Source organism: Streptomyces saintjeani (assembly GCF_055409605.1).
Map to the genome: position 1 here is coordinate 8,686,237 of NZ_CP189624.1, position 455,090 is coordinate 9,141,326.

The 455,090-nt window shown below is 70.6% G+C and carries 422 protein-coding genes, 1 tRNA gene and 22 pseudogenes (2 of these 445 only partly in view); 241 read left to right on the forward strand and 204 right to left on the reverse strand.

The window, feature by feature from the left end:
* From ACQCO7_RS38780 to ACQCO7_RS38840, 13 genes are all read left to right on the forward strand, one after another.
* Positions 1–100, forward strand: the 3' end of a protein-coding gene (locus tag ACQCO7_RS38780; RefSeq protein ID WP_464076208.1) for a hypothetical protein. Its footprint begins 986 nt before the window's first position; the window shows 100 of its 1,086 coding nt (coding positions 987–1,086); the start codon falls outside the window, past its left edge; its stop codon occupies positions 98–100.
* A complete protein-coding gene (locus ACQCO7_RS38785; protein WP_464076209.1) occupies positions 97–666 on the forward strand; it encodes a P-loop NTPase family protein in 570 nt (189 codons plus the stop codon). Before ACQCO7_RS38780 ends, ACQCO7_RS38785 begins: the two co-directional genes overlap by 4 nt.
* Positions 654–1,688 carry a glycosyltransferase family 4 protein gene (locus ACQCO7_RS38790; RefSeq protein WP_464076210.1) on the forward strand — a complete coding sequence of 345 codons (1,035 nt, stop codon included), beginning with the start codon at positions 654–656 and terminating at the stop codon, positions 1,686–1,688. Before ACQCO7_RS38785 ends, ACQCO7_RS38790 begins: the two co-directional genes overlap by 13 nt.
* Positions 1,685–3,259, forward strand: coding sequence for a hypothetical protein (locus ACQCO7_RS38795; protein WP_464076211.1), 1,575 nt, complete (start codon positions 1,685–1,687; stop codon positions 3,257–3,259). Before ACQCO7_RS38790 ends, ACQCO7_RS38795 begins: the two co-directional genes overlap by 4 nt.
* 36 nt (positions 3,260–3,295) lie before the next feature.
* Complete coding sequence (locus ACQCO7_RS38800) at positions 3,296–3,772, forward strand: NUDIX domain-containing protein (protein ID WP_464076212.1); 477 nt, start codon at positions 3,296–3,298, stop codon at positions 3,770–3,772.
* 11 nt (positions 3,773–3,783) lie between these two features.
* A complete protein-coding gene (locus tag ACQCO7_RS38805; protein ID WP_464076213.1) occupies positions 3,784–4,554 on the forward strand; it encodes a phosphotransferase family protein in 771 nt (256 codons plus the stop codon).
* A 312-nt stretch (positions 4,555–4,866) separates the two neighbouring features.
* Positions 4,867–6,075 (forward strand): hypothetical protein, encoded by a 1,209-nt coding sequence (locus ACQCO7_RS38810; protein WP_464076214.1) that lies wholly within the window; start codon positions 4,867–4,869, stop codon positions 6,073–6,075.
* Between the two features lie 296 nt (positions 6,076–6,371).
* Complete coding sequence (locus tag ACQCO7_RS38815; RefSeq protein WP_464076215.1) at positions 6,372–9,836, forward strand: DNA polymerase III subunit alpha; 3,465 nt, start codon at positions 6,372–6,374, stop codon at positions 9,834–9,836.
* Positions 9,833–10,885: a DNA polymerase Y family protein gene (locus ACQCO7_RS38820; RefSeq protein ID WP_464076216.1), complete on the forward strand. Its 1,053-nt coding sequence runs from the start codon at positions 9,833–9,835 to the stop codon at positions 10,883–10,885. The genes ACQCO7_RS38815 and ACQCO7_RS38820 overlap by 4 nt, the downstream gene beginning before the upstream one ends.
* Before the next feature lie 113 nt (positions 10,886–10,998).
* Positions 10,999–11,199: an RNA polymerase sigma factor gene (locus ACQCO7_RS38825; RefSeq protein WP_464076217.1), complete on the forward strand. Its 201-nt coding sequence runs from the start codon at positions 10,999–11,001 to the stop codon at positions 11,197–11,199.
* 248 nt (positions 11,200–11,447) lie between these two features.
* Complete coding sequence (locus tag ACQCO7_RS38830; protein ID WP_464076218.1) at positions 11,448–11,957, forward strand: hypothetical protein; 510 nt, start codon at positions 11,448–11,450, stop codon at positions 11,955–11,957.
* Positions 11,958–12,006: 49 nt separating this feature from the next.
* Complete coding sequence (gene fxsT, locus ACQCO7_RS38835; protein ID WP_464076219.1) at positions 12,007–15,240, forward strand: FxSxx-COOH system tetratricopeptide repeat protein; 3,234 nt, start codon at positions 12,007–12,009, stop codon at positions 15,238–15,240.
* Positions 15,241–15,279: 39 nt separating this feature from the next.
* Positions 15,280–15,708 carry a recombinase family protein gene (locus ACQCO7_RS38840; protein ID WP_464077403.1) on the forward strand — a complete coding sequence of 143 codons (429 nt, stop codon included), beginning with the start codon at positions 15,280–15,282 and terminating at the stop codon, positions 15,706–15,708.
* Between the two features lie 240 nt (positions 15,709–15,948).
* Here the strand turns inward: ACQCO7_RS38840 and ACQCO7_RS38845 are convergent, their stop codons facing one another.
* Positions 15,949–16,302 (reverse strand): hypothetical protein, encoded by a 354-nt coding sequence (locus ACQCO7_RS38845; RefSeq protein ID WP_464076220.1) that lies wholly within the window; start codon positions 16,300–16,302, stop codon positions 15,949–15,951.
* Between the two features lie 142 nt (positions 16,303–16,444).
* A complete protein-coding gene (locus ACQCO7_RS38850; protein WP_464076221.1) occupies positions 16,445–18,379 on the reverse strand; it encodes an AAA family ATPase in 1,935 nt (644 codons plus the stop codon).
* A 202-nt stretch (positions 18,380–18,581) separates the two neighbouring features.
* On the opposite strand from ACQCO7_RS38850, the gene ACQCO7_RS38855 reads away from it, so the two are divergent.
* From ACQCO7_RS38855 to ACQCO7_RS38865, 3 genes are all read left to right on the forward strand, one after another.
* Complete coding sequence (locus tag ACQCO7_RS38855) at positions 18,582–19,022, forward strand: DUF6093 family protein (protein WP_464076222.1); 441 nt, start codon at positions 18,582–18,584, stop codon at positions 19,020–19,022.
* Positions 19,019–19,171: a hypothetical protein gene (locus tag ACQCO7_RS38860; RefSeq protein ID WP_464076223.1), complete on the forward strand. Its 153-nt coding sequence runs from the start codon at positions 19,019–19,021 to the stop codon at positions 19,169–19,171. The genes ACQCO7_RS38855 and ACQCO7_RS38860 overlap by 4 nt, the downstream gene beginning before the upstream one ends.
* A 189-nt stretch (positions 19,172–19,360) precedes the next feature.
* Positions 19,361–20,377, forward strand: coding sequence for a hypothetical protein (locus ACQCO7_RS38865; protein ID WP_464076224.1), 1,017 nt, complete (start codon positions 19,361–19,363; stop codon positions 20,375–20,377).
* 16 nt (positions 20,378–20,393) lie between these two features.
* On the opposite strand, the gene ACQCO7_RS38870 is transcribed toward ACQCO7_RS38865, so the two are convergent.
* From ACQCO7_RS38870 to ACQCO7_RS38895, 6 genes and pseudogenes are all read right to left on the reverse strand, one after another.
* A complete protein-coding gene (locus tag ACQCO7_RS38870) occupies positions 20,394–22,454 on the reverse strand; it encodes a tetratricopeptide repeat protein (protein WP_464077404.1) in 2,061 nt (686 codons plus the stop codon).
* Between the two features lie 1,426 nt (positions 22,455–23,880).
* Positions 23,881–24,956: pseudogene (locus ACQCO7_RS38875) on the reverse strand (response regulator).
* On the reverse strand, positions 24,949–25,173 hold the full coding sequence (locus ACQCO7_RS38880; protein WP_464076225.1) for a hypothetical protein: 225 nt from the start codon (positions 25,171–25,173) through the stop codon (positions 24,949–24,951). The pseudogene ACQCO7_RS38875 and the gene ACQCO7_RS38880 overlap by 8 nt, the downstream one beginning before the upstream one ends.
* Before the next feature lie 10 nt (positions 25,174–25,183).
* Positions 25,184–25,989: pseudogene (locus ACQCO7_RS38885) on the reverse strand (transposase family protein).
* 357 nt (positions 25,990–26,346) lie between these two features.
* Positions 26,347–26,730, reverse strand: a pseudogene (locus tag ACQCO7_RS38890) (IS701 family transposase); the annotation flags it as partial.
* A 188-nt stretch (positions 26,731–26,918) separates the two neighbouring features.
* On the reverse strand, positions 26,919–27,542 hold the full coding sequence (locus ACQCO7_RS38895; protein ID WP_464077405.1) for a DUF2637 domain-containing protein: 624 nt from the start codon (positions 27,540–27,542) through the stop codon (positions 26,919–26,921).
* 114 nt (positions 27,543–27,656) lie between these two features.
* Here ACQCO7_RS38895 and ACQCO7_RS38900 point away from each other — a divergent pair, with 114 nt between their 5' ends.
* From ACQCO7_RS38900 to ACQCO7_RS38915, 4 genes are all read left to right on the forward strand, one after another.
* Positions 27,657–27,959, forward strand: coding sequence for a hypothetical protein (locus ACQCO7_RS38900; protein WP_464076226.1), 303 nt, complete (start codon positions 27,657–27,659; stop codon positions 27,957–27,959).
* 189 nt (positions 27,960–28,148) lie between these two features.
* A complete protein-coding gene (locus ACQCO7_RS38905; protein WP_464076227.1) occupies positions 28,149–28,997 on the forward strand; it encodes a sugar phosphate nucleotidyltransferase in 849 nt (282 codons plus the stop codon).
* Positions 28,994–29,500, forward strand: coding sequence for an NUDIX hydrolase (locus ACQCO7_RS38910; protein WP_464076228.1), 507 nt, complete (start codon positions 28,994–28,996; stop codon positions 29,498–29,500). The genes ACQCO7_RS38905 and ACQCO7_RS38910 overlap by 4 nt, the downstream gene beginning before the upstream one ends.
* A gap of 104 nt (positions 29,501–29,604) precedes the next feature.
* Positions 29,605–29,808, forward strand: coding sequence for a CocE/NonD family hydrolase C-terminal non-catalytic domain-containing protein (locus tag ACQCO7_RS38915; protein ID WP_464076229.1), 204 nt, complete (start codon positions 29,605–29,607; stop codon positions 29,806–29,808).
* 311 nt (positions 29,809–30,119) lie between these two features.
* On the opposite strand, the gene ACQCO7_RS38920 is transcribed toward ACQCO7_RS38915, so the two are convergent.
* On the reverse strand, positions 30,120–30,722 hold the full coding sequence (locus ACQCO7_RS38920; protein WP_464076230.1) for a TetR/AcrR family transcriptional regulator: 603 nt from the start codon (positions 30,720–30,722) through the stop codon (positions 30,120–30,122).
* Between the two features lie 185 nt (positions 30,723–30,907).
* Here ACQCO7_RS38920 and galE point away from each other — a divergent pair, with 185 nt between their 5' ends.
* The 3 genes from galE to ACQCO7_RS38935 all read left to right on the forward strand — a co-directional run bounded on the left by galE (position 30,908) and on the right by ACQCO7_RS38935 (position 33,592).
* Complete coding sequence (gene galE / locus ACQCO7_RS38925; RefSeq protein ID WP_464076231.1) at positions 30,908–31,909, forward strand: UDP-glucose 4-epimerase GalE; 1,002 nt, start codon at positions 30,908–30,910, stop codon at positions 31,907–31,909.
* A gap of 78 nt (positions 31,910–31,987) precedes the next feature.
* Complete coding sequence (locus ACQCO7_RS38930) at positions 31,988–33,163, forward strand: radical SAM family protein (RefSeq protein ID WP_464076232.1); 1,176 nt, start codon at positions 31,988–31,990, stop codon at positions 33,161–33,163.
* Between the two features lie 57 nt (positions 33,164–33,220).
* Complete coding sequence (locus ACQCO7_RS38935) at positions 33,221–33,592, forward strand: NUDIX hydrolase (RefSeq protein ID WP_464077406.1); 372 nt, start codon at positions 33,221–33,223, stop codon at positions 33,590–33,592.
* 130 nt (positions 33,593–33,722) lie between these two features.
* Here ACQCO7_RS38935 and ACQCO7_RS38940 read toward each other — a convergent pair whose 3' ends face one another.
* Positions 33,723–33,914 carry a GNAT family N-acetyltransferase gene (locus tag ACQCO7_RS38940; protein WP_464076233.1) on the reverse strand — a complete coding sequence of 64 codons (192 nt, stop codon included), beginning with the start codon at positions 33,912–33,914 and terminating at the stop codon, positions 33,723–33,725.
* Positions 33,915–34,076: 162 nt separating this feature from the next.
* On the opposite strand from ACQCO7_RS38940, the gene ACQCO7_RS38945 reads away from it, so the two are divergent.
* The gene (locus ACQCO7_RS38945) at positions 34,077–34,529 is read left to right on the forward strand and encodes a hypothetical protein (protein WP_464076234.1); all 453 of its coding nucleotides are present in this window, start codon (positions 34,077–34,079) and stop codon (positions 34,527–34,529) included.
* A gap of 62 nt (positions 34,530–34,591) precedes the next feature.
* Positions 34,592–35,431 (forward strand): annotated as a pseudogene (locus tag ACQCO7_RS38950) (transposase family protein).
* Between the two features lie 89 nt (positions 35,432–35,520).
* Here the strand turns inward: ACQCO7_RS38950 and ACQCO7_RS38955 are convergent.
* The 7 genes from ACQCO7_RS38955 to ACQCO7_RS38985 all read right to left on the reverse strand — a co-directional run bounded on the left by ACQCO7_RS38955 (position 35,521) and on the right by ACQCO7_RS38985 (position 41,684).
* Positions 35,521–35,922: a GNAT family N-acetyltransferase gene (locus ACQCO7_RS38955; protein WP_464076235.1), complete on the reverse strand. Its 402-nt coding sequence runs from the start codon at positions 35,920–35,922 to the stop codon at positions 35,521–35,523.
* Positions 35,923–36,172: 250 nt separating this feature from the next.
* Positions 36,173–36,643 (reverse strand): winged helix-turn-helix transcriptional regulator, encoded by a 471-nt coding sequence (locus tag ACQCO7_RS38960; protein WP_464076236.1) that lies wholly within the window; start codon positions 36,641–36,643, stop codon positions 36,173–36,175.
* A 158-nt stretch (positions 36,644–36,801) separates the two neighbouring features.
* Positions 36,802–37,458, reverse strand: a complete 657-nt coding sequence (locus tag ACQCO7_RS38965) for an SAM-dependent methyltransferase (RefSeq protein WP_464077407.1) — start codon at positions 37,456–37,458, stop codon at positions 36,802–36,804.
* A gap of 339 nt (positions 37,459–37,797) precedes the next feature.
* The gene (locus ACQCO7_RS38970) at positions 37,798–39,159 is read right to left on the reverse strand and encodes an NAD(P)/FAD-dependent oxidoreductase (RefSeq protein WP_464076237.1); all 1,362 of its coding nucleotides are present in this window, start codon (positions 39,157–39,159) and stop codon (positions 37,798–37,800) included.
* 59 nt (positions 39,160–39,218) lie between these two features.
* Positions 39,219–40,409 carry an MAB_1171c family putative transporter gene (locus ACQCO7_RS38975; RefSeq protein WP_464076238.1) on the reverse strand — a complete coding sequence of 397 codons (1,191 nt, stop codon included), beginning with the start codon at positions 40,407–40,409 and terminating at the stop codon, positions 39,219–39,221.
* Positions 40,410–40,470: 61 nt separating this feature from the next.
* Entirely contained in the window at positions 40,471–41,058 is a 588-nt protein-coding gene (locus ACQCO7_RS38980) for a toxin-antitoxin system, toxin component (RefSeq protein ID WP_464076239.1), read from the reverse strand.
* 17 nt (positions 41,059–41,075) lie between these two features.
* A complete protein-coding gene (locus tag ACQCO7_RS38985; protein ID WP_464076240.1) occupies positions 41,076–41,684 on the reverse strand; it encodes an XRE family transcriptional regulator in 609 nt (202 codons plus the stop codon).
* Between the two features lie 513 nt (positions 41,685–42,197).
* Between ACQCO7_RS38985 and ACQCO7_RS38990 the strand changes: the two genes are divergently transcribed.
* The 5 genes and pseudogenes from ACQCO7_RS38990 to ACQCO7_RS39010 all read left to right on the forward strand — a co-directional run bounded on the left by ACQCO7_RS38990 (position 42,198) and on the right by ACQCO7_RS39010 (position 45,294).
* Positions 42,198–43,229: a ParB/RepB/Spo0J family partition protein gene (locus tag ACQCO7_RS38990; protein WP_464076241.1), complete on the forward strand. Its 1,032-nt coding sequence runs from the start codon at positions 42,198–42,200 to the stop codon at positions 43,227–43,229.
* 213 nt (positions 43,230–43,442) lie between these two features.
* Positions 43,443–43,532 (forward strand): annotated as a pseudogene (locus tag ACQCO7_RS38995) (IS5/IS1182 family transposase); the annotation flags it as partial.
* 11 nt (positions 43,533–43,543) lie between these two features.
* On the forward strand, positions 43,544–43,906 hold the full coding sequence (locus tag ACQCO7_RS39000) for a transposase (protein ID WP_464076242.1): 363 nt from the start codon (positions 43,544–43,546) through the stop codon (positions 43,904–43,906).
* 241 nt (positions 43,907–44,147) lie between these two features.
* Complete coding sequence (locus ACQCO7_RS39005) at positions 44,148–44,453, forward strand: hypothetical protein (RefSeq protein WP_464076243.1); 306 nt, start codon at positions 44,148–44,150, stop codon at positions 44,451–44,453.
* Positions 44,454–44,814: 361 nt separating this feature from the next.
* Entirely contained in the window at positions 44,815–45,294 is a 480-nt protein-coding gene (locus tag ACQCO7_RS39010) for a winged helix-turn-helix transcriptional regulator (RefSeq protein WP_464076244.1), read from the forward strand.
* A gap of 148 nt (positions 45,295–45,442) precedes the next feature.
* Here ACQCO7_RS39010 and ACQCO7_RS39015 read toward each other — a convergent pair whose 3' ends face one another.
* Positions 45,443–45,793: a hypothetical protein gene (locus ACQCO7_RS39015; protein ID WP_464076245.1), complete on the reverse strand. Its 351-nt coding sequence runs from the start codon at positions 45,791–45,793 to the stop codon at positions 45,443–45,445.
* Positions 45,794–46,059: 266 nt separating this feature from the next.
* On the opposite strand from ACQCO7_RS39015, the gene ACQCO7_RS39020 reads away from it, so the two are divergent.
* The 10 genes from ACQCO7_RS39020 to ACQCO7_RS39065 all read left to right on the forward strand — a co-directional run bounded on the left by ACQCO7_RS39020 (position 46,060) and on the right by ACQCO7_RS39065 (position 53,378).
* The gene (locus ACQCO7_RS39020; protein ID WP_464076246.1) at positions 46,060–46,590 is read left to right on the forward strand and encodes a hypothetical protein; all 531 of its coding nucleotides are present in this window, start codon (positions 46,060–46,062) and stop codon (positions 46,588–46,590) included.
* A 227-nt stretch (positions 46,591–46,817) separates the two neighbouring features.
* Positions 46,818–47,588: a hypothetical protein gene (locus ACQCO7_RS39025; protein ID WP_464076247.1), complete on the forward strand. Its 771-nt coding sequence runs from the start codon at positions 46,818–46,820 to the stop codon at positions 47,586–47,588.
* A gap of 179 nt (positions 47,589–47,767) precedes the next feature.
* Positions 47,768–48,364: an SAF domain-containing protein gene (locus ACQCO7_RS39030; protein ID WP_464076248.1), complete on the forward strand. Its 597-nt coding sequence runs from the start codon at positions 47,768–47,770 to the stop codon at positions 48,362–48,364.
* An 11-nt stretch (positions 48,365–48,375) separates the two neighbouring features.
* On the forward strand, positions 48,376–49,170 hold the full coding sequence (locus ACQCO7_RS39035) for a hypothetical protein (protein ID WP_464076249.1): 795 nt from the start codon (positions 48,376–48,378) through the stop codon (positions 49,168–49,170).
* The gene (locus tag ACQCO7_RS39040; RefSeq protein ID WP_464076250.1) at positions 49,167–50,597 is read left to right on the forward strand and encodes a CpaF family protein; all 1,431 of its coding nucleotides are present in this window, start codon (positions 49,167–49,169) and stop codon (positions 50,595–50,597) included. Before ACQCO7_RS39035 ends, ACQCO7_RS39040 begins: the two co-directional genes overlap by 4 nt.
* A complete protein-coding gene (locus tag ACQCO7_RS39045) occupies positions 50,594–51,442 on the forward strand; it encodes a type II secretion system F family protein (protein ID WP_464076251.1) in 849 nt (282 codons plus the stop codon). The genes ACQCO7_RS39040 and ACQCO7_RS39045 overlap by 4 nt, the downstream gene beginning before the upstream one ends.
* Positions 51,439–52,332: a type II secretion system F family protein gene (locus ACQCO7_RS39050; protein ID WP_464076252.1), complete on the forward strand. Its 894-nt coding sequence runs from the start codon at positions 51,439–51,441 to the stop codon at positions 52,330–52,332. The genes ACQCO7_RS39045 and ACQCO7_RS39050 overlap by 4 nt, the downstream gene beginning before the upstream one ends.
* A 17-nt stretch (positions 52,333–52,349) precedes the next feature.
* Positions 52,350–52,538, forward strand: a complete 189-nt coding sequence (locus ACQCO7_RS39055; RefSeq protein WP_464076253.1) for a hypothetical protein — start codon at positions 52,350–52,352, stop codon at positions 52,536–52,538.
* A 10-nt stretch (positions 52,539–52,548) separates the two neighbouring features.
* The gene (locus ACQCO7_RS39060; RefSeq protein ID WP_464076254.1) at positions 52,549–52,959 is read left to right on the forward strand and encodes a TadE/TadG family type IV pilus assembly protein; all 411 of its coding nucleotides are present in this window, start codon (positions 52,549–52,551) and stop codon (positions 52,957–52,959) included.
* Positions 52,956–53,378 (forward strand): TadE/TadG family type IV pilus assembly protein, encoded by a 423-nt coding sequence (locus tag ACQCO7_RS39065; protein WP_464076255.1) that lies wholly within the window; start codon positions 52,956–52,958, stop codon positions 53,376–53,378. Before ACQCO7_RS39060 ends, ACQCO7_RS39065 begins: the two co-directional genes overlap by 4 nt.
* Here the strand turns inward: ACQCO7_RS39065 and ACQCO7_RS39070 are convergent.
* Both ACQCO7_RS39070 and ACQCO7_RS39075 read right to left on the reverse strand, forming a co-directional pair.
* Positions 53,351–53,722 carry a hypothetical protein gene (locus tag ACQCO7_RS39070; protein ID WP_464076256.1) on the reverse strand — a complete coding sequence of 124 codons (372 nt, stop codon included), beginning with the start codon at positions 53,720–53,722 and terminating at the stop codon, positions 53,351–53,353. The two genes, ACQCO7_RS39065 and ACQCO7_RS39070, sit on opposite strands and share 28 nt — an antisense overlap.
* Before the next feature lie 27 nt (positions 53,723–53,749).
* Positions 53,750–54,283: a DUF4262 domain-containing protein gene (locus ACQCO7_RS39075; RefSeq protein WP_464076257.1), complete on the reverse strand. Its 534-nt coding sequence runs from the start codon at positions 54,281–54,283 to the stop codon at positions 53,750–53,752.
* Positions 54,284–54,349: 66 nt separating this feature from the next.
* Between ACQCO7_RS39075 and ACQCO7_RS39080 the strand changes: the two genes are divergently transcribed.
* Positions 54,350–54,835: a pilus assembly protein TadG-related protein gene (locus ACQCO7_RS39080; RefSeq protein WP_464076258.1), complete on the forward strand. Its 486-nt coding sequence runs from the start codon at positions 54,350–54,352 to the stop codon at positions 54,833–54,835.
* Between the two features lie 81 nt (positions 54,836–54,916).
* A complete protein-coding gene (locus ACQCO7_RS39085) occupies positions 54,917–57,439 on the forward strand; it encodes a hypothetical protein (RefSeq protein WP_464076259.1) in 2,523 nt (840 codons plus the stop codon).
* 269 nt (positions 57,440–57,708) lie between these two features.
* Here ACQCO7_RS39085 and ACQCO7_RS39090 read toward each other — a convergent pair.
* Positions 57,709–58,248: pseudogene (locus ACQCO7_RS39090) on the reverse strand (transposase); the annotation flags it as partial.
* A 15-nt stretch (positions 58,249–58,263) separates the two neighbouring features.
* Here ACQCO7_RS39090 and ACQCO7_RS39095 point away from each other — a divergent pair.
* The 22 genes from ACQCO7_RS39095 to ACQCO7_RS39200 all read left to right on the forward strand — a co-directional run bounded on the left by ACQCO7_RS39095 (position 58,264) and on the right by ACQCO7_RS39200 (position 71,057).
* The gene (locus ACQCO7_RS39095; protein ID WP_464076260.1) at positions 58,264–58,506 is read left to right on the forward strand and encodes a hypothetical protein; all 243 of its coding nucleotides are present in this window, start codon (positions 58,264–58,266) and stop codon (positions 58,504–58,506) included.
* Positions 58,507–59,085: 579 nt separating this feature from the next.
* A complete protein-coding gene (locus tag ACQCO7_RS39100) occupies positions 59,086–59,208 on the forward strand; it encodes a hypothetical protein (protein WP_464076261.1) in 123 nt (40 codons plus the stop codon).
* Positions 59,205–59,936: a DUF1275 family protein gene (locus ACQCO7_RS39105; protein WP_464076262.1), complete on the forward strand. Its 732-nt coding sequence runs from the start codon at positions 59,205–59,207 to the stop codon at positions 59,934–59,936. The genes ACQCO7_RS39100 and ACQCO7_RS39105 overlap by 4 nt, the downstream gene beginning before the upstream one ends.
* A 270-nt stretch (positions 59,937–60,206) precedes the next feature.
* The gene (locus ACQCO7_RS39110) at positions 60,207–61,028 is read left to right on the forward strand and encodes a hypothetical protein (RefSeq protein ID WP_464076263.1); all 822 of its coding nucleotides are present in this window, start codon (positions 60,207–60,209) and stop codon (positions 61,026–61,028) included.
* A 250-nt stretch (positions 61,029–61,278) separates the two neighbouring features.
* The gene (locus ACQCO7_RS39115) at positions 61,279–61,683 is read left to right on the forward strand and encodes a hypothetical protein (protein ID WP_464076264.1); all 405 of its coding nucleotides are present in this window, start codon (positions 61,279–61,281) and stop codon (positions 61,681–61,683) included.
* Between the two features lie 104 nt (positions 61,684–61,787).
* Positions 61,788–62,246, forward strand: a complete 459-nt coding sequence (locus ACQCO7_RS39120) for a hypothetical protein (protein WP_464076265.1) — start codon at positions 61,788–61,790, stop codon at positions 62,244–62,246.
* A gap of 113 nt (positions 62,247–62,359) precedes the next feature.
* Positions 62,360–62,728 carry a hypothetical protein gene (locus ACQCO7_RS39125; RefSeq protein WP_464076266.1) on the forward strand — a complete coding sequence of 123 codons (369 nt, stop codon included), beginning with the start codon at positions 62,360–62,362 and terminating at the stop codon, positions 62,726–62,728.
* A gap of 180 nt (positions 62,729–62,908) precedes the next feature.
* The gene (locus tag ACQCO7_RS39130) at positions 62,909–63,451 is read left to right on the forward strand and encodes a DUF8033 domain-containing protein (RefSeq protein WP_464076267.1); all 543 of its coding nucleotides are present in this window, start codon (positions 62,909–62,911) and stop codon (positions 63,449–63,451) included.
* 2 nt (positions 63,452–63,453) lie between these two features.
* On the forward strand, positions 63,454–63,852 hold the full coding sequence (locus tag ACQCO7_RS39135; protein ID WP_464076268.1) for a hypothetical protein: 399 nt from the start codon (positions 63,454–63,456) through the stop codon (positions 63,850–63,852).
* Between the two features lie 351 nt (positions 63,853–64,203).
* Positions 64,204–64,458: a hypothetical protein gene (locus ACQCO7_RS39140; protein ID WP_464076269.1), complete on the forward strand. Its 255-nt coding sequence runs from the start codon at positions 64,204–64,206 to the stop codon at positions 64,456–64,458.
* A 2-nt stretch (positions 64,459–64,460) separates the two neighbouring features.
* Positions 64,461–64,883: a hypothetical protein gene (locus ACQCO7_RS39145; protein ID WP_464076270.1), complete on the forward strand. Its 423-nt coding sequence runs from the start codon at positions 64,461–64,463 to the stop codon at positions 64,881–64,883.
* A 115-nt stretch (positions 64,884–64,998) separates the two neighbouring features.
* Positions 64,999–65,718, forward strand: coding sequence for a DUF7178 family protein (locus tag ACQCO7_RS39150; RefSeq protein ID WP_464076271.1), 720 nt, complete (start codon positions 64,999–65,001; stop codon positions 65,716–65,718).
* A 35-nt stretch (positions 65,719–65,753) separates the two neighbouring features.
* Positions 65,754–65,827: transfer RNA gene (locus ACQCO7_RS39155), tRNA-Ile, on the forward strand.
* Positions 65,828–65,931: 104 nt separating this feature from the next.
* Positions 65,932–66,495 carry a hypothetical protein gene (locus ACQCO7_RS39160; protein ID WP_464076272.1) on the forward strand — a complete coding sequence of 188 codons (564 nt, stop codon included), beginning with the start codon at positions 65,932–65,934 and terminating at the stop codon, positions 66,493–66,495.
* The gene (locus ACQCO7_RS39165) at positions 66,485–67,162 is read left to right on the forward strand and encodes a hypothetical protein (protein ID WP_464076273.1); all 678 of its coding nucleotides are present in this window, start codon (positions 66,485–66,487) and stop codon (positions 67,160–67,162) included. Before ACQCO7_RS39160 ends, ACQCO7_RS39165 begins: the two co-directional genes overlap by 11 nt.
* Positions 67,159–67,503, forward strand: coding sequence for a hypothetical protein (locus ACQCO7_RS39170; RefSeq protein WP_464076274.1), 345 nt, complete (start codon positions 67,159–67,161; stop codon positions 67,501–67,503). The genes ACQCO7_RS39165 and ACQCO7_RS39170 overlap by 4 nt, the downstream gene beginning before the upstream one ends.
* Positions 67,500–67,721: a hypothetical protein gene (locus ACQCO7_RS39175; protein ID WP_464076275.1), complete on the forward strand. Its 222-nt coding sequence runs from the start codon at positions 67,500–67,502 to the stop codon at positions 67,719–67,721. The genes ACQCO7_RS39170 and ACQCO7_RS39175 overlap by 4 nt, the downstream gene beginning before the upstream one ends.
* On the forward strand, positions 67,711–68,904 hold the full coding sequence (locus ACQCO7_RS39180; RefSeq protein WP_464076276.1) for a DUF932 domain-containing protein: 1,194 nt from the start codon (positions 67,711–67,713) through the stop codon (positions 68,902–68,904). Before ACQCO7_RS39175 ends, ACQCO7_RS39180 begins: the two co-directional genes overlap by 11 nt.
* Positions 68,905–68,989: 85 nt before the next feature.
* Positions 68,990–69,760 (forward strand): hypothetical protein, encoded by a 771-nt coding sequence (locus ACQCO7_RS39185; protein WP_464076277.1) that lies wholly within the window; start codon positions 68,990–68,992, stop codon positions 69,758–69,760.
* Positions 69,761–69,802: 42 nt separating this feature from the next.
* Positions 69,803–70,060, forward strand: a complete 258-nt coding sequence (locus ACQCO7_RS39190) for a hypothetical protein (protein WP_464076278.1) — start codon at positions 69,803–69,805, stop codon at positions 70,058–70,060.
* A 12-nt stretch (positions 70,061–70,072) separates the two neighbouring features.
* Positions 70,073–70,363, forward strand: a complete 291-nt coding sequence (locus ACQCO7_RS39195; protein ID WP_464076279.1) for a hypothetical protein — start codon at positions 70,073–70,075, stop codon at positions 70,361–70,363.
* A 277-nt stretch (positions 70,364–70,640) separates the two neighbouring features.
* Entirely contained in the window at positions 70,641–71,057 is a 417-nt protein-coding gene (locus ACQCO7_RS39200) for a DUF4262 domain-containing protein (protein ID WP_464076280.1), read from the forward strand.
* 568 nt (positions 71,058–71,625) lie between these two features.
* On the opposite strand, the gene ACQCO7_RS39205 is transcribed toward ACQCO7_RS39200, so the two are convergent.
* Positions 71,626–71,856: an XF1762 family protein gene (locus ACQCO7_RS39205; RefSeq protein WP_464076281.1), complete on the reverse strand. Its 231-nt coding sequence runs from the start codon at positions 71,854–71,856 to the stop codon at positions 71,626–71,628.
* A gap of 230 nt (positions 71,857–72,086) precedes the next feature.
* On the opposite strand from ACQCO7_RS39205, the gene ACQCO7_RS39210 reads away from it, so the two are divergent.
* Positions 72,087–72,995, forward strand: a complete 909-nt coding sequence (locus ACQCO7_RS39210) for an aminoglycoside phosphotransferase family protein (protein WP_464076282.1) — start codon at positions 72,087–72,089, stop codon at positions 72,993–72,995.
* A 71-nt stretch (positions 72,996–73,066) separates the two neighbouring features.
* Here the strand turns inward: ACQCO7_RS39210 and ACQCO7_RS39215 are convergent, their stop codons facing one another.
* From ACQCO7_RS39215 to ACQCO7_RS39255, 9 genes are all read right to left on the reverse strand, one after another.
* A complete protein-coding gene (locus ACQCO7_RS39215) occupies positions 73,067–74,011 on the reverse strand; it encodes a C40 family peptidase (RefSeq protein ID WP_464076283.1) in 945 nt (314 codons plus the stop codon).
* 7 nt (positions 74,012–74,018) lie between these two features.
* On the reverse strand, positions 74,019–75,026 hold the full coding sequence (locus ACQCO7_RS39220) for a replication-relaxation family protein (RefSeq protein WP_464076284.1): 1,008 nt from the start codon (positions 75,024–75,026) through the stop codon (positions 74,019–74,021).
* Between the two features lie 27 nt (positions 75,027–75,053).
* Positions 75,054–76,064 carry a replication-relaxation family protein gene (locus ACQCO7_RS39225; RefSeq protein ID WP_464076285.1) on the reverse strand — a complete coding sequence of 337 codons (1,011 nt, stop codon included), beginning with the start codon at positions 76,062–76,064 and terminating at the stop codon, positions 75,054–75,056.
* Between the two features lie 15 nt (positions 76,065–76,079).
* Positions 76,080–78,515, reverse strand: coding sequence for a DUF8128 domain-containing protein (locus ACQCO7_RS39230; RefSeq protein ID WP_464076286.1), 2,436 nt, complete (start codon positions 78,513–78,515; stop codon positions 76,080–76,082).
* 94 nt (positions 78,516–78,609) lie between these two features.
* Positions 78,610–80,448: a VirB4 family type IV secretion system protein gene (locus tag ACQCO7_RS39235; RefSeq protein ID WP_464076287.1), complete on the reverse strand. Its 1,839-nt coding sequence runs from the start codon at positions 80,446–80,448 to the stop codon at positions 78,610–78,612.
* Positions 80,445–81,473, reverse strand: a complete 1,029-nt coding sequence (locus ACQCO7_RS39240) for a PrgI family protein (protein ID WP_464076288.1) — start codon at positions 81,471–81,473, stop codon at positions 80,445–80,447. Before ACQCO7_RS39240 ends, ACQCO7_RS39235 begins: the two co-directional genes overlap by 4 nt.
* On the reverse strand, positions 81,470–83,221 hold the full coding sequence (locus tag ACQCO7_RS39245) for a hypothetical protein (protein ID WP_464076289.1): 1,752 nt from the start codon (positions 83,219–83,221) through the stop codon (positions 81,470–81,472). Before ACQCO7_RS39245 ends, ACQCO7_RS39240 begins: the two co-directional genes overlap by 4 nt.
* A 59-nt stretch (positions 83,222–83,280) precedes the next feature.
* Entirely contained in the window at positions 83,281–83,706 is a 426-nt protein-coding gene (locus tag ACQCO7_RS39250) for a pilin (RefSeq protein ID WP_464076290.1), read from the reverse strand.
* Complete coding sequence (locus tag ACQCO7_RS39255; RefSeq protein WP_464076291.1) at positions 83,706–84,626, reverse strand: hypothetical protein; 921 nt, start codon at positions 84,624–84,626, stop codon at positions 83,706–83,708. The genes ACQCO7_RS39250 and ACQCO7_RS39255 overlap by 1 nt, the downstream gene beginning before the upstream one ends.
* Before the next feature lie 592 nt (positions 84,627–85,218).
* Between ACQCO7_RS39255 and ACQCO7_RS39260 the strand changes: the two genes are divergently transcribed.
* The 4 genes from ACQCO7_RS39260 to ACQCO7_RS39275 all read left to right on the forward strand — a co-directional run bounded on the left by ACQCO7_RS39260 (position 85,219) and on the right by ACQCO7_RS39275 (position 97,548).
* Positions 85,219–85,881 carry a DUF2637 domain-containing protein gene (locus tag ACQCO7_RS39260; RefSeq protein ID WP_464076292.1) on the forward strand — a complete coding sequence of 221 codons (663 nt, stop codon included), beginning with the start codon at positions 85,219–85,221 and terminating at the stop codon, positions 85,879–85,881.
* A 713-nt stretch (positions 85,882–86,594) separates the two neighbouring features.
* Positions 86,595–90,212, forward strand: coding sequence for a LamG-like jellyroll fold domain-containing protein (locus ACQCO7_RS39265; protein WP_464076293.1), 3,618 nt, complete (start codon positions 86,595–86,597; stop codon positions 90,210–90,212).
* A gap of 90 nt (positions 90,213–90,302) precedes the next feature.
* A complete protein-coding gene (locus ACQCO7_RS39270; RefSeq protein WP_464077408.1) occupies positions 90,303–97,250 on the forward strand; it encodes a polymorphic toxin-type HINT domain-containing protein in 6,948 nt (2,315 codons plus the stop codon).
* A 7-nt stretch (positions 97,251–97,257) separates the two neighbouring features.
* On the forward strand, positions 97,258–97,548 hold the full coding sequence (locus tag ACQCO7_RS39275) for a barstar family protein (RefSeq protein ID WP_464076294.1): 291 nt from the start codon (positions 97,258–97,260) through the stop codon (positions 97,546–97,548).
* A gap of 248 nt (positions 97,549–97,796) precedes the next feature.
* Here ACQCO7_RS39275 and ACQCO7_RS39280 read toward each other — a convergent pair whose 3' ends face one another.
* Both ACQCO7_RS39280 and ACQCO7_RS39285 read right to left on the reverse strand, forming a co-directional pair.
* Positions 97,797–98,024: a DUF397 domain-containing protein gene (locus tag ACQCO7_RS39280; RefSeq protein WP_464076295.1), complete on the reverse strand. Its 228-nt coding sequence runs from the start codon at positions 98,022–98,024 to the stop codon at positions 97,797–97,799.
* Positions 98,017–98,886, reverse strand: coding sequence for a helix-turn-helix domain-containing protein (locus ACQCO7_RS39285; RefSeq protein ID WP_464076296.1), 870 nt, complete (start codon positions 98,884–98,886; stop codon positions 98,017–98,019). The genes ACQCO7_RS39280 and ACQCO7_RS39285 overlap by 8 nt, the downstream gene beginning before the upstream one ends.
* A gap of 573 nt (positions 98,887–99,459) precedes the next feature.
* On the opposite strand from ACQCO7_RS39285, the gene ACQCO7_RS39290 reads away from it, so the two are divergent.
* From ACQCO7_RS39290 to ACQCO7_RS39315, 6 genes are all read left to right on the forward strand, one after another.
* On the forward strand, positions 99,460–99,837 hold the full coding sequence (locus tag ACQCO7_RS39290) for a hypothetical protein (protein ID WP_464076297.1): 378 nt from the start codon (positions 99,460–99,462) through the stop codon (positions 99,835–99,837).
* Positions 99,825–100,508 carry an ATP-binding protein gene (locus ACQCO7_RS39295; protein ID WP_464076298.1) on the forward strand — a complete coding sequence of 228 codons (684 nt, stop codon included), beginning with the start codon at positions 99,825–99,827 and terminating at the stop codon, positions 100,506–100,508. The genes ACQCO7_RS39290 and ACQCO7_RS39295 overlap by 13 nt, the downstream gene beginning before the upstream one ends.
* Entirely contained in the window at positions 100,474–100,629 is a 156-nt protein-coding gene (locus tag ACQCO7_RS39300) for a hypothetical protein (protein ID WP_464076299.1), read from the forward strand. Before ACQCO7_RS39295 ends, ACQCO7_RS39300 begins: the two co-directional genes overlap by 35 nt.
* A gap of 404 nt (positions 100,630–101,033) precedes the next feature.
* Positions 101,034–101,867 (forward strand): hypothetical protein, encoded by an 834-nt coding sequence (locus tag ACQCO7_RS39305; protein WP_464076300.1) that lies wholly within the window; start codon positions 101,034–101,036, stop codon positions 101,865–101,867.
* Between the two features lie 7 nt (positions 101,868–101,874).
* Positions 101,875–102,309, forward strand: a complete 435-nt coding sequence (locus ACQCO7_RS39310; protein ID WP_464076301.1) for a hypothetical protein — start codon at positions 101,875–101,877, stop codon at positions 102,307–102,309.
* 123 nt (positions 102,310–102,432) lie between these two features.
* Positions 102,433–103,902 (forward strand): SAM-dependent methyltransferase, encoded by a 1,470-nt coding sequence (locus tag ACQCO7_RS39315; RefSeq protein ID WP_464076302.1) that lies wholly within the window; start codon positions 102,433–102,435, stop codon positions 103,900–103,902.
* A 129-nt stretch (positions 103,903–104,031) separates the two neighbouring features.
* Here ACQCO7_RS39315 and cofE read toward each other — a convergent pair whose 3' ends face one another.
* The 7 genes from cofE to ACQCO7_RS39350 form a co-directional block, all read right to left on the reverse strand.
* The gene (gene cofE, locus ACQCO7_RS39320; protein ID WP_464076303.1) at positions 104,032–104,811 is read right to left on the reverse strand and encodes a coenzyme F420-0:L-glutamate ligase; all 780 of its coding nucleotides are present in this window, start codon (positions 104,809–104,811) and stop codon (positions 104,032–104,034) included.
* Positions 104,808–105,617: an SDR family oxidoreductase gene (locus ACQCO7_RS39325; RefSeq protein WP_464076304.1), complete on the reverse strand. Its 810-nt coding sequence runs from the start codon at positions 105,615–105,617 to the stop codon at positions 104,808–104,810. Before ACQCO7_RS39325 ends, cofE begins: the two co-directional genes overlap by 4 nt.
* Positions 105,614–106,351, reverse strand: a complete 738-nt coding sequence (locus ACQCO7_RS39330; protein ID WP_464076305.1) for a class I SAM-dependent methyltransferase — start codon at positions 106,349–106,351, stop codon at positions 105,614–105,616. Before ACQCO7_RS39330 ends, ACQCO7_RS39325 begins: the two co-directional genes overlap by 4 nt.
* Positions 106,348–107,751 carry a hypothetical protein gene (locus ACQCO7_RS39335; RefSeq protein WP_464076306.1) on the reverse strand — a complete coding sequence of 468 codons (1,404 nt, stop codon included), beginning with the start codon at positions 107,749–107,751 and terminating at the stop codon, positions 106,348–106,350. Before ACQCO7_RS39335 ends, ACQCO7_RS39330 begins: the two co-directional genes overlap by 4 nt.
* On the reverse strand, positions 107,748–108,029 hold the full coding sequence (locus tag ACQCO7_RS39340; protein ID WP_464076307.1) for a hypothetical protein: 282 nt from the start codon (positions 108,027–108,029) through the stop codon (positions 107,748–107,750). The genes ACQCO7_RS39335 and ACQCO7_RS39340 overlap by 4 nt, the downstream gene beginning before the upstream one ends.
* Before the next feature lie 98 nt (positions 108,030–108,127).
* Complete coding sequence (locus ACQCO7_RS39345; RefSeq protein WP_464076308.1) at positions 108,128–108,256, reverse strand: hypothetical protein; 129 nt, start codon at positions 108,254–108,256, stop codon at positions 108,128–108,130.
* 243 nt (positions 108,257–108,499) lie between these two features.
* Positions 108,500–109,906 carry an IS1380 family transposase gene (locus tag ACQCO7_RS39350; protein ID WP_464076309.1) on the reverse strand — a complete coding sequence of 469 codons (1,407 nt, stop codon included), beginning with the start codon at positions 109,904–109,906 and terminating at the stop codon, positions 108,500–108,502.
* Positions 109,907–110,789: 883 nt separating this feature from the next.
* Here ACQCO7_RS39350 and ltrA point away from each other — a divergent pair.
* The 5 genes and pseudogenes from ltrA to ACQCO7_RS39375 all read left to right on the forward strand — a co-directional run bounded on the left by ltrA (position 110,790) and on the right by ACQCO7_RS39375 (position 116,016).
* Entirely contained in the window at positions 110,790–112,211 is a 1,422-nt protein-coding gene (ltrA, locus tag ACQCO7_RS39355; RefSeq protein WP_464075007.1) for a group II intron reverse transcriptase/maturase, read from the forward strand.
* 126 nt (positions 112,212–112,337) lie between these two features.
* Positions 112,338–113,639: pseudogene (locus ACQCO7_RS39360) on the forward strand (IS701 family transposase); the annotation flags it as partial.
* An 87-nt stretch (positions 113,640–113,726) separates the two neighbouring features.
* Positions 113,727–114,557 carry an IS5 family transposase gene (locus ACQCO7_RS39365; RefSeq protein ID WP_464076310.1) on the forward strand — a complete coding sequence of 277 codons (831 nt, stop codon included), beginning with the start codon at positions 113,727–113,729 and terminating at the stop codon, positions 114,555–114,557.
* Entirely contained in the window at positions 114,554–114,976 is a 423-nt protein-coding gene (locus ACQCO7_RS39370) for a hypothetical protein (protein ID WP_464076311.1), read from the forward strand. The genes ACQCO7_RS39365 and ACQCO7_RS39370 overlap by 4 nt, the downstream gene beginning before the upstream one ends.
* Before the next feature lie 188 nt (positions 114,977–115,164).
* Positions 115,165–116,016, forward strand: a complete 852-nt coding sequence (locus ACQCO7_RS39375; RefSeq protein ID WP_464077322.1) for an IS5 family transposase — start codon at positions 115,165–115,167, stop codon at positions 116,014–116,016.
* 553 nt (positions 116,017–116,569) lie between these two features.
* On the opposite strand, the gene ACQCO7_RS39380 is transcribed toward ACQCO7_RS39375, so the two are convergent.
* On the reverse strand, positions 116,570–117,121 hold the full coding sequence (locus ACQCO7_RS39380; protein WP_464076312.1) for a PhzF family phenazine biosynthesis protein: 552 nt from the start codon (positions 117,119–117,121) through the stop codon (positions 116,570–116,572).
* A 291-nt stretch (positions 117,122–117,412) separates the two neighbouring features.
* Here ACQCO7_RS39380 and ACQCO7_RS39385 point away from each other — a divergent pair, with 291 nt between their 5' ends.
* From ACQCO7_RS39385 to ACQCO7_RS39405, 5 genes are all read left to right on the forward strand, one after another.
* Complete coding sequence (locus ACQCO7_RS39385) at positions 117,413–117,781, forward strand: winged helix-turn-helix transcriptional regulator (RefSeq protein WP_464076313.1); 369 nt, start codon at positions 117,413–117,415, stop codon at positions 117,779–117,781.
* A 138-nt stretch (positions 117,782–117,919) separates the two neighbouring features.
* Positions 117,920–118,477, forward strand: coding sequence for a carboxymuconolactone decarboxylase family protein (locus ACQCO7_RS39390; RefSeq protein WP_464076314.1), 558 nt, complete (start codon positions 117,920–117,922; stop codon positions 118,475–118,477).
* A gap of 9 nt (positions 118,478–118,486) precedes the next feature.
* On the forward strand, positions 118,487–118,780 hold the full coding sequence (locus ACQCO7_RS39395) for a DUF1330 domain-containing protein (RefSeq protein WP_464076315.1): 294 nt from the start codon (positions 118,487–118,489) through the stop codon (positions 118,778–118,780).
* A gap of 795 nt (positions 118,781–119,575) precedes the next feature.
* Positions 119,576–120,490, forward strand: coding sequence for a sigma-70 RNA polymerase sigma factor region 4 domain-containing protein (locus tag ACQCO7_RS39400; RefSeq protein WP_464076316.1), 915 nt, complete (start codon positions 119,576–119,578; stop codon positions 120,488–120,490).
* The gene (locus ACQCO7_RS39405; protein WP_464076317.1) at positions 120,487–121,275 is read left to right on the forward strand and encodes a hypothetical protein; all 789 of its coding nucleotides are present in this window, start codon (positions 120,487–120,489) and stop codon (positions 121,273–121,275) included. The genes ACQCO7_RS39400 and ACQCO7_RS39405 overlap by 4 nt, the downstream gene beginning before the upstream one ends.
* 196 nt (positions 121,276–121,471) lie before the next feature.
* Here ACQCO7_RS39405 and ACQCO7_RS39410 read toward each other — a convergent pair whose 3' ends face one another.
* The 4 genes from ACQCO7_RS39410 to ACQCO7_RS39425 all read right to left on the reverse strand — a co-directional run bounded on the left by ACQCO7_RS39410 (position 121,472) and on the right by ACQCO7_RS39425 (position 123,732).
* Positions 121,472–121,870 (reverse strand): PaaI family thioesterase, encoded by a 399-nt coding sequence (locus ACQCO7_RS39410; RefSeq protein ID WP_464076318.1) that lies wholly within the window; start codon positions 121,868–121,870, stop codon positions 121,472–121,474.
* Between the two features lie 94 nt (positions 121,871–121,964).
* Positions 121,965–122,975 carry a questin oxidase family protein gene (locus ACQCO7_RS39415; RefSeq protein WP_464076319.1) on the reverse strand — a complete coding sequence of 337 codons (1,011 nt, stop codon included), beginning with the start codon at positions 122,973–122,975 and terminating at the stop codon, positions 121,965–121,967.
* A 118-nt stretch (positions 122,976–123,093) separates the two neighbouring features.
* Positions 123,094–123,375: a hypothetical protein gene (locus tag ACQCO7_RS39420; RefSeq protein ID WP_464076320.1), complete on the reverse strand. Its 282-nt coding sequence runs from the start codon at positions 123,373–123,375 to the stop codon at positions 123,094–123,096.
* A 102-nt stretch (positions 123,376–123,477) separates the two neighbouring features.
* Complete coding sequence (locus ACQCO7_RS39425) at positions 123,478–123,732, reverse strand: hypothetical protein (RefSeq protein WP_464076321.1); 255 nt, start codon at positions 123,730–123,732, stop codon at positions 123,478–123,480.
* Between the two features lie 101 nt (positions 123,733–123,833).
* Between ACQCO7_RS39425 and ACQCO7_RS39430 the strand changes: the two genes are divergently transcribed.
* Entirely contained in the window at positions 123,834–124,007 is a 174-nt protein-coding gene (locus ACQCO7_RS39430) for an RraA family protein (protein WP_464077409.1), read from the forward strand.
* Positions 124,008–124,022: 15 nt separating this feature from the next.
* On the forward strand, positions 124,023–124,703 hold the full coding sequence (locus ACQCO7_RS39435; protein ID WP_464076322.1) for a Type 1 glutamine amidotransferase-like domain-containing protein: 681 nt from the start codon (positions 124,023–124,025) through the stop codon (positions 124,701–124,703).
* A 132-nt stretch (positions 124,704–124,835) separates the two neighbouring features.
* Here the strand turns inward: ACQCO7_RS39435 and ACQCO7_RS39440 are convergent.
* Positions 124,836–125,051 (reverse strand): annotated as a pseudogene (locus ACQCO7_RS39440) (hypothetical protein); the annotation flags it as partial.
* A gap of 424 nt (positions 125,052–125,475) precedes the next feature.
* Here ACQCO7_RS39440 and ACQCO7_RS39445 point away from each other — a divergent pair.
* Complete coding sequence (locus ACQCO7_RS39445; RefSeq protein ID WP_464076323.1) at positions 125,476–126,720, forward strand: RNA-guided endonuclease InsQ/TnpB family protein; 1,245 nt, start codon at positions 125,476–125,478, stop codon at positions 126,718–126,720.
* A 13-nt stretch (positions 126,721–126,733) separates the two neighbouring features.
* Here the strand turns inward: ACQCO7_RS39445 and ACQCO7_RS39450 are convergent, their stop codons facing one another.
* The 5 genes and pseudogenes from ACQCO7_RS39450 to ACQCO7_RS39470 all read right to left on the reverse strand — a co-directional run bounded on the left by ACQCO7_RS39450 (position 126,734) and on the right by ACQCO7_RS39470 (position 130,568).
* Positions 126,734–127,126, reverse strand: a complete 393-nt coding sequence (locus ACQCO7_RS39450; RefSeq protein ID WP_464076324.1) for a hypothetical protein — start codon at positions 127,124–127,126, stop codon at positions 126,734–126,736.
* Between the two features lie 117 nt (positions 127,127–127,243).
* The gene (locus ACQCO7_RS39455) at positions 127,244–127,732 is read right to left on the reverse strand and encodes a hypothetical protein (RefSeq protein WP_464076325.1); all 489 of its coding nucleotides are present in this window, start codon (positions 127,730–127,732) and stop codon (positions 127,244–127,246) included.
* Positions 127,733–127,755: 23 nt separating this feature from the next.
* Positions 127,756–128,949 (reverse strand): family 1 glycosylhydrolase, encoded by a 1,194-nt coding sequence (locus ACQCO7_RS39460; protein WP_464076326.1) that lies wholly within the window; start codon positions 128,947–128,949, stop codon positions 127,756–127,758.
* 105 nt (positions 128,950–129,054) lie between these two features.
* Positions 129,055–130,144, reverse strand: a pseudogene (locus tag ACQCO7_RS39465) (zinc-dependent alcohol dehydrogenase).
* On the reverse strand, positions 130,137–130,568 hold the full coding sequence (locus ACQCO7_RS39470) for a tautomerase family protein (protein WP_464076327.1): 432 nt from the start codon (positions 130,566–130,568) through the stop codon (positions 130,137–130,139). Before ACQCO7_RS39470 ends, ACQCO7_RS39465 begins: the two are co-directional and overlap by 8 nt.
* 108 nt (positions 130,569–130,676) lie before the next feature.
* On the opposite strand from ACQCO7_RS39470, the gene ACQCO7_RS39475 reads away from it, so the two are divergent.
* Together ACQCO7_RS39475 and ACQCO7_RS39480 are read left to right on the forward strand one after the other, a co-directional pair.
* Positions 130,677–131,267, forward strand: coding sequence for a TetR/AcrR family transcriptional regulator (locus tag ACQCO7_RS39475; RefSeq protein WP_464076328.1), 591 nt, complete (start codon positions 130,677–130,679; stop codon positions 131,265–131,267).
* Between the two features lie 31 nt (positions 131,268–131,298).
* Positions 131,299–131,724, forward strand: coding sequence for an NUDIX domain-containing protein (locus ACQCO7_RS39480; RefSeq protein ID WP_464076329.1), 426 nt, complete (start codon positions 131,299–131,301; stop codon positions 131,722–131,724).
* A gap of 29 nt (positions 131,725–131,753) precedes the next feature.
* Here ACQCO7_RS39480 and ACQCO7_RS39485 read toward each other — a convergent pair whose 3' ends face one another.
* Positions 131,754–132,230 carry a tautomerase family protein gene (locus ACQCO7_RS39485; RefSeq protein ID WP_464076330.1) on the reverse strand — a complete coding sequence of 159 codons (477 nt, stop codon included), beginning with the start codon at positions 132,228–132,230 and terminating at the stop codon, positions 131,754–131,756.
* A gap of 289 nt (positions 132,231–132,519) precedes the next feature.
* Between ACQCO7_RS39485 and ACQCO7_RS39490 the strand changes: the two genes are divergently transcribed.
* Positions 132,520–132,954: a peptidoglycan-binding domain-containing protein gene (locus ACQCO7_RS39490; RefSeq protein ID WP_464076331.1), complete on the forward strand. Its 435-nt coding sequence runs from the start codon at positions 132,520–132,522 to the stop codon at positions 132,952–132,954.
* A 263-nt stretch (positions 132,955–133,217) separates the two neighbouring features.
* Here the strand turns inward: ACQCO7_RS39490 and ACQCO7_RS39495 are convergent, their stop codons facing one another.
* Positions 133,218–134,327 carry an acyl-CoA dehydrogenase family protein gene (locus tag ACQCO7_RS39495; RefSeq protein WP_464076332.1) on the reverse strand — a complete coding sequence of 370 codons (1,110 nt, stop codon included), beginning with the start codon at positions 134,325–134,327 and terminating at the stop codon, positions 133,218–133,220.
* Positions 134,328–134,467: 140 nt separating this feature from the next.
* Complete coding sequence (locus tag ACQCO7_RS39500) at positions 134,468–134,944, reverse strand: peptidase inhibitor family I36 protein (RefSeq protein ID WP_464076333.1); 477 nt, start codon at positions 134,942–134,944, stop codon at positions 134,468–134,470.
* Between the two features lie 110 nt (positions 134,945–135,054).
* Between ACQCO7_RS39500 and ACQCO7_RS39505 the strand changes: the two genes are divergently transcribed.
* Positions 135,055–136,050 carry a helix-turn-helix domain-containing protein gene (locus ACQCO7_RS39505; protein ID WP_464076334.1) on the forward strand — a complete coding sequence of 332 codons (996 nt, stop codon included), beginning with the start codon at positions 135,055–135,057 and terminating at the stop codon, positions 136,048–136,050.
* A gap of 92 nt (positions 136,051–136,142) precedes the next feature.
* On the opposite strand, the gene ACQCO7_RS39510 is transcribed toward ACQCO7_RS39505, so the two are convergent.
* Positions 136,143–136,937: an IclR family transcriptional regulator gene (locus tag ACQCO7_RS39510; protein ID WP_464076335.1), complete on the reverse strand. Its 795-nt coding sequence runs from the start codon at positions 136,935–136,937 to the stop codon at positions 136,143–136,145.
* 236 nt (positions 136,938–137,173) lie between these two features.
* Between ACQCO7_RS39510 and ACQCO7_RS39515 the strand changes: the two genes are divergently transcribed.
* The 9 genes from ACQCO7_RS39515 to ACQCO7_RS39555 all read left to right on the forward strand — a co-directional run bounded on the left by ACQCO7_RS39515 (position 137,174) and on the right by ACQCO7_RS39555 (position 144,135).
* On the forward strand, positions 137,174–137,959 hold the full coding sequence (locus ACQCO7_RS39515; protein WP_464076336.1) for an ABC transporter substrate-binding protein: 786 nt from the start codon (positions 137,174–137,176) through the stop codon (positions 137,957–137,959).
* Positions 137,960–137,972: 13 nt separating this feature from the next.
* The gene (locus tag ACQCO7_RS39520; RefSeq protein ID WP_464076337.1) at positions 137,973–138,686 is read left to right on the forward strand and encodes an amino acid ABC transporter permease; all 714 of its coding nucleotides are present in this window, start codon (positions 137,973–137,975) and stop codon (positions 138,684–138,686) included.
* 1 nt (position 138,687) lies between these two features.
* Positions 138,688–139,338 carry an amino acid ABC transporter permease gene (locus tag ACQCO7_RS39525; protein WP_464076338.1) on the forward strand — a complete coding sequence of 217 codons (651 nt, stop codon included), beginning with the start codon at positions 138,688–138,690 and terminating at the stop codon, positions 139,336–139,338.
* Positions 139,335–140,072: an amino acid ABC transporter ATP-binding protein gene (locus ACQCO7_RS39530; RefSeq protein ID WP_464076339.1), complete on the forward strand. Its 738-nt coding sequence runs from the start codon at positions 139,335–139,337 to the stop codon at positions 140,070–140,072. Before ACQCO7_RS39525 ends, ACQCO7_RS39530 begins: the two co-directional genes overlap by 4 nt.
* A gap of 11 nt (positions 140,073–140,083) precedes the next feature.
* Positions 140,084–141,040, forward strand: coding sequence for a sugar kinase (locus tag ACQCO7_RS39535; RefSeq protein WP_464076340.1), 957 nt, complete (start codon positions 140,084–140,086; stop codon positions 141,038–141,040).
* Between the two features lie 10 nt (positions 141,041–141,050).
* The gene (locus ACQCO7_RS39540) at positions 141,051–141,455 is read left to right on the forward strand and encodes a RidA family protein (protein WP_464076341.1); all 405 of its coding nucleotides are present in this window, start codon (positions 141,051–141,053) and stop codon (positions 141,453–141,455) included.
* Positions 141,452–142,630 (forward strand): alanine racemase, encoded by a 1,179-nt coding sequence (locus ACQCO7_RS39545; RefSeq protein ID WP_464076342.1) that lies wholly within the window; start codon positions 141,452–141,454, stop codon positions 142,628–142,630. Before ACQCO7_RS39540 ends, ACQCO7_RS39545 begins: the two co-directional genes overlap by 4 nt.
* Positions 142,630–143,277: a bifunctional 4-hydroxy-2-oxoglutarate aldolase/2-dehydro-3-deoxy-phosphogluconate aldolase gene (locus tag ACQCO7_RS39550; RefSeq protein WP_464076343.1), complete on the forward strand. Its 648-nt coding sequence runs from the start codon at positions 142,630–142,632 to the stop codon at positions 143,275–143,277. Before ACQCO7_RS39545 ends, ACQCO7_RS39550 begins: the two co-directional genes overlap by 1 nt.
* A 114-nt stretch (positions 143,278–143,391) precedes the next feature.
* Complete coding sequence (locus ACQCO7_RS39555) at positions 143,392–144,135, forward strand: polysaccharide deacetylase family protein (protein WP_464076344.1); 744 nt, start codon at positions 143,392–143,394, stop codon at positions 144,133–144,135.
* Here ACQCO7_RS39555 and ACQCO7_RS39560 read toward each other — a convergent pair whose 3' ends face one another.
* Positions 144,136–145,152 (reverse strand): ArsR/SmtB family transcription factor, encoded by a 1,017-nt coding sequence (locus ACQCO7_RS39560; protein WP_464076345.1) that lies wholly within the window; start codon positions 145,150–145,152, stop codon positions 144,136–144,138.
* Positions 145,153–145,318: 166 nt separating this feature from the next.
* Between ACQCO7_RS39560 and ACQCO7_RS39565 the strand changes: the two genes are divergently transcribed.
* The 4 genes from ACQCO7_RS39565 to ACQCO7_RS39580 all read left to right on the forward strand — a co-directional run bounded on the left by ACQCO7_RS39565 (position 145,319) and on the right by ACQCO7_RS39580 (position 148,994).
* Positions 145,319–146,233 (forward strand): AraC-like ligand-binding domain-containing protein, encoded by a 915-nt coding sequence (locus ACQCO7_RS39565; RefSeq protein ID WP_464076346.1) that lies wholly within the window; start codon positions 145,319–145,321, stop codon positions 146,231–146,233.
* Between the two features lie 92 nt (positions 146,234–146,325).
* Positions 146,326–147,198, forward strand: coding sequence for a pirin family protein (locus ACQCO7_RS39570; protein WP_464076347.1), 873 nt, complete (start codon positions 146,326–146,328; stop codon positions 147,196–147,198).
* Positions 147,199–147,236: 38 nt separating this feature from the next.
* Positions 147,237–148,214 (forward strand): D-2-hydroxyacid dehydrogenase family protein, encoded by a 978-nt coding sequence (locus ACQCO7_RS39575; protein WP_464076348.1) that lies wholly within the window; start codon positions 147,237–147,239, stop codon positions 148,212–148,214.
* Positions 148,215–148,295: 81 nt separating this feature from the next.
* The gene (locus tag ACQCO7_RS39580) at positions 148,296–148,994 is read left to right on the forward strand and encodes a L,D-transpeptidase family protein (RefSeq protein WP_464076349.1); all 699 of its coding nucleotides are present in this window, start codon (positions 148,296–148,298) and stop codon (positions 148,992–148,994) included.
* Between the two features lie 3 nt (positions 148,995–148,997).
* On the opposite strand, the gene ACQCO7_RS39585 is transcribed toward ACQCO7_RS39580, so the two are convergent.
* From ACQCO7_RS39585 to ACQCO7_RS39600, 4 genes are all read right to left on the reverse strand, one after another.
* Positions 148,998–149,624, reverse strand: a complete 627-nt coding sequence (locus ACQCO7_RS39585) for a class I SAM-dependent methyltransferase (RefSeq protein WP_464076350.1) — start codon at positions 149,622–149,624, stop codon at positions 148,998–149,000.
* A gap of 130 nt (positions 149,625–149,754) precedes the next feature.
* Positions 149,755–151,599, reverse strand: a complete 1,845-nt coding sequence (locus ACQCO7_RS39590) for a phospholipase C (RefSeq protein WP_464076351.1) — start codon at positions 151,597–151,599, stop codon at positions 149,755–149,757.
* A 207-nt stretch (positions 151,600–151,806) separates the two neighbouring features.
* Positions 151,807–153,009, reverse strand: coding sequence for an iron uptake transporter deferrochelatase/peroxidase subunit (gene efeB, locus ACQCO7_RS39595; protein ID WP_464076352.1), 1,203 nt, complete (start codon positions 153,007–153,009; stop codon positions 151,807–151,809).
* Positions 153,006–154,139 carry an imelysin family protein gene (locus tag ACQCO7_RS39600; protein WP_464076353.1) on the reverse strand — a complete coding sequence of 378 codons (1,134 nt, stop codon included), beginning with the start codon at positions 154,137–154,139 and terminating at the stop codon, positions 153,006–153,008. Before ACQCO7_RS39600 ends, efeB begins: the two co-directional genes overlap by 4 nt.
* A 354-nt stretch (positions 154,140–154,493) precedes the next feature.
* On the opposite strand from ACQCO7_RS39600, the gene ACQCO7_RS39605 reads away from it, so the two are divergent.
* Positions 154,494–156,833, forward strand: a complete 2,340-nt coding sequence (locus tag ACQCO7_RS39605; RefSeq protein ID WP_464076354.1) for an ATP-binding cassette domain-containing protein — start codon at positions 154,494–154,496, stop codon at positions 156,831–156,833.
* A gap of 102 nt (positions 156,834–156,935) precedes the next feature.
* Here the strand turns inward: ACQCO7_RS39605 and ACQCO7_RS39610 are convergent, their stop codons facing one another.
* Together ACQCO7_RS39610 and ACQCO7_RS39615 are read right to left on the reverse strand one after the other, a co-directional pair.
* Positions 156,936–157,139 carry a hypothetical protein gene (locus ACQCO7_RS39610; protein WP_464076355.1) on the reverse strand — a complete coding sequence of 68 codons (204 nt, stop codon included), beginning with the start codon at positions 157,137–157,139 and terminating at the stop codon, positions 156,936–156,938.
* Positions 157,140–157,736: 597 nt separating this feature from the next.
* The gene (locus tag ACQCO7_RS39615; protein ID WP_010357105.1) at positions 157,737–158,468 is read right to left on the reverse strand and encodes a DUF7873 family protein; all 732 of its coding nucleotides are present in this window, start codon (positions 158,466–158,468) and stop codon (positions 157,737–157,739) included.
* Positions 158,469–158,570: 102 nt separating this feature from the next.
* Between ACQCO7_RS39615 and ACQCO7_RS39620 the strand changes: the two genes are divergently transcribed.
* Positions 158,571–159,122, forward strand: coding sequence for a CAP family protein (locus ACQCO7_RS39620; RefSeq protein WP_464076356.1), 552 nt, complete (start codon positions 158,571–158,573; stop codon positions 159,120–159,122).
* Between the two features lie 30 nt (positions 159,123–159,152).
* A complete protein-coding gene (locus ACQCO7_RS39625; protein WP_464076357.1) occupies positions 159,153–159,566 on the forward strand; it encodes an HIT family protein in 414 nt (137 codons plus the stop codon).
* A gap of 11 nt (positions 159,567–159,577) precedes the next feature.
* On the opposite strand, the gene ACQCO7_RS39630 is transcribed toward ACQCO7_RS39625, so the two are convergent.
* Positions 159,578–159,931, reverse strand: a complete 354-nt coding sequence (locus tag ACQCO7_RS39630; protein ID WP_464076358.1) for a cytochrome P450 — start codon at positions 159,929–159,931, stop codon at positions 159,578–159,580.
* Positions 159,932–160,233: 302 nt separating this feature from the next.
* On the opposite strand from ACQCO7_RS39630, the gene ACQCO7_RS39635 reads away from it, so the two are divergent.
* Complete coding sequence (locus tag ACQCO7_RS39635) at positions 160,234–160,977, forward strand: hypothetical protein (protein ID WP_464076359.1); 744 nt, start codon at positions 160,234–160,236, stop codon at positions 160,975–160,977.
* A gap of 132 nt (positions 160,978–161,109) precedes the next feature.
* On the opposite strand, the gene ACQCO7_RS39640 is transcribed toward ACQCO7_RS39635, so the two are convergent.
* The 4 genes and pseudogenes from ACQCO7_RS39640 to ACQCO7_RS39655 form a co-directional block, all read right to left on the reverse strand.
* Positions 161,110–161,967 (reverse strand): transposase, encoded by an 858-nt coding sequence (locus ACQCO7_RS39640; protein WP_464076360.1) that lies wholly within the window; start codon positions 161,965–161,967, stop codon positions 161,110–161,112.
* 130 nt (positions 161,968–162,097) lie between these two features.
* A complete protein-coding gene (locus ACQCO7_RS39645) occupies positions 162,098–162,472 on the reverse strand; it encodes a transposase (RefSeq protein ID WP_464076361.1) in 375 nt (124 codons plus the stop codon).
* A 271-nt stretch (positions 162,473–162,743) separates the two neighbouring features.
* A pseudogene (locus ACQCO7_RS39650) lies at positions 162,744–163,198 on the reverse strand (transposase family protein); the annotation flags it as partial.
* A gap of 304 nt (positions 163,199–163,502) precedes the next feature.
* Positions 163,503–164,069 (reverse strand): TetR/AcrR family transcriptional regulator, encoded by a 567-nt coding sequence (locus ACQCO7_RS39655; protein ID WP_464076362.1) that lies wholly within the window; start codon positions 164,067–164,069, stop codon positions 163,503–163,505.
* A 75-nt stretch (positions 164,070–164,144) separates the two neighbouring features.
* Between ACQCO7_RS39655 and ACQCO7_RS39660 the strand changes: the two genes are divergently transcribed.
* From ACQCO7_RS39660 to ACQCO7_RS39685, 6 genes are all read left to right on the forward strand, one after another.
* Positions 164,145–164,759: a TIGR03618 family F420-dependent PPOX class oxidoreductase gene (locus tag ACQCO7_RS39660; RefSeq protein WP_464076363.1), complete on the forward strand. Its 615-nt coding sequence runs from the start codon at positions 164,145–164,147 to the stop codon at positions 164,757–164,759.
* A gap of 69 nt (positions 164,760–164,828) precedes the next feature.
* Positions 164,829–166,064, forward strand: coding sequence for an IS701 family transposase (locus ACQCO7_RS39665; RefSeq protein ID WP_464077410.1), 1,236 nt, complete (start codon positions 164,829–164,831; stop codon positions 166,062–166,064).
* A gap of 52 nt (positions 166,065–166,116) precedes the next feature.
* On the forward strand, positions 166,117–166,410 hold the full coding sequence (locus tag ACQCO7_RS39670; protein ID WP_464076364.1) for a hypothetical protein: 294 nt from the start codon (positions 166,117–166,119) through the stop codon (positions 166,408–166,410).
* A gap of 190 nt (positions 166,411–166,600) precedes the next feature.
* Positions 166,601–167,323, forward strand: coding sequence for an ISL3 family transposase (locus ACQCO7_RS39675; RefSeq protein ID WP_464076365.1), 723 nt, complete (start codon positions 166,601–166,603; stop codon positions 167,321–167,323).
* Positions 167,290–167,844, forward strand: a complete 555-nt coding sequence (locus ACQCO7_RS39680) for a hypothetical protein (RefSeq protein WP_464076366.1) — start codon at positions 167,290–167,292, stop codon at positions 167,842–167,844. Before ACQCO7_RS39675 ends, ACQCO7_RS39680 begins: the two co-directional genes overlap by 34 nt.
* 75 nt (positions 167,845–167,919) lie before the next feature.
* Entirely contained in the window at positions 167,920–168,132 is a 213-nt protein-coding gene (locus ACQCO7_RS39685; RefSeq protein WP_464076367.1) for a hypothetical protein, read from the forward strand.
* A 75-nt stretch (positions 168,133–168,207) separates the two neighbouring features.
* On the opposite strand, the gene ACQCO7_RS39690 is transcribed toward ACQCO7_RS39685, so the two are convergent.
* Genes ACQCO7_RS39690 through ACQCO7_RS39705 form a run of 4 tightly spaced genes read right to left on the reverse strand, consistent with a single transcriptional unit; the run spans position 168,208 to position 171,775 of the window.
* Complete coding sequence (locus tag ACQCO7_RS39690) at positions 168,208–168,594, reverse strand: hypothetical protein (RefSeq protein ID WP_464076368.1); 387 nt, start codon at positions 168,592–168,594, stop codon at positions 168,208–168,210.
* A gap of 44 nt (positions 168,595–168,638) precedes the next feature.
* Positions 168,639–168,842, reverse strand: coding sequence for a hypothetical protein (locus ACQCO7_RS39695; RefSeq protein WP_464076369.1), 204 nt, complete (start codon positions 168,840–168,842; stop codon positions 168,639–168,641).
* Positions 168,843–168,863: 21 nt separating this feature from the next.
* Positions 168,864–170,978 (reverse strand): tyrosine-type recombinase/integrase, encoded by a 2,115-nt coding sequence (locus ACQCO7_RS39700; RefSeq protein ID WP_464076370.1) that lies wholly within the window; start codon positions 170,976–170,978, stop codon positions 168,864–168,866.
* Complete coding sequence (locus ACQCO7_RS39705) at positions 170,975–171,775, reverse strand: tyrosine-type recombinase/integrase (protein WP_464076371.1); 801 nt, start codon at positions 171,773–171,775, stop codon at positions 170,975–170,977. The genes ACQCO7_RS39700 and ACQCO7_RS39705 overlap by 4 nt, the downstream gene beginning before the upstream one ends.
* Before the next feature lie 981 nt (positions 171,776–172,756).
* Between ACQCO7_RS39705 and ACQCO7_RS39710 the strand changes: the two genes are divergently transcribed.
* The 3 genes from ACQCO7_RS39710 to ACQCO7_RS39720 all read left to right on the forward strand — a co-directional run bounded on the left by ACQCO7_RS39710 (position 172,757) and on the right by ACQCO7_RS39720 (position 184,644).
* On the forward strand, positions 172,757–176,950 hold the full coding sequence (locus ACQCO7_RS39710) for a LamG-like jellyroll fold domain-containing protein (protein WP_464076372.1): 4,194 nt from the start codon (positions 172,757–172,759) through the stop codon (positions 176,948–176,950).
* 562 nt (positions 176,951–177,512) lie between these two features.
* Positions 177,513–184,052 (forward strand): RHS repeat-associated core domain-containing protein, encoded by a 6,540-nt coding sequence (locus tag ACQCO7_RS39715; RefSeq protein ID WP_464076373.1) that lies wholly within the window; start codon positions 177,513–177,515, stop codon positions 184,050–184,052.
* Positions 184,053–184,137: 85 nt separating this feature from the next.
* The gene (locus ACQCO7_RS39720; RefSeq protein WP_464076374.1) at positions 184,138–184,644 is read left to right on the forward strand and encodes an SUKH-4 family immunity protein; all 507 of its coding nucleotides are present in this window, start codon (positions 184,138–184,140) and stop codon (positions 184,642–184,644) included.
* 444 nt (positions 184,645–185,088) lie between these two features.
* On the opposite strand, the gene ACQCO7_RS39725 is transcribed toward ACQCO7_RS39720, so the two are convergent.
* Positions 185,089–186,312 carry an ISAs1 family transposase gene (locus ACQCO7_RS39725; RefSeq protein ID WP_464076375.1) on the reverse strand — a complete coding sequence of 408 codons (1,224 nt, stop codon included), beginning with the start codon at positions 186,310–186,312 and terminating at the stop codon, positions 185,089–185,091.
* Between the two features lie 96 nt (positions 186,313–186,408).
* A complete protein-coding gene (locus ACQCO7_RS39730; RefSeq protein ID WP_464076376.1) occupies positions 186,409–187,341 on the reverse strand; it encodes an IS630 family transposase in 933 nt (310 codons plus the stop codon).
* 71 nt (positions 187,342–187,412) lie between these two features.
* Between ACQCO7_RS39730 and ACQCO7_RS39735 the strand changes: the two genes are divergently transcribed.
* Positions 187,413–188,108: a hypothetical protein gene (locus ACQCO7_RS39735; RefSeq protein ID WP_464076377.1), complete on the forward strand. Its 696-nt coding sequence runs from the start codon at positions 187,413–187,415 to the stop codon at positions 188,106–188,108.
* Between the two features lie 55 nt (positions 188,109–188,163).
* Here ACQCO7_RS39735 and ACQCO7_RS39740 read toward each other — a convergent pair whose 3' ends face one another.
* The 3 genes from ACQCO7_RS39740 to ACQCO7_RS39750 form a co-directional block, all read right to left on the reverse strand.
* Positions 188,164–188,778, reverse strand: coding sequence for a cytochrome P450 family protein (locus ACQCO7_RS39740; RefSeq protein ID WP_464076378.1), 615 nt, complete (start codon positions 188,776–188,778; stop codon positions 188,164–188,166).
* A 161-nt stretch (positions 188,779–188,939) separates the two neighbouring features.
* The gene (locus ACQCO7_RS39745; protein WP_464076379.1) at positions 188,940–189,794 is read right to left on the reverse strand and encodes a sulfotransferase family protein; all 855 of its coding nucleotides are present in this window, start codon (positions 189,792–189,794) and stop codon (positions 188,940–188,942) included.
* Positions 189,795–189,995: 201 nt separating this feature from the next.
* Positions 189,996–191,375: a pyridoxal phosphate-dependent decarboxylase family protein gene (locus ACQCO7_RS39750; RefSeq protein WP_464076380.1), complete on the reverse strand. Its 1,380-nt coding sequence runs from the start codon at positions 191,373–191,375 to the stop codon at positions 189,996–189,998.
* 383 nt (positions 191,376–191,758) lie between these two features.
* Here ACQCO7_RS39750 and ACQCO7_RS39755 point away from each other — a divergent pair, with 383 nt between their 5' ends.
* Complete coding sequence (locus tag ACQCO7_RS39755; protein WP_464076381.1) at positions 191,759–192,928, forward strand: FAD-dependent oxidoreductase; 1,170 nt, start codon at positions 191,759–191,761, stop codon at positions 192,926–192,928.
* 109 nt (positions 192,929–193,037) lie between these two features.
* On the opposite strand, the gene ACQCO7_RS39760 is transcribed toward ACQCO7_RS39755, so the two are convergent.
* Together ACQCO7_RS39760 and ACQCO7_RS39765 are read right to left on the reverse strand one after the other, a co-directional pair.
* Positions 193,038–193,376 carry a hypothetical protein gene (locus ACQCO7_RS39760; RefSeq protein WP_464076382.1) on the reverse strand — a complete coding sequence of 113 codons (339 nt, stop codon included), beginning with the start codon at positions 193,374–193,376 and terminating at the stop codon, positions 193,038–193,040.
* Entirely contained in the window at positions 193,376–194,155 is a 780-nt protein-coding gene (locus tag ACQCO7_RS39765) for an MBL fold metallo-hydrolase (RefSeq protein WP_464076383.1), read from the reverse strand. The genes ACQCO7_RS39760 and ACQCO7_RS39765 overlap by 1 nt, the downstream gene beginning before the upstream one ends.
* 103 nt (positions 194,156–194,258) lie before the next feature.
* Here ACQCO7_RS39765 and ACQCO7_RS39770 point away from each other — a divergent pair, with 103 nt between their 5' ends.
* Positions 194,259–195,164: an AraC family transcriptional regulator gene (locus ACQCO7_RS39770; RefSeq protein ID WP_464076384.1), complete on the forward strand. Its 906-nt coding sequence runs from the start codon at positions 194,259–194,261 to the stop codon at positions 195,162–195,164.
* Between the two features lie 6 nt (positions 195,165–195,170).
* Here ACQCO7_RS39770 and ACQCO7_RS39775 read toward each other — a convergent pair whose 3' ends face one another.
* The 4 genes from ACQCO7_RS39775 to ACQCO7_RS39790 all read right to left on the reverse strand — a co-directional run bounded on the left by ACQCO7_RS39775 (position 195,171) and on the right by ACQCO7_RS39790 (position 198,813).
* The gene (locus tag ACQCO7_RS39775) at positions 195,171–195,341 is read right to left on the reverse strand and encodes a hypothetical protein (RefSeq protein ID WP_464076385.1); all 171 of its coding nucleotides are present in this window, start codon (positions 195,339–195,341) and stop codon (positions 195,171–195,173) included.
* Entirely contained in the window at positions 195,338–196,021 is a 684-nt protein-coding gene (locus tag ACQCO7_RS39780; protein ID WP_464077411.1) for a GNAT family N-acetyltransferase, read from the reverse strand. Before ACQCO7_RS39780 ends, ACQCO7_RS39775 begins: the two co-directional genes overlap by 4 nt.
* A 346-nt stretch (positions 196,022–196,367) precedes the next feature.
* Positions 196,368–198,368 (reverse strand): FtsX-like permease family protein, encoded by a 2,001-nt coding sequence (locus tag ACQCO7_RS39785; RefSeq protein WP_464076386.1) that lies wholly within the window; start codon positions 198,366–198,368, stop codon positions 196,368–196,370.
* 73 nt (positions 198,369–198,441) lie between these two features.
* Positions 198,442–198,813: a DUF4333 domain-containing protein gene (locus ACQCO7_RS39790; protein WP_464076387.1), complete on the reverse strand. Its 372-nt coding sequence runs from the start codon at positions 198,811–198,813 to the stop codon at positions 198,442–198,444.
* Positions 198,814–198,964: 151 nt separating this feature from the next.
* On the opposite strand from ACQCO7_RS39790, the gene ACQCO7_RS39795 reads away from it, so the two are divergent.
* Together ACQCO7_RS39795 and ACQCO7_RS39800 are read left to right on the forward strand one after the other, a co-directional pair.
* Positions 198,965–200,140 (forward strand): sensor histidine kinase, encoded by a 1,176-nt coding sequence (locus tag ACQCO7_RS39795; RefSeq protein ID WP_464076388.1) that lies wholly within the window; start codon positions 198,965–198,967, stop codon positions 200,138–200,140.
* 43 nt (positions 200,141–200,183) lie between these two features.
* Positions 200,184–200,759, forward strand: a complete 576-nt coding sequence (locus ACQCO7_RS39800) for a PadR family transcriptional regulator (RefSeq protein ID WP_464076389.1) — start codon at positions 200,184–200,186, stop codon at positions 200,757–200,759.
* Positions 200,760–201,191: 432 nt separating this feature from the next.
* On the opposite strand, the gene ACQCO7_RS39805 is transcribed toward ACQCO7_RS39800, so the two are convergent.
* Positions 201,192–201,953: an SGNH/GDSL hydrolase family protein gene (locus ACQCO7_RS39805; RefSeq protein ID WP_464076390.1), complete on the reverse strand. Its 762-nt coding sequence runs from the start codon at positions 201,951–201,953 to the stop codon at positions 201,192–201,194.
* Positions 201,954–202,163: 210 nt separating this feature from the next.
* Here ACQCO7_RS39805 and ACQCO7_RS39810 point away from each other — a divergent pair, with 210 nt between their 5' ends.
* Entirely contained in the window at positions 202,164–202,928 is a 765-nt protein-coding gene (locus tag ACQCO7_RS39810) for a serine/threonine protein kinase (RefSeq protein ID WP_464076391.1), read from the forward strand.
* A gap of 140 nt (positions 202,929–203,068) precedes the next feature.
* Entirely contained in the window at positions 203,069–204,670 is a 1,602-nt protein-coding gene (locus ACQCO7_RS39815) for a serine/threonine-protein kinase (protein ID WP_464076392.1), read from the forward strand.
* Here ACQCO7_RS39815 and ACQCO7_RS39820 read toward each other — a convergent pair.
* Genes ACQCO7_RS39820 through ACQCO7_RS39830 form a run of 3 tightly spaced genes read right to left on the reverse strand, consistent with a single transcriptional unit; the run spans position 204,657 to position 206,679 of the window.
* The gene (locus tag ACQCO7_RS39820) at positions 204,657–205,787 is read right to left on the reverse strand and encodes a hypothetical protein (RefSeq protein ID WP_464076393.1); all 1,131 of its coding nucleotides are present in this window, start codon (positions 205,785–205,787) and stop codon (positions 204,657–204,659) included. The genes ACQCO7_RS39815 and ACQCO7_RS39820 overlap by 14 nt on opposite strands.
* On the reverse strand, positions 205,784–206,155 hold the full coding sequence (locus tag ACQCO7_RS39825) for a hypothetical protein (protein WP_464076394.1): 372 nt from the start codon (positions 206,153–206,155) through the stop codon (positions 205,784–205,786). The genes ACQCO7_RS39820 and ACQCO7_RS39825 overlap by 4 nt, the downstream gene beginning before the upstream one ends.
* Before the next feature lie 38 nt (positions 206,156–206,193).
* Positions 206,194–206,679, reverse strand: a complete 486-nt coding sequence (locus tag ACQCO7_RS39830; RefSeq protein ID WP_464076395.1) for a hypothetical protein — start codon at positions 206,677–206,679, stop codon at positions 206,194–206,196.
* A gap of 180 nt (positions 206,680–206,859) precedes the next feature.
* On the opposite strand from ACQCO7_RS39830, the gene ACQCO7_RS39835 reads away from it, so the two are divergent.
* The gene (locus tag ACQCO7_RS39835; protein ID WP_464076396.1) at positions 206,860–207,696 is read left to right on the forward strand and encodes an LLM class flavin-dependent oxidoreductase; all 837 of its coding nucleotides are present in this window, start codon (positions 206,860–206,862) and stop codon (positions 207,694–207,696) included.
* 34 nt (positions 207,697–207,730) lie between these two features.
* Here the strand turns inward: ACQCO7_RS39835 and ACQCO7_RS39840 are convergent, their stop codons facing one another.
* Entirely contained in the window at positions 207,731–208,468 is a 738-nt protein-coding gene (locus tag ACQCO7_RS39840; protein ID WP_464076397.1) for a class I SAM-dependent DNA methyltransferase, read from the reverse strand.
* 172 nt (positions 208,469–208,640) lie between these two features.
* Here ACQCO7_RS39840 and ACQCO7_RS39845 point away from each other — a divergent pair, with 172 nt between their 5' ends.
* Together ACQCO7_RS39845 and ACQCO7_RS39850 are read left to right on the forward strand one after the other, a co-directional pair.
* A complete protein-coding gene (locus ACQCO7_RS39845; RefSeq protein ID WP_464076398.1) occupies positions 208,641–209,645 on the forward strand; it encodes a LacI family DNA-binding transcriptional regulator in 1,005 nt (334 codons plus the stop codon).
* A 97-nt stretch (positions 209,646–209,742) separates the two neighbouring features.
* A complete protein-coding gene (locus tag ACQCO7_RS39850; protein WP_464076399.1) occupies positions 209,743–211,566 on the forward strand; it encodes an RICIN domain-containing protein in 1,824 nt (607 codons plus the stop codon).
* On the opposite strand, the gene ACQCO7_RS39855 is transcribed toward ACQCO7_RS39850, so the two are convergent.
* The 3 genes from ACQCO7_RS39855 to ACQCO7_RS39865 are packed head-to-tail and all read right to left on the reverse strand — an operon-like array spanning position 211,563 to position 214,170.
* Positions 211,563–212,078, reverse strand: coding sequence for a hypothetical protein (locus ACQCO7_RS39855; RefSeq protein WP_464076400.1), 516 nt, complete (start codon positions 212,076–212,078; stop codon positions 211,563–211,565). The two genes, ACQCO7_RS39850 and ACQCO7_RS39855, sit on opposite strands and share 4 nt — an antisense overlap.
* The gene (locus tag ACQCO7_RS39860; RefSeq protein ID WP_464076401.1) at positions 212,075–213,487 is read right to left on the reverse strand and encodes a sensor histidine kinase; all 1,413 of its coding nucleotides are present in this window, start codon (positions 213,485–213,487) and stop codon (positions 212,075–212,077) included. Before ACQCO7_RS39860 ends, ACQCO7_RS39855 begins: the two co-directional genes overlap by 4 nt.
* Positions 213,484–214,170 carry a response regulator gene (locus ACQCO7_RS39865; protein ID WP_464076402.1) on the reverse strand — a complete coding sequence of 229 codons (687 nt, stop codon included), beginning with the start codon at positions 214,168–214,170 and terminating at the stop codon, positions 213,484–213,486. The genes ACQCO7_RS39860 and ACQCO7_RS39865 overlap by 4 nt, the downstream gene beginning before the upstream one ends.
* Before the next feature lie 113 nt (positions 214,171–214,283).
* Between ACQCO7_RS39865 and ACQCO7_RS39870 the strand changes: the two genes are divergently transcribed.
* Positions 214,284–215,117, forward strand: a complete 834-nt coding sequence (locus ACQCO7_RS39870; RefSeq protein WP_464076403.1) for a DUF3152 domain-containing protein — start codon at positions 214,284–214,286, stop codon at positions 215,115–215,117.
* Between the two features lie 15 nt (positions 215,118–215,132).
* Here the strand turns inward: ACQCO7_RS39870 and ACQCO7_RS39875 are convergent, their stop codons facing one another.
* Positions 215,133–215,669, reverse strand: a complete 537-nt coding sequence (locus ACQCO7_RS39875; RefSeq protein WP_464076404.1) for a VOC family protein — start codon at positions 215,667–215,669, stop codon at positions 215,133–215,135.
* Between the two features lie 194 nt (positions 215,670–215,863).
* On the opposite strand from ACQCO7_RS39875, the gene ACQCO7_RS39880 reads away from it, so the two are divergent.
* The 5 genes from ACQCO7_RS39880 (at position 215,864) to ACQCO7_RS39900 (ending at position 220,686) form a co-directional block, all read left to right on the forward strand.
* Complete coding sequence (locus tag ACQCO7_RS39880) at positions 215,864–216,673, forward strand: IclR family transcriptional regulator domain-containing protein (protein ID WP_464076405.1); 810 nt, start codon at positions 215,864–215,866, stop codon at positions 216,671–216,673.
* A 148-nt stretch (positions 216,674–216,821) separates the two neighbouring features.
* Positions 216,822–218,006, forward strand: coding sequence for a CaiB/BaiF CoA transferase family protein (locus ACQCO7_RS39885; protein WP_464076406.1), 1,185 nt, complete (start codon positions 216,822–216,824; stop codon positions 218,004–218,006).
* A 64-nt stretch (positions 218,007–218,070) separates the two neighbouring features.
* The gene (locus tag ACQCO7_RS39890) at positions 218,071–218,928 is read left to right on the forward strand and encodes a citryl-CoA lyase (protein ID WP_464077412.1); all 858 of its coding nucleotides are present in this window, start codon (positions 218,071–218,073) and stop codon (positions 218,926–218,928) included.
* Complete coding sequence (locus tag ACQCO7_RS39895) at positions 218,925–219,599, forward strand: alpha/beta fold hydrolase (protein WP_464076407.1); 675 nt, start codon at positions 218,925–218,927, stop codon at positions 219,597–219,599. The genes ACQCO7_RS39890 and ACQCO7_RS39895 overlap by 4 nt, the downstream gene beginning before the upstream one ends.
* A gap of 100 nt (positions 219,600–219,699) precedes the next feature.
* On the forward strand, positions 219,700–220,686 hold the full coding sequence (locus tag ACQCO7_RS39900; protein ID WP_464076408.1) for a S41 family peptidase: 987 nt from the start codon (positions 219,700–219,702) through the stop codon (positions 220,684–220,686).
* 34 nt (positions 220,687–220,720) lie between these two features.
* On the opposite strand, the gene ACQCO7_RS39905 is transcribed toward ACQCO7_RS39900, so the two are convergent.
* From ACQCO7_RS39905 to ACQCO7_RS39915, 3 genes are all read right to left on the reverse strand, one after another.
* Positions 220,721–221,464, reverse strand: a complete 744-nt coding sequence (locus ACQCO7_RS39905; RefSeq protein ID WP_464076409.1) for an SDR family oxidoreductase — start codon at positions 221,462–221,464, stop codon at positions 220,721–220,723.
* Between the two features lie 64 nt (positions 221,465–221,528).
* A complete protein-coding gene (locus ACQCO7_RS39910; RefSeq protein ID WP_464076410.1) occupies positions 221,529–222,410 on the reverse strand; it encodes an RNA polymerase sigma-70 factor in 882 nt (293 codons plus the stop codon).
* A gap of 75 nt (positions 222,411–222,485) precedes the next feature.
* Positions 222,486–223,100, reverse strand: a complete 615-nt coding sequence (locus ACQCO7_RS39915; protein WP_409116015.1) for a helix-turn-helix domain-containing protein — start codon at positions 223,098–223,100, stop codon at positions 222,486–222,488.
* Between the two features lie 108 nt (positions 223,101–223,208).
* Between ACQCO7_RS39915 and ACQCO7_RS39920 the strand changes: the two genes are divergently transcribed.
* From ACQCO7_RS39920 to ACQCO7_RS39930, 3 genes are all read left to right on the forward strand, one after another.
* A complete protein-coding gene (locus ACQCO7_RS39920) occupies positions 223,209–223,994 on the forward strand; it encodes an IclR family transcriptional regulator (protein WP_464076411.1) in 786 nt (261 codons plus the stop codon).
* A 93-nt stretch (positions 223,995–224,087) separates the two neighbouring features.
* The gene (locus ACQCO7_RS39925; protein WP_464076412.1) at positions 224,088–226,109 is read left to right on the forward strand and encodes an FAD-dependent oxidoreductase; all 2,022 of its coding nucleotides are present in this window, start codon (positions 224,088–224,090) and stop codon (positions 226,107–226,109) included.
* Positions 226,110–226,131: 22 nt separating this feature from the next.
* A complete protein-coding gene (locus ACQCO7_RS39930) occupies positions 226,132–226,686 on the forward strand; it encodes a PadR family transcriptional regulator (protein WP_464076413.1) in 555 nt (184 codons plus the stop codon).
* A gap of 1 nt (position 226,687) precedes the next feature.
* On the opposite strand, the gene ACQCO7_RS39935 is transcribed toward ACQCO7_RS39930, so the two are convergent.
* Positions 226,688–227,209 (reverse strand): hypothetical protein, encoded by a 522-nt coding sequence (locus tag ACQCO7_RS39935; RefSeq protein ID WP_464076414.1) that lies wholly within the window; start codon positions 227,207–227,209, stop codon positions 226,688–226,690.
* Between the two features lie 216 nt (positions 227,210–227,425).
* On the opposite strand from ACQCO7_RS39935, the gene ACQCO7_RS39940 reads away from it, so the two are divergent.
* Complete coding sequence (locus tag ACQCO7_RS39940) at positions 227,426–228,106, forward strand: glycoside hydrolase family 75 protein (protein ID WP_464076415.1); 681 nt, start codon at positions 227,426–227,428, stop codon at positions 228,104–228,106.
* Here the strand turns inward: ACQCO7_RS39940 and ACQCO7_RS39945 are convergent.
* From ACQCO7_RS39945 to ACQCO7_RS39970, 6 genes are all read right to left on the reverse strand, one after another.
* Positions 228,103–229,269 carry a macrolide family glycosyltransferase gene (locus ACQCO7_RS39945; RefSeq protein ID WP_464076416.1) on the reverse strand — a complete coding sequence of 389 codons (1,167 nt, stop codon included), beginning with the start codon at positions 229,267–229,269 and terminating at the stop codon, positions 228,103–228,105. The genes ACQCO7_RS39940 and ACQCO7_RS39945 overlap by 4 nt on opposite strands.
* Before the next feature lie 164 nt (positions 229,270–229,433).
* Complete coding sequence (locus tag ACQCO7_RS39950) at positions 229,434–230,069, reverse strand: CatB-related O-acetyltransferase (RefSeq protein ID WP_464076417.1); 636 nt, start codon at positions 230,067–230,069, stop codon at positions 229,434–229,436.
* A 104-nt stretch (positions 230,070–230,173) separates the two neighbouring features.
* Positions 230,174–230,581, reverse strand: a complete 408-nt coding sequence (gene dhaM / locus ACQCO7_RS39955) for a dihydroxyacetone kinase phosphoryl donor subunit DhaM (RefSeq protein WP_464076418.1) — start codon at positions 230,579–230,581, stop codon at positions 230,174–230,176.
* The gene (gene dhaL / locus ACQCO7_RS39960) at positions 230,578–231,210 is read right to left on the reverse strand and encodes a dihydroxyacetone kinase subunit DhaL (protein ID WP_464076419.1); all 633 of its coding nucleotides are present in this window, start codon (positions 231,208–231,210) and stop codon (positions 230,578–230,580) included. Before dhaL ends, dhaM begins: the two co-directional genes overlap by 4 nt.
* A 22-nt stretch (positions 231,211–231,232) precedes the next feature.
* A complete protein-coding gene (gene dhaK, locus ACQCO7_RS39965) occupies positions 231,233–232,225 on the reverse strand; it encodes a dihydroxyacetone kinase subunit DhaK (protein WP_464076420.1) in 993 nt (330 codons plus the stop codon).
* 118 nt (positions 232,226–232,343) lie between these two features.
* The gene (locus ACQCO7_RS39970; RefSeq protein ID WP_464076421.1) at positions 232,344–232,715 is read right to left on the reverse strand and encodes a DUF4333 domain-containing protein; all 372 of its coding nucleotides are present in this window, start codon (positions 232,713–232,715) and stop codon (positions 232,344–232,346) included.
* Between the two features lie 108 nt (positions 232,716–232,823).
* On the opposite strand from ACQCO7_RS39970, the gene ACQCO7_RS39975 reads away from it, so the two are divergent.
* Complete coding sequence (locus ACQCO7_RS39975; protein WP_464076422.1) at positions 232,824–233,942, forward strand: sensor histidine kinase; 1,119 nt, start codon at positions 232,824–232,826, stop codon at positions 233,940–233,942.
* 548 nt (positions 233,943–234,490) lie between these two features.
* On the opposite strand, the gene ACQCO7_RS39980 is transcribed toward ACQCO7_RS39975, so the two are convergent.
* Entirely contained in the window at positions 234,491–234,829 is a 339-nt protein-coding gene (locus ACQCO7_RS39980) for a hypothetical protein (RefSeq protein WP_464076423.1), read from the reverse strand.
* A 168-nt stretch (positions 234,830–234,997) separates the two neighbouring features.
* Between ACQCO7_RS39980 and fahA the strand changes: the two genes are divergently transcribed.
* Positions 234,998–236,173, forward strand: a complete 1,176-nt coding sequence (gene fahA / locus ACQCO7_RS39985) for a fumarylacetoacetase (protein ID WP_464076424.1) — start codon at positions 234,998–235,000, stop codon at positions 236,171–236,173.
* 77 nt (positions 236,174–236,250) lie between these two features.
* On the opposite strand, the gene ACQCO7_RS39990 is transcribed toward fahA, so the two are convergent.
* The gene (locus ACQCO7_RS39990) at positions 236,251–236,826 is read right to left on the reverse strand and encodes a TetR/AcrR family transcriptional regulator (RefSeq protein WP_464076425.1); all 576 of its coding nucleotides are present in this window, start codon (positions 236,824–236,826) and stop codon (positions 236,251–236,253) included.
* A gap of 70 nt (positions 236,827–236,896) precedes the next feature.
* Here ACQCO7_RS39990 and ACQCO7_RS39995 point away from each other — a divergent pair, with 70 nt between their 5' ends.
* The 4 genes from ACQCO7_RS39995 (at position 236,897) to gndA (ending at position 240,345) form a co-directional block, all read left to right on the forward strand.
* Positions 236,897–237,427, forward strand: a complete 531-nt coding sequence (locus ACQCO7_RS39995; RefSeq protein ID WP_464076426.1) for a GNAT family N-acetyltransferase — start codon at positions 236,897–236,899, stop codon at positions 237,425–237,427.
* A 99-nt stretch (positions 237,428–237,526) separates the two neighbouring features.
* On the forward strand, positions 237,527–238,183 hold the full coding sequence (locus ACQCO7_RS40000; protein ID WP_464076427.1) for a maleylpyruvate isomerase N-terminal domain-containing protein: 657 nt from the start codon (positions 237,527–237,529) through the stop codon (positions 238,181–238,183).
* A gap of 50 nt (positions 238,184–238,233) precedes the next feature.
* Positions 238,234–238,740, forward strand: coding sequence for a MarR family winged helix-turn-helix transcriptional regulator (locus ACQCO7_RS40005; RefSeq protein WP_059043949.1), 507 nt, complete (start codon positions 238,234–238,236; stop codon positions 238,738–238,740).
* A gap of 165 nt (positions 238,741–238,905) precedes the next feature.
* Positions 238,906–240,345, forward strand: a complete 1,440-nt coding sequence (gene gndA / locus ACQCO7_RS40010) for an NADP-dependent phosphogluconate dehydrogenase (RefSeq protein ID WP_464076428.1) — start codon at positions 238,906–238,908, stop codon at positions 240,343–240,345.
* A 111-nt stretch (positions 240,346–240,456) separates the two neighbouring features.
* On the opposite strand, the gene ACQCO7_RS40015 is transcribed toward gndA, so the two are convergent.
* The 4 genes from ACQCO7_RS40015 to ACQCO7_RS40030 all read right to left on the reverse strand — a co-directional run bounded on the left by ACQCO7_RS40015 (position 240,457) and on the right by ACQCO7_RS40030 (position 243,255).
* A complete protein-coding gene (locus tag ACQCO7_RS40015; RefSeq protein ID WP_464076429.1) occupies positions 240,457–241,266 on the reverse strand; it encodes a GH12 family glycosyl hydrolase domain-containing protein in 810 nt (269 codons plus the stop codon).
* Positions 241,267–241,277: 11 nt separating this feature from the next.
* Positions 241,278–242,084, reverse strand: a complete 807-nt coding sequence (locus ACQCO7_RS40020) for a pectate lyase (RefSeq protein WP_464076430.1) — start codon at positions 242,082–242,084, stop codon at positions 241,278–241,280.
* A gap of 75 nt (positions 242,085–242,159) precedes the next feature.
* Positions 242,160–242,945: a thioesterase family protein gene (locus tag ACQCO7_RS40025; protein ID WP_464076431.1), complete on the reverse strand. Its 786-nt coding sequence runs from the start codon at positions 242,943–242,945 to the stop codon at positions 242,160–242,162.
* Positions 242,946–243,051: 106 nt separating this feature from the next.
* Complete coding sequence (locus tag ACQCO7_RS40030) at positions 243,052–243,255, reverse strand: hypothetical protein (protein ID WP_464076432.1); 204 nt, start codon at positions 243,253–243,255, stop codon at positions 243,052–243,054.
* Here ACQCO7_RS40030 and ACQCO7_RS40035 point away from each other — a divergent pair.
* From ACQCO7_RS40035 to ACQCO7_RS40050, 4 genes and pseudogenes are all read left to right on the forward strand, one after another.
* A complete protein-coding gene (locus tag ACQCO7_RS40035) occupies positions 243,254–243,547 on the forward strand; it encodes a hypothetical protein (RefSeq protein ID WP_464076433.1) in 294 nt (97 codons plus the stop codon). The two genes, ACQCO7_RS40030 and ACQCO7_RS40035, sit on opposite strands and share 2 nt — an antisense overlap.
* Positions 243,519–244,700 (forward strand): annotated as a pseudogene (locus ACQCO7_RS40040) (IS3 family transposase); the annotation flags it as partial. The gene ACQCO7_RS40035 and the pseudogene ACQCO7_RS40040, both read left to right, overlap by 29 nt.
* Positions 244,701–245,126: 426 nt before the next feature.
* Positions 245,127–245,675, forward strand: coding sequence for an RNA polymerase sigma factor (locus tag ACQCO7_RS40045; protein ID WP_464076434.1), 549 nt, complete (start codon positions 245,127–245,129; stop codon positions 245,673–245,675).
* Complete coding sequence (locus ACQCO7_RS40050) at positions 245,672–246,304, forward strand: hypothetical protein (protein ID WP_464076435.1); 633 nt, start codon at positions 245,672–245,674, stop codon at positions 246,302–246,304. The genes ACQCO7_RS40045 and ACQCO7_RS40050 overlap by 4 nt, the downstream gene beginning before the upstream one ends.
* Positions 246,305–246,397: 93 nt before the next feature.
* Here the strand turns inward: ACQCO7_RS40050 and ACQCO7_RS40055 are convergent, their stop codons facing one another.
* On the reverse strand, positions 246,398–246,667 hold the full coding sequence (locus tag ACQCO7_RS40055; protein WP_464076436.1) for a hypothetical protein: 270 nt from the start codon (positions 246,665–246,667) through the stop codon (positions 246,398–246,400).
* A gap of 1,157 nt (positions 246,668–247,824) precedes the next feature.
* On the reverse strand, positions 247,825–247,977 hold the full coding sequence (locus ACQCO7_RS40060) for an AzlC family ABC transporter permease (RefSeq protein WP_464076437.1): 153 nt from the start codon (positions 247,975–247,977) through the stop codon (positions 247,825–247,827).
* Between ACQCO7_RS40060 and ACQCO7_RS40065 the strand changes: the two genes are divergently transcribed.
* On the forward strand, positions 247,952–248,257 hold the full coding sequence (locus ACQCO7_RS40065; RefSeq protein ID WP_464076438.1) for an Lrp/AsnC family transcriptional regulator: 306 nt from the start codon (positions 247,952–247,954) through the stop codon (positions 248,255–248,257). The two genes, ACQCO7_RS40060 and ACQCO7_RS40065, sit on opposite strands and share 26 nt — an antisense overlap.
* A 16-nt stretch (positions 248,258–248,273) precedes the next feature.
* Entirely contained in the window at positions 248,274–248,987 is a 714-nt protein-coding gene (locus ACQCO7_RS40070; protein WP_464076439.1) for a hypothetical protein, read from the forward strand.
* A gap of 8 nt (positions 248,988–248,995) precedes the next feature.
* On the opposite strand, the gene ACQCO7_RS40075 is transcribed toward ACQCO7_RS40070, so the two are convergent.
* The 3 genes from ACQCO7_RS40075 to ACQCO7_RS40085 form a co-directional block, all read right to left on the reverse strand.
* Positions 248,996–251,005 carry a glycoside hydrolase gene (locus ACQCO7_RS40075; protein WP_464076440.1) on the reverse strand — a complete coding sequence of 670 codons (2,010 nt, stop codon included), beginning with the start codon at positions 251,003–251,005 and terminating at the stop codon, positions 248,996–248,998.
* 81 nt (positions 251,006–251,086) lie between these two features.
* Positions 251,087–252,694, reverse strand: a complete 1,608-nt coding sequence (locus ACQCO7_RS40080; RefSeq protein ID WP_464077413.1) for a glycoside hydrolase family 43 protein — start codon at positions 252,692–252,694, stop codon at positions 251,087–251,089.
* A gap of 241 nt (positions 252,695–252,935) precedes the next feature.
* Positions 252,936–253,733 carry an IclR family transcriptional regulator gene (locus ACQCO7_RS40085; protein ID WP_464076441.1) on the reverse strand — a complete coding sequence of 266 codons (798 nt, stop codon included), beginning with the start codon at positions 253,731–253,733 and terminating at the stop codon, positions 252,936–252,938.
* Between the two features lie 244 nt (positions 253,734–253,977).
* Between ACQCO7_RS40085 and shiA the strand changes: the two genes are divergently transcribed.
* Genes shiA through ACQCO7_RS40100 form a run of 3 tightly spaced genes read left to right on the forward strand, consistent with a single transcriptional unit; the run spans position 253,978 to position 258,128 of the window.
* Positions 253,978–255,339 (forward strand): shikimate transporter, encoded by a 1,362-nt coding sequence (shiA, locus tag ACQCO7_RS40090; RefSeq protein WP_464076442.1) that lies wholly within the window; start codon positions 253,978–253,980, stop codon positions 255,337–255,339.
* A 28-nt stretch (positions 255,340–255,367) separates the two neighbouring features.
* Complete coding sequence (locus ACQCO7_RS40095) at positions 255,368–256,375, forward strand: zinc-dependent alcohol dehydrogenase (protein ID WP_464076443.1); 1,008 nt, start codon at positions 255,368–255,370, stop codon at positions 256,373–256,375.
* Positions 256,368–258,128, forward strand: coding sequence for a TIM barrel protein (locus ACQCO7_RS40100; protein ID WP_464076444.1), 1,761 nt, complete (start codon positions 256,368–256,370; stop codon positions 258,126–258,128). The genes ACQCO7_RS40095 and ACQCO7_RS40100 overlap by 8 nt, the downstream gene beginning before the upstream one ends.
* Positions 258,129–258,132: 4 nt before the next feature.
* On the opposite strand, the gene ACQCO7_RS40105 is transcribed toward ACQCO7_RS40100, so the two are convergent.
* From ACQCO7_RS40105 to ACQCO7_RS40120, 4 genes are all read right to left on the reverse strand, one after another.
* Positions 258,133–259,155, reverse strand: coding sequence for an ABC transporter permease (locus ACQCO7_RS40105; protein ID WP_464076445.1), 1,023 nt, complete (start codon positions 259,153–259,155; stop codon positions 258,133–258,135).
* A 3-nt stretch (positions 259,156–259,158) separates the two neighbouring features.
* On the reverse strand, positions 259,159–260,679 hold the full coding sequence (locus ACQCO7_RS40110) for a sugar ABC transporter ATP-binding protein (RefSeq protein WP_464076446.1): 1,521 nt from the start codon (positions 260,677–260,679) through the stop codon (positions 259,159–259,161).
* A gap of 14 nt (positions 260,680–260,693) precedes the next feature.
* Positions 260,694–261,737, reverse strand: coding sequence for a sugar ABC transporter substrate-binding protein (locus ACQCO7_RS40115; RefSeq protein WP_464076447.1), 1,044 nt, complete (start codon positions 261,735–261,737; stop codon positions 260,694–260,696).
* A gap of 167 nt (positions 261,738–261,904) precedes the next feature.
* A complete protein-coding gene (locus tag ACQCO7_RS40120; protein WP_464076448.1) occupies positions 261,905–262,273 on the reverse strand; it encodes a CoA transferase in 369 nt (122 codons plus the stop codon).
* Positions 262,274–262,524: 251 nt separating this feature from the next.
* Here ACQCO7_RS40120 and ACQCO7_RS40125 point away from each other — a divergent pair.
* Positions 262,525–262,911: pseudogene (locus tag ACQCO7_RS40125) on the forward strand (enoyl-CoA hydratase/isomerase family protein); the annotation flags it as partial.
* A 70-nt stretch (positions 262,912–262,981) separates the two neighbouring features.
* Here the strand turns inward: ACQCO7_RS40125 and ACQCO7_RS40130 are convergent.
* The 6 genes from ACQCO7_RS40130 to ACQCO7_RS40155 are packed head-to-tail and all read right to left on the reverse strand — an operon-like array spanning position 262,982 to position 268,684.
* Complete coding sequence (locus ACQCO7_RS40130) at positions 262,982–263,857, reverse strand: SDR family oxidoreductase (RefSeq protein WP_464076449.1); 876 nt, start codon at positions 263,855–263,857, stop codon at positions 262,982–262,984.
* Complete coding sequence (locus ACQCO7_RS40135) at positions 263,854–264,801, reverse strand: acyl-CoA dehydrogenase family protein (RefSeq protein ID WP_464076450.1); 948 nt, start codon at positions 264,799–264,801, stop codon at positions 263,854–263,856. The genes ACQCO7_RS40130 and ACQCO7_RS40135 overlap by 4 nt, the downstream gene beginning before the upstream one ends.
* A gap of 4 nt (positions 264,802–264,805) precedes the next feature.
* A complete protein-coding gene (locus tag ACQCO7_RS40140) occupies positions 264,806–265,930 on the reverse strand; it encodes an acyl-CoA dehydrogenase family protein (protein ID WP_464076451.1) in 1,125 nt (374 codons plus the stop codon).
* Between the two features lie 3 nt (positions 265,931–265,933).
* Positions 265,934–266,773: an enoyl-CoA hydratase family protein gene (locus tag ACQCO7_RS40145; RefSeq protein WP_464076452.1), complete on the reverse strand. Its 840-nt coding sequence runs from the start codon at positions 266,771–266,773 to the stop codon at positions 265,934–265,936.
* A 10-nt stretch (positions 266,774–266,783) separates the two neighbouring features.
* Entirely contained in the window at positions 266,784–267,881 is a 1,098-nt protein-coding gene (locus ACQCO7_RS40150) for an NAD(P)H-dependent flavin oxidoreductase (protein ID WP_464077414.1), read from the reverse strand.
* A 20-nt stretch (positions 267,882–267,901) separates the two neighbouring features.
* Positions 267,902–268,684, reverse strand: coding sequence for an SDR family oxidoreductase (locus ACQCO7_RS40155; protein WP_464076453.1), 783 nt, complete (start codon positions 268,682–268,684; stop codon positions 267,902–267,904).
* Positions 268,685–268,786: 102 nt separating this feature from the next.
* Here ACQCO7_RS40155 and ACQCO7_RS40160 point away from each other — a divergent pair, with 102 nt between their 5' ends.
* Positions 268,787–269,644, forward strand: coding sequence for a CoA transferase subunit A (locus ACQCO7_RS40160; RefSeq protein WP_464076454.1), 858 nt, complete (start codon positions 268,787–268,789; stop codon positions 269,642–269,644).
* Positions 269,641–270,384: a CoA-transferase subunit beta gene (locus tag ACQCO7_RS40165; protein ID WP_464076455.1), complete on the forward strand. Its 744-nt coding sequence runs from the start codon at positions 269,641–269,643 to the stop codon at positions 270,382–270,384. The genes ACQCO7_RS40160 and ACQCO7_RS40165 overlap by 4 nt, the downstream gene beginning before the upstream one ends.
* Here ACQCO7_RS40165 and ACQCO7_RS40170 read toward each other — a convergent pair.
* On the reverse strand, positions 270,374–271,006 hold the full coding sequence (locus ACQCO7_RS40170) for a TetR/AcrR family transcriptional regulator (RefSeq protein WP_464076456.1): 633 nt from the start codon (positions 271,004–271,006) through the stop codon (positions 270,374–270,376). The two genes, ACQCO7_RS40165 and ACQCO7_RS40170, sit on opposite strands and share 11 nt — an antisense overlap.
* Positions 271,007–271,088: 82 nt before the next feature.
* On the reverse strand, positions 271,089–271,835 hold the full coding sequence (locus tag ACQCO7_RS40175; protein WP_464076457.1) for an SDR family oxidoreductase: 747 nt from the start codon (positions 271,833–271,835) through the stop codon (positions 271,089–271,091).
* 550 nt (positions 271,836–272,385) lie between these two features.
* Between ACQCO7_RS40175 and ACQCO7_RS40180 the strand changes: the two are divergent.
* Positions 272,386–272,919 (forward strand): annotated as a pseudogene (locus tag ACQCO7_RS40180) (MFS transporter); the annotation flags it as partial.
* 257 nt (positions 272,920–273,176) lie between these two features.
* On the opposite strand, the gene ACQCO7_RS40185 reads toward ACQCO7_RS40180, so the two are convergent.
* Entirely contained in the window at positions 273,177–273,947 is a 771-nt protein-coding gene (locus ACQCO7_RS40185) for a methyltransferase domain-containing protein (protein ID WP_464076458.1), read from the reverse strand.
* Positions 273,948–273,995: 48 nt separating this feature from the next.
* Between ACQCO7_RS40185 and ACQCO7_RS40190 the strand changes: the two genes are divergently transcribed.
* Positions 273,996–274,448: a MerR family transcriptional regulator gene (locus ACQCO7_RS40190; RefSeq protein ID WP_464076459.1), complete on the forward strand. Its 453-nt coding sequence runs from the start codon at positions 273,996–273,998 to the stop codon at positions 274,446–274,448.
* 94 nt (positions 274,449–274,542) lie between these two features.
* Here the strand turns inward: ACQCO7_RS40190 and ACQCO7_RS40195 are convergent, their stop codons facing one another.
* Positions 274,543–276,687, reverse strand: a complete 2,145-nt coding sequence (locus ACQCO7_RS40195) for a beta-glucosidase (protein ID WP_464076460.1) — start codon at positions 276,685–276,687, stop codon at positions 274,543–274,545.
* Between the two features lie 66 nt (positions 276,688–276,753).
* A complete protein-coding gene (locus tag ACQCO7_RS40200) occupies positions 276,754–277,377 on the reverse strand; it encodes a TetR/AcrR family transcriptional regulator (protein WP_464076461.1) in 624 nt (207 codons plus the stop codon).
* A 117-nt stretch (positions 277,378–277,494) separates the two neighbouring features.
* Here ACQCO7_RS40200 and ACQCO7_RS40205 point away from each other — a divergent pair, with 117 nt between their 5' ends.
* Entirely contained in the window at positions 277,495–277,860 is a 366-nt protein-coding gene (locus ACQCO7_RS40205; RefSeq protein WP_010352218.1) for a DUF6479 family protein, read from the forward strand.
* An 84-nt stretch (positions 277,861–277,944) separates the two neighbouring features.
* On the opposite strand, the gene ACQCO7_RS40210 is transcribed toward ACQCO7_RS40205, so the two are convergent.
* Positions 277,945–278,790 (reverse strand): fructosamine kinase family protein, encoded by an 846-nt coding sequence (locus tag ACQCO7_RS40210; RefSeq protein WP_464076462.1) that lies wholly within the window; start codon positions 278,788–278,790, stop codon positions 277,945–277,947.
* Between the two features lie 80 nt (positions 278,791–278,870).
* On the opposite strand from ACQCO7_RS40210, the gene ppk2 reads away from it, so the two are divergent.
* Together ppk2 and ACQCO7_RS40220 are read left to right on the forward strand one after the other, a co-directional pair.
* Complete coding sequence (gene ppk2 / locus ACQCO7_RS40215; RefSeq protein ID WP_464076463.1) at positions 278,871–279,668, forward strand: polyphosphate kinase 2; 798 nt, start codon at positions 278,871–278,873, stop codon at positions 279,666–279,668.
* A 145-nt stretch (positions 279,669–279,813) separates the two neighbouring features.
* Entirely contained in the window at positions 279,814–281,334 is a 1,521-nt protein-coding gene (locus ACQCO7_RS40220; RefSeq protein ID WP_464076464.1) for a long-chain-fatty-acid--CoA ligase, read from the forward strand.
* Between the two features lie 89 nt (positions 281,335–281,423).
* Here the strand turns inward: ACQCO7_RS40220 and ACQCO7_RS40225 are convergent, their stop codons facing one another.
* Positions 281,424–281,978 (reverse strand): histidine phosphatase family protein, encoded by a 555-nt coding sequence (locus tag ACQCO7_RS40225; protein WP_464076465.1) that lies wholly within the window; start codon positions 281,976–281,978, stop codon positions 281,424–281,426.
* A gap of 263 nt (positions 281,979–282,241) precedes the next feature.
* On the opposite strand from ACQCO7_RS40225, the gene ACQCO7_RS40230 reads away from it, so the two are divergent.
* The gene (locus ACQCO7_RS40230) at positions 282,242–283,420 is read left to right on the forward strand and encodes an acyl-CoA dehydrogenase family protein (RefSeq protein ID WP_464076466.1); all 1,179 of its coding nucleotides are present in this window, start codon (positions 282,242–282,244) and stop codon (positions 283,418–283,420) included.
* Between the two features lie 81 nt (positions 283,421–283,501).
* Here the strand turns inward: ACQCO7_RS40230 and ACQCO7_RS40235 are convergent, their stop codons facing one another.
* Positions 283,502–288,445 carry a LamG-like jellyroll fold domain-containing protein gene (locus tag ACQCO7_RS40235; RefSeq protein ID WP_464076467.1) on the reverse strand — a complete coding sequence of 1,648 codons (4,944 nt, stop codon included), beginning with the start codon at positions 288,443–288,445 and terminating at the stop codon, positions 283,502–283,504.
* A gap of 208 nt (positions 288,446–288,653) precedes the next feature.
* Here ACQCO7_RS40235 and ACQCO7_RS40240 point away from each other — a divergent pair, with 208 nt between their 5' ends.
* The 4 genes from ACQCO7_RS40240 (at position 288,654) to ACQCO7_RS40255 (ending at position 299,655) form a co-directional block, all read left to right on the forward strand.
* A complete protein-coding gene (locus tag ACQCO7_RS40240) occupies positions 288,654–295,160 on the forward strand; it encodes an RHS repeat domain-containing protein (protein ID WP_464076468.1) in 6,507 nt (2,168 codons plus the stop codon).
* 41 nt (positions 295,161–295,201) lie between these two features.
* Positions 295,202–295,870 (forward strand): hypothetical protein, encoded by a 669-nt coding sequence (locus tag ACQCO7_RS40245; protein WP_464076469.1) that lies wholly within the window; start codon positions 295,202–295,204, stop codon positions 295,868–295,870.
* Between the two features lie 60 nt (positions 295,871–295,930).
* On the forward strand, positions 295,931–296,605 hold the full coding sequence (locus ACQCO7_RS40250) for a hypothetical protein (protein ID WP_464076470.1): 675 nt from the start codon (positions 295,931–295,933) through the stop codon (positions 296,603–296,605).
* 110 nt (positions 296,606–296,715) lie between these two features.
* Positions 296,716–299,655, forward strand: coding sequence for a serine/threonine-protein kinase (locus ACQCO7_RS40255; RefSeq protein WP_464076471.1), 2,940 nt, complete (start codon positions 296,716–296,718; stop codon positions 299,653–299,655).
* A gap of 59 nt (positions 299,656–299,714) precedes the next feature.
* Here the strand turns inward: ACQCO7_RS40255 and ACQCO7_RS40260 are convergent, their stop codons facing one another.
* The gene (locus ACQCO7_RS40260) at positions 299,715–300,236 is read right to left on the reverse strand and encodes a hypothetical protein (protein ID WP_464076472.1); all 522 of its coding nucleotides are present in this window, start codon (positions 300,234–300,236) and stop codon (positions 299,715–299,717) included.
* Positions 300,237–300,518: 282 nt separating this feature from the next.
* Here ACQCO7_RS40260 and ACQCO7_RS40265 point away from each other — a divergent pair, with 282 nt between their 5' ends.
* Positions 300,519–303,023, forward strand: a complete 2,505-nt coding sequence (locus tag ACQCO7_RS40265; protein ID WP_464076473.1) for a BTAD domain-containing putative transcriptional regulator — start codon at positions 300,519–300,521, stop codon at positions 303,021–303,023.
* A 12-nt stretch (positions 303,024–303,035) separates the two neighbouring features.
* Here ACQCO7_RS40265 and ACQCO7_RS40270 read toward each other — a convergent pair whose 3' ends face one another.
* Positions 303,036–303,173 (reverse strand): hypothetical protein, encoded by a 138-nt coding sequence (locus tag ACQCO7_RS40270; protein ID WP_464076474.1) that lies wholly within the window; start codon positions 303,171–303,173, stop codon positions 303,036–303,038.
* Positions 303,174–303,354: 181 nt separating this feature from the next.
* Between ACQCO7_RS40270 and ACQCO7_RS40275 the strand changes: the two genes are divergently transcribed.
* From ACQCO7_RS40275 to ACQCO7_RS40305, 7 genes are all read left to right on the forward strand, one after another.
* Positions 303,355–304,917 (forward strand): AfsR/SARP family transcriptional regulator, encoded by a 1,563-nt coding sequence (locus ACQCO7_RS40275; RefSeq protein WP_464076475.1) that lies wholly within the window; start codon positions 303,355–303,357, stop codon positions 304,915–304,917.
* A gap of 5 nt (positions 304,918–304,922) precedes the next feature.
* On the forward strand, positions 304,923–305,831 hold the full coding sequence (locus ACQCO7_RS40280; RefSeq protein WP_464076476.1) for an aromatic prenyltransferase: 909 nt from the start codon (positions 304,923–304,925) through the stop codon (positions 305,829–305,831).
* Positions 305,832–305,875: 44 nt separating this feature from the next.
* Positions 305,876–307,612, forward strand: coding sequence for an FAD-dependent monooxygenase (locus ACQCO7_RS40285; RefSeq protein ID WP_464076477.1), 1,737 nt, complete (start codon positions 305,876–305,878; stop codon positions 307,610–307,612).
* 97 nt (positions 307,613–307,709) lie between these two features.
* A complete protein-coding gene (locus ACQCO7_RS40290; RefSeq protein ID WP_464076478.1) occupies positions 307,710–309,227 on the forward strand; it encodes an FAD-binding oxidoreductase in 1,518 nt (505 codons plus the stop codon).
* Between the two features lie 75 nt (positions 309,228–309,302).
* The gene (locus tag ACQCO7_RS40295; protein WP_464076479.1) at positions 309,303–310,916 is read left to right on the forward strand and encodes a prenyltransferase/squalene oxidase repeat-containing protein; all 1,614 of its coding nucleotides are present in this window, start codon (positions 309,303–309,305) and stop codon (positions 310,914–310,916) included.
* A 48-nt stretch (positions 310,917–310,964) separates the two neighbouring features.
* Positions 310,965–313,076, forward strand: a complete 2,112-nt coding sequence (locus ACQCO7_RS40300) for an MMPL family transporter (protein WP_464076480.1) — start codon at positions 310,965–310,967, stop codon at positions 313,074–313,076.
* Positions 313,077–313,160: 84 nt separating this feature from the next.
* Positions 313,161–314,453, forward strand: coding sequence for an AfsR/SARP family transcriptional regulator (locus tag ACQCO7_RS40305; protein WP_464076481.1), 1,293 nt, complete (start codon positions 313,161–313,163; stop codon positions 314,451–314,453).
* A gap of 43 nt (positions 314,454–314,496) precedes the next feature.
* Here ACQCO7_RS40305 and ACQCO7_RS40310 read toward each other — a convergent pair whose 3' ends face one another.
* Genes ACQCO7_RS40310 through ACQCO7_RS40335 form a run of 6 tightly spaced genes read right to left on the reverse strand, consistent with a single transcriptional unit; the run spans position 314,497 to position 321,818 of the window.
* Positions 314,497–315,501, reverse strand: a complete 1,005-nt coding sequence (locus ACQCO7_RS40310; RefSeq protein WP_464076482.1) for a class I SAM-dependent methyltransferase — start codon at positions 315,499–315,501, stop codon at positions 314,497–314,499.
* Complete coding sequence (locus ACQCO7_RS40315; RefSeq protein WP_464076483.1) at positions 315,498–316,580, reverse strand: type III polyketide synthase; 1,083 nt, start codon at positions 316,578–316,580, stop codon at positions 315,498–315,500. The genes ACQCO7_RS40310 and ACQCO7_RS40315 overlap by 4 nt, the downstream gene beginning before the upstream one ends.
* Before the next feature lie 57 nt (positions 316,581–316,637).
* The gene (locus tag ACQCO7_RS40320; RefSeq protein ID WP_464076484.1) at positions 316,638–317,990 is read right to left on the reverse strand and encodes a nitrosuccinate lyase; all 1,353 of its coding nucleotides are present in this window, start codon (positions 317,988–317,990) and stop codon (positions 316,638–316,640) included.
* Positions 317,987–320,125 carry an FAD/NAD(P)-binding protein gene (locus tag ACQCO7_RS40325; RefSeq protein ID WP_464076485.1) on the reverse strand — a complete coding sequence of 713 codons (2,139 nt, stop codon included), beginning with the start codon at positions 320,123–320,125 and terminating at the stop codon, positions 317,987–317,989. The genes ACQCO7_RS40320 and ACQCO7_RS40325 overlap by 4 nt, the downstream gene beginning before the upstream one ends.
* A gap of 11 nt (positions 320,126–320,136) precedes the next feature.
* A complete protein-coding gene (locus ACQCO7_RS40330; protein ID WP_464076486.1) occupies positions 320,137–321,282 on the reverse strand; it encodes a DegT/DnrJ/EryC1/StrS family aminotransferase in 1,146 nt (381 codons plus the stop codon).
* On the reverse strand, positions 321,279–321,818 hold the full coding sequence (locus tag ACQCO7_RS40335; protein ID WP_464076487.1) for a cupin domain-containing protein: 540 nt from the start codon (positions 321,816–321,818) through the stop codon (positions 321,279–321,281). The genes ACQCO7_RS40330 and ACQCO7_RS40335 overlap by 4 nt, the downstream gene beginning before the upstream one ends.
* Positions 321,819–322,098: 280 nt before the next feature.
* Between ACQCO7_RS40335 and ispH the strand changes: the two genes are divergently transcribed.
* Together ispH and ACQCO7_RS40345 are read left to right on the forward strand one after the other, a co-directional pair.
* Positions 322,099–324,132 carry a 4-hydroxy-3-methylbut-2-enyl diphosphate reductase gene (ispH, locus tag ACQCO7_RS40340; RefSeq protein WP_464076488.1) on the forward strand — a complete coding sequence of 678 codons (2,034 nt, stop codon included), beginning with the start codon at positions 322,099–322,101 and terminating at the stop codon, positions 324,130–324,132.
* A gap of 23 nt (positions 324,133–324,155) precedes the next feature.
* A complete protein-coding gene (locus tag ACQCO7_RS40345) occupies positions 324,156–325,769 on the forward strand; it encodes a class I adenylate-forming enzyme family protein (RefSeq protein WP_464076489.1) in 1,614 nt (537 codons plus the stop codon).
* On the opposite strand, the gene ACQCO7_RS40350 is transcribed toward ACQCO7_RS40345, so the two are convergent.
* A complete protein-coding gene (locus tag ACQCO7_RS40350; protein ID WP_464076490.1) occupies positions 325,746–326,102 on the reverse strand; it encodes a DoxX family protein in 357 nt (118 codons plus the stop codon). The genes ACQCO7_RS40345 and ACQCO7_RS40350 overlap by 24 nt on opposite strands.
* Positions 326,103–326,222: 120 nt before the next feature.
* Positions 326,223–326,585, reverse strand: coding sequence for a hypothetical protein (locus tag ACQCO7_RS40355; protein WP_464076491.1), 363 nt, complete (start codon positions 326,583–326,585; stop codon positions 326,223–326,225).
* Positions 326,586–326,618: 33 nt separating this feature from the next.
* On the opposite strand from ACQCO7_RS40355, the gene ACQCO7_RS40360 reads away from it, so the two are divergent.
* Genes ACQCO7_RS40360 through ACQCO7_RS40370 form a run of 3 tightly spaced genes read left to right on the forward strand, consistent with a single transcriptional unit; the run spans position 326,619 to position 330,929 of the window.
* Complete coding sequence (locus tag ACQCO7_RS40360; protein ID WP_464076492.1) at positions 326,619–328,187, forward strand: phytoene desaturase family protein; 1,569 nt, start codon at positions 326,619–326,621, stop codon at positions 328,185–328,187.
* A gap of 55 nt (positions 328,188–328,242) precedes the next feature.
* Positions 328,243–329,355 carry an NAD(P)H-dependent flavin oxidoreductase gene (locus ACQCO7_RS40365; RefSeq protein ID WP_464076493.1) on the forward strand — a complete coding sequence of 371 codons (1,113 nt, stop codon included), beginning with the start codon at positions 328,243–328,245 and terminating at the stop codon, positions 329,353–329,355.
* The gene (locus tag ACQCO7_RS40370) at positions 329,352–330,929 is read left to right on the forward strand and encodes an acyl-CoA synthetase (RefSeq protein WP_464076494.1); all 1,578 of its coding nucleotides are present in this window, start codon (positions 329,352–329,354) and stop codon (positions 330,927–330,929) included. The genes ACQCO7_RS40365 and ACQCO7_RS40370 overlap by 4 nt, the downstream gene beginning before the upstream one ends.
* Positions 330,930–330,992: 63 nt before the next feature.
* Here ACQCO7_RS40370 and ACQCO7_RS40375 read toward each other — a convergent pair whose 3' ends face one another.
* Both ACQCO7_RS40375 and ACQCO7_RS40380 read right to left on the reverse strand, forming a co-directional pair.
* A complete protein-coding gene (locus ACQCO7_RS40375) occupies positions 330,993–332,111 on the reverse strand; it encodes a fatty acid desaturase family protein (RefSeq protein ID WP_464076495.1) in 1,119 nt (372 codons plus the stop codon).
* 9 nt (positions 332,112–332,120) lie between these two features.
* Positions 332,121–333,179, reverse strand: coding sequence for a ferredoxin reductase (locus ACQCO7_RS40380; protein ID WP_464076496.1), 1,059 nt, complete (start codon positions 333,177–333,179; stop codon positions 332,121–332,123).
* 109 nt (positions 333,180–333,288) lie between these two features.
* On the opposite strand from ACQCO7_RS40380, the gene ACQCO7_RS40385 reads away from it, so the two are divergent.
* Positions 333,289–334,428 (forward strand): PucR family transcriptional regulator, encoded by a 1,140-nt coding sequence (locus ACQCO7_RS40385; RefSeq protein WP_464076497.1) that lies wholly within the window; start codon positions 333,289–333,291, stop codon positions 334,426–334,428.
* Positions 334,429–334,452: 24 nt separating this feature from the next.
* Here the strand turns inward: ACQCO7_RS40385 and ACQCO7_RS40390 are convergent, their stop codons facing one another.
* Entirely contained in the window at positions 334,453–334,896 is a 444-nt protein-coding gene (locus ACQCO7_RS40390; RefSeq protein ID WP_464076498.1) for a MarR family transcriptional regulator, read from the reverse strand.
* Positions 334,897–335,061: 165 nt separating this feature from the next.
* Between ACQCO7_RS40390 and ACQCO7_RS40395 the strand changes: the two genes are divergently transcribed.
* On the forward strand, positions 335,062–336,564 hold the full coding sequence (locus ACQCO7_RS40395) for an acyl-CoA synthetase (protein WP_464076499.1): 1,503 nt from the start codon (positions 335,062–335,064) through the stop codon (positions 336,562–336,564).
* Here ACQCO7_RS40395 and paaK read toward each other — a convergent pair.
* Positions 336,551–337,828 (reverse strand): phenylacetate--CoA ligase PaaK, encoded by a 1,278-nt coding sequence (gene paaK, locus ACQCO7_RS40400; protein WP_464076500.1) that lies wholly within the window; start codon positions 337,826–337,828, stop codon positions 336,551–336,553. The genes ACQCO7_RS40395 and paaK overlap by 14 nt on opposite strands.
* 68 nt (positions 337,829–337,896) lie before the next feature.
* On the opposite strand from paaK, the gene ACQCO7_RS40405 reads away from it, so the two are divergent.
* Both ACQCO7_RS40405 and ACQCO7_RS40410 read left to right on the forward strand, forming a co-directional pair.
* Positions 337,897–338,727, forward strand: a complete 831-nt coding sequence (locus ACQCO7_RS40405) for an alpha/beta fold hydrolase (RefSeq protein WP_464076501.1) — start codon at positions 337,897–337,899, stop codon at positions 338,725–338,727.
* Positions 338,728–338,765: 38 nt separating this feature from the next.
* On the forward strand, positions 338,766–339,446 hold the full coding sequence (locus ACQCO7_RS40410) for an alpha/beta fold hydrolase (protein ID WP_464076502.1): 681 nt from the start codon (positions 338,766–338,768) through the stop codon (positions 339,444–339,446).
* Here ACQCO7_RS40410 and ACQCO7_RS40415 read toward each other — a convergent pair.
* Positions 339,443–341,038 (reverse strand): acyl-CoA synthetase, encoded by a 1,596-nt coding sequence (locus tag ACQCO7_RS40415; protein ID WP_464076503.1) that lies wholly within the window; start codon positions 341,036–341,038, stop codon positions 339,443–339,445. The genes ACQCO7_RS40410 and ACQCO7_RS40415 overlap by 4 nt on opposite strands.
* A gap of 169 nt (positions 341,039–341,207) precedes the next feature.
* Here ACQCO7_RS40415 and ACQCO7_RS40420 point away from each other — a divergent pair, with 169 nt between their 5' ends.
* The 6 genes from ACQCO7_RS40420 to ACQCO7_RS40445 all read left to right on the forward strand — a co-directional run bounded on the left by ACQCO7_RS40420 (position 341,208) and on the right by ACQCO7_RS40445 (position 346,206).
* Positions 341,208–342,008 (forward strand): crotonase/enoyl-CoA hydratase family protein, encoded by an 801-nt coding sequence (locus tag ACQCO7_RS40420; protein WP_464076504.1) that lies wholly within the window; start codon positions 341,208–341,210, stop codon positions 342,006–342,008.
* Positions 342,009–342,024: 16 nt separating this feature from the next.
* Positions 342,025–342,957 carry a Zn-ribbon domain-containing OB-fold protein gene (locus ACQCO7_RS40425; protein WP_464076505.1) on the forward strand — a complete coding sequence of 311 codons (933 nt, stop codon included), beginning with the start codon at positions 342,025–342,027 and terminating at the stop codon, positions 342,955–342,957.
* Entirely contained in the window at positions 342,954–344,003 is a 1,050-nt protein-coding gene (locus ACQCO7_RS40430) for a thiolase domain-containing protein (RefSeq protein WP_464076506.1), read from the forward strand. Before ACQCO7_RS40425 ends, ACQCO7_RS40430 begins: the two co-directional genes overlap by 4 nt.
* The gene (locus tag ACQCO7_RS40435) at positions 344,000–345,166 is read left to right on the forward strand and encodes a thiolase domain-containing protein (RefSeq protein WP_464076507.1); all 1,167 of its coding nucleotides are present in this window, start codon (positions 344,000–344,002) and stop codon (positions 345,164–345,166) included. Before ACQCO7_RS40430 ends, ACQCO7_RS40435 begins: the two co-directional genes overlap by 4 nt.
* Positions 345,167–345,273: 107 nt before the next feature.
* Positions 345,274–345,516 carry a DUF397 domain-containing protein gene (locus ACQCO7_RS40440; RefSeq protein WP_010357697.1) on the forward strand — a complete coding sequence of 81 codons (243 nt, stop codon included), beginning with the start codon at positions 345,274–345,276 and terminating at the stop codon, positions 345,514–345,516.
* Between the two features lie 192 nt (positions 345,517–345,708).
* Complete coding sequence (locus ACQCO7_RS40445; protein WP_055720480.1) at positions 345,709–346,206, forward strand: hypothetical protein; 498 nt, start codon at positions 345,709–345,711, stop codon at positions 346,204–346,206.
* Between the two features lie 18 nt (positions 346,207–346,224).
* Here the strand turns inward: ACQCO7_RS40445 and ACQCO7_RS40450 are convergent, their stop codons facing one another.
* Together ACQCO7_RS40450 and ACQCO7_RS40455 are read right to left on the reverse strand one after the other, a co-directional pair.
* On the reverse strand, positions 346,225–348,147 hold the full coding sequence (locus ACQCO7_RS40450) for an N-acetylmuramoyl-L-alanine amidase (RefSeq protein WP_464076508.1): 1,923 nt from the start codon (positions 348,145–348,147) through the stop codon (positions 346,225–346,227).
* A gap of 458 nt (positions 348,148–348,605) precedes the next feature.
* A complete protein-coding gene (locus tag ACQCO7_RS40455) occupies positions 348,606–349,709 on the reverse strand; it encodes an aminoglycoside phosphotransferase family protein (RefSeq protein ID WP_464076509.1) in 1,104 nt (367 codons plus the stop codon).
* A gap of 234 nt (positions 349,710–349,943) precedes the next feature.
* Between ACQCO7_RS40455 and ACQCO7_RS40460 the strand changes: the two genes are divergently transcribed.
* The gene (locus tag ACQCO7_RS40460; protein WP_464076510.1) at positions 349,944–351,437 is read left to right on the forward strand and encodes a DNA-binding protein NsdB; all 1,494 of its coding nucleotides are present in this window, start codon (positions 349,944–349,946) and stop codon (positions 351,435–351,437) included.
* A 67-nt stretch (positions 351,438–351,504) separates the two neighbouring features.
* On the opposite strand, the gene ACQCO7_RS40465 is transcribed toward ACQCO7_RS40460, so the two are convergent.
* The 3 genes from ACQCO7_RS40465 to ACQCO7_RS40475 all read right to left on the reverse strand — a co-directional run bounded on the left by ACQCO7_RS40465 (position 351,505) and on the right by ACQCO7_RS40475 (position 355,792).
* Positions 351,505–352,857 carry a SpoIIE family protein phosphatase gene (locus tag ACQCO7_RS40465; RefSeq protein WP_464076511.1) on the reverse strand — a complete coding sequence of 451 codons (1,353 nt, stop codon included), beginning with the start codon at positions 352,855–352,857 and terminating at the stop codon, positions 351,505–351,507.
* 267 nt (positions 352,858–353,124) lie between these two features.
* The gene (locus ACQCO7_RS40470; RefSeq protein ID WP_464077415.1) at positions 353,125–354,150 is read right to left on the reverse strand and encodes a Gfo/Idh/MocA family protein; all 1,026 of its coding nucleotides are present in this window, start codon (positions 354,148–354,150) and stop codon (positions 353,125–353,127) included.
* A gap of 61 nt (positions 354,151–354,211) precedes the next feature.
* Positions 354,212–355,792: an alpha/beta hydrolase gene (locus tag ACQCO7_RS40475; protein WP_464076512.1), complete on the reverse strand. Its 1,581-nt coding sequence runs from the start codon at positions 355,790–355,792 to the stop codon at positions 354,212–354,214.
* Positions 355,793–356,101: 309 nt separating this feature from the next.
* On the opposite strand from ACQCO7_RS40475, the gene ACQCO7_RS40480 reads away from it, so the two are divergent.
* Positions 356,102–356,776: a chaplin gene (locus ACQCO7_RS40480; RefSeq protein WP_464076513.1), complete on the forward strand. Its 675-nt coding sequence runs from the start codon at positions 356,102–356,104 to the stop codon at positions 356,774–356,776.
* 49 nt (positions 356,777–356,825) lie between these two features.
* Here ACQCO7_RS40480 and ACQCO7_RS40485 read toward each other — a convergent pair whose 3' ends face one another.
* Complete coding sequence (locus ACQCO7_RS40485; RefSeq protein ID WP_464076514.1) at positions 356,826–357,299, reverse strand: nucleoside deaminase; 474 nt, start codon at positions 357,297–357,299, stop codon at positions 356,826–356,828.
* Between the two features lie 80 nt (positions 357,300–357,379).
* On the opposite strand from ACQCO7_RS40485, the gene ACQCO7_RS40490 reads away from it, so the two are divergent.
* Positions 357,380–358,156: a GNAT family N-acetyltransferase gene (locus tag ACQCO7_RS40490; protein ID WP_464076515.1), complete on the forward strand. Its 777-nt coding sequence runs from the start codon at positions 357,380–357,382 to the stop codon at positions 358,154–358,156.
* A gap of 269 nt (positions 358,157–358,425) precedes the next feature.
* On the opposite strand, the gene ACQCO7_RS40495 is transcribed toward ACQCO7_RS40490, so the two are convergent.
* The gene (locus ACQCO7_RS40495; RefSeq protein ID WP_464076516.1) at positions 358,426–359,802 is read right to left on the reverse strand and encodes an IS1380 family transposase; all 1,377 of its coding nucleotides are present in this window, start codon (positions 359,800–359,802) and stop codon (positions 358,426–358,428) included.
* A gap of 297 nt (positions 359,803–360,099) precedes the next feature.
* On the opposite strand from ACQCO7_RS40495, the gene ACQCO7_RS40500 reads away from it, so the two are divergent.
* The gene (locus ACQCO7_RS40500; protein WP_464076517.1) at positions 360,100–361,305 is read left to right on the forward strand and encodes an ISAs1 family transposase; all 1,206 of its coding nucleotides are present in this window, start codon (positions 360,100–360,102) and stop codon (positions 361,303–361,305) included.
* Positions 361,306–361,605: 300 nt separating this feature from the next.
* Here ACQCO7_RS40500 and ACQCO7_RS40505 read toward each other — a convergent pair.
* A pseudogene (locus ACQCO7_RS40505) lies at positions 361,606–361,677 on the reverse strand (nitroreductase family deazaflavin-dependent oxidoreductase); the annotation flags it as partial.
* Between the two features lie 988 nt (positions 361,678–362,665).
* Between ACQCO7_RS40505 and ACQCO7_RS40510 the strand changes: the two are divergent.
* Positions 362,666–365,053: an ATP-binding protein gene (locus tag ACQCO7_RS40510; protein WP_464076518.1), complete on the forward strand. Its 2,388-nt coding sequence runs from the start codon at positions 362,666–362,668 to the stop codon at positions 365,051–365,053.
* A 437-nt stretch (positions 365,054–365,490) separates the two neighbouring features.
* Here the strand turns inward: ACQCO7_RS40510 and ACQCO7_RS40515 are convergent, their stop codons facing one another.
* On the reverse strand, positions 365,491–365,688 hold the full coding sequence (locus ACQCO7_RS40515; RefSeq protein WP_464077453.1) for a hypothetical protein: 198 nt from the start codon (positions 365,686–365,688) through the stop codon (positions 365,491–365,493).
* A 417-nt stretch (positions 365,689–366,105) separates the two neighbouring features.
* On the opposite strand from ACQCO7_RS40515, the gene ACQCO7_RS40520 reads away from it, so the two are divergent.
* Complete coding sequence (locus ACQCO7_RS40520) at positions 366,106–366,639, forward strand: hypothetical protein (RefSeq protein WP_464076519.1); 534 nt, start codon at positions 366,106–366,108, stop codon at positions 366,637–366,639.
* A gap of 68 nt (positions 366,640–366,707) precedes the next feature.
* Here ACQCO7_RS40520 and ACQCO7_RS40525 read toward each other — a convergent pair whose 3' ends face one another.
* From ACQCO7_RS40525 to ACQCO7_RS40545, 5 genes are all read right to left on the reverse strand, one after another.
* Positions 366,708–368,219: a helix-turn-helix domain-containing protein gene (locus ACQCO7_RS40525; protein ID WP_464076520.1), complete on the reverse strand. Its 1,512-nt coding sequence runs from the start codon at positions 368,217–368,219 to the stop codon at positions 366,708–366,710.
* A gap of 1,297 nt (positions 368,220–369,516) precedes the next feature.
* On the reverse strand, positions 369,517–370,893 hold the full coding sequence (locus ACQCO7_RS40530; RefSeq protein ID WP_464076521.1) for an IS1380 family transposase: 1,377 nt from the start codon (positions 370,891–370,893) through the stop codon (positions 369,517–369,519).
* Between the two features lie 180 nt (positions 370,894–371,073).
* The gene (locus ACQCO7_RS40535) at positions 371,074–373,044 is read right to left on the reverse strand and encodes a zinc ribbon domain-containing protein (RefSeq protein WP_464076522.1); all 1,971 of its coding nucleotides are present in this window, start codon (positions 373,042–373,044) and stop codon (positions 371,074–371,076) included.
* On the reverse strand, positions 373,041–373,667 hold the full coding sequence (locus ACQCO7_RS40540) for an IS607 family transposase (protein ID WP_464076523.1): 627 nt from the start codon (positions 373,665–373,667) through the stop codon (positions 373,041–373,043). Before ACQCO7_RS40540 ends, ACQCO7_RS40535 begins: the two co-directional genes overlap by 4 nt.
* A gap of 645 nt (positions 373,668–374,312) precedes the next feature.
* Positions 374,313–374,576, reverse strand: a complete 264-nt coding sequence (locus ACQCO7_RS40545) for a GlsB/YeaQ/YmgE family stress response membrane protein (RefSeq protein WP_464076524.1) — start codon at positions 374,574–374,576, stop codon at positions 374,313–374,315.
* Between the two features lie 243 nt (positions 374,577–374,819).
* On the opposite strand from ACQCO7_RS40545, the pseudogene ACQCO7_RS40550 reads away from it, so the two are divergent.
* A pseudogene (locus tag ACQCO7_RS40550) lies at positions 374,820–375,761 on the forward strand (hydrolase); the annotation flags it as partial.
* 112 nt (positions 375,762–375,873) lie between these two features.
* On the opposite strand, the gene ACQCO7_RS40555 reads toward ACQCO7_RS40550, so the two are convergent.
* Both ACQCO7_RS40555 and ACQCO7_RS40560 read right to left on the reverse strand, forming a co-directional pair.
* A complete protein-coding gene (locus ACQCO7_RS40555) occupies positions 375,874–376,311 on the reverse strand; it encodes an SPW repeat protein (protein ID WP_464076525.1) in 438 nt (145 codons plus the stop codon).
* Between the two features lie 68 nt (positions 376,312–376,379).
* Positions 376,380–377,329 (reverse strand): annotated as a pseudogene (locus ACQCO7_RS40560) (LysR family transcriptional regulator).
* 144 nt (positions 377,330–377,473) lie between these two features.
* Here ACQCO7_RS40560 and ACQCO7_RS40565 point away from each other — a divergent pair.
* The 6 genes from ACQCO7_RS40565 (at position 377,474) to ACQCO7_RS40590 (ending at position 382,988) form a co-directional block, all read left to right on the forward strand.
* Positions 377,474–377,551, forward strand: coding sequence for a putative leader peptide (locus tag ACQCO7_RS40565; RefSeq protein ID WP_351405193.1), 78 nt, complete (start codon positions 377,474–377,476; stop codon positions 377,549–377,551).
* 115 nt (positions 377,552–377,666) lie between these two features.
* A complete protein-coding gene (gene sfnG / locus ACQCO7_RS40570) occupies positions 377,667–378,755 on the forward strand; it encodes a dimethylsulfone monooxygenase SfnG (protein ID WP_464076526.1) in 1,089 nt (362 codons plus the stop codon).
* A 32-nt stretch (positions 378,756–378,787) separates the two neighbouring features.
* The gene (locus ACQCO7_RS40575) at positions 378,788–379,993 is read left to right on the forward strand and encodes an acyl-CoA dehydrogenase family protein (RefSeq protein WP_464076527.1); all 1,206 of its coding nucleotides are present in this window, start codon (positions 378,788–378,790) and stop codon (positions 379,991–379,993) included.
* 92 nt (positions 379,994–380,085) lie between these two features.
* On the forward strand, positions 380,086–380,640 hold the full coding sequence (gene ssuE / locus ACQCO7_RS40580) for an NADPH-dependent FMN reductase (RefSeq protein WP_464076528.1): 555 nt from the start codon (positions 380,086–380,088) through the stop codon (positions 380,638–380,640).
* The gene (locus ACQCO7_RS40585; protein ID WP_464076529.1) at positions 380,640–381,824 is read left to right on the forward strand and encodes an SfnB family sulfur acquisition oxidoreductase; all 1,185 of its coding nucleotides are present in this window, start codon (positions 380,640–380,642) and stop codon (positions 381,822–381,824) included. The genes ssuE and ACQCO7_RS40585 overlap by 1 nt, the downstream gene beginning before the upstream one ends.
* An 18-nt stretch (positions 381,825–381,842) precedes the next feature.
* A complete protein-coding gene (locus tag ACQCO7_RS40590) occupies positions 381,843–382,988 on the forward strand; it encodes an LLM class flavin-dependent oxidoreductase (protein ID WP_464076530.1) in 1,146 nt (381 codons plus the stop codon).
* A gap of 21 nt (positions 382,989–383,009) precedes the next feature.
* Here ACQCO7_RS40590 and ACQCO7_RS40595 read toward each other — a convergent pair whose 3' ends face one another.
* The gene (locus ACQCO7_RS40595; protein ID WP_464076531.1) at positions 383,010–384,023 is read right to left on the reverse strand and encodes an acyl-CoA dehydrogenase family protein; all 1,014 of its coding nucleotides are present in this window, start codon (positions 384,021–384,023) and stop codon (positions 383,010–383,012) included.
* Between the two features lie 20 nt (positions 384,024–384,043).
* Positions 384,044–385,111: a substrate-binding domain-containing protein gene (locus ACQCO7_RS40600; RefSeq protein ID WP_010356498.1), complete on the reverse strand. Its 1,068-nt coding sequence runs from the start codon at positions 385,109–385,111 to the stop codon at positions 384,044–384,046.
* 77 nt (positions 385,112–385,188) lie between these two features.
* Between ACQCO7_RS40600 and ACQCO7_RS40605 the strand changes: the two genes are divergently transcribed.
* From ACQCO7_RS40605 to ACQCO7_RS40620, 4 genes are all read left to right on the forward strand, one after another.
* Positions 385,189–385,626, forward strand: coding sequence for a MarR family winged helix-turn-helix transcriptional regulator (locus ACQCO7_RS40605; RefSeq protein WP_464076532.1), 438 nt, complete (start codon positions 385,189–385,191; stop codon positions 385,624–385,626).
* Between the two features lie 120 nt (positions 385,627–385,746).
* Positions 385,747–387,060 carry an aldehyde dehydrogenase family protein gene (locus tag ACQCO7_RS40610; protein ID WP_464076533.1) on the forward strand — a complete coding sequence of 438 codons (1,314 nt, stop codon included), beginning with the start codon at positions 385,747–385,749 and terminating at the stop codon, positions 387,058–387,060.
* Between the two features lie 27 nt (positions 387,061–387,087).
* A complete protein-coding gene (locus ACQCO7_RS40615; protein WP_464076534.1) occupies positions 387,088–387,996 on the forward strand; it encodes an aldo/keto reductase in 909 nt (302 codons plus the stop codon).
* 11 nt (positions 387,997–388,007) lie between these two features.
* The gene (locus tag ACQCO7_RS40620; protein ID WP_464076535.1) at positions 388,008–388,514 is read left to right on the forward strand and encodes a GNAT family N-acetyltransferase; all 507 of its coding nucleotides are present in this window, start codon (positions 388,008–388,010) and stop codon (positions 388,512–388,514) included.
* Here ACQCO7_RS40620 and ACQCO7_RS40625 read toward each other — a convergent pair.
* Complete coding sequence (locus ACQCO7_RS40625; RefSeq protein ID WP_464076536.1) at positions 388,481–388,975, reverse strand: pyridoxamine 5'-phosphate oxidase family protein; 495 nt, start codon at positions 388,973–388,975, stop codon at positions 388,481–388,483. The genes ACQCO7_RS40620 and ACQCO7_RS40625 overlap by 34 nt on opposite strands.
* A gap of 203 nt (positions 388,976–389,178) precedes the next feature.
* Between ACQCO7_RS40625 and ACQCO7_RS40630 the strand changes: the two genes are divergently transcribed.
* Together ACQCO7_RS40630 and ACQCO7_RS40635 are read left to right on the forward strand one after the other, a co-directional pair.
* Positions 389,179–389,565: a VOC family protein gene (locus tag ACQCO7_RS40630; protein WP_464076537.1), complete on the forward strand. Its 387-nt coding sequence runs from the start codon at positions 389,179–389,181 to the stop codon at positions 389,563–389,565.
* A 68-nt stretch (positions 389,566–389,633) separates the two neighbouring features.
* A complete protein-coding gene (locus tag ACQCO7_RS40635) occupies positions 389,634–390,713 on the forward strand; it encodes an adenosine deaminase (RefSeq protein ID WP_464076538.1) in 1,080 nt (359 codons plus the stop codon).
* On the opposite strand, the gene ACQCO7_RS40640 is transcribed toward ACQCO7_RS40635, so the two are convergent.
* Together ACQCO7_RS40640 and ACQCO7_RS40645 are read right to left on the reverse strand one after the other, a co-directional pair.
* Complete coding sequence (locus ACQCO7_RS40640; protein ID WP_464076539.1) at positions 390,695–391,210, reverse strand: mycothiol transferase; 516 nt, start codon at positions 391,208–391,210, stop codon at positions 390,695–390,697. The two genes, ACQCO7_RS40635 and ACQCO7_RS40640, sit on opposite strands and share 19 nt — an antisense overlap.
* 25 nt (positions 391,211–391,235) lie before the next feature.
* Positions 391,236–392,120: a LysR family transcriptional regulator gene (locus tag ACQCO7_RS40645; RefSeq protein WP_464076540.1), complete on the reverse strand. Its 885-nt coding sequence runs from the start codon at positions 392,118–392,120 to the stop codon at positions 391,236–391,238.
* A gap of 133 nt (positions 392,121–392,253) precedes the next feature.
* Between ACQCO7_RS40645 and mgrA the strand changes: the two genes are divergently transcribed.
* The 5 genes from mgrA to ACQCO7_RS40670 all read left to right on the forward strand — a co-directional run bounded on the left by mgrA (position 392,254) and on the right by ACQCO7_RS40670 (position 397,986).
* Positions 392,254–393,249 (forward strand): L-glyceraldehyde 3-phosphate reductase, encoded by a 996-nt coding sequence (mgrA, locus tag ACQCO7_RS40650; protein ID WP_464076541.1) that lies wholly within the window; start codon positions 392,254–392,256, stop codon positions 393,247–393,249.
* Positions 393,250–393,804: 555 nt separating this feature from the next.
* A complete protein-coding gene (locus ACQCO7_RS40655; protein WP_409113773.1) occupies positions 393,805–394,215 on the forward strand; it encodes a hypothetical protein in 411 nt (136 codons plus the stop codon).
* Between the two features lie 53 nt (positions 394,216–394,268).
* Positions 394,269–396,545 carry an ABC transporter ATP-binding protein/permease gene (locus ACQCO7_RS40660; protein WP_464076542.1) on the forward strand — a complete coding sequence of 759 codons (2,277 nt, stop codon included), beginning with the start codon at positions 394,269–394,271 and terminating at the stop codon, positions 396,543–396,545.
* 75 nt (positions 396,546–396,620) lie between these two features.
* Positions 396,621–397,094, forward strand: coding sequence for a hypothetical protein (locus ACQCO7_RS40665; protein ID WP_464077416.1), 474 nt, complete (start codon positions 396,621–396,623; stop codon positions 397,092–397,094).
* Positions 397,084–397,986, forward strand: coding sequence for a serine/threonine-protein kinase (locus ACQCO7_RS40670; protein WP_409113775.1), 903 nt, complete (start codon positions 397,084–397,086; stop codon positions 397,984–397,986). Before ACQCO7_RS40665 ends, ACQCO7_RS40670 begins: the two co-directional genes overlap by 11 nt.
* Here ACQCO7_RS40670 and ACQCO7_RS40675 read toward each other — a convergent pair.
* Positions 397,922–399,181 carry a streptophobe family protein gene (locus ACQCO7_RS40675; protein ID WP_464076543.1) on the reverse strand — a complete coding sequence of 420 codons (1,260 nt, stop codon included), beginning with the start codon at positions 399,179–399,181 and terminating at the stop codon, positions 397,922–397,924. The genes ACQCO7_RS40670 and ACQCO7_RS40675 overlap by 65 nt on opposite strands.
* A gap of 133 nt (positions 399,182–399,314) precedes the next feature.
* Between ACQCO7_RS40675 and ACQCO7_RS40680 the strand changes: the two genes are divergently transcribed.
* On the forward strand, positions 399,315–400,511 hold the full coding sequence (locus tag ACQCO7_RS40680; RefSeq protein ID WP_464076544.1) for a DUF6777 domain-containing protein: 1,197 nt from the start codon (positions 399,315–399,317) through the stop codon (positions 400,509–400,511).
* A 141-nt stretch (positions 400,512–400,652) separates the two neighbouring features.
* A complete protein-coding gene (locus ACQCO7_RS40685) occupies positions 400,653–401,051 on the forward strand; it encodes an ATP-binding protein (RefSeq protein ID WP_464077417.1) in 399 nt (132 codons plus the stop codon).
* Between the two features lie 10 nt (positions 401,052–401,061).
* Here ACQCO7_RS40685 and ACQCO7_RS40690 read toward each other — a convergent pair whose 3' ends face one another.
* Positions 401,062–401,934: an RNA polymerase sigma factor SigF gene (locus ACQCO7_RS40690; RefSeq protein WP_464076545.1), complete on the reverse strand. Its 873-nt coding sequence runs from the start codon at positions 401,932–401,934 to the stop codon at positions 401,062–401,064.
* Between the two features lie 106 nt (positions 401,935–402,040).
* Positions 402,041–402,820 carry a class I SAM-dependent methyltransferase gene (locus ACQCO7_RS40695; RefSeq protein WP_464076546.1) on the reverse strand — a complete coding sequence of 260 codons (780 nt, stop codon included), beginning with the start codon at positions 402,818–402,820 and terminating at the stop codon, positions 402,041–402,043.
* Positions 402,821–402,965: 145 nt separating this feature from the next.
* Between ACQCO7_RS40695 and ACQCO7_RS40700 the strand changes: the two genes are divergently transcribed.
* A complete protein-coding gene (locus tag ACQCO7_RS40700; protein ID WP_010356475.1) occupies positions 402,966–403,322 on the forward strand; it encodes a helix-turn-helix domain-containing protein in 357 nt (118 codons plus the stop codon).
* Positions 403,323–403,325: 3 nt separating this feature from the next.
* Here the strand turns inward: ACQCO7_RS40700 and ACQCO7_RS40705 are convergent, their stop codons facing one another.
* The 3 genes from ACQCO7_RS40705 to ACQCO7_RS40715 all read right to left on the reverse strand — a co-directional run bounded on the left by ACQCO7_RS40705 (position 403,326) and on the right by ACQCO7_RS40715 (position 405,834).
* Positions 403,326–403,916: a ClpP family protease gene (locus ACQCO7_RS40705; protein ID WP_464076547.1), complete on the reverse strand. Its 591-nt coding sequence runs from the start codon at positions 403,914–403,916 to the stop codon at positions 403,326–403,328.
* Positions 403,917–403,918: 2 nt separating this feature from the next.
* The gene (locus tag ACQCO7_RS40710; RefSeq protein WP_464076548.1) at positions 403,919–404,545 is read right to left on the reverse strand and encodes an ATP-dependent Clp protease proteolytic subunit; all 627 of its coding nucleotides are present in this window, start codon (positions 404,543–404,545) and stop codon (positions 403,919–403,921) included.
* 107 nt (positions 404,546–404,652) lie between these two features.
* Positions 404,653–405,834 (reverse strand): epoxide hydrolase family protein, encoded by a 1,182-nt coding sequence (locus ACQCO7_RS40715; RefSeq protein WP_464076549.1) that lies wholly within the window; start codon positions 405,832–405,834, stop codon positions 404,653–404,655.
* Positions 405,835–405,959: 125 nt separating this feature from the next.
* Here ACQCO7_RS40715 and ACQCO7_RS40720 point away from each other — a divergent pair, with 125 nt between their 5' ends.
* Positions 405,960–406,442, forward strand: a complete 483-nt coding sequence (locus ACQCO7_RS40720) for a VOC family protein (protein WP_464076550.1) — start codon at positions 405,960–405,962, stop codon at positions 406,440–406,442.
* 66 nt (positions 406,443–406,508) lie between these two features.
* On the opposite strand, the gene ACQCO7_RS40725 is transcribed toward ACQCO7_RS40720, so the two are convergent.
* The 3 genes from ACQCO7_RS40725 to ACQCO7_RS40735 all read right to left on the reverse strand — a co-directional run bounded on the left by ACQCO7_RS40725 (position 406,509) and on the right by ACQCO7_RS40735 (position 409,881).
* Positions 406,509–407,387, reverse strand: coding sequence for a geranyl diphosphate 2-C-methyltransferase (locus ACQCO7_RS40725; RefSeq protein ID WP_464076551.1), 879 nt, complete (start codon positions 407,385–407,387; stop codon positions 406,509–406,511).
* A 62-nt stretch (positions 407,388–407,449) separates the two neighbouring features.
* The gene (locus ACQCO7_RS40730; RefSeq protein ID WP_464076552.1) at positions 407,450–408,484 is read right to left on the reverse strand and encodes a family 2 encapsulin nanocompartment cargo protein terpene cyclase; all 1,035 of its coding nucleotides are present in this window, start codon (positions 408,482–408,484) and stop codon (positions 407,450–407,452) included.
* On the reverse strand, positions 408,481–409,881 hold the full coding sequence (locus ACQCO7_RS40735; protein WP_464076553.1) for a family 2B encapsulin nanocompartment shell protein: 1,401 nt from the start codon (positions 409,879–409,881) through the stop codon (positions 408,481–408,483). Before ACQCO7_RS40735 ends, ACQCO7_RS40730 begins: the two co-directional genes overlap by 4 nt.
* 309 nt (positions 409,882–410,190) lie before the next feature.
* Here ACQCO7_RS40735 and ACQCO7_RS40740 point away from each other — a divergent pair, with 309 nt between their 5' ends.
* From ACQCO7_RS40740 to ACQCO7_RS40760, 5 genes are all read left to right on the forward strand, one after another.
* Entirely contained in the window at positions 410,191–410,988 is a 798-nt protein-coding gene (locus ACQCO7_RS40740; protein ID WP_464076554.1) for a VOC family protein, read from the forward strand.
* Positions 410,985–411,683, forward strand: coding sequence for a ribonuclease H family protein (locus ACQCO7_RS40745; RefSeq protein ID WP_464076555.1), 699 nt, complete (start codon positions 410,985–410,987; stop codon positions 411,681–411,683). Before ACQCO7_RS40740 ends, ACQCO7_RS40745 begins: the two co-directional genes overlap by 4 nt.
* 87 nt (positions 411,684–411,770) lie before the next feature.
* Positions 411,771–412,961 (forward strand): FAD-dependent monooxygenase, encoded by a 1,191-nt coding sequence (locus ACQCO7_RS40750; protein WP_464076556.1) that lies wholly within the window; start codon positions 411,771–411,773, stop codon positions 412,959–412,961.
* Positions 412,962–413,037: 76 nt separating this feature from the next.
* Positions 413,038–414,558 (forward strand): MFS transporter, encoded by a 1,521-nt coding sequence (locus ACQCO7_RS40755; protein WP_464076557.1) that lies wholly within the window; start codon positions 413,038–413,040, stop codon positions 414,556–414,558.
* Positions 414,555–415,160: a TetR/AcrR family transcriptional regulator gene (locus ACQCO7_RS40760; RefSeq protein ID WP_464076558.1), complete on the forward strand. Its 606-nt coding sequence runs from the start codon at positions 414,555–414,557 to the stop codon at positions 415,158–415,160. The genes ACQCO7_RS40755 and ACQCO7_RS40760 overlap by 4 nt, the downstream gene beginning before the upstream one ends.
* On the opposite strand, the gene ACQCO7_RS40765 is transcribed toward ACQCO7_RS40760, so the two are convergent.
* Positions 415,142–416,815 (reverse strand): cholesterol oxidase substrate-binding domain-containing protein, encoded by a 1,674-nt coding sequence (locus ACQCO7_RS40765; protein WP_464076559.1) that lies wholly within the window; start codon positions 416,813–416,815, stop codon positions 415,142–415,144. The genes ACQCO7_RS40760 and ACQCO7_RS40765 overlap by 19 nt on opposite strands.
* A gap of 127 nt (positions 416,816–416,942) precedes the next feature.
* Here ACQCO7_RS40765 and ACQCO7_RS40770 point away from each other — a divergent pair, with 127 nt between their 5' ends.
* Positions 416,943–417,926, forward strand: coding sequence for an aldo/keto reductase (locus tag ACQCO7_RS40770; protein ID WP_464076560.1), 984 nt, complete (start codon positions 416,943–416,945; stop codon positions 417,924–417,926).
* 3 nt (positions 417,927–417,929) lie between these two features.
* Here the strand turns inward: ACQCO7_RS40770 and ACQCO7_RS40775 are convergent, their stop codons facing one another.
* The 7 genes from ACQCO7_RS40775 to ACQCO7_RS40805 form a co-directional block, all read right to left on the reverse strand.
* A complete protein-coding gene (locus ACQCO7_RS40775; protein ID WP_464076561.1) occupies positions 417,930–418,970 on the reverse strand; it encodes a hypothetical protein in 1,041 nt (346 codons plus the stop codon).
* Between the two features lie 132 nt (positions 418,971–419,102).
* Positions 419,103–420,719, reverse strand: coding sequence for a serine/threonine protein kinase (locus tag ACQCO7_RS40780; protein WP_464076562.1), 1,617 nt, complete (start codon positions 420,717–420,719; stop codon positions 419,103–419,105).
* A gap of 154 nt (positions 420,720–420,873) precedes the next feature.
* Positions 420,874–422,250, reverse strand: a complete 1,377-nt coding sequence (locus tag ACQCO7_RS40785; protein ID WP_464076563.1) for a CAP domain-containing protein — start codon at positions 422,248–422,250, stop codon at positions 420,874–420,876.
* Positions 422,251–422,314: 64 nt separating this feature from the next.
* Positions 422,315–423,517 (reverse strand): serine hydrolase domain-containing protein, encoded by a 1,203-nt coding sequence (locus tag ACQCO7_RS40790; protein WP_464076564.1) that lies wholly within the window; start codon positions 423,515–423,517, stop codon positions 422,315–422,317.
* A gap of 142 nt (positions 423,518–423,659) precedes the next feature.
* Positions 423,660–424,013 carry a UBP-type zinc finger domain-containing protein gene (locus ACQCO7_RS40795; RefSeq protein WP_464076565.1) on the reverse strand — a complete coding sequence of 118 codons (354 nt, stop codon included), beginning with the start codon at positions 424,011–424,013 and terminating at the stop codon, positions 423,660–423,662.
* The gene (locus ACQCO7_RS40800) at positions 424,010–425,452 is read right to left on the reverse strand and encodes an ATP-binding protein (RefSeq protein WP_464076566.1); all 1,443 of its coding nucleotides are present in this window, start codon (positions 425,450–425,452) and stop codon (positions 424,010–424,012) included. The genes ACQCO7_RS40795 and ACQCO7_RS40800 overlap by 4 nt, the downstream gene beginning before the upstream one ends.
* Entirely contained in the window at positions 425,449–427,122 is a 1,674-nt protein-coding gene (locus tag ACQCO7_RS40805) for an NAD(P)/FAD-dependent oxidoreductase (protein ID WP_464076567.1), read from the reverse strand. The genes ACQCO7_RS40800 and ACQCO7_RS40805 overlap by 4 nt, the downstream gene beginning before the upstream one ends.
* Before the next feature lie 34 nt (positions 427,123–427,156).
* Between ACQCO7_RS40805 and ACQCO7_RS40810 the strand changes: the two genes are divergently transcribed.
* The 3 genes and pseudogenes from ACQCO7_RS40810 to ACQCO7_RS40820 all read left to right on the forward strand — a co-directional run bounded on the left by ACQCO7_RS40810 (position 427,157) and on the right by ACQCO7_RS40820 (position 429,042).
* Complete coding sequence (locus ACQCO7_RS40810) at positions 427,157–427,606, forward strand: transposase family protein (RefSeq protein ID WP_464076568.1); 450 nt, start codon at positions 427,157–427,159, stop codon at positions 427,604–427,606.
* Positions 427,607–427,684: 78 nt separating this feature from the next.
* Complete coding sequence (locus tag ACQCO7_RS40815; RefSeq protein WP_464076569.1) at positions 427,685–427,813, forward strand: hypothetical protein; 129 nt, start codon at positions 427,685–427,687, stop codon at positions 427,811–427,813.
* Positions 427,814–428,237: 424 nt separating this feature from the next.
* Positions 428,238–429,042 (forward strand): annotated as a pseudogene (locus ACQCO7_RS40820) (transposase family protein).
* On the opposite strand, the gene ACQCO7_RS40825 reads toward ACQCO7_RS40820, so the two are convergent.
* Genes ACQCO7_RS40825 through ACQCO7_RS40835 form a run of 3 tightly spaced genes read right to left on the reverse strand, consistent with a single transcriptional unit; the run spans position 429,034 to position 431,620 of the window.
* The gene (locus ACQCO7_RS40825; RefSeq protein WP_464076570.1) at positions 429,034–429,993 is read right to left on the reverse strand and encodes a serine/threonine-protein kinase; all 960 of its coding nucleotides are present in this window, start codon (positions 429,991–429,993) and stop codon (positions 429,034–429,036) included. The pseudogene ACQCO7_RS40820 and the gene ACQCO7_RS40825 sit on opposite strands and share 9 nt — an antisense overlap.
* A complete protein-coding gene (locus tag ACQCO7_RS40830) occupies positions 429,990–431,324 on the reverse strand; it encodes a hypothetical protein (RefSeq protein WP_464076571.1) in 1,335 nt (444 codons plus the stop codon). The genes ACQCO7_RS40825 and ACQCO7_RS40830 overlap by 4 nt, the downstream gene beginning before the upstream one ends.
* Entirely contained in the window at positions 431,324–431,620 is a 297-nt protein-coding gene (locus ACQCO7_RS40835; RefSeq protein WP_464076572.1) for a hypothetical protein, read from the reverse strand. Before ACQCO7_RS40835 ends, ACQCO7_RS40830 begins: the two co-directional genes overlap by 1 nt.
* Here ACQCO7_RS40835 and ACQCO7_RS40840 point away from each other — a divergent pair.
* From ACQCO7_RS40840 to ACQCO7_RS40850, 3 genes are all read left to right on the forward strand, one after another.
* Positions 431,576–431,689, forward strand: coding sequence for a LuxR C-terminal-related transcriptional regulator (locus ACQCO7_RS40840; RefSeq protein ID WP_464077418.1), 114 nt, complete (start codon positions 431,576–431,578; stop codon positions 431,687–431,689). The two genes, ACQCO7_RS40835 and ACQCO7_RS40840, sit on opposite strands and share 45 nt — an antisense overlap.
* 348 nt (positions 431,690–432,037) lie before the next feature.
* The gene (locus ACQCO7_RS40845; RefSeq protein WP_464076573.1) at positions 432,038–433,054 is read left to right on the forward strand and encodes a hypothetical protein; all 1,017 of its coding nucleotides are present in this window, start codon (positions 432,038–432,040) and stop codon (positions 433,052–433,054) included.
* 184 nt (positions 433,055–433,238) lie between these two features.
* On the forward strand, positions 433,239–433,424 hold the full coding sequence (locus ACQCO7_RS40850) for a hypothetical protein (RefSeq protein ID WP_464076574.1): 186 nt from the start codon (positions 433,239–433,241) through the stop codon (positions 433,422–433,424).
* Here the strand turns inward: ACQCO7_RS40850 and ACQCO7_RS40855 are convergent.
* Positions 433,402–434,078, reverse strand: a pseudogene (locus tag ACQCO7_RS40855) (transposase); the annotation flags it as partial. The gene ACQCO7_RS40850 and the pseudogene ACQCO7_RS40855 sit on opposite strands and share 23 nt — an antisense overlap.
* 74 nt (positions 434,079–434,152) lie before the next feature.
* Between ACQCO7_RS40855 and ACQCO7_RS40860 the strand changes: the two are divergent.
* Positions 434,153–434,260: pseudogene (locus ACQCO7_RS40860) on the forward strand (transposase); the annotation flags it as partial.
* Between the two features lie 113 nt (positions 434,261–434,373).
* On the opposite strand, the gene ACQCO7_RS40865 reads toward ACQCO7_RS40860, so the two are convergent.
* Complete coding sequence (locus tag ACQCO7_RS40865) at positions 434,374–434,652, reverse strand: hypothetical protein (protein ID WP_464076575.1); 279 nt, start codon at positions 434,650–434,652, stop codon at positions 434,374–434,376.
* 226 nt (positions 434,653–434,878) lie between these two features.
* Between ACQCO7_RS40865 and ACQCO7_RS40870 the strand changes: the two genes are divergently transcribed.
* Positions 434,879–435,238, forward strand: coding sequence for a TetR-like C-terminal domain-containing protein (locus ACQCO7_RS40870; protein WP_464076576.1), 360 nt, complete (start codon positions 434,879–434,881; stop codon positions 435,236–435,238).
* Between the two features lie 66 nt (positions 435,239–435,304).
* Positions 435,305–435,499: pseudogene (locus tag ACQCO7_RS40875) on the forward strand (FMN reductase); the annotation flags it as partial.
* 95 nt (positions 435,500–435,594) lie between these two features.
* On the opposite strand, the gene ACQCO7_RS40880 reads toward ACQCO7_RS40875, so the two are convergent.
* From ACQCO7_RS40880 to ACQCO7_RS40890, 3 genes are all read right to left on the reverse strand, one after another.
* Positions 435,595–435,765, reverse strand: coding sequence for a luciferase (locus ACQCO7_RS40880; protein ID WP_358944141.1), 171 nt, complete (start codon positions 435,763–435,765; stop codon positions 435,595–435,597).
* 589 nt (positions 435,766–436,354) lie between these two features.
* Positions 436,355–436,849 carry a flavin reductase family protein gene (locus tag ACQCO7_RS40885; RefSeq protein WP_464076577.1) on the reverse strand — a complete coding sequence of 165 codons (495 nt, stop codon included), beginning with the start codon at positions 436,847–436,849 and terminating at the stop codon, positions 436,355–436,357.
* A gap of 55 nt (positions 436,850–436,904) precedes the next feature.
* Positions 436,905–437,978 (reverse strand): acyl-CoA dehydrogenase family protein, encoded by a 1,074-nt coding sequence (locus ACQCO7_RS40890; protein WP_464076578.1) that lies wholly within the window; start codon positions 437,976–437,978, stop codon positions 436,905–436,907.
* Between the two features lie 277 nt (positions 437,979–438,255).
* On the opposite strand from ACQCO7_RS40890, the gene ACQCO7_RS40895 reads away from it, so the two are divergent.
* The gene (locus ACQCO7_RS40895; RefSeq protein ID WP_464076579.1) at positions 438,256–439,176 is read left to right on the forward strand and encodes a LysR family transcriptional regulator; all 921 of its coding nucleotides are present in this window, start codon (positions 438,256–438,258) and stop codon (positions 439,174–439,176) included.
* A 123-nt stretch (positions 439,177–439,299) separates the two neighbouring features.
* Positions 439,300–439,431, forward strand: a complete 132-nt coding sequence (locus ACQCO7_RS40900; protein WP_464077454.1) for a hypothetical protein — start codon at positions 439,300–439,302, stop codon at positions 439,429–439,431.
* On the opposite strand, the pseudogene ACQCO7_RS40905 reads toward ACQCO7_RS40900, so the two are convergent.
* Positions 439,419–440,223 (reverse strand): annotated as a pseudogene (locus ACQCO7_RS40905) (transposase family protein). The gene ACQCO7_RS40900 and the pseudogene ACQCO7_RS40905 overlap by 13 nt on opposite strands.
* Positions 440,224–440,297: 74 nt before the next feature.
* Between ACQCO7_RS40905 and ACQCO7_RS40910 the strand changes: the two are divergent.
* Positions 440,298–440,633 (forward strand): annotated as a pseudogene (locus tag ACQCO7_RS40910) (MFS transporter); the annotation flags it as partial.
* On the opposite strand, the gene ACQCO7_RS40915 reads toward ACQCO7_RS40910, so the two are convergent.
* Complete coding sequence (locus ACQCO7_RS40915; protein WP_464076580.1) at positions 440,528–441,493, reverse strand: zinc-dependent alcohol dehydrogenase; 966 nt, start codon at positions 441,491–441,493, stop codon at positions 440,528–440,530. The pseudogene ACQCO7_RS40910 and the gene ACQCO7_RS40915 overlap by 106 nt on opposite strands.
* Before the next feature lie 87 nt (positions 441,494–441,580).
* Positions 441,581–442,303 carry a GntR family transcriptional regulator gene (locus tag ACQCO7_RS40920; RefSeq protein ID WP_464076581.1) on the reverse strand — a complete coding sequence of 241 codons (723 nt, stop codon included), beginning with the start codon at positions 442,301–442,303 and terminating at the stop codon, positions 441,581–441,583.
* Between the two features lie 245 nt (positions 442,304–442,548).
* On the opposite strand from ACQCO7_RS40920, the gene deoC reads away from it, so the two are divergent.
* Both deoC and ACQCO7_RS40930 read left to right on the forward strand, forming a co-directional pair.
* A complete protein-coding gene (deoC, locus tag ACQCO7_RS40925) occupies positions 442,549–443,253 on the forward strand; it encodes a deoxyribose-phosphate aldolase (protein WP_464076582.1) in 705 nt (234 codons plus the stop codon).
* A 272-nt stretch (positions 443,254–443,525) separates the two neighbouring features.
* The gene (locus ACQCO7_RS40930) at positions 443,526–443,870 is read left to right on the forward strand and encodes an SDR family oxidoreductase (RefSeq protein WP_464077419.1); all 345 of its coding nucleotides are present in this window, start codon (positions 443,526–443,528) and stop codon (positions 443,868–443,870) included.
* Positions 443,871–444,162: 292 nt separating this feature from the next.
* On the opposite strand, the gene ACQCO7_RS40935 is transcribed toward ACQCO7_RS40930, so the two are convergent.
* The 3 genes from ACQCO7_RS40935 to ACQCO7_RS40945 form a co-directional block, all read right to left on the reverse strand.
* Complete coding sequence (locus ACQCO7_RS40935; RefSeq protein WP_464076583.1) at positions 444,163–445,107, reverse strand: transposase; 945 nt, start codon at positions 445,105–445,107, stop codon at positions 444,163–444,165.
* 162 nt (positions 445,108–445,269) lie between these two features.
* Positions 445,270–445,470, reverse strand: a complete 201-nt coding sequence (locus tag ACQCO7_RS40940; protein WP_464076584.1) for a hypothetical protein — start codon at positions 445,468–445,470, stop codon at positions 445,270–445,272.
* Positions 445,445–446,275, reverse strand: coding sequence for a hypothetical protein (locus ACQCO7_RS40945; protein WP_464076585.1), 831 nt, complete (start codon positions 446,273–446,275; stop codon positions 445,445–445,447). Before ACQCO7_RS40945 ends, ACQCO7_RS40940 begins: the two co-directional genes overlap by 26 nt.
* A 13-nt stretch (positions 446,276–446,288) precedes the next feature.
* Here ACQCO7_RS40945 and ACQCO7_RS40950 point away from each other — a divergent pair, with 13 nt between their 5' ends.
* Positions 446,289–446,453 carry a hypothetical protein gene (locus ACQCO7_RS40950; RefSeq protein WP_464076586.1) on the forward strand — a complete coding sequence of 55 codons (165 nt, stop codon included), beginning with the start codon at positions 446,289–446,291 and terminating at the stop codon, positions 446,451–446,453.
* Between the two features lie 224 nt (positions 446,454–446,677).
* Here ACQCO7_RS40950 and ACQCO7_RS40955 read toward each other — a convergent pair whose 3' ends face one another.
* Genes ACQCO7_RS40955 through ACQCO7_RS40970 form a run of 4 tightly spaced genes read right to left on the reverse strand, consistent with a single transcriptional unit; the run spans position 446,678 to position 448,938 of the window.
* Entirely contained in the window at positions 446,678–447,412 is a 735-nt protein-coding gene (locus ACQCO7_RS40955; protein ID WP_464076587.1) for a P-loop NTPase family protein, read from the reverse strand.
* On the reverse strand, positions 447,409–448,158 hold the full coding sequence (locus ACQCO7_RS40960; RefSeq protein WP_464076588.1) for a hypothetical protein: 750 nt from the start codon (positions 448,156–448,158) through the stop codon (positions 447,409–447,411). The genes ACQCO7_RS40955 and ACQCO7_RS40960 overlap by 4 nt, the downstream gene beginning before the upstream one ends.
* Entirely contained in the window at positions 448,109–448,486 is a 378-nt protein-coding gene (locus tag ACQCO7_RS40965) for a hypothetical protein (protein ID WP_464076589.1), read from the reverse strand. Before ACQCO7_RS40965 ends, ACQCO7_RS40960 begins: the two co-directional genes overlap by 50 nt.
* A complete protein-coding gene (locus ACQCO7_RS40970) occupies positions 448,483–448,938 on the reverse strand; it encodes a hypothetical protein (protein ID WP_464076590.1) in 456 nt (151 codons plus the stop codon). Before ACQCO7_RS40970 ends, ACQCO7_RS40965 begins: the two co-directional genes overlap by 4 nt.
* Before the next feature lie 198 nt (positions 448,939–449,136).
* Between ACQCO7_RS40970 and ACQCO7_RS40975 the strand changes: the two genes are divergently transcribed.
* Entirely contained in the window at positions 449,137–449,991 is an 855-nt protein-coding gene (locus ACQCO7_RS40975; protein ID WP_464076591.1) for a universal stress protein, read from the forward strand.
* 12 nt (positions 449,992–450,003) lie between these two features.
* Here the strand turns inward: ACQCO7_RS40975 and ACQCO7_RS40980 are convergent, their stop codons facing one another.
* From ACQCO7_RS40980 to ACQCO7_RS40990, 3 genes are read right to left on the reverse strand one after another with little or no spacing between them, the layout of a single operon-like run.
* Complete coding sequence (locus ACQCO7_RS40980; RefSeq protein WP_464076592.1) at positions 450,004–451,239, reverse strand: DUF4032 domain-containing protein; 1,236 nt, start codon at positions 451,237–451,239, stop codon at positions 450,004–450,006.
* A gap of 9 nt (positions 451,240–451,248) precedes the next feature.
* On the reverse strand, positions 451,249–451,995 hold the full coding sequence (locus tag ACQCO7_RS40985) for an MBL fold metallo-hydrolase (protein WP_464076593.1): 747 nt from the start codon (positions 451,993–451,995) through the stop codon (positions 451,249–451,251).
* Positions 451,996–452,048: 53 nt separating this feature from the next.
* Positions 452,049–453,272, reverse strand: coding sequence for an acyltransferase family protein (locus ACQCO7_RS40990; protein ID WP_464076594.1), 1,224 nt, complete (start codon positions 453,270–453,272; stop codon positions 452,049–452,051).
* 155 nt (positions 453,273–453,427) lie between these two features.
* Here ACQCO7_RS40990 and ACQCO7_RS40995 point away from each other — a divergent pair, with 155 nt between their 5' ends.
* Entirely contained in the window at positions 453,428–454,042 is a 615-nt protein-coding gene (locus ACQCO7_RS40995) for a TetR/AcrR family transcriptional regulator (protein ID WP_464076595.1), read from the forward strand.
* Positions 454,043–454,055: 13 nt separating this feature from the next.
* Positions 454,056–455,090, forward strand: partial view of an FAD-binding dehydrogenase gene (locus tag ACQCO7_RS41000; RefSeq protein WP_464076596.1) — the 5' portion only. Its footprint extends 639 nt past the window's final position; the window shows 1,035 of its 1,674 coding nt (coding positions 1–1,035); its start codon is at positions 454,056–454,058; the stop codon falls past the right edge of the window.

Genomic DNA, 455,090 nt, shown 5'->3' on the forward strand with positions numbered 1-455,090 from the left:
CGCCCTGGACCGGGCCGAGGTCGTGCGGGTCAGTGCGGGCGTGCGCGGCCGTCACCTGCTGAAGGGGATCGCCGAGGCGGTCGCGGGAGGGCTGGGGTGACGGCCCGGCGTATCGCGCTGGTGGGACCGGTCGCCTCCGGGAAGTCCACGCTCGCCGCCTCCGTCGCCGCTCACACCGGTGTGCCTCACCTCGACCTCGACCAGTTGTTCTGGGGGCCCGGCTGGACCCCCGTTCCGGCCGCCGACTTCCACACCGCCGTCCATGACGCACTCGCCGAGGCGGCGTGGATCGCCGACGGCAACTACGGGGGACCCGTCGCGGAGATGCTCCTGGCGAGGGCCGACCTCGTGATCTGGCTCGACCTTCCGCTTCACACCTGCTTCCCGCGGCTATTGCGCCGCTCGGTCCGCCGGGCTGTCACCGGGGAGGAGCTGTTCGCGGGCAACCGGGAGACCTTCCGCCATCTCCTCTCCCGCGACTCGATCCTGCGCTGGGGCCCGGCCCACCACCACCTCCACCGGCGCCGCTGGTCCCGCCTCCTCACCCCGGATGCGGGCCGACCAGTCGTGCCTCCCGTACTGCACCTCGACCGTCCCGGCACGGTCCGTCCCCGGCTGGCGGACGCCGGCCTAATCACTCCCGAGGATTCCCCATGCCCGACATGATCGCCTCGGTGGTCCGGGTCCCCTGGCACACCGCGCACGGCGGATACGACCGGCTCCTGGACCATCTCCCCGAAGTACGCCGCATCGCCCCGCCCGCCCGGCCCGGCCTGCGGCACGCCGTGGCCGGCGTCCACCGGCTGCTGGCCCGGCGCTGTCCCCTGCCGTTCTACCCCGCCGAGCACATGGCGGCCGACCTGCGCGTCCTCGCCTCATCGTTGCCCGCGCACGTTCTGTACGGCGACGAGCAGTACTGGTTCTCCCGCCACCGCTGCGTCCCCACCGCCGTCACCTACCACCAGCCTCCCGCCCGCCTCAAACACCTGCTGCCCGCCGCGCAGTGGCGCCGCCTCGCCCCCACCGTGCAGGAGATCGTTGTCCTCGACCCCCGGCAGAAGGAGTTCTTCGCCGACCTCATCCCGGCCGACCGGGTCCATGTCGTCCCCCACGGCATCGACACCAGCCACTTCACCCCCGATCCCGCTCTCTCCGGAATGCCGGAGCGGCCCCTGGTGCTCACGGTCGGCTGGTGGCTGCGGGACTGGACCGTCCTCGACGCCGTCCACACCCGCCTGCACCACACGTACGGCTCCGAAGTCGATCTCGTCGTCGTCACCCGCGACGCCGCTCGCCGTACCTGGCACCCGGCCGCCCGCGTGTTGGAAGGCATCAGCGAAGCGGCCCTGGTCGGCCTCTACCGCCGGGCCACCGTCATGTTCCTGCCGCTCACCGACGCCAGCGCCAACAACGCGCTCCTGGAAGCTCTGGCCTGCGGCGTCCCGGTAGTCGTCACCGACGTCGGCGGCATCCCCTTCTACACCGGCGGCACACCTGCGGCTTGCCTCGTCCCACCCGGCGACGAGACCGCCGCGACCACCGCGATCCGTCATCTGCTCGACGAACCCGAAGCCGACCACGTTCTACGCCGCCGCGCCGCGCGCGAACACGCCGAACACTTCGCCTGGCCCCGCATCGCCGGCCAGATCCGTCAGGTCCACCGCCTCCTCGAAGGAGACCGCCGATGAACGGGATCTGGCTGAACGCCCTCGTCCCGGCCTTGCTCACCGGGCTCGTCCTGCGCGCACTGTGGGTCGTCGTGGCCGTGGAGACGAGCGCCCGCTTCCTGCTCAACCCACCCACGCCCGAAGACGATCCCGCCGACGTCCCGTGGCTGGTGATCCTGCTGCCGATGCTGCGCGAGCAGAGCGTCGCTGACGAGACCATCACCGCCTTCACCCGCCTCGACCACCCGTCAGACCGGGCTCTCGTGGTCGTGATCACGACCGAACGCGAGGAGACAACCCGCTCTCACCGGCGCAGCCGCCTTCCCGAGCTGGCCACCCGGCAGTTGGACGCCGCAGACCTCCACGGCCTGTTCCCCACTACCCGCTGCCAGGTGATCGCCGACACCGTCAACAACACGCCGCCACACGCCCGCCTCGAACAACTCACCATCCTCTACGACGCCGAACCCACCACCGCGCAGATCGTCGACAACCTCATCACCCGCAATAAACCAGGTCAGTTGAGGGTCGCGCACCTGCATCAGCCCGACACCGGAGGCCGGAAAGCGGGGCAGCTCAACCACGCCCTCGAACACCTCGGCACGCTCCTCACCCCACTCGGCTGGAACGACCGCGAACACGCCGACACCACGTACACCCTCGTCTACGACGCCGACGCCCTCCCCGACACCCACACCCTGACCTCCTTCGCCGCCACCATCCACGACCACCACCGCCGCACCGGCACCCGGCCCGCGCTCGTCCAGCAGCAACGCCTCCCGCTCCTGGCCCGCCGCCCCTTCCCGCCCGGCGCAGCCGGACTCCTCCTGACCGGCGAATGGGTCTACCAGCTGCGCCGCTCCCTCGGCATCGAACTCGCTCGCATCCGCCTCCACCACCGCCTCGCCACCACCCGCCTCCCCCACACGGTCCGCACCGCGCTGCGTCCCATGGTCTACGCCGTCGGCTGCGGCATGGCCGTCCACCTCCCCGCCGTCCACGCCCTGGGAGGATTCCCCGAACCGATGGAAGACCTCGGCACCGGCCACCGCCTCTCCCTGCTCGGCGCACCGCTGACAGCCTCGCCGACCGCCGTCCTCGACGAGCCGTACACCGACACCGCCGGACTGCTGAACCTGCACGCGCTCGCCTTCACCGCTTCCGCCCGACCCGACCTCCACGCACGCGCCGTCGCCCATCTCCCCTCGGCCCTCTCCAGAACCGCGAGAACGACTCTCGTACTGCGGGAGTGGACCGACGAGGCGGCCTGGCTCCTCGGCGCACCACTGACCACAGCGGCCGTGGCCAGCTCCTGGTGGGCCGGACCGATCTGGACGATTGTCGCCATGCTCGGCGTTCTGCTTCACGGTCCCCTCCTCACCGCCCGGCTCCTCCGCCTCACCCCCGCCCTCCACGCCGGCGTCGCACCTCCCGCTGGCCTTCCCACGCCTCCCCTCACCGCCGCCTGCCATCCCTTGCTCGTGATCGCAGCCAGCCCCTTCCAGCCGTTCGTCCGGCTCGCCGGGCCCTGGCGCCTGATCTGGCGAAAGACCATCAGACGTCCCGGCGTCTTCGGCAAGACTGAACGCTGACCATCCCCGCCCCTACCGCGCCACCGGAGCCACCCCGTGTCCGAACCTGTCGCCCCCGCGATCCGTACCTCCGCCAAAGCCGTCGTCACCCACAACGGCCACGTCCTGCTCCAACGCGCCACCTGGGAAGGCCAGGACTGCTACTTCCTGCCCGGCGGCGGCCAGGAACCCGGCGAAGCCCTCGACCACACCGTCACCCGCGAAGTCCATGAAGAGACCGGCCTCACCGTCACCGTCCAACGCCTGCTGTGGGTACGCGAATACATCGGCGCCCACCACGACCACGCTGCCACCGAAACGGCGACCCACCGCGTCGAGATCGTCTTCCACTGCACCCCGGACGGCGAACCCGGCCTCCTCGGCGGCCACCTCCAGGACGACCTCCAGACCGGACTCGAATGGATCCCCCTGGACAAAGTCCCCACTCTCAACCTCCTCCCCGCAGCACTCCGCGAACCCATCGCCACCCTCACCACCACATCCCCTGCCTCCTACCTCGGCGACGTCGCCTGACACCGGCCGCGATGACGGACATCACCGGCCACGTCCCACCCGGAGCCCGTGAGATCACCACCGGCCAGACCAACCGCGTCTGGCACATCGATGGCCCGACCCCCTACGTCCTCAAGCACTACCCGGACCCGCGTCGCGCCGCCAACGAAGCCGCCGCCCTCACCCTCCTCGCCCGTCACCACGCACCCGCACCCCGACTCCTCGCCACCGGCCCCGCGTGGACAGCACAAACAGCCGTCCACGCCCACCCGGTACCCGCCCAGGAGTTCCTGGACGTCCTCGCCGAACTCCTCCCCACCGTCCACCACATCCCCGGCCCCCACGCGGGACGCCTCACCGGCATGTCCCCCTTCTCCTCGTGGCCGGCCTACCTCCACGACCGGCTCGACCACTACACCCGCGCCGCCCCCGGCCTCACCCACCTCGCCCGCCCCCTCCACCACGAACTCGACACCCTCCCCCTCGACCAGCACCCCCGACTCCTCCACCACGACCTCCAGCCCGGACACCTCGTCCACCACCACACCGGCCCCCTCCTCCTCGACTGGGAACTCGCCGCCTACGGCGACCCCCTCTCCGACCTCGCCCGCCTCGCCGTACGCCTCCAACTCCCCCACCCCACCGACGTCACCCCCCTCGTCCGCCACCACGACAGACACACCGGCCACAGACTCGTCCTGTACTGGCGCATCCACCAACTCGCAGACGCAGCACTGACCACCGACCCGGACATCCGCCACCGCGCCTACCAGAACCTGGGCTTGCCCCCACCACAGCCCTGACCCCCGGTCGGCGCCTCGGCCCACGCCAAGCTGAATCACCGTCACAACCACCCGCCCCACACCCCGGCAACGGAAAACAGGGGCAGTCCGGTCCGACGACTACCGAGACACCGAACCGGACCACGTATCGCCTAAGGAACGCCCGGAGGCGGCGGCGTCGGGATCGGACCGGGCGGGGGCGGCGGAGGGGGCTCAGGCGGCGGCTGCCCCGGAGCGAACACGACAGCGGTGTACACGGTTACCTCCCAGGTGAGAAGGCATCCACCATCACCGTGACCACCCCGCCCCCGACATCCCATGAGGTACCCCAGAGTGCGGACAGATACTGGCCACTGGACAACGCCTGGCCACACGGGCGACGCCTCCGCACTCCCCCCTGACGCCGTCCGCGCCGAACTCCTGCGGCTGCGCCAAGGACCCGCGCTCGGCCATCCCGGCGCCGTCACCGCCCTCAGCGGCTCCCTGCGTGCGCTGCTGCTGAGCCGGCAGCCCCCGCTGTCACCGGCGGCCAGCGAAACGACTCGGCTGGTCGCGGCCCTGCGCCGGGCGATCGACGGCCTCTCCCCACACGAACGCCGTTATGCCGCAGCGGACTTCAACCTGGTAGACGAGCACTCCTGGCCGACCCTCACCGAACGGCAGGAGTCCCTGGCCCGGGTCCTGCGATGCTCGGTCAAGACCGTGCGCCGCCACGCTGGACAAGCACTGGACAGCCTCGCCCTGCTCATCTCCGACGGCAGCTACCTCACCGGAGAACCCCCAGGGGTCGAGGAAGACGAAGCGGACAGCATCGACGCGACGGCCCGGTTCTTCGGCATCGGCCACAACTCCACCGTGCACGTGGTCTGTTCAACCATGACCGGCGCCAGCTGCACCCGCCACCGGCGAAGCGACTCCACACACACCCGCTACGGCGCCTTCGCCGACCTCGACGCCCTCGTCTACACCCGCGTCCACCTCGCCCAGACCTTCCCCACCGCGACCATCCGCGACTTCTACCCCGGCGAGTACTACGCCGCCGACCCCGACTGCCTCATCATCCTCGGCTCACCCCACCGCAACACCGTCTACCGCGAGTTCGGCCCCCACCTCCCCTACCGCTTCGCCGAACCCCCGGACGCCGGCCTCACCTTCCCCGGCCACGGAAACACCCGGCTGACCCCCCAGTGGACCCCCGAAGGTGAGCTCCTCGCCGACCTCACCGTCATCACCCGCCTCACCCTCGACCAGGGCACCACCGTCATCCTCCTCGGCGGCTGCCACACCCTCGGCGTCCTCGGCGCCGCCAAAGCCCTCCTCAACAACCCTCGCAACACCACCCACCTGGACGCCGTATCCGACCACGGCGACTTCGTCGCCGTCACCACCACCCGCAAGATCGGAGGCATCACCGACACCCCCGACCTCACCACCAACGAACCCCTGCTCCTCCTCACCCGCGACAGCGCCGGCGGCTTCGCCACGCGACTGGACAACAGCCACCTGTACCCAGGAGTAAGAAACCAACGGCTGTCCCGATAGACAGCCGTCCGACCCCATGTGATGCCGAGGCGGATTCGCCCAAGCACCGCGCCCCGCCGTTGACGACATGAGGTGAACGAGTCGGCGGATTCCTTTCTCCTCCGCGACTGCAACCTCTAAGTTCTTCCGCAACGCGGAAACCGGCCTCTCCCCATCTTCCTGACAGGGCTGTGCACCCCTCTCTCCTCATATCGCACACATATTCGAACATGGCTTATGGTGAGGTCAGCGAGCCGGAGTGGCCGGTGCGGCGTACGGGGCCGGTGAGAGGAGCTGAGGGTGATGGGGTGTGCGGCATGCGCGCGTTTACCCATCTGCGCACGGTCTCCGGGTACTCGCTGCGCTACGGCGTCTCGCACCCCGACGTTCTCGCGCAGCGGGCCGTCGAGAGGGGCATGGACGCGGTCGCGCTGACCGACCGTGACAGTCTCGGTGGCGCGGTGCGGTTCGCGAAGGCGAGTGCGCGGGCGGGCGTGAGGCCGGTCTTCGGCGTGGATCTCGCTGTCGGGATGCCTGCCGAGCCGGACGGGCCGGACCTGCGCCGCCGGGTCCGGGCACCGGCGCGTGGTGGTGTCTTCGTCGACGAGTCCGCGCCCCGGGTCTTGTTCCTCGCCCGGGACGGCGGGCGGGGCTGGGCGGATGTGTGCCGTCTGGTGAGCGCCGCGCACCGGGGGCGGGCCGGTGGCGGGGAGAGTGCGGTGCTGTCCTGGGAGGAGGCCGCCGGTGAGCACGTCATGGTGCTGCTCGGTCCCGATTCCGATGTGGGGCGCGCTCTCGCGGCGGGCAGGGCGGACCGGGCGGGCGTGCTGCTGGAGCGGTGGCGTGAGCGGTTCGGGCGCAAGGCGCTGCGGATCGAGGTCGTCTGCCACGGAAGTGGAGGGACGGGGTTCGGTTCGGTGCGCCATGCCGCGAGGTCCCTGGCGTTCGCGGCCGACCAGGGCGTCCTGCCGGTGCTGACCAACGCGGTGAGATACGCCGACCCGGGATCGGGCCCGGTCGCGGACGTGCTGGACTCCGCGCGCCGGCTCGTCCCCATCGACCGGCACGGGGTGCGCGACGGCGGGGAGCGGTGGCTCAAGCCGCCGCAGGAGATGTTCCGGATCGCGCGGCGGGTGGCCGAGGCCGCCGGGTACGGGCCGCGGACGGCGCACCGGCTGCTGGAGGTCACCGAGGAGACCGCCGCCGCCTGCCGGGTCGACCCCGAAGTGCTCGGCCTCGGCCGGGTGTTCGTCCCCGAGCCGGACCGGATCGGCGCCGCCGGCCGCGCGCCGCAGCAAGTACTGCGCGAGGTGTGCGAAGCCGGTCTCGTCCGTCGTGGGTACGACCGCGACGAGCGGTACCGGATGCGGATGGAGGACGAGCTGGCGCTGATCGGGCGGCTCGACTACGCCGGTTTTTTCCTCACCGTGCACCAGGTCGTGCGCGACACCCGGGACCTCGGGATCCGGGCCGCCGCGCGCGGCTCGGCGGCCGGGTCGCTGGTCGTGCACCTGCTGGGGATCGCCGCCGGGGACCCGGTGGCACACGGGCTGATCATGGAAAGGTTCCTGTCCGAGGACCGTGCGGAACTGCCCGACATCGACGTGGACGTGGAGTCCGCGCGCCGCCCGGAGGTCTACCGGGCGATCCTCGGCCGGTTCGGCCCGCAGCGGGTGGCGGCGGTGGCGATGCCGGAGACCTACCGGGTCCGGCACGCGGTGCGCTCCGTCGGCCTCGCCCTCGGCCTGGACCCGGCCGATATCGACCGGCTGGCGAAGTCGTTCCCGCACATCCGGGCGCGCGACGCCCGAACAGCCCTGCGGGAGCTGCCCGAGCTGCGGACGATCGACCCGGACGCGTACGGGCCGCGGATGTGGGACCTGGTCGAGGCCCTCGACGGTCTCCCGCGGGGGATGGCCATGCACCCCTGCGGCGTGATCATCTCCGACGCCTCCCTGCTGCGCCGCACCCCCGTCGTGCCGACTCCCGGGGCGGCGTTCCCCATGTCCCAGTTCGACAAGCGCGATGTGGAGGACGCCGGACTGCTCAAGGTCGACATCCTCGGGGTGCGGATGCAGTCGGCGATGGCGTACGCCGTCGCCGAGACCGAACGCGTCACCGGCCGCCGCATCGACCTCGACGATCCCGCCCAGGTCCCGGCCGACGACGCCGAGACGTTCCAGCTGATCCAGTCGTCGCAGACCCTGGGCTGCTTCCAGACCGAATCGCCTGGCCAGAGGGATCTGGTGGCCCGGCTACGGCCGGAGAACTTGCACGATCTCGTGATCGACATCAGCCTGTTCCGGCCCGGCCCGGTCGCCGCCGACATGATCACCCCGCTGCTGACGGCCCGAGCCGGCACGCAGCCCCGCTACCCCCACCCCGACCTGGAACCCGTGCTGCGCGAGACGCACGGGGTGCTGGTGTTCCACGAACAGATCATCCGGACGCTGACTGTCATGACCGGCTGCACCCTCGCCTTCGGCGACTACACCCGCCGCGCACTGAGCGATCCCGGCCTGGCCGGCCGGATCCGGGACTGGTTCGAGCGCGAGGCGCGCGGGCGCGGCTACCCTCCGCAGACCGTCGAGGAGGTGTGGGGCCTGGTCTCCTCCTACGCCGGTTTCGGGTTCTGCAAAGCCCACGGACTGGCCTTCGCGGTCCCGTCGTACCAGTCGGCCTGGTTGAAGGCGCACCACAGTGCCGCGTTCTACGCCGGCGTGCTGACCCACGACCCGGGGATGTACCCGAAGCGGCTGATCCTCGCGGACGCCCGGCGCCGCGGGGTCCCGATCCTGCCCCTGGACGTCAACATCTCCGACACCGTCTATCGAATCGAACTGGTGTCCGACACTGAGGGCGGGGAACCGGTGTACGGGGTGCGGCTGGCGCTGTGCGACGTGCGCGGCATGAGCGACGCGGAGGCGCGGCGGATCACTGAGGGACAGCCTTACGCTGCCCTCGACGATTTCGTGGCACGGGCGCGTCCGTCGCGTCCGGTCGCCGAGCGACTCGTCCAGGTCGGCGCGCTCGATTCGTTCGGCCGCAACCGCCGCGACCTGCTCCTGCACCTCACCGAACTCCACCGCCGCGAACGCGGCGCTCCTCCTGGGCAGTTGGTCCTCACCGGCCCGCAGGACACGGGTACGGTACAGGCGCTGCATCTGCCGGACATGGACGACGCCGAGCGGCTCGCCGCCGAACTCGGGACGCTCGGCCTCGACGCCTCCCGTCATCTCATGGCCGACCACCAGGAACTGCTGGACGAACTCGGTGTCGTGCCCGCCGCGCGTCTGAAGGATCTTCCGCACGGTCAGGCCGTCCTCGTCGCCGGCGCGAAGAGCGCCGTCCAGACCCCGCCGGTCCGCTCCGGCCGCCGCGTCATCTTCAGCACCCTCGACGATCCCACCGGCGTCATCGACCTGGCCTTCTTCGAGGACGGCCACGATGCCGCGCACACCGTCTTCCACAGCTGGCTCCTCCTCGTCAGCGGGGTGGTCCAGCGCCGCCGAACGGGAGGAAGCGGCACGGCCGTCTCCGTCACCGGCCACGCCGCCTGGGACCTCACCCACCTCGCCGACCTGCGCCGCGCCCACGGACTGGCCGCCGTCGCCGACCACCTTTCCACCCCCGCCGCCTCCACCGCTCCGCCGCAGGGAGCGGAGCGCGTGATCACGACGCAGACCGGCTTCGCCCTGCACCCGTGGGCCGATCTCCAGCCGCCCGGCGACCCGGTGAAGCAGCGCCGACTCTGGCACCGGAGCCCCGGGAGCGCGGGATGAGCATCCTCTACCTCCACTTCCACGGCCTGACCGGCGAACACCTCCACGGCCGGCTCCTCGACCTGGTCCGCGAGTACACCCCCCTCGTGCAGGCCCTGCCGCCCGACGCCGCCCTCGCCGACGTCTCCGGTGCACTGCGCTACTTCGGCACCGACGCCACCGCGCTCGCCGAACGCATCCGCGCCCGCACCGCCGGCCTCTACGGCCTCGAAACCACGATCGGCGTGGCCGCCAACCCGCTGCTGGCCCGGATGGTCGCCGCCGACGGACCCCCCTCCGCCGTCCGCACCCTGCCCGACGACCTCGACACCGTCACCGCGTTCCTCACCGGGAAACACCCCGCCCTCCTGCACGGCGTCGGCCCCGCCACCGCACGCACCCTGGCCTCCTACGGCCTCGACAGCATCGACAAGATCGCCGCAGCCCCCCTCGGCACCCTCCAGCGCATCCTCGGCACCACCACCGGACACCGCCTCCACAACGCCGCCCGCGGCACCGACCCCACCCCCGTCACCACCACCGCCCCACCCCGCTCCCTCACCGTAGAACACCCCTTCCCCCACGACGAACTGGACCACGACCGCCAACGCGCCGTGCTCGTCGGCCTCAGCGACCGCCTCGGCCTGCACCTGCGCACCGAAGCCCAGACCACCCGCACCCTCACCCTCACCGCCCGCTACGCCGACCGGACCACCACCACCCGCACCCTCACTCTTCCCGAACCCACCGCCCACACCAGCACGTTGATCACCGCCGCCCACACCCTCCACGACCGCCTCGCCCTCCAGCGCGCCCGACTCCGTACCCTCCTCCTCCGCGCGGACGGTCTCGTCCCCGCCGAACACGCTCCCCGCCAGCTCCTCCTCGACCCCGCAGACGAACAAGCGCACCGCGTGGAAACAGCCGCCGACGCGGTACGCCGCCGCTACGGCCCCGATTCCGCACGACGCGCAGGAGGTACGACTGCCGCTCCCGTCACGCCGGCTTCTGCCTCACCGTGGACCGGGCCGTCCGCGACACCACGGATACCGGGATCCGGATCACGGTGACCCTGGGACGGTGACAGACCAGCCAGGCGATCACGGACCCGGCCAGGCTGTGTCACACATCACTGTGACGGGCGAGGGGCTGCGGACAAGGGCTGGATGTGACGAGATATTCGATGCACGCCCGGATACAAGCGGGTGACCCAGAGGCATTCCAGGCGCTGGTCCGCGATCATGCTCAGGCGGTCCACCGGCACGGCGTACGCCTGACAGGCGACCCGTCGGCGGGCGAGGACATCGCCGCGATCACGTACCTGGAGGCATGGCGGTTGAGGGGCCGGCTGCGGGACGAGCCGGCGCGCCGCCCGGCGTCATGAGCGCGCGCTGAGGCGCATGCCCGGGGCGGAGCCCCGGCCGGACATCGCGGCGGAGGTGGTCGGGCGGCCTGCGCGCCGGACGTCAGGCTCACGCGGGCCGGGGCGGGCGCAGACCCTCGCCCTCGGTGCAGAAGGGACGGGAACTATGCGCGGCCACCAGACGTGCTGATAGGTGTACGTCAGGTGATGCCCGGGGGCGGGTCCGGCGGGACGGCCGGCCTGTACAGGAGAGAAGAAGGGGTGGGTGCATGCTCGCGGAGGCTCTGGCCGCGTTGGCGGCGGCGGGTGGCGGTGCGGTGGTGCAGGCCGCGGAGACGGATGCGTGGATGGGGCTGCGGCACCGGGTGGGGGAGATCTTCGGCCGTGCCGGCACCGCACGCGCGGCAGCCGAACTCGACCGCCTCGATCACACCGCGCAGGTTGTCCTGACGCCGGATGCTGCGGAGGATACGGGCGCGCAGCGGCTGCGGCAGGAAGGCGTGTGGGCCGCACGCTTCGAAGCCCTGCTGGAGGAACTCGACGAGGCCGGACGGGAACGCGCCGCCGCCGAACTGCGCGAACTGCTGTCCTTCGTGGCCGCTTCGGCCGGTGACACGGCAGTCGCGACAGGCCGGGCGGTGGCCCGCGACGGGGGCAGCGCGACCAGCGGTATCAAGAACACCGGCGGCCGTCCCGGCCCGGCGCGGGCCGTGCGCACCGGGGACGCGGAGGCCACCGGGACCGGCTCCAGCGCGGTCAGCGGCATCGTCAACGAATAACCGGCCCTGCCACCACCAGAAGCCGGTCAGGGAAATCCAGGGGGACGGCATGGTCCGATGGCCGCGGCGCAAGGATCGCCCCGGCACGAGCACCGCCCCGGCCGCGCCGGCGGACGCGGGCGGCAGGGTGCAGCCCGCGTCTCCCGGCCCGGCGGGCACGTGGCAGGAGGTACTCCACAGCGGGAACGCCACCGCCACCGACGGAGGGTTCGCCGTCTCCGGCATCTACGCCCCCACCGTGCAGTTGCCGCCCGACGCGCTGAGGCCGCCCGCCGAGGTGGCCGCCCCGGCGGGCCTGGACGACCTGCCCTACCGGCCGGGCCTGTTCGTCGGACGCGGGCACGAACTCGACCGCCTCGATGCCGCCCTCGCCACTCCTGGCGCGGCCCTGGTCCAGGCGGTCCACGGGCTGGGCGGGATCGGCAAGAGCACCCTGGCCGCCCACTGGGCCGCCACCCGCCCCCACGGCCACGTCCCCGTGCGGTGGATCACCGCCGACAGCCCCGCAGCCGTCCAGCAGGGCCTGGCCGGTCTCACCACGACCATCCAGCCCGCACTGTCCCGGGCCCTGACCGCCGAGGCGCTCGCCGAATGGGCCACCCAGTGGCTGGCTGCCCACACCGGCTGGCTGATCGTCCTCGACAACGTCAACGACCCCGCCGACATCGCCCCCCTGATCGCCCGCGCCCGCACCGGACGGTTCCTGATCACCAGCCGCCTCGCCACCGTCTGGAACGACGCCACCACCCTGGTCCGCCTCGACGTCCTCGAACCCGCCGAGTCCCTCGCGCTGTTCACCCGCACCGCCACCGCCCAGCACCCCGTCCGCGATCTCGACGGCGCCGCCGACCTCTGCGACGAACTCGGCCACCTCCCCCTGGCCATCGAACAGGTGGCCGCCTACCTCGCCCAGAACCCGCTCACCACCCCCCGCACCTACCTCGCCCTGCTCGCCCGGTACCCGGCGGCGATGTACGCCAGCGGCGCGGCCACCACCCCGGCCGAACGCACCATCGCCCGCATCTGGAACATCACCCTCGACCGCATCACCCACCTCCAGCCCCACGCCGCCGACCTGCTGCGCACCCTCGCCTGGTACGCCCCCGACCACATCCCCACCACCCTGCTCGACGCCGACCCCGCAGACCCGCCCAAACACAGTGCCGCACTCGGCCTCCTGACCGCCTACAGCATGATCACCCCCGACCCCGCCACCGGCACCCTGGCCGTCCACCGCCTCGTCCAGGCCCTCGCGCGCACACCCGACCCCGACGACCCCCACCGCACGCCCACACTCATCGACGACGCGCGTGAACGAGCCACCACCAGCCTCCACACCGCCCTGCCCGCCACCTTTGACACCCCCGCCACCTGGCCCACCTGGCGCACCCTACTCCCCCACATCGACGCCCTCACCGACCACACCACCCCCGGCACCGACACCGACACCACCGCCCACATCCTCTACAGCACCGGAAGCTTCCTCGAAAACCAGGGCCAGCCCGCCCGCGCCATCAGACACCTCCAACGCGCTCTGAAGGACCGCACCCGGGTGCTGGGCAAGGACCACCCCTCCACCCTGGCCTCCCGCAACAACCTCGCCGCCGCCTACGAGTCGGCGGGGGACCTGGGGCGGGCGATCTCCCTGTACGAGCAGACCCTCACCGACACGGTGCGGGTGCTGGGCAAGGACCACCCCTCCACCCTGGCCTCCCGCAACAACCTCGCCCACGCCTACGCATCGGCGGGGGACCTGGGGCGAGCGATCCCCCTGTACGAGCAGACCCTCACCGACACGGTGCGGGTGCTGGGCAAGGACCACCCCAACACCCTGATCTCCCGCAACAACCTCGCCGCCGCCTACGAGTCGGCGGGGGACCTGGGGCGGGCGATCCCCTTGTACGAGCAGACCCTCACCGACACGGTGCGGGTGCTGGGCAAGGACCACCCCTCCACCCTGGCCTCCCGCAACAACCTCGCCGCCGCCTACGAGTCGGCGGGGGACCTGGGGCGGGCGATCCCCTTGTACGAGCAGACCCTCACCGACCGCACCCGAGTGCTGGGCAAGGACCACCCCTCCACCCTGATCTCCCGCAACAACCTCGCCGCCGCCTACGAGTCGGCGGGGGACCTGGGGCGGGCGATCCCCCTGTTGAAGCAGACCCTCACCGACACGGTGCGGGTGCTGGGCAAGGACCACCCCTCCACCCTGGCCTCCCGCAACAACCTCGCCGCCGCCTACGAGTCGGCGGGGGACCTGGGGCGGGCGATCCCCTTGTACGAGCAGACCCTCACCGACACGGTGCGGGTGCTGGGCAAGGACCACCCCGACACTCTGACCTCCCGCAACAACCTCGCCGCCGCCTACCGGTCGGCGGGGGACCTGGGGCGGGCGATCCCCTTGTACGAGCAGACCCTCACCGACCGCACCCGAGTGCTGGGCAAGGACCACCCCTCCACCCTGGCCTCCCACAACAACCTCGCCCACGCCTACGCATCGGCGGGGGACCTGGGGCGGGCGATCCCCCTGTACGAGCAGACCCTCACCGACCGCACCCGAGTGCTGGGCAAGGACCACCCCGACACTCTGACCTCCCGCAACAACCTCGCCGCCGCCTACCGGTCGGCGGGGGACCTGGGGCGGGCGATCCCCCTGTACGAGCAGACCCTCACCGACCGCACCCGAGTGCTGGGCAAGGACCACCCCAACACCTTGACCTCCCGCAACAACCTCGCCGCCGCCTACGAGTCGGCGGGGGACCTGGGGCGGGCGATCCCCCTGTACGAGCAGACCCTCACCGACCGCACCCGAGTGCTGGGCAAGGACCACCCCAACACCCTGATCTCCCGCAACAACCTCGCCGCCGCCTACGAGTCGGCGGGGGACCTGGGGCGGGCGATCCCCCTGTTGAAGCAGACCCTCACCGACACCGTGCGGGTGCTGGGCAAGGACCACCCCAACACCCTGATCTCCCGCAACAACCTCGCCCACGCCTACGCATCGGCGGGGGACCTGGGGCGGGCGATCCCCCTGTTGAAGCAGACCCTCACCGACCGCACCCGAGTGCTGGGCAAGGACCACCCCTCCACCCTGGCCTCCCGCAACAACCTCGCCCACGCCTACGCATCGGCGGGGGACCTGGGGCGAGCGATCCCCCTGTACGAGCAGACCCTCACCGACACGGTGCGGGTGCTGGGCGAGGAACATCCGCTCACGGTGACGGTGCGGGGCAATCTCACTGCCGCCGTTGCCGAGCGCGATGGCCGCGCCGGGCCGCCGTGACCGCGGTGTCACAAGCATGGATGTGACACAGGCGACCGGATCAACGTCCTCATCCTGGACCGGCTGGGTCGCAACATGCGCGAGACCCTCAACCTCGTCCACGACCTCACCGAACGCGGCATCTTCCTGCGCACCCTCGGCGACAAACTCGGCGTCGACACCAGCGAACCGGGATCCGGCACCGACATGGCCATCGCCCTGCTGGCGATGTTCGCGCAGATGGAACGGATCTACGTGCTGGAGCGCGCCGCCGGCGCCCGCACGGCCAAGCAGGCCCGCGGACTGCCGACCGGCTGCCCGGCGAAACTCAACGCGACCACCCGCGCCGGAGCCGCCCAGCGGATCAAGGACGGCGCGATCCCCGAACGGGTCGCCGCCGACCTCGGCATCAGCCGCTCCACCCTGTACCGGGAACTACGCAAACACCGAGAGGCGACCACCGTGGCTCACGGCGAAAACGAAGACTGACCCGCCCGCACGGCCGCAACGAGTTCGGCCAGCTCAACCCGGGTGTCAAATCATGTGACACCAAAGTGCACTCGCTGCATGGTTCCTACTCGACCCCCTACACGCTGCGGTTCCGGCTCAAACCGCCCGAGCCAGTGGTACGAGGGTGGCACGGTCGTGGGACAACTCCCTGTGTGCATCAGCCGATTGTGTCGTCGGCTCACGCCTGGATGAACGTTGGAGCGAGCTGACCCGCTGTCCTCACCGGGGTGGGGGGATCTCCCGGATGAGCGCCAGGGCGTTGCCGAGCCGTATTGCCAACGACCGGTCACCGTACCCATCTGCGAACCCCCGGCAGATTGCCGGCTCGGTGTCTGCGGGTGCCGAGCCTGGCAGTGTGGAGTGACACACCACGTGTCCCTCGTTCTCCACGGCGTCAGCGATCATGCTGCGGATTCGATGTGGCATCGCGGAGTGAAACGGGTTGCCGCGCCGGAAGATACAAGTTGGGCATCGCTCGGATAGCAGTCGTACCTCGCCGGTCGCCTCGTCGACAACCGGGGAGCATGTCGCTGGGTCGTCTTCGAACAAGTCGTCGTCGGTCTTGATCGGCATAGGGGTCATCATGGCCAAGGCCGTCGTGGACACAGTGCCGATCTCGTCAGCTCAGGGAGCCCAGATCGCCTCGCCGCCCATCTCCGGCTGGCCGACGGTCCGATGAATCCTGGTGCAGGAGGCTTGAGTGCAGCCGGAGGCGTCAGCCGAGACCGAGGTGTGTGGCCACGTCCTTGTACAGGGCGGCGACCTCCGTCGGCACGCCGTGCGGGTAGCGGGTGGCGAAGAGGGCGCCCACCCGCGGCTTGCTGGTGGTGTCCTTCTTGGCCTGGTCGAAGATCTGGAGGTCCAAGCGTTGTAAGTATGCCTCCAGTTCGCCGGACTTACTGCCGTCGTCGCCGAACTGGTCGGCGAGGGTGAACACTCCTGCGGTCTTCCAGTAGTCGGTCCAGGCGGTGAAGTCGTCCGGGTCGGCAGGCGGGTTGGACGGCCGGAGTTGCTGCTTGGCGAGCTGTCGGGCGAGTGCGCTGGTGCCGCGCAGGGCCGGCCCGTCGGCGATGACGGCCCAGGGGATGCCGAAGGCGGTGAGGTAGTTGATGTAGCCGCCGAAGTTGTTGTCGCCTCCGACGTCCAGCAGCGGGACATTGGAGGCTTCTGGCCCCGGCTGGGGGGTTGTGTTCCACCAGTGGCCCAGGGCGCCGGTCTCTGTCGCGCCTTCGCAGAGGATCACGGCGCGGGCGAAGAGCAGGGCTCTGGTGTCGGCGGCGGCGAGGTTCTGGATCCAGCCGGACAGGTCCGATTCGGTCGTGGCGTGCGCGCGACGGACAGTGGTCGCACCGTCCGGTCCGGGGGCGAGTCGGACGATGCGTCTGAGGTCGGACGGTGTGTTCACCGGAACGAGGTCCGCGCTGTGGGTGATGAGGAGAGCCTGTACGTCGCGCAGGGCGGTTGTGGCGATCCGCCGCTGCATGGTCGGATGCAGCTGGACCGCCGGTTCGTCCAGGACGATGACGCGGCCGGGCTCTCCGCTTGTGAGGACGGCCAGCAGGACGGCCTCCTGTAGCCCGGCTCCGCTGAACTCAGCACGGCGGTCACCGCGACCGGCGTCGATCATGACGTCGATGGCGATCCCATCTGCTTCGGGAGTCGCCTGGACGTCCAGGCGTGCCCCAGTGAGGGCGTGAAACATCTCCTGTGTTCTGCGGAAGCCCTCGCGCTGGTCACGCGTACCGTTCTTGAGCCTGTACAACTCGGCCGCGGTACGGCTGCCGTCGCTCAGGTCGAGGGGGCCGGCCAGTTCGTCGAGGGAGAAGTTCCGGCGCGCGGGCAGGCGCCGGTTGGCGGTCACCGAGACCCCCGCGGCCCAGATCTTCCCGAGCACGGAAACGAAGGACACGGAATGCTGCTCGGTGAGACGCAGCGCCTCGGTGAGCGCGGTCAAGGAAACGGGCCGAGCACTGGTGGACCCGACATTGAACGTGCGCACGGTGAACTGGATCGGCCGGTCAAGACGGTCCAGGATGACTGGGAATCCGGTCCAGGCGGTTGGGACACCAAGGGTCGTCTGTACGGCTGCGGTCTTCCAGCCCTCGGCTGCTCCGGGGCGGAGCTGCTCCTGATGCGGTCCGCCCAGTTGGATGTGGAAGATGTTCTCGCCGTAGTTGAACTCCCAGGCGCAGGACCAACCGCCTTGCCAGTGTGAATCGAAGTCGAGCCGGAGCGTGCCGTGGAAGAGCGAGGCCACGGAGTCAGTGGTGATGCTGGTCTCGGCGTCCTGCACCGCCACGCCGGCGACGCGTGGAACCCCGTTGTACTCATGGGCGGAGACGGCGAAGTACGCAGCTTTCACGAAGTCGGTGACCAGCTTCTCTTCCCAGGGTTGGTCGAGTTCGAAGGAGACCGTCAGAGTGAAGGCGGAAGCTCCGTTATAGCCGGCCTGGCTGTACAGGGAGAGCAGGTCGCGCTGGTCTGAATCGCGGTGGTGGCCCAGGTAGGCGGACACGGCGGCGAGCACCTGGCACAGGTTCGACTTCCCTGCGGCGTTGGGACCGGTGACCACGGTCAGCCCCGGTCCCACGTCCATGCTCATCTCGGTGAAGGACAAGAAATCCCGCGCCGTGATCCTGCTGATCCTCACATTGTGCCCCGTCTGTCCCATAGCTGTTGGCGACGGATCCTTCCAGATTCCGCGGTGTCCATCCGTCGAATTTCAGATCTCCGGCCAGAGCAGGCCGCTCCACTACCGACATGTCGCCGGTTCATCCCGGTTCGCCCCAGGGGGAGTTGGTGCCTGCTCCGGCCGGTCGGAACTGTCCGCGTCCTTGTTTAGGGTTGAGCGCATGAGCGTTCCTGTGAATGAGGGGCTGACTCTGGGGGCTGTCAGCGAGATCGTCGAGAGGAAGATCCTCACCGACACGGTGAAGGTCTACCGGCCGGGTGAGCCGGTGTTCAACCCGGAGACCGGCCAGTACGAGCCGGGCCCGCCCGTCACGGTGTACGAGGGGAAGGGCGGGGTGTTCCCTGAAGGGGGTCCCGGCATCGTGCTGCACCTGGAGGGGCAGGCGTATGTGGACGACTCCAAGTCCCGGTACAAGCTGCTCACGCCGCTGACCGCGCCGGTCGCCTCCCGCGAGGACACGGTGACGGTCACGGCCGCTTCTGATCCGGCGGCGGTGGGCCGTACCTGGCGGGTGCTCGATGTCGGTGAGACGTCCACGCTCGCCGTGGTACGGACGACCTGGCTGGACCAGATCACGCAGACGGACGGCAGCGCGTCGTGAGCACTCCGATCGACACGGAGGCCGAACGGCAGCGCCTGGAGGCCGTGGTGCTGGTCGACACGGTGCGCATCACCCGGCCGACCGGTACCGCTGTCCTGGACACGGAGACGGGGCTGCTCGGCCCGGTCCCCTCAGTGCTCGTCTATTAAAGGGCGCGGTGGGGTGCTGTCCGGGAACGGGCAGGTCACTGCACAGCATGTTCTCGGGCGCGAGTGGCTGGACGACACGGTGTCCTGGTATCGGCTCCTCACCCCGATCTCTACGCCTCTGCCGTCGCGCTACGACCGGGTGGAGGTTGCCGAGGCGGTGTCAGGGCATGCGGCGACGCTGGGACGGGGGTGGCAAGAAAAGGCCGTGCCACCACCGGCAGTTCAGGATCGGCCGGCCTCAACAACGACCCCCGCCAGCCCGGGACCGTCCATGACGCCGTCCGCTACATCACCCCCTACCTGTGGCTCAACTACCAGTCGATGGGCACCCCCAGCACGCCTTCCGTCATGCAAGTCGATGCCATCTCCATTGAGGCCCTGAAGACCGGCGTCGTGGACGCCACCAACCTGGTTAGCGGCTTGGTCACCGCCGGATCGGTCGCCGCCGAGAAGATCACCGCGGACAAGCTCGACGCCGACGCGATCAACGGCCGCGTCATCACCGGCAACACCCTCCAGACCGCGGCCGACGGCCAGCGTGTCGTGATCAGTCCCGGAGGCGGAACCCCGGACGTCGGCTCGGTCAAGTTCTACTCCGGCAGCACGAACGAAGCGGCGCCCGCCGCACTGAACACGGCCATCGCCTACAGCTCGGACGCCTCCGGCACCTACGAACTCCCCAGCCTCAACCTCACCGCCCCCCGCGTGAACGGCACCCGCCAGGAAAGCGGCCTCTTCACCCGAGGCCACATCCCCGGCTACTCGGTAGGACTGTTCACCCTCTACGCCAACCAGCTCGGCGGCAACGGCGTCGCCCACATCACCGGCTACGGCGCCGACACCGCCACGCAGGGCTCCTCCATCGAGTTGTACGTCCGCGACGCCCCGTCCGGCTCGGTAGCCGGCTCCGCCAAGCTCGCCTCCGACGGCTTCACCGTCGACGGAACGCTCAAGGCCGGGAACATCGCCACCAGCCGCGTCATCATCACTCCCCGCGCGGCGAACACCCCGACCTCAGTCACCGTCACCGGCCTCAACCTGAAGGGCACCGCCTTCCGCGCCGTGGCCACCCCCTCCACCACCGCCCCCGAAACAGCCGTCACCGGCGTCGGCGTCACCAACGTGACCGCCACCGGCCTGACCATCTGGCTGACCCGGACCAACACCACCAGCACCGCCGTCGACTGGATCGTGATCGGAAGCTGATGACCTGCTCGAACGATCACGAATTTCCCGCACCCCTATGACGTATCTCCTCAGCCAGTTCCTGCCAGTGGGCGAGGTTGTTTCGGGTGATGAGGGTGTGAGGGTGGTCGGGGCCCAGCACCCGCAGTCGGTCGTCCAGCAGTTCGGTGAGTGCGGTGGCGGCTCCTGCCGCGTCCCCCGCCTCCCCCCGCCAGTGGGCGAGGTTGTTTCGGGTGGTGAGGGTGTGAGGGTGGTCGGGGCCCAGCACCCGCAGGAAGTCTTCCAGCAGTTCGGTGAGTGCGGTGGCGGCTCCTGCCGCGTCCCCCGCCTCCCCCCGCCAGTCGGCGAGGTTGCCCCGGGTGGTGAGGGTGTGAGGGTGGTCGGGGCCCAACGCCCGCAGTCGGTCGTCCAGCAGTTCGGTGAGTGCGGTGGCGGCTCCTGTCGCGTCTCCCGCTTCTCCCCGCCAGTGGGCGAGGCTGTGCCGGGTCAGGAGGGTGGCGCGGTGGTCGGGACCCAGGACCCGTAGCTCGTCGTTCAGCAGTTCAGTGAATGCGGTGGTGGCTCCTGTCGCGTCCCCCGCCTCCCCCTGCCAGCGGGCGATGTTGTGCCGGGTGGTGAGGGTGCCGGGATGGTCGGGGCCCAGCACCCGCAGGAAGTCCTTCAGCAGTTCGGTGAGTGCGGTGGTGGCTCCTGTCACGTCTCCCGCTTCTCCCCGCCAGTAGGCGATGTTGTGCCGGGCGATGAGGGTGTCGGGGTGGTCGGGGCCGTGCCGGGAAGCCGTGGTGCGGGTGAGGTTTTGGAAGTAGTCGCGGGCGGCGGTGACCTGGCCCGCCTCCCCAAGGCTGTTGCCGGCTCGGAACAGCACGTCATGTGGCTGGGGGAACTGGAGGGCGGGTTCGGCGTGGGTGGTCAGGGCGGTGGTGTTGGCGCGCAGGGCCTGCGCGAGCGTGGTGTCGCCCTCGACGGCGGGCCAGGCGGCGAAGAGGGCGTCGGCTGCGGTACGGGCGATGTGGTCGTACTGGTCGGAGGTGAGGGTGTCGCGGACGACGCGCTGGATGAGCTGGTGGACGCGGACGGTCTGGTGAGCAGTGGAAGGGGCGTGGCCGATGAGACTGAGTCTGTACAGCGCGCGGAGCGCGAGCCGGGCATCGGCGGCGGTGACTTGGCCGGGGTCTCGGCCGGTGGCTGCGGCGAGGAGATCGAGTGCCGGTCGGCTGGTGAGAACGCTGTCGGGGATGCCGTTGGGGGCGAGGAACGCGGCGAGCTGAAGCATCGGCCGGGCAAGACCGGGGGGCCGGAGGGTGTCGGCGCGGTCGACGGAGATCTCCCAGGCGGCGGCGGTGGTGTGGGTCTGGCCGTCGGGCAGGGTATCGGGGCTGGTGTCGGCAAGTAGCGTGGCGCGGTCGGCGAGCAGGGTGCGATAGGCGGCGCAGTCGATGCCGGTGTCGATGAGGTAGGCGGCGGCCTGGGACAGGGCCAGCGGCAGGTGCCCGAGGTCACCGGCCAGGGCGGCGAGCTGTCCTGCGGGTTCGGTGAGTTCGCGAGTGGCCAGGGCGGTGGTGAGGTAGGCGACGGACTCGTCCTCGATGAACAGTCCGACCTCGATGAGGCGTCGGCCGTCGTGGGTGAGGGCGGAGTCCTTGCGGCGGGTGGTGACCAGGGTCCGCCCGTGGGGACTGGCCGGGGGCCACAGCCCGGTCAGGTCGGCGGGATCACCGACGTCGTCCAGCACCACCAGCCACCGCCACGGATGCTGCTTCTGCGGGCCGGGTTCCAGACGGGCCAGGAACGCCTGCGCCGCGTGCTCGGGCTCAGCGCCCAGGAGTTCGACGCCGGCCTGCGTGTAGCCGGACACGGTCTCCGCGGCGCCGGCGGCGGTGATCCACACCAGCACGTCCAGTTCTCCGGCCCGCCAGGCGGTGCGGGCGTAGTCGGCGGCCAGCTGGGTCTTGCCGACCCCGCCCATCCCCGCCAGCACCCCGCCCGTCAGTACCCCGTCCGCCGAGCTGACGACCGTGGTCCCGCCCCCGGCCAGCGCCGCCGACAGCCGCACAGCCTCGGCCCGGTCCTGGAAACAGCCTGCCCGTGACGGGATCACTCCCACCTGATGCGGCAACACGGCCGACCTCCGGGACGGCCCGAAGTAGTTGTTCTGGGTGCCCTTGCCCAGCACCGGACCACCGAACGCGCCGGACTGGAAGTCGATATGATCCCCTGCCACCGCGTCCGCCCCGGCGTCCGCAGCCCGCACCTGCTCGATGAGCCGATCCAGCTCCGCTGCGAACTGCCCGTCCACCTTGACGGCGTCCTCCACGGACGCCACCAGCCTCCGCCGGGTGCGCTCCGCTATCGCTCGCCGCCCGTGCTCCGCTTCTGCCCGAGCCTGCTCCAGCGCCGGGTCCTCACCGAGCCGGCGGCTGAGCAGATCGTGCAACTGGCCCACCGGCCCGCCGCTCTCTCCGTCCGCCTTCCCCGATCTGTGCACCAACCACGCGCACAGGTACTCGACCGCCGCTTCGACCCTCGTCACCAGCAGCCCCCTCCCCGCGCCCACGGCGCTGCCACCCTACTGATGCGACCGGAGCCGCACGCCTCAAACCTCAAAACGTCGAGGTTGAGCATCGATGTCCATCACCGTGGCCACGTCGGTCGAGAGCGACGGCCGTGTCTCTTTCACCGCCACGCCGGAAGCCTGGCGGGCGATCGCCGACGGCAACACCGCGCACCTCATCCGAGTCCTCCTGGCCAATGCGGGCGAGGACACGGCGGAGCCGTGGATATGCGGCGTCGAGGGTGCCACCACCCGCCGGGCGTGCCGTGTCGATGTCCGGCACGAGCCCTGTCCCCACCACGGCGAAGGCTCCGACGACAACCGATGCGCCGCGCCCACCCGCAAGGGCACGGCCTGCCGGTGGAATCTCAAGACTCACGGCCCTTGCATCAGGCACCCGGACACCTGGGAGATCTACCTGAACAGGGTCAGGGCGGCGCAGGAAGCGAGGAACGCCGAGGAGCAGCGCCGTGCGGACGAACGACGCGAACGCACCGAGGAAGCGGCCGGCGGGCCTGGAAGGAGGCTCTGCTCATGCCGTGCTCCTCCTGCGAGGCCGGTCCCGGAGAGGTATGCCGCCGGGGGACGGCACCGAAGCGGAACGGCTCCACCGTGTCCGCCACAAGCTGGCCGTACACACAGCCGTCGCGGACGCCTCCGCAGAGCCATGTCCCCGGTGCTCCGCCGGACCCGGCGCGCTGTGCCGCACTTCGTCGGGAAACACGGCCTCCGAGGCCCACGCCCACCGGATGTGACGCGCTGCTCCGCGCAGGGTTCACCACATCGTCCAGGCCGCTTCTCCCAGTCCCCTGTTCGTGGCTTGGGGGCAGGACTGCCCAGTGTGGTTGGCCGCCCCGCTCTCCTCCTGCTTTGTGGCGGAGGAGAGTTCTCGGCCCTCGTGGATCGCACCGGTCCCGGAGGCGTCGAGTGCGCGTCGGTGTCTGGACAGACCAACCCGCACCGTTACAGATCTCTAGATGCGGCGCTCCAGGTAGATGGAGGTGAATACGGCGACCTTGGCGCGCAGGGCCCAAGGGTCGAAGGGCTTGCTGATGTAGTCGACGGCGCCGGCCGCGTATCCGCGGGCGGAGTGTTCCGAGTCCGTGCCCATCGCGGTGAGGAAGATGATGGGCACGTCACGGGTTCGGGGGCGGCGCTTGATATGTGCACACGTCTCGTAGCCGTCCATCTCCGGCATTTGTACGTCCATGATGATGACCGCGAAGTCATCATGATCGAGTAGTGCCTTGAGCGCTTCCGCCCCGAGGAGACGGTGACGAGTTCCTGGTCGAGCGTCGCCAGCACCGCGGTCATCGCGAGCAGGTTGTTCGGCTGATCGTCGACGATAAGGACCTTGGGCATGTCCTGGGGAGTTGTGGAGGCGGGCAGCGAGGGCGTGGATTCCTCGATGGCGTCCAGCTGACGTTCGAGCAGATTGCAGCGGTCCTCGGCTGCGGCGCGCTGTGCTCGGGCCTCGCGGAGCTCCGCTTCCAGCCGCTCGACGTCGGACCGCAGCATGTCGCGCTCCCGAAGAAGCCCGGAGACGTCGGGGTGGGCCTCTGCCAGTTCGTCCGCTCGTTTCCGCTCGGCACTCCGGTCGGCTTCCAGCTGGTTGAGGCGCACCTCCAGGTCGGCGATGCGATGCGTACGGTCCAGCAGGGCGTCGCCGAGGACATCGCCGCGGACGCTCGATCGGCGGGATACCCGGTCGGCGTCGGCCAGCTGCTGCTCCAGGATCTCCATCGCATGTTTGGGGGAAGACGCGGCGTCGACGGCCGACCCGTACAGCCCGCGTACCAACTCGATGGCCTCGGTCGTGACCGCGGTTCCACGGTGCTCGGCGAGATCCGTGAAGAGGTCCGTGATCACCTGCCACGGGGGTAAGCGGGTGCCGTTCAGGTAGCGCGAGAACGTCCCCGGATCGCGCTGGCGCCGGGCGGCGTACCGGCGAACGGACACCTCCATTCCCTCGAACAGCTCCCGCAAGGCTTGAGCGAGAGCACGGGAAGCATCCGGGAGGTCGTTGCCCAGCGGTCGCAGTTCACCCATTTCCCTCGTCCTCCCTGACACCTGCACCCGCGTGCCGGTGCTGCCGGCTTCCGCTGCCCTCGGTGTCGATGAGGCGGTGGAAGAACGGAATCGCCAGGCCGGCGGCGGCGAGGCCCGCAAGCACGCTGCGCGGCATGCCTTCATCGGTGAGCGCGGTCAGCCCGGCCGCCGTCACGCCGACGAGTAACGCAAGCAGGAATACCAAGGTCGTTCTCACTGAACCTCTTTCATCCTGAATAGTCGCAGGTCAAGAGTGTGTGGATGGCTCGGACGATGGTGCCGATACGCCGGGTTGAACATCGGGCTCGCCGTAACAGCCGCCAGGACTTCAGCTGTGCGAAGGCGCGTTCTCCCGGAGCTCGCAGCCGGGCGTGGTCGCGGTTGAACTGCTGGTAGTGCTCGGGCTGTTCGTTGTGGTGGTAGTAAGGGGTGCGGAAGGTGGCGCCGGCACCCTGGTAGGCCCGGTCGGCCAGGACCAGGATCTGCCGGGTGAGGCAGGCTTGGACGATGCCGTGGGCGCGGGCCGCGGTGAGGTCGTGCGTGCGGCCCGGTGTCGCGCGGGAGAACCACAGTGGGGTGCCGTCCGGGGCCGCGATGACCTGGACATTCATGCCGTGCTGCTTGTGCTTCTGCGAGTAGTACGGCTGGTCTGCGGCGATACGGTCGGTGGGAATGAGCGTGCCGTCGACGATGACGAAGTCTCCTTCACCGAGCCCGACGAGGGCCTCGTGCAGTCCTGGCGCCCAGGAGGCCAGGACTTCGAGTGTCTCGTCGACGTAGCGCCATGCCGTCGCCTCCGACACCCCGAACCCGGCCCCGACCTGTGCGAACGTCTCGTTCTTCCGCAGGTGGGCCAGTGTCAGCAGTGCTTGCTTGAAGCAGCTCAACTTCCGCCATGGCGAGCGAAGTTCACGCCTTCGGGTGTGGATGAGCCAGGAGACATGCTCGACCAGCTCGTACGGGACGTCGAGCATGGAAGGATACGGAACCAACGAAGCCCCCCGGCCGTCGGCGTGATGAGTGAGATCACCACACCAACGACGAGGGGCTTCGCCACGTCACCCCACCTGACCAGCCCATTTCACTCCTCAGCCCCAGGATGAAAGAGGTTCACTGACAGCAGTGGTCCGTCCATCAAGGGCTCCATTCATTCGGCCCACCGCACAGGGGCGGACCTGCCACCCGTCCAGCGGATTGCAAGAAGGGGAATCACATGATGGCGGACCTCGAAACCGTTGCAGTCCGTGATCACGGAGTTGGTTCCTGTTGCCACTGCCCTAGCTCACCTCGCTATGGGTGTTTCGGCCGATCAAGGCGCTGGCTGACCTGCTTGTTGCCGACTGTTGCATTGCAACGTTGCTCCCCACAATGACCAGGAACGGCGCTGCGGTCTGCCGTGACCGTGTCGAGGAGGGCTTGGAGTTCGGGTGGCGGGTCCTTGTCGGTCCATGCCCGCCACCAGCTGCGCTGGATGACGGCCGGGGTGAGCCAGGCGAGGACGGCACGGAGCACCTTGGACCAGCAGGCCAGTCGTGGCTGAGGAGTGTCGGTGCCCCTTCTCTGTCCGGTCGTCGGGGCAGGCATCCGGTGCGGTGGCATCCAGCGCCCCGTGCGGTGCGGACCACTGGTTCCAGCAGAAGGTGAACACGTAGTTCACCAGGGTCTGGTGGAACCGGATCGAGGTGTCGGAGCGGACCTGGAAGTCGGCCCGGCCGAGCTCGTCCTTGATCTGTTTACAGCGCTGCTCGATCCAGGGCCGCAGCCCGTAGAGGCGGTCAGTTCCTTCAGTTGATAGATCCGGACACAGCTGTAGATCGGCACCGTCCGCGACGACGGTGAGGCGTTCATAGCGAAGTAGATTCTTTCCGAATCCCAGTAGTCCGTCTCATCCGTCTCGGAGACCACGCGGCTTGCCTGGCATGGCACGATCTACAGCAGTGGGAGCCACCTCCGACTGAAGGGTCAGTCTGGAGCTTTGCCGTTGTGGCCCGCCCGCACCATAGCCACCAGTTCCCTTGCCCTCCCCGCACCCACACGCAGTTCCTTGCGCAACGACTCCGCCGACACCGGCCGCTGATACAACTCCCAATGCCGAGCATCCACCTGCCTCGCCTCGGCAAGCAATGGATCAGCCCCCTCCACGTCTTCGACAGATGGCCCCTCCCCAACCTCGCCCTCGCTGGCCTGCCTCTCCGCGCGATGCCCCAGCAACTCCACCGCCAGCAACAACGCCACCGGAGGCCACCCCGCCACCAACACCGGCTTCCACGCCAGATCAGGCGCAGCAGCTACATTCGCCGCCAACGACACCCCGATCCCCAGCAGAAAAGCCGCCCGCACCACATACCGAGCACGCCGAGGACCGTCCGCAGGCTGCTTCAACATCCCCGCCGTCGCCGACAACAACAACCCGTCCACCGACAACGGCCACAAGTTCGCGCTCACCGAATCCGCCCCACCCTGCAACGCGAACTCCCGCTGATGAACATACGAGGCATACGCCGCGACCCCAGCCACAACTGCCGCTCCCACCCGGCGAACCCACACCTCCACCTCGCCGACCGAACGAGCAACAGGCCGCCTCACCGCCCGGCCCTCCCTCGCGCCGTCGGACAAAAGCTCCCCTCAAGAACCAGCTTCCCCGAGGAAACCCCCAGCTCAGACCGCCAACCTTCTGCCCCGCGTCCCGCCCTGCACGCCGTGCTGCCCCAAGTCACCGATCACGGCCTGTCCTTCGACACCGAACTCCTCGCCGCCCTCACCGCCGCCGGACACACCGTGACCGACGTCGGCGTCGCCGCCCTCCACCGCTGGACCGACGCACCAGCCACAACCCCACGCGACTACGACGCCATGCTGCGGACCGTCCACGAACAAGCCCTGCGCCACGGCCTCACCAACGCGCACCACAAAACCCCCGTCTGGAACAAGATCCAGGCCGCAGGCTCCCTGGCCGCCGCCCGCCACGGCGACAGCCTGCCGATCACCCCCACACGACACTGACCCCCTACCCGACGGCGGGCCGCCACGCTCCCTACCACGTGCCGGCCCGCCGCTCGACGTCCTGCGGCTACCCGTTCCAAGGTCCCCTCGCGTACCTGCCGCCGTGCGTAGACTGGCACGCCTACGTCAGCCGGGCCACCGCCGACACTTCTGCGGCCGGGCCCGCGCAAGCCCTGCCGGAGGTACTACGTGAGGGCCGTGATCGCCGTCGCGGGCCTGGGGAGCCGTTTCTACCCCGTGGCCAAGACCATCAACAAGTGCATGCTGCCGATCCTGGACCAGCCGGTCCTCGCCTACGCGATCGCCGACTGCATCGCCGCGGGCGTACGCGAGATCGCCGTCGTCACCGCAGAAGGGGAAACCGGCCGGCAGGTCCGCCACTACCTCACCGAGGACCACGACCTGCGCGAGTACTACACCGCCCGCAGCTGGCAGGAGAAGTACCGGCCCCTCGAACACCTTCACGACCAGGCCGAGTTCACCTTCATCGAACAGCCCCGCGACACCGACCGATACGGCACCGCGCTTCCCGCGATCCTCGCCGCCGACTTCGTCACCGGCCACGACTTCTTCCTCGTCGCCGGCGACGACCTCCTCCTGCGTGACGACGCGGGCTCCGATCTCGCCGACCTCGCCGCCGCCCGCACCGCCGCAGCCGCCCCCGCCGCGATCGCCGCTGCCACCGTCCCGGGACATCAGGCCCACCGCTACGGCATCCTCCACCCCCGCACCGCCCCCGACGGCCACCAACTCCTCGACCACCTCCGCGAAAAACCGGCCGACTACCGGCAGCCCACCGCCTACATCAACATCAGCCGCACCCTGCTCCCCAGCACCGCCGTCCCCTACTTCGAAAAACTCACCCCCGCAGCCAACGGCGAGTACCAGGCCACCGACGCCATCACCGCCTTCGCCCGCGACCACGACCTCCTCATCCACCCCGTCACCGGCCGCTACTTCGACTGCGGCAACCCCACCGGATGGCTCGCCGCCAACAACGCCGCCCACACCCTCACCACCCAGAACCCGACACCATGAACACCAGCACACCGTCCACCGCCATCACCGTACGAGCCTGCGCCGCCATCCTCGACGGCGACCAGATCTGCCTCATCCACCGCCAACGCCCCGACGGCGACCAGCACTCCCTCCCCGGCGGCCTCGTCCACGACGACGAACTCGTCCCCGACGCACTCGCCCGCGAACTCAAAGAAGAACTCGACCTCGACCTCACCACCCTGCCCCGGCAACCCGAACTCCGCTGGATCCAGGACCAGATCACCACCCGCCCCAACACCACCACGCCCTTCCGCCGACTCCACCTCATCCACGTACTCCACCTGCCACCCCACACCCGCCACACCCTCGCCACCACCGAACAAGACGCCGATGACCACACCCGCATCGTCTGGACCGACCTCGACCGGGCTACCCGTCTGCACCTCTACCCCGCAGCCGCACCAGCCCTCGCCTCGCTGACGTCCTCGAACACCCCAGTACTCCTACCGCCCATCACCGACCGCACATACAGCTGGAGGTAACGTCACAAGGTCAACTCGGCAGTTCCAGCTCTGCAAACACAGTGCCGGATCGACTGGGGCCCCTGTGTGACGCGACGAGAAGGGCGTCTCTCGCAACGTGACCGATGGCATCGTGCGGGTGCGCGCCGCGACGCCGGGCGTGGTGGCACGAGCGTGTCGTGGACCTCTGGTCGACCAGCATCGTCTTCCGGGCCGGGCACCGGATACGAGTCCAGGTCGCCTCCAGCAACTTCCCCGCGCTGGGACCACAACCTCAACACGGGCGAACCCGAGCAGAGCGCGACCACGGCCCGGGGGCCTGCAAGTAGGTCTTCCACGACCGCGACCGGTCTGCCCGTGGTCCCGGCCTGACAAGAGCCGGCGGAGACCTGGACGATGCGTTGCACCGGTGGGCAGGACCCCGAGTGGGCTAAGGCATGGGTCAGCGACGCCGCGAACGCGGGCTGGAGTGGCTCGACAAAGCCGAAGAAGGTGGCCGGCGCCGGCCTTGAAGGCCATGGTGCCGCCGTCCCGCGAGGAGCCCGCCGATTTCTACACCGGACGGCAGCCCACGCCTTCCGCTCACCGGCCCGGCGCACTCGGCGGTCTGTAGCTCCTGAAGGAATCCGGGCCTGTGTGATCAGGGCTGATCGCTGACGGCTCGGTAGGCCGCTGTGTAGAGGGTGTGGCACAGGTCGATCAGTTCTTCGATGGTGGCGTTCTGGTGGCCGAGCGTCCAGTCCACGAGGAGTTCGTTGACTCCGCTGACCAGACTGATCGCGGTCATGGTGAGCCTGCTGGAGCTGGCTTCCGGGCCGGGGAGCGGTCCGACGACGCTGGCGACCATCGCGGCGAATTCGTGCAGGACCTCACGGCGCCGTATTTCGAGGCGGGGGCTGGCGCCGACGACCTCGATGAGCACCAGGCGGGCAATACGGGCGTCGCCGGCCAGTGCGCGGATGAACACATCGAGGCCGGCGCGCAGCTGGGCGTCGACATCGGGGGAGGTAGCGGCTGCGGCCTGCGCGGTGTCGGCGATGATCGTGGCGACCAGCTCGTTGTAGACCCCGGCGAGCAGGTCCTCGCGGTCGCGGAACGACTCGTAGAAGTAGCGCTCGGTCAGCCCGGCGTGCGAGCACACCTGCTTGACGGAGACCGAGGCGTATCCGGCCGTGCCGAACAGGTCGAGGCCCGCCTGGGTGGCAGTCCCGGTGCGCGGAACGCATCTCCGCCCACCCCGCATACAGCAACTACAGCACCGGTTTCCGCTGCGCAGCCGACCGTCACCCTGACGAGCCGTCACCGACCGTGCGGGAGCGTCGATGACGCTACAGTGCCCGGCGACCAGCCCGGCCAGGGCGCTCCCGCCGGCCGTCCTCGCGACACCACAGGCGGAACCCACCCACCCCTATCCGAACAAGGAACCCTGTGAAGATCCTCATCGCCGGCGGTGCCGGATTCATCGGCAGCACGATCGCCTCCGCGTGCCTCGACAACGGCATCCAGCCAGTGGTCCTGGACAACCTCGCCACCGGACGCCGGGAGTTCACCGAGGGCCGTGTCTTCTACGAGGGCGACATCGCCGACGGCGACCTGATCGACCGGATCTTCTCCGAACACCCCGACCTGCACGCGGTGATCGACTGCGCTGCCCTGATCGTCGTACCCGACTCGGTCGCCGACCCGCTCGGCTACTACCGGGAGAACGTCGCCAAGGGCATCGAGTTCCTCGGACACCTCGTCCGCAACGGCTGTACGAGGCTCCTGTTCAGCTCCTCGGCGTCGATCTACCGGTCCGACCCCGCCACCTTCACCGTCGACGAACACTCTCCCGTCGAGACCCTCAGCCCCTACGCCCGCACCAAAGCCGTCTTCGAGACCATCCTCAAGGACATCGCCGACTCCGGCGTCCTCAAGGTCGTCTCCCTGCGCTACTTCAACCCCATCGGCGCCGACCCCGAGCTGCGCTCCGGCCTCCAGATCCGCAAGCCCACCCACGCGCTGGGCAAGATGATCGACGTCCACCACACCGGCGACGCGTTCACGATCACCGGCACCGACTGGCCGACCAGGGACGGCTCCGGGATCCGCGACTACATCCACATCTGGGACCTGGCCGCCGCCCACATCAGGGCCGTACGCCGCTTCGACGACGTCACCCGCCCCGACCCCTACCGGGTCATCAACCTCGGCACCGGCGACGGCACCACCGTCCGCGAACTCATCGCCGCCTTCGAGACGGTCACCGGCCGCGCCCTGCCCGTCACCGAGACCGGACCCCGCCCCGGCGACGCCGCCGGCGCCTACACCCGCAGCCACCTCGCCCGCGAACTCCTCGACTGGAAGCCGCAGTTGTCCCTGGAGGACGGCATCCGCGATTCCCTGCGCTGGTACGAGCGGCGCGACGACGTGATCGGCACCGCCGACTGAGCCGACACATCCACCAGGGGAGGGTCCGGGACAGCACGTCCCTGCCCCTCCCCTTTTCCATTTTCAGGAGGACCGACCGTGCAGCTCACCCAACCCGCCTTCGAACCCGTCGTCGACCAGCACGAGAGCTGGCTCGCCCTCAACCCCCGGCAAGGCTGCCCCAAAGCGTGCACCTACTGCTTCCTCAAGGACCGGGGCCTCACCCGCGTCCGCCCCACCGAACTGGCCGACGCCGACGACGCCGTACGCCAACTTCTCACCAGCCCCTACTACCACCCCGACGCCGCCGTCGCCCTCTACACCTGCACCGATGCCCTCGCCACACCGCCCAACCGCCGCCACCTCATCCGCCTCCTCGACGCCCTCGCGACTGCCGGCGTCCCCAACCCCCTGGTGATGATCACCAAGTGCGCTGTCACCGACGACGTCCTCAACTCCATCGTCCGCAACCGGGACACCCACGGCCAGCGCGCCATCGTCTATCTCTCGTACTCCGGACTCGGCCCCACCACCGAACAAGGCATCGACCACCAGGCCCTGCGCGCCAACTTCGCCCGCCTCCACGCCGCCCGCATCCCCATCGTCCACTACTGGCGGCCCGCCCTCCCGGAAAACTCCACCCCCCAGAACATCGAGACCGTCCTCGACCTCGTCACCCGCTACGCCGACTGCTCGGTGTCGATCGGCCTCAAAGTCCCGCCCGGCTCCCGCCAACAGATGGAGGAACTCTGGCCCGCCCTCGCCCACCCCGGCCTCGACCCCGAAAGCGCCGACTCCATCTGGCCCGACGCCGACTGGGAAGCCCTCCGCAACATCCCCACCCGCTACGCCGACCACCCCATCTACCAGACCAACTCCTGCGCCCTCGCCCACGTCCTGCACCAGCCCGACCGCTTCCGCGTCCTCGACACACCCACCTGCCGACACGTCAACCACTGCCCCACCGCACAACGAACTCTGTGCACCGCCGCCGCCTGCACCATCCCTCCCGTCACCGAGAACGCCATCACCCGGCACCTGGCGAAACTCGGCCACCAGGGCATCCCGTACCGCTGGGACCCAGAGAACAGGACTCTCACCATCGACGAACCCGTCGACCGCCGCGTCTGCCTCAACACCAGCCAGGTCCTCCAGATCACCGTCCATGCGCAACGCCGTCCCCAAGACCCTTACTGGACCAGCCGCTTCAACGGGAGCCGGACCCTTATCGTCGAGGCTCACCCACAGCAACAGCCGCCGGCCGTGAACTCGTAGCAGAGCCAAGTTCTGTGGAAGCGGACCGGACGGACAAGATCAGCAGAAGGCTGCCTCATCCACCGCCAACGCCCCGACGGCGACCAGCACTCCCTCCCCGGCGGCCTCGTCCACGACGACGAACTCGTCCCCGACGCACTCGCCCGCGAACTCAAAGAAGACTTCGACCTGGCCTCGTTCAACTCGCCGACAGACCCTGACACCCCTCACTGGTGGGGTCAGGGGCCCACCGTCCTTGCCTCACCTCAGGGGACGGCGGAGCACCAGTTTGTATCGCGACCTTCAGCCCTGGATACATACAGCGGGGCCCTTGCACCAGATGTGGTTCCGGCTCAGACCACCCGAGCCAGTGGCACGAGGGTGGCACAGTCGTGGAACAACTCCCTGTTCGCACCACCCGATTGCGTCGTCGGCTCGCGCCTGGACTGACGCCGGGGCGAACTGACCGCTGTTCTCACCGGGGCGGAGGGTGCGGACGGTCACGTGATTACCCGGGTCGTGGCTTCGCAGCCCGGGCCTGATTCGGTAGTGATCAGCGGTGGCCCGGTAGACCGGTAGCTCAGGATGTCGGCACCCAGTAGCGGCATTTCTCGCTGACGGTGTCGATGAACCGGCCCCCGTTCGTTTCGATCACGCGCCGGGAAGCGATGTTCGTCTCGTCGACAGTCAGGAGGGCCTGCGTGATGCCGAGCGAACGAGCAATGAGCAGTGTGCATCGTGAAAACTGCACGTCAGGTGGGCTGGTGTGCACGGGGTTCGAGGTACTCGGGCTGGTCGCTGGCGGGTGTCCACGGTGAAGATCGTCTGACCGGTCGGCCGGGAGGGTTCTCTGGTTCTGCTGCGCTTGCGCGAGCGGGCCGCCTACGATCCGTAACCGTGTCGATACGCCGTGGATCGTGGGGAGGGTGCGGGGATGTCCGAGCTGGAGCGGATCACGGCTCGAAGGAGCGAATTGGACGCGCTCGCCGAGGAGTTGGCCAAGCGGCTTGGGGAGATCGAGGCCGAGCGGGAAGAGCTGGGGATCGCTGAGCGGGTCCTGCGCCGCCTGGCCGAACAGGACCGGGCCGACACGGAGGCAGCCGGGGCGGCTCCGATGAAAGCGCAGGTGGCCGGGCGGGCGGTGCTGCTGATCCCGCACCGCGGTGAGACGGACGACGAGGCCGCGCTGCCCGCCGACTACCGCCGGATCCTGGCGATCGTGCGGACCGCCGGAGGCCCGGTGCAGGTCAAGGCGGTGGGTGAGGAGCTGGGGCTTGAGGTGGGGGTGCGCGGGAAGCTGGAGCCGCTGCGGGCGAAGATGACCAAGCTCGCCGACCGTGGATGGCTGCACAAACGGCCCGACGGGAAGTTCACCGCACGCCTTTAGCAGCTGCGGACCTGGCGGCAAGAGGGCGTAACCAGCGGGCCCCCGACGGCAGTTGAGTTTGTGTGAAGAAAAACAACCATCCCGTCGAGGGCCCTGACAGCCTTGTCTACACCGCCCGCCTGCCCCTGTCGAGCGCCACCCTGAACTGGCTCGCCGACCTGATACGCGGCCACTTCAAGAAGATCGGCTCCAGGTGGCGGGCCCTGCCCGCGGGGAAGATCGCCGGCATCGTCCTGGCGGTGCTGCGCTGTGACCAGCGGCCCGGCGACCTGGCAGGCGGCAACGGCATCCACCGCACCACCGTCACCCGCTGAGTGCGGGAAGTCGTCGGCCTGCTCGCCGCCCGCGCCCCACGCCTGGACCGCGCGCTGAAGAAGATCGCCCGAAAGGGTGGCGGAGTCGTACTGCTGGACGGTTCCCTGATACGCACCCGGCGCCGCACCGGGACAGCGAACCGGAAGAACTATTCCGGCAAGCACAAATGCCACGGCCTGCTCGTGATTGCGCTCACCGACGACAAAGGGCGGCTGATCTGGCTCTCCGCCGCACGTCCCGGACGCACCTCGGAGATCACCGCCTGCCGTCACGACAAGCTCACCGCCCACCTGCGGGCCGCCGGCCTCGGAGCCATCGCCGACCTGGGCTTCGTCGGCCTCGACGACAGCGGCCCGGACACCGACCCGGCGGTGATCACCGGCTACAAGGCCGCCCGGAACCGGCCCCTCACCCGCGGCCAAAAGCTGTCCAACAAGGCACTGGCCGCGGTCCGCGCCCCGGTCGAGCACAGCTTCGGCGACCTGAAGAACTGGCGTGTCCTGGGCAAGGTCCGCACGGATCCGAAGTGGGCGACCGCGCTGGTGCGGGCCCTGCTGGTGCTGTCAAACCAGGAAGTCGCCCGCTGATGACCGATGATCTTGCCGCTGGACTACCGCCCCGGACCTGGCCGAGCATCCCGACACCTACGCACACCAGCCCACCTGACGTGCAGTTTTCACGATGCACACTGCTCAATGGGCAGTGCTGCGGCGAGCATCGCGGTGGCGTGTCCCTGTCGGCGGGAGCTGGGCCGCACGTCGTAGCCGATGTGGCCGCCGGTCTTCTCCAATGGCGGCGTCAGCCGGTGGCGGATGGCCAGTCTGCCCAGCATCTGGTCCCTCTTGACCCACCACAGTGTGGTCATCGGCACGAACCAGTCGGGTCGCCCGGCTGCTTCGTCTCGTTCGCTCAGCACGCGGGTCACGTAGGAGGCAAAGGCCGTGGAGTCGGCCAGGGCGGGCGGGTCAACGTCGTTGACGAACCAGGGGGTTGGGTAGTCGTGATCGGTGCGGAACTCGGCCACCGCCGCCAGGAACGACGTCCGCAGGTCGGTTGTCGGATCGATCAGCTCAGGCATCTCGCCATGATGCCCGCCGGGCTTGCAGCGGGCCCAGCTGTTATTCGGCAGGCTGCCGAGCCTGCGGGGTTGGCGCATTGCCGGACTCAACTCGCCCCGGGGAACCTCCGCCAGAGGGTAGTGGCGTCAGAGCGCTTAAGCGTCCATCTTTGGTCTCCGGTAGGGCGGGGTGCCGGCCTCTCTGTACGTGGTCGTAGGAGGGGCCGGCTCTTTCCGCCTGCGGCGTCGCTCTCCGCAGCGTCCAATCGGGTCAGTCGGGGTTTTTCTCCTCTCGTCGTTGGCGGACCCGGTCGAGTAGATCCGAATGCGCCTCGGCCCAGAGGACCAATGAGGTTGCGGAGGCGAGGAGTTCTCGCGCGGGTGGGGAGAGTTCGTAGGTGGCGGGGCGGGGGAAAACGGATTCTCGGGTGTGCTGGACGAGTTCGGCTTGCTCAAGTCGTCTGAGCGTGCGGATCAGTGGGCCGTCTCGAAGGTGGAGATGTTTTATTCCGGGCCACTTCGTTGCGCGGTTCAGTTCGCGGATGGTGTCCCGCAGACGGGTGAAGCCGAGCGGCCCGTCGTAGAGGGCGACGAGAATGTCCCAGGTCCATTCGCCGCTGATGATATGGCGGACGTCGTGGAGCCCTTGCAAGAAGACATCATCATGGGGTGACGGCAGGCCCAACTGTGTTGGGCAGTCGTCTGATGCGCATGGTCTCCATCGCATTTCGTGGTTCGACACGCAACTTCCTTCGGGAAGAGGGAATGGAGCAGTGCCGCGACGGCCGAGGTGATGGTGACGGCCCCAGCGAAAGATCGGCAGCCGCGGCGGCGGTGCATGTGCCACTGGGGTACACCACCGTGTCGACGTCACTTCAAAGTGAGTGATCTTGTCGATCTTCAGGGCTTGCGGGCGACATCCGCGTAGACCGCGGGTTCGTAGTGGACGGTCATCGTGTCATCGGGGCGCCACTGGGTGGAGGGCACGATGCCGGGGTCGCAGACCTCAAGTCCCCGGAAGAACAGGGTGATCCCCTCGAACGATCTTGCTCTGACCGAGGTGCCGCCGCAGTAGAGAGCATCGACCCGCTTCACGATCTCGGGGGCCTCGATGATGCCGTGGGACAGCATCAGGTGGCTTCCAGGAACCAGGGGCTCCAGTAGCTTTTCGACGATCTTGTACGGCTGCTGGTCGTCGATGACGAAGTGCAAGAGCGCAATGAGGGAGAGCCCGATCGGCTGAGTGAAGTCCCAGTGCTCTCGTGCGTACGCGAGAATCTGCGCGGGCTCGCGGACGTCGGCGTGCAGGTAAGTGAGATGCCCTTCGGGCGTTCCGTGGAGGAGTCCTTGGGCGTGGCGGAGGACGATGGGGTCGTTGTCCACGTACACGATGCGGGCGGCGGGGTTGGTCTGTTGGACGATCTGGTGGAGGTTGGGCTCGGTGGGGATGCCGGTGCCGATGTCGAGGAACTGGGTGATGCCCAGACCGTTGAGGTGCCGGGCAGTCCGGTGCATGAACTCGCGGTTGGATCGCGCGATTTTCTTGGCGCGAGGGATTCAGGGGCTGTCTCATGTGGTGAGTTTCTTGTAGCAGGTGAGTGCGGCGGTCAGTCCGAGGAAGGCGAGAAATTGGGAGTCTTTTCGTTCGTATCGGACGGTGAGCCGTCGGTAGCCGAAGAGCCGGGCGATCGACCTCTCGTTCTTCCAGCGGTGCCGGCCGAGGCATTCGCCGGACTTAATTCCCGACCGGGCGATGCGCGGGACAAATCTCCGTTCACGCAGCCAGGAGAGGTGGCCGGCGGAGAAGTACGCCTTGCCGGCACGGAGTTTGACCGGGCGGCGCCGACGAGGTCCGCGCCGGGAGCGGATGGCGAGTATGCCGCGGACCAGCGGCTTCTATTTGGTGGAGGCAGCGGAGGCGGGCTTGCTGTCCCGTAGTGCACGGAGTTCTGCTGGAGTGAACTGCGGGCCGTCGAGTTGAGGGCGCCGTGGTCCCGTGAGTGCGGCCAGGAGAACGCTGGGTGTGACGAGGGAGGAGGGTGGAGTCTGGAGGGTGAGCACATCAGTCAGGGCGGTGGCCGTGTGGAAGGAGCCGATTGCGGTGCGGGACAGTCGTCTGACGTACTGGTTCAGGAGCCGATCGGCGACGTGCGGCGTCTTTCCCTTGGTGTTGGGGAAGTGGATGTCCGTTCCAATGGCGAGGGTCCATGCGACGTTGACGGGGCGGGCGATGGCTCGCTGGGCTCGGCGTGCGAGCCCAGTGGTGAGACCGACGGATGCCACAAGATTGCGCAGAGCGACGGCGCCTTGTGCGGCCACCGAGACGCCGTGCCCGTAGACCGGGTTGAACACGGCGACGGAGTCTCCCAGCGCGACGAAACCCTCGGGCCATGCCTTGAGCCGTTCGTAGTAGTAGCGCCTGTTGGCGGTGCTGTGGGTGACGGTGACGCCGGTGAGGGGCTCGGCGTGGGCGAGGAGGTCGGCGATTATCGGGTGACGCAGGGTGCGCGCGAAGGGTTCGAAGTCGTTGGCGTCCCGGGTCGGGTGCCCACCGGAGGCGCCCATGAGACTGACCTGCCAGCGATCGTGTTCGATCGGTACGATGCCGCCGGCCTTGGGGTGCGGGAGGCGTGGATCGGCCTGCACGCCAACGTAGGGCCAGCCGCGGGTGGGGACGGGGGCGCGGTAGAGGCGGCTGGCATAGGCAAGGCCGGAGTCGACGCGGTCTTCGGTAATGCCTGTGACCCCCAGTTCGGTGAGCCACCGGGGGGCGCGAGTGGCCCGGCCGGAGGCGTCGATGACGAGGTCAGCGGCAAGCTCTGTTTCCACGCCCCCGGCGTCCTGCACGCGCACACCAGTGACCTTGCGGCTGTCCCCGAGTAGCGCGATGGCCTTGGTGTGTGAGTGGACGCTCACGCGTGGGTCTTTGAGAACCTGCTGGCGGATGACGAAGTCGATGAGGTCCCGGCTGGCTGCGATCAGGTAGTGCGTAGTGCGCTGCCATCGGCGGTACCAGCCTTCGGGTGAGTAGATGACCATGTTGGTGGTCATCGGCACCCGGTTTGCGCGCGCGGCCAAGAACTGGTCCAGCGTGCCAGGGAGGAGTTCGTCGATTGCGTCGGCGCCGCCGGACACCAGGTGGTTGATGTGTGCGGCTTGGGGGACGCCGATGCGTGGTTCGGGCCCGGCGGGCAGGTCGTGGGCCTCAACGATCTCAACAGCGTCGACGTGGTCCTTCACGGCGGCGGCTGCGAACATGCCGGCAGCGCTTCCTCCGACGATAACGGCACGCGTGGGTATCCGGCGCATCTCATCCCTCATGACGAACTGCTTTCTGCGGGTGAACGGGGGTTCTGGCGGAAGCTGCTGACGACGGGAGAGGCGAGAGCCTGGGAGACAGGTATCAGGTCACGAGGGCGCCACGCGGAGGTGTGACGTGTGAGGTCTTGCGGATCGCGGACCGTACGGCGTTTCTGCCCGGCGGTGACTATCGCGGCTGCGTCGGCCGTGGCCTGGGCGGTCTGTTCGTTGTCCCCTTGACGGAGTGCAGCACGGTAGACCTGTTCGCGCGCGGTGGAGTCGACGTACGGTGTCAGAGCGAGAATCGCGTCGTAGATGGCCGTCTTCCGTGCGGTCAGGAGCACTGCCGGCTGGGTCCGCCACCAAGGGAGCGTTGTCCGGACGGCTCCGGACGGCGGGACTTCCCGGAGTTCCCGCCACAGCGGGGCGAGCTGCCGCAACTGCCGCAGATCCTTGGTGAACTCCGCCACACGGGGACCGACCAGGGGAACGGCGAAACCGATCGTGCCGAACAGCGCAGTCGGGGTGGCAAGGTGGGCGGAGACCTTGTCGACAAGGAAGTCCAGGTCATGATCCGTCCAGCGGGCCGCTACTGCGATGAGCCGGGCGACGGTATAGGACGCGGCGAAGAGGTAGGCGGGTGCCAGGATGCTCAGTCCCGCCCGCAGGGACCCACTGACCTCCTTCGACCACCGCCAGCACAGCACGCTCGTAGCCACAGCTGCGCCGCCGTAGGAGAGGAGATAGAGGAGAATCATCTCCCGGATGTATGGCGTGTTGGCGTAGTACGCGTCGAACAGGGTGCGCTGCTCCACGGGCGCGTCCCCTGCCCAGAACAGGATGAAGATGCCGGTGCAGGACAGGAGGTAGGTCGTGATGCACAGCCGGGTCGCGCGTCGGGTCTGCTCGGGAGGGGCGGGACGCCAGTTGATAATCAGTACGAGGCTTGCCCCGGCGAACAGGCTCATCATCGCGTAGACCAGAGGGGCGGCGAAGTTGGTTATGCCGGTAAGCCGGTTGATGCCGACTATCGAGCCAGGGGCGGCGCAGACCATGGTGCCCACACCGGCGAAGAGCAGCAGGCTTACCGAACGCAGGAGCGGGTCGTGCCGTCTTCGGAGCAGAGCGGAGATTTTCACCGCACCGGTCAGCAGGAGCAGGCCCGCAGGGATGTAGAAGGCTAAGTTGCCCGGCTGGTTCAGGCTCACGTCGTGTGCCCCTCCTCAGGGCGTTCTATCGCCGGACGGCCGACAGGCGCTGTTGGTCTCGTCATGTCCGGCGGAAGCGGTGTGCCATAACGGCCTGGATGCGTCCGGCGAGTGCTGTTGAGTCAGCGGAGGAACGAGCCTCTGCCAGAGCTGCTTGTACGTCGGTGGCGAATCGGATGCCGAAGTGCTCAGCCTCCAATTCGTCGTGCATAGACGCAGTGTCGGTGCGTGCAGCGATGTGGAGGACGGCGTCCGTTCGTTCCCTCTGTGGAAGGGCGACGCCATCGGCATCGGAGACAAGTGCTGCCAGGTCCTTAAGGGCGGTTGCCGCATCTTTGCTCAGGGCACGCGACGCGGCGGGGCCATGGGCGGTGTGACTGTCACAGTGTCCCTGGAACATGTGCCATGTCTCGTGACCGATGATGACGAGCTGATGCTCGGGATCGGTGTTCTCCTCGTAGGCGATCACGTCGTGGCCGTCCCGGTCTATCCACATTCCGCTGACTGTTGTGGGTGGGAACGCCCAGCTGCGTAGCCGGACCGGCCGCCCGCGGACGTCCCTGAGGGCACGGCCGATGGCGGGGATGACACCCTCGTCGTCATCGGGCGGCTCAAGACTCAGGAGCAGTTGGTTACTGAGGCGCCGCATCGCCCTCGCTCCTGTACTCACTTTTCGTCCTCGTTGTCGACCTCAAGCAGAGCCTGCAGGGTCGCGCGAAGAACCTTCCATTGTCCCTCCGGTAGGTCTCGTGCCTGCCGGAGAGCGACGCCGCGGACATCGCGGTACGCCGACACCACCTCGGCCAGAGGGTCGGTTTCATGTTCCAGACGCTCCAGCACCGGTTGCAGCGCGGCGTTGAGAGCCGGGACGGCCTCCGCCGACAGGAAACCGTTGGCCTGGCCGAAGAAGAACTTCTCGATCCCGGCCTGAGTGATCGCCAGCGGCCCGTTCTTGCCTTTGCTGTGGACAATCGCGGAGATTGCCGCCCCTGACGAGCCGAAGGACTCGCCGATCTCGCTGTACGAGAAGGCCGAACCGTCCGGTCGGCGCCGCGTCTCGCGCAGGTGCAGAATCCGACTGCGGATCCGGTTGCTGAACTCCTCTTCAGGCACCTCCTGATGGGCTAGGAGTGCCGCCACGGATGCCGGTGGAATCCCCGTCTCGCGCGCGAGTTCATCCGCGTCGAGCACGTCCTCTCGCGACTTGCCCACCTGCTGCAGGCAGGTGTCGATGCGCCGCAGGGTTTCAGCGAGGGATGCACGGGGATCTCGCACAACGGGTCTCCCACAAGTCGGGCCGAGCGCAGTGATTCCCGAGACCATAGCGGGTCTGGGAGCCTTCCAACCAGAGGTGAATCTAGAGTATTTGTGATCGACGTCAAACGCAATTGACAGGCGGCGACTTGCTTGTCAGGATCGCGATGCGACGTGACGGCCGGTTCACCACAGCCAGTGCCGCGACGCTGTCGTGTGGCTGCTATGCGCCTGCGGCCATCGGCTGCGCACAAACCAGGGGTGCACGGCCGATGGTCGGGCCAATATCCCCAGGTGTACGTCCGCCGCTTGCAGCGCTGAGCGGCTGGCGGTCGCAGTCCTGTCAGCCTGTTCCCTGACGGCCGAAGGGCCCTGCCGTGCGGCTCCCTGGTCCCTTCGGTGCGAGTGATCTTGATGCATGGATCGGGCCAGGGGCTGCCGGTAATGGCGATTGCAGTGCATGCATCGGTGCCATCTGCGTGAAAGGTAGGGGGACTTTTGTCTGGAAAAAGTTTAGATTCAAAAATCCACAAGGTGCCCGTCGGATCCTTGCTGCCAGCAGACTCGCCCCGTCTAGCAGGTCTGATTCAAGATCATGTGCAAGCTCTCGCTGAGAGCAGCGCTGATTTTGAACCGATCCTCGTGGATGAGGACACCGGACGTGTTGTGGATGGTATGCATCGATTACAGGCTGCGATCCTGCGCGGAGAGTGTGACATCGCGGTCCGCTATGTCGAGGGCTCGCCAGCCGATCTGTTCATCAGGTCAGTCGAGGCCAATATCTGCCACGGTCTACCTTTGACCGCCAAGGATCGCAGAGCGGCCGTAGCGCGTATTCTCACCTCCCATCCTCACTGGTCGGACCGGGCCATCGCCGTAGCCACAGGGGTGTCGCCGAAGACGGTAGGGGCCGCACGGAAGGGGGTTTCGAGTGAGGAAATTCCTCACTCGAAACCGTCGACCGCACGCGTCGGCAGAGACGGTAGGTTACGTTCCACCGACATGTCCGAGCAGCGTGAGAAGGTTCGGGCACTGCTGTTGGAGCAGCCCCACCTCACACTGCGCGATGTCGCAAAGGCGGCCGGCGTCTCTATCAGTACCGTGCACCGCATGAGGCAGGCGTTGTTGTCCGACCTGACTGCTCCGCTCCCGGACAAGTCGGCCCCAGCCCTGTCGGTCACTCCCTCACCGGGGGGCCAGACCTCTGCATCGGACAAGGGCACGGCGCCGCAGCAGGGGCACCTGACGTCGGTTCCTCATGCACCGAGACAGCAGCCACCCAAACCCGTTCCCAGCCAGGCGCGGTTCATGTACACCCTGTCCAAAGATCCGGCGCTTCGCTTCACGGACAGTGGTCGCACCCTGCTGCGCTGGCTCAACGGACAAGCTCGGGGGTTGGCGGCGGGCGAGCAGTTACTGGAGGCCGTCCCACCGCATTGCGTGGGGGCGGTCGCTGAGGTAGCGAGCCAATATGCCAAGGAATGGGAGAGGTTAGCCAGCGCGCTTCAGCAGCGTTACACCAGGACTTCACTGACGCATGTCCCCCGTGCGGATGCCCCTGATTGAGAGGTTGTCTCACGTGGTGATGATGCGAGCTGCGGCATGATGTCTCTTCGCGGGTGCCGATCTGTCGCAGCGGCTGGTTCCTGACGGTCTGTGGGAACTGGCTGCCCCGTTGCTGCCGTCGTTCAACTCCCGTCCGTGGGGAGCGGTGGGATCGCGCCACTGGATGAGCGTGCCGTGTTTGCGGCTGTGGTGTACGTGCTGGCCAGCGGGTGTGCTTGGCGGATCTTCCGCAGATCCCGATGCAGTCCGAACCGCATGACGTCAATCGCCAAGGCTGTCCTCACCCTGGAGCGGCAACGCTGAAGAAGCTCACTGTGTGGACCGAGGCGGGCCTGTGGCGCCGGTTGCACCGGGCGGTCCTGGACGAACTCGGTGCCCGGGGCGAGATCGACTGGGCCTCGGTGATCGTGGACGCCGCGTCGGCGCGGGCGAGAAAGGGGGGCCTGTTGACCGGGCCGAACCCGGTCGATCGAGGCAAGAGGGGCAGCAAGCTGCACATGCTGTCCGAGGCCCAGGGCCTCCCACTCGCCGTCGCCGTGTCCGGCGCGAACACGCACGACAGCCGCGCCCTCAAGCCGCTGATCCGCGGCATACCCGCCGTCCAATCCCGGCGCGGACCTCGTCGGCGCCGCCCAGTCAAACTCCGTGCCGACAAGCGGGGGAGGGAGACATGGTGACGGTGCGTCAGGAACTGCCTGTGTTCCGTGGCACGCGGCGCCCGCATGCCGGGGCCGTGAGCCGACGACAGGTGACTCCGTCATCCGGAGGCCGGGTCTCGGGCCTTTCGCCGACGTCGTGCACGCCTGTTCTTCGGTGCCCCCCCCACGAGCCCCGCTGTCTTCGACGGACCCCTGAACATCGGGCCGTTCACGCAGCGCATGGCTACGGCCGAACCTCAACGCCCCTTAGGAACCAGCCGTGGCTCTCCCCAACGCCACCATCTCGGGGACTCCCCCTCCCGAACTCACCAACACCATCGTCCACACCGGCACCCGGACCGTCACCTGCGTACTGGCAGCCTCCGGCAACCGGGTGCTGATCCAGGTGGAGGACCACGGCACGGAGCCGACCGCCCCCACCCGCCGAATCGTTGTGCCGCACGAGGAAAGAGGCCGCGGGCTGACGCTCGTCGAAGCCGTGTCCCAGTCCTCGCGCGCGACCTTGCCGGACAGCGGGATCAGCGGCTGGCGGGTCTGGGCGACGTTGAACACCGCAGCTGAGTAACGGACTTCGATGCACAAGGAAACGCGAAGACTCCGGGGCATCGGTATGGCTCTGGAACTGTTTCGGCACCGGTGGACCTACTCGGTTCTCGTCGCCCTTCTGGAGGGCCCGCTGCGCAGTGGCCAACTCCTGCGCTGCATCAACGAAGGAGTGGCGCGCGACGCGGAACTCCTGGGCGCGTACGTTCTGCGTCCGAGCGTCTTCCTGACCAGGCTCCGGCAGATGGAGGCGGAAGGACTCCTGCTCGTCCGACGTCCCGGTGCCGAAACCGGGAACGGCTCCGAGGCGGAGGAGTTGACGCTGGCGAGCAAGGAACTGCTGCGGTCCACGTACGCAATATCCGCATGGGCGACAGACCGGAGTGACCACTTGGCACGCGCGCTGCGAAGACAGCGCCGACCTCGACGAACCACCCGCCAGCCAAAAGACGTTGACCCCCGAGCAGGAGCACTGGCGCAGAACAGAGATGACGCTCGGGGTACTTCGTCCTCGCTGGGCCTTCGCCATCCTGGTCCAACTGAGCCACGGCCCCCAGCGGCCGACCTCCGTCACGGAGGCCGTCAACGCTGGCATCGACCGCAACCGCGACCTCACTGGGGACCGTTCCCTGTCGGAGAAGATGTTCTGGGACACCCTCCACCGGCTCGTCGACGCCGGTCTCGTCGTCCACTTCCCCCGCTCCGGCCAGATCGCCTCCACCGCCCGCTGCGCTCTCACCCCGGCTGGCTACGAACTCCTGGACGCCCTCGCCTCGGTGGGGGAATGGGCGATCCGGTATGAGGAGGAACTTCTCGTGATCGTGCGCCGAAGACGGGGCCTGCTTGACCCGGACGGGTTCTGAACGGTCGCACGTACGGCCCCACTGCCGTCAACTGGGCGATGTAGTGCCGGAGTTGGCTGTCTGGTGACGAGGGGGCGGATGATGCTTGTCATCGGTGTTGTACGAGAGTGCGGGCGGCTGTCCGGTGCCATCGACCGCCCGGGGAACCTCAGTTGGCGAGGCTGAAGTCCCCGCCCACCGGCGCGACGATCTTCACGACCTCGGCACTGGTCAGCCCGAGCACCGTCGTGGCCGTAGTGCGGAAGTTGATCCACGTCCTGTCGCCGAGCTGCCCCGAGCGGTTGTCGCCCCACGACTTGAGCTGCTTCTCCTGAGCGTGCACGGCGCCCGGCGCGAAAACGGTGGCGTAGGTAGTGACCGGGGGGAGTGCGGTGAGGAGGGAGCAGAGCGTGGTGGCGAGCCTGCGGCCTACGAGGCGGGCGCATGGACGGGCCCTTACGGAGATCACGAAGTTGGTGTGATCTTCGTGCGGCCCGGCGTGCGCCGTGGACGTCTTCACGGTCGGGTTCACTCGTTCGGAGAACTGGTCGCATGAGCAAACAGGACAAGTCGCATCTGAGGGTGGGTTTCGGGGCTACGGACAAGAGTTCCAAAGTCACGCGAATGAGACCAGTTTCTGACGTGCTCCCGTTCCCACCTTGCAGTGTGAACGGGAGCACGCGGTACATGTGGGGGCGCCGGTACGTCGGACGGCGATCCGCATCGTTCGCGAGGTGATGAACTGTGGCGGCCTTAGGGACGCGTACGTCTGTGAGTCAAGTCGGTATGGCAGCACTGGTGTTGCTGGCCGTCGGCTGCACATCGGCGGGGGAGACCTCCTCGGGCGGAGAGGAGACGACGCCCGCCGGGTCGGTTCCGGTTTCCTCGCCCGCGGTGTCGTTGGCGGAAGTCGCGCGGGAACGGGCGTCGGCGGCGTACGTGGGCATGTGGCGGGACATGGCCGAGGCGGCGAAGACGTCGGACTGGAAGGCGCCGCGTCTGGGTCGGTACGCCACGGGGGACGCGCTCTCGATGATCTCCCGCAGTGTCTACACGGATCACCGCAACGGCCTGGTGACGAAGGGGGCGCCGAAGAACTACCCCAAGGTGATCTCGACGTCGCCGGCGGAAAACCCGACGACGGTGATGGTCTCCGACTGCGGTGACTCGACGAACTGGTTGAAGTACCGGGCGGACACCGGGGAACTCGCGGACGACGAGCCCGGCGGCCGGCGCGCCATCACGGCCGAGGTAAAGAAGTACAGCGGAGTATGGAAAGTCTCCCGTTTCGCGGTCGAGGCGGTGGGTTCGTGCTGAATCGGTTGGCCCTGTTGGCGGGACTGTCGCTGGTCATGGTGGGGACAGCTACGATGCCTGCGATCGCCGACGACGGGTGGGGATTGACTCAGTGCCACCAGGCGCCGAGTTCCGGGTGCGAACTCGGGGCGGGACGCGGTGAGACTCGTGAGGATCCCCCGACGGAACGGCTGGGTTCTTCCCGTCCGGGCGGTACGTCCACCGACGGTGGCAACGAGGGGCCGGTGGTGCCGAAGTTCTCGGACCCGGATCTGAATCTGGCCGAGTGTGCGTACGAGCGCAGTGACTTCGAGCCGCCGCCCGATGTGGTGCGGACGTTGTACGAAGGCGGGGCGGGCGGTGGGGGAGTGGTGGCCGCTGCGTACCGTCCCGTCGTGCAGGTTGCGGATCCGAAGCCAGGGGAGCCAGGCGCCTGGTACGTGTACAAGTGCGCGGCGGGCGGCGTACGGGACGCGCTCTACCGGCCCCCGGTCTGGATCCCCGACGGCCCGCAGGAGGACGGCGGCGTGCCGTTGCCTTCACCCGCACAACTCGCTCAAGTCGCGCGTGAGCAGCTCCGGTTGCCGTCGCCGCGGATCGAGGCGAGCCCGGTGGGGGAGCAACTGGTGCATCTGCCCACGTGGTTGTGGCTGGACCGGCAGGCATGGGGCGCGGTGTCGGCGACGGCGTCGGTGCCGGGGGTGTCGGTGACCGCCGTGGCGAGGCCGACGTCGGTCGTGTGGAACCTCGGCGACGGCGGCTCGGTGACGTGCGACGGTCCCGGCACGCCGTACGACAAGAGCGTGAACTCGAAGAGCCCTTCCCCTGACTGCGGTTACACGTACCGCATCTCGTCGGCTGGTGAGCCGGGTGAGGCGTACGCGGTGTCCGCGACGGTGGACTGGACGGTGACCTGGTCCGGTGCCGGGCAAAGCGGTGTCTTCCCCGGCCTGACGACCACGTCGACCGCGGAGTTCCGGGTCGCGGAGAGCCAGGCCCTCAACAGCAGCGGCGGCTGACCGCCGCACTTCGTGGCGTCACCCATGGACGGCGCACGCCACCTTCTATTCGTGGTTCTCCCGGTTCGGGAGAGTTCTGTGCCGGGAGGCACCCGTTGGCGAACACTCGAACGTTCCCGCACTCCGTCGGCTCCGGACGCGGAAGCCCGCCCGCTGGCCGCAGTCGGTCCTCGGCGCGCATGAGCGGCGTTCCGCGCCCCCGGCGCCTGCCTTATCTCCTGGTCGGTGTGCTGCTGGTGCTGGGCTGCGCGGCGGGTGGTGTGGCCGTCGCGACGCAGGCCGGTGAGAAAGAGCCGGTGTTGGTGCTGGCCCGTCCGGTGACGGTCGGCCAGGTGCTGTCGGGGAGGGATCTGCGGGAGGAGAACGTGGCGTCCGAGGGGCTGGCGCTGGTTCCCGTGGGGTCGCGCTCGGCGGTGGTGGGCCGTCCGGTGGCCTACAGCCTGCCCGCCGGAACCCCGTTGACGAAGAGCGTGCTGGGTACGGCGAGCGTCCCGCCTGCCGGGCAGGCGGTCGCGGCGGTCGGGCTGAAGGCGGGCCAGTTCCCGCCCGGGGTCCAGCCGGGCAGCCGGGTGAGCGTCGTCATGGTCCCCGCCGAGGACACCGCGACGCCCTCGATGCCGACGGCCTGGTCCGCGACGGTGACCGATGTCCGCGGTGACGGCACCGGTCAGTCCACGGTGCTGTCCCTCCTGATGCTCCAGGCCGACGCCCGCGAGGTGGCGGCGGCGCCGTCCGGGCAGCTGAGCGTCGTCATGGAACACGGAGATGGCCCGTGACCCTGGTGGCGGTGGGCAGTCTCAAAGGCTCTCCGGGGGTGACGACGGCGGCGGTGGGGCTGGCGGCGGGATGGCCGTCGGGCGGTCACCCAGTGGTCGTCGAATGTGACCCGGCCGGAGGTGATCTCCTGGGCCGGTTCCGTCTGGAAGTGGACCCGGGGCTGGTGTCGTTGGCGGCGGCTGCCCGCCATCGCGCGGGTCCGGGGCTGGTGTGGCAGCACACGCAGCGTCTCCCCGGTGGCCTGCCGGTGGTGGCCGCTCCGGTGGGCGCGGAGCAGACCCGCACGTCCCTGGCCCAGCTCACGCGGAAGGGGTTCGAGGTGCTGCGGTGGGCGGCGGCCCGTCCTGGCACGGTCGTGGTCGCCGACTGCGGACGCCTCGACCCCGGCTCCCCGGCGTGGCAGGTGACCGAGGGCGCCGAGGCCCTGATCCTGCTCTCCCGTGCCTGCGATGACGCCCTCGCGCATGTCGCGACCGGCTGGCCCGCGGTGGCGCGGGGCACCCGGCACCCGTACTTCGTCCTGGTCGGAGACGGATATCCCACGGCCGAGGTGGCCCGGGAACTCGACATCGCGGTGACGGCCCGTCTGCCGTACGACCCGAAGGGCGCCGCAGTTCTGGGCGGACGCCCGGGCCGCCGTAGCGCGCCCTCCCGCTCACCCCTCGGCCGCACCCTGGCACAACTCGCCGACCACATCGCCTCCTTGGCCGCCGCCCCACCGCAGGAAGACACCACGGCCCTGCGCATCCAGCCGGCCGAGCACCGCACCGATCCGAGAACGTCGTGGAGCGAGGTATCCCGATGACCGAACCACGCAAGACCTACCGCGTTCTGCCCGTCGGCGGCATCATGCCCCCGACGGACGGACCCCGTCCGGCCATGTCCCCCGGTCTCGGCGAGCGCCGCATGCAGACCGTGCCTCCGGCCGAAGCCCTCCGCCTCCACCTGCGCACCCGCCTCGCCGAACAGCTGACACAGCGTCTGCGCGCCGACGAGGAGGCCGGCCGCCCGCCCGTCCCGGACACCGACCGCATGGTGCTGGCCGGGAAGATCCTCGGCGACGCCGCCGAGGAATACACCCGCACACTCCTGGCCGGCGGGCGGGAGGCGCTGGCGGCGGACATCGAGCAGGCCGTCATCACGGCTGTCCTGAACGAGGTGTTCGGCGCGGCCGGCCTGGAGCCGCTGCTGAAGGATCCGCGGATCGAGAACATCAACGTCACCGGTGACCGGGTCTTCGTCCGCTACGACGACGGCCGCCGCGACCGCCTCCCGCCGGTCGTCGCCTCCGACACCGAACTCGTCGATCTGATCCGCAGTCTGGCGGCGCGCTCCGGGATCGAGGAACGCCGCTTCGACCGCGCCAGCCCCGGCGTCAGCTTCCAACTCCCAGGTGGGGAGAGGGCGTTCGCGGTGATGGCGCTCACCCGGCGGCCGTCGCTGTCGATCCGCCGGCACCGCTTCCAGCACGCCACCCTCGCTCAGCTGCGCCACAGCGGCACCTTCGACCCCGGCCTGGAATCCTTCCTCGCCGCCCTGGTCCACGCGCGCAAGAACATCCTCGTCACCGGCGGCACGGGCATCGGGAAGACGACGATGCTGCGCGCCCTCGCCGCGGAGATCCCGGCATGGGAGCGGCTGGTGACGGTCGAGGACGTCTTCGAACTCGGCCTCGACACCGACGAACAGGCGCATCCGGACGTCGTGGCGATGCAGGCCCGCGAGGCGAACATCGAGGGCCGGGGCGAGGTGAGCGCGGCGGACCTGGTGCGCTGGGCGCTGCGGATGTCCCCGGACCGGGTGATCGTCGGCGAGGTCCGCGGCCCGGAGGTGATCCCGATGTGCAACGCCATGTCCCAGGGCAACGACGGCAGCATGGGAACGCTCCACACCTCCAGCAGCCGGGGCGCGTTCACGAAACTCGCCGCCTACGCCGTCCAGGGCCCCGAGCGCCTCTCCCTGGAGGCCACCAACCTCCTGGTCGCCTCCAGCGTCGACTTCGTCGTCCACCTCGACCGGCCGCGCGGCCTGCCCGGCAAACGCGTCGTCTCCTCCGTCCGCGAGATCGTCGACGCCGACGACCGGCAGATCGTCTCCAACGAGGTCTTCCGCCCCGGCCCCGACCTGCGCGCGATCCCCGGCGTCCCGCTGCGCACCGAGACGCTGGAGGACCTCGTCGCGGTCGGCTTCGACCCCGCCCACACCGACCCACCCGCCTGGCGGCGGGCATGACCGCGCCACTCCTGGGACTCCTGGGTTCGGGGGTCGGCTGCGGCCTTCTCATGGTCCTCCACGCGTGGCGCTCCCCGGCCGCCACCCTGTCCCGACGTCGGCGCGCGCGGCGTCCGTACGCCGGTCGGTGGGCGGTGGCGGCGGTCGGGGCGGGGGTGCTGGCGTGGGTGGTGACCGGCTGGATCGCGGGCGGTCTGCTCGCCGGGACGGCCTCCTGGAGCCTCCCGCACCTGCTCGGTTCCGGTACGGCGTCGCGCGAGCGCACGGCCCGGATCGAGGGGATCGCGGGGTGGACGGAGATGCTGCGCGACACCCTCGCCGCCGCAGCCGGTCTGGAGCAGACCATCCAGGCCACCGCCCCTGCTGCACCCGACGCGATCCGGCCCCAGGTGACGGCGATGGCGGCCCGCCTGGAGCAGGGTGAACCCCTCATCGCGGCCCTGCACCGACTTGCCGACGACCTTCAGGACCCGACCGCCGACCTGGTGATCGCCGCGCTGGTCCTGTCCGCGCAGCACCAGACCCGCCAACTGTCGCCTTTGCTGGGGGAGTTGGCGGCCACGGCCCGTGCGCAGGTGGAGATACGTCACCGTGTCGAGGCGGGCCGCGCCCGCATCCGTACGACGCAACGCGTCGTCGTGGTCACCACGTTCACGTTCGTCGCCGGGCTGATCCTCCTCAACCCCGCCTTCCTCACCCCCTACGACACCCCGGCCGGACAGGTCGTCCTGCTGGCGATCGGCGGCCTGTTCGCGGTCGCCTTCACCTGGCTGCGCCGCATCGCCCGCATCGAGGAACCGGAACGCTTCTTCGCCACCACCCGCACTGAGGAGGCGAGCGGATGATCGCGCTGGCCCTGCTGGGCGCCGGAACCGGGCTGGGCCTGTGGGCGTTGACGGCCTGGCTGGTCCCACCCCGCCCACCCCTGGCCGACCTGACCGCCCGCCTCAACGCCACCCCCACCCTCCCCACGCCCCCTCCCACCGACACCGGCGGCTGGGCGGCCCGCCTCGGCAGCCCCTTCGTCGGCCTCCTGCGCGCCGCCGGACTCCCCGGCCCTACGACGGTCCAGGACCTGGCCGTCACCGAACGCTCCCACCACACCCACCTCGCGGAGAAAGCCGCCCTCGCCCTCACCGGCCTCCTGCTCCCCGCCACCGTCGCCACCCTCGCGGCCCTGACCGGCCGCCCGCTGTCCTGGCCCGTCCCCCTGGCCGCCGCCCTCACCGCAGCAACCACCGGGTTCTGCCTCCCCGACCTCACGGTGAAGGCCGAGGCCGAACGCCGCCGCACCGCCTTCCGCCACGCCTTGGGCGCCTACGTCAGCCTCACCCACGTCCTCCTGGCCGGAGGTGCCGGTATCGAGGGCGCCCTCACCGACGCCGCCCGCGTCGGCCACGGTCGCTCCTTCCGCCACCTCCAGCGCACCCTGACCACCGCCCGCCTCACCCGCACCACCCCCTGGACCGCTCTCGCCCATCTCGGCGAACAGCTCCACATCACCGAGCTGACCGAACTCGCCGCGTCCTTGTCCCTCGCCGGCACCGAAGGCGCCAGAGTCCGGGCCTCTCTCGCGGCGAAGGCGGGCTCGATGCGCCAGCGCGGCGCCACCGACGCCGAGGGACAGGCCAACGCCGCCACCGAACGCATGGCTGTACCCGCCGTGTTGATGGCCTTCGGCTTCATCGTCTTCGTCTTCTACCCCGCCCTCATCCAGATCACCAACGCCCTGTGACAGTAAGGAAGTTGAGGATGTCCCTGCTGAACCGGTCCCTGTCCCGGGCGAGGGCGTTGCTGCACCGCCTCGCTCACGGTGACGACCGCGGCGTGACGACCGAGTACGTCATCTGGATCGCCGGACTCGCCACCCTCGCCCTCACGGTCCTGGGGATCTTCCGCCCGGAGATCGTCGCGGCGGCCAAGAACGTCGTCCTCAAGTAGGCCCGCCGCGATGCCCGTTGCTCAGTTGTCCAGACGCTTCCGCGGTGATGGGGGAGCGGTCACCACGGAACTGGTGATCGTCATGCCGTTGCTGCTGACCCTGGTCCTGCTGCTCGCGCAGGCCACCGTCTGGTGGCACGCCGTCCACATCGCCCAGACCACCGCCGCTCAGGCACTGGCGGCCACCCGCGTCCAGGACGGCACCACCGAATCCGGCCGGGCCCAAGCCCGCCACGTCCTGGGCCAGCTCGGCACCGGCTCCCTGCGCGACGTACGGATCACCGTGACCCGTACGGCCGACCACGCCGACGCACGCATCACCGCCACCGCCACCAGCGTCGTCCCCTTCCTCCACCTGCCTGTCGCCACCCACGCCTCCGGGCCGGTCGAACGCTTCCGCCCCGTCCAGGCGGCGCCATGAGACGAGGGTGCGGAACGCGCGGCTCGGCGACGGTCGAACTTGTCCTGCTGGCACCGGTGTTGCTTTTGATGCTGTGGTTCCTGGTCTACTGCGGACGCCTCACCGACACCCGCCTGCGCATCGAGAGCGCCGCCCACCAGGCCGCCCGCGCCGCCACCCTCGCACACACCCCGTCCACGGCCGCCGCCGAAGCCCGCACCACCGCCGCCACCGTGCTGCGCGACGCGGGTGTCACCTGCCGGAACCTGTCCGTCACCGTCCACGGCACCCTCACCAACGGTTCCGCCCTCACCGTCGCCGTCACCTGCACTGTCGACCTCCACGACCTGGCCCTCCTCCAGGTCCCCGGCACCACCACCCTGACCGCCGACTTCACCGCACCCGTCGACACCTACCGCTCAGAGGGGGGCACACGATGAGTGAGGTCCGGAGTTCCGTGCTCGGCTCGGACGCGAACTTGCGTGAGGCAGGCCGTCCGCGCGGTCACCCAGACGGCCTCGAACTCCCCGGCGCTGAGGGCCTGCGCCTCGTACCCGTCCCACTCGTCGACCGGCGACTTGGCCGTGACACCGAACGTCGCCTCGTACTCCGCGAGCGTTCCGGCCTCCCGGGCGGCCTCCCGCTCGGCCGAGGATGCCGCGGCGACGGGCTTCTGGAGCGGCCCCTGGAGTTCGACCTGGCGGGTGACCCAGCCGTCGGCGGCGACCTCGAAGTAGAAGCAGATGCCTTCCTCGGCCCAGCAGCTGCGGAACCAGCGCGTCATGAGGTCATTGTCCCGGACGCCGGGTGCTCACAGATCCTGCGTCCAGACCCCCGTCGGGTGTTCCTCGGGGCGCAGCGACAACTGGGGCTGGAGGTCCAGGAGTTGTTCGCCGCCGGGCTGCCAGGGGAAGACGCCGTCACGGTCGGGCCAGACCACTTGGAGGAACGGGAACCGCGTTGTGCGGTAGTAGCCGATCGCGGTGCCGAAGAACGCCTCGTACCAGCGGTGGTCGACAGTCTTGAGAACCACCGGGACGTTCGTGACGTCGTGCCGCTCCTGGCCGGCCGTCACCGTCTGCCCGTCGACGGCTCGCCGGCCGAGGTCGTCGAGGATCGTGTGCATCAGGCGGACGTCCAGGCCGAACATCGCCAGCTCGGGGATGCGATGGCCGTGCCACAGACCGATTGTGTAGGCCCAGCCCGGCCCGTGCTCGTCGGCGGGGGCCATCGTGACCTGGAAGCCGTGCCGGCGGATGGTGTCGACGGTCGACCGGGTACGGGGGTCCAGGCCGGTGACGTCGTCGCAGACGACGCAGTGGCAGGCGGGGCGATCGGTGGGCACGATGCCGAGGTTACGCGGTGCGCTCGCAGGACCTCGACAGCCCGGGGGAGCCGTTCGCCGGTACATGTGAAACCCACGGCCGTACGGCAGTTGACGCCGGCTCGCGAGACACCCCCACCCGGACCCGCCACGCGACGCCGCCGTACCGGAGACGACGGCCAGGTCACCCCGTTCGTCGTCATCCTCGCTGCCGCGGTCGTCATGTTCGCCGGCCTCCTCCTCGACGGCGGCCTCGCCCTCGCCGCGAAGACCCGCGCGCTCGGCGAGGCACAGGAAGCCGCCCGCGCCGGCGCCCAGGCCCTCGACCTCACCGCCTACCGCGCCGACGGCACCGTACGCCTCGACCCCGCCCAGGCCCGCGCCCTCGCCCGGACCTACCTCGCCACCACCGACGACACCGGCACCGTCACGGCCACCACCACGACGGTCACCGTGACCGTCACCGCCCACCAGCCCACCCAACTCCTGCGCTTCCTCGGCCTGGACACCCTCACCGTGACCGCCACCGGCACCGCCCACCCCGTCCGCGGCATCACCACCCCCGACCCCTGACAAGGCCCACCCATGACCACGCACCGAAACCCCGCACGACTCCGACCTGCACACCGGCGAGGACAACACGGTGCCGTTCTGGTGCGCGGCCTGCTCGCCACCGGGATGCTCACGGCCCTGGCAGCCGGCATCCCCTGGGGACTGATCCACTACATCGGCCGGCCGCTGCCGCGTACGGTCCCCACCCGGCCGGAGATCGAGACGGTGCTGCTCACCCCGATGAGCAGCACCTTTTTGCTGAACGCCCTGGCGTGCCTGCTCTGGGTGTCCTGGGCGGCCTTCGTCCTCGACATCGCCCGAGCCGTCCTGGACGAACTCCGCGTCCTGCCCCGGCCCGCCCTGTCCCACACCGGCCCCCTCGACACCCTCGCCGCCGCCCTGGTCAGCGCGATCCTCGTGACGGTCCTCGCACGCCCCGCCGTCGCAGAGGCTCCAGCAGCGACCGTCGTATCAACATCCCTACAGGCCAAGCATGCTGACGTCTCCTGGGGAGTTGTCGCGCAGACGGCGGGAGAGCGGCGTACGGCGGGGACGGTAGAAGTCCGGCCACCCCACGACGGCATCTACGACAGCCTCTGGCACATCGCGGAACGCACCCTCGGCGACGGCAACCGCTGGCCCCAGATCTACGCCCTCAACCACGGCCGCCCCCAACCCGACGGCCACACCCTCACCCACCCCGACCTGATCCGCCCCGGCTGGATCCTCCGCCTCCCAGAAGACCACCAGGTCCGCCCCGCACCGACTTCCCCGCCCAGGAAGCCGCCCCACTCCAACACCCCCACCACACCCGCCCCTTCACCCACCTCTCCTGTCCCGGACCCCGCGCCGCGCCGAACCCCTCATGCCGAGCCCGGCATCAGCCTGCCCACCGGCGCCTACGTCGGCATCGGCCTCGCCGCCCTGGTCACCGCCGCCCTGGTCACCGCCCGGCTCCGCCAGCGCATCCACTACCGCCCCGGCAGCGGCGACCGCTCCGACCTCACCCTCGCCCCCGTCGTCCGCGCCCTGCGCATCGCCCACGACACGACAACCCAGCCCGACCCGGCCGAGGACGCGGCTGACAGCCCCGCCCCACCACCAGCGGACGGCCGCGTCATCGGCGTCAACGAGGGACAGGCCCGCGTCCTGGACCTGGCCCGCACCCGAGGCATCGGCCTCATCGGACCCGGAGCCCCCGACGCCGCCCGCGCCCTCCTCGTCGCCGCACTCGCCGAACCCGCCACCGAATTCATCATCCCCGCCCCCGACATCGAACCCCTCCTCGGCGATCTCACCGACCACCCCGCCACCCTCCACATCACCGCCACCCTGGATGCGGCCCTCGACCTCATGGAAGCCGAACTCCTCACCCGCACCCACACCATCTCCGACCACGACCTGATCCTCATCGCCACCCCCGCCTCCCACGCCGAACACCGTCTCCAAGCCATCCTCGACAACGGGTCCACCCTCCACCTCGCCGGCATCCTCCTCGGCCCCTGGCCCCCCGGCGGCACCGCCCACCTCCACCCCGACGGAACCATCGCCGCCACCAGCACCGCCCTCGCCGCCCTCACCGGCACCCGCCTCTTCACCCTCCCCGCCACAGACACCCACGACCTCCTCCGCCTTTTCCACCAAGCACAACCCCGCACCCACAACCCGCAGGTCGTCCCGCTCCGAACACGCCGACGCGACACCGCCACCGAAGCCCCCGGCCCCCGGCGGGAACCACCACGGAGGAACACCCCCGGCCCGCCACCTCGTGCGACACCGCGGGAGAGCCCCCAACCCCCCGAAGCCGAAGACGCCCAGGACACGGCAGACCCTCCACCACCTCTGCGTCTGACCGTCCTCGGCCGCACCCGCCTTCTCCTCCACCCACCCGACAACAGCGAACCCACCGACCTCACCCCCACCCTCACCCGCCGCCAACGCGAAGTCCTCGCCTACCTCGCCCTCCACCCCGACGGCACCCACCGCGACACCCTCACCGCCACCCTCTGGCCCGACGCCCCACCCGACCGCCCCTACAACACCTTCCACGCCACCGTCAGCCAACTGCGCCGCACCCTGCGCACCGCCACCCACAACACCATCACCGACATCACCACCTGCACCGACAGCTACTACACCCTCGACCCCGACCAGACCGACGTCGACCTCTGGCACCTCCAACACGCCCTCGACACCACCCACCACCTCCCCGAACCCGAGCGCCGCCCCGCCCTGGAACACACCATCGACCTCTACACCGGCGCCTTCGCCGCCGACCTGAGCGCCGACTGGACCGAAGCACCCCGCGAAGCCCTGCACCGAGCCTTCCTCGACACCGTCAGCAGCTTGGTCCGCATCCTGCGCACTACCGACCCCGAAGAAGCTCTCACCCTCCTTGAACGCGCCCGCGTCTTCGACCGTTACAACGAGGCCGTCTACCGCGACATCGCCCGCTTCCAGGCCCACCTCGGCCAACACGACGCCATCCCCCGCACCCTTGCGCTGCTCACCACCGTCCTCGGCGAGATCGACGAGGAACCCAGCCAGGAAACCCAGGAACTCTGCGAGGCCCTCCAGCAGTCGCAGCACACCCGACAGACCACCGGCAGACGACCGACGGACTGAGGCGTCCGGAGGGTGCTGTGCGTTCTGTACATGCCTGCTGTGGTTGTCACCGGCTCCTCCGGCATGGCTGTCCTGGCCGGTACCGAGATCGTGGGCCGCTGCTGATGGCTGAGACCCTCGGCGCCACCCTGCGGCCCCCGCGCGGGGGCGGACTGCTCACCGGAACGTACCGGGGCAGCGCTGAGGGATGCCTGACCGACCTGGGTGGGGTCATCCACACCGAGAACACCGGCCCAAAGCCGGCCGTCGTCGACGCAGTCCTGCCTGTTGCCGGGGAGCCTCCGGCCGGGGGTACCCCCAGTGGCGATCACGACGGCCCGGTAGACGGTCTGGTGGTTGACCCGGGCCTTGCAGTAAGGCGAGTCCAGATGGATGCAGGGGAAGCGGGTGTGGTCCGGGGCACGGAAGACGGTCAGCTCCGTGTGGAGGGCGCCGCAGATCCGGGAGACCTCGTTCTTGGCAGTCCAGGTGTCCCCGCCCGGGGCGTCCACGCTGCGAGTGGACACGCCGTGCACGTATGCCTCCATGAGGACCGTGTAGAGCGCTTGGCCGATGCGGCGCCGGCGCTCCAGCAGCGACGCGAAGAAGCTGACGGTGCGAACTTCGGGGATCGCCAGGTGCAGGTCCCCGGCCTGCGTGGTCAGCAGCTTCTCGCGGTGCCCGTTGCGCCAGGTCGTGCGCGTCTCGGTGTGCTCGCCGCGCTCCGCGCCGATGTGCGCAGTGGCCTTGACCTCGACGAATTCCTGCGGGATCCGCTGGGCCAGAACCCTGACCAACTCGATTCCGTCCGCCGTACGCGGTGGCTCCATCAGGCGGAGTCCGTCGTGGAAGCCGACCAGACACAGAGCGAGGCCGCGCTCCGTGCCGTCATAGAACGCCTCCTTCGGGGTGGCCTCTCACCGGGCGGAAAGCGCGATCCCAAGACGCTCGTGCCCCTGGCGGGAGTCGCCCGCATCGGCTTCTACGCGAAGAAACACCCTGACGGCAGCGTCCGGCCAGGTGCCTACCAGTACCTGGCCGCAGAGTTCGAGCGCTGTCGTGCCGCAGCCCTGCACGCCCGTCCGTGAGGCACGTACCGGAATCAGAAGTGCTGCCGAGGACGGCCACGCAACCGAGGTGCGGCACATGGGCGAAGTCGCCGCGCGGCCCGCGCCGGGCGGTGCGCTGCTGCGCGGCCTTGGCGATCGCGTGGGCCTGCCCTACGCCGCCGCTCCCGGCCGGGAAACCGTCGGAACGGGCGATCGGACTCCGGGCGGGGCGGAACTTCCAGAGCGCAGCGGCGATGTCCCCGTCGGCGTAGCAGAAGCAGTCGGCGGACAGGACCGCGAGGCCGCCGCACCGACGATGGTGCTCTCGACATCCTGTTCGCCGGTGAGGTGTGCGCCCACGCTTGTTACGGACCCACCACTTGAGCATGGTCCAGGCGGTTGCCGGCCAGCAGAAGCCGGGGCCGCCGCCTCCAGTTCGTCGCGAGCGTGCGGTGACAATTCGGGAGGGGGTACGGCGAAGTCCTCGAAGCCGGCCGTCGACCGGGCGAGGTTCTTCCCGGCGTCGTTGCGCTGCAGCCACGCCTCGCCGTCACCGGGGGAGACCATGCGGGCCCAGCGGCGCGGGTCGTCCAGCTCCTGGTGGGCGGTCTGGGATGAGTGGCGGCAGCCGATGTGTACGGTCAGCTCGGCGTGCTGCGTGAGTTCGGTGACGGTGCCGTAGCTGTCTGGAAGTGCGGGGAGCCGTCGGCCGCGTTGCTGGCGCTGGTGGTGCCGCAGTGATCCGGCTCGCACCGGCGTCGGAGGGGGTCGGCCTGGTCCTCAGGGTCTACGTCGTCGGCGCCGAGAACATCGGCACGCCGTACGGCGACCCTGCGAGATACCTCCTGATCGTGCTGCTCGCTCTCGCCGCGGGCGGGCAGAGCGAGACCATCCGCGCGCTGGCTGTCCTGGACCTCACGACGACCGTGCTCACGCTGACCATCACGGGTATTGCGTCCGACACCGGGCCTGCGTTGGACGCGGAGGCACGACTGGCCCCCGTACCGTCTCGCCCCTGGAAATCTTTCGTCATTTTCGCGCCGATGAGCGTGCTCAAGAAGTTGGCCGTTCTCTCGGCCTCTGGGCGGGGCAACGAGGAGCAGGCGAAGCGGCCGGATCCTCGTCTCGGACAAGCCGATAACCCGGAACCATTCCGTGCGCGAATACATTTCTACTGCCTTGCCCTGGAGGGGGCAGGGGAACTCGCACACTCGGAAGGTCAGCCTTTTAGGAGATGTGATCGCGCTCGGGTGTTCCGATGCGGCTTCCTTTCTCGGTTCCTATCTCGATTCTTATCTCAGTACTCATTAGACAGGAAGCCCCCCGGGGTTGGCTTTACTGCAGGTCGGAAGGTGTTTAAGTCCTGCCGATACCCTGCGCAACTAAGTACCCAGAAGGGGTCCCTGAGTAGACGCATGATGGGACGGCAGGGTGCGTTGCAGGCAAGCGGCATTTTTTGCATGGAATGAATTACTTTCTGATCCCTATGTCCTCCATTCCCCCCATTCGCCCTCTCTTCTTTCTTTCTGCGTGCGGCCGACTTTCCTGTTCCGGATTGGCGATTCGGCCTTTCGGTGGGTTGCGGGAATGGTGAACGGTCGCCATTCGGGGTGTTCTGGATTTCTCTAGGCAATATGGGATGGCTGTCCAATTCAGGTTGCATTGCGCTGGAATGGCGAGACAATTGAATTACCGGAACCATTCGAAATGGCGAGTGCCCCAGATGATCGGAGAGGGTCATGGGAAATCAGGCTACAGGAACCGAGAATGCGGCGATCGGGAAGAGCGATCCGGTCACGGCGGAAGATCTCAAACACGTGACAGAGGAAGACTTCGCCGAATTACGGAGCATCGCGCGCCGCTACTGCCGCGCGGTCGACGCGACCCGTTCCCGCAAGCGCATGGACGGCAGTGCGACCGTCGCACGGAGCGCCCGTGCCCTCTATGGCACCGATGACGTGAGCGACGACGTGACGCAGGACGCGGTCTTGATCTTCGCGAAGCGGCTCAGGGAGATCGTAGAGAAGTACGAGGTGGCGGCAGTATGGGTGGCGACCCGCGAACCGTGCGCGTGGCAGTACGTCCGCCGGGACGGTGAAACGATCATCGTCACGCGGAAGAAGATCCAGTACTGGGCGGTGCGGGATGCCGCCGCCGGGAACGGCTACCGGCTGGACGGCAAGCCAGGGGAGAACGGCGGAACCTCACAGAAGCGGATCACGCGCGGCGCCCCGCAGTCCGACAGGCTTTCCGTGCTCGCGGTAACCCCGTATCTGGCGGGCAACAGTGCGGAGATCTTCCGGCTGGCGTGGGGCGACGGGAGTGAATTTCCGCTGCTCCGTTCGGCCCTACGGCACGCCGCTGACGCGGACAACCTTGGTCGTGCTGGTGTGCTGGGCAAGGTTGCCCAGGAAATCTATGGTGGCGCCCCCGAGTCATCGTCCTTGCTAAAGCGCGTACGGAAAGAGGGAGTCAGGGAATTGCGATCCCTGTCGGCAGCCCTTGACGCCGTGCGGGATGAAATGGTCTACCGCAGCACGAGGCGGCAGGAATCGGAGTGAACGCGAAAACCATCCCGGTGACCCCCGAGCCCGAGTGGCCGGGGGTCACCGACGCAAGGCGTGAAAAATCTTCAAGAAAATCCAATATCGTCGGCAATCGAGGGTTCCCGGATCCCGTATTTAGGTGAGAGTTCATCGCGCTTTAGCGGTCTTTCACTGGCTGAGTTCCACCTGAACGCGCGTCTTGTACGCGCGCTGACCGGGGTGCTCATGCCGGAGTCCCCATGTCCTGACCCATTGGAGAAGGATCATGGAAACAAAAAGTGCGATCAAGTTGATCTCTGACGTGATCTACAAACCCGGTTGGGTGTTTGTCGCCAGTGATCACACAGGCCGTTTCGAGGATGCGATCACGGTCCGGATCGAGTACCCGGCGCGCAACAGCAACCGGGACCAAGCCCTGTCGGGCTACGCGGAGGAGATCACCACGTACGCGGAATTCCCGTTGGTCGTCAAGGACTGCACCGACGAGGACCTGTACGCGGAACTCCTCCGGATGATCATCTCGATCGAGGAACACGAAGCACGGGAGTTCCTGCGCGTGGAGCCGACCCAGTGGGCACCCTTCCACCCGCACCGGGCGGACGGGATGCGCCGCTGGGCGGCGCGTACGGGCCGGGATCTGAGCGCCGATCTTCAGTTCGGACTGGCGTGATGTCCCCCCGGACGTGGCACCTGATCGGCTGGTGCGCGCTGTTCTTCCCGCTCGGACAACTCGTCGGGTTCTATGCATACCGGTGAGCGCGTCTGCCGCGTGGCATGGGTGCGGCGTCCCCCGTCAAGGGGATGCCGTCGCCCGTCCGCAACAGGCACATGATCGAGGAGAAGGTCATGCAGCTCATCCACGACGCGACTGCCTCTGTCGTCGAACCGGGCGCCACGATCCACCTGGCGTCCGGCCCGAGCGAAGGGCAGGCGTGGCGGTTCGAGAAGCTCAGCGAGCATCCGACGGACGGTCACCGCGTGCACGCGAGCCGCTCGCACCCCCGGATCGGCCGCGTCCACCGGGAGTTCCACCCCCGGCTGTTCGGCTGCTCCGTGAAGACCAACCTCCCCTGGTACGCCGACCGGGCGCGCCTCCTGCACGTCGTGCAGCACACGGGAGCGACGTGCGTGAGTGCGTTCACAGCGGCGGTCATCGCGTGGATGGTCCACGAGTACGGCAACGCCGAATGGGCGCCCGTGCTGACCATGCTGGGCGTGCACGCCGGGGAGTGACTGTCAGGCCATGAGGGGCGCGCGTCCATGCCGGGACGCGCGCCCTTCTGGCCGTGCAGTCCCGTACGGCCCCCGCCATGCCGGGCGGGAACCCCGTGAGGAGAGGAGCGGACATGTCCGTTCCCACGACGACCGCACTGGCCCAGCTGTACGACGACCTGTTTCTGAACGGCGGGTTCACGATCATGACCCGCCCGGACGGCAGTACGTACGTGCCCACCCGGGGCTACGCGGTCAGTACCACCCCGGCGCCGCACACGCTTCCCGCGACCGCGTCGTTCGACGCGTTCGCCGACCTCGTCCGGGACGTCACCGGCGCCTACGGCGACGTGAACGGCCTGGGCGGCTGGCTGCACGACGGCGTGATCTACATCGACCCGGTCGAGATCATCCCTGACCGGCGGGCCGCGACCGCAGCCGGGTTACACCGGCGCCAATTGGCGATCTTCGACCTGGCGACCGGCACAGAGATCACCCTGTAGAAGCGGAGCGGGCGCCAATTGGCGGCGCCTGCCCGCACGGGAGCCGACGACGGCCCCACCCCATGAATGAGGGCCCCGATAAGACGCCACGGGGATGCCGCCCCGCCGCGCCCGTGCCTGCCAGGCGCACGGCGCCTTGAGGGCCCTCACCGTCCCGTTTCTTCGGAGAGGAACCGGACTATGTCCAAGCTTGCCACGCAATCGTGGGCGGTGCGACGGGCGTTGGCGGCCCGTCAGCCGTTCACCACCCACGGCGCGTTGAGCGCCACGGACCAACGGTCCTACTGCGTCGGGCGGTTACCGCAGTGGTGGGCCGACCTGTACCGGTCGGACGCCGACGCCGGACGCATCGCCTACCAGGTCCTCAGCTACAGCACCCCGATCGCATGGGTGCTGGACGACGGTACGGTCGTCGTACCGCAGGTGCGTTACTCGATCACCACCAATCACCATCAAGCGCTGCTGTACGCGCTGGGCTCGGAGCCGGACAGCTTCCCGCAGGACACCCCGGACGAACCGGCGTTCGCGCCGACTCAGGCCCCGGGCAGCTGGGAATGGCCGAGGTGCGACGCTGCCCCCACGCTGCACGTTCTGCCGGGGCTGTTCGTCCGGCGGGACTTCGCGCCGGTGCGCCTGGAGTACAGCGAGAGCTACAGCGTCCGCCAGGGCTGGGCGACGTCGTACGACACCGGCCCCGCGTCCGGCGTGGACCAGGCGGCGTGACCATGACGTACACGATCGAGATCACCCGCCATGTGGTCAGCTACCGCACCCCGCCGGACGTCACCCCCGAAGGGGAAAGCTGCGGCGGGGAGTGGATGGACGGCGACTGGCGCACGATCGAGCGCCCGTCCACCAGCCGCGCCGTGTACGACGAGTACGATGCGGAGACATGGGAGGGCGACGTGATCGCCTGGGCTGTCAACGCGATCCTCCCGACCGGGGCGACCGAGCCGTCGTTCTACCCGGTGGGTACGGCCGTTCCCGAACACGTCTGGTTGTCCGGCCGGTACGACGACCCTTACGAGGGCGACAACCGGGTCACGGAAACCAGCGTGCGGCTGACCGGGGACTGGTCCCCGCAGGAGCGCGCGGACGTCTTCCACGCGCTCGACCGGAGCTGAAACAAACTCCTTTCACTCGTACGGCGGACGCGTCCGCCGTACCCGATGCCCGTGCCCCCTCAACTCCCCACCCCAGAGGGGGTACGGGTCCGCCGGGGGTGCCACCGTCACCTGAAGCGATGCTCGGGTGGTGGCACCCCCGGTCTGCCCCTGCACGGGGCTTGCCGGCGGACGACCACTGGACGCTCCTGGCACCACCGGCCGGTGCGAACTCCCGGCCGACTACCCGAACTCCCCGCGCCTTCCCGGTCTCCGTCCGCCGGGGAGATGCGGGGCCCGCCGAGGGGCGCTGCCGGGTCCGGCGGCGGTTTCCCCGGTCCTTCCCCCGACCTGAAGAAGAGGGACGATCGCATGAACACGGAGAAGATGATCGAGATCACGGCCGTCTTGAAGATGGTCGAAGAGCTTGCGTACGAATGCGAGGCCGTCGTGAGGGTGCCCGTCTCGGTGGCCGACGACCCGGACGCCCTGACGGAATACCTCGCCGACCACGAAGAACTGTGGAAGAACCAGATCCAGCGCGACGACGGCGACACCACCGATGTGAGCGAGAGCCCGCTGTCCAAGGGGAAGTGGCTCAAAGTCCGGCGCTCCGAGCAGACATGATCATGAGCGAGCGGTACGACATCAGGATCGGTCGGCGCGTCCGCCACGTCGACAGTCCCACTCCGGCTCGGGCGATCGTGAGGTCGTTCTACGCCTACCCTCTCGTGACGGTCGAGTGGGAGTCCACCGGGCGGGAGTCCACCGAGAACAGGGCCTACCTCACCCCGGTCTCCACCGGCATCACCGCGCGCGAGACCACGGACCACCGAGGACGCGCCCTGCGCATCACCGCGTACGTCGAGGACGACCGCCGGGGCGAACGCGTCGTGATCGAGAAGTGGCGTACGCCCTCCGCGCCCGGGCATCCGGCCGGGACGATCACCTACCGCCGGATCACCGGCCCGGACACGTGCGCCACGGAACTGGAGCCCGAACGCGTCGTGTTCGAGGACGAGGTGTACCCGGACGTCGCAGCCATGCTCTGACGGAACGTCACCGCCCCTGTACCGGCCTCCGGGGATTTCCGGAGGCCGGCGCATTTTCCCGCCCGGCCGGTCGTCACCGGCCGGGTTTTGTCTGCTCGCCGGAAGGAGGCACACCATGATCGACATCGATGTGTCCGACGAGACGCGCGAACGATACGTCCGCAACATCATCACCACGTGGAGTGCCGCCACCCCGGACCAACTGAGGCGCGGGCGTACGTGGTATCGCACCGCCCACAGCCTCGCGGCGTCGATCACCGACGGCCGGCCGCGCGCCGGAGCCGGCGTGATCGCGGCCCTGTCGGCGAACAAGTCCTGGCCGCAGAACCGGCGCCTCGCCCACCGGGCGTACGAAACAGGGGTGCCCACCGGTCATACCCGGAACGTGTTGGCCAAGGTGAACCGGATCATGGCGGGCGATGACCCCGAGGAGGTTCTTCCGACGTCTCGGAAGACCGGGATGTTCTTCAGGTGCATCGCCGACCCGTGCGACCCGGACGCGGTGGTGATCGACCGCCACGCCCACGACATCGCCGTCGGCGAACTCTACGGACGACGCGACCGGGGCCTGGGCGCCGCCCGCCGGTACGCGCTGCTGGCCCACTGCTACCGCGAAGCGGCCCTGCGGCTGGGCGAGTTGCCCAGCACCGTGCAGGCCGTCACGTGGGTCGTCCACACCGAACGCATCGCGGGCACCGGCACCCGGCCGCCCCGCGACGTCACCGATCCGTCGGAAAAACTTGGAGCCGATCGGCAATCGAGGACTTTTGGGTGCCGTATTGGAGTGAGACACAGAAAGCACCGTGAGGGGGGCCGGGTCCACCATTCAGCGTGATATTCCGGGCGGTCACATCAGGTCCTGCCCGTCCCGGTTGTGTAGCTCAGTCGGTAGAGCGCCGGTCTTATAAGCCGTGAGGTCGCGGGTTCGAGCCCCGCCGCAACCACCTCCTTTGCTCTACCCCGCTGGAACCCGCAATGACCCTCCACGTAGTCCAGTTCTCCGGCGGGATAGACAGCTGGGCCGCCGCTCACCGCATCGCCGCACACCATGGAACCCGCGGCCTCGTCCTGCTGTTCGCCGACACCCTCGTCGAGGACCCGCGTCGCCGACGGCCGTACCCCCTTCGAGGTGTTCCGGCAGCGACGCTTCCTCAAGCAACGCCCCTGCCGGACGTGGCTGGAAGCCCACGCCGACCTTGCGGACTCCGTGCTGCACATCGGCATCGACTGGTCCGAGGAACGCCGTGCGCCGTGGACGGTGTCCTTCCCGATGCGCGATCCACCCCACGTGACGAAGGAACCGATGCTGGACGCGGCCCGGGCGGCTGGCCTTGAGCCGCCCCGGCTGTACGCATGGGGTTTCGCCCACAACGGCTGCGGCTCGATGTGCGTACGCGGCGGACACAAACCCTGGACCCACGTCCTGGACGTCTTCCCCGAACGCTACGCGCAGGCCGAACGCGGGGAACAGGAACTGCGCGCCGACCTCGGAGACGTGGCGACCCAGCACGACCGGACCGGCGGCCACTCCCGGCCGCTCACCCTGACCGATTTCCGCGAGCGTCAGGAATCCCAGAAAGGACAAACTCGACGGAGGAACCATGACCATTGACCAGAACAAGATGATGCCGTGGACGGTCATCCACCACGCGCGAGCAAAAGTACGCTCCGGCGTATTCGAGGGTGTCTTCCTCGGTGTCGACGGCGACCGCTGGATCGCCGGCCGGATGTACACGGGCAAGAGCATGTCCGACGGATTCGGTGAGAACGGAGAATGGTGGTATTCCCACTCCTTCATCTCGCCCAACAGGTCCGGCGTCCGCAATATGCGTGATGCCGTTGCCCGTTACATCGAGATGGGGCGCGCAGCCCTGGTCGGGGACGTCATTTTCGAACGGAGCACGTGGGACACCGTCGACCGGTACCTCGTCGGCAAGGTCCCCCTGAACGGTGTGGCCGACATGGCGGCGGGCTGGGAGCGGACGGGGGCCGGCAGGTTGGTGAACGCGCTCGGCGGCAGCACGTACCTCCTGCCCGCCGCCCTGGCGAAGCGGCAACTGCTGGGCTACCTCCGCCGCACCGCGTCCGAAGACGGTCCGCCCCCGACCCGTCAGGGACTGAGCCTCGACGAGGCGTACGAGCGGGTGACCGGCGCGGACGGCCCCGTGCGGTTCGAAGTGGGCCGCAACACCTACTGGCTCACCCACGACGGCCACTACAGCGACCGGCACCGCTTCCGGCGCCACCCCTATGCGGAAAGAAGAGGAAACGATTCATGACCGACAACACCGACGACGTCGAGTGCTGGGAGAGCGACTGCACAATGACCCCCACCCACGCCCTGCGGACCGACCGTCTGTGGACGGTCCTGGAAGTCTGCGACGACCACATCGGCTGGGCGGTCACGTTCTTCATGAAGGTGCACGGCCGCAAGGTCGAGCCGTTCGTCGTCGCGCCGATCGCCTTCGGCGCGGAGGCCGGTATCTCCGTGCCCGTGATCAAGACCGACCTGCTCGACGAGGCGGCCCGCCGTATCCAGGCAGAGGCCGCCGTCGAGGAACACAGCAGAGCCCGCGTGATCGAAGTGCTGCGGGAGATGCGCAGGGAGCCGAGGCCATGACCGACGAGGATTTCTGGCTCGGCCACCTGCACGCATACGGATCCGACGACACGAACGGCGACGTCTGGCTCGACTCGATGATCGACGAGCCCGGCCCCCACGTCCGGTGGACCGTGTTCGTCCGCCTGCCGAGGGCCGCCCAAGTGGACCTCGCCGCATTCCTCCTCACACAGATCTTCAGCGAACCCGATACGAAGGAGCCGAACGATGACACATGACGTCAACACCGCCTTCGCCCAGGAGAAAGCCGGGCAGATCGAGGACGCGCGAGCACAGGCCCGCGCTTTCCAGGACCGTATCGACCGGGGCGAGGTCGAGCCGCTCGGCGCCGACCGCTACCGGGTCCTCACCGGCCGGGACGCGGGCGAGGTCTTCACCGTACGACGCGGGGCGCAGGGCGAGGCCGAGGAGATCCTCGCCCGGCACGGCCTGGACACCACCACCGGTGCCGCCGCCCTCTACACCACCACCCCGGCCTGGCACGGCCTGGGCGCCGTGATCCCGGGCGGGATCACCGACGTCGACGAGGTGCTGAAACTGGCCCGCATCGACTGGGACGTCGCCAAGAAACCCGCCCTGTTCGAATGGGACGACGGCATCCACGCCGCCACGGGCCGGCACGTCACGGTCCGCTCGGACACCGGCACTGCCCTGGGCACGGTGGGCGACCGCTACGAGGTCTTCCAGAACGCGCACATCTTCCGCTTTCTCCAGGACCTGGTGGAGGAGCACGACGCGGTCTGGGAGTCGGCCGGAGCACTGCGCGGCGGACGCAAGGTCTTCGTGACCATGCGCATGCCCCACTCGATCGTGATCGACCGAGGCGGCCTCGACGACGAGATCGTCCTCTACCTCGCCGCGATCAACTCCCACGACGGGACGTCGGCGGCCGAGTCGGTCGTCACCCCGTGGCGCATCGCGTGCGGCAACACCGAACGCTTCGCCAGCCGCGACGCCGTCCACCGCTGGGGCATCCGTCACACGAAGAGCGGCCTGACCACCCTGGACGAAGCCCGCCGCACCCTGGGCCTGACCCTCGCCTACGCGAAGACGTTCGAGGCCGAGGAGAACCGCCTCGTGCGCACGGACCTGCTGATCGACGAGTTCCACGAACTGATCGACAGCCTGTGGACCGTCGACGAGGACGCCACCGACGCCGTCAAGGCATCCGCCCGGGCCAGGCACGACCACTTGGACGGCATGTTTCGTGACCGCGCTCGCCGGCTGGGCCGCACCGCGTACACGGCCGAACGCACCGTCACCGACTATCTCGACCACGACCTGCGCGTCGTTCCCCGCAACCTCGGAGACGAACTCGCCCGCGCCCAAAGGGCACTGGAAGGAGGCGCCGACGACCTGAAGTCCCAGGCCCACCGCCAACTCCTGCTGCGTACGCGGTGACACGGGACACCGCCGTACCAAGCCGACTCAGCGGCCCGCCGATCGACGGGCCGCTCTTCCCGTTCCGGAACAGCGGAGGAACGACATGACCCTGACCGAATTCAAGCGCCGCGCCGGGCGATGCCCGGCGTTCCAGTGCATCAACTATCGATACCCGCACCTCTCGGGCCCGTGCGTCGTCTGGTCCGCCGGCTCGAACGTCATCCGGTACACCCCTGAAGGCGCACTGGGCATCGGACGCACCGAGTGGCCGTCCAAGCGCCTGTCCCGGATCGAGGGCAACAAGATCACCTGGTTGGACCCGGACGACGGCACCGACAGCTTCGCCTTCGTCTTCCCCTTCACCACCGACGCCGGGCCCCGGCATGTCGAACCCGCGGAAGCCGAGGCGCTTCTGATCGGAGCGACCGGCGTAGGGGAACACCGGTCCGACGGCGCCACGGTGATGCACCGCCACGGCTGTGCCTACCCCGTGACCTGGGGCGGCGTACCTCAGGCGACGCTCCCCGGAGAACCCGCCGAACCCCAGGCCCTGGCCACCGTACCCGTCACCTACCACGTGGACCTCTCCCTGAGCGGCACCACCTGGCACCGCACAGCCACCCCCGACACCGCCCGCGCCCTGATGACCAGCGCGAGCGACGCCCAGCGCGACGGAGCCCGCCTCACCCGGGACGGCTGGATCTTCCACCTCGCCTACCCCTCCGGGCTCTGCGCCCGCCTCACCCCCACCGGCCTGGACGGACAACTCGTCGACCAGGCCCTCCACGTGGCCACACAAGACCCGGGCTGGGACGACCCCGCTACCGCCATGGAACTGGCGCAACACGTCCTCAGGACCACCGGTCTGCGGTGACCCCCACAGACCAACATCCCTCTCCCGACAAGGAGTTCCCCCATGCCGACCTACACCTTCGTCCTCGACCAGCCCGCACACCAGGACCTCGACGGTCCCCAGTACGTGGTCGCCGAGGGCGACACCCGCGACGACGCCGAGATACGAGCCCGCGACCATCTGCACGAGGTGACCGGCACCCCGCACGGCTTCCGCCGCACCCTCGTATTCGACGGCGCACCGCTCACCCCGCCCGACACCGACGGCGGGACCTGGCACGACACCCGCCCACGGCCGGCCTCCGGACCGGCCGATCGCTGAGAAAACCCGGCCATGCGGTGCACCACACCGGGCTGCGAAGGCACCGACTTCGTCGCCTCGACAACCGCCTACCTCTCCATCGGCCCCGGCCCCACCGCGCAAGGAGAACCCACGGCCGAGATCGAGGGCCTCGCCTGCGAGGAGATCGAACTCGCCTGCCGGACCTGCGGCCAGCCGGTCAACAATGACGCCGACGCGTCGTACGACACCGCCGTCCGCAACCTGATGACGGAACTCCTCCACGACCTCGGCCTCCCCCTGGCCCGGCTCGAACCTCCCGAGACGGATACGGGAGACCGCTGATCCGGGACCGTACCGGCGGCCGGCCCCACAGGGCGAATACCTCTGTACGGTCACTCGCCGCCCGACACTGCGCCCGAGCAGGCTCCGGTGGCGCCTTGGTCTGCATTCCACGCCACCGGACTCCGCCCCCTGCACACCAGGGGGCGGAGCGGTCCTCTCCCGGAAACCATCCGGGAGGGGACCCCACCCCACCGACCCACCCGGACAACCAGGCAGCGACAAGCCCCCCACGAAAACGCGAAGAACCATGCCCCACTCCGACCCGTACCTCCGCCGTGTGGAGAAAATCATCGCCCGCGAAGGACTGGCCGTGCAGTACGTCTACGCCTCCCCGGACGCCGGCACCCGACCCTTCGCCTACACCATCGGACTGCACACCCACCCCGACCGAGACTACGAACTCGCGGTCTCGGGACTGAACGACCGCCCGTCCGGCGTGCTGCTCACCACCGTCGCCGACATCCTCACCACCGACGACACCGCCCCCGCCGAAGGACTGGAGATCGCCGGAGTACTCCCCGACGGCTACAAGCTCCGCCTGCGCCGGGCCAGTCGACCACATCGGCTCGCCATCATCCAGGCCCTGTACGGCTACATCCCCTCCATCTGGCAGGTGCTGTGGCCCGACAGAGAACACGTCTTTCCCGACGACGAGAACGACCACCCGGTGACAGAGGCTCAGCCTCTTCTATGAACCATGCGGACAGGCCAAGACGAAGACGTCTCACGCCAGTGCAACGGGACACCTGGAACTCGCCGGTGCGGAGGACTTCTCTCTCCTGGTCCGCGCAGTCCAGGAGAGCGGTGTCATCACCAGCACGACGGGCGGTACAGAACGGCTCCGGGCTTCTCAACGTCGGCGCGGGCGACGGCTTCTACCGCCGGCTCCTGGACGTTGAGTTCCCGGTCCCGCTGAAACTGGCGCCCCTGTGCGGCAGGAAATCGGTGGTCACCTGCGCCGCCACCGCCTCGTCATCACGCGCCAGTTCACGGCTCGCTTCGACCTCCTCCGCACTCCAGCAGTGTTGGCCCGTGTGCTCGCTCGGCGCAAGTCGGGCGAAGGCCGGGGGCGGGGTCCGCTGCCGACAACCGGGCGGTCGCACATACCAGTTGCTCCACTGCGGTACTCCGGTCACATGGGATTGCGAAGGTCTTCCAGTGTCGGCAGTTCCGGCGCACCGTTGGTGCACTGTTCCCACAGGACCCGGCCCACGCGTTCGGCGCCTGGCTCCTCACGGCCGGGCGCTGCACGCGTTGGGGGTTCAGTCCGTGGCTACGCGGGTCACCTCGATGGTGAGGCGGTCGTCGAGGACGCGGCTGACGGGACGGCCGACGATGGCGACCCCGCAGAGGGTGCCGTCGGGCCGTTGGACGCCGATGCTGAACCTGTGCCCCTGCGGTCTTCGGTGGTGGCGATGGAGCAGGTCGACGATGTTGCACGCTTCGCGGAACGTGAGAGGGACGATCGTCAACCGCTCCTGCTTGTCGGACATGTACCACGCTCGTTGCAGGTTCCGATTTAATTTGTCGGCTGGTGGGCAAGTGGTCTGGTGTTTTGGGGTGCTGTCCAGGCTTCTTGTCGAGGATTCGTCTGACAGATCTGTCGGTTTCCTCAGGCCGCTTCGTGCTGCTTGGACTGGGGGACAGACAGTTCCCGGATCAGGTTCGGGGCGATCGGAAATCGCTTGTGGTGATCCGATGGGGCGTCGTACGGTCGCCTCCGATGAACGAGACGCCCGAGGTTTTGCCGTTCCCGGACCGGAAACCAGTCGACGCCGCGGTGGCGGGCACGTTGATCGCCGCGCAGTTCCCGCAGTGGTCCGACCTTGAGGTCCGGCCGGTCTATGCGCAGGGTTGGGACAACTGCACTTTTCGCCTCGGTGACGAGATGCTGGTGCGGCTACCGACTGCCGAGGAGTACGCGCTGGCGGTTGAGAAGGAGCACCGGTGGCTGCCGGTGCTCGCACCCGCGTTGCCGTCGGAGATCCCGGTTCCGCTGGCCAGAGGCGTGCCCGATGCGTGCTTTCCGCACAACTGGTCGGTCTATCGGTGGATTGGTGGCGAGCCTGCGGCCCGTGCCGTCGTCGAGGACATGAAGACGTTCGCCGTCGACCTTGCGGAGTTCCTTGTGTCCCTGCAGCGCATCGACCCGACAGGCGGACCGGGCCCGGGGCTGCACAATTGGTTCCGAGGCGGACCACTGACGACCTACGACGGGTGGGCCCGGGCAGCCCTGGAGACGTTGGACGGCCTGATCCGGACCGAGGCCGCCGAGGAGATCTGGGAACGGGCGTTGCGAGCCTCGTGGGACGGTAGGCCGGCCTGGTTCCACGGAGACATGGCCTCGGGAAACCTTCTGGTGAAGGACGGTGCGCTCGCGGCCGTCATCGACTTCGGCACCTGCGGAGTCGGAGACCCGGCCTGCGATCTGTCGATCGCCTGGACGATGCTGACCGGCAAGAGCCGGGCCGCGTTCCGCGATCGGCTAGGGGTAGACGAGACGACCTGGGAGCGTGGACAAGGCTGGGCGCTCTGGAAGGCCCTGGTCGTCTGCGCCGGAGCGGTTCGCGATGGCGATGGCCTCCCGGCGGATGCGTCGTTCGTTCTGGATGAGATCCTCGCTGCTCATTAGCGGCTGGTCCGAACGACAAGTTGATGAAAAGTCACCTGGAAAGCGACATCTCTATTCGGAACCTCCACTCCTCAGGAAGCCCCTGGCCGGGTGGCTCCGGCGTAGTCGTCCCCTGGATATCGGTAGGGCTCGATGCGGATGGGAACATGGGGGCGGGGCGCGTCGATCATCTGTCCGGCGCCGATGTAGAGGCCGACATGGTGGATGCCGCTGTGGGGGTTGCCGTAGAAGACCAGGTCTCCGGGGCGGAGTTGGGCGTTCGCGGGGAGGCGGGGGCCGTGGTCGTACTGGGTCTGGGCAGTGCGGGGCAGGGGGATGCCGGCGGCGGCGTACGCGGCGGTCGTCAGCCCCGAGCAGTCGAAGCCCGCGTCGCCCGCGCCAGGGCCGTCGCCGCCCCACTCGTAGGGGAGACCGAGCTGGCCCTGGGCGTAGTTGATCGCTTCGAGGGCGGCAGCCGTGGGGGCGGTGTCCGCGCCGAACTCCGGGCCCGCGGTGTAGGACTGGGCCTGGGCGAGGACCTGGGAGACGTACGTGTCGGAGTGGTTGTAGGTCCGGACGGCGCCGGGAAGGTTCGTGCCGCCTCGGGCGCCGGAGTCGCACAGGTACGCGGCGGCGGCGTGCACGGCGTCGTGGGCGTCGTACGGCGACGGCGGGGTGGCACCGCCCGTCGGGAGCCGGTGGCGGGCGGTGACACTTCGGAAGGTGGCCGGCAGGAACTGCATGGGCCCTTGGGCGCCGGCGTGGTTGGCGCCGCTCCGGACGCCGGGGAGGGTCGAGCGGCCGTGGTCGGACTCGGTTTTGCCGATGGCGGCCAGGATCGTCCAGGGCAGGCCGGGGCAGGTGGTGGACGCCTCGATGTAGAGGGTGAGGTAGTCGGGCGGTATGTCGGTGAGGGCGGCCCGGCTGGGCTGGGTCGTGGTGCTGGTGGCGGAGGTGAGGAGGGCGCCGGCGCCGGCTGCGCCGAGGACGGCGACGGTCATCAGCAGTCCGGCCGCGATCGCGGTGAGCCGTCCCATCGCCGGGTCACTTGCGGGGGCGGCGGGGTGTGGGGGAGGGAGGTACGGGCGAAGGGGGCGGGAGTCCCGCGCCGGTGTGCGGGGCGTTCGGGCGGGCGGGGTTGACCGGGGGCAAGTGGGGCCAGGCGTGGGGGAGTTCGGTGAGGGGGAGTCGTTGGAGGTCGGGGTGACGGGTGTTGAGGGGGTGCCAGCGGTCGTTGGCCGGGTCGCCGGAGCAGCCGGCGGCGTTGATGGTCGCGACGGGTACGAGGGTGGGGTCGTCGAGGCTGGTCAGCGCGTGGGCGAGCGTACGGCGGATCTGTACTTCGCGTCCGGGGCTCGGCGTCCATATCAGGACGGGTGTGGTGATGCCGGTGGTGGTGGCGAGTCGGTGGTAGCGGGGGAGTTTCGCGGCGACGCGGTCGGGGCGTTCGGTGCCGAAGTCGAACTCCAGGAACCATTCGACGGCGGTGGTGCCGTGCTGCCAGGTGCCGTAGGCGTCGGGGCGGGCGATGTCGCCGAAGAGCTTGGTGCAGCGGGTCTCCGACCACCAGGCGGTGAGCTTGGAGGCGGGGCGGGAGTGGGCGACGAGGGTGCTGAAGAGCCCGTTGGTGCCGACGGTGTGGGCGAGGTGGAGGGAGTGGGCGATGCCGAGGGCGCGGTCGTGCTGGTAGTCCAGGTCGCGGGGTTCGAGGCCGTGTTCGCGGGCGAGGAGGGTGGCTCCGGCGATGTCGAGGACGTAGTGCATGGGGGCGCTGCCGTAGGTGATGAACGGCTGGAAGCGGTCGATGACGCGCCATCGGTACAGGCGCAGCAGGCGCAGGTTCGCGGCGCGTTCGGAGGGCCAGGCCATCGCGGTGATCTGGTGGGTGGTCAGGACGCGGTGTTCGTGGAGCATGTGGACGAGCCAGCGGTCGCGGTCGGTGAGGCGGGTGGTGAGGTGGGCGGCGTAGGCGCTGGTGGCTGCGGTGGTAGAGGCGGGGCGGTGGGGCTGGTGGCCGCGCAGGGCGCGTTGGGGCGTCGGGTTGGTGATCACGGGATTCCCTTCGGGTGCGGTGTGGGGTTACGCGTACTTCCTCGGCGGTGCGCTCCCTGCGTGGGACGCCGGGGGGAGCGGGGAGGGCGGGGGGAGCTCGGTGGGGGAGCCGGGGGTGGTGGTGATGCGGGTGGTGGGGCTCGGGGGCGCTATGTGGGGCCAGGCGCGTCCGAGTTCGTGGAGGGGGAGGCGGCGGTGGGAGAGCCGGTCGAGGGGCTGCCACCGGGCGGGAGCCGCCAGGTCGGTGCTGGAGGTGGCGACGGGCACGAGGGCGGAGTCGGGGAGGGCGGCGAGGGCGGAGACGAGGGCGTGGCGGATGCGGGTCTCACGGCGGGCGGTGGGCAGCCGGATCAGGACCGGGGTGATGGTGCCGGTCGTGGCCGCGAGGCGTGCGTAGCGGGGAAGCTTCGCGGCGACCCGGTCGGGCCGTTCGGTGGCGAGGTCGAACTCCAGGAACCACTCGAAGACCGAGCCCCCCTCCTGCCAGCGGCCGTAGCCGTCAGGGATGACGGTGTCGCCGAAGGAGCGCCGGCAGCGGGCTTCGGACCACCAGGCGGTGAGCCGTCCGGTCGCGTCCGACCGTCGGGAGCGGGCGATGAGGGCGGTGAAGAAGGCGTTGGTGCCGACGGTGTGGGCGAGGTGGAGGGAGTGGGCGATGTTCAGGGCGCGGGCGTGCTGGTAGGGGAGGTCCCGGGGGTCGAGGCCGTCCTCGTAGGCGAGGGTGGCGGCGCCGGCGACGTCGAGGACGTAGTGCATGGGGGCGGCCCCATAGGCGGCGAACGGCTGGAAGCGGTCGACCAGGCGCCACTTGTAGAGCTGGAGGAGGCGCTGGTGGGCGGCGCGGGCGGAGGTGAAGGCGGTCTCGGTGAGCTGAGGGGTGGTCAGGACCCGGTGTTCGTGGAGCATGCGGGCGATCCAGCGGTCGCGGTCGGTGAGGTGTTCGGCGAGCCGGGTGACGTACGCGGTGCTGGTGGCGGCGCGTTCACTGAGCCGGGCGGGCCGGTGACCGCGCAGGGGACGCTGGGAGGTGGAGATCATCAGGAGGGCCTCCGGTCAGGTGGTGCGGCGGGGGTCTGTCGTACGCCGCTCCCGGGCCGTGTCGGGAACGGGCGCGGGGGTGCCTCGACGGGCGGCGGCGGCGCGGATCTGCTTCGCGCGGCCGGGGACGGGCGGCGGGAGAGGCTCGGTGACGACGGTGAAGGCGGGGGCCTCGGCGCCGCCCAGGACGGGGCGTACGGCGGCGTGGTAGACGTCGAGGTGGGAGAGGTCGTGCGGGGTGAGGCGGGGGTGGGTGTGCTGGGCGAGACGCTGGGCGTCTTCGGGGGAGGCGTTGAAGTAGATCTTGGTGCGGGCGTTGGTGCTGATGCCCTCTTCGAGGTCCTTGGGGAGCTGGCGCAGGTACTGGTGGGCCAGCGTCATGGCCAGGCGGTAGCCGCGGGCCTCGGCGAGCATGTCCTCCAGGGGGTAGGGGAGGTTGAGGAAGTTGTGTGCCTCATCGATGTACAGCCCGGCGTCGTGGCGGCGGGAATGGGGGAGGCGGGCGCGGCGGGTGGCGGCCTGCCAGGTACGCGCGACCACGATCGAGCCGACGAGCCGGGAGGTCTCGGTGCCCAGGGAGTCCTTCGCGATCCGCACGAGGCAGATCCCGCCGTCCAGGACCTGTTCCATGTCGACGGTGGACGGCCCGGCGGCCAGCGCGGATCGGACGAACGGCCGCAGCAGCAGGCCGCGGAGCTTGTTCATCAGCGGGGCGATGACCTGCGCCCGCGAGGCGGGGGACAGGGAGTCGTACCAGGACCAGAACCCTTTGAGGACCTCGTCGTGGATCTGGTCGACCGCGCGCCGGCGGAACGCGGGGATCGACAGGAGGCGGGGCAGATCGGTCAGCAGCGGGGTGCCGGGGAGTTCGCGCAGGGTGAGCAGGCCCGCGCGCAGGATGTCCTCCGTACGCGGTCCCCAGGAGGAGGCGTAGATCCGGGAGAAGATCGACACGAGGTTGTCGACGGTGCGGGCGGCGTCGGCGCCTTCGAGGGGGTTGAGGACGGGCGGACGGCTCTTGCTGTCGGCGTCGAACAGCACCACCTTCTCGCCGAGTTCCTCCGGCAGCCGCATCAGGATGTCCGTGACCAGGTCACCCTTGGGGTCGACGACGACCAGGCCGCGTCCGGCTTCGGCGTCGGCGAGGATCATGCGGCCTATCAGCTCCGATTTCCCGGAGCCGGTGGCGCCCAGGATGTGGAGGTGCTGGCGGGTGTCGGGGACGCGCAGGCCGACGGGGCGGGGGCGGCCGGAGTCGGTGAGCCCGATCGGACGTACGTGGGGGCCGGTGGTGGCGATTCCGGGTGGTGGGGGTACGGCGCTGGCTCCCGCGCGGGGGAGAGCGGGGATCGCCTCGTCCCACGGCAGATGCGCGATCGCCGCCAGCTCGGGCAGCGACAGCAAGTCGCCCTTGTCCAGGCGCCGTTCGGTGACCCGGAGGGCTGGGTGGCGGATGCGGGCGCGGCGGTAGTAGTTGTGCTCGGTGAACGCGGAGAACGCCGACGCGATCGCATGGCACCGTCCCCGTAGCCGGTCCCGCGTCACCACACGCGTCTTCGCGTCGGGCAGGGGCGCGGTGACGGCGTAGCGGATACGGGTCTCGTACGACGCGCCGCGCTCCTTGGTGACGATCGCCCGGTCCTCCACGGCTGTGCTCAACGCGGTCTGACGGTCCATCACCGGCCGTGTGCTGCGGGCGCGGTGGTGCGGGCCGGGGGTGAGGAGGTCCAGGAGGCGGCCGGGCAGGCGGGTGGAGGGCTCGGTACGGAAACGGCGGGCCGCACGCCGGGCCTTCTTCACCCGGTGGCCGGTGACCGGGCGGGCGAGGATCTGGACGAGGGCCTCCTCGCCGTGGCCGAGGCCGGCGGGGGCGCCGAGGAGGGCGCGGATCGGGTCGGCGGGGAAGGCGGTGCGGATCGGCAGGGCCTCGGTGCGGGCCAACCGCAACTCCCCTCCCGCCGACTCGGTGTTCAGGTGCGGGGCGACCGGTGCGGGGGTGGTGCGGGTGTGGGCGCCGGGCCAGGCGGCCTCGACGGCGCGTTCCACCGTTCCGGGCGGGACGGTGCCGGGCACCCACAGGCGCAGACGGATCGTCTCGCGGTCGAAGACGTACTCCCACGCGACGTGGGGCTGGCCGGTGAGATGGCGTCGCCAGGCGGGGCGCAGCAGACCGAGGAGGTTCGCCCACAGGGCCTCGGCGCCTGCCGGATCGGCGGTCGGCGGCGGAAGGACGGCGATCAGACGGGCGCCGCTCGCGAGGATGCGCCGGCAGCGGCGGCGCCACCACCAGCGCGCCCACACCAGCACAACGGAGACGAGGCCGACGGCCGGGGTGCCGAGGGGCGCCCAGGCGGATGCCGTGTGTGCCAGGCCGTCGAGGAGAGCATGGACGGCGGCTGCCGGGTCGCGCAGGTAGTCGTGGACGAAGGAGGCGCGCTGTTCGACACTCATGGTGAGGGCCTTTCGATGAGGTGAACTTCCTTATGGCGCCGGGGCGTTGAACCGCGCGGGGCGGCGAGCCCGCGCCGGTGCTGCTCGCATCCGTTCACGCGCCGTCGAGGTCGATCTCGTCGCCGGGGCTGGGTGGGACGTCCTCGTGATCAAGGTCGAGGAACACGTCCTGCTCGCTCGCGGTCGGGGTGCGGGCGGCGAGTTCGGCGGGGTCGGTGGTGATGAGGTGGTGTTCGGTGGGGGAGGCGACGGCCTGGAAGGCGACGCGGTGGGTGCCTGCGGCCAGGAGGCCCTGGCCCCGGTCGGCGGTCAGGAGGAACTGCCGTTCGCCCTGGGAGAGGTCGAAGGTGCGGGTGATCTCGTCGATGGCCTGGGGTGCTTGGCGCAGGAGGATCTGGGTGGCCGCGTTGGCCACGATCGCCTTGCCGAGGTCCGAGGCGAGGAGGTCGGCGGTGTCCTGGGTGGCCACGGTGAGCCCGGCCCAGCGTTTGCGGAACGACTTGGCCATCCGGAACAGGTACTCGGCGCCCGCAGCCGACTTCATCAGCAGCCATGCCTCGTCCACCGTCGCCAGCCGGGGGCGGCGCGCGGCCGGGTCGGAGATCTGGTTCCAGACGGTGTCCAGGGCCAGCAGGGTGCCGACGGGCTTGAGCTCGTCGGCGAGGTCGCGTAGACCGAAGGCGACGAGGTGTCCTTCGGGCCGGGTGGTGGTGGGCCCGGCGAAGAGGGTGGAGAACGCGCCCTCGGTGAACGGCCGCAGCCGGGCCGCCAGGCTGTCCGCCGTACGGCTCTTGGCGCGGCGCAAGACGGCGGTGAGGTCGGTGAGCGGCGGGGCGGGTCTCGTCCAGGTGCGCGGGTCGGAGGTGATGCCGGCCTGCTGGTAGGCCGTCGCGATCGCCTGGTCCAGCACGGCCCGTTCGTCGGGCGTCAACGGCGCGTCGAGGAGGACGGAGATGACGGTGTGGAGGAAGAGGGCGCGGCGGGTGAGGGTGTCCTTCGGGGCGGTGCGCCGTCCGTCGGGGCGGGTGTGGATCGGCAGGTCGAACGGGTTGAGGCGGACACTCTCGGCGCCGAGGCGAAGAGTGGTGCCGCCGATGGCATCGGCGAGGCGGGTGTATTCGTCCTCGGGGTCGATGACGTACGCCTCGATGCCCCGGTACAGCGAGCGCAGGAGTTCGAGTTTGACGAGGTAGGACTTGCCGGCGCCGGAGCGGCCGAGGACGACGGAGTTGTGGTTGTCGAGGGCGAAACGGTCCCAGTGGACCAGGCCCTGGGAGCCGAGGTTGTAGCCGTAGAGGACGCCGGCGGGGGTGGTGTTGGTGGGGAGGTCGGGGCTGGTGAAGGGGAAGGCGGCGGCGAGGGCCGCGGTGTCGAAGGTGCGGCGCATGCGGATGCGGTCGAGGCCCAGGGGGAGGGTGGTGATCCAGCCCTGGAGGGTGCGGTAGGTGGTGGGCTTGGCGTCCATGAGCAGGCTGGCCGCCAGCGCCCGTACGGCGGTTGTCTCGTCGGCGAGTTCCTCGCGGCTCGTGGCGTGGACGGTCAGGTACAGGCCGAAGCGGAAGAGCTTCCCTTCGCCACGCGCGACGCGGGCGGACAGGTCGTGGGCGTCTTCGGTGGCGGCTTCGGCGTACGGGTCGGTGAGGCGGCCGTGCTCGGAGTCGTGGCGTCGGCCTGATTCGAGGCGGGCGAGCTGGCGTTTGAGGTGGGTGGCGCTGGTGACGGGGTCGACGGGCTCGATGTGCAGGCTGACGTCGAGGCGGCCGGGGTGGGTGAGGAGGGGCTGGAGCCAGCCGGGGTGAACCTCGCGGGGGTAGCCGGTGATCGCGAACGAGGCGGTCCAGTCGTCGCCGACCTCCAGGTGGCGGGGCGCTATAGCGATTGAGTCCGGGGCGAACTCCCCGCCGCTGCCGACGTGTTGAGGGTTGCGGATCATTCCGGCCGCCCGTCTGCGCCGGTGGTGATGATGTCGTCGGCTCGGGCGAGTGGCGCGTTCGGAGGCAGGAGGCTGCCGGGGTTGCAGGCGGAGGCCAGGACCGCCGTTGCCTGTCCGGCGTCCAGGAACGTGACCGGGACACCGAGCGGGCCCAGCAGTCCGGCGGCTTCCTGGACGCGGCGGACGAGACGGGTCTCGGCGGCACGCCGGGCAGCCGGATCCGCCACGCCCTCGCGGCGATGGGTTCTCCGCACAGGGGCGAGAGGTGAAGGAGCGCCCAGGCGGACAGGTTCGCGCAGGACGAGCAGGACCTGGCGGGTGAGCAGGTCGCTGTCGGTGGCGAGGTGGTCGAGGAAGCCGGCGTGCTCGCGTGCGGCGGCTTCCAGCGCCGGGTGCGGGAGCGACCTGGCCCGCCGGCGCAGTTCGTCGATCTGGGCGGTCAGGTCGAGGTGCTGGCAGCGGACGAGGATCTGGGCGGGGGCGGTGAGGGAGTGGAGGTAGCGGCCGAACCCGGCGACCAGAGCGTCTTGTTCGGCGGGGGTGCGCAGGGCGAAGTTGACGGTCCCGCACACCGCGATGGCGGCGATGCCGTCGGTGCCGAGGTCGATGACCCCGGCCTCTGTGACGTTCTCGGCCGGGAGCCGGAGCGCGGCCGGGGACGCGGGGGCCGCCTCTTGTCCGTCGTACGGTGTGGCGCGGTCGGCGAGCCAGGCCGGTGCGGGGTGGATGCCCTCGGGGGCGGCGACCTGGAGCCTGGGGGCGAGGCGTTGGCGTACGGCGGCCAGGAGCAGGCGGTCGAGGGGCAGGCCGTCGCGTTTGCCGAGGGCGATGAAGGTGGCGCCGGCCGCGAGGGGGACCGCGGGGATCAGGAACACCACCACGGGGACGAAGGCGCGCACGGCGGACCAGATGCCGTAGAGGACGATGCCGGTCACCGCCAGGATCAACAACTGCCGTGCGGTCAGATGCGCGAGGACGGTGTCCGGGCGGTCGACGTCGGCGGGGATGCGGACGGGCTGGGTCACGGCGTGTCACCTCCTCGGGTGCGGTAGGCGCGGGGTGGCGGCGGGGCGACGAAGGCCGTCGGGGGCGGCGGGCTGGTGCGCGCCGGGCGGGGCGGCGGAGGCGGGGGTACGGGCGGCCGGAAGACGGCCGGCGCCGGGGGCCGGGTGGCGCGCTGGGGTGGGATACGGGGCTGTGGAGCGGGAGGCTGGAAGAGAGGTCGGGCCGGCCCCGGTGCTCTGCCGGCCGCCGGGGCTGCCGGGGTGGGAGCGGTGGAGCCGGGCGCCTGGAACACCGGGAGGCCCGGAGGGAAGAGCGGCCGGGGCGACGGCACGGTCGGCGTCGAGGGCCCGGGGGCCTGGAAGGTCGGCATCGGCGGCGGTCCCGCGGCGTGGCTCGTCGGAGCGCCCGGCCCGGGATAGGGCGCGTGCGGCGGGAGGAACAGCGCCGGTCCCGGCGGCGTGAGCCTGCGTGGCGGCGGGCCACCGGGGCGGGGCCCGGACGGACGGCCGGAGCGTGGCGCCCACCCCGCTCCTCCCGGCGGCGGGCTACGCCGCGCCGTACCCGCGACGGCGGTGTGACGGCCGTGCAGAAGGCCGAACGTCTTGTACATCACGTACGACCGCGCGACATTCCCGGCGAGGGAGTGCCCGCTGCTGAGACGGACGGACCCGAGGATCCAGAACGGGATCTTGAAGACGATGTACAGCAACGCCAGCGTGACCAGGACGTTGACGAGCCCGTTGTCGTTGAGCCCGAACAGGCCGTCGCGGCCGAAGCCGCCGGGGGTGAGGAACACCCGTACTCCCGTGATCAGGGCGAGGGACTGCGCGACCTGGATGGCCAGCACCCCGCCGAAGACCCGCCACCACCAGCGCGCGACCGCGTCGGTCTGCGGCAGCACATGACAGATCAGGGCCAGCGGCGCACCCGCGACAAGGATGATCGTCAGCGCGACGCGGACCACGAAAGTCATCAGCAGGGCGACCAGCACGACGACGACCGCCAGCCACATCAGGATCAGGAAGACGCTGCCCTCGCCGGAGTTGAAGGAGGCGAGGACGAAGCTGCGCAACGCGGGTCCGGCGGTGTCGGCGTCGGCGCCTCCGTCGAGTGCGGCGCGGGAGAGGGCGTTGGCGAGGTCGACGGCTTTGCCCGCGAGGAACAGGGAGAGCGCGGCAGCCAGGAAGGCGAGGGGGATGCGTGGGGCGATCTCCTTGGCGGAGTGGCGGGTCTGCACGCTCTCGTGGCTCATGACCACGATCCCGCCGACGGCGACAAGCAGGGCGTAGCAGGCCAGCGCGGTCTGCCAGGAGTTGTTCCACAGCTCTCCGACGCGGGGGAGGGAGGCGGGGCTGGGGGTGGTGAGGAGGGTGTCGCTGAGGAGGCCGAGCAGGGGGTTGAGCGCGGACTTGACGACCGTCTTGAAGAAGCCGGTGATCGCGCTGCTGATGCCCTTGGCGATCCACCCGGAGATTCCGCCGCCCCCGCCCGCGTCGGGGACCGCGGCCGGAGGCATCGCGCTGGTGGTCGGCACCGGAGAAGGGGACGTACCGGGCTGCGGGATGCAGTCCGCCGCCGGGCACGGCGAGGCGGTAGCGGACGCAGTCGCTACCGGGCTGGGGGTGGCGGAGGCGGTGGGCTCGGGCGCCGGGGCGGGGCTCGGGCTCGGGTCGGCGACGGCGGTGAACACCGAGGCGCACACCATCAGCACCACGAACCCGAGCACCAGGACCCGGCGCCGACGCCGCCGTCCACGACGATTCGGCACCGGAGGACGGTCGCCAAGTGCCGATGAGGGACGGGGCAGTTGGGCGTAGGTGGCGTTCATCAGGCGCCCACGATCCCTTTGAGGATCTCGACGAACAGCGGCGCCAGTACGACGATGCCGTACCCCCAGCCGGCGCCCCGGAAAGCGATCTTGGCCTTCTCGACCTCGCCCGGGTCGCCGCCGGCCAGCATGTAGCGCAGGCCGCCGATCGACAGGAACACGGTCGCCAGCGTGGCCGCGATCCCCATGATCCAGTTGCGGATGTTGGTGAGGACCTCGTTCACCGAGGCCGCCGCCCCCAGGGTCCGTCCGGGTTCAACCGCCGACGCGGACGACGCCCCCAGCAGGCACACCACCAGTACGGCCCCGGTGGTGAGCACCCACCAGACGATCCAGCGCCGGTCCGGGAGGAGAACCCGGTTCAGCGCGGCGCGGCCTCGCGCGGCAGTGAGCCCGAGGCGACGAAGAAGGAGTACCCGGTTCATCAGTCCGCCTCCGGAGCCGAAGAGGAAGGGGAAGGGGGCGGGGAACCCCCACACTTCAAAAGGCCGGAATCCGGGCCGTTTTTGGCCACGGACGGCCGGGATTTCTCCGTACGGGGTTCTCCCGCTGGAGCGGGCGGCAGGGTGTTGAGCGCGGTGCGGACGACCGGATCGTCGTCGGGAAGAGCGCGGGCTTCGTCGTGGAGGAAGGCGGCGAGGCGGGTCTCCGCGCGGCGGCGGGTCTTGTAGGCGGCGTTGAGGGTGGTCCGGTTGCGGTCCGCCCAGTCGGTGACGGTTGTGTCGTCGAGCCGGGTGGTCCCGATGAGGTCGGCCTCGGTCCGGGTGAGGACCGCTTCCCGGACCGCCCGTGCGAGGACGAGGTCCGGGTGGCCCCACGGGGGTCGGGGTACGGACGGCCCGAAGCCCGGCGCGACCGGGGTGGGTGCCTCCAGCGCCTTGGTAAGGGCGGCGTGGCCCTGCCGGTAGGCGGCCCACCGCAGTCGCGGAAGGACCCGGGGCCGGACCACGTCGACGGACGCGAGTGCGCCCAGGAACCCGGAGAGGACCTCGGCCTGGAGGTCGGACGCCTCCCCCGGGAAGCGGTCCGAGAGCCGTCGTACGACTCCCGCGAGCGCGGGCAGCGCCATCCCGGCACAGGCCAGGACCCACAGGGCGCCGTCGCGGCGGGAGCGGCGTACGAGGTGCGTCCACACGGCGTCGCGGGTCAGGCGGGGGCAGGCGGGCTGGAGCAGCAGTGCGCGCAGTTCGTCCAGCGGGACGGGCCGGTGCGGCAGGCCGTGGTAGCGGCGGCCGTCCACGGTCAGCCGCTCGGGGCCGGTGACCAACAGGCCGAAGCGCTCGCGGACGGTGTCCAGCGGCAGGACAGGGGTGTTGCGGGGGAGTTCATGGCGGGAGGAAGCCATGACCGGGCGCCTCCTCGGTCAGGGGAAGAGGGACGCCCCCACCGCACCGGACGGGCGACAAGAAAACGCCAAACAGCGACAATTGGAGCCGGGTGTGTGACTTGGCCTTCGAGTAGGAGCGGACGGTCCGGGATTTAGTGGTGATTTAGGTCTTCTTCAACGCGGCACGTCACAGGCCCTGTCTGGAAGCTCTTCGGGGGGACGTGGCTAAAACGGGGTTAAATCGCGGTCTTCTTGGGTGTAGGCGACGTGTGGGCGCCTGCGCCGAGGAGAGCGCGCATGATCCGGCCGTACCAGACCCGCCACCGGAACCACCCCGGTCCGACTGCGGACCGGAAGAAGATCCTCACCGGCCTCCGGTCCGCCGCCGGACTCCGGAATTCCGGATGCCCCGCCACCGGACCACTGCACACGACTCCCGGAATCCGCCACGCTCCGGCCCACGGTCGCTGTACCGACTCCCGGACGGCCGAAACGCCGGTTCACCGACCTGCTGGCGAACACCCCGGGCCGAACCGACTCCGCCCGGACCGCACCGCAGCAGAACCGGTCGCCCTCCCGACCGTCCGCCCCGGGTGGGCTGGTGTTCGCGATGCCTGATGCCCATGCCGCCGGCGCGGAGTCCGTTCAGCGGGCGGACGTGTGGGTACGGCCGTTGTGCGCTCTGGTTGTGGCGGGCGTGGCCGCGTACGCCTCCTACGTCCACCAGCGGGAGTTCGCGTTCCAAGGCGGAGCGGACCGAGTCAGCGCCTCGCTGTGGCCGCTGTCCGTGGACGGCCTCCTGCTTCTGTCCACGGTCGGCCTGCTGAAGCCCTCCGACGGATACACCCGCAGGGCGCGGGGTGCGATGTGGTCGGCCTTCCTGCTGGGGATCATGGTGTCCCTCGCGGCGAACATCGCGGCAGCGCCGACCCTGGCGTGGAAACCGGTACTGGTCGCGGGATGGCCCCCCGTCGCGCTACTGCTGTCGGTCGAACTCCTCGCCCACCGTCCCCTGCGGACAATTGGCGAGACGGCGGGCGGTCAAGGTCCGCATGACGACAGCGATCCGCTGCTCGCGCGGGCACGGGCGCTCGACGCCCGGCATCGGCAAACGCACCAGCGTCCGGCCTCGGCCGAGACCCTCCGCAAGGAACTGCACGTCGGCGCTCGCCGGTCACGACAATTGGCCGCATTCGTGAGAACGGGTCAGGCCAACGGGTTCGGACCCGCAGTGGCTTCAGGAACAGGGAAGATCGCTGGACAAGGAGAGTGACCTGCCCATCGCCATGACGTTCGTAGCCGCAGGTTCGAGTCCCGGGCAGGAGCCGCAGGAAAGGGCTGGTTGTGGCACGCCGGGTGTGACCTGCGGGGATTCCCTTGCCGTGACTGCGGCCGGGCATCTTCCGAAGACGCGGGTTGGCTGATGTGGCGGGACGTAGCCTCTTCTCGGGTTTCCGGGGTGCACAGATTGGAGCTCTTGGGAGGGGTGCTCGTGGAGATCGCTGAGTACGCGGTTCGCTGTTTGCCCGGGAACCGTGCGTCATCTGGCGTGACCTTCACCACTGGACTGGAGCTCGGTTCATGGACCCGGGAGGAGATTTCCCTGGAGCCTCAACCGCACCTTGAGGTTGGGGTGTCACTCTCCCGGGCTTTCCCTTTTCTGAACTTCCTTGATTCGGATGCAAGTTCGACAGGTCGAAGCTTCTCGCGAGTGTCTGGCGGGTGTTCGTGGTCACTTCACCTTGTGTCGCATCCGAGCTGGTGGTGCCGTGTTGATGCCTCCCGGGTGCGGCAGCCGACCGCTCTTGCCGACGGTAAAGATCCCTTGACGCAAGGTAAGCCTGTGGTTTGAATGTGCTTACTTTTTGTGAATCTTGTTGATCCTGGGGGCGGAGTTTCATGCAGTTTGGGTGGGGAAGCAGGGGTACGGCCGGACGTCTGAGACGTGGGCGGCGAACCGGGGCGGGTACTGTGCTCGCCGTTGGCATGGCCCTGACCGTGACGGCGTTTCCTGTGCCGCAGGCATCCGCGTCCGTGACGGACGACCAGACCTCGTCGAGCGAGGGCCAGGCGGCGTTGGCGAAGGCCCAGGAGTCGGGTCAACGCGTTGAGGTGACGGGCGAGCGGACCGAGCGGACGACGGTCTTCGCCAATCCCGACGGGTACACGTTCACGCTGGAGGAGTCGGCCGTCCCGGTGCGCGTGGCGCGGCCCGACGGAACCTGGACGGCACCGGACGCGACGCTGGAGAAGCGTGCCGACGGTTCGGTCGTGCCGAAGGCGGCAGCCGTACAGATGGCCCTCTCGGCCGGAGGCGACAAGTCCCCGCTGGCCCGGATCGAGGACGCGGGCAGGTCGTTGGAGCTGAGCTGGCCGGGTGCGCTCCCGGCGCCCCGGCTGGACGGCGCGAGCGCTGTGTACGCCGATGTGCTGTCGGGCGTGGACCTGAAGGTGACGGTCACCCCGGAGAGTTTCCAGCCGGTGTTCGTGGTGAAGACGCCCGAGGCGGCTGCGAGCGACGCGGTCAGGAAGCTCACGTTCGGCATGAAGTCCGACGGCCTGAACGTCCAGGAGGGCGCGTCCGGCAATCTCACGGCGGTCGACGACAGCGGCCGTACGGTGTTCAGGGCCCCGCCCGCCCGGATGTGGGACTCCGCCGGGTCCGCGTCGGGAACGCAGACGCAGCTCATGACGGTGCGGGCCGCCGACTCCGGTACGGGCGATCCGTCCGACCCCTCGGAGACGGCGCCGTCAGGTTCGGGCCGCGAGCCCGGTCAGGGTGACACGGTGGCCCGGATGGACGTCGAGGTCGCCGAGGACTCGCTGTCGGTCGTCCCGGACGCCTCCATGCTGACCGGGACCAAGAAGTCCGCGTTCCCCGTCTTCATCGACCCGGTCGTCTCCTGGGGCGAGTCGGAGCGCACGCTCCTGCGCAGTGACGGCTACGAGTCGTACGGCTGGAACAACGGCGACGACGACCAGGGCAAGGGCGCCGGCAAGTGCGGTACCTGGAACGGCTATTACTGCGGTCCGGGGTACGTGCAGAAGCTGTACTTCGAGTTCGCGCCGGACAGCCTGAAGGGCAAGAAGGTCCTGGACACCACGTTCCGGATCACCGAGCCGTGGGCGTTCCAGTGCTCCCCGCGGGTGGTGGACCTGGTCCGCACCGACAACATCTCGTCCACCACGACCTGGGCGACGCGTCCCAAGGAGCGGGACTGGATGGTGGACGTGAACGTGTCCGCCGGGCGCGGTTCCCTGTGTGATCCGGATTCTCCCAACGCGCAGATCGAGTTCAACGACGACCCGAAGCAGACGTGGGAGAACCTCACGCCCACGGTCGCCGACTTCGCGGCGGGGAAGTTCTCCCGGCTGACGCTGGAGGTCCGGGCGCACGACGAGTCGGACCCGTCGGCGTGGAAGCGGTTCAAGAACGACGCCACGCTCGCGGTCACCTTCGTAGGTCTCCCGGACAAGCCGACGGGCGTCGGCCTGGCCACGGGTTCGGGCACGGCGTGCGAGAAGGACATCGCCAAGCCGGCGGTCGTCTCCGACCCCGAGCCGTTGCTGCGGGCCGTCGCGCAGACCAAGCCGGGCGGTGAGAAGGACGCGCAGCTGCGGATCTACTTCGACCTCGACCAGCGGGGCAGCGACGGCAGTTGGTCGGACACGACGGCGAGCAACGGTTCGCTGCGTCCCTCGACGGGGTACGCGGCCGACAATGCCACCATCGCGCTGAAGTGGTCGAAGCTGACCGACGGCATGTTGTACCGGTACCACGCCTGGACCTGGTCGTACTACAACAACGGCGCCAGCTACCTGATGAGCCCCGAGACGACCACGTACTGCTACTTCAAGGTCGACACGACGGCGCCGAAGCCTCCGCGGATCGCGATCGGCAGCCCGTACAGCGAGTGCCTGCCCAACTCCTGTGTGGCGAGCGGCCGTCCGGACCAGGCGGTGACGTTCTCGCTGGCACCGGACACGGGGGACGCGAACGTGGTCTCCTACGAGTACAAGCTCTCCACCGCGACCACGTGGTCCACGGTGAGCGGTTCCACGGCCAAGGTGAGCCTGACGCCCAAGCGTTCGGGGACGTTCACCTTCCAGGTGCGGGCCAAGGACAACGTGGGCAGCGGGCGCACCGGCGCGACCAACCAGGTCGACTTCCTGGTCAGCAACGACGACCAGAGGACGGGCCGCTGGAACTTCAGCGAGGCCAGCGGCGCAGCGGTCGACACGGTCATCGTGGACGGCGGTGCCCAGAACGCGACGCTCGCCGGTGGCGCGACACGTGACGACCGGGGGCGGCGCGGGACCCTGACGCACGACGCGTCGAATGTGAAGCTGGAACCTCAAGTCACTGACAAGGGCCTGTCCCTGGACGGTTCCGCAGGTCATGCGGCGACCACCGCTCCCGTCGTCGACACCCGGGCCTCGTACACGGTGTCCGCCTGGGTGCGGCTGAACGGTCTGCCCGCCGGCAACAAGACCGTGCTCGCGCAGGAAGGCGCCTACTACAGCGGCTTCTACCTCTCCTACCAGAGCACGGCGGGCACCTGGACGGTCCGTACCTCTCCGACCGACGACGCGAACGGCAACATCAGCCAGCAGACGGTGGTGGCCAAGCAGCCGGCGGTCGCCGGGGCGTGGACCCATGTGGCGACGGTGTACGACGCGGCGGCCAAGGAGATCAAGCTGTACGTCAACGGCACGTTGCAGGGCAGCAGTCCGGTGGCACCGTCCTGGGCCGCGACCGGGCCGCTCCAGATCGGCCGTGCGCTGTGGCGGGACACCTACACCGACTACTTCCCCGGTTCCATCGACGAGGTCGCGACCTGGCAGTCCGCGCTGACGGACGAGCAGATCGCGGACGAGGCGCTGCTGAAGACCAGTGACCTCTTCAACGGGGTCGAGATGGTCACGGACTGGTCGGCTGGGCGAGGCAGCGGTACGACCGTCACAGACACGTTGTCGGGCTACGGCAGGTCACTGAACCTGAGCGGCGGGGCAACGCTGGAGGGCGAGTCCATCGCCCTCAACGGCCCCGACGCGGCGGCGACGACGGCGGGGCCGGTGGTCGACGACTCCGGATCGTTCACCGCAACGACGCTGGTCGCGCTGGACAGCGTCCAACTCCTGAAGAAGGACGTCGGTTACAAGGCCCAGATACTCGGACAACGCACCTCGGACGGATCCTCCTGGGGTCTCTGGTACGAGCTGACCGGGAAGCCGACCGAGTTGGACCCGGAAACCGCGGAGGAGAAGACCGTTCCCAAGGGCTTCTGGCACTTCGGCCGCCTCGGCGCGGACGGCACGTTCACCTCGGTGAGATCGGCGGATATGGCAGCCGTGGACAGCGAAGTCCGGCTGACCGGTGTCTTCAACTCCTCCGACGGCACGATCAGCCTCTACCTCGGCTCCAACCGGAACAACGACGCGAAGGAGTTCACCGCACAGGTCGGCTCCGGCGACTTCGCGGTGGGCAACGGGTTCATCGGGGGGAAGTGGCAGCACTCCGTCCCCGGCCGGATCACCGAGGTCAAGCTGTGGGCCGGTGCGATGGCCGGCACCGAGCAGGTCGCGGAGATCGAGAGCAACTGACGTATGCAGGGGGGAGAGTCTGAGGCTGTCCCCCCTGGACACACGACCACGTCGATGACCTTTCAGTACAACTGGGTGGGGACAACAACCATGCGCTTCGGCACAGGTACCTCAAGAAAACGAAGAAGACTGCTCGGGCAGTCGCTGGCACTGGCGCTCGTCCTGCCCCTGGGCGTGGCGCAGGTCGCCCAGGCGGCCGGACCTCAGGGCCTGGGACGCCCCGACGTACCCGAGACCAGAGAAGGCAAGGCCAAGAAGCTCGACGGCCCGGGTGCGAAGGAGGCCCGCCGGAAGGTCGCCGAGGACAAGAAGGCCAACGCGGCTCAGGCCGAGCGAGCCCGCGCGGAGCGGAAGGTCACCTGGCCCGGAAAGGGCGAGGCGACCCTCGCCCTCACCCGGGGCAAGGAGACGGGTGCCGAACCGAGCGGCCTCCCGGTCACCCTCGCCCCTTCGGCGAACAGCAAGGCCCGCGTCACGGTCCTCGACCAGAAGGCCGCCCGCGACGCGGGGATCATGGGTGTCCTGCTGACCGCCGAGTCCGACACCGCGTCGACCACCGAAGTCGGCGTGGACTACGGCGACTTCGCCTCGGCGGTCGGCGGGAACTGGTCGCAGCGCCTGCGTCTGGTGCAGCTGCCGGCCTGTGTGCTGACGACCCCTGAGAAGCCGCAGTGCCGTACCCAGACGCCCCTTCCTTCCGACAACGACCTCACCGAGCAGACGGTCTCCGCGAAGGTGCGCCTCGCAGCCGCTCCGGGCGGTACGTCGACCCAGTTGGCGAGCGCCCCGACGGCCACGGTCCTCGCGGTCACCGCTGCCTCGGCCGGTGCCGGTCAGTCGCCCAAGGGGGGAGGCGACTACTCGGCGACTCCGCTGTCGGCGTCCTCGTCCTGGCAAGCGGGGGGCAATGCGGGATCGTTCACCTGGTCGTACGACTTCACGCTGCCGCCCGCCGCTGCGGGCCCGGTGCCGCCACTGTCGCTGTCGTACGACTCCGGCAGTGTGGACGGCCGTACCTCGACCACCAACAACCAGGGCACCTCAGTGGGCGAGGGTTTCAACCTCACCGAGTCCTACATCGAGCGCACCTACGGCTCCTGCGACGACGACGGCCAGAAGGACGTCCACGACCTGTGCTGGAAGTACGACAACGCCCGCCTGGTCCTGAACGGGAAGTCCAGCCGCCTGGTCAAGGTCTCCGAGGACGACGGCGACAAGAGCAGCGTCTGGCGGATGGAGAACGACGACGCGTCCAAGGTGACGCGCACGCTCGGCGCGGACAACGGCGACAGTGACGGCGAGCACTGGACCGTCGTCACGGGTGACGGGACCACGTACGAGTTCGGTCTCAACAAGCTCCCTGGCGCCGACACGGAGCGCACCAACTCGGTCGCCACGGTCGCGGTGTTCGGCGACGACGAGAAGGAGCCCGGCTACGACAAGGGCAGTGCCTTCGCGGACCGGTCGCTGGTGCAGGGCTGGCGCTGGAACCTCGACTACGTCGAGGACCCGCGGGGCAACGCGGCCACGTACTGGTACACGAAGGAGTCGAACTACTACAAGAAGAACAAGTCGACGACGGCCAACTCCTTCTACACGCGCGGTGGTTACCTCGACCGCATCGAGTACGGCCTGCGCGCGGGCGCGCTGTTCACCGACAAGGCCGACGCCAAGGTCACCTTCGGCTACGCCGAGCGCTGCACCGCCTCGGACTGCTCCAGCCTGACCAAGGAGACCGCCGACAACTGGCCGGACGTCCCCTTCGACGCGATCTGCGCGAAGGACGCCGACGACTGCAACTCGACCGGGCCGTCATTCTTCTCCCGCAAGCGCCTCACCGGCATCGCCACGTCCTCGTACAACGCCACCACGGCCGCCTACGACGCTGTCGACTCCTGGGCCTTCACAAGCGAGTATCTGGACGCCACGGACCTGGCCGACCCCTCCGACAAGGTCCTGGCCCTGATGTCCCTGAAGCGGACCGGCAAGGCGGGTGACACCAGCATCGCGCTCGCCCCGATCAGCTTCACGTACGCGACGCTGCCCAACCGCGTCGACGCCACCGAGAACATCCTGCCGCTGTCCCGGCCGCGCATCTCCACCATCGTCTCGGAGACGGGTGCGGTCACGCGCGTCACCCTGTCGGGCCAGGAGTGCGTCCGCAGCGAGGTCCTGACCGCCGCCCCGGACACCAACACCCGCTCCTGCTACCCCCAGTTCTGGCACATCAATGGCGCCGAGAACGCGTCGATCGACTGGTTCAACAGATACCGGGTGCTGGCCGTGACGGTCTCGGACCCGGCCGCGAACAACGAAGCGGTGGAGCACGCCTACTCCTACAGCGGCGCCGCCTGGCACTACAACGACGACCCCTTCACTCCGAAGGACGAGCGGACATGGTCGGACTGGCGCGGCTACCGCCAGGTGACCGCCTGGACCGGCGCCACCGACGTCACCCGCTCCCGCACCGTCTCCCTCTACCTCCAGGGCATGGACGGCGACAAGAACAAGGACGGCACGGCCAAGTCCGTCTCCGTCGCACCGCTGTCGTCCCCCGCACTGGGCATCGCGGCGATCACCGACAAGGACGAGTACGCCGGCCAACTGCGCCAGCAGGTCACCTACGACGGCAACACCGCCATCTCGGCGTCAGCGAACGACCCGTGGTCGAAGGAGACCGCGACCCAGAGCGCACCCGACGCGGCGGCCCACGTCGCCCGCTACGTCCGCACCGAGAAGGCGTCCTCCTACACCTACCTGACGGTTCCCCAGACCTGGCGGAAACGGCAGACGACCACGACCTACGACAGCTACGGCATGCCGGTCACCGTCGAGGATTCCGGCGACGCCGCCAAGGCCAACGACGAGACCTGCGCCCGCACCTGGTACGCGCGCGGCGGGAACTTCACGAACCTGGTCTCCCGGGTCCGCACGGTCGGCCGCACCTGCGCGACGGCGGACAGCGAGCTCAGCCTCCCCGCGTCGATGAGCCCGACCGCGCCCGCGCGCGGTGACGTCCTGTCGGACGTGGCCACCGTCTACGACACGGCGAACGCGACCACCTGGTCCGCCGGCCAGACCCCCACCAAGGGCCTGCCGACATGGACCGGCCGCGCCACCGGCTACCCCGCCACGGGCGACCGTGCCCCCTCCGGCTGGCAGAAGCTCTCCGCCACCACGTACGACACCCTGGGCCGCCCCCTCAGCGTCAGCGACGCCTCCACCAGCCCGGCCAGCACCATCGCCTACACCCCCGCCGACGCCGGCCCGCTCACCAAGACGATCACCGCTGACGCGAAGCAGTACAAGACCACCAGCTTCCTCGACCCGCGCCGCGGCCTTCCCCTGCGCGTCTACGACCTCAACGCGAAGAAGACGGAGAGCGCGTACGACGCCCTCGGCCGCCTCACCCAGGTGTGGCTCCCCAACCGGGTCAGCGGCAGCCAGGCCGCGAGCTACAAGTTCGCGTACCAGCTCAACACCGCAGGCCCGTCCTGGGTGTCCACGTCGACCCTGAAGCGGGACGGCGAGACCTACAACACCGGCTACACCCTCTACGACGCCCTCCTGCGCCCCCTCCAGACCCAGTCCCCGACCCCGCAGGGCGGCCGACTGCTGACGGACACGCGGTACGACACGCGCGGCCTCGCCTACGAGTCGTACGCCGACCTCTTCGAGTCGGGCACCGCTCCCGACGGCGTCTACAAGCGGGCCGAGTACGGCGGATCGCCCACCCAGATCCGGACCGTGCTCGACGGCGCGGGCCGCGCCACCAGCAGCACCCTGTACGTCTTCGGCGTCAAGAAGTGGGCCACGACGACGAGTTACACCGGTGACTCGGTCGCCACGACCGGACTCGACGGCGGCTCGGCCCAGCGCGTGATCACCGACGTACGCGGCCAGGCGACGGAAACCCGCACCTACGCCGGCCCGAGTCCCGCCGACACGGCCTACGGCACGGGCCCCGGAGCCTCGTACACCACGACGAAGTCGGACTACGAGCTCGACGGCAAGCAGAAGACGCTCACCGGCCCCGACAACACGACCTGGTCGTACACCTACGACCTGTTCGGCCGCCCGGCCAAGAGCTCCGACCCGGACACCGGCACGTCGACCACCGAGTACGACGTACTCGACCGTCCCACCAAGACGACGGACTCCACCAACACGTCGATCCTGACCGGGTACGACGAACTGGGCCGCGTCACCGGCACCTGGAAGGGCACCCGGACCGACGCCAACCAGCTCACCGGCTACACCTACGACACCCTCCTCAAGGGCGCGCTCACCTCCTCCACCCGTTACATCGGCGGCAAGACGGGTGCGGCGTACACGCAGACGGTCACGGTCTACGACACCCTCGACCGTGCCACCGAAACCCAGCTCCAGCTCCCGTCCACGGACCCGTTCGTGACGGCGAAGCAGCCGACCACGCTGACCTTCGGGTCGTTCTACAACGTCGACGGCACCCTCCAGCAGACGAAGGAACCTGCCCTCGGCGGACTGCCGTCCGAGATCGTCGAATACCGCTACGACGACCTCGGCAACGTCACCTCCATGCCCGGCTACCTGCGGAACGTCTCCTACTCGGCCCTCGCACAGCCGCAGCAGCTCACCCTCGGGACCGGTGCCCCCGACCTGAAGGACACCTACGTCACCAACGTCTACGAGGAGGGCACCGGCCGCCTGACCCGCAGCAACGTCACGGACCAGACCCACCCGTACATGCTGCAGGACCTCAACTACACCTACGACCAGACCGGCAACGTCACCAAGATCAGCGACCCGACCCTCCTGGGCGGCAGCAGCAGCGCCGACACCCAGTGCTTCGTCTACGACGGCTACCAGCGCCTCACCGAAGCCTGGACCCCGACCTCACAGAACTGCACGGACAACCGCAGCGCCGCCAGCCTGTCGGGCCCGGCCCCGTACTGGTCGAGCTACACCTACAACACCGCCGGCCAGCGGACGAGCGAGACCGTCCACAAGAGCACCGGCGACGCGAAGACCACGTACTGCTACACGAAGACGGCCCAGCCGCACACCCTGAGCGGCACGACCACGGGTACGGACTGCGCGACGCCGCAGAAGACGTACCAGTACGACGCGACCGGCAACACGGTCAAACGCCCCGGCGTGAAGAACCCCCAGGACCTCACCTGGACTCCCGAGGGCCAGCTCAACAAGCTCACCGAGAACGGCGTCGCGACCGACTACATCTACTTGGCCGACAACACCCTCCTCATCCGCGCCACCCAGAACGGTGAACGCGTCCTCTACGCCGGCGCCACGGAACTCCATCTCCGTGCCGACGGCACGGTGTGGGCCCAGCGCATGTACGCCGGCCACGCCCTCCGTTCGAACGAGACCGGCACCAACAAACTCACCTACCTCACCAGCGACCACCACGGCACCTCCTCCCTCTCCCTCAACCCCGACACCGCCCAGACCTTCACCAAGCGCTACACCACCCCCTTCGGCGCCGACCGCGGCACCCCCGTCTTCGGCCCCTGGCCCGACGACAAGGGCTTCCTCGGCAAAACCCGCGACGCCACCACGGGCCTCACCCACATCGGCGCCCGCCAGTACGACCCCACCACCGGCCAGTTCCTCAGCGTCGACCCCGTCCTCGACCCGGCCAACCCCCAGACCCTCAACGGCTACAGCTACGCCGCCAACAACCCCGTCACCTTCAGCGACCCCACCGGCCTCTGGCTCGACGACGGCACCGGCCACAACGAACCCCGCCCCGGCGGCGGAGGCGGCGGCCAGAGCCCGACCCCGGGCGTCCCCACCGGCGGAACCGTCGGGGGTGACGGCTGCTACTACCACTGCCCCAAATCCAACGACGGTGGAATCCTCGGGCAGAACCGCGACGACACACGCGACGCCCGGCAGCAGGTCTACGCGGCCGTCTCCTACTACTCCAGCTCAGAGGCCCAGGAGGAGGCGTGGCTGGAGGCGTACCGGAAGGAGATGGGCAGGCAGTACCGCCTCTACGGGAGCTACGTCGACGCCAACGTGACCCTCTCCGTCGCCACGAACATCTGCTTCTCCCACAAAGAGATCAAGTGCTCCGGCGCCATGAAGCAGTACTTCAGCGACGTCGACTTCGCCCGCACGGCAGCCATCGGAGGAATGCCGAACGGTCCCATCTCCGGCGGCATCCACCTGAGCCTCAAAAGCACATCGAACATGGGCAAAGCCCTGCGCGCCCGCCCCTGCAAGTGCTTCCTCGCCGGCACCGACGTCCTCATGGCCGACGGCAAAACCACCAAGAACATCGAGGACGTCGAACTCGGCGACAAGGTCCTGGCAACCGACCCGAAAACCGGCGAAACCGGCCCCCGCGAAGTCACCCGCCTCATCCGCACCGAAGGCGACAAGAACTTCAACGAACTCTCCATCGCCACCCCGGACGGCATCGAACACCTCACCGCCACCCACGAACACCCCTTCTGGTCCCCCTCCGAAAACGACTGGGTACCAGCAGGCGACCTCAAACCCGGCATGACCCTGCGCGCAGACGACGGCTCCACCGTCATCGTCACAGGGAACCGGGCCTTCACCAAGCAGACCCGGACATACAACCTCACCATCGACGACCTGCACACGTACTATGTGCTTGCCGGTCAGACTCCGGTACTCGTACATAACTCCACGTGCACTCAGTACGGGAATGACCTCGCAGCCGCTCAGGCAGCAAATCCATTGATGGAAAGTCTTCGCGCAACAGGAAAGCTGCCCAGTAACTACGTAACCAAGGCGCAAGCAGCGGCCGCCGGATGGGTCCCCGGAAAGGCTTTGGGAAATAAGATTCCCGGAGCTCAGATCGGTGGAGACGTATTCATGAACACCGGCCCACAGGCACTACCAAGCGCCAGCGGGCGCATTTGGTACGAGGCTGATATTGGTATAGACAACATGATGAAGCGGTCGAAGCAGCCAGGGACGCGGTTGCTATATTCGAACGATGGACTGGCCTACGTGACAAGCAATCACTATTCTAGCTTCTATCAAGTACCCAACTGGAAGTGAGCGTGAAATGAGGGTCGAAATCGACGGCGCGACAATTAGATCCGAAGGCGACCTTCACGTCTTCTTGTCACATGCACTAGGGTTCGGCCCCTACTACGGGGCGAACTTGGCGGCTTTGTGGGACCGCCTGTCTGCAGATGTAGAGCGGCCGGTCGAGATCGTCTGGAATGAATCAGAGGTCAGCAGATCCGCTCTCGGAAGCGAAAAATTTGAACAGATTCGCGATCTATTCCTGCGCGTCCAGGAACAGGACCAGTCGTTCGGATGGGATGATCGCTTCTCAGTAACGTTCGAATGATCTGCGAGGAGCCCTACCGAATGAAACCGGGGAGGGCTCCTCGACGGTTTACCGACAAAACTGAAGACGCTCGCACTACAGCCTCAGCCTCGATCCACCGTGTGAATTCTGAGTGGATGTTCATGCACGGCAACGAGCCCCGATCGCGGATTGGTCGGGGCTCGTGGCTGTTCAACGGTGACTTTCGAGCGGCCAGGACCGAACGGATTCGGGGTTGCTTCCGGGGGAGCTCTACAGGTTGGTCGGGATCAGTCGGTGCCGCGTACGTGGTCGATGAGCAAGCCGAACGGGACTGCACCGAGGAGAACAACGGGGCCGTGCGGGCTCTTGGAGTCCCGGATGGCCACCCGGCCGAAGTCGCCGCGTACGTCCGCGACTTCGACGCAGGTGGACTGGTCGCTGCCGCTGTAGCTGGACTTGAACCAGGCGGCCCCCGGGAGGTCGGCGGCGGTGCAGGCCACGGCCTTGTCAGGCATATGTGTTTCCCTTCAGGTACTTCTTGATCAGTTCGCGTGACTGGTCGGCCGGCAGGGCCGACTCGTAGACGCTGTCGAACACCTCGGTGAACGCGTTCACGTCTTCGGGCGCTTCCAGGAAGACCCCGCCTCGGTTGTGGTCGACCATGGCGACCGGCTGCCAGGGGTCTCCGAACTCCATGATGGTCATATTGCTGGTGAGGCCGGGATGGAGGGGTGCGTCCAGAGGCATGACGCGGAGCGTGACGTTCTCCCGCTCGGTCATGCTCAGAAGGATGAGGAGCTGGTCGCGCATGAGGTCGGCTGCCGCGCCGGCCCGGGGATGGAGCGCGGATTCGTCGATCACGGTCCGCAGCTCGGTGGGGTTGTCCGGGCGGGTGAGGATCTCCCTGCGGCCTTGCCGGACCTGGACCAGTGCGCTCGCGGTCTTCTGGGTGGAGGCACGGGGTGAGCTGGAGATGAGGGCGTGTGCGTACGCCGGGGTCTGGAGCAGGGCGCCGATCAGCTGGGGGAAGTAGCAGCGGATGACGCTGGCTTCGTTCTCCAGCGCGATGAGATCGGCGTAGGTCGAAGGCAGGACATTGGCGTACGCACCCCACCACGCCTGGTGCGAGGTATCGATCACGCGGGCGATTTCGGCGATGACCTCGGGGCTGGTGACGCCGTACGCGGGCAGGAGGGCGCCGACCTCGGTGCTCTTGATCCGGTACTGGCCGGTCTCCACACGGCTGAGCCGGGTGTTCTCCCAGCCGAGGACGGTCGCCGCGTCGGCGAGGGTGAGCTTGGCGGTCCTCCGGTAGTGACGGAGCAGTCCCCCAAGTCGCCTTCTGAGAATCGGGGGTGGCGTTTGCGAGGTGGCCATGCGCGGATTCTGGCACAACATTGCGCCCGGACGGAGACGGGTCGATGGGAACGCCAGTTCATCTTTCTGCGGATTCAACTCACAATGTTGCGTAGTGGTCGCAGAATGCAGCATCGTATGAGCAGGGTCGCTGAACGCTCGGCGTATCACGGCCTGTCGATCACGTATGGCCGTCATGCCGGAGTGGAGCCCTGCGCGAGGGCGGCTCCGCCGACGGCTGCCGTCTGCGAAGTGAGGTATTCGATGACCTCGACGATGTTTCCGGAGCTGCCCCTTCTGGCCGGCCGCTCCACCGATACCTGTGACGTGGTGCTGGAACCGGTCGCCGTGACGGAACGGCGGAGCAGGCGACTCCACAGGCTGATGTGTGCGCTGTACGAGGACCGAGGGGTTCGCCCGCATGCCATCTGCTGCCGACGGGGATCGGCTCGGGTTCCCCGTACCGATCTGTCCCCCGCGTCGGCCGGTGAGAGCCGCCTGGCGACGGAGGCGGTCCGGCGGAGGAATCCGGCACGGCCCCGGGTGCGGCGGGGTTGGGGGTGGTTCGGGCCGGCGTCGGTGCGGCTGGCGGGGGTGGACGTCGTACGCCTGCCGGAGAGTCTGTACGCCTCGGTGGCCGGGGTGTTCGACGATCATCGGGTGGCCGTCGGGCCGGTGTTGTGGGTGCTGCCGGAGGAGGTCGTGGAGGTGGTGGTGCCGTCCGGCACGATCGCTTTCTGGCCGCCGGGGCTCCGGGGTACCCGGTGCGTGGCGGGGGTGGTGCGTGGTCCGGCGCCGGAGACGACGGTGATGGATGGGGCACACGGTCCGGACGGTCGGGCGTGGCTGGTGGCGCCGGACTTGTCCGGTGGACGGCTGACGACGGACCCGGAGGTCCTGGTGGAGGCCGTGTGCACCGCCCTGTCGCGTCGGGCCGAGGCGCAGGAGGAGGGGTTGTCGTGGCCGGCGTGAACGTGTTCGGGGAGGGCCTGCTGGGCGGGGAGGCGTTGGTGTGGCGGGAGGTCCGGCCGACCGAGACGCCGGACTCTGTCAGGCGAGAGAGGCCGATGCCGTGCCCTTTGAAGGCTGGTGAGAGCCGACCTGCGCGGGGGTACATCAGCGCGGCGGCCGAACTGCCTGGCAGGGTGCGTGCCTCGATCGGAACCGCCCGCGATTTCGTTGCCGCGACCTTGAAGATCTGGGGCATCCCGCGAGCGGTGTGCGACGACCTGGTGCTGATCACCAGCGAGCTGACCACGAACTCGGTGTGGCACGCACCGGGCGAGTTGATGCGGGTGGAACTGGTGCTGTCGTACGACGGCACGGCGGAGCAGGTGTGCGTCCTGGTGGCCGATGAGGGGCCGGGTGGTTTCCCGTGGCCGTCGTACGTCGGCGACACGGACGTACCGGACCTGGACAGGGCGGCGGGCGGCCGGGGCCTGTTCCTGGTCAGCGCGTTCTCCACCCAGTGCGGGACAGGCACGCATGCGGGCGGTACGGCCGTGTGGGCACAGATCGATCTTTCCCCGCACCTGGCTGCCACGCCGATGGCGGAGACCTCCCCTTCGTCTTCTGGCCATTCCCCCCACGGCACTGTCAAGGACGGCGATGACGACGCACTTCGCGCCCACCCTCAGCAATGACCACCCGACGACGCTGCTCGCGCCGACCCGGACGGAGAACGGACTGGTGTGCACAGAGGCGGTGTCGGAGCTCACCGGTGCACAGTCCTGGACCTCTTTCATGGAGGAGACGGCGCGGTAACTCGGCCACGTGGTGACGGACGCCCTGCTGGAGTGGGGGCGCTCGCCGCAGAACGCCGCTGCGATGGGGGACCTGACGGCCGGGTACACCCAGTTCGCGGGTCGGCTGGGGGCATAGGTGAGCGTGGACCTCTCGATGTCGGCGCAGGGCGGGGCGCTGGCAGTGGTGGCCGCGCCGAGCCGGGAGGCGGCTGAGACGTACCCGCTGCGGCAGACCCGCGACCGGCCCACGACCTGGGGACTGCACCGGCGTGTCGGCGGCGTGTCCGCCTTCTACGCGGCCGTGCCCCGGTCCCAGCGACCTGAGACCGGCGCGCGCCCCCGTCCCTGCTGGTCCTTTCCTTCTCGCGCTGACGGGGTCCCAAGTCTTTCCCTTTGTCCGTCCGAATGTTGTGGAGGTGTGCAGTGGCCCGGAGCGAGCGGGAGCGTGTACTGGACGCGGACCTCGCCTGTGCGAACCATCATCTGTTGATCCTGCTGGAGCAGGAGATGAACCCGTGGCTGAGGGTGGCGCAGGCCGCCCGGCTGGCGCCCGAGTATCTGCACCGCGCAGTGTGGAGGGCCAAACGGCAGGTGCTGTCCCTGCGGGATCTGGCGGCCTTGTGCTACGCCACGGTCGAGGGGCTGCGCCTGGAGACGGGGTTCCTGCCCGAGAGCGGCCCGGGGCTGGAACGGCGGGTGCGTGCCCTCGGGGAGGAATGCTCTTTGCTGTTGCGGCGGTTTCGGAGGCTGCGGCTGCGTGACCCCGAAGCGGCTGCCGTTCGCCGGGATCAGTTGGTGCTGGCGGCGACGGCCGTGACGGAGTATCGGAATCTGCCCAGCCAGTGGTGGCGCGCGGCCGTGATCTACAGCCTGACCCCCGAGTCGAGGGCGAGGCCCTGGCCGGGCCGCCGCCCGGCGCCGGGGCAGATGAGGCTTATTCCGCTGCTGAGCCAGTCCCTGATCCGTGTCGCCGCCATGGCCGAACGCGACCCGGCGCACGGCCGTGAGCCTGCCGGGCAGGTCGGCGTGCGCGAGGCACTGGCGTGGGACCTTGCCGCCCGGGTGGAAGCTCTGCCGGACAGGCTGCTGCTGCACGCGATGCGGCGAATGGAGTGGGGTGTCCCCCCGGCGGACGCCCTGCACGGCCTGGACCCGAACGCCATGGGCCTGCACCGTCACGAGCCGCCCGACGAGAAGAGCCCCGTGCAGTCCCAGACCTCGGTTGGGGTCGCTCTTCCCCCGACGCCGTGTCAGTGAGGACCCGATGAGCGAGCATCACCACTCCCCGCCCCTGCCCGAGATACGCCGCTCCGCAGCGGAGCCCGTCGCGCCCGACGACTGGCCGCCCACGTTCACCAGCGCGTTGCTGCACGTCCTGGAAGCGGGACGCGCGGCGGTCGGCGCGATGCCGCCCGCCGCCGAAGACGACGAGGGCGGCGATGAGCACGCCGACGACGGGACGGACGAGGACGAGGCCGGCGACGTCACTGTCATCGCGGCCGTCGTGGCGGTGTGCCGGGGCGCGACACAGGACGCCGCGCTGCGGACCGCCGCCGAATACGCGAAGACAGCCAGGACCCAGGGACTGGAGATCCGTGCGACCGGCCTGGCCCCGGAGGGGACGGGCGAGTGGGACCTGATCCTCGTCCTTACCACCCCCGAGACGCAGACAGCCGACAACCGCTCTGGGCCGGAGTGACCGTGGGCCCGCACCTGGGCGGGCCCACGCACGGCCTCGTAGCCGACCGCCGTACTCCGCGCTGCGGGGGCACCACCCGCTGAGGTTCCCGTCGTACGACGGGAGAAAGAGTGTTACGCGATCATGCATCTGCTTGCCAAGCGGCTGACAGGCGCGGTCCGCGCGCTGGAGAGCCTGGACCGGCACGACGACTACCCCTGGGCCGAGGTCTCCCGCGCGGCACGGGACGCCTCCCTCTACATCGCGCACGCGGTGAGTATCCGGGGCTTGTGGGACACCCTCGACCACCTGGAACGGGCCGCCCTCATGACGGCCCGAGCCGAGGGTGATCACCTCTGCCACCAGATCCCGCCGAGCCACCTCAAGGACCGGCCCCGCGAACGGATCTCCGCGCTCGTCGCCGAACTGGCCCACTACGGGCACGCGTGCGACCGATACCAGGAACTGCCGTGGCCCCCGGCCGATCCCCTCCGAAGCGACCGGTACACCCTGTCCGCCGAACACCTGAAGACTTACCAGCAACTGCCCGACCGCTGGCGGGCTGGCGTCCTCTACCTCCTTGCCCGGCCCGAGGAGACCCCGCCGGAGATCGTCCGGCGCCTGGAAACCCCCGAGCGCGACTGCACCGCACCACCACACCTTGACGAACTCCTCGCCCTGGCCACCGACTTGAAAGACGAGGCCGGACAGGCGTCTGCACCGCCGGACGACGGACCAGCGCCCGGCCTGAGGACCCGCTACGCCGCCCGGCTGGCCGAACAACTCGACGTCCTGCCCACGGCGTGGCAGCGGTGCGCGCTGATGCGAATGGACGGCACAACCCGCTCCCACCAGGCACTGGCGCTCATCCACAGCGCCCGCAGCTACTTCGCGCACACCTACATGCCGCTCACCCGCCGTCACCCCGGCTCTGACCGCCGCCATCGCAAACTCTTCCCTCAGGAGAAGAGGAAGACCTTCGTGCCCACCGGATTCGACCTCACGGTGCCCACCGCCGCCCGCGTGCACAACAAACTCCGCCACGGCAAGGACAACTATCCCGCCGACCGCGCCGCCGTCTCGGTCCTGCTCCACCACGTGCCCCGGCTGCCCCAGGCGATCGCCCAGGCCCGCGCCTACCTCCACGCCCAGGTCCAGCAGGCGGTGTACCTCGGCATCGAGCAGTACGTCGATCTGGGATGCGGCTTGCCGTTGCACCCGCACGGCTGGCGGGACGCCGTCCACGACACCGCCGCCCGACTGCACCGGGCCCACACCGTCTACGTTGACAACGACTCCGGCGCAGTCGCCCACGCCCGTACCAAACTGATCACCAAGCACTCCTCGGTCGCCGACGAGGACCTGGGCGAGGCGGGCCTGCTTCCCCGGCTCGCTGCTGCCGGGCACCTCGACCTCGACCGCCCCGTCGCGGTCCTGCTCGTCAACACCCTCGAATACCTCAGCAAACCCACGGCCACGGCCCTGCTCAGGGACCTGTCCGAGACCCTCCCCTCCGGAAGCGTCCTGTCCGTCGCCACCACCGCCACCGGTGACTCGGACCTTGCCACCCGAGCCACCCTGGCGATGGCGGACGCTGCCCCCTCCGTCGGCTGATGGCTGCGCACCCACACCGAACTGGGCGATCTCGCGCTCGGCATCCTCGCCGAGCACCTGCACCCCCGCACCCCGCCGCCCGGCCGAACCGTCTACACCGCCACCGCCGCCATCACTGTGCCGTGAGATCTATTCGATTCTGCCGTTCTCGGGGACAGCAGGGTGTACGAGCAAGGTTCGGATGTTGGTGTTGTCGTCGGGGGTGTAGGGGGCGCCGCGCAGGAGGATGACGGGGCGGGCGGCGTTGGACTGGCCCATGAGGGCGGAGGCGGCGCCGGCGAGTTCGTCGACGCGGTTGAGGTCGCCCCACATGGGGTTGCCGTAGAGGTCGACGTCGTCAGGGGTGGGTTTCTCGATGGCGGCGATTCCGGCGAGGCCGATGGCGGCTCCGGCGGAGCCTTCGCGGTGAGGGTTGCCGTGGCTGTCGGAGATGATGACGGCGACGGTGGCGCCGGTGAGGTCGCGGATGCGGGCGCGGATGCGGCGGGCGGAGGCGTCGGGGTCGACGGGGAGCAGGCAGGCCCAGCCCTCGGCGAACACCCCGGCGTTGGAGGAGTCGACGCCGCCGGAGGTGTCGACGAGTCCGCGTTTGTCGAGGGTGATGACGTGGCGTCCGATGATCTGGAGGACGGCTTCGGATTCGTCGAGGTAGAGCTGGACGAGGCGGGGGTCGCGGCCGACCTGGTCGGCGAGCCGGCGGGCTTCGTCGGTGGGGGTGACGGTGTCGAGGCGCACGACGCGGTCCTCGGCCTTGGAGACGATTTTCTGGGCGATGACCAGGACGTCGCCGTCGGTGAGGGTGTGTCCGTCGTCGGTTGCGGCTTTGGTGATGAGGGCGGCGAGGTCGTCGCCGGCGGTGATGCGGGGGATGCCGGGGAGGGCGCGCAGGGTCATGTCCCAGCCGCTCAACGGGGGCCTCCTGACAGGGTGGTTGGGGACCGATGCGCTCCAGTATCGCGGTCGCGGGAGGGCGGGGGCGGGATGCCGGGGTCTGCGGGCGGGCGTTCGACGGCGGCGGGGCGGAGCTGGGTGCTGAGGCCGCCGTCGAGGGTGAGGGTGTGGCCGGTGGCGGTGTCGAAGCAGGGGTGTCCGAAGGTGGCCAGGGCGGCGGCGGTGTCGTCGAGGTCCGCGTACGCGCCCCGGGGGACGAGGGCGACGAGGGCGGGTGCGCGGTCGCCGTCGGCGGCGGTGGTCGCGGACTGGGCGAGGGGGCCGAGGGCGACGGCGCGGACGGCGAGGTGGGTGCCGAATTCGAGGGTGAAGGAGCGGACGAGGGATTCGGTGGCGGCTTTGGCGGCGTCGTAGGCGGGGAGGTAGCGGTGGGCGCGGGTGGCGCCGACGGAGCTGAGGAGGACCGCGCACGCGGGGACGCCCGCCTGCTGGGTGGTGAGGGCGTAGGTGCGCAGGGCGGTGTAGGTGGTGGTGAGGTTGTCGCAGAGGGTGCGGGTGAAGTCGTCGGTGGGGGTGTCGGTGATCCGGGCGAGGCCGGGGACGTGTCCGGCGGTGTGGTAGAGCTCGGCGCGGGTCGCGCCGTCCAGCCGTTCGGCGAGGAGGTCGGCGAAGGCGGAGCTGGTGATGTCGACGGGGTGCACGGGAGTGTCGGGGGAGTGGTGGGTGTCGACAGGCAGGAGGGTGCCGGGGAAGCGGGCGAGGTGGCGGGTGAGGGCGGTGCCGATGCGGCCGCTCGCGCCGGTGACGACGCGCAGGCAGGTCATCGCGGGCTCTGCTTCAGGATCGCGGCGTACCAGGCGGGGCCGAAACGGCGGGTCTCGGCGAGGTGCAGTCCGGCCCGGTCGGTGGTCTTGGCGAGGGTGTCGGGGTCGAGCCAGACCCAGTCGAACCAGGCGCCGGTGCGGTCGCCGTGGCGCAGACGCAGGCGGACGTCACCGGGGTAGCGGCCGGTGCGGGTGGCTTCCTCGGTCCAGGCGCGATGCCGGTCGGCGCCGACGGTGGCGGTCCAGTCGACGCTGGAGACGATGAGCTGCCTGCCGGGGGCGAGCCAGGAGGCGAGGCGGGTGAGGAAGGCGGGGACGGCGTCGAGGGTTCCCGCGATGCCGGGGCCGCCGCCGAGCGCGACGACGGTGTCGACCGGGCGGGGCGGGGTGTAGGTGTGGGCGTCGGCGACGTCGGCGTGGGTGCCGGCGTCGCGGGCGAGGGCGACGGCGGCCTCGCAGGTGTCGATGCCGTGGGCGCGGATGCCGCGCGCGGCGAGGTGCTGGAGGTGGCGGCCGGTGCAGCAGCCGATGTCCTCGGCGGTGCCGGGGCCGGCCCAGTCGAGGGCCGCGAGGTCGGCGGGGGGTGCGGCTTCGTATTGGTGGAGCCACCAGCCGAGGTCGGTGGTGGAGGTGTGGCCGTCGGCGCGTTCGACGAGCAGCGGGTCGGCGTGAGGGCCGGTGAGGGCTTCACCGAAGACGTCGGGGTGCACGGCGGTGTTCGGGTCGGGGGTCACAGGTGGGCTCCTGGGGTGCGGGTGATCCAGTGGGCGGGGACGCGGAGGTCGCTGGCGGCGAGGTCACCATGGCCGGTGCAGGTCAGCAGCCGGGGCGCAGGACCGCCGAGCGCGGTGAAGACGGAGAACTGGGGGAGGTTGGCGGGTTTCACGGCGATCGTGGTGTCCGCACCGCTGGTGGTGCAGCAGACGCCCATCACGGCGAGGTGGACGGTGTCGTAGCCGGTCAGGACTCCCCGGCGGCGCCCCGCGCGGGGTCCCGCCGCCGTACGGAGGGCGCCGTGGGTGAGGGTGGCCAGGGAGTGTCCGATCAGGTCGGGGAGGTCGGGCAGGTCGGTGAGGAACCGGGCCTGCCCGTCGTGGTCGATGGCCAGGCGCTGGTAGCGGGCGCGGGTGTCGTCGGCCGGGTAGGCGCGGTAGCTGAAGCGGGGGGTGAGGTCGTCCACGATCAGGGTGACGGGACCCGCGAGGGCGGCGGCCGAGACGAGGGTGCGGGTGGAGGCGGAGACGGTGGGGGCGCCGAACAGGGGGACGGCCAGCGGGGCGCCGAGGGGGTGGTCGGCGGCGCGGACGCGCGGGGGCTCGTTGCCGGGCGGGTGGTGGTGGGCGGTGAGGTGCTCGCGGCGCAGCTGGTGCCACAAGGGGCCGATACGGCGGCCGAGGGCGGCGATGTAGGCGTGGCGGTCCTGGTCGGGGTCGGCCGCGTCGGTGAGGCCGAGGGTGAAGGCGGACGCCCACAGGGCGTCCGAGCCCGCCGGGGGCTTCTTCGCCCCGGGCGGGGGCTCGGCGAAGGGGTCGGCGTGGTCGTGCAGGCGGCTGAGCGGGACGCTCAGGGGCAGGGTGCGCAGGTTGCGGCCCGGGACCAGGCCCTCGGTGAGGACGACGCCGGTGGCGCCGAGCGTGTCGGCGGCGGCCGAGACGAGGAGGTCGGGGACGTCGACGGCCCGGCGGGTGCAGCCCATGGTGCAGGCGCGCGCCACCAGCCGCCCGGCCGCAGTCTGTTCGGCGACGTCGCCGCCCGTGGTGACGGGCAGCCCGTGTCTGGTGAACACGGCGGCGATCCGTGCGGTGCGCTGTGCGGCCTGCGGGGCGGGGCCGTGCCGGGAGACCGGCACCGAGACCAGCACGACCCGGCCCCCGCCGTGCCGGGCCTCGCGCACGGCGTCGATGAGATGGTGGAAGACGGCCGGGGTGACCTGGGGGCGCTCGGCGTAGAGGAGCGGAAAGAGGAGCACCGGCGGCGCCGGTTCCTTCAGGGCGGTGCGGGTCCAGGCGGGGGGCCAGGCCGGGGTGGCGGTGTGCAGCAGCCGGTTCAGGGGGGTGCCGGGGTCGGCCTGCGGGTCGAGCCAGGTCGAGGCGACCTCGTCGAGGTCGTCGACCAGGGCGGTCAGGTCCGTCATACGTACCCCTGCCAGCGCGGGGTGATCCGCCACTCGGCGACCTCGGGCACATCCGCGCCGAGGACGGCGAAGGAGCGCTCCAGGAGTCGGCGCACGGCTTCGACGTCGTTGAGGAGGGCGATGCCGGCGTGCTGGCGGCGGGCGGCCTCACGCAGCCGCGCGGCGGGGGCGGCGGTCCACCACGCGCGGTCCGGGGAGGCGGGGTCGAGGCGGAGCGCGCTGTAGAAGTTCGGCAGTTCCAGCCACCCGGGGTGCACGACGCCCGGCGACAGCGTCACCCCTCCAGTGTCTATGGCCCGCAGAGAGTCGATCACCTGGTGTGCGACGGCGAGGTCCCCGGGGCAGGGTCCCTTGCATGATCGAGGTCTGTCCGGATTCATCCGGTGAGGCCGAGGGCGGTCAGGGGCCTTCGCCAGTCGCGTGCGGTGTGGCGTAGGGCGGCGGCGATGTTGGTGTGGCCGTCCTGGCGGTGGACGCCGATGGCGAGGTTGCGCAGGCCGGCCATGATGCGCGGGAGATGGCCGGCATGGATCTTGGAGTCGTCCTCGCGGAACGTGCGGTCGCGGACGTGGTGCAGAAGATTTTCGATCTTCCAGCCTCGCCGTTTCGGTTAGGGCGATGAGGCGTCGCTGAGGGGCAACTGTTGGGTGGCCGACGCGATTTCTGTATTTGGGCATGGTGGAGTTCCGGCGCGGTGGTCGGGTTCTCCGGGGTCCTTCGGGTCGTGGGCGGACGGGGGTTTGTCCGGTCAGCCGGCGGGTCGGGGCAGTGCGGCGAGGCGGTGGAAGGCCGTGGCCAGTTCGTGGCGCCAAGGCCAGGTTGCCGATATTCGCAGGCGGAGGCGTCGGCCGCCGCGGGTGAGACGGGCGGCGACGTGCAGCAGCCGGTAGCGGAGCTTCTTCGGCTCGGCAGTGACCAGCTCCCCGTCCAGCAGCAGCACGCGCATCCAGGCCAGCAGATCGATCGCGGCGAGGCTGAGTTCGAGCCAGGCGGCGTTGACGCCGAAGTGGCGGGAGGGGAAGCGGCCGAAGCCGGTGGTCTTGCCGCACCGGATGCGATCCTCGACGGTGGCATGCCCGCGGTGACGGACCTCCAGGAACTGGGCGGAACCGCCACCGCATGACGGGGTGTCGGTGAGGAACGCCTGATGCCGCAGGCCCTCGTCCTGATCGAACAGGGAGAGCTGGGCTCCGGGGTGCGGCCGCTCGCGGCGCACGATGATGCGGGTGCCGGCCGGGTAGCCGTCCAGATCGACCATGTCGGTCAGTTCGGCGACCTCTGCGCCGTCACGCAGCGTCCCGTCCTGGTCCAGGGCGGGATGCCAGAGGCGGTCGGGCACCGCTCGGACAGCGCGGCGGACCGGCTCGGTGATGGCGTATCCGACCGAGAAGAAGGTACGGATTCCTCGTTTCCGCATGCCGCGGACGTGGGTGAGGAAGGCTTTCGCGGATCCGGCACTGTCGGCGCGGATGAGGATGTCGGTGCCGTGCCGGTGGGCGTCGGGGATCTGCGCGAGCGCCTGGTCGAGCACCGTGATGTGATCCGCGGCGGTGTTGGCTCCGGAGTTGCCGGGCCGCAGCCGTCCCGACACGGCCTCGCCGGTGTTCGCGAGGAAACACAGCAGCGGATGGAAGCCGAAGCCGCCCTTGTAGGTCGGGGCGGTCTGCTCCTTTTCCGAGTGGCAGGCGACCAGCGTGGCGTCGAGGTCCAGAACCAGGCCGGGAAGTTCTCGTCCGCCGGCCCGGGCAGCAGGTATGCCCTCACCGGTCTCGGCGGCCTGCATCCAGGCGACTTCCCGGGCTGAAGCGCGGGCCGCTCGCAGCGAAGCGAGTGCAGCCTCGTCGGTGTCGGCGAGCAACCGCCAAGCGGTGGGTGTGGAGGCGACCGGGCCGAACACCCCTGCCTGGTCCCGCAGCACGGCCAGATCCGCGATCGCCTCACCGCCGTCGGCGAGCATCACCGCCAGGTCGGTGGCTACCCGTCCCGGGTCATGCCCGGTCCCGCGCGGCCGAAGCGGCCTGAGAGCGGCGGAGTGCGCGGCGGTCAGCCCTGTGGCGTCAGCAAGATCCGCCAGCAACCGTGCCCCGGCATGCCCGACCACCCCCGAACCATCGGCACTGACATGGACCTTGGGACGCAACCCGATAGCCTGCACGTAGAAAGTGCCCTCCGCCTGGACCGACAGAACCCCTCAGCAAGGTTCATCGTCCCAGGTCAGGAAGGCACTTTCGCGTTTCCGCCCCAGAGCCAGCCGTACCCAAGCGAAACGGCGAGGCTAGCGGTGGTTTGTTGACGGCGGGTCACGGCCGCAGTAGGCCGGTAGCAGAGGAACGTCGCCTCGCCGCCTGGGGGAGCTTCAATGACCCGCCGTGTGCCGTGTCCGCCCGCACCTGGCCCGTTGGAAGCCTACGCCGCACGCTTCGACGACCTGTTCGTGCGCCACGAGGCGCTACTTGACCGTGCGGCGGTGAAATTCCGCCGCCGTGGCCTTGTCGCAGCAAGGCCGCGAAGCTGAGGACAGCCTGACCCGGGAGTCGCCGGGAGGGGCGGAAAGCAGTCCTGACAACGCCGGGACACTCCGGAACTACCAGACGGGGCGGGTCCGGCAAGCAAGACGAGAAGGTGTACGAGAGGAACCAGCGCGTGAAGCTCCGTAAGCGTCGAGCCGGCTCCAACCTGGTGGATATGGGCCGGTCCGCAGCGCACACCTGCCGTGATCATGCGGCGGGTGACTCCGAAGCCGGGATGAATAGGCCGGTGGGGAGGCCACGAGGAAAGCCTGCGGCGTACTCGTGGCGAGGCTGCCGGGGTATAGCTGGGCACCTCCCTCGTCGAACGGTTGGTGGTGAACGTGGGAACCACCTGCGGCTGCCCTCACGATGCTCCATCCAGGACATCGAAGGGCAGGCCCGTCGTCGGCTGTCGGCCGCAGTGTGGGGCGGAGGCCCCGTAGTAGTCCGAGCGCGCGAAAGGCGCGTACATGGCGAAGGGGGCCAGCAAGTCAGCAGGGCGGATACTGGAATGCTCGGAGGACGCCGGTGAATACCGACGCACCAACGCTCACGTCGTTCGGCGCGGAGCGCAGGGTACGAGAGATTCAGACCAAGCTGCACCGTTGGGCGACCGACGATTCAGACAGGCAGTTCCGTGATTTGTTCAATCTCGTCTGTGATCCCGCATTTCTCCTGATTGCATGGGAGCGAGTGCGGGACAACAGGGGTGCACGGTCGGCAGGAGTTGACGGGAAAAGCGCCTACTATATCGAGCGGCAAGGTGTCGGCGAGTTCCTGGCCGAGCTCCGCGAAGATTTGAAAGCGCAGCAGTTTCGTCCCTTACCGGTCCGCGAGCGGATGATTCCGAAAGCGGGCGGAAAGAAACTGCGCCGTCTAGGTATTCCCACCGTGCGGGATCGCGTTGTTCAGGCTGCGCTGAAATTGGTGCTGGAGCCTATTTTCGAGGCGGACTTTGAGCCGTGCTCGTATGGCTTCCGGCCCAACCGGCGAGCTCATGACGCGATCGCCGAGATCCGCACCTTTGCCAGTCCGCCCCACCGATACGAGTGGGTCGTGGAGGGCGATATCGCGGCGTGCTTTGACGAAATCTCGCACTCGGCACTAATGGGCCGGGTGCGCCAACGGGTCTCCGACAAGCGCGTCCTGATGCTGGTCAAGGCGTTCCTGAGGGCCGGAATCCTCAACAAAGAGGGGCTCTTCAGGGAATCACGCACAGGGACGCCACAGGGCGGAATTCTGTCACCTTTGCTCGCCAACGTCGCACTATCAGTACTCGATGAGCATTTCGCTCGACGTCACCGAGAGCAGAGAAGGATGACTCGGCAGCAACGGCGGGGAGAGCCATCATTTCGGCTTATCCGCTACGCTGACGATTGGGTCGCTCTGGTTCGAGGTGACAGAGCTGATGCTGAGGCGATATGCGACGAAGCCGCCGAGGCTCTCTCCACGATGGGCTTGCGCCTTTCGGAGGAGAAAACCACGCTGGTGCACATCGATGAGGGCTTTGACTTTCTCGGTTGGCGCATCCAGCGCCACCGAAAACAAGGCACGGCGAAGTACTACGTCTACACCTACCCGAGCAAGAAGGCGGTTAAGTCCGTCACGGGAAAAGTGAGGACGGCCAGCCGATTGGACAAGAACCAGCCGCTCGAAGTCCTGCTGCACTATCTCAACTCTGTGCTGCGGGGCTGGTGTGTCTACTTCCAGCCCGGGGTTTCAAGTGCCACCTTCCACTTCCTGCGCGCGTTCACCTGGCGCAGGGTCATGGGTTGGCTGCACCGAAAACACCCGCGTGCGAATTGGAAGCAAGTGCGCCGCAGGTATTGCCAGGGCCAGTGGTGGCCGTCAGATGGCGATACCGCTCTGTTCGATCCGGGGCGGATGCGGACTACCCGCTACCGCTACCGCGGGACAGCGATTCCCACTCCGTGGGCGAGCACGATCTGAACTGTTCGGACGTCAACGGGACTTGTGGAGCGCCCGGTGCCCGGAGACGGGCACGCCGGGTGCGGGAGGCGGTCCGGGGAAACCCACTGGTGGGAACACCAGCAGGGCGTCCCGGGCCGACCTCACTCGACGTTGGCACAGCGCCGCGGGTTCCGCGAGTACCTGACCGGTCTGCTCCTGCCGCGGGACCGCAACAAGACACTGACCTGCTTGGCCGGCACGGAGCCGCTGGTCGGAGCCCAGCACCGGTCGGCACAGCGGCTGCAGTTCTTCTTGTCCGAGTCGACGTGGGACCACGAGAAGGTCAATGCCCGTCGGGTCGAGATGCTGCTGGCAGATGCGGCGACCGCCCCTCACCCGGGCGGCGTGCTGGTGATCGACGACTCCGGCGACCGCAAGGACGGGAGTGCGACCGCGCACGTGGGCAAGCAGTACCTGGGCTCGGTCGGGAAGATCGACCGTGGCGTGGTCACGGTGACCACATGCTGGGCGGACGAGCGCGTCTACTACCCGTTGCACGCCGTGCCCTACACCCCCGCCCACCACTTCCCCAAGGGGAAGAACGACCCCGACTTCCGCACAAAGCTGCAGATCGGAGCCGCTTTGGCCCGGCAGGCGAAGGAAGCGGGAGTGGTCTTGCGGGCGGTGGCCGCCGACTGCGCCTACGGTGATCAGGACGGCTTCCGCCGTGAGCTGGCCGATGCCGGACTGCCGTTCGTCATGGCGATCAAGCCCCGCCACGGCGTCTGGGCCTACGGCGACCAGGCGTACACGCCCGTCGATGCCGCCCGCGCCCTGACCTGGCACGACCCGGACGAGCCAGGCGACTGGAGCGCGGTCACCCGCACCTTCCGCGACGGGCACACCACCACCTGGTGGGCCGCCGACGCGCACCTGGGCTGGTGGGGCCCTGATGGAAATGTCCGCCTGGTCGTGGCCACGACCGACCCGGCCACCCTGCCCGCACAGTCCACCTGGTACCTGGCCACCGACCTGCCCAGGCCCGGCGGACCACGTGCGGCCGAGAGCCCGATCCAGCCAGCCGGCCTGACCGAGATCGTGCGGATCTACGGTCTCCGGCATTGGATCGAGCAGAGTTGCAAACAGGTCAAGGACGAACTCGGCTGGGCCGACTTCCAGGTCCGCTCCGACAGTGCCATCCGGCGTCACCAGACCCTCGTCACCTGCGCGTTCTCCTTCTGCTGGGAGACCTGGTTCGCCCCACCTCCACGCGCCGACGACCAAGAACCGACCGCCGGTCGGGCAGAGAGGGGGCCCTCCGCCGTCCCATCAGCCTCATCCGGCCAGCTGGCCCAAGGCTATCCGCGCCGTCCGTGGCTGGCTGACGCCCTGGGTCACGCTGCAACGCTACTGGCGAGCCTGGACAGCCAAGCCCCCGCCCACCGAACTTCAGAGGGCGGTATGTGAGTTGACAGGTGATTTGTCGTCACCTGAACGTGTGGGACTGCGGCATCCCTGCCAGTCGGCGGGCTTGGACGTGCTGGGCTGACCACCGTGAGCGAGCGCAAGCCCTACAAGACCGACCTGTCCGACGAGCATTGGGCGCTTGTCGGGCCGGTGATCGCCGCGTGGAAGGCCGCACACCGTTCGGTCAGCGGCCATCAGGGCCGGTACGAGATGCGGGAGATCGTCAACGCGCTCCTCTACCAGGGCCGTACCGGCTGCCAGTGGGACCTGCTTCCGCACGATCTGCCGCCGCGCGGCGCGGTGATGTACTACTTCACCAAGTGGCGCGACGACGGCACCGACCGGACCATCCACGACCTGCTGCGCTGGCAGGTGCGGGAGAAGGCGCGGCGGAAAGCGGACCCGGGCCTGGTGGTGCTCGACACCCAGAGCGTGCACGCGGCGGCCGCGGTGCCCGCAGAGTCGACGGGGTGTGATGCGGCAAAAAAAGTATCGGGCCGCAAGCGCGGCCTGGCCGTTGACGTGTTGGGCCTGGTGATCGCGGTGGTGGTGCTCGCCGCGTCCGTGCACGACAACACTGTCGGCATCGCGCTGCTGGACAAGGTCGCCGCCGGCACCGACACCGTGCAGAAAGCCCTGGTCGACCAGGGCTTCAAGAACGCTGTCGTCGCGCACGGGGTGCAGGCGGGCATCGAGGTGGAGATCGTCGAGCGCAACCCGGCGCAGACCGGGTTCGTGCCGATCCCCAAGCGGTGGATCGTGGAACGCGCCTACGGGATCTTGATGCTGCACCGCAGGCTGGTGCGCGACTACGAACACCTGCCGCGCAGTTCGGAGTCGAGGGTGTACTGGGCGATGACCGCAGTGATACTGCGCCGGCTGACCGGGGCCACCGCTGCGGCCTGGCACAGCACATGACCGGCGGGGAGCTGACCCTCGGGGCGGTGCTGGCCCGGCTGGAGGAGCGGGAACGCGAGATCGCCGCGCAGGCCGAGACGACGGAAGAGCAGATCGCGCAGCTGACCGCACGGCTGGACGAGCTCGGCAGGGCCGCCGAGGAGGTCCGGATCACCCGCAAGACGCTGCTGGAGCTGCCCGATCCGCAGCCGCCCGCGCCGCCGGCACCGAAGCTGCCGGACCATCCGGCCTACCAACAGATCCTGGCGGTATTCACCGCGGCCGACGCTCCGCTGCGGGCGCGGCAGGTGTGCGAGGCGATGGACCTGGAGATCGCACCCAACAACATCAACAACACCCGCCTCAAACTCAAACGGCTGACCGAGCGCGGAATCCTGGTCGAGACCGAGCAGGGCTTGTTCACCCAGCCACGGCCGTAGCCGCCCGGCAACCCCGCGGCCAGCCCCCTTACCTCTCCCGAAACGGAGAAACGGACATCAACTCACGTACCGCCCTCTCAGAACCTAATCAACGCCGTAAGGGCGTCCGCCGGTAGGTGCTGGCAGCAGGGCAGGCACGGTTCACCCGATCATGGAGTTCTCTACGCTTCATGATCACCGGGGGATCCGTGCCTGCCGTCCCATCATGCATTCTCGACCCGATCCGTGACCAGTTCCTCGCGCTCCTGCCCGTGCGCGAGGACCGGCACCCGCTGGGCTGTCACAATCCTCGGATCAGCGACGCCGTCGTCTTCGACCGGCTGGTGCAGGTCCTGGTCTTCGGCTGCGGATACGAACGAGCCGCCGACGAGCACTGCTCGGCCACCACCTTGCGCCGACGCCGCGACGAGTGGATCTCCGACGGCGTGATGGAGAGCCTGCGGCTGCTCGCGCTCGCCGCCTACGACCGCATGATCGGCCTCGAACTCGACCGCCTGAGCGCCGACGGCTGCATCACCAAGGCGCCCTCCGGCGGTGAATGCGCCGGGAAGAGCCCGGTCGACCGTGCCAAACTCGGGCTGAAACGCTCGCAGTTGACCGACGGCACCGGCATACCCCTGGTCACCGGGCCGGCACCGGCCAACACCGGCGACCACACCCTGCTGCCCGCCACCCTCGACCGCTTCACCGCCCTCGGACAGGCCCTCGGACCGCTGCCGGGGCATCCACGTCTCGCCTTGGACGCCGGCTACGACTACCGGATCGTCCACGACGACCTGGCCGACCGGAGGATCGACGCCCGCATCGCCCCACGCGGCGCGAAGACCCCGATCCAGACCGGCGGCCGGTGGGTCGTCGAGCGCACGAACTCCTGGATGAACAACTTCGGCAAGCTCCGGCGCTGCACCGAACGCCGGAGAGCGGCCGTCGAGTTCTTCCTCGCCCTGGCCGCCACCGTCATCACGGTCCGCTGCCTGGTCCGACGCGCCTGGACCCTTTACCGCTGGAGCACCCGCCCTCGAAGCCCACGGATCCGATGACCTACTGGCGGACGCCCTAAGCACCGGAAGACCCATCGACCTCTACACCCCGGTCTAACAAACCACCGATATGACCGGCCTACCGCGACAACCACCGCCTGTCAGCCCCCGCGACATCACCTCAGCAAGGTCAGTAGAGCCGACAGTCATAGCCGTCACCGTAGGCACAGCGCAAGCAGTGGAGCAAGGCGACCGTGGCGCTACGGCGTCAACGCGCCCTTCGGGTTCGACCCGGCGGAATCATGGACGGACCGCAGTTGCACATACCTCACATGTGGAGTTCCCCTGGAGTCCGCGTCAAGCGAAATGACCAAAGGCCGTGACACGGGGGCACAAGCGGCCGAAAAGCAATGGTCGCCATCGCTGCAAGTCTGCCCATCTCGGGCGACCCGACTACAAGGGCCGCGGCTCGACAGGACGTTTTCCGATGGATCGCTGAGTATTGCAACCGGGAGCGGCTTCACTCGACCATCGGTTACATCACGCCGTACGAGGCGAGGGCCCGCTTCCATCAACGGCTGGACCTCGCGGCATAAAACGGAAGTGTCGGCACCTACGGGGTCACTTCACTGTGGGGCGCCCCCGGCAGTACGGCGCGGGACCGGACGGGCAGCAGAAGCCTCGGCCGCCCGTTCGACGCCACACAGGCGTCCCCGGCGACCGCGCCCTCGGGCAGTCCGAGGCCGTGCGCGATCGCCTCCGGCTCGGGCCCTCGGACGTCGTTCAGGCTGACCGGGCCCGGATCGAACGATGCTGTCAGGCTGTCACCGTTTCGGGTGGCCCGGCCGTCGAAGCTGTGGTGGGTCGTCCGCAGGGCGGCGCGGTAGTCGTCGTCGCCTTCACGTGCGGCGAGCAGCGCGAGGGCGGCGACGGTGCCGTGGCCGCAGGCGGGCAGTTCGCCTGCGGCCGTGAAGAACAGGAGGGTGTACGACGGACGAGCGCGCTCGGTTCCGGTCGCGCGGAGGAAGACGGCGTGCGACGTTCCCGACTCCGTGGGAATACGGCATCGTTCCTCGTCGGTCAGCGGCGCGTCGTCCAGAACGGCGGTCGTGCTGCGACCCCTGCGCTGTCGCTGACACGCGTCGACGATCGCTACCTCGGGCATGGCGCCGGGCCGGTGGTCAGCGGCATCGCCAGGGCGAGCATGATCCAGCGGGCCCCGGCGTCGTGGCGTCCTTGGCCAGGGCGACGGTGATCGTGGGATTCCGCGGCGCACAGTGCGGGGCGACGCGGGTGGGTGGTTGGCACCAGGGTCCCCTTCGGTTCGGTTTCCGAAGTGATCGCCGATGGTAGCGTTTCGGAATCCGAAGCGTCGACCTTGGAGGCTGGACTCCACGCCATGCCGACCCCAAAACCCGGCGAGCCAGTTCGTGGTTCGGCCACCGGTCGCCCCCTCATGGCCGCACTCGACCTGTTCGGACGGCGGTGGAGCCTGCGCATCCTCTGGGAGCTGCGCGAGGGCCCCCTCGGGTTCCGCCCTCTTCAGAAGCAGTGCGACGACATGTCCTCCAGCGTGATGCGGCAGCGCCTGACCGAACTGCTGGACGCCCGCGTGGTTCACCAGCTGCCCGACAGTCGGTACGAGCTCACTCCGCTGGGGCGGGATGCCTGCCTCGCGCTCGGCCCTCTCGTCCAGTGGTCGAAGCACTGGGCGGCGACGCTCGACGCGCAACCGGCGAGCCGCAAGGGCGAGGGACCCTCCGACGCCACCTCGCGTCCCGGTGTCGTGGGCGACGGGACACCCGAGAGGGGTTCTGCCGGCTGACGCCCGCGCGACCGGGCGCCCTGAACCGGACCCTCGTACCGGTGGACCCGGCCGAGGCGTTCCGGCTCCCACGCCCACCCCTTGTGCTTCGGTTTTAGAAGCGTCATAGTGATTCGGAAATCGAAGCAGGAGGTGCCCATGCCGCGCATCGAACCGCTCACCCCGCCCTATCCCGCGCCCATCGACCAGGCACTGCGCCGATGGATGCCTCCCGGCGCGCCACAGGAACCGCTCGCACTGTTCCGGGTACTGCACCGCAACCCGGAACTGGCCTCACGCATGTTCGCCCTGGGGTCCGGACTGCTGGGCCACGGACTTCTTCCCGCCATCGACCGCGAGATCGTCATCGCCCGGGTGACCGCACGCACCGGCTGCGCCTACGAATGGGGGGCACACGCCGCGACCCTCGCCCAGCAGGCCGGACTGAGCCGGGAACAGCTCCGGGCCACCACCGACATCGACGCCGCAGCCGACACCGCGTGGCCGCCTCGTCATGCGGCCCTGCTCGACGCCGTCGACGAACTGCACGACACCGCACACCTCTCACAACCCGCCTGGGACTCCCTGAGCGTCCACTACGAAGACGCCCAGCTCCTGGAGTTCCTCGTGCTGGCCGGCTGGTACCGAACCATCAGCTACCTCGCCAACGGGCTCCTCCTGGAGGAAGAGCCCTGGGGCGCCCCGTTCCCGACGTAGGAGGGTTCCATGCCCAAGGGCTACTGGGTCAGTGTCTACCGCACCATTTCCGACCCCGGGAAGCTTGCCGCCTACGACAAGCTGGCCGGTCCGGCCGTCCGGGCCGGGGGCGGGCGGAGGCTCGCCGTCGGCGGTCGGGTCGTCGCCCGCGACGCCGGGATCGCCGAGCGCACCGTCCTGATCGAGTTCGACACCTTCGAACAGGCGGTCGCGGCACGCGAGAGCGCGGCATACCAGGAGGCGCTGGACGTCCTTTCCGACGGCGTCGAGCGCGACTTCCGCATCGTCGAAGGCGTGGACTGACCTCCGGCCTCCGCTCTCCCGGGTGGCGTGCGATGAACTGGACCGGCTCAGCCGAGATCTCCGCGGCAAGGTGACGGAGCGTCACATCGATGGCATGGTCCGCGGTATGTGACGACAGGACGGCGTGGCGCGGGCGAAGGGCCGCACTCGCGACAGCGCCTTGCCGGGTGCCGAACAGGTCGAGGGCCTGACCATCCGCGGGACAGAGTGGTCACGTCCCCGGTCGGGGACACTCGGCAAGGCGTCCGCGAGGGACGTGGGGTCACGCGGGGGTACCAGCGTGCCGACACGTTCGTCCGCCACGGTCCGGGACGGGCCGATCTGTCCCGCGCCAAGCCGGGAGGCGACCAAGTCGGCGTCACCATCGGCGACTTGCCGTTCAGCGGTGAGAGCCGGCGGCGCGTCTCCGTGGGGGAGAGGCCGACGGTCTGAGCGCGGTCCCCTCCGGTTGTCCCTCAGCACGAGGGGACCGCGTGACCTCCCAGACAGGAAGGTGCGACGCCAAGAGCAGGCGTGCGTCTCCATGGTGGACGGCGCGCGGGAATCAGCGGCCGGAAGACGGCCGAAGCCCCCGAAAGTGTTCATCGCGGCCGATTCCCCCACACCGGACGCGCCGATACGGTACAAGCGAGCGCGCGCTCATTTGTTCCGGGCGCCCCGGGCCACGTTGAGCGCCGGGCGGCCGACACATCATGCTGGCGGGCGACTCCTTCGCGGCGCCTCAGCACCGCCGCGCGGGGGCCTTCCAGACCTCAGGCACCAGGAAGGTCCGATGACCAGCAAGCAGGTGACGTCATGACGTTATCCCCGACGTCCCCGAACCCCGAGGAACCCGCCGCCCGGCCCGTACGGCGGCGCGGCCGGCCCCCGGAGGCGATCGAACCGCGGATCGGCCCCACCCACCGCGCGTGGCTGGAACCCGTCCGCACCCGCCTGTTCGCCAGCGGCCTCACCCTGGACGAACTCGTCGGCCGCTCCGGCTACTCGAAGACCCGCATCTCCGAACTCCTGCGCGGCAAGGGCTACTACCCCGGCTGGGCCATCACCTACAGCGTCGTCCGCGCCCTCGACATCCCCGTCCGGCCGGTGCACCGCCTGTGGACGTCCGCCGCGCACGAGGCCCGCAAGAGCCCCGGCTGGATCGAGCACCGCGTCGACGACGCCCGGCCCCCCGACAGCGAGGTCCCGCCGGTCGCGCACCGCGGCTTCACCGAGGCGATGGCCCACCCGTACACCGCGTACGCGCACGCCTTCCTCCAGTCCGGGCAGCGCGCCCGCACCACCGTCGGCGAGGTCTTCGACATCCTCTGGCTCACCTGGGACCAGGCCGTCGCCGCCCCCGACACCCGCCGGTACGCCTGGCACCTGCTGCGCGGCCGGGTCCTGCACCGCGCCCACCGCAGGCCCGACGGCCGCCCCGACCTGCGCGCCGCCGCCTTCGCCACCGAGGCCCAGGCCCGCATCCACGACCTCGGCGAACGCTTCGCCCACATCGAGCGGTTCACTCGCTTCTTCGACGCCGTCGCAGCCCTCCCCGAGGACCAGCGGGACGTCGTCGTCCTGCGCTACCTCTGCGGCGTCGACCCGCACGCCGTGCCCGGCGTCCTCGGCCTGTCCCCGGCCATCACCCACACCCTGGACCACCACGCCCGAGGCGCGCTGGAGGTCCAGGTCCCCCACCTCGACGAACCGGGAGCGACCACCCCGTGACGACCGCCATCGACGACCTGCTCGTCCAGTCCCTGCTGCTGCGCCACCCCCGCGTCCCCAGCGACGTCGTCCCCTACGAGGAGGAGTACGACGACGAGGCGCCCGCCCCCGGTGCCCCCGGCGACCCCTGCGCCGCCCGCTCCCTCGACGCCCTGTGCGAGGCCGCCCTCCTGCACTGCACCCCCGACCGGCTCGCCGACTTCGTCACTGACCAGCTCCCCGAACCGCCCGTCGCTTGGACCCTCGGCTGCGCCCTGCACCTCGCCGGGCTCCAGAGCGGCGCCCGCTTCTGGTGGCAGTACGCGGCCGGTGCCGGGGACCGTGCCGCCGCCTACAGCCTCCACCTGCACCACCTCGCGCAGGGCGACCCGCACGCCGCCGCGCTCTGGCGCGCCCAGGCATGCGCCGAGGACGACTTCATCGGCACCGACACGGACACGGCGACCGTGCTGCGGGTCCTGAGCCGGCTCACCGAACAGGCCGCGCCCCGCGCGCACACCCCGGCCGCGACCGCCGTCATGGACTTCGTCCGCACGGCCGTCGCCATCGGGTACGACCGTCACCCCGGCTTCGAAATCCCTTTGCCGGGACCGGACTTCGCGGTCCATCTGGAGATCATCGCCGCCGCGACCTCGATCCCCCGCCGCCGCCCGCTGGCCCGCCGCCACCCCCTGCCCAACCGCCCCGCCCGCACCCGCCCAGCCCCCGAACCCACCCTGGAACGCCTCACGGTCGAGGTGACCTCCGAGGACGGCACCCGCCTGCGCTACTACCTGGTCCAGTAACGGGAGTTGGGACACCCCCGCTGGCGCTGCTATAGTGGATCTTGAGCCGGTCACCCCAACTCGGGGCCCCGGACAGTGCGTTGGTGGTCCAAGGAAAGACGCCCCGCTTCCTGCGGGGAAATGCAGGTGCAAGGCCTGCCCGGCGCTCTCTGGTTGCGAGTCCGCCCCTCCTCGGAGGGGCGGACTCGCCGCATTCCTATGACCGCAGCACGATCTGCGTCTGCGTGGTCTGCCCCACCAACTTCCCCTCGTGACTGCGGAGTTCCGTCTGTACGACGATGAGGGTGCCCCCCACGTGCAGCGGCCGGGACGTCGCCGTGACCTTGCCCGAGCGCACCCCGCGCAGGAAGTTCGTCTTCGACTCGACGGTCGAAGTCCCCGCGCCCTCCGGCAGGTTGAGGAACGCGCAGACCGCGCCGACCGCGTCCGCCAGCGTCATGAGCGCGCCGCCGTGCAGGGTCCCGCCGACCGTGCACCCATCCGGCGACCACGCCAGGCTCCCCACCACCTGCCCGGGCGTCGCCTCGTGCAGCTCCACGCCGATCCGCTGGGCGAACGGCATGGCGGCGAGGAGGTCATCGAGGGCGAGGGGCATGAGGGCCGCCTTTCGGGGCTGGGCAACTGGTGGGCCAGGATGACAGGTTGGGCGGCGGCTGGGTCAAGATCCGTTCAAGACGTTCCGTGTCCCCTCAGCTCAGCGGCACGCTCAGTTCGATCGCCCGCATCGCCGCCGCCAGCGCCTCCGCGTCCCCCACGTCGAGCGCCGTGTCCGTCAGCTTGATGACGTGTTCGTCGCCGTGTGCCAGAGCCCGCTCGACGACCTCCCCGGGGGTGAGAGTGGTCGGGCGGAGCGGGGCGGCCTCGGTCGGGGAGTACATCGCCGTCACCGCGGCCGAGGCCGTCCACGCCGCGTGGAGGCTGGAGGGCCACAGCGCGCAGGGGAGGGCGGGCAGGGTGCGCAGGACGGCGTTGGGGGCTGTGGCCGCGTGGACCAGCATGGTCTCCTCGCCGTGGCCGTGCGTGGCGTAGCGGTGGGTGGCCGCGCGGACCAGTTCCGTGAGACGCAGACGCGCCTCGTCCGGGTCGGTGACCGTCGACGCCCACACCGGGAGCGCCCGCACGCGCGCGAGGAGCGTCGGGAAGCCGCCGTTCTGGTCGGCGAGGGGGCGTACGGCGTCCAGGGCCCCCGCCGCGCTGCCGGCTCCGGTCAGGGGCGTGAGGGCGGGGAGCGTGTGGTGCCGGGCCGCCCAGTAGCCCAGGCCGTGCGCCAGCTCCGTCAGCCGGGGCGCCGTCCCCTCGCCGGCCAGCAGGGTGCGTACGGCGTGCCCGACACGGATCACGGGGTGCGTGGAACCGCCGTACAGCCCCGGCAGCAACCGGGGCCACCACTGCGCGAGCACGTCCCGCCAGGGCCGTACCGCCAGCTCACGCCCGAAGTACCCGATCCAATCGGCCGCCCGGCGCGGATCCCCCAGCGCCGCACGCCAGTTGTCCGCCGTCACCGGAGCGACAGCGGACGGGAACTCCTCCAGCCGGGACGCGTACAGGTCGAGCCACCGGTGCACGGCCCGCGCGTGCCCGCGCGCGGCGAGCGCCTCCACGGCCATCGGCGCGTGATTCGTGAGCCGCCCCAGCCGCTCCGGACCCGAGCCGTGCAGCCGCTCCAGAGCCTCGTCGAGAATGCCGGTCGTGTCGTCCATGAACACGACGCTAGGCGGACAGCGACGACGACGTAACGGCCGGAGGGCGTAGGACCACCCCAACCGGGCTCGTCCGGGGGACGTAGGCCCCCGGCCCCGGCCCTCGCACGGGCTCCGTTCACATCGACACCCACGCCCCGTCGGCCACCCGCTGGGCCGACGTGCGACGCGCGGTCGCGAAGATCTCCACGTGCCGCTGCACCCCGGCCCGCCCCGTCAGCAGCGGATTCGGCGCCGGGGGATCGGCCTTCAGCGCCCTTGGCTGTGCGAAGACCGCGCCCTGATGGGCGTGCGTGCTGATGAACGCGTCCGTGCCCTCCCGGCCGGCGAGCCCCTGGACGAAGTCCGAGGAGACCGCGCACTGCGAGGCCCCGTCGAGGTCGCCGTTGCCGCTCCACACCAGGAGCCGGTGCGTCTCCCCCTCGGTGCACGACCGGCACGATCACCTGTATCTGCCCGGCCGTGTGACCAGGCCCGCGCGGGCGGGGCCATCGCGCCGAACTCACGCTTGGCGGTTGCCATTACGGCCTCCCGCCGTGGTGGGATACAGCAGACAGTCCTCCGGCCGGATCAGCAGATCGATCTCCGCGCCCTCATACCGGACCGCGCTCCCGGCATGCAACTCCAGCTTGTCGAAGGCGAGTTGATACTCGAACCGGTCCCCGATGCAGGAGCATCGCCGGATCGTCGCGAGCAGCACGTTCACCTCGCCGCCATCCGTGAGCGTGATCCGTTCCGAGCGCAGGCCGATGGTCACCTCCTGTCCCACTCCGACCCGTACGGTCCACCGCAGACCTGATCGACGAGTACGGCGCCGAACTCCGCGTCTGCGACGTCCAGTTCCGCGACGGGAGGGCCATCGGCGAACTCCTCCTGAACACCAAGGCGTTGGGCAGGACCCCACGCAAGAACAACCTCACGGGCGAGGGTGCCCTGGACGCGCCGATCGCCTTCGGCAGCATCGTCTTCCGCCCCGGAGATATCCTCCACACCGACGAGGACGGCGTCGTACTGTTGCCGAAGTCGCGCTAGCCACCAGGGGGTTCGATGGCCCGTCTTGCCCTCCTCGGAGGAGGCTTCTCCATGGACGGAGACGGCCTGCTGGACAACTGGGCGCTCACGTACGCCCGTTCACCCCACCCCAAGGTCTGCTTCCTGCCCACGGCGAGCGGCGACGCTCCCGCGTACATCGACCAGTTCACCGCCGCGTACGGCTCCCGCGACTGCGAGCCGACCGTACTGACCCTGTTCCGCCGGGAGTTGGATGACGACGCCTTGCGCGCGCATCTCCTCGCGCAGGACGTCGTGTACGTCGGCGGCGGCAACACCGCGAACCTGCTGGCGATCTGGCGCATCCACGGTGTCGACCGGCTCCTGCGCGAGGCGTACGACCACGGCACGCTCCTGTGCGGGATCAGCGCGGGCGCCAACTGCTGGGCTGAGGCATCGCACACCGACTCCTTCGGCCCCCTGCGAGTCCTCAAGGACGGCCTGGGCCTCCTCCCCGGCTCGGTCTGCCCGCACTACGACACCGAACCCGGCCGCAGTCCCTCCTACCGCGCGGCCGTCACCAACGGCGAACTCCCGCCGGGCTGGGCCGTCGAGGACGGCGTCGGCGCGCTCTTCACAGACGGCGAGCTGACCGAGGCGGTGACCCGGAAGCCAGGGGCCCGTCTTTATCGCGTTGAGCTCGACGAGGAGCGGGCCGTCCCTTGCCGGGACCTTTAAGCCGGCGCTCGCCGGACCACGTACGGCAGAATCTCCCCGTGTCGCAGATACGGGAGAACACCCGTAGCCGCAACGGCACTTCACCTCCGGGTTGTCCCTGGAGGTGAAGGAGTGTGACAACCCGGCGATCACCGCGCGAGCTCCCGTGAGGGCCTGGGCTTTTGCGGCCCAGTCGCGGCTGGAGCCGGCGCCGTAGCTGCGGCCGGCGATGACTGCGAGGTTGTGGCCCCTGTATGTCAAGGCGGCCTCGTGCACAGGGAGTTCGGTCTTGCCATCGGCTGTCAGGGCCCGGTTGGCCGGAGGGCCCAGGAGGAGGTGTGCGCCACGCTTCTCCAGCAACACCCGCACCGAGTAGGCGTCGAATGGAAGCAATCCCTTACCGGGTCCTTGCAGAAGGCCCCGGCGTTCACGCCGGGGATGAATGCATCTCGCGACTGCTTTGACGTGTGCCTTGGAGCGGATGTTTTTGCTGCTCGATGTGCTGGCGGACGCTCGCCGGCGGTGCTCCGCCGCACGATGCGCAGAAGTGCGAGGGCGGCCATAGGTGTCCGTGCATGATGGTGCCGTTGGCGGCGGCCTTGAGTGGGTGGTGCGCCAGGGGCGGATGTGATCGCGTTCGCTGTTGGACTCCTTCAGGTGCGTCTCGGAGTCCTCGCGGGCTGTGCACGGAAGTCTGGTCCCAGGTCGGCCGGATACGGAAAATAGAACAAATTATCGATCAATTTCGATCTTTGGTGCGCGGTGCGTGATCTGTGTGCGTAGCGTGGTTGGTATGCAGCTTCGCTACAACTACCGGGCCTACCCGGACGCCTCCCAGCGCCGTGCGCTGGCGAAGGCGTTCGGGTGTGTGCGTGTGGTGTGGAACGACTGCCTGCGCGACCGCAAGGAGGCGCATGCGGCGGGGTTGCCGTATGTGACGTCGGCCGAGTTGTCCCGGCTTCGCATCACGCAGGCCAAGCGTACGGAGGAGCGTGCCTGGCTCGCCGATGTGTCGGCGGTCGTGCTTCAGCAGTCCCTGCGGGATCTGGATGCCGCCTACAAGAACTTCTTCGACTCGGTGAAGGGCAGGCGGCAGGGCCGCAAGGTCGGTCCGCCCCGTTTCAAGTCGAAGAAGGACACCCGGCAGTCGGTCCGTCTCACCACCAGCGCCTTCTCCCTCCAGGCGAACGGCACGGTGTACGTGGCCAAGGTCGGCAACCTCAAGGTCAGATGGTCACGCCCGCTTCCCGCAGCCCCGACCTCCGTGACGGTCACCAAGGACAGTTGCGGCCGGTACTTCCTCAGCTTCGTCGTCGGCACCGAACCGGACATCCTCCCCGAGGCGGGGACCGACACGGGTATCGACCTGGGCCTGTCCGCCTTCGCGATCCTGTCCGACGGGACGAAGATCGCCAGCCCGCGCTTCCTGCGCCGGGCCGAGAAGAAACTCCGGCGCCTTCAGCGGGAGTTGTCCCGCAAGGCGAAGGGGTCGAAGAACCGGGCCAGGGCCCGCATTAAGGTTGCACGCCAGCACGCCAAAGTGGCGGACCGGCGCCGGGACTTCCACCACAAGGTCTCCACACAGATCGTCCGCGACAACCAAGCGGTGTATGTGGAGGACCTCGCGGTGTCCGGCCTGGCCCGGACCCGGCTGGCCAAGTCCGTGCACGACGCGGGATGGTCCGTGTTCGTGGGGATGCTGGAGTACAAGGCGGCCCGACACGGCCGCACCTTCACCAAGGTGGGCCGGGCTTTTCCGTCCTCGCAGATCTGCTCGGCCTGCGGGTTCCGGGACGGACCCAAGCCACTGCACGTCCGGGAATGGACGTGCGGCGAATGCGGCACCATGCACGACCGTGACCACAATGCGGGCCGCAATGTCCTGTTCGAAGGACGCCGTATCGTCGCCGCCGGACGGGCGGAGACGCTAAACGCCTGTGGAGCGCCGGTAAGACGGGCACACGTGCCCGCACAGCGCGGTGAAGCAGGAAGCCGCCGGAAGGGTCGGACGACCCAGGCCGGAATCCCTGGACTTTAGGTCAGGGAGCACGTCAAGGCCGCTTGTACTCCAGGCACTTCAGCGGCGCCGCGTTCCCGTTGTCGAGGCAGACCAGGACGCTGCCCGCGCCACCGCGTACGTCGGCCGGGACGGTGGTGTTGATCGCGCGTGTGCCGTTGCACAGCGTGCCCGTGCTGCGGGCGTCGAGGAGACGGCCGGAGCCGTCGAGCGTGCCGAACCAGGCCCGTCGGCAGTCGGTCGCGGACACCGAACGGTAGGTGCCGGTGAAGCTGACCGAACGGTTGCCGAAGGTGAGATCGCCCCGGACGTACGTCGCGCCGTACGTGACGTCGACGTGCGTGGGCGCGGCGGCGGCCGGGGAGGTGAGCGCGGTGGTCAGGCCGAGGGTGCCCAGGGCGAGGACGGAGTGGCGCAGCGGAACCATGGTGAGAAACCCCTTGGGTCGAAAGGTGCGGACCAACGCGGTCCACCCTGTCGGCCGGGCCGTGCCCGCCGCGACGGTTACGGCAGGTAGCGCCCCTAAATCGGTAGCGTCCGCACGTCAGTTCCCGATGCCCGTCTTGATCTCCCGGACCCGGTCGAGCTGGTGGTGGTACTCGATCGGCCGCCGCAGCCGGTTCTGCCGCCGCACCGCGTCCAGCAGCAACGGACCCCGCGTTGACCTGGAACAACTCCGCGCGCGGCAGTAGCAGGATGCCCCCCGCAACAGCGCCGCCTGCCACCGCCGATGCACGGCGAACGCCTCCGCGTCCACCGTGAACCGTGGTTCGAGCAGCGTCGCCGACTCCCAGAGCCACCCGGCGCCCGCGCGCCGGCCGTACGGGGCGCTCGCGTCGAGCACGCTGTCCGTCGCGCGCCACGTCGTACGGCCCACGGTGTTCAGCGCCGGAGTCCCCGACGCGGCGAGTTTCGCGGTGAGTTCCTCCGCCTCGGCCGCCCCCCGATGTGCACCGGCAGGAGCGACAGCACCGGGGCTCTCCCTCGCCCCTCCCAGGACGGCGAGAAGAACACCTCCCGGAAACGCCGACATCCCGCCCCGCCGGTGACGGGCTCTCAGGGCTGCCCCCGCCGCGCCACCCCTCCCAGCCACCCCAGACTCGGCTTCGGCGTCCGTGCGAACGTCTCCCGGTCCACCGCGATCAGCCCGAACGTCGGCTCCCAGTGCCCCCACTCGTAGTTGTCGAGCGCGGTCCAGTGCAGGTAGCCGCGTACGTCGATACCGTCGTCCACGGCGTCGAAGAGATGCCGCAGCGCCTCCTCCGTGTACGCGATCCGCCGCGCGTCGTCGCCGGTCGCGATGCCGTTCTCGGTGACGAGGACCGGGACGCCGCCGGTGACGTCCCAGGTGTGGCGGACGGCCATGCCGAGCGCGTCGGGGCGGTACGCGGTGCCGACGAGCGTGTTGTCGGGGTGCGGCGGGTGGGGCTCGATGCCGCCCCGGCCGACCCACTGGCTGGAGTACGACTGGACGCCCACGAAGTCGTCGCCGCGCGCGGCCTCCAGGTACAGGTCCTCCCAGATGTGCTCCAGCTCCCGGAGCCGCTCCTCGGCGCCGGGGCGGGCGGTGAAGGCGCGGTTGGCGACGGTCCAGCCGACGGCCGCACCCGTGCGGGCCCGCACGATCTCGCGGGCCGCGTGGTGCGCCTTGACCAGGGCGGAACCGATCTCCGGGTCCGGCGCGGGCAGCGTCGGCCGGGAGTCGTTGTCGACGGTCGGGCTCTGCCACGTATCGGCGGGCCGCTCCTTCATCGTGCGCTCGATCGTCAGCATCATCGCGAGCATGTTGGGCTCGTTCATCGTCACGACGTACGGCACGCCGTCGAGGATCCCGGACACCGTCTCGACGTACGACGCGAACCGGTCCACCGCCGACGCGCCCAGCCAGCCGCCCTCCTCCGCGAACCAGCGCGGGTTCGTGAAGTGGTGCAGCGTGATCACCGGCGTCAGGCCGAGCCGCAGCGCCGTGTCGATCATCCGCCGGTAGTGGGCGAGTTCGGCCCGCGAGACGTGCCCCGGCACCGGCTCGATCCGCGCCCACTCGACGCCGAAGCGGTACGCGGTGAGGCCGGCGTCCGCGAGGAGGCGCATGTCCTCCTCGTACCGGTGGTAGCTGTCGACGGCGTCCCCGCTGCGCTCCATCCCCGGCAGCTGCCCCTCACGGGCCCACCAGTCGCTGTTGACGTTGTTGCCCTCGATCTGGTGCGGGGCCGTCGAGGCGCCCCAGAGGAAGGCGGGCTTGTCGCGCATGAGGGGTCCTTGAGGTCGAGTGACGCCGAAAGTAACCACGGTGGATACTTTTCAAGCGGGATTAAACTCCCGGGCGCCGGGGCTGGGCAAGACCTCGTACGGGATTCACCGGTCCGCGCTCAGGTGCGGGAACATGGCCCGCGCCCGGTCGGGATCCGGCGTCACGAACCCGGCCTCGCCGCCGGCCAGGGGCGTCGCCGGCAGCGCCTCGGGCAGTTGCTCCCAGTCCAGGACGTGGGAGACGACCCGGCGGGGGGTCGACCTTGCCGGAGCGGCCGAGTTCGAGGGCGTCCGGGATGTGGCCCCGGACGTTGTCGCGGGCGACGCGCAGGGTCACGCCCGTGAGGTACATGTCCAGCAGGGGCAGTTCACCGGGGCGGAAGTGGTTCCCGGCGGACTCGCAAATGCCCTCGGGCGCAAGGCACTTGACCGCCAGCGCCAACTGGTCGACCCGCCCCGTCGCCTCCACGGCGATGTCGTACCCGTGCGGCACCGGTTCGAGCGCCTCGGTCGTCACCGCCCCGAACTCCCGCGCGATCGCCCGGTGTTCGGGGTCGGGGTCGACGTACAGCACCTCGGACGCGCCCAGCGCCCGCGCGATGTCGCACACGTACAGCCCGATGCTGCCGCGCGCCACGACCAGCACCCGCGCGCCGGGCCGGTTCTTCAGGTGCGGCGCCACCAGCCGCCAGGACAAGGACCAGTTGTCGCTCGCCGCCGCCATCGCGACCGGGTCGAGATCGCGGGGCAGCGGTACGAGCATGGCGTCCGCCCACGGCACCCGGACCAGGTCGGAGAAGAGCCCGCCCCAGCTCCCGCCGATCGGCGCGCCGTACATCGCCATGTGCGGTACGGACGAGCGGTGCGCGGTCAGCCCGGCTGAACAATGGCCGCACGTACCGCAGTTGATCGACCAGGGGACGACGACGAGGTCCCCGGGCCGTACGGAGGTCACCGCGTCGTCGGTCTCGACGACACGGGCGACGCACTCGTGCCCGAGCGCGAACGGCGGATCGACGCTGTGTCTGATGTGCGGCTTCCGCCGCGTGGTGTGTCCGGCGAGGATCGCCGTGTCGACGTCGCACGAGGTCGCGGTGACCGGCGCGACGATCGCCTCCCGGTCCGAGCCGAGCCTGGGGTCGGGCGCCTCGCGCCACTCGACGAAGTCGCGGGCGATGTAGGTCAGTTCACGCACCGGCCCGCTCCCCCTCCGCGAGGGCGACCAGGTCGGCGTACCGGACCACGGAACCGCCCGCACCCCACGTACCGTCGGCCTGCTCGTGCACCAGCACCCACACGCGCGGCGCCTCGTCCTGCGGGAGTCCGGCCGCGCCCAGCACGATCCGCGTGGCCTCCTCGACGAGGCCCGCCTTGAGCCGCTCCGACAGCGCGCCCTGCGGGACGGTCACCTCCACCAGGAACCGGGGCGCCTCGTCCTCGGCGGTGACCTGCGCGCCCTCGGGCAGCTCGATCAGGTAACTCCACGCCTGCGCCCGGAAGAACGCGGTGTCGGGAGCGCCCTCCCAGAGCAGGAGCGTGGCGGCAAGGTCGCGTTGGACCGACGCGCGGCCCTCCTCCGTGAGGGCGCCTGCGGGAGCGGTGAGCCGGATCATGGGCACGGGGCCTCCTCGAAACCGCGTGAACGGTCTATGACAGTCGTTATAGGCGGAGCTCAGGCTAGGCTATGACAGCTGTTATAGCCAGGGGGTCCAGAAGGGGGTACGGCCATGGCCGCACCGAACACGCCGTCGCGCGACCGCATCGTCGCGGGCGCCGCCGACCTGATCAGCAGGCGCGGCCTGAACGCGACGAGCATCCGTGAGCTGGCCAAACATGCCAAGGCGCCGCTCGGCTCGACGTACCACTACTTCCCCGAGGGCAAGCAGCAGCTCGCCACCGAGGCGGTGCGCTACGCCGGTACGACGGTCTCCCGCATCCTGCGCGCGGAACTCGACGCAGGCCCGGCCGCCGGTCTGCGGGCCTTCCTCGCGCTGTGGCGCGGCATCGTCCTCAAGAGCGACTACCACGCGGGCTGCCCGGTCCTCGGAGTCTCGGTCGAGGAGCCCCTGACGGACGAACTCCCCCCTTCCCTCGTCGCCGCTGCCGAAGCCTTCGACGACTGGCAACGCCTCCTCGCCGCCTCCCTCCGCACCCACGGCACGAACGCCGACCGGGCCGAGGGGGTCGCCGCCCTGATCGTCGCCTCCGTCGAGGGCGCGATCGCGATGTGCCGGGCGAAACGCAGCATGGTCCCGCTGGACCTGGTCGCCCAGCAGCTGGAGACGGTGATCGAGGGCGCCCTGGGGAAACCGGCCTGAGGGCCGCCGCGCACCCGCTACCGTCGCCCGCATGAGGGTCCGTCACAACGTCCGCGCGGTCCTGCACGACGCCGGCCACCTGGTGTTCCTGCGCCGGGGCTGGTTCGACGGGCCGCCCTTCCATACGACGGTCGGCGGGGGCGTCGAGCCGTACGACGCCGACCTGGAGGCGGCCCTGCGCCGGGAGGTCAGGGAGGAGGTCGGCGCGGAGATCGGCCCCGCGACGGAATTCCTGACCCTGACGGACGCGGGCCCGCGCGTCACCGTCGTCCACCACTACTTCCATGCCGACGTGCTGTCGCTCGACCCGTCCCGCCGCAGCGGTCCTGAGCTGGACGACCCCGATCTGGGCGACTTCACGCCGGTGCGGATACCGTTCGAGGTGTCCGCGCTGGAGGCGTTGGACCTTGAACCACCAGAGCTGGCGGCGTACTTGAGGGAACGGGCGGAGCGCTGAGGCGGCGACGTCCGCGTGGGCCCGGGTCCTCAGCCCGTGATCGCCGCTCTGATCGCCTTCGCCTTCTCCTCCGTGAACACCCCCGTCGCCAGCAGCGACAGGATCGACGTCACCCCGCCGCCGGACGCCCAGCTCCCCTCGTCGATCACCCGGAAGTTGACCCACCATGCGGGCGAGGGCTCCGCCAGTCCGCACGCCTCGGTGAGGGCGGCGAGGAGACGGGCGATGACCTCCGCGCGGACCTCGCGGGGCCAGTCGCCGTCCATCACGGCGACGTCGAGGACCATCACGTCCAGCCCGGGGCCGGCGTCGGACAGGAGGCGTCCGCCGATGGCCATCCGGTCGGTGGAGTGCTCGACGAAACGGACCTGGAAACCAGGGCGCGCGGCGGGTTCGAAGTGCCCGACCTCGGGGAGGAGCACTGCGTCCGTGAGGGTCTCGGCGAGGACGCGACGCTGGTCGAGGCTCAGACGGCCCTCGGGGGTGTTGACGGTGATGATGGTCACGGCTGGGCTCCTATGACGGTCGTTATAGAGTGACCTTATCCCGCGCCTATAGCGATCGTTATAACCGGAGGGTGTACGTCGATACGACCGCCTTCCGTGCGGCGTCCCCCGGAAGTACCACCCTCGGCCGCGTCTCCGCAGGTCAGGGCATGGGACGTCCCAGCGTGACGTCAATCGCCCGCCAGGTCTCCCACCCCCCTCGCGCCGTCCCGCACTCTCGTATCGCCAGGGCGGCGCGGCACCGGAAGCCGCGGCTGAACCGCCCGGCCGACCCGAGGGGGAAGAAGGAATGCGACCGAACATCCTGACGAGGACACTCGTCACCGCCACGGCCGTCGCGGGGATCACCACCGGCGGCCTCGTGGGTACGGGCTTCACGGCACCCCAGCCGGCCCCCGCACCCGCGGCGAGCGCCTCGATCCTCGCCGTGAACAACCTCGGCCTGAGTACCACCCAGGCCCGGCACTGGCAGTGCTGGCTGGACGGCTGGGGCTTCGACCCCGGCACGATCGACGGCCAGTTGGGCACCAACAGTTGGAAGGCGGCCCAGGAGTTCTTCAACTACTACAAGCAGTACGTCGGCAGCAAGCTCGTCGTGGACGGCGTCGTCGGGACCAACACGATCAAGGCCCTCCAGAAGTGGCTGGGCGTCGGCATCGACGGCGTCGCGGGCCCTGCGACCAAGGGCGCGTTCGCCAGCTTCAACAACACCAACTACTGCTGACGGCGGGGGAGACGAGGAACTCCGTCAGGGCCTGTGCGCCGACAGCGTGGCCGCGGCCCGCAAGAACAAGGTCGTAGCCTTCAACCGCACGGGCTGCAAGAAGTGCGGCACCACGACCTCCTGGCGCAACTGGACCCAGCCCGGCTGAGCCCGACCCCGCACCGTCGGAGGTGACCGTCCGATACCTGGTCCCGCGCCCGCACCACCGGGCGCGGGACCAGTCGTACGAAACGGAGAGCACCGGTGCACAACGCCGAAGCCGGTCAGACGTACCCCGGGAACGGGTCCACGCCCGCCAGGACCGCGCCCGCCCCCTCGTACACCGACCCCTGGAGAAAAGCGTGTTGGGGAACGACGGCCGCATCCCGCAGGCACCGCTCCAGGACACCGCCGGTCGCGATCGCGGCCGTGCCGCCCAACTGGTAGGCGGCGCGGGTGACTTCGAACGCCGTCTCCGCGAGGTGGGTGGACGCCAGACGCCGCATGCTCGCCTGCTCCCTCGACGCCGGATCACCCGACTCCGCCGTGGCCCACACCTTGTGCGTCGCCTCGTAGAAGTAGGCCCGCGCCGAACGGAGTTGAGCCTCGGCCCGCGCTACAGCGATGCGGTACGTCGCCCGGTCGGCCGGCTTCGGGGCGCCGGTCCACGCGGGGCGGGCGCCGTCCGCCGTGACGTGGTCGAGGGCGGCGCGGGCGACGCCCAGCCCCACGACCGCGAGCACCTGCGCGGCGTACGGCACCGTCGGGTAGCGGTACAGCGGCTCGTCCACCGTCGCCGGGCCGCCGCGCACGAACGTCCACTCCTGCGGGACCACGACCCCGGCCACCGCGAGATCGTGACTGCCGGTACCGCGCAGCCCGATGACGTCCCAGTACTCGACGATCTCGACCTGATCGGGCCGCAGCACGGCGGTGCGGGGCCGCCCGGCATGGACCTCACCGGCCTTGATGCCCACGCCCAGCGCATCCGCACCCTGGCACCCGCTCGCGAACTTCCACCGCCCGTCCACCAGATACCCGCCCTCGACACGCGCCGCCGGCTGCACGGGGAACAGCCCTCCCGCGAACGCCACATCCGGACCGTCCGCGTACAACTCCGCCTGCGTCTCCAGCGGCAGCCCCGCGAGGTAGACCGTGGACGAACCGAAACTCGCGACCCACCCGGCCGACCCGTCCACCTCCGAGATCCGCTCCACGACCCGCAGGAACTCGGCGGGTGCGAGAGCATCCCCGCCGAACCTCCGCGGCACCCCCGCCCGGTACACCCCGGCCCGCTTGAACTCCGCGATCACATCCGGGGGAACGTGCCCCTTCGCCTCGAACTCCGCCCGCCGCTCCGCGATCACGGCCAGCACGTGCTCCAACTGCGCCATCCGGGAGTCTCCTTGGGGTACCTCGACGCGTCGCGTGCGTCACGGCACGGCCGGTGCCCGGACCGGGGTGGGTGGGGCCGCCACCCACCCCGAGCGCGATCCCGGTCGGCCCGCACGCCCGGCCGGAGACGAGGGCCGGCCTAGTTGGGGCACCCGCTCACGTTGTGCCGGCACAGGGAGCCGATCGTGTACGTGCCGGCGAGGTTCCCCTGGCCGCCGGAGAGGGTGCTTCCGATGCGGTCCTGGTAGGAGAAGGCGCGGTAGTAGTGGTAGCGGTAGCTCGTGCGGTTGTAGACGGACTTCGTGACCGTGCCGTTGTTCATCCACGAACACTCCTCGCGTGCCCGCGGGTTGAGGGAGCTGCTCCACTGGCACCTCGACCCGGTCCCACCCGTCCCGGACCAGAAACAGATCCAGCCGCTGGGGCAGTCCGAGTACGCGCGGATACCGGCCTCGTCGGACGACGCGCCGAAGCCGATGGCCTGGCCCGATTCCAGGGACACCGCGACAGGCCGCGCCGATGTGGACTCCTGAGCCTGCGCGGTCGGCGCGGCAGCGAGCGCCGCTCCCATGAGGAAGGTGGCGGTGAGGGTCGTGACAGTGGTTCGCAAAGACACGTTTGTTCCCTTCGTCGTGGCGTTGAATCCGAGGGTCCCCTGACGGGAGCATGGTGAGCGAGGGCTTGTGACTCCGACTGAAAAGCCCAGGCCGCAAGGGGGGGAACGGAATGCTCCGCATTCACTTCACGGACCTCGACCTGACCCGCACCCGCGTCGCCGCCGCACCTGATCCGCTGTGGGAGACCTGCATGAGCCTGCACCGTCTCCAGACGCGCGAAGGACGCTGGGCGCACGCCGACTGGTTCCGCACCACCCGCACCCGGCTCCACGCCACCGGGTTCGGCCGCACCGTCAGAACACTCCTGTTACCCCTGGTCCCACGCGCCGCCTACTTCCCCGACTTCCTCACCCCCGCCGAGGCCACCGAAGGACTCGACGCCGGACTCGAAGCCGTCCTGAGCACCCCCGGCCACCGGGTCCTGCGCGAGGTGAAACTCCTCCACCGCACCAGCGGCGCTCCCCCCTGGGCCGCGCGCCTGGCCGACCCGGACCTCCGCGAGGACCTGGTCCGCGCGATGCGCGCCTACCACGACCTGGTGATCGCTCCCTACAGCGACCGCATCCAGGCGCGCATCGACGCCGAACGCGCCGCGCACGCGCGCTCCGTCCTCAGCACCGGCGCCGAAGGTCTCCTCGGCAATCTGGGACCCGCTCTGCGCTGGCGCCGACCGGTCCTGTGCGCGCGCTACCCCGAGGACCGTGACCTGCGGCTCGGCGGCCGGGGACTCCTGCTGATCCCGTCCCACTTCTGCTGGGGAACCCCGGTGACCTTCCGCAGTGCCACGCTCGACCCCGTCCTGCTCTACCCCCTCCACCAGGAACCCCACCCCGCCACGCTCCCCGGCGACCTGTGCTCCAACGCACCCCTCGCGGCCCTCCTCGGCCGCACCCGCTCCCGCGTCCTGCGCGCCGTCGCCACGGGCGCCACCACCGGCGAACTCGCCCGCGCCGCAGGGGTCTCGGCATCCTCCGCGAGCCAGCACGCCACGGCTCTGCGCAGCGCCGGCCTCCTCACGACCCACCGCCAGGCGATGTCGGTCCTGCACACGCTCACCCCGCTGGGAGCGGCGCTGCTACGAGCCAACGCCCCGAGTTCCGGGTGACGTTCGCTGATTCCCGGTACGTCACCGGGTACGGCGCTCCGGCATCCGGGCGCTCCCACCCGGCGCCGGTACCCCGACGCCCAGGCACTTCCTCACCTTCCCCCGGACCCCACCCCGCCCAACCTCTCCGTCAAAGCCCGAGCCGCCCCCATCACCTGTCCCGCCAACTCCGGAAGCCGCTCGTGAGTCACCCGTGACGCCGGACCGGAGACGCTGACCGCCGTGACCACCGCGCCGCTGTGTCCGAACACCGGCGCGGCCACGCAGCGGATGTCCAGCTCGTTCTCCACATCGTCCACGGCATACCCCCGCTCCCGGACGGACTCCAGCTCGGCACGCAGCCGCGCCGGAGTCGTGAGCGTGGCCGGCGTACGCTGCGGCAGGCCGGCCGCGAGCACCTCGTCGAGTACGGTCTCGGGCGCGTACGCGAGGAACGCCTTCCCGGTCGCCGTGCAGTACGCCGGCTGCCGTCCCCCCACCCGCGAGTGCATCCGGACCGCCTGCGGGCTCTCCACCTTGTCGATGTAAACGATCTCCGGCGGATCGAAACTCACCAGGTGAACGGCCTCCCGGGCGTCCTGCGCGAGCTGGTGCAGCAGCGGGGAAGCCGTACGCCGGATGTCGAGCCGCTCCAGGTAGACCTGGCCGAGGAGGGCGTTCTGGGGGCCGAGCCGGTAGTGGCCGCTCTCGGGGTCCTGGTCGACGAGGCGGGTCTCGCGCAGGGGCGCGACGAGCCGCAGCACCGTGCTCTTGCTCATGCCGAGCCCCGTCGCGAGGTCGGTGAGCGACGTGCCCTGGGGGTGGCCGTCGTCCTCGGCGAGGTACATGAGGAGGCCGAGCGCGCGGCGCAGGGACGAGGAGGAGTTGCGGGGGGTTTCGGAGGTCACGCGGCGGACCTTACCGTACTGCATTGCAAAACAGAATGTTACATATCGAAATCCTGCATTGACGCCGGTCGGGGCGCGGGCTAATTTCTCCGCAACGCCAAGCCGTGCAATGCGAAATTGGATTCTGCATTGCAAAACCAACCCGGCTACCCCTCAGGCGATCCCCCTCCCGGAAGGGAGCCCCCGTGCAGAGATTCCGTCACCGTACCCGCCCATTCCTGCTGATGTGTGCCGGTGTGACCACCGCCGCATCCCTCACCGCCTGCACCTCGGTCAGCGCGGCCACCGGCGGCGCGCAGTCCTCGACCCTCCAGGAGGTCGTCCGGCGCGGCACCCTGAACGTCGCGAGCTGCCTGACCTTCCCGCCCTTCGGGTCGCTCGACAAGAACAACAAACCCCAGGGCTACGACGTGGACGTGGCCACCGCGATGGCGAAGGCCCTCGGCGTCAAGGTCCACATCGTCGACACCACCTCCGCGAACCGCATCCCCAACCTCCAGACCAGGAAGGTCGACGCGGTCGTCTGCAACTTCACGACCACCGCCGAACGCGCCAAGCAGGTCAACTTCAGCACCCCGTACGTCGTCGCCGGCGAGGTCCTCCTCGTGAAGAAGTCCAGCGGCATCGCCACCCTCAAGGACCTGACCGGCAAGACGGTCGCCGTCACCAAGGGCTCCACCAACGGCGACGCGGTCAAGGCCGCCAACCCGAAGGCGAGGATCCAGGAGTACGACAGCTCCTCCTCGGCCGTCCTCGCGGTCAGGCAGGGCCAGGCGGACGCGATGGTCGAGGACTCCAACTTCCTCAACTACCAGGCGAAGAAAGACAGTTCGCTCACCGTCACCAAGGACTCGGTCGTCCCCCTCGAATACAACGGCATCGGCCTCCCCCTCGGCGACGCCACCTGGACCCAGTGGGTCGACACCTGGCTGAGGGAGTTCAACACCTCCGGCGAAGCCGGCGCCCTCTACAAGAAGTGGTTCGGCGTCGAGCGGGTCTTCCCGCTCAACCCGGCCTACTGACAAGGGGGTTCACATGTTCGTCGACTGGAGCTACGCCCTGCGCGACTGGTCCGCCTACCTGGACGCCGCCTGGCTGACCCTGCGGCTCTCCCTCGTCGCCTTCGCGCTGGCCTTCGCCCTCGGCCTCCTCGGCGCCCTCGCCCGCCGTTCCCGCCATCTCGCCCTGCGCGCCCCGGCGGCCGTGTACGTCGAGGTCATGCGCAACACCCCGGTGCTGCTCCAGATGTTCGTGGCCTACTTCGTCCTGCCCTCGGCGGGCCTGCGCCTGACTCCCGTACAGGCAGGGGTACTCGCCCTCGGCGTCAACGTCGGCGCGTACCTCACGGAGATCTTCCGCGCCGGCATCGACGCCGTACCGACCGGCCAGCGCGAGGCCGCGAAAGTCCTGGCCCTCAGCCCCGTACGGACCTTCGCGCACGTCGTCCTCCCGCAGGCCCTGCGCAACGTCTACCCCGCCGTCGTGGGCCAGCTCGTCCAGATCATCCTCGGCTCCTCGCTGCTCTCGGCGATCTCCGTGCCCGAGCTGACGGGTACGGCGATGGTCGTCAACTCCCGCACGCTGCTGACGGTCCAGGTCTTCGGCATCGCGGCCGTCCTCTACCTGGTACTCACCAACGCGGTCGCGCTGGCCGCCGGTCTCGTGGGCCGCGTGGCGTTCCGGCCGCCGCTGAAACCCACCGCCCCGAAGCGCCGCGCCGTGCGCCGCCTGCTACTGAAGGGGGCGTGACATGGACTTCTCCCTCCTGTGGTCCAACCGCGAGCTGTACCTCGACGGCCTGAGGTCCACCGCCTTGCTGTCCCTCGCCGCGATCGGCACCGGCACCCTCCTCGGCGTGCTCGTCGCCGCCGTACGCACCAGCCGCGTACCCGTCCTCGCCCAGCTCGGCCGGGTCTACCTGGAGGTGTTCCGGGGCACGCCGCTGCTCATCCAGATGCTGTTCCTGTACTTCGGCATCGCCTACATCGCCCCGATGGGGCTCACCGTCTTCGGCGCCGCCCTCGTCGCCCTCACCCTCTACCAGGGCGCCTACATCGCGGAGATCTTCCGCGCCGGGATCGAGGCCGTACCGCGCGGGCAGTGGGAGGCGGCACGCGTACTGGGGCTGGGCCGGGTACGGACGTTCGTCAGTGTCGTCCTCCCGCAGACCCGGACGATCGTCCTGCCGCCGCTCGTCGGTCAGTACCTGTCCCTCATCAAGGACACCTCGATCGCCGTCGTCATCGGGTACGTCGAACTCCTGCGCCAGGGACAGGCCGTCATCGACCGCTCCGGCGACCCCGCCACCTCGTACCTCGCCGTCGCCGCCCTCTACTTCGCCGTCTGCTACCCGCTGTCGCTGCTCGTGCGGCGCATGGAACGAAAGGCGCTCCCCGTATGACCACCGCACGGATCTCACTGTCCGGGGTGCGCAAGCGCTTCGGTGACCTGGACGTCCTCCAAGGCGTCGACATCGACGTCGAACCCGGCGAGGTCGTCGTCCTCATCGGCGCCAGCGGCTCCGGCAAGTCCACACTGCTGCGGATCATGTGCGACCTGGAGCGCGCGGACGGCGGCGAGGTGTGGGTGAACGGCGTCCCGCTGCACGACCGTAAGCGCGCCCCCGAGATCTTCGGGCACGTCGGGATGGTCTTCCAGCAGTTCAACCTGTTCCCGCACAAGACGGCCCTCGGCAACGTCACCCTCGCCCTGCGCAAGGTCCGGGGACTCGGCAAGGCCGACGCCGAGGAACGCGGCCGGTCCGCGCTCGCCCGCGTCGGGCTCGCCGACAAGGCCGGCAGCTACCCCGCGCAGCTCTCCGGCGGCCAGCAGCAGCGCGTCGCCATCGCCCGCGCGCTCGCCATGGACCCGAGCGTCATGTTCTTCGACGAACCGACCTCCGCACTCGACCCCGAGCTGGTCGGGGAGGTCACCGGCGTCATGCGGTCCCTCGCCGAGGACGGCATGACCATGGTCGTCGTCACCCACGAGATGCGGTTCGCGAAGGACACGGCCGACCGGGTCGTCTTCATGGACGGCGGCGTCGTCCTCGAACAGGGGCCGCCGCAGGAGGTGTTCGCGAACCCGTCACAGCCACGGACCCAGCAGTTCCTGCACCGCGTACTGGACACGTGAAGGACCACCCCGTGCACCTCCCCCCGGACGTCGTGTGCGTCGGCGAGACCATGGCTGTCCTCAGCCCGCCGACCGCGACCCCCCTCGCCCACCAGACCCACCTCGCCCTCACCGTCGGCGGCGCCGAGTCGAACGTCGCGTGCACGCTGGCGGCGCTCGGACACCGGGCCGCCTGGGTGGGCCGCGTCGGCGCCGACCCCCTGGGACGGCGTGTCCTGAACGACCTGGCGGCTCGCGGCGTCGACACCGAGTCCGCCGAGACCGACCCGCACCGGCCGACAGGCGTCTATTTCAAGGACCCCGGCGCCGAGGGCACCGGCACGTACTACTACCGCCGGGACTCGGCGGCCACGGCGATGGGCCCGGCCCTGACGACCCTGCCCTTGCTGCATGACGCCCGCGTCCTCCACCTCACCGGCATCACCGCCGCCCTCTCGGACACGTGCGCCGACCTGGTCGAGGCCCTCGTCGTACACCGCGCTGTCCCCGGCCCCCTCATCTCCTTCGACGTCAACCACCGCCCCGCGCTCTGGCACACCGACGCGGCCCCCGCACTCCTCGCCCTCGCCCGAGCCGCCGACATCGTCTTCGTAGGCCGCGACGAAGCGGAGAACCTCTGGCACACAGGTACGGCCGAGGAGATCCGGGAACTGATCCCCGGCCCGACCCTGGTGGTGAAAGACGCGAGTCATGGAGCGACGGTGTACGTCCCTCAAGAGCCCACCGCCTTCGTCCCCGCCCCCACCACCCACGTCGTCGAACGCGTCGGCGCCGGAGACGCCTTCGCCGCCGGATACCTCGCCGCCCGCCTCGAATCCCGCACCCCCGCCGACGCCCTGCGCCTCGGCCACCTCGTCGCCGCCGCGACCCTCGCGACCCGCGCCGACGTCCCCCCGCCCCTCACCCGCACCACCCTCGACGACCACCTCGCCCTCGACGACGCGGCCTGGTCCGCGCTGACCCTCTAGGAGTACGACGATGAGCCACCGCGCGATCCGCACCGCCGGCGCACCCGCCCCCGCCTGGGCCTTCTCGCAGGGCGTCCGCAAGGGACCGATCCTCCAGGTCTCCGGCCAGGGCCCGCAGGACCCGGCCACCGGCGCCTACCTGCACGAGGGCGACGTCAAGGCGCAGACCCGCCGCACCCTGGACAACGTCCGCGCGATCCTCGAAGCGGGCGGCGCGGGCGTCGGCGACGTCGTCATGTTCCGCGTCTACCTCACCACCCGCGCCGACTTCGCCGCGATGAACGAGGTGTACGCCGAGTTCATCGCCGAACACGTCCCCGAGGGCACGCCCAAACCGTGCCGGACGACCGTGTTCGTCGAACTCCCGCACGAGGTCATGCTCGTGGAGATCGACGCGCAGGCGGTCGTGGAGTGATCCTCGACTGGCGCTTCAAGGCCGTGCCGGACCACGCGTGGGGGAGTACGGCCGCCGAGTTCCTCGCGACCCGCCCCACCCTGGACGAGTTCGGCACGCCCCTCCTCACGCTCGACGCGTCCGCCCTCGAACACAACCTGCGCACCATGGCCGACTGGTGCGCGGCGGCCGGCGTCGACCTCGCGCCGCACGGCAAGACCACCATGGCCCCCGCCCTCTGGCGGCGCCAACTCGACGCCGGGGCACGGGGGATCACCCTCGCGACCCTCGCACAGGTCCGCGTCGCCCGCGCCTTCGGCATCCAGCGGATCCACCTCGCGAACGCCCTCCTCGACCCCGCCGGCCTGCGCTGGATCGGCGCCGAACTCGACCGCGACGCCGGGTTCTCCTTCACCTGCTGGGCCGACTCCCTCCGCACCGTCGACCTGCTGCGCTCGGCGTACACCGGGGAGCGTCCGCTCGACGTGGGCGTCGAACTCGGCGCGGCGGGCGGGCGGACAGGGGTGCGCGGCGTGGACGAGGCGGTCGGGGTGGGCCGGGCGGTCTGCGCGGACCCGCGGCTGCGGCTCGTCGGAGTGAGCGGATACGAGGGCGCCCTCAAGTCCACCGCCGCGATCGAGAGTTACCTCCGCGACATGGTCGCCCTGCACGAAAGGCTGCGCACGGACGGCCTGCTGGAGGTCCCGGACCCCGTCGTCACGGCGGGCGGCAGCGCCCACTTCGCCACGGTCGTACGGGAGTTGGCGCCCGTCCGGGCCACCGGGGCCCGTATCCTCCTGCGCTCCGGCGCCTACCTCATCCACGACGACGGCTACTACCGCACCGTCTCCCCGCTCCCCCTGCGCAGCGCCATGCACGGCTGGACCCGGGTGATCTCCCGCCCCGAACCGTCCCTCGCGCTCCTCGACGGCGGCAAGCGGGACTTTCCGTACGACGAGGGGTTGCCCGAACCCCAACTGGTCCGGGGCGGCGGCGCGTTGACCGGCGCGAGGGTCACCGCCCTCAACGACCAGCACACGTTCCTGCGTGACGCGGACGTCCAGGTCGGTGACATCGTCCGCCTCGGTCTCTCCCACCCCTGCACCGCGTTCGACAAGTGGAACCTGATCCCGGTCCTGGACGACGCGAACGCCCCCCACCCTCAAGTCGTCGATCTCGTAAGGACGTTCTTCTGATGCACGACTTCCTGGACACCCTCGCCGAGGACCGCGTCATCGCGGTGGTCCGAGCCCCCGAGATCCCGGACGCCGCAGCCCTGGCGACCGCGCTGGTGGAAGGCGGCATCCCCTGGATCGAGTTCACGTACACCACCCCCGGCCTCCCCGCCCACCTCCGCCACGCCGCCTCGGTCCCCGGCTGCCGCATCGGCGCGGGCACGGTCCTCACGGCGGCGCAGGCGCAGGCGGCGATCGAGGCGGGCGCGACGTACTTGGTGACCCCGGGGTGCCGGGAGGAGGTGGCAAGGGTGGCGGCTGCCTCACAAGTCCCCCTGATCATGGGCGCGTTCACCCCGACGGAGGTGGCCCGAGCCCTGGACCTGGGGGCGGCGGCGATCAAGATCTTCCCGGCCCACTCCCTGGGCCCCCGCTACTTCAAGGACCTCAACGGCCCCTACCCCGGCGTCCCCTTGGTCGCCTCCGGCGGCATCAACCCCACCAACGCCGCCCACTTCCTCACCTCCGGTGCCCACGCGGTCTGCGCGGGTTCCGACGTGGTCCCGGCGAACACGGTCGCGACCGGAGAATGGCCCGGCATCACGCGCCGCGCGAAGGAGTTCGTGGCGGCACTCGGGCATCCGATTTCTCTCCCGTCACTCCGGTGACATGGGAATGCCGGCCTCCTCGCAGTGGTACGGAAATTCGCAAAACGTACACGCATCCGTATCCCCTCCCGGCGCGTCTCTAGGAGCAAAACCCGCTGCTCCAGGAGGAATCCGATGCGCCGACGACTTGTCATTTCCGTGCTCACGGCCGCGATGTGCGGTACGGCGCTGGTGGGTACGGCCTCGTCCGCGAATGCCGATGTCAAAGCTGCCGAGGCTGCCAAAGCCGCCAAGGCCGTCGACTGCCGGAAAGTGAAGTGTGTGGCGTTGACGTTCGACGACGGGCCGGTCGCGGACACGAAAAGACTGCTGAAGACGTTGAGCGACCGGAATATCAGAGTCACGTTCTATCTGGTGGGGCAGAACGTGCAGCGGAACCCGTCGGTGGCGAAGTCGATGGCCAAGGCCGGGCACCAGATAGGGAACCACAGCTGGGACCACGCGGATCTCACGAAACTGAGTGCCGCGAGGATCAACTCGGAGTTCTCGCGGACGGACACGGCGATCCGGCAGGCGACCGGCCTCAGGCCGAGCACCGTGCGGGCGCCGTACGGGGCGAACAACGCGGCCGTGCGGAAAGCGGCGGCCCGCCCGCTCGTGCACTGGAGCATCGACACCCTGGACTGGAAGTACCGGGACACCGCCCGGCTCGTCAGGACCGTCACGACGCAGTCCCGCCCCGGCGACATCGTCCTGATGCACGACATCCACAAGACGACGGTCAGCGCGGTCCCCGCCATCATCACGGGCCTCACGTCCCGCGGCTTCCACATCGTCACCGTCGACCAGCTGTTCGCCCCGGCGAAACTCCCCGCGGGGAAGGTCACGTACGACAACCGCAAGGCGTACCGGCCCTGATCACCAGGGCGAGTCCGGCACCGTCCCGCTCTGCGACAGCAACTCCACGACGGCGTCCCCTCGTTCGGTCCGGCCGATCCACACGTTGCGGCCCTGCCGGTACCGTTCGAGGAGCCCGGCGTCGGTGAGCTGCCGGCAGTGGTGGGTGGCGTTGGCGGGGCTACAGTCGAGGAGCTTGGCGAGGCGCCCCATGGTGAGGGGGTGCCCGGCGGTGCGCAGGATGGTGGCGCGCAACGGGCCGACGACGAGGGCGAGGGGATCCTTGGCGGGGGAGGGCGCCACCGCCGAGGACTCCCAGAGGCGCCCGACCCCGGGCAGCGGGTAGCCGATCCACACCAGGTCGGGACGGTCGAGCGCGAACATCGACGCCCCGGGCCCGGAGAGGATCGGCACGAGGACCAGCCGGCGCCCGTCGAGCGCGTACGTGTCGGCCTGCGGATCGGGCAGCCGCAGACTCTCGCCGACGAGCTGGAACCGCGAGCTGAGATCCTGGAGCACCGCCTCCGAACAGTCCTGGAGGACGGCGGCGCCGACCCGCTCCGTCTCCCGGCGCAGGTACGCCTCCGCGCCCCGCCAGACCGGCTCGAACTCCTGCCACACCCGCCGCAGCACCTCGGCGTAGCCGTGGATCCACTGCCGGGGCCGGTCCACGACGGGCCGCCACTGCGGAGGCACCTCGCCCCCGAACTCCGCCTCCAGCTCGTCCAGCAGCGTCCCCGGTGAGAGGTCCGTCAACTGCGCGAACTGGGCCGCCGCGTCCCCCTCCGGCATGCACGCGGTCGGCGTGACACAGTCCGGGATGATCGAGTACCCGGGTGCGAACAGGGGCCGCAGCACCGCCGCCCCCGCCTCGGGCACCGCGCCCCGGACGAGCTCCCGCCACCTGCGCGGCACCCCGTGACTGCGCGCCCCGAACACGTCGGCCACCAGCGACAGCAGCGTCGCGCTCTGATGGGCCGCGAGAGAGATCCGCACCTCGGCGAGCGGGCCGAGACGCAACTCGGTGTGACTGTGCATCGAACCGTTCCTCAACTGCGCGTCTCCAGGCGGGCCGTTCCCGTCGACGAGCGTAGGGAACAGAGCGTGTCGCGCGGGCACCACCCTGTGCACGAGGACTCCCCATTTCATGCACAACACCCCAGTACAGTGGCCGTCCGGGCGGGGGATCTGGGAGTGCACCGGTATGACGGACAACGAGGACCGTACGGAGTCGTTCGAGGCGGCGGCCTCGTCCCTGTTCGCCCCGCTGCGGGTCACGGACCCCGCCCCCGTCTTCCACGCGACGTTCGAGCACGCGGCGATCGGCCCCGCAGCCGTCGCCCGCATCAAGGCCACCGGCGCGACCGTCACCCGCGACGACCGCACCATCACCTCCGCCGACCGCGAATGGGTCCACCTCACCCTCCTGCACGGCGGCCGGCTCGGCGCGGGACAGGACGGCCGCACCACCGCGCTGGCCCCCGGCGAGTTCTTCGTCTGCGACAACACCCGCCCCTACCGCCTCATCGGCGACGGCCCCACCGACATGACCGTCCTGTGCGTGCCCCGCGCGAGCCTCGGCCGGCACGTGGACGCCATCGGCCGCCGCACCGCCCTCGCCGTGTCCGCCCGCACCGGCATCGGCGCCCTCCTCGGCCACGCCCTGTCCCCGGACGCCCTCCCCGGCCGGGCCGAACCCCGCGCCCACCTCGCGGACGCGCTCACCGCCCTCCTCCTCGCCGAGTTCGCCGACACCGCCCCCGAACGGGCCCCGGTCGCCAGCGCCCTGGCCGACCGCATCCGCGTCTACGCCCTCGCCCACCTCGACGACCCTCTCCTCACCGCCGAACACGTCGCCCGACGCCATCACCTCTCCATCCGCTACCTGCACTCCCTCTTCAAGGGCGCCGACCTCACCTTCACCGCCTGGATCCGCCACGAACGCCTCCTGCGCATCCGCCGCGACCTCCTCGACCCCGCCCTCACCGACCGCTCCACCGCGGCCATCGCCGCCCGCTGGGGCGTCCTCGACACCAAGCACCTCGGCCGCTCCCTGAAACGCGAGTTCGGCGAGACGGTCGCCGACCTGAGACGCCCCCGCCGGGCCGGCACCGCGTAGTCCGCCAGGGAGAGTCCCCTGTCCGTCCTGGATGATGGGTCATGGAGACCGGTACGGATCCCTCGTGCCGCCCGGCAGCGAGGAGCGCCCCGATGGACATGGAGCGGATCATCAACCGCGTCACCGAGAAACAGCACCTCGGGCCCGACGCGCAGGTCGACGACAAGGCGCTCGTCTTCGTGCCGGCCGACCCCGCGCTCACCGATCCGTTCCTGGTGCTCGTCGAGGACTGGTTCTCCACGCCGGGGTTCGAGTGGCACCCGCACCGAGGTCTTGAGACGGTCACGACGGTTGTCGACGGCGTCCTCGAACACGGCGACAACCTCGGGCACACGGGAGCCCTCGAACCCGGCGAGGTCCAGTGGATGACCGCCGGACGCGGCATCATCCACCGCGAACTGGCCTACCGCGACGAGCACGCGCACGTCCTCCAGATGTGGCTCAACCTCCCCGCCGCGAAGAAGCTGACCCCCTCCCGCTACCAGGACCTCACCCGCGCGACGATGCCCCGCATCGAGACCCCGGGCGTACGGATCGACGTCCACGCGGGCACCGTGGACGGCGTCACCGGCGCGGCGGACACCCACCACCCGGTCCAGGGCCTGGTCGCGACCCTCGACCCCGACTCCTCGTACACCCTCCGAGTCCCGCCGCAGCACCGCCTGTTCGCGTACGTCATGAACGGCCGCCTCCTCGTCGCGGGACGCGAGCTCCACGCGGGCCGCACCGGCTGGTCCGACCCCGTCGAGGGCCCCGCCCCCACGACCCTCCACCTCATGGCCACCGACCCCGACCACCCCGCCCGCGTCATGATCTACAGCGGCACCCCCCTGCGCGAACCCGTAGCCCTCGGCGGCCCGTTCGTCATGAACACCGAGGACGAGATCGCCCAGGCGTTCACGGACTTCCACGGCGGCACGTTCGGCCCGGTCCCGCGCACGGCGAGGCTCGCGTACGACCGGTGACGCACCACGCTCCCCGCAGGAAAGGCAGGACCCTCCGCATGACCCCCCGCACGACCCTCCGCTGCGCCGTACTCGACGACTACCAGGACGTGGCCCTGACCTCGGCCGACTGGAGCCCCCTCGCCGGACAGGTCGACGTCCGCACCCTCCGCGACAACATCACCGACCGAGGCCGCCTGGTCCGCGAACTCGCCGACTGCGAGATCGTCGTGGCCATGCGCGAACGCACCCCCTTCGACGCCGCCCTCCTGAAACGGCTCCCGAAGCTGCGCCTCCTGGTGACGACGGGCATGCGCAACGCGTCGATCGACCTCACGGCGGCGGCCGGACAGGGCGTCACCGTCTGCGGTACGGCGAGCAGCGCGACCCCGCCCGCCGAACTCACCTGGGCCCTGCTCCTGGGCCTCGCGCGGCACCTCACCACCGAGGCGCGGGCCCTGCGCGAGAACGGCCCCTGGCAGTCGACCGTCGGCCAGGACCTCGCCGGCCGCACCCTGGGCCTCCTCGGACTCGGCCGCCTCGGCAGCCAGGTCGCCCGCGTCGCCACGGCGTTCGGCATGGACGTCCTCGCCTGGAGCCAGCACCTGACGGCGCAGCGCGCGGCGGACGCCGGAGCACAACGCGCCGCCTCCAAGGAGGAGTTGCTGGCCCGCAGCGACTTCGTCTCGATCCACCTCGTCCTCTCCGACCGCACCCGCGGCCTCCTCGGCGAACCCGAACTGCGCGCGATGCGCCCCCACGCGTACCTCGTCAACACCTCGCGCGCGGCGATCGTCGACCGCGACGCCCTGGTCCGAGCCCTCCGCGAACACTGGATCGCCGGAGCCGGCCTGGACGTCTTCGAGACGGAACCCCTCCCCGCCGACGACCCCCTGCGCACCCTCCCGAACGTCCTCGCGACCCCGCACCTCGGGTACGTCACCGAGCGGAACTACCGGACGTTCTACGGGGAGGCGGTGCAGGACATCGCGGCGTACCTGGCGGGGGAGCCGGTGCGGGTGCTGACCCAGGGCTGACGTACCCGGTAGGGGGCAAGCGACCCGCCGTTCGGCTCAGCTCGCCCCTCACCGCACCCCCCACCCCGTTTTGCTGGCCCCATGAGGACCAACTGGATGTGGCGTGTGGTGACAGCGGCGGCCGTCCTGGCCGCGACGGCCTCCCCGGCGGCGTCGGCGGACGGCACGTCGCCGTGCACGGCCGGGACAGGCCCGTACCAGCGACAGCTGGAGCGCCACCTGAAACTCCCGCAGGACGGCCGCCAGTCGCCCGCCGACTGCGAGGCGATCCGCGCGTTCCAGGCCCGCAGCGGCCTCTTCCCGGCCAGCGGGTACGCCGGCTACCCGACGTACCGCATGGCGCTGGTCGCCCAGGCCGCCCGCAACCCCAACGCGGCCCGCCGCTGCCCGGTCGGCTCGTACCGGGTGGCCTGCGTGGACCTGGCCCGCCAGCTGATGTGGGTGCAGAAGGGCAAGCGCGTGCTCTACGCCCCCGTACCCATCCGCTCGGGCCGCGACGGCTACGAGACCCGCACCGGCACCCACCGCGTCCACCTCCGCCACAAGGACCACTACTCGTCCCTCTACAACCGCTCCCCGATGCCGTACGCGCAGTTCTTCGACGGCGGCCAGGCGTTCCACGGCTCCTACGGGGACCTCTTCAAGGGCGGCTCCCACGGCTGCGTCAACCTGCGCGTGAGCGACGCGCGGCGGCTGTGGGGCGTGCTGAGGAAGGGGGACCGGGTGGTCGTCTGGGGGACCCGGCCGGGGATCGTACGGGAGGCCGGACCCGGAGCGTGACCCTCAGCCGGTCCGGCGGATCAGGAGGACATGGTCGACGACCTCGGCCGTCTGACCGCCGGGGCCGGTCGCGATACGGCGGGGCGCGTCGGCGCGCTCGACCGTCCAGACCGCCGGATCGAGGCCGATACCGGCGGCGACGTCCCGAGGACTCGCGTAGTGGGTGTCCGGGTCCCGGTTCCACGACCACGGGGCGGCCGACCCGTGGTCGACGACCAGCAGCCGCCCGCCGGGCCGCAGCGCGTGCGCGGCCGTACGCAGGGCGCTCGCCCGGTCGAAGGCGTACGGAGTCTGGAGGAACTGCGCGCTGACCAGGTCGAACTCCCCGGCGGGGAAGGACTCGCCGAGATCGTGCCGTACGGCGCTGACGCGCTCGCCGAGCCCCCGTGCGCGCGCGAGGTCCGCGAGGCGTCCGACCGCGACCGCCGAGATGTCGACGGACGTGACCCGCCACCCCTGCCCGGCGAGCCACAGCGCGTCGCCGCCGTCCCCGCAGCCGAGGTCCAGTGCGTCACCCGGCTCCAGCCCCGTCACGATCTCCGTGAGGCGGGCGTTCGGGCGGGGATCGTCGGCCGCCTCGCGGGCCGCGTGGACGCCGTCCCAGAAGGTGAGCGCGTCGGTGGTGTCCATCGGGAACTCCTCGTGTCGGTGGACGGCCAGTCTCACCAGGCGCCCCGCGCGAGGGCACGGAAAGTTGCGGGAACGGCAAAACCGGCCCCGCCAGGACGGCGGAGCCGGTTGTTGCCGAGCGCGAAGTGCCTTACGCGGAAGCCCCGCGTGCCCGCCGCCGCAGCGCGAACACCGTGGCCACCGCGCCCGCCGCGAGCACTCCGCCCCCGAGCGCGACCGGCACCACCGGAGACGTCGTGGACGTGTCGGCGGCGACGTTCTGCGCCTTGAGGTCGGCGATGTACTGCGGCGAGGCCGCCGTACGCGGGTAGTGGCTCGGGATCGGCCTGACCGACTTCACGGAGCCGTCCGTGTTCAGCAGCACCTGCTTGTTGTTGGGGTGCCGGAAGTCGAACATCCCGGCCAGGGTGTTCGCGCGCTTGTCGAAGGACCCGTCACCGATCCGCCCGGTGTGCCAGTTGTCCTCGATGAACTTGGTGATCGACGCCTGCTCGGTCGCCGTGTGGTCGATCGCGTCGGTCTTGCTGTACGGCGAGACGACGAGCAGCGGCTGCCGGGTGCCGGGGCCGCAGCGGTCGGCGTACCCGTGCGTCGCGGCCGGTCCCGACTGGCAGGCGGGGGAGTCGACGGCCTTGCCGTTCGAGCCGAGAGTCGAGTCCTTCGAGCCGTTCAGGACCTTCGACGTGACGTGGTCGTACCAGCCGTCGGAGTCGTCGTACGCGACGACGACCGCCGTCGACCTCCACTCCGGGGACTGCTGGAGCGCGTTGATCTCCTTGACCAGGAAGTGCTGTTCGTCGACCGGGTCCGAGTAGGCGGCGTGGCCGTCCTGGTACTCGGCGGCCTTGAGGAAGCTCACCGCGGGGAGCTTGCCGGCCTTGACGGTCGCGTCGAAGTCGGTGAGGTCGTAGTTGTGGTTCGCGCGGCCCGCGTGACCGATCTCGGCGAGGTTCTTCGGCGCGAGGTGGTGCGGGTTGGACGTCGACTTGTAGTACTGGAACGGCGAGTGGTGCGGCGAGTAGTCCTCGACGGCCGCGCCGCCGACGTTCGTGTGCGTGGCGCCCGCGCACTTCGCGTGGTCACCGCTCCTGCCGTTCCACGCGGTGCTCGGCCGGAACCCGCCCTGGAACCAACCCCAGCTCACACCCTTGGAGTTGAGCAGGTCACCGATGTTCTTGCCCTGCATCTGCGCGAGCGCGTTGGTGCTCGTGCGGTCCTTGTCCGAGCAGTCGTCGAACGCCGGGTCGGGGTCGTTGACGACCGTGCCGACCCCCTTCGCGTCCGGCGAGACCACCGCGTACGAGTCCGGCTTCGCCGTCTTCTTGCCGGTCGCCGGGTCGACGGAGACGACGCCGTGGGTCTGGCCGGAGACCAGGTTCAGCGCGCCGGGCGTGGACGGGCCGTAGACCGAGCTGAAGGAGTGGTCGCCGAGCGCGTAGTGCTGCGCGTAGTTCCACAGCGCGGTGACGGTGTTGCCGTCGTAGTAGTCCATGACCAGGCCGGGCTCACCGAACAGGCCGGTGCACTTGTCGACCTCGGTGTTCTCGACGTACTTGTCGGCCTTGCCGCCGTTCGCCGCGTACTGCTCCGGGCCGTAGGAGTGGTTCTGGTCGCAGGTCATCGCCTGCGCGGAGGCGAGCCGCTGCGGCGCGTACAGGTTCGGATTCTTCTTCAGCAGGCCCGCGTTCGACAGGTTGTCGGCCTTCGGGGTGTGCGCGGCGGCCCTGAACGTCGTGCCGTCCGTGTTCGCGGCCTGCGGGTAGGTGCCGAAGTAGTGGTCGAACGACACGTTCTCGTCGTAGATCACCACCAGGTGCTTGATCGGCGTCTCGGTGCGCGGGGTGCCGTGGTGGCCGTGCGCGGTGGCCGCCGAGGCGGGGACGGCGCCGCTCGCGGCGGCCAGGGCAGCCGCGCCGAGCAGGGCGCCGACGCGCGCCAGGCGCCGTACGCCGGAGGGGTGGGGTATGCCGATCATGCGGGTCTCGCCTTCGGGGAGAACAGGGGTGTACCGACTACGGATTGTGGGTACCGCGTGCGGCGGGGTGGGGGAGGGGCGATGACGGGCGGGCGAACGGCGAGTCAGGACATTCTCATGCGAACTTGAACTTTTCTTGACACCGCAACTTTTCTCGACCTCGCCAGGACATCGCCAGGACGCCGCCAGGACATCGCCAGGTCGTCGTCAGGCGAGAAGAGTTCGGCCGAGCCAGTCCGACCCGTCCCGCGCCCCCGGCAGCGCGAAGAAGTACCCGCCCCCGAACGGGCTGACGTAGTCCACCAGCGGCTCCCCGGCCAGCCTCTTCTGCACCGCCTCGAACTGCCGCGCCAGATCCTGCTGGTAGCACGTGAACAGCAGCCCCATGTCCAGGTTCCCGTTGCTGTCCACGCCCCGGTCGTAGTTGTAGCCCCGCCGCAGGATCCGCTGGCCGTCGCTCGCGGACGTCCGGGGGTTCGCCAGCCGTATGTGACTGTCCAGCGGGATCACCGAACCCTTGGGATCCTGCGGGTAGTTGGGTACGTCCGTCTCGCGCCGGCCGTCGAGCGGCGCGCCCGTGTCGCGGGCCCGGCCGAACATCCGCTCCTGCTCGGTGATCGAGACGCGGTCCCAGAACTCGACGAGCATCCGGATGAGCCGGACGACCTGGTAGGTGCCGCCTGTCGCCCACGCCGGTTCGCCGTCGCCCGCGCCGACCCACACCAGGCGGTCCATCTCGCGGGCGCTGCCGGTGTCCGGGTTGGCGATGCCGTCCTTGAAACCCAGGTGGTTGCGGGGCGTTCCCGAGGGACGCGGGGGGCTGATGAACCCGTCCATGCGCCACCGGATCTGCATCCCGCCGCGCGTGTGCCGGGCGACGTCGCGCAGGGCGTGCAGGACGGTGTCCGCGCTGCCCGCCGTGAACTGGACGCCGAGGTCGCCGTGGCACCAGTCCGGGTTCAGGTCGTCGTCCGGGAACGCGGGCATCGCGGTCAGCCTGCGCGGCTTGCGTGCCGTGAGGCCGTACCGGTCGTCGAACAGGGACGACCCGACGCCGACGGTGACCGTCAGGCCGTCCGCCGCGACGACGGGACCGAGGGTGCCCGAGTCGACCGGGGGCGCGGTGATGCCCGCCTCGTCCGGGCTGCCGCCGGTCGTGAGGAATCTGGCGCGGGCGGTCAACGTCCGCAGCAGGTCGGTGAGTTCGGCGCGGTTCTCGGCGGTCGCGTCGAAGGACACGAACGCCGTCGCCTTCTGGGCGGGTTCGACGATGCCGGCCTGGTGGACGCCGTGGAAGGGGGCGGCGGAGGGCGCCGCCACGGCCGTGCCCCGGTCGGCGGCCACCAGACCCGTCCCGGCGACCGCAGCCGCCCCGGCCAGGAACCCCCGGCGTCCGACGTCGCCGCTCACGCTGTCCTCCGTACGTCCGTCAGAGCGGCGACGTCCGCCAGCCGCTCGACCAGCCCGCTCACATCCGCGTCGACCTTCTCCCGCTGGGCGCGCGTCAGCCCGCCCAGCGGCTCGCCGTCGACCCCGTCCAGCGTGTGCTGGGCGCGGTCCATCCAGGTGTCCAGTCCGGCCAGCCCCGCGTCCCGTGTCGTGAGCAGGGGCCGCAGGAACCCGAGCAGCGCCCGCGTCCCGTCGAGGTTGGCCCGCACGGTCGCGAGACTGCTGCCGCTCCCGGCGTCCGTCCGCCCGGTCAGCTCGAACTGCACGGCGTTCTCCAGAATCTCGTGCGCCCGCAGCCCGACGTCCCCCGGGTCCATCCGCTCGTCCGGCCAGTCCTTCTGGAGCGCGTGCACGGCGCTGTCGAGCGCGTCGGCCGGTGCGCGCAGGGCGCTCGCGGACTCGCCGTGCCACAGCCCCCGCTCGACGCGGTGGAACCCCTCGGTCCGCCCGTTGATCGCCTCGTCCGCGTCCCCGAACGTGCCGTACGCGGCGCCCATCCGCTCGTACACGAGATGCGCGGGCAGCCACGCGGCCCGCGCGCCGGCCAGGTCACCCCGGTCGACGGCAGCCTTGAGCACGTCCGTCCTCCGCGCCAGCTCGACCGTCCGCGCCCCGATCCACTTCTGGTACGCCAGCGTCGGCGGGATCAGCTCCTGCTGGGTCACCGGCAGCGCGGCGGGCCCGCTCCTCGTACGGCTCCCGGTGATCCGTACGGTCGGCCCGGTCACGGCGTCCGCGTCGTCGGGCAGGCACTTGAAGGCGTACGACCCGTTGCCGAGCGTCACCCTCAGGGGCCGCCGCGTACCGGGCCCGAGCCCCTCGACCTCGCCGTACACCGCGCCGGTCCGGGCGTCGGTGAGATACACCTCGGCGGCGGCGTCGGAGGTGTTGTCGAGGTCGAAGACCTGCCGCCCGCCCTCGGCCTTCTCCCAGCCGCGCCCGCAGTCGCCGGACGAGACCCGCACGGTGGTGTGCCGCAGGCCGTCCGCCGCTCCCGCCCGCTGCTGCGCATGCGACCCGCACCCGGCCACGGCGACGAGCGCGCCGCCCACCAGCAGGACGGCACGGATCTCACGTGCGAAGTTCGGCACGCCGGGCCTCCAGAGGGTCGTACGAACGCGGACGATCGTAAGCACCCCCGAGGACCCGATCCGGCCCCCTGACCTGCTCCTGACCGAACCCTGGCGCAGAATTCGTCCACGGTTCACTCACGGAGCGTGACCGGTGGCGGCCCCGGTGAGCCAGGTGATGAGCGCCGGGGGCTCCGGGGCGGCGTACAGCTCAGGCGCGAGGTGTGGCCGACCAGGGTTGGGTGAGGCGTGCCCGCGCAAGGCGATCCCGGCCTTTTCATCCTCGCGAGTGGATATGCGGCCCAACCTCCCATGTCGCCTTGTTGCCCGGCTAGCGTGAGACCCACTTTTCGCGCGCGCTGTACAGGTGATCACTTGCCCCTCCCGTTGGCCATGTCGCCCACATCCGTCGTGCCCGGCCGACAGCGTTGGCTGGTGGACGGCCTGCTCGGCAACCCCGCTCTGGCCCGGCTGCTCGAACTGACCCTGTCGAAGGCCGAGGGCATCGAGGACGCCCGCGCCAATCCCGTCACCGGCAGCGTCCTGGTCCGGCACGACCGGGGACTGGCTCCCCGCGCCGTGGCCCGCATCGTCACCGGCGCCGTGCTCCCCGTCACTCAGCACACCGCGGAACCCCTGCGCGCGGTGGACCGCACAGCGCTCCCCGACGGGCCGAAGCCCAGCCCTGCTGCTCCGCGCACCAGGAGCCGGCGCCTGTTCGCCGTCGGCGCCGGAGCCGCCCTGCTCGCGGGCTGCGGCAAGGCGAGCCTGACGCTTCTCGCCCAGCCGCTGGTGAGCATCGGCCTGGCGGCAGCGGCCACCGCCGCCGTGGTCCGCAGCGCCTGGCGACGCTCCGCCGAGCGGCATCCACGGGACCCTCAGGACCACCACGTCTCCCCTCTGCGGCGGCTCATCGCTCCCTACAGACGGCAGGCGGGTCAGGCCGCCCTGTTATCGGTGCTGTGTCAGACCTTCGAGACGTTCCTGTACCTGTCCGCCACGTCCGGCCTGCTGCTTCTGCTGCGGGGAGAGGACGCGGTACTGACCGCCCTGGGCATCGTCGGCACCGGTACGCAACTGGCCTTCCTCGCCGGAGCCACCGCGCTCGCCTCCCTCGCCGTGGTCGGTCTCGGCTACGCGGCCGGCATCGCCTGGCGCGACCTCGGCCAGACCATCGAGCACGACTGGCGCACCCGTACCTACGCGCATGTGCAGCGGCTCTCCCCGGCAGACCTGGAGGGCGAGCGCACCAGCCGCGTCACGTCGGTGCTCACCGAGGACATCGGCCAGATCGGCGCCTTCTTCACCCGCGCCCCGCACGAAGCCATGCAACTGGTCACCAGCGTCGCCCTGCTGGTACCGGCGTTCCTGCTGCTCGCCCCCCGGCTCGCCTGGGTCGCCTTCGCCCCGATCCCACTGATGACCTGGCTCTCCTTCCGCTACCACGAGCGCGCCGTGACCGACCACGTCCGCTCCGGCGAGCGCCGCGCCCGCATGGGCAGCCGCATCACCGACACCCTCCAGGCCACCACCACCGTCAAGGCGTTCTGCACCGAGGAGTACGAGACGGAACTGATGACGGAGCAGAGCGCGGCTCATCGCGCCGGCAACCGCGGCTTCGACCGCAGCGCCGTCACCCAGGACCAGATCATGCGGGGAACGACCATGGCCGCGCTGCCGCTCACCATGATGTTGGGCGGGCGCGCGGTGCTCAGCGGCTCGCTGTCCGTGACGAAGCTGAGCCCGCTCCTCGACCTGCCCGGGCAGGCACTGTGGCGGCTGTCCCGGTTCGGTGCGGTCGCCGACCAGTACCAGCACACCGTCACCGCCGTCGAGCGTGTCCAGCGCCTGCACACCCTGCCCGTCGAACCGGGCACCGGGGGCACCCCCCTGCCACGGCACCGGATCAGGGGCGGCCTCGCCCTCGACCGTGTCAGCTACGCCTACCCGGGACGGCCCCGTGTCCTGGACGAGGTGTCCCTCGACTTCCCGGCCGGGCAGGTCACCGCCATCGTCGGACCGACCGGTGCCGGGAAGACGACCGTCGCCAAGCTGCTGATGCGGTTTCGCCACCCCGACCTGGGGCGCGTCCTCCTCGACGGCACCGACGTGCGCGACCTGGCCCTGCGCGACGTACGCCGTGCCATCGGATACGTGCCGCAGGAGCCGTTCCTGTTCGATGCCACGATCGCCGACAACATCCGGTACGGCACCGCCGACGCCGACGACGACCAACTGGTGGCCGCCGCCCGCACAGCCGGTGCGCACAGCTTCGTCGCCGCCCTGCCCGAGGGGTACGCCACCCGGGTCGGGGAGCGCGGCGTGGCCCTGTCCGGCGGGCAGCGCCAGCGGATCGCGCTGGCCCGGACGATCCTCAGCGATCCGCCGGTCGTCCTCCTCGACGAGGCCACCTCGGCGGTCGACAACGAGACCGAAGCGGTCATCCAGCACGCCCTGCGGACCTTCGGCCGCAACCGCACGATGATCGTCATCGCGCACCGGCTCACCACGGTCCGCACCGCCGACCGTATCCACGTGCTCGACTACGGCGGAGTGGTCGGCGAACAGGGGACCCACGACGAACTGGTGCTCCGGGGCGGCCTCTACGCCACGCTGTGGAAGCTCCAGGCGGGAGCGGACGGCGCCGACTCGGCGGAGCGGCTCTGGCCGGTTCCCGCTCTTGTCCCGGCGGGGAGACATCCGCGACACCCCTGAGCGGGACGGCATACGGGCCTCCCGGGGTGGGTCACCTGTGTGCGGACGAGGTGGTGGGTGTGGAGCCCCGTCGATGTGTGCGCGCACCGGTCGTCCGCACGCTTATGCCCCTGCGCACGACGCCCATGGCTGGCCTCGCGCGACGTGGGCCTTGTCCTGCCCGCGTACCGCACCTCCGGCCCGAAGAAGCCGCAGATCAAGAAGCTCGCCGTCGATCTCGGCGTGCACCCCGAGGCCCTGCGCGGCTGGATCCGCCAGGCCGAGGCGGACGCACCTGACCGTCCGCCGGGTCACGGACTGGATCATGCGTCGGCCCGGACTCCTCACCGAGACCGGGTGCGAGTGTCTCGACGAGCCGTGCGAACGCGGTCCCGCCCTGGCCACGACCACCGAATACGCCCGGCGCCTGGCCGCGATGGTGCGCGAACCGTCCGGGCGGTCTCGTCAGGTCCAGGACGGCACCGGACGTGGCGGAGCCCGGGAGTCGTATCCAGCTCCCGGGCCCCTGGGGATGCCACCCAATTGCGCACGCCGATGGCGTTTAAGAGAAAGGATCAGTCGTCAGGCCGACGTGTTCTTCCTTTGAACTACCGCGCCCTGGAAGAGAGGCGCAGGCGAGATTCGAACTCGCATCCGACGGCGTTCGTCCCTTCTCGTTCGATCCGGCGATCGGTGGCGATGCTGAAGCTGGAGCGAGAGTCTGAGATTGATCGCGGTTGCCTCTGCCGGTTTGGGCTACCCCGGCGTGTGGTGCCGGGGGAAGGACTCGAACCTTCACTGTGACCGCGTTTTTCAGGCTGAACGTCTCAGTTTCAGCTTGCGCTCCCACGTGGACCGGTCCTCATGTCCGGCCCGCGCACGTCGCGCACCCCCGCGCTCGCACGCGGGGGCGATCTGGGGGTGTCAGCTGAACAGGTAGCCGAACACCGCGTCCCCGACCCGCCGGTCGGTGACCTCCGTGCCGTTGGCCTCCTCGCGGGCGAACTTCACGGCCTGCTGCAACTTCTCGACGCGATCGAGGAGTTCGTTGACCCGCCGGGCGGGCAGCGCACCGGAGAACTTCACGGTCGTCCAGTACCCGATCGGCACGTCCTCGTAGTACACCTCGACCTGAGCCGGGTGCTTCTCCGTCGCCTCGGCCTTGACGTGGTTGCGCGGCGTCTTCTTCGTACGGATCGTCCGTACGGGGTCCGTCTTCCACCAGTCCGTCGACGGGTCGAGGGACCAGGACTCGGCGCCGTCCAGCACGGGCAGCTTCTTGACGAAGGTGTGCAGATCGGTGAGCTGCTTCTCCAGGAACAGCAGATAGCTCACCGGCACGTCCGCGACGACCGTCCGTCCGTCGACCACGACGTCCGCGCGGGCCGCGCAGTTCGCCCAGTCCTTCGTCGCCGTCACGTCGAAGAGCCGCGTCAGCGACACGGACATCTCCCGCAGCACGTCCTCCGCCTTGACCTGAACCCGCGTGGACTCGGGCGGCAACTGCTCGCCCTCCTCGTCCTTCGGCTGGTACGTACGCGAGATCCCGGCCAGCAGCGCAGGCTTCTGCACCTTGTGATGCGCGACGGTGATGTCCTGGAACGACTTGCTCTTGACGCCCTTTTCGACAGCGATGATCTGGTTGAGCTTCGCCATGTGGCCCCCCTTCGAACAGGGGAAAACGTAGCGGACACACGGCAGTCGGGTCGCGTGATTATTTACCGGTGACCCGCACGCCACGATGATCGTTACGGCGGCATGAGAACCATGACGCGCCGAGCCGCCCTCACCAGCCTCCTCACCACCGTCGCCGCCCTGACCCTCGCGGCCCCCGCCGCGCCCCGCGCCGCCGCGGACCCGGCGTTCGACCAGCAGGTCCTCCAGCGGACCAACGACGACCGCGCCCGGCACGACGTCCCGGCGGTCACCCTCGACCCCGAGATCAGCCGCTGGGCGCAGGAGTGGGCCGACCACCTGGCCGCCGTCCAGCGCCTCGACCACCGCCCCAACAACAAGTACGGCGAGAACCTCCACTACACGTGGCGCTCCGACGGCACCTCGCCGACCGGCACCGAGGTCGTCGACGCCTGGTACGACCAGGTCCGCTCGTACACCTATTACGGCCGCGAACCCGACATGGGCACCTTCAAGGACTGGGGCCTGTTCAGCCAGGTCGTGTGGAAGTCCTCCGCCCGCATCGGCGTCGGCATGGCGAAGACCACCAACGGCAAGACGTACGTCGTCGTCGACTACGCCCCGGCGGGAAACGTCGCGGGCCAGTACACGGCGAACGTCCTGCCGCCCAAGTGACGTACGGGAACGCGGTGACAGACTGATCCCATGTCGACACTCTTCACCCGCATCCTCTCCGGTGAGCTCCCCGGCCGTTTCGTCTGGGAGGACGACCGGGCCGCCGCGTTCCTGAGCATCGCCCCCCTCACACCCGGCCACACCCTCGTCGTCCCCCGCGAGGAGGTGGACCGCTGGACCGACGCGGACGGCGAACTCCTCGCGCACTGCGTGTCCGTGGCCCAGAAGATCGGCCGAGCCGCCCAGCACGCGTGGGACGCCCCCCGCGCCGGCCTGATCGTCGCCGGCTTCGAGGTCCCCCACATGCACATCCACGTCGCCCCCGTCTGGGAGATGGGCGACTTCGACTTCGCCAAGGCGGAGATCGAGAAGGACGAGACGAAACTGGACGAGGCGGCGGACCGACTGCGGGCGGCGCTGCGCGAGTTGGGGTACGTGTCGTAGGCCACCGGGGTTCACCACGCGACCGGCAGCCGCCCCACCCCACCTGTCAACGCCCCGTTCCGCCAACCGAGTTCACGCGCCGGAACGGCAAGTCGCAGGTGGGGGAAGCGTGTCACGACGGCGGCCAGCGCCGTTTCGAGCAGCAGTACGGCGAGCCGCGCGCCGACGCAGTAGTGCGGCCCGTACCCGAACGCCAGATGCGGGACGGGCCGCCGGGTGATGTCGAAGACGTCCGGGTCCGTGTACACGGTGGGGTCGCGATCGGCGTAGGCGTGCGCGGGGACGACCGCCTCGCCCGCGCGGACGTCGGTCGCGCCGATCCTGAGACCCACGAGGGCGAGCCGGGGGAAGGAGCCACAAAACATGGCTGGTCACGTGCGCGGCGTCGACCTGCGTATCTGTGCCACGGTGGCCGTCTTGGGGCGGAGCCGGGTGATTCCGCTTGGGGCAGGTCGGGGTATGTGACGGTATGTAGTTGACGTTGAAGTACGGCAGGGGGCCCAGGGCCCTGGCGTTTGCCGGATACATTCGGTTTCATCACGCGACGGCGTAGAGGGAGCGCGGCAGGGAACAAACCTCCGACTCTAGGAGTCTCTTGGGTGTGGTTCGCTCTGAGGTCGGGCAAAAAGGGGCCACGCGACAAGCCGACGCCCTCTATGGTCTTGGCATGGCCAAGGTCTGCGTCTTCTGCGGGGGCACCCCTCTGACGAAGGAGCACGTCCTACCGCGTTGGCTCAAGGCCGCGCTCGATCCGACGGTCCGGCGACACCGGTACATCCGGTTGAGCGTGGACGCGGTCCGATACCACGACGCTCCGCCGCTGAACGAGCAAGTGAAGGTGGTCTGCTCCGACTGCAACAGTGGCTGGATGAACCAGTTGGAGGAGAACGTCAGATACTTCCTACCTGACCTTATCCGAGGAAACCTGTGCACCCTCGACGCTGAGGCTCAGCAAGCGCTTGCGGCATGGTCTCTAAAGACCATGCTGATGTTTCAGCACACGCATCCTGCGGACGCGCGAGGCGTAATTCCGGCGGGTGACTTCACTTCGTTCCACGAGACCCGTGAGCCCACGAGGTCGATGCTCGGACGTCTAGGTTTCATGAACTATCCGCCTGACGACGTTGTTCCTCTCGTGGACACGCAGTGTCAGGGCTACAGCACCGACGGAGTCCGCCCTACCGCATGGATCACCACTCTCAAGATTGGCTGCATGGTCGTACAGATCATTCGAGCCCCGGATGTCGCTGCGGGCAAGAGGCTGGCTCCCTTCGACTTCTTGCCCTCGTTACGCCCGATGTGGCCCGCGAATGAACTCATCGAGTGGCCGCTTCCGGCGGCGATTCCGTACGAGATGATGCCAGCCCTGGCCCACCCGGATGACCTTGATCTGACGATCATGCCTGCCTAACGAGCTCGTGCATGGTTGGCGGTGAGAGGTCGAGGACCTTGGTGGGGCCCGGGGTTCACATCTGCTGGGCCGATGTCAGGTCCGCGGTCTGCTGGTGGGACAGCAGACCGGCGATGGCTTGCACTGTGTCGCTCATGTGTTCGCGGCGGCCGAGGTGGCGGGCCAGTGCCCGCCAGTTCTTGAGATGTGCGATGCCGTGCTCGACCCGGATGCGGCGCGAGGAATGCTCCTTGCGCCGGCGCTCGTACATCTCTTCGTACCAGTCCGGGGGGGGGGCTTCTTGAACTTGCGGTGCGGTGGCGTCACTACACGTCCGCCGGTCTGCGCGCCGAGCCCCTGGTAGCCGGCATCGGCGAGGATCTCGACCGCGGGCCCACCGGCCAGGAGCCCGACCAGCCCCAGCTGACGTGCGTGGGTGATGTCCGCGCAGCTCCCGGGCTTGGCCGGGCTGCACCACAGCACGCGTCCTTCGCCGTCCGTGACCACCATGGACTTGACGGCGTTCTGCTTGTTCTTCCCGGAGATGAACTTGTCCCGGTCCTTGCGCCCTTGGGCCGGCCGCCGGACCCGGACCTCGGTTCCGTCGATGACGCCGGTCTTTCCGGTCCCGCCGAGATGGTCGATGACTTCGGCCAGGGTCCGCAGCCGTACGTCGGGGCTGATGGTGCACCCTCGCTCGGCGAGCAGGGGCCGCACCTCATTGACGGCCCGGGTGATGGTCGAGCGGTCCACGCCGAACCAGCAGGCCAGCACGTCGTGGGTGGCTCCGTGGCGGAGATGGACGAGCGTGGCCAGCAGCCGGTCGACGAACACCAGCCGGTGCTTCGCACCGGCACCGATGGCCCGCTTCCGCTGCCGGGAGGCAAGCCTGGTCTGGTGGCGTTGATGCCACAACGGGCCGACCTCGGCGACGAGTTCAGCGATCACATCGGCCGTCAGGCCCGTGATCCGCCGGTTGCTGATGACCAGTGCACGAGTCGAGTTCCCCACCACACAACCATGATCAACAATCAAGAGCTCTACGTCTCACCGCCAACCATGCACGAGCTCGTAAAGGTTGTCCCGTAATAATCAACTGACCCAGCATGGCCAGCATCGGGGATGTCCACCCTGGGTGGGCCTATCCGGCGAGCGCGAGGTTGTGCAGGCGGGCTATGCCAAGGATGGAGTGATGGACGCCGTCGCCCTTCAATCGGCAGTCGCGGAGAATCTTCCAACTCTTCACGCGGGCGAAGGTGTGTTCGACGCGGGCGCGGACCTTGCGGTGTGAGCGGTTGTGCTCCTCTTTCCAGGCCGGGAGTTCGGCCTGGCCTGGTTCACGGCGGTGCGGGATCACCAGGCCGGTGCCGCGGTAGCCGCCGTCAGCGATCACCATGGTGTTGCCGACGGCTGCCTTCGCTCCGGACAACTCCCATGCCTTGCAGTCGTTGCGGTTGCCAGGATGGCTTTGTACGCGAGTCACGTCGTCACTTCGACATGGCTCCGGGCGTCGCACGTCTGTGCGAGGAGGTGATGTACGCGACTTCGGGAGGCACCTCGCCCCGGGAGCAGGGCAGTCGGCAACGGCACGGCCACGACCGGCTACCTCCGCCCGTAGCCAGCGCCTTTGTCCCCCGCCCGTGCGGAGCTGCAGACGCCCGGGCGGGGCTCGCCACTCCCGAAGCCTTCGCGCTGCTGCCCATCGTCATGGACATCCGGAGAGCGCCGACGGTCGTAGCGCCTCCCGAACTGCTGTCGAAGTGCTGCTCCTTGCCGCGTACGAAGCCACCAGGAAGAGGCCGGCCGACGGTGACGACCAGCCGAGTATCGGTATCGATAACGACCTGGTGGTTGGTGGAGTACCGGTAGTTTTCGACTGCGCTGCCACCGCATGGTCCTGTGTGGGGACCAAGGTGCCGTCCACGATGAGCACGGTGTCCTTGCGGAACCGACGGCGCGGCAGCAGTGCGAGCAGCGGCGCGAGGCGGTTGATGATGCGGTCGACCGCGGACTTCGAGATTCCGAACAGCGGCGCCAACTGGCGCAGCGTCAAGTTCGTGCGCCAGTACGCGGCAACCAGCAGAACGCGGTCCTCCAGGGGCAGGCTCCAGGGCCGGCCTCGACGGACCGTGTCCGCCCCCTCGCGGCGCAGGGTGATCACCAGCTTGCCGAAGCAGCGCGGGCTCAGCCCGGTGAACGGTCCTATCCAGGACGGCTGAGACGCCGTGATCACACCAGCCACGAGAAGATCGTCCCACCGCGCTAGTACTCCAGCTGTAGATCGTGATCTTCATCGGTGATCGGTGGCCTGTCGTTCGTAGTGGCAGGCCCGGGACCGGGTTTGATCGAGGGAAGAAGCTGTCTATCGCGTCGACCCAGGTATCGCTGTGCTGCGGTGGGTGACGTGCGACACGGCTGGATCGGCTTCCTGTGCCGGCGGTCCGTCGGGGACGGGCGCGGCGGGGCCCAGGCTGGCGGACTGCGACCATGCGGGCCTTGGTCGCACGGTCGGCGGAAGCCACTGAGGGTGGATGTCGCAGTGCTGGTCAGCCTCCCGCGATTGCGGTGATCGCGTCTGCCAGGTCGCTGACCACGCGCTTGCGGTGGGACTCGTTGGGTTCGAGCGGCAGGTCCAATTGCAGGCCCATGAACGCGGCGTCCAGCAACGCCACCGCGCGTGGCGCCCGTGCTCGGGTGCAGCCCGCAGCGATCAGATGGTCGGCGAGGGCTTCCACCCAGCGCCCGTTGGCCTCGCGGACAACCGATACGTAGGGTTCACGCCCGAGTAGCCCCAGGGCGGCGGCCTCGACGTACATCCGGTGGCAGTGGTCGGACTCGTCCGAGGTGCTGGCCCGCCACAGGTCCAGGACTGCTGCGCGCACGGTACGGGACCGTGGCAGCGCGCGGACGGCCTGGACCGACCGGTCGTTGGAGATCCGGAGCACGGTGGCGACGAGGTCGTCCTTGTCGGCGAAGTGGTAGAGCAGCATGCGGTCGCTGGTGCCGACTGCTGCGGCGAGGGGTCGCAGACTCAGGCCGATCAGGCCGTGGTCGAGTGCGTAGTCGGTCGCCAGTGCGGCCAGTTCCTCACGTCGCGCGGTGTTTCGGACCATGGCGCCTCCTCGTCCCGTTGAGCCTGATTGTAGCGACTGCTACATTTGTAGCGGTCGCTACGCGTGAGGCGCGTCATGGGTTTGGCCTGGGTGCTGCTGTCGTCGGCCGTCGGTGTGCCGTGCCTTGAAGAGCACTGCCACCGGGCCAGGGGCGCGGGGATCACGGTGATCATCGTCGGCATCGCGGCCCTGAACCAGTACAAGGCGCACCGAGACGGGCATGTGTCGAGACGGCGCGCTTGGACTCCCGAGAGGAACGAAAACATGAGCATGAGCGAGGCGGAGCTGGGAGCATTCCTCGCCCAGACCTTCCCCACCCCCCTTGGCGTCATTGCGACCTTGCGCCGTGACGGATCACCACACGCCATCCCGGTGTGGTTTCGATGGGACTCGGGCGTCGTGACGCTTTGGACGACCGACACACGCGTCTGGGTGCGCAACCTGCTGTGCGACCCGCGGGTCTCCTTCTCCGTCCAGACCTTCGATGCGCCTTACCCGGCGGTCATGATCCGCGGACGTGCGACCGTCGCTACCGCAGATGACGCTGCCACGGTCGAAGAGGCTCAGGCGATCACCCGCCGCTACGTCGCCCCCGAGGACGTCGAGGGCTACGTTGCCCGCTGGTCGGACCTGCGCACCATCGTCACGATCGTCCCGGACCGTATCGTGTCCTGGTCGGCCGGAGGCTGAGGCATGGTGACGGTGGTCGCAAGTCACAGCGTAGATCCCGCCCGCTGGCAGGCCACGTTCGAGGTCCTGATGGACCGCATTGCGGGGCGCTTCGCCCGGGTGGAACCGCGGCGGCGGGCACGGGAGTTCGTACTCGGGCTCCTGTCGGACCTGCCACACAAGAACTGCTGGACGCTGGCCGAGCACGCCGGATACGCGACCCCCTACGCCCTGCAGCATCTCCTGTCGAGGGCGAAGTGGGAAGTCGACGCGGTCCGTGACGACCTGCGCGGCTTCATCGTCGAGCACATGCACGACGAAGACGCGGTGTTGGTGGTCGATGAGACCGGGGACCTGAAGAAAGGCACGGCCACAGTGGGCGTGCAACGCCAGTACACCGGCACCGCCGGACGCATAGAGAACAGCCAGGTCGCCGTCTACCTCGCATATTCCACCCCGTACGGCCACGCGGCGATCGACCGGGAACTGTATGTGCCGCGTTCCTGGACGCAGGATGCGACCCGCTGTCGGCTGGCGGGGATCCCTGAGGAGGTCGCCTTCGCCACGAAGCCCCAACTCGCCGCACGCATGATCAACCGGACCCTGGATGCCGGGATTCAGGTGCCCTGGGTAGCCGCGGACGAGGTCTACGGAGGCAATCCGCAACTACGAGGCGCGCTGGAAGACCGCCAGGTCGGCTACGTCCTCACGGTCGCCTGCGATCACCGGATCGCCACCCGGGCCGGTACGGTACGAGCCGATGCCCTGGTCAAGAAGCTGCCGAAACGGGCCTGGCAGAAGCTCTCCGCAGGCGTCGGCGCCAAGGGACACCGCTTCTACGACTGGGCCCTGGCCGACGTCGCCGACGACTGTCCCGGTCATCGCTACTTACTTATCCGCCGCAACCGTAGCAGCGGCGAACACTCCTTCTACCGCTGCTACTCGGCCGACCCAGTTCCGCTGGCCACGCTGGTGCGGGTGGCCGGGCGTAGATGGACCGTCGAAGAGACGTTCCAGACCGCCAAGAGCCTGGCCGGGCTGGATGAACACCAGGTCAGGCGTTGGACATCCTGGCACCGCTGGGCCACCCTCGCGATGCTCGCCCATGCCTTTCTGGCCACAGCCACCGTCCACGAACGCCACCACCAGCCGGGCCCGGACGGGCTGATCCCGTTGACCTGCAACGAGATCCAACACCTGTTCACCGCAATCAGTACCACCGTCCGACCGGCCGCGCATCACCTCGGCTGGTCCGACTGGCGACGACGCCATCAAGCCCGGTCCCGGGCCTGCCACTACGAACGACAGGCCACCGATCACCGATGAAGATCACGATCTACAGCTGGAGTACTAGGAACTGCCAGAGACGGAGGCACACATGGAGACAGATCTGGTCAGCCGTCTGGAACAGGCGGCAGATCGCTTTGTAATGCCACTGCGTATGAACGAGGGGTTCGATGAGCAAGCGCTCCTCAAGCTGGAGGAGGAGATCGATCGCTGCGGGACGGCATGGAGAGAAGCAGCCCACGTACCGAAGCGTGCAGCGTTGATCCTCGCCGAACTCCACCCAGCGATCGAGGCCTGCGCCTGGCTGTACGAAGAGGACATGCGTCAGCGGATCCATGAGGCGGGAGTGATGGTGTCTGAGGCGGTGATCGCTGCTCTGGACTGAGCGCCTGCCTGTAGTCCCCAGCGCGAAGGGGCGTGAGCCGGCAGTTCAGCAGGCGCTGGGGACGAGCCCAGTGTTGCTGTCGGCGGCGGTTGAATCCTGGCTCTTCCAAGATTTCCGTGAAGCCGGTCGTGCTTCTGTGCGCCGGTAACGCTCCGTCATGGGTGGAGGGATCCTCGATCAGTGTGAGGAGTTGCTGAGGACTGTGTTTCCGCACCTCGGTGGGGTGCTGGTGGAGCACGTGGTGGCAGAGGGCGGTCTGTTACGGATCGTGGCGAGTACGGCATCGACGCTCTCGGCGTCGTGCCCGGACTGCGGGGTTCTGTCGAGACGTCGGCACAGCGGTTACGAGCGCCGGCTCGCCGACGGCGCAGTCGGCGGCCGGCGGGTGTCCATCGCGTTGACCGTCCGGCGTCTGTTCTGCGACAACCCGGGCTGCGGGAGAGTGACGTTCGCCGAGCAGGTTGATGGGCTGACCGTGCGTTACGGTCGGCGTACTCCGCAGCTCACGGGCCTGTTGGGTGCGATCGCGGTGGCCTTGGCGGGCCGGGCCGGTGAGCGTCTGGCGGCCCGGCTGCCGGTTCCGGTCAGCGACACCACCCTGCTGAGCCTGGCCATGCCTCTGGCCGATCCGTACGCACAGACACCCCGGGTGCTCGGGGTCGATGAATTCGCCACCCGCAAGGGCCACAAGTACGGCACCGTGTTGGTCGACTGCGAGACCCATGCCCCCATCGACCTGCTGCCCGACCGGGAGTCGGCGACGTTCGCGGCCTGGCTCACCGACCATCCCGGAGTGGAGATCATCTGCCGCGACCGCGGCGGTGCCTTCGCGGACGGCGCCCGTGCCGGAGCCCCCGACGCCGTCCAGGTCGCCGACCTGTGGCACCTTGGCACAACCTCGCCGAGGCCGTGAAGGCCCTGGTCGGCAAGCACAGCTCCTGCCTTCGCGAACCGGCCCCCGCTCCGGACTCGACCCCTGAAGTCCTGCACCCTCCGCTCTCCCGCGCGGGCCGGCTGGCCGAGCGGGTCCAGCAGCACCACACCGCCGTGCACGACCTGATCGGCCAGGGCCTCACCATCCGGGCCGTCGCCCGCAGCCTGGAACTGTTCCGCAACACCGTCCACCGCTATGCCCGCGCGGCCACCTGGGAGGAACTGGCCACCGGCCGCTGGCAGAACCTCCCCAGCACCCTGGACCCCCACAAGCCCTACCTCCACCAGCGGTGGCACGAGGGCCACACCAACGCCACGAAACTCCACGCCGAACTCCGTGAGCAGGGCTTCACCGGCTCCTACTCCGTCGTCCGCGACTACCTCCGCCGCTTCCGCCGCACGCCCGACGACGCCCCGCCCCCGCACCGGCCACCCGGCATCCGCAAGGTCACCGGCTGGATCACCCGAAACCCCGATCGCATGAGCGACGACGACCAGTAGAAACTCAAGGCCATCCTGGCCCGCTGCCCCGAACTCGAAGCCGCCACCGGACATGTCCGTTCCTTCGCCGCGATGATGGCCGTCCGCAGCGCGAGCCGGCTACCCGAGTGGATCGCCGCAGCCCGCGCGGACACCGCCATCGGCCTCCGCGGCTTCGCCGACGGCCTGCTCACCGACCTCGACGCTGTCGTCCTCGGACTGAGCACGGACTGGAGTTCGGGCTGCGTCGAGGGCAGAGTCACGGACATCATTCTGTGGAATCAGCAGTGTCAAGCCGTGTGCTTGTGAATCACGTCGAGGTAGTGCCGATCACGGTGCGGCACGTGGTTGTCCCGTCCTGGCAGGCTGAAGACCGCGCAAACATCAGCGGGCTGGGTGAGGATGCTCGACTGTTCGCCGAATGTGAGAGTGCTGTTGACAGCCTGCCTTGTCCAGGGCGGCGACCAGCTCCTTGCGGAGGACGGTGGCCTCGAACGACTCGGAATCAGGCAGGACGAGCGGCGGAAGTTTGGCGGCCGAACCGGGCCAGAGGTTGATCCAGATCCCGCTGACGGTCCGCTGAGTGACCACCAGCCCCAGCCCGTCCCAGGAGTACGGGTAACCGTCGATATCGGGCCCCTTCAGGCGGTGGGCCGGGTGTGGGCGCCCCAGGCCGAGAAGGTCTTCAGCCTCAGCCAGGGACATTCCGCAGTTCAGGGGCCCGAGCCGGCCAGTGCGGGAGAAGCCGACGAGTACGTCCATCAAGGTCACGACAGTGACTGTGACACTCTCGCGAGCCACTTCGCACTCCGATATCAGCGCGACGCTGGGCCTGCACTGCCTTGCCGGACGGCGATGAGTGGCAGAAGGCGTGCGCTGGCCGGCACGTCGAGTTCGCGGGGTGTCGGGCCTGCGGGTGTCGGAGTGTCGGCCAGACGGTCGAGCAGGCGGTCCAGAGCTGCCTGGCCGTCGTCGACGGCCGCGCGTTCTTCGTCGGTGAGCGGGATCGCTGCAGTCATTTTCTGCAAGTTGTCTTTGGCTTACAGGAGTTGGGCTCTCGTGGAGTCCTTGGGGGTGTAGAAGTCGCAGCGTGCGCAGGCCATGCGGTGCTGGCATTGTTCGAAGAAGGTGTAGGCGCAGTAGCCGTGTCCGAGATCGTAGTGCTGCCAGGGCTCGCCGGTCGCGGCGGCGCCGGAGGCGACCGCGTCCCGGTCGACCAGGACCTCGATGGTGCGGACATTCCGCTCGAAGTAGCCCGCCTCGGAGTACGCCTTGGACAGAGTGTTCGGGGTGATCTTCGCGTAGTACTGGGTGGATTGCGGCGATCGGTGTCCGAGCCAGGCTTGCAGCTCGAACAGCGTCATCGGTTCCTTGGCGTTGTAGAGCTGGCTGGCGATGGTGGACCTGGCTCGGTGGCTGGTGATGTTCCCGCGGACGTCGGCGTCCGGGACTCCGGCCTTGCGGCAGAGCATCGGGATGACGGTGTTGTTGATGTAGCTGGTGGAGAGGCGGCGGGCGCGGACGGCGAACAGCAGCTCGACGTGCTCGCCGGTGCGGCGGTCGGTGAACTTCGGTTGGTCCGGGCGGACGGCCTGCCAGGCGTCTATGGCCTGGCCGAGGATCGGGTCGACCGGCTTGGTGAAGGCGGTGCCGGTTTTATGGGTAGGGACGTCGAGGAGGCAGATCGCGTCGCGGGCCAGTACTTGCTGTGAGTCGCCGGCGATGGGTGCTCCGTCGTGCTGCCAGCGGATGCAGCCGAGCCTCAGCCGGACGATCTCGTTGCTGCGTTGACCGGAGAACAGCCAGGTCAGCGTGACAGCGCGGACCAGCTCGAAGGGGTAGAAGTGCCCGGACCGGGTCTGCGGAAGATCCGCGGGATCAAGGTTGAGACCGGCCCACAACAGCTTCGCCCAGACCTCGTCGGCGATCACCCGCGGGTCGGGGCCGAGGAGGGCGGTGATGCTGCGAGGGATCGCCAGAGCGCGTAGTGGGTCGAAGCGGCGGGGCAGCCACTCCCATTCCTGGCAGTCCCGGAAGAAGGTACGGAGTGCAGTGATCTGTCCGGCCTTGGTGGGAGCCTCCAGCGGCTTGCCGAGCCGGTCCCCCAGGCCGACCGTGCGCTGGACGTAGTCGCCGACCTTCATCCGGTCCAGTGCCGCGATCCAGGTCGCGCAGGTCTGCCGGGTCCAGTCGGCGGGATCGGCGGCGTCGGGCTGTTCGGCGGCGATCCACCGGCCGACTCGCAGGAGGGTGGAGCGGATGCTGCCGCGGACGCGTGGGGTGAGGGTGGAGGTGTCGTGCCAGCGGTCGGCCCACTGTTCCCAGATCTTGGCGCCGTCGGTGGCCCGCGCCGAGTGACGGCCGGTGCTCGGCAGGGGCGGATCGCAGAAGCCGAGCGTGGCGACCGCCCGCTGCAGAGCGTGCAGGGTGTTCAGCTGGGTGCCCTCCAGCAGCTGTTCGCGGCGGACCCGGTCGAACAGCGCGGTGTCCATGTCCTCCAGGTGCGGGCTGTGGCTGAGCAGGAAGAGCTGGCAGGCGACCGATGGCAGCAGCGTGTCGTCCGCTTGGCCCAGCTGGTAGCCCCAGGCGCCAAGGACCGTGCGGATGCGGGCGATCTCGCTGGTGATGCGCTCACGTCCGAAGATCCGCCAGGACAGCGTGAGGCGTTGGACGCTGCCGAGCTGGTGGAACTCGTTGAAGGAGCCGAGCAGGTAGGCATGCGCCGCGAGGTAGGGGTGGACTTCGTCCCCGGCCCAGGCGGGTGCGTGCTGCCGGAACTCGGCCTGAGTGCGGTCGAGTAGACGGGCCCACTCCTGTGTGTCCCAGCCCCAGTAGCTGCGGCCGGTCTGCGCGCTGTGCGTCAGCAGAAGGGCGATCACGTCGAGCATGGCCCGTCGGCGGTGCGCAGTGGGCGGCGAGTCGAGTGCGGCGTTGACCGCCTCCAGCGGACCCAACAGCCGGGCTATCACGCGCCAGCCCGGTGCGGCCGGGTCGTGGTACTGCAACTGGCGCAGATTACGGACACCGAGTTCGAGAACGGACCGTGCTTCAGCAGGGCGGACCGCGACGGCCGTGTCGTAGCGGTCCGGGAGGACCGGCCAGGACCAGCGACCATCGGTGTCCTCGGTGACGATGACCAGCGACGGTGCCCTCACCGCGGCACCTCCGCCGTCGCGCTGGCCGGGGCGGTGAGCATCTGTATTCGCCAGGCATGAATGTGGTCCATGCCGCGGGCCAGTTTGTCGGCCAGGTCCCGGCCGGAGAGGTGGATGTACTGAAGGGTGGAGTCGGTGTGACGGTGTCCGGCAAAGGACGCGATCGCGTGCAACTCCCAGCCCATGCGGGCCAGATCGGTCAGACACAGGTGCCGGGTGGTATGCGTGGAGAATCGCTCGACGCCGGAGGCCAGGGCGAGCTTGCGGACCACCTTTGACCAGGTCCACAGGCTCAGCGGCTGGGCGTGATTGCGCCGCGATTCCGACAGGAACAGTGGCCCGCGGGCCCGGCTGATCCGGGCGCGGTGGGCGAGGTAGTCCGACAGCAGCACCCCCGTCGGTGCCGAGTAGGGCACCACCCGCTCCAGCCGGTTCTTCGTCGTTTCCGCCTGTATCCGCAGCGTGCGGTGGGCCGGATCGACGTCGTCGGTCCGCAGCGAGCACAGTTCCTCACGGCGCAGTGCCGCGTCGTAGGCCACGGCTAGCATCATGCGGTTGCGTACCGGCTCGTGCTTGGCGACCTCCAGGACGCTCAGCCACTGCTGTTCTCCGGGAATCCACGGCAGCTTCGTCAGCTGCGGCACCAGGCCGCGCTGCTGCCCGCCGGTCCGCCGGCCGGGCGTGTACCGACCGCGGCCGACCGGGTTGGAATCCCGCAGCCCCTCCTCCATGAGGAAGTCGTAGAACAGACGCACCGGCACGAGCCGCTGCTGGATCGTCGCGTTCGCCAGCCCCACCCCCGAGTCGATCGAGATCTCAACTCCCGTACGTAGACGGCGATATGGGAACGGTTCGCGGCGACCGGGTCGACGCCCTCCCGCTCGCTCATCAGCAAATACTCGGCCAACCCCCGGCCGTAGGCGTCGATCGTGCGTGGCGCCCGTCCGAGATCCGTCCAGACCGTCAGCCAAGCTCCCGCTTGCTCGTGCCGGCCGAGCACCGGCCACTTCTCCATGAGCACCGTCGAGCCGCTCAAGCCACCTCCCAAGTCCGTGGTTGCACCGAGGAGACATGATCACCTCCGGCAGATTCCACGTAACTTTTAAACTGCTCAAGCGCCAGACCTACGGCCGGGCCGGCTTCCCGCTCCTCCGCCAGCGCATCCTGCTCAGCTGATGCTCCGCCAAACCCGGCGATCAACGGCTACGAAAATCTTGGAAGACCCGAACGTCTTACAGTCCCGCTGGTGTCTTGGAAAAGAGCGATCGTTCGAGCGCGGATCGGATAGAGCTGGAAGCGAGATCACTGACCGGGGTCAGAGTCAGGGCAGTTGTCATGAGGCAAGATCACGCGCACATTGCACACCCGATCGCCGTGGTTCGCCCGGTGGCCCAGATCTGGGAACGTGCCGCGCGTGGGAGGCAATCAAGTGCCGAAGAGTTGCATCCGGGGTCGACACGCCTGTGATGTAAGTCACGCAATAGGGGTCACGTGTGCTGATTTTGATAAAAAATCAAGTAAACATTGCAATGCTCTCACCTGCGGGCCTAGACGAATCTTTACATCCCTCTTACTTTCTGTGAGCCATGTGTCAAATGCTTGTTCGTGAGTAAGTCCGGGGGAGGGCTGGGGGGATGACGGTTCCCAGACGGGGCCGCGCTGCCGCATGTGCGGTGAGTGCCGTTGCAGGTCTGACATTGCTGGGCGGAGTGGTACCTGCTGTCATGGGGACGGCGGTAGCTACTCCCCGTGCGCAGCAGGCAGCGGCTCAAGGGGCCATGTCGGCGGAAGACGCGGAGAGCGCTGCTTTCAGCCGGGCCGCGAGTTCCGGGCGGAAGGTGGAGATCACCTCGCTGCGTGGTGAGACCAGCGAGACGTACGCCCTGCCGAACGGAAATTTCGAGGCCGTCGAGCATCTGAATCCGGTGCGGGCGAGGGTGGACGGCGGGTGGAAGGACATCGACACCGCGCTGGAGGAACGCGCGGACGGCAGCATCGCGCCCAAGGTGTCGGCGGTGGACGTCGCGTTCTCCGGCGGCGGCAAGGAGAAGCCGCTGATCACCCTGGTGAAGGCGGGCCGGAAACTGGCCCTGTCCTGGCCGACGGAGCTGCCGAAGCCGGTGATCGACGGTGCCACGGCGACGTATCCGTCGGTGTTCAAGGACGTGGACCTCCAGGTCAAGGCGAGTGTCGACGGCGCCTCGGAGAGGCTGGTGGTCAAGACACCCGAAGCGGCTGCGGACCCGAAGCTGGCCGAGCTGCGGCTGGCGATGGACGCGGGCGACATGGACGTACGCGTCACGCCGGACGGTGGCCTCGCTGCGGTCGACAAGGGCGCCGGGGGTTCGGTGTTCGAGGCGCCGCAACCGGTGATGTGGGACTCCAGCAAGAGCACGGCGACCAAGTCGGCGACCAAGTCAGCGAGTACGACGGCCAGGAAGACGGCCAAGACTGCTTCCCTGTCCCTCGGCCCCGAGGCCGAGGCTCCCGACCCGTCGCACGGGCCCAGCGAGTCCGCGAAGGTCGCTCCCATCGACGTGAGCATTCCCGCGAGCGGTGACGCAATGGTGCTGAAGCCCGATCAGGATCTGCTGAAGAACGCCACGTTCCCGGTCTACATCGACCCTCAGTGGTATGCGCCGAAGGCGGGCGGCTGGACCTTCGTCTCCCGGTTCTGGGCGTCGTCCCCGCAGTGGAAGTTCAACGGCAACGCCGACTCGGGCATGGGGTACTGCGCGGGTGACGCGCGCTGTGCACCTGCGGACGTCAAGCGGATCTTCTACACGATCCCGACCTCGCGTTTCGCGGGCAAGTCGATCCTGTCGGCGGAGTTCGTGGTCAACGAGACGCACTCGTACAGCTGCACCAAGACCGACGTGCAGTTGTGGCGTACGAAGGGGGTCAGCTCCTCCACCACGTGGAACACGCAGACCGCCGACGGGTTCTGGATCGATCTGCTGAAGACCCAGAGCGAGGCGAAGGGCTGGAGCAGTGACTGCCCCGGCGGCAGCGTGGAGTTCTGGGCCCTGCGTGCGGTGCAGCAGGCGGCGGCCAACGGCTGGTCGACCACGACGTTCGGGCTGAAGGCCCGGGACGAGAACAGCGCGCAGTCGTGGAAGCGGTTCTCCGACGACGCGTGGCTTCGGGTGCAGTACAACCGTCCCCCGACGCAGATCCGCATGGCTCAGCTGACGCAGGACCCGGGAGGCGTCTGCTCCTCGACCGCCAAGCGGGTCCGTACTCTGCCCACGATCCGGGCGAACGATGTGACGGACCCGGATGGTGACAACGTCGCCGTGCAGTTCCAGGCGGCCTGGGACAGCGGTGACGGCAAGGGCTACACGGAACGCTGGACCTCGGCCCTGACCACGTACAAGAAGTCGGGTTCCGACTTCGCGGTCTCGCTTCCGTCAAGCGTCCCCAAGAACAAGACGGTCGGCTGGCACGCGCGCTCCTACGACAGTGCGCAGTGGTCCCCGTGGAGTTACGCGGGTGCGGCGACCGACTGCGCCATGGTCTACGACACGAGCGTGCCCGCCGGTCCCTCGATCACCTCTACCCAGTACCCGCCCTCGGACCCCGACGACCCGAACGATCCGTGGCTGGACGGGGTGGGCCGGTACGGGGCCTTCACCATCGACTCCACGTCCACGGACGTGTCCAAGTACTGGTTCGGCGTCAACGGCAATCCGACCAGTGCGCACACGCTGACCACCTCGGCCGGTGGCCCGCAGACGACGAAGTTCATGCCGACGACGTCCGGCGTCAACTTCATCACGGCCCAGGCGTTCGACGCCGCGGGCAACGGCAGCGAGATCCGCACGTACCAGTTCCGGGTCAACGCGGGCCAGCCCGACCGGCTGAACCTGAAACTCGACGAGCCGGCGGGTTCGGCCACGGTCAGCGGTGTGGGCGGTGAGTGGCCCGCCCAGTTGAACGGGGCCACTTCGGGAGGGGAGGGCGTCGCAGGCCACGGTCTGCACTTCGACGGCACCGATGACTACGCCGCCACCACCTCTCCGGTGCTCAATACGGCCAAGAGTTTCTCCGTGTCGGCCTGGGCCAAGCTGCCCACCACCCAGCCTAGCGCCGCTGCGGTGGCTGTCTCACAGAACGGCGCCGAGGCCGTCGGCTTCGAGATCTACTACTCGCCGTCGCTGGGTGGCTGGCAGTTCCTGCGGCACAGTGCCGATGTCGCGGCCCCGGTCGTCACCCGTGCTTCGCAGCCGGCCTGCCCGACCGGCGACACTGCCTGCGCCGCCGCGCGGCTGGGCACATGGACCCACCTGGTCGGCGTGTTCGACAACGGTGCGGGACAGATGAGGCTGTACGTCAACGGTGCGCTGGCCGGGAGCGCGGCGTTCACCACCCCGTGGGACGCCCGAGGCCGCACGTTCCTCGGCGCCACCCAGCACCGCGGCGTCGTGAACTACTACTTCCCCGGCGACCTGGACGAGGCTCAGCTCTTCGACTACCAGCTCACCGGCGATCAGATCAGCCGCCTGTACAACAAGCAGCCGGTCATCACCTCCCGCCCTGCGAAGGTGGTCTGGCCGATGGACGAGGACGCGAACGCCACCTCGGTCGCCGGCCGGGCCCAGGCGGTGACCGCCGACGTCAAGGGCGGTGCCCAGCTGGGTGCTGCGGGCGTGGACGGCACGGCGTTGAACCTGGACGGCACCGACGACGTCGTACGCAGCACGCAGCCGGTGATCGACACGGTCCAGAGTTTCGCGGTCTCGGCCTGGGCCAGGCTGCCGAAGGACAAGGAAGCACGTGCGATGGTCGCCGTCACCCAGGGTGGCTCCAGCCAGCGCGGTTTCGAGCTGTACCACTCCTCGGCGCTTGGCGGCTGGGTCTTCATGCGGGCCAGCACCAACGCGACGGACTCCGCCTTCGTGCGGGCCCAGCAGAACGCCTGTGCCGAGAACGTCAACTGCGCGGGCGCCAGGCTCGGTGAGTGGACCCACGTCGTGGGCGTCTACGACGCCGATACCGCGCAGATCCGGCTCTACGTCGACGGCGTCCTGGAGGACACCCAGCCCTTCACAACCCCTTGGCTGGCCACCGGCCCGGTCACTCTCGGCGCGGCCGACTACACCTCCAGCACGGGCGGTTATCTCAAGGGCGGCCTCGACGACGTCCGGCTGTTCGACCGGGCGCTGTCCGGTGACGAGGTGAAGGACCTGAACAAGGCCCGCCCGGTCGTCCAGGGCCGCTGGAAGCTGGACTCCGCGTCCGGCACGCCGAAAGTTTCCGCCGACGACTCCTCGGGGAACCGGCCGCTGACGCTGGCCGGCAATGCCTCCATCGACACTTCCGGCAGCTCTAACTACATCGGTGACGGCGGGCTGTCGCTGAACGGCAACGGCGACTATGCCTTCACGGCCACCTCGCCCGTGTCCACCGGGACCAGTTTCACCGCCGCCGCGTGGGTGAGTGCTGCGGCCCGGCCGGATCATCCGGTGACGGTGTTCTCGCAGGCGGGGTCGGTCAACAGCGGCTTCGCGGTGCGGTACGTGCCCAGCGAGACCGACCCGGCGAACGCCGGCCGGTGGCAGTTGGTGATGGCGGGCTCCGACGTCAAGGGCGCGGCCACGGCAACGGCCGAGCATCCCAACTACATGAACAACACGAACTGGAACCATCTGGCGGTGGTCTACGACGCCTTCGCCGACCAGATGCGGCTGTACGTCGACGGCAGCCTGGAACAGGTCGTCTGCACCGACAGCGACGGAGACGGCAGCCCGGACACCGCGGGTTGCACCGACTCGGTGTCCTGGAACTCCCATGTCCTGCCGTTCAACGCCACCGCCGGACTCCAACTGGGCCGCGGCAAAACAGACGGCGTACCGGGGGAGTACTGGCCCGGCGTGATCGACGACGTGTGGACCTTCCAGGGCGTGGCCTCGGACGAGCAGATCGCCCGGCTGGCCAACGGCACGGACCTGGCCACGGTCCCCGGCCCGTAGCGGCCCACCGGACCGGTGGGGGCGGAACCAGAAACCCGCCCCCACCGGCCTGGCTCTTCAACCCCCACTCGACAGAGCGGGCGGGCATTTCTCAGGCGGCCACGGTCCCCGTGCGGACCACTGAGCCGCCGTGCGTCGACAAGAACCAGTGAGCGTACGGGGAGACACGACCGGGCCTGTCCCGAGTGACCGTGTCTGCCCGCGTCGGGACGGTCCCCGAGTGCGGGGGCTTCGAGTCTGAGGAGGGGGCACTGTGGCAGTGAATGTATGGGGGCGGGGGAGAACACGGCGAAGAATCGCCGTGACCGTGTCCGCTGTGTTGGTCGGAACGCTGTTGCAAGGCGCGTTCACACCGTCGGTGGCGCAGACGGACGACATGCCGAAGGTCCCGGCCTCGGAGAAGGCGCTTTCGGGACACACGGTGAAGTCGTTGCCGCGAGGGACCGACGGGCAACGCATAACGCCGGCTCCGCCACGGCACACGTGGGCAAAGCCCGGATCGGCCACTGTCACCCTGAGCCCGGGTGGGAAGGCTGCGGCCCGGCGGGCGGGGATGCTGCCGGTGTCGCTGACCACGCCCGCTGCCAAGAAAGCGGCGGCGTTGTCGGGTTCCGTGACCGTACGCGTCCTGGACACGAAAGCCGCCCAGCAAGCAGGCGTCGAGGGCCTGCTGTTCTCCGTCCGGCGCGAAACCGGCGCCCAGGGCACCGCCGTCGGTGTCAACGTCGACACGTCCGCCTTCTCACAGGCGTACGGCGGCGCCTACGCCGCCCGCCTGAAACTCGTCCAACTGCCCGCCTGCGCCGCGACGACCCCCCAGCGGGCGGAGTGCCGCAAACAGCAGCCGGTCAACGCCCGCAACGACGGAACCACACTGTCCGGGGATGTCAGCGTTTCCGGTGCACAGCCGATGATGCTGGCGGCCACCACCGCTGCCGCCGACGGAGCCTCCAGCGACCACGGCGACTACACCGCCAGCCAGCTGTCCCCCTCCGCGACATGGTCCGCGAACCTGAACTCGGGCAGTTTCTCCTGGTCGTACGGCATGCCCGTGCCGGGCGTGCCGGGCAAGTTCGCTCCCAGCGTGGGCCTGTCCTACTCCTCCGGGGCCATCGACGGCCGTACCTCCTCGACCAACAACCAGTCCTCGTGGGTGGGCGACGGCTTCGGTCTGTGGCCAGGTTCCATCGACCGCAGTTACAAGAGCTGCGCCGACGACGGCGTGAAGAACGCCGACGGCAACAAGCCCGGCGACATGTGCTGGGCGTTCGACAACGCCACCATCTCGTTCAACGGGCACGCAGGTGAGCTGGTCGCGACCGGCACCAACACCTTCAAGATCGAGGGCGACGACGGCACCAAGGTCCAGCGCGTCTACGGCACCACCGGCGACGTCCGCTCCAACGGAGCCCACGACGACGAGTACTGGAAGGTCACCACGACCGACGGCACCCAGTACTTCTTCGGCTACCACCGCCTGCCCGGCTGGGCATCGGGCAAGGACACCACCGACTCCGTCTGGACGACCCCCGTCTACGGCGACGACGACAACGAGCCCTGCCACGCCGCCACCTTCGCCGACTCCTGGTGCCAGCAGGCATACCGCTGGAACCTCGACTACGCCGTCGACGTCCACGGCAACGCGATCGCCTACTACTACAAGAAGGAATCCAACTACTACGCCCGCAACATCAAGGCCGCCGACGAGACGGTCTACGACCGCGGCGGCTACCTCGACCGGATCGAGTACGGGCTGCGCGACGACGCCGTCTACTCGGCCAAGGCCCTGGCCAAGGTCAGCTTCACGTCGAGCGAGCGCTGCCTGCCGCAGACCGGTGTGACCTGCGACGCCTCGACCATCGACGACAAGAAGTTCTACTGGTACGACACACCCTGGGACCTGACCTGCAAGTCCGGGGAGGACTGCACCAAATCCGCCTCCCCGACCTTCTGGACCCGCAAGCGGCTGACCGCGGTCACCACACAGGTACTGAAGTCCGACGGCACCTACGCCCCGATCGACACCTGGACACTGGGCCACCGCTGGGGCATGGCGGACATCGACTACCAGCTGCTGCTCGACTCGATCCAGCACACCGGCAAGACGGCCACCCCCGAAGTCACCCTCCCCAAGGTCACCTTCGGATACCACCAGGACGCCAACCGCCTCGACATCCCCGGCGACAACACCGCGCCGTTCATCAAGGAACGTCTCTCCACCGTCGCCGACGAGTCCGGCGGACAGATCGACGTCAACTACTCCGCCCCGGTCTGTGACGCGGGCAACCTGCCCACCCCGCAGACCAATACCACCCGCTGCTACCCGGTCTACTTCACCAAGTCGGGCGACGCCAACCCGACCCTGCAGTGGTTCAACAAGTACGTGGTGGAGTCGGTCACCGAAACCGACCGCACCAAGTCCTCACCGGACCAAGTCACCCGCTACGAGTACCTGGACGGTGCGGCCTGGCACTACGCCGACGACGACGGCCTGACCAAGGAGAAGTACAAGACCTGGTCACAGTGGCGCGGCTACGGCCACGTACGCGAACGCGCCGGCGGCCAGGACCCGGTCGGCATGAAGTCGCAGACCGACCACTACTTCCTGCGCGGCATGGACGGCGACCACAAGGGCCCCTCCAACGACGACGGCACCAAGTCGGTCACCGTCTCCGACGACAACGGCGGCACCATCACCGACCACGAGTCCGCGGCCGGCTTCGAGTACAAGACCGAGGAGTACAGCGGCCCCGGCGGCCGGATCCTCGAAAAGACCGTCAGCACACCCTGGCACCACGAGACGGCCAACAGGATCAGGCTGGGCACCACCCCCGACGACCTGACCAGCACCACCACCGCGAACCTGACCGGCACCGCCGCCATCCGGACCTGGACCTCCCTCGACGACGGCGCCGGCAGCAAATGGCGGCAGACATACCAGACCAACACCTTCGAGAACACCGCCGGGCGCGTCATCCGCTCCGACGACTTCGGAGACACCAGCACCGACAACGACGACCGGTGCACCCGCACCACCTACGTCGACAACACCACCGCCTGGATCCTCAACAAACCCTCGCGAGCGGAGAGCGTGGCGGTCCGATGCGACGTCGTCCCGGACCGCTCCAAGAACGTCCTGTCCGACATCCGTACCGCCTACGACGGCCAGGCGTACGACGCCGCTCCCACCAAAGGCGACCCCACCCGCATCGCGACCCTGACGTCGCACAACGGCACCACCGCGACCTACCTGGAAGCCGGCACCACCTTCGACACGACGTACGGCCGCCAGCTCACCAGCACCGACATCACCGCCACGGTCACCGCGACCGCGACCGGCACCCCCACCCGCACCGCCCGCAGCGACGGCCGCACCACAACCACGGCCTACAGCCCGGCCACCGGCTTCCCGACCACGGTCACCATCACCAGCCCGCTGGCCACCGCGGGCACCGCCTCCACCGCCCAGACCAGCAAGACCACGTACGACCCGCTGCGCGGACTGCCCGTGACAGTGATGGACACCAACAACAAGCGCACCGACACCACCTACGACGCGCTGGGCCGCCGCCTCAAGATCTGGCTCCCCGACCGCTCCCAGGCCAACAACCAGACCCCGAACCACGAGTTCGCCTACATCATCACCGACGGCAAACCGGTGGCCGTGGCCACCAAGACCCTGAAGAACGACGGCGGACAACGCACCGCCTACACCCTGTACGACGGCTTCCTACAAGCCCGCCAGACACAGGCCCCCGGCCCGTCCGGCGGCAGACTCGTCAACGACGTCTTCTACGACGAACGCGGCCTGACAGCCAAGCTCTTCGCGCCGTACTACAACACCGCCGCCCCTTCCACCGAACTGCTGAAGCTCGACGATGCCCTGGCGGTGGAGACCCAGACCTGGAACACCTACGACGGCCTGGGGCGCGTCACCAAGTCCCAGCAGATAGCGGGCAACGGGGACGGAGGCACCGTCCTGGGCACCACCGTCACCAGCTACGGCGGCGACCGCACCACGATCACCCCGCCGGCCGGCGGCACCCCGAGCACCACGGTCACCGACGCCCGGGGCAACACCACCGACCTCCTCCAGTACAACGCCGCCACCCCCACCGGCACCCCGCTCACGACCCACTACGACTACGACCCCGCCGGGCACCTCACCACGGTCACCGACCCCGTCGGCAACCTCTGGACATACGGCTATGACCAGCGCGGCAACAAGACCAGGGCGAAGGACCCCGACAAGGGCGAGACCACTTACACCTACGACGACCGCAACCAACTGCTCACCAGCACCGATGACCGCGAGCCCAAGCAGACCCTCACCTACGTCTACGACGGGCTCGGCCGGGAGCTGGAGACCCACGACGGCCCCGCCACGGGCCCGCTGCTGACCAAGCACGTCTGGGACCCGTCCGGCTACGAGGGCCAACTGGCCTCCGCCACCCGTTACATCGGTGGCGCGAGCGGCAGCGCTTACACCACTACGTACAACATCTACGACACGCTCTACCGCCCCAACCGGGTGACCACCACGATCCCGTCGTCCGAAGGAGTCCTGGCCGGGGCCTACCAGTCGAACGCCAAGTACAACCTCGACGGCACCGTCCAGTCGAGCAGCTACCCGGCAGCGGGCAGCCTCGCCGCCGACGTCCTCACCCCGACGTACGACGACGTCCTGCGCCCGGTCACCCTCTCCGGCACGGGCGGCGTCACCTACCTCACCGCCACCTCCTACAGCTTCACCGGCAAACCGCTCCAGTTCACCTACCAGAGCGGCGGCAAGAAGACCCAGGTCACCAACACCTACCAGTGGGGCACGCAGCGCCTGGACAACACGCGGGTCGACCGCGAGGGCGTACCCGGCGTCGACAAGTCCTCCACGTACGGCTACGACGAGGCCGGCAACGTCACGTCGATCGGTGACGTGTCGCGCGACGGCACCGACAACCAGTGCTTCCGCTACGACCACCTCAGCCGACTCACCGAAGCCTGGGCACAGGGCACCACCGGATGCTCCGCCGTTGCCGGATCCCTGCTCGGCGGCCCCGCGCCGTACTGGCAGTCGTTCACCTACGACACCACCGGCAACCGGAGCACCGAGACACTCCACGACACCACCGGTGACGCCGCCAAGGACATCAAGCGCACCTACGAATACCCCGCGCCCAAGTCCCCCCGGCCGCACGGCTTGACCCAGGTCACCACCACCGCGCCCACCAGCACGTCGGTCGACACCTACACCTACGACAGGGTCGGCAACACCCGCACCCGCACCATCGACGGTGACCAGCAGACTCTCGACTGGGACGCCGAAGGCCACCTCGCCAAGGTCACCGAGGGGACCAAGACCACCTCCTACGTCTACGACGCCGACGGCAACCGCCTGATCCGCCGCACCGACACCGACACCACGCTCTACCTCGGCTCGACCGAGATCACCCTCGCCAAGGGCGCCACCACTGCCAAGGCCACCCGCTACTACGACCTCGGCGGCGGCAACCAGGCGATCCGCACCGACGACGGCAAACTGTCGTTCCTCGTCGGCGACCACCACGGCACCTCCGAACTCGCCGTCAGCGCCACCGACCTGTCCATGCAACAGCGCCGCTCCACGCCCTTCGGCGCCCCTCGCGGCACGCCCCCGGCCTCCTGGCCAGGCCAGAAGGGATTCATCGGCGGCACCGACGACACCACGACCGGACTGACCCACCTCGGCGCCCGCGAGTACGACGTCGAAACCGGCCGCTTCCTCAGCGTCGACCCCGTCATGGACTCGGCCGACCCGCAACAGATGAACGGCTACAGCTACACCGAGAACAACCCGGTCACCTACAGCGACCCGACCGGCCGCAGCAAGTGCGACATCAACCCCGAACTGTGCGGCAAGAAAGACAACACCTGCAACGCGAAATGCGTCGCCGACAACAAAAAGAAGGTCGAGAAGGGTAACAGAGACACCAGGAAGTACTTCGAGGACAAAAAGAAGGAGGATCAGAAAAAGGCGCAAGAACTCTACGACTACTTCACCAAGCCGAACAAATGCTTCGGCAACGCCTTCAGCTCCAACCCGAAGTACAACGTCTGCTACACCCAAGCAGAGCTGGACACCGACGACCAGCTCCTGAAGACCGTCGCATCCGCCCTGGGTGACATGACGGTGATCGAACCCTGGTACCAGTGCTCCTTCAATCACAACCAGGAAAAGTGCGACACCCTCGGCTATGCCATGTCCTCAGCCGATGTCGGGGGCGTAGCGAGGGGCGGGCTCAAGTTTCTCAGAGCAATGAGCAAGGCTGGGCGAGTCCTGTGCAGCTTCACCCCCTCGACCCGCGTGCTCATGAAGGGCGGGCGTACCAAACAGATCGGGAAGATCAAACCCGGTGACGAAGTGGAAGCGGCGGACCCGAAAACGGGCAAACACCAAGGGCCGCGTACCGTCACTGCCCAGGGATGGCACCGCGACACGGACCTTGTCGACCTGAGAATCCGTGACGAGCAGGGCCGCACCGTCACCATCAATGCCACCTCGAATCACCCCTTCTGGGACGACACGGCGCACGAGTGGATTTCGGCAGGCGAACTCACCCCAGGCCACGACCTCGTCACTGCCGACAACGGCCATGTCCGGCTGATCGGGGTGCAGCACTGGGTCGGCGCCGCTGACATGTACAACCTCACGGTCGAGGAACTCCACACGTACTATGTCTTTGCTGGTGCCACGCCGGTACTGGTTCATAATTCAGGACCAGCTTGCGGACTGGTTGCGTATGGCAGTACGGAACTGAGCAGGGCGACGGCGTTCCAGCGGTTGATAGACAAGAACAAGGGAAATAATTATGGTGCCGCGCGACTGGAGGACGGGACGGTTCTGATTGGTCGCTCCGGTGCGGGTATCCATGCGGAAGAAGACCTGATCAGGCAAGCTGGCGACAGGAGGATCGTGGAACTATACTCCGAGCGTCAGCCATGCGCGAATAAGTGCGAGGGTCTAACAGAGGGAATGAATACCAGTTGGTCCTGGCAGTGGAATGGCGTTGACCGCGGAGCAGTCAACGCAGAAATAAAGGCCACGATCAATGATCTATTCAAGTAGTTAAAGTGCAGGGTGGTGCCTCAATCTTTCAGATGAGGCACCACCTCTCCGAGAAACGTTCGGGTTGGGGTATGTAATGGTGGATATGGCTGACGAGAACTGGCCGTCCTTTGGTTTGGTGCAGGTCCATGGTTCAAGCGGTAGGGATGCTGACTGGGATGGTCCAGATCTAATGCTTGAAGTCCCGGTGTCAATGATTGGGGCTGCTTATCGTGCTGCAGCTACTCTAACGAGAGTTACGTCTCTGGAGCGCGGGCGCTTTGTGAGGTTCGGTTCGACCGGACTATTTGGCAGCGTGCTATTGGATTCCGTAACGGGTGCGGTGGTTAAATGTGAGAGGGGAGCAAGTTATGTGAGTCTTGTGAGCACCTCACTTCCGAAATTTGTTGCGATCGTAAGGGAAGTGATCGAACGGTTCCCCTTCTATGGCTCAGATGACGATGATAGCGAGTGGATGACTGCGGCAAAGGACGTGGAAATGATCGTTCGGACCGCTGACCCAGAAGCTTTCTTTCAAGATGGATTCTGGGAAACTTTCGTTAATGATATTGAGATCGGAGATTTCTCTACAGAGGATGTTCTTGGATATTGATCCGAAGGTCGAAGGGTTCCGTTCAAGGGTGCAGTGGGCGGGGTGCCGGAGACCCTTAGATGGGCTGATCGGGCTTGATCCTTACCGCCATAGTAAATCGCAAATCGTATCGCGCCGAGACGTGGCTAGGGATTGTGTGTCTGATCGATGAAGCCATTGAGAACCTGGAATCGGAGAGTGCTTCCCCGTATTGCAGTCCCGGGGATGATGCGCGTTTCATGCTTTCCGGCGGACGCTATGTCGGAGGCGTTGATGCACCTATTGATCCGAAACTCAAAGGGTTCTATTCGAGGATGTAACGGACGTGGGGTCCGTCGAAGTAGCCGCGGACGATGTGTGGCTGACGTTGGCGGCGGTGGAAGAATCGGCGGGTCTCGGCAGCGAGTTGGGCCTGGTCACGGGCCCGGCTGTGCATGGGCAGACTCCGTTTGAGGCAGGGCGGCTTCAAGTTCCTGGTAGGAGTGGGCTGTCGGTGATGCCCCAGATCCAGAGGGCGTGTTCGGGTGCGTCCCGGATCGCTCGGGTGGTCTTGGCGATGTTGTCGGCTCCCAGCAGCCGCAGCCTGCCGATGGCCAGGTTCCGCAGAGCGGCCATTGCCCGCGGTGCGTTGCCGGTGTGGACGGTGGAGGCGTCCTCGGCGAACACCACATCTCTGACGTGGTGGCTGGAATTTTCGATTCCCCAGTGCCCGCGCACATATCCGCCCAGGTCAGCGGGGCTGGCCTGGTGGGTATCGAGGCTGGTGACGGCGTAGACCGTCTCCCGGGTCTGCCGCTTGCCGCTCTCCTGACGGCGCCGGTGGATGCGCAGGGCCAGCCGCGCTTCGGGGAAGGCGATCCCGCCCAGGTTCGCCGCGATGGCCATGGTCTTGACCGAGCGGGACTCCCGCCGCCCGTGCCCGGCCTGGGAGACGGTGTGCGCTACGGGCACCTGTTCCCACGGCAGGGCTTTGAGCTGGGCCGACGCGGTCGGCTGGTTTCCCTTGACCACCGCGATGTAGTGGGCCTTCTTCTCCTGCACCAGCCAGCGCACCTGGTCCTTGACGCTGTGCAGGGCGTCGAAGGTGACCACGGCTCCGGCCAGATCGAGTGGTTGAAGCAGCGGGCGGAAGGCGGCCGTCTCGCCTGTCTTGGCCCCCACCTCCCGCTGGGCCAGGGTGACGGTGGGGGCGTGGGTGACGGCGGACAGCAGGTGCCGGTGACGCTGCTGCCGGTGCGCGGAGCCGGACAGCGCCTTGCCGTCCACCGCGACCGCCGGCCGCGGCGCCGAGCCGGTGGCACCGACGCCGGTGTGGTCACGTTCGGCGAGGTAGGCGCCGATCGCGGCGTCCAGGGCATCGCCGTCGAGGGCGGCCAGGAGCCGGGTGAAGGTGGCGTGGGACGGGGCGCGGCGACGTCCGGGCAGGTGGCGGCGGATGCCGAGCAGCTCCAGCACCGTGATCGTGGCGCGCTGTCCCCACTCGGTGATCTCGGTGATGGTCCGGGCGCCGGAGACGACTGCGCAGGCACAGATCAGCAGCAGGCCGACCAGGGGATACCACCGTCCGCGACGTGAACGCGGGTCGGGTACGCGCTGGAGGTGGGCGCGCAGGCGGCCGGTGTCGTGCTGGTAAAGGGGACCCAGTTTCGCCAGAACGGCAGGGACCGGGGAGGATGGAGCGGCAGGCACGGGACCTCGAAGTGATCAGCTGGCGTAGACACCCTGATGATCACCGGTCTCGTGCCTGTGCTGTTGCCACGTCAACTCCCGCTGGACGCGGACGATCTACGCGATCCCGGAACTTGCAACCGCCCTGCGTTTGAGGTCGGCGTTGACCAGCTCGTCGGGGTTCAGCTCCGGCGAGTACGACGGCAGGAAGTGCAGCTCGATGCGGTCCGGGTGGTCGGCGAGCCATGCGCGGACCTTGCGGGAGCGGTGGGCGGAGTGGCCGTCCACGACGAGGTGCACCTTGCGGTCGAAGTGGCCTGCGAGCCGGTCCAGGAAGCGGCACATGACGTCGGCGTCGAAGGTCTCGGTGAACACCATGAAGTGCATGCGGCCCTTGGTGCTGATCGCGGACATCGCGTTGACCGAGAACCGGTTGCCCGAGCGGCGCACGACAGGGGCGCACCCTTTGGCGTCCCGGGTGCGGCCGGTGACCTGGTCGGAACGGATGCCGACCTGGTCGGCGAAGAGCACCTCGCCGCCCTCGGCCTTCGCCCTGGCCCGGATCGCCGGCCAGGTCTCCTCCCGCCAGACACGGACCGCTTTCGTGTCCTGCTCGACGGCCCGCTTGTCCGGACGCTGGAAGGACAGCCCCCAACGGCGCAGGTACTTGCCCACCCCTTGCTCGGTCAATCGCACCCGGTACAATTTCGCGATCGGATCCCCGACCCCGGCCCGCGTCCACAGCTGCCCTGCCAACCCCAGGTCACAGGGGCGGTGATCCAGCACGGCCTGCCGGATCGCCTCCTGCTCGACCGCATCGAGAACCTGATGCTCACCGGCCCGGCGTCCACGCGGCTGAGCCACGAGCGCTTCGCGCCCGCCCGCCAGCCACTTCGCCCACCAGTTGTCCACGGCCTTGAGCGAGACCCGGAACACCGCCGCGACGTCCTCACGAGTCCGGCCGGCCACCAACGCGGCCACCGCCCGCAGCCGAAGGGCTTCCCGCGCCGACGGCGACAACTTCCGTGCGTCCCCCACCAGTTCACTCACACAGGGATCAACGAGCCGGAACACCTACCGTTTCGGATCAATACGTCCGGTGCAAGCTCTGCACGCGCCGGATGTTCGGCAAGACCAGCAAGGACCTCCCGTACTACGTCTGCTACCGCGACGAGGTCCACCACCGTGGCGCCGACTGGTTCGACGCCCATCCCAAAGCCCTGTGGGTCAGCGAGAAGATCCTTCTGGGTGCTGTCCACTGGTTCTTCGGTGAACGCGTCTTCGGTCCCCGACGTAGCGAATACCTCAACGCCCAGTTGGCCGCGACGCACCCTGAGAAACAGGCCGGCGATTCAGAAAAGGTCAAACAGCTCCGCGATGAGATCAAGGCCATCGACAAGCGTAAAGAACGTCTGCTCGACGAACTCGACGCCAACGACGGCTCGGGCGACCCGGAACTCGACGGCGAGTTCCGGCGCAGCATCCGGGAACGCTTCGACCGCCACGAGCGCAAGCGTCGCGACCTTCTCGGACAGCTTCACCACCACGAACAACGAGAAGCCGCCGACGGGTCCATCCAGGACGCGACCCTCATCGATCTGCTTCCCCGACTCGGCGCCAGCATCGCGAAGCTCCCGGAAGCCGAACAGCGCCGTCCCTACGACGCCTTCCAGTTGGAGGTCCACTATTTGTGGCCACGTCGAGAGATCGATATCCAAGTGACCATTCCTGCCGCGACAGCGGAAGAGCTGAGCCGGATGGCGACCGACGTGACCGCCCCGCTCACCGTCATCGGCACGGGCGTTGACCAGCCATGATTTGGGCGCCCCCGGAAGGACATGTCCCTGGCGGCGTCGAACCGGAGGATCTCGGTCACGGCCTGCGGGACGAGGGCGGGGGTGAGGGCCGCGTACTGGGCGGGGCGGGGTTCGGCTCGGTGGTCAGGGACGTGAAGTGGTCGCGGAGCGCCTGGTGGCAGGCGCGGACCTCGTCCGGCGGGCCGGTGAGGGAGAGCTTCTGGTGGGCCCAGTCGAGGAGTTGGGCTCGGTCGGGGCGGGGGACGCCGAGGAGGTCGCAGACGGTGTGGGTGACCAGGGGGACGGAGAACTCGGCGTGCAGGTCGGCGGGTCGGCGCAGGAGGCGGTCGGCGAGGTGCCGAACAGGGGCGCGCAGCGCGTGAATCAGGGGCGGGCGGAACGCCGGTGCGCACAGGCGGCGCAGCCGGGTGTGGTCCGGCGGGTCGACGCCGATGAGGCTGGGCTCGTCCAGATCGGCGGAGGTGAAGCGGGGGCCGCCGGGGGTGGTGAACATGGCCCGGCGGCTCAACCGGGGGTCCGCGAGGACCTGTTGGACGTCGGCGCGGCGGACCGCGAGGTGGGCGGGGTGGCCGCTGGGCATGAGGACGCGGGAGAGGGTGTGCTGGCGGAGGAGGTCGAGATGGGGCATGGGGGAGAGGGAGTTCGCGCGGTCGAAGGGGTAGCGGAGCATGGGGCCTCCAGGGCTGAGTGGGCCCCAAGTCGGCGGGGTCCAGGGCTGATGGGGCCTGAAGCCGGCGGGGCGAGGGTCTCCAGGGCCGGGGAGCCCGGAGCGGACGGGCTCGATGACTGGTCCGGCCCGAAGCCGCAGGGGCCGGGCGAGGGCCCGCACTGCTAGGTGAGCCCGAAGTCGCCGGGTGCGTACCGGTGTCGGGTGGTCCGGCGTCGGCTTGCCTCGGTGCGCAGGCGGTCGAGGGTCTGGGGTGGGGTGGGGAGCCCGAGGGCGGTGAAGACGCGGGTCGCGGTGGTGACAGGGTCGGCGGCCAGGCCGTCGTACGGGACGTGGACGGTGACGCCGGGGAACGCGTCGAGGCGCTCCGAGCCGAGGCGCAGCGCCGCGTGCAGTTGGTGTCCGATCTCGTGAGGGTCGGCGTGCGCGCTGCGTTTCCTGCGGGCGTGGAGGGCCAGGCTGCACGCCGAGGCCGTCGCGTGGAGGAGGTCGCGGTGGAGGGTGACCAGGGTGAGGCGGGGGTAGACGGCGGCGAGGGACGGGAGGTGCCAGAGGTGCGAGGGGCTCTTCAGGAGGAGGCGGGCGCCCGGGGGTGCGGGGCGGCGGGCCAGGATGTGGGCGAGCTGGAGGCGGTGCAGCCGGTACGCGGCGGTGAGGTCCTGCTCCAGGAGCCAGTCCGCGTACGACGGGACGCGGTAACTGATCAGCCCCAGCACCGAGTTGTGGAAGTCCGTCGTCATCAGGTACTCGCACTCCTCCGGCGCCCGCGCACTCATCGGATGGATGGCGCGCAGTGCGGGCGCCGCCCGGTAGTACGCGGCGACCGCCCGGCCCGTCGACGCGATCAGCTCGGCGTCGGTGACACCGGGCGGGGAGACCGGGTGGGTGAGTTCCCAGAGTCGGACCGCGTGCAGGCCGGGGTGGTGGGCGAGGAGCCGGTGCAGGAGGGTGCTGCCGGTGCGGTGCGGGGCGGGGCGACGATGACGACGGGATCGTGCAGGACGGCGGGGGCGGGGCACGGGCGTTCGTGCAGACGGAGGCGGTGGACGAGCGCTCTGCGCAGGGTGTCGTGGGCCTCCGCCAGGCCCCGCGCGTGGAGACGGGCCTCGGTGGTCAACGCGTGGACGAGCCGGTCGAGGGCTTCCCGGTACCCGGTCGGGCCGAAGTCGCTCAGACCGGTCGACTCGGCGGCCTCGGCGTGCAGTCGATCCGGGCGCATCTCAGGACAGCTCCCGCGGCCGACGCACCACGCTTCTCAACTCCCCCATATCCGCACGCGGATTGATCGTGCACAGCCGGAACACCCGCTCCCCGTCCACGGTCGTCGGCATCACCAGCGCGTACCCCTCCTCCCGCAGCTCCCGGCAGACCCGGTCCGCGTCCGCCCCCGCACAGCGGAACGTCAGCACGGCGAGCGACGGCGCGGTCACCAGCTCCACCCCCGGCTCGGCGTCGATGAACCGCCCCAACTCCTCGGCGTTGCGCATCCCTTGGGCGACCGCGTCCCGGAAGGCGTCGGCGCCGAACACCTTCAGCGAGAGCCAGAGTCGCAACGCCCGGAACTCCCGGGTCAGTTGGATGCCGTACTGCATGAAGTCGCCGTCGTCGCCCATGTTTTCGCCGAGATAGCCAGGAAGCCGCACGCCGAACGTCTCCCGCAGCTCCCGAGGCCGACGCAGCAGCACGCACCCCAACTCGGCAGGCTGGAAAAGCCACTTGTGCGGATCGACGGTCCACGAGTCGGCGAGCCCGAGCCCGTCCAGTGCTTTCCGCCCTCCGGCGGTGATCGCGGCGGCGGCCCCGAACGCCCCGTCCACGTGCAGCCACAGCCCCTCCGCCCGGCAGAACTCGGCGAGTTCGGGCAGTGGATCGACAGCCCCCGTACTCGTCGTCCCCGCGTTCGCGACCACGGCGAACGGGCGCCGCCCCGCACACCGGTCCCGCCGCACCGCCGAGACGAGCGCTTCCACGTCCAGCCGCTGCGCCCCGTCGGACGGCAACTGCTCGGCACCGACGCCCAGCACATGCAGCGCGCGGGGTATGGAGAAATGGGCCTGGTCGGAGAAGTAGGCGACCCCGGAGCCGACTTGGCCCGAGACCCCGGCCCCGACTCGGTCCTCGTCCCCGGTCCCGACGTGATCCCGCGCCACCGTCAACGCCGTGAGATTGGCCAGCGAACCCCCCGGCACGAACAACCCACCGGCCCCCTCCGGCAACCCCAACAACTCCACCACCCAGCGCACGGCGGCGAGTTCGACGTCCGCCGCCCCGGCCCCGGTCAGCCGCCACCCACCCGGCACCGCGAACCCCGTCGCCAGCATCGAGGCGAGCACACCGACGAAATTCCCGGGACTCGGCACGAACGCGAGGAACCGGGGGTGATCCGGATGCGCGTTCCCCGACTTCAGCAGCCGGCACGTCTCCTCCAGCACCGCCATGGGGTCCACCGCCGGTTCCCACGGCACCCCCTCGTGAGCCGGCCACCCCTCCCGCCCGGACACCGGCCCGTCCCCCAGCCGGGACAGATGCTCCACGACCATGTCGACGCCCCGGTACCCCAGCGCGCGCATCACGTCCTCGGACAACCGCAGGTGTGTCAACAGCGCCCCTTTCCTGACCAGTTGTCACCGCACAAGGGGAACAACTGCCCATGTTCGAATTGCGGTGAAACGTCGGAAGAGGAGCGGAGTCCGAGGTCCCGGCACCGGCGGAGGAAACGCCGCAGGAGTGCCCGGGAAAGCCGCGCCCCGTCGTGAAATCATCGGTGAACAGGGGCATTTCACCCCTAGGCCCTGTCGTCACATTCCCGCCTGCCGGGAGACGCCTGCCACGCGCATCTGCGGCGTTGTCGTCGGTTGCCGACGCTCCGCGTCGACGCCCTCCTCCGCCTTGCAGCTGCACGCGTCAGACGCCTCCCGGCCCGCCCTCCGGGCGGACGACGGGAATGTGACGACAGGGCCTAGGCCGAGCGGAAGGTGGAGCGGTGGCGCGAGTACTGGTCGTCGGTGGCGGGATCGCGGGCGCGGCAGCGGCGTTGGCTCTGGACAGGGCGGGGCTGGACGTCGAGGTGTTCGAGGCGCATCCGGACGCGGCGCAGGACATCGGGGCGTTCCTGACGCTCGCCAGCAACGGGATGCGCGCGCTACGGGAGATCGGCGCGACGGAGGCCGTGACCGCGATCGGGTTCCCGCTGAGGTCGATCCGCCTGCTGGAGAGCACCGGCGCGCAGGCGGCGCACGCGCCGATGGGCGAGGCGGCGGACCCGGCGCTGAACTTCCGCTGCCTGCGCCGGGGCGAGTTCACGGTCGCGCTCCAGAAGGAGGCCGTACGGCGCGGGATCCCGGTGCGATACGGCGCCCGCCTCACGCACATCGAGGAGCGACCCGGCGCCGTCACCGCCCACTTCGCCGACGGCGCCACAGCGACCGGCGACCTCCTCCTCGGCGCCGACGGCCTCAACTCGGTGGTCCGGCAGACGGTCGCGCCCGACGCGCAGCCGGCGTACGCGGGCCAGTACGTCTTCTACGGCTACACCACCGACGCCCGACCCGCCGCCGAGACCGACTGCTTCACCATGGTCCGGGGCAGCGGGACGGCGTTCGGGTTCGCGTGTTCGCCGGACGGCGAGACGTACTGGTTCGCGCGGGTCGGCGGCGACCCGCTGACCGCCGAGCGGATCGCGCAGGAGACCCCGGCGGGCTGGCGCGAGTTGCTCGTACCGCTCCTGCGCAAGGACGACACCCCGGCCGCCGACATGGTCGCCGCCACCCCCGACCAGCTCATGGTCACCAACGCGACGGAACTGCCGGTCGGTATGCCGTGGCGCTCCGGCCGGACCCTGGTCCTCGGCGACGCGGCCCACGCGGCGTCCCCCGCGACCGGCCAGGGCGCCTCGATGGCGCTGGAGGACGCCGTCGTCCTCGCGAAGTGCCTGCGCGACCTGCCGGACACCGACGCGGCACTCGCCCGGTACGAGTCGCTGCGCCGCCCGCGCGTGGAGCACAACATCGTCGCCAGCGGCGCCATGTCCCGGGGCACGTACAACGCGACCGACGCGAACGGCCGCCCGGTCGGCAAGACGCGGCCCGGCGACGACACCCTGGCGCAGCTCCTCGACTGGGAGGCCGGCATCACGGACTTCCCGACGGAGTGACGTAGGCGTCACCGGTCTGAGCCTCTGAGCCTCGGGGGCTCGGGGGCTCGGGGGCGAGCCTCGACGCCCGCCCGCGCACTCGCCCATCGGCCCCCGCCTCGTCCAGACGTCAGAGGCGGGTCGTCAGAAGGTTCGGGTCCTCGCCCGTGAGGTACGCGGCGCTCGGGACGTACACCCTGTCGCCGCGCACCGCCACGGACGTCGGCGTCTGGATGCCGTCCCTCGCGGTGAGGACGGCCGTGTCCGCCTTCGCCGGGGCGGGGAGGGTCGCCAGGACGCGGGTCCGGCCGGACGGGGTGACCTTCGCTACCTGCCGGGCGAAGGAGAAGGTCAGGTAGGCGGAGCCGTCGCGGACGAGGGCGATGTTCTCGGGCTGCTGACCGGCGGACAGGTCGAAGTGGGCCACGAGGTGCGTCTGGGTGCTCCGGGTGTCCGCAGGCAGGGGCATCAGTGGCCGGTGCCGAACAGGGACCGGTTCGCGATGTCGATGAGGAAAGGGGCCGTGTACGAGGGGTGGCGGTCGATGATCGCCTTCTTGTACGCCTCGCCGTCCGTGCCGAGGAGTTCGCGCGCGTCGGTCAGGTAGCCGCGTACCCGGCCGTAGATCTCCGGGCCGGCGGGCAGGCCGTGGCCGGGGAGGATCGTGTCGTACGCGGGGTCGGCGGCGAGCGTGGCCAGCGCGCGTTCCCAGCCGGGGATGTCGTTGTTGCCGAGGTAGAGGTGGACGTCGTGGTAGATGACGTCCTGGGCGATCAGGACGCGCTGCTCGGGGAGCTTGACGACGATCTCGTCCTCGGCCTCGCCGCCGGTCAGCGCCTCGAAGACGAACGGGACGCCGTCGATGACCTCGGTGCCGGGCACGAGGTCGACGGTCGGCGTGAAGGCGGTGGCCGGGATCGTCTCGCCCGTGGGCAGCACACTGTCGCCGCGCGCGATGATCTGCTCGCGGACCTGGGGCAGCGCGTGGACGGGTACGCCGAAACGGGCCGCGCCGTTGTAGTGGTCGGGGTGCGCGTGCGTGACGATCAGACGGTCCAGCGGCTTGCCGAGGCCCTGCGCGTAGGCGACGGCCTCGTCCGCGTGGGCCGGGAGCAGCTGGGCGTCCACGGCGATGATCCGTGCCGGGGTCTCGATGAACTGGGTGGTGGCGTGGAAGGTGTCCGCCGGTGACATGTAGCTGTGGATGCGGACGGGGCCTCGGTCGAGGACGGTCACGGTGCCGTTCATGGGAACTCCAGATGGTGAAAGCGGTCTTCTTGCTCACCACTCTCGCCGCGACGGCACAGGCCGGGCGAGATGAGCCGGAGACTCCGGATGGTAGAACGAGGACATGATGCTTTCCGCAGGCGACGCGATCCCACGGCTGGGCTTCAACCCGCCCGACCCGCGGGTCCCCGGCTTCGAGATCGTCGGCCTCGCCGACCTGCACCGCCGGCTGCGGCACGGGGTCCACCGCGTCGACTTCCACACCCTCACGCTGGTCACCGGCGGCAGCGGCGAACACACGGTCGACTTCGTGACGTACCCCTGCCGCCCCGGCACCCTGCTCCGGGTCCGCCCCGGCCAGGTCCAGCGCTACACCCTGCCGGGCACGGCCGACGGCCTCCACGTCCTGTTCGCACCGGCCTTCCCGCCCCCGTTCACCGGCGCCGGCCGACTCCTCGACGAGGGGGACGAGCCGGTGTGCAGACAACTGGGGGCGAGTCCCGAGTACGCCGTACTCGCCACGCTCCTGGGGCAGTTGAGGGCGGAGTACGAGCGGACGGGGGCGGTGGGGGGCGCGGGGCGAGCCGGGCCGGTGGGCGATGTGTACGGCCTGGCTCCCTCCGCCGAGATCCTCCGGCATCTCCTCGCCACCGTCCTCCTCCAGGTCGACCGGCTGCCCCGGCCCGACGGCGGCGATCCGTACGCGGGCGGTGAGGTCTACGCCCGTTTCCGTGCCGAGCTGGAACGCTCCTACGCCACCACCCGACGCGCCGCCGACTACGCGCACCGCCTCGGCTACACGGTCAAGACCCTCACGCGTGCCTGCACCGCCGCGACGGGCCGCCCCGTCAAGCACGTCATCGACGCCCGCGTCGCCCTGGAGGCGCAACGCCTCCTCGCCCACACGGACGAACCCGCGGCGACCATCGCCCGCCGCCTCGGCTTCCCCGAACCCACCAACTTCGGCAAGTTCTTCACGCGGCACACGGGGCTCACACCGGGGGCGTTCCGGGAGACACACCGCGCCTGACCGGCCTCACCCCCACAGATTCATCACCCGGTCCGCCGTGTGCGGTGGCGTCTTCTCGACGCTTTCCGGGAACGTCGTGTCGAGGCCCGTGCAGAGGCGGTCCGTCAGTTCCGGCCAGACGGTTTTCAGGTCTGCGTCGAAGCGAGCCGGCAGCGCTGCGGTGTCCTCGGAGGTCATGGCGTGCGGAAGCCCTGGAACGTCACCCTCTTGCGGGTGACGAAACCCAGGCGTTCGTACAGGGCTCGGGCCGCCGTGTTCGTCTCCGACACGTGCAGGAACGGGCGTTCACCACGCGCGAGGACACGGGCGGACAGCGCGTCGACCAGGCGCGCTGCGTGGCCCCGGCCACGGGATGCGGGGTCCGTGCAGACCGCGCTGATCTCGGTCCAGCCCGGCGGGCGGAGGCGTTCACCCGCCATCGCGACGAGCCTGCCGTCGGCCCGGACACCGAGGTACGTGCCGAGTTCGACCGTGCGCTTCCAGAACGGCCCCGGGCGGGTCCGCTCGACGAGGTCGAGCATCTCGGGTACGTCGCCGGCGCCCAACTCCACGATCCCGGCCGCCTGTTCGGGCCGCCTGTCCCCGCCCCACACCAACTGACGGCCTTCGAGAACGAACACCGGCTCCCACCCGCCCGGCGGAACCGCCGGCGAGCTGAACATGTCCGCGAACCCGTCCGGTCCGAGGAGTTCCGCGAGGTCGGCCCAGTCCGCGGCGTCCGGCGCGACGGGCACGGCCGAGAACGTCGCCACGTCCGCCACATAAGTGACCGCCCCACCGACCCGGCGCGCGAGATGCGCGTGCCGCCCGCGCAACGATTCCCCCACAGGGTCGTCGAGCACCCCACCGTTCTCCATCACCCTCCGCCTTTCGGACCGCGCGTACCGGGATCGTCCGGCGATCATCGTACGTACCGCCTGGATACCGGGATGCGCTTGCCCACGGGCGACGCGGATGGACGCGATGACGGCCATGACCAGTGAGGTGGGTCCGCCGGGGCGGAGGGCGTTGAGGATGCCGACCGGCACGGCGCGCTCGGCGGGATGGGACGAGCCGGAGTGGGTTGCGGCGTCCGGCGGGTTGGCGAGGACGAGCGGCCGGGCGTACTTCCCGGAGCGGTACGCGGCCAGGCGGAGGGCGTTGGCGGTGCCGAGCGGTGAGGTGCGTTCGATGAGGGGCCGCACCCCCGCCACAGCGCCACCGTCACTCCGCCCCCGCCGTAACCCTCCGCAGCAGCGGCCTGCTCCCCAGCACCGCCGCGCACATCGCCACCGCCCCCACGACCACGCAGACCACCAACTGCACAGCCCCGGACGTATTCATCGTCGTCCCCGCCGCCTTGTTGAGCTGCGTCGCCCCGAAGACCCCCATCGCGGTCGTCCCCCCGGCGAGGACGGTCAGAGGAATGACCGCCTCCCGGATCCGCGCCCGGTCGAGGACCGCGAGTGGTGTGCCGGAGAGGCGGAGCAGGCCGTACACCCGGCGTCGGTCGAGGACGTTCGCGGCGGCTGTGAGGCCCGCCGAGGCGGAGGCGACGATGAAGCTGAGGACGAGGGTGGCGGTGGAGACCGTGGCGACGCGGTCCGTGATCGTGGTGTCCGGTGCCGAGACGTACTCCTGGGTGAAGGGGAACCGTCCGGCGCCGAGGGGAGTGAGGGCGGTGACGGCCGTGTCGATGCGGTCCTGGCCGCCGGAGACCTTCGCGGTCACGCCGTCTGCGCCGCCGAGCAGGCTGTCGTACTCGTCCTCGCGCGTGACGGTGACGGTCGCCTCGACGCCCGCCCGGTCCAGCACCGTACGCGCCTCGGCCGCGACCTTCCGGGCGTCGGCGGCGTTCGCGGTGAGGACGGCGACCTGGCCGTGGTGGCTCGGGCCGTCGAGGTCGAGAGTGCTGACGGAGAAGAACCCGGCGACGAACCCGGCGAGCACCAGCCCGCTGACCGTACGCCACGCCCCGCGCGGGTCGTCGCTCAGACGGCGCGCCGCCAGCAGGGTCGCCGGACGGACGGCATACCGGCCCACGATCCGCCCGAGCCGGTCCACGACCCACGGACCGAACAGCCAGAACGCGCCGTAGAAGAGGAACAGCAGGGCGATCAGCTGACGCGCCTTCAACTGGCCGTCACCCGTGGTCGACCAGATGTAGCCGAGGACCCCGACGAACAGCACGAGGCGGACCGCGCGAGTACGGCGCGGGCTGGACTGCTGGGCGACACCCAGCGGAGACGTCGCGACCTGTCGCAGCATGGTCAGCGCGCTGACGGTGATGAGCGCGGTCACCGCCACGACGACCGCCGCGAACCACAGCGGGCCCACCCACAGCCGGCCGGTGTACCAGGTCCCGACGCCGTACGGGAGCCGCGCGAGCACGGGCAGCAGCGCCGCGTACGCAAGGGCCCCCGTGAGCGCGCCGGCCGCGCCGACCCCGGCCGATTCGACGGCGGTCATGGCGAGGATCTGCCGGGGCGTCGCACCCGCCAGCCGCAGCGCGGCGAGCCGCTGTTCACGCCGGGCCGCGCCGAGCCGTCCGGCGGCCGAGGCCAGCACGATGACCGGCACCACGAGGAGCAGCACACCCAGCAGGACCGACGTGCGGTCGGAGCCGGTGAACACGCTGGCCTTCGTGCTGGTGAACCCGGAGACTAACGCGCGCTCGGTGAGGTTCTCGTCGTAGTAGTTCTGGTTGCCCGCGCCCGGGGAGACCGCGGGGTCACCGGCCGCGCGGCCGACCACGGCGACCAGGTCGTCCGGCGAGGCGAGACCGGCGGAGCCGATCGTGCCGGCGGACCTCACCCCCGGGAAACGGTCGGCGAGCTGACTCTTCGGCAGCTCGGCCAGGAGGTCGGCGAGGGCGGGGGAGACGTACATCTCGCCCTGGTTCGGGAAGGCGGACAGGCCGGGCGGCGCGGGCGTCGCCGTACGGTCCGGCAGCTGGGCGAGGCTCACGACGGTCACCGGGTCGTGACGGACGTACGTCAACGCCGTGACCTGCACCGCCGTCGCCTTCTGCGCCGCGACGGCGTGCGGGGTGCGCCAGGTCGTGTGGTCGGCGCGGGTGCCCGAGCCGAGCGCGGCGGCGATCATCACCAGCAGCAGGAACGAGCCGACGGCGGCGGCACCGGCCGCGAGGAGCTGCGACTGGAGGCCACGGCGGCCCGAGGACCTGGTGAGATGCCAGGTCAGGGGGAGGACGGAGGAACGCATGGGGGCTCCGGGGTCTGTGGAGGGGGGAGAGGACTCGCCGCAGCGCGGAAGGGGCTCAGCGGTCTCAGGGTTCTCAGCGATCGAACGTCCAGGTCACACTCTTCGCGTCCGCCTCGGTCACTCGTACGGGTATCTTCACGGTCCCGCCGCCGCCCTTCTCACCCGTGCACGTGAGGCTCGCTCCCACGACGGCCTTCAGGCCGGTCGGGCAGGTCACGCCGCTGAGCGCGTCGCCGACCCAGGGCAGCGGGTGGAACTTGGCCTCGGTGCGGCCCGCGACGATGTCCGCCGAGAGCGCCCGCTGACCGCCCACCTTCACCGTGGTGAATTCGTCCAGGCCCGTCGTCGACTCGGTGCCCGACAGGAAGTAGGTGACAAGGCCGCCCAGCGCGGCCACGACGGCCACACCGCCGAGGGCACCGACGAGGAATCTGTTGTGCTGCATCGACCGCTCCTGAAACACGTGGTGAGAAGGTGCCTCCAGCGTCGCCCCCGGCACCGGCCCCCCGCCTCGGCCGAATGGCCATTTCCGGCACCATCGGCCTCGGCCGTTCGGCCGATCCGGACGAGTGGCCCGGCGCCGTACCGTGATCGGCATGAAGTCCGTCTCACCCCGCGAACTCCTCCGGGGCTTCGCCGTCGGCCTGCTGCTGTCGGCCTGTGTCGTGGACGTCCTGAGCGCAGGGTCCGACGGCACCAGCGTCCTGCCGACCGCCCTGCCCGTCCTCCCGACACTGGCTGTCCTGCTCATCGGCCTGGCCGCCGTGCTGTGGCCGGCCGCGCGGCGCCCCGACTGGCTCACGCCGCAGGTCCGCACCGCCGTACCCGCTCTTGCCTCCGCCCTCTACTCGATCGGCTCGCTGACCGTCCTCGGCTCCAGCGCTATCGGCCCCGGCGAGATCGTCATCCTGCTGTGCGTCCTGTTCCTCGCGGTACGGCACTGCCCGCCGAGACGGGCCGTCGTCTGCGGTGCCCTCGCCGTCGGGGCGCTCCTGCTGCTCCCGCTCCGGAGCGTGGAGCAGTTCGTCACCGAGGAACTCTGGCTCCTGGCCGTCGTCCTCGTCCTCATCGGCCTGTTCATCGGGCTCGCGGCCTACCTGCGGGCCATGGACTACCGGCGCACCGTCGCCGTCGGCGAGACCCGGCGCGCAGAGCGCGTCGCCATCGCCGCCGACCTCCACGACTTCGTCGCGCATCACGTGACCGGCATCCTCGTCCAGACGCAGATGGCCCGCATGATGGCCACGACCCGGCGCGACGAACTCGACCCCGTGCTGGCCGGCATGGAACGCGCCGCGACCGAGGCGCTCGCCTCGATGCGCCGCACCCTCGGCGTCCTGCGCGACACCGACGACGCCGACCGCCGCCCCGTCGGCGACCTCGCCGCCATCGCCGGCCTCACGGACGGATTCGCCACCCCCATCCAGACGGTCACCCTCCACCGCGCGCCCGCCCTCCCCGACCACCTCCCCCACGAGATCCAGGCCGCCGCCTTCCGCGTCGTCCAGGAAGCCCTCACCAACATCCGCCGCCACGCGGGCGACGCCACCCACATCGACGTCCGCCTCCTCGACGACCCCGCCCACCTCACCGTCTCCGTCACCGACGACGGCCGGGGCAGCACCCAACTCCCCACCGAGGCCCACGGCGGCGGCTTCGGCCTCGTCGGCCTCAAGGAACGCGTGACGGCCCTCGGCGGCGACCTGACGACCGGTCCCCGGGGCGCGGTCGGATGGGAGGTACACGCGGTGTTCCCCCTGAGCAGACCATGACCGTGCGTCCATACTCAACTAGTTGACTGCTAGCGTGTCGCCCATGGCTCTACGGAACGCGGTGATGGCGGCCCTCCTGGAGGGCGAGGCGTCCGGGTACGACCTCGCGAAGGCGTTCGACGCGTCGGTCGCGAACTTCTGGACCTGCACGCCCCAGCAGCTCTACCGGGAACTGGACCGTATGGAGATCGAGGGCCTCGTCACCGGCCGCGTCGTCGAACAGCGGGGCCGCCCCGACAAACGCCTCTTCTCCCTCACCCGGGCCGGCCGCGAAGCCGTCCACACCTACACCGCACAGCCCCCGGCCAAGCCGACCGCGATCCGCGACGAACTGATGGTCAAGGTCCAGTGCCTCGACGCGGGCGACGGGGACGCGGTCCGCGCGGCCGTCGCCGAACACATGGAGTGGGCCACCGCCAAGCTCGCCCGCTACGAGCGACTGCGCCAGCGCCTGCTCGACGGCCGGTCGGAGGAGGCGTACTTCGCGGAGGCGGAGCGGGTGGGACCGTACCTGACGCTGCTGCGGGGGATGGCGTTCGAACGGGAGAGCTTGCAGTGGGGGGACCTGGCACTGCGGAGGATCGACCAGCGGCTGGCCGCGCGACGGGGCGAGGGCTGAGGCACGGGCGCGGGGGTGGTCCCGGCGCCGGAGGGGCGGACCGGCCTGACGGCGCCGAGCGCCGGCTCCCCGCCTCGGACGCTGGTGTAGCGGCCTGAAGGCGACGAGTGCCCCCTAGTCTCAGGCGCTGGCGCGGGGCGGACCGGCCTGATGGCGGCGAGCGCCGTCCCCCGCCTCAGACGCCGACGCGGGGCAGAGCGGCCTGGAGGCGACGAGTGCCGCCCCCGCCTCAGGCGCTGGCGCGGGGCGACGGCCTGGAAGTGGCGATTGCCCCCGTACCTCAGGCGCCGGCGAGAGGCGGACCGGCCTGATGGCGGCGTGCGCCGACTCTCCGCCTCGGACCCTGGCGAGAGGCGGACCGGCCTGAAGGCGCCAAGCGCCGGCCCCCGCCTCAGCCGTCGGCCCCTGCCTCAGCCGCCGGTCACCGGAAACTCAGCCGCCGGTCACCGGAAGCAATGCGGGCCGCTTCGCCTCCCGGCCGTCCCCCGACGAACGCCCCCGCAGGCGCCGTACGAGCCACGGGCCGAGGAAGGTTCCGGCCCAGCGCAGGTCGGACAACGCGGAGGCGGGCGGCGGGGCGGTCGGCAGCGGGTCGGCCCAACTCGTGTCGGTGTCCGGGAGCTTCAGCGCGTACGCCATCGCCGCGGCGATCCGCGCATGCCCCAGCGGGCTCGCGTGCAGGCGGTCCACGCTCCACAGCCGGGGGTCGGTCACCACCGGGTGCACGGACGTCTCCGCGACCACCACGCCGTACCGCGCGGCGGATGCGCGGACGCGGTCGTTGAGCGCGAGGATCCGCCGGCTCAGGGGACGCGCCAGCGGCGTACCACGCCCGACGTCGGGGAACGTCAGCGTCGCGACCGTCGCCCCCTGTCCGGTCAGCGCGGCGAACATCGCCTCCAGGTCGCCGACCACCTCGTCGAGGTCGAAGCCCGGGCGCAGTACGTCGTTGACACCGGCCACCACGGTCGCGAGGTCGGGCCGCAGCGCGAGCGCCGGGGCGAGCTGCTCGCGGCGCACCTGGCCCGTACGGCGGCCCCGGACCGCGAGGTTGGCGTAGCGGAGGGCGGGTTCCTGCCGGGCGAGCTGTTCGGCGAGGCGGTCCGCCCAGCCGCGCAGCCCCTGGACGTCGTCCCCGTCCCCGAGCCCCTCCGTCTGACTGTCCCCGAGAGCGACGTACCGCTGGAAATTCATAGGTGCATTGTTGAGTAGCCGACGCGGCGAGGTCAACCGGAGTCCGCGGTGGCCGCCGGGACCCGCGTCGCGGAGCGTCCCGCCGGGTCCGGACCGACCATCCGCCTTCGCCGGAACCGCGCCGTTCGTTCACGCATCACACACGACGCCAGGCGGACGGCGACCGGCGCTGTCCCTACAATCTGGTGAACACATCGGGGGAGAGCCGTCGTGGAAACGATCATCGTCCAGCCACCCGGTCCGGCGCGGGCGGACGGCGTCGACAAGAGCAGGCCCGAGCTGCTGCGCATGGGGCCGGGCGACGTCGCCGAGTTCGGGCGCGGCGAGGTGCCGATCGTCCTGCGCGACCCCGGGATCTCCCGGCGGGCGGGGCGACTTGAGGCGGCCGAGGACTACTGGCGGCTGTCGAACTTCAGCCGGGACACGGCGTACGTGGTGGAGAACCTGGAGGGCGCGGGCGAGTACCTCACCGTCGCGCCCGGCCGGCTCGGCGCGCCGGTGCCGTTCGAGTTCTCGCGGGTCGTGCTGCCCTCGCTCGGCGGCACCGCCGACTTCAAGGTCTTCGCGCCGCAGCACGCGTACCTGGACGAGCGGTCGACGCCGGGCGCGGGGGAGTTGACGGTCCATCCGTACGCCCTCGACGCGACCGCCAAGTACTTCCTCGTGCTGGTCGCGCTCTGCGAGCCACGGCTCCGGGACCCCGCGGACAGCGCGCTGCCGGGGGCCGGGGACATCGCCGAGCGGCTGCGGCCGTTGGACACCTGCCGGGGGCTCACGCGGTCCGCCGTCAACTACCACATCGACTACCTGGCGTTCGCGAAACTCCGGCTGGACGTGGGGGAGGAGCCCGGCGGGGACGGCGGCGGGCGGACGGGGGCGAAGCGGGCACGGCTCGCGTCCTTCGCGCTGCGGTTCGGGCTGGTCCGGGAGGAACACCTGGCGCTGCTGCCGTCACGGAAGGGGGCCGGGGCATGACCTTCTCAAGAGACTCAAGCTCAAGAGACTCAAGCTCAAGGGACTCAAGCTCAGGGGACTCCGGGGACTCAGGGGACTCGGGCGGCCCGGACGACTTGGTCGGCTCGGACAACTCGGCCGGCTCGGAGGGCCCGTACGACTTGGACGGCTCAACCGGCTCAACCGGCTCAACCGGCTCCGGCGAATCCGGCGACTTCGACGACGTGCCCGACTTCGCCGGCCCCACCACCCCCCGCACCCCCCTGACACCCCCCACCCTCCCCACCGGCTTCCGCATCGACGGCTGGGAGCTGTCCGGCATCATCGGCTCCGGCGGCTGGGGCACGGTCTACGACGCCCGCGCGCTCACCGACGGCACCCCCGCCGCCGTGAAGATCCTCCCCACCAACACCCTCGCCCCCGGCCAACGCACCGCCCTCGGCGACCTCGTGGCCCGCGAGGTCCGCTTCAGCGCCGAGGCGGACCACCCCCACCTCGTACGCACCCACGCGGTCCGCACGGTCGACGCCCCCGGCCTCCCCGCCCTGGACGGCGCGATAGCGCTCGTCATGGACCGCGCGGAGCGAAGCCTGGGCGAGGTGCTGAACGCGGGCGGCGGAGTCCCCGACCCCGTACGGATCCTGCGCGGAGTCCTCGCGGGGCTCGCGCACATGCACGGCGAGGGCTGGGTGCACGGCGACCTCAAGCCGGCGAACGTCCTGCTGGGCGCGGACGGCGAGGTCTGGCTCGCGGACTTCGGGCTGGCCGCCGAACTCGACGGCACCCACGCCCACATGCCCCCGCTGGGCACCCTCGACCACCTGCCGCCGGAGTGGTGGTCCCAGCGCACCGGCGCGGAGGGGGCGGTCGTCCGGACGACCGCCGACATCTGGGCGTTCGGCGTCCTCGCCCACCAGATCCTCACCGGCGGCCTGCACCCCTTCCCCGGCGCCACGGCCCGAGCCCGCTCACTGGCCGCGCAGGCGTACGCGCGCGGCACGACGCCGCTGCGCCTGGACGCCGGACTCGACGAGAACTGGCGCCGGATCGTGGCCGACTGCCTCGCACCGGACCACGAGTCCCGCCTGAAGCACACCGCCGCGAGCCTCGCGGAACGGGTCGAGGGACTGGCCGGCACGCCCCGCCGGCGCCGCTTCCTGCCGTACGCCGCTGCGGCGCTCGCCGTGGTCACGGCCGTCGCCGGGTTCGTGATCGCCAAAGGCGACGGAGGGCGGGGCGACTCCGGCCGTACGGCTCCCGCCGTCGTGACCGGCGCGCGCGTACCGGACGCCGGAAGCATCCGGGAGGACTCCGACGTACCGCAGGCCCTGCGCCCGGTCATCGTCAACGCCGCGAAACGCTGCTCCGACCCGGAGATCACGCCCGCGTTCCTCGCCGCCATGATCAAGGCGGAGAGTGACTTCGACGTGCACGCCTCCCGCCCGGCGTCCGAGGAGTACGGCATCGCCATGTGGACGCCGTCGGTGTTCCGCGCCTGGGCGGTGGACGGCGACGGGGACGGCGACAAGGACTACTTGTCGCCGCCCGACGCGATCGCCACGATGAGCCTGTACACCTGCTGGCTCGACCAGCAGTTCAAGCAGGCCCGTCTCCCCGTAGGTGACCTGCCCGCGCTGATCGCCGCCGGCTGGCGCACGAGCGACCGCACCGTCATCGACGAGGGCGGCGTCCCCGCGCGCGTACAGCCGCACGTGGACAAGGTGCTCCGCCATCTCGCCGACTACTCGGTCAGCACTCCCTGACGTCCGGGATCCGGTTGTCGGGCGAACTGACGTAGATGTTGGAGATCCAGCCGCCGTACTGGGGCAGGTAGGCCCACCAGTCGTTCGTGTACGGCGGCACCTGTACCTCCTGTCCCCGCTTCTGGCAGCCGATCAGCACCTCGACGCCGGCCGGGAGCTGCGTCATCGGGGCGTTGCCCGTCGACGGGTCCCGGCGGACGTTGACGTGCTCGCTCCAGGTGCCGTACCACCAGCCCCCGGGGCGCGTCGCACCCGGCACGTTCAGCGAGCGTGTCAGCCGCCCGATGTCCGTGTACGCCTTGCCGTACGACGTGCCGGCCGGGTGCAGCGTGTACACGGCGACGATGGAACGGTCACCCGCGCCGACGGTTCCCGTGCTGTGCAGCGCGGGGCGCGTCAGGTCGACGGCGGCGGCGGTCACCCGCGTGGAGGCCGGAGCCGCCGTCGCGTTCGTGCAGGTCCCTTCCGGGTACGACGACCCGGCCCAGCCCTGCTTCACCGCCCACGGCTTGTCGAACGCCCCGGCGATGCCGAAGTGCTGGTCGAAGCCGTCGGAGGCGCAGCGGGTGGACTGGCGCAGGTTGCCCATCACGAAGTCGCGCACGGGCGCGGGCGCCGAGTCCAGGAGGTAGCGGTAGACCGCCACCGTGTCGCGGGCCGAGATCGCGGTGTAGCCCCAGTAGCCCGGGTACTCGGCGGGCGGCGGCGCCGTGTCCTGGAGCCCGAGGCGGCTGACCATCCGGTTGATGATCGCCGAGCCGCCGTACGTCGACCAGTAGTAGTTGGCCGCGTCGTCGTTGCTGCTGCGCAGCATCGGCTCCAGCCGTGCCCGGTCGGCGGCGGGCACGGTGTAGTCGGGGCCCCGGTTCCACAGGAAGTCCAGCGCGAGGAGCAGCTTGACGACCGACGCGGACCGGAACTGGGCGCTCGCGTTGAGCTGTTCGGTGAAGGTACCGGTCTGCCGGTCGAACACGGCGACCCCGGCGGTGACCCCGCTCGGCACCTGGACGGACGCGACGGCGGCGGGCGCGGAGCCGGCGGCGGTGGCACCGGCGGAGCCCGCCGCACCACCGACGAGCAGCAGCGCGGCGGCGACCGCGAGGAGACGGCGCTTCACAGGTAGTGCTCCCGGAGGTTGAGTGAGTTGATCGGTGTGAGGTCGACGTACCAGCCCTCCTGCGGGGGGATCGAGTCGTGGCAGTCGCCGTTGACCGACTCGCACAGTTCGACGAGGGCGCCGTCGTACTGGTTGTTGAACACCCAGTGGTTGCCGAACTGGTTGTAGATCGGGTGGAAGCCGTACGAGTAGAAGATGTGGCTCGGGTTCGGGTTGTTCGCCGGGGTCACGTTCTCCGGGTAGATGCAGACGGCGCCGTACGGGCAGCCGTCCCACGTGCCGCCCTCGGCCTGGGCCTGGGTCGTGCCGGTCAGGACGGCGGCGGTGGCGAGGGCCAGTGCGGCGGCGCCGCGGAGGATTCTGCGCATGGTCATGTCCTTCGTGGAGGGAGCGGAGGGGGGAGCGGTTACCACCACTGGGAGCAGCGGACCACGCCGTCGGAGATCAGCGAACCGCACACCCGGAACTGGTAGTTGGGGTCGGTGCTGGTGCGCTTGAACGGGGTGGTCAGGCTCTGCCCGGCCGACCGGACGGTGAACGGCCCGCACTGGAGCCAGGGCGACACGGCGTTCGTGTTGTCCCAGCCGTCCGCGCGCCAGTCCATCCACACGTTGTCGCCGGGCCGGGTCTCGCCGCTGATCTTGCCGAACGCGATCTGCTGACCGACGTACGCGCCCTTCTCCAGCGTGAACCGGACGTTGCCGACGGAGAAGTCGCGCGGCTTGTCGGTGTCGCCCTCGGCGTTGTCCGGGTGGTCGCGGAAGCCGCGCGCACCCCCCGTGCAGTCCGAGGCCGCCGCGCTCGCGGGCTGCGCGGGCTGGGCGACGACGACGGCGGTGGTGAGCGCGCACAGGGCGGCGGCTGTGGCGAGGGTGGGGCGGAGCAGGCGCATGGGGAGCCGTCTCTTCCTGGTCGGCGATCGGAGACGACTCGAAGACTAGGGAGGGGGACGGGGAGTGCGGTCCTGACGGATGTCAGGGTGGGAGGCGGGGCGTCTGTACGGTGGCCCGACGCATATGTACGCCGATCCCGTCGACCCCCGTACAACCAGTCGGCTCTGGAGAAGGTTCCCGTGCACGAGAACTTGCGCTTCGGTATCTACCTGCCGCCGTTCGGCCCGTTCGGCGACCCCAACACCCTTGTCGAACTGGCGGTGCGCGCGGAGGCCGCCGGGTGGGACGGGGTGTTCCTGTGGGACCACGTCGTCAGCGAGGCGATGCCGATCGCCGATACCTGGACCACGCTCGCGGCCATCGCGCAGGCCACCGGAACCCTGCTGCTCGGCCCGGCCGTCACGCCGCTCGCCCGGCGCCGGCCCTGGACGGTCGCACGGCATGCGTCCACCGTCAGCCGGCTCTCCCGGGGACGGCTCGTCGTCGGTACGGGAGCGGGTGTCGACGAGTCCGGCGACTTCAGCGGTTTTGGGGAACCCGCCGCCGACCTGGCCACCCGCGCGTCGATGCTGACCGAGGGGCTCGGGCTGATGCGGGCGATGTGGGACGGCGAGGCCATCGAGCACGCCGGCCGGCACTACCGGGTGAACCTCGCGGCCACGGAGCCGGAGCCGTACCGCATCCCGGTCTGGATGGCCAGCTCCACGAACCACCCGAGAGTGATCCGCCGGGCCGCCGGCTGCGACGGCATCTTCCCGAACCCCGAGGACCACGAACTCACCCCGGACGAGGTCGCCGACATCCGCCAGGCCCTGCACGACGCGGGCCTCCCGGCCGACCGGCCGTTCGACATCGCCGTACGCGGCAACGCGAGTCCCGCGTGGGAGGAGGACAAGGACGTCGACCTCAAGGGGCTTGCCGAGGCCGGTGCGACCTGGTGGCTGGAGTCGCTGATCCACTTCGACCCGCTGGAGCTGTCGATGAGGGTCGTGGACGCGGGGCCGCCTCGGGGGTGAAGGCGGTGGATCAAGCCGAAGCCGGGACCCGGTGTCAGACCGGCTTGCGCCACACGGAGACATGCTTCGCGGAAGCGTCCGTGAACGGCTCCCCGCTCCAGTCCCCGACCCGCCGCTCCAGCTCCAGCCCGGCGATCCGCGCCATCAGGTCCAGCTCCGCCGGCCACGCGTACCGGTGCCGGGAGGCGTCACGGCGGTAACTGCCGTCCTCCTCCCGCGTCAGGTGATGCGAGACGAGGATCTGCTCGGCCAACTCGAAGGTGTCGAACCCGAGATGCCGCTCCGACACGTCGAACGGTACGGCGACCTGCCCCGGCGGCAGGAACCGCAGCGGCGGCACGCCCAACTCGATGACGAACCGCCCGCCGGGCGCCAGGTGCCGGGCGGCGTTGCGGAAACACTCGACCTGCTCGTCCTGCGTGAGGAGGTTGGTGATCGTGTTGTAGACGAGGTACACGAGGCTGAACTCCCCGGGGACGACGGCGCCGGCCATGTCCCCCATGACCACCGGCAACGTCTCCTCGTCGACCTTCCGCCGCAGCACCCTCGCCATGTGCTCGGAGAACTCGATCCCGGCGACCGGCACGCCCCGCTCCCGCAACGGCACCCCCACCCGCCCGGTCCCGATCGCGAACTCCAACGCCCGCCCGTCACCGGCGAGTTCGGCAAGGAAATCAAGGGTCGGCCCGAGAACACGGGCCGAGGACATCTCGGTCTCCTCGGTGTCGTACTGTTCGGCGGTGGCACGGCCCCACAACTCGCTGCTCGTCATGGACGACCACTCTGCCGAGGGGGGAAGCGGGCTGTCGACGCATTTAATGCCGTCCCGGTGTGAACCGGTTCGAGCATCTGCGCGCGAGGCATTGACAGCACTCCCCGGCGCTTCTAACTTCCCTCACGCGAACCGGTTCGACCCAGACGTTCGACCCAGACGGAGGAGCCCCGTGAACATCGGTGAGATCGCCCGCCGGGCCGGTGTCTCCCGGAGCACCGTCTCGTACGCCCTCAGCGGCAAGCGCCCCGTCTCCGACGACACCCGCCGCAAGATCCAGCGCGTGATCGACGAGCTGGGCTACCGCCCCAACGCGAGCGCGCGGGCACTGGCCAACGGCCGGACGAGCACGATCGGCCTCGCCTTCCCGCCCGCAGGCGACCACTACACCGGCATGCAGCTCGACTTCATCGGCAGCGTCGTCGAGGCAGCCGCCGCCCACGACTACGACGTCCTGCTCTCCCCGGGAGGCGCGGACAGCGACCGCTCCTTCCGGCGGCTGCTGGGGGAGCGGCGGGTCGACGGCGTGATCCTCATGGAGATCAGGCTGGAGGACGACCGGGTCGGCCACCTGGCCGCCCTCGACTTCCCGGCCGTCACCATCGGCCGTACCGCCCGCCCGGAACGCGACTGGTGGGTGGCGCTCGACCACGCGACCCTCGCGGCGGCCTGCGTCCACCACCTCGCCGACCTCGGCCACCGCCGGATCGCCCTGGTCAACCGCCCCGAACACCTCCTGCGCACCGGCTACGAGTCCGCGCACCGGGGCCTGGAGGGCTTCACGAAGGCCGCCGCCGAACGGGGTCTGACGGCCCGTTCGTACTGCTGCGGCGACGACGCGGCGGCCGGGGAGGCGTGCCTGGAGCGGATCCTGTACGACGATCCCGCGACGACCGCGCTCGTCACGCTCAACGAGGCGTCCCTGGGCGGGATCTACCGGGGTCTCGCGCACGCCGGACGCCATGTCCCGCGCGACTTCTCGGTCACCGGGATCGTCGCGGCGCGCTGGGCGGAGACGGTGACGCCGCAGCTCACCGCAGCGGACGTACCGGCCGCGCAGATGGGGAGGCTGGCGGTGGAGCTGCTCATCGAGCGGCTTGGCGATGCCGAGGTGCCCGCGCGCCATCACTTCCTGACGCCGCCGATCTCGCTGCGGGCGAGTACGGGGCCTGCCTGAGGGGCGGCTCCCGGGCCGACGCGGGCCGACGGTTCGCCTCGTGCGTGTCATGACCATGACTATCCAGTACGGCTACGCAGAGAGAGGGAGTCCCGCCATGCCCGTGCCCCGCACCCCACTTGCCGCCACCGCACTCGCCACACTCCTCGCCCTCGCACTCCCCGCTTTGGCGCTCCCCGCCAGCCCCGCCCGAGCCGCCGACACCACCGTCACCGTCGACTTCGCCACAGCGGGCGGCGCCCCCACCTACCGCGCCTCCGGCACCCTCTACGGCCTGACCGAGAACGGCACCCTCCCGCCGGACCACTTCTACCAGGACATCAAGTGGAAGTTCATGCGGGCGGGCGGCGCCCAGCTCGACCGCCCCGGCGGCTGGGCCGCGGGCAAGTACGACCGCCGCTGGAACTCCACCCTCGCCCAGTACCGCCGCACCAAGTCCCTCGGCGGCACCTTTGTCATCCTCCCGCACGACATCTGGGGCGCCGACGGAACGACGACGCCCACCTTCCCCGGCGACGGCGGCAACTGGTCAAGCTTCGACGCCTTCTACGACCGCCTCCTGACCGACATCAAGGCGGTCGGCGCCACCGACGTGCAGTGGGACATCTGGAACGAGCCCGACTGCTCGTTCTTCTGGGGCTCGGGCCAGCCCCAGTACCTGGAGATGTGGAAACGCGCCTACCAGAAGATCCGTACGGCGATCCCCGGCGCCGTCATCGTCGGCGCGAGCACCTGCGGCCACCCGGACCCGGGCAACACCTGGTGGAACACGTACCTCGACTACGTGAAGGCCAACAACGTCCAGCCGGACATCTACAGTTGGCACAACCTCCCCGGCGACCCGGTCGCCGACGGCAACTCCCTGCGGGCCAAGCTGTCGGCCCGCTCGATGACGACGAGCCGCCCGTTCCAGGTCAACGAGTACGCCGCGAGCAACGAGCAGAACCCCGGGCGCGGCGGCTGGTACATCTCCCGCCTGGAGCGCGCCGGCGCGGACGGGCTGCGCGCCAACTGGGCGGGCGGCGCGAACCTCCACGACTTCGCGGCCAGGCTGCTGACGAAGTCGGGGAGCCAGTACCTGCCGCTCGGGGAGTGGTTCCTCTACCGGTACTACGGCTCGCAGACCGGCAACATCGTCAAGGTCACGCCGGGTTCGAACACCGACGCCCTCGCCACCAAGGACAACGCCGCCCGCAACGCGAAGATCCTCCTCGGCAGCAACGGCAACACCGGGAACGTCACGGTGGGTCTGGGCCGCCTCGACACCACGTCCCTCGTCGAGAACGGCCGCGTCCGCGCGATCGTCCAGCGCGTCCCGAACAACGGGGGTGGCGCGGTCACCGGCCCCGTCACCGTCTCCGACCAGCAGCTCACCGTCAACGGCAACGCGGCGTCGGTGACGGTGCCGTGGACCGACGCGGCCGACGGCTACACCGTGACGCTGCTGCCGCCGTCCGACACGACGATCTCGACCGTCGCCGTCGTCCAGCACAGCGGCCAGTGCCTGGACGACACGAACCTGTCCACCGGCGACGGCACCCAGTACCAGCAGTACCCCTGCGAGGGCGGGTACCAGCAGATGCTGGACCTCAAGCCGGTCGCCGGACGCGCCAACACCTACACCGTGGTCGACGAGTTGAGCGGCAAGTGCCTGGAGGTCGCGGGGGCCTCGACCACCGACGGCGCGGCTGTCCAGCAGTACGGCTGCAACGGCGCCACCCACCAGATGTTCACGCTGCGCCCCGTCAGCGCGCTGGGCAACGCCAAGGACTACCAACTCGTCGCCGTGCACAGCGGGAAGTGCGTCGACGTGAGCGGCGTGTCCACCGCTTCCGGGGCGAAGGTCCACCAGTGGACGTGCGACGCGGCGAGCGCGCTGCCGGGCAAGCGGAACCAGGTCTGGCGCCTCCAGGGGGTCTAGGGCTGGGGACACCGCTCATCCGTGCGGCGCGCCAACTGCTCCTCTCCTGCGGTCAGTCGGACTGTCACCACGGAGAGACGCGGTGCTTCGATCCGCCGCGCGGCGGCGACCGTGCACACCACCTGGCCGATCGCCAGGTCGGTCAACTGCCGCATCCTGTCCGGGAGCCGGACGGTCAGGGCGCCGCCGTCCGCCGAGACGGCGGGAATCTGCGGCGCCCGCTCCGGTGAGCCCGGCACGGCGGTGAGCAGGATCTTCACATGGGTGGTGAAGCCTTCGCCCGGCGGCGGCAGGGTCAGCAGCAGCGACAGCGCGTCGCCGGGATCGCCGGGGAGTTCGGTCGGCCGCAGGACGGCACTCAGGGCGCCGTCGCGTACGTAGTACACGGCCGTCACCGGAGCGATTCCGCTCGCCGGGCCGCCCGCCTCGACGACCCCGGTCGCCGGGATGCCGCAGGAGGACAGCGCGAGGAGCGCGGCGAGGGCCGGGGCGGCGCGGCGGCCGGTGTTCATGGCTGCTCCGGAGCGATGAGAGGCAGGACGACGGTGAAGACGGCGCCGCCGTCGGGGTGGTTGGCCGCGTGCACCGTACCGCCGTGGACGCGGACGTTCTCCGCGGTGATCGCGAGTCCGAGCCCGCTGCCCTCCGAACGGGCGCGCGCGGAGTCCGACTTGTAGAACCGGTCGAAGACGTGCGGCAGGACGTCTTCGGGGATACCGGGCCCGCTGTCCCGCACCTCGACAACTGCCGTGCCCCCGGCGGTGGTCAGTCGTACGGTCACCGGACGGCCCCCGTGCCGCAGTGCGTTGCCGACGAGGTTGGCCACCACGACGTCGACGCGCCGCGGATCGACGTCCGCCCGTACCGCGTACGGCAGGTGAACCGTCACGGTGTCCGTCCATCCGCGCGCGGCGAGCGTGCGCCGGATGGACTCGGCGAGGTCGATCTCGTCCCGGTGCACCTGCGCCGCGCCCGCGTCGAACCGGGAGATCTCCATCAAGTCGTCGACCAGCGAGGCGAGTTTGACGGTCTCCTCGCTGATCAGCCGGACGGCGGTCGCCGTGTCCGGGTCGAGCCCGGCCGCGTCCTCGTCGAGGACGTCGGTCACCGCGGACATCGCGGCGAGCGGCGTCCGCAGCTCGTGCGAGACGTCGGCGGCGAAGCGGCGTGCCCGCGCCTCCATCTCCCGCAGCTCCGCCACCGACTCCTCCAGCGCGGCGGCCGTCTCGTTGAACGTGTGGGACAGGTCGGCGAGTTCGTCGGAACCGTTCACCGCGAGCCGCGTGTCGAGCCGCCCCTCGGCGATCCGCCGGGTCGCCTGACGCAGCGCCCGCACCGGCACCAGCACCCCGCGCGCCGCGAACAGCGCGAGCGCCACCGCGAGCAACAGGGCGCCCAGCATGGCGCGTTGGACGCCGGTGACCAGGGCGTCGACGTACGCCTGCTCGACGGTCTGCGGGACGGCGAGGTAGACGTGGACGCCGGAGGCGGTGCCGCTCGGGTCGGTGAAGGTGACCGACATGCCGACGAGGAGCGTGGTGCGGCCGTCGCCCCGCACACGCTGGAAGACGGTCGCGCGGCTGTTCGCCACCGACTCCCGTACGCCGGGCGTGAGTTCGTCGAGCCGGTCGCCCCCACTGACACCCCGGTACTCGGCGAGGACGCGCCAACTCCCGTCGTTGGCCTTGATGTTCCCGGCGAAGCGTTGCAGGTCGGCCCGGTCGGGCGGGTACGGGAGGTTCGGCGCCTCCTGGCCGACGTGGCTGCGGAGCTGGCGGATCACCGCGTCCTGGCTCTGCTGGAGGATGCCGGTGCGGGCCTCGCGCAGGGTCAGCGCGCCGGTCGCGGTCGCGGCGACGGCGGCGACGAGGACGAACGCGACGATCAGCCGTGAACGCAGGCCGCGGAAAGGGCGGTTCACCGGTCGGCGGTGAAGCGGTAGCCGAAGCCGCGCACGGTGTGGATGAAACGGGGGGCGCGCGGCGGCTCGGCCAGCTTGGTGCGCAGGCGTTTGACGCAGGCGTCCACCAGACGGGCGTCCCCGTGGAAGTCGTGCTCCCACACCGCCTCCAGCAACTGCTGGCGGCTGAACACCTGGCCCGGCGAGGCGGAGAGCGTCAGCAGCAGCCGCATCTCGGAGGGCGCGAGCGCGACCGGCGTACCGGCCAGCGTGGCGGTCACCCCGGCGCGGTCGACGGTCAGTTCCCCGAACGTGTCGAGCGCGGGCAGCCCCGTGCCGCCGCCCGCCCGGCGCAGTACGGCCCTGATGCGGGCGTCCAGGACGCGTGCGGTGACCGGCTTCACCACGTAGTCGTCGGCGCCGACCTCCAGGCCGACCACGATGTCCACCTCGTCGCCCCGCGCGGTCGCCATGATGATCGGCAGCGTCTCGTCGACCGCCCGGATGCCCGCGCACACCTCGAGTCCCGGCATGCCCGGCAGCATCAGATCGAGGACGACGATGTCCGGCCGGAACACCCGGAGTCGGGTCAGTCCCTCCTCGCCGGTCGGTACGGCGCACACGTCGTGGCCCTGCCGGCGCAGCCCCAGCGCGACGCCCTCGCGAACCGCCCGGTCGTCCTCGATCAGAAGTACTCGTGACATGGGTTCAGTAACCGCCAGCAAACGATCAACAGGTCACCGGATCAAACACCCGTTATCGCTTCGTGACCAAATGGGCCAGGGTCGATCACATAACCCCAGCACGGTGAACCCCCGTGACACCGCACCGAACTGCCGCACCCCGCCGCCGCCGTCGCCGCGCCCCGCGCCGACGCCCCCTGCTGCCGACGGCCCTCGCGGCCCTCACGGCCGTCGGCGCGATAGGGGCGCTCGCGGCCTGGCAGTCACAGGACGCCTCCACGACGACCTCGGCCCGCCCCTCGAACTCCCCTTCCCCGCCTCGGAGTTCACCCCCGAAGCCGAGCGCGAGCCCGAAGCCGTCCCCGAGTGCGACGCCCACCCCGTCGCCCACCCCTCCCGCGATCCCGAAGCAGGGCACAGGCGTCTACGCCACCGCCCCGGGAACCGGCCAACAGGCAGGCAAGGGAACCCCGTTGCGCTACAAGGTGGAGATCGAGAAAGGCATCGACCTCCCCCTCGGTGACACAGCCGACGAAGTCGAACAGGTCCTCGCCGACCGCCGGGGCTGGACCGCCGACGGCACCTCGTCTTTCCGCCGCGTCTCGACCGGCCCCACCGACTTCGTCGTCCGCATCGCCACCCCGGGCACGGTCGACACAGCCTGCGCGGAATACGGCCTCGACACCCACGGCGACCTGAATTGCAGCGTCGCCCACAAGGTCATGGTCAACCTCGAACGCTGGCTCACCGGCACCCGGTACTACGCCGACGACATCCCCGCCTACCGCGCCCTCATCGTCAACCACGAGGTCGGCCACTTCCTCGGCCACGGCCACGAGACCTGCCCGGCCGCAGGCGCCCCGGCCCCCGCGATGATGCAGCAGATAAAGGGCCTCAAGGGCTGCGTCCCCAACGCCTGGCCGTACGACGAGCAGGGGAAGCGGATCAGCGGGCCGTCGGTGCCGTGACCCGCGCCTTTCGGCTCAGCGGTACGTGTTGTTGCTCGTGTGCTCCCCGTTCAGCCACGACGCCAGCTCCGCGCGAGCGGTCCGGCGGCGCTGCTCGTCGCTCTCCTCGATGCCCGGGGCGTCGAGGGTGAACTCCAGGAGGAGGCCGTTGGGGTCGCTGGTGTAGAGGGAGCGGCAGTAGCCGTGCTCCAGGACGTACGTCTCGTCCGGGCGCCAGCCCGCCTTCTCCAGGCGGTCGGCGATCGCGTTCTGGACCTCCTCCGTCACCTTCAGCGCGATGTGCTGGAAGGGGGAGTGCGGCATCTCGGGGCCGAACTGCTTCTGGTCCTCGGGGTCGGCGAACTGGAAGAACGCGAGGGCGCTGCCGTCGCCGAGGCCGTAGAAGGTGTGGCAGTACGTGCGGACCGCGCCGAAGAGTTCGTCGGACTCCTTCCAGGTCGCGATGAGCGGAAGGCCGATGACGTCCTCGTAGAAGGCGCGGGTCGCCTCCTGGTCCTGGGTGACATAGGCGTTGTGGTGCAGGCGCGAGGGGAGGGTGGAGGGCTGAGTCATCGTCGACTCTCTTTCGGAGAAGTCAAGCACGGACATGTGTCCGCTGTGCGGTCAGTGCTCGCAACCTTGATACGCGAAACCCCCAGCGTCAACCCTTGCGGAGGAAACCGTGACCATCTGCCGGAGGGCGGACCGGGGTGCGGACAGGCGCGTAATCTGGACGCTCCAGTCGAGCGACCTGAGAGGGGCGGCAGATGCCGCGTACGGGCACCGGGCCTGATTTCATCGAAGCGCTGGCCCGAGGGCTGGAGGTCATCACCGCCTTCGCCCCCCAGCGACCCGACATGTCCCTCTCCGAGGTGGCGACCGCGACCGGCCTCGCCCGCCCCACGGCCCGCCGCATCCTCCTCACCCTGGAGGAACTCGGCTACGTCCGCTCCTGCGACCGGGGCTACTCCCTCACCCCCCGCGTCCTCGACCTCGGCATGGCGTACGTCGGCTCGCTGGGCCTGTGGGACGTCGCCCGCCCGCACATGGAACGCCTGGTCGCGCGCACGAACGAGTCCTGCTCGATCGCCCAGCTCGACGGCGGCGACATCGTGTACGTCGCGCGGGTCGCCGTACCGAAGATCGTCACCCTCTCCGTACGGATCGGCACCCGTTTCCCCGCCCTCCAGACCTCGCTCGGCAAGGTCCTGCTGGCCGCGCTGGAGCCGCAGCGGCTCGACAAGGCGCTCGCGGAGCCCACGCGCTCCGGGCTCACCCCCCTGTGGCGGCCCGACGCCGGCGAGCGGGACGCCGTACTGCGCGAGGTCCGCGCGCAGGGGTGGGCGCTGGCCGACGAGGACCTCGCGCTCGGCATCCGCTCGGTCGCCGTGCCGCTGCGGGACGGTGAGGGCAGGGTCGTCGCGGCGATCAACGTCAACGCGCATGCGGCCGAGACGTCCCTCGCCGACCTGCGTGACAGGCATCTGCCGCTGCTGCTCCAGGCCGCCGGGGACATCAGCGGCGACTTCGCCCGCCTGACGGCCGTGCCGCGCGTGGTGGCCGCCGCCCAGAGCTGACCGGCCCGCGAGGGGTCGCGCAGGGAAGGGGGCCTGCCGGAAAAAAGGAGGGCTCGTGAAGAAGGGGGGCTCGCCGTGAAGGGTCCCGGCGTGCCACAATCCGAAGTCAACGGACAGGTGTCCGCTGTGCGGTCGGAGGGATGATTCTGTGGAGATACCGACACCGTCGGGCCAGGGCGGCGGCCCCCTGTCGGGGCTGCTGGTCGCCGACTTCTCCCGGGTGTTGGCGGGCCCGTACGCCACCATGCTGCTCGCCGACCTCGGCGCCGAGGTGATCAAGGTCGAGGCGCCAGCCGGGGACGAGACCCGCAGCTGGATGCCGCCCACGCGCGGCACTACCTCGACGTACTACCTCGGCATCAACCGGGGCAAGCGCTCCCTCGCGCTCGACCTGCGCACCGACCAGGACGCGGAGGCGGCCCGTGAACTCGCCCGCCGCGCCGACGTGCTGATCGAGAACTTCAAGCCCGGCACCCTCGCGAAGTACGGCCTGGACTTCGGCGCCGTCAGCGCCGCCAACCCCGGTGTCGTCTACGCGTCCATCACCGGCTTCGGGCCCGGCGCGGGCTCCCACGTCCCCGGGTACGACCTGATGGTCCAGGCGATCTCCGGCCTGATGAGCCTCACCGGCGACCCCGAGGGGGAGCCGTTCCGCGCCGGGATCTCCGTGTTCGACGTGATGGCCGGGAACCATGCCGCGATCGGCATCCTCGCCGCGCTGCGCCACCGCGACGCGACCGGCGCGGGCCAGCACGTCGAGGTCAACCTCCTCTCCTCGGCCCTGTCCGGGCTGGTCAACCACAGTTCCGCGTACGTCGCCGGCGGCACGGTGCCCTACCGGATGGGCAACGCGCACCCCAGCGTCTTCCCGTACGAACCCTTCCCCACCGCCGACCGCGATCTGATCGTCGCCGCCGCCAACGACGGCCAGTTCCGGCGCCTGTGCGACGTCCTCGGCATCCCTGGGACCGCCGACGACCCCCGCTTCGCCCACAACAAGGACCGCACCGCCCGCCGCGAGGAACTCCGCCCGCTGCTCGTGGAACGGCTCGCCACGCGCGGTGCCACCGAGTGGTTCGAGGCGCTCGTCGCGGCCGGGGTGCCCGCCGCGCCGATCAACACCATCGACGGGGGGTTCGCGATGGCGGAACGCTTCGGGCTCGACCCGGTCGTGGAGGTGGGGGAGGGGGAGCGGGCGGTGCCCATGGCCCGCCATCCCATCAGCTTCTCGACGACACCGGCCCGGTACGAGCTGCCGCCGCCGGAACTGGACGAACACGGGCCGGAGTTGAGGAAGTGGCTGGCGGGACCGGAAGGGGAGATCCGTGACTGACGAAACGCGCGGGGAGACGTCCGTGTCGGGCGGGGCCGGTGGCGAAGTGACCGGGCCGGATGATGTGACCGGTCGGCCCTCGGCGCGAACCGCGCACACTCCCCAGCCCGCCCAGCCCGCCCAGCCCGCCACCTACCCCACCGCCCTCGGTGCCTCCTCCCGCACCACCATCACCCTCCTCGGTGAAAACCTCGCCGACGACATCATGGGGACCGTCGGCTTCGGTGAACTCGCCTACCGCCTCGCCACCCAGCGCCGCCCCACCCCCGGCCAGACCCGCGTCTTCGAAGCCGTCCTCGCCGCCCTCGCGGACCACGGCTTCACCCCCACCGCGATCGTCACCCGCCTCACCTACCTCTCCGCCCCGGACTCGATCCAAGGCGCCCTGGCGGCAGGTCTGTTGGGCGGTGGCTCGCGCTTCCTCGGCGTCACCGAGGACACCGGCGCCTTCCTGCACGACGTCCTGGAACGCCACGAAGGCGACCTCCCGTGGACCGAGGACGAGTGGGACGCGCTGGCCCTGGACACCGTACGCGCGCAGAAAGCGGCGGGCCGCTTCATCCCCGGCCTGGGCCACCACGTCCACAAGGACGGCGACCCCCGCACCCCCCGCCTCATGCGGATCGCCGAGGAGGAAGGCCAGTTCGGCCCCCACCTGGCCCTCTTCGCCGCGATCGGCCGCACCCACCCCCAGATCCTCGGCAAGACCCTCCCGCTGAACGGCGCCGGAGTCTGCGGAGCCGCCCTGGCCGACCTGGACCTCCCCATCCAACTCCTGCGCGGCTTCGCCCTGCTGGCCCGCACGGCGGGACTCATCGGCCAGCTCGCCGAGGAGATGCGCACCCCCGTGGCGAACGACATCTTCCTCTCGGTGGACCTCAACAACCGCCCCGTACCCCCCGCTCCGGGAGACCACCCGTGACGCCGTACGTCCTGTTCGTGCACGGCGCCCACCACGGCGCCTGGTGCTGGGACGAGGTGAGGACCCGCCTCGCGGCCGTACGCACAGCGGCGGTGGACCTCCCCCTGACCTCCTTCGAGGACGACACGCAGGCCGTCCGCACCGCCGTACGCGAAGGAACCCTGTACGGCCCCGTCCTCCTGGTCGCCCACAGCTACGGCGGCCTCCCCGTCTCGGCGGCCGGCCACGAGGCGGACCGCCTGGTGTACATCGCGGCACGCATGCCCCAACCGGGCGAGTCCCCGGCGGAGTTGACCCCCCGCTGGAACGACCCGGCGTTCCGCGCGGCGGTCCAGGAATCACCCGACGGCACACTCACCCTCCTCCCACAGGCCCGAGAAGCCCTCTATTCCGGCACCCCCGCCCCGTACGCCGACCAAGCGGCAACGCGCTGGCGCCCGATGCGAAGCCGCGTCCCCCACCAGCCCGTCGACAACCCCGCCTGGCTCTCGGTCCCCAGCGCCTACATCATCTGCGCCGAGGACCGAACCGTACGCCCCGAAGCCCAACGGGAATGCGCCACCCACGCCTGCACCCACCTCGAACTCCCCTGCGACCACGCCCCGTTCTACTCCGCACCGGACGAACTGGCCCTGTTCCTGGCAGAACAGGCGGCGCTGATCGCGGGATGAGCCGTCGAACAGGGAAGTGAGAACCTGTCTCCGTATCGATCTACAGGGGGCACGAATGGGTCGGGGACGGTCACTGCGGTGGGTCGCCTGCGCTGGATTGGTGACCGTCCTGGCCGCCGGGGACGGGTGGGTGAACCGTTCGGACGGGGAAGCGGGCTCGGCGATGTCCGCGAACGCCCGGTCCTACCTGACGAAGGCGCTGGACGTCATGGAGGAGAACGCGCTCGCCCGGCATCAGGTGGACTGGACCGAGATACGCCGCGAGGCGTTCTCGCAGGCCCGAGCCGCACAGAATCCGTCGGACACCTACGGCGCGATCCGGTTCGCCCTTCGGTCGGTCGGCAGCGGCCACAGCTCCTTCTTCGAACCCGCGCAGGTCGAAGAGGAACTGGAAGCCTCACCCGACTCTTCCTTCCACGGACCGGAAGGCCGGTCGCTGGGAGACCGCGTCGGTCACCTGTCCCTCCCCGCCGTACAGGGATCCGAAGCGGCGTACGAGCGGTACGTGCGGCTGGGACGTACGGCCGTGGCGCAGGCCGACCGTCCGAGGGCCTGCGCCTGGATCGTGGACCTGCGCGGCAACCACGGAGGGAACATGTGGCCCATGCTCGATGTCGCGGGCCCGATTCTGGGGGACGGCGAGGTCGGCATGTTCGTGGACCCCGACGGGGAGACGTACCCATGGACGATCCAGGACGGCAGTCCGTACGAGAACGGCAGCCGCCACAGCTGGGGAGGCAGCGCTCCCGTCGCGAACCCCGGCGCACCCGTCGCGGTCCTGACCGACGGGATGACGGCCAGCTCGGGTGAGGCCGTGTTGGTCGCCTTCCGGGGACGACCAGACACACGGTCCTTCGGCGAGGACACCTACGGCGTCCCCACCGGCAACAACGGCCACCGTTTGTCCGACGGCGCCGTCCTGGTCCTCACCGAAGTCAAGGACGCCGACCGCACCGGCCGTAGCTACGACGCGCCGATCCCTCCCGACGAGGAGGTCCGCACCAGCGGATTCAGAAGCGGAACCTATGTGGACGACGTTCTACAGGCGGCGAAGAACTGGCTGCTCCAGCAGCCGGCATGCCGGTGACATAGGTCCCGCGCGGTGCGAAGACGCCCCCCGGCTACCGCTGCCGCGCCGCCCACTCCCCGAAGGTCACCTCGCCGAGCCGCGCGTCCGGACCCGGAAGCAGGGTCGTCTCCCGCAGTGCGGTGCCGAAGTACCGCGCGTCCGGGTCCGTGACGACCGTGCGGGGATCGCCCTGCGCGAGCGCATCGCGGACCAGCTCGTCGAGGCGGAACACGGTGGGGCCCGCGACCTCGACGTGAGCGTTCACGGGAGCGTTCACGGCGGTGCGGGCGACGGCCGCGGCGACGTCGTCCGAGGCGACCGGCTGGATGCTCACCGGGGCCAGCCGCACGGTGTCGCCGTCCGTCGCCTCGGCGGCGATCGCGTTCACGAACTCGAAGAACTGTGTCGCGCGGACGATCGAGTACGGCGTACCGGACTCCCTGATCAGCTCCTCCTGCGCCTGCTTGGCACGGAAGTAGCCGCTCTCCTGGAGCCGCTCGGTGCCGACGACGGACAGTGCCACGTGGTGCGTGACCCCGGCCTCCGTCTCCGCCTTGAGGAGGTTGGCGGTGGAGGTGCGGAAGAAGTCCAGCACCGCCCGGTCCTCGAACGACGGCGAGTTCGACACGTCGACCACGACCGACGCGCCCTGGAGCGCCCCGGCCAGGCCCTCCCCGGTCAGCGTGTCCACCCCCGTGCCCGGCGAGGCGGCGAGCGCCTCGTGCCCGTGCTCGCCCAGCCTCGCGACCACCTTCGAGCCGATGAGCCCGGTGCCACCGATCACCACGACCTTCATGACGGATTCCTCTCGGAGACGTACTCGTACAGGAGTGACCGGGCAGGAGGCCGAGGTGTGACAGCTACAGCGACGCCATGTACGGCGCCAGCTTCTCCGGGCTCATCACCCACAGGATCCGCTCCACGCCGCGTGCGGACACGTCGGCGCACAGCAGCACCTTCGCGGACCCGCCCTCCGACACGAGAGCCGCGGGGCGGCCGTTCGCCTCCACCCAGCGGACCTCCGTACCCGGCCAGAACCGGGGCGCGAAGGCGGCCAGGTACCGGGAGACGTGCACGAGCCCGACGACCGGGATCCTCGACGCGCCACGCATACCGCCTCCGTCGGTGTAACTGACCACGTCCTGCGTCAGCACCTCCTCCAGTACCGCCAGGTCACCGGCCCGTGCCGCCGCGAGGAACACCTCAAGCAGCCGCCGGTGCTCGGCCCGGCCGACGGGTTCCCGGCGTTCGGCGGCCAGGTGCTTGCGCGCCCGCGTCACGAGCTGGCGCGCGTTCGCCTCGCTGGTCTCCAGGATCTCCGAGACCCGCCGGTACGGATAGTCGAACGCCTCCCGCAGCACATAGGCGGCCCGCTCCACGGGGTTCAGCTTCTCCAGCAGGAACAGCACCGCGAGATCCAGCGCCTCCGCCCGCTCCGCCCCCACCTGCGGATCGGCCCCCGTGTTCACCGGCTCCGGGAGCCAGGTCCCGACGTACGACTCACGCCGTACCCGCGCGGACTGCGCGACATTGATGGCGAGCCGGGTGGTCACCGTGGTCAGGAACGCGGCCGGCTCCGCGACCTCCGACCGCTCCACCCCCTGCCACCGCACCCATGCCTCCTGCACGACGTCCTCGGCCTCCACCGTGCTCCCCAGCACCCGGTAGGCGATCCCGAAGAGTCGCCCCCGCACCGCGACGAATTCCTTCGCCGCCACATCCAGATCGTCCCCGACACTCATCCAAGCCCCTCCTGCCCCGACCGAACGGACACCAGCGTGCCACGCCGCGCCCGCCGACCAGGGCCCCCGGGGGCTTCACGCCGACCCGCCCTTCAGCACCGTCGGGCTGATCTGCCGCACCTGCGGCAACGTCGTGACCATGTGGGCGACGACCCGGTCCGTCATACAGATGTGCCGGTGCGGGATGTCGCCGGGGAAGCGCGCGAAGTCCCCGGCCGCGAGGTCGACCGGCTCGGTGAGCGGGCCTGTGCGGAGTCTGCCGGTGATGACGTAGACGTGGTGGAGCGTGCCGGGGGCGTGCGGGGGGATGGGCTCGGGCTGGCCCGCACCGCGTTCGAGGCGCAGGACCAGGGTGCGGACGTACCCGGAGCCGTACACCTCGTCCAGGAGCCGTTCCGACCAGTTGCCGGCGGCCGTCCAGCCGCCCTCGTCGTGGCGCTGGACGTACACGGGCGTGCCCCACTCGGTGAGGAGGCGGCGGGCCGGGACGTCGAGGGCGGCGCCGAGGAGGGAGAGCGTCTCGACCGTGGGGTTGCCGGAGCCCTGCTCGATCTTCGAGAGCGTCTGCTTCGAGAGACCGGAGCGGCGGGCCAACTCCCCCAGAGACATGGCGCGTTCGAGCCGGAACCGGCGGACGTTGCGGGCGACGAGTTCGTTCTCGTGCTTGAGGCCGTCACTTTTAATGTGCATGGCGTCAATGTTGACGGACGGGAGCCCGACTGGACATGCTTGTCACGTAAAGCATTCCGTATGGTGCAATGAAATTGACGCCATCCCTCGAAGCTGGGGTGAACAGCCATGACCACCGCTCCCGATCTGCGCGACGACCGGGCCGCCGTCGACAAGGCCATCAGCCTCCTCACCGCCTTCGGCGACCGGGGCAGCAGCGGCGTCGGCGTGAGCGAACTCGCGCGCCGCGCACAGCTCAGCAAGTCCACCGCGTTCCGCCTGCTGGGCACCCTGGAGCGCAACGGCGTCGTGGAGCGCGTCGGCACGGACTACCGCCTCGGCGAGCGCCTGCACCAGCTCGGCCGCTCGGTCTACGCCCCGGACCACGAGCACGTCCACGACCTCCTCCTCCCGCACCTGACGGACCTGTACGAACTCACCCGCCACACCTCCCACTTGGCGGTCCTGCACGGCACGGACGTCGTCTACCTCGCCAAGCTGTACGGCCACCGCCCGGCCCCCGTCCCCTCGCGGGTCGGCGGCCGGCTCCCCGCGCACGCGACCGCCGTCGGCAAGGTCATGCTCGCCTGCGACGCGGAGGCCGCCGCCCGGGCCACCGCCGCCCCCCTGCACCGCTTCACCGCCGGCACGATCACCGACCCCACCGCCCTGTGCGCCGAACTCGACCGCGTCCGCCGCACCGGCATCGCCTACGACGACGAGGAGAGCCGCCCCGGCCTCAGCTGCGTCGCCGCCCCCGTCCTGGACCGCACGGGCCGCCTGGTCGCGGCCCTGTCCATCGCCGGCCGCCGGGGCCACATCGACACCGTACGGCTGGGCGCGGACGTACGGCGGATCGCGGCGGCGGCGTCGCGGACGTGGGCGGGGCACGGGCGTACGGCGGCCCGCGCCTGAACCCGGCGCCCGCGCGGCGAACTCTTTTGCAACTAGTTGCATAATGGCGTCCGGCCCTCTACAACGGAAGGGCACACCCCGAAGGAGGACGCCATGAGCCCGAGCCGCTACCCGCACCTGCTGAGCCCGCTCGACCTGGGCTTCACCACGCTGCCCAACCGCGTCCTCATGGGCTCGATGCACGTCGGCCTGGAGGAGGCCGAGCGCGGCTTCGAGCGCATGGCCGCCTTCTACGCGGAACGCGCACGCGGGGGAGTGGGCCTCATCGTCACCGGCGGCATAGCCCCCAACGACGAGGGTCGCCCGTACCCGGGAGGCGCCAAACTCACCACCGACGAGGAAGCGGCTCAGCACCGGCAGATCACCGACGCCGTGCACGCGGAGGGCGGCCGGATCGCCCTCCAGATCCTGCACTTCGGCCGGTACGCCTACCACCCCGACCTGGTCGCCCCCAGCGCGGTGAAGGCCCCGATCAGCCCCCACACGCCCCGCGAACTCACCGCCGCCGAGGTCGAGCAGACCATCGAGGACTACGTCCGCACGGCCCGCCTCGCCCGCGCCGCCGGGTACGACGGCGTCGAGATCATGGGCTCCGAGGGCTACCTCGTCAACGAGTTCATCGCGGCGCCCACCAACCACCGCACCGACGAGTGGGGCGGCCCGTACGAGAACCGCATGCGCTTCCCCGTCGAGATCGTCCGGCGGGTCCGCGAGGCCGTCGGCGAGGACTTCATCCTGGTCTACCGCCTCTCCATGCTCGACCTCGTCCCCGGCGGCTCCACGTTCGACGAGGTCATCACCCTCGCGAAGGCCGTCGAGGCGGCCGGCGCCACCCTCATCAACACCGGCATCGGCTGGCACGAGGCCCGCATCCCGACCATCGCGACGTCGGTGCCGCGCGGTGCGTACACGTTCGTCACGAAGAAGCTCATGGGCGAGGTGACGATCCCCCTCGTCACCACCAACCGCATCAACACCCCCGAACTCGCCGAGGAGTTGCTCGCCGACGGCGTCGCCGACATGGTCTCGATGGCCCGCCCGATGCTCGCCGACCCGGAGTTCGTGAACAAGGCCGCCGCCGGTACCCCCGAGGCCATCAACACCTGCATCGGCTGCAACCAGGCATGCCTGGACCACACGTTCAGCGGCAGGATCACCTCCTGCCTGGTCAACCCCCGCGCCTGCCACGAGACCGAACTGACCCTGTCCCCGACCCGCCTGCGCAAACGCGTCGCGGTCGTCGGCGCGGGCCCCGCCGGACTCGCTTGCGCGGTCACCGCGGCCCAACGAGGCCACCACGTCACCCTGTTCGACGCCGCGAACGAGATCGGCGGCCAGCTCAACGTCGCCCGCAAGGTCCCCGGCAAGCAGGAGTTCGACGAGACGATCCGCTACTACGGCCACCAGTTGACGGCCCATCAGGTCGACGTGCGCCTCAACACCCGCATCGAGGCAGGCGATTTGACCGGGTACGACGAGATCGTGGTCGCCACCGGAGTCACCCCCCGCCTCCCCGACCTCGACGGCGTCGACCACCCCAGCGTCCTCGGCTACCTCGACGTCCTGCGCGACGACGCCCCCGTCGGCGACCGCGTCGCGATCCTCGGCGCGGGCGGCATCGGCTTCGACGTCGCCGAACACCTCACCGACAGCGGCGACAAGGCCCACGAGAACCCGGCGGCCTACTTCCGCGCCTGGGGCGTCGACCTCGACCACACCACCCCCGGCGGCCTCACCACCCCCGACCGCCCCACCCCGCCCCGCACGGTCCACCTCCTCCAGCGCAAGAACACCAAGGTCGGCGCGGGCCTCGGCAAGACCACCGGCTGGATCCACCGCACCGAACTCAAGCACCGGGGCGTCACCATGACCCCCGGCGCGACCTACGACCGCATCGACGACACCGGCCTCCACATCACCGTCGACGGCCACAGCACGGTCCTGGAGGTCGACACGGTCGTCCTGTGCACGGGCCAGGAACCGCGCCGGGACCTGTACGACGCGCTGGTGGCGGCGGGCCGTACGCCGCACCTGATCGGAGGCGCCGACGTCGCCGCCGAGCTGGACGCGAAACGTGCCATCAAGCAGGGCACGGAGATCGCGGCGGCCCTCTGACGCTCTCCCTAGGATGACCCGCATGTCACTCCCGCACGCGATCCTCACCGCCCTGCTCGAAAAGCCGTCCTCGGGGCTGGAGCTGACCCGCCGGTTCGACCGGTCGATCGGATACTTCTGGTCGGCCACGCACCAGCAGATCTACCGCGAGCTGGGAAAACTGGAGGCGGAGGGCCAGATCCGCGCCCTCCCCTCCGAGGTACCCGCGCGCGGCCAGAAGAAGGCGTACGAGGTTCTCCCCGAGGGCCGCGCCGAACTCGCCCGCTGGACCGCCGCACCCCAGGACCCCAAACCCCACCGCGACGCCACGCTCCTGCGCCTGCGGGCCGCGGCGGTCGTCGGCACGGCCGGCCTCGCCGCCGACCTGACCCGCCATCTCGCCCTCCATCAGCGCCAGTTGGCCGAGTACGAGGAGATCGAGTCCCGCGACTTCCCGCCGGGAGACGAAAGCGCGCAGGCCAGGCTTCAGCACCTGGTCCTGCGCGCGGGCATCGCCCTGGAGACGTTCTGGGTCAGCTGGCTCACCGAGGCCCTGGCCGAAGTCTCCGAAGCCGGACTCCCTGAAGCGGACGCCTGATTCAGAGCCGGTACGGCCGTCGCCGGCGCCGCAGGAACCACCCCGCCGCCACCACCCCGAGCCCGGTCAGCGCCCCGCCCGCCGCGAGCGTGACCGTGCCGTAGTCCTGGATCCCGCCCCCGAGCCCGCCGAGGACACCCCGGGTGGGCGCGGTGGTCGAGGAGGCGGTCGGGGTCGTCGACGCCGAGACGATGATCGTCTGGGACCCGGCGTCGGCTGTGTCAGAGCAACGGACCATCACGGTGTAGGTACCAGGGGTGACACCTGTCCAGACAGCCGACTGGCTGACGGACGTGCCCGACAACTGCGCGGCACGCCCTTGGTTGAACGAAGTCTGACTGCTGGTCAGCAGGTACGCGGTGCCGTAGCTGTCCCTGGCCTGCGTCGTACAGGTGCTGGTCACCACCGACACCGTCGACCCCGTCGTACTCACCGAGATCCCGGCCGCGAACGCCGGACCCGCGGCCAGCGCGACGGCCGCCGCGCTCGCCCCGGCACCGACAAGAAGCTGAAGTGTGCGCATGCGGCCAGCCAAAGCGGCCCGCACGGGGCACGCACCCCGGGAGCCGCCGGGCAGGTGACGGATTCCTTCGTACGGCGCAACAGGACACCCGGCCCTGCTGCCGGTCCGTCAGCGCGCGTGCACCGTACGGCCCCCTTGAGGTGGCCGAGGTGGCGGGAGGACACCAGATTTACCTGAGTGTCCGTCAAAGTCCCCCCGCGGAGAGGGTTTCTCTACGTGCGTCCCCAGTCGTTGACACTCGCCGTCGTCTGCCTCGCCCTGCTCGCGCCGACCGCGCCCGCCGTTCCGCAGGCATTCGGCCTCCCCACCTCCGACGGGCCCGTCGGCGCGGCGGACCTGCTGGCCAAGGTGCGCGGCTGCGACCCCGTCTCGCGCGGCAAGTACCGTACCGACGACAGCGCGCCGCGCACCGTACCCGTCTGCGGGACCCGGGACGCCGTGTTCTGGAAGGCTGACATGGACATCGACTGCGACGGGCGCCCCGGCCGGCACTGCAACCGGGACGCCGATCCGCTGTTCGCGCCCACCACCGCCTTCCAGCAGTCCGACGGACGCCAGCTCAGCGCGGAGAAGCTGCCCTACATCGTCGTCCCGATGAAGAGCGCCACCTGGAACCACCGCGACAGCGGGGTGCACGCCGGTTCCGTCGCCGCCGTGATCTACCGGGGCCGGGTCCAGTACGCCGTGGTCGGCGACACCGGACCCGACGACCTCATCGGCGAGGCGTCCTACGCCACCGCCAAGGCCCTCGGCATCCCCGCCGACCCGCGTGGCGGGGGTGTCTCCTCGGGGGTGACCTACATCGTCTTCAAGGACTCACGGATCAAGCCGATCGAGGACAAGGCGGAGGCGCTGGCGGTGGGGGAACGGCTGGCGAAGCTGTTCGTACGGGGCTAGATCAGCTCCTCGACGAGATCAGCCGCACGGTGGGTCCCGCCCTCCTTTCGAGCCGCCGCCCGCAACTCCGCCGACCTGCGCGCCACTTCGGGGTCGGCGGTCAGTTCCAGCAGGGCGCTGCGGAGGGCCTCCGCTGTCGCGTCCGCCGTGTCGAGGCGGCGGGCGATCCCCAGCTCCACCAGGCGGTCCGCGTTCATGAACTGCTCGGCGCCCTGCGGTACGGCGATCATCGGGACCCCGGCGAGGAGGCCCTCGCCGCAGCCGCCCATCCCCGCGTGGGTGACGAACGCGTCGGCCCGGTCGAGGATCGCCCGCTGCGGCACCCAGGGGTGGACCTCGACGTTCGCCGGGATCGCGCCGAGGTCCGCCGGGTCGGTGTACTTGCCGATCTGGAGGACCACGTGCCAGCCCGGCAGGTCACCGAACGCGGCGAGGCACTGCCGGTAGAACCCGGGCTGCCGGGTGAACGCCGAGCCGAGGGAGACGAGGAGGACGTTCTCGGCGTCGGCCGGACGCGCCCACTCCTCCTCGGCCGGGTCGAAGCAGGGCCCCACGAAGGTCACCGTGGACGTGTCGACGCGGTCCGCCTGCGGCTGCATCGCCCGCGTGATCGTCGCGACGGTGTGCGCCGGACGCCCCGCGAACTCCTCCACCGCGAGCGTCGACGCCCCGGACTCCTTGAGCCACGCGTCGAACCGCGCCCGGTACGCGTCCGCGCCCGGCAGCGCCCAGATGTGCGCGGCGACCTCCGCCTCGTACCCCTCCCAGGCCACGAAGGTCGGGGAGAACTGCATCAGGGGGCGGCCCTGGGACTCGGCGAGAACGCGGGCCGGGTACGCGCCGATGTCGTACAGGTAGAGGTCGGCCGGGTCGGTGTCGTACACGGCGCGGAGCTGGGGGAGGGCCTGGATCGCGTCGTCCAGGAACACCGACATCGCGGCGATCGTCTCCTTGGGCCAGTCGTTGTCGGCGACCGGGAGGACGGACGTGTACGGGACCAGCTCCGCGCCGGTCGGCTCGATCAGGTGCGCCACGACGGGGTCGTTCGCGTAGGTCACGCGGTGGCCGCGGGCGACCAGTTCGCGGATCACGTCGAGGCTGGGGAGGACGTGGCTGACGGCGGGGATGCCGATCATCGCGATGTGGGCACGGCGACGGGACATGGACGATCACACTCGTTTCAGGTCTACGGGGTCGAGGACACGACGAAGCGCGGCCCGGCGGTGTCGCGCGGGGCGCTGGGTGAGGGGGCGTGTCAGCCGTAGAGCTGTACGAAACCGTGCATGGCCGAAACCCTAGCCCGGCGCGGTGCCGTCGCGCATCCGGATTACGGCGCCGCCGCTTCGAGCTCGTCCACGGTCCCCGACATGATCGTCCGGACGTGCGCCGTGATGTGCTCCAGCGGCCAGTCCCACCAGGCCAGCGCCAGCAGCCTCGCCACATCCTCGTCGCCGAACCGGGAGCGGATCGGGCGGGCCGGGTTGCCGCCGGCGATGCCGTAGTCGGGGACGTCGGAGGTGACGACGGAACCGGTCGCGACGATCGCGCCGTGCCCGATCCGCACCCCCGGCATCACGGTCACGCCGTTCCCGAGCCACACGTCGTTGCCGACGACCGTGTCACCACGGTTCGGGAGCCCGGTGATGAGGTCGAAGTGGTCGGCCCAGGCGCCGCCCATCGTCGGGAACGGGAACGTGGACGGGCCGTCCTGGCGGTGGTTGGCGCCGTTCATGATGAACTTCACGCCGGTCGCGAAGGCGCAGAACCGGCCGATGACCAGCCGCTCCGGGCCGTAGTGGTAGAGGACGTTGCGCGTCTCGAAGGCGGTCGCGTCGTCCGGGTCGTCGTAGTACGAGAACTCCCCGACCTCGATCAGCGGGGACGTGACCAGCGGCTTCAGCAGGACGACGCGCGGCTGGCCGGGCATGGGGTGGAGGGTGGTCGGGTCGGGGAGCAGGGGCATGGGTCTCTCCCAGGGGGCCGGGGGCGGGGATGGCGCATTCATGATCGTCTCGCGGCGCCCGCCCCGCCCACCGAATTACCGCCCTGGTGCCATCCTCGCGGCCGTCACACCTTCCGGTACGCGTACGCCTCCCCGGCCGCCGCCTCCACGGCCGTCAGGTTCGCACCGGTCGCCGCCGTGACCGCCGCCGCGATCGACCCCTCCACGAAAGGCGCGTCCAACAGGCGGATGTCGTGCGGCAGTTCGTCGTCCTCCAGGAGTGCCTTGACGGTGAGGACGGCGCTCCCGAGATCGGCGAGGACGGCGACCCCCGCACCCCGGTCGACCTCGGCGGCGGCCCGCGTGATGAGGGCGGCGCTGGTGCCGAACCCGCCGTCCTCGGTGCCCCCGGCGGCGGCCACGGGTACGGCCGTACCGTCCCCCACCAGACCGCGCGCGAGATCCGCGACGGACTCCGCGACGGCGGCACTGTGCGAGACCAGCACGATCCCGACGAGTTTCTGATCGCTCATGACGTTTCCTCCCCTTGAACTTCCCCTTGGACTTCCCCTTGGGCCTCGGCCAGCGCCGCGATCAGCAGGGCCGACGAGGTCGCCCCCGGGTCCTGGTGACCCACGCTGCGCTCACCGAGATAACTCGCGCGCCCCTTGCGCGCCTGGAGCGGCACGGTCGCCGCCGCCCCCTGCTCGGCCGCGATCCGCGCCGCCGCGAACCCGGCGTCGAGCGCCTCCACGGCCGGCACCAGCGCGTCGACCATGGTCTTGTCGCCCGGCGCGGCCCCGCCGAGCTGCATGACCGCCTGCACCCCGGCCCTCAGCGCCGCCGCGAACTCGGCCTCGCCGACCTCGGGACCGTCCCCGAGGGCCTTGCCGGTGCCGCGCAGCAGCGTTCCGTACAGCGGTCCCGAAGCACCGCCGACGGTGGAGATGAGCTGCCGCCCGGCGAGCTGGAGGACGGCGCGCGGCGTCGCGGGCTCGTCCTTCTCCAGGACGGCCGCCACGGCGGCGAACCCGCGCCGCAGGTTGGCGCCGTGATCGGCGTCCCCGATGGGCGAGTCCAGCTCGGTGAGCCGGTCCGCCTCGCGGTCCACGAAGGCCGCGGTGGTCGTCAGCCAGCGGCGGAAGAAGTCGGCGTCCAGCATGGGAACTCCTCGCTCCGTACGGTCACATGCCCCAGCGCAGCCCGGCCGTGCTGACCGGCGCGTTCCACAGCCTCAGCAGCTCCTCGTCGATCTGGCACAGCGTGATGGACGCGCCCGCCATGTCCAGCGAGGTGACGTAGTTGCCGACCAGCGTGTGCGCCACGGTGACCCCGCGCGCGGCCAGGACGCGCTGGACCTCGGCGTTGAAGCCGTACAGCTCAAGCAGCGGCGTCGCCCCCATGCCGTTGACCAGGACGAGGACCGGGTTGCGGGGGGTCATGTCCTCCAGGATCGCGTTGACCGCGAAGTCGGCGATCTCCCCGGACGTCATCATCGGACGGCGCTCGCGGCCCGGTTCGCCGTGGATGCCGACGCCGAGTTCCAGCTCGCCCGGCGGCAGGTCGAAGGTGGGGGAGCCCTTGGACGGGGTGGTGCAGGCGCTCAGGGCGACGCCGAAGCTGCGGGAGTTCTCGTTGACCTGCCGGGCGATCGACTCGACGCGCTCCAGCGGCTGGCCCTCGTCGGCCGCCGCGCCCGCGATCTTCTCCACGAACAGGGTCGCGCCGGTGCCGCGCCGGCCCGCCGTGTAGAGGCTGTCGGTGACCGCGACGTCGTCGTCGACCAGGACCTTCGCGACCTGGATGCCCTCGTCCTCGGCGAGTTCGGCCGCCATGTCGAAGTTCAGGACGTCGCCGGTGTAGTTCTTCACGATGAACAGCACCCCGGCCCCGCTGTCCACGGCCGCCGCCGCGCGGACCATCTGGTCGGGCACCGGGGACGTGAAGACCTCGCCGGGACAGGCCGCCGACAACATGCCGGGCCCCACGAAGCCGCCGTGCAGCGGCTCGTGCCCCGAACCGCCGCCCGACACCAGGGCCACTTTTCCGGCGACCGGCGCGTCCCGGCGCACGATCACCCGGTTCTCGACGTCCACGACCAGCTCGGGATGGGCCGCTGCCATCCCCCGCAACGCGTCCGCGACCACGGTCTCCGGAACGTTGATCAGCATCCTCATGGCGGGTCCTCCTGATGACCTGTGCACGTACGTCTTATTCGATTGTCGGCCCTGGTGAGCGACCACTCGGAGACTAACGTTCACGGTCGCGCTTTGTCGTCGGGAGCGACGGAAGCGCTCAGCGGTCGAACTTCCAGGTGATATGCGCGGGCGCCGTGTTGACGACCGTGACCGGGATACGGACGGCCGTCCCGTCGCCCCGTCTGCCGGTGCACGTCATCCTCGTCCCCGCGACCGCGAGCAGCGGACCCGGACAGCTCACGTCGTGGACCCTGATCCCGACCCACGGCAGCGGGTGGTACCTGCTCTGCGTCCGGCCGGCGACGATGTTCGCGGCGAGGGCCTTGCGGCCGTCCACCAGGACCGTGTCGTACTCGTCCAGCCGCGTCGTCGACTCGGTCGTGGAGAGGGCGCGCGTGCCGAGGACACCGGTCAGGAGGACGACGGCCGCTCCGGCGACGACGCCGAGGGCGAACCTGCTGTCCGGCACGAGTGGCCTCCTCTCGGGCTCCGGGCCGGGGCTCCGGTCTCGGTTTCGGCTTCGGGCTTCGGTTTCCGGCTTCGGAAAGTACCAGCTCACCCCCGCTACGGTGACGCCATGCGATCCACCGCCCGGGGCTTCGCGGTCGGCGCCCTCCTCGCCGCGGCCTTCCTCGACCTCGTCGTCGCCCAGCAGACCCGTACGGGCCTCGCGCTGCCCGCGCTGGTCCTCGCCGTCGGCCTGACCGCCGTCCTTCGACCCCTTGGTTCCCTTCGACTCCGTACCGCCGTACCCGCGTTGCTGTCCCTGCTGTATACGGCGACGTCGGTGGTCCGGCACCGCGACGTCGCCTTCGGGCCCGGCGAGGCCGCCGTGCTGCTGTGTCTGCTGTACGTCGCCGTGCGGCAGGTGCCGGCGCGGTGGGCCGGGGTGTGCGGGGCGCTGGACGCGGGGGCGGTGCTCGCGACGCCGGCGCGGTACTTCCGTGCGCCGTGGGCCGGGGACGAGGGGCCGGTGTATCTGGTCGTCGGGCTGGTGCTGGTCGGGTCCGTCGCCGGGTTCGCGGGGTATCTGCGCGCGCTGGACTTCCGGCGTGCCGTCGCCGTCGCCGAGACGCGGCGCCAGGAGCGCGTGGCGATCGCCGCCGACCTCCACGACTTCGTGGCGCATCACGTGACCGGCATCCTCGTCCAGACGCGGATGGCCCGGATGCTGGTCGCCGGTGAGCGGGAGCGGGTCGATCCCGTCCTCGGGGGGATCCAGGACGCGGCCACCGAGGCGCTCGCCTCGATGCGGCGTACGGTCGGCGTGCTGCGGGAGAGCGACTCCGCCGCGATGCACCCGGTGGGCGACCTCGCCGGGATCCGGGGGCTGGTCCAGGGGTTCGCCGGGCAGCCCGTCGTCCTGCGGCGGGACGCGGCCGTCCACGACGACCTGCCGCACGAGGTGCAGGCCGCCGCCTTCCGCGTCGTCCAGGAAGCCCTGACCAACGTACGGCGGCACGCGGGCGACGCCGGGCGGGTCGCCGTCGGGCTGCGGCTCGCCGGGACGGCTCTGGAGGTGACCGTCGTGGACGACGGGCGGGGCGGGGTGCGGCTGCCCGAGGAGGCTCGGGGCGGGGGGTTCGGGCTGGTCGGGCTGCGAGAGCGGGTGACGGCGCTCGGCGGGGAACTGGAGGCGGGGCCCGAGGTGGAGGGGTGGCGAGTGCGAGCGGTGCTGCCGGTGCGGGGGCGGTGAGGGGCGGCGGGTGCGGGGCGGCGGGGTACGGGGTGAGGCGGCGAGGCGCGGGGGTGAGGCGGCGGGCTCGGGTGACTTGAACCGTCACGTGAAGTGACCTGACGGCCGGGCTCTCCATGTCCCCGGGGCGCAGTCTCCCGTACTCCAGCTGTCCCTGCCGACCCACGACCCGGTCCGCCTGATGGAACTCGGCCGCCGCCTGGCGGGTCCGCGTGCGGAAGGCGTCCTGGTCATCGTCTCGGGCTTCATGACGCACGGCCTGCCGTTGGTCACCCGCGAGATGCTCGACGGCGTCGTCCCCGCCTGGTCCTCCGACTTCGACCAGTGGGCCGCCGAGGCGCTCGCCGAGGGGGGACGTCGAGGGGGGACACCGACGAACTCGCCGCGTACGCCGGCCGCGCGCCCGGTATGCCGTACGCCCACCCCGCCACCGACCACTTCCCCCCGGCAGTGCGGACGACCCGGAGCGGGCCGTCCGCACTGCCATCGACGGCTTCATGATGGGATTCACGAAGCGGTCGTTCGAAGTGGTCTAGGAGTGGAACGGGTCAGGTCTGGATCTCCGAGGGGCCCTCGTCGAAGACGGTGATGTCGACGCAGAGGTAGATCGGTGCGCCCCAGTTGTGGTGGAGCACCCAGGTGACTCCGTTGTTGGGGTCGAACGGCGGGCCGTGCGGCGCGATGTTGGTGACCCAGACGTCGGCCGCTCCGACGAACCGCTTGCGGTCGACACCGGCGAAGCCGCCGTGTGCGTCGCCGGGCGCCGGTACGTACTCGCAGGCGGTGACGTTGACGATGGACGTGGCGTTGATGGCGGCCCAGTTGAAGTTGCACGTGGTCCGGGTCGTTTGGGGATCCCGGTAGTACACACGGATGTGCTGGGGCATGGAGCCACCCCTTCCGTAGCTGATGGGCTGGTGCCTTTCCATCGTGAAGTGTGCACGAATGAGCGGCAAGTCGATCATTTGAGCGACTTGTCCCTCGTGGGGCTGCCTTGACGGCCCTGGGGCCGCGACCTAGCGTGCGGTGATCGCGCGGCGACAGAAAGGTCTCTCATGCGGCTCTCCGCCCCGGCCGACTCCCTCTTCGGACTCGCCAACCTGCCGTACGGCGTCTACTCCCGCCCGGGCACCGCACCCCGCGTCGCCACCCGCTACGGCGACCACGTCGTCGACCTGGCGCTCCTCCTCGGCGACGAGGTCTTCGCCGCGCCCGCCCTCAACCCCTTCATGGCGCAGGGGTACGACCGCTGGGTCACCGTCCGTGCCGCGATCACCGCCGCGCTCGCGGGGGATGTCCCCTCCGGTGCCGTCCACCCCCTCTCCGACGTCACCCTCCACCTTCCCTTCGAGGTCGCGGACTACGTCGACTTCTACGCCTCCGAACACCACGCCGCGAACCTCGGCCGCCTCTTCCGGCCCGACAACCCGGAGCCCCTGCTCCCCAACTGGAAGCACCTCCCCGTCGGTTACCACGGCCGCTCCGCCTCCGTCGTCGTCTCCGGCACGGACGTCGTACGCCCCTCCGGCCAGCGCAAGTCGCCCGGCGACCCGGCGCCCGTCTTCGGGCCCTCCGTCCGGCTCGACATCGAGGCGGAGATCGGGTTCGTGGTCGGCGCCGGCAATCCCATGGGCTCGCCCATCCCCGTCGCCGACGCGGAGTCCCACATCTTCGGCGCCGTCCTCTTCAACGACTGGTCCGCGCGCGACATCCAGGCATGGGAGTACGTCCCTCTCGGCCCCAACCTCGGCAAGTCCTTCGCGTCGACCGTCTCGCCGTGGGTCGTCCCCCTGCTGGCCCTGACCGGCGCGAAGGTGGACACGCCGCCCCAGGAACCGGCCGTCCTCCCCTACCTCGCGCTCGACCGTCCCTGGGGGCTCGACATCTCCCTGGAGATCGAATGGAACGGCGAGGTCGTCTCCCGGCCGCCGTACTCCGCGATGTACTGGTCACCCGCGCAGATGCTGGCGCACTTGACCGCGAACGGGGCCCCCACCCGAACCGGCGACCTCTTCGCCTCCGGCACGGTGTCGGGGCCGGAGAAGGGGGAGCGGGGGGCGTTCATCGAACTGACGTGGGGTGGGGCGGAACCGGTGGCTGTGGGCGGGGAGCTGAGGACGTTCCTGGAGGACGGGGACGAGGTGGTGCTGCGGGGGAGTGCGCCGGGGGTCGGCGGGGGGAGGATCGGGTTCGGGGAGGCTCGGGGGAGGGTGGTGGGAAGGGGGGAGTGAATGGATGGGTGGATGAGTGGCTGAGCCACTCGACCACTGTGTACCCGACAGGTGAGGCGGACCCGACGCCGTCCCCTTCAGCCCCGCAGAAGGGCGAGTTGGTGGGTGACGGCCTCGGTCAGGCGGGGCTCGTCGTCCGTCGCGAGGAGGTCGAGGAGCGCGCCCCGGAGGACGGCCAGGGCGAGGGTGCGGCGGGCGTCGGCGTTCCGCGCCGCCCGTTCGGACGGCGACTGGCAGTCGGCCAGGACGCCGAGCCAGTCCTCCACGGTCGTACGGGCGAAGCCGGCCCAGGGGCCGTCCGGCTGGACGAGGGAGCGCGCGTACGCCTCCGCCCACAGGCGCAGCAACGGCCGGTGCTCCTGCGCGGCGAGCCATGCCCAGACCTGTTCGACCGCCGGGACCAGTCCGGCGGGCGCGGGTTGCCTGACGCGGTCCAGGAGGGCCAGTTCGTCGGTGCGGGCGCGGGCCAGCAGCGCTCGTACCAGGCCGTCCTTGCTGCCGAAGAGGAACAGCAGGACCCGGGGGCTGGAGCCGATCGCCTCCGCGAGGGGGCGCAGTGAGAGGTCGGTGAGGCCGTGGGTGAGGGCGTACCGGTAGGCCGCCTCCAGCAGCTCGGTCCGCCGGGCGGACGGGGGTGGCGTTTCCTGGGGCACGCGGCTAGCCTAACGCAACTGAAACGACTGTTTCAGTCCAGGGAGCGATCACGGGCCGGGAGAGCGGCACATGCCACAGCACGACCAGAACCACGCCGCCGTACGCCGCGCCGACCGGCCCGGTGACCTGGGCTGGGTCCTGATGGCCCACGGCGACGTCTACTGCGGACAGCTCGGCTGGGACCCCGACTTCGAGGCCCTGGTCGCCAGGATCGTCGCGGACTACGCGGCCAAGCACGACCCGCTCCGCGAGGCGGCCTGGATCGCCGAGGCCGACGGCCGCCGCGTGGGCTGCGTCCTCCTGGTGGCAGGCGACGGCCCGAAGACGGCCCAGCTCAGGGTTCTCCTCGTCACCCCGGACGGCAGGGGGCTGGGCCTAGGAACACGCCTGGTCGCGGAGTGCCTGGCCTTCGCCCGGGAGGCGGGCTACGAGCGGGTGACCCTCTGGACCAACGACGTCCTGGTCTCGGCGCGCAGGATCTACCAGGCCGCCGGCTTCGAACTCGCCGACGAGGAACGGCACCACAGCTTCGGGCAGGACCTGGTGGGGCAGAACTGGACGCTTGAACTGGGGGCCGGACCGGCGGGCGGGACCGCATGACACCGACGTGCCGCAGGTCGCGGCGGCCGTGGGGGGACGACGTACGGGTGCGCCGACAACGCGTACCCGAATACCCCGCCCCTCCCGTACCGTGCCCGCGTGGACCTCTTCGCACAGACATGGGCCGCGCTGCGGTCGGCCGTGGCGGGGCTCGCGGACGAGGACTTCGCGCGGCCCTCGGGGTGCACGGGATGGCTGGTACGGGACCTGGTGTGCCACCTCGTGATCGACGCGCAGGACGTCCTGATCACCCTCGCCACCCCCACCGACGCCGAGCCGACCCGGGACGCGGTGACGTACTGGCACGTCACCGGCACCCCGCCGACCGGCGAGGACCCGCTCGACGCGCTGACCGTCCGCCTCGCGGCGGCGTACGAGGACCCGGCGCTGCTGAAGTTCCACCTGGACGACGTCGGCTCGGCGGCGGGCCGCGCCGCGACCCTGGCGGCACCGGAACTGCGGGTCGCCACCCAGGACATGGTCCTCACTGCGGCCGACTACCTCTCCGCGTACGTCCTGGAGTGGACCCTCCACCACCTCGACCTCGTCGCCCACCTCCCCGGCGTCGAAGGACCCCCTGCCGCAGCCCTCGCCCGCACCCGGCAGATGCTGGAACAGCTCGCCGGTACGCCGTTCCCCGCCGCCCTCTCCGACACGGACGCGCTCCTCGTCGGCACCGGCCGCCGCGCCCCCACCGACGCGGAACGGGCCGAACTGGGCGGCACGGCCGCGAAGTTGCCCTTCGTCGTGGGGTGAACGGTCCGATCGTCGCAGGTGACGGCAGGGCCGCCGATTACCATCGGGCCATGGATTCGACGCCGCGTTGGCTGAACCCCGAGGAGCGACGGGCGTGGCTCGCCTACGTCGAGTTCTCCACGCACCTCGCCGACCATCTCAACCGCCAGCTGCGCCGCGACGCGGGGATGACGCACGCGGACTACTCGCTCCTCGCGTTCCTCTCGGCGGTCCCCGGCCACCAGCTCACCATGTCCGAGCTGGCCGAACGCCTCCGCATCACCCGCAGCCGCCTCACCCACGCGGTCACCCGCCTCCAGGAATCCGGCTACGTCGACCGCCAGGACTGCCCCAGCAACCGCCGCAACCAACTCGCGGTCCTCACCCCCGAGGGCATGCGCCTCCTGGAAGAAGTGGCCCCGGGCCACGTGGAAGCGGTCCGCCAGGCGATCTTCGACGCCCTCACCCCGGCCCAGATCACCCAGTTCGCGGAGATCGGCGAGGCGATCAACGCGGCGCTCCACCGCATCGACGCGGACAACGGACACGAGCAGGCGCTGCCGTGGAGAAGGCGGTGACGGTATCCCCGCGCGGGGATTCTTCGAGATGCGGGGCATAGATCCGATCATCGATGCTGTTTACGCTGTCGAGGATGCCCACAGGACGTACGAGCACCTCACACGCGGCCCACCCCCGAAGCCGCGTGACCGCATGAGTCGTATCCGATAGGACAGGTACCGCACATGAGCGCATCCGCATCGATCGGCGTCACCGGCCTGGGAGTCATGGGCCGCAACCTGGCGCGCAACTTCGCGCGGCACGGGTACACGGTCGCCGTCCACAACCGGAGCGCCGGGCGGACCCGTGCGCTCATCGAGGAGTTCGGCCACGAGGGGGACTTCGTCCCCGCCGAGAGCGCCGAGGATTTCGTCGCCGCTCTCGAACGTCCTCGGCGTCTGATGCTGATGGTGCAGGCGGGGGAGGCGACGGATGCGGTGATCCAGGAGTTCGCGCCGCTGCTTGAGCCGGGCGACATGATCATCGACGGGGGCAACGCGCACTTCGCCGACACCCGCCGCCGGGAAGCCGCGCTGCGCGAACAGGGCATCCATTTCGTGGGAGTCGGCGTCTCCGGGGGTGAGGAGGGCGCGTTGCACGGGCCGTCGATCATGCCGGGCGGGTCGCCGGAGTCGTACGCCGTGCTGGGCCCGATGTTCGAGGCGATCAGCGCGAAGGTCGACGGGGAGCCCTGTGCCACGCACATCGGGGCCGACGGGGCCGGGCACTTCGTGAAGATGGTGCACAACGGCATCGAGTACGCCGACATGCAGCTCATCGCGGAGGCGTACGACCTGCTGCGGCAGGTCGGCGGCTACGAGCCGGCCGAGATCGCGGGCATCTTCCGCGAGTGGAACCAGGGGCGTCTGGGCTCGTACCTGATCGAGATCACGGCCGAAGTGCTGGGCCACACCGACGCGTTGACCGGCGGCCCGTTCGTCGACGTGGTCGTCGACCGGGCGGGGCAGAAGGGCACGGGGCGCTGGACCGTGCAGACCGCGCTCGACCTCGCCTCCCCGGTGACGGCGATCGCCCAGGCCACCTTCGCGCGGGCCGCGTCGGGACAGACCGCGCTGCGCACGGCGTACCGGGGACTGCCGGGCGGCACCACCCCGCCACTGTCACGCACCGAGGCCGCACGGTTCGCCTCACAGGTGGAGAACGCCCTGTACGCCTCCAAAGTGATCGCGTACGACCAGGGATGGACGATGATCCAGGACGCGGCGAAGGAGTACGGCTGGGACATCGACCTCGCCGCCGTCGCCCGCATCTGGCGGGGCGGCTGCATCATCCGCGCCTCCTTCCTCGACCGCATCCGCGCCGCCTACGCCCAAAACGCTTCCCTGGTCAGCCTGTTGACGGAGAAGGAGTTCGCACAGGAGATCACGGACGCGCAGGTGCCGTGGCGGGAGATCGTGGCGACGGCGGCTCGCCGGGGCATCCCCGTACCCGCGTTCTCGGCAGCTCTCTCGTACTACGACACCCTGCGCGCCGAACGCCTCCCGGCCGCCCTGCTCCAGGGCCAGCGCGACTACTTCGGTGCGCACACCTACGGCCGGGTGGACAAGCCGGGTGCGTTCCACACGCACTGGGCGGACGCCGAACGGCCCGAGACCGACGCGTAAGCGCCTCCGCTGAGAGCTGAGAAGGGTGGCCATCACTTCACTGTGATGACCACCCTTCGGCCGTGTGGAGCGGGATCCGGGGCCGTCGGTCGCCCCCGGGCCGCTCCGAGGTCAGCGGACGGTGACCGAGTAGGCGCTGGTGCTCAGCCGGCCCGTGCCGGTGAAGACCTCGGTGCCTGCCTCCACGCTCGTCAGATACGTGGTGCCGCCGAGCAGCCGGCGCCGGACCAGAGCGTCCGTGAGGCCGGTGAGGTCGGTCGTCTGGCTGGTGGTGTTGGCCCTGCGGACGAACGAGTAGACGTTCCAGCTACTGGTGATCTTCCCGGCGGAGTCCTTGTTGACGATCTTGCCGACGTAGAGGTCCCAGGCGACCCCGCCCACGTTGAGCGTTTCGCGCTTCGTGCCGAGCGGGCCCGCGCCGTTCTGCCGGTTGAGCCAGACCATCACCTCGTCGTGCGGCTGGTCCCGCCAGTCCGGGTTGGACTTCTGGTGGAACCACAGGTCGTACGAGACGTTCATGACGGTCGGCCGGTTCTGGGTGATCTTGAACGACCAGTTGGACGTGACCCGCCGGCCGCTGTCGAGGCGGATCGGCAGCCGGGTGTTCTTCTCCTTCCATCCCCAGTGCCAGCCGAGAACCGCGCTGGCGTACGCCTTCACACTGGTCCGGTCGCCGGTCCAGTCGAAGGTGGTGTCCCAGTTGAGGTTGCCGTTGCGGTAGGAGTTCAGCCAGGTGCACTCCTTGCCGCTGGCACCTTTCTGGCCCCACACGTTGTTGTTCAGGTAGTACGGCGAGGCGCTGATGGTGTTGAACGCCGTGCAGTTGTCGGCCGCGTGGGCGGACTGCGGGACGAGCAGCAGCGGAGCGGCGACGGCGGTGGCGGCGGCCAGGGTGAGGCCGCGCAGTCGGGTAGCGATCATGGTCTTGGTCCTTACCGGTAGGTGATGTCCGACGTGCGGTAGAGGCAGTTCCTGCCGTCGGGACCAGAGCCGGTCTTGACCGGTTCGCCCGCGGTCACGCCGCGGAACTTCTGGCAGACGACGATCTTCCGGCTCCGGTCGCCGACGATCGTGACGCGGCTGATCCGGGCTGTGTCGCCGAGGTTGGGGTTGATGCCGACGACGTCGACGCCGGGCGCCCGGACGGTGACGTTGTCGATCACGACATGCCGCTGGTACTGCTTCTTGCAGACCCCGCAGGAGCGGTAGAGCTTGCCGAAGTCCTCGACCTGGAAGTTGCGGATGGTGAACGTGCCGGGGCCGTTGTGCTGGAACACCTTGTCGGCGGCCCTGCGGGCACCCCCGCCGTCGACGGTCATGGTCTGGTTCGCCCGGGTGCTCTTGAAGGTGGCCGCGTCCTCGCCGACGTCCTCCCACCAGACGTTGCGCAGGGTGCAGGTGCCCCGGCAGTGGATGCCGTCGGCGGCCGGGGAGCCGATGATCACGTTCGAGACCGTGGCGCCGTCGGCGAGTTCGAGGACCGGCGGCTGGTTCTCGCTCTGGTCACCGCCGCCGAGGGCGCCGGTGCCGACGAAGCGCGTGAAGTCGAAGTTGCGCGTGCCGCTGACCGGGATCGTCGCGGAGACGCGCTGGGTACGTTTCGCGGCCGGCCAGTCCGCCGCGGGCCGGACGGCGGTGGCCCCGGAAGGCCCGGCCGACGAGTCGGCGACGGCGAGAGCGGGGCCGGCGGAGAGCAGGAGAACGGCCAGCGGCACACATATGCCTGTGCGGTGCTTCATGCACGAAACGTCACCAGTCATGTACGCATCGCGCATGTCGGATGACCCGAACGTGTCACCAGAGCAGGGCCCAGCTCACCTCCCCGGCGCCGGCCTCACCGTCAGGATCTGCTGGGCCTGCCCGACCGGCCCGTGGACGTCGTACAGGACCGTGCTGGTCAGCCCCTGCCCCGTCGGCCCGAACGTGACGGTCGTGTCGAGCCCCGTCCACCGCCCCTCGGGCTGCCGGTGGAGGTGGACCGTGAGGTCCACGTTGGGGAACATCCACTCCGTCGGGGGACGGCGTACGGCGACACCGTTGGCCGTGTCGACGAGCGTGAGGAACGAGGTCAGCGGACCGACCGGCTCGCCGGCCACGAGGGCGTACGGCGAGGAGATCCACGCGGTCCCGCGCCCCGGCACCGGCGGCGCGGGCATCCGTACGTCGAGCGACGCGACGTACCCGCCCGGCCACAGCTCGGCCATCGGCCAGGACGGCGACGACTCGGGCGGCGGCAGGAGTTCACCCGTACCGCCCGCCACCGAGGCCGTGTCGAGAGCCGTCAGCAGCCAGCCGCGCGCCCGGACCACGGGGCGGTCCGCGATGCGTACGACGGCCTCGACCAGCTCGATCGTGCGGCCCGGCCGGACCGTCTCCACCTCGATCTCGCACTCGTCCAGGGCGAGCCGGCCCAGGATGTCGTAGCTGACGCGGGACAGGAGCAGACCGGGACGGTCCGCGAGGTGCTGGTCCATGGCGTGGACGATCAGACCGCCCAGCGGACTGAAGTGCTGCTCGTCCGGGGCCCAGGCGCCCTGCGCGTGGTGCGTCGGCTTGAAGCGGTGGTCGTCGATGCGCTCGTAATAGCTGCCGGGGGTCAAGACGGACCTTTCCTCGGGGACGCTGGGGACGCTGGGGACGCTGGGGACGCTGGGGACGCTGGGGACGCTGGGGACGCTGACACCGGGGATGGTAACAACGTGGTCGTTACAACAGGTTCAGCAAGGCTACGTACACGGCCGCCCCGAGGCCCAGCAGGATTCCGACCGGCATCCACACCGCGAGCCGCGCGACCAGCGCCGAGTCCCGCAGGCGGCCCAGCGGCGCGACCGTGACGCTCGCCCCGGCCGGCAGAGCGATCTCAGCGCCGGGCTCGGTGGCGACCAGCATGGACATGGTCTTGCGGAACATGTGCGACCTTGTCCGGCGGGATCTTCTCCAGGCCGGTGCGGTCGGTGGTGTCGTTGACGTGCTCGATGAACTTCTCGATCAGCTTGCGGCTGATGCTGTGCTCGTAGCTTTTGACGCGGGTTGTGCTGCCGGGCAGGCCGGGGTCGGCGAAGACGAGTCAGGGGTGGGCGGAAAGTTCCTCTGCGACGAGGATCGCGCGGGCAACCGGCTCGATGAATCGCCCCGGTTCGAATGGAGACTCGATTTCATGAAAGGGTCGAGTCATGGCACGACCTTCCCGTTACCCGCTTGAGCTCCGCCGTCGCGCGGTGCGCTCGGTCGCCGAGGTAGGCGCCGGCTGCCCGAACGAGACGGCCGCCCTGCGGGCGGTGGCCGAGAAGCTCGGCATCGGTTCCCGCGAGACGCTGCGGCACTGGGTGAAGCAGCATGAGATCGATACGGGGACACGTCCGGGGACGACGACGGAGGAGTCCGCTCAGCTCAAGGCGTTGAAGAAGGAGAACGCCGAACTGGAGCGAGCCAACGAGATCCCGAAGGCCGCAGCGAGTTTCTTCGCGGCCGGGCTCGACCGGCCACACACGCCCGTAGCGTTCATCGACGAGCACCGGGACCGCTTCGGCGGCGTCGAGCCGATCTGCAGGACGCTCACCGGGCACGACTGCAAGATCGCCCCTTCCACCTACTACGCCCACAAGAAACGCGTCGAAGCTCCCTCCGCCCGTTCCGTGCGCGACGAGGAACTCGAAGAGCGCATCCAAGAGGTCCACACGTCCAACCTCCGCGTCTACGGGGCCCGGAAGATCTGGCGCGAACTGAACCGGCAGGGACATGCCGTGGCCCGCTGCACCGTCGAGCCCCTCATGCGCGAACTCGGCATCACCGGCGCCGTCCGCGGCAAGAAGGTGATCACCACGCTGCCCGGCGGGCAGGCAGGACGGGCGCCGGACCTGCTGGACCGCGACTTCGTCGCTGCCGCCCCGGACCGCTGCCGGGTCGTGGACTTCGCCCACGTGAAGACATCGCCTTCGTCGTGGACACGTTCTCCCGCCGGATCGTCGGCTGGTCCGCGGCCACCGTGAAGGAAGCGGTCTTCGTCCTGGACGGCCGTGTGGCAACGTGACCGCGACCAGCACCCGGTTCAGCCAGGCGAGTTGACCCACCACTCGGATGCCGGGTCGCAATACGTGAGTTTCCGGCTTGCCGGGCATCTGGACGCCGCCGGCATCGCCGCCTCGATCGGATCGGTCGGCGACGCCTACGACAATGCCCTGATGGAGAGCACGATCGGTCTGTTCAAGACCGAGCCGTTCAAGCCCCGACGGCCCTGGAAGTCCCTCTCCCAGGTCGAGTTGGCCACCACAGAGTGGGTCGACTGGTACAACCACCGCCGACTCCACGATGAGACAGGGCACGTTCCGCCCGTCGAGTACGAAGCCAACCACTACGAGGGGCTTGGCCCTTCGTTCATCGGCGATCATGACGCGCCACACGTGGTCGGCGAGGCGGCGTTTCAGGCACCGCTTCGCTTCCTTCGGCGACATACCCCGGGAGAGCCGGCCCCGAAGAGCGGCAGACGGTTCACGAGTCACCCGGCCCGGCGTCCTACGGCACGCTACGAGCGGCCAATCCGACCGCGTCCCGCTACCTCCATACAAGTCGGCGGTTCAGTCTCAGCCAAGGCTGTCGGAGAGGGGAGCGCTGGGCCCAGGGGAAGGGCCGGCGGCACGGCACGGGCGCCGGCCTGTGCGGTGGACGAGTCGGCTGGTGAGGCGGGTAACGCTTTTGGGAGCCCGAGCCAAGTAGAGCTGTAAGGCATTGCTCGTCCGTTCAAGGAGTCGTCCGTGCAAGCGGAGCATTCAACAGCGCCACCCGTGCGTGACCCGGCCGGGTTCGCCGTGTTCTACCAGCAGCAGTTCGACACTGTGCTCGGCTTCGTGACCCGGCGCACCGACAGCCCGCACCTGGCCGCGGACCTGACAGCGGACATCTTCCTGACCGCGCTCGAACAGGCGCACACGTACGACGCCCGGCGCGGTACACCGGTCGCCTGGCTCCACGGCATCTCCCGCAACATCCTGGCCGCCCACTTCCGGGGCAGCGCCCGCGAGCAGCGGGCCGCCATCCGGATCGCCGCGCAGCGGATGCTGGACGATCAGGACATCAGCGCGATCGCGGGCCGTATCGACGCGGCCCGCGAGATCCGGCAGCTGGCCGCGCGGCACGCGGCTCTGTCCGAGCCGCTGCGCGCCGTGCTGGACCTGGTGGCCCTGGACTCACTGACCGTCCGTGAGGCCGCACAGGCCCTCGGTATCAGCGCGGCCACCGCCCGGGTGCGCCTGCACCGTGCCCGCAAGTCCCTGCAGCGTGTCGACACCCAGCCCATCACATCCCTGCACGTCGCCTCGGAGGCCCACTCATGACCGCTCCCGTGCACTTCCAGCAGCAGCTCGCCGAGGAACTCACCGCCCGCGCCGCAGCCCTGCCGCCCACGACGGAGGCGCCTGTGCGACCGCTCCGCACCCGGCGGATCGCGGTCACCGCGCTGGGACTGGCGGCAGCCGTCACCGCGGTGGTGCTGATCCCGCGTGCGGCCGACACCACCGCCACCCCGCAAGCGGAAAAGGGCCACAGCGCCACCCGCGTGCCGGACGGGAGCGCGCCGGTGCTGAGCAACGCCTCCTACACGGTCGCTCCGCGCAAGGACGGGACCGTCACCGTTCTGGTGACGGGCGCGGAGGTGTCCGGGCTCCAGGCGGCGCTGCGCAGCCTGGGCGTGCCGGCCGTGGTCCTGCGGGCCTCGGAGTCCTGCTCCGCCAGGGTCCGTACCGACAACGCCAACCTGGAGACGGTCTCGTCGCGGGATCCGAAGAACGGACGCCTGATGGTGATCCGGCCCGGCGCCATCCCGCGTGGAGACTCTCTGGTGCTGGTGCAGCCCGCCCTCAAGGGCGCCCTGCACCCGGACAAGATGTACTCCATGGAGGTCATGCTGGCCCCGGGCGAGCCCAGTTGCTTCCCCGCCTCCCAGAGCAGCGTGGGCGTGGGCTAGGTGTGCCGCGTCTGATAATGATCTTGTGACGGGTCGAGGCGAGCTGACGGATAGGGCGGAGCCTGTCAACGCGATCAAGGCAGGTAGATCGTTCTATCCCTGTGCCGGGATCGTTTGATCGTCGTGTCGGAGGTCGGCGCGCATCTCGCGGAGCTGGTCGGCGAGGCCGAAGTGCACGTCGAAGGGGGTGCACCAGACGCGGGCGTCCTCGACGCGGCCGAACCGCCCGGGAAAGCCGTGCCGGTGTCCGAGGGTCTTGTGCCGACTCTCCGGGTACGGATTGTCGTTGGACGTCCTGGGCCGGGAGTGCGATGTGGTGACACCCGGGTTGTCCGGCATCTGCGCGACGTTGTGGGCGATCATCGGTGAACCGCGATCCGACCGAGTGGATCGTCGACCGGCCGTGCCGGAGAGGGTACTCGGCGATCGTCGAGGACAAGGAACCGCCCGGCCGGCTCCTTGTTCTCCGGGCGGCGGCCGTCCAGCCGGCCGTGCAGCGGCTGTGGATGCCGATGATTGCGCAGAGGCGGAAACAGCCGCTCCTGACTGGGCCCTTCAGCGTCGTGATGTCCCACGGCCAGACCCGGTCGGGTGCGGTGCCGATCAGCCCGGGCTTCTCGCGCGGCGGATGCGTGGCCTGCCGGCGCCGTTCGCGGACCTCGCCGTGCTTGCGCAGGATCCGGTACATCGCCGCCTCCGGGCACAGGCAGATGCCGCGGTCCAGCAGCACCGCGCAGATCTCGGCAGGCGCCATGCCGACGGACGCGGCCGAGCGCGGCACGGCCAGGACCTTCGCCTCCTTTGTCTCTGCCGGAGCCCGCGGATGCCGCTTGCGCTCCCGCTTCTGCCGCACCGGAGCCAGGGACCTGCGGTGGTGCCGATACCAGGTCGCCTGGCTCAGGCCGAGCGCGGCGAACAGCTCGCGGTGCCGGCGGGCGAGGCGGCCCCCCCGCCCGCTCGACGATCTCCCGTAGACCTTCCGGCGCCGCCGCCCTTCGCGCATGCCTGCAAGCCGAACTCCGCCGGGCCAGTTCCGGCAGCAGCGCTGTCGACCACTCCCGCTTGCGCATCCCGGTCATCAGCGCGAGCTCGGCTGCCGCCCGGTTGCGGTGCGGGAATCCGCCCCGAAAAGCGACATCAACCTCGCCGTCGGGGCACTGCCCGCCCAGCCCAACGTCGCGGAAGAACAGGTACTGATCGAGCGCGAGATGCCTCACCTGCATGCCGTGCGTAGGTGAGCAGGTCCGTCTGCCGAGAGGCGAGGTGCTCAACCAGCCGCAGCACGACGACAGCGGCTCCACCGGCCGCATGTCCGCCCCCAGCACGATCGGCGTCCCGTCCGGAATCACCTGCCGGTCCAACGGGGCCACCGCCGTACCGCTCCACCAGCGGCCGTCGAACGAAGAAAAGGTCCAACTTCCCTCCTCTGGAACACCAACCCGGAATACGGAGGAACAGGACAGACAGGACGCTCCGGAGATAGTTGATCAGACCACTCGTTGCAGTGAGGCAGAGCAGAACTATGGAGAGAACACGTGGCGGAAGTTGACGACCAGGACGGTCACCGCGATCGCCGTGAGCGGGGTGGTGCTCGCGATCATGCCGACGAGGAGGAGCTCCAGGGAACCGGCGAGGGAGGCCGAGGGGGTGATCCAGGGGTACCGGGCCGTCATCGACCCCGCCGCCCGGGGCCGCGCCTTCGAGGTGCTGGTCGATCTCAGCCTGGAGTCGCAGGACGCGGCGACCGTCGAACGCTTCGAGGAGACCCTCGCCCGGGCGGACGAGGTCCTGGAGCTGCGGCGGCTCTTCGGCGCCCCCGACTATTTCGTGCGGGTCGCCGTCGCCGACCTCGCCGCGTACGAGACCTTCATGAGCACGCGGGTCATGGCCATCCCCGGGATCAGGAACATCGTCTCCCACTTCACGATGAAGAACGTCAAGCAGGTGCCCTGACGGCTACTGTGCCCGGATGTACGGGAGTTATCGAACGGACAGGCTGTGGGCCACGGCGGGGATCTCCTTCGCCGTGCTGGTGGTCGGGTCGCTGGTCGCGGCGGCCGGAATGCTGGAGTTCGACGAGGAATGCGCGCACGGACTGGTCGAAGGGCCGGGGCGGTTGCTGCGGACCCGCGACCAGGCGTTCCCGCCGGCCACCGTCTGCGAGTTCGAGGGCGGGGACGTGTCGTCCATCGGCGGCCACGGACCGTTCAGCGTACTGATGTGGGCCGGGATGGTGCTCCTCGTGACCTGCCTGCTGGTCGCCCTCGTCGCCGAGTGCCTGGAACCGCCGCTCGGCGGACGGTTCGTCGAGCCGATGACCAGGGCCGAGAAACTCGGGCGCACCCGCGTGGTGTTCTTCGTGTTCGGCTCCGTGTTCGTGCTCGTGTACACGCTGGTCGGCTGGCCGTTGCTCGCGGGCCCCTCGGCGGCCTGCTCCCGGGGCGGGGACTGGAGGAGCAACCCGCCGAGGACCCTGGACTACAACTTCCTCTCGCCACAGGCGACTTGCCAGTACACCAGCGGCAGCACGAGCCGCCTCAACCCCGAGTGGGCCGCGTCCATCGCGACCGAACTCGCCGTCCCCGCCCTCCTCGCGGGAACCGGATACACCCTCGCCCGGCGCCGGGCGGCCGAGGAACGCCGTACGGCCCCCGACCGGAGCCGGGAGCCGCAGGCGTCGTAACGCGCCGGTCAGCAGGCCGAGTTGGTCTGCGTGAGGAGGCCCAGGCGCCACGGGAGACTGTTGTAGTCGCCGCCCGCACCCGGGTTCATGCCCTGGTAGAGGTACTGGAGACGGCACGACGGGATCGTCAGCGTCTGGTCGTACCCCGCGCGGATCATCTCGCCATGGCTGATGTCACGCGTCCAAGCACCCGCCGGGAACGTCACGTTGGTGGACCGGGCGAACGGGTTCGACTCCGACGCCGCGAGCTGTGTCCACGAACCGGCGATGCCCGGTGACGTCCACGAGCGGAAGTACCGCCTGCCGTCCGAGCCGATCGCCTCGACCAACAGCACGTACTGGCCGCTGCCTTGGACTCTGTACACGTTGCTCGCCTCGAACATCGCGTACTTGGAGTCCTGCGCGGCGATCACCGTGTTCGTGAAGCCGTTCGGGAACTGGGAGAGCGAGGTCTGCGAGCGGTAGAGGTGGCCGTTGTCGTCGGAGGAGAAGAGGTAGCAGTTGGAGGCGTCGCAGATCACCCACATGTCGACCCAGTACCCGTTGCCGATGTTCTGGCGGATGATGTCGGGCATCGACGGGTAGAAGTTGCGCGGCGCGCTCCAGCCGCCTGGGTTGGAGATGTCGCGGTTGGTGGAGTACGAGGCGTTGCCGGTCTGGTAGACGAGGTACCACAGGCCCTGCGGCGCGAAGTAGAAGACCTGCGGCGCGGCCCGGTACCCGGCCCCGATCGGCGTGCGGTCCAGGTAGTGGTGCGTGGCGTTCGCGGCCTGCGACCAGTCGGCGAAGTTCAGGTACACCAGGTTGTACCCGGCGCTGTTCGCGACGCTCGCGAAGACGTGGTACCTGCCGTTGTAGTACACGACCGAGGGGTCCTTCAGCCCGGCGATGTTGTGCGTCGAGTCGGACTTGGGGGACATCAGGATGCCGCTGGAGCTCCAGGAGTAACTACTGGGCAGGGCAGCCGCGTCGGTGGTCCGGGCGGCCGTCGGCGTGCCGCCCATCGTCGTCAGCACCGCGTTGTACGCCGGCTTCTTCGCCCCGTTGTTGTCGAACAGCAGTGGGTTCTGGCCGGTACGCCACGAGTCGCTGTCCCGGATGCCCCACACGGTGATCCCGTTGCAGCGCGGGACGTTGAGGCAGGCGCGCACGGCGTTGGCGTAGGCCGTCGTCCCGGCCTGCGGGATGTCCAGCTCGGTGAGCTGTACGTCGACGCCGAGCGCCGCGAAGTTCGCGAGCGTCGTCTGGAACGTGGACGGGGGTCCGCCCGCGCCGAAGTGGGACTGGAAGCCGACGCAGTCGATCGGCACGCCACGGGACTTGAAGTCGCGGACCATGCGGTAGACGCCCTGCGTCTTCGCCGCGTTCCAGTCCTCGATGCTGTAGTCGTTGTAGCAGAGCTTCGCCGCCGGATCGGCGCTGCGGGCGGTGCGGAACGCGGTCTCGATGTACCCGTCGCCGAGCACGTTCTGGAACACGGTCGACCGGCGACCGCCGGTGCCGTCCGCGAACGCCTCGTTGACGACGTCCCACGAGTGGACGCGGCCCTTGTAGTGGTTCGCGAGCTGCGTGATGTGGTTGTTCATGACGCTGCGCAGCGTGTTCGCGTCGCCGATCGAGCCGACCCAGCCCGGGAGTTGGGAGTGCCAGACCATCGTGTGGCCGCGCAGCTTCTGCCCGTGCGAGGACGCCTGGTTCGCGATCTGGTCCCCGGGGCCGAAGTTGAACGAGCCACGGGAGGGTTCGACCGTGTCCCACTTCATCTCGTTCTCGGCGGTGACCTGGTTGAACTCCCGGTTCAGGATCGTCGAGTACACCGACTGGCTCAGCTTGTACCCGGCGACCGCGGCACCGAAGTACCGCCCCGACTGGGCGGCTTGGGCGCCGAGCGTGGACGCCTTGAGCGCGGGGGCAGGCGCTGGAACGTCTTTCGGTACGGCCGCCGCCGTACCGCCGGCCAGCAGCGTGACCGCCGCCAGCGCGCCCAGCAGGGCGGGTTGTCGTGTTCGGAGATTCATGGTTCTCCTCGTACGGGATGCGGGTTCCTTGCGGGTTGCGCTGTTTCCTTGCGGGAGTGCCGTTTTTTACGGGGCGTGCCGTCAGGGCACCGACACCTCGAACCGCGAGACGCGGACCGAACCGCCGAGCGCCCGGGTGGCGTGGTTGAAGACGGCGAAGCGGTAACCCATGAAGAACTGCCAGGCGTTGCCCATCGAGAAGGCCGGGCCGAGCCGGGTGAACGTGACGCCGTCGAGGCTGTAGGAGAAGGTGCCGGAGCGGGCCGCGCCGGGCCGGATGTCCGCATTCGCGCGCAGCCAGAGCCTGCCCGCGGTCACAGGCAGGCTCGCCGCCTCCGTGCCCGTCCCCGTCGTGTTCCAACTCCCGTCCATGGTCAGCCCGTTCACCATCACGAGCCGTGTCGCCGTACCCTCCCGCTTGACGCCGATCCATGCGGAGGAGTCCCGCAGCAGCGCGAGCCCCGCACGGTCGCCGTCACGCATCGCGGTGATGTCCAAGGTGGCGGTCGCGGTCGAACTCGGGCCCTGGATACGGTGGGTGAGGGTGTTGCGGGCCCAGTACAGGTCGTTCGTGACCGTCGCCGTGGACAGCGTGAGGCCGTTGTTCACCGACCACCTGGTGTCGTCCGGGTTGTGGTTCCACTCCCACTTCGGCTTCAGCTTCGTACCGTCGAAGGTGTCGACGCCGATCATCGGCGCGACCTGACGCGGGGGAGTGGGCAGTACGGGGCTCGGATACGTCGATCCCCAGGCGCCGCCCACGAGTTGGAGCACCGGCCAGCCGTCCGACGTCCAGGTGACCGGCGCGAGGACCGGGATCCGGCCGCCCGGATAGGCGTCCACGAAGGCGAGGTAGTACCAGGCGCCGGTCTGCGTCTGCACGAGCCCGCCCTGATGCGGGACCCCGCCGCCGGGCACCGGACCCGGCAGGTTCAGCAGCAACTGCCGTAGCGTGTACGGGCCGAAGGGGCCGCCGGTCGACTTCAGGACGTACTGGCCGTTCGCCGGGCGAGTCACGAAGATGTAGTAGTTGCCGCCGACCTTGTAGAACCGGGAGCCCTCCAGCGTCCCGATGCTCGCCGGGGTGCTGAACACCTGCTGCGCGCGTACCTGGCTGCGGCCGTCCGGCGCCAACTGGGCAACGCTTATCGTGGTGTTGCCGTACGCGACGTACATCGTGTCGTCCGTGTCGACCAGCAGCCCGGCGTCGTAGTACACGTTCCCCAGCGACGCCAGCTGGCTCCACGGGCCCTCCACCGAGGGCGCCGAGTAGAGGAACGTCCGCGCGAAGTCGATCTGGCCCAGCCAGTAGAACGTCCGGTTGCTCGGGCGGTAGGCCAGGGACGACGCCCAGATTCCGCGTACGTATCCCCGGCCGCCGTTCAGGTCGTACTTGGCGCCGAAGTCCAGCCTCGGGACCGAGTGGCCGGCGAACTCCCAGTTGACGAGGTCGTAGGAGCGGAGGATGGGAGCGCCGGGGGAGTAGTGCATGGTCGAGGCGGAGTAGTAGAAGGCGTCGCCGACGCGGATGACGTCGATGTCGGCGAAGTCCTGCCACAGGACGGGGTTGTTGTACGTCGCGGCTGCGGTCGTGGCCTCGGCGGTGTGGGGGAGCGCGGCTCCCAGGAGCAGACCGGCTCCGCCGGCCAGCGCTCCGCGCCGGGTGATCTGTTGTCTCGGCCATGACATGCCGGGGGTCGGATCTCCTGTGTCGTCCATCGGCTCCTCCAGTGGGGGGTGGGAGCGCTCCCACCTTCGGGCGGGCTTTCGGGCTGTTCAGGTGGGGTGCGCGGGGGTGTCGTACGCCTGCCGTCTGCGGCGCCGTTCGCATATACGAACGGCGGACAGAGCGTCGGACGGTTCGGATGATAGGTGCCTCAGGGGCAGCGTCAATACCTCGCGTACCGTCGAATTCTTTCGGAGATGCCGCTCAGCCCGCGTTCCCCAGCGGGTGGCTGAAGCCCTGGTCCGAGATGAGGCGGGCGCCCTGGGCGAGTTCGGTGGCGAAGCGTTCGATCGACTCGTACGGGAAGCGGTGCGTGGGGCCGCTGAGGGAGAGGGACGCGGCCACCTTGCCCGTGCGGCCGGTGATCGGGACGGCCACGGCGGTGAGGCCCTCGTCGAACTCGCTGGAGCTGACCGCGTATCCGCGTTCGGCCGCTTCCGCCGCCCAGGTCCTGAGCCGGTCCGCGAGGGGTTCGCCCTGGGGGGAGGTGGTCGCGACCCGGCGCAGGAAGGGGTCGGGGGCGTCGCGCAGGAGGATCTTGGAGGAGGCGCCGGCCCACAGGGGCTGCTCGTCGCCGACGTCCACGACGTGGCGTAGCGGGTGGGGGCTCTCCTCGTGGGCGACGCAGATGCGGTGCACGCCCCGGGCGACGAACAGGTTGACGGTCTCGCCGAGGCGGTCCGCGAGGTCGCGCATGACCTTGCGGGTCTCCTGGGGGACCTCCCACTGGCTCCGCGCGAGGTACGCCCAGCGCCACAGGGCCGGGCCCGCCGTGTATCCGGCGGGGTGGGAGCCGAGGAGGCCGGTCTCCTCCAGGGTCTGGACCAGACGCAGCGCGGTGGTCTTGGCGAGGCCGGTGGCCTCGGTGACCTCGCGCAGAGTCACGACGGGGCGGTCCTCGCTGAGGAGGTTGAGGATCTCGACAGCTCGGCGGACGCTGCGGACGCCGGGGGCGTGGGTGTCGGAGTCCTGGAGGGGTCGTTCCTGGTCGTTCGCGCTCATGCGTGGTCTCCCCGTCGGTCCGACTGCCGTTCCCTGTGCGTGCCCCGACGGTAGTCCGCCCTGCGGACCCGCCGCCCGGCGGCGCCGAGGAAATCTTGCCGCAACTCTTGATCGGCGCAAACCGCCCGACCTATCGTTCCGCTTGTCGGATCAAAAGGTCCATTGTGTGGACCGATGGGTTCGACGGGCGCCGGGCCCGCTCGCTCGGCTCCCCCTCCCCCTCACCCGACGGAGTGTGTGAGAGATGAGCAGCACCCCGCAGGACACCGCGTACGGCGCTCCCCGCCGTGCCCTCGCCCGGCGTGCGGCCTTCGCGAGTTTCATGGGCGCCGTGGTCGACTGGTACGACTTCTTCCTGTACGGCATCGTCGCCGGGCTCCTCTTCGGCGACCTCTTCTTTCCCGACGCCTCGCCGGCCGTCGGTACCCTCGCCGCCTGGGCCACCTTCGGCGTCGGCTTCCTCTTCCGGCCCCTCGGCGGCATCGTCTTCGGGCACTTCGGCGACCGGCTGGGCCGTAAGCGGATGCTGGTGCTGACCATGCTGATCATGGGTGTGGCCAGCACGCTGATCGGTGTCCTGCCGACGTACGCGCAGGCCGGGATCTGGGCGCCCGTCCTGCTGGTGCTGCTGCGGGCCACGCAGGGCTTCGCGGTCGGCGGCGAGTGGGGCGGGGCCGCGCTGATGGCGGTGGAGAACGCGCCCCGGAAATGGCGGTCGTTGTACAGCAGCGGTGTTCAAGTCGGCGCGTCCTTCGGGCTGTTGCTCGCGACGCTCGTCACCAAGCTGATGTCGTCGGGCACTTCGGAGGCCGCGTTCCGTGCCTGGGGGTGGCGGATACCGTTCCTGTTCAGTGCGTTCCTGGTGCTGGTCGGGCTGGTGATCCGGGCGAAGGTCGAGGAGTCGCCGGTGTTCACCGAGAAGGTCGCCGGGATGCCGGAGGGGGCCCGTCCGCGCGTACCGCTGGTCGCCGCCGTGCGCTCGAACCCCGGCGGGTTCTTCGCGATCATCGGGCTGCGGTTCGTGGAGCTGTTCACCTTCTACGGGGTGACGACCTTCGGACTGTCGTACGGCACCGACGAGTTGGGGCTCGACCGGGACAGCCTGCTCGACGTGAACCTCGCGGTCGGGGGGCTCGCCGTGGTGACCATCCCGGCCTTCGCGTATCTCGCCGACCGGTACGGGCGACGGCGGATCTACGTCGCGGGCGGCCTGATCGGGGCGGCGAGCGCGGTGCCGTACTTCTGGGCGATGGAGTCGGGGTCGATGGTGCTCGTCGTCGTGTGCGCGGTGGTGCTCGTGAACATCGGGCACGACATGGCCGTGTCCGTCCAGCAGTCGCTGTTCACCGACATGTTCGGGGCGGAGTACCGGTACAGCGGGGCGGGGGTCGGGTACCAGTTGGCGAGTGCCGTGGGCGGAGGGTTCACGCCCTTGATCGCCGGGGTGCTGGTGATCTGGGCCGGGGGCGGGTGGTCGCTGGTCGCCGGGTATGTCGCGGTGGGGTGTCTGGTGTCGGCGGTGGTGGCCTGGCGGATGCGGGGTGCTGAGGAGGGGGTGCCTTCGGTGGCGGTGACGGTAGAGTTGGCCGTAGAGCGGAACAAGTGAACCGTCTAGTGGTCGGCTGGGAGGTCTCGTGAGAGCGGCGGTTCTGGTGGCGCCGGGGCGGGTCGAAGTGGTGGGGGACTGGCCGGAGGTCTCGCCGGAGGGCGGGGCGGGAGACGTGGTGGTGGCTGTGGAGGGGGTCGGGGTGTGCGGGACCGACCTCGCTGTGTTCCACGGCCGACGCGAGGTTCCGGCGTACCCCTGGGTCATGGGGCATGAGGGGTTCGGGCGGATCGTCGCCGTAGGAACGGACGTGGTGGACCGCCAGGTGGGTCAGTGGGTCGTCATCGAACCCAATTACGCATGTCTGAAGTGTGCGGACTGCCTCACGGGGTTGACCTCGGCGTGTCCGCACCGCGCGATCGTCGGACTGAACAGCCCCGGCGTCCTCGCCGAACGCGTTGTGGTCCCGGCGCCGTTCGCGCACCCGGCTGACCTCACCGGCTCTGCCGGTCTTACCGACCCCGCCGACCTCACCGACCTCGCATGTGCCGAGCCGTACGCCGTCGCGCGAGCCGCCGTCCGTCGCAGCGGCGTGACTCCGTACGACCGTTGCCTGGTCGTCGGGGCGGGGGCGCAGGGGCTGCTGGTCTGTCTGACCCTGGCCCGCCTGGGCGCCGTGCCCGTCGTCACGGAACCCCACCCTCTCCGGCTGGAGAAGGCCGTCCGGTCGGGCGCGGTCGCGGACGACGGGCGCGGCGGGTTCACGTACGTGTTCGAGACGTCCGGGTACGCCCCCGCGCTGCGCCCGGCGGTCGAGCGGGCGGCTCCGGGTGCGACGGTCGTGCTGGTCGGGCTCAACTCCGAGCCGCTGCCGCTGAGTACGGACGACGTGGTGCGCCGCCAGCTCGTGGTGCGCGGCTCGATGATCTACGACCACCCCGGCGACTTCACCGCAGCCGTCGCCGAACTGCCGACGGCCCGCCCGGGAAGGGTGATCGAGGCGGAGTTTTCTCTGACGGAGGCTCAGGAGGCGTTCTCCGGCGCCTCCTTGCGGGCCGGCAAGACCTGGATCCGGATCGGGAGCGACCATGCGTAAGTCCATCGCCACCGTCTGCCTCAGCGGCACCCTCACCGAGAAACTCGCCGCCGCGGCGCGCGCGGGCTTCGACGGCGTGGAGATCTTCGAGAACGACCTCCTCGCGAGCCCCCTCTCCCCGGAGGAGATCGCCGCCCGCGCGGCCGACCTGGGCCTGACGATCGACCTCTACCAGCCGATGCGCGACATCGAGGCCGTCCCCGAGGACCTCTTCGCCCGCAACCTGCGCCGCGCCCGCCACAAGTTCGAGCTCATGGGACGGCTGGGCGTGGACACGGTCCTCGTCTGCTCCAACGTGTCCGTACTGGCCCTGGACGACGACGAGTTGGCCGCCGCGCAGCTCGCCCGGCTCGCCGACGCGGCCCAGGAGTCCGGAATCCGCGTCGCGTACGAGGCGCTCGCGTGGGGGCGGCACGTCAGCACGTACGACCACGCCTGGCGGATCGTCCGCGACGCCGGCCATCCGGCGCTCGGCACCTGCCTCGACAGCTTCCACATCCTTTCCCGGGGTTCTGATCCCAAGGGCATCGCGGACATCCCCGGCGAGAAGATCTTCTTCCTCCAGCTCGCCGACGCGCCCGTGATGGCGATGGACGTCCTCCAGTGGAGCCGCCACTACCGCTGCTTCCCGGGCCAAGGCGGCCTGGACGTCACGGAGTTGCTCCGCCATGTCCTCGCCACGGGGTACGCGGGACCCCTCTCCCTCGAAGTCTTCAACGACGTCTTCCGCCAGGCCGACGCGGGCCGCACCGCCCTCGACGGCATGCGCTCCCTGCTGGCCCTGGAGGAGAGCGCGGGAGCCTCCCGCCTCCCGGCTTCCGTGGGGGTGACGGGAGTAGCCTTCGCCGAACTCGCGACCAGCGACCCCCAGCCCACCGAGGACCTCCTCACCTCCATCGGCTTCACCCGCACGGCCCGCCACCACACGAAACCGGTCGCCCTCTGGGAGCGCGGCGAGGCCCGCATCGTCCTCAACACGGCGACCGGGCGCACGCGGACGACTCTCGCGGCCCTGGGCCTGGAGTCCACGGAGCCCGCCGCCTCGGCCCGCCGCGCCGAAGCCCTCCTCGCCCCCACCCTCCCCAAACACCGCGCCGCCCGGGACGTCCCCCTCGACTCCATCGCGTCGCCCGACGGCACGGAGGTCCTCTTCTGCGCCACCCGCCGCACAGGACTGGCGAGTTGGACGGACGACTTCACGTTCACCGGCGAGAGCGGGGCGGACGGCCGGCTCGACCACCTCGCCCTCACCCAGCCCTGGCACCACTTCGACGAAGCGGTCCTCTTCCACCGCACGATCCTGGGCCTCAGCCCCCACGAGACAGTCGAACTCGCCGACCCCTACGGCCTGTTCCGCAGCCGAGCCCTCTCGGCGTCCCCCTCGGGCCCGCACCTCGTCCTCAACCTGGCGCCCACACCGGAGGCCGACGACCGGGCCCGCCACATCGCCGTAGCCGTCGACGACTTGATAGCAACGGCCCGCGCGTTCCAGTCGTCCGGCGCCCCCCTGCTCCACGTCCCCGGCAACTACTACGACGACCTCGCGGCCCGGTTCGACCTCCCCGCAACGGAGTTGGAGACCTACCGCGAACTCGGCATCCTCTACGACCGCGACGAGCAGGGCGGCGAGTTCCGTCACTGCTACACGGCGACGGTCGGCCAGGTGTTCTTCGAGTTCGTCCAACGGGACGGCGGTTACAGCGGATACGGGGCCGCGAACGCTCCGATCCGGCTGGCGGCCCAGCGGAGGTGACGGTTCACTCCTGCTTCTCCCCCGAGGCGAACCGCGACACGATCAGCGCCACGATGATGATGACCCCGTTGAGGAACTGGTTCCACAGCGGCGGCACCCCCGCCAACGTCATGACATTGACGACGAGTTGAAGCGTCAGCACCCCGGTGAGGGCCCCGAACACGGAGCCCTTGCCGCCGTTGAGGCTCACGCCGCCGATCACGGTCGCGGCGAACACCTGGAAGATCCAGCCGCTGCCCTGCGTCGCGGAGATGGACCCGTAGTGCCCGCTGTAGAGGATCCCGGCGAACGCGGCGAGCACGCTGCCGACGACGAGGACGATCCAGACGATGCGGTCGACGCGGATACCGGCCGTACGGGCCGCCTCCTGGTTCCCGCCGATCGCGTAGAGCGCCCGCCCGTGCCGCAGCCACGCCAACGCCCCGCCCCCGAGGGCGAACAGCACCCCGCACACCCAGACGGCGGCGGGCAGTCCGGCCCACGACGTACGGCCGAGGTAGGTGAACGACGGCGGCAGGTCGACGATCGACTGCCCGTCGGACAAGGCGACCTGGAGTCCGCGCAGCATGGTGAGCGCGCCGAGCGTGACGATGAACCCGTTGAGCCGCAGCTTCAGGATCAGGAACCCGTTCACGGCCCCGATGACCGCGCCGACGAGCAGACACAGCGGGACCGCCGTCCAGCCCGGCAGCAGATCGACCCCGTTGAACCGCCCGCCGCTGCTCGGCAGGACCAGCCAGACGGCGATCACCGGAGCGACCCCGATCGTGGACTCCAGCGACAGGTCCATCCGTCCGCTGATCAGGATGAAGGTCGTCGCCAGCACCAGCAGGCTGAGTTCCGTGGACTGCTGGAGCACCCCGATCAGGTTGTCGGAGGTGAGGAAGGCGGGCGAGACGATGAACCCGATCAGCATCAGGACGAGGATGACCGGTACGAGGGACAGGTCCCGGAAGCGGCCCAGATCGAGCCGGGAGAGCCCGGCCGCCTTGGTCCGAGGCGGCGTCACTTCGGTGGTCACGGACATGGTTTACCTCCCCAAGGCGTCGGCGACGCCCTCGATGGCGGCGACCATCTCCTCGTCCCGCCACCCCGGCGTGAACTCGGCGACCACCCGCCCGTGGAACATGACGACGACCCGGTCGCACACCCGCAGATCGTCCAGCTCGTCGGAGACGATCAGCGCGGCCTTCCCGCCGTCGGCGATCCCCCGGACCGTGCCCAACAGGAACTCCTTGGACTTGACGTCGACCCCGTTCGTGGGCCGGATCGCGACCAGCACATCGGGGTCGGTGGCCAACGCCCGTGCCACGACGACCTTCTGCTGGTTCCCGCCGGACAGCGCGGCGACCGGCGTCGAGGCTCCGGGCGTCTTGATGTCCAGCTCCCGGATCACCCGCCCCGCGAACTCCCGTGTCCGGGACGGCAGTACGGTCCCGAACGGCCCGAGCTGGTCGGTGACCGTGAGCGTCGCGTTCTCGGCGACGCTCCGCCCGGTGACCAGCCCCTGCGCATGCCGGTCCTCGGGCACCAGCCCGACCCCGGCGGCCAGCGCCGACGGCACACTCCCGGTCCGCACGACCTGGCCGCGTACGGCGACCTGCCCGCCCCGCGCCTTGTGCAGCCCCGCGATGGCCTCGCCCACCTGTACGTTCCCGCTCGCGGCGGACCCGGCGAGCCCGACGACCTCACCGGACCGCACGGCCAGGGAGAGGTCCTCGCAGACGCCCGGAAGGGTGAGGCCGGAGACGGACAGCAACTCGGTGGAAGCGGTTGCGGTCCGTTGCCGGGGCACCGCGACCGGCATCGCCGCCGACTCGCCCGTCATCGCCTCCACCAGCTCCCGGTGCCCCAACTCGGCGACCGGCGCGGTCAGTACGTGCGTCGCGTCCCGGTACACGGTGACCGTCGTGCAGAGGTCGTACACCTCCTGGAGGTGGTGCGAGATGAACAGGAACGCGACGCCCTGCTCCCGCAGTTCACGGAGTTTCGCGAACAGCCGGGTGATGCCCCGCGCGTCGAGCTTCGCCGTCGGCTCGTCCAGGATGATGAACCGCGCGCCGAACGACAGGGCCCGCGCGATCTCCACGAACTGCCGCTGCTCGACGGTGAGTTCCCTCGCCTGCACGGCGGGGTCGACGTCGACCCCGTACTCGGTCAGCAACTCCCGCGCCCGCTCCCGCAGTTGCCGCCAGCGGATCGGGCGTACGGCGCTCGCGCTCTGCCGGTTCAGGAAGAGGTTCTCGGCGACGGTCAACTCGTCGAGGATCGTGGAGCGTTGATAGACGCAGGCGACCCGGGAACGCCACGCGTCGAGGTCGCCCGGCGCCGGTGCCGGGGCGCCGGAGAAGCGCAGGGTGCCCGCGTCCGCGCGCTGGAGGCCGGTGAGCAGGGAGACGAGGGTCGACTTGCCCGCGCCGTTGCGGCCCACCAGAGCGTGGGACTCGCCCGGGGCGACGGCGATGTGCGCGTCGCGCAGGGCGACCGTCGCCCCGAACCGTTTGGAGACACCGATGGCTTCGGCCACCGGGGTGGTGCTGGTGTCGGTCATGCCGTTCCCCCGCATCAGCCGATGTTGTTTCCCCACAGCGTGGCGTCGTCGACGTTCGCCTTGGTCACCAGCGGAGCCGGGAGCTGGTCCTCAAGTCCGCCCGGAATCTTGATGATGGTGGAGCCGTGGTCGGTGGGGCCCGGCGTGAACGTCTTCCCCTCGGTCGCCGCCTTCGCGTAGTACAGCGCGTACTTGGCGTACAGGTCGGCGGGCTGGGAGACCGTCGCGTCGATCTGGCCCTTGCGGATCGCGTCGAGCTCCTGCGGGATGCCGTCGTTGGAGACGATGCTGATGTGGCCCGGCTGCCCCGGCGGCTTGAGCAGCTTCTTCTGCTCCAGGAGCGCCAGCGTCGGCTGGAGGAAGGCGCCCCCGGCCTGCATGTAGATGCCGTTGAGGTCCGGGTGCTGGGCCAGCAGCGACTGGAGCTTCGCCGAGGCGACGTCGCCCTTCCAGTCCGTCGGCAGCTCGAACACCTGGATCTTCGGGAACTTCGCCTTCATGCACGCCGCGAACGCCTCCGAGCGGTCACGCCCGTTGATGGAGTCCAACGCCCCCTGGAACTCGGCGACCTTGCCCTGCCCGCCGAGCTGCTTGCCCAGGAACTCGCACGCCTTCGTGCCGTACGCCTTGTTGTCCGCGCGCACCACCATGTAGACGTCGCCCTTGTCCGGCCGCGTGTCGACGCTGACCACCGGGATCTTCGCCGCCGACAGGCTGTCCAGCGTGGACGAGATCGCGCCCGTGTCCTGCGGCGCCATCACCACCGCCTTGGCGCCCGTGTTGCGGAACACCTGGACGTTCGCGACGAGTTTGGTCACGTCGTTCTGCGAATTGCTCAGCGGCAGCGCGTCGATACCGTCGGTCTTGATGTCCTTCTTGAGGTACTGCGCGTAGGAATTCCAGAAGTCGGTGTCGGAGCGCGGCAGATCGATCCCGACGGGGGACTTGCCGCCCGTCGAGGACGAGTCGGCGCTGTCGCGGTTGCAGGCGGTGGCGAGGGCGAGCGCCGCGAGGACGGCGGTGGCGGCTGCGGTCGAGCGGATACGAGCGGGCGTCATTGGCCGTGTTCTCCCCTGAGCCGTGATTCCTCCGATGTATCTCGGAATGCCGAGGACGTTACGATGCCGTCGCCCGCAGTGACAAGACTCGGGTCGGCTTCAATTCGGCTAACGGACATGAACGTTTGAGGATCGGCCGGACGGGTGATCACCTCTAGTGGATCTCGCTACACATCCGATGACTGACCTGCGATGAATGTCCGCCGCACCAACGCAGCCTCGGCCGCCGCGTCCAGCCCGAACCCTTGCAGCGCGCGGGGGCGGGACGCCTCGATCACTACGTCGGCACGGGCCACCAACTCCCTCGGCGCGGTGTGTCCTTGAGCAGTGGCGGGGTCCAGGACGGCCGACTCCTGACCGGCGTGCGGCACGTCGTAGAAGGCGCTGCCGCCGGAGCGGGCGCCGTCCGGGCGAGGGCGGCCGGGGAGAGGGTAGGTACGGTCGGGGCGAGGGGCGATCGATCCGCCTGCGAGGCCCAGGAGTTCGGTGCGTTCGTCCAGTTCGGCGCCCGTGCGAGTCGCCGGCCAGGTCGCCAACTCCCGTTGGCTGAACGCGTTTCCGATCAGTGCGCCCCACAGCGCCGGGGCGGGCGCCGCCTGCGGCGGCGATGTGGTCGGTGAGCCGGGACGTGAACGTCGCGGCTCCGCCCGGCGGCAGCAGGGGCGGGCCCTCGGCGTGACCGGTCAGCAGGGGCACTCCGCTGCGCGCCCAGTCCAGGCGGCTTTCTGCGGATCACCTCAACCATCCCGCCCGGCGCAACTCCCACAGTGCCCAGCTGCGGGACGCGCTGACTGCCGCCGTGGACCTGGCCGTTCAGGATCTGAGCATTCGGGAGGTGGTCCTCGACGCCAACGGTCCCGAGTTCAGCTCGGGCGGCGACCTGGACGAGTTGGGTACGGCCACCGACCTGGCCACGGCCCACCTGATCCGGACGAGCGCGGGTGCCGCGCGCCGGCTGCATGCCGTCCGGGACCGGCTGACCTCCAGGATCCACGGCCACTGCATCGGCGCCGGCATCGAGCTGTCGGCCTTCGCGGGGAGGGTGGTCGCGGCACCGGACACGCGCATCCGGCTCCCGGAACTGGACCTGGGGCTGATCCCCGGCGCCGGAGGAACCGTGAGCATCCCACGCCGGATCGGGCGGCACCGGACGCTGTACCTGGTGCTGTCCGGGCGGGAGTTGGAGGCCGGTACGGCGTTGGAGTGGGGGCTGGTGGACTCCGTCAGCTCCCGCACGCCGGAGGTCAGCGCCCGTACACCGGAGCCGGATCGGGCGCCCGGTTCAGCAACTCGCGTACCGCCGGACCCACTTCGGCCGCCGTCCACCGCCGATCCCGCTCGGCCCGAGGCCCGTGCTGCCAGCCGTCCGCCACGCTGATGACTCCGCCCTCGACCTCGAAGACCCGGCCTGTCACCTCGGTCGATCCGGTGGAGGCCAGCCAGACCACGAGGGGGGAGACGTTGGCGGGATGCATGGTGTCGAAGCCCGTTTCCGGGGCCCGCATCTGGTCGGCGAACGCTTCGACGGCTTCGGTCATCGGGGTTCGCGCGGTGGGGGCGATCGCGTTCACGGTCACGCCGTAGCGGGCGAGTTCGGCCGCCGCGATGATGGTGAGGGTGGCGATGCCCGCCTTCGCGGCGCCGTAGTTCCCCTGGCCGATGCTTCCCGACAGGCCCGCGCCGGAAGAGGTGTTGATGATGCGAGCGGCGACCGGGTGGCCGCTCTTCGCACGGTCGCGCCAGTAGGCCGCGGCGTGGTGCAAGGGGGCCGCGTGGCCCTTGAGGTTCACCCTGAGGGCAGTGTCCCAGTCGGCCTCCGTCATCGACACCAGCATGCGGTCGCGGTTGATGCCCGCGTTGTTCACCAGGGCGTCCAGCGTGCCGAACTCTTCCACGGCCCGGTGGACCAGGGACCCGGCGTACGTCCAGTCGCTGATGTCACCCACGTCGGCCACCGCCGTGCCGCCGCGTGCGGTGATCTCCTCCGCGACCGATCTCGCGGCCCCGCCGAGGTCGTTGACGACGACGGCGGCGCCCTCGGCGGCCAGGGCGAGGGCGTGTTCGCGGCCGAGGCCCTGGCCCGCGCCGGTGACTACGGCTACTCGGTTCTGGCAGATCATGATGCGTCTCCTCGGGGTTGGGAGAGGCCCAACCGGGTTGCTATCAGGGCCCGGTGGTGTGCGGGACCTCCCCAGTCCGCCGCAAGGGCCCATGCCCGCTTGGCGTAGCGGTGCAAGTCGTACTCCGTGGTGTAGCCGATCGCGCCGTGGCACTGGATCGCCGCCCGCGCGGTCTTCCGGGCCGCCTCCGAGGCGAGCACCTTCGCCGCCGACGTCCGTACGTCCGCGTCGGCGTCCCCGGCGGCCTGCGCCCACCCCGCCGCGAGGACCGACGCGCGGGCGAACCGCAACGCCACCAGGACGTCGGCCAGCGTGTGCTTCACCGCCTGGAACGAGCCGACCGGTACGCCGAACTGCTCCCGCTCCCGCACATACGCGACGGTCAGCTCGACCATTCGGGTCCCGAGGCCCACGAGCAGACCTGACGTGGCCAACACCCCTCGTCGCCGGGCCACTTCGAGCACGGAGGGATCGTCGGTGAGCAGCACTCCGCCCCGGGCCGGGGCCGTGACATGCGCCAACTGCCGTGTCGCGTCCACCGATTCGAGGGGCTCGATGCTCAACTCCGCACGCCGGAACAGCCGTATCCGACCGGCCGCCGCGAGAGCGACGAGATCCGCTCGGGCCGCGAACGGCACCGGTGAGCCCTCGGAGAAGGAGACGGTCAGCAGAGCCGAACCGTCCAACACCTCGGCCAGCACGGGGAGTTCGGTCAGCAGGGGGGCACCGACGGCGATCGTCTCGGCGGCCGGGACCGGTACCCCGCTGTGCCCCAGCCGCTCCATCAGCGGCGGCAGACAGTTCTCGTCGAGTCCCGCCTCGCCGGGTACGAGTGCGCCGAGCACTCCCACCTCCGCGAGCATCCGCCATACGTCGGGCTTCGCCAGCACCCCGCCCGCCGCCTCGGCGAGCGCCGCGTCCACCTCGGTCACGGAGAAACGCACCCGCTCACCTCCTGGGCAGCCCGAGCAGCCGCTCGGCGACGATGTTGCGCTGGATCTCGTTCGTGCCGGCGTAGAGGGGACCGGCGAGCGAGAAGAGGAAGCCCTTGCTCCAGGGTCCGGCCAACTCGGCGCCGGGGCCGAGGAGTTCGGCGGCCGTCTCGTGCAGGCGGACGTCCAGCTCGGACCAGAAGAGCTTGTTGAGACTGGCCTCGGCGCCGACCTCACGGCCGTCGGTGATCGCGGTGACCTGCTCCAGGGTGAACCACTGGTACGCCTGCGCGTCGATCCACGCCTGCACGACGTCGTCCCGGTGGGGCCCGGCGCCCATGGACTCGGCCAGCTCCACCAGCCGGTCGGCGGTGTGCAGGAAGCGGCCGGGGGAGCGGAGCGTCAAGCCGCGTTCGGAGCCGGTGGTGGCCATGGCGACCGTCCAGCCCTGGCCCACCGCGCCGAGTACGTCGGAGTCCGGCACGAAGACGTCGTCCAGGTAGACGTCCGCGAACCCCTCGTCCCCGTCGAGGCGTTGGAAGCCCCGGACCGTGACGCCGGGGGCGTCGAGCGGGAGCAGGAAGTAGGTGAGGCCGCGATGCCGGTCCGCGTCGGGGTCGGTGCGGAACAGGCCGAAGAGGTGGGTGCAGAAGGCGCCGCGCGTGGTCCACGTCTTGTGGCCGGTGAGCCGCCAGCCACCGTCGACACGGGCCGCACGGCTGCGGATCGCCGCGAGGTCGCTGCCCGCTCCGGGCTCCGACCAGCCCTGCGCCCAGAGGTCCTCGGCCGCCGCCAACCTCGGGAGGAGACGGGCCTGTTGCTCGGGGGTGCCGTACCGGAAGACCGTGGGGGCCAGCAGGAAGATCCCGTTCTGGGTGACCCGGGCCGGTGCGCCCGCCCGGTAGTACTCCTCCTCGAAGATCAGCCACTCCCACAGCGACGCACCCCGCCCGCCGTACTCCTCCGGCCACGACACGACCGACCAGCGGGCCGCGAACAGCTCACGTTCCCAGTCGAGATGGGCGGCGAAGCCGTCGCGGGTGTCGCCGGACGGCAAGGGGGGCGACGGCACATGTGCGGCCAGCCAGGCGCGGGCTTCCTGACGGAACGCGTCCTCCTCGGGGCTCCAGGTCAGGTCCATGGCCTACTCCCCGGAGCCGGAGCCGGAGCCGGAGCCGGAGCCGGAGCCGGAGCCGGAGCCGGAGCGCGAGTCCGAACCTGAGCCCGAGCCGGTGTCGGTGTCGGTGTCAGTGGCGAGTCCGAACCTCTCCTCCCGGGCCACCCCCGACAGGTTCATCTCGAACGTGAACCCCTGTTCATACCGGTAACTCCGCTTCACGTCCCACAAGTCGATCCCGTTGAACGCCTCCTTCGCCGCCCGGATCACCGCCGGATGCTTCCCCGCGATCTCGGCGGCCACCTCCAACGCCCGCGAACGCAACGACGGTTCGGGCACGACGTCCAACACCGAGCCGTACGCGTGGAGTTCGGCGGCCGTCGCCGTCGCGCACGTGTACATCATCGCCCGCGCCCGATGCCCCGGCACCAGCCGCGAGAGATGGGTACCCGCCCCCAACGCCCCCCGGTCCACCTCGGGCAGCCCGAAGTACGCGTCCTCCGAGGCGATCACGAGGTCCGAGTTGCCGACCAGCCCGATCCCCCCGCCCAGACAGAACCCGTGCACGGCCGCGACGACGGGCACAGCACACTCGTACACGGCGGCGAACGCGGCGAAGCAGCTCCGGTTCACCTCGACGATCGCCCCCTCGCCCCGCAACTCCTTGATGTCCACACCGGCGTTGAAGCCCCGGCCCTCGGCCCGCAGCACGACCACCCGTACGGCGGGGTCCCGGCCGAGCCGCGTCACCGCGTCCGCGAGGGCGTACCACCCCGCCACGGGAAGCGCGTTGACCGGCGGCCGGTCGACGACGACCTCGGCGACGCCCCGCTCGTCGACGGTCGTGGCGATGAACTCGGCACCCATGGAAGCCCCTTCACCCGGTGAAGCCGGTAGGCCCGGCGGACTCGGAGCCGCCGGGAATCTCCGCGAACCCCGTAAGCCGCGCGAGCACTGCCTCCGCCTCGGCCACGATCCGCTCGATCAGCTCCTTGCAACTGGGCAGATCCTCGATCACCCCGGCCACCTGCCCCGACGCCAGCGTCCCGAGATCCACCCGCCCCTCGACCATCGACGCCCGCAGCATCATCGGCGTGTTCGCGGCCATCAACACCTGTGACCACCCCAGCTGGTGCCCCCGCCGCATCGCGAGCCCCTCCCGGACCATGGCGGACCAAGGAATGCCCGAACTCCGGTGAAACGCCGACGCGTTGCGCACGGACCGCCAGGCCCGGCCCAACGCCCGCTCCCGCAAGAGCCGTTCGACCAACTCCGTCCGCAACACCCTTTGCGGAACCCCGTCGAGGACCCGCGTCACGACCGTCCCGTCCACCCCTCGCCGCAGATACTCCGCCTTCACCGCGTCCGGCACCGTACTGTCACTGGTCAGCAGGAACCGCGTCCCCATCGCGACCCCCACGGCCCCCATCGCGAGCGCCGCCACCAGCCCCCGCCCGTCCCGGAACCCACCCGCCGCGATCACCGGAATGTCCACCGCGTCCACGACCTGCGGCACCAGGATCGACGTAGGCACGCCCCCGGTGTGCCCGCCCCCCTCACCGCCCTGCACGACAACGGCGTCCACCCCCCACCCCGCCACCTTCTCCGCATGCCGCCGAGCCCCCACGGACGGCACGACGACCAGCCCGCCCTCCTTGAGCCGCCGGATCACCCGCTCCCGCGGCGCGAGCGCGAACGACGCGACCCGCACCCCCTCCCGCACCAGCAACTCCCCGCGCTCCAGCACATCCGGCGCGTCCCCGCGCAGGTTCACCCCGAACGGCGCGTCGGTCCGCTCGCGCACCGCGCGGATCGCGTCCCGGGTCTCCTCCAGGGTCAGCGTCGCGCCGGCGAGGATCCCGAGCCCCCCGGCAGCCGCCGTGGCCGCCGTCAACTCGGGCCCGCTGACGTACCCCATCCCGGTCTGCACGATCGGATACCGCACCCCGACCAGATCGCACAGCGGCGTGTGCAGTCTCACAACGGGCCCTCCTCTCAGGCGTGTTGACTGCTGACGGAGACGACTTCACCGGTCATGTACGACGCGTAGCCGCTCGCGAGGAACACGACCACGTTGGCCACCTCCCACGGCTCGGCCGCCCGCCCGAACGCCTCGCGGCTCGTCAACCGGTCCAGCAGTTCCGCGCTGGTGACCTTCTCCAGGAACGGATGCAGCGCGAGGCTCGGCGACACCGCGTTGACCCGGATCCCGTGCCCGGCGAGGTCCAGCGCGGCGCACCGCGTCAGCGCCATCACCCCGGCCTTCGCGGCGGCGTAGTGCGCCTGCCCCTCCTGCGCCCGCCACCCCACCACCGACGCGTTGTTGACGATCACCCCGCGCCGCCCGTCCCGAACCATCCGCCGCCCGGCCGCCCGTACACACCGGAACGTGCCCGTCAGCGTCACGTCCAGCACCCGCCCCCATTCGGCGTCGCTCATCTCCAGCACCGAACGCGTCCCGCCGAGCCCCGCGTTGTTGACCATCACATCGACGCCGCCGAACGCGTCGGCCACGTCGAGGAGTTCCTCGATCTGTTCCTCGACGGTCACATCGCATACGGCCGCCCGGACCCGGTCCGCGCCGAACTCCTTCTCCAGCGCCTCGTGCGCCTCGGCGAGCCGCCGCTCGTGGACGTCCCCGAACACCACGGCACGCGCGCCCTCTTCGAGGCTCCGCCGGACGACCGCCGAACCGATGCCCGCCCCGGCGGCGGCCGTGACGACCACCGTCTTTCCGACGAGCAACCCATGGCCAGGTACGTACTCGGGCAGGTCCATCAGCCCCCCTGCTTGTCCGGAGCCGGAACGGCGATTTACCGTAACCCACCAAGCATTTGTTTGGTAGGGACCCAGTCGACGCCAAACCCCGAGAGGGTCAACATGGCTGACAAGACAGTGCGGTTGGAGGACTTCGCCGGAGTCGTCGAGTCCGGCATGACGATCGGGATCGGCGGCTGGGGCTCGCGCCGCAAACCCATGGCGCTGGTCCGGGAGATCCTGCGCGGCGACGCCCGGGACCTGACCGTCGTCACCTTCGGCGGCCCCGACGCCGGACTGCTGTGCGCGGCGGGGAGAGTCCGCGAACTGGTCTACGGATTCGTCTCGTTGGACTCCATCGCCCTCGACCCGCACTTCCGCGCCGCCCGCGAACGCGGGGAGATCGAGACCGCCGAGTACGACGAGGGCATGGTCGTCACGGGGCTGCGCGCGGCGGCGAGCCGGCTGTCGTTCCTGCCGACGCGGGCCGGGCTCGGCTCGGACGTCCTGACCATGAACCCGGACCTCAGAACCGTCAACTCCCCTTACACGGGTGAGGAGTACGTCGCGATGAAGGCGCTCCCGCTGGACCTCGCCCTCCTCCACATGAACCGCGCCGACCCTGCCGGGAACGCCCAGTACCTGGGCCCCGACCCGTACTTCGACGACCTGTTCGCCCGCGCCGCCGACCGCTGCTACGTCAGCGCCGAACGCGTCGTCCCCGACCTGCTCGCCGAAGGCCCCGCCCAGACCCTGCTGTTGAGCCGCATCTTCGTGACCGGCGTGATCGAGACCCCGCGCGGCGCGCACTTCACCTCCTGCGTGCCGGACCATCCGCGCGACGAGGCGTTCCAGGCGCACTACGCGGCCTCCGCCAAGGACCCGGCGGCGTGGGAGCTGTTCCGCAAGCGGTTCCTGGACGGCGACGAACGCGCCTACCAGCAGGCCGTCACCGACTTCCACACCGAGGAGGGGCGATGATCACCCGCGCGGAAGTGTGCGCCGCCGCCTGCGCCGACACCTGGCAGGGCGCCGGTGAAGTCCTCGCGCACGCCGTCGGGTTGGTCCCGATGGTCGGCGCCCGGCTGGCCCGGCTCACCACCAGCCCCGAACTCGTCCTGTCCGACGGCGAGGCGTACTGCATGAGCGAGCCGCCGCCGCTCGGGGGCACGGCCGCCGACGGGGGAGTGGTCGAGGGCTGGGTGCCCTTCGGCCGGATCTTCGAACTCGTGGAGAGCGGACGGCGGCAGAGCATGATGGGCGCGAGCCAGATCGACCGCTACGGCAACCAGAACATCTCCCTCGTCGGCAACTGGCGGCAGCCGACACGGCAGTTGATCGGGGTGCGCGGCGCGCCGGGCAACACCGCCAACCACCGTACGGACTACTGGGTCGCCCGGCATTCGCCGAAGGTGTTCGTGGAGAAGGTCGACCTCGTGTGCGGGGTCGGCAACGACCGCGCCGGGAAACTGACGTTCCATCATCTCGGCGTCGTGGTAACCGACTTGGCCGTCCTGGACTACGGCGACGACGGGCGGCTCCGCATCCGCTCCGTGCACCCCGGCGTCACCGTCGACGACGTCCGCGCCCGTACCGGGTTCGCCCTCGACGCGACCGGCGTCACCGAGACCCGGCTCCCCGATCCGGCCGAACTCCGTCTGATCCGCGAGGAGATCGACCCCCGGGGGCTGCGGAACCGGGAGGTCCCCGTCACTCCGTGACCAGACCGCCGTACAGGATTCTCAGGTACTGCTCGGAGACCGCCTCGTGGCGCAGCCGGCCGCGCGGGCGGTACCAGCGGACCGAGCACCAGACCGTGTCGCGGATGAAACGGTAGGTGAGACGCGCGTCGACGTCCGCGCGGAACGCGCCGGACTCCTGCCCGGCGGTGATGGCCCGCAGCCAGATCTTCTCGATCTTGCGGCCCCACTGCTCGACGTACGCGAACCGGGGCTGGCCGGTCAGGGAGGCGGACTCGTTCTGGTAGAGGGCGACCGCCTCCGGCGTCTCGTGTATGACGGCGAAGGAGTGCTGGACGAGCTGGTCGAGGACCTGGCGCGGGTCCTGCTCCGCCTTCTCGATCGCGGTGAACCGCTCCAGCAGGCGGCCGAGGAAGTCGCGGAGGATCTCGTCGAGCATCTCCTCCTTCGACGCGAAGTGGTGGTACAGGCTGCCCGAGAGAATGCCCGCGTCGTCCGCGATGTCCCGCACCGTCGTCTGCGTGTACCCGCGTGACGCGAACAACTTCGCGGCGATTCCCAGGAGTTCGGCCCGGCGGTCCGAACCCGCCCTCGGGGAGCCGCCGTTGTCGGCCGCCGTGCGGACGGGGCGTCTCACCGCCATGTCGTCGTTCCTTCCCGCCCTGCCCTGCCCGGCACAGCGCTCCTGCCCGGTACGGCGTTCAGCATAGCGATCAAGCCCCGGCTCACGCGTTCGGCGTGTGCCGCAGGAACCCCGGCCACTCGCCGCCCCCGTCCACGTTCAGCACCGCGCCCGTCACATGCGCGGCCAGCGGCGACGCCAGCAGCACACACGCGCCCCCGACGTCCTCCGGCCGCGCGAACACGCCTCTCGGGATCGTCGCCGCGACCCGCGCGACCTGCTCCGCGTCGCCGTAGTGGTCCATCGACCCTGGCGTCTCCACCAGGCCGCAACTCACCGCGTTCACCCGGACCTTGGGCGCCCACTCCACCGCCAGCGACGCCGTCAGGCTCTCCAGCGCCGCCTTCGCCGCCCCGTACACCGCCGTCCCCGGACTCACCCGGCGCGCGCTGATCGAGGTCACGTTCAGGACGACCCCGCCGTCCGCCATCACCGGGAACACCGCCCGGCACACATAGACCGGCGCCAGGAAGTTCAACTCCGTGACCCTGCGGTGGAATCGGGGGGAGGCGCCCGCGAAATCGGCGTACGGCGCACCGCCCGCGTTGTTGACGGCGACGTCGACCCGGCCGCGGCGGTGGGCCACGTCCTCGATCCACCGCTCGACCTGGTCCGGGTCACGGACGTCCAACCGGCTGAAGTGCGCGGGGAGTTCGGGCGGCTCGGTACGGGCGCACACCTCGACGTGCGCGCCCGCCTTGAGGAACATCTCCGCGATCCCCGCCCCGACCCCGCGCGTGCCTCCGGTGACCAGGACGACCTTTCCCGACATGTCCAACTGGAGGGCCATGCCGACACAGTAGCCAGCCGCACCAAGCAAACGCTAGGTTCGTGGCGCGGCCCGCTGAGGGGTGATGGCCTCGGCGCGGGCGTGACTGCGCGTTCGTCGACGGGCTCTACGGCACCGGGCTGCGGCTGAGTGAGTGGGCCGGCGTCCTGCGCCAGGGGTGGACGTGGGCGCCGGTTCCGGATGCCGCGAAGCGCGCCGGCCTACGGGAAGGGCGAACGCTCCGCAGCGGTCCGCCGCAGTTGCTGCCGGCCGAACGCGGGACCCGCAACCGGCGGCCGGAGATGCGCGATACCAACGGCCGGCGGACGGCCGCGTCGCTGGACACGCCGGCCCCCGGCACCCGCACGAGGCTGTTGCGCCGGACCGGAACCGCCGGCGGTCTGCCTGAACGAGGACGGCATGCCACGCGAGGCGCACGGCTGGCAGCACACCTTCGACACCGGCAACGAGCGGGTCCCCCGCGCAGGCCCTGCGGGAGGACAACGGCCGGCTTCGCGAGCGCGGCAGCGTGATGCCGCTGTCCCGCACGCTGATCTCCTACACCGTTCCGTACGCGGCGCTGATGCTGGTGCTGGGTCTCGCGCTCGGTCTGGCGATCTCCCCGGCGACCGACACGATCATGGGTTCCTTCCCCGAGTCGGAGCTGGGGGTGGGCGGTGGTGTCAACGACACCGCGTTGGAGCTGGGCGGGGCGTTGGGTATCGCGGTGCTGGGCTCGCTGCTGGGTACGGCCTACCGGGACGAGCTGACCGATCTGGTGGGCAACCGGCTCCCGGCGGAGGCGATGGAGACCGCCAAGGACTCGGTCGGCGCCGGCCTGGCCGTCGCGGAGCGGGTCGGGCAGGATCCCTCCGCCGGGCCCCAGCAGGCCCAGGCCGCGGTGGATGCCGTCCACCAGGCATTCGCCCACGGCGTCGCTCAGGCCAGCCTCATCGGCGGGATCATCATGGCTGCCGGAACACTGATCGTCCTCGCGGTCCTGCCGGGCCGGCGCGGGTCCGCGAGCAAGAGCACCGAGCCGGGGGCCGGGACGGCGGCGAACGAGGCGGCGACTGCGCGGGAGCACACCGGGTCCACCCGCTAGATCACCGACAGGGCGCCCACCGGACCCCCGGGGACGCGCCCGCCAGGTCGCCATCCGGCGTGTCCGCCGGATCGCCCGCCGGGTGCGTCGGGCAGGAACCCGGCGGCCCGAGACGCGCAGGGCGCGGGCCGTGGCCCACGGTCCACGGCCCGCGGGTCTCCTGCCGGAACACCTCACCGTCCTCGGCCTCCGGGGCGGCCCGGAGGCCAAGGGCCGTGAGGTGACAGCGGCGGTCGCCGCGGACGCCGCCCCGCGCTCTAGGCGGAGGCGGCGGCCACGAAGTACGGAATGGCGACGAGGAAGCGGCCGGCCTCGGCGCGTCGGCGCTGTTCGGCGAGCCACTCATCGGCCTGGTCACGGCCGAGGGCACCGCTCGTGCAGGCCCACTCGGCGAGCCTGGTGGGCAATGCCAGCATCGCGGGATCGGTGGACACGCTGGTGTGCACCTCGACGGTGACGTCGTCGAAGCCGCCGTCCAGGAGCAGGCCGCGGTACTGGCGGGCGGCGCGGGGCGTGCTCAGGAGGTCGGCGCGGGCGTGCACGATCGTGCGGGTGAGCGCCGCATCGGCGGAGTCGATCATGATGGCGTCCCAATCCTGTCCGACCAGGACGATCCTGCCGCCCGGGGACAGGACGCGCCGCGCTTCCGTCACCGCGCGCCACGGCTCCCGAAGGGCGTGGAAGACCTTGTCGGCACGGTAGCCGCGCACACTTCCGTCGGCGAACGGCAGATCCTCCGCCCCCGCCTCCCGGAACTCGGCTGCCGGCCACCGCTTCCGGGCCTCGGCCAGCATCCACGGATCGGGATCCACGCCCACCGCGTGGACGCCACGCTCGGCCAGCTCGGCGACGGCCAGCCCGGCACCGCAGCCGACGTCCACGACGGACGAGCCCGGGACAAGAGACAGCAGTTCGTAGGAGCGGGCCCGCAGCAGGCCGGCGCCCGGCACCTGGTCCGTCGCGTCGAGGAGGGCCAACATGCCTTCCGCGCCACGGTGCTTTTCCACCACTTCCTGGTTCTTGGACATGGACGCCAGGCTAGGAATTAACGTCGACATGAAGTCAAGCGGAGACACATGGAGTCAAGCGGAGACAACGGCGCGAGCGCGATGAGCATCGGCGCTCTCGCGGCACGGTTCGGTCTCGCCCCGCACGTCCTGCGGCACTGGGAGTCGATGGGCCTGCTGCACCCCGTACGGGACGCGGGCGGACGCCGCCGCTACGGCGCGGACGACCTCACCCGCGTGGCGGCGATCCTCATGGGCAAGGAGGCCGGCCTGGGCCTGGACACCATCAGGAGCCTGTCCGCCACCGTCGAGCGCGCTGCCCGGCACGAGATCCTGCGCGCCGAGGCCGAAGAGATCCGATCGAGGATCGCCGCCGCCCGGGCCTCATTGGAGCTCATCGAGGGTTGCCTGAACTGCGAGCACGAGGACGTCACCCAGTGCCCGAACTACCGGCGGCTCATCGCCGGGCAGGTCGGCCCCCGAGCACCGGCGCGAAAGCCGCCTGCTCAACGGGGCGATTGAGCACGACCCGGCCCGGGTGGACGCCGGTGGCCACGGCCGCGTCCTGATCGACGTCCCCCGGTAACGGTCGCCTCCGGCACCGCGAAACACCCCTTTACGCCTCCATCAACCCCGCCAGCAGTTCCTCCGGAATCGGCTTCGGCAGGAACCCCTGGAACTGCTTCAGCGGCATCGACCCGATCATCCGCATGACGTCGTCCCCGACCATCGCCCCGCCCGCCAGCTCCTTCCGCAGCGCCGGACCCGCGACCGCGTGACCGAACCACTCCTCCACCGACGAATCCAGCGTCAGCGGACGGGAGTAGTCGTCCCCCGCCAGTTCGAGCGCGGCCGAGGCCAGCACCGTGTGCGCGTTCTCCCCGAGCTGCACCTCGTACCGCCCCGCCGTCACCGTCCAGTCCCCGCGCTCGATGTCCCAGAACGCGAACGCCCGCCGGTCCAGGGCGACTTCGACCCGCGTGCTCTCGCCGGGCCGCAACGCGACCTTGGCGAACCCGCGCAGCTCGCGTACGGGGCTCAGCACCGGCCTGGGCGCCGGGGCGACGTAGATCTGGACGACGTGCTTGCCGTACCGGTCGCCGGTGTTGGTGACCGTCACCGACGCCGTCGCCGTGTCCGCGCCCGTCGGTGTCACCCGGAAGCCGGACTGCTCGAACGACGTGTAGCTCAGGCCGTGTCCGAAGGGGTGCCGGACGGCGACCTCGGCGGTCTCGTAGTACCGGTACCCGACCATCACGCCCTCGCCGTAGCGCACATGCCCTTGTCCGCCGGGGAAGTTGAGGTACGCCGGGGTGTCCTGGAGGCGGAACGGGACCGTCTCCGCGAGCCGTCCCGACGGGTTCGCGCGGCCGGTGAGGACGTCCGCGATCGCGCCCCCGCCCGCCTGGCCCGGCAACCACGCCTCGACGACGGCCTCGACACCGTCGTACCAGCCCTCAAGGCTCACGACGCTGCCGTTCATGAGGACAACCACCGTACGGCGTGCGGACGTTGAGACCGCGCGGATCAACTCCACCTGATCGGCGGGGAGGTGGATGTGCTCGCGGTCGAAGCCCTCGGACTCGTCCTCCTCGCGCAGGCCCGCGAAGACCACCGCGATGTCGGCGTCGGCGGCGTCGGCCGGGGAGTCGGTGAAGTCGACGCGGGCGTCCGGGAGCTGGGCGCGCAGTTCGTCGAGGGGGCTGTCGACGCGGGTGGCGTTGACGTGGGAGCTGCCGCCGCCCTGGTAGCGCGGGTGCTGGGCGAAGTCGCCGAGGACCGCGATGCGGGCGGTCGGCGCGAGGGGGAGTGTGTGGTCGTCGTTCTTGAGGAGGACCAGGCAGTCGGCGGCGGTCTCGCGGGCGAGCCGGTGCTGGGCGTCGTGGTCGACCGCGACCGGAGCGGACTCGGCGCGGACCCGGTGGGCCAGGGCGCGCAGACGGTCCAGGGCCGTGTCCACGGCCGACTCGGCCAGCCCGCCGTCCCGTACCGCCTGCGCGACCTCCGCGTCCGAACGGCCGCCCGTGCCCGGCATCTCCAGGTCCGTGCCCGCGACCAGCGCGGCGACCCGGTCGGCCACCGCGCCCCAGTCGGAGACGACGACACCGTCGTACCCCCACTCCTCGCGGAGGATCTCGGTGAGCAGGTGGTGGTTCTCGGTCGCGCGGACGCCGTTGACCTTGTTGTACGCGGCCATCACCGTCGCCGGACGGGCCTCCTTCACGATCCGCTCGAACGCCGGGAGGTAGATCTCCCGCAGCGTGCGCTCGTCGACGTCCGCGCTCACCCGCATCCGGTCCGTCTCCTGGTTGTTCGCCGCGAAGTGCTTCACCGACGCGCCGACGCCCTGACTCTGTACGCCGGTGACGTGCGCGGCGCCGAGTACGCCGCTGAGCAGCGGGTCCTCCGAGAAGTACTCGAAGTTACGGCCGCACAGCGGGGAGCGCTTGATGTTCACGCCGGGGCCGAGGAGGACCTCCACGCCGAGCGAGCGGGCCTCCCGGCCCAGGGCCTCGCCGACCCCGCGCAGCAGCTCCGGGTCCCAGCTGGAGGCGAGGGCCACGGCCGGGGGGAAGCAGGTCGCCGGTTCGCTGTCGTAGACCTGCGTCGCCTCGCCGGACTGCTTGCGGACGCCGTGCGGGCCGTCGCACAGGAGGAGGGAGGGGAGACCGGCGTCGGGCACGCCGACCGTGGTCCACATGCCGTGGCCGGAGAGGAGGGAGGTCTTGGTGGTGAGGTCGAGGGGGGTGGTGTCGTCCATGGTGCGGGTCCTCACGGGGGTGCGGGCGCGGGTGAGGCCGACTCTAGGTTCAGAAAGCGAACGGCGCTAGGTATTCGCGGGGGCGCCGTCGTCTTTTCCGTCGCCGACGGTTGCGCGGCACATGCGGTTGAACGCCTCGATCGTCTCCGCCATCCCGACGTCCGGGTCCAGCAGCCACTGCACCTGGAGGCCGTCCGAGAGGGCGATCAGTATCCGGGCGAGCTGCTCGGGGGGTACGTCCGTCCTGGTCTCGCCGCGGTCCTGTGCCTCGCGCATTCCGGCCGTCAGGGAGTGGGTCAGCTCGTCGTAGCGGCGGGTGAAGAAGGGGTGCGCCGGGTGCGTGGGGTCCGAGGCGGCGGCGGAGAGGGTGACGAACAGGTCGACCAGGCCGCGCCGGCCCGCGTTCTGCGCCGCGGTCGTCGCGAGGACCTCGCCGGGGGAGGTGATGCCGGCGGTGGCCCGGCCGCTCTGCGCGTCCCGCTCCTCCAGGGCGGCGACCAGGAGTTCCTCGCGCGAGCCGAAGTAGTGCAGGACGCCCGCCTGGGACATGCCGACCCGGTCCGCGATCTCCTTCAGCGACGCGCCGCGCTCGCCGTGGTCGCCGAACACCTCCAGGGCGGCCCGCAGGATCTGCTCGCGCCGCTCAAGGCCCTTGCGGTAGGGGCCCCGGGGTTTGCGTGGTGTGGTCACGGAGCGACGGTAACCGACGGTCGCCCCGCCGCGCCGTACGGCAGTCGGCACCCCTCCGGGAGGCACGCTTCCCCTCCCGGGAGGGTTCACCGCCCCTTCTGGGGGTATTCGCCGTATATGAGTACCGCATCCGTCATGCTGGCCGCCCCGAGCGGCCTGCTCAGCCTGGCGTTGTTCGCGGCCGGCATCGCCGTGGTGGCGATGCTGAGTGGTGCGTTCTGGCTGGGCGCGCGTATCAAGGACCGCGAGCTGCCGTGCCCGCGCCCCGAGGAACAGCCGCACCTCCCGCCGGAAGGCGCGGTTCACGAGATCCTGGAGAACCGGGAACCCGACGAGGTACCCCGCGTACCGAAGGGCGGCCACGCCCTCACTCCGTACGAACTCACCAACATGCAGACCAGGACCAGCGCGTCGCAGAAGCGGCGCAGGTGGACGCCGGGGTCCAGCGGGTCCTTCGGAGGCGGCGGGCTGGGCGCGCACTGAACCGGACGGGCGCGGGGCTCGCCGGATCAGGGCCGGGGTGAGGGCGGGAGGCGAACCAGCCTTCACCCCGGCTGCCGTACGACCTCACCCCACCCCCCGAGCCACCCCCACCACCTGCTCCCCGTACCCCCCGCCGAACAGCACCACATGCACCATCAGCGGAAACAGCTGATGCGCCCCCACCCGCCCCCGCCACCCCTCCGCCAACGGCGCCACCTCCTCGTACCCGGCGGTGATCTCCTCCAGGTACGGGCATCCGAAGAGCCGCAGCATCGCCAGGTCCGTCTCCCGGTGCCCTCCGTGTGCGGCGGGGTCGATGAGCCACGCCCTTCCGTCGGCGCCCCACAGCACGTTCCCGTTCCAGAGGTCGCCGTGGAGACGGGCCGGGGGCTCGGGAGGACCGGCGATCACAGGGAGCCGCGCGCAGGCCGCCTCCACCACGGCCGCGTCGCGCGAGGTCAGCGCGCCCCGGTCCACGGCGGCCCGGACGTACGGCAGCACCCGGTGCTCGGCGTACCAGCCGGCCCACTCGGCGCCGGGGACGTTCCGCATCGGGGCGAGTCCGATGTACGCCTCACGCGGACCGCCGGGCGGACCGGCCCCGTACGCGGGCGCCCCGGCGGCGTGCAGCGCTGCGAGCCCCCGTCCCAGCCCCAGCGCGGCCTCGACGGTGGGCGGACCCACCGCGACCCGTTCCGTCACCAGCCACCCGGCGTCGTACCCGTACACCTCAGGCACCGGCACCATCCCCGCGACCCCCAGCCACCGCAGCCCGGCGGCCTCCGCGCGGACCGCGTCGGGAGCGTCGGCGTGTTTGGCGATCACGGTCCGGCCGTCGGCGAGAGCGACTTCGGCGACCGTGCCGGAGAGCGGGCGGACCGTGTGCGCGGGGCTGCCGGTGAGGCGCGCGGCGGCGGTGAGAGCGTCCATATGGCCGCCAGCGTACGACCCCCGACGGGCCGCTCCTTAGACTTCGGGCGTTCACCTGTGCGGCGACGGAAAGAGGCGGTATGGCAGTGGCGGGGAACCTGAAGCGGAAGGTGTACGAGAGTGAACTGCTGCGTCTCCAGACGGAGTTGGTGAAGCTTCAGGAGTGGGTGCGGGCGGAGGGCGCGCGGCTGGTCGTCGTGTTCGAGGGGCGGGACGCGGCCGGCAAGGGCGGCACGATCAAGCGGGTCACCGAGCATCTCAACCCCCGTGTCGCCCGGGTCGTCGCGCTGCCGAAGCCGACCGAGCGGGAGCGGACGCAGTGGTACTTCCAGCGGTACGTGGAGCACCTCCCGGCCGCCGGGGAGATCGTGCTGCTCGACCGGTCCTGGTACAACCGCGCCGGGGTCGAGCACGTGATGGGGTTCTGCACCAAGGAGGAGTACCAGCGGTTCCTGCGGCAGTGCCCGATCTTCGAGCGGATGCTCGTCGAGGACGGCATCATGCTGCGGAAGTACTGGTTCTCGGTGAGCGACGGCGAGCAGCAGGACCGCTTCCGGGGGCGCCTCGACGACCCGGTCCGGCGCTGGAAGCTCTCGCCGATGGACCTGGAGTCGATCACCCGCTGGGAGGCGTACTCGCGCGCGAAGGACGAGATGCTCGTGCACACCGACATCACCGAGGCGCCCTGGATGGTCGTCGAGAGCGACGACAAGAAGCGCGCCCGGCTCAACATGATCGCCCACCTGCTGGACTCGGTGCCCTACCGCGAAGTTCCGCTGCCGGTCCTGGAGTTGCCGGAGCGCCCGCCGTCCACCGGGTACGTGCGCCCGCCGCGCGACCTCCAGAACTATGTCCCGGACCACGCCGCAAGCCTGTGACCTGCACACACCTTTGACGCAAGATCCTTGCGACGGCATGGTGCGCTCAACTAGCGTCCGAAGCCGGACGGTTCGTGTGGACCGTCCGTGTCGATCCTGCGATGAGGGAGGCCGTTATGCCGTGCCAGTGGACGGCGGACGGATCATGACCGCGTACAACCTCGCCGGGTTCCTGGAGGACTCGGCCGCCCGCCACCCGGAGCGCACCGCGATCGTCTTCGGCGAGCTGCGGCTGTCGTACGCGCAGGTGGACGGCGCCGCCGCGCAGGTCGCGAACCTGCTGGCGGCGGCGGGGATCGGGCCCGGCGACAAGGTCGCGCTGTCGATGCCGAACCTGCCGTACTTCACGTTCGCCTACTACGGCATCCTCAAGGCGGGCGCGACCGTCGTCCCCCTGAACGTGCTGCTCAAACCGCGCGAGATCGCGTACCACCTGCGGGACTCCGACGCGAAGGCGTTCATCGCGTTCTCGGGGACGCCCGAGCTGCCCATCGGGGAGTACGCGCGCGAGGCCGTCGCCGAGGCCGACGGGGTCGGGCTGTTCGTCGTCGACCCGGCGGGCGAGCTGCCGTGGGCCGGGCAGCCGCCGGTCTTCGAGACGGTCGTCACCGACGAGGACGACACGGCCGTCATCCTCTACACCTCCGGGACGACCGGCCGCCCCAAGGGCGCCGAGCTGCGGCACCGGAACATGCGCGACAACGTCCTCATCGACGAGGTGCTGTTCGGCGCGTCCGTGGAGCGGCCCGACACGTTCCTGTGCGTGCTGCCGCTGTTCCACTCCTTCGGGCAGACCGTAATCCAGAACGGGGCGCTCGCGTACGGCGGAACGATCGTCATGCTGCCCCGCTTCGAGCCCGCCGCCGCGCTGAGGCTGATGCTCTCCGAGCACGTCACGTTCTTCGGTGGCGTTCCCACCATGTACTGGGCGCTGCTCGGCGCGCTCGACGACTCCGTGGACGTCGGGACGCTCGCCCGCAATCTCCGGGTCGCCGTCTCCGGTGGCTCCGCGCTGCCGCACGAGGTGCACCGGGAGTTCCGGGAGCGGTTCGGGGTGACCATCCTTGAGGGGTACGGGCTCTCCGAGACGTCCCCGGTCGCGTCGTTCTCCCGGCTCGGGCAGGAGCCTCGCGCCGGGTCGATCGGGGTGCCTGTGCCGGGTGTCGAGATGCGGATCGTCGACGGGGGCGGGGCGCCGCTCGCGGACGATCCCGACGCGATCGGGGAGATCGCCGTCAAGGGGCACAACGTCATGAAGGGGTACTACAAGCGGGCCGACGCGACCGCCGAGGTCCTCGACGACGGGTGGTTCCGCACCGGTGACCTCGGGCGGCGGGACGCCGACGGCTTCTACTACATCGTCGACCGCGCCAAGGACATGATCATCCGGGGCGGGTTCAACGTGTACCCCCGGGAGATCGAGGAGCTACTCATGGAGCACCCCGGGGTGTCCCTGGTCGCCGTCATCGGCGTACCCCACCCCTCCCACGGCGAGGAGATCAAGGCGGTCGTCGTCCGCAAGGTCGGGGTTGAGGTGACGGAGGAGGAACTCGTCGACTGGGCGAAGGAGCGGCTCGCGGCGTACAAGTACCCGCGCGTGGTGGAGTTCGCGGAGACGCTGCCGATGACGTCTACGGGGAAGATCCTGAAGCGGGAGATCGGCTGAGGGGTCGGGTCGGCGGGGTCGGCCGCCGAGGGCGGGTGGCATTCGTACCGTACGAAAATCGCCCGCCGTCTTGAACTGGGCCGCCGACCTCACCCCACCCGCAGATTCCACCGCCCACCCCTCCCGCTGACCTCCACCCCCGACAGCGGCGCCACGTCCACCCGCCAGAACGCCTCCTCCGGCGCCCCCAGCACCCGTACCACCACAGCCCGCACCACCTCCGGCTCGACCACCGCGACCGTCCGCCCGGACAACTCCGCACCCGCCTCCAGCCACCCCCCGACCCGCGCGCAGAACTCCCGCACCGACTCCCCGCCATGCGGAGCCGCCCCGGGATCGGACAGCCACGCGGCGAGTGCCTCCGGCTCCCGCGCTCCCACCTCCTCCACCGTCTCCCCCCGCCACCGCCCGGCATCGATCCCGGCCAGCTCCGGGACCTCCACCCCCGCGAGCCCGAGCCCGGCGAGTGTCTCCCGGCACCGCGCACTCGGCGAACACCAGACCCGCTCGGCGACCGGCACCCCACCCGCGGCGGCCCGCGCCGCCCGCACGCCCGCCGCGTCCAGCGACCCCCCGTCGTCGAACCGCGCGGCCCGCAGGGACGCGGAGAAGGCGGGGGCGATCAGGAGCAGGCGGTGGGTCATCTACGGCATCCCTCGTGTACGTCGGTCAGGGCGGCGCGGGGTCGGTCCGGGCGGTGTGGGACCCGGCGCCCCGTACGCCTCCCCGACGATCACCCCGTCGTGCCCCCATTGTGCGACCCCCCACCGACAACGCGGCCTACGGCCAGGACTCCGGCCCACCGTTCTCCCGCGCTGCCTTCCACCGGGACCCCGCCTCGCCATTCCCTATTTCTGCAACGCGTTCTACCGTGTGCGCCCTCAGTACCCCCCTCGGAGGAGGCCCCGTGCACCTCGACCAGACCCCCGAAGAACAGCGGCTGCGCGCGGAACTGCGGGAGTACTTCGCGGAGTTGGTGCCGGACGGCGCGTACGCGCGGCATGCCGACCCGGTCGGTGCGAAACGGTTCTACCGGGAGACGATCCGGCGGCTCGGCGCGGACGGGTGGCTCGGTGTCGGGTGGCCGAAGGAGTACGGCGGACGAGGGCTGACCCCCGTGGAACAGTTCGTGTTCTTCGACGAGGCCGCGCAGGCGGGCGTACCCCTGCCGCTGATGGCGCTGAACACCGTCGGCCCGACGATCATGCGCTACGGCACCGACGAGCAGAAGGCGTACTTCCTCCCCCGCGTCCTCTCCGGCGAGATCGACTTCGCCATCGGCTACAGCGAACCGGGCGCGGGCACCGACCTCGCGGCGCTCAGGACGAGGGCCGTACGCGACGGGGACGAGTACGTCGTCGACGGCCAGAAGATCTGGACGACCAACGGCGACACGGCGGACTGGATCTGGCTCGCCACCCGCACCGACCCCGACGCCCCGCCCCACAAGGGCATCACGATGCTGCTGGTCCCCACCACCGACCCCGGCTACTCCTGCACGGTCATCCGCACGCTCGCCTCCCACGACACGACGGCGAGCTACTACGAGAACGTCCGCGTCCCCGTCACCCGCCGGGTCGGCGCCGAGAACGAGGGCTGGCGCCTGATCACGAACCAGCTCAACCACGAGCGCGTCACGCTCGCCGCGCACGGCACGATGGCGATCCGCGCCCTCGCGGACGTCCAGCGCTGGGCCGGGGAGACGAAGCTGGCCGACGGCCGCCGCGTCCTCGACCTCCCCTGGGTACGCCGCCGCCTCGCCCAGACCCACATCAGGCTCGACGCCCTGAAACTCCTCAACTGGCAGATGGTCCAGGCCGTCCAGAACAACACCCTCACCCCCCAGGACGCCTCCGCCGTCAAGGTCTACGGCTCCGAGGCCCGCCGCGACGCGTACGCCTGGCTCCTGGAGATCGTCGGCGTGCCGGGCGCGCTCCAGGAGGGCTCGGCGGGCGCGGTGCTCCATGGCGAACTGGAACGCGGCTACCGCTCGGCCGTCATCTTCACGTTCGGCGGCGGCAACAACGAGATCCAGCGGGAGATCATCACGTGGATCGGCCTGGGGATGCCGAGGGTGCGCCGCTGACCCACGCTCCTTCACGCCGGCTGGACCCCACGAAAAAAGGGTGGCCCGCACAACGGCGGACCACCCTTAACTTCCGGTGGGTCAGGGGATGTTCTGGTATATCGCGGTGATCTGGTTGGCGGTCAGGGCGTACGCGTACGCCTGTAGGTCACTGACGGAGCCGTTGAACCAGGCGGTCTGGGTGCCGCCGGACAGGCCCCGGCCGAGGACAAGGTTTCCGGTCGCCGCCCAGGGGGTGACCCCGGTCGTGGTCGCGGCGAGGGTGCCGTTGACGTACAACTGGGCCGTCTTCGTCGCGGCGTTGTAGACGCCGGTCAGGTGGGTCCAGGTACCCGCCGAGGCGTTCGCCGCGTACGTGTACGTCGTGGCCGGGCTCGCGGCGTCCGCGCTGGTGAACGCCAGGGCCCAGCCGGGGTTTCCGGTGTGGGAGTGGTTGTACTGGAGGGCGAACGGCGAGGTCTGGGTGCCCTCTTCGGCCAGGACGGTCTGGTCGGCCGTACCGGCGGAGCCGAGCTTCACCCACGCGGAGAGCGTGAAACTGCCGGTGTCCGCGACGACTTGGGGGTTCGCGCTGACCGCGTACCCGGTGCTGCCGTCAAGACCCAGCACCGTGCCCCGAGTTGAATCGGTGGCCCAGCTCGCGCCGCCTGTCAGGGTGAGCGGGTTGTTGCCGAGGTTCGGGTTCGCGCCCGCCGCGTTGAGGGTGTTGAGCGTGTCGGTCGCGGCGGTGTCGGTCGCGACCGGCATGGAGTCGCCGTCGTCCAGGCCCCACGTGTCGACGGGGGAGAGCAGCGCCGTGGTGAGCGCCCCGAAGGCGGGGTCGGACAGGTTGACGTGGTCGCCGCTGTCGGCGGTCGCCGCGAGTTTCTCCTCCCCGGTCGTCGCGTCCGGCACGGCCACGGCCGCGTCGAAGTCCGCGAAGTAGACGGCGGGCGTGGCCCAGGGGTTGCCCAGGTTCATGCCGCCGAGGAACGCGTTGACGTCCGTGCGGTTGTCGTCGGTGGCGGACGTGCACGGGTCGTTCGGGGTGGCGCCGTCCCCGGCGAAGCCCTCGCAGGGGGTCAGTGAGGTGAGGACGACGTTCACGCCCCAGCCCTGGAGCTGCTGCACCAGCTCCGTGTAGCCGTCGGCGTCCAGGTCGTCGCTGGTGGACCCGGCCAGCAGGTCTTCGAGCCCGGCGTCCACGACGACCGTGGACAGGCCGGGCTGGTCGAGGATGTCCCGGTCGAGCCGGGAGAGCACCGAGGGGCCGCCGACCGAATTGCCGCTGTACGTCTCGGGGTTGTCGGTCATGAGCTGGTTGGCCTCGATGCCCTCGGCGAGCACGCCGTAGGGACTGGCCGTCGTGGGTTCGGCGGCGGTCAGGCCGTCGGCCACCCGGTACCCGTTGGAGTTGGGCAGCGTCGTGTTCGGCTGGAACGGGTCCACCAGGTGGTCCCCGAGGACCGCCTCGGTGGGTACGTTCGCCGACTGCACGTCCAGACCGGTCACCAGGTCGGTGAAGTTGCCGTACGCGGCGGCGGTGGTCGTGAACGGCGTGGCGCTGGTGCCGGTGGTGAGGTCGCCGCTGCCGTTCGCGGTGATGTACTCGTAGGAGCCGCCCGCGTACGTGTGCTGCACCAAGTACGGGACGGCGTTGCTGAGTTGGTAGGAGACCAGCAGGTACTGGTTCGCGGTGACGGTGAACGGCAGCGGGTCGCTGTAGACCGTGCCGCCGACCGGGACGGTCACCGCCTGGGCGCCGCCGAACTTCAGCGTCGTCGGCGTCCCCGACGGGACCGAGCCGATCGCGTTCGGGGTGGAACTGACGGCGATCGTCGCGTGGCCGATGGACAGCTTGTTCCTGCCGAGCGCGTTGTCGAGCTTGACGCGGACCGTGGCCCCGGACACCGACGGCTTCAGCGCCACCCGGATCGTCTGGTTGGAGTACGTGCCGCCGCCCGGCAGCGAGAAGCTGCCCTCGGTGGCGCCGGACCAGGCACCGGTCCAGGACTGGCCCGAGGGCGCGGCGGCGTAGGTGCCGTTCGCCTCGGCCGTACCGGCGGTCGTGTTGCGGGTGCCCAGCGCGAACACGTGCAGCGTCGGTTCGCTCGGCCCGGCCGCGCCGGTCAGGTCGGGCAGGGTCACCGAGGCAATCGTGCGCGCCGGGTCGACCGGCACCGAGAACGCGTACAGCTGCCGGTTGGCCGTGCTCTGGGTGGAGCCGTTGGCGTGCGGGAAGACCGCCGCCGCGATCGAGCTGTCCGTGTTGGACCAGTCGGGCACGGTCAGCATGTACGTCGCGCTGGTGCCGTCGGTGTAGGTGATCTGGCCGCTCGCCGGGCAGAACCCGTCGGCGTCGTCGCCGGAGAAGCAGTACGCGGCGCTGACCCGGGTCCCGGCCGGTACGTACGGCGAGGTGGTGTCACCCGCGATGGCGCCGGGCGAGCTGAGGTTGGTGTACGTCGAGGCGGTCAGGAAGACCAGGGCGCTGCCCTGCGCGGAGTAGTTCACGGTCTGGTTGGCCGCGAGGAGGTTGTCCTTCTGTCCCGAGCCGAAGGCGGGCAGCGTCATGGTGGCGCCGTCGACGGTCACCTTCCCGCCGCTCGTCCAGCCCGCGTTCGCCCAGTCGGTCGCCGAGAAACTGTGCCCGTTGCCGTCGAAGTCGGCCGCCGTCATGTTGCTGTCGGCGCTGACGCCCACGTTGTCGAAGCAGGCCGCGAGGCTCGCGCAGGTCGTGTTCGGGTGCCCGGCGGCCAGGAACGGGTAGGCGGACGTGCCCGACACGTCACCGGCGCCGTCCACGGCGTACACGTACAGGGTGTGCGGGCCCGGGGACGGCGGGACGACCGTCACCGTCGCCTTGTTGCCGCTCGCGGTCACCGTCTCGTTCGCGGGCGCGCCGCTCGTCGGCGGCGGTACGTCGAGGTGGTACACGAACTTCGTCGCGGTGGTGCCGGAGCCGGTGATGTCGAACTTCCCCGAGGTGCCCGCCGCCGCGCCGACGGCCGCGTCGGTGACGTCCGTGTTCGGGTAGAGGTTGCTCTCCGAGGCGAGCGTCGGCTCGTCCGGCGCGGTCGGCTCGGCGGTGAAGTGGCAGGTGGGGGACTGGCTGTACGTCGTCGACGCCATCCCGTCGGTGACCGTGACGTCCCAGTCGACGGTCTTCCCGGCCGCCAGCGACGACACGAACGACGCCGGGAGCGAGGCCGTGGCGTACGTGTTGCTCGCCAGGTTGTCGCCGCTCTTGACCGTCGCCTTCGTGGTCGTGCCGTCCACCCAGTACTGGAACGTCGCCTGGAGCTTGTCCCCGTTCGGGTCCTTCACCTTGGCGCGCAGCACCGGCGGCGTGGACGCGATCGTCTTGCCCATGTACGGGTACGGCGAGGAGGTGTCGCAGGCCGCGTCGGCGGCGCCGGACACGGCGGCCATGGTCGCGGCGGTGGGGGCGCTCGGCGGGTTGTCGTAGAAGATCTGGAGCGTCGGGTTGTGCGAGAACCGCTTGAACCCGAGGTCGTTGCGGCCGGCCTCCATCGAGTCCTCGCTCAGCGTGGCGGTGAAGCTCGTCGAGTGCCCGCTCGCCGCCTTCTTGATCGGGGTCAGGACATTGAAGCCGTTGGTCGAGCTGCCGTTGTTCGGGCACAGCGAGGGGTTGTACGCCGGGCCGAAGCTCGCCGACGTCGAGTAGCTGTTGTACTTCGGCCGGTTGCTCCAGTCCGTGCCCGAGCCGATGCCCCTGGACCAGTGCAGGTTGACGGTCGCTGTCGTCGAGCAGGACGCCGAGTAGATGTCCGTCGCGTCGACCTCGGCGCTGTTGATCGTGGCGCCGAAGATCGTCTTGGACAGGCTCCACTGGTAGATGGCGTGCTCGTCACCCGTGTTGCAGGAACCCTCGGGCCAGCCGTTGTAGCCGACGCCGAGATAGCCGTTGTCGGCCAGCGAACCCGTCTTGTCGTAGAAGGACGTGCCGGGGCAGCCCTGCTTCACCTCGTCGAAGGCCGGGTTCGCGTAGTCGACCGGGTGCCAGTTCACCGAGGGGTCGACGTACACCGGGAACACGGTCCCGACACGGGTGAGCATCGCCTTGTCCGGTACGAGGGTCAGCGTGCCGTGGCCGAGGCGCGTGCCGACGCCGGCGACGCGGGCGGCCAGGCCCGGGTGCGCGGCGTCGGAGGCGTCGGCCGCGACCTTCGCCTTGGTGTGCAGGGCGCGGTTGGAGTCCCACTGGAGCGGGGTGGGGGAGTCGGCTACCGCTGTGCCGTGCGTGTCCATGACGGTGAGTCCGCCGTGCGCCGCGGTGGCCAGGTGTCCTCCGTTCACCTGAGCGCCCAGGCGCAGGGCGGCCAGCGCGGGGTTGCGTGCGGCGGTGGCGTCGTGGACGACGAGGGTCTCGCTGGGGCCGCCGGACGCGGTGGCGGTGACCTGGAGGTCTACGCCGGGGAGTACGGCGGGGTACGTGGCGGTGTCGCCCGCGACGCGCGGGGCGGGGAGGGGCGTCGGCCAGGTCAGGGTGAGCGCGGTGTCGCCGGATCGGGTGACCGCGAGAGGGGTCGTGCCGCCGCCGGAGAAGGAGACCGTGCCGTACGCCGTGGCCTTCGGGGACCAGGTGCCGTCGGTGCGATGCGTGAGCGTCAGGTCCACCGGGACCCAGTGGCCGGAGTGCCGGGTTCGCACCGGCAACGGGTTGGAGACCGTGCGGAAGCCGCCGCCGGGCTCCGCCTCCACCTGGAGGGTGGGGCTGGTGAGGGACGGGACGGTGACCGGTTTTCCGGTGCTGTGCGCCTGCTTGGCGGCGGCCTGCATGGCGGTGGCGTCGGCCGAGGTGGGGCCGTAGCCGTCCGCGAGGACCGGTGAACCGGCGCCGTCCGCACGGGACTTGGTGACGGGGGCGCTCTTGCCGGTGACCTGGAGGCCTGCGGCCGGGCGCGGGGGCGCCGCCGCTGCGGGGGTGGTGGCGAGGCCGGCCGCGCAGGTCGCCAGGATCGCGGCGACCGCTAGGGCCGCGCTGGGTCTGTGGATTCGCGCACGTGTACGAGGTGGGTGCATCGGATTCCCGTCTGCGGAAGGTCTTTCGGGGGCTGGCGTGAGTGGTCGTTCGGAACTCCGCAAAGATCAGCCGGGCAGGTGAGAGACGTATGTGGTCATGTCAAGAATCGGGGAAGAGGTTCCTGTTGACCGATGCGCGGCAAATCGACTGACACGTACGGTCCGTTGCGTCGTGAAGATCGACAGTGCCGTGTGAAGGAGCAAGTCCTTGCCCAGGACGACAGGTTCACAGGGCGGCCCGAGACCCGACGGCCGCCTGAGACGAGGACTGACCGCCCTGACCGCGGTGATCTCCGTGATCGTCGGCGTCACCGGCGCCGCGCAGCCGGGCCACAGCCGTACGCAGCCGGGCTACGCCCAGGTGAAGCCGGTTCCGGTGACGGCGGTGCGCTCGCACTACGGTCCCGTACGGCATCTCGCGAACTCGCCGTCACCCAAGGTGACTTGGCCCAGTGGGGCGGCGGGGTTCAGTGCGACGGCCTCGACGGCTACGGGGCGTACGGCGGCGTCCGGCACCCGGCTCAGGGCGGGCGGCCTGCCGATCTGGCTCACGCCCGCGTCCGGCAAGGCCGCGTCCGGCAAGGCCGCGTCCTCGGGCAACTCCTCTGCTTCCGGCACACCTTCTTCCTTCACGCACACCACCGCACGCGTCCTCCCGCAGCGCACCGCCCAGTCCGCCGGAGTCGACGGTGTCCTCCTCCAGCTGACCGGCCTCCCCCGAGCCAAGTCCCAACTCGCCCTGAACTACGGTGACTTCACCGACGCGTTCGGTGCCGACTGGGGCTCGCGCCTCCGCCTCGTCCAGCTCCCCGCCTGCGCTCTGACGACGCCGAGCCGCGCTGCCTGCCGTACCCAGACCCCCGTGGCCTCCACCAACGACACCAAGGCGCAGACGATCTCGGCGCCGCTCGCCCTCGCGCAGAGCACCTCCACGCAGAGCACCTCCGCGCAGAGCGACGTCGTCATGGCCGCCACCGCCGCCCCCACCGGAGGCGGCGGCGACTTCACGGCCACCTCCCTCAAGGCATCCGGCTCCTGGCAGGCCGGCGGCAGCACCGACGCGTTCACCTGGTCGTACCCGATCACCGGCCCCGCCGTACCCGGCGGCCTCGCCCCCAACCTCGCGCTGGGCTACGACTCGCAGAGCGTGGACGGCCTCACCTCGTCCACGAACAACCAGGCGTCGGTCGTCGGCGACGGCTTCTCCCTGCCGAGCAACTACATCGAGCGCTCGTACGCCTCCTGCCACGACAACCCGGCGGGAACCACGAGGACCTGGGACAACTGCTGGTCCTCCGACAACCAGCTCACGCTCTCCCTCAACGGCACGGCCACAACCCTCGTCAAGGACGACACGACCGGCGCCTACCGCGCCCAGGGCGACTCCGACGAGCGTGTCGAGCGGCTCACCGGCGCCTCCAACGGCGCCCAGAGCGGCGAGTACTTCCGGGTCACCACCTCCAACGGCACCCAGTACACCTTCGGCCTGAACAGGCTGCCGGGATGGGCGACGGGGAACACGACCACCGACTCGGTCCTGACCGAACCCGTCTACGCCACCGCCTCCGGCCAGCCCTGCTACAACGCCACCTGGGTCAGCTCCTGGTGCCAGCAGGGCTACCGCTGGATGCTGGACTACGTCAAGGACACCCACGGCGACGTGATGTCCTACTTCTACACACCTACGACCGCGCACTACGCGCGCGACCTCGGCAAGACCGCCGACACCCCGTACATCCGCGACGCGGCCCTCACGAAGATCCAGTACGGCCAGCGCGACGGCTCGGTCTACTCCACCAGCCCCGCCGCCCAGGTCACCTTCACCTACAACGGCCGCTGCAACACCTCCGCGACGGGCTGCGCGACCTCCACGCTCACCAGCTCGACCGCGTCGAAGTGGCCCGACGTGCCGTTCGACCTCGACTGCGCGAGCGGCGCGGCCTGCTCCTCCAACTCGCCCACGTTCTGGAGCGAGAACGAGCTGACGGGCGTCCAGACGCAGGCGCTGGTCGGCACCACCGAGACGAACGTCGACGCGTGGGCGTTCACGTACTCGTTCCCCGCCACCGGGGACGCGACCACGCCCTCCCTGTGGCTCGACTCCGTGACCCGCACCGGCCAGGACACCTCCGGCGGCGGTTCCACGGCGTCGCTCGCCATGCCTCAAGTCACCTTCTCCGGCACCCCGTTGTCGAACCGGGTGGACCTGACCGACGGCTACCCGCCGATCACCCGCTACCGCCTCAACACGATCACCACCGAGTCCGGCGGCATCATCAGCGTCGGCTACTCGGCCCCGGCCTGCGGCGGCGGCACCCCGAGCGACGCGAGCCAGAACACCAAGCTGTGCTACCCGGGTTACTGGACCCCCACCGGCCAGACCGCACCGATGCTGGACTGGTTCAACAAGTACGTCGTCACCACGGTCACCCAGCAGGACCCGACCGGCGGCGGCGTCAACGACACGATCGTCACCCGCTACACCCCCGTAGGCACCCCCGCCTGGCACCACGACGACAACCCGCTCACCCCCGCCGCCCAGCGCACCTGGGACCAGTGGCGCGGCTACGGCGGCATGAAGGTCACCACCGGCACCGCGCCCGACCCGGTGACCGAGACCGACTACACCTACTTCCGCGGCATGGACGGCGACACCCTCTCCAGCGGCACCCGCGCGGCGTCCGTCACCGACTCGCGCGGCGACCCGGCGGTCACGGACTCACCCCAGTACGCGGGCCTGACGTACGAGGCGATCCTCTACAACGGCCTCAGCAGCGGAAAGGTCGTCAACGACACGATCACCACGCCCTGGAGCAGCGCCGCCACCGCCACCCACGCCCTGTCCGGCGGGCTGCCCGCGCAGAAGGCGTACCTCACCGGCCAGGACTCGGTGCAGGTCTACACACCCCTCGCCTCCGGCTCCACCCGCGAAACCGAGACCGACTACACCCACGACGCCCACGGCCGCGTCACCAAGGCCGACGACAAGGGCGACGTCTCCACCGCGAGCGACGACCTGTGCACCACGACGACCTACGCGGACAACACGTCCGCCTGGATCTACGACCTCGTCGACGAGACGAAGACGGTCTCCGTGAAGTGCGCGACCACCCCGACGCTCCCGGGCGACGCGGTCAGCGACAAGCGGGTCTTCTACGACGGCTCCAGCACGCTGGGCGCCGCCCCCACCGCCGGTGACCCGACGTCGACCCAGCAGGTCACGTCGTACAACGGCGCCACCCCGGTCTACTCGACCATGTCGGCCCTCACCCCGGACGTCTACGGCCGCCCCCTGACCAGCACCGACGCCGACCAGCGCACCACCACGACCGCCTACACCCCGACCACCGGCGCCGCCCCCACGGCCATCGTCTCCACCGACCCGCTGGGCCAGACCCTCAGCCAGACGTACGACGCCTCGCGCGGCCTGATGCTGACGCAGACCACGGCCGCCGGGTATGTCACGAAGGCGCAGTACGACGCGCTGGGCCGCCGTACCGCCGTGTTCCGGCCCGGCATCACCGCCGCGACGACGAAGTACACGTACGCGCTCGCCGCCGACAAGCCGAGCACCGTCACCACGCAGACCCTTAACGACGACGGCACCTACCGCAGCAGCGAACTCCTCATGGACGCGCTCCTGCGCCCCCGCGAGACGCAGATCGCGACCGTCGACGGCGGCCGGGACGTCACCGACACCGTCTACGACACGAACGGCTGGGTCGCCAAGACCACCGCCCCCTACTACGCGAGCGGCGCCCCCTCGGCGACCCTCGTGCAGGCCCAGGACGGCGACATCCCCTCGGAGACCGGCTTCACCTACGACGGCGCGGGCCGCAAGACCGTCGCCACCGCGTACGCCCTCGGCACCGCCACCTGGAACACCACCACCGTGTTCGGCGGCGACTTCACGACCACGATCCCGCCGAAGGGCGGCGTCGCCGAGTCCACGCTCACCGACGCGCGGGGCCGCACGACCGACCTGTACCAGTACCACGCGGGCGCCGCCGCCGACCCCGTCCACGACAGCGTCTCGGACTACTCCAACACGCACTACACGTACTTCCCCGACGGCCACCGGTCCGGCCAGACCGACCCGGCCGGCAACACCTGGGGCTGGACCTACAACCTCCTCGGCGACCAGGTCACCGCCACCGACCCCGACACGGGCGGCTCCTCGGCGAGCTACGACAACGCCGGCCAGCTCCTGACGACCACCGACGCGCGCGGCGACCAGGCGACGTACACGTACGACAAGGACGGCCGCCGCACCGCCGTCTACGACACGACCGGCAACGCCACCGCGTCCGCCGCGAACCAGACGGCGTCCTGGACGTACGACACGCTGAAGAAGGGGTACCTCACCTCTTCCACCTCCTACCAGCTCGGTACGACCAGCCCCTCGGTCACCAACGCCGTGCTCGGCTACACCAGCCTGGGCAAGGTCGCCGCCGCGAAGACCACGCTGGCCAACCTGCCGAGCGACCTCGCGGCGCTCGCGCCTTCCGCCGGGTACACCGAGTCGTACACGTACAAGACCACCGGCACGCCGGCCACCAGCCAGTCCCCGGCGGGCGGCGGGCTCCCGGCGGAGACCGTGAACTACGGGTACGACCAGTTCGGGCAGCCGACCAGCCTGGCCAGCACGGGGACGACTGCCTGGACGTACGTCTCCGCCATCGGCTACGACGAGTACGGCGAGCCCCTCCAGTACTCCATGGGCCCCACGACCAGCTGGGTCGACCTCACCCTCAAGTACGACGCGCAGACCGGCCAGCCCACCGACGCCAAGACCACCGACTCCAGCAGCTCCACGGTCGTCGACGACACCGCGTACACCTGGGGCAACAGCAACGTCTCCAAGGGCGCAGGGCTTCTCACCGCCACCACCGGCAGCCAGTCCGGCACCCAGTGCTACGGCTACGACTGGGCCGCCCGCCTCACCGCGGCCTGGACCGCCACCGACAACTGCGCGGCCAGCGCGAGCAGTTCGACCGTCGGGGGCCCCGACCCCTACTGGCAGAGCTGGACCTACACCGCCGACGGCCAGCGCGACACCCAGACCGACCACGGCACCACCGACACCACCACGACCTACCACTACCCGGCGGCCGGCTCCGCGACCGACCAGCCGCACACCCTCGGCAGCACGACCGCCACCGGCCCCGACGCCACCGCGAACACGGCGACCTACCACTACGACGCCTCCGGCAACACCACCACCGTCCAGGGCGGCGCCCTCGGCGACCAGACCCTCACCTGGAACCACCAGAACCGCCTGGACACGGACACGACGTCCGGCGGCACGACCAGCTACCTCTACGGCCTCGACGGCGGCCTGGTCCTGCGCACCGACCCGACGCAGGCGACGCTTTACCTCGGCGACGAGGAGCTGGTGGAGAACCTCTCCACCAAGGCCGTCACCGGCACCCGCTACTACTCCATCGCCGGTACGACCGTCGCCGCGCGCTCCAGCAGCGGGAACATCCAGTACCTGATTCCGAACCGCCAGGGCACGGACTACCTGTCGGTCGACTACCAGACCCAGGCGGTGACCCGCCGCGAGTACCTCCCCTTCGGCGGCACCCGAGGCACGACACCCACGACCTGGGCCGGCGACAAGGGCTACGTCGGCGGCACCACCGACACCGCCACCAGCCTCGTCAACCTGGGCCTGCGCGAGTACGACTCCCGGACCGGGCGTTTCATCAGCCGTGACCCGCAGTTGGAGACCACGGACCCCTCGCAGCTCACGGGCTACGACTACGCCGCGAACAACCCGGTGACGGGCAGCGACCCCACCGGGCAGAGCTGGTTCAGCTCCCTCTCCAACGCGGTCTCCAGTTTCGCGGACACCGCGCAGCAGGTCATCGACCGCACGAACGGGCCCATGGCCGCACTGGGTGTCGGGGAGCTGCTGATCGGTGCCGCGTCGGACGGGCTGGGCGGGGCGCTCATGGCGACCGGCATCGGGGCGCTCGGTCCCGGTGAGGCGCTGATCGCCGCAGGGTCGATGCTGGCCGTGTCCGGGAGCGCGACGGTGGCGTCGGCGGTCGCCGCGCCGAACATCGCGTACGCAGTGCAGAACGGGGACGGCGGCGGGGGCGGGTCCTCCGAGGGGTCATCGGCGGAGGAATCGAGCCGGGACGAGGACGCGCAGAAGTTGGCCGGTGAGCACGGCGCGGAAGAAGGGCGCAAGGCGCCGCTGTCCCTGGACAACGCCTACCGCTCCCTGGACGGTGCCCCTGAGGGCACCCGGGCCCGGCGGATGCCCGACGAGCATCAGCTGAGTGCCCCTGAGGGCGAGCAAGTGGAGAACCCGGACATCGAGTATCTCGACCAGCAGGGCAACATCGTCGGCTACGGCGAGATCAAGACGATCATGAAGGACAGCTTCAAGAGTTTCAACGGCGCACTCAGAGAGGCTGTCAAGCAGTTGCGCTGGCGGCAGGACGAATTCGGCTCGGACGTCAATCAGGTGTTCATACAGGTCCCGGACATGGTCGATGCCTCGGAAGTCAGGGGGTGGGTCAGAAATTACCGGAATCTGCGCATCAAGAACAACGGCAGCCTCGACAGCGTCCGAGGGTTCCGGCTCCGGGTCTACAGCGAGAGCGGCGAGAGCCGGGGCACCTTCGACGACCTTGGCGACAACGCCGACCTGGGGCATGTCGAGGGGCATACCTACTATTCGCCGAACGGGTACTCCTACTGACCGCCCGATGCCGCCCCGCCCCCGACCGAAAGGCACGTTCCTTGCCGCTCTACCGAGTGCGCGAATCCCTTCCCGACGCGACGAGCGCGCTGGCACGGGCGCGAGGGATCATGCGCGATCTGGCCTCCTGGAAGAGCATCCCCTGGCCCCAACTGGAGCCGGTGGCCACGGCCGAGCAGTACGCGCATGCGCTCCGATCCTTCGGGACCGGCCGCATCATCGGGGACCGGGAACCCGAAGCCGGGCCGCTTCTCGACGAACTGCGACGCCGTGACGCCATCACGTTCGACGAGGAACAGCCGTACTCCTGGCTGTTCCTGGCGGACCTGCGGCTCGGCCCCGACCTCGCCGACCTCTGGCCCCTGCCCGAGAGCGTGACCCTCAGCCTGAACCGGACCCCGCCCTTCGGTGGTCCCGGCAGCGAGCCGGAGGACGACTGCACCGAGGAGGAGCTCGACCGGATGGTAGCCGTGCTCGGGCCGCTCATGCTGACCGCTTCCTGGAACTGCGGCTGGCGCGGACTGTCCGAGTTCAAGGGGTGCGGGGTGAAACTCTGCCTGAACAGTGTCTGGTCGGATGGGGCTGCCGAGCCGTCACCGGGAGAGTTCGGCGTCTGGATCTCCCTCGGTGGCCCGCTTGCCCGCAGGCCCGAAGGCGAAGCCTGGCTCCGGGACTCGGGACTCACGCTGGGCGAACCCCAGCACGGGTGATCCGGCGGGGGGCCGGCCCTTCGTACTGGCCTTCGTACCGTCCTTCGAAAGGAACTCCACTTGGCCTCCACACTCTGGCCCGTACTCGCCCCCTTTCCCGACGCCGGGAGCGCGTTGGCGCGGGCGCGGGCGATCATGCGCGACTTCGCCGACGGGTTCGGCCTCTGGTGGCCCGAACTGGAGCCGATCAGTACGGCGGAGCAGTATGCGTACGCTCTGCGGACCTTCGACACCGCCCGCATGGTCGCGGACCGCGATCCCGTCGTCGTCTTCCCCTTCCTGAACGAACTGGAGCGGCGCGATGCCGTCACGTTCGCGGCGGGCCAGCCGAGGTCATGGCTCGTGGCGGACCTGCGTCTTACTCCGGAGCTCGGTGACCTCTGGCCGCTGCCCGAAGGAGTGACGGTCTTCCTCGACACCACCCTGCCCTTCGGCACGCCGGAGACCGAGTCCCATCATGACTGCACGGAAGAGGAACTGGACCGGATGGTCGAGGTGCTCGGGCCGTTGAGTCTGGTCGCGGACTGGGGTTGTGCCTGGCGGGGTCTGTCCGACAACAAGAACTGCGGGCTGCGGCTCTGTCTGAACAGTGCCCTGATGGATCAGCACAGCCTGCCGTCCCCCGGCGAGTTCGGTGTCTGGGTCGAACTCGGCAACCGGGTCGCCTGGACGCCGGAGGGTGAGGCGTGGCGGCGGGAGTCGGGGTTGGTGCTGGGGGAGCCGAGGCAGGGGTGATCCGGCCTGAGGGGGGCGCGAGGATGTGGGGTCCGCGCCGTACCGGGTAGGGCGACAAATCGTCATACTGGAACTCGCCGGAAAGGCAACGACGGGGGCGGCGGAGCGAGATGGCGGAGTCGAGGCTGATCCAGGGCCGGTACCGGCTGCTGGAGCTCATCGGGCGGGGCGGGATGGGCGAGGTGTGGCGGGCGATGGACGAGTCGCTCGGGCGGCAGGTCGCCGTGAAGTGTCTGAAACCGCCCGGGCCGCAGCATGACGCGGGGTTCACGCGGATTCTGCGGGAGCGGTTCCGTCGGGAGGCTCGGGTCGCTGCCGGGTTGCAGCATCGGGGGGTCACCGTCGTCCATGACTTCGGGGAGTCGGACGGGGTGCTCTACCTGGTGATGGAGTTCCTCGACGGGCTCAACCTGTGCCAGATCCTTACGGCGACCGGTCATCGTCCGCTGCCCGTTCCGGACGTCGTCGACATCGCCGACCAGCTCGCCGCCGCGCTCTCCTACACGCATCGCCAGGGCATCGTCCACCGCGACCTCAAACCCGCCAACGTGGTCCGCCTCGCCGACGGCACCGCCAAGATCTGCGACTTCGGCATCGCGCGCCTCGGCCACGACATCGCCGTCACCTCCCGCCTGACCGGCGTCGGCGTCGCCATGGGCACGCCGCACTACATGTCGCCCGAGCAGATCGGCGGCGGCGAGGTCGACCTCCGCAGCGACCTGTACTCGCTGGGCTGCGTCCTGTACGAACTCGCCACCGGCGCCCCGCCGTTCGCCATGGACGACCCCTGGGCCGTCCTCATCGCCCACCGCGACACACCACCCCGCCGCCCCAGCGCCCACCGCCCCGAACTCCCCGACCACCTGGACCGCATCATCCTCGACCTCCTCGCGAAGGAACCGGCGGGCCGACCGGGCGACGCGAACGAGATCGTCCGCCGGATCGCCTTCGGGAGCGCACCGGGGTACGTGCCTACGGTGGTGACGACGCAACCCGGGTTTGTCGGTGGGGGTGTTGGGGTGCGGTGGGGCGAGGGGGGTGCCGGGGAGGACGAACCGGGCCGGGGCGGGCGGCGTGGCGACGGGGGAGAGGCGCAGCTGTACGGGGGAGAGGCGGAGGGGGTCTGGCGTGGGCCGGGCGTGGAGGGTGGTGGGGCGCAGCCGCGTGGGGAGGAGGCCGAGGCGCTTTGGTCCGGCCCGAGCGCGGAGGGTGGTGGGGTGCAGCCGCATGGGGAGGACGCTGAGGGGCTCCGGTGTGATCCGCGTGCCGAAGCCGGTGGGGCGCAGCCGCGTGGCGGGGACGCTGAGGGGCTCTGGCGCGGCCCGCGCACGGAAGCGGATGGGGGCGAGCCGTACGAGGAAGGCGCGGAGGCGTTCCGGCTTGCCCCGCGTGCTGAAGCCGGCGAGTTGCGCCGATCCGAGGCGCTCTGGTCCGACCTGCGCGCGGAAGGCGGCGGGGCGGAGCCGTACGGGGAAGGCGGGGAGGCATCCCGGCCCGACCCGCGCACACAAGCCGGCGAGTCGCGCCGACCCGAGGCGTGGCCCCGCGCTGGGGAGGCGCCCCGGCTTGGTGAGTCGTCCCGCCCTGCTGAGTTGTCCTGTGCCGGTGAGTCGTCCCGCCCCGGTGACTTGGCCCGCTCCAGCAAGCCGCCCCGCTCCAGTGAGCTGCCCCTCTCCAACGAGCCGCCCCGCGCCGAGGATGCTGCCCGCCCTGCGGTGAGCCCGCATCAACCCCCGCCCGCAGCAAGGGCGTTCAGCACCACCCCACCCCCCGCCGACCCCCGCCTCCCCCTCTGGACCCGAGGCATGACCGAGGGCCCCAAAGCCACCGGACCCCGCGCCTCGCCACCTCCGCAACCAGCTCTCTCCGGCAACTGGACCCCCCGCCCCGCCTTGGGTGTCGTGCCGAACCCGAGCCCCCGACAGCCCCCGTCCCCCGAGAAGTTGACGGCCCTCGCGCGGCGCCACAACGCGGGGCTCGGTCTGGGTGGGCTGGGGCGTTGGGCGGAGGCCGGGGAAGTGCACCGTGCCGTTGCCGCCGAGCGGGCGCAGGTGCTGGGGGCGGATCATCCCGACACCCTCGCGAGCCGGTACGAGGGCGCGTTCGCCCTCAGTCGTACCGGGCGGGCGCAGGACGCGTTGCGGGAGTACCAGCAGGTCGCGGCGGCCCGTGCGCGGAGCCTCGGTGACGACCATCCCGACACGCTCGCCGCGCGCCAGGAAACGGCGTACGTGCTGGGCCAGTTGGGCCGGCACCTGGAGGCGCACCAGACGTACACGACCGTCCTCGCGGCCCGCACGCGCGCGATGGGCGCCGACCACCCCGACACCCTGCGCTGCCGCCACAACCTCGCCTTCAACCTGGGCAGGTTGGGCCGGCTGACGGAGTCGTACCGGATGGCCCGCGAGGTCGCGGCGGACAGGGCGCGGGTGTTGGGCGAGGAGCACCCGGACACGCTGGTCACCCGGTACGAAGTGGCGTACACGCTCGGCCAGTTGGCGCGCTGGCCGGAAGCGCTGGCCGCGTACCGGGAGGTCGCCGAGGCCCGCGCCCGGGTCCTCGGCCCGGACCACCCCGACACCCTCGCCGCCCGCCACGAGACCGGCATCGGCCTCGGCAGGCTCGGCCGCAGCGCGGAAGCCCTGGCTCTGTACCGGGAGTTGACGCAGGACCGGACCCGCGTCCACGGCCCCGCCCACCCCGAGACGCTCCGCGCCCGCCACGGCCTCGGCGTCAACCTGGGCCGCCTCGGCCGCTGGGAGGAGGCGCTGGCCGAGTCCCGCGACGTACACGCGATCCGCGCCCGCGTCCTGGGCGAGGACCACGAGGACACCCTGGTCAGCCGCCGGGAGGTCGCCGTCGCGCTGGGCTGGCTGGGGCGCTGGCAGGACGCGCTCACCCACTACCGCGAGATCGCGACGACCCGCGAACACCTCCTGGGCCCCGACCACCCCGACACCCTCACGGCCCGGGAGGACGAGGCGCAGTGCCTGCGGCGCCTGGGCGGCCGGATACCGGAACCGGGGGTGCTGCGCCGGCGCGGGGCCTAGTACGGACGCGCCGAGTCCCCCCGGGGCGCGCTCCCGGGGGGACTCGGCGGATCGGCGAACTACCAGGTGAACGCGCTCGACTGCGCGCTCGTCGCCGTGCAGTACGAGGTGAACGTGCCGCCCGCGTTGGTCACGACGAACTTGAGTGACCAGTTGGAGGCGCTCGGCGTGTCCGAGAGGACCGTCGAGTCGGTGACGTCGCCCGTGGCCAGGGAGCCCGAGGAGAGCGGGAGGGGGCCGAAGGACAGCGGGGCGCCCGTGGTCGCCGCCGGGTGGACGGCGCCGGAGAACTGCACCTCGCCGCCGGACGCCTTCTTCAGCTTCAGCGTCGTCGTCACGGAGTTCGCCGCGTACGGGAACTGCGCGACGATGGCCGTCGAGTCGAGCTTCACGGTCTTGACGCCGCCGGAGTCGGCCGCGGTGAGGGTGATGGCGCCGCTGCCCGCCGCGTCACAGTTGTACGAGGCGGTCGCGGACGCCGGGGCGACGGCGACGGCCGAGCCGGCCAGCGCCAGCGACGCCGCGAGGGCGGTGACGGCGGTCGCGGTCAGGGTGAATCGGCGCGTCGACAAGCGGTTCATGTGGGGTGCTCCTTCTTGGCAGGTGCCGTATTCCTGAGAACTGGGCTGTGTGCGAGAGCCGGGCCCGGCGGCACGGACCGAGTACAACCCATGCTTCTTTTCCGGCGATTGGCGATCACTTGGCACCGGACCGTCGGTGACGGAGCGTCGCGGAGGGTGAGGAGAGCGGAACGGCCCTGTCAAGATGCGTATCCGCCTTGTCAAGATCAAGCCATCTCCACAGAATGGCCATGCTGTGTCTTCGCGGGGGGCGGGACATGCACAGTCCTGGAAGGAGGCGGCATGACGGTCTGTCTGTCGTTTCAGGTGCTGGGCCCGCTCAAGGTGAGAGCGGACGGCCGGCCACTGCTGCTGCGCAGCGCACGACAGCGCACGGTGCTCGCCGTGCTGCTGCTCACCCCCGGCCGCGCGGTCTCCGTGGACGCGCTCGCCGACGCCGTCTGGCACGGCCGGCCCCCCGTCACCGCCCGCAACCAGATCGCCATCTGCGTCTCCGCGCTGCGCAAGACGTTCCGCGACGAGGCGGGCGTCGACGGCCTGATCGAGACACAGCTCCCCGGCTACGTCCTGCACCGCGAGGGCCACTACGTCGACGTGGCCGCCCTGTACGAGTCGGCCGCCGCCGCCCGCGCCGCCGCCGAGGCCGGGAACACCGACGAGGCCGCCGCCCGCTTCGAGGACGCCCTCGCGCTGTGGTCGGGGCCGGTGCTCGACGGCATGGACGACAGCGTGCTGAGCGGCGTCGTCGACCGGATCACCGAACTGCGCGGCAACCTGACGGAGGAGTACGCCGCCGTCCAGCTGCGGCGGGGCCGCTACCGGTCGGTGGTGGAGTCCCTCGGCCCGCTCGTCGCCGAACACCCGCTGCGGGAGAACGCCCGCGCCGTCCTCATGCGCGCCTACCACCTCTCCGGCCGCCGCTCCGAGGCCCTCGACTGCTACCGGGAGGGCCGCCGCATCCTGGTCGCGGAACTCGGCGTCGAACCGGGCGCGGAACTGCGGGAGTTGCACCGTACGGTCCTGGAGGGCGACGCCCGCGTACAGCCGCGCGCCGCCGCCGTGCCCGAGCAGCGGCGCCCCGACGCCGCGCGCCCGCACGAGGAGTCCGGCCCACAGAGTACGGCGGCCGGGGCCCCGTTACGGCACGCCCCCGAACCCCACCGGGAGACCGACCTCCGCCCCGGCCCCGGATCCGCCCGCGAGCACGAGGAGCCCTCCCTCTGGTACGGGCTCGGCAACCTCGAACCCAGCCGTCCCCGGGGGGAGTCCGACGCACCCGCACCCGAACCCGCCGGCGCTCCCCGCCAACTCGCCCTGCCTCCCGAGGAGACGGCCGCGCCCTCCGGCGAGAGCGACGCGATCCGGCTCGCATACCGGGCGCTGCCCGCCCAAGCCGCCCGCCTCCTGCGGCAGTTGAGCATGCTGGACGTGCCCGGCGTCCCGGAGTGGATCGGCTGCCCCGTCCTCGGCGTCACCCCGGACGCCTCCGAGGGACTGCTGAGCCGGCTCGTCGCCGCCGGGCTCCTGGAGGTCCGCCCGGCCAGGGGCGGCACGGCCCGCTTCCGCCTCCCGGACACGACGCGCCGCTTCGCCCGGGACCGCTGCCTCGCCGAGGACACCCCGCAGGACCGCGAACAGACCCTGGACCGCGTCCTGACCGCCGTCCTCGCCCTCGTGCACGCGGCCCAGGAACAGCTGTACGGCAAGGGCTCGGGCCCCGCCCCCGCCGCATCGGTGCTCGGCGAGACGGCCGGTGAACTCGTCGCGGACCCCATGGAATGGTTCGAGAGCGAACGCGAGACGCTCGGCGGCCTCGTCGCCCAGGCCGTACGGGAAGGCCGAACCGAGCGCGCCTGGCACCTCGTCGCGGGCGCGGTCCCCTTCTACGAGACCCGCAACTACCTGGACGACTGGCGGCGCACCGCCGAACTCGCCCTCGACGGCGCCCGCCGCACCGGCGACACCCGGGGTGCGGGCACCATGCTCCGCTCCCTGGGGACGCTCGCCATCTACCAGCGCCGCCATCAGGAGGCCCGCGACCTCCTGCGCACCGCCCTCGACCACCTGGAGGACACCGACGACAGCCAGGGCCGGGCCATCGTGCGCCGCAACCTCGCGGTGTGCGCCCGCTTCCTCGGCGACCTCGCCGAAGCGGCCCGCTACTGCGAGGAGTCCCTCGTCCTGTTCCGGCGCGCCGAGGACAACTCCGGCCTCTCCCACGCGCTGGGCCTGCTCGCCCAGATCGAGATCGAGCAGGGCGACCCCGAGCGCGGGGTGAGCCTCAGCAACCAGGCCATCGAGGTCAGTTACGAGGCCGGGTCGCTGCGCAGCCGTACCCAGAACCTCTACCGGCTCGCCGAAGGACTGCTCGGCGCGGGGCGCTGCGCGCAGGCCGAGCGGATCTGCCACGACGTGGTCGGCCTCGCGCGCGGCCAGGGCGACCGGCTCGGCGAGGCGCACGGGCTGTGCGCGCTCGGCGAGGCGCAGTGGCGCCAGGACGAACCCTGGAAGGCCCGCGCCGGACTGCTGCGCGCGCTGCGCCTCGCCGAGGAGGTCGGCGACCGGTTCCTCCAGGCCAGGATCGTCGTCCACCTCGCCTGCGCCGAAGCCGTACGCGGCGGCTCCGGCGCGGGGGAGCCCCTGGACTGGGCTCAGAAGGAGTTCCGTACCCTCGGCGCGCCCGCGTGGGAGCGGCGGGCGGGGCGGTTGCGCGAGGTCCTCGGCGCACATGACGCGTCCCGTCCTGTCGAGGGATCGATCCTGGCCGGACTGCTCACCGACCGCTGATCCGGCCGGCCGTCAGGTCCAGGGCAGGTCGTCCTCGGACACGCTGACGCTGGTCCACGGCAGGTCGCCCGTCGGGTCCGCCGTGAGGCCCACGACGAGCAGCAGCGGAAGGAAGATGAGGGCACCCGCGAGTGTTCGGTGCTTACGCATATCTGATTCTCCCCGTTGAGTATTTCTGTTGTGGTGCTCGTGAAACATCCTAGAGGGGCGCGCTTTTGACGCGATTTCGACTCCGTTTCAGCGGGTCGAAATCCACTCGATAACCAGGAAAAAGAGCCGGTGCATAGAGTCGGAGGCGATCAGCAAGTCGTTTCGCGGGGGAGGCTGAACTTTGCTGAACTCCGCTGGGGTGCTCACATTCCGGCTGCTCGGCCCGGTCTCCGTGACCAGGGAGGGCTCGGACGTTCCGCTCTCCGGAGCCAAGATCCATACCGTGCTCGCCGTGCTGCTGATGGCACGCGGCACACTCGTCGCCGACAGCCGGCTCAGCGCCGCGCTCTGGGGGGATGCACCGCCACCAACGTCGAATTCGCAGATCTACACCTATGTCTCACGGCTCAGGAAAACCCTGGGGAACTGTGCGCGGATCTTCCGGAAAGGGCCCGGATACGTGCTCGAAGTCCGGGAGGCCGACGTCGATCTGTTCTCCTTCGAACGGCTCGACCGGCTCGGCCGCGAGGCCCTTGAGCAGAACCGGCCCGAAGAGGCCGGACGGCTGCTCGGCGGGGCGCTCGACTGCTGGAGCGGCCAGGCCCTGGAGAACGTGACCGAACACCTCCTGCGGTACGAGCGGCCCCGGCTGGAGTTCCGGCGTACGCAGGCGCTGGAACGCCGGATCGAGGCGGACCTCTCGCTCGGCCGGCACCGCGCCCTCGTCCCCGAACTGCTGTCCCTGGTCGCCCGGTTCCCGCTGGACGAGACCCTGCGCGCCCACCTCGTCACCGCCCTGCACCGCTCCGACCGCCAGGCCGAGGCGGTCCAGGTGTACGACGAGGGCCGCCGCGTCCTCGCCGGGCAACTCGGCGTCGTACCCGGCCGCCGCCTGGCCGACGCCTACCTGAAAATGCTGCGAGGCGACAGCACCGAGCCACCACCTGTACTACTGCCGCCCCGATGCACCACGTTCACCGGCCGCACCACAGAGGCGGACCGCCTGAGGTCGCTGCTCCTGGGCGCCCGCTCGAGGTCGGCCCTGATCACAGGCACACCCGGCACCGGCAAGACGGCCCTGGCCATCGAGGTGGCCCACGGCTGCGCGGAAGCGTTCCCGGACGGCGTCATCCACACGAGCCTCCGAAACCCGGACGGCACGACACGAACACCTCACGAGATCCTCACGGAACTCCTCGACGCACTGGGGGAGTCGGGCAAGGGGGACGGGCCGAGGCTGGGGGAACCGGTGCATACCGTCCGCTCCGAGCTGGACGACCTCGTGCGCCGCTACCGCGCCCGCCTCGCCCGCGCCCAGCTCCTCCTCGTCCTCGACGACGCCGTGAGCGACGCCCAGCTCACCGCCCTGCTCCCGGTCGGCTCGGACAGTGCCCTGCTCGTCACGAGCCGGACCCCGCTGGCGGCCGTCCCCGCGGCTCACACGCTCACCCTCGGCCCGCTGGACGAGGAGGACGCCGTCCGGCTGCTCGCCGAGACCGCCGGAGCCGACCGGATCCGCGCGGAACCGGACGCGGTCCGCGACCTCGTACGGCACTGCGCGGGGCTGCCGTCGGCGCTCAGCAGTGCGGGCGCCCGGCTGGCGCGGCGCCCCCGGCTCACCGTGGCCCGTCTGCTCGCTCGGCTCACCGAGCCCAGGGCCCGAGAGGCAAGCACCCAAGAGACAAGCACCCGGCAGGCAACCGACCGACAGACAAGCACCCGACAGACCAGACAAGGAAGGTGACCGCCATGAACGAAGCGGTGCACGCCCTCCACTCGGCCATCGATGAAGCGGCCGGGCTCCTGGAGGTGGACTACGAACGCGACGATGTGCTGCGCATCCTGAACCTGTACGGAGGCGAACTCGCCGACGCCGTCGTCGCGTTCCGCGTGTCGACCGGCGAGGGCCGCGCGGGCGAACTGGACTGCCGGTTCACGATCCCCGACGGCCTCGACCCGTATCAACTCGCGGTGGAAAATGGCCTGTTGGAGAAGGGCGAGCACCCCGTCTCCCGCCTCCTCACCGACCTGAGCGAGCGCTGCCCGGTCGACGGCTACGGCATCGACTTCGGCGTCGTCGGCGGTTTCAAGAAGATCTGGGCCGTCCTGCCCCGCACCCAGCTCCAGGACGTCAGGACGCTCGCAGCACTCCCCTCGATGCCGGGCAGCCTCGCCGCGAGCCTGGACTTCATCGACCGGCACGGCCTCGGCGACACCGTCGGCCTGCTCGGCGTCGACTACCGCCACCGCACCGTCAACATCTACTTCGGCGAACCCCCCGCCGGAGGCATCGCCCCGGAGTCCGTCAGGGCCATGCTCCGCGAGGTCGACCAGGCCGAACCCAGCGAGCAGATGCTCCGCCTCGGCCGCCGGGCGTTCGGCGTGTACGTGACCCTCGACTGGGACCACCCGGCGATCACCCGCGTCTGCTTCGCCGTCGCGACGACGGACCCGGCGTCCCTGCCGGTCCGACTCGACGACCGCATCAGGCAGTTCGTACGGCACGTCCAACGCGCCGACCCGGAGACCAGGTTCGTGTACGCCGTCGCCTCCCAGCCGGACGGCGAGTACTACAAGCTCCAGTCCTACTACCGGTGGGGCACGGGCGTGCCGGACATCATGCAGCTCCCCGACGGCGCCCTCGCGGACCCGGTCTGACCTCCCCCCTCTCCCTTGCCGACCTCCTTTCAGAAGGACGAACCATGAGCACCGTAGACGTACCTGTCCTGATCGTCGGAGGCGGCGGCTCCGGCCTCGCCGCCTCCGTGTTCCTCTCCGCCCACGGCATCGACCACCTCCTCGTGGAGCGCCGCGCGGACACCTCGCGCCTGCCGAAGGCGCACTACCTCAACCAGCGGACGATGGAGATCTTCCGCCAGTACGGCCTCGCGGACGACGTGACCGAACTCGCCGCCGGGCCCGAGCGGTTCGGCAAAGTCCGCTGGCAGACCACGCTCACCGGACCGGGCCCGCTCGACGGGCGCGTCATCCACGAGATGGACGCCTTCGGCGGCGGCGCACTGCGCACCTCGTACGAGGCGGCGGGCCCCGAACTGCCCGCCAAGCTGCCGCAACTGCGCCTGGAGCCGATCCTGCGCCGCCACGCCGAGCGACAGGGCCCGGGGCGGGTCCGGTTCGGGCACGAGGTGGTCGCGCTGACCGAGAACGCCGAGAACGTCACCGCCGAGATCCGCGACACGGAGACCGGCGAGACCACGACGGTCGTCGCGCGGTACGTGATCGCGGCGGACGCCGGCCGCACCGTCGGCCCCGCCCTGGGCATCCGCATGGAGGGCCTGCCCGCCCTGTTCGACGCGACCACCGCGTACTTCTCCGCCGACCTGTCGCCGTGGTGGACCGAGGGCTCGGTCATCACCTGGTTCCTCAACCCCTACCGCGCCGACCTGTCCAGCGCCCTCATCGAGATGGGCCCGACCTGGGGCAAGCACTGCGAGGAGTGGGGCCTGCACCTGCCGCTGGCCGGCATCGACCGCACCGACGAGGCGGCCGTCGTGGGCCGGATCCGCGAGGTCCTCGGCCTGCCCGAGCTGGAGCTGACCCTGCACGACGTGACGAGCTGGAGCGTGGAGGCGGTCATCGCCGAGCGCTACCGGCAGGGCAGGGTGTTCCTCGTCGGCGACGCCGCCCACCGGCAGCCCCCGGCCGTCGGGCTCGGGCTCAACAGCGGCATCCAGGACGCGCACAACCTCGCCTGGAAGCTCGCCTCCGTGGTGACGGGCCGCGCGGGAGACGGCCTGCTCGACACGTACGAGGCCGAGCGCCGCCCGGTCGGCCAGTTCAACCTGGGCTGGGCGATGTCCGCCGCCGGACACCACCAGGTCGTCATCGACGCCGCCGTGGGCCTCGGCCCGCACGTGCCGCCGGAGCGGCGCACCCCGGTGTTCTTCGGCTACTTCGCGCCGACCCCGACGGGCGCCGCGCAGCGCGCCCGCGCGGCCGAGATCTTCGCGACCCACCGCGCGGAGTGCCAGGCCCTCGACGTCGAGACGGGCTTCGCCTACGAACAGGGCGCGGTCGTCCCCGACGGCAGCGCCCCGCCCGCCCGTTCACCGCTCGGCGACGTGTACCGGCCCACGACCCGCCCCGGCCACCTCCTGCCGCATGCCTGGACCGAGCGGGACGGCAGCCGCCTGTCCACCCACGACCTGGTCGGCACCGGCTTCACGCTGATCACCGGCGAGGCCGGCACGGCCTGGGCGGAGGCGGCGGAACGCGTCGCCGAAAAGCTCTCCGTGCCCCTGACCGTCGTCCCCGTCGAGGACGCCGTCTGGCAGAACCTGCCCGGGACCGACGCGGACGGCGCCCTCCTGGTCCGCCCCGACCAGCACGTGGCCTGGCGGGCGACCGGCACCGAGGCGGACCCGGCCGGCGCCCTGGCGGAGGCGCTCGCCCTCGTCCTCGGGCACCGCGCCCTGTGAGGGCATCGCGCCCCCTGAAGGCACCACGCCCCGTGACCGCCCGCGCTCCTCGTCCCGACCTCCGCACGCAGTGCCTCACGAACCCGGAAGAAACACCATGATCGACAGAAGGTCCTTCCTCGCCGTCGGCGGCGCCGCGCTCGCCGCCACCGCGCTCACCGGCGCCGCACAGCCCAAGTCCACTACGGTGAGCGGCCGTTGGAGCAAGCTCGCCGACCGGCTCCAGGGGCGCCTCGTGCTCCCCGCCGACGCCGACTACCAGCGCGCCAAGCAGCTCTACCAGGTCCAGTTCGACAGCGCGGCCCCCCAGGCGGTCGCCTACTGCGCCTCCGCCGCCGACGTCTCCGCCTGCGTCCGCTTCGCCGCCGCCCACGGCATCCCCGTCGCCGCCCGCAGCGGCGGCCACAGCGCGGCCGGCTACTCCACCACGCAGGGCCTCGTCATCGACGTATCGCAGCTCAACTCCATCGCCCTGGGCGAGAGTTCGGTGCGGATGGGGCCCGGCGCCCAGCTCGTCGACATCGCCGACACCCTCGCCCCGGCCGGACTCGGCATCTCCGCCGGCTACTGCCCGACCGTCGCCGCCGGCGGGTTCCTCCAGGGCGGCGGGATGGGGCTGTTCACCCGCAGCATCGGCATCGCCTCCGACAAGGTGACCGCCGCCCAGGTCGTCCTCGCCGACGGACGGATCGTCACTGCGTCGCCGCACTGCGACAGCGACCTGTACTGGGCGCTGCGCGGCGGTGGCGGCGGCAACTTCGGGATCGTCACCTCGTACGACATCACCCCCTCGCCCCTGAGAGACGTCGCCGCCATCAACCTCGTGTGGACCTTCGACCAGGCCCTCGACATGCTCGACGGCTGGACGCAGTGGCTGCCCGACGCGCCCTGGACGATCGGCAGCGGCGTCAACGTCACCCTCACCGACGCGGGCCCCGGCGGGGTGCCGACCGCGTCCGTGTTCCTCGGCTCGGTCGACACCGGCGCCGGGTTCGACGCCGAGATCGCCCGGCTCATCTCCCTGGTCGGCCGCCCGCCGGTCTACCAGCAGAAGTTCACCGCCCCCTACCGGGCGATCCTCATGCAGCTCTACCAGTGCTCCGACCTCACCGCGCAGCAGTGCCACCGCACCGACACCTCCCCCGACGGCAAGATCCAGCGCCCCGCGTTCGGTGCCTGGCGCAGCCGCCTCTTCAAGGAACGCGGTATGCCGCGCGACGGCTGGGCCAAGGCCCTCGACGCGTTCAACGGCAACCGGTTCGCGGGCGGGCAGATGCGCCAGCTCCAGATCTCCGCGCTCGGCGGCCGGGCCAACACCGTCGCCCGCGACGCCACCGCCTACGTCCACCGCGACAGCCTCTTCTCCGTCAGCTACCTCACCTCCAACGCGGCTTCGGCGAGCGAGGAGGCCAAGGCCGCCGCCTGGGAGTACGTCGACAACGGGTTCGCCGTCATCGACCCCCACTCCCAGGGCGAGACCTACCAGAACTTCATCGACCCCCGGCTGCCCGACTGGCGGCGCTCCTACTACGCCGAGAACTACGCGCGGCTGGCCCGGATCAAGCGGACGTACGACCCGTACGGGTTCTTCCGGTTCGCCCAGAGCGTCGGCTGACCCGCACGGGCCCGGCCCCAGGGCGGGGCCGGGCCCGTTCTCCGCCACCCAGGCCGCACCAGACAGGAGCACGACATGAAGATCGCGGACCTCACGCGCCCGGCCCCGCTGCGACTGCCCGAGGGGATCACCCCGGCCGAACTGCGCCGCGCCACCGCCCGCCTGACCGCCCACATCAGCGCCAGAACCGACGACGACGGCGCGATACGCGAACAGTGCGAGAGCCGGGTCCTCGAATCCGCCCTCGCCCTCGCCCTGATGACCCGCACCGACGCCGCCTCCCCGGCCCGCGACCGCCTCCTCGGCTACCTGCGCGGCCACCTGGAGTCCCCGGACCCCCTCGACCGCGTCCTCGCCACCCACGCCGTCGAAGGCGCCGCCGGGCGGGCGGCGGGCGGCAACAGCGTCCTCGCCGGCACCCTCGCCGCGAACGTCCTCGGCGCCGCGCCCGGCTTCATCTCCACCCGCCGGCGCCTCATGGTCTACGCCGTGCTGTCGGTCCTCGGCTGCCCGCTGCCCGCCGACGCGGAACTCCCCGGCGGCGGACACGTCCCCACCGACCCGCTGCACTCCTGGGCCGCCGTCCAGCAGGCCGCGATCACCCTGATCCTCGCCACCGCCCTCGGCGTCCACAACCAGGCCACCGACACCGCCCTGGACACCCTGCTCGCCACCGACCCCGGCGCCACCGTCTGGGAGGGCTACGCGCTCATGCACCTGCTGGTGCTGCACGCCCTCGCCGGCACCAGCAGCCACGACGACACCGTACGGCGCGGCCTCACCACCCTCCTGCGCCACCAACGCCCCGACGGCGGCTTCCCGTTCGTCCTGGAGATGCACAACTGGTGCACCTCCACCGGCGGCCTCGCCCTGCACGCCGCCGGCGCCGACCCCGCACTCCTGCGCCGCATGGCGTCCACCCTCGCCGCCGAACGCGGCGGCGCCCCCCTGCCCTCCCTCTCCCGGGGCACCCCCCTCACCGGCGGCTGGTCCATGTCCCCGGCCGTCGCCCAGAACGACGTCGACGACACCTCCTGCGCCCTGGAGTTCCTGCACGCCGTCGACCCCGTCGCCCACGCCGGGACCGTCCGCGCCGGCACCGCCGCCCTCCTCGCCGTACAGGGCGCCGACGGCGGCTTCCCCACGTACGTCGCGGGCGCCTCGTCCGAACCCTGCATGACGGCCGCCGCCGTCGGCGCCCTCGGCCCGCACCCGGCCACCGCGCCCCAGCGCGCCAAGGCGCTCGCGTTCCTCGCCGACCACCAGGACGAGGACGGCGGCTTCGAACCGGGCTGGAGCCGCTCCCGGCTGCACAGCCTCTTCCGGGTCCGGCTCGCCGCCTGCACCGCCCACCCCGACGACCTGCGCTCCGGCGCCATGGCCGCCCGCGTGGAGCGCACCGTCCTCGACACCCAGAACGACGACGGCGGCTGGGGCATGCGCCCCGGCGACCCCAGCGACGACATCAGCACCGCCTACGGCATCGTCACCCTCTGCCACGCCGACGACCCGCGCGCCCTCGGCGCCGCCCTCACCTGGCTCCTGGAGCGGCAGAAGGCCGACGGCGGCTACGGCGGCCCGCCCGACATGGTCGGACCGCGCCCCTTCGCCTACCACTTCCCCCTGCTCACCGACATCCCGGTACTGCTGGCCCTCGGACACGTCCGGGCCCGTCTCCTGGACACCTGAGCCCTCCTGAGAAACAACCGTCCCCCACACCACACTGGAGACACACGCATGCTGCGAAAACTGGCCGCCCTGCCCAGCGGAAGGGTGGGCAAATGGGTCGTCATCGCGATCTGGGCCGTGCTCCTCGTCCCCGCGCTGATGCTCGCCGGGAAGCTCGGTGACGCCGAGGAGAACGACAACTCGGCCTGGCTGCCGGGCAACGCCGAGTCCACCGCCGTCGTCGAGCGCGCCCAGAAGCTGATGCCCGCCGACACCGTCCCCGCGATCGTCGTCTACGACCGGGCCGCCGGGACCACCCCCGCCGACCTCGCCAAGGCCCGCGCGGACGCCACCGCGTTCAAGAGCATCACCAACGTCGTCGGCGAACCCCAGGGCCCCGTCGTCTCCGAGGACGGCAAGGCCCTCCAGACCGTCGTCCAGGTCCGCAAGGACAAGACCGGCTGGGAAGGGCTCGGCAAGGTCGTCGACGCCATGACCGACGTCGGCAAGAAGGACGCGGCCGGGCTCGGCTTCCACGTCGCCGGGCCCGCCGGGTACGGCGCCGACTCCATCAAGGCGTTCGGCGGAGGCGGCGCGCTCACCACCATCACCGCCCTGGTCGTCGTCGCGATCCTGCTGCTCACCTACCGCAGCCCGCTGCTGCCCCTGCTGCCGCTGCTCACCGTCGGCGTCGCCCTCATGGCGGCGGAGGCGTTCATCTACCTCCTCGCCGAGAACGCCGGACTGGTCGTCAACAAACAGACCAGCTTCATCCTCGTCGTCCTCCTCTTCGGCGCCGCCACGGACTACGCGCTGCTGCTGATCTCCCGCTACCGGGAGGAACTCGCCCGCCACGAGGACCGGCACGAGGCGATGGCCGAGGCCCTCTACCGCTCCGGGCCCGCGATCGTCGCCAGCGCCGCGACCGTCGCCGTCAGCCTCATGCTCCTCACCCTCGCCGTCCTCAACTCCACCAAGGGCATGGGCCCGGCCTGCGCGATCGGCATCCTGGTCGGCCTGCTCGCCATGACGACCCTCATGCCGGCCCTCCTCGTCGCCTGCGGGCGGTGGATCTTCTGGCCGAAGAAACCCGCGTACGGCGCCGAGGCGCAGCAGCGGGAGAGCGTCTGGGACCGGGTCGGGAACGTCATCTCCGGCCGGCCCCGCCTCGTGTGGGCCGGGACCGTCCTCGTGCTCGGCGCGATGGGGCTCGGGGCGCTCGGGCTCGACGCCTCCGGCCTGTCCAACAAGGACCAGTTCACGAACAAACCGCAGATGGCCGTCGGCGAGGAGATCCGCGCCGAGCACTTCCCGGCCGGCTCCGGCGACCCCGTCCACGTCGTCACCAAGGCCGACGCCGCCGCCCAGGTCAGGACGGCACTGGCGGCCGTACCCGGCATCACCGGCGTCGGCGACCCCGTCGTCAGGAGCGGCGAAGCGGTCCTGCTCGCCCAGCTGAAGGACGAGCCCAGCAGCGAGGCGGCGATGGACACCGTCGGCCGCGCCCGCACCGCCGTCCACAAGATCGAGGGCGCCGACGCGCAGGTCGGCGGCTCCACCGCGATCATGGTCGACACGGAGAACGCGGCGGCCCGCGACTCGAAGGTGATCATCCCGATCGTCCTCCTCGTCGTCCTGCTCATCCTCGGCCTGCTGCTGCGCGCCGTGGTCGCGCCGCTGCTGCTGATGGCGACCGTCCTCCTGTCGTTCGGCGCCGCCCTCGGCGTGAGCAGCCTCGTCTTCGAGCACGTCTTCGGCCTCGCCGGAGCCGACTCCTCGTTCCCGCTGCTCGCGTTCGTGTTCCTCGTCGCCCTCGGCATCGACTACAACATCTTCCTGGTCACCCGCGTCCGCGAGGACGCCGCCCTGCACGGCACCCGGCGCGCCGCGCTCACCGGCCTCTCCGCCACCGGCGGGGTCATCACCTCGGCGGGCGTCGTCCTCGCCGGCACGTTCGCCGCGATGGCCTCCCTGCCGCTGGTCTTCGCCGTCGAACTCGGCTTCGCCGTCGCGTTCGGCGTCCTGCTCGACACGCTCGTGGTGCGCTCGGTGCTCGTCACCGCGCTCACCCTCGACGTGGGCCGCTGGATGTGGTGGCCCAGCAAGCTGTTCCACCGCCGCGACGACGCCGGTACGGCGGCGGGCGAGAGCGGGCAGGTACCCGCCTACAGCGGCAGGTGAACCGTCTCTGCCACGGCGATCCCGCCGGGGTCCCGTGGCAGGGGCGACCGCACGCACGGAAACACGGCAACGGGGGCAAGATCCATGCACACGGAGACGAGGGACAGGGAACTCCGCCGCGACACCACGACGGAAGGCACCGGTGCGCGGCGCATCGCGGAACTCGAACACGAGGTCCGCGAACTCAGACGCGCCAACGAGACACTCAAGCAGTACGTCAGCAAGGCACTCGACCTCGACACCGGGCCCCGGCGCCGGGACCGGCCGGACACGCGGCCCTCCGGGCGGGACGTGGATCCGGACCAGGCGGACGGTCGGCCCTCGGGCCGGGACCTGGACCCGGACTGGGAGCAGTGGCGGGACCGGGACCGGCCGGACGTGCGGTCGTCGGGCCGGGAGCGGGACTGGACGGGCGGGAAGTCTTCGGGCTCGGACCCCGACTCGGAGCGGGCCCGGAACCCGGACCGGCCGGGCGGGCGCTCCTCAGGCCGGGACCTGGACTCGGAGCCGGCCCCGGACCGCGCCCCGGACCGGGACAGGCCCGGCGTGCGGCCCTCGGCGCCGGACCCGCGGCACCCGCCCCGCACCCCCGCGCCCGCCACCGGCGTCGAGTTCCGCGTCCTCGGCCCCGTCGAGGCCGCCGTCGACGGCCGCCGGGTCGACCTCGGGGCGCCCAAACAGCGCGCCGCGCTCGTCCTGCTGGTCAGCCAGGTCGGGCAGCCCGTCTCCGTCGACGCCCTCGTCGACGCCCTGTGGGAGGGCCGGCCCCCGCAGTCCGCGATCACCTCGCTGCACGCCTACATCGCCAACCTGCGGCGCGCCCTCGAACCCCACCGCGCCCCCCGCACCCCGGCCACCGTGCTGTGCACGCGCGGACGCGGCTACCTCCTCGACAGCCGGGCCGTCGAGGTCGACGCGCACCGCTTCTGGGAGCACGCGACCGCCGGGTGGCAGGCCCTCGACCGGGGTGATCCGCAGCGCGCGCTGTACGCGTTCGAGGCGGGCCTCGGGCTGTGGCGGGGGGAGGCGTACGCGGAGGTCGCGGGCGCGCCGCACGTCGCGCCCGAGGCGGTGCGGCTGGAGGAGCTGCGGCTGTCGGTGGTCGAGGGGAGGTGCGCCACGCTCATCGCCGTGGGCAATCACGAGATGGCGGTGCCTGAACTGGTCGCCTTCACGCAGGCTCATCCCCTGCGGGAGTACGGCTGTGAGCTGCTGACTCTCGCGCTGTACCGGTCGGGGCGGCAGGCCGACGCGCTCTCGGTGCTGCGGGCTCACCAGAAGAAGATGGTGGAGGGGCTCGGGATCTCGCCGAGCCCGGCGCTGCAACATCTGGAGCTGGAGATCCTGCGGCAGGCACCGGAGCTGGAGCGCTCCTGACCTCCCGGCGCGGTGACCCTCCCGGGGGCCACCGCGCCGCTCGTCACCGGGCCAGGACGAGGGTCGTCGGCGACGGAGTCTCCACGAACCGCACCTCCTCGAACCCGGCCGCCGTCAGCCACGCGTGATAGTCGCTCCGCCGCCAGGTCGAGCCGTGGCGGCTCTTCAGGAGCATCTCCCCGGCGAAGGTCAGCGCGAAGGCGGGCCCGCTGCGATCGTCGTCGGTGATGTAGTCGGAGACGACGAGCGTGCCGCCCGGCCTCAGGGCCCGCCGGATGCGGGCGAACACCGCCTGATTGTCCTCGGGCCCTTCCTGGTGGGCGATGTTGGAGTACATGACGACGTCGTGCTCCCCGTCCCCGAAGTCGACGGTGTGGAAGTCGCCGTCCACATGCCCGACCCGCTCGCCCACCCCCTGCTCGGCCAGCAGCCGCCGGGCGATGGCGTTGATCGGCGCCCAGTCGATCTGCGTGGCACGGGCGTCGGGGTTGAGGCCGAGCCACACCGCCGAGCACACCCCGGAACCGCCGCCGACGTCCAGGACCGAGATCTTTCCGGCGTCGGCAAGACCCAACTCCTCGGCGGCGATGTGCGCGACGGGCACGGACTGCGCGGCGATCGCCTGGACCAGGTTCTCCCAGTGCGGGTTGTCGGCGACCTCCACCACCGCGTCCGACACCGGACCGCCCGCTCTCACGACGTCCGGCAGCGCGGCCAGCGACCCCAGGTGGCCCATCTTCAGCCGCGCGAACGCGGCCAGCGACGCGGGCCGGCCCGGGACCAGGAACGCGGACGCCTCACGGGAGTTGCGGTAGTTGCCGCCGGCCACCTCGACCAGCTCCAGCGCCACCAGCCCGTCCAGCAGGGCCCGCGCACCACGCACCGCGATCCCGGCCCGCGCGGCCAGCTCCTCGGGGGTGCCGGCGCCGTCCTCCAGGTGCGTGAACAGGTCGTACGTCGCCGCCGTACCGAGGACCCCGGTCGCCCAGTAGCCGTTGATCAGCCGCATCACGCGGTCCGAAGTGGGCGCGGTGTCGTGGTCGTTCATGCGGTCCTCCCCGTGGAGTGGTGGTCGTCGACCCAGGTGCCGAGGGCCATCTCGGCGGTGATGCCGGGGCCGAACCCGGCGATCAGGCCGGTCGCCCCGGTGGGCAGCGGGCCTTCCTCGAACCGCCTGCGCAGGGCGTCGAGGACGACGGCGCTGGCGATGTTCCCGTACTCGGTGAGCGTCCCCCAGCTGTGCCGGAAGACCGAGCCGTCGACCCCGAGGTACTTCGCGAGGTCGTCCAGGATGCGAGGGCCGCCCGCGTGGATGACGTAGAAGTCCAGGTCCCCGGCGTCCCAGCCGTGACCGGCCGCGAGGGCCTTGAGGACCGGCGCGAGCGGCTCCATGGTGCCCGGCACCCGGCGGTCGAGCTGGAAGTGGAACCCGGTGTCCCGGACGGCGTACGAGATCCAGTCCTCGGTGTTCGGGATCAAGTACGAGGCGTTGCGCGCCAGTTGGACACCGGTGACGCCCGGTCCGCCCCGGCCGCGGACGACGGCCGCCGCGACCGCGTCGCCGAACAGGCCGTCCGACAGCAGCGAGCCGATGTCGTCCGCGTCCGGCTGGTAGCACAGGGAGCACAGCTCGCACGACACGATCAGGACGTTGCTGTCCGGGTGCGCCGCGCAGAAGTCGTGGGCCCGGTTGATCGCCGCGCCGCCCGCCGCGCAGCCCAGCTGGGCGATGGGCAGTTGCCGGGTGTCGTAGCGCAGGCCCATCGTGTTGATCAGCCAGGCCGTCAGCGAGGGCATCATGAAGCCGGTGCACGACACGTAGATGATCGCGTCGATGTCCTCGGCCCGCAGCAGCGCGTTCGCCAGCGCCTCCTCGATCGCGTCCGGGCAGCGCTTCTTCGACTCCATCTCGTAGATCCGGTTCCGTTCCTCGAAACCGGGGTGGGACAAGGTCTTCTCGATGGGCTGGACCAGGTGTCGTTTCTTGACCCCGGTGTTCTCTATCAGCCGGAGCGCGAGCGGCAGTTGCGGTTTTCCCGCGTGTGCCGTGCGGGCGAAATCCAGGGTCTGTTCCATCGTGATGACGTATTCCGGTACGCGCACCGCGGGCTTGCAGAGAATGGGCATGTCCGGCATTCGCCTCTCAGCAGTAGGGGAATTCTCGGAAAGCGTTTGTTCGGAGGGTCAATGCCGGACGACGTCCTCGTCGACCAGCAGGGCGGCGGCGCCCGTGTACGCGCCGGGGTCCAGCAGGCGGGAGATCCGGTCGGCCGTCAGATGCGCGGTGACCTCGGGCAGTTCGCCCAGGACGTCACCGAGGGCGCGCCCGCCGCGGTCCGCCTCCGCGGAGGCTTCGGTCACCACCTCGCGGGCGCGGGCCTTGCCGAGCGGTCCGGCGAGGGCGGCACAGATCCGCTCCGAGACGATCCGGCCGCCGGTCAGCTCCAGGTTCGCGCGCATCCGGTCGGGCCGGACGACCAGGCCCTCGGCCAGCTCCACCGCCGTGTGCGCGGCGCCCCCGGCCAGCCGCAGGCACTCCCGCAGCAACTGCCACTCGGCGTGCCAGACCCCGGCCGACCGCTCGTCCTCGCACACGAGACACTGCGTCAGCCCTGCCGCGAGCACCGGGACCTGGAGCGCGGCGCTGCGCAACAGGGTCGCCAGCACGGGGTTCTGCTTGTGCGGCATCGCGGACGACGCGCCCCGCCCCGCCGGTGAGGGTTCGGCGACCTCGCCGACCTCGGTCCTGGCCAGCGACTGGACGTCCACGGCGATCTTCCCCAGCGCGCCGGTGGTCAGCGCGAGGACGGCCGCGAGGTCGGCGATCGGGGTGCGCAGCGCGTGCCAGGGCAGGGGCGGCCGGGCGAGGCCCGTCTCCACGGCGTACGCGTCGAGCAGCGGTCCCACCGGCCCCGCTTCCTGATAACCGGCGAGCGTCCCGGCGGCCCCGCCCAGCGAGAACGGCAGCCCCCCGTCCAGCAGCGCCGCCACCCGGTCCCGGGCGTCCAGCACGAGCCGCCGCCAGCCGGCCGCCTTCAGCCCGAAGGTGGTGGGTACGGCGTGCAGGGCGAGGGTCCGCCCGGCCAGCACGGTGTCCCGGTGCCGCACGGCGAGCACGGCCAGCGCGGCGGCGGTCCGCTCCAGGTCGGCGCGGACCAGGGAGAGCACCCGGCCGGCGACGAGCATCGCGCCGGTGTCGAAGACGTCCTGGCTGGTCGAGCCGTGGTGGACGTACGCGGCGGCCTCGGGCGAGGTCCCGGCGACGGCCCGGGTGAGGGCGCCGACGAGCCCGACCACGGGGTTCGCGGTCTCCCGCGCGGTAAGGGCGAGGGCCCGGACATCGAACCGCTCGGCGCGGGCGGCCTCGGTGATGACCTTGGCGGCTTCGGAGGGGATGACCCCGACGGCGGCCTGTGCCCGGGCGAGCGCGGCCTCGGCGTCGAGCATGGCTTGCAGCCAGGCGGTGTCGGAGGTCGCCGCCTCGGCGGGGGTGCCGGCGCGGACGGGGGCGAGGAGGCCGAGATCGTGATCGGTCATGCGGACGCTCGCAGGGTTGGGGGCGAGGGGGGTGATGCGGGGGAGGGGGCCGGGGTGTCGGCGGAGGGTGTGCGCGTGGGGTTTGAGGGCGCGGCGGGGAGTTCCGGCGCGGGACGGGCGCGGGAAGCCGAGGTGCTGGCGGGTGGTGTGCGCGTGGGGTCCGAGGGGGCGGTGGGAGGTTCCGGTGTGGGGCGGGAGAAGGGGGTCGGTGAGGCGGCCGGGGGAGCCGAGGGCGCGAGGTCGGCCGGTGCACCGACAGGCGGCGTCCGCGCGAGGCCCTGTCCTGATGCCGTGTCCGACGACACCCCGGGACCCCCCGCCGTCTCCGCCCCCCTGGGCCCCAGCGCCAGCACCGCCCGCGCCACCGCATCCGCGTCGCCCAGGATCATCGAGTCGACGCCCGGCCGGATCCCGGCAGCGGTCACCCAGTGGACCCCCTCCGTCGGCACCCCGAGCGCGAACCGGCGTGGATGGGCCCGCCCCGTCGCGTCGACCAGTCGGTACGGGCGTTCCGTGACGGCCAGCCCCCGCGTCGCGACCTCCGTCCCGCAGGTCCCGGCGATCGAGAACCGCCTCGCCCGCCCGGACTCCAGCAGCCCCCGCAGCAACGGGTCCGCCGTACGCGCGAGGTCCGGCTCCGGCAACCGTGCCTCGATCAGCGCGGTCGCCCGTACCGGCGGCCCCGGTACGACACCGGAGACGACGCTGAACCCGTCCCCGGCCGACACCCGGACCTCCGGCCCGAGGATCTCCACCACCCCCGCCTCGATCAGCGCGACCAGCTCCGCCACCCGCGAGACCGGCGGCCCGATGGACAGGAACGCGTTCAGCGGGGTGTACCAGCCCTGGACGTCGTCCCGGTACGAACCACCCTCCAGCCGCCCGTGATCGACGGCGGCCCGGATCTCGTTGCGCAGATCCCGCAGCACGTCCAGGGCGGCCTTCAGCGGCCCGCGTACGTTGCCCGCCCTGGCCGCACGGACGTCGTCCGCGAGATGCCCCAGGAGCCACGCCCGGTACGCGTCCGGGGAGCTCAAGTCTCGCCCGAGCCAGGGCCGCGCCACCCGCTCCCAGTCCCACCGCTCACCGGCCGAGACCCCGGCGGCGTCCAGAAGCCGCGCCTCGGCGGCACGGTCGGGCGCCGCCAGGAACTCCCGCACGAAGGATTCACGCGAGGCCAGCAGCGTGCCGTAGTAGACGCTCTCGACCTCCTTGGCGATCAGCGGCCACAGATCGGCGGCGAACGACAGCCGCTCCCCGTCCTCGGCCCGCCGGTGCAGCCGGGCGACGGCCGCGAGGGTCAGCGCACGAGGCTCGTGACGGCCGTACGCACCCTTCTGGTTCTCACCGCGCGCGTGGTACGGCACCCCGCGCCGGGACCCGGCGACGATGCGCGGCTCCCGCCCCGAAGGCTCGTAGCGCAGACGGCCGGCGTCCCGCACGAACGCCCCGCCCCGCTCCTCCGTGAGCAGCGCGAGCACGTCGAAGAAGTTCAGCCCGAGCCCGCGTACGAAGACCGTCTCGCCCGGCGCGATCGGGGACAGGTCGAGGTCGGCCGGGTTCGCGGGGCCGAAGTAGCCGGCGAGGCGTGGTTCGCCGGGCGCGGGGCGGACGGGAAGGTGCCCCTGCGCCAGGACCACCGCGTCCACGCCGGTCAGTTGAGTGCCGTCGGCCAGCGACAAGGACTGCGTGCCGTCCGCCGCGTCGTCGAGCGCGACCGCAGACGTACGGTGCTCCACGACAGTGACATGCGCGGGCGCGGCGTCCTGCACCGTACGGAACACGTGCTCCAGGTACGCCCCGTAGAAGGCCCGCGTCGGATAGTCGTCCGGCCCGAGCCGCTCCGCCCCGGACGGCAGAGCCGCAGCCCACTCGTACAGGCTCGGCCCCTCCTCCACGGGGCCGTCCATCGTCACCGTGTGGTCGGTGAACATCGTGACCTGCGAGGCGACCGTGTTCATCAGCAGCCGCCGCGACTGATCCGTACGCCACACCTTCCCGGCCCCCGGCGGGTACGGATCGACCACGTGCACGGTCACCGCCTCGTGCGCGGGCGACTTCCGCTCGTTCGCGCACAGCCGCTCCAGGACGGACAGCCCACGCGGCCCCGCTCCGACAAGACAGACGACAAGCACGGGCTCTCCTGTCAGGACGTGCGGACGTTGTTCTTGAGCTCCGCCCGCAGCACGTCCACGACCCGCTCGACCTGGTCGTCGCTCAGCTCGGCGTGCATGGGGATCGCGAGGTTGCGATGGAAGAGGTCGGCGGAGACGGGGCAGCTCTGTACGGCGTCGTAGACCGGCTGGAGGTGGCTCGCCCAGGTGCCGTGCCCGCAGCCGATGCCCTGCGCGCGCAGCGACGCGGCGAGGGAGGAGCGGTCGACGAGCGGGGAGAGCGTCACGAGGTAGGACTGCCAGGCGTGGGTGCGGTCGTCGGGGACGTACGGCAGCGTCAACAGGTCCTCGTCGGCGAGGAGTTCGCCGTACCGGGCCGCGACCGCGCCGCGCCGGGCCAGGAGTTCGTCGACCCGCTCCACCTGGACCTGGAGGATCGCGGCGGCGATGTCGGAGAGCTTGTAGTTGTAGCCGATGTCGGTGAACGTCGGGATCGGCAGGCCGACCACCTGCGCCTGGTCGTAGATGCTGCCGATGCCGAACGACGACCGCAGCCGCGCGTCCGCCCCGATCACCGGATCGGCGGCGAGCAGTGCCCCGCCCTCGCCGCTGCTGGCGCCCTTGCGGCCGTGGAAGGAGAGGCAGGCCACCGGCGCGAGCGCGCCCGCGGGCCGCCCCCGGTAGGTCGCGCCGACCGCGCAGGCCGCGTCCTCGACGACGAACAGTCCGTGCCGGTCGGCGAGCGCCATCAGCTCGTCGTAGTCGGCGGGCAGGCCGACCGTGTCCACGGCGATCACCCCCACCGTGCGCGGCCCGATCAGCGCCTCCACCGCCTGCGGATCGACCGTGCCGGTGTCGGGCCGCACGTCCGCGAACACGGGCGTCGCACCGACGTAGCGCACCGCGTGCGCCGGGGCGGGGAACGTGTAGTCGGCGACGATCACCTCGTCGCCCGGCTCGACGCCGAGCGCCAGCATCGCCAGGTGCAGCGCCGCGCCGCAGTTGCTCAGCGCGACCGCGTCGCCGACGCCGTACCGCTGCTTGAGCTGCGCCTCGAACGCCTTGCCGCGCGGGCCCTGCCCGGCCGGCCAGCCGGAGGCGAACACCTCGGCGACGGCGGAGAGTTCGCGGGCGCCGAGGCTCGCGTGGACGAGGGGGACGCTGTCGTTGGTGGTCACGGGGCGAGAGTCCTTTCTGCGGGCGGGGTGAAGCGGAGCGGGGTGATCTGCTGGACGTCGTAGCGCCGGCGCATCCGCTCGACCGCCTCGGGGTCCACCGAGGGACCGGCGGCGAAGATCTCGACGATCTCCTCGAAGTACCGCTCGTGGTCCGGCGAGGGGGAGCTCTGGAAGAGCATCCGGGCCGGGACGTCCGAGGCGTTGCGGAAGGCGTGCGGGGTGCCCGGCGGCACGAACATGCAGCTGCCGGTGACCGCCCGGACGGGACGCTCGCCCTTCGGGGACTCCCAGCCGTGCCAGGTGTCCCCGGTCCGCTCGGCGGGCTCGAACGCGAACAGCTCCAGCTCGCCCTCCAGGACGTAGAAGAACTCCTGGGACGCGCTGTGCGCGTGCGCGCCGACGTCGAATCCCGGCGGCACGACCACCTCGAACACGGAGGAGGAAGAGCCGTCCGCCGCGGTGACTTTGAACGTCACGTCCTGCGCTTTCGTGACGAGTTTCCTGCCGTGTCCTGGCGGGACGATCAGACCGCTCATGGAGTGTCGCTCTCTGTGGAATGCGTCGGTGGAGTGCGTCTGCGGAATGCGCCCTGTGGAATGCGAGCGGCGCGGAGAAAGCCGGACGGCGGAATTTTGGGCCGGTGGTCACGGCCGATTCCCCAGTGAGAATGCCAGCGCCGACTTGGTGGCCGATTGGCGCCCGCTTGCCGCCAAGCCGGGGCCAACTCGCCGCGTATTCCCCGGCAAGAGGCCGTGCCGAAGATGCGGTTGCGCACGGATTCCAGAATCCGGTCCCGACCACCCCGAGGGGGAAACCATGCAGTCCGCCACCGCACCGCCTGGAGTGCTGCTCGCCGCGCCACGGGGGGCCTGTGCCGGAGTGCACCGGGCCATCGCGACCGTGGAACGCGCGCTGGAGATCCACGGCGCGCCCGTGTACGTCCGCAAGCAGATCGTCCACAACGAGCACGTCGTGCGTGAACTGGAGGGCAAGGGCGCCCGGTTCGTCGACTCCGAGGAGGAGGTGCCGCCCGGCGCGGTCTGCGTCTTCTCCGCGCACGGAGTCTCGCCGCAGGTCCGCGACAACGCCCGGGGGCGTGACCTCACGGTCGTCGACGCGACGTGCCCGCTGGTCGCCAAGGTCCACCAGGAGGCGATCCGGTACGCCCGCACCAAGGACACGCTGATCCTCATCGGGCACGCCGGCCACGAGGAGATCGAGGGGACGTACGGGGAGGTGCCGGAGCGGACGGTCGTCGTCGCGGACGTGGCTCAGGCGCGGCGGCTCGAACTGGCGCCGGGGGCGAGGGCCGCGTACCTGACGCAGACGACGTTGTCCGTGGACGACACCGCCGAGATCGTGGCCGTGCTCAAGGAACGGTTTCCCGGGCTCACCGGGCCGGGTGCCGACGACATCTGTTACGCGAGCCAGAACCGGCAGAACGCCGTCAAGGCGATCGCGGGGCGCAGCGACCTCGTCCTCGTCGTCGGGTCGGCGAACTCCAGCAACTCCCTGCGGCTGGTGGAGGTCGCGCGGGCCGCCGGGACGCCCGCGCGGCTCCTGACGGACCCCGCGCTTCTGGACGCGGCCTGGCTGACGGACGTCCGCACGGTCGGACTCACCGCAGGGGCGAGCGTGCCTGAGGCGCTGGTGGAACAGGCGCTGGGGCGGCTCGCGGAGCTGGGGTTCGAGGATGTCGAGACGGAGGAGACGGTTGTGGAGAACGTGACCTTCAAACTGCCGGTCGAACTGGAGGAGTTGGGGGAGCCGAGAAGACTGGGGGAGCCGGCGGAGCTGGAGGTGTCAGACGCCGCGCGCCAGGCCGAGGAGACCTGCGCCGAGCTCCTCGACCGCGTCGACCGGCGCATCACCGGCATCCTCGACGCCGAGGCGGCGCAGTGGAGTTCCGTCGACCCCCGGGCCGCCGTACCGGTCGGCGTCGTCGCGGAGCTGATCGCGGCGGGCGGCAAGCGGCTGCGCCCCCTGTTCTGCGTCACCGGGTATCTCGCGGCCGGCGCGGACGGCGACGAGGACACCGTCGTGGACGCGGCAGCCGCCCTGGAACTGCTGCACGCCTTCGCGCTGCTCCACGACGACATCATCGACAACTCGCCCACCCGGCGCGGCGATCCGACCGCCCACGCCGCGTACACGGACCTGCACGCGCGGCGCGGCTGGGCGGGGGAGTCGCGCCGGTACGGCGAGGGCGTCGCGATCCTCGCCGGGGACCTCGCCCTGAGCTACGCGAACCGGCTCGCGGGCGCCCTGACCGGCCCGGCGGCGCAGGTCTGGCACGAACTGGTCACCGAGATGATCGTCGGCCAGCAACTGGACGTCGCCCTCGCCGCCGAGGCCGTCCCCGACGAGGCGCTGGCCCGCTGGGTCGCCGTCTGCAAGTCCGGCCGCTACACCATCCACCGCCCGCTCGCGCTGGGCGCGGCCCTCGCCGGACGCCCCGCGCTGTACGGCGCGTTCGAGGCGTACGGCGTCGCGGCCGGGGAGGCGTTCCAGCTCAGGGACGACCTGCTCGACGCGTTCGGCGACGAGAAGGTCACCGGCAAGCCCGCCGGTCTGGACCTCGACGAGCACAAGATGACCCTGCTGATCGCGCTGGGCGCGGCGAAGGACCCGGAGGTGGCGCGGCTCGTCGAGGAGAGCCGGCACACCGACTGGAACCCGGCCGCCCTGCACACCGCCCTGCTCGCCTCCGGCGTACGCGCGGACGTCGAGAAGCGCATCGACGCCCTCGTCACCGACGCCCGCACGGCCCTCACCGGCGCCGCACTGCCCGACCCCTGGCGCCTGCGGCTCGAAGAACTCGCCGACATGGTCGCCTACCGCGACCGCTGACGACTCCCGAAGGACCCCCTGCCATGAGCACACTTCTGTACCGACTGACCCCCAGGCCCGACCACGCCGCACTCCACCGCAAGGGCCTCTACCTCGGCGTCGTCCCCCAGGCGGCGGCCCGCGTGCGCGGCGCGATGCCGGTGGTCCTCGACCACGACCTCGACGTCCTGCCCGACGCCGGACGCGAACTGACGGTGGCTCGACTCGCGGCCCACGTCGCGGACATGGCCAACCGCCTCGCCGTCGCCGGAGTCCGGCGCGGCGGACACGTCGTGATCTGCAAGGCCCCCAACTTCGACCTCTGGCTCCTCGCGACGGCCGTCGAACGCCTCGGCGCGGTCCCGGTGATGCTCTCCCACCACCTCGACTCCGAGGCCCTCTCCGCGCTCCTCGCCCGCCTCGACCGGCCGTACCTGATCACCGACGGCCCCAAGCTCAGCTCCCTCACCGAGGACGGCGTCGGCCTGGACACCCTGACCCGGGGCGTGCTCGGCGTGGGCGACGCCGGTCCCGGAGCGGTCCCGCTAGCCTCCCTGGACGGCTCGGTGCCGGTCCGCCCGGTGCTGCGCGGCCTCGACGAACCGGCGATGATCACCCACACCTCGGGCACCACCGGCCTGCCGAAACTCGTCGTCCACACGCCGCGCACGATGCGCTCCCGGCTGCGCCCCCAGATCTTCCTGCTCGGCCTGATGCGCAAGCGCGGCACCGTCGCGATCCACACCCCGTTCGGCCACTCCCGGACCTTCGCGGCGATGTCCCTGTGCCTCCTCCAGGGCATGCCGCCGCTGCTCGTCAACAACGGCACCCCGGACGCCGTCGCCACGTTCTTCGCCGCCCGGCGCCCGTGGCTGATCGAGGCGTTGCCCAACACCTTCCTCGCCTGGGAGGAACTGGCCGACGACGCGCGCCGCCCGTTCGCGTCCGTCAAGTACTTCAGCAGCACGTTCGACGCGATCCACCCGCGCACCGTACGCCGCCTGCTGCACGCCTCCACGCAGCGCGCCCAGTTCTTCCAGATCTACGGCCAGAGCGAGGTGGGCCCCGCGGCGGGGCGCCCGTACTTCCGCCGGTTCGCGCACCGCATGGACGGCCGCTGCGTCGGCTACCCGCTGCCGGGCAGCGCCCGGGTGCGGCTGGTGAGCCGGGACGGGCAGCGGCCCTCGCAGGACAACCCCGGGTTCATCGAGGTGCGGTGGGACGGCATCGCCAAGACGTACCACGGCGAACAGGAGCGGTACGACGCCAACCTGACCGACGGCTGGTGGCGCACCGGCGACGTCGGCTACCGCACCCGGTTCGGCTGCCTGCACATGCTGGACCGCGAGTTCGACGCGATCGACGGCGTCGGCAGCAGCCTGGAGATCGAGGACGTCCTCCTCGACGAACTCGCGGAACTCGCCGAGGTGGTCGTCGTGCAGGGGCCCGACGGCGAGGCGGTCCCGGTCGTCTGCACCCACCACGACGAGCCGCTCGACCTCGGCCGCTGGCGCGCCGCGACCGCCGGGTACCCGCAGCTCGCCGAGCCCGTCCAGATCCCGCTGGCGGAACTCCCGCGCACCGCCACCCTCAAGACGCGCCGCGTCGAACTCTCCCGGCGCCTCGCGGCCCGGCTACCAGGGACCGTGGTCGAGTAGCCCGAGGACGAGGATCGCCACCGCCGTGGCGAGGAAGACGATCCCGCCCACGATGTTGCGGGAACCCACCCGCACGTGGGCGATGATCGCCCCCACGAAGTACAGGATCAGGCCGATCGCGGCCAGTGTGCCCAGCACCGGCACCGCGAGCCCGGCCAGCAGTCCGGCGGTGCCCGCCGCCAGCAACGACCCCAGGACCGGGACGTACTTGCGGGGGATGCCCTTCATGTCCGCCTGGGTCTTGGGGTACTCATGGCCGATCAGGTACGTGACGGCGGCGGCACCGTTGAAGACCGCGCCGATGATGGTCATGGTGACGAAAGCGGTGGACAAGTTCTCTCCGCATCTTTGAGGACGACCTTGCTGAGCACCGTACCGAGATGCCCCCCGAGCGCTGATGATCGTACAGGCGACGGCCCGCCAAGTCTCGGTGACCAAGCGCTACTTGGGGTCCTAGACCACGTCCCAGCCGTGCTCCCGGTGCGCGGGTTCCGCCTCGCTCACCGGCAGCCACTCCAGGTCGTACACGGCGTCGCCCATCCGGAACACGCCGGCCGACCAGTCGGCGAGTTCACCGTCGACGTCCTCGCCCCGCACCACGCCGTCGTCGGCGGTCAGCGTGCCGGAGGAGCCCACCGGCCACACCATCCACTCCGGCAGCTCCTGCTCACTGGTCACACGCCGGCGCCACAGCCACCCCGTGTACTCCCGCCAGACGTCCACCCGGGTGACCAGCAGCCCGACCTCCTGCCGGTCGGCGAACACCCTCGCCGCACCCCGTCGATACGGTTCGAGCCGCACGTCACGCGTGATCACACTCTCGCACCCCCACCCGTGCTACCAAGAACCATGTCTGTACACGAAGCATCCCACGCGTACGACGCCGTCATCGTCGGCGGCGGTCACAACGGCCTTGTCGCCGCCGCCTATCTGGCCCGCGCCGGGCGGACGGTGCTCGTGCTGGAGCGGCTGGAGAGCACGGGCGGCGCGGCGGTCTCCACGCGGCCGTTCGCCGGGGTGGACGCGCGCCTCTCGCGGTACTCGTACCTGGTGAGCCTGCTCCCCGACAAGATCGTCCGGGACCTCGGCCTGAGTTTCCGCGTCCGGTCCCGCGACATCTCCTCGTACACGCCCGTCGAGCGTCACGGGAAGCCCACCGGCCTCCTCGTCGGCGGCGGCGACCACCGCACCCGGGACGCCTTCGCACAACTCACCGGCTCGGACCGGGAGTTCGAGGCGTGGCAGCGGTTCTACGGCCTCACCGGGCACGTCGCCCGGCGCGTGTTCCCGACACTCACCGAACCCCTGCCCGGCCGCGAGGAGTTGAGGCGCAGGGTCGACGACGAGGAGGCGTGGCGCGCCCTGTTCGAGGAGCCGATCGGGACGGCGATCGAGGAGCGGTTCGCGGACGACACCGTGCGCGGAGTCGTGCTGACCGACGCCCTGATCGGCACGTTCGCCGACGCGCACGACGCCTCGCTGGCCCAGAACCGCTGCTTCCTGTACCACGTCATCGGCGGCGGCACCGGAGCCTGGGACGTCCCCGTCGGCGGCATGGGCGCCCTCACCGACGCCCTCGCCACGGCGGCCCGCGAGGCCGGCGCCGTCCTCGCCACCGGCCACGAGGTCACCAGGATCGACACCGACGGCCGTACGGCGGAGGTGAGTTACCGCACCGCCGGCGGCGAGGGAGTCGCCACCGCCCGCCACGTCCTCGTGAACGCCTCCCCGCAGGCCCTCGCCCAACTCACCGGCGCGTCGCCGCCGGAGCCCGCCGAGGGCGCCCAACTCAAGGTGAACATGCTCCTGAAGCGCCTCCCCCGGCTGAAGGACACCGCCGTGGACCCGCGCGAGGCGTTCGCCGGAACCTTCCACATCGCCGAGGGATACGGCCAACTCGCCACCGCCTACGCCGAGTCGGCCGCCGGACGCCTCCCCGCCGCCCCGCCCTCGGAGATCTACTGCCACTCCCTGACCGACCCGACCATCCTGGGCCCGGAGTTGACGGGCCATCACACCCTCACCCTCTTCGGCCTGCACACCCCCGCCCGCCTCTTCCGCGACGACAACGACGCCACCCGCGAGGAACTCCTCGCCCGCACCCTCGCCCAGCTCGACGCGCACCTCGCCGAACCGCTGGCCGACTGCCTCGCCACCGACGCCGACGGCCGCCCCTGCATCGAGGCGAAGACCCCGCTCGACCTGGAACGCGACCTGCGCCTCCCCGGCGGCAACATCTTCCACCGCGCCCTGTCCTGGCCCTACGCCCAGGAGGGCGACGGGCGTTGGGGTGTCGAGACATCGCACGCGAACGTCTACCTGTGCGGCGCGGGCGCGATCCGCGGGGGAGGGGTGAGCGGCGTGCCGGGCCACAACGCGGCCATGGCCGTACTGGAGCAGGCGGGGTCGGGTTTCTGACGATCCATCAGAAAACCTCTTCCCTCGGACGGCCGTCTGCGGCATCCTGCGCGACATGCAGACGGAGCTGAGCAACCAACTGGGAGTCGAGCACGCCCTTTTCGGCTTCACGCCGTTCCCCGCCGTCGCCGCGGCGATCAGCCGGGCCGGCGGGTTCGGCGTGCTCGGCGCGGTCCGCTACACCGCCCCCGACGACCTGAAACGCGACCTGGACTGGCTGGACGAGCACGTGGCGGGACGGCCGTACGGACTGGACGTCGTCATGCCGGCCAAGAAGGTCGAGGGTGTCACCGAGGCCGACGTCGAGGCCATGATCCCCGAGGGGCACCGGCAGTTCGTGCGCGAGACCCTCGCCAAGCACGGCGTGCCCGAACTCGCCGAGGGCGAGGTGTCCGGCTGGCGGATCACCGGCTGGATGGAACAGGTCGCCCGCAATCAGCTCGACGTCGCCTTCGACTACCCGATCAGACTCCTCGCCAACGCGCTGGGCTCACCCCCCGCCGACGTCATCGCCCGCGCCCACGCCCAGGACGTACGGGTCGCGGCCCTCGCCGGAAGCGCCCGGCACGCGCTCAAGCACAAGGACGCGGGCATCGACATCGTCGTGGCGCAGGGCTACGAGGCCGGCGGTCACACGGGCGAGATCGCCTCAATGGTGTTGACTCCAGAGGTCGTCGAGGCCGTCGATCCGCTGCCCGTGCTCGCCGCCGGAGGCATCGGCAGCGGCGCCCAGGTGGCCGCCGCGTTCGCGCTCGGCGCGCAGGGCGCCTGGCTCGGCTCGCTCTGGCTCACCACCGCCGAGGCCGACATGCACTCGACGGCCGTCACCCGCAAGCTCCTCGCCGCCGGGTCCGGGGACACCGTCCGCTCCCGCGCCCTGACCGGCAAACCGGCCCGGCAGCTGCGCACCGAGTGGACCGACGCCTGGGACGACCCGGACGGCCCCGGCACCCTCCCCATGCCCCTCCAGGGCCTGCTGGTCGCCGAGGCGCTCTCCCGGATCCAGAAGTACGAGGTCGAGCCGCTGCTCGGGACGCCCGTCGGGCAGATCGTCGGCCGGATGACCGAGGTCCGCAGCGTCCAGGCCGTCGTCGACGACCTCACGCGCGGCTTCGAGAGAGCCGTCGAGCGCGTCGACCGGATCGCCGCAGGAAGGAGCCCCCGATGACCCCCGGTTTCTGGGCCCAGGCCGCGGAGGACCCCGACCGCGTCGTCCTGGTCGCCCCCGACGGCGAGGAGTGGACCGCCGGACGCCTCCACGCGCAGGCCAACCGCCTCGTCCACGGCCTGCGCGCCGCCGGACTCGAACGCGGCGACGCCTTCGCGGTCGTCCTGCCCAACTCCCCGGAATGCATCGTCACCTACCTCGCCGCCACCCAGGCCGGTCTCTACCTCGTCCCGGTCAACCACCACTTCGTCGCCCCCGAGATCGCCTGGATCGTCGCCGACTCCGGCGCCAAAGTCCTCATCGCCCACGAACGGTTCGCCGCTGCCGCCGCCCAGGCCGCCGAAGAGGCCGGCCTCCCCGCCGACCACCGGTACGCCCTCGGCGCCGTCGACGGCTTCCGCCCGTACGCCGAACTCCTCGACGGACAGCCCGAGTCGGCCCCCTCGGACCGCACGCTCGGCTGGGTCATGAACTACACCTCCGGTACGACGGGACGACCGCGCGGTATCCGCCGCCCGCTGCCCGGGAAGCTTCCCGAAGAGACCTACCTCGGCGGCTTCCTCGGGATCTTCGGCATCCAACCCTTCGACGACAACGTCCACTTGGTGTGCTCGCCGCTCTACCACACGGCCGTCCTCCAGTTCGCGGGCGCGTCGCTGAACATCGGGCACCGGCTGGTCATGATGGACAAGTGGACGCCGGAGGAGATGCTCCGCCTGATCGACCGTCACCAGTGCACGCACACCCACATGGTGCCCACCCAGTTCCACCGCCTCCTCGCCCTCCCCGAGGAGGTCCGCGCCCGCTACGACGTGTCGTCGATGCGGCACGCCATCCACGGCGCCGCCCCCTGTCCCGACCATGTGAAGCGGGCGATGATCGACTGGTGGGGCAACTGCGTCGAGGAGTACTACGCGGCCAGCGAGGGCGGCGGGGCGTTCGCGAGCGCCGAGGACTGGCTGAAGAAGCCCGGCACGGTCGGAAAAGCCTGGCCCATCAGTGAGTTGGCCATCTTCGACGACGACGGCAACCGGCTGCCGCCCGGTCAGCTCGGCACCGTGTACCTGAAGATGAACACCGGCGGGTTCGCCTACCACAAGGACGAGCAGAAGACCCGCAAGAACCGCATCGGCGACTTCTTCACCGTCGGCGACCTCGGACTCCTCGACGAGGACGGGTACTTGTTCCTGCGCGACCGGAAGATCGACCTCATCATCTCCGGCGGCGTCAACATCTACCCCGCCGAGATCGAGGCGGCCCTCCTCGCGCACCCGGCCGTCGCCGACGCCGCCGCCTTCGGCATCCCCCACGACGACTGGGGCGAGGAGGTCAAGGCGGTCGTCGAACCGGCCCCGGGATTCACCCCGGGACCGGACCTGACCGCCGCCCTCCTCGCCCACTGCGCCGGACACCTCGCCGGCTACAAACGGCCCAAGAGCATCGACTTCATCACCGAGATGCCCCGCGACCCCAACGGCAAGCTCTACAAACGCCGGTTGAGGGAGCCGTACTGGGCCGACTCGGCCGTGCACACGGACGCGGTCGTGGACCCGGACGGTCCGGAGACCGGGTGACCCCGTGATGCCCTTCTCGCGGAACCGCTTCTGCGCATACAGGAGCTGAAGCGGTACCGGGAATCAGGCGGCGACGAGTTCCCGCTCGCGGTCCGGCGTCCTGGTGCTGGGCTTCTTGTTCGGCAGCGAGAGCCGGAAGACCTTGTGCCACGCGGAGAACACCTGCTTGGGCAGCGGCCCGGTGACGTACTCCAGCTCGTACTTCTCGAACAGCGCGCGCACCTTCACCGCGACCTCGGCGTACCGGTTGCTCGGCAGGTCCGGGAAGAGGTGGTGCTCGATCTGGTGGGAGAGGTTGCCGGTCATGAAGTGCATGGCCTTGCTGCCGCTGATGTTCGCCGAGCCCATCATCTGGCGCAGGTACCACTGGCCCCGGGTCTCGCCCTTGATCGACCGGCGCTCGAAGACCTGTACCCCCTCGGGGAAGTGCCCGCACATGATCACCGAGTGGGTCCAGACGTTGCGGACCAGGTTCGCGGTGAACGTGGCGGCGAGCGTGGTGAGGAACGACGGGCCCGACAGCAGCGGATGGATCACGTAGTCCTTGAGCACCTGCCCCCGGATCTTGCGGCCCACGGCCCTGGCCCGCGCGCGGAACTCCGGGTTCTTGCGGCGGCTCTTGCGCAGGTTCTTGCCGAGCTCCAGGTCGTACGCCGCGATGCCGTACTCGAAGAAGCAGGCGTTGAGGAAGTTCCACAGCGGCTGCCCGAGGTGGAACGGGTGCCACCGCTGGTCCTCGTCGACGCGCATGATGCCGTAGCCGAGGTCGTTGTCCTTGCCGATCACGTTGGTGTACGTGTGGTGCAGCTCGTTGTGCGAGTGCTTCCACTGCTCGGACGGCGAGACGTGATCCCACTCCCAGGTGGTGGAGTGGATCTTCGGGTCCCGCATCCAGTCCCACTGCCCGTGCAGGATGTTGTGGCCGATCTCCATGTTGTCCATGATCTTCGCCACGGAGAGACCTGCGGTCCCGATGATCCACGCGGGCGGGAAGAACGAGAACAACAGGACGCCCCGGCTGGCCAGTTCGAGCTTGCGCTGCGCCGAGATGACCTTGCGGATGTAGGCGGCGTCCTTCTCGCCCCGGTCGGCGATCACCTCGTCGCGGATCGCGTCCAGCTCGCGGCCGAGCTCCTCGATCTGCTCGGCGGTCAGATGGGCGGTGGGGTCGATAGCGGTCAAGGTGTACGCCTACCGTTCGATGTCGCAGGGGCCCGCCGCGGCGGACACACAGGTCTGGATGAGGACACCCGGCTCGGCCTCGGTGATCTCGCCGGTGCGCAGGTCGCGGACGGCGCCCGCCTTGAGCGGTGTGACGCAGCCGAAGCAGATACCCATACGGCACCCGGAGGGCATCAGTACGCCGGCCTCCTCGCCGACGTCCAGCAACGGCGTGGCGCCGTCCGCGTCGACGGTTTTGCCGGTGGTGCTGAACGTGACCTCGCCACCACCGTCGCCGGCGACGACGACGGTGGGACGGAAACGTTCGATGTGCAGGAGTTCCCGGACGCCGTGCTCGGCCCAGTGCTTCTCGGCGGCGTCGAGCAGGCCGGAGGGCCCGCAGGCCCAGGTCTCGCGCTCGGCCCAGTCGGGTACGAGTTCGTCGAGACGGGCGATGTCGAGCCTGCCGTCGGTGTCGGTGTGCACCTCGGTGAGCCGCAGCTTCTTCTTCGCGACCAGGTCGTGCAGCTCGCTACGGAAGATCACGTCGTGCGGACGGGGCGCGGAGTGGACCATGACGGCGTCGTCGGACTCGGTGTCGCGCAGCATGCCCATCACCGGCGTGATGCCGCTGCCGGCCGTCAGATAGAGCACCTTGGCGGGCTTGGCCCGCGGCAGCACGAAGTCACCGGCCGCCTGCTCCAGCTGGATCAGGGTGCCCGGCTTCGCCCTGCGGACCAGGTGATTGCTGACTTTGCCGTCCGGGATCGCCTTCACGGTGATCGTGACGCGGCCGTCGGGGCGGTCGGTCGGCGAGGTGATGGAGTAGGTACGCCACAGGCGCACCCCGTCGACGTCGACCCCGATGCCCACGTACTGACCGGCCCTGTGGCCGCGCCAGCCCCGCCCCGGCCTGATCACGACGGTCGCGGCGTCCCCCGTCTCGGGGTGCACGGCCTCGATGCGCCCACGCAGGTCGGCGCCCGCACGCAGCGGGCTGGCCAGGTCGAGATAGTCCGACGGCAGCAGCGGCGTTGTGACCATCTCCAGCAGCTTCCACGCCCTGCTGCGGAGGGCTGTACTCGTCATGGCTCCAGCTTGCTGTGCCTCCAGGCGTAAAATCCTGACCGCAGGATGTGAATTCTGTTCGCCGAGTTGTTCGCAAGGAACAAAAAGGGGACAGGGGCAGGGAACGAAGATGAGTGACGCAATCCGGAAGGCCGGCGAGCTGACCCTGGACGAGACCACGGTCACCGCGCTGCGGGCCGTGCTGAAGACCACCGCCGACGAGGTCGTCCAGGCGATCATCGACGAGGTTCCCCCCTACGCAGGCGCCCTTTCGGGCCGTATGGGCGGCACCATCCGCGGAGCCGTCCGCACCGCCCTGGGGCACTACCTGGACCTCGCGAGCGGGAACGCCACGGGCGGCGACGGCGGTGACGCGGCCTACGAGCTGGGCCGTGGCGAGGTCCGGGACGGCCGCTCGATGGACGCCTTGCTCAGCGCCTACCGCGTCGGCGCCCGCGTGGCCTGGCGATGCCTGGCGGCGGGTGCCGTACCCGCGGGCCTGCCCGCCGCCGAGGTCGCCAAGTTCGCCGAGCTGACGTTCGCCTACATCGACGAGCTCTCCGCCGCGAGCGCCGCGGGCCACGCCGACGAACTGGCCGCCCGGGGCCGGGCCCACGAGCGCCACCTGGAGCACCTGGCCCGTGACCTCCTCGCCGGCGCGGGCCCGGACGTGCTGCTCGTCTCCGCCGGGCGGGCCAGGTGGCAGCCACCGGTTTCACTGACCGTGGTCCTCCTGCCCGCTGCCCAGGTCCGGCCCGCCTACCGCGCGCTCGACCCGGGCACCCTCGTCCTCGACGACCTGCCGGACGCCACCGGCGTGCTGCTCGTCCCCGACGCAGACCGGCCACACCTCTTGAGGCAGCTGACCGGCCGCACCGCCGTGGTCGGCCCGGCCCGGCCCTGGACCCGCGCGTCCGCCTCGTACGCACGAGCCGTACGCGCGCGCTCCCTCTCCGCCGAGATCCGCGACACCGAGGACCACCTCCCCGAGCTGGTGCTGAGCGCCGACGCGGACGCGCTCGCGGACCTCCGTGACCGAGCTCTCGCACCGCTGCGGACCTTGCCGGCCGCGTCCGCGCGGCGGCTGGAGGAGACGTTGCGGGCGTGGCTGCTGCACCAGGGCAGGCGGGAGGAGGTGGCGGCGACGTTGTTCGTCCATCCCCAGACCGTCCGGTACCGGATGTCGCAGCTGCGGGAACTGTTCCCCGATCTCACATCGCCGCACCGGGTCCTCGAACTGACACTGGCGGTCGGCCTCCGGACCGGCTGACGCGTTCCTCGGCCCCCGTGCCCGTCACGCCGGCCCCTCGCCCACCTCCGACTCGTACGCCGGCAGCGTGTTCACGAACAGGCGCCGCTCCAGCGGAGTCAGGGGAGCCAGGACCCGGCGCCATGCCGCCGCGCCCGGTGCCGGCCACGCCGTGATCGCCGGTTCGTGGTCGGGGGACAGGGCGATGATCCGGCGTCGGCGGTCCCGTTCGTCCTCGCGGCGTTCCAGGACGCCCTTCCTGCTCAGGTCGCCGATCAGGAGGCTGACGGTCGTGGGGGCGACGCCGAGCCGCGCCGCGAGTTCGTTCACCGTCATCGGGCCGTGGAAGAGGAGGTACGAGAGCAGGGAGAGGGACTGGATCGCCTCGGGGACCGGCAGCTTCTTCGCTCGGCCGACCAGGCGGGGCACGAGCAGGAGCAGTTCACGGACGGCGGGGTCGACGCCGTTGTTCTCGTCGGAGGGAGGCATGGACAGACGGCTCCTGGTCATGCCGCACTGCACTGTCCATGATCGGTGTTCCGGCGCGGCGCCGGGGGACCGGGGGAGTGGTGACGGGCGGGGGGAGCGAGGGCGCTCCACCCCTTCCCCCACCCCGACTTGACCAGTCAACGCGGCACACCCAGGATCACCCCCATGACGTCAGGACAGGCCAGCACCACGGTCGACGGGGTGCTGCGGCGCAGTACCGGCCGCACCCCGGCGCGTGTCGCCATCGAGTACCGCGACCGCACCTGGACCTACGAGGAACTCGACGACGCGGTCTCCCGCGCGGCGGCCGTGCTCCTCGGCGAGGGGCTCGTGAAGGGGGACCGGGTCGGGGCCTACGGGCACAACTCCGACGCCTACCTCATCGCGTTCCTCGCCTGCGCCAGGGCGGGACTGGTCCACGTCCCGGTGAACCAGAACCTCACGGGCGACGACCTCGCCTACCTGGTCGCCCAGTCCGGCAGCACCCTCGTCCTCACCGACCCCGGCCTCGCGCACCACCTCCCGGCCGGGACACGGCAGTTGGCGCTCAGGGACACCGACGGCTCGCTCCTCGACCGGCTCGCCGCAGCGGCGCCGTACGACGGAGAGGGGGCGCGCGCCGAGGACCTGGTCCAGCTGCTGTACACGTCCGGGACGACCGCCCTGCCCAAGGGCGCGATGATGTCCCACCGCGCGCTGGTCCACGAGTACCTGAGCGCGATCGCGGCGCTCGACCTCAGCGCCGGGGACCGGCCCGTGCACGCGCTGCCGCTGTACCACTCGGCGCAGATGCACGTGTTCCTGCTGCCGTACCTGGCGGTCGGGGCGACGAACGTCATCCTCGACGCGCCCGACGGGGACCGGCTGTTCGAGCTGATCGAGACGGGCCGCGCGGACAGCCTGTTCGCGCCGCCCACCGTGTGGATCGCCCTCGCGAACCGGGAGGACTTCAGGGCCCGCGACCTCGGCGGGCTGCGCAAGGCGTACTACGGGGCGTCGGTCATGCCGGTCCCGGTGCTGGAGCGACTGCGGGAACGCCTCCCGAAACTCGGCTTCTACAACTGCTTCGGCCAGAGCGAGATCGGCCCCCTCGCCATGGTCCTCGCACCGGACGAGCACAAGGGCCGGCTCGACTCGTGCGGGCGGACGGTCCTGTTCGTGGACGCGCAGGTCGTCGACGAGAACGGGGCGGAGGTGGCCGACGGAACGGCCGGGGAGATCGTGTACCGCTCGCCGCAACTGTGCGAGGGGTACTGGGAGAAGCCGGAGGAGACCGAAGCGGCGTTCCGGGACGGCTGGTTCCGCTCCGGGGACCTCGCGGTCAGGGACGCGCACGGCTTCTACACGATCGTCGACCGCGTCAAGGACGTCATTAACACCGGCGGCGTCCTCGTCGCCTCCCGCCAGGTCGAGGACGCGCTCTACACCCACGAGTCCGTGGCCGAGGCGGCAGTGATCGGCCTGCCGGACGAACAGTGGATCGAGGCGATCACCGCGGTCGTCGTCCCGAGAGGCGACATCACCGAGGCCGAACTCCTCACCCACGCCCGCGAGAAGCTGGACCACTTCAAGGCACCCAAGCGGATCGTGTTCGTGGACGCGCTGCCACGCAACGCCAGCGGCAAGATCCTCAAGCGCGAGCTGCGGGACAGGTTCAGCGGGGCCTGAGGTCCACGATCCTGCGGATCTTGCCGACCGACCGTTCCAGGGTCTCGGGATCGACGACCTCCACGGTCACCGTGACGCCGATCCCGTCCTTGACGGCCGTCGTGATCGCCGCCTCCGCCGTACGCCGGTCCTCGGAAGTCGCGTCGGGACGGGCCTCCGCGCGGACGGTGAGGGCGTCGAGGCGGCCCTCGCGGGTCAGGCGGAGCTGGAAGTGCGGCGCGACACCCGGGGTGCGCAGGACGATCTCCTCGATCTGGGTGGGGAAGAGGTTGACGCCGCGCAGGATGACGAGGTCGTCGCTGCGGCCGGTGACCTTCGCCATCCGGCGGAAGACGCGGGCCGTACCGGGGAGCAGCCGCGTCAGATCGCGGGTGCGGTAGCGGACGACCGGCATCGCCTCCTTCGTGAGGGACGTGAAGACCAGTTCGCCCTCCGACCCGTCCGGCAGCACCTCGCCGGTCAGCGGGTCGACGATCTCGGGGTAGAAGTGGTCCTCCCACACGTGCAGCCCGTCCTTCGTCCCGACGCACTCCTGGGCGACCCCGGGACCGATGACCTCGGACAGCCCGTATATGTCGACCGCGTCGATCCCGAACCGCTCCTCGATCTCCCGCCGCATCTCCTCCGTCCACGGCTCCGCGCCGAACACCCCGACCTCCAGCGAGGTGGAGCGCGGATCGACGCCCTGCCGTTCGAACTCGTCGAGGAGCGTCAGCATGTACGAGGGGGTGACCATGATGACCCGGGGTTCCAGGTCCCGGATGAGTTGGACCTGACGGCTCGTCATGCCCCCGGACGCGGGGACGACCGTACAGCCGAGCCGCTCGGCCCCGTAGTGCGCGCCGAGCCCGCCGGTGAACAGGCCGTACCCGTACGCCACATGGACGACGTCCCCCGGCCGCCCGCCCGCCGCGCGGATCGACCGGGCCACGAGGTCCGCCCACAGGTCCAGATCGGCCTGCGTGTACCCGACGACGGTCGGCACGCCGGTCGTCCCGCTGGACGCGTGCAGCCGCCGCACCTGTCGCCGGTCGACCGCGAACATCCCGTACGGATAGTGGGCCCGCAGATCCGCCTTCGTCGTGAACGGGAACCGCGCGAGATCGGCCGGCGACGCGCAGTCCTCCGGCCGCAGGCCCGCCTTGTCGAAGGCGTCCCGGTAGAACGGCACGTTCTCGTACGCGTGCCGCAGCGACCACCGCAGCCGCCGCAGCTGCGTGGCCCGCAGCTCCTCGGCACCCATGCGTTCACCGGCGTCCAGCATCCGCCTCACCTCCGCACCTCCAGTAACACAGATGCCCAGGGCCGGGACAAGGGGAGATGATCGGCCGCATGCCGACTTTCACCGCACCCGACGGAACGGAACTCGCTTACCACGTACGGGGTGAGGGCGAGCCCCTCGTGGTCCTCCCGGGTGGCCCCATGACCGCCTCCGAGTACCTCGGCGATCTCGGCGGGCTGACCGCCCACCGGACCCTGTTCCTGCTGGATCCGAGGGGGACGGGAGACTCCGCGAAGCCGGCGGACCCGTCGACGTACCGCTGTGACCGGCAGGTGGGTGACGTGGAGGCGCTGCGGGTCCGGCTGGGCCTGGACCGGATGGACCTGCTGGCGCACTCGGCGGCGGGCAGCCTCGCGGCGCTGTACGCGGCCTGCCACCCGGAGCGGGTCCGGCGGCTCGCGCTGATCACCTCGACACCGCGTGCGCTCGGACTCGCGGTCACGGACGAGGACCGCCGGGCCGCCGCACGGCTGCGCGCGGAGGAGAGCTGGTACAGCGAGGCGTATCCGTCGTACGAGGCGTGGCTGGGCGGCGCCGACCCGGACCTGTCGGAGTTCGGCGGCTTCTTCTACGGACGCTGGGACGACGCGGCCCGCGCCCACCTGGCGACCGTGGACGCCCGGATCAACGACGAGGCGTGCGAGCTGTTCCACTCCGACGGCGCCTACGACCCACCGGCCACGGTGAAAGCACTCGCCGGCCTCGGCGCACCCGTTCTCGTCCTCGCCGGTGAACTCGACCCCGCGCTCGCCGAGCGGACCGCGGCGCTCTTCCCGCACGCGGAGGTCGCCGTCCAGCCCGGCGCCGGGCACTATCCCTGGCTCGACGACCCCCACTGGTTCGTACGCCACGTCAACGCGTTTCTGCGGTCGGCAGAGTGACCGACACCCCCACCCCGCCCCCGGCTACCCTCCCCGCCATGCACACCGTCAAGACCAACGGCATCACCCTCGCCCACCGCACCTGGGGCCCCGAAGAAGCCCCGCCCGTCGTCCTCCTCCACGCCCGCGGCCTCGACAGCGCGGATTGGACACGGGTCGCTGAACACCTCGCGGCCGGCCCGCGCCGTGTCCACGCCCCCGACCTGCGCGGACACGGCCACAGCGACTGGCCGGGAACGTACGGGTACGAGGCGATGCGCGACGACATCCACGGCTACCTCGAAGCCCTCGACCTCATCGGCGCCGACCTGATAGGGCACTCCCTGGGCGGCGTCGTCGCCTACCTCCTCGCGCAGGAACACCCGGACGCCGTACGGCGGTTGGTGCTGGAGGACGTCCCCGTCACCGTCCCCCTCGACCCGCCCCGCCCACCCGCCGAACGCCCCGACGGAGACCTCCCGTACGACTGGGCGATGATCACCGCGACCGACGCCCAGCGCAACGCCCCGGACCCGGCCTGGCGGGAAGGCGCGGCGCGAGTCACCGTACCGACCCTCCTCATCGGCGGCGGCCCGACCAGCCTCATCCCCCAGGAGCAGGTCGCCGAACTCGCCGGACTCCTCCCCGACGCCCGTCATGTGACCGTCGACGCGGGGCACTTGGTGCACGCGACCCGGCCGACGGAGTTCCTCGCGCACGTCGAGGAGTTCCTGAACTAACGGTCCGCCTCCCCGGCGACCTCCCGCGCCCACCGATAGTCCGCCTTCCCGCTGGGCGACCGCCGGATCGTCTCGGCGATCACCAGCTGCCGGGGGACCTTGTACCCGGCGAGGCTGGCCCGGCAGTGGGTCTGGAGCGCGTCGAGCGTCAACCCGGCGGAGCCCGGGCGGAGTTGGACGACCGCCGCGACATGGTTGCCCCACGTCGGGTCGGGCACCCCGGCCACCAGGGCGTCGTACACGTCCGGGTGGGCCTTCAGGGCCTGTTCGACCTCCTCCGGGTACACCTTCTCCCCGCCCGTGTTGATGCACTCCGACCCCCGCCCCAGCACCACGACCACCCCGTCCTCGTCGACGGTCGCCATGTCGCCGAGCAACACCCAGCGCTCGCCGTCGAGTTCGAAGAACGTCTCGGCGGTTTTCGCGGGGTCGTTGTAGTAGCCGAGAGGGACGTGCCCGCACTGGGCGACGCGGCCCACCTCGCCGGGGGCGACGGGCTCATGGGTCGCCGGATCGACCACCCGGGTACGGGAGTTGACCCGGACCCGGAACCCCCGCTCGGGCCCGGAGTCGTCCGTGGCGGTGCCGTTGAAGCCGGACTCGGAGGACCCGAAGTTGTTCAACAGCATGGTGTTCGGCAGGAGTTCGCCGAACCGGCGGCGGACGGTGTCCGAGAGGATCGCGCCGGAGGACGAGACGCTGAACAGGGACGAACAGTCGGTGTCCCGGAGCGGGCCCGAGAGGGCGTCGATCAGGGGGAGGAGCATCGCGTCGCCCACCAGGGAGATCGCGTTGACCTTCTCCTTCGCGACCGTCCGCAGCACCTCCTCCGGCACGAACTTCCGGTGCAGGACGACGCGTTGGCCGAAGTTGAAGCCGATGAACGCCGTGAGGGTCGAGGTGCCGTGCATGAGCGGGGGAGTGGGGAAGAAGGTGATCCCGGGCGCCCCGGCGGCGACCCGCTCGGCCAGCTCCTCGGGCTTCTTCACCGGCTCCCCGGTCGGCGCGCCCCCGCCCATCCCGGAGAAGAACAGGTCCTCGTGCCGCCACAGCACGCCCTTGGGCATCCCGGTCGTCCCGCCGGTGTAGATGATGAACACGTCGTCGGCGGACCGCGCGGGGAAACCCCGCGAGGAAGACCCCTCGGCATCGGCGAACGGGGTCCCCAGCTCCCCCTCCCCGACCCGCAGCAGCTGCCGCACCCCCGGCGTCCGGGGCAGCACCGCCCGCACCCGGTCCTCGAACTCCCCGTCGAACACCAGCGCGGCGAGATCCGCGTCCCGGTACAGGTACGCCAACTCGTCCTCGACGTACCGGTAGTTGACGTTCACCGGTACCAGCCGCGCCTTCAGGCACCCCAGCGCCGCCTGGAGGTACTCGACCCCGTTGTACAGATGCAGCCCGACATGCTCACCGGCCCGCAGACCCCGCGCCAGCAGATGATGCCCGATCCGGTTGGCCGCGGCGTCCAACTCGGCGTAGGTGAGCCGCAGTTCCGCGCCGGTGCCAGGATGGTCGACGTACACGAGTGCCTCGCGGTCGGGGACGACGTCCACGACCGACTCGAACAGGTCGGCAAGGTTGTACTCCACCGTTCCTCCCCACCTCGGCTCGCCGGTCATCAGAGCAAAGGCGACGGCAACTGGGAAGGCTCACGGCAGAGAAATCTGACTGACTGTCAGAAAGTCGCCGGTCGCCCCTTGAAGTGCCCACCGGGCTCCTGCAACCTGTTCCCCCGAAGGCTCAGGAGGGGAAAGTGCCATGAGCGGTACCGAACACCTCACAGTCCGGCGCGAGGGCGCCACCCTCGTCCTCACACTCAACCGGCCCGAAGCGAAGAACGCCCTCTCGCTGCCCATGCTCGTCGGCCTGTACGACGGCTGGATCGAGGCCGACGAGGACGACGGCATCCGCTCGATCGTCTTCACCGGCGCCGGCGGCACCTTCTGCGCCGGCATGGACCTCAAGGCCCTCGCGGGCAAGGGCATCGACGGCGAGCACTACCGCAGCCGCCTCGACGCCGACCCCGACCTGCACTGGAAGGCGATGCTCCGCCACCACCGCCCCCGCAAACCGGTCATCGCGGCGGTCGAGGGCCACTGCGTCGCGGGCGGCACCGAAATGCTCCAGGGCACGGACATCCGCGTCGCGGGCGAGTCCGCGACCTTCGGCCTGTACGAGGTGAAACGCGGCCTCTTCCCGATCGGCGGCTCAACTGTCCGTCTCCAGCGGCAGATTCCCCGCACCCACGCCCTGGAGATGCTCCTCACCGGCCGCCCCTACACCGCCCGCGAGGCCGCGGCGATCGGCCTGATCGGACACGTCGTCCCCGACGGCACCGCCCTGGACCGGGCCCTGGAGATCGCCGAACAGGTCAACGCCTGCGGCCCGTTGGCCGTCGAGGCCGTCAAGGCGTCCGTGTACGAGACCGCCGAACTCACCGAGGCCGAGGGGCTCGCCGCCGAACTCAAGCGCGGCTGGCCGGTGTTCGCGACCGCCGACGCCCAGGAAGGCACCCGCGCCTTCGCCGAGAAACGCGCCCCCGTCTACAAGCGGGCCTGACCGAAGGACCACCACCGTGCTCAAGGCACCGCTCGTCGTCGAGTTCCCCTTCACCCGCTCCCTCGGCCCCGTCCAGAGCGCCTTCCTGACCGGCCTGCGCCAGGGATACGTCCTCGGCGTGCGGACCCGCGACGGCCGTACCCTCGTCCCGCCGGTCGAGTACGACCCCGTCACCGCCGAGGAGATCCGCGACCTCGTCCACGTCGGCCTCACCGGCACCGTCACCACCTGGGCCTGGAACCCCGCCCCGCGCCGCGGTCAGCCGCTCGACACGCCCTTCGCCTGGGTCCTGGTGAAGCTGGACCAGGCCGACACCGCCCTCCTGCACGCCCTCGACGCCCCCGGCCCCGACGCCGTGCACAGCGGCATGCGCGTCCGCGTCCGCTGGGCCGACGAACGCGTGGGCGCCATCACCGACATCGCCTGCTTCGAGCCGGACGACGGCGAGGAGTCCGTGGTCGCCGTCCACGCGGGCGAGTCCGAGAACCCGGTCACCGGCATCGTCGCCCCCGCCCGCCTCGACTACACCTACTCGCCCGGCCGCGCCCAGACCGCGTACATCGCCGCCCTCTCCGAACAGCGCACGGTCGGCGAACGCTGCCCCCGCTGCCGCAAGGTGTACGTCCCCCCGCGCGGCGCCTGCCCCACCTGCGGCGTCGCGACCGCCGAACAGGTCGAGGTCGGCCCGGCCGGCACGGTCACCACGTTCTGCGTCGTCAACATCAAGGCGAAGAACCTGGACATAGAAGTCCCGTACGTCTACGGCCACATCGCCCTCGACGGCGCCGACCTCGCCCTGCACGGCCGGATCGCGGGCATCCCGTACGACCAGGTCCGCATGGGCCTGCGCGTCGAGCCCGTCTGGACGGAAGGCGCCCGCTACCCCGACCACTACCGGCCGACCGGCGAACCCGACGCCGACTACGACACGTACAAGGAGCTGCTGTGACCCGGGACATCGCGGTCGTCGCCTTCGCGCAGAGCGACATCCGGCGCACCACCGAGGAGTCGTCCGAGGTCGAGATGCTGATGCCGGTCCTGCACGACGTCCTGGGCCGCACCGGCCTCAAGACGCCCGACATCGGCTTCACCTGCTCCGGCTCCTCCGACTACCTCGCGGGCCGCGCCTTCTCCTTCACCCTCGCCCTCGACGGCGTCGGCGCCTGGCCGCCGATCGCGGAGTCGCACGTCGAGATGGACGGCGCCTGGGCGCTGTACGAGGCGTGGGTCAAACTCCGTACGGGGGACGCCGACACGGCGCTCGTCTACGCGTACGGCAAGTCCTCGCCCGGCCACTTGCGGGACGTCCTCACCCGTCAGCTCGACCCGTACTACGTCGCCCCCCTGTGGCCCGACTCCGTCGCGCTCGCCGCCCTCCAGGCGCAGGCCCTCATCGACGCGGGCGACACCGACGAACGCGAACTCGCCGAGATCGCCGCCCGCAGCAGACGCGCCGCCACCCTCAACCCCCATGCGCAGAACCGGGGTTCACACCCGCAGGGCGAGTACGTGGTCGCGCCGCTGCGGCACGGCGACTGCCCGCCGATCGGCGACGGGGCAGCGGCCGTGATCCTCGCCGCCGGGGACAGGGCGCGTGAGCTGTGCGACCGGCCCGCGTGGATACGCGGCATCGACCACCGCATCGAGGCGCACTCCCTCGGCGTCCGCGACCTCACCGACTCCCCGTCGACGCGCCTAGCCGCCGAGAAGGCCGGTGCCTTCGAACGGCCCGTCGACACCGCAGAGTTGCACGCGCCGTTCAGCTCCCAGGAAGTCGTCCTGCGCAAGGCGCTCAAGCTCGACGACAGCGTGCGCGTCAACCTCTCCGGCGGGGCGCTCGCCTCCAACCCCGTGATGGCCGCCGGGCTCATCCGCATCGGCGAGGCCGCGACCCGCGTGCACCGCGGCGAGGCCGACCGGGCGCTCGCCCACGCCACCTCCGGGCCCTGTCTCCAGCAGAACCTGGTCGCCGTCCTGGAAGGGGATCCGCGATGAGCAAGGAACCCGTGGCCGTCGTCGGGATCGGCCAGACCAAGCACGTCGCGGCCCGACGGGACGTGTCCATCGCCGGGCTGGTCCGGGAGGCGGCCCAACGCGCGCTGGCCGACGCCGAGTTGACGTGGGCCGACGTCGACGCCGTCGTCATCGGGAAGGCGCCGGACTTCTTCGAGGGCGTGATGATGCCCGAGCTGTACCTCGCGGACGCGCTCGGCGCCGTGGGGAAGCCGATGCTGCGGGTGCACACGGCGGGGAGCGTCGGCGGGTCGACTGCCCTGGTGGCGGCCGGCCTTGTCGCCTCGCGCGTCCACGCGACCGTCCTCACCCTCGCGTTCGAGAAGCAGTCCGAGTCCAACGCGATGTGGGGGCTGTCCCTGCCGATTCCCTTCCAGCAGCCGCTGCTCGCGGGGGCGGGCGGCTTCTTCGCGCCGCACGTGCGGGCCTACATCCGGCGCAGCGGCGCCCCCGACACCATCGGCTCGCTCGTCGCGTACAAGGACCGGCGCAACGCGCTCAAGAACCCGTACGCCCATCTCCACGAGCACGACATCACCCTCGACAAGGTCCAGTCCTCGCCGATGCTGTGGGACCCGATCCGCTACTCCGAGACCTGCCCCTCCTCCGACGGGGCCTGCGCGATGGTCCTCACCGACCGTGCGGGCGCGGCCCGTTCGCCCCGACCGCCCGCCTGGATGCTGGGCGGCGCGATGCGCAGCGAACCGACGCTGTTCGCGGGCAAGGACGCGGTGTCGCCGCAGGCCGGCAAGGACTGCGCCGCCGACGTGTACCGGCAGGCCGGGATCTCCGACCCGCGCCGGGAGATCGACGCCGTCGAGATGTACGTGCCGTTCTCCTGGTACGAGCCGATGTGGCTGGAGAACCTCGGCTTCGCCGACGAGGGCGAGGGCTGGAAGCTCACGGAGTCCGGGGTGACCGAACTCGACGGCGACCTCCCCGTCGACATGTCCGGCGGCGTCCTGTCCACCAACCCCATCGGCGCCTCCGGCATGATCCGCTTCGCGGAGGCGGCCCTCCAGGTGCGCGGGCAGGCCGGGGAACACCAGGTGGACGGTGCGCGCAGGGTGCTGGGACACGCGTACGGCGGCGGCTCGCAGTTCTTCTCGATGTGGCTCGTCGGAGCCGAGGCGCCCACGTCCTGAGAGCCGGAGCGCGCGGCTCCCGAAAGGTACGGCCGACGTGCTCTGTCGGGGCCCGGAGCCGATCGCTAGGCTGACCCGCGGACGACGGAACCGGGAGGAGCACGGACGTGGCCGAAAGCACCATCCAGCAGCAGCCGTTGGCGGGCTGGGAGAAGCCGGACCTGGACCTGAGCGAGGCCGAGTGGCAGCCGGGCAGCAAGGGCCTGGGGGATGTCCAGATAGCCTTCGTCGAGGGTTTCATCGCGATGCGCAACAGTGGCCGCCCCCAGAGCCCGTCCATCGTCTTCACCCCCGCCGAGTGGGGAGCGTTCGTCTCGGGCGCGCGGGAAGGCGAGTTCGACCTCACGTGAACACCGGGCCGAGGCGGGCCGAAAGCTGAGGCGGGACGCCGAGGCCGGTTCCGGGCCGAGAGGTGCGGCCGGCCCGCACCTCGCCCGGAACCACCCCGCCGTGCGAAACCCCCGGCGGGCCCTGTAGCCGTGCTCCACCACCATCCGACCCGCGCTCGGCCAGATGCCCCCGCCACCCCGTACGATGGCTGTATGTCGTTCCTCCGCCGCCGAAGCGCAACCCCCGCCGGCCCCGATTTCGACGTCCTCGCCATGGACCCGGGCGACTGGCCCGGCAACCTCGGCGCCGGCCTCCTCCCCGCCCCCGACGGCACCTGCCAGGGCGTCTTCCTGCGCTACGACCTCTTCGGCGGACGCGGCCCCGCGATGATCATCGGCAACCTCCCCGAGGGCTCCCCGGCCCGGGACACCGCCGACGACGAGATCCCCTTCGAGGTCGCCCAGCTCCTGCTGGCCCTGGAGAACGACGAGGAGGTCACCGTCACCGGCACCGAGGACATGCCGGTGATGCAGGGCGACAACCTCCTCATCGTCCGGCGCCTCAAGCTCTCCGAGAGCCGGATCTCCTGCGTCCAGTTCGACCGCAGCGACAACGTCCTGGTGACCATCGCCGCCTGGGACCGCCCCATCACGGACGACCTGTACGCCCTCCTGAAGCCGCTCCCGGCGGAGCTGTTCCAGCAGGGCTGAGCCCCTCCGGGAAAAGCCTCAGCCCCGGAGCGACGGCACGACGTCCACATCGGCCGCGCGCACGTACGCGACGCGATGGCCGTACTGGATCTCGTAGTACATGTCCTTGCCCACGACCACCCTGTGCGAGCCGGTGGCGAAGGTGACCGCGTAGTAGTACTCGCCGGGCACCTCGCCGCCGACGACGTACGACTGCCCGGCGGGCAGCGTGTACGACAGCGGCGAGACCGCCTGGACCGGGACGCCCTTCGGGTACGCGGACGCCTCCGGGTAGGCGCGCCCGTACACCGGCACCGACGCGCGGCCCGCCTTCGCCCGGGCGACCAGACCCGCCGCGTGCACGGCCGTCGCGTGCCTCCGCGGGTTCTTGAACCACGCCTTCTGCCCCAGGTACCAGATCGCCGTCCAGTCACCGGAACGTCCCGCGACCGCGTACTGCTGCCCGGTGGAGACCCGCGAGGAGATGTCGTTGACGCCGGTCGTCGGTTCCGTGCCCCGCCCGATGTCCTTGACCAGCGGATACGTCTCACCGGGACCGGTGTACAGGCGCACCTCGCTGGACCCGTGGTCCGCGCAGGGCTGCCCCTTCGCCCCGCAGTCCGTGTACGCGGGCCGGTTCGCCCCGTACGAGGGGCGGATCGTCACCAGCCCGCCGTGCCCCTGCGCCGTCGCCTCGACCGGCGCCTTCAGCAGCTCGAAGTAGTGCCGCCAGTCCCAGTACGGGCCCGGGTCGGTGTGCATCCCGGGGACGTTCGCGGTCGTCGGACCGGGCACGTTGTCGTGGCCCAGGATGTGCTGGCGGTCCAGCGGTACGCCGTACCGGTGCGCGAGGTAGCGGACCAGGCGGGCCGAGGCGCGGTACATGGCCTCCGTGTACCAGGCGTCGGGCTGCGCGAGGAACCCCTCGTGCTCGATGCCGACGGACGCGGCGTTGACGTACCAGTTCCCCGCGTGCCAGGCGACGTCCTTCGTCTTCACGTGCTGCGCGACGTGGCCGTCGGTGGAGCGCAGGGTGTAGTGCCAGGACACGTACGTCGGGTCCTGGACCATGTTCAGGACGCCCTCCCAGGCGCCCTCGGTGTCGTGGACGACGATGTACCGCACCGGCTGGGACGCCGGGCGGTTCGCGAGGTCGTGGTTGCCGTAGTCCTTGTCGCCGAACTCCTTGTACGGCGCCGGGATCCACTCGCAGGACACGTCCCTCGGGCACTCGGTCCCGGCCGTCACCGGCTGCCGCAGCCCGGCGCGCGTCAACTGCCCCTCGTCCGGCGCCAGTCGCGGCTGAGCGGCGAGGGCGACGAGCTGACCGGCGTCCGTCGTGCGCTCCTGGCCGGCGCGCAGCACGTCGTACACGTCGTCGGCGTACGAGGCTGCCGTCGCCGTGTCGTCGGCGCCGGAGAAACGGGCCACGGCGGCGTACCACTCGGCGGGGTCGGCGCTGAGGGGTTCGCCCAGGGCGCGCTGGGCCGAGGCGAGGAGGGCCGCGCCGCCCTCGATGTTCGCGGCGGGGTCGGTGCGGAGGGTCTCGGGGGCGAGGCCGGTGAGGGCGGCGGCGCGGGCGAGGGTGTGCAGGCGGGGGGCGTCGACGCTCCGCGTGAGAGCGGCCGGTGGCCGTAGCGCCGGGCGCGCCGAGTCCCCCCGGGGGTCCTCGTCGCCCTCGCTGTGGTGCGACGCGCCCGCGAGGGCCGTGCGCGCGTCCGTCAGGTGCATCGGGCCGTAGCCGCCGGTCACGCTGGGCGCGCCGGCGTGGTCGTCCCAGCGGGACTGGAGGTAGGAGACGCCGAGCAGGACGCTGCGCGGGACGCCGTACTCGGCCGCCGCCGCGTCGAACGCGCGTTGCAGGGCGAGCCGGGACGCGCCGGACTCGTGGGGCGGGGCGGCGGCCAGCAGCGGGAGCAGCAGGGCTGCCGAGGCGACGGCCTGGGGGATACGTCTGGGCAATGCGGCCTCCGGTGGGGGGATCGCGCGGGCCGGACACGTCTGTGCCTACCGGCTCGCTGACGGTCCGTCAATCATGCCCGCGAGGAGGCGCTCCCCCTTGTCACAGCGGTACCCTGCGCGTTTCGCCGCCTGAGAGCCTGTGTCGCATCCCCGGCCGGGCGCCCGCCGCCTGGCACGCACTCCCCCAAGCTCTGGCGAGCAGGGGGGACCCCCAGCGGCGTTGCCGAAACGCCCACGTGACTCCTCCCCCAAGCTCTCGGCTTCGCTCGACCAGGGGGCACCCCCATCGCGGGCGCTCCGGCGCCTTGCGATCTGGGGGTCCCCCCTGCTCGCCAGAGCTTGGGGGAGCACCAGACGACGTGCGCTGATCCGACCGGGGATGCGACACAGGCTCTGACGCGCTGAGGGCCTGCGATGCACCGCCGCTCTGGCGCACCGCAGGCCCTCGGTCCATGGGGTCAGCGCGTGCCGACCGCCGCGCGTACCGCTCGCCGTGCCATCTGGCTGTCGTCGTGCAACCGCCGCAGCAGCAGGCGCTGTTCCTCGCCGGACTGCTGGGAGCCGTGCGCGGGCGCCGGGTCGTGCAGAGCGCGCTGGACGGCCGTCTCGTACGTACGGATCTCGCGCGTCAGGACCAGCATCAGGTTCACCAGGAACGCGTCCCGGGAGGCCGGGCCCGCCGCCTGGGCGAGCTGGCTGATCTGGCGGCGGGCGCCCGGCGCGTCCGCCAGGACCGACCACAGGACCGCCAGGTCGTAGCCCGGCAGGTACCAGCCGGCGTGCTCCCAGTCCACGAGGACCGGGCCCGCCGGGGACAGCAGCAGGTTGGAGAGCAGCGCGTCCCCGTGGCAGAACTGCCCCATCCCGCCCCGGCCCGCCGACTGCGCGATGCCGTGCAGGAGCTTCTGGAGGTCGCCGAGGTCGCGGTCGGTCAGCAGGCCGAGTTCGTGGTAGCGGGAGATCCGGGCCGCGTAGTCGAGCGGCGCGTCGAACGTGCCCGCCGGGGGCCGCCAGGCGTTCAGCCGGCACACGGCGGCCAGTGCCGCCCGGATGTCCGCGCGCGGCGGCGCCTGAACCGGATGCCGCGTCAGCGCCGCGACCCGGCCCGCCATCCGCTCGATGACCAGGACGCAGTTCTCCGGGTCCGCCGCGATCAGCCGGGGCGTGCGCACCGGCGGACGCTGCCGGACGAACGTGCGGTACGCGGCTATCTCGTGCCGGCCGCGCTCCGCCCACGCGGGGGAGTGGTCCAGCAGACACTTCGCCACGGCCTGCTTGCGTCCGGTCGTACCGGCGAGGAGGACCGACCGGCCGCTGCGCCGCAGCACCTGCACCGGGGCGAAGTCCGGGCAGATCCGGTGCACCGAGGCGAGCGCGGTGCGCAACTGGGCGCCCTGCGGGCCCGAAAGGTCCAGTCTGCCGCTGAGGGGTGGTGTCCCGGCGCCCGCCGGCCTGCGCTGCCGCACCATGCCGGGGGCGACGGGTGCGAGGTAGGGGCCACCACCCTGGCGGGGGTAGACGGGCCGGGGCGGCGCGGACACGGAGGACGATGCTGCGTACATGGGCGAGACAGATCCCTTCGTGTGCCTGCGAACTAGGTGCGCCGCCCGGCCCGGTCACCCAGGTGCACCCTGGGGAGTGTCCCCGGACGACCGGGTCGGGGTGGCGCTTTCCTACCTGACACCCGATCGGCCGTGGCACACCACGTGGCGGACCCTGGCGAAGCCTGGCGAATAGTCGCCCGGCAACCACGGCGCGGCTACTGTCGACCTCAGCCGAGAACCTGGGGGCTTGACGTGAGCGGAGAACCCAACACCCGACTGTCGGACCTGTTCGGCCTGGCCGGCTGGTCCAAGGGGGAACTCGCGAGACTGGTGAACCGGCAGGCGGCGGCCATGGGCCACCCCCAACTGTCCACCGACACCTCGCGTGTGCGGCGCTGGATCGACACGGGAGAGATCCCGCGCGATCCCGTACCGCGGGTGCTGGCGGCCCTGTTCACCGAGCGTCTCGGCCGTGTCGTGACCATCGAGGACCTCGGTCTGGTCCGGCACGGGCGTCCGGGGAAACGGCAGAGCGGCGGGAGCACTGAGCGTCCCGACGGGGTTCCGTGGACGCCCGACCGGACGGTCGCGTTCCTCACCGAATTCACGGGAATGGACCTCATGCTCAACCGACGCGGCTTGGTGGGCGCGGGCGCCGCGCTCGCCGCGGGCTCCGCACTCAGCAGCGCCATGTACGACTGGCTGCACACCGACCCGATCCTGTCCGCCGACGCTCCCGTCCTCGACCACCCCCTGAACGCCGACCCCATAGGGTTCGACCGCTACGAGGCCGCCCCCATCGGGGCCGAGGAGATCGAGGCGCTGGAGCGCTCCGTGGAGGTGTTCCGCGCCTGGGACGCCGCCCGGGGCGGGGGACTCCAGCGCAAAGCGGTGGTGGGACAGCTCAACGAGGTGGGCGGCATGCTCGCCTACCGCCATCCGGCACACCTCCAGCGCCGCCTGTGGGGTGTCGCCGCCAACCTCGCCGTCCTCGCGGGCTGGATGTCCCACGACGTCGGCCTCGAACCCACCGCCCAGAAGTACTTCCTGATCGCCGCCCACGCCGCCCGCGAGGGCGGGGACCGGCCCCGCGCCAGCGAGGCGCTGTCGCGTGCGGCGCGGCAGAAGGTGCACCTGGGCGAGCCCGGCGAGGCGCTCGACCTGATGCGGCTCGCCCAGTCCGGCGCCGGGCCCGAGACCCTGCCGCGCACCCGGGCCATGTTCCACACCGTCGAGGCGTGGGCGCAGGCCGCCGAGGGCAAGGGGCAGGCCATGCGCCGCACCCTCGGCAAGGCGGAGGACCTGTTCGCCTCCGCCCGGGACGACGGGCCCACGCCGAGCTGGATGCAGCTCTTCAACGAGGCCGACCTGTACGGCATGCAGGGCCTCGCCTACCGCACCCTCGCCGAGCACGATCCGGGCGCGGCGGCCCAGGCGCAGTACTTCGCCGACAAGGCCCTCGCACTGCGGGACGACACCCAGCAGCGGTCCAGGATCTTCGACCACCTGTCGATGGCCTCGGCCCTGTTCATCGCGGGGGACGCGGAGCACGCCCACCACTACGCGCGGGAGGCGCTGTCGTCCATGGGCGCGAACTCGTCGCTGCGGACGTGGGACCGGCTGGGCGACATGTACCGGCTGACCGGGCCGTACGCGAAGGTGCCGAAGATCGCGCAGTTGCGGGAGGAGATCAAGTCGGCGTTGCCGAGGGCGAGGGGCGGGAGGGGGGCGGTGGTGTCGACGTGAGGGTGGTCGGCGTGAGGGCCGGGAAGGCGGCGTGCGGTCTGATGATCTGATCGTCAGACTCTCGTTGTCACCCCAGCACCCTCGCCGCCAGTACGCATGCCGAGTCCTCGCCGGTGTGGGGTTCGGCCGCCGCCTCGGCCGCCTGCTGTGCCGTCCTCGCCTCCACGAGCCGGGAGGTGAGGACGGGACGGGCGTCCGGGTCGGTGTGCAGGAGGAGGAGGTCACCCGGTTCCAGGAGTATCTCGGACGGGCGGTGCACGGCACCCGGCGCGGCGCCGAGGAGGGCGCCGCCGGGCCCGGTCAGACGGCGCCCGGCGCCGCCGCGGACGAGCAGCGGGGCGCAGGGGCCCGCCTGGGCCCAGGTGAGGATGCGGGTCGCGGGCCGGTAGCGGCAGTAGACGACACCGGCGAGCGCGGGCCGTTCCCCCGCGCCGAGGAGCTGCCCGAGTAACCCGAGCAGCCGCCCGGGCTCGGTGCCGGCCAGCGCCATCCCGCGCAGCGCGCCCAGCAGCATCGTCGCCGTGGACTCCAGCGTCTCGGCGTTCCCCGTCAGCGAGCCGACCGTGAACACCGTGTCACCGCCCGGCAGTTGGACCGAGTCGAACCAGTCCGCGCCGATCGGGACGCCGTTCGCCGCGGGCAGGTGCAGCCCGGCGACGTCCAGTACGGCGGGCGCCTGGCGCGGGAGCCGCAGGGAGCCGCACCAGGGCGGTGACGCGGCTCCCCGCGACTCGACCGCGAGCCGTGCCTCGGTACGCGGACGCGGCCCGCCCCGGCGGAGCGAGTCACGGGTCTCGGTCACCGCCCGCTGGCTGCGTCGCAGTTCGCTGACGTCCCGCAGCACCGCCCACATCGAGGCGGTGCACCCGTCAGCGCCGAGCACGGGCTCGCCCATCAGGTGCACGGTCCGCACCTCGCCGCCCGGCCGTACGACGCGGAACTCGCCGTCGATGGGCCGCGAGTCGATGAGGCAGTCCGTCACCATCGCCGTCAGCTTCGGCCGGTCCTCCTCCAGGACGAGCGACGGAAGCTCGTCCAGGGTCAGCGCCGGGGCCGCCGGATCGCGGCCGAGGATGCGGTGGAACTCCGCCGACCACACCGCCTCGTCCGCCATCAGGTTCCACTCCGCGCTGCCGACCCGGCTGAGCAGGGAGGCGCGCCGGGGAGCGGTCGGCGCGGCCTCCGCTGCCCCGGGAGGCCCGTCCCGCAACTGGGCCAAGTGCTCGTCCAGGTCGCTGAGTTGGTGCAGCGCCAGGTCGTACAGCGCGCGCTGCCACAGGTCCGCAGGCTCGCAGCCGGTGGGACGGGTGTCCCGGCGTACCGCGGCCACGTCCCCGCGCAGCTGTCGCGCCTGCGATATCAGCGCGTCGACCGGGCCGGGCCGGTCGGCTGGGTGGTCCGCGGAGAGAGGGGACGGCATGACGCACTCCGATGCGGGGACGGTTCGGCCGAGGTTGCCGAACGGAAAGGCCGTTACGACTGTTGCACAGCGCGCGACGTCGTGTAAGGGATTCGGCAACACACCTTCAGGTGATGCGCTCGGCATATGCCACCGGCTTCCCGGACGGCTTCCCGGGCTACCGACGGGTACACCTCGCGCTCTCCAAGTCGTAGACGTGGCACGGGAGTTGCCGGTTGCATCAGGGCAGCACAAGGGCCTCACGCGGGTGTTCGAACCCCGTACGCCCTATCCCGTCGCACCGGCGTACAGCTCCGGCCGCGCGGCGAGTTCCACGGCCACCCGCCCGCCCCCGCGCAGCGACCGCACCCCCGCCTCGGCGACCGCCGACGCCGCGTACCCGTCCCACACCGAAGGCCCGGTCACCCTGCCCTGCCGGGTCGCGTCCACCCATGCGCGCACCTCACGGTCGTACGCGTCCGCGAATCGCACCACGTAGTCCTGCGGCACCTCCGTCGCCGCCGTGCCCGACACGGTGAGCAGCGGGCCCTGGTCGTCGCCGATGCGGGCGCTGCCGTGCTCGCCGACCGCCTCGCAGCGGACCTGGTAGCCGGAGCGGCAGTTGACGAACACCTCGACGTCCACGAGGGCGCCGCCGGACGTCTCGAACACCACGAACTGCGGATCGGCCAGCCCCTCGGGAGCCTCCGCCGACGGGCGCGGGCGCAGCACCGTCACCGCCGTCAGCTCCTCGCCCAGCAGCCAGCGCGCCGCGTCGATCTCGTGCGCCACCGAGTCCTCGATCAGCATCTCGCTCGTGAAGAACGACGGGGAGGCCGCGTTGCGGTGCACACAGTGCAGCATCAGCGTCCGGCCCAACGCGCCTGCGTCCAGTACCGACTTGAGCCGCAGGTACCCGGCGTCGTAGCGCCGCATGAACCCCACCTGCGCGAGCCTGCGCCCGAGCCGCGCCTCCGCCTCGACGACCCTGAGGGCGCCCGCCGGGTCCGGCACCATCGGCTTCTCGCACAGCACCGGCAGGCCGCGGTAGAACGCCGCGAGCAGCGCCGCTTCGTGCGCGGGACCGGGGGAGGCGATCAGGACGGCTTCGACGCCGGGTGCCTCGACGGCGGCCTCGGCCTCCGCGTGGACGGTGACGCCGTCGACCCCGGCCGCCGCCTCTTTCGCGCGGTCGGTGTCCGGGTCGGCGACCGCGACAACCCTGGCGCCGCTGACCACTTGGTCCAGCCGCCGTATGTGGTCCGCCCCCATGTGACCGGCTCCCAGCACGGCGACCCCCAGCAACTCCGACACGTCCACGGCTCCTCTCGCAGCGATGGTCACCAGGGTGTCACGCGAGGTCAAGAGGCCGTCCTTACGGTTCCTCGTCCGCCCCGCACGAACTCCCGCTCGGCGGCAGCGATCCGTCCAGCAGGAAGTCGTTCACCTTCCGCCGCACACACCGCGAGGAGGCGTAACCGGTGTGCCCCTCACCGCGGTTGTCGAGGACGACGGCCGCGCTGCCGAGCCGCGCCGCGGTCTCCGTCGTCCAGCGGTACGGCGTCGCCGGATCGCCCCGCGTCCCGACGAGGAGCAGCTTCGGCGTACGGAGGTTCTTGACGTCCTCGCGGATGAACTCCGTGCCCTTGGGGCGGCCGTGGCACATCAGGGTCTCGGCGAGGCGGTACGGGCCGAAGACGGGGGACGCCTGCTGGAAGGAGGCGCGCAGGGCGGGGAGACCGTCGGTGATCCGGCGGGCGGTGGGGCGGTCGGGGTCGTCGGCGCAGTCGATGGCCATCAGGGCGGCGGCCATGTTGTCGAGGGGGACGTCGGCGGGGTCGGTCAGGGGGGTGTGGACGCCTTTCGGCGGAGGGGAGTCGGGGCGCCGGGTGTGCGGAGTCGCCTTCTCGCGGGGGAGATGCGTCGCCTGGTGGCGCGGCGAGTCGAGGCCGCCCGCCGCGAACGACTGCACCCCGCTCGGGTCCCCGTCCCGGGTCAGCCGCTCCAGCCCGACCTGGAGCGACGGCCACCAGTCCTTCCGGTACAGCGCCTGGCCCAGCGCGCCCACGAGGTCCTGGCCCGTGAACTCCCCGCCCAGATAGGACTGCACGGGGTGCGCGTCCAGCGACCGCACCAGCCGTACGACCTCCTCCCGGGCCGCGCGCGGCTCCTTGCCCAGCGGACAGGCCGGGCCCCGCGCGCACCAGGACGTGAAGTCGTCCAGCGCCACCTGCTGTCCCCGCGCCCCCGCGATGCCCTGCTCGGCGGCCGGCTCGGTCAGCGTGTCCACCCCGTCGAGCGCCAGCCTGCCGACGCGGCCCGGGAACTGCGCCGCGTACACCGCGCCGAGCCGTGAACCGTACGAGAAACCGAGGTAGTTGAGTTTCCGCTCGCCCAGCGCGGAACGGATCACGTCGAGGTCGCGCGCGGCGAACACCGTTCCCACGTACGGGAGTACAGGACCCGAGTGTTTCGTACAGAGCCCGGCGATCTTCCGGAGCCGCTCCAGCAGCGCCCGCGGGTCGTCGCCGGTCACCTCCTCCTCGTCCTCCTCGTCCGAGGCCCAGTCCCCGCAACTCACCGGCGAGGAGCGGCCGACGCCCCGGGGGTCGAAGGAGACGACGTCGTAGTGGTTGGTGAGATTGGCGAACGTCCGGCGGCTGTAGGCGAGTTCGGGTACGCCCGCCGCGCCGGGCCCGCCGAAGTCCAGGACCACCGAGCCGTGTTTCTCACCGGTGGCCCGGTACCGGGCGAGCGCGAGTTCGAGGGTCCCGGCGCCGGGGTGCGCGTGGTCGAGGGGGACCGTGACCTTGCCGCACTCCAGATCCTTCGGCACGTCCTGGTCCTCGCACGCCGACCAGGCGACCCGCTGCCGGTCGAAGCGGGCGGGATCCGGGGCGGGCGCGGCCGTCCCGGCGCCGAGCAGGGAGACCGCGACGACCAACGTGACCAGCATCGATGCCTCCCGGAGCGCAGTGCCCACGGTCACGATAGGCGGGGTTCGCGGGGCACGCCCGCCGGGGTGCGGGGGGGTGCGGGGGGGTGCGGGGCGGGGTTACGCTGCGGGCCCCTCTTGGCTGTCCGGCATGACCCTCGCGGCCGATTCGACGGCTTTACTGCCAGTTCGACAAGCGGGTCACTCGATGGGGTGGAAGGACGATGAGCCATAACTCCGATGGTTCGCCCGCGTTTTAACCGGTGCGGGTGGAGACGCCCGTGTCCGGTGCGGGGAACGCCCGCGCCCCGACTGGAAGGCAGGGACCCCATGAGACGGGTGACCCGAACCGGCGTGATCGCCGTCTTCGCCGCGTCCGGTGCGATGGCCGTGACGATGCCCGCCCACGCCGACTCCGCGGCGGACGGCTCCACTGCCGACTCGCCCGGCGCGGTCTCCGGGAACACGGTCCAGCTTCCCGTGCACATCCCGGTGAACCTGTGCGGCAACACCGTGGACGTCGTCGGGCTGCTGAATCCGGCGATGGGCAACAAGTGCGTGAACTCCTCGTCAGGACCGGGCAGTTCGGGGTCGACTGGTGCGGGGTCGGCCAGCGGCGGTGGCGCCCACGCCGCCGGGAGTGCGCATGACTCGCCGGGCGTCCTGTCCGGCAACGGCATCCAACTGCCCGTGCACCTCCCCGTGAACGTCAGCGGGAACAGCGTGAACGTCGTCGGCGCGCTCAACCCGGCGTTCGGCAACGAGGCGGTCAACACCTCGCACGAGGACCCGCCGGCCCGCCCCGTCGACCCGGCGCCGCAGCACCCGCAGCCGCACCGGCCGGTCGACCCCGTACCGCGCGCCGAGGCGCCCACCCCGAGGATGAACGTGACGCTGGCCAGCACCGGGGCCGACGGGCAGGGCCCGCTGCTCGCGGGGAGCGCCGCGCTCGTCCTCGGCGGGGCCGCGCTGTACCGGCGGTCCCGGGCGCGGATGGTGCGCTGAAGGGTGTGACAGTGCGCTGAGGGCCGTACCGACCGAGCCGGTACGGCCCTCAGCGCGTGTGGAAACGGCGGTGCAACTCCCGCACCTCACCGGCCAGTTCCGGTACCGGGCCCTCGACCGCCACGCCGGGCGCGACCTCGCGGACCGGGAGCGTGCGCACCGGAGGCGCCGGGACACCCAACTCCGCGAGCCAGGCGCCGAGTTGCTCGGACGAGGCGACGTACACGATCCGGCCCAGGCCCACCCACGCGTGCGCCGCCGCGCACATCGGGCAGTGCTCGCCGGACGTGTACACGGTCGCCGCCGCGCGCTCCTCGGGGGACAGGTGCGCCGCCGACCAGCGGGCCAGTTCGAATTCCGGGTGGCGGGTGCGGTCGCCGGAGGCCACCCGGTTGTGGTCCTCCGCGAGGACCGTCCCGTCGGCGCCGACCAGCACCGAGCCGAACGGCTCGTCCCCGGCGTCCAGCGCCTCCGCCGCGAGTTCCACCGCCCGGCGCAGGTGCGTCAGCTCCGAGTCCTTCACGTACGTCCTCCTGGTGGGCAAGATCCTTCGGGCCGGGTAATTGTGTTGTGGGCGGGGTGGCGGGGTGCTGGAGTGATCGTATGAACAATGCCGACATCCTCGCCCTGTACGACCGTGAGATGCGCCGGGGCGCCCGCCCCGACAGCTCCGACGCCCGCATCGAACGCACCGGGCAGGTCGTCCGGCAGATCGCCTCCGCCGAGGGGTGGAACGGGATCCTGTGGTCCGGGCTCGACGCGGGCGACGCGGACGCGGTGATCGCCGAGCAGGTCGCGCTCTACACGGGGCTCGGGCGCGAGTTCGAGTGGAAGACGTACTCCCACGACACGCCCGCCGACCTGGGGGAACGCCTCCAGGCCGCCGGGTTCGTGCCCGACGACGCCGAGACCCTCCTCATCGCCGGGACGAAGACCCAGCTCACCGGGGCCGAGCCGCCCGAGGGGGTCCGGATCGAGCCCGTCACGGACATGGCGGGGGTCGAGCTGATGGTCCGCGCCAACGAGCGCGCCTTCGGGCGGGACGGCTCCTGGCTGCGGGATCTGCTGCGGGTGCGTCTCGTGGAGGACCCCGACCTCCTCGTCGCCGTCGTCGCCCTCGCCGGGGACGAGCCGGTCAGCTCCGCCCGCATGGAGCTGATCCCGGGGACCCGGTTCGCGGGGCTGTGGGGTGGCGGGACGGTTCCCGAGTGGCGGGGGCGGGGGATCTACCGGGCGCTGATCTCGTACCGGGCCCGTATCGCCGCCGAGCGGGGGTTCGAGTTCCTCCAGGTCGACGCGACGGAGGACAGCCGGCCGATCCTGGAGGGGCTGGGGTTCGCGAAGTTGGGGACGACGACGCCGTATATGTATACGCCGTGAGGGGGTTGGGGGTGCTGGGGTGCTGCGGGCCGGCGCAGGTGTGTCGGCGGGGGCGTACCGCGCGGTGAACTCGCCTTCGGCGGGGGCTTCTTGGGCGGGGGAGCCCTAGCCTCGAAGTTTCGTGACGGTCCGCTGACGGAGTCGGTGGACCGTTTTCGTGCTGTGGGCTGAGGCTGTGCAGGCCGAGGGCCCGAGTGTCGTCTCGGGGTGGCGCCGGGTTCCACTGCTCCGGGTGTTGAGCTGCTGTCGTAGGGGCGGGAATCCGTTGGTCAGCCGGGGTTCGGCAGGAGTGCGAGCCGTTCGAGAGCGGTGGTGATGTGGCTGGTCCAGGGCCAGTGGCGGGCCAGGCGGAGGATCCGCCGACGGCCGGTGGTCACGAGCTGCCCGGCTGCGGTGAACAGGCGGAGCCGCAGCCGGCGGGGCTCCCAGAGACGGGCCTTGCCCGTCAGCGCGAGCATCGGCATCCAGGCCAACAGGTCCAGTGCGATCTGCACGATCTCCAGCCAGATCCGGTTCTGGGCCGTGCGGTGCAGAGGGAGATTACGCAGGCCGGTGGCCCGGGCGGCACGGATGCGGTCCTCGGCCCGGGCCCGCAGCCGGTGACGGAGCGCGAGCTCGGCGATCGGCCGGCCCGAGGTATTGGTGGCGAAGCAGGTCAGCCGCATGCCGTCCGCGTCCATGAGTCTCAACTGGGCCCCGGGGTGCGGCCGTTCCTTCCTGACGATCAGCCGCATGCCCTTGGGCCAGCCGTCCAGGACACCGCCGGCGAGTTCGGCGACCCAGGCACCGTCGCGGATCTCGCCGCCGGTCTCGACGGCCGCCGTCCAGGCCGATGCCGGAACCTTCAGCACATGCTGGTGGATCGCCTCGGTGATCACCATGCCGACCGAGTAGGACAGCCACCGTCCCCGCCGGGCCAGCCAGCCGACGAAGTCGTGGGTGCCGCCCGCGGAATCGGTGCGGATCAGGGTCCGGCGCCCGCGCCGGTACTTCTTCGGCAGTTGGTCCAAGGCCAGTCGGGCGGCGGTGATGTGGTCGGTCGCCGTGTTCGATCCCGCGTTGCCTGGGCGCAGGAGAGCCGCGACGGGTTCTCCGGTCCCTCCGCAGCCATGGTCGATGAGCCCCATGAGCGGGTGGTGGCCGTAGGTCTTCTTCCAGGTCGGGGCGGCGTCCTGCTTGTCGGAGTGCGCGACGACCAGGACCCCGTCCAAATCCACGATCACCTGCCCGCCGGCATCCGGAGCCTGCTCGCCAGCCAACTCCCAGACCATTTTGCGGACTTCGGAACGTGCGGCGCGGATCGCGGTCAGTGCCTTCTCGCCCGAGGCGGCGAGGGTGTCGATCAGCCGGGAGACCGTCGGATCGGAAGCCACCGGGCCGAACACGCCCGGCTCGGCCCGCAGCATGCCGACGTCGGCCAGGCAGTCGCCGCCGAGTGCGACGGCCAGGGCCACATCCAGCAGGACCTTGCCCGGATCGTGCACGGCCCGCGGCTTGCGCCACGGCGCGAGTCCCGCCGATATCGCCGCGTCCAGGCCCACCTTGCGGACCGTCTCGACCAGCAGCACCGACCCGGCCTGCGAGACCACCCCACGGCCGCCGCCCTCGACTCGGACACGCGGGTACGACCCGCTACTCTTCTTCACCTGGAGAGTGCTTCTTTCCTTGCGGCTGACAGGACCCTCGACAAGTCCCATCGTTGCAGTTCAGCAGCACTCTCCATTTATTTGATCAAGACCCGGACACACCCCACTCGCGAAAGCGCGAGGCTAACAGTCCCTTAGGGATGCAGGGGCATTGCGTGATTGGGATTGGTCCGGTTCGCCGGTCTCATGAGTGACGTGGCGTCATGTCCGTTGTGCGGCAAGGGGCCCAGGAGAGCAGAGCAGGCACGGTGCTGGTGATCATGTGGTTGTCGAGACCCATGAGAACCGAGCGAGACCGTGCCTGCGCGAACATCATTGCCCATCCCTCCCGCACTGGGGCAACCGGGTTCCCCAACCGATCCCCTCACCTCAAGCGATGTTGCTGACCTGCGGCGTTTCCTGATCCTGGTCGCCGATCCTCGCGATGCGCGAGGACTGCGGTATCCGGCCCTCGCGCTGCTGTGCGCAGCCGTCTCGGCGGTGCTGACCGGGGCTCGCTCGCTCATCGCGATCAGCGAGTGGATCACCGATGCCCCGCAGCATGTGTTGGGCGTCCTCGGCTTCGCTGTCGATCCACTCACCGGCCTGCGGCCGGTGCCGCACGCCGCAACCGTGCGGCGCCTGCTGCAACGTGTGGACGGTGACGAGCTGGACGCGGCAATCAGCGCGTATCTGCAGGCCAGAACACCGCCCCCGATCAAGCCGGAGGCAGAGAAAGGGCCGGTGCGACGGGTGATCGCGGTTGATGGCAAGGTGGTCCGCGGATCGCGAACCGCAATGGCCACGGCGATTCAACTGCTGGCGGCGATGGACCACCACGGCGTGGTCCTGGCCCAGCGACAGGTCGTTTCCAAGAGCAACGAGATCCCCTCCTTCGCGCCGTTGTCGGACGGTCTCGAGCTGGAGAAAACGGTGGTGACCGCCGACGCTCTGCACACCCAGCACGACCACGGGACCTATCTGACCAGTCGCGGCGCGCACTACGTGGCCGTCGTGAAGAAGAACCATCCGGGCCTGTACTCCCAGATCAGGACACTGCCCTGGCGGGACATCCCGCTCGGGCACTGCACTCGCGACCACGCCCACCACCGCGACGAAATCCGCCGGCTCAAGGCCGCCGCGTTCAGCCACCTCGACTACCCCGGAGCCCGCCAGGCGATCCAAGTCGTACGGTGGCGACGCGACTTGAGCACCGGGAAGCTGACCATCGAGCGCGTCTACCTGATCACCAGCCTGAGCGTCTTCGACGCCAACTGCACCGAGCTCGCCACCTGGATCAGAGGCCACTGGGGTATCGAGAACCTCCTGCACCACGTGCGGGACCGCACGTTCCGCGAGGACGACTCCAAGGTCCGCACCGGCACCCTGCCTCGCGCCATGGCCTCCCTGCGCAACCTCGCCATCAGCGTCTTCCGCCAGGACGGCCAGACCAACATCGCCGCCGCCCTACGTCACACCGGCCGCGACTACCACCGGCCCCTACGAGCCATCGGCCTCACGTGACGAACCCAGACAGATCTCGATCACGCAATGACCCTGCTTAGGGATGAGCCAGCGGATCACGATCCATTTCAGCACGAGGTCGGCGACCAGACGCGCTGCCGGTTCCGACGGGACGACCGGGCGAGGGCCGAGGTGGGCAATGAAGGAAACGGGCACCACCCCGTCACCTCCCCAACCAGGCAGAGCAGTTGAGAAGATCGCCCCTGCGCCGCAGCTCACTCAGGCGTGGTGCGGCAACTCAGGACGGGGCGGACGGGCAACGGTTTTCAGTCGCGCTTCCGCACCAGGTTCGGCCGGCCTTCAGCGCCGTACGATCCGGAAGATCCGTATCTCCCGCTCGACCCGCGCCTGGTACGTCGCGTACGGCGGCCAGTTCGTCGAGGTGTTGAACGCGGACCGGTTCGACCTCGTGTGATCCGTTGATCGACTGAGTCATGAGGTCCAGGTCGGTCTGTACATATGTACGGACCGACCTGGACGTTTTTCGTTGTCTCCACCCGCCATGCTCTCGCGTGTTCTCCGTGCCCCCCGCAAACCCGAACCCGATGCGTACGCTGCCGTTTCGGCCGGGATTGGCATGCGCGCGTCGTGTGTGGAATCGGGGGGCTCCGTGGACCCGGGGTGGCCGGGAGCGCCGCAAGGAGGCCGTCGTGGCGGTGGCCAAGAACGCCGGGGCCCGTGACCACTGCCGCCGGGATGTTGCGAAGCGGCTCACACCCCATCTGAGCAGGTCGCATGTTGTCTGAGCGTGCACCCCACGTATGAGCAAAATTTCCCGGGCCGTGGGGCAAGAAACGCAAAAATCGGCCTCAATAATGCGCAGATCGAGTGCATTTGCCCCGGAGGAGACGTCCACTAAGTGGCGGGACTCCACCGGTCCAGCAGCGGACCACAGGAGCGACATGAGCGAAATCGTAGGATAAGTTTGCTTTTGCGGCTCGAGCGCCGTCGTCAACGAGTCGCACTCCTTCGTCTGCACGCGTTGCGGGCACGGCTGGGAGCCGGTCTTCGAGATGACCACACCGAGGTCGACAGCGTCGACGGCCACGATTTCGTGCTCAACGTGGCGCACGGGCGAGTCGTACTGTCGCTGCTGAGCCGCCCCGCGTGCCAGAACTGCGACGGGCACGTCGTGCGCGTCATGCGGGCCGGGCAGATCTGCTCGGTGCTCAGTGTCTCCTGTCAGCACAAGGTGCCCCCGGCCGGATCAATGGAGGTACCGGTGGCGGCGGCCGAGGGACAGCCCGACGGACCGACCCGGGCGCAAGGCGAGGCGCACTCACCTGAGCCACCTCTTCCCGTACTGCCAGGACAGCCTGGTGTGGACCGGTGCCGACCCGCGCTCAAGAAAGAGAACCGGATGACCGCCACTGAGCACGGGAATCTGCCCACCGCCTTGACCGCTTTCGTGGGCAGGCGGCACGAGATCGCCGAGATCCGCCGCCTGCTCTGCACACGGCGGTTGGTGACGCTCACCGGCATGGGCGGTGCGGGCAAGACACGGCTGGCACTGGAGGTGTCCGCCGCGGCCCGGGAGTCGTTCCCGGACGGGGTCTGGCTGGTGGACCTCGCCCCGGTGAACGGCCCCTCAGCGGTGATGGCCAGGGCGTCCAGCGCGCTGCGGGTGCCCGACCTGGACCGTCTCACCGGCTACCTGGCCGGACGGCGAGCCCTGCTGGTGCTCGACAACTGTGAGCACCTGATCGACGCCTGCGCCGAACTGGCCACCACGCTCCTGGCAGCCGCTCCCGAACTGCGCATCCTCGCCACCAGCCGTCACATCCTGGACGTCCGGGGCGAGCAGGTGTTCGCCCTCGCGCCGCTTCCGGAGGCCGAGGCGGTGGAGCTCCTGCTGGACCGTGCCACCGCCGTCCGGCCGGACTTCCGCGTCGAAGAGGCCGACCGCCCGGGGCTCTCCCGCCTGTGCGCGGACCTGGACGGGCTGCCTCTGGCGATCGAGCTGGCCGCGTCCCGGCTGCGCACGCTGTCCGTCGGGCAGCTCACAGAACGGCTGGAGAACCGCTTCGCGCTGCTCACCGGCGCCAGCCGGACGGCCCCGGTCCACCACCGCACCCTGCGCGGGGTGATCGACTGGAGCCACGAGCTGTGCACCCCGGCCGAGCGGCTGCTGTGGGACCGCCTGACAGTCTTCGCCGGCGGCTTCAGCCTGGAGGCCGCCGAGGTCGTCTGTTCCGGGGAGGGCATCGCCGAGGCAGAGGTGTTGGACGTCCTCGACCGGCTGGTCGCACAATCCGTCGTCCTGACCTGTGAATACGACGGCCCGCCGCGCTACCGGCTGCTGTCCACCATTCGGGAGTACGGCCGGGAGCGGCTCAGGGAGTCCGGCGAGCAGGACGAACTGCGCCGCCGCCACCGAGACTTCTTCCTCGCCCTTGCTCACCGCGTGGACCAGAGCTGGTACGGGCCTGGCCAGTCCGAGAAACTGGCCCGACTGCGCGCCGAGCACGCCAATCTGCTGGCCGCCCTGGACTACGACGGCGATCCGCGGGCCCGGTTCGCCCTGGCCGCCTCGCTGTGCTGGCACTGGTCCACCGGCGGCTTCCTCAGCGAGGGGCGCCGCCAGTTCGAGCGGGCGTTCGCCGCCTCGCGCGAGCCCAGCCCCGAGCGTGCCCGCGCGCTCCTCTGCGCCGCCTGGGTGGCGCAGACGCAAGGCGACCTGGCAACGGCCGACGGCTGGCTGGACGAGGCCGACGCACTGGGCCAGTCGTCGGGTGACACTTGGGTGCGAAATAGGGCGAGCGGCCTGCGCGGCGTCTCGGCGCACTACCGGGGGCAGCTCGAGGAGGCCATCCGCCGGTACGAGAATGCCTTGTCCGCCGCGACAGCGCTGGGCGACGAGCACGAGGCGACCACCTGGCGGCTCGCGCTGGTCAGCGGCCAGACGTACGCCGGCGATCCCCGGGCGACGGAGACCGGCGAACGCGTCGTCGCCGCCTCCGAGGCGAGCGGCGAGCGGTGGGGCCGGGCCCTGACTCTGATGGCCCTGGGCCACGACGCATGGGCCCGCGGTGACCGAGAAAGGACCAAGACCCTGGTCAGGGCTGCACTGGAGAGCATGCGGGGTTTCGACGACCACGCGATGGTCGCCACGATGCTGGGGCTGCTCGCCTGGGCCACCGCCGAAGGCGGCACCCACGAGCGGGCCGCCCGGCTGCTTGGTACGGCGGACGTCCTGTGGCGCGACGCGGGCAGCTCGCTCTCCGCGTTCGGGCCGCAGATGGCCGAGCAGCACGAGCGGTGCGAACGGGCCGTCATCGACGCGCTGGGCGAGGCGGTATACACGAAGGCCTTCGCCGAAGGCAGTGCGCACGACACCCCCGGCCGGGCCGTCGACTTCGCCCTGACCGCCGAATCCGACGGTGACACCGAGCCCGAGGAGAGCACCCCGCCCGTCCCTGCGGAGCCCGGCCACCAGGCGCGGGCCGCCGACGACCAGCGGCCCGGCACGTTCCGATTCGGCGACGTGTTCTACTGCACCGCGTCACTGGAGGTGCACCGGAACGGGGAACGCCTCCACCTGACCACGACCGAGCTGAAGCTGTGGCGCGAGTTCGCCGCCTCTCCCGGCACGGTGCTCACCCGGGAGATCCTGCTGGAGCGGGTCTGGGACCACGCCTGGGTCGGCGACACCCACGTGGTGGACGTCCAGGTGATGCGGCTGCGCGCCAAGATCGGCCGAGAGCGGATCGAGACGGTCCGCGGCTTCGGCTACAAGCTACGCACCTGAGCCGTGGACGGCCGTCACCGCCCGGCTGTCGCCATGCGCCGCCCAGGTGGTGAGCGGCCTCGAAGGCGCCGGGACAGGCACGCAGGCCGGGCAGCATCTCCGCGGTGGGTCGTGCGGCATGTCCGCGATACGCGGCAGTTCCTGGGCGAGGGTCCGGCGCAGGACAGCGGCCGACGGATACCGGCCGGGTCCGGGCAGAGAGCGCTGCCCGGCGAAGGCATCGTCGCACTCCACGCCGAAGCAGAGTAGACGCGGGGAAGGCGACAGCGTGCTGCGTCATACCCGGAACGGGCGCCCGGTTCGGCCGACCGGCTCACGCAACGAACCGGAAAGGCCGCACCCGGAATCCCCGGGTGAGCCGGCCCTGCAAAGGGCTCGCAGCCCGATCGACAACGAGGGGAGGGCCGAGCAGGGCTCGGCCCTCCCGTCCGTTGGCGTCAGTGACGGCCCATGTAGTGGAAGCTGCCGTAGTGGTCGTCCGTCCAGAAAACGTCGCCGGTCCGGATGTTCCGGACGACAGCCCGCTTCCACCGGGAACTTGAAGCCGCCCTGACCGGGGTCAGGGCGGTGGCGTGGTGTTCGCCTTTGCCGGCGTCCAGGCCGAGGAAAACGCCGATTTCGCTGATGTCGATCACGTGCACTCTCCGGTCGTACCCGTCCCGGCCTCACCTGCGGCACCAGCTGCCGGCATCCACATTACGAAGAGCCTCCCAAGTCCCAGAAGAACCGGTGGTCATGCCCCTAGTCAGCGGTCTGCCAGCGCCCGGCACCGGTGACACCACCCCCAGATCATGATCAACAGGGGCGAGCAGTCATGCCGGGCCCGGAGGCCGGGAACCCTATTGCGGGGCCGAGGAAGACGGCAATGGGGGGGGCGGTACTACTTCCGCAGGGGTCTTTCGTGCCGTGCGTGTGTCGACTGTCTCGCAGTGTCGGGCAGGAGGTTGTCCACACTAATCGGCAGGGGATAGCTGGACAATTGCTTGGATGTGAGGATTTGCCGTAAGCCGCCGAACATGGCGGAGTGGCAAGTGAAAGAGAATCCGATCAGCATGAAGAAACTCGTTGTCAAGAGCAGGCGTGCGTTCGCCGTGGGCTTCGTCGCCTCCACGCTCGCCCTGGGAATAGGTGTCGCCGCCCCCGGTGTCGCCTCCGCACAGCCGGCGCCGGTCTCGGGTAGTGCCCAGCACACCCAGAATCCGCCGAGCAACATGGAATTGGGCATCGACTTCTGGGAGAATATGGGATGGCCGAACTGGCGCAACCTCGGTGACCGGGAGTGGATCGAGGCGGCCCACTGGACTGACAGCAACGGGGTTACCCACTCCGACTTCGTCTTCACCGGCGGCCGGTTCTACGACCGCGACCAGGGCCTCATCAACTTCATGAACAGCCCGGCGGCCCCCAGCACCAGCCACGGGTACACGGGGACCTTCCAGGAGTACAACACGACCATCTACGACCGTCAGCGGGACGACGTGGTTCCCCGGCGTGACGCCAACCGGATCGTCAGGGCGATCGGTACCGGCGACCTGTTCTGGACCGACGACCACTACTCGACGTTCCACTACGCGGGACGGAGCTAGCACATCCGAAGGGGGTGTGACCGCCGCACGGCGGTCACACCCCCTTCTGCCGCGTCCACGCGTTGTGGTCACGCGGCGGGGCGGTGCCCCTGAGCGTGGCGGGAAGCGGTGAGGAACTCGCGTTCCAGACCGGTCAGCTCGTCGGGTTCCTGACAGCTGAGGAAAAGGCTTTCCGCGATGGCGAGGCGCTTGCCGCGATAGAGGTCGCACTCGTCGTGACCGAGCTCCTGCCAGGCTCCCGCCGCCTCGGTCAGATACCGGTGGTGCAGCAGGCGCTCGCGGTCCTCCTCCAGCCACCGACGCAGCCTGGGGGACTCGCTGATCACGGCGTCGTGGGTGAGCTCCGCGGAGTTCTCGCCGAGTGTGACGAGCCGGGCGCCGACCAGCGTGTTCAGCACCGGCCGCGTCTCCCGGTCCTCGAACGCGCGCAGCTCGGACGGCCGCACCGGCCGGCGCACGTAGGAGCGGTTCTCGTCGGGGGCGACAAAACGGCGCAGCACCCTGCGCGCGGTGAGCCGCTGCCGGGCGCACAGCCGGTCGAACACTTCCTCCGCGGTGGTGGCGAGGGCGCCCCGCACCCCGCCCATCTCCTCGTAGTCGGCCAGGGCGAGCACCCGGCCGCGCCGGCGGCACCAGACGCGCAGCAACGCGTTCGAGAGCATGGGCAGCATGGTGGGCTGCCCGAGGAAGTCGTCGACCAGCCGGGCCGTGAGATCACGTTCCACGGCGAGCCCGGCCGCCGCCGCCGGGCGGACGATCGCCTCGCGCAGCTCCGCCGACGTCATCCCCGGCATCCGCACGGTGCAGTCGGTCAGTGTGTCGAGCCAGGGTGTCCGACGCGGGCACCACCACAGGAAGTCCGGCCTGAGGTTGAGGACCACCCTCAGCCGCGATTCCGGTCGCCGCGCGGCCACCAGCAGCTCGACGAACCGCAGCCGCTCGTCCAGGTCCGGCACCGGCGTGCCCAGCTCGTGGGACTCGTCGACGACGATCCAGCGTTCCGGGTCGTTGGCGCCGGGCGACAGCAGCTGCTCGTACGTGGTCGCCGGCCGTGGTCCCGGCGTGATCAGGTGGACGGTGACCGGGTGTCCGGCGCACCGCGCGGCATCTCGCAGGACCGGCAGCAGGCCGGCGCGCAGCAGCGAGGACTTCCCGCTGCCCGACGGTCCGGACAGCGCGGCGAACCGCTTCGTGCGTATGAGGTCGAGCAGGCTGTCCACCACACGGTCGCGCCCGAAGAACAGGTGCCGCTGCTCACTCTCGAACCGCTCCAGCCCCCGGTAGGGCGACAGGGCGACGTCGTCCCGGAACGCGGCCGACTCCTCGGCGGCCCGCGACCACCGTTGCTGCCATTCGTCCGGATTCCCGCCACAGGCCCGGGCGAAGGCCACGACCACGGCCAGGGACGGCAGCCGGTCGCCCGCGGCGGCCTGGGCCAGCGCGGTGGGGGAGTAGTGGGCGCGGCACGCCATCGAACGGTAGGTGGGGCTGCCGGCGTCGCTCCGCAGCGCACGCAGTTCGCTCGCGAAGCGCTGAACGGGACCTTCGCCGGGATCCAGCGGTTTCTCGGGACGACCCATCTTTCCTTCTCTGCCTGGGCACGCGCCCTGCACGGGGATGCGCCTCGGCCGGGACGCACGTTGCCCGGGGGCGCATGTCCGACGCTGCCGGTATCGGCCGGACGGAACAATGGGGGCCGCTTAGAGTGGGTATGTACGGCCGCCGGATGGGTATTGGCGCACGGCAGCAGTGTCCGTGGAGGACGGTGACGGGATGGCCGGGACGGCTGACCAGTGTGGTGCTGCGGGCTTCGGACGGGGTTTCGCGTTCGTCGGACGCCGCCACGAACTCGATCGGCTGCTCAACGCCGTTCGGCGGCCACCAGCTGTGGTGATGGTGAAGGGGGCCCAGTTTCGCCAGGGCGGCAGGGACCAGGGAGGATGGAGCGGCAGGCACGGGACCTCGATGTGATCAGCTGGCGTGGACACCCTGATGATCACCGGTCTCGTGCCTGTGCTGTTGCCACGTCAACTCCCGCTCAACGCGGACGATCCACCCAATCCCGGAACTTGCAACCGTCCTGCGCGGCCGCCGCGACGCCGACCGCCATCGATCGCCTGCTCAGGACAGCACGCTTGCCGCTGGCGGACTTCGCGGAGAAAGGAGACACAGTTCGCTCCTGTTGTTGTGAGACGGGTTCCAGACCTTGTGTCCCGGCGGCGTACTCGACGCCGGACGACGTGGTCGCGGGTTGCTCCTCGGAGCAGCGTTTGTTCACCGACCGCAGACGGCCGGGAAACCCTGCTCGTTGGCTCGTTCCGGTTCCCGGGGCCATTCGCCCCGGTGCCACCAAGAAACCGGTCGTCCATGGCAATGGCCTCCCAGCCGGATCACAGCTGTTTGACAGACGGAAATGACACCCGACTGTGAGAAAGTCCTCCCAAGTGGCCACCGGCGAACCCACGGTCTGTGCCGCTCGCGGTCGGTGAACACGTCGCACAAACACCACAGGCGCACACCAGCCCCGTGACCTGTGATGTCAGGATAAAAACCTAAATATCGTCAGCATCGGCAACTGCGGTGCTGCCACCCTTGAGCTGGTCGCCAGGAGTGGCTGGTGGCTCACCGCGAAATGTTCACGGCTGTCCTGCTGGGCTGACGGGCTCAGGAGGTTGAAGAACCACTCGCCGTCATGTTGATCTTCGGCAGACCTAGCCTCGATCTTTCGTGAGGGTCAGCTGACGGAGTTGGTGGACCCTTTCCCTTTCCGGAGCTGGTGGTGGGCAGGCCGGTGGCCCGGTTGTCGCGTCGGGTGGGCGCCGGGTTCCACTGCCCGGGATCGGGTGGTGCTGTCGTCGGAACGCTGGAGGTTGCTGGTCAGCCAGGGGTGGGCAGGAGCGTGAGCTGTTGGAGGGCGGCGGTGATCTCGCTGGTCCAGGGCCAGTGCTGGGTGAGGCGGAGAATCCTGCGTCGGCCAGTGGTGACGAGCTGAGCGGCCGCGGAGAAGAGGCGGAATCGCAGACGGCGGGGTTCCCGGAGCCGGGCCTTGCCGGTGAGAGCGAGCATGGGCATCCAGGCCAGCAGGTCGAGGGCGATCTGGACGATCTCGAGCCAGATCTTGTTCTGGGCTGCCCGGTGCAGGGGTAGGTTGCGAAGGCCGGTGGCCCGGGCGGCCCTGATGCGGTCCTCGGCCCGGGCCCGCAGCCGGTGACGGAGTTCAAGGGCGGCGATCGGCCGGTCAGGGGTGTTGGTCGCGAAGCATGTGATGCGCATGCCGTCCGCGTCCGTGATTCTCAGCTGGGCGCCGGGATGGGGCCGTTCCTTTCGGACGATCAGCCGCATGCCCTTGGGCCGGCCGTCCAGGAGCTTGCCGGTGAGCTCGGCGACCCAGGCCCCGTCACGGGCCTCTCCGTTGGTCTCGACGGCCGGGGTCCAGGCTGAGGCGGGGATCTTCAGCACGTGTTCGTGGATCGCTTCGGTGACCGTCATGCCGACCGAGTAGGACAGCCATCGGCCTCGTTTCGCGAGCCAGGCGACGAAGTCGTGGGTGCCGCCCGCGGAGTCGGTGCGGATCAGGGTCTGGCGCCCTCGCCGGTAGTGCTTGGGCAGCTGGGCCAGGGCGAGTTGGGCGGTGGTGATGTGGTCGGCGGCGGTGTTGGAGCCGGCGTTCCCGGGCCTGAGGAGGGCGGCGACGGGCTCTCCGGTTCCGCCCGGGCCGTGGTCGACGAAGGCCGTCAGGGGGTGGTGGCCGTAGGTCTTTTTCCACGTCGCGGCCGCCTCTTCCTTGTCGGAGTGGGCGATTACGAGGACGCCGTCGAGGTCGACGGTGACCTGTCCGTCGGCGTCCGGGGCGTTCTTGCCCGCCAACGACCAGGCACGATGGCGGACTTCGGAGCGTGCGGAGCGGATGGCCTGCAGGGCTTTCTCGCCGGAGGCGGCGAGGGTGTCGATCAGGCGGGAGATGGTGGGGTCGGAGGCGACCGGGCCGAAGACGGCCGGCTCACACCGCAGCATCGCGACGTCCGCGAGGCAGTCCCCGCCCAGTGCGACCGCCATGGCGACGTCCAGGAGGGCCTTGCCGGGATCGTGGACGGCCCGCGGTTTGCGCCACGGAGCCAGAGCCTGGGATATGGCCTGGTCAAGACCGGTCTTGCGGACCGTTTCGACGAGCAGGACCGCCCCGGCCTGGGTGACGACCTGGCGGCCATCGTCCTGAACACGGACGCGGGGGTAGGACCCGATAGGGTGCTTCACCTGGGAAGTGCCTCCGGCGGTGGCAGGAACAAGGACCTAGACAATCCTCATTCTTGCTGGTCAGAGGCACTTTCTGCTTTCCTGACCGCCTGCCGGACAACCCGCTTCATGAAAGCGCGAGGCTAGAGGTGGGGCAACTTCTGGAACGGGGGAGCCCTGCGGGTGGGGCAGCGTCTCTAATCAGCTGAGCGATCCCATGTCAGACGTAGTGTCTGGCAGCGGGATTGTCCACCGTGGAGGGGTGGCGTGGGCGTGCAGGTGGAAGCCCGCGCCCAGTGCTGTTCCTCGTGGCTGATGCCGGTTGGTGGGTGTGCTGATCGTTGTCACGTCCTGGTGCCGGTGGGCTGCGCGGGGCAGCCGGGTCCGGTCCGTGTGAGCGTGTCCCTCCGGACGTTTGCCCGCCGGACCTGTGGGTCTGGTGGGGGAGGGTGTCCGGCGTCGCCTGGGCGTCGGACGTGTGGTTCGGTGCCGGGTGGGTCCGGTCTTGGACCGGTCGTTCCGGCTGGTCCTGTCGGCAGTCGGTGCGATGACTGCGCGGGTTTCGAGTTTGTCCACGACCGTGCGGATGACCATGGTGCCGCTGGCGCGGTCCACGACGGTCTTGGTCTGGTGGGTGAGGCCGTGTGCGGCGATCCGTCGCCACGCGCCGTGGTCGCGGTCGCCCTGCCACCGGCAGGAGGGGCAGATGGCCCATTTCCATCCGGGTGTGGTGGGCCGGTCGGGGGCTTTGCGGTGCCGCAGCGGGGTGAGGCACTGGGGGCAGTGCTTGGAGGTGTTCCGTGCCGGGACGGTGACGACGGCGATACCGGTCTCGGCGGCGAGGTGGCGCATGAGGTCCACGATCTGCCCGCGCACGGTGGCGGACATGCGGGTGTTGTGGGTACGGCCCATGCCCTTGGCTTCCATCGACCGCAGGTCTTCGATGTGGATGACGGTCGCGGAGGCGGCGATGGCCTGATCTACCGTCCAGCGTGCGGCAGCCCACGCGAGGGCGTCGTTGAGGTTCGAACGACGGTCGGACACATAGCGGATCTCGTCGGTCAGGACCGCATGTCCGGCCGCCAGGCGATGGTCGGCGTCGCCGCCGATGAGCCGCTGGTAGTGGTCGGCCTTGGCGTGCAGACGCTCGGACTGTCGGCGCAAGCGATGCTGCTTGGCGAGAACACCGACCGCCCGGAACTGGGCACCGGAGCCGAGGGCGGTCATCCGTCCGTCGTCGTGCAGGCGTGCGGCTCCGGCGGACAGCAGGGTGTTCAGGCCCCAGTCCACGCCCAGCGCGATCGTGTGACCGGTCCGCTGTGTCTTGGGTACGGCGTGGGTGTAGGCGAGATCCGCCCGCACGTCGCCTTGGTGGATACGCAGGGTGGGCAGGTGCAGCACCGCCGAGGCCGGGACGGTCGGCGGCAGCGAGATCGGGCAGGCCACCCATGTCCAGTCGCTGCAGGACTGAGGATCGGGGCGTGTGGGGAGCTTCAGGCGCAGCAGTGCGCGGCCTGGTTCGTCGGCACGCTCGATGGTGGCCTGCTGCCCGTCGCAGGCGGACAGCAGCAGCATGCGTGCGACACGGGGCGCGGGCTCCAGCTCGAACACATCGGCCGGCATCCGGCCGTTCTTGGCGTTGAAGGAAGCCGTCTGCCGGGTGCGGGACTTGATCACACTGGACGGCAGACACCGGCCGCCAGGCACCGCCTCGCGTACCGCGTCCCACTCCTCGCCAGTGCGCTTCGCCGGGTCGGCGGGCCACGTCGTGAGGACACCGGCCGTCAGGTCGGCACGCCACTTCGCCGACCGCAGAGCACGCCCGGCCTGTTCCTGCGCCATGCGGACGATCCGGTCGTTGACCCGGATACCGTCCGGTGCGGTCACGGTCCAGCCGAGGCGGCGCAGCGCCATCCACGCGTTCGACGGCAGCTTCCGGCCGCCCGCGTCCTCGCCGGAATCGAGGACGTCCACGTCGGTGGTGTTCCAGTGCCCGGCCAGGAGTTCGCCGGTCATGCCGGACACCAGATCAATAGCCCAGCCCACGCGCTGGGCGAGCGTGGCGGAGGTCAGGAGTTCGCCGGTTTCCTCGTCCACGCCGGTACGAAGCAGACCACGGACGCACGCGGAAGGGGAGGTCTCGCCCTCGGTGAGCGGCAGCTTCCGGCTCACGCGGCATCGGCGTCTTCGGCGCACTGGCCGGTCTCAGCGAGCAGTCGCTTGCGGGCCTCCGCGCTTCGCATCCCGTACAGGCGGCCCGCGAACGTGGTGACCAACGAGACGAAGTCTTCGAGGAGTTCGTCCCGGCCACCGGACTTCTTCGGGTGGAGGACTTCGAGAGTGACGCCGTACACGGCGAACAGGCGCTTGAGCCAGCCCACACCGAACCGGGCCAGGCGGTCCTCATGCGTCACCCGCACCACCGTCACCGAGCTGTCGGAGACCATCGCCAAAACCCGGTTCAGGCCCGGCCGGTTCTCCCGCAGACCCGAGCCACGGTCCTTGACGACCTTCACGACCTCACCCGTGGACGTGGCCCGCAACTCCTCCTCCTGCGCGGCCAGCGAGGACTCCTGCCCCGACGAACCCGACACACGCACATACAGAACCTCCCGCCTCGGGCGGGAGGTTGCCGAGGCAGGGCCGCGTTTCATGTTCTCCACATCGACCGAGGAGAACCGGCGCTCACGACCAACCCAGGAGAACGGGATCTTGCCGTCGGCAGCCCACTGGCGAAGCGTCATCGGGTGAATCCCCAGACGCTTCGCGGCCTTGGACATACGCAGCAACTCCATGTGCCCAACTATGTATGCGCAACACTAGGGATTACTAATGAAGTTGGTGAGCCTCGGGAACGCGGGGAGTCTTGTGGGCGGGGCCTCTGGAACGCGGGGAGCGGGGTGCCTCTTGAGCGGGGCGCTTCCTGACCGGGGAACCTTCCGATCGCCGGACCCGCGTGCACGTTCCGTCCGAGTGGGCCCGCCGTGCGTTGAGGGGAGCCGAGGCGGCGGGCCCGGTGCCGGACCTTTGTGTATCCGTCCAGCGTAGACCTCGGGGGCCGAGGGGGGAACGGCGCGCGGGGGCGCCGTACGGGCGCACGGGGCAGTTTGCTGTACGGGGGCTGCGCGGAGTGGCGTACGGGGGGTGGGCTTGGGGCGGTCGGGGTGGGGGACGGGCGCCGGGTCCGCTGCCGGGCCTCCCTGACCGAGTAGGGGCGACGAACAAGGCGCCCCTGCTTTGCGGGGCCGATGCCTGGCCTCCCCGCGAGCGCGAACGCGTGCGCGGAGGTGTTGCGGACCGTGGCCTGGACGGCGTCAACCTCCCCGCGCGTGCGCAACGAACTCCCGGCGCCCTGCGGGCCCTCCACTCAGGCAGGGCCCGCAGGGCTACGGCGTATGCGCGGGCGGCGTCCGCATCGTCCGTGCGCCCCAGCACCCCCCTCAGCGGCGCGACTTCGCACGGTCCAGCGCCGTGACCCCCACCGCCGCCAGACCGATCTGGATGAGCCACTCGATCCAGTCGACGCCGTTCGTGTCCTGGACGTCGAGGCCGTGCGCGATGGCCGAGCCGATGAGGGCCGCGGCGATGCCGACGAGGATGGTCCACAGGAGGCCGATGCGCTGGCGGCCGGGGACGACGAGGCGGCCGAGTACGCCGATGACGCAGCCGATGATGACTGCGCTGATGATTCCGGAGATCTCCATCTTCGCCCCTTAGAGTCGGGATCCCGTCGGTGTACGGATGCCCCTCCCGGCGTCGAACAGTCCGGTCCGGTTCATTGCCCGGGCTTGGGGGTCTCCTCGCCAGCGCTTGATGGTCTCCGCGTCGCCATGCCATGTACCTTTCAAGCGGTCGATGCGCGTAGACCCGTCCGACCTGGACCTACGCGTACACGGCCCGTACCCGCACCCGCCTCTTTCCCCCCATCCTTCACGGAGGTTCGCCGGATGCCCGGTATCGCACGTCCCCGCGCCAAGGCCACCAGCACACTCGCCGCCCTCGGTCTGCTCGCCGCGGGTGTCACGCTCCAGGTCACCGTCGCCACGCCCTCGCACGCGGCCACCCCCCACCGCGTCCTCTTCGACAACGCGCACGCCGAGACCGCCGGCAACGCGGACTGGATCATCTCCACGAGCCAGCCCGACCCGCTGGGTGAGGACTCCTCGCCGTCCGACGAGACGGACTGGACGGGGGCGCTGTCCTCCTGGGGCGTGGCGCTCCAGCAGACCGGCGACTACAGCCTCAAGACGCTGCCGTCGGGTTCCAGCCTCAGCTACGGCGGCTCCTCGGCGACGGACCTGAAGAACTTCGACACCCTCGTCCTGCCGGAGCCGAACACCCTCTTCACGACCGCCGAGAAGACCGCGATCATGACCTTCGTGAAGAACGGCGGCGGCCTCTTCATGATCTCCGACCACACGGGCGCCGACCGCAACAACGACGGCGAGGACGCGGTGGAGATCCTCAACGACCTGATGACGAACAACACGGTCGACTCGACGGACCCCTTCGGTTTCTCCATCGACTCCCTGAACATCAGCTCGGGCTACCCGGCCGCCATCACGGACTCCACGGACCCGGTCCTGCACGGCGGCTTCGGCACGGTCACGAAGAGCCTCATCGCGAACGGCACCACGGCGACGATCAAACCGTCCGACAACTCCACGGCCAAGGGCCTCCTGTACCGCTCCGGCTACTCCGGCAACACGGGAGCCTTCTTCCTCACGTCCACCTTCGGCTCCGGCCGCATTGCCTTCTGGGGCGACAGCAGCCCGATCGACGACGGCACCGGCCAGTCCGGCAACACCCTCTACGACGGCTGGAACGACGCGAACGCCACGAACGCGGCCCTGGCCCTGAACGCGACGGACTGGCTCTCGAAGGCGTCCTGACCTCTTCGGTTCCAACCTCAAGACGACGTTGGAGACCGGGCGGCCCCTGGCGACGGAACCCTGGACGGTTCCGGAGGGCTGAGGCGGCCCGGTCGGGTCGGGGCTGGGTTCAGGACTTCGTGCTCTTCGCCGCCGTGAGGGCGCAAATCACCCCCAGTATCACGGCCAGCGCGCCGATGATGATGTTGTTCAGCTTCACCCCGTTGTCCGGGCTGCTGCCGACGACCCACGGGGCGATGATCATCCACACGCCCAGCGCGCACATGGCCCAGCTGAGGCCGTACATGCGGGCGGGTGCCACCGTGAAGCCGACGCCGAGGAGGGCGATCGCGATGCCCACGATCAGGTTGTGGGTCACGAGCGGGGGCTGGCTGGTGGTGTAGTGGAGGATCCAGGGGGATACGGCGCAGTACAGACCGAGCAGGAACACCGGTCCGTCCACGAGCGCCACATCACGACCGCCGAGCATGCGGGCGTACCGGTCCCGCATCTCGGAGACATCGGGGTGAGTCGATATGTCACCTCGGGTGGGCGAGACGTTGGCCATGATTCGTCTCCTTCGACGTGATCGCGGTGATAACGCCGCTTTATCTCCATTCTGCTCTTATTTTCCTTTTATGTGTAGTGCTGCGGGGCTACCGACCGAGCTGTGCGGACGAACGCGTCATGCAGATCCCGCGCCGCCTCCGGCACCGCCTCCGCCCGACGCCGCCGCAACATCAACAGCACCTGCGGCGTACGCCCCTCCAGTGGCCGGTAGGTGATCGCCCCCAGCCGCGAGCGCAGCGAATGGGGGTCCCCCGGCCGAAGGCTGGGGGAGGATCCCCCGCGACGCTGAACTCCGGCAGCACCGTCACCCCGAGCCCCTCCGCGACCATCAGCTTCCCCATCTCCGCCCCGTCCGTGGAGTACGAGAACGACGGCCCGCTCCCCCCGAGCAGCCGATGGACGTAGCGGTGCATGACGTACCCCGACCGCATCCCGATCAGCGGCACCCCCGCCAGCTCCTGAGCCCCGACCGCCTCCCGCGACGCCAGCGGACAGCCGGGATGCATCACCACGACCGGCCGCCCCCGCAGCAACTCCGTGGACGCGAACTCGGCCGGCATGTCGTCCCCTTCGAGATGGTTGACGAGCCCGAGGTCGAACCCCCCTTCCAGCAGGGCCCGTTGGATGTCGGACTGCTGCGCCCCCACCACCTCGACCTGCGTCAGCGGATGGGCCCGCCGGAACTCCCGCACGGTGGGGATCAGCAGCGGCACGGTCGCCGCGTTGACCGTCCCGACCCGCACCATCCGGCTGATCCGATGCTGCTCACCGGCGGCGGACCGCAGCCGGTCGACCGCGTCCAGCACCCCGATGATGTGCGGCAGCAGCTCCCGCCCGGACGCGCTCATCGTCGCCCCCGACCGCTTGCGCTCCAGCAGATCGACCCCGAGCTCCCGCTCCAGATTCCGCACCGTCTCGCTCAACGCGGGCTGGGAGAGCCGCAGTTCCTCGGCGGCCCGGCGCAGGGAGCCGAGCCGGGTGACCGCCGCGATGTATTCCAGCGGTTCCGTCCGCATGACCGGCAGAATGCGGGCCGATTCCCGCCGCGTTCAAGGGTTTCCCTGTCACACCTTCGTGAAATTCAATGGTCCGCGATCCGAGACCGGTCGGGTTCTCCTTGACGGCCCCGACGGACGGCTGTCACGATCGACGGCATGAAGATGCGACTGGACCTCACGCGGCGACGCCATGTCGACCTCGCGCGCGTCTCCAGCGCCTCCTGTCGCGCCGCGGCCTGATCGACTCCCCGCAGATCCGCCGCAGTTCCCTTTCCTGAAGCCCGAATTCCCCGCGCCTTTCGCGTCCTCTGAATTCGGCATGCCTGAAAACGCTTCCCCGCCACAGGAGTTCCGCGTGCCCGCACCCGTGAAATTCGCCTACTGGGTCCCCAACGTCAGCGGTGGACTCGTCACCAGTTCCATCGAACAACGCACCGACTGGAGTTACGACTACAACCGCGAACTCGCCGTGCTCGCCGAGAACAACGGCTTCGAGTACGCCCTCAGCCAGGTCCGCTACATGGCCAGCTACGGCGCCGAGTTCCAGCACGAGTCCACCAGCTTCTCCCTCGCCCTGCTCCTCGCCACCGAGCGCCTGAAGGTCATCGCCGCCGTCCACCCGGGCCTGTGGCACCCCGGCGTCCTCGCCAAACTCGGCGCCACCGCCGACCACTTGTCCCATGGCCGGTTCGCCGTCAACGTCGTGTCCGGCTGGTTCAAGGGCGAGTTCACCGCCCTCGGCGAACCCTGGCTGGAGCACGACGAGCGCTACCGGCGCGCCGAGGAGTTCATCACCGCGCTGCGGCGGATCTGGACCGAGGACCACACCGAACTCGCCGGAGACTTCTACCGGTTGCGGGACTTCACGCTGAAGCCGAAGCCGCTCAACACGCCCGAGCGCCCGCACCCGGAGATCTTCCAGGGCGGCAACTCCACCGCCGCCCGCGCGATGGCCGGCCGGGTCTCCGACTGGTACTTCTCCAACGGCAAGGACTTCGACGGCGTCACCGAGCAGATCGAGGACGTCCGCAAGTCCGCCGCCGGGGTCGGCCGCACCGCACCGAAGTTCGGCCTCAACGGCTTCCTCATCGCCCGCGACACCGAGGCCGAGGCCCGCGACACGCTGCGCGAGATCGTCGCCAAGGCCGACCGCGAAGCCGTAGAGGGGTTCGGCGCGGCCGTGAAGCAGGCCGGACAGTCCACCGCCGACAAGAAGGGCATGTGGCAGGACTCCACGTTCGAGGACCTGGTCCAGTACAACGACGGCTTCCGCACCGGCCTGATCGGCACCCCCGAGCAGATCGCCGAGCGGATCGTCGCCTACAAGAAGCTCGGCGTCGACCTCTTCCTCCTCGGCTTCCTCCACTACCACGAGGAGGTCGAGTACTTCGGCAAGAAGGTGCTCCCGCTGGTGCGCGACCTCGAAGCCCAGCAGCCCGCCTGACCACCCCCCACCCGCCGAAAGGTCGTACGAGCATGAGCACCGCAACCCGCTGGACCACCACCCCCGCCACCGCCGAGGAATGGATCGCCCGCGCCGCCGAGGCCGCCGCCGTCCTCGCCACCGACGCCGCCGCCCGCGACAAGGCCGGCGCCACCCCGCACGCCGAAGTGCGGCTCCTCAAGGACGCCGGCCTCGTCACCCTGCTCGGCCCCACGGAGCACGGCGGCGCGGGCCAGGACTGGCCGACCGCCTACCGCGCCGTCCGCGAGATCGCCAAGGCCGACGGCTCCATCGGCCAGCTCCTCGGCTACCACTACCTGTGGTTCTGGGCCGCCCGCCTGGTCGGCACCCGCGAGCAGTGGCAGCGCCTGGAGGCCGAGGCCACCCGCGAGGCGTGGTTCTTCGGCGGCGCCGTCAACCCCCGCGACCACGACGTGACGGTCACCGAGGACGGCGACGACCTCGTCTTCACCGGCGCCAAGACCTTCTCCACCGGCAGCAGGGTCTCCGACGTCACGGTCCTCGAAGGCGTCCTGGACGGCACCGAACTGCACGTCTTCGCCGTCGTCCCCTCCGCGAGCCGGGGCCTGACCTTCCACGACGACTGGGACAACATCGGCCAGCGCCTCACCGAGTCCGGCAGCGTCACCATCGACGCGGTCCGCGCCCCCTGGACCGACGCACTCGGCTACGTCGGCAAGGAGTTCCGGCCGCGCACGTACAACACCCTCAACGTCCCGACCATCCAACTCGTCTTCGCCAACTTCTACCTGGGCATCGCGGCCGGCGCCCTGGAGACCGCCGCGACCTACACACGCACCAAGTCCCGCTCCTGGCTGCACGGCGGCCACGACCGCGCGACCGACGAGCCGTACGTCATCGACGTCTACGGCGACCTCACCGCGAAGCTCTGGGCGGCCGAGGCGCTCGCCGACGCGGTCGCCCTGGAGGGGCAGCGGCTGCACGACGACCCCGACGCCGTCACCCCCGAGACGCGCGGCGCGTTCGAGGTACGGGTCGCGGCGGTCAAGGCGCGCGCCACGGACGTCGCCCTGGAGGCCACGAACCGCGTCTTCGAGGTCACCGGCGCGCGGGCCACCGCCGCCTCCGAGGGCCTGGACCGGTTCTGGCGCAACGTCCGCACGCACACCCTTCACGACCCCGTCGCCTACAAGCGCCGCGAGGTCGGCCGCTGGGTCCTGGACGCCGAACTCCCCGAACCGACCTGGTACTCCTGACCGCTCCCCTCGGGGTGTTCGCGCGCAGAGGCGCCGCGCCCGAGCGGCAGTCCCGCGCGAGCACCCCGACCTCGATCCGAAAGAGGCCCCGCATGGCCACCGTCCTGTCCGTCTCCGGCAGCCCCTCCCCCTCCTCCCGCACCGGCCGCCTCCTGCGCCACCTCGACCAGCGCCTCACCGCGCACGGCCACCGCGTCGTCCCCCTCGACGTCCGCACGATCCCCGCCGAGGCGTTGCTCGGCGCCGACTTCCGGCACCCGGCGATCGTCGAGGCCGCCGACCTCTTCGCGGACGCCGACGGCGTCGTCATCGGCACGCCGATCTACAAGGCGTCCTACTCCGGCGTCCTCAAGTCCCTCCTCGACCTGCTCCCGCAGTACGCGCTCACCGGCAAGACCGTCCTCCCCCTCGCGACCGGCGGCTCCACCGCGCACGTCCTCGCCCTGGACTACGCCCTGCGCCCGGTCCTCACCTCGATGGGCGCCGCGCACATCGTGCAGGGCTGGTTCACCCTCGACCAGGACATCACCGCCCACGACGACGGCACGGTCACCGTCGCCCCCGGCTCCGCCGAGGCCCTCGCGCAGGTCGTCGACCAGTTCTCGGCCGCCCTCGGCCGCACCCCGTACCTGGCGGCGGCGAGCTGATGGCCGCGCACGTGATCGCCGACGCGGCCGAGGCCCTCACGGTCGCGCGGGCGCTCGCGGACGGGTTCCGTCCGGACGCCTCGGTGCGCGACCGTGAACGCCGCCTGCCCCGCGCCGAGTTGGACCGCCTCTCGGACTCGGGCCTGCTCGCCGTCACCGTCCCCGCCGGCCACGGCGGCGCCGACGTCGACGCGGTGACCCTCGCCGAGATCTTCCGCCTCCTCGCCACCGCCGACGGCAGCCTCGCGCAGATCCCGCAGAGCCACTTCGTCTACGTCAACGTCATCCGCCGCCAAGGCACCGAGCAGCAGCGGAAGTTCTTCTACGACGAGATCCTCGCCGGCCGCCGCCTCGGCAACGCCCAGTCCGAGGCCGGCACGCAACACGTCCAGGACATCCGCACCCGCCTCGACCGCCGCCCCGACGGCTCGTACACCCTCACCGGCACCAAGAACTACTCCACCGGCGCCCTGTTCGCCCACTGGATCCCGGTCCTGGCCCGCGCTGAGGACGACAAGCTGTACGTCGCGTACGTCCCCGCCGGCGCACCCGGCGTGACGGTCGACGACGACTGGGACGGCCTCGGCCAGCGCACGACCGCCAGCGGAACCGTCCACCTGGACGCCGTACCCGTCCCGGCGGACCGCGTCTTCCCGCACCACCTCACCTTCGAGGGCCCTCAACTCCACGGCGCCGTCGCCCAGTTGCTGCACGCCGCCATCGACGCCGGGATCGCGGGCGGCGCGCTCGCCGAAGCCGTCGACTTCGTGCGGACCAAGAGCAGGCCCTGGTTCGAGAGCGGATACGAAACGGCCGCCGAAGACCCCCTGCTGATCCAGCGGTTCGGGGAACTGGCGATCCAAGTCCGCGCCTCCGAAGCCCTGTTGATGGAAGCGGCGCGCGCGGTCGACGCGGCACGCGCCGAGTTGACCGACGACACCGCCGCCGAGGCATCGATCGCGGTCGCCGCCGCGAAGGTGACCGCCGCGCACACCGCCGTCGACGTCGCCGCCGCCCTCTTCGAGGTCTCCGGCACCCGCTCCGCCCTCAACTCCCTCAACCTGCACCGGCACTGGCGCGACGCCCGCACCCACACGCTGCACGACCCGACGCGCTGGAAGGTGCAGCACATCGGCCGGTACGTGCTGGGCGGCACCCGGCCGCCCCGCCACGGCCTGCTCTGACCCCCCGAGGAGACCCCCATGTCGTCCCTGACCTTCCACTGGTTCCTCCCGACCAACGGCGACAGCCGCCATGTCGTCGGCGGCGGCCACGGCACCCCGGCGACCGCCTCCGGACGCGACCGGCCGCCCACGGTCGGCTATCTGAGCCAGATCGCCCGCGCGGCCGAAGACCTGGGGTTCGTGGGCGCGTTGACCCCGACCGGCGCGTGGTGCGAGGACGCGTGGCTCACCACGGCCATGGTCAGCCAGCACACCGAGCGGCTGAAGTTCCTCGTCGCCTTCCGGCCCGGGTTCGTCTCGCCGACGCTCGCCGCGCAGATGGCGTCCACGTTCCAGCGGCAGACCGGGGGACGGCTCCTGCTCAACGTCGTGACCGGCGGGGAGAGTCACGAGCAGCGGGCGTACGGGGACTTCCTCGGCAAGGACGACCGGTACCGGCGTACCGGCGAATTCCTCGACGTCGTAAGGGGGTTGTGGGAGGGGAAGTCCGTCGACCTGACGGGGGAGCACCTCCGGGTCGAGGACGCGAAGCTGGCGCGCCTGCCCGATCCGGTGCCCGAGGTGTACTTCGGCGGGTCCTCGCCGATCGCCGGGGAGATCGCCGCCCAGTACGTGGACGTGTACCTCACGTGGGGCGAGCCGCCGGCGCGGGTCGCGGAGAAGATCGCCTGGATCAAGGGGCTCGCCGCGCGGCACGGCCGTACGCTGCGGTTCGGGATCCGGCTGCACGTCATCACGCGCGACACGTCCGAGGCGGCCTGGGCGGAGGCGGACCGCCTGCTCGCCGGGTTCGACCCCGAGACGGTCCAGTCCGTCCAGGCGGGGCTGGCGAAGAGCGAGTCCGAGGGGCAGCGCCGGATGCTCGAACTGCACGGCGGCGACCGCAGCGGGCTGGAGATCCACCCCGGCCTCTGGGCCGGCATCGGCCTCGTCCGGGGCGGCGCCGGGACGGCCCTGGTCGGCTCCCACGAAGAAGTCGCCGCCCTCATCAAGGAGTACGCGGCCCTCGGTATCGAGGAGTTCGTCCTCTCCGGGTACCCGCACCTGGAGGAGGCGTACTGGTTCGGCGAGGGCGTCCTCCCGAGGCTCGCGCAGGAGGGCCTGTGGACCCACCCCACAGGGACGGCACAAAACCCGTCGGCTCAGGTGCCGTTCGCCTCCTGAGGGAGGTGAGCTCGCGCGCCCCTACCCGGCCAGCGAGTCGAGATGCGCTCTCCTCGAAGCGCCGGTCTGAGCCTGCACCAGCAGGAACAGGCCCTCCCTGGCCAGACGTTGAGCCCGGTTGCTCAACAGCATCGACCGCCCACCCCCCGCCACCACCGCCGAGATGGTGGCGGCCTGCATCACCTCGAAGGCCCGCACCTTCCACACGAGCCGCTCACGGGGATCGGACGACGGATCGTCCGCGAGCGCATAGGCAGCCGCCCTCACTTCCCGCACCCGCTCCCGCAACGGCGACTCCTCACCCAGCAGATCCAACGCCGCCTCCGCGATCCCGAACACGGCAGGGTTGGCGTTGGCGGCCTTGGCCCGATCCCCCTGAGCCCACTCCTCGTACGGCACCCGCAACGCCACGTCCTCCCCAGCCGCCCACACCCCGTCCAACTCCAGCGAAACAGTCCGCGCACCCCCCAACGCGGCAAGCCGCAGCGGCTCGGAAGCCCGCAACCCCTTCTGCTCCCGAGCCTCGACGAACGCGAACACCACCTCCCCGCCGTCACTCACCCCGGCCAGCAACATCACGTCGTTCAACCCCCACCCGGTGAACCACGGCACCCGCCCGTCGAACCGCACCCCACCCCTCTCGAACCTCACCCGCACAGCCCGCCGCGGATAAGCCCGCAGATGCGCATAAGCCACCCCGGCCAACAACTCCCCCCGAGCCAGCCTCCCCAACAGCCGCTCCCGAGCCGCGACTTCCCCCTTCACCAATGTCTGCACCGGCGTGTGATGCTGCGTCTGTACGAACCACGTGGAACAACAGGCCCCCGCCAACACCTCGGCGGTCTCCCGCAGCACGGACGCGGGCGCTCCCGAACCCCCGTACGCCACAGGCGCGTTGACCCCGAGCAACCCGGACCGCTTCACCGCCTCGACATGCCCCATCGGCACCCCTTCCCGCTCGACGCGTTCGGCATGGGGCACCAGAACTTCGGCGGCGAGCTTGCGGGCCTGGACGAGAAGGGGATGCACGGTCATGGGGTGATTCTCGCCGCTCCTCAGGGACGCAGCTCGGTCAGCACGTCGAAGTCCAGCCCGTCCGCGCGCGCCAGGTAGATGCGCTGGCGGACGTGGCTGCCCTCCAGGTGGAGCAGCCCGCGCGGACCCTCGTACGACACCGACGGCGCCGTCGCCCCGATCCGCGTGACGTCTCCCGTGCCCGCCCGCCGCAGCAGCGCCGCCAGCAGCAGCACCCCCTCGTAGCAGGACTCGCCGAGGCTGCCGGGCGACGGGGCGTCGAGGCCGTAACGGCGGGCGTAGAGGCCGTGGAAGTCCAGGGTGTCGGGGGTGGCGAGGGACGTGAAGAAGCCGGCCGTGCTGTAGAGGTCGGCCGTGGCGGCCGGGCCGCTGGCCAGGAGCATGTTCTCGTCCATCAGCGTGCTCAGGCGCAGGGCGCGCGCGTCCAGGCCGTACGCCGCGAACGCCCGGTTGAAGCGGACCGCGTCGCTGCCGACGAGCAGCATGAGGACGCCGTCCGCGTCGGAGCGCTCGATACGGCGCAGCACGGGCGCGAAGTCGTGCGTGCCCAGGGGGAGATACGCCTCGCCGATGACCCGGGAGCCGGTCCGCCGGGCGTACGTGTGCGCCGCGCGGGCCGTGCGCCGGGGCCAGACGTAGTCGTTGCCGACGACGAACCACCGCCGCACCCGGCGTTCCCCCGCGAGCAGGACCATCGCCGGGCAGAGCTGGTCGCGGGGCGTCTCGCTGGTGAGGAAGACCCCGGCGCGGTCCTCGCCGCCCTCGTACAGCGCGGTGTACACGTACGGCACCCGGTGCGCGACGCGCGGCGCGAGGGCCTGGCGTACGGAGGAGATGTGCCAGCCGGTGACGCCCTGGACGGCCCCGAGGTCGACGAGGGTCTCGACGCGGTCGGCGACCTCGCGCGGCGGCGCGCCCCCGTCGACCGGCACGAGCCGCAGCTCGCGGCCGAGGACCCCGCCCGCCCGGTTGACCTCCTCGGCGGCGAGCCGCGCGCACAGCTCGCAGGCGGGCCCGAAGATCCCGGCGGGCCCCTGGAGCGGAAACACGAGGGCGACGCCGAACACGGAAGGGTCGGGGCGGGACATGGCGCCATGGTCCAGGGTCCCTGCCCCGAACTCCAGTCCGTCTCATACCATGTACACCTCTCGGAGCTAGGAGCAGGATGTCCACCTCGTCCGCCCGTCGGCCCAACGACCTGATACGCCTCCTCACCCGGGCCGAACGGCTGGCCGCCCGCCGCCTCCAGGCCGCCCTGGACGAGGAGGGCTGCTCCCTGGACGCCTGGCGGGTGCTGACGCTGCTCGCCGACGACGCCGGCCACCACATGTCGGCGATCGCGGAAGCCGCCTTCCTGCCCCCGCCGACGCTCACGAAACTCGTCGACCAGCTCGTGGACCAGAACCTCGTGCACCGCCGCGTCGACCCGCACGACCGGCGCCGCATCCTCGTCCACCTCACCCCGCGGGGCCGCGACCACTGGCGCCGCGTCGACCGCGCCGTACGCCGGGACTGGCCCGCCCTCGGCGAGGGCGACGAGGAGATGCTGAAAGCCCTGCTGGAGCGCCTCGCGGAGACGGTGGACGGCTCCACGCGCGTGTGATCGCGCCATGGCGCAAAGTAGTCGTACGGCCCGGGAATGTTGGCCCGCGGCCGATAGTTGCTATATACATCTGATCGAGAACCGTCAGACCGGCACCGTCTACCCGAGCGAGGCACCCCCGTGACCACCGAGCGACCCGCCGACGTCGTCACCCGCCTGCGGACCACCTTCCGCACCGGCCGCACCAAGCCCGTCGAGTGGCGTACGGCGCAACTGCGCCGCCTGCGCGAGATGCTCACGGAGAAGGGCGCCGACCTCGCCGCCGCCCTCCACGCCGACCTCGGCAAGAGCGACGCCGAGTCCCAGCGCACCGAGATCGGCTTCACGGTCCGCGAGATCGACCACACCCTCGACCACCTCGACACCTGGCTGACCCCCGAGCCCGCCCCCGTCCCCGCGCACCTCGGCACCGACGCGACCGCCCGCACCCAGTACGACCCGCTGGGCGTCGTCCTCGTCATCGCCCCCTGGAACTACCCGGCCCAGCTCCTGCTGACCCCCCTCCTCGGCGCGCTCGCCGCCGGCAACGCGGTCGTCGTCAAGCCCAGCGAACTCGCCCCCGCGACCTCCGCCGCGCTGGCCCGCCTGCTCCCGGCCTACCTCGACACCGACGCCGTCGCCGTCGTCGAGGGCGGCATCCCGGAGACCACCGCGCTGCTCGCCGAGAAGTTCGACCACATCTTCTACACCGGCAACGGCGCCGTCGGCCGGATCGTGCTGCGCGCCGCCGCCGAGCACCTCACCCCGGTCACCCTCGAACTCGGCGGGAAGTCCCCGGCGTTCGTCGACTCCACGGCCGACCTCAAGGCCGTCGCCGGCCGCCTCGCGCGCGGCAAGTTCCTCAACGCCGGCCAGACCTGCGTGGCCCCCGACTACGTCCTCACCGACCCGGAGACCGCCGCCGCCCTGGAGCCGCTCCTCGCGAGCGCCGTCGAGACCACGTACGGCGCCGACCCGCAGCGGTCCGGCGAGTACGGGCGGATCGTCAACGAACGCCACTTCGACCGGCTCACCGGCCTCCTGGACTCCGGCCGCACGGTCGTCGGCGGCGTCCACGACCGCGCGGACAAGTACATCGCGCCGACCGTCCTCGCCGACGTCGACCCCGCGTCCCCGGTCATGGGCGAGGAGATCTTCGGCCCGATCCTGCCGATCGTCACGGTCGCGGACCTGGACGAGGCGCTCGCGTTCATCAACGACCGTGACAAGCCCCTCGCCCTGTACGTCTTCTCCGAGTCCACCGAGACCCGCGACCGCATCGCCGCCGAGACGTCCTCCGGCGCGATCGGCTACGGCCTGCCCCTCGCCCACCTCACCGTCTCCGACCTCCCGTTCGGCGGCGTCGGCGAGAGCGGCATGGGCAACTACCACGGCCGCTACTCCATCGAGACGTTCAGCCACCGCAAGGCGATCCTGGACAAGCCGCTCGGCTGAGGACCGTGCCTGTGCGAGACTCCGCCGATGACCTCAGAGAAGATCACGGCGGCAGCCTCCGGCACCTGGACCCTCGGCGACCTCACCGTCAACCGCGTCGGCTTCGGCGCGATGCGGCTGACGGGCAGCGCCGCCTTCGACCTCGGCACCCCCAGCGACCGCGACCGCTCGATCGCCGTCCTGCGCGAGGCGGTCGAGCTGGGCGTCAACCACATCGACACGGCCGCCTTCTACTTCTCCGCCCTGCGCTCGGCCAACGAACTCATCAACAGCGCGCTCGCGCCGTACGCCGACGACCTGGTCATCGCCGTGAAGGTCGGCCCGTTCCGCAACTGGGCGGGGGAGTGGGACACGTCGGCCCGTCCCGAGGGCCTGCGCGCCCACGTCGAGGAGAACCTCCGCCAGCTGGGCCGCGACCACCTCGACCTCGTCTACCTCCGCCGGATGGGCCAGGACTCGATCGCCGAACACTTCGGCGCCCTCGCCGAGTTGAGGGAGGCGGGACTGATCCGCCACCTCGGCATCTCCGACGTGGAACCCCAGCACCTCGCGCAGGCACGGGAGATCGCGCCCGTCGTGAGCGTCCAGAACCGCTTCGGCCTCGGCAGCCACAACGAGGCCACGGCCGAAGTCCTGCGCCTGTGCGGCGAGTCCGGCATCGCGTTCGTCCCGTTCTTCGCCATCGCGGGCGACGCCGGACCCCAGGGCGCGACCGCCGACCACGACGACGCGGTACGGGACATCGCCGCCGCCCACGAGGTGGCCCCCGCACAGATCCGGCTCGCCTGGACCCTCGCCCAGGGCGACCACGTCCTCGCCATCCCCGGCACCGGCAACCCCGGTCACCTCGCCGAGAACGTCGCGGCGGGCGCCCTGCGGCTGACCGAGGAGGAGCTGGCCCGACTCCAGGGGGCCCACCGTAAAGTAGCGGGGTGAATGGTGACTCCGTGACGCTGCGACCGGTCCGCGAGGACGACCTCCCGGTCCTGGAGGCGTTCCTGGTCGACGCCGGACTCACCGGCCCCTTCCAGTGGTTCGGCTGGGCCGACCCCGCGCGGTTCCGGCGCCGCTGGGCCGAGAACGGCATGCTTACCGACGACGGCGGCCACCTCACCGTGGCCGCCGACGAGGACCCCGTCGGCTTCGTCGCCTGGCACAAGGCGGGCGTCACCCGCGCCGCGCACTACTGGAACATCGGCATCCAGCTCCTGCCGGACGCCTGCGGACGCGGCATCGGGACGCAGGCCCAACGGCTCCTGGTGCGCTACCTGTTCGCCCACAGCACCGCCCAACGCGTCGAAGCGGACACCGATATCGGCAACCTCGCCGAGCAACGCGCCCTGGAGAAGCTCGGGTTCACCCGCGAAGGCGTACTGCGCAGCGCTGCGTTCCGCGACGGGCACTGGCGCGACCTGGTCCGCTACAGCATCCTGCGCGACGACCCGAGGCCCTGACCCGTCAGCCACACCCCGTCCCGCATCAGCTGCCGGCGCGGCAACTCCCGCTGCTCGCACCAGGCCTGCACCTCCAGCGGACGGACCCGGAAGAACCCGTACGACGCGGCGTCCTGGCGCGGGTCCCACCCCGTCTTCGCAGCGAACGCCCGCGCCGCGTCCTCGGGCACGGACTCCCGCGTGTACGCCGTCGCCTCGCCGTCCACCAGCACGACGTCCCGGGTGTCCCCGAGCGCCAGCCGCACCCTGCCGCCGCCCTGGAGGTTGCGCCCCGTCGGGTTCGTGAACCGCGTCGCCAGCCACAGGGCGTCGCCGTGCCACACGAACCAGAGCGCCACGAGACACGGCACCCCGTCCGGCCCCGCCGTGGCCACCCAGATGTCCGTCTCCCGTTCGAGGCGGGCCAGGGTGTCGTGCTTGCGTTGCCCGAAGTCGCGGACGGGGCCGGTGCTGATCGTCATGGGCGGAACGTATCCGGGGCCGGGGCGCGGACGCCTCGGGCGCGGGGCGGGGTACGGGTCGGTCCCGGGGCCTAGAACCGGGGGAGGGCGGGCGCCGGGAACGAGGGCTCCGAGCACCCCGGAAACGCGATTGGCATCGAGTGGGTTTTACGTATAACCTCTTCCGCTAACCAGCCCCGCCGGTCTCCCTCCGAAAGGCCCCGATGTCACGCATCGCCCTGGTCACCCTCGTCGTCGACGACTACGACGAGGCGATCCGCTTCTACACCGAGGCCCTCGGCTTCCGCCTCGCCGAGGACGAGCCCCGCCCCGACGGCTCACGGTGGGTCGTGGTGGAACCCGGCGACGGCGGCACCGCCCTCCTGCTGGCCCGCGCCAAGAACGGCACCCAGTCCGCCCGCGTCGGCGACCAGACCGGCGGCCGGGTCGCCTTCTTCCTGCACACGGACGACTTCACCCGCGACCACACCCGCATGACCGAGGCGGGCGTGACGTTCCTGGAGGACCCGCGCCACGAGCCGTACGGCTCGGTGGCCGTCTTCCGGGACCTGTACGGAAACAAGTGGGACCTGTTGCAGCCGGCGGACTGACCCGTCCCACCCGCCGGGCCTCCCGGCAGCCGACCGACCACCCCTCCAGAGCAAGGGAGCATCCCACTGTGACCGCTACGCGCGTAGACGCCGACCTCCTCCGCCGCCTCCCCAAGGCCGTCCTCCACGACCACCTCGACGGCGGCCTGCGCCCCGCGACCCTCGTGGAGCTCTCCGCCGAGGTCGGCCACACCCTCCCCACCACCGACCCCGAGGCCCTCGCCGCCTGGTTCTACGACGCCGCCAACTCCGGTGACCTGGTCCGCTACATCGCCACCTTCGACCACACGCTCGCCGTTCTCCAGACCCGCGAGGGCCTGCTGAGGGTCGCCGAGGAGTACGTCCTGGACCTGGCGGCGGACGGCGTCGTGTACGCCGAGGTCCGCTACGCGCCGGAGCTGAACACGCGCGGCGGCCTCGCGATGCGGGAGGTCGTCGAGACCGTCCAGGAAGGGCTCGCCGCCGGCATGGCGAAGGCCGCTGCGGCCGGCACCCCGGTCCGCGTCGGCACGATCCTGTGCGGCATGCGCATGTTCGACCGCGTCCGCGAGGCCGCCGACCTGGCCGTCGCCTACCGTGACGCGGGCGTCGTCGGCTTCGACATCGCCGGCGCCGAGGCGGGCTTCCCGGCCGCCGACCACGCGGAGGCGTTCGCGTACCTGCGCGGCGAGAACGTGCCGTTCACGATCCACGCGGGCGAGGCGGACGGCCTGTCCAGCATCCACCAGGCCCTCCAGATCTGCGGAGCCCAGCGCATCGGCCACGGTGTCCGCATCACGGACGACATCCCCGACCTGGCGGCCGGCAAGCTCGGCCGCCTCGCGGGCTGGGTCCGCGACCGCCGTACCGCCCTGGAGATGTGCCCCACCTCCAACCTCCAGACCGGCGCCGCCACCTCGATCGCCGAGCACCCGATCACCGCGCTGAAGAACCTCGGCTTCCGCGTAACCCTGAACACCGACAACCGCCTGGTGTCGGGTACGACGATGACGCGTGAGATGTCCCTCCTGGTCGAGCAGGCCGGCTGGACCACCGCCGACCTGCTCGACGTGACGGTGAACGCCCTCAAGAGCGCGTTCATCCCGTTCGACGAGCGGCGGAAGCTGATCGAGGACGTCGTCCTGCCGGGCTACTCCTCCGCGCTCTGAATCATCCCGCGCAGATAGGCCGCCTGGCCGGCGTGTTCGAGGTCGTCCGCGAGCACGCTCACCAGGCGCACCCCGAGGCTGACCGGCGGGTCCCAGCGGATGTCGACGATCCGTTGCAGATCCTCGGCGGCGACCGTGGCCAGCGCTTCCAGCGTCTGTTCGTGGACGGCGTCGTAGTAACCGGTCAGCAGGTTCGCCCCGGCGACCCGCACCGCGGCGACCTGCTCGGGCCCGTGCCCGTACCCGGTGTCGTGCGGCGGCAGGTCGAGGCCGAACAGCTTCTCCCAGCCCTGCGCGTGCCACACCTGTTCCAGGCCGAACGCGTCGGCGACATGGTCGTCCTGGACCCGGGTGAGGTGCCAGATCAGCCAGGCCACCGAGTTGGCCTGGGGGGTCGGCCGGTGGTTGAGCCCGTCCGCGTCGAGGCCGGCGACCGCCGCGTGGACCTCTTCCCGGATGCGGCCGTACCCGTCGATGAGAATGTCCTTCGCATGCATACGACCACCATGCCCCGCCCGGCGCTCAGGCGCCCCCGGTTTCGAGCAACCCCATGAGCGCCCGCGCCGCCGGGCTTCTCGCCCCGTCGGGCGGAAGCAGCGCCACCGTCTCGTAGCCCTGTTCCCCGGACCCCTTCAGCGGCAGCGCGGCGAGCGCGGGCCGCTTGTGCCGGAAGTGCCGGGGGACGACGGCGACCCCGAGGTTCTCGTCGATCAGGTCGAGCAGGCTGTGCACGTCGTTGACCTCCAGCGCGACCGTCCGCCGCACCCCCGCCTCCGCGAACGCGGCATCGGTCGCCCGGCGCGGCCCCCAGTCGGGGTGGAAGTCCACGAACACCTCGTCCTCGACGTCCTCGCAGCTCAGCGCGGCCCCCGCGCCCGCCAGCCGGTGGTCCGGGTGGCACAGCACGTACATCGGCTCGACGGCCAGCGACACCGACCTGAGCTGATCGGTGTCGTCCTGCGTCCGGTACGCGAACGCCAGGTCCAGCCGCCCCGCCGCGACCTCCTCCGCGAGCGTCCCCGACCCGAACTGCCTAAGCCGCACCTCCACGTCCGGATGCGTACGGCGGAACGCGGCGAGCAGTCCCGGCGGGTGCACCCCCGCGATGCACTGCTCGGCGCCGACCGCGAGGGTCCCGCGCAGGACGCCCTGCACGGCGGCCACCGCCTCGTGCGCCGACCTGACCTGCGCGAGGATCCGCTCGGCCTCGGTCAGCAGCGCGCGGCCCGCCTCGGTGAGGGTCACCCTGCGGGTCGTCCGCACGAACAGCGGGGCGCGCAGCTCCCGCTCCAGGGCGCGGATCGACGCGGACAGGCCGGACTGGGACACCATGAGGCGTTCGGCGGCCCGGGTGAAGTGCTGGTCCTCGGCGACCGCGACGAAGTGCTGGAGGTGGCGCAGTTCCATGACTGAGAAGCTTAGCCACTGAGAAGCCTGGTCGCTGAATTCCATCGGATTCTTCTGTTGGACCTCTGTGCGCAGGTCGGGAAAGGTGGATATCGCTCGAAAGCTGTGCCTCACCCCCTCTGATGGAGTCGCGTTGTCCTACACCGCACACCCCGACCGCTACGCGGACATGCCCTACCGCCGCTCCGGACGCAGCGGACTCAAACTCCCGGCCCTGTCGCTCGGCCTGTGGCACAACTTCGGCCCCGACCGCTCGGTCGAGACCCAGCGCGCGATCCTGCGCCGCGCCTTCGACCTCGGCATCACCCACTTCGACCTCGCCAACAACTACGGCCCGCCGCCCGGCGCCGCCGAGTCCGCGTTCGGCGAGTTCCTCAAGGCGGACTTCGCGCCCTACCGCGACGAGATGGTCATCTCGACGAAGGCCGGGTACCTGATGTGGCCGGGCCCGTACGGCGAGTGGGGCTCCCGCAAGTACGTGCTGTCGTCGCTGGACCAGTCCCTCAAGCGGCTGGGCCTCGACTACGTCGACGTCTTCTACTCGCACCGCCCCGACCCCGACACCCCGCTCGAAGAGACCATGGGCGCGCTGCACTCCGCCGTCCAGCAGGGCAAGGCGCTGTACGTCGGTGTCTCCAACTACTCCGCCGAGCAGACCCGCGAGGCCGCCCGCATCCTCGGTGAACTCGGCACCCCGCTGCTGATCCACCAGCCGCGCTACTCGCTGCTCGACCGGCGCCCGGAGACCGGCGGCCTGCTCGACGCGCTGGACGAGCTGGAGGTCGGCTCGATCGTCTTCTCCCCGCTGGAGCAGGGCGTCCTGTCCTCCCGGTACCTCAATGGCATCCCGGAGGACTCCCGGGCGGCCAGCGAGAGCCCGTTCCTGAACTCCGACGCGCTCACCGAAGACCTCGTCGCGAAGCTGCGCGCCCTCAACGACATCGCCGCCGGACGCGGCCAGACCCTCGCGCAGCTCGCCCTCGCGTGGGTGCTGCGCGGCGGGCGGGTCACCTCCGCGCTGGTCGGCGCGAGCAGCGCGCGGCAGATCGAGGACAGCGTCGGCGCGCTCGCCAACCTGGACTTCGAGGACGCGGAGCTGGCGCAGATCGACAAGATCGTCAACGGTTGAAGCGTCCGGTCCCTGCGCTCCCGCCTGCTGCGGCGGTGGCGCGGAGGCCGTTGACGTGACGCTCTGCCTGTCCGGTTCCCCGTCGCCGGACAGGCGGAGACGTTCTCAGACCCTGTCCGGCACCCGGTCCGGGAAGCCGAGGACGGAAACGATCCGGCTGTCCTCGTCCAAGGTGACGACGTCGGACATCGGGTGCGTTCCATGCCTCGAAGTGACGAGTGACGGCGATGCTGTGACGCTGGGTGTGCGCGGACATACGGAATCGGCCTCCTGTGAAGGTGTCATAACCGGTCGGGACCCGGATCGCTCTCCGGTGTCCTCACCTCTCCCCGCGCAGGTCCCTGGGGTCGATTGCTTCCGAGGTCGTGAAGCGGTGCCTCCGTGCCGGATGCATTCCGGCCAGGACGGGCCCGGAATATGCCAGGAGACTGGCCGGAAAGACATGGTGACAGTGTTTTAGAAGTGAACATACTCGTCGTCATGGGTAGCTCACTCTCAGGTACCGCATAGAAAGCGAGGCCGCCCGCCCGGCTGCGATCGACGGGGGAGAGAGACGTGCACGACGAATTCCTGTGCCATGTCACCGCGTACGGTGTCTGCGACGGCCGCCGTATCGGCGTACCCCTCGGCACCTACCGCGCACCCACCCTCGCGCTCGCCCTGTGGTGGTTACGCGACCGCGCCTCCTGGATCGCCGAGCGCCTCGACCCCCAGCCGGAGAGCGGCCTGTGCCCGCCCGGCGCGCTCGTCCCGGTCGGCCACACCGTCCCCGACGTACCCGGAGCGCTGCGCGCCTGGTGCGCCGACATGGGCCAACAGGAGCTGGTCGCCGACGAGTTGGCGGTCGGACGGCTCGTACGGATCGCGCTGAGCGACGAGACGACGGAGTACGAGCTGCTCGCGGAGTCGGTGGACGCGCTGAGGATGCAGCGGACGATCCCGGCACTGGTGCTGCCGGTCGCCTGAGACCTCGCGGGCCCCGCCGGGCGCACACCTGAACGAATCGATAGAATTCCGGCATGGCGGAGCCGTCGGTCCTCCCGACCGCACCCGACCTGGTCCTGGAGACCGAGACGGGCTCCACCGTGCTGACCCCGGCCCACGCGTACCACGTCGGCCGCGACCCCCTCAGCGACATCGTCCTCGACGACTCCCGCGTCTCCTGGCACCACGCGGTCCTGCGCCCCGAGGGCGACCACTGGACGGTCGAGGACGAGCACAGCACCAACGGCACGTTCACCGACGGTCACCGCGTCCACGCCGAGGACGTCGGCCCCGGCAGCGTCCTGCGCTTCGGCAGCCCCGACGACGGCGTCCGCGCCCGCCTCAAGGCCGCCCGCACCGGCGCCTTCCGCAGCCCCACCGCCGTACACCGCCTCCCCGCCACGACCGTCCGCATCGGCCGCGCCGCCGACAACGACCTCGTCCTCGACGACCTCACGGTCTCCCGGCACCACGCCGAACTGCGCGCGCTGCCCGACGGGACGCACGAGATCGCCGACCTCGGCAGCCACAACGGCACCTATCTGAACGGCAGTCCGGTCACCCGTGCGCGGGCCGGTCCCGAGGACGTCGTGGGGATCGGGCACTCCGCGTTCCGGCTGGAGGGCGGCAGGCTCCAGGAGTACGTCGACACCGGCGAGGTCTCCCTCGACGTCCAGGACCTCACCGTCACCCTCGACCACGGCCGCCGGGTCCTGCTCGACCACGTCTCCTTCCCCGTCGGCGAGAAGTGCCTCCTCGCGGTCGTCGGCCCGAGCGGCGCGGGCAAGTCGACACTGCTCGGCGCCCTCACCGGCCAGCGCCCCGCCGACCACGGCACCGTCGGCTACGACGGCCGCGACCTGTACCGCGACTACGCCGAACTGCGCCAGCGCATCGGCCTCGTCCCCCAGGACGACATCCTGCACGCCCAGCTGACGGTCCGCGCCGCCCTCACCTACGCCGCCGAACTCCGCTTCCCCCAGGACACCGCGAAGGAGGAGCGCCGCGCCCGCGTCACCGAGGTCATCCACGAACTCGGCCTCGACCAGCGCGCCGACCAGCCCGTGCACAGCCTCTCCGGCGGCCAGCGCAAACGCGTCAGCGTCGCTCTGGAACTCCTCACGAAACCCTCGCTGCTCTTCCTCGACGAGCCGACCTCGGGCCTCGACCCCGGCATGGACCGCTCGGTGATGCACATGCTGCGCGGCCTCGCCGACGACGGCCGCACCGTCATCGTCGTCACCCACTCCGTCCTCAGCCTCGACGTCTGCGACCGCCTCCTCGTCCTCGCCCCCGGCGGCCGGACCGCCTACTACGGCCCGCCCGAGGACGCCCTCGCCTACTTCGGCGCCGAGCAGTGGCCGGAGGTCTTCGAGTCCCTCGAACAGGACCGGGACTGGGCGGGGGAGTACCGGCTCTCCCCCCTGCACCGCCGGTACGTCCGCGACGCCACCGCCCAGCCCCGGCTGCCCCGCCAAGGCCGGGTCACCGTCCCGCCCCCACCGCGCCCGCGCGGCCGGAGCGCCCAACTCGGCACGCTGGTGCGGCGCTACACCGCCGCCCTCTCCTCCGACCACACCTTCCTCGCCGTGATGATCGCCCTCCCGTTCGTCATGGGCGGCATGACCCGCGCCCTCGCGGGCGGGCGGCTCACCGAGAAGACGGCGATGAACGCGCTGCTGATCCTGTGCGTCGGAGGCGTCCTGACCGGCGCCGCGAACGCCGTACGCGAACTCGTCAAGGAACGCGGGATCTACCGGCGCGAGCGGGCCGTGGGCCTCTCCCGGGGCGCCTACCTGATGTCCAAGGTGGTCGTCCTCGGCGCGGTGACCGTCCTCCAGGCCGTCGTCCTCACCCTCGTGGGGCTTCTCGGCGTCGACCTCGGCGCGCCCGGCGGCAAGGGCGTCCTCACGCACCCCCTCGTCGAGATCACCCTCGCCGTCGCCCTGCTCTCCTTCACCGCGATGACCCTCGGCCTGCTCGTCTCCGCGCTGGTGCGCAAGGAGGAGGTGACCATGCCGCTGCTGGTGCTCCTCGCGATCGTCCAGGTCGTGTTCTGCGGCGCGCTGCTGGAACTGGACGGCGTACCCGTCCTGGAGCAGCTCGCCTGGCTGATCCCCTCCCGCTGGGCGCTCGCCGCGATGGCCTCGACCCTCGACCTCGGCCGCATCGTCCCCGCCGACCCGCTCTACGAGCACACCACAGGCGTCTGGCTCCTGGACATCGCGATGCTGGCCGTCCTCGCGGTGGTGTTCCTGTACGGGGTCTCCCGCCTCCTGCGCCGGCACGAACCGGCGATCATGCGGAAGTAGGCGGTGACGGTGGACGTCCCCACGGTGAACGCGTCCGGCGCCTTCCGGCCCACCCACGTCGTCCCGCCCCACGGCATGCCCGCCTGGCAGACCCCCGACCCGGCCCGCCCCACGGTGCCGCTCGACCCCCTCCTCCCCGTCCAGCTCCTCGAACTGCGCGGCGACTGGGGCCACGTCCTGTGCGCCAACGGCTGGAGCGCCTGGGTGGACGGCCGCTACCTGGTCGCCGTACCCCAGGACCCGCCCGTACCGCCCGGCGCCCCGGCCGCCGGCGACGACGCCCGCCCCTTGCTGGCCCGCGCGGAGCGTGCCCTGGCCGAATACCGGGCGGCGCTCCAGGAGCTGGCGGCCGGCCTCGACGGGGAGGCGTTCCGGCAGCGTACGCAAGGGGTGCGGATCGGGGTGGTCGTGGACGGCGAGTCGGTGTGGCTGTACGACCAGGAGCGGGAGAGGTGGGTGTACGCGCAGGGGGCGCGGCTGAGTACGTACGCGGCCGACGGGCCGCCCCGGCACGCCCCCACCCGAGTGGTGACCCCCGATGACCGATGACACCGGCCGCCTGGTCGGCGGCTTCCGCATCGAGCGCGAGATCGGGCGCGGCGGCATGGCCGTCGTCTACCGCGCCCGTGACCTGGCCCTGGACCGGACGGTCGCCCTCAAACTCCTCGCCCCCGAACTCGCCCGCAACGACACCTTCCGGCAGCGCTTCGCCCACGAGTCGAGGGTCGCCGCGGGGCTCGACCACCCGCACATCGTGCCGGTCTTCGCGGCGGGCGAGGCGGACGGCGTGCTCTACATCGCCATGCGGTACGTCGAGGGCAGCGACCTGCGCCGGCTGCTCGACCGCGAGGGCCCGTTGCCGCTCGCGACGGCCGCCAGGATCGCCGTACAGATCGCCTCCGCGCTGGACACGGCGCACGCGCACGGGCTCGTGCACCGGGACGTGAAACCCGGGAACGTCCTGATCGCGCCCGGCCCGGACGACGAGCACCCCGAGCACGCCTACCTCACCGACTTCGGGCTGACGAAGAAGTCGCTGTCGCTGACGGGGTTCACGACGGTCGGGCAGTTCGTCGGGACGCTGGACTACGTCGCGCCCGAGCAGATCGCCGGGAAACCGGTGGACGGGCGGTGCGACGTGTACGGGCTCGCCTGCGTCGTCCACGAGTGCCTCACCGGCCGGCCGCCGTTCAGGCGCGACGACGACATGGCGCTGCTGTGGGCCCACCAGTACGACGAACCGCCCCCGCCGACGTCCCTGCGCCCCGACCTGCCCGCCCGCCTGGACGCCGTGTTCGCGAAGGCGCTGGCCAAGGACCCGGAGGACCGGTACGCCTCCTGCCTCGCCTTCGCGGGAGAGCTGAGGGGCGGCGAGGTCAGGGGCGTGCGCCGGCCGCCGGAGTGGGCCGCCGTGATGTTCGCGGCAGACACCCCGCGATGAACCCGGCGAGGAACCCCCACAGCGCCGCGAGCGCGAGCCCCGGCCACCACCGCGGGCGCAGCAGCAGCGTCCCGCCCAGACCGCCGCCGAGGTCGCCGATACCGAGGAGGGACAGGCCGTAGTGGGCCTCGGTACGGCACAGGAGGAAGACCGCGAGGACGGCGAGCGTCAGCCCGACGGCCAGGTGCAGCCCGTGCCGCCAGGCGGGCGTCCCTCTCGGTGAGCGCCGGACCATCACCCGGGCCGCCGCCAGCAGCAGGGCCGCCTCCACCGCGACCAGCCACCACACGCGCCCGTCCTGCGCGGCCAGCGTGCGCAGGTTCAGCGTCGAGAGGTCCGGCGTGCGCAGCACCTCGTCCAGCACCTTCGGCATCGGCAGCCCGAACGGGCCCTGCACACGCCCCTCCCAGGTCGCGCCGAGGCCGAGCGTCAGGGCCGGCCACATCAGGTTCGGCATCCCCAGCAGGACGACGGCGACCGTCTCGGGGCGGTGCCCCTTGCCGATCACCACCCCGAGCGCGGCGAGCACCCCGAGGGCGACCCACGCGAGGAGCAGCACGAGCACCGCGTGCGACACCGGCCGCACCGTCTCCTGCGCGCGCAGGAGCCTGCCGGGCAGCGGGGCGCCGCGCGCGACCAGCAGTGCCAGCAGGAGCACGCCCGCCAGCCACACCAGGCCCACCGACAGGGTGAGCGGCAGGTCGGTGGTGAAGCCGACCTCCGGATCGACGCCGAACAGGTCGCCGAGGTCGCCCAGCGTGCCCTCGCCGAGCGAGACGCGGAACGTGTGCCGGGCGGCGAGGGCGATCCCCAGCAGGGCCAGCAGCCACACGGCCGCGAGCCGCGCCGCCCAGCCCGCCAGCTCCGCCGCCCCGGCGACCGCGCGGCGGCGCAGCGGCCTGAGGAACCCGGCGCCGATCACCAGCGCCCCCGCCAGCGTCACCGACAGCGGGATCACGGTCATCCCGGCCCGGCTGCCCGCGAGGTCCCCCGCCGCGCCGGACAGCTTCACCGTGCCGCCGACCGCCGTCACCACGGACGCCGCGACGACACTCGGGAACGCGCCGCCGGGCAGGTCCGTCGCCCCGGCCGTCAGCAGCCCCAGCGCGGCCACGAGCCCCATCGAGAACACCCCGGCGAGCACGGCGGCGAGCGCCTGGGGCCAGCCGTGCCGGGAGGGGAGGGAATCGATCACGCTTGCCACGCTAAGCACCCCTGCCCCGCCTCGCCTGCCGGGTGCGCCGTCGGTGTCCGCTTGCGGAGGACACCCATTCGGAGCACACAATGGGGATGTTCCATGACATAGCGACCCCACTTCGGGAGGGTGCGTGAGCGTCGAACCGCCGTCTTCCGGCAACCCCACCGGACCGCCCTCGGGCCCCCTCTCCGGCCCCTCCCAGCCGTCCTCGGGACCGCCGGACGAGCCGCACCGCCCCTGGTGGAGATCCGCGCCCCGCATCGCCCTCGCCACCACCGCCGTCGTGGCCGTCACCGCCGTGACCCTCCTCCTCACCCGCTCCGGCGGCGACTCCGGCGACAAGGGCGGCAGCGGCGAGGTCTTCCTCCAGGCCGCCGCGAAACCCGGCCCCGACCCGTTCACCGAGTCCACGGCCGCGCACAGCTCCGCCCCGCCCACCACCCCGGCCCCCTCGCAGGCCCCCGAGGGCACGCTCCGCAGCGTCGACGGCGGCTCGGCCGGGCTCTACGGCGGCAGCCGCGACGTCGCCGCCTGCGACGTCCAGAAGCAGATCCGCGCCCTCGACGCCGCCCCCGCGAAGAACCGGGCCTTCGCCACGGTCGCCGGCGTCCAGCCCGCCCAGGTCCCCTCGTACCTCCGCTCCCTCACCCCCGTACAGCTCAGGACCGACACCCGCGTCACCAACCACGGCTTCCGCGACGGCGCCGCGACCAGCTACCAGTCCGTCCTCCAGACCGGTACGGCCGTCCTCGTCGACGGCTACGGCGTCCCGCGCGTGCGCTGCGCCTGCGGCAACCCCCTCACCCGGGCCCAGGCCCAGTCCGGCGCGCCCCGCCCCACCGGCGACACCTGGCCTGCGTACCGGCCCGCGAACGTCGTCGTGGTGGCGCCCTCGGTGACGGTCGTGAACATCTTCGTGCTGTACGACCACGACGACCACGGGTGGATCGCGCGCCACCGGGGCGACTCGGGCCACGGCGACCGGCCCACGACACCGCCCGTGACCCCGACGCCCACCCCTACGCCGACCCCCTCGCCCTCGCCGTCGGTGACACCCAGCCCGACGCCGAGTCCCAGTCCGAGCACGAGCCCCAGCGAGAGCCCCAGTCCCAGCCCCAGTCCCAGTACGAGTCCGAGTTCCCCTTCGCCGTCCACCGAGCCGGCGAGCCCCTCGGCCTCCCCGTCGCTGAGCCCGGCACCGCCGACGCCCCTGTCCGCGTCCCCGCTCGAACCCCCTCCGCTCACCGCCACTCCCAGCCCCACCGGCCCCTCGACCGGCACGCCGTCCCCCTCTTCCGGGGAGCCCCCGCCTTCCCCTGGCGTATGAGGGGACTGCCCGGCCCGGCACGGGGTACGAGCACAGGTGCGGCGGCGTGCGCCCCGGTCGGACCAGACAGGGGGACGCGTGAGGACGAGAACGACCGAGCATCTGGACGGGGCAGTGATACCTACTCGTTTCGACGTACCGGTGGAACCGCTTCGGCGGGCAGCGCACTACACGGGGGACCCCGGCTGCATCGGCGAGGCCCGCGCCTTCGCGGCACGCTTCGTCGACCAGCTGAGAACCGAGTGGTGCGCAGCCATCGACGACGGCACGGTGAACGAGGTGATGCTCGTGGTCAGCGAACTGGTCACCAACGCCGACCGGCACAGCAACGGCCCCTACATCCTGGAGCTGGAGGGCACCGAGGAGTCCGTCGCGGTCTGCGTGTACGACAGCAGTGACGCGCTCCCGCTGCGCTTCCCCCGCGACCCCGAGCGCGTCGGCCGCCACGGCCTGGAGATCGTCCACGCCCTGGCGCGGGAGGTCAGCGCCGAACGCGTCCCCGTCGGGAAACGCGTCCGGGCCGTCGTCCCGTTCGGCTAGAGGCTGGAGGTTAGGCCAGCATGCCCTCCCGCAGCCGCGCGATGATCCGCTTGATCAGCCGGGAGACGTGCATCTGGGAGCACCCCAGCTCGGCGCCTATCTCCGCCTGTGTCGCCTCCCGCACGAACCGCAGATGCAGGATCCGCCGGTCGCGCGCGCTCAGTTCGGCCATCAGCGGCGCCAGCGTGTGGAAGTCCTCGACGAGCCGCAGCGCGTGCTCCTCGACGCCGATGAAGTCGGCCAGGACCGCCTCCCCGTGCTCGGAGCCGTCACCGGTGAGGGCCGCGTCCAGCGAGGACGACGTGTAGCCGTTGGCGGCGATCTGCGCCTCGATCACCTCGTCCTCGCCGATGTCCATCAGCGTCGCCAGCTCCGCGACCGTCGGCTCCCGGTCAAGCCGGCCCGCCAGCTCGTCGCGCGCCTTGGCCAGCTCGACGCGCAACTCCTGGAGCCTGCGCGGCACATGGACCGCCCAGGTGGTGTCCCGGAAGAACCGTTTGATCTCGCCGACGATGTACGGCAGCGCGAACGACGTGAACTCCACCTCGCGCTCGGGCTCGAACCGGTCGATCGCCTTGATCAGCCCGATCATCCCGGTCTGGACGATGTCCTCCATGTCGTCGCCGCGTCCCCGGAAGCGGCCGGCCGCGAACCGGACCAGCGACATGTTCATCTCGATCAGCGTGTTGCGGGCGTACTGGTAAGCGTGTGTGCCCTCCTCCAGCTCGTTGAGCCGCCGCAGGAACTGCCGGGACAGTTCGCGCGCGTCTCGCGGAGCCACACTGCGGGGGTCCTCGATCCCCGGCAGCCCGGCGGTCGCGGTTGTGCCGGACGTCCTGTCGGCGGCCGGTCCTGCCTGCGAGCCGATCACGGCGGTACGCATGCCCTCTCCCTCGCGCGTCACGTGGTGCCGGTCCTCGGGGCGAGGCGAAAGCCACGAGGCACTCTCGGGGCGCCTACCCCCAGCCGCGCGGCGCATGCGCCCCCGCTCACCCCAACGTGCGCCGAGCGGTGACGAGTTCGTGGAGATAGCGTTTGGTGACCGTGCCCCCGTACCGCGTGTCGATCAGCTCCCGCAGCGCCGCGAACAGCCCGTCACGTGACGGTTCGTCGAGCGCGAGGTGCCCGGAGTAGGTCAGCAGCACCTCCAGATAGCCGTCGGCGGTGTACGTGACGTCCTGGGTGAACCGGCGTACGGTCACGTCCTCATAGCTCGGTTCACGCTCGAACTCCGTGAGGTCCGCGCCGACTTCGGCGGCGTCCTTGAGGAGGAGGCCCGGCGGGGTCGCGGGGTCCCAGTGCTCGTAGTGGGGCTGCGAGTCGTGGAAGAACCCGGTGGTGCCGCCCGCGACATGGTCGGTCACCACCACCGCGAGCAGCCCGCCGGGCCTCAGCGCAGCCGCCGTCCGCGCCACCCGCGTCGCCGGGTCGAGCCAGTGGAACGCGGTCGCGCACGTCACCAGATCGAAGGACGCGGCGGGTGCCTCCCAGGTGTCGAAGTCGGCGGCCACGACCTCGGCCCGCGGCCGGTCCGCGAGGTTGCGGCGGGCCACGGCGGCGAGGGAGGCGCCGAGTTCCACGGCGGTCAGACGGCAGCCGGTCGCGGCGAGCGGGACCGTCAACTGGCCTGTCCCCGGCCCGATTTCGAGGACCCGGCTGCCTGGGCCGAGACCGGCTTCCGTGACGATCGTGTCGACCAGCGCCGAGGGGTAGCGGGGGCGCACCCGGTCGTAGCGCTCCGCCACGGTGTCGAAGGTCTCGCGCAGCATGGATGGTCCGCCTTTCGGGCTTTCGGGCTTGCGGGCTTTCGGGAGGATCCCGCAGTCTGCCGCCGCCCCCGGCACCTCCGCCCCCGGTTTTTCGCCGATGGCGGAACGCCGGGCTCAACAGGACCAAGACTTCTAGGCTGGGAAGGTGAGCAACCACGACGAGGCCCGAGTCATCCCCCTGGCCCCGCCCCGCGAGCCCCTCTGGCGGGACCTGGTCGGAGACGTCCTGCGGCGCGAGCGCCAGGCGCAGGAGCGCACCCTCAAGGACGTCGCCGACGCGGCCCGGATCTCCATGCCGTACCTCTCCGAGGTCGAGCGGGGCCGCAAGGAGGCGTCCTCCGAGGTCCTCGCCGCCGCCGCGCACGCCCTCGGCCTGTCCCTCGGCGACCTGCTCTCCCTGACGCGGGACGAACTGGTCAGGGTCACCGCGCGCCGCACCCCCGTGCACCGTCGCGCGGCGACCACTTCCTCCTCGTACAACGGCCTCTGCCTGGCCGCGTAAGGGTTACCGGCGGCTGAGCACCTCGTCCGCCAGCCCGTACGCCACCGCCTCCTGGGCCGTGAACACCTTGTCGCGGTCCATGTCGGCGTGCAGCGTCGCCGGGTCGTGGCCGGTGTGCCGGGCGAGGACCTCCTCGACCTGGGAGCGGATGCGGACCATTTCCTTCGCCTGGAGCGCGAGGTCCGACACCATCCCGCGCCGGCCGCCGCTCGCGGGCTGGCCCAGCAGGACGCGCGCGTGCTCCAGCACGAACCGGCGTCCCGGGTCGCCGCCGGCCAGCAGGACGGCCGCCGTGGACGCCGCCTGGCCGACGCAGAACGTGGAGATCGGGGCCTTGACGTACGACATCGTGTCGTAGATCGCCATCAGCGAAGTGAACGAGCCCCCGGGCGAGTTGATGTACAGGGCGATCTCGTTCTCCGGGGCCGCCGACTCCAGGTGCAGGAGCTGCGCGATCACCACGTTCGCCACGCCGTCGTCGATCTCCGTGCTGAGGAAGATGATCCGCTCCGACAGCAGCCGGCTGTAGATGTCGTACGACCGCTCGCCCTGCGGGGTGCGCTCGACGACGTACGGAATCGTGTAGCTGCTCATCGTCACAGTCCCATCCGTCGTGCCGGGGCCGCCGGGCGCAGGTCCGCCAGCGAGCGGACGATCCGGTCGACCATGCCGTACTCCCTGGCCTCCTCGGCCGTGAACCAGCGGTCGCGGTCGCCGTCGCGGGACACCGCCTCCTGGGGCTGGCCGGTGCGCTCCGCCGTGAGGCGTTCGATGGTCCGCTTCGTGTACTCCAGGTTCTCCGCCTGGATCTCGATGTCCGCGGTCGTGCCGCCGATCCCGGCGGACGGCTGGTGCATCATCACGCGGGCGTGCGGCAGCGCGTACCGCTTCCCGGGCGCGCCCACGGTCAGCAGGAACTGGCCCATGCTGGCCGCGAACCCCATGGCGAGCGTGGCCACGTCGTTCGGGACCAGCTGCATCGTGTCGTGGATCGCCAGCCCCGAATGGACCTCGCCGCCGGGGCTGTTGATGCACAGGACGATGTCCGCGCGCGGGTCCTCGGCGGCGAGGACGAGGAGCTGCGTGCACACGCGCTGCGCGGACACCTCGTCGACCTGCGTCCCCAGGAACACCATGCGCTGCGCGAGGAGCTGGCCCGCGAGGTGGTCGTCGAAACGGGTCGGCTGGGTGTCGCCGTCGGCGAGCGTGATCGGTGGAGTCATGGCCTCTCCCTGAGTGGGGCGGGTTGCGGTGACTCCACTCTCGACCGGGAACGGACCGGGTCAGCGGTTTCTCTGCCGTCGGCAGAGCGGCTCTGCCGAGAGCAGACTCAGCCCTCCCGCAGCTGCCGGAAGAACGCCCGTACGTCCCCCACCAGGAGATCCGGCTCCTCCAACGCCGGGAAGTGGCCACCCCGGTCGAACTCCGTCCAGCGGACCATGGTGTCCGTGCGGTCCGCGCGGTGCCGCAACGGGACCTGGAGCTCGTGCGGGAACAGCGCGAGCGCGGTCGGCGCGGTCGAGCGCTCGGCGGGCCGCGCGAAGCGGCCGGTCGTCGTGTGCGCGCGCTCGTAGTAGATGCGTGCGGCGGAGTTCGCCGTCCGGGTCAGCCAGTAGACCATCACGTTCGTCAGCAGCAGGTCGCGGCCGATCGCCTCCTCGGGGAGCTCCCTGGAGTCGGACCACTCGCGGAACTTCTCGATGATCCAGGCGAGTTGACCGACCGGCGAGTCGGTGAGGCCGTACCCGACGGTCTGCGGCCGGGTCGAGTTGAGCAGGGCGTACGCGGGTCCGTCGGCCATCCACGCGGACCAGCTCCGCCAGGACAGCAGCGTCCGTTCCCGCTCGGCGGGACTCAGCGCCGCCAGCTCCTCCTCGGTGGGTTCCGTCGTCTGCTGCGCTCCCGGCAGCAGGTTCAGGTGGACGCCGATGAGCCGCTCGGGGTGCGCGCGCCCCAGCTCCCGGGAGATGGCGGAACCCCAGTCCCCGCCCTGCGCACCGAACCGCTCGTACCCGAGGCGCGTCATCAGCTCGGCCCACGCGTCCGCGATCCGGCCCGCCTCCCAGCCGCTCTCGGTGGTCGGCCCGGAGAACCCGAACCCGGGGATGCCCGGGACGACGACATGGAAGGCGTCGGCCGCGTCCCCGCCGTGCGCGACGGGATCGGTGAGCGGTCCGACGACGTCCAGGAACTCGACGATGGACCCCGGCCAGCCGTGCGTGAGGATCAGCGGCGTCGCGTCGGGTTCGGGGGAGCGGATGTGCGCGAAGTGGACGGTGGCGCCGTCGATCGTGGTCGTGAACTGCGGCCAGGCGTTCAGCCGTGCCTCGGCCGCGCGCCAGTCGTACACATGCCGCCAGTGGTGGACCAACTCTCGCAGATAGTCCACCGGAACCCCGTACGACCATCCCGAACCGGGGATCTCGGCAGGCCAGCGGGCGCGGTCGAGGCGGTCGTGGAGGTCGTCGAGGTCGGCCTGGGGGATGTCGATGCGGAACGGCTGGATCGTCATGATCCCGATGCTAGGCCGGGGCGCGTACGGCCGGCGCGGAAGTTTTTTCCGGCGGAACGATGAGTTTCCGGCGGCGGTCCGGTCCCTACCCACGACCGTGTCGTCCACGACCTTGGGGAGCACCCATGACCACCGACGGATTCACCACCTGCCTCTGGTTCGACGACCAGGCGGAGGACGCCGCGCACTACTACGTCTCGGTCTTCAAGAACTCCAGCATCGGCAAGGTGTCCCGCTACCCCGAGGGCGCCCCGCAGCCCGCCGGCACCGTCCTGACCGCGGAGTTCACCGCGAACGGCCAGCGGTTCGTGGCCCTCAACGGCGGACCCCAGTTCACGTTCAACGAGTCGATCTCCTTCCAGATCCTGTGCGCGGACCAGGAAGAGGTCGACCACTACTGGAACAAGCTGACCGCGGACGGCGGCGAACCCGGCCCCTGCGGGTGGCTGAAGGACAGGTTCGGGCTCTCCTGGCAGGTCGTCCCCACCCGGTTCATGGAGATCTTCCAGGGCTCCGACGAGGGCCGCTCCGCCCGCGTCATGGCGGCCATGATGAAGATGGGCAAGCTCGACATCGCCGCCCTGGAGAAGGCGGCCGAGGAGGAGTGACCCGGCGCGCGGCACGGAGAAGCTCCGGTCAGGCCGTACGGCCCGGCCGGAGCCCCGCGCGGCACGTCAGACGCGGTCCGCGACGATCATCAGGTACTGGAAACTGCCGTTGCGGTACGCCGTCAGGAACGTTTCTTCGATCCCGGTGACCAGATGGTCCGCCTGCGCGCGCAGCTCCCAGTAGGGGAGCGCCGCCTGCGTGAGGTCCTCGACATGGACCGGCACCAGCCGGTTCTTCGCCATCGCCCGGAAGTACTCCGAACGCGGGTGGATGTCGCAGATGTAGTGCGCGTTGATCAGCGACACCTCGCGCGACGCCTGCCCGTACGTGTCGTTGTAGCAGCCGGTGATCGTGACGTACCGGCCGCCCCGGCGCAGCAGCCGCGCGTGCTCGGCGAAGAGCAGGTCCAGCTCGACGTACATCGTCGACTCGTTGTTCCAGGACGCCGCGTACGCGCCCGTCTCGAAGCCGGTGTCCAGCATGTTGCGGGTGTGGTAGACGACCTTGTCGTCGATACCCCGCTTGCGGGCCTGCGCGTTGGCGAACTCCGCCTGCTTCGCGGAGAGCGTCACGCCGTCCGCGCCGCAGCCGTACCGCAGGTGCGCGGTGACGCTGCCACCGCCGCGCCCGCAGCCCGCGTCGAAGACCCGGTCCTCGGCGGTCAGCGGGCCCAGCTTGGAAGCCAGCAGCTCGGCCTGCGCGTGTTCGAGGCGGTGCAGCTCGGCCGTGAGGCGCTCGCGGCGCTGGACGGGATCGGGGTCGTCGAGGACGCTCCAGTCGGCGTCGCCGATGCCGTAGTGGTGGTGGTACAGGTCGTCGATCCGGCCCAGGTCGAGGTTGACCGGGTTCTCCTCGGCGTTCCAGTAGTCCGCGATCCGGGTCTGGTAGACGGACTGGGTGGGCACCGAGGCGAGACGGGGTCCGGCGTCGTGGGCAGTGGTCAACGGTTGCTCCTCTGTCGTGCGGTGAACAGGTCGTGCCGCGGCCGGCCGGAGCCGGCCGGGTCTCACCAGTAGTCGGGCAGGTGGTAGCGGTGGGTGTTGGTGGCGTGCCACTCGTGGTTGCCCGCCACCCAGTCGTCCAGGCTCCGCGCGTAGCGCTCCGCGAGCGGCGACACCGCCCCGAGCAGGGCGGATTCCGCCTCGAACTCCTCCATGATCCGGTTGTGGATCTCGACCGCCTTGAGATAGGCGGCCTTCAGGCCCCGCTTGTCGTTCGCGGCGATGACCTGCGGGAGGTTGAGGTGCTCGGGGTCGGTGGCCAGCTCCTTGGTGAAGGAGTACAGGTCGTTGACGAGGGTCGTCGCGTTCGACGCGAGCGCGGTGATCCGCTGGATCTCGGGCCGGACGTAGATCTGCTCCGGCAGCTCGTACCCGTCGACCGCGTCCACGATCGACAGACAGGGCCGGAAGTTGTTGAACTGGCGCATCACCAGGTACTCCCAGACCTTCGGGACGTACCCGGTCTGCGCCCAGGCCGCCTCGCCGAGGTAGCCGAGGTGCAGCCGCGCCATGTCGTGCACGTACCGGTCCGCCTGGCTCGGCGTCGAGAGCGCCGCGTAGTCCTTCATGGCCCAGAAGTACGAGCGCAGCGGGCTGTCCGCCTGCATCCCCGCGTGCCACTCCTCGGTGAGGTCCGCCGGGCCGTGGAAGGGGTCCAGGGCCGACTGCGCGATGACGAGCCGCCCCCCGAGCCCGGCCGCCGAGCCGCCCCGGCCCTCGGCCTCCTCGCAGTAGCAGTCGTCGACGATGTTCTCGGCGAGCAGCAGCTTCCCGGCCGCCACCAGCCGCTCGACGTCGAGGGCGTTCGGGTGCTGGAGGACGACGGCCCGGCCGAACTGGAAGCCGGAGAAGTCGCCGTGCCACTCCGGCGGGAACAGCTCCAGCTCACCCGCCCACTCCTCCAGCCGGCGGTCCACCTCCGCCGCCTTCACCGGGTCGGCGGGCTCCACCTGGCGGTACTTCAGACCGGGGACGGCACCGGTCCGCCTGGCGTTCAGCGGCCGGAAGGGGGCGGGGGGCCCGGGAGGCGCGTAGCTCACTGCGACCGTCCGATCTGTACGTTCTCCAGGATCCCGACCGCGTCCGGCGTCAGCACCGCCATCGAGTAGTACGCGGTGACGAGGTAGCGGATGATCGCGTTCTGGTCGATGCCCATGAACCGCACGTTCAGGCCCGGCTGGTACTCCTCCGGGATGCCCGTCTGGTACAGGCCGACGACGCCCTGGTCCTCCTCGCCGGTGCGCAGCGCGATGATGCTGGTCGTCAGGTCCTTGCCGACCGGGATCTTGCCGCACGGGAAGATCGGCACCCCCCGCCACGCGGGCACGTGATGGCCGTTCACCTCGGCCGGGGCCGGCATCAGACCGCGCCGGTTGAGCTGCCGGAAGAACGCCGCGATCGCCTTGGGATGCGCCAGGAACAGCTTCGTCCTGCGCCGCATCGACAGCAGCTCGTCCATGTCGTCCGGCGTCGGCGGGCCACTGGACGTGGGGATGCGCTGGTCGTAGTCCGTGTTGTGCAGGAGCCCGAACTCCCGGTTGTTGACCAGCTCCCACTCCTGGCGCTCCCGGATCTCCTCCACCGTCAGCCGCAGCTGCTGGTGGGTCTGGTCCATCGGCTCGTTGTAGAGGTCGGCGACCCGGGTGTGGACCTTCAGGATCGTCTGGGTCAGCGACAACTCGTACTCGCGCGGCGAGAGTTCGTAGTCCACGAACCCGGCGTCGATCGTCGGCTCCCCGACATGCCCCGACCGGAGCGGGATCTCCGCCTCGCCCCTGCGGTTCACCGGCAGCCGCTGTCTCGCCGCGTACGCCGCGAAGTGCGCCGCCAGCGACGGCACACGCGCGGTCAGCTCCCGTACGGCGTCCGACGGCAGCGTCAGCACGACGCCCGCCGTGTCCGCGCGCACCGACGCGCTCCACAGCGGGTCCGGCGCCCCGATGGCATCGCCGCCCAGCTGGTCGCCCCCGGAGACGACGCCGACGACCTCCTCCTCGCCGTACGCCCCCGCCGTGAACCGCGTGAACCGGCCGTGCGCCACCACGTACGCCTCGGCGGCCGGCTGCCCCGCCGCGCACAGCACCTCGCCCGCGCGCACCTCGCGCGCGGTGAACCGGCCCGCCAGCTCCCGCAGCACCCCGACATCGCCGTAGCCGCGCAGCGGGGCGAGTTCGGTGAGGGTCTCGGGGATGATCCGGACGTCGTCCGCGCCGTTGTGCTCGAACCGGACCCGGCCCCGCCCCACCGTCAGCTGGAGCCGCCGGTTGACGCGGTAGGTGCCGCCCCGCACGTCGATCCAGGGCAGCGAGCGGATCAGCCAGCGCGAGCTGATGCCCCGCATCTGCGGTTCGGACTTGGTGACCGTGGCGAGCTGCCGCGCGGCCCGGGTGCCGAGACTGGTGAGCGGGGCGGTGGTGACACCGTCCGGTGTGGACACATTCACTCCCGTGAGCTGGACAGAGCAGGCTCCCGCCGTCGCCGGCCGGATGCGTACGAGCAGCCAATCCGGTCGTACGACGAACGTGCACCGGCGTTCGGGGGTGGCGCCTTCGCACGCCGGTCGCACGGACGGATCGGCGGAAGCGGAAACCGTGATCCACCACGCCCCCGCGTCACCCTCAAGGGGAATATGCGGAACGTCCGGTTCTGTGTTAGAGGTTCTGTCGACAGCGTTCGCGGTGCGGCCCGGCGGGTACGTGGCTAGCGTGGGACCCAGACCTGTCGGCCGATCGGAAGGGGCGCGGTCATGGCCGTGCAGCCCGAGGGAACGCCCTGCTGGGCGGATGCGATGTTCACGGACGTCGAAGGCGCGAAGAGCTTCTACGGCGACGTCCTCGGCTGGACCTTCGGCGAGGCGGCGTCGGAGTTCGGCAGCTACACGCAGGCGTACGTGAACGGCAAGGCGGTCGCCGCCGTCGTACCGCCCATGCCCGGTCAGGAGGGCGTCTCCCAGTGGTGCCTGTACCTCGCCTCGGCGGACGCCGCCGCGACCGCCGCGAAGATCAGCGAGCACGGCGGGGAGGTGCTGATGGAGCCCATGCGGGTCGGTGACTTCGGCAGCATGTGCCTGGCGCGCGACCCCGGCGGCGCCGTCTTCGGGGTCTGGCAGGCCGGGACCCACGAGGGCTTCGAGGCGGTGGCCGTGCCCGGCGCGTACTGCTGGGCCGAGGTCTTCACGCGGGAGCCCGAGAAGACGGACGCGTTCTTCCCGGCCGTCTTCGGCTACCGGGTCAAGGAGATGGCCGACGACGCGGTCGACTTCCGCATCTACCAGCTCGGCGACGCCATGGTGATGGGCCGCATGAAGATGGGGGAGGAGTTCCCGCCGCAGGTCCCGTCGTACGTCAACGTCTACTTCACCGTCGACGACTGCGACGCTGCCGTGAAGCGCGCTGTCGACGCCGGCGGCATCCTCCGGTTCGGGCCGATGACCATGGCTTTCGGGCGGTTCGCGGCACTCAGCGACCCCCAGGGCGCGAGCTTCTCCGTGATCGACGTGACGACGACGGAGGGGGAACAGCCGACGCTCACCGACGTGGCATGATCGAGTGCATGCGTGAACGACTGGTGGCCGCGTGCGACGGTGCTTCGAAGGGCAATCCCGGACCTGCCGGCTGGGCGTGGGTGGTCTCCGACGACGCCTCGACCCCGGCCCGCTGGGAAGCGGGACCGCTCGGCAAGGCCACCAACAACGTCGCCGAACTCACCGCGCTGGAACGGCTGCTGACCGCCACCGACCCTGACGTACCCCTTGAGGTGCGGATGGACTCGCAGTACGCGATGAAGGCGGTCACCACCTGGCTGCCCGGCTGGAAGCGCAACGGCTGGAAGACGTCCGGCGGCAAGCCCGTCGCCAACCAGGACCTCGTCGTCCGCATCGACGAACTCCTCGGCGGGCGCACCGTCGAGTTCCGCTACGTCGCCGCGCACCAGGTCGACGGGGACCCCCTCAACGACTTCGCGGACCGCGCCGCCAGCCAGGCGGCGATCGTGCAGGAGGCGGCGGGGAGCGAACTCGGCTCGCCCGAGCCGCCGCCGTCGTCGATGACGCCGTCGTCCGGGGGCGCCAAGCGCGCGGGCAAGCCGGCCCGGAAGCCGGCCGGTTCCTCTTCCCGCACCATCAAGGCCAAGTTCCCGGGCCGCTGCCTCTGCGGACGCTCCTACGCGGCCGGCGAGGACATCGCGAAGAACGGTTCGGGCTGGGGTCACCCGGAGTGCCGCGCGGAGGCTACCGGCTGACAGCACCTCGTGTCGCACGTGCGCTGAACGACGCCCACCGGCTGCTACCCTGCGTCGTCACTTGCCCACGTTCGGTCAATTTCAGAGGTGTGCGTGAAGGTCGCCTGCGTCGGTGGCGGGCCCGCCGGCCTGTATCTCTCGATCCTGCTCAAGCGACGGAACCCGTCGTACGACATCACCGTCCACGAACGCAATCCGGAGGGCTCGACCTACGGCTGGGGCGTCACCTACTGGCGTGAACTCCTGGAGAAGCTCCACCAGTACGACCCCGAGTCCGCCCGCGAGATCGACGCCGCGTCCGTCCGCTGGACCGAGGGCGTCGCCCACATCCGCGGCACCGCCACCCGCCAGCCCGGCGACGAGGGGCACGGCATCGGCCGCCACCGGATGCTGGAGATCCTCGCGGCCCGCGCCCGCGACCTCGGGGTCCGGCTGGAGTTCGAGTCCGAGATCGACGGCCTCCCCGACGCCGACCTGGTCGTCGCGGCCGACGGCGTCCACAGCTCCTCGCGCACCCGGCACGGCGCCGGCTTCGGCACCGACCTCGTCGACGGCCGCAACGCCTACGTCTGGCTCGGCACCACCAAGGTCTTCCCCACCTTCACGTTCGCGTTCGTCGAGACCGAGCACGGCTGGGTGTGGTGCTACGGCTATCCCTACGACGACGGCCACAGCACCTGCGTCATCGAGTGCGCCCCCGAGACGGTCGCGGGCCTCGGTCTCGACGGGGACGACAGCCTTCCGGTGCTGGAGAAGCTGTTCGCGCACATCCTCGACGGGCACGGGCTGATCGGCCGCGAACCCGGTCCCTGGCCGGTGTTCCGCACGCTCACCAACCGGACCTGGCATCAGGGGAACGTCGTCCTGCTCGGCGATGCCGCGCACACGACGCACTATTCCATCGGCGCGGGGACGACTCTCGCGCTGGAGGACGCGATGGCGCTGGCCGATGCCCTCGGCTCCGGTGATGACCTGCCGTCCGCACTCGCCGCGTACGAGAGGGAGCGCAAGGCGGCGCTCCTGTCGACGCAGAGCGCCGCCCGGTACAGCGCCCAGTGGTACGAGAACCTCGCGCGGTACATCGATCTGCCGCCGGAGCAGATGTTCGCCCTGCTGGGACAGCGGCACTCGCCGTTGCTGCCGTACGTGCCGCCGCAGTTGTACTACCGGCTGGACCGGGCGGCCGGGTCGCTGGAGGCGCTGCGGCGGTTCAAGCGGTGGCTGGGGCCGGTGGTGGCCCGGGGCGTGCACGCGCGGGTGCTGACGTCGAAGAAGTGAGCGGCTTGCGGTGAATGGCGATTCACCCCTACGGTGAATCGCCATTCACCCTATTCTCGCCGCCGCTGGAGACCCCATGGCCTCGCCCGTCCCGATACCCGTCACCAGGCCGGACGGTCCGCGCGGCCGGTTCACCGTCCCGGTCCTGGCCTACGGCGGCATCCTCATGGCCGTCATGCAGACGGTCGTGATCCCCCTCCTGCCCGACCTGCCCCGCCTGACGCACTCCTCCCCGGCCGCCGTGTCCTGGATGGTCACCGCCTCCCTCCTCTCCGGCGCCGTCCTCACCCCCGTCCTCGGCCGCGCCGGCGACATGTACGGCAAGCGGCGCGTCCTCCTGCTGTCGTTCGCGCTCCTCGCGATCGGCTCGGTGATCTGCGCGCTCACCTCCCAGATCGGCATCCTCATCGCGGCGCGCGCTCTCCAGGGCGCGGCCTCCGCGGTCGTCCCGCTCTCGATCAGCGTCCTGCGCGACGAACTCCCGGCGGAGAGGCGGGGATCGGCCGTCGCCCTGATGAGTTCCACCGTCGGCATCGGCGCCGCGCTGGGCCTGCCGGCCGCCGCCGTCGTCATCCAGTACGCCGACTGGCACGTCATGTTCTGGGTCACCGCGGCGCTCGGCGCGCTCGGCGTCGTGCTGATCCGGTGGGCGGTGCCGGAGTCGCCGGTCCGTGAGCCGGGGCGGTTCGACGTGACCGGCGCGCTCGGGCTCGCGGCGGGGCTCGTGTGCCTGCTGCTCGGGGTGTCGCAGGGCGGTCAGTGGGGGTGGGGGAGCGGACGCATCGTCGGCCTGTTCGTCGCCGCCGGGGTGATCCTCGCGCTGTGGTGGTGGCAGCAACTGCGGGGCGAGCGGCCCCTGGTGGACCTGCGGCTCGTGACCCGCCCCAGCGTGGGCCTCTCCCATGTCGCCGCGCTGCTCACCGGGTTCGCGTTCTACGCCAACTCCCTCGTGACCGCGCAGCTCGTGCAGGCGCCGAAGGCCACCGGGTACGGGCTCGGCCTCACCATCGTCGAGACCGGCCTCGTCCTGCTGCCCGGCGGCGTCATCATGCTGCTGATCTCCCCGCTCTCCGCCCGCTTCTCGGCGGCACGCGGACCCCGGCTCACCCTCGCCCTCGGCGCGGCGGTCATCGCCTGCGGGTACGCCGTACGGATCGCCGACAGCCACTCCCTGTGGATGATCATGATCGGCGCGGCGGTGGTGTCGGTCGGTACGACGCTCGCGTACTCGGCGCTGCCGTCGCTGATCCTGCGGGCGGTCCCCGCGAACCAGACGGCGTCCGCGAACGGGGTGAACGTCCTGATGCGGACCATCGGGCAGGCGGTGTCGAGCGCGGCGGTCGCGGCTGTGCTGGTCCATCACGCGGGGACGGTGGGCGGGGTGCCGGTGCCGACGCTGCACGGGTACCTGCTCGCGTTCGGGGTCGCGGGCGTGGTGGCGCTGGGGGCGAGTGCGGTGGCGCTGACGATTCCGGGGGGCGGGAAGGAGGGGGAACCGGAGGCTTCGGGTGAGGTTTCCGAGGACGAGGAGGAGGAGCCCGGCGGCGAGCCGAGTGAGAGCCGCGAGGCGCCGGACGAGGTCCGGGAGGGAGCATGAGGGACGTGACGACTCCACCCTCGGCCACAGAAGCCACCGCCCCCCGCCGCGACGCCGAAGCCACCCGCGCCGCCATCCTCCGCGCCGCCCGCTACCTCATGGCCCGCCGCTCGCACACCGACATCACCCTCAAGGCCGTCGCCGAACGCGCGGGCGTCAGCGCGCCCCTGGTGCTCAAGTACTTCGGCAACAAGGACGCCCTCTTCGCCCGCGTGATGTCCTTCGAGGCCGATGTCGAGGCCCTGCTCGACGCGCCTGTGGAGGACCTCGGCCCGCACATGGTCCGCCACGTCGTCACGGGCCAGCGCGAGCGCGGTGCCGACCCGGTCCTCAGGATCGTGTTCGCCTCCTACCAGGGCGAGGACGGTGACGTCCTGCGCGCCAACTTCCGCGCCCAGGTCACCGGCCGCCTCGCCGCCCGCCTCCCCGGCCCGGACGCCGCCCTGCGCGCGGAACTCGCCCTCGCGACCCTCCTGGGCCTCGGCGTCATGAACGGCATCGCGCGCGGCGCCGCCGTCCGTGTCACCCCGGTCGAGGAGATCGTCGCCCGCTACGGCCCGACGGTCCAGGCGCACCTCACGCCTCACGGGAACAGCCGCTGATGCAGGGGCGCCCTGAACACCCCGTGCGGATCGAGCCGTCGGAGCGTCCCGGCGGCCTCGCCCCACGCGGCGCCGTACGACGCGGGAACGGCCGTCCCCAGCACCTCGGGGTCGGCCCACGCTTCCTGGGCCGTGTACCCCCACCCCTTCGACCACTCGACCCGCGCCAACGCGTCCGTCCCGTCGAACGAGGCCAGCAGGAACCGCTCCAGCTCCCGGTAGAACTCCTCGGCGTGCGGAGTCCCCGGCAGCGTGAGGATGTCCAGCCAGACGGCCGTGTCCCACTCGGGCCGGCCGGGGACGGGACTCAGCGCGGAGATCAACGGCGCCCGCGCGCCCGCGTGTTCGGCGTCGGCGGGGTCGTCGAGGCCGGTCACGCGGATCTCGACGGCCCCGTTGACCGGGAACCGCCCCCGCGCGGCGTACGCGTCGAGCTGCCTGCGGTAGAAGTCCGCGAACTCCCGCACCACGCGCTGTATCCGATCCCGTGAGGTGAGGATCGCGTACCCGTTCGCGTGCACCCGCAGAGTCGTCGGCCGGACGTACAGCAGCGTGTTCTTCGACGGCCCCCACAGGTCCGCCGACAGCGTCGCCGTGAGCCCCAGCACCGCCGCGTCGAGCTGTGCGTTGCCGAGAACCGGCGCGAGATACCAGGCCGCGTCCGCGACGAGCCGCCCGGCGAGGTCGGCGACGAGGGTCGGGAGGGTGTCGGAGAAGGGGTAGTTGTACGGCGAGTTCACCCGCCGCGACAGCAGCGGCTTGACCGGCTCCACGCTCCACGTCTTGAGCCACGGGAACTCGGTGAACGGGAACCAGATCGCCTCCACACGCCCGGCGGAGTCCACGAAGTCCGCGAACGTCCGCCCGCTCTCCCCGAACAGCTCCTTCGCCGGGATGTCCGTCCGGCTCACGCACCGCAGATTGCTGTTCGCCTCCACCCGGAGCACGGCCTCGACGACGAGCGCCCGCCCCAGATGCGTCAGCAGGGCCGCGCAGTCCGCCTCGTCACGGCTGAAGGTCCGCAGCGCGTACGCCTGCCCGTCCCACACGACCGCCGTCACCGACAGCACCCGGTTGCTCAGCGACCCGTACGTCCGCCCCGGCGACCGGCTCTCCCCGCGCGCGGGAACGGCCGTCCCGTGCCCGTCGATCGCGAGGACCCCGCCCAGCGTCAGATCGCCGGGAGCCGGAGCGGCCGTCACGCCGAGGCCGTGGTCCTCCAGGAACCCCAGCAGCGTCTCCATGCGCACGCCGGTCCCCGCGCGGACGGAGGTGGGGGAGTCGAGGGCGAGGCCGGTGAAGCGGGAGGTGTCGAGGAGCAGGATCTTCGCGTCCGCCGGGGTGTCCTCGGCGAGCGTCAGCGGCGCCCAGCCGTGCGAGGCGCCCCGGGCGCGGACCGTCCAGCCCTGCGCGTGCGCCCAGTTGACGGCGGCGACCGCCTGCGCGGGGGTCTCGGGGACGCAGGCCCACAGGCCCACGGCGACGATCGTGCCGTCCCAGTTGCGGTAGGCGGTGCGGCGCAGGTCCACCTCGGACGGGAAGCCGGGCAGCTCCGAGGAGGCGGCAGCCGGATCGGCGGCCAGCAGCACCAGGAGGGCGGCGCCGCCGCCGAGGAAGCCGCGGCGGCTGGGGAGGTTCACGAGGCGATCAGTCACAAGATCACGGTAAGCGCATACGTCCGTATATCGGCCATCTGGCCGAACGGATCACCCGTACGAGTGACGGACCTTCATACGACGCCCCCGTTACCGCCCCGACCGGCCCTGATGACAGACTGCGCCCATGGAGCAGCGCGCATTCACACGGGCCGGACGGTCCGCATCCGTCATCGGCCTCGGCACCTGGCAGCTCGGCGCCGACTGGGGCGACGTCGACGAGAAGGAGGCCCTCGCGGTCCTGGACGCGGCCGTCGAGTCCGGCGTCACCTTCTTCGACACCGCCGACGTCTACGGCGACGGCCTCAGCGAACAGACCATCGCGACGTACCTGCGCTCCCGACCGGAGCCGGACATCTTCGTCGCCACCAAGATGGGCCGCCGCGTCGAGCAGCTCCCCGAGAACTACGTCCTCGACAACTTCCGTGCCTGGAACGACCGTTCACGCCGCAACCTGGGCGTCGACCGCCTCGACCTGGTCCAGCTGCACTGCCCGCCCACCCCCGTCTACTCCACCGACGAGGTCTTCGACGCCCTCGACACCCTGGTCGCGGAGGAGCGCATCGCGCACTACGGGGTCAGTGTCGAGACATGCGCGGAGGCGCTCACCGCGATCGCCCGCCCCGGGGTCGCGAGCGTCCAGATCATCCTCAACCCGTTCCGCCTCAAGCCCCTCGCCGAGGTCCTCCCGGCCGCCGAGAAGGCGGGCGTCGCGATCATCGCGCGCGTACCGCTCGCCTCCGGCCTGCTGTCCGGGAAGTACACCGAGGACACCGTCTTCCCGGCCAACGACCACCGCACCTACAACCGGCACGGCGAGTCCTTCGACCAGGGCGAGACCTTCTCCGGCGTCGACTACGCGACCGGCGTCGAGGCCGCCGTCGAGTTCGCGGGCCTCGCCCCCGAGGGCTTCACCCCCGCCCAGCTCGCCCTGCGCTGGATCCTCCAGCAGCCGGGCGTCACCACCGTCATCCCCGGCGCCCGCACCCCCGGACAGGCCCGCGCCAACGCGAGCGCCGCGGACCTGCCCGAGCTGGACGCCGCCACCCTGGCCTCGATCCGGGACCTGTACGACCGCCGGATCAAGGACCAGGTCGAGAACCGCTGGTAGCGGCTACGCGGAGTCGCTGGAACGGGCCTTGCGCAGGGAGGTGATGCAGCTTCCGATCGCCTCCTGCAACTCCTCCAGCTGCTTGACCATGTCGTCCTCGTAGAAGTCCTGCGCGTCGTCGAAGGTCAGCTCCTCGAAGACCTTCGTGGCCCGCTGGAGGCTGCTGTAGAACTTCGTGCGCCGTTCCTGGACCCGCAGTTCGGGATCGGCCTCGACGGTCTCCACGACGAGGTTCTTCATCGTGTCGTACGCCTCGGTCGCCCACTCGCCGGCGTCTTCGTCGTCGTTCAGCTCGTCGATGAGGGACAGGTGCCGCTCGGCCTCCTCGCGCAGCGACACCGGCGCGTCGATCATCTGTCCGGCCGGGGTCTTCACCTGGCCGGACTCGGCGATCTGCCGGACGTACCCGATCCGGTCGGCGGAGCGGCTCTCGGTGGCGACGGCCTTCTTCAGGTCGTCGGTCCGTACGACGTCCCGGGCCAGCTCGGCCTGGAGCGTCGGGTCCTCCTTGATGCGGTCCAGGAGGGCGGCACGGGCCGCGCGCGCGGTGGACGGGTCGGCGAGGATCGCGGCGCGCAGGGCGGTCGGGTTCTCGGCGACCTCCAGGGCCTTCGTCGGCCGGATGCCCTCCGCCTCGGCCGCCTCGGAGATGGCGGTGCCGCGCTCGGAGGTCGCGCTGGAGCGGGAGACGTAGTAGCTCAGCCAGACGTCCGCGTCCGGGAGCTGGATGTCCTGGCCGGGCTCCAGCTCCTCGAACTGCGGTACGAGACCGTCGTCGGCGGCCTTGTCCCACGCCTTGTAGTAGCGCATCACGCGCTCGGGCGAGCACTCGGCCAGCTCGGCGAACTCCTTCGCCGACACCTTGTCGCTCTCGCCCGCGGCCTGACCGCCGGGCCGCACACTGCGCGCCACCTTCAGGCCGAAGGCCCACCCGCCGGTCCGCGCGTACGCGCCGAACTCCCGCGCGTCCCGCACCACGGCATCGGCGAGCGGGGCGAACTCCACCTCGGCGGGCATCTCGGACGGGTCGATCGCCAGGGTCACGGAAGACTCCTCAAGAGAACGGAACGTGCAGACCGGCAGCCTATATCGACCCGTTGATACGGCTTTGGCAAGACCCGCGCGGGCGGGCCCGGCCCGGCCGAAACGTCACCTCGACTCGGCCGGAACGTCCGTTCAGTTCGGCCGGAACGTCCGGAAGAACGTCTTGAGCGCCTCCACGTCGGCCGGCTTCTCCCAGTCCGCCTCCGGCGTCGTCCAGCGCAGCGAGAACCCGGAGTGCTCACCGGTCAGGAACCCCCGCCCGAAGGTCCGCAGCGACATGCCGTGCGCGTCCTCCACGACCCACTCCATGTCGGCCGCCTTGAACCCCTGGTACGTCGTCGCCCGGATCTCCCCGATCCGCCGGAACCCCTCCTCCTGCCGCAGCTCCGGCTCGACCGTGTCGCGCCACACCGCGACCGGGTCGGGGCCGAGCTGCGTGCTGTACGTGACGGCGAGCGTCCGGCCGTCGCCCTTCGCGCCGAAGGTGATCCGGTACGCCAGATCGCCCTGCTTCGAGACCTCCTGCCGTTTCCACCCCTCCGGCAGGTCGACCGAGAAGCCCTCGGGCGCGCGGTACCTCTGGAACTCGGGGGCGGGCGGGGCGGACGCGGAAGGAGGCGCCGACGGGGACGGCGGGGGCGCGGACGGCGAGGCGGGCGCCGTGGGGGTCGGGGAGGGCGCGGGCGGGGCGGTCTGCCCGACTCCGTTGCCGGTATCAGTAGGAGCCGCCGCGGTCGCCGAGGGCCGGGGCTGCGCGTCCGTGCCCGCGTCCTGCGTGCCCGGCAGCTGGTGCGTCGCCGCGAGCGCCGCGACGGCCACCGTCACGACCGCGAGCGCCGTCCCCGCCGCCATCGCCCGGCCGCGCCACGCCGGCGCCGCGTGCAGCACGGCGTACGCGCGCCGCAGCCGGGGCGCCGGGGTGAGGTGCGGGTTCTCGTCCAGCGTCCGGGTCAGGGACTGCCGCAGCACCGTCCGCGTCAGCCGCTCCCGGGAGTCCTTGCGCAACAGGCCCTGTACGGTCCCGGCGAGCGGACCGGCGCGCAGGGGCGCGCGCAAAGGCAGCCGGTCCACGCCCCGCAGGGTCGCGTCGGGCCGGTCGCGGTCCCGGAACGGGGGCCGCCCCTCCAGCAGCGTGTACAGGATCGCGCCCAGCGCCCACAGGTCCGCCGCCGGGCCGATCCGCTCGTCACGGGCCTGCTCCGGCGAGGCGTACGACGGGGCCGCGACCCGGGGCGCGAGCGTCGCGCCGACCAGGCCGAAGCCGGTGAGGACGACAGGGCCCCGGTCCCGGACGAAGATCTGGCCCGGGCTCAGCTCGCCGTGCGTGATGCCCTCGCCGTGCGCCACCTCCAGGACGTCCAGGACCTCCAGGACGATCGCCGCCGCCCGCGCGGGGTGGAACGAGCCCTGCTGCTCGATCAACTGCCCCAGCGTCAGGCCGTCGATCCACTCGGTGACCGTCCACAGCGAGCCGTCCTCCGCGACCGCGTCGAGCACCGCCGCGATCCGTCCCGGGCACAGCCGGGTCATCGTCGCCGCCATCCGCCGCACCCCCCGCGCGGCGATCCGCCCGTCCTCCTCCGCCGTCCCCTCCGGCAGTCCGATCCGCGTCACCAGGCAGGGCCTGCCGTCCTGCGCGTCCTGGCCGTACCAGCTGACGCGGTTCGTCTCCCGTTGGACGACGTCGAGGAGGAGGTATCTGCCGGCGATCAACTCGTGCGTGGAGACGTGCGCCTTGACCATGGTCATCCCTCGCTGAACCCCCGGAGTTTCGCTCCCTTTCCCAGTGGTACGGCGCGCGGGGCGCGGTGCGTTCAAAGCATCCGCGATTTCCGGGGGGAATCTGTCTTTCATTCAAAAGCGGCGGGGTGCGCGGGGAAACGCAGGTGCGGGGAAAGGGGATTCAGGCGCCGAATAGCTGCGTCCAGTACGTCCCCGAGGGGCCGCCGCCCGCGAAGCCGACACCGAGGTGGGTGAAATCCGCCTTCAGGATGTTGGCCCGATGTCCCGGACTGTTCATCCAGCCTTCCACCACCTCTGCCGCCGAACGCTGGCCGCAGGCGATGTTCTCCCCGATCGACCGTTTCACCGAACCCGCCGCCTTGGCCCGGTCCCAGGGCTGGGTGCCTTCGGGAGACGTGTGCGAGTAGAAGGCGCGGGTCGCCATGTCGACGCAGTACGCGCGCGCCGCACGCGCGAGGGGGCCGTCGGGGGCGAGCGGCCCGAGACCGGCGTGTATCCGCTCGCGGTTGGTGAGTTCGAGCACCTCCGCCTCCACCCGGCCGAGCCCGGCCGGGGTGAGGGGGCTCGCCCAGACGGCGGTCCAGTACGCGTCGGCCCGCGCCACACCCACGTGCGTGAACGCCGGGTCCTGAACCGTCCGGCGGGTGTCCCCGCCGCTCAGGCAGTACTCGACGAACTCGGCATGCGTCCGGGGCCCGGACACCAGGTGCTCCCCGACAGCGAGGTACGCGAACCCGGCCGCCGTGACCCGCCGGAACACGGAGACCCCGTCCCGCCCCTCGACCCCGAGCTTCCCGGCGGCGGCCATGGCGGCGGCGTGCGCGCGGGCGGCGGAGGTGAGACGGGGGTCGAGGACGACGGGGGGTGAACCGGCCTGCGCGCGGGCGGGGTTGACGAGGGCGAGGAAGCCGTCGGGGTCGGGGGCATGGGGGGAGGAGGCCGGGCGGGGTGGGGCGGCGGACGCGGGGGCCGCCGGTGCTTGGCGTGCGCCGCCTGCTGTGCCGGTCGAGCCCGCGGTGCCGGTCCCGGTGACCGCCTCCGTGTGGTCCTCCGCCCCGTCGTCCGTGACGTCCACGCCGAAGTCCCGTGCCAGGCCCGCCAGTCCGTCCGCGTAGCCCTGTCCCAGCGCGCGGACCTTCCAGGTGCCCGCCCTGCGGTAGACCTCCGCGAGCAGGAGGACCGTCTCCGTGCGGACGGGGGCCGGGGTGAAGCGGGTCAGGACGTGGCCCCGGGGGTCGGTGACCTGGAGGGTGGGGGTGGGGAGGCGGGCCAGGTGTGTGCCGGGGTCCGCGGGGCTGACGACCAGCGTCACGCGCGAGGCCCCGGTCCGCAGCCTCGCCGGGTCCAGGGTCAGGGTGTCGCCGTGGAGGCGCGCTCCGGGGGCCGTCGGCTGGTTGAAGAACACGAAGTCCGCGTCGCCGCGGACCTTGCCGTCGTCGTCGGTGATCAGGGCGCTCACGTCGAAGGGTCCCGGTACCCGGAAGGTCCACGCGCCGCTCGGGAGGGCCGTGTTGCCCCCGGGTACCAGTTCGCTCATCGTGCCGCCCCGCCGTCGTTCCGTACCCCTCCAACGGGCGGCCCGGCATGACGGTTCCCGCCGGTCAGTCCAGCGCGATGTCCGGTGCCAGGTCGTCGTACCGCTCGGGGACCGGTGCGGGGGAGACCCGGGACTGCGCGCGCTTGCCGCAGAACGCGGACTCCAGGGTGCGCAGCATCGTGGTGTGCACGCGCGCGCTGTTGGAGACGTTCGCGAGGGCGGCGAGGCTGCGGCGGCCGTCCTTCGTGGTGAACGCGTAGCTGTAGTAGCCCTGGACGGCGCCCGTGTGCCCGTACACCGACACGCCGCAGGACAGGGTCCGGCGGCGCAGGCCGAGGCCGTACGCCTGGCCGGTGCCGGCCGGGACCCACTTCTGCATCTGCGCGAGCTGCGCGGCCGACATCAGCCTGCCGCGCATGAGGGCCGACAGGAACGTGTCGAGGTCCTTCGCGCTGGAGATCATTGCGCCCGCGCTCTGCGCCCAGGACACGGTCTGCCGGGTCGCGTCGACGAGGGGCGCGCCCGCCCTGTCGGGGGTGAGGTACCCGCGGGTGTGGCGGCCGGGGATCGTGGCGCCGGGATGGACGTACACGGTGTCGGTGAGCTTCAGCGGCTTGATGATCCGCTTCTGGTACTCCGCCGCGACGGAGTGCCCGGTGAGCTTCTCGACGAGCATCCCGGCGACCACGAAGTTCGTGTTGGAGTACCGGTAGGGGCCGCCCGGTTTCGTGGTGCGCGGGTGGCGCAGGGAACGGGCGACGAGCTGACGGTAGGTGAAGACCTTCGTGCGGACCGCTTCGAACCCGGAGACGGAACCGGCGAACATGTCGTTGCTGTAGTCGTACAGGCCGCTGCGGTGGCTCAGGACGTGCCGGACGGTGATCCGGTTGTCCGGCAGCAGCTTCGGCAGGTACTGGTTGACCGGCGCGTCGAGCCGCAGCTTGCGTTCGTCGACGAGCTGGAGCAGGACGACCGCCGAGAACACCTTGGTGACGCTGCCGATCCGGAACCGGTCGGCGGTGCTGAGCGCCCGTTTCGTCGTGCGGTCGGCGACGCCGACGGTGACCTGACGGACCGTCCCCCGGTCGTCGACACGGGCCAGCGCGCCGGGCGCGCCCTGGCTGCGGGCGGTGTTCAGGACGGTGCGCAGGCCCGCCATGTCGGGTGCCGGCGCCGCCGCCGCGTGTGCGGGGCTGTTCAGCAGGGACAGGAACACGGCTCCCGTGAGCGCTCCACCGGTCAGCCGTCTCCACTTCGAGCGCGTCAAGCTTCCTCCGCTTCCTCACCACTCCGAGGCCGACGCACGGGTGACGTTCCGTCACCCGGTGTGCGTCGCTGACGCGCCTCAGTATTGCCCCGGAGGGCGAGGAAACCGATGACCCGCGCGCGGGCGGACCCGTCGGGTTATCTCACCGGTGCAGGGAGCGGGCCCAGTCCTCGGGCACCCGCCCCGCCGGACCCGGCACCGCCTGGTCCTCGGGCCGGCTCACCGGCGGCGCCAGCTCCGGACCCGTCTCGTGCAGCTCGTCGCGCGCGTAGTCCCAGAACCAGCCCTCCCCGGGCTCGTAACTGCGCACCACGGGATGCCCGGTCGCCTTGTAGTGGCCCGTCGCGTGCTGCGCGGGCGAGGAGTCGCAGCAGCCGACGTGCCCGCACTGCGCGCACCGCCGCAGGTGGAACCACCACCCGCCGACCGCGTCGCAGTCCACGCACCCGGGTCCGCTGGGCGCCGCGCCCGGGTCGACACCGGTGAGTTCGGTCATGACGGGTCCTCCTCGGGGAGCGGTGCGGTCAGCGGCAGCAGCACCTGGAACCGGGTGTCCCCGGGGACGGACTCCACATGCAGGCTGCCGTGGTGCTTGTTGACGACGATCCGCCACGAGATGTCCAGCCCGAGTCCGGTGCCCTCGCCGACCGGCTTGGTCGTGAAGAACGGGTCGAAGATCCGGTCGCGGATGTCGGCGGGCACCCCGCTGCCGGTGTCGCGGAACTCCACGAGCAACTGCTCGCCCTCGCGCGCGGTGCGGATCGTCAGGGTGCCCTCGCCGTCCATCGCGTGGACGGCGTTGTCGATGAGGTTCGTCCACACCTGGTTGAGTTCCGCCGGATATGCGGGAACTTCCGGGAGTGTCCGGTCGTAGTCCTTCACAACGGCGATGAGTTCGCCGAGTTTGCCGGAGAGCATGAGGAGGGTGCTGTCGAGAAGCTCATGGACGTCGACGTCGCGGTAGGAAGCGCGGTCGAGCTGCGAGTACTGCTTCGCGGCGTCGACCAGATGCGAGATGCGGGTGGTGGAGTCCTCGATCTCGGACATCAGCAGCTCGGTCTCGACCGTGTAGTTGAGCCAGCCCACCGCCCCGGGGAGGATCTCCTCGCCGACGGCCGCCGCGACCTGCTCCAGCCAGTCCACGTCGAGCCCGGCCTGCACGAAGGTCGGCGCGAGCCGCCAGCCCTCGGTCACGCCGCGCTCGTCGAGCCAGTCGGCGATCATGTCCTCCCGGTCGGACGCCTCGATCGGGCTCAGCGCGGGCGCCTTGCCGACCCGCTCGGCCGTCCGCTCCTGGATCCCGATCAGCCGCGTCAGCGACTCGCGGTCGTACGGCCCGGAGGCGATCACGGCGAGCTTGTGCCGCATCATCGCCACCCGCTCCCGCAGCGTCGCCGTCGCACGCACGGCAGCCGCCGCCGGGTTGTTCAGCTCGTGCGTGAGACCCGCCGACAGCGAGCCCAGCGCGAGCAGCCGCTCCCGCTGGGCGACCGTCCGCTGCGTGTTGCGGGAGCCGAAGAACATGCCCTCCAGCATGTGCACGGCCATCGGGAACCAGTCCCGCATCATCGCCGCGAACGCCTCGGACGGCAGCACGAAGAACCGGGACGGCTCGGTCACCCGCATCGACCCGGCGTACACCTGGGGCACCCGGTCGCCGAGGAACGCCTGCATCGACCCCGAGTACACGCCGCGCTGCGAGGTCCGGTTGACCTCCACGTCGTCCACGCCGACCCGCCGCGACAGCACGACGGTGCCCTGGATCATCACGTAGAAACAGGTCGCCGGCTCACCCTCGGCGTACACCGGGCCGGGCTCGAACTTCTCGACCCGGCCCACCGTGCACAGCCGCCCGAGCTGCTCCGGGGTCAGGTCCTCGAACAGGAACAGCGACCCGATCTCCGCCGGGTCGCAGGGCAGCACGACCCCGCTCACGACTGCTCCAGGTACCGGTGGACGAGCATCACGGCCATGGCTCCCTCTCCTACGGCGGACGCGACCCGCTTCGCGGACTCCGCGCGCGCGTCCCCGGCGACGAACACGCCGGGCACGCTGGTCTCCAGGTGGTACGGCGGCCGGTCCAGCTCCCAGCCCGCCGGGGGCCGCCCGTCCGGCGTCAGGTCGGGCCCGGCGAGGATGAAGCCGCGCTCGTCGCGCCGCACCGTCTCGTCGAGCCAGTCCGTCAGGGGCGCCGCCCCGATGAACACGAACAGCCACTGCGCGTCGACCAGTTCACTCGCCCCGCTCGCCGCGTCCCGCAGCGTCAGCTGCTCCAGGTGGTCGGTGCCGTGAGCCGACTCGACGACCGTGTGCGGGCGCACCGAGATGTTCGGCGCCTGCTCGATCTGCTGGATCAGGTAGTGCGACATCGACGCCGACAGGTCAGGACCGCGCACCAGCAGCGTCACCGACTTCGCGCCCTTGGCCAGGTACATCGCCGCCTGCCCGGCCGAGTTCGCGCCGCCCACGATGTACACGTCGTGCCCCTGGCAGGACGGCGCCTCCGTCAGCGCCGACCCGTAGAACACCCCGCGCCCGGTGAGGTCCTGAGCCCCCGGACACTCCAGCTGCCGGTACGACACGCCCGTCGCGAGGATCACGCTGTGCGCGGCGACCGACGAGCCGTCCGCGAACCGCACCACCCGCGCGGAGCCGCTCGCGTCCAGGCCCGTCACCTCGCGCGCGGTGAGGATCTCCGCACCGAACTTCGCCGCCTGACGGCGCGCCCGCTCGGTGAGCTGACCGCCGGACACCCCGTCGGGGAAGCCCAGATAGTTCTCGATGCGCGAACTCTGCCCCGCCTGCCCGCCGGTCGCCGACCGCTCCACGAGGACCGTCCGCAGCCCCTCCGACGCCCCGTACACGGCCGACCCGAGCCCCGCCGGGCCACCGCCGATCACCACCAGGTCGTAGAAGTCGGCCATCGGCGTCGTCGCGAGACCCACGCGCGCGGCCAGCTCCGCGTCACCCGGCTCGACCAGCGGAGCACCCTCCTCGGTGACCACCAGCGGGAGCCGCTCGTCGTCCGCGCCGGCCGCCGCGAGCAGCCGCCGGCCCTCCGGCTCGTCCGAGGAGTACCACCGGTAGGGCACCTGGTTGCGCGCCAGGAACTCCCGCACCTCCGAGGAGCGCGCCGACCAGCGGTGCCCGACCACCTTCGTCGTCGGCACCGGCCGGTGGTCGCTGCGCCGCCACGCCTCCAGCAGGTCGTCCAGGACCGGGTAGAGCTTCTCCTCCGGCGGGTCCCACGGCTTCAGCAGGTAGTGGTCCAGATCGACCACGTTGATCGCGTCGATCGCCGCGTTCGTGTCCGCGTACGCCGTCAGCAGCACCCGGCGCGCACCCGGGTACACGTCCAGCGCCTGCTCCAGGAACTCGATGCCGTTCATCTGCGGCATCCGGTAGTCCGCGAGGATCACCGCGACCAGATCGCCGCGCAGCTTCAGCTCCCGCAGCGCCTCCAGCGCCGACTCGCCGGACTCGGCGCGCACGATGCGGTGCCCGGCGCCGTAGCGGCGCCTCAGATCGCGGGCGACGGCGCGCGAGACCCCCGGGTCGTCGTCCACGGTCATGATTACACCTGCGGTGGCTTTGGAAGGGGTCATACGACGACCCTAACGGCGTAGGGAGGGGCAGGCCATGGCAGTAGTGGTCGCAACACGGACCGCGCGGGAGTACCTGCGGGTCAGCAAGGGCAAGGCAGCGTGCTCGATCACCGACCAGCACCGCGACAACCTCACGGCTGCGGAGGAGCACGGGCCGTGGACGTGGGGCGAGGTTGAACTATGCCTGGACGGCACCGAGGTACGGGTGCGGCGCCCGCAGGCGGGCAGACCGGGACGGTGCGCGTTCGTCTCCGGGAAGATGCGGCAGAACACCGAGAAGGCCACCGTGATCACCGACGAGCGGGGCCGGACCCTGTGGACCGGCGCCGTCCGGCCCGGCCGCATGCACGACCGGATGGCGGTCAAAACCGAGGGTGCCGAGGACCTCTTCGAGCAGTACCCGCAGGTCAAGGCCAAGGTCGACGCGGGATACCGGGGCCTTGCCAAACAGTTTCCCGATCAGGTCCAGGCGCCGCCGAAATAGCCTGGTAACGACGCGTCGCCCGAGGAATTCGCAGCGTGGGACGAGGCACGCAAGCAGCAGTTCTCCGAGCGGATCTGTGTGGAGCACGCTGACGCCGAGCACAAGCAGTGGCGGCCCCTCCAGCGGTACATCGGCCGCCGCGAGTACTACGACCAGTCCCACCTGGCCACCGCCGGCCTCGTCTCCGACTGCACCGCGGAGCGGTGATCACCCACCAGCCAACCCGCCAGGCCGGCACACCCCGACCTCAGTCGCGCACCACCTCGTAAGCGATGCCTGCGGGCCCCTCCGTCTCGATCACCTTTCGTACCCGCCCTCGGTCCACCGGGTCATCTTCTCGAACGCGTCCAGGGCTCTGCGGTCGTGGGGGCCGTAGCGCCGCTGGCAGTCACGGCCCATCTGCTCGTACAGCTCCATCGTGCCTCGCTCGTCGCCGGATTCCCCTGTCAGCTCCGCGAGTTCGGAGCGGGCAGCGAGGGTCTCCTCGTGTGCAGGCCCGAATTGCAGCGTCAGTCGTCGGACGCGCTTCTCGGCGACCCTGATGCGCTCAGTGAACCTCTTTCATCCTGGGGCTGAGGAGTGAAATGGGCTGGTCAGGTGGGGTGACCTGGCGAAGCCCCTCGTCGTTGGTGTGGTGATCTCACTCATCACGCCGACGGCCGGGGGGCTTCGTTGGTTCCGTATCCTTCCATGCTCGACGTCCCGTACGAGCTGGTCGAGCATGTCTCCTGGCTCATCCACACCCGAAGGCGTGAACTTCGCTCGCCATGGCGGAAGTTGAGCTGCTTCAAGCAAGCACTGCTGACACTGGCACACCTGCGGAAGAACGAGACGTTCGCACAGGTCGGGGCCGGGTTCGGGGTGTCGGAGGCGACGGCATGGCGCTACGTCGACGAGACACTCGAAGTCCTGGCCTCCTGGGCGCCAGGACTGCACGAGGCCCTGGTGGGCCTGGGCGAGGGGGACTTCGTCATCGTCGACGGGACACTCATCCCGACCGACCGCATCAAGGCCGACGAGCCGTACTACTCACAGAAACACCAGCAGCACGGCATGAACGTACAGGTCATCGCGGCCCCGGACGGAACCCCGCTCCGGTTCTCCCGCGCGACACCGGGACGTACCCACGACCTCACCGCGGCCCGCGCCCACGGCATCGTCCAAGCCTGCCTGACCCGCCAGATCCTCGTGCTCGCCGACCGCGCCTACCGAGGCGCCGGCGCCACCTTCCGCACCCCTACCACCACCACAACGAACAGCCCGAGCACCACCAGCAGTTCAACCGCGACCACGCCCGCCTGCGGGCTCCCGGCGAACACGCCTTCGCGCAACTGAAGTCCTGGCGACTGCTACGACGCGCCAGATGCTCGACCCGGCGTATCGGCACCATCGTCCAAGCCATCCACACACTCTTGACCTGCGACTATTTAGGATGAAAGAGGTTCAGTGAATCCCGCGTCGACTTGGGGCGCGGTGTGTCCCGATACCAGGCGTCGCTTCGCTGCCATCGCTTCGAGGGTCCGCTCCACCTCCTGGAGTGCCCGGACCACCGCGTGTGCGTTCTGGGGGCGGTCAGCCGGATTCTTGGCCAACAGCGCCATGATCAGGCCATCCAGGGCGTCGGGCACATCTGGCACCTGCCGCCCGGGCCGGACGGGAGACCGGTGCTGGTGCTCCTTGGCCAGTGCGGCGGCGTCCGAGTGTCGGTCGCCGAACGGGGGCCAGCCAGTCACCATTTCGTACATCACACAGCCGAGGGAGTACAGATCGCTGTGCTCGTCGCCTGACTCGAAGCGGCAACGCTCTGGTGATCTGTACAGCGGAGTTCCCATGTCGGTGTGTGATTCCGTGGCGTCGGCGAAGCGGGCGAGGCCGAAGTCGATGATGCGCACCTCGCTGTTGTCGTGGGTGATGAGGATGTTGGCGGGCTTGATGTCGCGGTGCATCACGCCCTCCCGGTGTGCGGCGGCGAGGCCCTCGGCGATCTGCCCACTCCACCGGACCGTCTGCTCCAGCAGCAGAGGATCACCGCCCACGTACTCCGTCAGGGGACGGCCGTCCACGTGTTCCATGACGAGGAACGGATCGGCGCCGCCGACCCAGTCGTAGATCGTGGCCACGTACGTGTGGTCGACGCGGGCCATCGTGTGGCCTTCTCTCACGAACAACTCGAGTGCACGGATGTAGCGTTCACTTCCCGGAACCGCTCCCTCGAGGCGTGCGGCGCCGAGGAACTTGAGCGCCACACGGCGGTCGAGAAGGACGTCCCTGGCCGCCACCACGTCCCCCATGCCGCCACTGCCGAGGTGACGGATCAGCTCGTAGCGGCCGTCGCCGACGAAGACGGGACCATCCTCTGAGCTTCCCGCGCTCCCCAGTTCTCTCACGTCCCGTCCTCCACAGGCCACGTCTCGGCTCCCCAGGTCCGTAGCGCGTCGCTGGCCTGCAGATGGGCCGTCCAGGTATCGAAGAACTCTCCCCGCTGCTCCAGGCCCAGACGCAGCATCCGTGCACGCCGCCGCGCAAGCCCGGAACCTTCGGTGCGCAACTCCCGCCTACGGACCGGAACCCGACGCCATTCGTGCGTCGCCCAGCCCGCGAACCCGAGGCTGAGACAGGCGCAGACCGCGCGGGCGGTCCCGGCCTCCGTGATGAAGACGAGGACGACGGCCACCAACGTCAGCACCCCGGCGCCCCACAGCCGGACCCGGTTGAGTTGCACCGCGTCGACCTGCCGGTCGGTGCGCTCCTCTATGGCACCGGTCAGTTCGGCGACGAGGGGTTCGGCGTCGATGTCGGCCCACGGATCGGCGGGGACGACGGCACTCCACTCGGCCGTCCCGATGGCGAGTTCCCTGGGCAGCAGCTGCTGGGCTCGGTCCGCGCACTCCTGCGTGGCCTCCAGCATGCGTGGCCACAGGGTGCGGAGGACAAGCCGACGGGCCTCGTCGCCGAGGAGGACGGACCGCGGTACGAAGACCGCATTGACAAGGAGGGTGCGGAGGTCGGCGGGCTCGCGCGCGTCGTCGTCGGCGCCGAGGGAACGTCTGGCTGCGTCTACGTCTCCGCCGTGGTCGATGACGCGGCGCACGTACTCCATGCGTCGGTCCAGCGCCCGCTCCTCGGGGCCGTACCGGTCAATCAGGGCTCCCAGGGCCCCCTCTGCGTAGGTGCCCGACTCGGTCCAGGCCACCGGTTCGGGCGGGAACTGCTCCTGGAGGTACTCCAAGGCGGCGGCGGGGACGCTCGCGAGCTCCAGACCTCTCCTGAGCTGGTTCCACTCCCTCGCGCACAGCCGGCCCAGCTCGGAGAACGCCTCGTCCGGCACCCGGTGCCGCAGCTCCCACAAGTGGCCTGCAACCAGGTCGGGTCCTGCGTCGCTCCTGGCCAGATCCAGTTGACCTGCCCAGCGTTTCATGGCCAGTTCGGCATAGGTGTGTGCGTCATCGCCCAGTTCCCGGCAGGCCACCGCATCCAGCACGATCTGGAAGTCCTCGTCCAGGGCGTAGGAGTCGATGGAGCGGAGGTATTGGTCCATGCGGCGGGCGGCTTCTTTGAACTCGCCCAGGCGCGAACAGGTCAGCGCGAAGAATAAGTTGGACTTGGCCGGGTCGAGAGAGTAGGCATGACTCACGGCTCGGCGAGCCTTCTCTGCCTCACCCCGGTGGCGGGCGGCGAGCGCGACCACAGCCGGAGCGAGCCAGTAGGGCGGCTCCATCAGCAGGCGTTCCGCGGCGCAGGTCTCGACGGCGACCGCGTCGACGACTCCGCGCTGCCCGCACCCTCCTGCGCGAGGCCGCTGTCACCGCCGAACGTCTCGGTGCCGTACGACTGCTCGCGCTCGCGCGCAAGGCGCTGCAGGAGTGCGGCGCCCGGCCCCGGGGCGCTCACCTCACCGGCGTCGGCGCTCTCACCGACGGCGAGCACCGGGTCGCCCGGCTCGCCGTCGCCGGCCACACCAACGCGGAGATCGCCGAACTCCTGCACCTCGCCCGGCGCACCGTCGAGACCCACCTCACCAGTACGTACCGCAAACTGGGCATCCGCCGTCGGAGCCAGCTTCCCGACGTGCTGTCGGAGTGATCCACCGGGCCGCCGCTTCGGCCGACCGGCGGACCCGGCGGGCAGCCCCTGCTCCTGGCGGCCAAGGGGGCGCAGGTTCAGATCCTGCTTTCGTGAGCCCAGCAGACTCGGAGGGCTTCGTGACGTAGTTGATCTTCAGCCGTGAGTTCGTTGTCGCCTGCCGGTGGAAGTTCGGTCCGGCGTCGAAGTCCAGTGTTCTGGTCCCGGAAGAGGCGGGAGCCGAATGCAGATGGGGCCGATAATATTCAGAATGGCCCGACGGGCAGGTGCCGAGCAGGTTCAGATAACGCGAGCGCGGAATATGGATTCATGTGAATGACGTGATCCGGGCCGGGGAAAACCTGGTGAGTGAGCACACGTAGAACATTCCTGGGCGTCGCAGCATCGGCCGCCGCAGCCACATCGGTTGCCTCCGCCCCGCCCCTGCGGGCCCGTGCCGCCGTCTGCGCCGTCGACACCGAGACCCAGCGCCATTACGACGCCCTGCGCGCCGAGTTGGCGGCCCGGCTCGGCCCGGTGATCGTCGTCCAGAACGACGGCCGAGGTGGCCTCTTCACCCTTGTCCACCAGGGACGGCGCGAACAAGTCCACCCCGTTCCGGCCGAGTTCGAGCTGGCGAAGTCCGTCGCGCACGCGCCGCTGGGCATCTACTCGATCGTCGCGCCGTACTTGAGCCGCCGCATACCCGAAGGGCTGCCGAACGCGGCGCGGTTCGACCGTCACGACGTCGAGACGGTGGCGTTCGAGGGGCCGGAGAGGAAAGGCTGGATCGCTCCGCTGAGGGAATTCGGGGCGACGCTGGCCACGGCCCGCTCCGGCCTCAAAGAGGCGCGTATGCCGAGGGAGTTGACGGTGTCCAGTGCCCGCATCCTCGACGCCGCGCTCGTGTTCGTCGACGAATCCGTGCGGCGGGCCTCCTTCGGTATGGAGTCGTTCGAGGAATTCACGGGCGGATTGAAGGACGCCATCGGGGTCAATCTGGCGTATGCCTCCCGGGCGCAGATCGACGGCGTCGGCCGGCTCATGCGGAGCTGGCGGGAGCGGGTCGGCGCGCGGGAGTGGCCGGGGCTGTACGTCGTCGTCCTGTCGATCTGGACGACGTCGGCGCCGAACCAGAACTCCCTTGTCATCAAGGGGTACTTGGACCCCGCCTACGCCGACTCCCATCTGATCGACCTGCCGACGGCCCAGCCTCCCGCCGACCCGGTGGCCGTCGCGCTGGACAATCTGGCGCGGATCGTGCAGGACAACGTCGCGGCGGAGCTGGTGTTCCCGACGGACCGGAGACTGGCCGACGCGCTGAAGGGGCCCGAGGATCTGCTGGCCCCGGAGATCCAACGGCAGCTGGCGTGCCCGCACCGGTAGGGCGCCGTCGGTTCGTTCCGCCCCGCTGGATCCCATCCAGTGGGGGGAGCGCTGCGGAGGACGAGACGTGGGTCTTGGCGGGTGGTCTGCGGGTGGGCCAGGGGCACGGTAGCTGCAAGCTTTGATCGTCGAGGTTTTTATGCAGGTCAAGGCGGGGGCGGCCCCGGACACGGGGAGAGCCACCGTGATCATCGACTGGGTGGAGGACGGTGGCGAAGGTGTCCTCGCCGCGAGCCTGCACGCCGCAGCCTTCGACGACGCCGGACTCGACCACGTCCTGCGCTGGGCCCGCGAGCTCACCGACCCGGCCCCGCGCAGTCGGGAACGGGAGTGTCCACTGAGCTTCTTCAGCGTTGCCGCTCCAGAGTGAGGACGGCTTTGGCGATTGACGTCATGCGGCTCGGACTGCATCGGGATCTGCGGAAGATCCGCCAGGACTTCAAGCGGCAACCCTCTTTCAACCGGGGCTCGTGCCGTGGCCAGTGCCCGTTGACGGTCTTCTCGGTGAGTTCCTGCAGGGGTTTGCGTTTGATGCCTGTGGTCAGCCACCGGCCGGCGCCCTGGTAGGCGAGATCCGCCAGGATGGGGACGCCCTGACGTTCGCAGATGCGGATGATCCGGTGGGTACGGGCTGGGGGCACCCCCTCTGGGGGACGGTCAGGTCATGGGAGCGGCCCGGCAGGGAGGGTGAGAGCCACAGCAGCCGGCCGCCGGGGTCGGTGACGACCTGCACGTTCACGCCGTGGCGCCGGTGTCTGTGGGAATAGTCTGCCCGGCCGTCGCCGACCCGGTCGCACTCGGCGAGCGTGCCGTCCAGCAGGACGAAGTCCGCCTCGGTCTCGCGCAGGACCTTCAGCAGACCCGGTGCTCGTTCGACGAGCAGGTCGACGACCGCACTGGTGTAGGCGTGAGCGGTGGACTCGCTGATCCCGAACCCGGCGGCGATCTTCGCTAGGGTGGTGTGCTCGCGCAGGTACACCAGTGCCACCATCGCGCGCTGGGACGGACGGAGCTTGCAGCGCCGGTGGGGCCTCCCCCTGAGTGGTGGACACGCTGATACTGGATCTGCTTGATCCGGAGGAAGCGAGAAGACCGCCGATGGCGATGAAGGACTACTCGGACGAGTTCAAGGCCGATGCCGTGGCCCTGTACGAGTCCACCCCCGGGGCGACCTACAAGAGCATCGCCGCTGACCTGGGCGTCAACGGCCACCTCAGCCCCAACGAATACGAACACCGACACCACACCGCTAAACTCGCGCTCGCCGCGTGATCAATAACCGCGTGCCCACCTTCACGGGGGAAGGCCCCCTAGCGTTCTCAGCTGCCACCGTCCTTGACGCCTCCTCGCAGGCCCCACTCATCCAGGCCGGAGTAGATCAACGCAGTGCGACCCTGCGGGAAAGACAAGGCCTCGGCCTCGCCTGAGTAGATCGCCACCAGTGAGTCGGCCCCTCGCCACCAGGTGTCGGCCACGCCCAGCACTTCGTGCACTGGCTCGTACTCATCTAGCACGATGCCGCCGACCTCGTCGCCAGTGATCTTGACGATCTTCTTTGCCCACATGGACGCGTGGTGGGTCAGTGCGAGCGACTCCACCCAACCCTCTACAGTGGCATGGAGGGGCGACCACTGACCTGCGTGAATGCCAAATTCACCAGACGGCCCGATCATGAACGAATAGGGAACCGCTGTCCGCTGCATACCCGCTTCGAAGCACCACCCTTCGGACGCGGAGCCTTCGGGAGAGTCCGCTGCGAAGTACCTCGGGCCGCCATCGTACTTGGATGCGGCCGCTGCGGCAGGCGCGGACCCGTGGGCGCGCGTGCGGGCCACCGTCACGGCCTACCGCAGGTTCGCCATCGACAAGCCCCGCCGCTACCAGCTGATGTTCAGCCTGGAATACGAGCCCGAGCGTCAGCCCTCCGCCGACCACCCCATCGGCACCGTGCTCCAGGCGTGGACCGATACGGCCGACGCCTACCTCGCCGAAGCAGCCCCGGGCCGTCGGGCGGAGGCGCAGGACTTGGGTATCCACCTGTGGACCGCCCTGCACGGCCAGCTCGTCCTGTGGCGCACCCTGCCGAGCCCCTTCGCCGGCAGCGAAGACGTCCTGATCGAGCTGGAGGAGTCCCTGCTGCGACGCCTCCTCCCGACACCGGAGACTCCGAGCCCCACCGAGTGACAGGCCAGGAAGGCTTCCCGCTCCCGGAAGGCATACGGAAGCGCCCGATCACTCGTTGACCGTGTCCGGTTCGGCGGCCTCTGGGCGCAGGACGCGGCCCACAAGGCCGCGGGCATCGCCGGCGCCCGGGTGCTGCAGGACGTCAAGCTGTCCATCGCCGGTTCCGTGGTCCGTTTCGCCGAGACGCACCCCTCCGACGACGCCGAGCTGGCCGAGGTCATCGGCCTGGTCCACGGCGAGGCCACGTCCACCGCCGCCTGACCGATGTACGCATGATCGAGGGCCGAAGCCGCATGGGCTCCGGCCCTTCTTCCGGTTCCCGGCCTCAGCTCGCTCGCTCTTTCCGTTCCCCGGTCTCAGCCCAGCTCGGCCGCGCGCCGCACCGCCGTGGCCACGAACTGCTCGATCCAGGCCGCCTGCTCACCCGTACGCGGACCCAGCATCACCGTCTCGATGCCGAACTTGGCGTAGCCCTCGATGTCCCGGACGAACGCCTCGACGACGTTCTCGGCCGGAGCGTCGCCCATGCAGATCGGAGTCGAACATCTCCGGCACGTGCTCGGCCTAGGCTCCGGCCGACGCCTCGTGCCACCGCAGGACCGGGCCGCGTAAGACCGCTCCCAGCCCTCGACCACTCTGTTGCTCGGCAGACTGTTGCCTCGCCCGCGAGACAGAGGCTGGGGCCATCAGCTTGCTCACTGCGCCGTGGCGCGGTCGTCCATGGACAGGAAGGAACTCGCCACAAGACCAGGCTCGGCGGATTCCTGCGCGACGCGAGTAGTACGCCTTCGATTCCCGCGCCGGCCGGATCACCGAAGTCCGCGACTGCTACACCTTCACGCCGCTCCGCGCCGACGGCCGGTCCCAGGTCGAGCTCGAGAACTTCGACTGCGGCGCCTGCCGGGGCTACCGCCCGTCCCGCCCCGTGCATCGCCTGCATGCGGACGCCGAGTACGCCAGGAGCGGTGGTGCACAGGCCGCCGGCTGCACAGCGACTCGCCGACAAAGCAGGCCGCTGCAGGAGCCGGCACCCGCGGTCGGCCGGTCTTGGGCCGAGGACTCACACCTGATGTCAGTGTGCGGCCCCTGGATGGTTGGCTCGCCGGAAGGACGGACTCAGCCGGCCAGTGCGTGGAAGCCGCGTTGGAAGTAGACGGTCGCCGGGTCCTGTCCGAGTCGGACATCGTGCACGCGTCCCACCAGGATGGTGTGGTCGCCGGAGACGTGACGGTCGTATGCGGAGACGTGCAGGCGCACCGACGCGTCGGGTAGGTAGGGCACGCCCTCGGGGTCGAGGTGGAACTCGTCGCCGGCGAACTTGTCCGCGCCTCGGGTCGCGAACCGGCGGGCGAGCGGTTGGTGGCCGTCGTTGAGGATGTTGACGGTCCAGCGCGTGGAGCGCTCGAACACCGGGTGGCATTCGGCGGTCCGGGACAGGCACACCAGGACGAGCGGCGGTTCGGCCGAGACCGAGGAGAAGGCGCTCGCGGTGAAACCCCAGGGGCGTCCGTCCTCATCCACCGTGGTCACGATGGTGACGCCGCTGGGAAATGAGGCCATGGCCTCCCGGAAGCGTCCGGCGAGTTCGAGGTCGTTGTCGGGTGCGGACACGGGAGTTTCTCTTCTTGTACCGCGTCGGGCGAGGCGGTCATTGCCGGCGAGCCTGTCAGACACGGACGTAGACCTCCATGCCGGGGACTTCTCCGGCCAGGTGGTAGCCGCCGACGAAGTACTGTGCCGCATCGACCTTGGGGTCGTGCTGGGAGAAGGTGCGGATGTTGCGCCAGAAACGGTCGATGTTGTACTTGGCGGCGGCGCTGCGGGTCCCGGTGAGGTCGACGATCCCGGACGCGACCTCGACGGCGATGCTGGTCGCGGCGGTCTTGGCGGAGAGCGCGTCGATCATGAGCTGGGCGATCTCGGTTTTTTCGTCGGCGTTCTCCACGGCACGGACGAGTTCCATCAGCAGGGCTCGGGCCGCGTCCAGCTTGATGCGGAACTCGCCTACGCGTCGGCGGACGAACGGGTCGGTCTGGATCGAGTCGTAGATCTTCACGGTGGGAGTGGTGGAGGCCCTGACGTAGCCGATCGCCGCGTCCAGTGCCCCGTAGGCAGGGCCGAGAACGATGATCGCCTGGCCGGCCTGTGCCATGGGGAACAGCAGGGGGTCGCGCGTGGCCTGGACGGTGTACCAGCCGTCGGGGACGAAGACGTCATGGTAGGTGATGCGCTGGCTCTGGGTGCCGCGCATGCCCATGACGTCCCAGTCGCCGTGGAGGCGCACGGCCGGGGCGTCGAGCGGGATCAGGGCGGTGACCAGGGACGTCGAGCCCTCCAGCTGGGCGGAGACGCTCGCGTAGCCCTCGGCCGCGCTGCCGCTGTTGCTGTTGAAGGACTTGGTGCCCTTGACCAGCACGCCGCCGTCGACCTTGCGCGCGGTGGTCGGGCCGGTGGTGACGCCGGTCTCGGAGGCGGACGCGACGAAGCGGAACCTGCGGCCGGTGGCGATGTCCTCTGCCACCTGACGCTTGGTCGCTTCGGGAAGATCGCTGCTGAAGAGCTCGGCCAGGACGACGGAGCCGACGACGGTGTTGAGCAGGACGGCGGCGTCTCCTCGGCCGATGGACAGATAGACCTTGTACAGGGCCTCCAGCCCGAACGCGACGCTGCCGTCGCTGTACCCGCCGTATGCGGCCGGGACCTGCAGACGCCAGAAGCCGGCTTCGTTGAGCAGCTTCATCGCCTCCGTCGGGTCCTCACTCAGGCTGTCCGAACGGTTGCCGATCTCAGCCAGCCGGGGAACGAGTTCCGCAGCTTTGTCAACAAGCTCCTGAATTTCACTGTCCGTGATTTTCAACTTCTGTCCCATCGCTTTCTCCTCGGAACGGCGGCACCGGGAAATTCCTCGTGTTGACCGCGCCATGAGCATCACAGTATGAGTGACTATCCATAGAAGCAAATAGTTCATTTGCCTACGTGCTATAGAATGTTTCTATGGGTCACGTGAGGAGAAACCGATGAACCTGCGCCAGTACGAATACGCCTTGGCCATGGCCGAAGAGGGCTCTGTCACTGCGGCCGCGGCCCGGCTCGGCGTCGCCCAGCCCACGGTCTCCCATCAGGTCGCGGCGCTGGAGAAGGATCTCGGCGTCCGCATCTTCACCCGCATCCCGCGTGGAGTCGCGGTGACCGTCGCCGGGCGGGCCTTCCTCAAAGAGGCCGAGATCGCCGTGAGTGCCGCCCGCCGAGCCCGCGCTGCGGCACGTGCCAGCGGAGGCGATCTGACGGGCGAAATCCTCGTGGTCGCCTCAACCGGCCTGGCGACCAACCAGCTTGCCGCCGCCCTGGGAGAGTTGCGGTGCATCCATCCGCGCCTTCATGTGACTCTCGTGGAAGAACCCACGCCGGTGGAGATGGAACACCTCGACCACCTGGGTACGGTCGATCTGGTGCTGTACCACCACCTCGCACCCGAGTGCGGCTACGACGTCCACGAACTGGGCGAGGAGCCGTATGCCGTGATCCTTCCTCCCCAACACCCCCTGCACCAGGCGGACTCCGTACGACTGGAGGACCTGGCCGGCGAGGGCTGGGTGCGGTTCACCCGTGGCGGCCTCCTGGACGAACAGATCGGCCAGGTTCTCAGGCGCGTCGGGCTCACTCCCCCGACCGTGGCACGCGCCTCTCAGATCGCCACGGCGGTACAACTGGTCGCGCATGGCCTGGGTGTGACCATGGTCCCCGCCTCCACCGTCCCGACCCCCTACACCCAGCTGGCCAGGCCGCTGGCCCCCGCCCTCTGCGAACGGGTCCTGGTCGGCGTGCGTCACGACCCGGGGCCGGCCGAAACCGCCCTGCTGGACCTCCTTCGCCAACAGGACTGGTCAACGCCCGCCGCCTTCAGCAGCGCGCGCGCCCTTGCCGCCTCCTCGGCGTGACGCCGACCGGGCTTCGTGCGCCGCTGGGGAATATCGAGTGTCTTGTCGTCGCGGGTGGCCAGCTCCCGCCATTCCTTGAACTTGTTGATGGCGCGCTCGACTGTGTTGCGGTCTTTGTAGAGCGTGGCGTCGTGGCTGCTTTACCTCATGCATGTCAGCAGCGAGGGCCCGGAGGTGGTCGGGATGCGCGAATGCTTCACCGACGAGGCGGCCTTCGAGCGCGCCGTGTCACTGAACCTCTTTCATCCTGAATAGTCGCAGGTCAAGGGTGTGTGGATGGCTTGGACGATGGTGCCGATACGCCGGGTCGAGCATCTGGCCCGTCGTAGCAGTCGCCAGGACTTCAGTTGCGCGAAGGCGTGTTCGCCGGGAGCCCGCAGGCGGGCGTGGTCGCGGTTGAACTGCTGGTGGTGCTCGGGCTGTTCGTTGTGGTGGTGGTAGGGGTGCGGAAGGTGGCGCCGGCACCTCGGTAGGCGCGGTCGGCGAGCACGAGGATCTGGCGGGTCAGGCAGGCTTGGACGATGCCGTGGGCGCGGGCCGCGGTGAGGTCGTGGGTACGTCCCGGTGTCGCGCGGGAGAACCGGAGCGGGGTTCCGTCCGGGGCCGCGATGACCTGTACGTTCATGCCGTGCTGCTGGTGTTTCTGTGAGTAGTACGGCTCGTCGGCCTTGATGCGGTCGGTCGGGATGAGTGTCCCGTCGACGATGACGAAGTCCCCCTCGCCCAGGCCCACCAGGGCCTCGTGCAGTCCTGGCGCCCAGGAGGCCAGGACTTCGAGTGTCTCGTCGACGTAGCGCCATGCCGTCGCCTCCGACACCCCGAACCCGGCCCCGACCTGTGCGAACGTCTCGTTCTTCCGCAGGTGTGCCAGTGTCAGCAGTGCTTGCTTGAAGCAGCTCAACTTCCGCCATGGCGAGCGAAGTTCACGCCTTCGGGTGTGGATGAGCCAGGAGACATGCTCGACCAGCTCGTACGGGACGTCGAGCATGGAAGGATACGGAACCAACGAAGCCCCCCGGCCGTCGGCGTGATGAGTGAGATCACCACACCAACGACGAGGGGCTTCGCCACGTCACCCCACCTGACCAGCCCATTTCACTCCTCAGCCCCAGGATGAAAGAGGTTCACTGACCGCCGCCGTTTTCGCCGCAATACCCGGCCTGTACAGCCTGCTCATCGCCGTGGCCGGCATGGTCCGCGGCAACCTCACCCTCCTCCAGGCCACCGCCATCACTGACCGATGGGGCACCACCCGTTACGGCCGCCTCTCCGGACTCCTCGCCGCGCCCGCCCACACAGCAGCAGCCCTCGCGCCGTTCGCCGGCGCTGCTCTGGCCGTGCCCCTCGGCGGCTACAGACCGCTGTTCTTCCTCCTGGCCGCCGTCTCCGTAACCGCCGCGCTCATCGCACCGTGGACAGCCATCGGCGTCGTACGCCGTCGATTCTCCCGGCTCTGACGATCGCCGTATCCGTTGCAGGCACAGATGAACCCGCCCTCGTTTTGGTTTCCAGCCCTGTGAGGACGCGCGGGTTCAGCGGTTGGGTCCTTCAGGATTCCGCGAACTCGCGCGCTTCCGCGTATGTCCTTCTGCCCCGGCCTGGGCGCGCCGATGTGCGGCAGGGCGTCGAAGACGTAGTCGGCGAACTGGTCGTGGTGTTCGTGGATGAAGTCCTCGAGGGTGCCGGGCTCGGTCTTGGTGTTGAAGGCGGAACGGGCGCCGTAGGAGCGGGCGAGGTCGAGCCGCTCCTGATTGTGGTCGAGCACGGTGACGGAGCCCGCTCCCAGGTACCGGTCGAGGACCTGGACCGCCAGGAGGGCGCTGGGGCCGCAGCCGAGGACGACGCACGTGTCGCCGGGCTTGGGCGGGTTGAGGAGCAGGGAGCGCAGCACCGAGGTGAGGGGCTCGATGATCGTGGCCAGGTCGGACGACAGGGAGTCCGGGAGGACGACAGCCGCCGCCTGGTCGGCGTCGTAGAAATTACGCTCGGTGTACCAGGACGTTTCCATGCCATGACGGCCCGGGAAGATCGGCCGTAACGCTCGGAAATCCGCCATGCCGCCGAAGTCGGTCTGCCCCCAGTAGCAGACACGGTCACCGACCTGCACGGCATCGCGCAGCTTTGTGCCGACCTCCAGGACGCGGCCGACATATTCGTGCCCCGGGATGATCGGCCACGCATCCGGGAAAAGGTGTCCCCTGAAATAGGACACGTCGGTGGAGCAGATGGAAACGGCCTCGGTGCTCATCAGGATTTCGTCCTGCTGGCAGACCGGGTCGGGGATCTTTGTGCGCTCGATGGATCCCGGGGCCGTCATCAGATACGCGTACATCTAATCTCCACGAAATGTCGTCGACTCATGTCGACCTGAGATCGAAGGCATACCGGAAATCCAAGAAGGTTTTCACCGGTCCGGGGAATCGACTTGGAAGGCCACATCCAGGACGTACCTGTTTCCCACGTATCTTGTCTCGGTCAGTTCGAGGGGCCGGTCGGCCTGGTCCAGGATGAGGCGTCGCTCGATGAGGAGCGCGGAGCCGGTGGCGATGCCCAACAGGTGGGCGTCCAGATCGCCGGCGACGTCCGCCTCGATCGAGGAGTAGCCGCGCTGCGGGTTCCTTCCCAGGTCGATCAATGCCTCGTGCAGTGAGCGGGTGGATACGTCGATGTCCAGGAGTTCTTGGAGTTCCCCGGGGAAAACCGCTTTCTCCAGCGCCACCGGGACGTTGTCGGCCAGCCGGACGCGCGTGATGGCCACGACGTCGGCGGATGCGGTGAGCTGAAGGCGGTGGACTTCGTCCGGCTGCGCCCTTCTGGTTTCCGAAGAAATGATCTTTGAAGAGGGGGTACGTCCTCGTCGACGCATTTCCTCGCTGAAGCGAACCAGATTCTCCGCGCGACGTCGGGCGGGCGGTTCGGCGACGAATGTTCCTCGCCCCGATGCTCTGTAGATCAAGCCTTCGGCGGCGAGCCCTTGGAAAGCTGCACGCGCGGTCATCCGGCTGACGCCGAATTCGGCGCACAGTTCGCTCTCCGAAGGGAGAGGGTCGTGCGGCCGAAGGTGTGTGATTCTCTCCCGAAGTGACTGCTCGATCTGGTAGTACCGCGGTGCGAAGCTTTCGTTCATCGCTTTCCTTCCTAGAGAAAATCAGATGTCCAGCGACTCGGTCAACCAATCAAATCTGGTCGCTCTCGGTCCCGGTGGCCCGATCGAGGCGCTGGCGATGTCCAGTATCCGTAGGGGGAGGTGGCTAGCTGTCTAGACAGCTCTGGTCCGGTGCCCTACGGTCGGACCACGGTCGGGCGTAACCGCGTGCTGTCGGACGGAGACCGTGCATCGTCAAAGTGCTCACCACGTCGAGGGGCGGGTTCGTGAACGTCAGCAGTCTTACCGTTGCGCAGGTCGCGAAGATGATCGACCACTCGCTCCTGCGCCCCGAGTTGACGCTGGACGCGGTACTCGAAGGGTGCGCGCTGGCAGCCCGCTACGACGTGGCTTCCGTGTGCGTGAAGCCTGCCGACGTCGCGGCGGCCGTCAAGATGCTGGCCGGCACGTCGGTGCTGGTCGGAACGGTGGTGGGATTTCCGCACGGTTCCTCGGTGACCGCCGTCAAGGCGGCCGAGGCACGGGCCGCGCTCGACGACGGGGCACGCGAGCTGGACATGGTCCTCAACATCGGCCTCCTCCTCGGGCGTGAGGACGCTGCGGTGGCCGATGACATCCGGGCCGTCACCGATGCGGCGCGGGACGACGGCGCCACCGTGAAGGTGATCTTCGAGAACGCCTACCTGACGGATGAGGCGAAGATACGCGCCTGCCGCCTCTCCGAGGAGGCGGGCGCGGACTACGTGAAGACCTCGACCGGCTTCGCTCCCGGGGGCGCCACTCTGGAGGACGTCCGGTTGATGCGGGCTTCGGTCTCCAGCCAGGTGAAGGTCAAGGCCGCCGGCGGGGTGCGGACGCTCGACGTCCTGTTCGACATGTACCGCGCCGGAGCCACACGGTTCGGCGCCACCGCGACCGCCGCCATGCTCGACGATCTGGCGACCCGCAGGGGCGACGCTCCCCTCGGCTGATCCCCCTCCCTACTCCGTGCGCGTCGCCACCGGGACCTGACCGACCGGTTCCGGCGAACACGGCCAGGGCCTGTCCGGCCCCTGACAGTCGGACAGGCCCTCAGGACAGAGTCTCAGGAGAGGCTCGACGGGTGAATCGAAGTGGCCCTGTGCGGGGCTGGTCGAGCAGCGGTACCGGGCGGTGCGGGGGGAGGGGGGTGCTCGACGGCTCCCCGGTCGGCGAGGTGGCTGTCCGGTACGGCGTGTCACGCCAGACGCCTGCACGTCTGCGTGTGCTTCCTGGCTGCCGTGACCCGCGCGGTGCTGTCGCTGCTCCGGCCCGGTTCGGCGGTTGTCAGGATCGGCTCCGACGCGTCGCGAGCCTGCCCTCGTGCAACTGGACGGGCGTCGCGGAGGCCGCGCTGGAGGGCACGGCACGGTATCTGGCCCGGGACCTGGAGCCACGAGGGATACGGGTCAACCTGGTCGCGGCGGGACCGGCGCACGCGCTCGCGGTCTCAGGAACGCCCGGATTCGCCGGCGTGGCAAGGGAGTTCGCGGCCCGCGCTCCGATCGGCCGGGACCCCGCCGATACGCAGGAGGCACGGATGCCGTCGCATGGGCCCGCGTCGCGCTGATGTCCGACTGGTTCCCCTCCGCCACCGGGGAGATCGCCCACGTCGACGGTGGCACCCACGCGATGGGAGCCCCTCGCGACCACCCGGCAGAACCCGAGAGGTGAACCATGACCGATCTGGGAACCGAAGCCGTCCTGCCGCCCGGCATCGACCCCGCCGCCCCTTGTGGGTGCCGATAACTTCATCCGCGCAGTTCAAGCGGCATGTTGATACTCGTGCAGGATGCCGCTAACGGGCTGCCCCGCGATTGGTCATGAGGCGTGTTGGCCTGGGGAGTTAGCTGGTGGGTGATTCAGCAGGCCGTCGTGCGGACGGGCATGAGTTCGGTACTCGTCTTGTGCCGGGTGGGCCGCTGGGCGGCGCGGTCGGAGACGAGGGCGGCGATGGCCTGGTGGGTTTCCCCGTAGGTTTCGCGGCGGCCGGTGTATCGCTGGAGTGGGCGCCACTGGCGTACTTCTGCATTCGCGTGCTCGACGCAGATCCGCCGGGAGGACTGACGGCGCTTGTGCTCGCGCCAGCCGTAGTGCTCGGTGAGCGGCCGCTCGGCCGGGTCTTTCGCGGTCTTCGGTTTCTCCGGCGGGGCAAAGACCTGGTCGGGGAACTCGTTGGCGAGGCCGCGGTAGCCGTCGTCGACCTCGGCTTTCACGCCGGGATGCTGGTGGAACTGTTCGGCGATGCCCTCGGTGCGCAGCGCGGTCTGGTCGTGCATGCGGCCGGGCCGCAGGGCGCCGGACCACAGGGTGCGGCCCTGGTGGTCGCTGATCGTGGTGGTCTTGAGGGTGTTCTGCCTGCGCTTGCCGGAGACGAAGGCGCGGCGGCCGGGCTGGCCTGCCCGGGGGCGGCGGACCTGGGTTTCCATCCCGTCGATCCGCAGAGTCACGTCCTTGGCTTCGGCATAGGCGAAAACATCGGCCAGGGTGCGCAGGCGCACACCGGGACGGTCGGGGACGGCGAACCCCCGCTCGGCGAGCAGCGGGCGGATCTCGGCGAGGGCCCGGCCGATCGTGGAGGACTCCACCTCGTAGAGCACCCCGAGGGCCTCGTGGGTAAGGCCAGTCCGCAGATGTACGAGTGTGGCCAGCAGCCGGTCGGTGAAGACGAATTCGTGCTTCGGCCCGGCTCCTGCCTGACGCTGGCGGGCTCCCTCGCGCCGTTGGCGGCGTGCAGACTCACAGCGCGCCTCCCAACGCGGAGCGAGTTCTTCCACCAGCGCGCCCTGATGGCCATCTGGCTGCACCGGCGAGTCGCGGAGCCTGATCGATCGCTGACTCGCCGCGCTCGCCTACAGCGGCCCCCAGGCCGTCGATGCAGTTAGCGGCCGGGCTGGCTCTGGTCACCTGTGTGTGCGGCTAGGCCGGGGCGCCCCCCTGGGCGTTGTGCGGTCGTCCCTTCAACCGGACTACGTCAGGATGAGAGGCACGGTGATGGTGAGGTGTTCGTCGGTGGTCGGCAGGGCGGTGGCAAGAGCGTTCATACGAGCTGCGAGGTGGCCGATCACCCGGCTGGTCAGTTCCTCGTCCCACTCCGCTGTGCCTTCCGGTGGCAGGCGCATCTCCTCCCTGGCAGGTGGGTTGTCACCGAGATGGCGCGCGGTGTCCATGTTGACGACCCAACAGGCCAGTGCGATCTTCACCTGCCCGGGTGCCGCCCACTGCGCCCGTATGTGGGCGCACATGGTGAAGTCGTCCCCGCCGAATGTGGCCGTCGTGGAGAACGACCTGCCACGGGGGTATTGCCGTATCAGCTTGAGTACTGCTGGTTCCACAACGGCTCGCGCCATAGGTTCCGTATACACCGTCTGCCCCCCTGTCGAGCTGGCCTTCAGCATCCCAGACGGGGCCCGCGACGGACAGATCAGCTGCCGTCCCGACCGTTTCCCCTCCAGGGGAACGCTGTGCACCTCGTGGGCATGCGAACGGCTCCGCAGCCTGGGGGCGTCGGCGGCCAATTCGGGACATGGCGTGACGTCGGTCTTCAGGTTCTGGCCCGGGTGACTGGCTGCTGCGGAACAATCGTGGGGCAGCCCGTAAGTACTGGGTGCCGTCGGTCGTGGTGACCTTCCAGTACTCGTCGTCGTGGGCTCCGTTGGAGCGGACGTCGGCGGTGGTGCCGTAGACGCGCTGGACCTTGGTGCCGTCGTCGCCCTCGATCTTGAAGGTGTTGGTGCCGGTCGGGACCAGCTCACCTGCGTGCCCGTTGAACGAGATGGTGGCGTTGTCGAACGCCCAGCACATGTCGCCGGGCTTGTTGCCGTCGGCGTTCTTCACGTCGTCCTCGGCGCAGCTCTTGTAGCTGCGGTCGATGGACCCGGGCCACAAGCCGAAGCCGTCGCCCACCCACGAGGACTGGTTGTTGGTCGAGGAGGTACGGCCGTCGATGGCCCCGGAGGAGTAGGACAGGCCCACGCTGGGAGCGAACTTGCCGGGCACGCCCGGCACGGGCATGCCGTACGACCAGGAGAAACTGCCCGAGTTCAGGTTCGCGGACCATGTCGCGGAGGGGTCGCGGAGGGGTCGTCGCGGCGCAGGCGGGCAGTCGTACGAGTTTCAGGCGGGCGGCGTAGGCCCCGCCGTACGCCTGTGAGAAGGCGGACGTGTCGACCTTGACACCGACGGCGGTGCCCTGGGCGCCGGTTTCGCGCCGGACGGAGAACAACAGGCCCTCGACGCCCGCTCGTTGGGCGGCTTTCGTGTCGAGGACGCGTACGGTCGCAGGACCCGACAACGCTGCCGCTTTCTTGGCGGCGGGCGTGGTCAGTGACACCGGCAGCGTCCCCGCGCGCCGGGTCACGGCCTTCGCTCCCGGGTTCATGGGGGGCAGTGCCGGGCCAGCAGCCGGTGGACGCCGGCCACGGCGTGCCGCAGGCCGGGGCGGGTGGGCGGGGTGATGCGGCGTACTTCGAGGAGATGGTCCAGGAGCCGGTCGTATCCACCGTGGGCGGTGTGCCAGGGAACCCGGATCACCGAGGTGATCATGTCGGGCATGGGGAATCCTCGGGAGCGGTCAGGCCGGCGTCCGCCAGCCGGGAGCGGACCGTGCCGGGACGGTCGAGGCGCAGCACGGGAGGCACGACCCGGTCGGCCCGCGTCCGGGGTGAGGAGGCGGGACCAGCGGCGCCGGTGGAGGCGGTGGTGGGCCGGGCCCCAGCGCAGGATCGAGTCGCGGGAGAGGAGATGGCGGAAGGTCTCCCGGTTGCCCGCGAACAGTTCCTCCCCGGTGACGGCCCGGCGGACCGAGCGGCGCAGTAGCCGTGGGAAGCAGGTGTGAAGCGGAAGGTCGAGCCAGATCACGAGGTCGGCCCTCGCCAGGAGCATCTCCGCGACGGGTCCCCCGTAGTTGCCGTCGGCGATCCACGCCGCCTCGGCGAGTGCGTCATGGACGGCGGTGTGGAAGTCGGCGGCCGGAACGGGGGTCCAGCCGGGCCCCCAGAACAACTGGTCGAGGTCGAGGTGAGGCACACCGGTGTGGGCGGCGACGGAGGCGGCGAGCGTGGACTTCCCGGAGGCGATCGGTCCCACCAGCGCGATACGCCGGGCCGTCACCCCAGCCCTCCCGCGACCGCCTCGGCGATCCCCTTCAGCAGGTGACGGCCGCGCACGCCCGCACTGACCCGCACGACCTCGGCCCGGTCCAGGGCGGCGGTGACGATCGCGTCGGACTGACGGGCCAGCTCCTCGACGGAACGGGTGCGGTCGGCGAACCACGGCAGCAGCCAGTCCTCGTCGTACGGAGTGCAGCACGCCGCGGTCAACGCAGCCCGAGCCGCATCCCGCGAGACCCGCTCCACCCGCACCTCGCCCTCACCGCCGTGGAGTTGAGGCAGGACGATGAGACCGAGCGGTGCGCTCTCCCGAAGCCGCACACCGAAGACCCGGGTGAAGCCCCGGGGAAGCGGGGCGACTTTGCGCCCGGCCCCGAACTCCCTCGGCAACCCCTCGGGAACGGGAAGCCCTGGATGGCCCAGGGCCTGGAGGGTGCCGCCGGTCACCCGGACCGACAGCGGCACCCCGACCACACGGCCGGCGCCGTCGGTGAGCAGCGCCCGGTCGCAGGCCACGACATCCGCCGACAGGTGAGCGGACAGGGCGGCCAGCACCGAGGTCTTCCCCGACCCCGACGGGCCCGCGATCAGCACACCCCGGCCGCCGACCGCCACGGCCGCCGCGTGGAAGACACTCCATCCCCGGTGCTCCGCACACCGCATGACGCCGTCGCGGACGACCCGGGCGGCGTACCGTTCAGGGCGTTCGGTGTCCGGCCGTACCAGGATCTGCACGCGGCCGGTCATCTCCCTGCCGTACAGGTGATCGTGGTGCATCCGGGGCGGGCCGCCACCACTCGTACGGAGCCGACCGCGAGTACAGGTAGGGCTCGCCCCGGAACAGGGTCACCCGCTGCTCGGGGCGTGCCGCGAGGTGCCGGGCGCGGTCGCGGAGGACCCGGGTGTCCGCTCGGACGCGGATACGGGTGGTGTGCTCGCACGAGGCGACCAGGTCTGTCTCCGGCCGGAAGCCGTCGAGGTAGCGGCGCTGGACGGTGTGCAGAGCGGCGTCCACGCGGACCTGGAAACGGTGGCCCGCGAACAGGGTCGTGATGTCGACCGGCTCCTTGTTCACGGCCGGCTCCCCGACGCCGGAACCGGCAGAGCCATGGAGGGAAGCAACTCCTCGGAAGTCCCCGGACACCAGGCGATGTCCGCACCCATCTTGACGGCGTGATCCATGTTGCCGATCTCGTACCGCCACGTCCCGAACCGGCCGCGCGGGTGGACGCCGTGCGCCTCGAACCAGGGGATCACCTCGGCCAGCGCGGCATCCCGCGAAAGGGTCGGTACGGGGTAGGCGTACGGGATGACCTCCACGTGAGCACTCACCAGTTCGGTCCCCGCCGGGACGAGCCCGTGCCACCGTACGGCCTCGTCGCAGGAGCGGATCAGGGTGGGCTCATCGAGCTGGGAGCCGGGCTCCAGCGCGGCCTCGGTCATCCACGCGCCGTAGGCACCGACGTCCGTCTCGGGGACGTTGGCGGCGGCGTACTTGCTGAAGTTCGTCGCACGGTAGAACGGCACGTCGCTCTCCGGGAAGTACAGCCACGGTCAGGATGACGGTCCGCGCTGCTTCGGCGGCCTGTGTCATACGTTTTCCACCCCGAGTGCTCAGGTCCAGGGCGTGCGGCCCTGGTCGACACCGGCCATCGTAGGGTCGGAAGGGAACATACGCTCGGCCTCGCGGGTACCGCGCGGGGCCACGACCGGGAAGGCGGCACCATGACGGCCCCGATCACGGCAGGCTTCGACGGCACCGGCGAGAGCCTCGCCGCCCTGTCCTGGGCGGCCCGCGAGGCCGTACGGCAGGGCGCGGCGCTCAGGATCGCGCACGCCTGGCAGGTCCACCCGGACGCCACCGTCGGCCACGCCGCGCAGGAGGGCTGGGCGCGCGACGCCGTCGCGAAGGCCGCCCAGGAGATCACCGCACGCCACCCCGGCCTCCCGGTGACCTGGGAAGCCGTCGAGGGCCCCGTCGTCGAGACGCTGACCGCCGCCGAGGACCTCCTGGTGCTCGGCTCGCGCGGGCACGGCGCCGTCGTCGGCTTCCTCCTCGGCTCGGTCGGCCAGCAGGTCATCGCCGACGCCGGACACCCCGTCGTCCTGGTCCGCGCCGACGACGACCCCGCGCACGAGGCCGCCGGGCGCGACATCGTCGTAGGACAGGAGGGCGAGCCCGAGGACAGCGCCGGCGCCCTGGAGTTCGCGTTCCGGACGGCCGCCGCACGCGGCGCGCGCGTACGGGTCGTCCGCGCCTGGACGCTGCCCCCGGTGTTCGCCTACAGCCCCGGCTCGATCATGCTCCTCGACGAGGCCGGCGGACCCGAGCCGTTCGAACACAAGGCCCTCGCCGACGCCGTACGCCCCTGGCGCGAGCGGTTCCCGAAGGTGCCCGTCGTCGAGCACATCGAGATGGGCAGCGCCGGGCAGGTCCTCCTCGCGGCGGCCGGGGAGGCCCAGCTGGTCGTCGTCGGGCGCCGGGCGCGGCGTACGGCCGTCGGCGCGCGCATCGGGTCCGTCGCGCACGGCGTGCTGCACCACGCGCCCTGCCCGGTGGCGGTGGTGCCGCACGCCTGAGGCTCACCCCGGTCATTCGGGGATCGTCGGCTCCAGGGTCTCGCGGGCCTTGGGGAGAATGTTCTCGATGTAGTCCTTGACGGCTTCTCCGAGACCGATGTCGTGCTGTGCGCGCTCGGACAGGTACCAGCGGTGCTCCAGCAGCTCGTGGTAGATCTCCGCCGGGTCCATCTGACCGCGCACCTCGAACGGCACCTCGCGCACGGTCGGCCGGAACACGTCCCGCACCCAGCGGTGCGCCAGCACCTCCGGGCGGGCCGCCAGGGGGTCGCCGGGCGCGTAGTCGTCCTGGGTGGCCATCCACGACTCCAGGTCGCTCAGCAGCCGCCTGGCCTGGTTCTCCTCCGTGTCCAGCCCCGTCAGCCGCAGCAACTGGCGCTGATGGTGGCCGGCGTCCACGACCTTCGGCACGAACGTGACCGTGTCGCCGTTGGAGGAGTGCTCGATCTGCATCTCGGCGACGTCGAAACCCAGCTCGTTCAGCCGCCGGATACGGCGCTCGATGAAGTGGTACTTGCCCGCCGGGTACACCGAGGTGCGGGTCAGCTCCTCCCACAGCTCGCAGTAGCGCCGGTAGATCTCCTGCCCGAACTCGATCGCGTCGATCGACGGGTGCAGCGCGCCCGACGCCTCCAGGTCGAGCAGCTCCCCGCTGATGTTCACGCGCGCGAGGTCCACGTCGTACTCCCGCTGCCCCGGGGACAGCTGCGGGTGCAGGTCGCCGGTCTCCGCGTCCACCAGGTACGCCGCGTACGCGCCCGCGTCGCGCCGGAACAGGGTGTTGGACAGCGAGCAGTCGCCCCACGCGAACCCGGCCAGGTGCAGGCGCACCAGGAGCACCGCGAGGGCGTCCATCAGCCGGTGCATCGTCGCGGGGCGCATCGTCGTCTCGAACATCGACCGGTACGGCTGCGAGCCGCCCAGGTGCCGGGTCACCAGCACCGACTCCAGGGGGCCGCCGGCCTCGGTCGTCCGGCCCGTCACGACCGCCAGGGGGTCGACGGCCGGGATGCCGAGACGATCCAGGTCGCGCAGCAGCTCGTACTCGCGCAGAGCCGGCCGCTCGGCCAGCTCCTTGACGGCGATCACCTCGTCCCCCGCGCGCGCGTAGCGCACGACGTGCCGCGAGATGCCGCGCGGCAGCGGGACGAGGACCTCCTCGGGCCACTCCTCCAGCGGAACGTCCCACGGCAGCTCCAGCAGGAGGGCCGGATGCTCCGGAGTAGTCGCACTTATCTGCAAAGCCATGGCCTGACCTTAAACGTCCTGCCCGCGCGCGTGACGTGCGGCGTCGCCGATGTCACCTCGGTGCACCGGGCCGTGTCCCGGGAGGACGACGTCGCCGTCCAGTTCCTCGAACAGGGCGAGGGACGCGACGGCGCGTTCCCGCTCGTGGTGGAACATGTCGGGCAGGAGCTGCGGGCCCTGCCTGCGGGACGTCGGATGACCGCTGACCAGGGCGTCCCCGGAGATCACCACGCCGGCCGCGGGGAGGTGGTAGGCGCAGTGGCCGAGCGTGTGGCCCGGCGTGTGCACGGGGACCGGGCGGCCCGGCAGGTCCAGCGCGCCGGGCGCCGGGAACGTCTCCGGGGAGCTGACCCGGGTGTCCGTGGTCCCGCCCGAGCGGATCGCGTGCACCGCCCACGGCAGGACGCCCGGACGCCAGCCGTTCCTCAGGACCGTCCCGACGGTGACCTGGTGCAGGAACTCCCGGCGCGCGTGCGGGACTTCCGCCTCGTGCAGGTATACGGGCGTGCCGTACGTCGAGCGCAGGAACTCCGCGTTGCCCAGGTGGTCGGAGTGGGCGTGGGTGATGAGCACCGCCGAGATCGCCTCGGGGGCGCTACCCACCGCCGTGAGGGAGGCGAGGAGCGCCTCGCGGTCGCCGGGGTAGCCGGTGTCGACGAGCGTGACCGCGTCGCCGTCCGTGAGGATCACCCAGTTGGTGTTGGAGCCGCGCACGAGATGGATCCCGTCGGCGACTTGCCGCACGTCTGCCTGCATCGCTGGTCCTGTGGGGGGAGGGGTCCGAGCCGGTCGAGGCACAGCAAAGCAGATCAGGAAGCCGCTGCCGCCGGTGGGGTGGCGGCTTTCGGCGCCCCGGGACGCAGGCCGAACAGGAACCTCGTCACGCGCGTACGGCGCACGCCGAACTCGTACAGCACGAGGACCGTCGCGAGGGAAGCCGCCACGATCGCCGCGTACTTGGCGACGATCGGCGCCTGCCAGCCGACGATCCCGTACGCGTACGCCACCACGACCGGCTGGTGCAGGACGTACAGCGGCAGGGCGGCGACCCCCAGGTACACCTTCACGCGTCCCGGCCGCCGGACCTCGCCCTTGCCCCTCTCGTCGGCCTTGTCTCCCGCACCGTCCTCGCCTTTCGCGCGCGGGCGGTCCAGGAACCCCAGGATCGCCAGGACGACGCACCAGCCCGCCGCCGTGAACAGCGCGCGCGTCGCCACCGCGAGCGGTGTCCACGCCGTGAACGGGTCCTCGTCGGCCGCGAACCCCGGTGTCGTCGCCGCGAACAGCACCGCGCCCGCGAGCCCCAGCGGCCGGGCGAGCGCCCGCATCGCCGCGCGCACCCGCTCGTCCCCGGCGAGCGCGAAGCCGTACAGGAAGAACACCAGGTACGCCCAGTGGTGCCAGCCCGCGTAGTCGATCTCCATGCCCGCGAGGACGTCGATCAGCAGCAGCGGCACCAGTGGCAGGAGCAGCAGCGCCGGACGGCGGGCCACGGCCGGCACCGCGCGGTCCGCGAGCGCCGCGAGGCGCGCCGCGAACGGGGCGAGCATCAGGCAGAACGCCAGCAGCAGGAGCACGAACCACAGGTGGCCGGTCTCGAAGTACCGCCCGTCGACGACGAACGGGAAGTCCGCGAAGTCCAGCCGGACCGTCATGAAACGTGGCCAGAAACGCCAGTACGACTCGTGGTACGACGCGTCCGCCGACCGCAGCCGCAGCCACTGGGGCAGCGGGTTGAGGGCGAGCGTCGTGAACACCAGCGGCACCCCGAGCCGCAGCAGCCGCTCCCGCGCGAAACCCCGCGCCCCGCGACTGCGCACCGAGTACCGCGCACCGATCCCCGCGACCAGGAACAGCATCGGCATCGCCCAGATCACCCCGAACCCGGCGAGGAACGTGATCACCTCGGTCCGCTCGCGGTTCTGGACGTAGAAGTCGCCCTCGGTGGCGAACACCAGCCCCGCGTGGAAGAAGACCAGCCCGATCACCACGAACGTGCGCAGCGCGTCGAGTTCCCCACGTCGGACGGTCACCGGCCCAGTGTCGGGGACTCCGTGGGCGGACGACAGGGCTCCGGCACACCTCGTCGCCACCCTGGATCGAAAACCCGTTCGAGTGAAGAAAGTGGCGGACTCTTTCGATGCACAGATGTATCCGATACGTTTGTGTATCGAACGGAGGTACGGACATGGCCGACGACACGAACACCCCCCGCGTCACCCGACGCCGCGTCCGTACGCGCGCCAACCTCCTCGCCGCCGCGTTCACCGTCTTCGCCGCCAAAGGGTTCGGCCGCGTCTCCATCGAGGAGATCTGCGAGGCCGCCGGGTACAGCCGGGGCGCCTTCTACTCCAACTTCGACAGCCTCGACGAACTCTTCTTCGCGCTCTACCGCCAGCGCGCCGACCTCATCGCCGAGCAGGTCTCCGGAGCGCTCGCGCAGGACGGTCCCGGGCTCGACGTACCGGAAGCCGTCGACCGCGTGACCGACGTCCTCCTCCTCGACCACGACTGGCTGCTCGTCAAGACCGACTTCCTCGTGCACGCGGCCCGGGACCCGGAGGTCGCCGAGAGCCTCCTCGGGCACCGCGCGCGCCTGCGGGGCGCCATCACCGACCGGCTCGCCGAGACCCCCGTCCCCCCGGTCCTCGGCGACGCCCCCGCCGCCGCGCACGCGGTGATCGCCGCCTACGACGGCGTGACCACCCAACTCCTGCTGGACAAAGACGTCGAGCGCGCCCGCGCCTGGCTGAAACAACTGCTCACCGCGCTGCTGACGGACGGCAGCGACACCATCGGATGAAGGGACGGGCGTCATGGACGCGGACGTCATCGTCGTCGGGGCCGGACTCGCCGGGCTGGTCGCCGCGCACGAACTGACCAGCAGGGGCCGCCGGGTCGCCCTGGTCGACCAGGAGAACGCCGCCAACCTCGGCGGCCAGGCGTACTGGTCCTTCGGCGGGCTCTTCCTCGTCGACTCCCCGGAACAGCGCCGCCTCGGCATCAAGGACTCCCTCGACCTCGCCTGGAGCGACTGGCAGGGCAGCGCGGGCTTCGACCGCACCGAGGACGAGGACTCCTGGGCGGTGCGCTGGGCACGCGCCTACGTCGAGTGGGCGGCCGGCGAGAAGCGGACCTGGCTCGCCGGGCACGGCATCTCCTTCGTCCCCACCGTCGGCTGGGCCGAGCGCGGCGACCTGCGCGCCGACGGCCACGGCAACTCCGTCCCCCGCTTCCACGTCGCCTGGGGGACGGGCACCGGAGTCGTCGAACCCTTCGTGAAGTACGCCAAGCAGGCCGCCAAGGACGGGCTGCTCACCTTCCACCACCGCCACCGCGTGGACGCGCTGGTCGTCGAGGACGGCACCGCCAAGGGCGTGCGCGGCACGGTCCTCGCGCCCGACGACTCCGCGCGCGGGGTGGCCTCCAACCGGGACGCCATCGGGGAGTTCGAGCTCACCGCGCAGGCCGTCGTCGTCACCTCCGGCGGCATCGGCGGCGACCACGACATCGTGCGCCGGTACTGGCCCGAGCGGCTCGGCACCCCGCCCGCCGAGATGGTCACCGGCGTTCCCGCCTACGTCGACGGCCGGATGCTCGACATCAGCGCCGACGCGGGCGTACGCCTCGTCAACCGCGACCGGATGTGGCACTACACCGAGGGCATCCAGAACTGGAACCCCGTCTGGCCCGGCCACGGCATCCGCATCCTGCCCGGACCGTCCTCCATGTGGTTCGACGCCCTCGGCCGCCGCCTCCCCGACCCCTGCATGCCCGGCTACGACACCCTCGGCACCCTCAAGCACCTGCGCACCACCGAGGACATCGCCGGGTACGACCACTCCTGGTTC

Bases quoted from the DNA above. Each gene is read 5' to 3' on its own strand.
- ACQCO7_RS38915 (WP_464076229.1), top strand. From the start codon at position 29,605: ATGGCATCGTGCGGGTGCGCGCCGCGACGCCGGGCGTGGTGGCACGAG.
- ACQCO7_RS40555 (WP_464076525.1), bottom strand. From the start codon at position 376,311: ATGGCCAACGTCTCGCCCACCCGAGGTGACATATCGACTCACCCCGAT.
- ACQCO7_RS39160 (WP_464076272.1), top strand. From the start codon at position 65,932: ATGGAACCCGCGGCCTCGTCCTGCTGTTCGCCGACACCCTCGTCGAGG.
- ACQCO7_RS39740 (WP_464076378.1), bottom strand. From the start codon at position 188,778: ATGCTCCGCTACCCCTTCGACCGCGCGAACTCCCTCTCCCCCATGCCC.
- ACQCO7_RS39285 (WP_464076296.1), bottom strand. From the start codon at position 98,886: ATGGCCACCTCGCAAACGCCACCCCCGATTCTCAGAAGGCGACTTGGG.
- ACQCO7_RS39655 (WP_464076362.1), bottom strand. From the start codon at position 164,069: ATGGTCCGAAACACCGCGCGACGTGAGGAACTGGCCGCACTGGCGACC.
- ACQCO7_RS39180 (WP_464076276.1), top strand. From the start codon at position 67,711: ATGACACATGACGTCAACACCGCCTTCGCCCAGGAGAAAGCCGGGCAG.
- ACQCO7_RS39720 (WP_464076374.1), top strand. From the start codon at position 184,138: ATGGCTGACGAGAACTGGCCGTCCTTTGGTTTGGTGCAGGTCCATGGT.
- ACQCO7_RS40890 (WP_464076578.1), bottom strand. From the start codon at position 437,978: ATGAAGCTGCTCAACGAAGCCGGCTTCTGGCGTCTGCAGGTCCCGGCC.
- ACQCO7_RS38845 (WP_464076220.1), bottom strand. From the start codon at position 16,302: ATGCCGATCAAGACCGACGACGACTTGTTCGAAGACGACCCAGCGACA.
- ACQCO7_RS40050 (WP_464076435.1), top strand. From the start codon at position 245,672: ATGACCGCTCCCGTGCACTTCCAGCAGCAGCTCGCCGAGGAACTCACC.
- ACQCO7_RS39395 (WP_464076315.1), top strand. From the start codon at position 118,487: ATGCCCAAGGGCTACTGGGTCAGTGTCTACCGCACCATTTCCGACCCC.
- ACQCO7_RS40520 (WP_464076519.1), top strand. From the start codon at position 366,106: ATGAAGAAACTCGTTGTCAAGAGCAGGCGTGCGTTCGCCGTGGGCTTC.
- ACQCO7_RS40225 (WP_464076465.1), bottom strand. From the start codon at position 281,978: ATGACCCACCGCCTGCTCCTGATCGCCCCCGCCTTCTCCGCGTCCCTG.
- ACQCO7_RS39795 (WP_464076388.1), top strand. From the start codon at position 198,965: ATGAAGTCCGTCTCACCCCGCGAACTCCTCCGGGGCTTCGCCGTCGGC.
- ACQCO7_RS38820 (WP_464076216.1), top strand. From the start codon at position 9,833: ATGAGCATCCTCTACCTCCACTTCCACGGCCTGACCGGCGAACACCTC.
- ACQCO7_RS39580 (WP_464076349.1), top strand. From the start codon at position 148,296: ATGAGGACCAACTGGATGTGGCGTGTGGTGACAGCGGCGGCCGTCCTG.
- ACQCO7_RS39880 (WP_464076405.1), top strand. From the start codon at position 215,864: ATGCCGCGTACGGGCACCGGGCCTGATTTCATCGAAGCGCTGGCCCGA.
- ACQCO7_RS39975 (WP_464076422.1), top strand. From the start codon at position 232,824: ATGCGATCCACCGCCCGGGGCTTCGCGGTCGGCGCCCTCCTCGCCGCG.
- ACQCO7_RS39265 (WP_464076293.1), top strand. From the start codon at position 86,595: ATGGCCCTGACCGTGACGGCGTTTCCTGTGCCGCAGGCATCCGCGTCC.
- ACQCO7_RS39130 (WP_464076267.1), top strand. From the start codon at position 62,909: ATGTCCAAGCTTGCCACGCAATCGTGGGCGGTGCGACGGGCGTTGGCG.
- ACQCO7_RS40205 (WP_010352218.1), top strand. From the start codon at position 277,495: ATGAGTACCGCATCCGTCATGCTGGCCGCCCCGAGCGGCCTGCTCAGC.
- ACQCO7_RS40740 (WP_464076554.1), top strand. From the start codon at position 410,191: ATGGCCGTGCAGCCCGAGGGAACGCCCTGCTGGGCGGATGCGATGTTC.
- ACQCO7_RS40435 (WP_464076507.1), top strand. From the start codon at position 344,000: ATGAGCAAGGAACCCGTGGCCGTCGTCGGGATCGGCCAGACCAAGCAC.
- ACQCO7_RS39490 (WP_464076331.1), top strand. From the start codon at position 132,520: ATGCGACCGAACATCCTGACGAGGACACTCGTCACCGCCACGGCCGTC.
- ACQCO7_RS39020 (WP_464076246.1), top strand. From the start codon at position 46,060: ATGGCAGCACTGGTGTTGCTGGCCGTCGGCTGCACATCGGCGGGGGAG.
- ACQCO7_RS40630 (WP_464076537.1), top strand. From the start codon at position 389,179: ATGTCACGCATCGCCCTGGTCACCCTCGTCGTCGACGACTACGACGAG.
- ACQCO7_RS39615 (WP_010357105.1), bottom strand. From the start codon at position 158,468: ATGGCGAAGCTCAACCAGATCATCGCTGTCGAAAAGGGCGTCAAGAGC.
- ACQCO7_RS39790 (WP_464076387.1), bottom strand. From the start codon at position 198,813: ATGCAGCACAACAGATTCCTCGTCGGTGCCCTCGGCGGTGTGGCCGTC.
- ACQCO7_RS40645 (WP_464076540.1), bottom strand. From the start codon at position 392,120: ATGGAACTGCGCCACCTCCAGCACTTCGTCGCGGTCGCCGAGGACCAG.
- ACQCO7_RS39060 (WP_464076254.1), top strand. From the start codon at position 52,549: ATGCCCGTTGCTCAGTTGTCCAGACGCTTCCGCGGTGATGGGGGAGCG.
- ACQCO7_RS39570 (WP_464076347.1), top strand. From the start codon at position 146,326: ATGGACATGGAGCGGATCATCAACCGCGTCACCGAGAAACAGCACCTC.
- ACQCO7_RS38825 (WP_464076217.1), top strand. From the start codon at position 10,999: ATGCACGCCCGGATACAAGCGGGTGACCCAGAGGCATTCCAGGCGCTG.
- ACQCO7_RS39070 (WP_464076256.1), bottom strand. From the start codon at position 53,722: ATGACGCGCTGGTTCCGCAGCTGCTGGGCCGAGGAAGGCATCTGCTTC.
- ACQCO7_RS39410 (WP_464076318.1), bottom strand. From the start codon at position 121,870: ATGCCCCTCGCCCTCGATGACCTCCTCGCCGCCATGCCGTTCGCCCAG.
- ACQCO7_RS40280 (WP_464076476.1), top strand. From the start codon at position 304,923: ATGAACGAAGCGGTGCACGCCCTCCACTCGGCCATCGATGAAGCGGCC.
- ACQCO7_RS39275 (WP_464076294.1), top strand. From the start codon at position 97,258: ATGAGGGTCGAAATCGACGGCGCGACAATTAGATCCGAAGGCGACCTT.
- shiA (WP_464076442.1), top strand. From the start codon at position 253,978: ATGAGCAGCACCCCGCAGGACACCGCGTACGGCGCTCCCCGCCGTGCC.
- ACQCO7_RS39190 (WP_464076278.1), top strand. From the start codon at position 69,803: ATGCCGACCTACACCTTCGTCCTCGACCAGCCCGCACACCAGGACCTC.
- ACQCO7_RS39195 (WP_464076279.1), top strand. From the start codon at position 70,073: ATGCGGTGCACCACACCGGGCTGCGAAGGCACCGACTTCGTCGCCTCG.
- ACQCO7_RS39800 (WP_464076389.1), top strand. From the start codon at position 200,184: ATGGCTCTACGGAACGCGGTGATGGCGGCCCTCCTGGAGGGCGAGGCG.
- ACQCO7_RS40290 (WP_464076478.1), top strand. From the start codon at position 307,710: ATGATCGACAGAAGGTCCTTCCTCGCCGTCGGCGGCGCCGCGCTCGCC.
- ACQCO7_RS39550 (WP_464076343.1), top strand. From the start codon at position 142,630: ATGCACGACTTCCTGGACACCCTCGCCGAGGACCGCGTCATCGCGGTG.
- ACQCO7_RS39520 (WP_464076337.1), top strand. From the start codon at position 137,973: ATGTTCGTCGACTGGAGCTACGCCCTGCGCGACTGGTCCGCCTACCTG.
- ACQCO7_RS39255 (WP_464076291.1), bottom strand. From the start codon at position 84,626: ATGGCTTCCTCCCGCCATGAACTCCCCCGCAACACCCCTGTCCTGCCG.
- ACQCO7_RS39040 (WP_464076250.1), top strand. From the start codon at position 49,167: ATGACCGAACCACGCAAGACCTACCGCGTTCTGCCCGTCGGCGGCATC.
- ACQCO7_RS40705 (WP_464076547.1), bottom strand. From the start codon at position 403,916: ATGAGCAGCTACACGATTCCGTACGTCGTCGAGCGCACCCCGCAGGGC.
- ACQCO7_RS39480 (WP_464076329.1), top strand. From the start codon at position 131,299: ATGAGGGTCCGTCACAACGTCCGCGCGGTCCTGCACGACGCCGGCCAC.
- ACQCO7_RS40985 (WP_464076593.1), bottom strand. From the start codon at position 451,995: ATGCAGGCAGACGTGCGGCAAGTCGCCGACGGGATCCATCTCGTGCGC.
- ACQCO7_RS39660 (WP_464076363.1), top strand. From the start codon at position 164,145: ATGGGTTTGGCCTGGGTGCTGCTGTCGTCGGCCGTCGGTGTGCCGTGC.
- ACQCO7_RS40455 (WP_464076509.1), bottom strand. From the start codon at position 349,709: ATGTACGCAGCATCGTCCTCCGTGTCCGCGCCGCCCCGGCCCGTCTAC.
- ACQCO7_RS40795 (WP_464076565.1), bottom strand. From the start codon at position 424,013: ATGACCGAACTCACCGGTGTCGACCCGGGCGCGGCGCCCAGCGGACCC.
- ACQCO7_RS39270 (WP_464077408.1), top strand. From the start codon at position 90,303: ATGCGCTTCGGCACAGGTACCTCAAGAAAACGAAGAAGACTGCTCGGG.
- ACQCO7_RS38830 (WP_464076218.1), top strand. From the start codon at position 11,448: ATGCTCGCGGAGGCTCTGGCCGCGTTGGCGGCGGCGGGTGGCGGTGCG.
- ACQCO7_RS39710 (WP_464076372.1), top strand. From the start codon at position 172,757: ATGTCGGCGGAAGACGCGGAGAGCGCTGCTTTCAGCCGGGCCGCGAGT.
- ACQCO7_RS40100 (WP_464076444.1), top strand. From the start codon at position 256,368: ATGCGTAAGTCCATCGCCACCGTCTGCCTCAGCGGCACCCTCACCGAG.
- ACQCO7_RS40475 (WP_464076512.1), bottom strand. From the start codon at position 355,792: ATGCTGGTCACGTTGGTCGTCGCGGTCTCCCTGCTCGGCGCCGGGACG.
- ACQCO7_RS39235 (WP_464076287.1), bottom strand. From the start codon at position 80,448: ATGATCCGCAACCCTCAACACGTCGGCAGCGGCGGGGAGTTCGCCCCG.
- ACQCO7_RS40030 (WP_464076432.1), bottom strand. From the start codon at position 243,255: ATGTTCCGCAAGACCATGTCCATGCTGGTCGCCACCGAGCCCGGCGCT.
- ACQCO7_RS39805 (WP_464076390.1), bottom strand. From the start codon at position 201,953: ATGAATTTCCAGCGGTACGTCGCTCTCGGGGACAGTCAGACGGAGGGG.
- ACQCO7_RS39830 (WP_464076395.1), bottom strand. From the start codon at position 206,679: ATGCGCCTGCTCCGCCCCACCCTCGCCACAGCCGCCGCCCTGTGCGCG.
- ACQCO7_RS39460 (WP_464076326.1), bottom strand. From the start codon at position 128,949: ATGCGCGACAAGCCCGCCTTCCTCTGGGGCGCCTCGACGGCCCCGCAC.
- ACQCO7_RS40390 (WP_464076498.1), bottom strand. From the start codon at position 334,896: ATGCCTCCCTCCGACGAGAACAACGGCGTCGACCCCGCCGTCCGTGAA.
- ACQCO7_RS40920 (WP_464076581.1), bottom strand. From the start codon at position 442,303: ATGAACGAAAGCTTCGCACCGCGGTACTACCAGATCGAGCAGTCACTT.
- ACQCO7_RS39775 (WP_464076385.1), bottom strand. From the start codon at position 195,341: ATGACCTCCGAGGACACCGCAGCGCTGCCGGCTCGCTTCGACGCAGAC.
- ACQCO7_RS40915 (WP_464076580.1), bottom strand. From the start codon at position 441,493: ATGACGGCCCCGGGATCCATCGAGCGCACAAAGATCCCCGACCCGGTC.
- ACQCO7_RS39780 (WP_464077411.1), bottom strand. From the start codon at position 196,021: ATGGAGAACGGTGGGGTGCTCGACGACCCTGTGGGGGAATCGTTGCGC.
- ACQCO7_RS38955 (WP_464076235.1), bottom strand. From the start codon at position 35,922: ATGCCTGAGCTGATCGATCCGACAACCGACCTGCGGACGTCGTTCCTG.
- ACQCO7_RS39945 (WP_464076416.1), bottom strand. From the start codon at position 229,269: ATGTCCCGTCGCCGTGCCCACATCGCGATGATCGGCATCCCCGCCGTC.
- ACQCO7_RS40975 (WP_464076591.1), top strand. From the start codon at position 449,137: ATGACGGCCCCGATCACGGCAGGCTTCGACGGCACCGGCGAGAGCCTC.
- ACQCO7_RS40085 (WP_464076441.1), bottom strand. From the start codon at position 253,733: ATGAGCGCGAACGACCAGGAACGACCCCTCCAGGACTCCGACACCCAC.
- ACQCO7_RS39540 (WP_464076341.1), top strand. From the start codon at position 141,051: ATGAGCCACCGCGCGATCCGCACCGCCGGCGCACCCGCCCCCGCCTGG.
- ACQCO7_RS40335 (WP_464076487.1), bottom strand. From the start codon at position 321,818: ATGAGCGGTCTGATCGTCCCGCCAGGACACGGCAGGAAACTCGTCACG.
- ACQCO7_RS39840 (WP_464076397.1), bottom strand. From the start codon at position 208,468: ATGACGAGCAGCGAGTTGTGGGGCCGTGCCACCGCCGAACAGTACGAC.
- ACQCO7_RS39125 (WP_464076266.1), top strand. From the start codon at position 62,360: ATGTCCGTTCCCACGACGACCGCACTGGCCCAGCTGTACGACGACCTG.
- ACQCO7_RS40195 (WP_464076460.1), bottom strand. From the start codon at position 276,687: ATGGACGACACCACCCCCCTCGACCTCACCACCAAGACCTCCCTCCTC.
- ACQCO7_RS39260 (WP_464076292.1), top strand. From the start codon at position 85,219: ATGCCTGATGCCCATGCCGCCGGCGCGGAGTCCGTTCAGCGGGCGGAC.
- ACQCO7_RS39565 (WP_464076346.1), top strand. From the start codon at position 145,319: ATGACGGACAACGAGGACCGTACGGAGTCGTTCGAGGCGGCGGCCTCG.
- ACQCO7_RS40190 (WP_464076459.1), top strand. From the start codon at position 273,996: ATGGAGTCAAGCGGAGACAACGGCGCGAGCGCGATGAGCATCGGCGCT.
- ACQCO7_RS39530 (WP_464076339.1), top strand. From the start codon at position 139,335: ATGACCACCGCACGGATCTCACTGTCCGGGGTGCGCAAGCGCTTCGGT.
- fahA (WP_464076424.1), top strand. From the start codon at position 234,998: ATGCGGCTCTCCGCCCCGGCCGACTCCCTCTTCGGACTCGCCAACCTG.
- ACQCO7_RS38795 (WP_464076211.1), top strand. From the start codon at position 1,685: ATGAACGGGATCTGGCTGAACGCCCTCGTCCCGGCCTTGCTCACCGGG.
- ACQCO7_RS38815 (WP_464076215.1), top strand. From the start codon at position 6,372: ATGCGCGCGTTTACCCATCTGCGCACGGTCTCCGGGTACTCGCTGCGC.
- fxsT (WP_464076219.1), top strand. From the start codon at position 12,007: ATGGTCCGATGGCCGCGGCGCAAGGATCGCCCCGGCACGAGCACCGCC.
- ACQCO7_RS40760 (WP_464076558.1), top strand. From the start codon at position 414,555: ATGAGGGACGTGACGACTCCACCCTCGGCCACAGAAGCCACCGCCCCC.
- ACQCO7_RS39920 (WP_464076411.1), top strand. From the start codon at position 223,209: ATGACCACCGCTCCCGATCTGCGCGACGACCGGGCCGCCGTCGACAAG.
- ACQCO7_RS40405 (WP_464076501.1), top strand. From the start codon at position 337,897: ATGCCGACTTTCACCGCACCCGACGGAACGGAACTCGCTTACCACGTA.
- ACQCO7_RS39110 (WP_464076263.1), top strand. From the start codon at position 60,207: ATGGGAAATCAGGCTACAGGAACCGAGAATGCGGCGATCGGGAAGAGC.
- ACQCO7_RS40005 (WP_059043949.1), top strand. From the start codon at position 238,234: ATGGATTCGACGCCGCGTTGGCTGAACCCCGAGGAGCGACGGGCGTGG.
- ACQCO7_RS39230 (WP_464076286.1), bottom strand. From the start codon at position 78,515: ATGAGTGTCGAACAGCGCGCCTCCTTCGTCCACGACTACCTGCGCGAC.
- ACQCO7_RS39620 (WP_464076356.1), top strand. From the start codon at position 158,571: ATGAGAACCATGACGCGCCGAGCCGCCCTCACCAGCCTCCTCACCACC.
- ACQCO7_RS40305 (WP_464076481.1), top strand. From the start codon at position 313,161: ATGCACACGGAGACGAGGGACAGGGAACTCCGCCGCGACACCACGACG.
- ACQCO7_RS39925 (WP_464076412.1), top strand. From the start codon at position 224,088: ATGAGCCCGAGCCGCTACCCGCACCTGCTGAGCCCGCTCGACCTGGGC.
- ACQCO7_RS39150 (WP_464076271.1), top strand. From the start codon at position 64,999: ATGATCGACATCGATGTGTCCGACGAGACGCGCGAACGATACGTCCGC.
- ACQCO7_RS39335 (WP_464076306.1), bottom strand. From the start codon at position 107,751: ATGACGGACCTGACCGCCCTGGTCGACGACCTCGACGAGGTCGCCTCG.
- ACQCO7_RS40300 (WP_464076480.1), top strand. From the start codon at position 310,965: ATGCTGCGAAAACTGGCCGCCCTGCCCAGCGGAAGGGTGGGCAAATGG.
- ACQCO7_RS40075 (WP_464076440.1), bottom strand. From the start codon at position 251,005: ATGAATCTCCGAACACGACAACCCGCCCTGCTGGGCGCGCTGGCGGCG.
- ACQCO7_RS39995 (WP_464076426.1), top strand. From the start codon at position 236,897: ATGCCACAGCACGACCAGAACCACGCCGCCGTACGCCGCGCCGACCGG.
- ACQCO7_RS40395 (WP_464076499.1), top strand. From the start codon at position 335,062: ATGACGTCAGGACAGGCCAGCACCACGGTCGACGGGGTGCTGCGGCGC.
- ACQCO7_RS40595 (WP_464076531.1), bottom strand. From the start codon at position 384,023: ATGACCGTGCATCCCCTTCTCGTCCAGGCCCGCAAGCTCGCCGCCGAA.
- ACQCO7_RS39140 (WP_464076269.1), top strand. From the start codon at position 64,204: ATGAACACGGAGAAGATGATCGAGATCACGGCCGTCTTGAAGATGGTC.
- ACQCO7_RS39210 (WP_464076282.1), top strand. From the start codon at position 72,087: ATGAACGAGACGCCCGAGGTTTTGCCGTTCCCGGACCGGAAACCAGTC.
- ACQCO7_RS40710 (WP_464076548.1), bottom strand. From the start codon at position 404,545: ATGACTCCACCGATCACGCTCGCCGACGGCGACACCCAGCCGACCCGT.
- ACQCO7_RS40420 (WP_464076504.1), top strand. From the start codon at position 341,208: ATGAGCGGTACCGAACACCTCACAGTCCGGCGCGAGGGCGCCACCCTC.
- ACQCO7_RS40525 (WP_464076520.1), bottom strand. From the start codon at position 368,219: ATGGGTCGTCCCGAGAAACCGCTGGATCCCGGCGAAGGTCCCGTTCAG.
- ACQCO7_RS40170 (WP_464076456.1), bottom strand. From the start codon at position 271,006: ATGGCGGTGAGACGCCCCGTCCGCACGGCGGCCGACAACGGCGGCTCC.
- ACQCO7_RS38920 (WP_464076230.1), bottom strand. From the start codon at position 30,722: ATGCGGGGTGGGCGGAGATGCGTTCCGCGCACCGGGACTGCCACCCAG.
- ACQCO7_RS39980 (WP_464076423.1), bottom strand. From the start codon at position 234,829: ATGCCCCAGCACATCCGTGTGTACTACCGGGATCCCCAAACGACCCGG.
- ACQCO7_RS39695 (WP_464076369.1), bottom strand. From the start codon at position 168,842: ATGACTGCAGCGATCCCGCTCACCGACGAAGAACGCGCGGCCGTCGAC.
- ACQCO7_RS40445 (WP_055720480.1), top strand. From the start codon at position 345,709: ATGTCGTTCCTCCGCCGCCGAAGCGCAACCCCCGCCGGCCCCGATTTC.
- ACQCO7_RS38970 (WP_464076237.1), bottom strand. From the start codon at position 39,159: ATGTTCGCAGCCGCCGCCGTGAAGGACCACGTCGACGCTGTTGAGATC.
- ACQCO7_RS39370 (WP_464076311.1), top strand. From the start codon at position 114,554: ATGACCGGCGGGGAGCTGACCCTCGGGGCGGTGCTGGCCCGGCTGGAG.
- ACQCO7_RS40285 (WP_464076477.1), top strand. From the start codon at position 305,876: ATGAGCACCGTAGACGTACCTGTCCTGATCGTCGGAGGCGGCGGCTCC.
- ACQCO7_RS39930 (WP_464076413.1), top strand. From the start codon at position 226,132: ATGTCACTCCCGCACGCGATCCTCACCGCCCTGCTCGAAAAGCCGTCC.
- ACQCO7_RS40020 (WP_464076430.1), bottom strand. From the start codon at position 242,084: ATGAAGCACCGCACAGGCATATGTGTGCCGCTGGCCGTTCTCCTGCTC.
- ACQCO7_RS40105 (WP_464076445.1), bottom strand. From the start codon at position 259,155: ATGTCCGTGACCACCGAAGTGACGCCGCCTCGGACCAAGGCGGCCGGG.
- ACQCO7_RS39310 (WP_464076301.1), top strand. From the start codon at position 101,875: ATGAGCGAGCATCACCACTCCCCGCCCCTGCCCGAGATACGCCGCTCC.
- ACQCO7_RS39450 (WP_464076324.1), bottom strand. From the start codon at position 127,126: ATGGTTCCGCTGCGCCACTCCGTCCTCGCCCTGGGCACCCTCGGCCTG.
- ACQCO7_RS39250 (WP_464076290.1), bottom strand. From the start codon at position 83,706: ATGAACCGGGTACTCCTTCTTCGTCGCCTCGGGCTCACTGCCGCGCGA.
- ACQCO7_RS39910 (WP_464076410.1), bottom strand. From the start codon at position 222,410: ATGAGTGTCGGGGACGATCTGGATGTGGCGGCGAAGGAATTCGTCGCG.
- ACQCO7_RS39505 (WP_464076334.1), top strand. From the start codon at position 135,055: ATGCTCCGCATTCACTTCACGGACCTCGACCTGACCCGCACCCGCGTC.
- ACQCO7_RS40665 (WP_464077416.1), top strand. From the start codon at position 396,621: ATGCCCGCCTGGCAGACCCCCGACCCGGCCCGCCCCACGGTGCCGCTC.
- ACQCO7_RS40035 (WP_464076433.1), top strand. From the start codon at position 243,254: ATGTGCGACCTTGTCCGGCGGGATCTTCTCCAGGCCGGTGCGGTCGGT.
- ACQCO7_RS39670 (WP_464076364.1), top strand. From the start codon at position 166,117: ATGGAGACAGATCTGGTCAGCCGTCTGGAACAGGCGGCAGATCGCTTT.
- ACQCO7_RS40380 (WP_464076496.1), bottom strand. From the start codon at position 333,179: ATGACGAGTACAGCCCTCCGCAGCAGGGCGTGGAAGCTGCTGGAGATG.
- ACQCO7_RS39205 (WP_464076281.1), bottom strand. From the start codon at position 71,856: ATGTCCGACAAGCAGGAGCGGTTGACGATCGTCCCTCTCACGTTCCGC.
- ACQCO7_RS40115 (WP_464076447.1), bottom strand. From the start codon at position 261,737: ATGACGCCCGCTCGTATCCGCTCGACCGCAGCCGCCACCGCCGTCCTC.
- ACQCO7_RS40660 (WP_464076542.1), top strand. From the start codon at position 394,269: ATGGCGGAGCCGTCGGTCCTCCCGACCGCACCCGACCTGGTCCTGGAG.
- ACQCO7_RS40465 (WP_464076511.1), bottom strand. From the start codon at position 352,857: ATGCCGTCCCCTCTCTCCGCGGACCACCCAGCCGACCGGCCCGGCCCG.
- ACQCO7_RS39770 (WP_464076384.1), top strand. From the start codon at position 194,259: ATGATGCTTTCCGCAGGCGACGCGATCCCACGGCTGGGCTTCAACCCG.
- ACQCO7_RS39555 (WP_464076344.1), top strand. From the start codon at position 143,392: ATGCGCCGACGACTTGTCATTTCCGTGCTCACGGCCGCGATGTGCGGT.
- ACQCO7_RS39630 (WP_464076358.1), bottom strand. From the start codon at position 159,931: ATGTTTTGTGGCTCCTTCCCCCGGCTCGCCCTCGTGGGTCTCAGGATC.
- ACQCO7_RS40160 (WP_464076454.1), top strand. From the start codon at position 268,787: ATGGCTGACAAGACAGTGCGGTTGGAGGACTTCGCCGGAGTCGTCGAG.
- ACQCO7_RS40295 (WP_464076479.1), top strand. From the start codon at position 309,303: ATGAAGATCGCGGACCTCACGCGCCCGGCCCCGCTGCGACTGCCCGAG.
- ACQCO7_RS40055 (WP_464076436.1), bottom strand. From the start codon at position 246,667: ATGATCGCCCACAACGTCGCGCAGATGCCGGACAACCCGGGTGTCACC.
- ACQCO7_RS40720 (WP_464076550.1), top strand. From the start codon at position 405,960: ATGACCACCGACGGATTCACCACCTGCCTCTGGTTCGACGACCAGGCG.
- ACQCO7_RS39865 (WP_464076402.1), bottom strand. From the start codon at position 214,170: ATGTCACGAGTACTTCTGATCGAGGACGACCGGGCGGTTCGCGAGGGC.
- ACQCO7_RS40070 (WP_464076439.1), top strand. From the start codon at position 248,274: ATGTACGGGAGTTATCGAACGGACAGGCTGTGGGCCACGGCGGGGATC.
- ACQCO7_RS39735 (WP_464076377.1), top strand. From the start codon at position 187,413: ATGTTCGGCAAGACCAGCAAGGACCTCCCGTACTACGTCTGCTACCGC.
- ACQCO7_RS40110 (WP_464076446.1), bottom strand. From the start codon at position 260,679: ATGACCGACACCAGCACCACCCCGGTGGCCGAAGCCATCGGTGTCTCC.
- ACQCO7_RS39345 (WP_464076308.1), bottom strand. From the start codon at position 108,256: ATGGCCGGCCTGCGCAACCTCGCCATCGGCGTCCACCGCCAGGACGGC.
- ACQCO7_RS39065 (WP_464076255.1), top strand. From the start codon at position 52,956: ATGAGACGAGGGTGCGGAACGCGCGGCTCGGCGACGGTCGAACTTGTC.
- ACQCO7_RS40585 (WP_464076529.1), top strand. From the start codon at position 380,640: ATGGCCGCGCACGTGATCGCCGACGCGGCCGAGGCCCTCACGGTCGCG.
- ACQCO7_RS40270 (WP_464076474.1), bottom strand. From the start codon at position 303,173: ATGCGTAAGCACCGAACACTCGCGGGTGCCCTCATCTTCCTTCCGCTG.
- ACQCO7_RS39915 (WP_409116015.1), bottom strand. From the start codon at position 223,100: ATGCACATTAAAAGTGACGGCCTCAAGCACGAGAACGAACTCGTCGCC.
- ACQCO7_RS39525 (WP_464076338.1), top strand. From the start codon at position 138,688: ATGGACTTCTCCCTCCTGTGGTCCAACCGCGAGCTGTACCTCGACGGC.
- ACQCO7_RS39325 (WP_464076304.1), bottom strand. From the start codon at position 105,617: ATGACCTGCCTGCGCGTCGTCACCGGCGCGAGCGGCCGCATCGGCACC.
- ACQCO7_RS38910 (WP_464076228.1), top strand. From the start codon at position 28,994: ATGAACACCAGCACACCGTCCACCGCCATCACCGTACGAGCCTGCGCC.
- ACQCO7_RS39435 (WP_464076322.1), top strand. From the start codon at position 124,023: ATGGCCCGTCTTGCCCTCCTCGGAGGAGGCTTCTCCATGGACGGAGAC.
- ACQCO7_RS40575 (WP_464076527.1), top strand. From the start codon at position 378,788: ATGAGCACCGCAACCCGCTGGACCACCACCCCCGCCACCGCCGAGGAA.
- ACQCO7_RS39380 (WP_464076312.1), bottom strand. From the start codon at position 117,121: ATGCCCGAGGTAGCGATCGTCGACGCGTGTCAGCGACAGCGCAGGGGT.
- ACQCO7_RS39635 (WP_464076359.1), top strand. From the start codon at position 160,234: ATGGCCAAGGTCTGCGTCTTCTGCGGGGGCACCCCTCTGACGAAGGAG.
- ACQCO7_RS39385 (WP_464076313.1), top strand. From the start codon at position 117,413: ATGGCCGCACTCGACCTGTTCGGACGGCGGTGGAGCCTGCGCATCCTC.
- ACQCO7_RS40785 (WP_464076563.1), bottom strand. From the start codon at position 422,250: ATGAGCGAACTGGTACCCGGGGGCAACACGGCCCTCCCGAGCGGCGCG.
- ACQCO7_RS40640 (WP_464076539.1), bottom strand. From the start codon at position 391,210: ATGCATGCGAAGGACATTCTCATCGACGGGTACGGCCGCATCCGGGAA.
- ACQCO7_RS39560 (WP_464076345.1), bottom strand. From the start codon at position 145,152: ATGCACAGTCACACCGAGTTGCGTCTCGGCCCGCTCGCCGAGGTGCGG.
- ACQCO7_RS40155 (WP_464076453.1), bottom strand. From the start codon at position 268,684: ATGGACCTGCCCGAGTACGTACCTGGCCATGGGTTGCTCGTCGGAAAG.
- ACQCO7_RS39215 (WP_464076283.1), bottom strand. From the start codon at position 74,011: ATGGGACGGCTCACCGCGATCGCGGCCGGACTGCTGATGACCGTCGCC.
- ACQCO7_RS40365 (WP_464076493.1), top strand. From the start codon at position 328,243: ATGCAGACGGAGCTGAGCAACCAACTGGGAGTCGAGCACGCCCTTTTC.
- gndA (WP_464076428.1), top strand. From the start codon at position 238,906: ATGAGCGCATCCGCATCGATCGGCGTCACCGGCCTGGGAGTCATGGGC.
- ACQCO7_RS40320 (WP_464076484.1), bottom strand. From the start codon at position 317,990: ATGACCGATCACGATCTCGGCCTCCTCGCCCCCGTCCGCGCCGGCACC.
- ACQCO7_RS39120 (WP_464076265.1), top strand. From the start codon at position 61,788: ATGGGTGCGGCGTCCCCCGTCAAGGGGATGCCGTCGCCCGTCCGCAAC.
- ACQCO7_RS40220 (WP_464076464.1), top strand. From the start codon at position 279,814: ATGACCGCGTACAACCTCGCCGGGTTCCTGGAGGACTCGGCCGCCCGC.
- ACQCO7_RS39785 (WP_464076386.1), bottom strand. From the start codon at position 198,368: ATGCGTTCCTCCGTCCTCCCCCTGACCTGGCATCTCACCAGGTCCTCG.
- ACQCO7_RS40690 (WP_464076545.1), bottom strand. From the start codon at position 401,934: ATGCGTACCGCCGTGATCGGCTCGCAGGCAGGACCGGCCGCCGACAGG.
- ACQCO7_RS40310 (WP_464076482.1), bottom strand. From the start codon at position 315,501: ATGAACGACCACGACACCGCGCCCACTTCGGACCGCGTGATGCGGCTG.
- ACQCO7_RS38790 (WP_464076210.1), top strand. From the start codon at position 654: ATGCCCGACATGATCGCCTCGGTGGTCCGGGTCCCCTGGCACACCGCG.
- ACQCO7_RS40510 (WP_464076518.1), top strand. From the start codon at position 362,666: ATGACCGCCACTGAGCACGGGAATCTGCCCACCGCCTTGACCGCTTTC.
- ACQCO7_RS40185 (WP_464076458.1), bottom strand. From the start codon at position 273,947: ATGTCCAAGAACCAGGAAGTGGTGGAAAAGCACCGTGGCGCGGAAGGC.
- ACQCO7_RS40895 (WP_464076579.1), top strand. From the start codon at position 438,256: ATGAACCTGCGCCAGTACGAATACGCCTTGGCCATGGCCGAAGAGGGC.
- ACQCO7_RS40780 (WP_464076562.1), bottom strand. From the start codon at position 420,719: ATGACCATGGTCAAGGCGCACGTCTCCACGCACGAGTTGATCGCCGGC.
- ACQCO7_RS40590 (WP_464076530.1), top strand. From the start codon at position 381,843: ATGTCGTCCCTGACCTTCCACTGGTTCCTCCCGACCAACGGCGACAGC.
- ACQCO7_RS39905 (WP_464076409.1), bottom strand. From the start codon at position 221,464: ATGAAGGTCGTGGTGATCGGTGGCACCGGGCTCATCGGCTCGAAGGTG.
- ACQCO7_RS39475 (WP_464076328.1), top strand. From the start codon at position 130,677: ATGGCCGCACCGAACACGCCGTCGCGCGACCGCATCGTCGCGGGCGCC.
- ACQCO7_RS40490 (WP_464076515.1), top strand. From the start codon at position 357,380: ATGAACAATGCCGACATCCTCGCCCTGTACGACCGTGAGATGCGCCGG.
- ACQCO7_RS40830 (WP_464076571.1), bottom strand. From the start codon at position 431,324: ATGGAGCCGCCCTACTGGCTCGCTCCGGCTGTGGTCGCGCTCGCCGCC.
- ACQCO7_RS40615 (WP_464076534.1), top strand. From the start codon at position 387,088: ATGACCTCAGAGAAGATCACGGCGGCAGCCTCCGGCACCTGGACCCTC.
- ACQCO7_RS39135 (WP_464076268.1), top strand. From the start codon at position 63,454: ATGACGTACACGATCGAGATCACCCGCCATGTGGTCAGCTACCGCACC.
- ACQCO7_RS40235 (WP_464076467.1), bottom strand. From the start codon at position 288,445: ATGCACCCACCTCGTACACGTGCGCGAATCCACAGACCCAGCGCGGCC.
- ACQCO7_RS40745 (WP_464076555.1), top strand. From the start codon at position 410,985: ATGATCGAGTGCATGCGTGAACGACTGGTGGCCGCGTGCGACGGTGCT.
- ACQCO7_RS39415 (WP_464076319.1), bottom strand. From the start codon at position 122,975: ATGGACGACACGACCGGCATTCTCGACGAGGCTCTGGAGCGGCTGCAC.
- ACQCO7_RS40995 (WP_464076595.1), top strand. From the start codon at position 453,428: ATGGCCGACGACACGAACACCCCCCGCGTCACCCGACGCCGCGTCCGT.
- ACQCO7_RS40360 (WP_464076492.1), top strand. From the start codon at position 326,619: ATGTCTGTACACGAAGCATCCCACGCGTACGACGCCGTCATCGTCGGC.
- ACQCO7_RS40060 (WP_464076437.1), bottom strand. From the start codon at position 247,977: ATGACGGCCCGGTACCCCTGGATCACCCCCTCGGCCTCCCTCGCCGGT.
- ACQCO7_RS39950 (WP_464076417.1), bottom strand. From the start codon at position 230,069: ATGCCCCTGCTCCCCGACCCGACCACCCTCCACCCCATGCCCGGCCAG.
- ACQCO7_RS40130 (WP_464076449.1), bottom strand. From the start codon at position 263,857: ATGATCTGCCAGAACCGAGTAGCCGTAGTCACCGGCGCGGGCCAGGGC.
- ACQCO7_RS40140 (WP_464076451.1), bottom strand. From the start codon at position 265,930: ATGGACCTGACCTGGAGCCCCGAGGAGGACGCGTTCCGTCAGGAAGCC.
- dhaK (WP_464076420.1), bottom strand. From the start codon at position 232,225: ATGAGGATGCTGATCAACGTTCCGGAGACCGTGGTCGCGGACGCGTTG.
- ACQCO7_RS39665 (WP_464077410.1), top strand. From the start codon at position 164,829: ATGGACCGCATTGCGGGGCGCTTCGCCCGGGTGGAACCGCGGCGGCGG.
- ACQCO7_RS40770 (WP_464076560.1), top strand. From the start codon at position 416,943: ATGGAGCAGCGCGCATTCACACGGGCCGGACGGTCCGCATCCGTCATC.
- ACQCO7_RS39045 (WP_464076251.1), top strand. From the start codon at position 50,594: ATGACCGCGCCACTCCTGGGACTCCTGGGTTCGGGGGTCGGCTGCGGC.
- ACQCO7_RS39825 (WP_464076394.1), bottom strand. From the start codon at position 206,155: ATGCGCAGAATCCTCCGCGGCGCCGCCGCACTGGCCCTCGCCACCGCC.
- paaK (WP_464076500.1), bottom strand. From the start codon at position 337,828: ATGCTGGACGCCGGTGAACGCATGGGTGCCGAGGAGCTGCGGGCCACG.
- ACQCO7_RS39575 (WP_464076348.1), top strand. From the start codon at position 147,237: ATGACCCCCCGCACGACCCTCCGCTGCGCCGTACTCGACGACTACCAG.
- ACQCO7_RS39175 (WP_464076275.1), top strand. From the start codon at position 67,500: ATGACCGACGAGGATTTCTGGCTCGGCCACCTGCACGCATACGGATCC.
- ACQCO7_RS39585 (WP_464076350.1), bottom strand. From the start codon at position 149,624: ATGGACACCACCGACGCGCTCACCTTCTGGGACGGCGTCCACGCGGCC.
- ACQCO7_RS39875 (WP_464076404.1), bottom strand. From the start codon at position 215,669: ATGACTCAGCCCTCCACCCTCCCCTCGCGCCTGCACCACAACGCCTAT.
- ACQCO7_RS40805 (WP_464076567.1), bottom strand. From the start codon at position 427,122: ATGACCCCTTCCAAAGCCACCGCAGGTGTAATCATGACCGTGGACGAC.
- ACQCO7_RS38980 (WP_464076239.1), bottom strand. From the start codon at position 41,058: ATGCGGCGCCTCAGTAACCAACTGCTCCTGAGTCTTGAGCCGCCCGAT.
- ACQCO7_RS40145 (WP_464076452.1), bottom strand. From the start codon at position 266,773: ATGGGTGCCGAGTTCATCGCCACGACCGTCGACGAGCGGGGCGTCGCC.
- ACQCO7_RS38805 (WP_464076213.1), top strand. From the start codon at position 3,784: ATGACGGACATCACCGGCCACGTCCCACCCGGAGCCCGTGAGATCACC.
- ACQCO7_RS39050 (WP_464076252.1), top strand. From the start codon at position 51,439: ATGATCGCGCTGGCCCTGCTGGGCGCCGGAACCGGGCTGGGCCTGTGG.
- ACQCO7_RS40210 (WP_464076462.1), bottom strand. From the start codon at position 278,790: ATGGACGCTCTCACCGCCGCCGCGCGCCTCACCGGCAGCCCCGCGCAC.
- ACQCO7_RS40345 (WP_464076489.1), top strand. From the start codon at position 324,156: ATGAGCACACTTCTGTACCGACTGACCCCCAGGCCCGACCACGCCGCA.
- ACQCO7_RS40265 (WP_464076473.1), top strand. From the start codon at position 300,519: ATGACGGTCTGTCTGTCGTTTCAGGTGCTGGGCCCGCTCAAGGTGAGA.
- ACQCO7_RS39225 (WP_464076285.1), bottom strand. From the start codon at position 76,064: ATGATCTCCACCTCCCAGCGTCCCCTGCGCGGTCACCGGCCCGCCCGG.
- ACQCO7_RS40605 (WP_464076532.1), top strand. From the start codon at position 385,189: ATGTCCACCTCGTCCGCCCGTCGGCCCAACGACCTGATACGCCTCCTC.
- ACQCO7_RS40080 (WP_464077413.1), bottom strand. From the start codon at position 252,694: ATGTCATGGCCGAGACAACAGATCACCCGGCGCGGAGCGCTGGCCGGC.
- ACQCO7_RS39170 (WP_464076274.1), top strand. From the start codon at position 67,159: ATGACCGACAACACCGACGACGTCGAGTGCTGGGAGAGCGACTGCACA.
- ACQCO7_RS40260 (WP_464076472.1), bottom strand. From the start codon at position 300,236: ATGAACCGCTTGTCGACGCGCCGATTCACCCTGACCGCGACCGCCGTC.
- ACQCO7_RS39300 (WP_464076299.1), top strand. From the start codon at position 100,474: ATGACGACGCACTTCGCGCCCACCCTCAGCAATGACCACCCGACGACG.
- ACQCO7_RS39445 (WP_464076323.1), top strand. From the start codon at position 125,476: ATGCAGCTTCGCTACAACTACCGGGCCTACCCGGACGCCTCCCAGCGC.
- ACQCO7_RS40980 (WP_464076592.1), bottom strand. From the start codon at position 451,239: ATGGCTTTGCAGATAAGTGCGACTACTCCGGAGCATCCGGCCCTCCTG.
- ACQCO7_RS39760 (WP_464076382.1), bottom strand. From the start codon at position 193,376: ATGCCCCTGCCTGCGGACACCCGGAGCACCCAGACGCACCTCGTGGCC.
- ACQCO7_RS40480 (WP_464076513.1), top strand. From the start codon at position 356,102: ATGAGACGGGTGACCCGAACCGGCGTGATCGCCGTCTTCGCCGCGTCC.
- ACQCO7_RS39590 (WP_464076351.1), bottom strand. From the start codon at position 151,599: ATGATCGGCATACCCCACCCCTCCGGCGTACGGCGCCTGGCGCGCGTC.
- ACQCO7_RS39685 (WP_464076367.1), top strand. From the start codon at position 167,920: ATGGCCGTCCGCAGCGCGAGCCGGCTACCCGAGTGGATCGCCGCAGCC.
- ACQCO7_RS39765 (WP_464076383.1), bottom strand. From the start codon at position 194,155: ATGAACGGCACCGTGACCGTCCTCGACCGAGGCCCCGTCCGCATCCAC.
- ACQCO7_RS40315 (WP_464076483.1), bottom strand. From the start codon at position 316,580: ATGCCCATTCTCTGCAAGCCCGCGGTGCGCGTACCGGAATACGTCATC.
- ACQCO7_RS40165 (WP_464076455.1), top strand. From the start codon at position 269,641: ATGATCACCCGCGCGGAAGTGTGCGCCGCCGCCTGCGCCGACACCTGG.
- ACQCO7_RS40545 (WP_464076524.1), bottom strand. From the start codon at position 374,576: ATGGAGATCTCCGGAATCATCAGCGCAGTCATCATCGGCTGCGTCATC.
- ACQCO7_RS39455 (WP_464076325.1), bottom strand. From the start codon at position 127,732: ATGTCGGCGTTTCCGGGAGGTGTTCTTCTCGCCGTCCTGGGAGGGGCG.
- ACQCO7_RS39030 (WP_464076248.1), top strand. From the start codon at position 47,768: ATGAGCGGCGTTCCGCGCCCCCGGCGCCTGCCTTATCTCCTGGTCGGT.
- ACQCO7_RS39055 (WP_464076253.1), top strand. From the start codon at position 52,350: ATGTCCCTGCTGAACCGGTCCCTGTCCCGGGCGAGGGCGTTGCTGCAC.
- ACQCO7_RS38855 (WP_464076222.1), top strand. From the start codon at position 18,582: ATGAGCGTTCCTGTGAATGAGGGGCTGACTCTGGGGGCTGTCAGCGAG.
- ACQCO7_RS40565 (WP_351405193.1), top strand. From the start codon at position 377,474: ATGCGACTGGACCTCACGCGGCGACGCCATGTCGACCTCGCGCGCGTC.
- ACQCO7_RS40175 (WP_464076457.1), bottom strand. From the start codon at position 271,835: ATGGCCCTCCAGTTGGACATGTCGGGAAAGGTCGTCCTGGTCACCGGA.
- ACQCO7_RS39185 (WP_464076277.1), top strand. From the start codon at position 68,990: ATGACCCTGACCGAATTCAAGCGCCGCGCCGGGCGATGCCCGGCGTTC.
- ACQCO7_RS38945 (WP_464076234.1), top strand. From the start codon at position 34,077: ATGTCCGAGCTGGAGCGGATCACGGCTCGAAGGAGCGAATTGGACGCG.
- ACQCO7_RS39855 (WP_464076400.1), bottom strand. From the start codon at position 212,078: ATGAACACCGGCCGCCGCGCCGCCCCGGCCCTCGCCGCGCTCCTCGCG.
- ACQCO7_RS39850 (WP_464076399.1), top strand. From the start codon at position 209,743: ATGCCCGTGCCCCGCACCCCACTTGCCGCCACCGCACTCGCCACACTC.
- ACQCO7_RS39610 (WP_464076355.1), bottom strand. From the start codon at position 157,139: ATGATCCAGTCCGTGACCCGGCGGACGGTCAGGTGCGTCCGCCTCGGC.
- ACQCO7_RS39115 (WP_464076264.1), top strand. From the start codon at position 61,279: ATGGAAACAAAAAGTGCGATCAAGTTGATCTCTGACGTGATCTACAAA.
- ACQCO7_RS40385 (WP_464076497.1), top strand. From the start codon at position 333,289: ATGAGTGACGCAATCCGGAAGGCCGGCGAGCTGACCCTGGACGAGACC.
- ACQCO7_RS39165 (WP_464076273.1), top strand. From the start codon at position 66,485: ATGACCATTGACCAGAACAAGATGATGCCGTGGACGGTCATCCACCAC.
- ppk2 (WP_464076463.1), top strand. From the start codon at position 278,871: ATGGCAGTGGCGGGGAACCTGAAGCGGAAGGTGTACGAGAGTGAACTG.
- ACQCO7_RS40670 (WP_409113775.1), top strand. From the start codon at position 397,084: ATGACCGATGACACCGGCCGCCTGGTCGGCGGCTTCCGCATCGAGCGC.
- ACQCO7_RS39280 (WP_464076295.1), bottom strand. From the start codon at position 98,024: ATGCCTGACAAGGCCGTGGCCTGCACCGCCGCCGACCTCCCGGGGGCC.
- ACQCO7_RS40940 (WP_464076584.1), bottom strand. From the start codon at position 445,470: ATGGACACCGCGCGCCATCTCGGTGACAACCCACCTGCCAGGGAGGAG.
- ACQCO7_RS39625 (WP_464076357.1), top strand. From the start codon at position 159,153: ATGTCGACACTCTTCACCCGCATCCTCTCCGGTGAGCTCCCCGGCCGT.
- ACQCO7_RS39315 (WP_464076302.1), top strand. From the start codon at position 102,433: ATGCATCTGCTTGCCAAGCGGCTGACAGGCGCGGTCCGCGCGCTGGAG.
- ACQCO7_RS39935 (WP_464076414.1), bottom strand. From the start codon at position 227,209: ATGCGCACACTTCAGCTTCTTGTCGGTGCCGGGGCGAGCGCGGCGGCC.
- ACQCO7_RS40625 (WP_464076536.1), bottom strand. From the start codon at position 388,975: ATGACGATCAGCACCGGCCCCGTCCGCGACTTCGGGCAACGCAAGCAC.
- ACQCO7_RS40880 (WP_358944141.1), bottom strand. From the start codon at position 435,765: ATGGGCGACGCTCCGGCCGAGAACGTCGTCGAGGCGTTCGTCCGGGAC.
- ACQCO7_RS40255 (WP_464076471.1), top strand. From the start codon at position 296,716: ATGGCGGAGTCGAGGCTGATCCAGGGCCGGTACCGGCTGCTGGAGCTC.
- ACQCO7_RS40695 (WP_464076546.1), bottom strand. From the start codon at position 402,820: ATGCTGCGCGAGACCTTCGACACCGTGGCGGAGCGCTACGACCGGGTG.
- dhaL (WP_464076419.1), bottom strand. From the start codon at position 231,210: ATGCTGGACGCCGACTTCTTCCGCCGCTGGCTGACGACCACCGCGGCC.
- ACQCO7_RS40810 (WP_464076568.1), top strand. From the start codon at position 427,157: ATGGCAGTAGTGGTCGCAACACGGACCGCGCGGGAGTACCTGCGGGTC.
- ssuE (WP_464076528.1), top strand. From the start codon at position 380,086: ATGGCCACCGTCCTGTCCGTCTCCGGCAGCCCCTCCCCCTCCTCCCGC.
- ACQCO7_RS40960 (WP_464076588.1), bottom strand. From the start codon at position 448,158: ATGACCGGCCGCGTGCAGATCCTGGTACGGCCGGACACCGAACGCCCT.
- ACQCO7_RS40755 (WP_464076557.1), top strand. From the start codon at position 413,038: ATGGCCTCGCCCGTCCCGATACCCGTCACCAGGCCGGACGGTCCGCGC.
- ACQCO7_RS40410 (WP_464076502.1), top strand. From the start codon at position 338,766: ATGCACACCGTCAAGACCAACGGCATCACCCTCGCCCACCGCACCTGG.
- ACQCO7_RS39145 (WP_464076270.1), top strand. From the start codon at position 64,461: ATGAGCGAGCGGTACGACATCAGGATCGGTCGGCGCGTCCGCCACGTC.
- ACQCO7_RS39390 (WP_464076314.1), top strand. From the start codon at position 117,920: ATGCCGCGCATCGAACCGCTCACCCCGCCCTATCCCGCGCCCATCGAC.
- ACQCO7_RS40715 (WP_464076549.1), bottom strand. From the start codon at position 405,834: ATGACGATCCAGCCGTTCCGCATCGACATCCCCCAGGCCGACCTCGAC.
- ACQCO7_RS40540 (WP_464076523.1), bottom strand. From the start codon at position 373,667: ATGGAGTTGCTGCGTATGTCCAAGGCCGCGAAGCGTCTGGGGATTCAC.
- ispH (WP_464076488.1), top strand. From the start codon at position 322,099: ATGCAGTCCGCCACCGCACCGCCTGGAGTGCTGCTCGCCGCGCCACGG.
- ACQCO7_RS39495 (WP_464076332.1), bottom strand. From the start codon at position 134,327: ATGGCGCAGTTGGAGCACGTGCTGGCCGTGATCGCGGAGCGGCGGGCG.
- ACQCO7_RS40015 (WP_464076429.1), bottom strand. From the start codon at position 241,266: ATGATCGCTACCCGACTGCGCGGCCTCACCCTGGCCGCCGCCACCGCC.
- ACQCO7_RS40370 (WP_464076494.1), top strand. From the start codon at position 329,352: ATGACCCCCGGTTTCTGGGCCCAGGCCGCGGAGGACCCCGACCGCGTC.
- ACQCO7_RS39400 (WP_464076316.1), top strand. From the start codon at position 119,576: ATGACGTTATCCCCGACGTCCCCGAACCCCGAGGAACCCGCCGCCCGG.
- dhaM (WP_464076418.1), bottom strand. From the start codon at position 230,581: ATGAGCGATCAGAAACTCGTCGGGATCGTGCTGGTCTCGCACAGTGCC.
- ACQCO7_RS40600 (WP_010356498.1), bottom strand. From the start codon at position 385,111: ATGTCCCGCCCCGACCCTTCCGTGTTCGGCGTCGCCCTCGTGTTTCCG.